This is a genomic window from Kribbella sp. WER1 (assembly GCF_054189145.1).
Map to the genome: position 1 here is coordinate 7,060,259 of NZ_CM135186.1, position 453,110 is coordinate 7,513,368.

Genomic DNA, 453,110 nt, shown 5'->3' on the forward strand with positions numbered 1-453,110 from the left:
CTGGCCATCGCCTTCGCCAAGGTGGTCGTCCCGAGGTTCGAGAAGGCGTATGCCGATCGGACCGCGGCGATCGAAGGCGGGATGAACGAGGCCAAGCAGGCCCAGGCCGAGGCGAAGGCGGCTTTGGAGAAGTACAACGCGCAGCTGGCCGAGGCTCGGCAGGAAGCTGCGAAGATCCGTGAGGACGCCCGTGAGCAGGGTGCGGTGATCATCGCGGAGATGCGTGAGCAGGCGAACGCCGAGGCCGAGCGGATCGTCACGCACGCGCGGGCCCAGATCGACGCCGAGCGGGCGCAGGCGGTCACGTCGCTGCGCTCCGAGGTCGGCACGATGGCGACCACGCTGGCCGGCCGGATCGTCGGTGAGTCGCTCGAGGACGAGGCCCGGCAGCGCCGGACCGTCGAGCGCTTCCTGGCCGAGCTGGAAGAGTCGGAGTCCGCTCGTCAGGCTGTCGGAACGGACGGCTGATGCGCGGCGCGTCGAACGAGTCACTCGCCCGGGCCGAGCAGGCCCTGGCGGGTGTGACCCCGTTGGAGGGGCTGGGCGGCGAGCTGTTCTCGGTCGCCAAGCTGCTGGACGGCAGCGGCGCGCTCCGGCGTGCGTTGACCGACCCGGCGCGGCCGGCCGAGGCCAAGGTCGGGCTGGCCGGGCAGTTGTTCGGCGGCAAGATCTCCGGCCAGGCGCAGGAGATCCTGTCCGCCGCGGTGGCCGGTCGCTGGGTCAGCGGCCGGGACCTCGGTGACGCCCTGGACCAGCTCAGTGTCGAGGCCGAGGTGGGCTTCGCCGACACCCGGCGGAAGCTGGACGAGGTCGAGGACGAGCTGTTCCGGCTGGACCGGGTGGTCGCGGCCGAGCGCGTGCTGGCCGACAAGCTGGGCGACCGGGGGATCCCGGTCGAGCACCGCCAGGAACTGATCCGCGGGCTGCTGCAGGGCAAGGCCGACGCCACCACGGTGCGGCTGGCCGAGCGGGCCGTGGACGGCCGCGGCCGGAACTTCGCGGCCTCGATGCGCGCGTACCAGGTCGCCGCGGCGGCCCGGCGGAACGCCAGCATCGCGACCGTGCGGGTGGCGACCGACCTCTCCGAGGCGGAGCGCACCCGGCTCGCGGCAGCGCTCGGACGGCAGTACGGCCGGGACATCCAGCTGAACGTCATCGTCGACCCGAACGTGGTCGGCGGTGTCCGGGTGGACATCGGCGACGAAGTGATCGACGGAACCATCGCGGCCAGGCTCGACGACGCGCAACGGCGCATCGCGGGCTGAACGCCCCTTAACGACATACAGCGGCGCTAAGGGTCGGGAAAGCCTTTAGAGCCACAACAGGCCAGCAAGGGTCAAGGAAGCAGGAAACACAATGGCTGAGCTCACGATCAGGCCGGAGGAGATCCGGGACGCCCTGGATCGGTTCGTCACCGAGTACCAACCGGCCGAAACCGCCGCCGAGGAGGTCGGCACGGTTGTCGACGCGGGTGACGGTATCGCCCACGTCGAGGGCCTGCCCTCGGTGATGACCAACGAGCTGCTCGTTTTCGAGAACGGCACCGAGGGCATCGCGCTGAACCTCGACGTCCGCGACATCGGTGTCGTCATCCTCGGTGAGTACGACGGCATCGAAGAGGGCCAGCAGGTCCGCCGCACCGGCCGGATCCTGTCCGTCCCGGTCGGCGAGGGCTACCTCGGCCGCGTGGTCGACCCACTCGGCAAGCCGATCGACGGCCTCGGCGAGATCCAGGGCATCGAGGGCCAGCGGGCGCTCGAGATCCAGGCCGCCGGCGTGATGGACCGCCAGGAGGTCCGCGAGCCGCTGCAGACCGGTATCAAGGCCATCGACGGCATGATCCCGATCGGCCGTGGCCAGCGCGAGCTGATCATCGGCGACCGCAAGACCGGCAAGACCGCGATCGCGATCGACACGATCATCAACCAGAAGGCCAACTGGGAGTCCGGCGACCCGAAGAAGCAGGTTCGCTGCATCTACGTCGCGATCGGCCAGAAGGGCTCGACGATCGCCTCCGTCCGCGGTGCGCTCGAAGAGGCCGGCGCGATGGAGTACACGACCATCGTCGCGTCCCCGGCGTCCGACCCGGCCGGCTTCAAGTACGTCGCGCCCTACACCGGCTCGTCGATCGGTCAGCACTGGATGTACCAGGGCAAGCACGTGCTGATCGTGTTCGACGACCTGACCAAGCAGGCCGAGGCGTACCGCGCGATGTCGCTGCTGCTGCGCCGCCCGCCGGGCCGTGAGGCGTACCCGGGTGACGTCTTCTACCTGCACAGCCGGCTGCTCGAGCGTTGCGCGAAGCTGTCCGACGAGCTCGGCGCCGGTTCGATGACGGGTCTGCCGGTCATCGAGACCAAGGCGAACGACGTCTCGGCGTTCATCCCGACCAACGTCATCTCGATCACCGACGGGCAGATCTTCCTGCAGTCCGACCTGTTCAATGCGAACATCCGGCCGGCCATCGACGTCGGTATCTCGGTCTCCCGGGTCGGCACGGCCGCGCAGATCAAGGGCATGAAGAAGGTCGCCGGAACGCTGAAGCTGGACCTCGCGCAGTTCCGCGCGATGGAGGCGTTCGCGATGTTCGCGTCCGACCTGGACGCCACCTCGCGCCGGCAGCTGGACCGCGGTCAGCGGCTCGTGCAGCTGCTCCGTCAGCCGCAGTACTCGCCGTACCCGGTGGAGGACCAGATCGTCTCGATCTGGGCCGGTACCAACGGGCACTTCGACGACGTGCCGGTGGTCGACGTACTGCGCTTCGAGCGGGACTTCCTGGACTACCTGCGCCGGGAGAGCAAGGTGCTCTCCGCGATCCGCGAGTCCGGGCTGTTCGGCGACGACGAGGCACAGGCCGTGACCGACGGGCTGAAGTCCTTCAAGCCGACCTTCCAGACCTCCGAGGGCACGCTGCTCGGCACCGAGGCCCCGGCCGAGGCGATGGACGAGGCGGACGTCGACCAGGAGCAGATCGTCAAGCAGAAGCGGGGCTGATCCACAGTGCCAGCCAACCTGCGGGAGCTTCGCGATCGGAAGGCCTCGGTCACGACGATCAAGAAGCTCACCCGCGCGATGGAGCTCATCGCGGCGTCCCGGATCGTCAAGGCGCAGCAACGCGCCGCGGCGGCCGGTCCGTACGCGCGTGAGCTCACCCGTGCCGTGTCGGCGGTGGCGACGTTCTCGAACGTCGACCACCCGCTGACCACCGAGAAGGAGAACCCGCGGCGCGCTGCGGTGCTGCTGATCACCTCGGACCGCGGCCAGGCCGGTGCGTACTCGGCCAACGTGATCCGTGAGGGTGAGCGGCTGCAGCAGATGCTCCGCGAGGACGAGAAGGAGATCGTCCCGTTCGTGACCGGCCGGAAGGGCATCGCGTACTACGCCTTCCGCCAGCGTCAGGTCGCGCAGTCGTGGGGCGGCGAGTCCGACAACCCGAGCTTCGCCCGGGCCCGGGAGGTCGCCGACGCGCTGATCGAGGCGTTCCTGACCCCGACCGAGGAGGGCGGCGTGGACGAGATCCACATCGTCTTCACCCGGTTCGTGTCGATGCTCACCCAGCGAGCTGACGTCATCCGGCTGCTGCCGCTGGAGGTCGTCGAGGGCGAGCAGGCCCCGGCCGCGGACGACGTACTGCCGCTGTACGAGTTCGAGCCGTCCGCCGCGGACGTTCTCGACGGGCTGCTGCCGAAGTACGTCGCCAGCCGGATCCACTGGTGCATGCTGCAGGCCGCGGCCTCGGAGCTGGCCAACCGGCAGCGGGCGATGAAGTCCGCGACGGACAACGCGCAGGACCTGATCGAGAAGCTGACGCGGGACCTGAACCAGGCCCGCCAGGCGCAAATTACCCAGGAAATCAGCGAGATCGTCGGTGGCGCGAGTGCGCTCGCCGACGCGAACGCCGGGAGCGAGTGAGAGAGATGACTGCCACGGTTACCGAGAAGAACAACGAGGCGGGCGCCGCAGGCGTCGGTCGCGTCGCCCGGGTGATCGGCCCGGTCGTCGACGTCGAGTTCGCGGCCGACGCGATGCCCGACATCTACAACGCGCTCGAGGTGGACATCACCCTCGGCGACGCCACCCAGACGATCACCCTCGAGGTTGCGCTGCACGTCGGCGACAACATCGTCCGGGCGATCTCGATGAAGCCGACCGACGGCCTGGTCCGCGGTACCGAGGTGCGCGACACCGGTGCGGCGATCTCCGTCCCGGTCGGTGACGTCACCAAGGGCCGCGTGTGGTCCGTGACCGGCAAGTGCCTGAGCCAGGACGAGTCCGAGTTCGAGATCACCGAGCGCTGGCCGATCCACCGCAAGGCCCCGGCCTTCGACCAGCTCGAGTCCAAGACCGAGATGCTCGAGACCGGTATCAAGGTCCTCGACCTGCTCACGCCGTACGTGCAGGGTGGAAAGATCGGCCTGTTCGGCGGTGCGGGTGTCGGCAAGACCGTTCTGATCCAGGAGATGATCTACCGGATCGCCCACAACTTCGGTGGTACGTCGGTGTTCGCCGGCGTGGGTGAGCGGACCCGTGAGGGCAACGACCTCATCAACGAGATGGACGAGGCCGGCGTCTTCAAGGACACCGCACTGGTGTTCGGCCAGATGGACGAGCCGCCGGGCACCCGGCTGCGGGTGGCGCTGTCCGCGCTGACGATGGCGGAGTACTTCCGCGACGTCGCGCAGCAGGACGTGCTGCTGTTCATCGACAACATCTTCCGGTTCACGCAGGCCGGTTCCGAGGTCTCCACGCTGCTCGGCCGGATGCCGAGCGCGGTCGGTTACCAGCCGAACCTGGCCGACGAGATGGGCGTGCTGCAGGAGCGGATCACGTCGACCCGGGGCCACTCGATCACCTCGATGCAGGCGATCTACGTCCCGGCCGACGACTACACCGACCCGGCGCCGGCCACCACGTTCGCGCACCTGGACGCGACCACCGAGCTGTCGCGTGACATCGCGTCCCGCGGTCTGTACCCGGCCGTCGACCCGCTGACCTCGACGTCGCGGATCCTCGACCCGCAGTACATCGGCCAGGAGCACTACGACGTGGCCGTCCGGGTGAAGCAGATCCTGCAGAAGAACAAGGAGCTGCAGGACATCATCGCGATCCTCGGTGTGGACGAGCTCTCCGAAGAGGACAAGATCACCGTCGCGCGGGCGCGCCGGATCGAGCAGTTCCTCTCGCAGAACACGTACATGGCGGAGAAGTTCACCAACGTGCCGGGTTCCACGGTGCCGCTGAAGGACACCATCGAGTCCTTCAAGAAGATCACCGAGGGCGAGTGCGACCACATCGCCGAGCAGGCGTTCTTCAACGTCGGTTCGCTCGACGACGTCGAGCGCAAGTGGGCCGAGCTGCAGAAGGAAAACTGAGATGGCCGACGATTCTGCCAAGCACCTCGAGGTCGCGCTGGTCGCGGCCGAGCGGACCGTGTGGCAGGGCCAGGCCAAGATGGTGATCGCCCGGACCACGGACGGCGACGTCGGCATCCTGCCCGGCCATGCGCCGCTGCTGGGCCTGCTGCAGGGCGGCACCGTCCAGGTGCGGACCGTCGAGGACGAGTACTTCGTCGCGGCCGCGCCGGACGGGTTCATCTCGGTGGCGAACGACCGGGTCTCGATCCTGGCCGAGAACGCCGAGATGGGTCACGACATCGACCTCGAAGAGGCCCGCCGGGACCTCGAGCAGGCGCTCGCCGCCGGTCTCGACACCGACGCGGACACCGACGAGGTGCGACTCGCCGAGGCCAGGGTCCGGGCCGCCGAGCAGACGTCCTGACCCGACCTGCCATAATCAGCACAATCGAATACGGTCACTGACAGTACGGTTCTCCGGGGTGCCCGGGACAAGTACCCGAAACAGGCACCGGAAATGGGGTCGGCAAGGTATGAGGACAGTCCTCGATGTCGTCGGGGTCTGTCTGCTTGCCGCCGTACTGTTCATCGTGCTTGTCGCGTTCCGCCGTCGCTGGTTGTCCAGGGACGGCGGAACTTTTGATTGCAGCCTGCAGCTCGCCGAGAAGGACCACGGCCGCGGCTGGGCCCTCGGCCTGGCCCGCTACGTCGGCGACGACCTGCAGTGGTTCCGCGTCTTCAGCCTCGCCTGGTGGCCGAAGCTGGTCGTGAACCGCCGCCAGCTCGAGGGCGTGAGCACCCGCCGCCCGATGGGCAACGAGCCCCTGGTCACGTATGCCGGCCACGTCATCGTGGACGCGAAACTGAACGACAAGACCGTCCACTTCGCGATGACCGAGGAAGCCCTGACCGGCGTCCTCGCCTGGATGGAGTCCGCTCCGCCGAGCACCCAGACCTATCTGTGAAGGGCCTGGAGCAGCATCGGCAGTGAGGCGTGCAGTTCGCGCTGCCAGTAGGCCCAGGCGTGGGTGCCCGGGCCGTAGAAGTTCGTGGTCAGGTGCTTGGCGCCGACCTGTTCGAGCTGGGCGGCGAGGGCGTGGTTCTGGCGGTTGAAGTCGGCCTCGAGGGCGTCGGTCTTGCCGGGTGGGTCGAACGGGCCGGCGGTGCCGTCGCCGCAGGAGAGGTAGACCGGGAGCGGCTTGAGCCGGTGCGCCAGGTAGTATGGGTCGTGGGCCTGCCAGATGCCGCGTTGGGCGACCGGGTCGCCCCAGACGCGGAGCGGGTCGTTGCCCTGACCGGCGAAGAAGCCGAGGATCCGGTTGGTCGACTCGGCGTTGAGCAAGGGATGGGCGGAGCCGGAGTACGCCGCGACCGCGCGGAACATGCCGGGGTGCCGGGCGGCGTACAGGAGTGCTCCTTGGCCGCCCATCGACAGGCCGGCCACGACGCGGTCGGAGCTTGCGCCCCAGTTGTGCTCGAGCAGGTGGGTGAGTTCGACGGTGTGGAAGGTCTCCCAGGCGGGGTCGCCGCCGGCGCCGTAGTTCCACCAGTCGCTGTACCAGCCGTTCCAGCCGGCCTCGGGCATCACGACGAGGACGTTGCGGAGGCTGGGGATCTTCGCGATGTCGGTGCCGGACCAGGACGTGTAGTCGCCGCAGCAGCCGTGCAGCAGCCAGAACGTCGGCCAGTGCTGACTGCGGTCCGACGGGTTCCAGCCGTCGGGAGTGAGCAGGCGGACGTTCACTGTACGGCCGCCGAGTGCCTGGGAGCGGACGGTCAGGTCGGTGAGCCGGTCCGCGACCTGCTTGACCGCGACGACCTCAGCACCACGGGGCGCGGTCTGGATGGCGGCCGGCGGGGTCGCTTGGGCCGGGGCGAGCGGGACGAGTCCGATCAGCAGCGCTGCGGCGAGCCGGGCGAGTTTCGGCATGGGCGGACCTCCTGGGCGGGGAAGGTGGCTGATGGAGTTGTACCCCCGAAAATCGGTGGGTACTCCGCGGCACCTGTGTCAGGATCGCGGGCATGAAGAGTTTCTTCTTCCGACTGGGCTGAGGGCGCGCGTCCCGATCCCCCGCCTACTGCGGGGCGCTCGGGCGCGGGATCGGGACGCGCGCCCTCCCTCCGCTGGCCCTCTGTGTGGCGTTCTGCCCTTGGCCGGCGAGGCGGGAGTAGCCGGTTGGTTGCTCCCGGGTTCTTGCCGGGAGATTCTTCATGCGTTCTGCGCTCGTGCGCGTTGTTGCTGGTCTGGAATGGTTGGTGGCCGAGGAGGTCACCGCTGCGGGATGCCGGGTGGTCGAGGTGTCCAAACGGCAGGTGGTGGTCGACGGCCTGGTCGAGCCGCCGCGGGTGGCCGACGACGTGTTCGAGGTGTACGGCGTGGCGCCGGATCCCGGGCGCGCCAAGGCGGGCGTGGCGGCCGCGGTCCGTACGGCGGTCGGGTCGGTGCCGGGTGATCGTGGGGCGTTCGCGGTGTCGGCGTCGTTCGTCGGGGAGCGGAACTTCACCCGGTACGACGTGGAGGACCTCGTCGGCGAACGGCTGCGGCGGCTGACGGGCGGGCGGTACCACTCGCGCCGCGACGGCGCCGTACCGCCGGAAGAGCGCGCCGAGTGGCGGGTGGTGCTCGACGGGCAGACGCTGTGGGTGGCGCGCCGCCCGTACGCCGTACCCGTCCATCGGAGGCCGTGGCGCCGGCACACCGTCCCCGGAAGCCTGCACCCACCGGTCGCCGCCGCGATGGCCCAGCTGGCCGGCCTCGCACCCGGACACCGAGTACTGGACCCGTTCTGCGGCGCCGGCACGGTCCTGCTGGAAGCCCACCTGCTCGAACCCGCTGCCGACTACGTCGGCGTCGACCACCACCCAGCCGCAATCGCAGCCGCACAAGCGAATGCGAGGCAATTGGTTGGGACGTCCATCAGTTGGCGGGTGGGGGATGCGCGGCGGGTCGGAGGTGCCTTCGACCGGATCGTGAGTAATCCGCCGTGGGGTGTGCGGGTGGATGCGGTGAACGTGTCCGCGGGGATGCGGCGGTGGCGGAAGGTCTTACGGCCGGGCGGGGTGGTGGTGGCGTTGCTGCTGGGGGAGCAGATGCCGCGCGGTTGGCGGGTGCTGGGGCGGTACGAACTCGCGGTGGCGGGCAAGCATCCGGTGATTGTGGTGCTGGACTATTGACATGCGCACTGAACGTTCGTAGGTTCCTGCGCATACGTAAGAGCACCGCCCAAACCGCTCATATTCGAGTGCTCATACGTATGAACGTGCAGCCGCTCTAGTTCTGGGGTGAGGAATATGCGCAGTCGGTGGCGGGTGTTGCTGGTGGTCGGCGCGGTACTGGTCGCGGGGTGCTCAGGCCCCGCGACCGGGCCGGCGGCCACCGGGTCGGCAGGTGCCTCGAGCATCGTGTACGCGAAGACCGACGGTGGTACGACGTTCGTCCGCAACTACAACGTGATGGGTCCGGCGACCGACAAGGCGCCGAACGCGGAGCTGGTCTACGAGCCGCTGATGCGGGTCGACTACGGCGACGGCGGGGCGGTGAAGCCGTGGCTCGCGCAGAGCTGGGCGTTCTCCGACCAGGGCAAGACGCTGACGATCAAGCTGCGCACCGACGTGAAGTGGTCGGACGGCCAGAAGTTCACCGCCGACGACGCGGTCTACTCGCTCGGTCTGCCGATCGAGAAGAAGGACTTCAGTATCGCGGGTGTCACCTACAAGTCGGTGACGAAGCTCGACGACAGCTCGGTCAAGGTGACGTTCGCGGAGCCGTCGTTCCAGACGCTCAACCAGTTCGCGAACATCCTGCTGCCGATGGTCCCGAAGCACATCTGGTCGACCCAGAACCTCAACACCTGGACGAACCCGGACCCGGTCGGCACCGGCCCGTTCACGGTCAAGGAGTTCAAGCCGCAGCAGATCACGCTGGGCGCGCGCTCCGACTACTGGGGCGGCAAGTTGCCGATGGCGACGTTCAAGATCGTCCCGACCGCCGGTGAGGCGCTCAAGGCGCAGTTGCTCCGCGGCGAGATCGACTGGGCGTCGGCCGGCTGGGCGAACGGCGAGAAGGAGTACGTCGCCAAGGACCCGGACAAGAACCTGTACCAGCTGTACTCCAACGGCGGCGCGATGTCCGTGCTGTTCAACACCGGCAAGGCCCCCTTCGACGACGTGCACGTACGGCGGGCCCTGGCGCTGACCGTGGACCGTACCGCCGTCGTCACCACGCTGCAGCGTCCGGGCACCGAGGCCGGCCCGACGGGGCTGTCCGACCAGTTGTTCGCCGACTGGCTCGACCCGGCGTACAAAGGCCAGGTCCAGAAGGTCGACGCGGACGCGGCCAAGGCCGAGCTGGCCAAGGGCGGCTGGACGATCGACAACGGCGCGCTGGTCAAGGACGGCAAGCGGTACCAGCCGAGCATCCTGTTCAACGCCGACTGGGGCTGGGGGAGCTACGCCGACATCCTGATCAACACCTGGAAGCGGACCCTCGGCCTGACCGTGAAGAGCGCCGGCCAGCCGAGCGCCGGGTACTACGACAAGCAGAACCTCGGCCAGTTCGACATCGCGGCCTCGTCCACCGGCGGCGCCAGCGTGTACGGCGTCTACCGCTTCCTGAGCAGCCAGTACCTGACGCCGATCGGCAAGTCGGCCACCCTCGACCAGGGCCGCTGGAACGACCCGGAGACCGACAAGATCATCAAGTCGATGGAGCGCACCGACAACGTCGACGAGCTGAAGACGCTCGGCAAGCAGCTGCAGAAGATCGTCGTCGACGAGGTGCCGTTCAGCCCGATCTACAACAACTTCTACTTCATCGACATCAACGCGACCCGGTGGACCGGCTGGCCGACGCCGGAGAAGTTCGACGCGATCCCGTTCGCCGGGATGGGACCGGACACGATCACGACGCTGCTGAACCTGCGCCCGCGGGGGAACTGACGATGCGGTGGGCGTTTTTGGCCCGGCGGCTGGGTTTCTACCTGGCCGCCGCGGCCGCCGCCGTCGGCCTGAACTTCCTGCTGCCGCGGCTGATGCCGGGCGACCCGTCGTCGGCGATCGTCGAGGAGCTCGAGCGGGTCAGCGGCCAGCAGGTACCGGCCGAGACGCTGCTGTCGATCCGCGCGATCTTCGGCAACCCGGACCAGGGCCTCGGCCACCAGTTCGTCGAGTACCTCGGCCAGCTGGCGCACGGCGACCTCGGCGTCTCGGTGGTGAACTTCCCGGTCCCGGTCGCCGACCTGGTCTGGCAGGCGCTGCCGTGGACGCTGCTGCTGGTCGGCACCACGACGATCACGGCGTTCGCGATCGGCACCCTGCTCGGGGTGGTCGCGGGCTGGAAGGCCGGCAGCCGGTTCGACGCGATCCTGACGCCGTTCACCACGTTCCTGTCCAGCGTCCCGTACTTCTGGGTCGCGCTGCTCGCGCTCTGGGCGTTCGGTTTCGTGCTCGGCTGGACGCCGATGTCCGGCGGCTACGACCCCGATCTCCCGCAGGGGTTCAGCCTGGCGTACGTCGCCAGCGTGCTGCACCACGGGATCTTGCCGGCGGCAACGATCGTGTTCTCGGCGTTCGGCGGCTGGCTGCTCGGGATGCGGAACATGACCGTCACCACGGTCCGCGAGGACTACGTCCTGCTGGCCCAGGCGAAGGGCCTGTCGCCGCGCCGGGTGATGCTCCGGTACGCCGCCCGGAACGCGATGCTGCCGAGCTTCACCGGGTTCGCGATGGCGCTCGGGCACGTGGTCGGCGGTGCGCTGCTGACCGAGATCGTGTTCAGCTATCCCGGGATCGGCTACCTGTTGTACGAGGCGCTGCAGAAGCGCGACTACCCGATGATGCAGGGCGTGTTCCTGCTGATCACACTCGCGGTCCTGCTGGCGAACCTGGTCGCGGACCTGGCCTACGTACTGCTCGATCCGCGGATCCGGGCGAGGGGATGACCATGTTCAGGAGCTGGAAGGTCCGCTTCGGGCTCGCCGTCCTCGGCTTCTTCGTACTGCTCGCGATCCTCGGCCCGTTGCTGCCGCTGGATCCGCGGGCGAACGACTTCGGCGCGATCTCGCAGCCGCCGAGCGGGCGGCACCTGTTCGGTACGACGCAGTTCGGGCAGGACGTGCTCGCGCAGACCGTCGCGGGTGCCCGCGGGTCGATGCTGGTCGGCCTGCTGGCGGCGGTGATCGGCACGCTGATCGCGGTCCTGGTCGGCGTCCCGGCCGGGTACTTCGGCGGCGCGGTCGACAACGGCCTGAACTTCCTCACGAACCTGTTCATCGTGATGCCGGTGCTGCCGCTGATCCTGATCGTCGCCGGGTACGTGCAGGGCACCGGGCCGTGGGTGATCGCGCTGATCATCGGCCTGTTCGGCTGGTCGGGCGGCGCCCGGACGCTCCGCGCGCAGTCGCTGAGCCTGAGCAGCCGGGACTTCGTACTGGCGATGCGGATGGTCGGCGAGCCGCACCGGCGGCTGATCTTCTTCGAGGTCCTGCCGCACCTGACCGGCTGGATCTCGGCGATGTTCCTGCACGGGGTGATCGGCGGCGTGATGGCCGAGGCCGGGCTGGCGTTTCTCGGGATCACCGACTCCGGTTCGATCAGCTGGGGCACGATGATCCAGTCCGCCCAGCAGCAGAGCGCCGTACTGCGCGGGTTCTGGTGGTGGTTCGTACCGCCCGGGCTGTGCATCGCGCTGATCGGGACCGCGGCGACGATGGTGAACTTCGGCGTCGACGAGGTCTCCAACCCGAAGCTGCGGATGGCCCGCCGCTCGGTCGTGGTCCGGACCCGGAAGGTGGCCGAGGCATGAGTGTGCTCACGGTGGACGGGCTGACCGTCGACTACCTGACCGGGGACAAGCCGGTGCGGGCGTGCGACGACGTGTCGTTCGAGCTGCACCGCGGCGAGATCCTCGGCGTGGCGGGGGAGTCGGGGTCGGGCAAGTCGACGCTGATCACCGCGCTGACCCGGCTGCAGCGCCCGCCCGCGGTGACCACGGCCGGCCGGATCGAGTTCCACGGCACCGACCTGGTCGGGCTGCGCCCGGACGAGCTCCGCAAACTGCGCTGGACCTCGCTCGCGATCGTCCTGCAGAGCGCGATGGACGCCCTCAACCCGGTGATGCGGGTCGGCGCCCAGTTCGTCGACGTACTGCGGGCGCACGACAAGAGCCTGAGCCGTACGGACGCCTGGGCGCGGGCTGCCGAACTGCTCGGCATGGTCGGCATCTCCGCCGACCGGGTCCGCGCGTACCCGCACGAACTGTCCGGCGGCATGCGCCAACGGGCCAGCATCGCGCTCGCGCTGGCCTGCGGCCCCGAGCTGGTCGTGATGGACGAGCCGACGACGGCCGTCGACGTGGTGATGCAACGCCAGATCCTCGCCCAGGTACTGCGCCTCCGCCGCGAGCTGGGGTTCGCGGTCGTCTTCGTGACCCACGACCTGTCGCTGCTGCTGGAGCTCGCCGACCGGATCGCGATCATGTACGGCGGCCGGATCGTCGAGATCGGCACCGCCGAGTCGCTGTACGCCAAACCCCGGCACCCGTACACCCGCGGCCTGCGCGACTCGTTCCCGCCGCTGCGCTCCGAACTCCGCAAACTCACCGGCATCCCCGGCAGCCCCCCGGATCTCCGAACCCCACCACCGGGCTGCGCGTTCCACCCCCGCTGCCCGGACCGCTTCGACGGTTGCGACCGGCAACGACCAGAACTCCTCACGATCGAGAACCACGCCGTCGCCTGCCGGCTCTACCCCTCGGGAGATGATCAGGTATGAGCCAACCGGTACTCGAGGCCAGTGGGGTCTCCAAGCATTTTCAGGCCGGGCGTGCGACGGTGCGGGCGGTGGAGGACGCGACGTTGGCGTTGCTGCCCGGTCGGATCGTTGCGCTGGTGGGGGAGAGCGGGAGCGGGAAGACGACGCTCGCGCGGTTGCTGGCGCGGTTCTATCCGCCGACCGCGGGGGAGATCCGGCTGCACGGGGAGCCGGTGAAGGGCAGCCCGCGCGCGTACTACCGCGACGTACAGCTGATCTTCCAGGATCCGTTCGGGTCGCTGAATCCGTTGCACCGGGTGCGGTACAACCTGGAGCGGGCGGTGAAGCTGCATCACGACGTCCGGTCCAGGGACGAGGTGGAGCGGCGGGTGCTGGAACTGCTGGAGCGGGTGAGCCTGACCCCGGTGGAGCAGTTCGTCGACAAGTTCCCGCACGAACTGTCCGGCGGGCAGCGGCAGCGGGTGGTGATCGCGCGGGCGCTGGCGGTCGAGCCGAAGGTACTGCTCGGTGACGAGCCGATCTCGATGCTGGACGTGTCGATCCGGCTGGAGATGCTGAACCTGCTGGACCGGCTGCGCACCGAGGACGGCCTGGCGCTGCTGTACATCACCCACGACATCGCCAGCGCGCGGTACCTGTGCGACGACATCGTCGTGATGTACGCCGGCCGGATGGTCGAGGGCGGCCCGAAGGAAGCGGTGATCGCCGACCCGCTGCACCCGTACACGCAACTGCTGATCGACTCGTCGCCGGACCCGGAGCGCGATCGCACCGACAGAGCAGCGCTGTTCGACGCCGAGGACCTGGGTGAGCCGCCGAGCCTGATCGACCCGCCGGCGGGCTGCCGGTTCCACCCGCGCTGCCCGGTGGCGATGGACATCTGCCGGACCGACGTACCGCCGCGGACCGAACTGCCCGACGGCCGCTGGACCCATTGCTGGCTGCAGGAGAAGAAATGAAGGCACCACGACAGTCCGACGTCGCCCGGCTCGCGGGCGTCTCCCAGTCCGCTGTCTCCCGGGTGGTGAGCGGGGACGTGGACAGGATCCCGGTCGAGACCCGGGACCGGATCCTGGCCGCGGTCAAGGAGCTCGGATACGTCCCGAACGCCGCCGCCCGGAACCTGCGAAACAAGCGCAACCGGCTGCTCGGCGTCCATACCTTCGAGGCCGTGTTCCCGCACGCCCGGGAGGACTTCTACTTCGACTTCCTGCTCGGGATCGAGGAGCGCGCCGAGGAGATCGGGTACGACCTGGTGCTGTTCACGTCGACCGGGACCAGCGACGGCCGGCGGCGGATCTACCGGGACGGCACCAACCGGCTGAACCTTGCCGACGGCACCGTCCTGCTCGGTGCCGCGACCGACCGCGAGGAGCTCGCCCGGCTGTGGCACGACGGGTACCTGTTCGTGCACATCGGCCGCCGCGAGGTGCCCGGCGCGGACATCCCGTGCATCGTCCCGGACTACGTGTCGGCCGCCGACCGGCTGGTGACGTCGCTCGCCGACCGCGGCCATCGGAACTTCGCGTACCTGCGCGAGGGCATCGAGCAGGAGGCGTACGTCGACCGCCGCCAGGGGTACCGGACCGCGGTCGAGCGGCTCGGGCTGCACGACCGGTCGCCCGGCTTCCGCGGCGAACCCGGGCTGACCGAGGCGTGGCTGAACGAACTGGCGGCCGGCCCGGAGACCGCGGTGGTTGCCGAGGGCATCCGGTTGGCCGAGGAGCTCCGCGCCGGACTGGCCGCGCGCGGGCGGCGGATCCCGGACGACCTGTCGGTGGCGGTGCTGGAGGGATCGGGCGACGAGCCCGGGCACCGCTGGGACTGCCTGGTGATCCCGCGCAAGGAGATCGGCCGGATCGCGATCGACGCGCTGGTGGCGCGGGTCGAGGACCCGGACGCGGAACCGGTCAGCCAACTGGTGGCCTGTGACCTGGTGGCCGGCGAAACCGTCGCCGCGCCACGACCTATGGAGGGATGAACGGGTGGAACTCGAGACTGAAGTCCTGGTTGCCGGCGGCGGACTGGGCGGGGTCGCCGCGGCGTTGACCGCGGTACGCCTCGGCCGCCGCGTCGTCCTGACCGAGCCCACCGACTGGCTGGGCGGGCAGCTGACCAGCCAGCTCGTCCCGCCGGACGAGCACCCGTGGATCGAGCAGTACGCCGCCAGCGGGTACGCCGAGCTGCGCAACCGGATCCGCGAGTACTACCGGCGCAACTACCCGCTGACACCCGAGGCGGCCGCGAATCCGCTGCTCGACCCGGGCCTCGGCGTCGTGAGCCGGTTCTGCCACGAACCGCGCGTCGCCGCCGCGGTCCTGGAGGAGATGCTCGCGCCGTGGCGGGCGGCCGGCAAGCTGGTCGTGCTGATGGAGCACGAGCCGGTCGCGGCCGCGACGAACGGCGACGAGATCGAGGCGGTGACGTTCCGCGGCGCGGGGCGGGAGCTCACGGTCACGGCGACGTACGTCGTGGACGCCACCGAGCTCGGGGATCTGCTCGAGCTCGCGGGAGTCGAGCACGTGATCGGCGCCGAGGGCCGAGACGAGACCGGCGAGCTGCACGCGCCGGAGGTGGCGAATCCCCTGGACCAGCAGGCGTTCTCGTGGTGTTTCGCGCTGGAGCACCGGCCGGGGGAGGACCACACGATCGACCGCCCGGCCGGGTACGAGCACTGGCGGGACACGGTCGCGCCGTTCTGGCCCGGATCGCAGCTGTCCTGGACGGACGTCGTACCGGTGACGCTGGAGCAGCGGGAGTGGAAGCTGCTGGACGCGAACCCGGAGTACCGGGCCCCGTTCTCGCTGTTCCGGTACCGGCAGATCCTTGCCAGTAGCAACTTTGTCGACAAGGCGATCCCGGACGTCACGGTGGTGAACTGGCCGCAGCTCGACTACTGGGAGAAGCCGCTGCTGCCGGATCCCGCGGACGCGCTGGCGGCCAGCCGTGACCTCTCGCTCTCGTTCCTGTACTGGATGCAGACCGAGGGCGGGTACCCCGGGCTGCGCCTGCGTCCCGACGTCACCGGTACCGCGGACGGCCTCGCGAAGGCGCCGTACATCCGGGAGTCCCGCCGGATCCGGTCCGAGTTCACCGTGCTGGAGCAGCACGTCGGCGTCGAGGCACGGCCGGACGGCGCGGGCAGTGAGGTGTTCGCGGACACGGTCGGCCTCGGCCGGTACCGGATCGACCTGCACCCGAGCACGGCCGGGCGGACGTACGTCGACATCGAGGCGTACCCGTTCCAGATCCCGCTCGGCGCGCTGATCCCGGTCCGGGTCGACAACCTGCTGCCGGCCAACAAGAACATCGGGACGACGCACATCACCAACGGTTGCTACCGCCTGCACCCGGTCGAATGGAGTATCGGCGAGGCGGTTGGCGCACTGGCCGGGTTCTGCCTGGCCGAAGGCCTGTCACCACGCAAGGTCCGTAACGATCCCACCCACCTGGCCGACTACCAACGCCTGCTGGCGGACACCCTCGAGATCCCGCTGGCCTGGCCGGAAGAGATCCGCACCCACCGTGACTGAAGGGATGTAGCCCGTGTTCCGAAAGTCTTTGGCCGCCCTGTGTACCGCCCTCCTGCTCTCCGCCGGCTCCTTGGTGAGCGCGACGGCGAGCACCACCGCCCTCCCCGCTCTGCACACCGAAGGCAATCGCATCAAGAACAGTGCCGGCACCGCCGTCACGCTCCAAGGCGTCTCTGTCATCGCTCCCGAACAGAACGCGGTCTGCACCGACTGCAACAACAAGCCGATCAACGACCTGATCGACATGACCGTGTCGAACGGCTGGCACTCCAAGGTGCTGCGCCTGCTGGTCACCGAGGCGATCGGCAAGGACCTGAACGCGTACGACGCGACGTACATCAAGCCGTACGTCGACCACGCCGTCGCCAAGGGTCTGTACGTGATCATCGACCTGCACCTGGTCCGGAACTACGGCGACGCGGCCGGCGCCGTCCCGCAGTCGGACGTGAAGGGTTTCTGGGACTTCATCGCGCCGCGGTACGCGAACAACCCGAACGTACTGTTCGAGGTGTTCAACGAGCCGATCGCGCCGGACAGCTGGGCCACCTGGAAGTCGTACATCCAGCCGGTGGTGGACTCGATCCGCTCGGTCGCGTCGAACGTGATCCTGATGGGCAGCCCGTCCTGGAGCACCCGGCTGAACGGCGCGCTGACCGACCCGATTACCGGCGGCAACATCGCCTACGTCTACCACCTGTACCCGAACATGGGGCCCGCGACCGTAGCGAACCTGGATCCCAAGTTCGGTACGGCGTCCGCGACGCTGCCCGTCGTACTGACCGAGTTCGGGTGGGACCCGTCCCCGACGGCGAACGACGTCACCGCCGGGAGTACGTCCGGCTGGGGCCTGCCGCTGCGGCAGTACCTGGACGCCCGGCCGCAGATCGGCTGGATCGGCTGGATCTTCGACAACTTCTGGCAGCCTGTCATGTTCGACAAGAACTGGAACCTGCTGACCGGTGAGTACGAGGGTGGTTTCGTCCGGGACTGGTTGGCCGGTGCGCCCGCGACCTCGCCCTGCAGTGACCATCTCGCCCGCGGTGCGACGGCCACCGCGTCCTCGACGTACACCGCGGACTCGGGGCCGGAGAAGGCCGTCGACGGGTCCTGCCTGGACAGCAGCCGGTGGATGTCCGCGGTCGGCGACACCACGCCGACGCTCACGCTGAACCTCGGCGCGTACAAGACCGTCAAGCGGGTCGATGTCTACAGCGGGTACCAGTACCCGAGGGTCGCGACCGGGACCGTCCTGGTGGCGTTCAAGGTCGAGGGGCACACCGCGTCCGGGTGGGTGCAGCTCGGCAGCATCACCGGGAACACCAGGTCGCTGGTCTCGGTGGCCGGTCCGTCCGGGACAATTGACCAGCTACGCCTGACCGTGACCGACCCGTCGAACACCACCCCGGACATCGCCCGCGTGTACGAGGTGGCCGCCCACTGACCCACTGAGGAGGACCGCTGACATCCCGACCAGGCCGGATCGTCGCCGCGCTGCTCGCCGGTGCGCTGGTCTTCCCGCTGGTGCCGGCGGTCACCGCACGGCCGGTGAAACTGCAGGTCCTGTCCAGCCGTGCGGACATGGTGACCGGCGGTGACGCTCTCGTCCACGTGGACGTGTCCGAGGCGGATCGGGACGACCTCCGGGTGACTCTGAACGACAAGGACGTGTCGTCGGCGTTCAGCGCCGACGACACGGGCCTTACCGGTCTGGTCGACGGGATCCGGCTCGGCAAGAACGTCCTGCGGGCCGAGGCGGGCGGCCGCCGGGCGACGCTGGAAGTACGGGACTTCCCGCGCCAGGGGCCGGTGTTCTCCGGGGCGCAGGAGCAGCCGTACGTCTGCGAGACCGCGAACGCCACGGTCCCGGTGATCGGCGGCACCCTCGGCGTACCGCTGGACGACGACTGCACGGTCGCGCCGCGGGTCGACTACTTCTACCGGACGCGCGCCGGGAAGTACGCGAAATGGCCGGCCGGTGCCACCCGGTACCCGGCGGACCTGGCCGACACCGACGCCGGCGACCCGTTCATCGTCCGGATGGAGACCTCGAGCGCGGACCGGGCGATCGTCCGGACCACGATGCTGCACGACCCGCTGGACGAGGGCGCGCCGACGCCGACGCGGCGGTCGCGGAGCTGGAACGGGCGGGCGATCTTCACCCTCGGCGGCGGCTGCGCCGGCGGGTGGTACCGGTCCGGGCGGACCACCGGCGGGGTGACCGACCCGTACCTGCTCGGGCAGGGGTACGCGTTGATGTCGTCCTCGCTGAACGTGTTCGCGCAGAACTGCAACGACCTGACCGCGGCCGAGGCGGCGATGACGACGAAGGAGTCGTTCGTCGAGCACTACGGCCGGCCGGACTTCACGATCGGGTTCGGGTGTTCCGGCGGGTCGTACCAGGCGCATCAGATCACCGACAACTACCCGGGCATCTTCGACGGGATCATCGTCGGCTGTTCGTTCCCGGACGTCGGGTTCGCGACGATCCCGTTCATCACGGACGCGTGGCTGCTGACGGCGTACTTCGCGCGCTCCGGGCTGGCGTGGACGCAGGACCAGCAGCGGAAGGTCGCCGGCTTCCGGAACTACAAGACGCTCGCGAGTATGGCGCTCAGCGCCCGCCGGATCGACCCGCGGCGGAACTGCGGGAGCGTCCCGGTCGGGCTGCGGTACGAACCGCTGCGGAACCCGCGCGGCGTGCGCTGCGACGTGTACGACCACACGGTGAACGTGTACGGGAAGGACCCGCTGACCGGGTTCGCGCGGCGTCCGCTGGACAACGTCGGCGTGCAGTACGGGCTGAAGGTGCTGAAGTCCGGGACGATCACGCCCGCCCAGTTCCTCGACCTGAACCGGCGGATCGGCGGCTTCGACGCGGACGCCAACCTGGTCCCGGAGCGGACCGAGGCAGACCCGGAGGCGCTGCGGGCGGCGTACCGGACCGGGCGGCTGACGAACGGCGGCGGCGGGCTGCGGGACGTGCCGATCATCGACTACCGCGCGTACGCCGACAACCAGCCGTGGGGCGACATCCACCTGCGCTACCACACGTTCTCGATGCGCGCCCGGCTGGAGAAGGCGAACGGTACGTCGGCCAACCAGGTGAGCCTGCTCGAGGACGCGCGGTACGGGCTGTTCTCGACCGGCAGCCCGCTGCTGCGGCACGCGGTCCAGGAGATGGACCAGTGGCTGACCCAGCTGACCGCGGACGGTACGTCGCGGCCGCGGATCGACAAGATCGTCGCGGCCCGGCCGTCCCGGCTCGTCGAGGGGTGCCAAGGTCCGCGCGGGTTCATCGCGCAGCCGCTCGACCGGGACCCGGCGTCGCGGTGCGAGCAGCTGTACCCGTCGGCGTCGTTCCCGCGGGAGGTGGCCGGGTCCGGAGTGGCTGCTGACGTGATCAAGTGCCAGCTGGTGCCGCCGGTGCGGTCGGAGTACCCGAAGTTCACCGACGCGCAGTGGGCGGAGCTGCAGTCGATCTTCCCCGACGGCGTGTGCGACTGGTCGAAGCCGGGCGTCGACCAGACGCCGCCGGACGGCACCTGGCTCAGTTTCCCAAGCTGAACCGGAAGCTGTGCGGCCGCGCCTGCAGGTCGTGCGGCGGGAGGATCGGCGCGCCGCTGGTGGGGCTGCCGAGTCCGTGCTGCAGGGCGTCGAGGGTGATCCAGACGGTGTCGGACGGGTCGAGGTCGGCCGGGTGGTCGGCGGCGGCCAGGCCGGCGATCGTCCAGCGCCGTACGGTCAGCGCCAGCCCGCCGGTGATCCGCAGCCGTCCCGCGGAGCCGGACAGCTCCGCCCACCGGACGTTGCCTCGGGCACCGTTCTCCTGCGGGTACAGGTACGGCACCTGGAGCTCGTCGATCGTCGCCGTGTAGCGCCCGACGCGCGCGGCCGCCTGCGAGTCCGGATACGCCTGCCCCGGCCCTTTCCCGAACCAGGTCATCCCATGCAGCCCACCCGGTACGCCGAACGTCACCCCCAACCGCGCCCACGGCACCGTCCACTCACCCAACGGCTCCACGTCGACCTCCGCCGAGACGCTGCTCCCGTCGCTCGTCCACCGATAAGTCGTCAGCACCCGAGCATCTGTCGCGGCCGCACCCACCATCGTCACCACGGTCAGTACGTCGTCCTGTTGCTCGACGGACACGGTCCGATACCGCAACCGATCCAGCCCGGCTTTGGCCCACCGCGCCTTCCGATCCAGCGTCGACGCATCCCACGTCCGCGCATCATGCTGAGTAGGCGCCCGCCACAACTCCAACGGAACATGCGTCACCGCCCACCCACGCAGACGAATCAACCGCCCACTCTGCACATCAAACACCCCAGGCCCAAGCACCAACCCATCAGCCGGTCTCACCACCCGACTGCCACCGCCGGCTCCCGCCGGCTGGCCCGCGAGCCGGCGGGCCGGGCGGCTCACCCCGCCGCCGGCCGGCGGCTCCTCCTCGACCGGGCTGGGGAGCTGGGCCTGCGCGAAGGCGACTTCGTGACCAGCAGGAGCCCACGGCGCATCAGCTGCTAGCACAGCACGCACCGTCAACCACCGCTCGCCTCCACCCTCCACCTCGTGGAGGGTGGTAGACCCACCCGAGGCGAGCGTGGGGGTGGGGAGGGCGGTGGATCCACCGGAGGTGAGTGTGGGGGTGGGGAGGGTGGTGGATCCACCGGAGGTGAGTGTGGGGAGGGGGAGGGTGGTGGAGGAGCCTGGGGTGAGGGTGGGGAAGGTTAGCGTGCCGTGGGCAACTGCTTCGCCTTCGTCGGCGACTTCCCACAGGAGAGTCAGGTGGGAGGTGTCGCGGACGTCGTACCTGTTGGTGATGGTGAGGGTGTCGTCCGCGATCGACAACCGGACCGGTTCGTAGGCTTTGTGGACCTCCGCGAGGACCGGCTGGGGTGTGAGGTCGGGGAAGACGAGGCCGTCCAGGACGTACGTCCCGTCGTGCAGTTCTTCGCCGAAGTCTCCTCCGTAGCCGTACGAGCCGTCACCCCGCAGGATGCCGTGCTCCATCCACTCCCACAGGAACCCGCCCTGGCACCGCTCGTACCGATCGAACAGCTCCTCGTACTCCGGCAACCCACCCGGCCCGTTGCCTCCGGCATGCGAATACTCACACAGCACGAACGGCATCGCCCGCCGCCGCGCATCCAGCGTGGGATCGGCCAACGGCTTCTCGGCGCGCTTCCCGATAGCCTCCACCTCGGCGTGCGACGCATACATCCGGCTGTACACATCCACATCCGCACAAGTCACATCACCTTCGTAGTGCAACGGCCGCGACGGATCCCGCTCCCGCGTCCACGCGGCCATAGCGCTCAGGTTCGACCCGACTCCGGCCTCGTTGCCGAGCGACCACATGATCACCGACGGATGGTTCTTGTCCCGCTCCACCGTCCGCCGCATCCGATCCAGCGACGCATCCAGGAACCGCGGATCATCAGCCGGATTGCCGCGCCAGTCGATCAGCATGAACCCGTGCGTCTCGTAGTCGCACTCGTCCATCACCCAGAACCCGAGCTCGTCGCACAGCTCCAGCAGCCGCGTGTCCGGCGGGTAGTGACTGGTCCGGATCGCGTTGATGTTGTGCCGCTTCATCACCAGCAGCTCGGCCCGCACCCGTTCCTCGGGTACGGCGCGCCCGAACACCGGATCGTGTTCGTGCCGGTTCACCCCGCGGAACACGATCCGCCGCCCGTTGACCCGCAGTACGCCGTTCACGATCTCCACGGTGCGGAACCCGATCCGCAACGACACCTGCTGATCCGCCAGCTCGACGACCGCGTCGTACAACCGCGGCTCCTCCGCCGACCACGGCTCGACGCCCGGGATCGTCACGGTCTCGCCACCCGGCACGACCACGTCCAGCGACGGGATCCGCACCACCGCGCCCGGCTCCGTCTCGACCCGCAGTATGCCGTTCCCGTCCGCGTAGTCGGCGTGTACGAACACGTCCACCGGCCGCGCGACCAGCGTGACGTCCCGGAAGATCCCCGGCAGCCACCACATGTCCTGGTCCTCCAGGTACGACCCGGATGACCACTGGTGCACCCGGACCGCGAGCACGTTCGGCCCAGCCCGCAGTACGTCGTCCACCGCGAACTCGGCTGGCAGCCGCGACCCGCGGGTCACGCCGAGCTCGACCCCGTTCAGCCACACCCGCGCACACGAGTCGACCCCGTCGAACCGCAGCACGGTCGGCCCGCTCCAGTCCGGCGGCAGGTCGAAGACGAGGCGATGGTCCCCGGTCGGGTTCTCGTCCGGCACGTACGGCGGATCCACCGGGAACGGGTACTTCTGGTTCGTGTACTCCGGGATCCCGTGCCCGTGCATCGGCCACGACGACGGCACCGGCAGCCAGTCCCAGTCGGCGTCGTCGAAGTCCACCGCTTCGAAGCCGGTGTCCGGCACCGACGGCGACCACCGGAACCGCCACTGCCCGTTGAGGCTCAGCCGCGGCGCATCCGACCGAACGGCGACCCGCGCCGGCAGCACGCCGTACCCGGGGCCGGGGTCTTCCCAGTAGTTCACGCGTCCTCCCGGATCCACACGGTCATCGGGCCGACCTCGCGATTCGCCCACGCGTAGTACGGAATCGCGGTCAGCGTGCCGTCGCGGCCCGGTACGTCGACGGTCGTCACGCCGCCGAGCAGCCCGGGCTCCTCCCGTTCGACCAGCGGACCCGGCACCACGGCCGTCGAGTCGAGCACCACGGAGGCGTCCTGCTGTTCGAAGCAGTACACCAACGGCCCGCGTTCGATCGCGATGCACCCGCGGACCGAGTCGATCCGCTCGTCCGGCGTCGTCCGCCGGGCAACCACCGGCAGCTCCAGCACGACCTCGTCGCCCGCCGACCACCGGCGCCGGAGCGGTCCTTCGGCCGGCCGCCCGTTGACCGTGAGCCGATGGCTGTCGGCCCAGGCGGGGATCCGTAACCCCAGCGTCCAGGGCGCATCCGGCGTCGCGGTGATCCGCACGCGGACGGTCCCGTGCCACGGATACTGGGTTTCGATCTCGAACCCGATCGGCCCGACCCGCACGACCGCGGGCGCGTACAGCTGTATCTGTACGCCGTCGTCGTCGCACGTCGCGACCAGCTGATCCAGCGACGACAGCGTCCGCATCACGTTCGGCGGGCAGCACGCGGTCCCGAACCACGGCTGCCGACCACCCACCGCGGACCGCTGGTCGTCGGCGAACGCGCCGTCGCGGACCTTCAACGTGTTCACGTAGAAGAACTTGTCGCCGGTCAGTGCAACGCCCGAGATCACCGCGTTGTAGAGCGTCCGCTCGATCAGGTCGGCGTACTTGCTCTCACCGGTCGCGAGCAGCAGCCGCCAACTCCACTGCACGCCGGCGATCGCGGCACATGTCTCGCAATACGCCGCATCCGGCGGTAGCTCGAAGGGGTCGCCGAATGCCTCGCCGTACCAGCGCGATCCGGCGCCGCCGGTGAGGTACAGCTGGCTCTCGACCATCCGCGCCCAGGTCGCCTGCAACGCATCGAGCAGCTCGGTGTCACCGGTCTCGACCGCGACGTCGGTCGCGCCGCACGCGAGGTAGAGCGCACGCACCGCGTGTCCCGCGATCGTCCGCACCTCGCGCACCGGAAGGTGGTCCTGGAAGTACGCCGGCCCGTGGTGGCCCGGCACCGTGAGCGTCCCGTGCCCACGCGCCTCGACGAAGTACGTCGCGAGCTCGAGATACGCCGCGGTCCCGGTCTCGCGGTACAGCTCGACCAGCGCCATCTCGATCAACGGATGCCCGTCGACGCCTTCCAGCCGTCCCGGCCCGAACGTCTTGCACAGCTGATCGGCGAAGCGGCACGCGACGTCGAGCAGGGTGCGGTCCCCGGTCGCCCGCACCTGCGCGACAGCCGCCTGGAACAGGTGCCCGGCGCAGTACAGCTCGTGGCCTTTCTCCAGGTCGCCGTACCGCCGGCCGCCGAGGGCCAGCCGGGTGTGCGTGTTGAGGTAGCCGTCGGGTTCCTGCGCGGACGCGACCAGCGCACTGGTGCCGGACTGCCAGTCGGTGAGCTGCTCGGACGGCTTGCGGGCCTGTTCCCAGGCGACTGCTTCGAGCCATTTGTAGACGTCGGTGTCCGCGAACAGCTTGCCTTCGAAGGACCCGCTGGTCCGGCGGAAGTTCTCCAGCGTGCCGACGTCCTCGAGCCGCTCGGCGGCCGCCGGAATCGTCGCTTCGCGATTGGTGCGCTGACGCTCGAACCAGAACCCGCCGTTGATCCTGAGGCTGCCGAGGGGGAGTGGGCGCAAGGGCATGGAGGCAAGGTAACCACCGTCTCCGACGTCTCGGCAAGACTTCAGTGCAAACGATTGCGAGCGCGGATTTCGCCATCTGCAATCGTTTGCAATTAATCGGCGTTACGCCCTTGACACCGGCTCGTAACCTCGATGACCATGAGGGCCGTCGTTCCATTCGGACTTGACTAGATATTCAGACAGCGCCCCCTGAGATGAGGCATGGACGATGACCGAAACACCTTCTTCCGTCCCACCCGGCTGGTCCCGGCGGGGATTCGTCGGTACCACCGCGGCCGCCATCGGTGTCGCCTCGCTGGGGATCACCCCGACCGCGAACGCCGCCACCGCCGCGTCGGCTGCGTCGGCCGGTAACGACGACCAGCTGCCCGCCTTCCCCGGTGCCGAAGGCGCCGGCAAGTGGTCCAAGGGCGGCCGCGGCGGCTCCGTGTACGAGGTGACCACGCTGGCCGATTCCGGACCCGGGTCGCTGCGGGACGCGGTCTCCGGCTCCGACCGCACGATCGTGTTCCGGGTCTCCGGCACGATCCAGCTGGAGACCGGGCTGCTGATCGCCGGCAACAACCTGACGATCGCCGGACAGACCGCGCCTGGTGGCGGCATCTGCGTGGCGGGACACAGCACGAACATCAAGGGCAGCGCGCACGACATCGTGATCCGCTACCTGCGCTTCCGGCTCGGTGACGAGAACGAGATCGCCGACGACTCGTTCAACACCAATGTCCCGGGATCGGTCAGCCCGGAGATCCGGAACCTGATCATCGACCACTGCTCGTTCAGCTGGGCGGTCGACGAGTGCCTGTCGCCGTACGGCAACTTCGACGTCACGGTCCAGTGGTGCATCGTGTCCGAGGGCCTGGCGCTGTCCGCGCACCCGAAGAACCGGCACGGGTACGGCGGGATCTGGGGAGGCCAGCGGAACACTTACCACCACAACCTGATCGCCCACCAGGGCGGCCGGAACCCGCGCTTCGGCTACACCGAGGGCATCAACCTCGAGGTCGACCACTACAACAACGTGATCTACGACTACGGGTACACGTCGCTGTACGGCGGTGAGTGGGCCAACGGCATCAACATCATGAACAACTTCTACAAGCCGGGCCCGACCACCCAGGACGAGGTCGCGCCGGTGGTGCTGAGCGCGAACCGCGGCGGCCAGTGGTACGTCGCCGGCAACCAGGTCGAGGGCCACCCGGACGTCACCGCGCACAACCGCAAGGGCATCCGGTACCCGATCGGCGGCATCGTCGAGCTGACCCAGCCGCAGCCGATCCCGGGCCGCGGCGACATCCAGGCCCCGAACAAGGCGTACGACGCGGTGCTCGGAGGAGCCGGCGCGATCCTGCCGAAGCGGGACGCGGCCGACGCCCGGGTGATCGCCGAGGTCCGCAACGGCATCGGCCGGCTGATCAACTCGCAGAAGGACGTCGGCGGCTACCCGGCGCTGGAGGGCGGCGAGGCGCCGGCCGACTCCGACCACGACGGCATCCCGGACTGGTGGGAGAAGGCGAACGGCCTGGACCCCAACGACCCGTCCGACGCGCAGAAGATCGCCCCGAACGGCTACACGTACCTCGAGAACTACCTGAACTCGCTGGTCCCGGACCCGATCGGCAACCCGACGGTGCAGATCACCGCGCCGACGCAGAACCAGACCGTCCCGGGCCGCACCGCGCCGACCGTCACGATCAAGGCCGACGCCGCCGCGGGCAAGGGCGGGACGATCGCCAAGGTCGAGTTCTTCGTCGCCGACCAGCTGGTCGGCACCGCGACCAGCGCGCCGTACCAGGCCCAGTGGAAGAACGTTGCCGACGGCTCCTACTGGCTGACCGCCCGGGCCACCGACGCGAACGGAACGGCGACCCAGTCGACCGCCGTCCAGGTGCACGTGAACCGGCAGACCGGGACGACCGGCTGGACCTCGGCCGCGGTCGGCAAGCCGCCGGTGCCGGGCTCCGGAAACCTGGAGAACGGCGTCCTGACGATCAAGGGCTCCGGCCGGATCTACGCGCGGAACAGCAACTTCCACTACGTGTACCGCAAGCTCCAGGTCGGTGGCGAAGGGGCTGTCTCGCAGATCACCGCCCGGCTCGACTCGATCAGCAAGGTCGCCAACGGCCTGACCGCGGGGCTGATGATCCGCGACAGCCTCGACCCGGCGGCGCCCTACATGTACGGCGGCATCGGGTACGGCGTCGCCGGCGGGTTCGGCACCGTGAACGACAACGCGAGCGCCGCGCCGACCGCCACCGACGACGGCGGCATGAAGGCGCAGGCGATCCGGATCCAGACCGACGGGACGGTGCCGAGCGTCGGCCCGTGGCCGTGGGACGGGACGTACCTGGACCACACGAAGGTCTACTGGCTGCGGCTGCTCCGGCGCGAGCGCCCGCAGGCCAGGGAGGTCGAGTTCGAGGCCTTCATCTCAACTGATCAGGTCAAGTGGGACCGCTTCGGCTACGAAAAGATCATGATGCCGAGCCGGACCTTCTACATCGGTTTCGCCGTCGACGGCGGCCAGATCGACAACGGTCTCGTCGACTACGGGACCGCGCGGTTCAGCAACATCACGCTCGAGCAGCAGTGAGGTCAACGATGTCTGAAAGCATGATCAACCGTCGCCGGCTGCTGCAGGGCGGTCTCGGACTGCTCGCGGTCGCGACCGTCCCGGGCTGCGGCTTCTTCGACACCAAGCCGGCCGGCTCCGGCGCCCAGGCCGCCGCGGCCGGCGAGAAGGAGTCGCCGATGCTGAAGGCCCTGGTGGACAAGGGCTCGCTGCCCGCGCTCGCGGACCGGCTGCCGAAGAACCCTCCGGTGATCAAGCCGCTCGAGGGCAAGGCGCAGTACGGCGGCACCTGGCGGTCGGCGATGCTGACCCAGGAGGACACCCAGTGGCTGTGGTACGCGATGCGCTACGAGCCGCTGCTGCGCTGGAAGCCGGACAAGGTCGGCAAGCCCGGGTACGACGAGATCGAGGCGAACACCTGCGAGTTCACGGTCGATGCCGAGAGCAAGGTGTACACGTTCACGCTGCGCGAGGGCCTGAAGTGGTCGGACGGCAAGCCGTGTACCGCCGACGACCTGATGTTCACGATCCTCGAGGTTCAGTGCGACGAGGGCCTGCACCCGGACGGCCTGTACGACGCGTTCACCTCGCCGGACACCGGCAAGCTGGCGAAGGTCGAGAAGGTCGACGAGCGGACCGTCAAGATGACGTACTCGTCGCCGCAGCCGTCGCTGCTCGTGCAGATCGCCGACGCGATCTTCGAGCGTGAGGGTGCGTACGGGATGCTGCTGCCGAAGCACTACTTCCAGCAGTTCCACCTGAAATACAACAAGAACGCGAACGCGCTGGCGAAGAAGGCCGGCGTCGGCAGCTGGACGGACCTGTTCACGCAGAAGCAGAACCCGTGGACCAACCCGGATCAGCCGACACTGGCCCCTTGGAAGGTCGAGACCCCGCTCGGCAAGGGCTCCGCGGTCACGCTGACCCGGAACCCGTACTACTGGAAGGTCGACGACGCCGGCCGCCAGCTGCCGTACATCGACAACTGCCGCGTCGAGGTAATTCAGGACGCCCAGGTCGAGCTGCTGAAGGTGATGAACGGCGAGTTCGGCATGCAGTACCGGAACTTCGGGACGCCGCAGAACAAACCGGTCGTCGCGCAGAACCGGCAGAAGGGCGGCTACAAGATCTTCGAGGTGCCGACCCAGCTCACGAACACGATGGTCATCGGCCTGAACATGACGCACAAGGATCCGGTCAAGCGGGCCCTGTTCGCGAACAAGGAGTTCCGGGCCGGGCTGTCGCACGCGATCAACCGCAAGGAGGTCATCGACGCGGTGTACGCGGGCCAGGGGGAACCCTGGCAGGGTGCGCCGCCGAAGGACTCGCCGTACTACAACGAGCAGCTGGCCACGCAGTACCTCGAGTTCGACGCGGCCAAGGCGAACCAGCACCTGGACGCCGCGGGCCTGACGAAGAAGTCGGCGGACGGCAAGAGGCTCGGAGCGGACGGCAAGCCGGTGTCGGTCGCGGTCCTGGTCAGCGAGTCGTTCCCGGACCACGTCGAGGGCATCGAGTTCGTCAAGAAGCGCTGGGCCGCGGTCGGCATCGAGCTGCGTACCCAGGCGGTCAGCGAGGACCTCTACAAGGAACGGGTCAAGGGCAACGACCACGACGCCGGCACCTGGACCTGCGGTACGTTCGTGCTGCCGACCGGCACCGGTGGCGACCACTACTGGGTGCCGACCAACGACGGCAGCGCGCGGTACGCGATCGGCTGGGCGCAGTGGTACCAGTCGAAGGGCGAGAAGGGCAGCAAGCCGCCGGCCGAGGTCCAGAAGCAGATGGAGCTGTTCACCCAGGCGCGGCAGGAGCCGGACCCGGACAAGACGCTGCAGCTGGGCAAGCAGATCCTGCAGATCGCGGCCGACCAGTTCTACTACATCGGCGTCAGCTCGGTCCCGAACACCTACGGTGTGGTGAAGAACGACTTCCACAACGTGCCGTCGACGATGAACGAGTCGGTTGCCCCGGGCATCGTCCATCCCGAGCAGTTCTCGATGGAGCAGTAGCCGATGCTGCGCTTCGTGGGCCGGCGGGTCGTCTGGATGTTCATCACGCTGGCGGCGATCTCGTTCGTCACCTTCGTGGTCATCAAGCTCCCGCCGGGCGACTACACCACCACGGTGATCGCGAACGCGGAGGCACAGGGCCGGGACATCCCGGACTCGCAGATCGCCGAGCTGAAACGGCACTACGGGCTCGACAAGCCGTTCATGGTGCAGTACCTGACCTGGATCGGGGGCGTCGTACTGCACGGCGACCTCGGCCAGTCGTTCGCCTGGAACCAGTCGGTGGCCAGTCTGATCGGCAGCCGGGTACTGCTCTCGATGGTGCTGTCGATCGCCAGTCTGCTGTTCGTCTGGGCGATCGCGTTCCCGATCGGCATCTACAGCGCGCTCCGGCAGTACTCCGCCGGTGACTACGTGGCGTCGTTCCTCGGCTTCATCGGGATGGCCGTCCCGGAGTTCATGCTCGCGCTGGTGATGATGTACGTCGGGTTCCGGTACTTCGGGCAGAGCGTCGGCGGGCTGTTCTCACCGCAGTACGCCGACGCCGCCTGGAACCTGGGCAAGCTGCTCGACCTGATCTCGCACCTCTGGGTCCCGATCGTGGTCGTCGGCGTGGCCGGCACCGCGGGCCTGATCCGGATCACCCGCGCGAACCTGCTCGACGAACTGCACAAGCCGTACGTCGCGACCGCGCGGGCCAAGGGCCTGCCGGAGTGGAAGCTGCTGCTCAAGTACCCGGTCCGGATGTCGCTCAGCCCGTTCTTCAGTACGGTCGGCTGGCTGCTGCCCGGGCTGATCAGCGGCGAGACGATCGTGTCGGTCGTGATGAGCCTGCCGACCAGCGGCCCGCTGCTGCTCGGCGCGGTGAAGAGCCAGGACATGTACCTGGTCGGCAGCTTCGTGCTGATCCTCAGCACGCTGACGGTGATCGGCACGATGCTCAGCGACCTCGCACTGGCCTGGTGGGATCCGCGGATCCGCACCCGGTTCTCGAAGGGATAGGCGGGATAGCTATGGCCCAGCAGACCGAGGCGCTCCCTGTCACGCAAGAGGTGGTGAAGAGCCTCAAGGACCACGGCGCGCTGCCGCAGTGGCGGCTGATGTGGCGCCAGTTCCGCCGGCACAAACTCGCTGTGATCGGCCTGATCGTACTGATCCCGATCTACTTCATCGCGATCTTCGCCGGCTTCTTCGCGCCCTCGAACGCCGACACCGCGCACACCGACCTGCCGTACGCGCCACCGCAGCGGGTGCACGTGTCCGCCGAGCACGGCATGTTCGTGTACGGGTACTCGTCGACGCGGGACAAGGAGACGTTCGAGCAGACGTTCACGGTCGACCGGTCGAAGATCGTGAAGGTCGGGTTCTTCGTCCACGGCGACCAGTACTCGCTGCTCGGGCCGATCAAGTCCGACATCCACCTGATCGGCCCGACGACCGCCGGGCAGCCGTTCTTCCTGGTCGGTGCCGACCAGTCCGGGCGGGACCTGCTGTCCCGGCTGATCCACGGCGCCCGGGTGTCGCTGTCGATCGGTCTCGTCGGCGTGTTCGCGAGCTTCCTGCTCGGCATGCTGATCGGCGGTATCTCCGGGTACCTGGGCGGTACCGTCGACAATCTGATCCAGCGGGTCATCGAGTTCATCATGTCGATCCCGACATTGCCGCTGTGGATGGCGCTGTCGGCCGCGCTGCCCGGCGGCTGGGGTCCGCTGACCAGGTACTTCGCGATCACCGTGATCCTGTCGCTGATCGGCTGGACCGGTTTGGCCCGGGACGTCCGCGGGCGGTTCCTGAGCCTGCGCGAGGAGGACTTCGTGATGGCCGCCCGGCTGGACGGGGTCGGCCGGACCGGGATCATCTTCGGCCACATGGTGCCGTCGTTCGCCAGCCACATCATCGCGTCGGTGTCGATGGCGGTGCCGCGGATGATCCTCGGCGAGACCAGCCTGTCGTTCCTCGGCCTCGGCCTGCAGCCGCCCGCGGTCAGCTGGGGCGTACTGCTCGAGGGCGCCCAGAACGTCCGCGCGGTCGCCACCGCCCCGTGGCTGCTCACTCCGGGCCTCGCGGTCGTGGTTGTCGTCCTCGCGATGAACTTCGTCGGCGACGGCCTCCGCGACGCCGCCGATCCCTACAAGTAGGAGGCTTTCGTGCAGAAGCTGTTGGAAGTACGGGGGCTCCGGACGCACTTCGAGCTCGGCGACGGGGTCGTGAAGGCGGTCGACGGTGTCAGCCTGACGGTCCAGCGCGGCCGGACACTGGCCGTGGTCGGCGAGTCCGGCTGCGGCAAGAGCGTCACCGCCCGGTCGATCCTGCGGCTGGTCGAGAAGCCGGCCCGGATCGTCGGCGGCGAGATCCTGCTGTACGACGACGCCCAGGAGCCGTTGGACCTGCTCGCGGTGAAGGACAAGCGGCTGCGGCAGGTCCGCTGGGCCGACATCGCGATGGTGTTCCAGGAGCCGATGGCCTCACTCAGCCTGGTCCACACGATCGGTGACCAGATCATCGAGGCTGTCCGATTGCACGAGAACGTCGGCAAGCAGGCCGCCCGCGAACGCGCGATCGAGATGCTCGGCCGGGTCGGGATCCCGGACCCCCGACGACGGGTGGACTCCTACCCGTTCGAGCTCAGCGGCGGCATGCGGCAGCGCGCGATGATCGCGATGGCGCTGTCCTGCCGGCCGCGGCTGCTGATCGCGGACGAGCCGACCACCGCGCTGGACGTCACCACGCAGGCCCAGATCCTGGACCTGCTGCAGGACCTCCAGGAGGAGTTCGGGATGGCGATCATGCTGATCACGCACGACCTCGGGGTCGCGGCGCAGGTCGCGGACGAGGTCGCGGTGATGTACCTCGGCGAGGTCGTCGAGCAAGGGCCGGCGTCCGCCGTACTCGGCAGGCCGAAACATCCTTATACACAAGCACTTGTGCGCTCGGTGCCGCGGCTCGGGCAGCGTGGTCATGGCCGGCAGGACCGGCTGGTCGCCGTCCGGGGGACCGTGCCGCCGCCGTACGAACGCCCGTCGGGCTGCCGGTTCCATCCGCGGTGCGACGCGTTCATGGCCGGGAAGTGCGACACGACCGTTCCGGACCGGGTCCGCAGCGACGAGATCGACGTCGCGTGCCTGCTGTACGGCGAGGAGAAGTCATGAGTCTGCTGGAAACCCGGAACCTGACCATGCACTTCCCGCTGAGCGGCGGGTTTCTCGGCCGCAACCGCGGGTATGTGAAGGCCGTCGACGGTGTCGACCTGTCGATCAAGGCCGGGCGGACGCTCGGGCTGGTCGGCGAGTCCGGCTGCGGGAAGACGACGCTCGGCCGCTGCATCGTGCGGGCGTACGAGCCGACGTCCGGCAGCATCATGTTCGACGGGGTCGACCTGGCGCCGCTGAGCGAGAAGCAGCTGAAGCCGTACCGGGCGCAGGTCCGGCTGATCTTCCAGGACCCGCATTCCTCGCTGGATCCGCGCAAGACGCTGCGCGACATCATCGCCGAGCCGCTCAGGGTCCAGGACGCCGGATCCCGCGACGAGATCGACGACAAGGTCGCCGCGCTGCTGCGCCGGGTCGGGCTGCGGGCGGAGTACGCGCACCGCTACCCGCACGCGTTCAGCGGCGGCGAACGGCAGCGCGTGGTGATCGCCCGGGCGCTCGCCACCGAACCGCGGCTGGTGGTCGCGGACGAGGCGGTCAGTGCGCTCGACGTGTCGGTCCGCGCCCAGATCCTGAACCTGCTGCGTGACCTGCAGGAGGAGTCCGGGCTCACCTACCTGTTCGTCTCCCACGACCTCGGCATCGTCGAGCACGTCGCCGACGACGTCGCGGTGATGTACGTCGGCAAGCTCGTCGAGAGCGCGTCGACCGAAGAGCTCTACACCAAGCCCCTGCACCCGTACACCGAGGCGCTGCTGAGCGCCGTACCGGATCCCGATCCCGCGTCGCGCGGACAGCGTGAGCGGATCAAGCTGCGCGGCGAGATCGCGGATCCCTCGAAGGTGCCGGCCGGCTGCCCGTTCCATCCGCGCTGCGGGTATGCCGAAGACCGGTGCGCGACCGAAGTACCGCAGCTGCGCGAGATCAACGGCCGCAAGGTCGCCTGCCACCTCGCCGAACAGCTGGATCTGAAGGGTGTCCTCACGGCCACCACCGCCCCGTAGACCCACCACTACCGCCCCGTATGAGAGGTCTGTCATGTCTGAAAGTCACAACGTCTCCAACTCCTCCGAGCCGGTCACCCCGGCGCCGTCCGGCCTGTCACGGCGTGGGTTTGTGCGCAACGGCGCGCTGCTGGGCGGGGTTGCTGCCGCCTTCGGCGGCCTGCTGCCGGCCGGGACGGCTGCCGCGTCGACCACCGGCTCGGCCAGTTCCACCACCGCGACGCCGCGCAGCGGCGTGAACTCCGCGACCGGCACCGTCGACATTCCGAACAAGTACAACAAGCCGTTCTCCGTCGACGACGACGAGCTGTTCGTGTTCGCGGCGAACTTCAAGCCGTTCGAGCTCGGCGGCGACGACGCCCCCGACCGGCAGGCGCAGGGGTTCTTCAACACCGTGTTCGGCGACGCGATCCGGGCCAAGTTCCCGAACCTCAAGATCAAGTACGCCACCTGGGACTACCCGATCCGCTACGAGGACATCGCGAAGGCCGGCCGGATCCCGGACCTGATCCTGGAGGACCCGCGGCTGCGGATCGACCGGGACCTCGAGCCGCTCGGCTGGACCCAGGACATCACCTCGCTCGTCCAGGGCGCCGGCATCGACCTGACCAAGCTCAACCTCGGCGCGGTCGAGCAGATCAAGTCCCGTTCCGACGGTGGCCTGTACGGCGTCCCGCTGTGGATCGACGAGAGCCTGCTGTTCTACAACAAGCTGATCTTCGACAAGTTCCGGACGAAGTACCCGACCGTCGGCTCGACGTACGACGACGTCTACCGCACCGCGCAGAAGCTCACCCGGCAGGACGGGCTGGACTTCTACAAGGGCTACATGCAGCACCCGGACAACTACCTCGCGATGAACCAGCTCGGCCTGTACCCGTTCGTCCCGGGCGACAGCGAGCAGCCCGCGCCGGAGGACGTGAAGGTCAACCTGACCAGCGCGGACTGGAAGACCATCGCGAACAACATGTACCGGTTCCTGATGATCCCGCGGAACAACTTCACCACGGTGGACGACTTCTTCAAGGGCGACATGAGCTTCCCGGGCCACCTGGCGATGGCGGTGAACAGCCTGTCGAAGCTGAACGCCTACGCGCTCAGCCCGTACTACATCAAGCCCAGCGACGCGGCGAAGTACGCCGAGTGGGCCAAGAGCGTGAAGATCGGCGTCACCTCGATGCCGGTGCTGTCCCGCGGGTCGAAGGCGATCTACCAGCCGGACACCCGGGCCGCGTTCATCCCGCCGCAGTCCAAGCACCAGGACCAGGCGCTCGACGTGGTCAAGTACCTGGTGTCGGAGGAGATGCAGACCCGGATCTCGGCGTACGGCATGAAGGCGGTGCTGCCGACCGACGCGGTGGTGAACGCGTTCGGTACCTCGATCCCGGAGCTGGCGGCGATCGACACCTCGGCGGTCTACTGGGGCGAGAACGCGGTGATCAAGAACTACAAGAACACCGAGTACTGGGACATCCCGCTCTACAAGGTGTTCCGCCAGCACGTGCTGAAGGACGGCATGGACGTGAACTCGTCGCTGCAGGTTGCCGAGCAGCAGGACATCCCGGACTACATCAAGGCGCAGGCCGCCGCCGGGTTCACATGGTGATCGACCCCAGGTTCGACGGCCGCATCCGTGAGGGTGCGGCCCTCCTGCCCACGCTCCACCCCGGCGACAGCCACGCCGTCACCCTGGTCGAAACCGCCGCCGGCGACCTGCTGGCGGCCTGGTTCAACGGCCCGGGTGAAGGCGAACCGGACACCAACATCGTCCTGTCCCGCCTCCCCGCGGGAGAGGACACCTGGCTTCCACCGGAACAACTCTCCGCAGACCCCCACCGCTCCGAACAAAACCCTGTCCTGTTCGTCACCCCGGACGACGACGTCTGGTTGTTGCATACGTCGAACGAGCCTCATGACCAGTCGACCTCCCGGGTGATTCGGCGGGTGTCGAGCGACGGTGGGTTGACGTGGGGGCGGAGTGAGGTGTTGTTCGACCAGCTCGGGAGCTTCGTCCGGAACCCGGTGGTTGTGTTGAGCAACGGTGACTGGGTGCTGCCTGCGTACGACTGCGACAAGTCCGCCGAGCGGACCGTGCTGAAGTTGAGTACGGACCGCGGTGAGACCTGGTCGACGGTGGAGGTGCCGGAGGCCGTCGGGCAGGTGCAGATGAGCGTGGTGGAGCTGTCGCCGGGCGAGCTCGTCGGGTACTTCCGCAGCCGCGCCGCCGACCGCATCCACCGGTCGGTGTCGAAGGACAACGGCCGCACCTGGACCGCCCCGGAGAAGACGACGCTGCCGAACAACAACTCCGCGATCCAGGTGCTCCGGCTGGCCGACGGCCGGCTGGTGATGGTGTTCAACGACTCGTCCGCGGAACGCGACCAGTTCCGCTGGGTCGACGACGGCAACGGCGGCGTACGACGGAAGACCCTGCGCACCCCGCTCACGCTGGCGTTGTCCGAGGACGACGGCGCCACCTGGCCGTACTGGCGGAACCTGCAGGTGCAGGACGCGGAGTACCGCGACAACGAGTTCGGCTACTCGTACCCGACGTTGCTGCAGACCCGGGACGGGCAGCTGCATGTCGCGTACTCGTACCTGCGCAAGACCATCAAGCACGTGATCCTGGCGCCCGAGTGGATCCAGGCAGGAGACCGATTGCCATGACCATCGAGAAGTGGGGCCTGCACGAGCTCACCCTGACCGGACCGTCCGACGGTAACCCGTTCGCCGACGTGGACTTCCAGGTCACCTACCAGTTCCGGAACCGGATGGTGACCGTCGACGGCTTCTACGACGGCGACGGCACCTACCGCGCCCGGTTCTCCCCGGACCGCGAAGGCGAGTGGTCGTACATCACGTCCAGCTCCGCGGCCGAACTGGACGACCACCGCGGGACCTTCACCTGCACCGCACCCGGCCCGGACAACCACGGTCCGGTCGAGGTGCTCGGCAAGCACCACTTCTCCTACGCCGACGGCAGCCGCTACGACTGCATCGGCACCACCTGCTACCACTGGACGTACGAGACCAAGGAGCTCCAGGAGCTCACCCTGGAGTCGTTGCGCGAGGCACCTTTCGACAAGGTCCGGATGTGCCTGCTCCCGACGAACGGCATGCGCCCCGAGCGGGTGCCGTTCGTCGGCTCGACACCGGGCTCCGTCGACCTGGACCGCTACGACCCGGTGTTCTTCCGGCACTTCGAGAGCCGGGTCGCGGATCTGCTCGCACTCGGCGTCCAGGCCGACCTGATCCTGTTCCACCCGTACGACAAGGGCGTCTGGGGTTTCGACCGGATGACGCCCGCCCAGGACGCGGCCTACCTGCGGTACGTCGTCGCCCGGCTGGCGGCGTACCGGAACGTCTGGTGGTCGCTGTCGAACGAGTACGACTTCAACCACGAGAAGACCGTCGCGGACTGGGACCGTTCGCTGCAGCTGGTCCAGCGGTACGACCCGTACCAGCGGCTCCGGTCCATCCACAACGGCACCAAGATGTACGAGGTCTTCACGCCGTACGACTTCGCGAAGCCGTGGATCACCCACCAGAGCGTGCAGCACTGGGACGGCGCCGAGACCGCGACCTGGCGGGACTGCCCGAAGCCGGTGGTGATCGACGAGATCGGGTACGAGGGCAACGCCGGCCGCCGCTGGGGCAACCTGACCGCGGACGAGATGGTGCACCGGTTCTGGCAGGGGATGGCGCTCGGCGGGTACGTCGGGCACGGCGAGTCGTTCGTCGACCGCGAGACCCGGGCGTGGATCTCGGTCGGCGGCCGGCTGTACGGCGACAGCCCGGAGCGGATCGACTTCCTGCGCGGCGTGTTCGCGGGGCTGCCCCGGCAGTCCGACGGCGAGGTCGACGGCTCCCGCTGCGTACTGCACTACCTCGGCGATCGGCAGCCGTCGGCGGTGGATCTCGAACTGCCGGCCGGTTCGCCGTTCCACTTCGACCTCATCGACACCCGCGCGATGACGATCACGCCGCTGGCCGACTACTCGGGCCCGAGCCGCATCCCACTGCCCGCCACCCCGTACCTCGCCCTGAGAGGCACCCGATGACGTCAGTAGCCCGCTGGGACGTACTCGAGCTGGCAATCCCCGAACCGACCGTCTTCCGGCACGCGTCCGGAGCGACCGCCTACGCCGAACCGTTCGGCGAGCGGCTGCGGTTCAGCCCGGATCTGGAGGGGGAGTGGTCGTACCCGGGCGGCTCGTTCGTCTGTACGCCGGCGACGTCCCACGGCCCGGTGCGCCGGGTCGGCACGACGGTGCGCTGGGCGGACGGTACGCCGTACCACCCGCTGACCACCGAGTGGTTCGGTCAGCCGGAGCAGTGGGCGGCCGCCCGCCCCGCGCTGGCCGCGTCGCCGTTCAACCGGGTCCGCCTCCGCGAATCCTCCGCTCTTGAGGAACAGGTCCGCGATCTGCTGACCGCGGACCTCGTCGCGGACGTATTGCTGCCTGCCGACGAGCCTGTCGTCCGGGACACGGTCAACCGCCTGGCTGCCTTCCGGAACATCACCTGGTGCTTGGAGCCGTCCGGCCACTCGCGCCGCCTCGCCGAGCTGATCGCCGAGCTGGACCCGAGCCGGCACCTGATCTCGATGCATGAGGCAACGGATCCGGGTCCGCCCTGGCTGAGCCACCTCAGCGTCCGGTTGGAGAACCTGCGCGGCGTGTCCGTGCTCCGCCGCAACTACGCCAAGCCGGTCTTCGTCGACGCCTGTGGTCACGAAGGCGACGGAACCACGCCCGACACCAGCCTCCGCCCGGAGGAACTCCTCACCCGCATCTGGGAAGGCACGGTCCGCGGCGCCTACGTGACCCACGGCGAGTCGTACGTCGACGCTCCCTGGTCCGCGGGCGGCAGCCGACCGACCGGGGTCGTCGCGCAACGCCTGCGGCTGTTGCGGGAGGTGCTCGACGAACTGCCGGACGGTGTGGAACCGATCGACGACTACCGCGACGCCCCGACGCTGGCGGTGCCGGGGGAGTACTACCTGCAGTACCTGGGCGAGCACCAGTTCCCGGACCGGACGTTCACGCTCCCCGCCGGCGCATACGACGTCGACGTACTGGACGTGTGGAACCATTCGGTCCGCCGGACGCGCGAGGAAGTGACGGACACGCTGACGGTCCGGCTGCCGGGCAGGCAGTACCAGGCGATCCAGATCCGCCGGGCGTCCTGATGCCCGCGCTCACCTCCGGCTGGCGGCAGGCCGAGCTGCGCCGGACGCCCGACGGGGTGGTCCTGCAGCTCGGTCTCGCGGACGGCACGGCGTACCTGGAGCACCCGCTCGCGGGGCTCCTGACGTACTCGGCCGGTCGTCCGTGGCAGCTGGAGGCGCCGCAACCCGACGGCTGGTGGATCTCGCGCCGGGCCGGCGAGCACCGGGCCGGCTTCCGCACCGGACCGCTCGCGGTCGAGCTGCGGCTGTCTTTCGACACGACGGACCGGCTGAACCTTGAGGTGCGCTGGCGCAACACCAGCCAGCGGCGGATCGCGGACCTCGCCGTCGGGCTGCTGCTGGATCTCGGCCGGGTGCAGGACAGCCGGCTGACGATCCCGGGCCTGATCTACAACGACAACCCGTCCGCGGACCCGCTGCGCGCCGTACCCCGGATCGGGCACACACCCGGCGGCGGCTTCGTCGCTGAGGAGGACCGGCTGCCGATCCCCGGGATCAACCTGGAGTGGCGCGCGGGCCGTGACCGGCGGTGGTTGTCGGTGTTCTCCCGCCCGCAGGCCCGACGTTCGGCCGACGGGCAGGTCCGGTACGGCTCGCTCGGCGTGATCCGGCAGGAAGGGCCGGTGATCGCGGCGCTGAGCGGCGTATTGATGTTCGACGGGAAGCAGGACGTTCGGTATGTGAGCAAGGCGGAGACTTCGGCGGTCGAGGACGGGTATCTGACGTTGCGGCCGGGCGAGGTTTACCCGCAGCAGCTGGTCCTCGACTGGGGGCCGTTGGAGGTGCGGGGGCATGCGTTCCGGCAGTTGGTGCACACCGGGCGGGAGCTGTTCTCGTCGGCGGGTGCTGGTGGGCTGAGCGTGGCCGAGTCGATCGCGCTGAAGACAGTTGCTCTCGACAACCGGTGGTACCGGTCGGGCGCGGTCGCCGGGTACACGAAGTTCAGCGACATCCCCGGCAACGGGCCGGTCAAGCCGACACACTTCATGTACGGCTGGACCGGGCAGGCGTTGAAGCTGGCCTGGTGCGACGCGCACCTCGGGTTCGGCTCCCGGGACCGGCTGCGCGTCGACCGGTGCCGCGCGGCGGTCGAGTTCTACCTGGCCGGCAGCCGGACGCCGACGCCGGGGCTGCGGCACAACGCGTACCAGGTCGACACCCGGCGCTGGACGAGCTTCCGCACCGGCAGCCGCCCGATGATCTCGAGCCGCGCGTACGGCGAGACGATCAGCGACCTGGCGGACGTGATCACGCTGTTCCGCGCGCACGACGAGCCGGTGCCGCCCGCGTGGCTGGAGGCGCTCGAGCAGGCGATGCTGTTCCTGCGCGACGCCCAACTGCCCGACGGCACGTTCCCGGTCGGCTGGCGGCTCGACGGTACGCCGGCCGCGACGACCGTGTCCGCCGCCGGGATCCCGTGCGTCCTCGCGGCGCTGAAGGCGTCCGAGGTCCTCGGCCACGACGGACTGTTGTCCGATGCAACCACCTGGCTGTCTCGCTACCACGACCAGCACGCGCGGACCTTCGACCGTCCGTTCGCGCGCTCGACGCTGGACGCCGCCTGCGAGGACAAAGAAGCCGGCATGTACTACTTCATGGCCGCCTACGAACTCTTCCGCCGCACCGGCGACCCGCTCTACGCCGGCTGGTGCGAGGTTGCCGCCGACTGGCTGCTCACCTGGGTGTACGTCTGGTCGCCGGAGCAGGACGCGGACGCGCCGCTGCACACGTCCGGGTTCAACGCGATCGGCTGGCCATCGGTCAGCGTGCAGAATCATCATCTTGACGTCTTCTTCCCCACGTACGAGCTGCTGGCATTCGGACTGGCGACGGATCGGCCCGAGTACGTCGCCGCCGCGCGGACCACGATGCACGCGCTGACCCAGGGCATCGCGGCGAACCCGGGGGACTGGAACTTCCCGCTCCCCGGAGAGCAGGGCGAAGCCGTCTTCCAGACGCACTGGCAGCGTCGCGGCCACACGAACACCTGGAACCCGAGCTGGGTGATCGCCGTCCCGCTCGCCAACGCGCTCCGCGTCCAAGCCCATGACTGACCGGGTGATCACCGACTTCGGCGCGACGCCCGGAGCGGACTGCTCGGACGCCATCGCGCGTGCGGTCGAGGCCGGCGGGCGGGTCCTCGTGCCACCGGGGGAGTACCTGACCGGACCGATCCGGTTGCGCAGCAACGTCGAGCTGCACGTGTCGGCCGGTGCGACGTTGCGCTTCCACACCGACGCGACGACGTACCCGATCGTCCGCACCCGCTGGCAGGGGATCGAGTGCTACAGCCACTCGCCGCTGATCTACGCGTACGGCGAGACGGACGTCGCGATCACCGGCAGCGGGACGCTCGACGGCGGCGCTGGTACGGACAACTGGTGGAGTGATACCCGGCCGCGGACCGACTGGGGGCGGCTCGTGCAGCTTGTCGAGGACGGCGTACCGGTGGAGGAGCGGGTGTTCGCGCCGGGGCACGGGTTCCGGCCGAGCTTCGTGCAGCCGTACGAGTGCCGGCGGGTCCGGATCGAGGACGTGCGGATCGTGAACGCGCCGATGTGGGTGGTGCATCCGGTGTTCTGCACCGATGTCGTGGTGCGTGGTGTCACGGTCGAGTCGCTCGGGCCGAACAACGACGGGTGCAATCCGGACTCGTGCGAGGACGTGGTGATCACCGGGTGTTCGTTCACGACCGGCGACGACTGCATCGCGATCAAGTCCGGCCGCGACACCGACGGGCGCCGGGTGGGGCGACCGTCCCGGAACATCGTGATCGAGTCCTGCCGGTTCACCGCCGGCCACGGCGCGTTGACGATCGGCAGCGAGGTTTCGGGCGGAGTTCACGACGTCCGCGCTCAGGACCTGCACATCACCGGCACCGACCACGCCATCCGCATCAAGACCAACTCCGACCGCGGCGGCCTGATCGAAAACCTCACGGCGACGAACATCACCGCGACCGCCGTCACCACCTCCGCCGTCCTCATCACCACCCGCCACGCCGAACCGGATCCGCCAGGTGCGCACGCTCCCGTCGTACGCAACATCGCGATCACGAACCTGGCAACTCACTCCACACCTCGCACAGTCGAAATCATCGACAGCTCGTTGGCTCCCGTCGAAGGCTTCACGCTGACAGCCCGCTGAAGAGATCCACCGGCCCGAGCTGCCCTGGCTTCAACAACACCTCGTCGAAGTGCGGCGAGCTCGCCCGACACAAATGCACCCCCGGAGCGACCGACCGCACGAACTCCAGCGCAGCCACCTCCAACTCCCGCAACACCTGCCCCGACGTATCCCCACCAGCAACAACCAACCGCCGCACACCAGCATCCCCCGACACCATCCGCACCGCCTCCGCCAACACCCCCGGCAATCCCGCGAGCTGGTCCTCGCTCAATTCGTTGCTATGCACAACAACCCCCTCCACGCCCTGCTCGAACGCCGCAACCGCCTGCCGCCCCACACCATCCCCCACCGGCAACACCACCCACCCCCGTCCCCGAGCCGCCGCAATCTGCTCCTGCGTACGCCGCGACCGACTCCCCGAAACCACCAACACCCGCCCCTCCAAACCACCCCCGCCGACCTCACCACCATCCCCACCCGACCGCAACGCAAGCCCCACCGCCCGAGACAACCCACCCGACCCCACCGCAAACCCCGCCCCCAAAATCCGCTCCCCATACCCCCGAAGATCCCCATCCGACAACGCATCCAGCACCACCACATCCCCACCAACAACCTCAGGTGTGGGATTGAGTGGTTGGTGGAGGTGCTCGGCGGTGATGGTGAGGGTGGTTTGGGCTGCTAGGTGGAGGCGGAGGTCGGACTCGTGCATGGGGGTGGACGGGTGGGTGGACATCGTCGGTTGGCGGTCCAGGCGGTGGGTGGTGCCTGACTCGGTCGCGAAGTGGTGGCTGAAGACGGTGTAGCGACCCAGCTCGGGTTGGGCTATGAGGACGGGAGTGGGAGTGGTGACACCGCAGATCTCGCGGCCCAGTTCGAGGGCGCGGCCGATGCTGCCTCGGGTGGGGGAGGAGTCGGCGGTGGAACACACCTTGTACTGCAGGAGCCGTGGGCCGAGCTTCCACAGCGCCTCGAACACCGGACGGACCTCGGCCTGCTGCTCGTCCGGCGGCAACGCGCGGGCGACCCCGGCCACGCCGACCACGTCGTACCGCGCCGCCAGCTCCGCCAACTCCGGTGCCGACGGCAACTGCACGAGCAGCACGGTCCGCAACCCGACCCGCGCGAACTGCACCATCGCGTCCGTCGACCCGGTGAAGTCGTCCCCGTAGAACGCCACCTCAACCACGGGCGCTCCCAAAGGTGTCCAGCGCCACCTGCAACGCGGGAACCTGCCGCGCGGCAACCTGCAGGTCGGTCCCGGCGACCGCGGCCGACCAGGCGGCTCGCATCGCGGTGACGCCGGCTGACGAACCACCTGGATGACCGTGGATACCACCACCAGCGAGGACCAGCAGGTCGGTGGTGTCGGTACGGCGGTACGTCTGCGGCGCGAGCGCGGGAGTCTGCCCCGAGGACAGCACCGGCAGCGTCTCGTACCCGCCGAGCATCGGCGTCCGCACCGCGGTGATCGAGCGCAGCACCTCCTCGTCCGTCTCGTAGAACTTGTTCGACAAACCGTTCGTATGCAGGTGATCCGCGCCCGCCAGCCGCGCCAGCTTGGACCACGCCACGTAGTCGATGCCGAGCTGCGGCGCCCGCGTGTACACCCCGGTCATCGCGCGATGCCCGTGGATCGGCAACGCGCAGCGCTCCCGCAACCACGCCAGCCCGGCAAACCCGACCAGGTTCACACACACCATCACGCATGTCCCACCAGCCGCCTGGACGAGATCGTGGTTCGCGGCCATCCGATCGAGGTCGTCGGTGATGTTGAACGCATACATCGGTCGTCTCCCGGTCCTCGCCGCGACCTTGTCGAGCTCGTCGGTCACGACCGCGACCCGCTCGGCGAGCGGCGAATGCGGCGGGTTGCCCATCAGCTCGTCGTCCTTGACGAAGTCGATCCCGGCCTCCGCGAGCTCGCGGACCAGCAGCCGCAGCTCCTCCGGCGGCAATCCGATGCTCGGCTTGACGATCGTCCCGAGCAGTACGCCTTCCGGCCGGTCGAGCAGCTCCCGCGTCCCCCGCACGCCGTACTGCGGTCCGGGATACCGCTCGGCGAACGCCGACGGCAGGTCGAGGTCGAGCAGCCGGATCCCGGCCAGCTGTCTGAGCTCGAACAGATTGCCCGCGACAGCGGCGAGCAGATTCGGCAAGGACGGCCCGAAGTTGTCCAATCCAAAGGCGATCCGCACCTCCGCACTGCGTTTTCGCCCGCTCCCGGTTGCGCCCGGCAGATCCGCGTTCCCGGTCGGAGCGATCTCGTCGACGGACAGCACCCGCGCGGCGAACCGCTCGCGCAGCTCGGCCGTCTCGCGCGCGACCTTCACGAACGTGCCCGTCGACTGCTCGCCGGCGATCGCCTCGGCGGCCTGGCCGGGCGGGAGGTGGGTTTCGACGAGGTACGTCGCGACGACCTCTTGCGCTGTTGACATGGGCGCTCCTTCTGCGCGGTGGGAGCACCAAGTCTCCGCCACCGATCGTCAAGAAAACAAGGCGGATCGGCCAGCCTGTGGATAGCCGGTTGACATCGGTGATCTCGAAGGCAAAGGTTTTCCCATGGTGACGATTCCCGCGACCCTGCTGCTCGAGGACCGGGCTGCCCTGGCGATGAACGCGGTCACCGGCCTGGCCGACGACGACCGGGACGGCATCCCGTTCTTCAGTGCGAACCTGCTGGCCCGCCCGGCCCGGATGGACCACGGCGACTGGGACTACGGCTCCAGCCACGGGCGGCTCACCGACGCGATCCTGCTGACCCGCCAGATGACCGGCGGCAAGGACTGGGATCCGCGTTGGGACGCGATCGCCGACCGCTACCGGCGGCGTCTGTTCACGTTTCTCGCCGATGACGGCCTGACCTACCGGGAGACCCACCCCAAGGGCCACTGGCTGCCGAACGCGAACCTGATCGACCAACGCGCCACCCTGCTCGCGATGACGACCGCGGTGATCGCCACCGACGACCCCCAGGCCCGTCAGGCAGCCGACCGTCAGGTCGCCGCGCTGAAGCGGATCGCGATCAAGGAACGCGACGTCTGGTTCTATCCGGCGTCGGAGTACACCAAGGACGGCTGGCCGTCGTCCAATGCGATCGACCTGCACCTCGCGCCCGACCCCGCGTCGTTCTCCGGCCGGCTGATCATGCCGCTGCTGCGTTACCACCAGGCGACCGGCAACACCGACGCGCTGGAGCTGTGTGAGTGGTTCGCCCGGCTGATCGTCGAGAAGAGCGGTGTCTTCAACGCCGACGGCAGCTTCAACCCGGCCCGTGCCTACCGCAGCGGCCATTTCCACACCCGCGTCGGCACGCTCGAGGGCCTGGCGCGGCTGGCCAGGCACTCCGGCGACCACGGGCTGACCGAGTTCGTCCGCCGTAGCTACGACTGGGTTCTTGGCGAGGCGACCCGCTTCGGGTGGACGCCGGGCGATCTGGCCGATCAGCAGTACGAGCACGAGACCTGTTCGCTCGTCGACCTCATCGGCCTCGGTACGACGCTGGCCGGCAACGGACTCACGCAGTACTGGCCCGTCGTCGAGTGTTTCGTCCGCAACCACCTGGCCGCGTCGCAGCTGCAGGACGTCAGCTGGGTCGAGTCCGCGCCGGACCGCTCCCAGGACGAGCCTGGCTGGCGGACGTACGTGAACGTCGGCGAGCGCGTCCTCGGCGCGTTCTGCGGGTACGGCGCGCCGAACGACTACGTGTCCGACGTACCGCTCGGCCGTGGCCACACGAACGACGTACAGGCGTGCTGTGTCGGCTCTGGAGTCCGCGGGTTGTTCTGGGCGTGGAACAGCATCGTCACCGGTGACAGCCGGCTCACCCGGGTGAACCTGCTGCTGACCCGCGGGCATAAGTCCGTGGACGTGATCAGCCATCTGCCCGTGGAGGGCAAGGTCGAGCTGCGTGTCCACGAGCCGCTGGAGGAATTGCGGGTGCGCATCCCCGACTGGGCCGGGTATGCGCGACTCCGGCTGCAGCGCGGTGCCGAGGAACGCACCGGGGCCGAGCGGATCTGGGCGCCGGACGGGTACCTGTCGATCCCGAAGGCGCGGCCGGGGGAGCGGATCGTCGTGACGTTCCCGATGGTCCAGCAGATCACCACGGAGCTTGCGGCCGGCAACGAGTTCCGCACCACCTGGCGCGGCGACGACGTGATCGCGATCGACCCGCCGGGGCCCTCCCGGCCGATGTACGGCGACCGCCCGGAGCACGCCGGCGGCGTCCGGGAGTACGAGCTCCACCGACCCGAGACGGAGTGGTCCTGGTGACAACTGACTGGGTGCTGTCCGAGCCGCCCGCCGCGACGGCGCTGACGGCGTACGACCTGCGCTGCGAACACCGCGTCGAGCCGCTCGGCATCGGTACGGCGCGGCCGCGGCTGAGCTGGCGGCTGGCGTCCCCGACGCGCGGCGACCGGCAGGAGGCGTTCCGCGTGCAGGTCCTGCGCGACGACGTGCAGGTGTGGGACAGCGGCTGGCGGTCGGAGTGGGAGACGCACGTCGACCACGGTGGCGCGCCGTTGACGTCGCAGACCGACTACGTGTGGCGGCTGTCGGTGCGGGACGCGGCGGGCGACGAGACGACCGCCGAGGCGACGTTCGCGACCGGGCTCTTCCACGACGACGAGTGGGAGGCGCACTGGATCGAGCACGATTACGAGACCGACCCCTACTTCGAGCCCCCGGTCGACCGCCAGGAGCCGCGAACGGTGCGCCAGGCAACGATCGCCCCGCCGCGGCATTACCGCCGTTGCTTCGAGCTGACGCAGCCGGTGACCAGGGCGCGCATCTACGCTACGGCGCACGGTCTCTATCAGTTCAGCGCCAACGGGCAGCGAGTCGGTGAGGACGAACTGACGCCTGGGTGGACCGATTACCGGGAGCGCGTCGCCTACCAGACGTACGACGTGACCGACCTGCTGCACGAGGGCGAGAACGTGATCGGCGCCGTCCTCGGCGAGGGCTGGTGGTCCGGGTACGTCGGCTGGGACACCCGCAGCCACGCCCACCACTACGGGAAGAAGCCGCAACTCCTGGCGCAACTCGTCGTCGACCACCCGGACGGTTCACGGACCGTCGTGGCCACCGACGGCCGCTGGGTCGAGCACGTCGGGCCGATCCGGTTCGCGGACCTGCTGATGGGGGAGTCGTACGACGCACGCCTCGAGCTCGGCGACTGGTCGAGCCCGGGGTACGACTCGACCGGCTGGGCGCCGGCGGGTGACCTGGGCGGCGACGTGTCGACGGTGATCGCGGCGACGACCGATCCGGTGCGGGTCACCGAGGACGTGCCGGCGGTCGGGGTCGCGAAGCAGGACGGGCGGTACGTCGTCGACCTCGGGCAGAACCTGGCCGGCCGGGTGCGGCTGCGGGTCCGCGGTGCGCAGGCCGGTGACCGGATCCGGCTGCGGCACGGCGAAATGCTGCAGGCCGACGGCTCGGTCTACACCGCGAACCTGCGGACCGCCGACGCGACCGACTACTTCGTCAGCGCCGGCGCCGACGAGGAGTTCTTCGAGCCGATCTTCACCGTGCATGGCTTCCGCTACGTCGAGGTGGATGGGTATCCGGGTGAACTGACCACGGACGACGTGGTCGGCCGGGTGCTGCATTCGGACACCCCGGTCGCCGGTCGGTTCGAGTGTTCGGACCCGGGCGTCAACCAACTGCTCAGCAACATTCGCTGGGGCCAGCGCGGGAACTTCGTCAGCGTGCCGACCGACTGCCCACAGCGCGACGAGCGGCTCGGGTGGACCGCGGACGCACAGATCTTCCTGCCGACCGCGGCGTACCAGGCCGACGTCCTGACGTTCTTCGAGAACTGGTTCGCCGATCTCGCGGTCGCACAGACCGACGAGGGCGCGATCCCGGACGTCATCCCGCACGTCATCACCGGCCGGCACGGGACGCCGGCGTGGGCGGACGCGGCGACGATCGTGCCGTGGACGCTCTACCGGATCTACGGCGACGAGCGCGTACTGCGGACCGCGTGGCCGGTGATGCGGCGCTGGGTCGACTACATCCACCGGGCGAACCCGGACCTGATCTGGCGGCACCGGACGAGCGGGCACTACGGCGACTGGCTACAGGTCGGCGTCGTCACGGACCGGGACCTGCTCGCGACGGCGTATTTCGCGCGCAGCGTCGAGTTCACGGCGGCCGCGGCCCGGGTGCTCGGGCTGGCCGACGAGGCGGCGGCATACGGCGAGCTGTGGGAGAAGATCAAGGCGGCGTTCGTCGCGGAGTTCGTGGATGCCGGGGGCAAGGTTCGTGGCGACACGCAGACCGGATACCTGCTGCCGTTGGCGTTCGGGCTGCTGGACGAGCAGGCCGAGCAGGCGGCGGTGAAGCATCTGGTCGCGGACCTCGAACGGCGCGGACGGTCGCTGACCACCGGGTTCGCCGGGGTGGCGTTGCTGTGCCCGATCCTGACGAGATACGGGTACGCCGAGCTGGCGTACGACCTGCTGCACGACGACCGCTACCCGTCGTGGGGGTACTCGATCAAACATGGCGCCACCACCATCTGGGAACGCTGGGACGGCTGGACCGAGGAGAACGGGTTCGGCCCGGTCGCGATGAACTCGTTCAACCACTACTCCCTCGGCTCCGTCGGCGAATGGCTCTACGCCGACGTCGCCGGCATCAGCCAGTCCGCCGACTCCATCGGCTTCCGCGACCTCGTCATCCACCCGCACCCCGGCGGCCGCCTCACCTGGGCGAAGGCGTCGTACGACACCCCCACCGGCCGCGTCTCCACCCACTGGTCCGTGACCGGCAACACCCTCACCCTCGACGTCACCATCCCACCCGGCGTCACTGCCACGATCCACCTCCCCACCACCGATCCCGAATCGGTCCAGGAGACCGGCCACCCCTTGTCCGACGCCACCGGGCTCACGTCACTGGACCGGACCGCAACAACGGCCGTCTGCCGCGCCCTCCCCGGCACCTACCACTTCACCGCCCGCACCTAACCACCCCGGCAACCCCACCCATGGTGGGTCCACCCACGAGATGCAGGGTTCGCCCACCAGATCCCGGTCGCAGACCCAGCATCTGGTGAGCTAACCCACCAGTTCCCGGGGACTGGCCCCGCTGGGGTTGGGAAGCCCGGCAGCCGCACCTGTGGTGGGTCCACGCACGAGGCGCTGGGTTTGCCCATCAGATCCTGGTCGCAGACCCAGCATCTGGTGGGCTAACCCACCTGTTCTGGAGGACTGTGTCCGGCCGGGGTTGGGGAGCCCGGCAACCGCGCCTGTGGTGGGTCTACCCACAAGGTGCTGGGTTTACCCGCCAGATCCTGGTCGCAGAGGCAGCATCTGGTGGGCTAACCCACCTGTTCTGGGGGACTGGTCCGGCCGGGGAGCCCGGCAACCTGACCCTGTGGTGGGTTTACGCACGAGGTGCTGGGTTTGCCCACCAGATTCCGGTCGCAGACTCAGCAGCTGGTGGGCTAACCCACCAGTTCCCAGGACCAGCTCCGGCGGGGGCGGGGCGGCGAGCGGCGGGTGGAGCGGGCCGGTGGCGGGCGCGGCAGGTCAGCGGCGAGGGGTGGGCAGGCGGAGGGGAGTGGGCTGGCGGTGGGTTAGCGGCGGGGGAGTGGGGTGGCGGTGGGGTTAGTGGCGGGGGGAGGTGCGGGGTGGGGGTGCGGTGGAGGCGCGGACGATCAGTTCGCCGCGTATGTGGGTGGTGGCGGTGGAGGGTTTGGGGGCGAAGCGGGACCAGGCTTGGCGGCCTACTTCGACGGTGGAGACGGCGTACGTCGTGAGGCCGGGGTCGAGGTGGGCGCTCATGGGGGCGCCGTCGATGCCGGTGACGGAGAGGTCGTGGGGGACCGAGAGGCCTAGTTCGCGGAGGCGGCTGAGGACGCCTACGGCGACGTGGTCGTTGAAGCAGATGACCGCGGTGGGCTTGTAGGTGAGCGCCTCCTCGATCGCGTCGCGCCCATCGGTCGGTGTGGAGCCGCACGGGACCCGGATGACTGTCAGGCCGGCCGCCTCCGGTGAGCGGAATCCGCGCTGGCGTTGCTGGTCCGACCACGCGGCGGCCGGGCCTTGCAGGTACGCGATCCGTTTGTGCCCGAGGTCCGCGAGATGGTCGCACAGTGCGCGGACGCCGTGGTGGTAGTCGACGACCACCGAGCCGACCGCGTGATGCCGCAGTACCCGGTTGATCAGCACCAGCCGGCGCGCGGCCTCGGCGACCTCGCGGAGCCGGGGTGTGCTCATCCGCGGCGCGCACAGCAGCAGCCCGTCGACCCAGCGGGCGAGCTCGATCGCGGAGCGGTACTCCTGGTCCGGGTCCTCCTCGGTGCCGGCCACCAGCGTGTGGTGCTGCTCAGCGGACGCCTCGGCGGCGAGACCCTTGAGGATCTCCGCGAAGTACGGATTGCCGAGGTCCGGTACGACGACGCCGACTGTGCGGCTGCTGCCGCGGAGCAACGTCTGGGCGGCCGGGTTCGGCCGGTAGCCGACGTCGTGGGCGGCGGCGCGGACCCGTTCGGTGACCTCGGGCGACACCGGCTTGCCGCCGCTGAGTACCCGCGAGACGGTCGCCGTCGACACCTCGGCCAGCCGCGCCACGTCGTGGATCGTGGCCCGGGCTGCAGTCGGCTCTCTCACCCGCCCATTGGACCATGACGACGGCCCAGATCGCTGCCGCTCAACCGATGTAAAGCTTTTCCCGGTTTCCCGGCAGTGAGGTCTTGACGCCGCCGCGGAGCGCTGCGACGGTAAGCAGGAAAAGGATTACCCGCCCACCGCCCCGGGCTCTCTGCGAAGCGCCGTGCGGTGGTCTGCGCGAGGAGACGCCGTGCGAAATCGTCTGATCAGCCTGTGCCTGGTGGTGCTCGTCGGAGCCGGACTGCTGACGGTGTCGGCCGGTCCGGCCGCCGCCGCGAACCCGGCGACGTACGGACCGTTCGACCCGCGGATCGAGCTCGCCGGGCACTGGGGCCGCGACGACGACACCGCGATCACGGTGAACTCCGGTTCGTCGGTCCGGCTGCGGTTCACCGGCTCGCACCTCGGCGCGCTGTTCGACACCTCGTCGATCACGGTCCCGGCCGAGCTGTACGTCGCGATCGACGGCGGCGCACCGGTGCTGCAGAAGGCCGACGCGGACCACAAGGTGTTCGCCGACGACCTGGACCCGGCCGTCGCGCACACCGCGGAGATCGTGGTGAAGGACGTCGACGAGTACGAGAACCGCTGGAACGTCCCGCTGCAGACCGGGATCGTGCTGAAGAAGCTCGAGCTCGCCCCGGACGCCAAGCTGATCCCGCTGCCGACCACCGCCGAGCACCGGATCGAGTTCTACGGCGACTCGATCACCCAGGGCGTGATGGCGCTCTGCCCGGAGCTCGGCACCGACTGCGCGGACGGCACCAAGGCGTACCCGCACCTGGTCGGCGCGGCGTTCGGCGCGGAGACCAACCAGGTCGGCTTCGGCAAGCAGGGCATCCTGCAACCGGGGCACGGCAACGTCGGTACGGCGGCCGACTCGTTCGGCTGGAACCTCGCCGGGTTCCCGGCCACCGGGTTCGACCCGGGCGCGGTCGTGGTCAACTTCGGCACGAACGACGCGGCGTACGGGAGTGCCGAGTTCACCCCGGCGTACAGCGCGTATCTGCGGAAGATCCGGGCGGCCGACCCGCAGGCGTTGATCGTTGCCCTGCGCCCGTTCAACGGGACACATGCGGACGACATCAAGGCGGCGGTCGCGGCGACGAAGGACCGCCGGATCGTGTACGTCGACACCACCGGCTGGCTCGGCGCCGGCGACTTCAACGGGAGCACCCACCCGAACGTGCAGGGCCACGAGAAGGCCGCCGCCCGGTTGACCGCCGTACTGAAGGAGCTCACCGGATGGGCCACCGGGCCGGCGGGTACGCCGAAGCTCGCGCCGCAAGGCCCCGAGGACGCGACGTGCTCGGACACTGCGCTGACCATGCGCTTCCAGGGGCCGGTGCGGCTCGGGGTGAGCGGGAAGGTGCAGATCCACAAGGCGAACGGCGACGTGGTCGACACGATCAGCCTGACAGATCTCGCATCGTTCCAGCGCACCGTCGGCGGGGCGCGGACGGACTTCGACCAGGTGCATACGTGGACGTACCAGGCCGTCGTGGTCGATGGCCGGACGGTGACGGTGTACCCGCACCAGCGACTCGCGCCCGGGCAGGTGTACTCCGTGACCGTGGATCCGGGCTTCGTCGCCGGCAACCCCGGGATCACCAACTGGCGCTTCCGCACCCAGCAGGACCCGAAGGGCGACAGTCACCTGACGGTTGGCAACGGCAAGGACTTCTGCACGGTCCAGGCGGCGATCGACTTTGTCGGAGAGGGGCACAAGGCAACGATCGACGTCGCGCCGGGCCGGTACCGGGAGCTGGTGTGGGTGCCGCCGACCAAGCCGGGGCTGACGATCCGTGGCGCCGGCGCGGGCAAGACCGTGATCGGGTATCCGAACAACAACCTGCTGAACGGCGACTCCGCGATGGGCAGCGTCCCGCAGGAGCAGTCGTACTGTCAGCGGCGCGTGATCCCGCAGTCCGACCGGTACAACTGCTGGCGCGCCGCGATGGGCGTGTTCGCGGACGACTTCACGCTGTCCGACGTGACCGTGCAGAACCTGACGCCGTACCGCGGTTCGCAGGCCGAGGCGTTCTTCGGGAACGGCGACCGGATGGTGCTCGCCCGGGTCCGCGTCCTCGGGTACCAGGACAGCCTGCGGTTGCAGGGCAAGACGTTCGTGACGAACAGCTACGTCGAGGGTGACGTGGACTTCGTCTGGGGGACCGGCGGCGTGTTCATGGAGGACTCCGAGCTGAAGGCGCTGCACGAGGGGTACTACAACCAGGTCCGCAACATCGACGACGGACCCGGCAACATCTTCGTCCGGGTCCGGCTGACCCGGGCGCCGGGGCTGGCCGACGACAGCGTCTACCTGGCCCGCGCCGAGCTCGGCCGGTTCCCGACCAGTCAGGTGGTGTTCATCGACTCCGCGATGGACAGCCACGTGAAGCAGACCGGCTGGCAGATCACCAGCCCCAACGACTGTGCCGCCGCCGGGCAGATCCGGTTCTGGGAGTACCACAGCACCGACCTGTCCGGCCGCCCGCTCGACACCACCGCGCGACTGGCGTGCTCCCGGCAGCTCAGCGACGAGGAGGCCGCGCAACTGCGCGACCCGTCGTCCGTGTTCGCCGGCTGGCATCCCGTCGTTCCCCGCCTCGAAAGGTGATCCACAATGAAGAACGTCAACCGCCGGGCCCTTCTCGGAGGTGCGCTCGCCGTCACCGCCGGTACTGCGGCCGGCTGGCCCGTCACAGCCGGCGCCGCTGAAGCGCCGGCCGGGGGAGCGCCCGCCGGGGGAGTGCAGCCGCATCCGGCGCCGCGTCCCGTCGCGCCGGTGAACCAGGAGATCGCGGCCGCGCACGCCGCGATCTACAAGACGCTGCCGCAGGTCGTCGTCGGTGTCGACGTCGAGGACCTGATGAAGATCCACACCGCGGCGGACGCGGACGCGCTCCGTCCGCAACTGGTCGCACAGGTGTGGAAGGACACCGGAGTACTCCCGACCGCACTGCCGGCCGTGACGCGGGACGTCGGCACGCCGACGGTGCTGCCCGCGTTCACCGGGGTACGGCGGTACGACAAGCTCGACGTGCCGATGGAGTTTGGATACGTATCCACCGTGTATCTGCTCGAGCCGGCGCAGTCGACACATCGGCGGGTGGCGTTCTACCACAACGGGCACGGCGAGGGGCCGGAGACGATGCAGCCGGTCACGCAGGCGCTGCTCGACCACGGGTACACCGTTCTGCTGTTCGCGATGCCGTTCTACCACTGGAACCCGAAAACCCTGCAGGACCCGGCCGATCCGGCCAAGCTGCTCCAGCCGTCGCACAACGACCTGCCGCAGTGGGCGTCGAATACGTATTCACCGCTCGCGCTGTTCCTGACGCCGTTGTCGGTCGCGATGAACTACGTGCAGGCGACGTACCGTCCGTCGTCGGTGCAGATGATCGGGCTGTCCGGCGGCGGGTGGGCGACGACTGTGTACCCGGCGCTGGACCCGCGGATCACCCGCTCGTACCCGACGGCCGGGTCGCTGCCATTCTTCGTCCGGCCCGGGTCGCCAAAGCCGAGCCCGACCCGGGGCGACTGGGAGCAGCGGCTGGACATGCAGCCCGGGTTCTACGGGCTGGCCGACTTCCCGGACTTCTACGCGCTCGCGTCGATCGGCCCGCACCGCCGGCAGATGCAGATCCTGAACCGGTTCGACGACTGCTGCTTCAACGGCGTCGGCCACCGCTCGTACGAGGCCGCCGTCCGGCAGCGGATCGCCGTCATCGGCACCGATGCCATCAGCAACGAGTCGAACGGCCACTGGGAGCTGCTGGAGGACGCCACCCACCAGCAGCACGCGATCAGCCCGTACGCCCTGTCCGTCATCCTCTGGGACCTCGACGTCCACTGCGCGCATCTGCCCTAGTGTCCTGAGTCGGAAGTCCGACTCAGGACACTAGCGGATCTGGTGCACGTCCCGGATCGGGTGGCCGTTGACGGTGACGTTGTCGAAGCTCAGCGCCGTGTGTTGCACGGTGCTGGGCTGGGCGACGGTGAACGTGCAGTCGACCAGGCGGAAGTCCTCGATCCGGGCGTGCCGGTAGCCGCGGAGCAGCAGCGCGTTCCGGGCGTTCTCGACGGTGATGCCGCGGAGTTCGACGTTCCGGACCGACGGGGTCAGCGGGCCGGCCTCGCCCTCGCCGCGGAAGAAGTTGCACTGGACAACTTCCTTCGTGACGCGGGAGACCGTGACGTCGCGCAGGTACACGTTCTCCACGAACCCGCCGCGGACCGCGTTGGTCTTGATGTACAGCGCGAAGTACGGCCCGTCGATCCGGCAGTTCCGCACGTAGACGTTCCGGATCCCGCCGGTCAGGTCCGAGCCGAGCGTGATCGCGCCGTACTTGACCCGCAGCTTGCAGTCCTCGATCAGCACGTCCTCGGTCGGGACGCCGACCCGCAGCCCGTCGGCCTCGCGCCCGGACTTGAGCGCGACGCAGTCGTCGCCGGCATCCACCACGCACCCGCTGACGACCACCGAACGGCAGGACTCCAGGTCGATCCCGTCGTTGTTCGGCCCCTGCGAGTCGAGCACCAGGTCGCGGATCGTCACGTTCCGGCAGAGCACCGGATGGATCTGCCAGAACGGCGAGCGGACCACGGTCACGCCCTCGATCAGCACGTTGTCGCAGTCGAACGGCTGCACGAAGCTCGACCGCAGACGGTTGCCGACGGCCCGTTCCTCGAGCGGTACGCCGTACCAGCTCTGCTCCCGCAGTACCTTGAACTCCTCGTCGCACTCGTGGAACCACTGCCACCAGGTGTCCCACGAGCCCTGCCCGTCGAGCGTGCCGGTGCCGGTGATCGCGATGTCGGTGCAGCCGTTCGCGTAGATCATCGGGGCGTGGTTGCGGACCTCGAGGCCCTCGTACCGCGTCTCGACCAGCGGGAGGTAGTCGGCCGGGTCGCTGCTGAACAGGAGTGTGGCGCCCGCGCTGACGTGCAGTTCGACGTACGAGAGCAGCCGGATGCCGGTGGTGTGCCAGCGGCCGGGCGGTACGACGACGCGGCCGCCGCCGGACGCGTGGCAGGCGTCGATCGCGGCGGCGATCCCGGGGCCGGCGTTCGCGGGGGTTGCGCCGTACGACGTGATCGGGAAGTCGACGGCGGGGAAACTCGGAGGGCGGACGGTCGCCTTGATGCGGCTCGCGTCCGCCCAGTCGGCTGTCACAGCAGCTGCGCCGGATCCGTGATCGGCTGACCGTTGACGGTGAAGTTGCGGAACGTCAGCTCGGTGTCCTGGATCGAGCTCGCGGCGTCGATGCTCGTGTAGGTACAGTCGATCAGCCGGAAGTCCTGGATCGGCGAGCGCGGGTAGCCGAAGATCGAGAACGCGTTCCGGGCGTGGCCGACGTTCACGTTGCGCAGCTCGACGTTGCGGACCCGCGGGGTGAGAGGGCCGGTGTCGCCCTCGCTGCGGTAGAAGTTGCAGGAGACAACTTCCTTCGTCAGGTTCGAGATCTCCAGGTCGCGCAGGTAGATGTTCTCGGCGAAGCCCCCGCGGACCGAGTTCGTCTTGATGTACAGGCCGAAGTACAGGTTCGGGCTGCCGACCGTGCAGTTGCGGACGAACACGTTCCGGACGCCGCCGGTCATCTCGCTGCCGATCGTGATCGCGCCGTACCGGATGTTCAGCGTGCAGTCCTCGATCAGGATGTTCTCCGACGGGACCGCGATCCGCAGGCCGTCGGCGCCCTTGCCGGACTTGATCGCGATGCAGTCGTCGCCGCAGTCCAGCGTGCAGTCCTGGATGTGCACGTACTGCGAGCTCTCCGGGTCGATGCCGTCGTTGTTCGGGCCGCGGCTGTCGATGTGCACGCCGCGGATCGTGATGTTGCGGGACAGCACCGGGTGGATCTCCCAGAACGGTGAGCGGACGATCGTGACGCCTTCGATCAGGACGTTGCGGCAGGACTGGGTCTCGATGAACGCGGCGCGCAGGTGGTGCCCGGCGCCGAAGACGCGGTCCTTGACCGGTACGCCGTCCTCCGTCATCTGGGTCAGCGCTTGGGCGTCCGGGCCGGACGGGGTGACCCAGGACCACCAGTTGTCCCAGGTCGCGCCGCCGTCCAGCGTGCCCGAGCCGGTGACCGCGATGTTCTCGCAGTCGCGGCCGTAGATGAGCGGGGAGTAGTTCATGCACTCCTGGCCCTCGAAGCGGGTGAGGACGACCGGGAGGTAGTCGTTCGGGTCGGTGCTGAAGAGCAGGGTCGCGCCGGGGGAGACGTACAGGTTGACGTTGGACTTGAGGTGGATCGCCCCGGTGCGGAAAGTGCCGGCCGGTACGACGACACGCCCACCACCGGCGGCGTGACACGCGTCGATGGCTTTCGCGATCGCGTCCGTGGCCAGGGTGGTCCCATCGGGGACCGCTCCGAAGGCGGTGACGGAGAAGTCGCGCGCGCGGAAGTGCGGGGGGCGGGTATTGGCGAGAATGTCACCGGCCTGCCCCCACCCTGGCCCGGGATCGAGAGGCGTTGCTTGCGCGACGCTGGTTCCCAGAGCAGGTACCAGGGCGGCGCCGGCGCTCAGGCCCAGGAAGGTCTTTCGTGTGATCATGGAAGGCTCCTCTACTGGTCTGCGCGGGTGCCGTTGATCCAGACCTGGGACAGGCGCAGGTCTTCGACGTTGGTGATCACGTTGGGTTTGGTGATCGCGTCGAAGCGGCACTGGTGCAGGTGGATGTCGCGGAGCGGGTCGTCGGTGAGGCCGATCAGGTTCAGGGCGCGGGGGGCGGATGCGACGGTGAGTTGGCTGATCGTGATGCCGTGCACGTCCGGCGGGTACGCCCCGGTGACCACGTTCGCGTAGTTCAGCACGATCTCGATCACCGAGTCGGCGGCCTGGCCGACCTGCACCCGGCGTACGTCGATGTTCGTGATCGTGCCGCCGCGGTCCGGGTTGCTCTTGATCCGGATCGCCCGTTCGAGGTTCGGGCTGCTCATCGTGCAGTCCCGGACGAAGATGTCCATCACCCCGCCACTGGTCTCGCTGCCGGCCGTGACGCCGCCGTTGCCGTCGGCCATCACGCAGTTCCGGACGACGGCGTACCGCGACGGCACGTTCACCCGGCGCCCGTCCGCGTCCTTCCCGGACTTGAACGCGACGCAGTCGTCGCCGGTGGAGATCGTGCAGTTCTCGATCAGTACGTCGGTACAAGACTCCGGGTCGATGCCGTCGTTGTTCGGCCCGTTCGGGCTGTCGACGGTGACGCCGCGGATCGTGACGTTGCGGCACAGCACCGGGTGGATGTTCCACATCGGGGAGTCCTTGACGGTGATGCCGTCGAGGAGGACGTTCTCGCAGCGGTTCAGCTGCAGGAGATTCGGGCGCAGGTAGTGGCCCTCGCCGAACACCCGCTCCTCGACCGGCACGCCGGCCGCGGCCAGCTGGATCAGCAGCGTCTTGTCCGGGCCTTCGTTGGGCGGCGGGCCGCCGGTCCAGTCCCACCAGTGCGTCGCGTCGGCGCGGCCGTCGAGGACGCCCTGCCCGGTGATCGCGACGTCCCGCTGACCGTAGGCGTACACGAAGGCGGAGTAGTTGTAGCATTCCGTCCCCTCGTACCGCGTCGCGACGACCGGGAGGTACGCCGCTGGGTCCTGGCTGAACGCGAGCCGCGCGCCCTTCTCGAGGTGCAGGTCCACCCGGCTGAGCAGGTGGACCGCGCCGGTACGGTAGTCGCCGGCCGGTACGACGACGTGCCCGCCGCCGGCGCGGTGGCACGCCTCGATCGCGGCGCGGATCGCCGCCGTACAATCGGTGGCGTCGTCGCCGGCGGCGCCGTATGCGGTCACGTCGTACCAGCGGTCCGGGAAGCGCGGCGGCCTGATCCGCCGCAGGATCGCCGCGATCTGGGCGTCCGCGGCTGCGTCCGGGGCAGGGCCGGCGGCGGCCGGGGCGGTACCGCCGCCGAGCAGAGATCCGCCGGCGGCGAGGGCGCCACCGGCGAGCAGGACGGTACGTCGACGAAGTGGGGCGGACATCCGCGACCTCCTAGCATGCAAACGATTGCAACCGATCGTGCCCGGAGAGCGTTGGCGTGTCAACGGCTGGTGGACGAGAACTCTTGACCGGCCCGGAATCTCTTGGATACTTACGGGTAAAGCTTTACCTCAACCGCCCCCTGAGAGGTGTCGCGCAATGTCCGATAGTCAGGAGAGCACCCCCACCACCCGCCGCCAGCTCCTCCGCCTCGGCGTCGGCGGATTAGTTGCCGCAAGCATCAGCTTCGCGACGGGGACCGCCGCCTTCGGCGGCGGGGTGGGAGGGGGGCGGACGCGGCAGGAGTAGGTACCGGAGCCAGCGGCGGCGTGACGCGAGAGGGGGTGGGCGCGGCAGGTGCCGGCGCGAACGGCGCCGCTGCGGGCGGAACGGGGAGCGCGGAGGGCGCCGCGGGCGGAACGGGGAGCGCGGAGGGCGCCGCGGGCGGCGCGGGGAGCGTGGACGGGGCCGCGGGTGGGGTGGAGGGCGCCGGCGGTGGTGGGCGCGCAGGTGCATGGGTGGGCGGGGAGGCTGCGGTGCGGGGGCGGATTCGGGCGCCGCGGTTCCGGGATGACTGGTTTCCGATTACGCGGTACGGGGCGACGCCCGAGGATGCTACCGCGGGGATTGCAGCCGCGATCGAGGCGTGTCATCGGGCTGGGGGTGGGCATGTTGTGGTGCCGGCCGGGGTCTGGGAGACCGGGGCGGTTGAGTTGCTGAGCCGGGTGGATCTGCATCTGGAGGAGGGGGCGACGTTGCGGTTCAGTACGGATCCGGCGGCGTACCTTCCGGTGGTCCGGACGCGGTGGCAGAGCGTCGAGCTGTACAACTACTCGCCGCTGATCCGCGCCGAAGGGCAGACCGACATCGCGATCACCGGCAAGGGCGTCCTCGACGGCGCCGGTGACAACGAGCACTGGTGGTACCTGATCGGCAGCGGCAAGTACGGCTGGCACACCGGACTCCCGAACCAGCGCGCCGACTGGGCCGAGCTCGAACGGATGAACAACGAGCAGGTCCCCGTCGAGCAGCGCGTGTTCGGCGACGGGCACTACCTCCGCCCGAGCTTCGTCCAGCCGTTCCGTTGTACGAACGTCCTGATCGAGGGGGTGACCATCAAGAACTCCCCGATGTGGACCGTCCACCCGCTGGAGTGCCGCAACGTCACCGTCCAGGGCGTCACGGTCGACAACCTCGGCCCGAACGGCGACGGCTGCGACCCGGAGTCCTGCACCGACGTACTGATCCGCGACTGCACCTTCCGTACCCACGACGACTGCATCGCGATCAAGTCCGGCCGGGACGCCGATGGCCGCCGGCTCGGGCTGCCGTCGCGCGGCATCGTCATCGAGGACTGCACGTTCGTCAGCGGTGGTGCCGCGGTCGCTGTCGGTAGCGAGATGAGCGGCGGTGTCGAGGACGTGTACGTGCGCCGGCTGCGCGCGCCGGCCGACCCGGCGGCGGACGAGGCGTACCTGCAATGGCTGCTCTGCGTGAAATCCACGTCGACGCGCGGTGGCTCTGTGCACAATGTCGATGTCCGGGACGTGGATTCGCGGGCCTGGATGTATCGTCCTCTGGAGATCACGTTCAGCTACCAGGGAGGTGGCGACCAGTCGCTGTACCCCGACGTACGTGACATCCGTTTCGACCGGGTCCGGGTGGCGCGGGCCGAGCGGGCGTACCGGATCGTGGGTGCGGAGACACAGCACATCCGGTCGGTGGTGGTCAGCAACAGCCGGTTCGGCCAGGTCACGGCGGAAGCTGTCGTACAGTACGCCGACGACGTGACGGTTCGAAATGTCTTGATCAGCGGTTCTTAGGGGTACGAAGTGGCGGAACGGGTTCGTTTGATCGACGTCGCGCGCGAGGCCGGTACCTCGGTCTCCACGGTGTCGCGGGCGCTGAACGGGTCCGACCTGATCTCGCCGGAGGTGGTCGCGCACGTCCGCGCGGTGGCCGGCCAGCTCGGGTACCGCGCCGACAAGCGGGCGCAGGAGTTCAAGCTCGGCCGCCCGCTGACGGTCGGCGTGACGGTGCCCGACCTGACGAACCCGTTCTTCTCGGAGGTGCTGAAGGGCCTGACCGGCGCCGCACGGTCCGGCGGGTACCGGCTGCTGATCGGTGAGAGCGGCGAGGATCCGGCCGAAGAGCTGCGGCTGGTCGACGAGCTGGTCGACTACTCCGGCGCGCTCGTGTTGTTCAGCTCCCGCCTCACCCGGCAGGGTCTGGAGAAGGCGATCGCCCAGCCGGTCCCGGTGGTGTCGATCAACCGCAACGTGAAGAATGCGGGCGTTGTCGCGATCGACTACCGGGCCGCGTCCCGCCTGCTGCTCGAGCACCTCACCGCCCTCGGTCATCGCCGCGTGCTGTACGTCGGTGGCCCGGCGACGTCCTGGTCGGACGGCGAGCGCCGCCGGACGCTGCGGCGGACCGCGCGCTTGCTCGACGTGACGCTGGACGAGATCGACGGCGGCTGGTCCGGGAACCACGGGTACGACGCGGGCCCGACGGTGCTGCACAGCCGGGCGACGGCGGTGATCACGTTCAACGACCTGGTCGGGATCGGCCTGCTGAGCTGGCTGTACGACAACGGCGTCGAGGTGCCGGCCGAGCTGTCGGTGGCGTCGTACGACGACATCCCGATCGCGTCGTACTCGCGGCCGCCGCTGACGTCGCTGCGCAACGAGCGGGCGCGGCTGGGCGAGCTGGCCTGGGACCAGCTGAGCAAGCGGCTCGGTGGGGCCGACTGGCCGCCGCCGGATCTGCTGGCGCCGGAGCTGGTGGTCCGGGCGAGCACCGGCCCGGCCCGGCGGAGAGTTCGCATCCGGGTCTGAATCCCTGCATGCAAACGATTGCACGCGGCGTATGCCGTCAGCTACGGTTGGCGCATGCTGCCGCCACATGTCGTGCTGGGGACGGCCTACTACCCCGAATACCTGCCCCGTTCGGTCGGTGACCGGACCACCGTCGACCTCGACCTGATGGTTGCCGCCGGCATCACCGCGATCCGCGTCGGTGAGTCGGTCTGGTCGACCTGGGAGCCGCGGGACGGCGTCTTCGACCTGGAATGGATCCGCCCGGTGCTGGACGGCGCGGCCGCCCGCGGCCTCGGCGTCATCCTCGGGACGCCGACGTACGCCGTGCCACCCTGGCTGCAACGGGCGCACCCGGAGATCGCGGCCGAGCGGCGGACGGGCGTCCCGGTGCCGTGGGGGATCCGGCAGGAGATCGACCACGGTCAGCCGGCGTTCCGGTTCCACGCAGAGCGGGTGGTGCGGCGGATCGTCGAGCGGTACCGGGACCACCCGGCGGTGATCGGGTACCAGGTGGACAACGAGCCCGGCGTACTGCTGGCGCACAACACGTCCGTCTTCGAGGCGTTCGTGGCGGAGTTGCGCGGCGAGTACGGTGATGTCGAGACGCTGAACGAGGCGTGGGGGCTGACGTACTGGTCGCACCGGTTGAGCGACTGGTCGGAGCTGTGGCTGCCGGACGGGAACAGCACGCCGTCGTACGACCTGGCGTGGCGCCGGTTCCAGGCTGCCCGGACGACCGAGTTCATCGGCTGGCAGGCGGACCTCGTCCGGTCGTTGCGGCGGGACGGGCAGTTCGTGACGACCTGCCTGGCGTACGACCGGCCGGCGGTGGCCGACGTACCGCTGACCGCTGCGCTGGATGTTGCGGCGGGCAACATCTATGTGGATGTGCAGGACGGTCTCGCGCGACCTGTGGTGCCGTCACGATTGGCGCCGGGGTGGATCGGGCGGTCGGTCGCGGACCTGTTCCTGGCGGCGGATCGCGGATACGGGTCGCGCGGTGCGCCGTTCCTGGTGACCGAGACCAACGCGACGTCGATCGGCGGCTCGCACCAGAACAAGCCGCCGTACGCCGGTCAGCTCCGGCAGCTGGCATGGGCGATGGTGTCCCGCGGTGCCCGGATGGTCGAGTACTGGCACTGGCATTCGATCCACCACGGGGCGGAGACGTTCTGGGGTGGGATCCTCGGGCACGGGCTGGAGCCGGGGCGGATCTATCGCGAGGTCGCGGCGATCGGAGCCGAGCTCGCGGCGGCCGGGTCGTCTGTGACCGAGCTGACGCCGGACGTCGACGTCGCGGTGCTGTGGTCGCAGGAGAGCGACTGGGCGATGCAGTTCCAGCCGCCGTTGGCGTCGGCGGGCCAGCCGGACAAGGCGTCGTACCGGACGGTGGTGGAGGCGTTCTACGGCGGGGTTGTGGACGCCGGGTTGCGGCCCGGAGTGGTGCCTGTGGAGCGGCTCGCGTTGACGGCGCCCGTGGTTGTTGCCGCTGGCCTCTATATCGCGTCCGATGCGGTGCTGGAACGGCTGGTGTCGTATGCGCACGACGGCGGACATCTGATCGTGGGACCGCGGACCGGGTACGCGGACGAGCTTGCGCGACCGCGGGCCGAGGTTGCGCCGGGGCCGTTGCGGAAGGCCGCCGGACTGTCATACCAGGAGTTCGAGAACCTTGAGGTTGCGTGTGCGGTGGAAGGGCTGGCCGGACATGCCACACGGTGGGCCGAGACGCTGCACGTCGACGACGCCGACGTCCTGGCGACGTACCGGCATCCGAGCGGCGAGCGACGGCCGATCGTCACGACGAAACGCTGCGGGAGCGGCCGGATCACGTACGTCGGGACGGTGCCGGACGCTGACCTGGCGGCCGGGCTGTTCGGGGAGTCGCGGCTGTGGGCGCCGTCGGTGACCGCGATGTCCGCGGTGAACGCGGCCGGCGAACGGATCTGGTTCGTCCACAACTGGTCCGGTACGCCGGTGACGGTCGAGCCCGCGGTACTGGGGCGGATCGAGCTGGGGCCGTGGGACGTCCGGGTGCTCAAGGAGGCGCGATGAGGTACTTCGAGGATCTGACGCCGAGTACCGGGGCCCGGGAGCCGCGGGCGTGGTTGCGGTCGTCGCGGCCGCGGATCAGCCTGAACGGGCGGTGGGACTTCAAGCTCTGGGACAGTATTCCGGAGGGCGTCCCGGCGGTCGGTGGCGACTGGGGTTCGATCGAGGTCCCGGGGCATTGGGTGTTGCAGGGGCACGAGCGGCCGCGGTACACGAATACGGCGTTCCCGTTCCCGATCGACCCGCCGTACGCGCCGGACGCGAACCCGACGGGTGACCACGTCCGCTGGTTCGACCTTCCCGAGGACTGGCCGGTTGAGGGCGCCGTACTGCGGTTCGAGGGCGTCGACTCGGCGTTCAAGGTGTGGGTGAACGGGGTCGAGGCGGGTACGGCGAAGGGGAGCCGGCTGCCGAGCGAGTTCGACGTCGGTGCGCTGCTCCGGCCGGGGCGGAACGTGCTGGCCGTCCGGGTGCACCAGTGGTCGTCGGGGTCGTACCTCGAAGACCAGGACATGTGGTGGTTGCCCGGGATCTTCCGGGACGTCACGCTGCTCGCGCGGCCGTTGATCGACGACGTCTTCGTGCACGCGTCGTACGACCATGTCGCCGGGGGCGGGACGCTTGTCGTCGAGACGGTGCCTGGTGCCGTGGTGCGCGTTCCGGAGCTGGGGATCGTCTGTGCACCGGGGGAATCGGTGAAGCTCGTGGCCGTCGAGCCGTGGTCGGCCGAGGCGCCGCGGCTGTACGACGCGGTGGTCGAGGTACCGGGGGAGACCGTCGAGCTGCGGATCGGGTTCCGGACCGTGGCGATGGTGCACGGCGTGTTCACCGCGAACGGGCGTCCGCTGTTCTTCCGCGGCGTCAACCGGCACGAACACGACGAGCGCCGCGGGCGGGCGCTCTCGGTCGAGGCGATGCGGCAGGACCTCGTACTGATGAAGCAGCACAACATCAACGCCGTCCGGACCGCGCACTACCCGCCGCATCCGGCGTTCCTGGACCTGTGCGACGAGCTCGGGCTGTGGGTGATCGACGAGTGCGACATCGAGACCCACGGATTCATCTACACCGACTGGCGCGGCAACCCCGCCGACGACCCGGCCTGGGCGCCGATGATGCTCGACCGGATGCGGCGGATGGTCGAACGCGACAAGAACCACCCGAGCGTGGTCATCTGGTCGCTGGCCAACGAGAGCGACCGCGGCCGGAACTTCGGCGACCTGGCGGGGTGGACGCGGGAACGGGACCCGTCGCGGGCGATCTTTTATGAACGGGACCGGACGTACGAGTTCTCGGACTTCTACAGCCTGATGTATCCGCCGTTGGAGGACCTGGAGGCGATCGGTACGCGTACCGAGGACGTGACCACCGACGACCCGGCGCTGGAGGCGCGGCGGCGGGCGCTGCCGTTCGTGCTGGCGGAGTACGCGCATGCCATGGGCAACGGTCCGGGCGGGCTGGCCGACTATCAGCGGGTGCTGGAACATTACCCGCGGCTGCAGGGCGGGTTCGTCTGGGAGTGGATCGACCACGGGCTGCTGTTGCCTGGCGCAACGGATCACGTGTACGGCGGGGACTTCGGCGAGCGGCTGCACGGGACGAACTTCTGCATCGACGGGCTGCTCTTCCCGGACCGGACGCCGTCGCCCGGACTCGCGGAGTACAAGAAGGTGCTGGAGCCGATCCGGATCACGGCACCACTCACGATCGAGAACCACCGGACCTTCACCGGTACCGACGACCTCGAGTTCCTGTGGTCGGTCACCGTCGACGGGCTCGAGGTGCACTCCGGACGGCTGGAGGTCCCGGACGTCGCCCCTGGTACTTCACTCCAGCTGCCGGCTATCGAGCCCTTCCCGGGTGATGGTGAGCAAGTGCTGACCGTGCGGGCGGTCCTGGCGAAGGACACCGCGTGGGCTAACGCCGGACATGAGGTCGCCTGGTCGCAGTTCGTCCTGCAGGAGGCGACGGCTGCTCCTGTCGGCGCCAGCCTGCGTGTTGTGCAGACCGACGACGTACTGCGGCTGGGCGGCGGTGAGTTCGACCGTAATACCGGACGATTGACTCGCCTGTACGGCCAGGAGGTCGACGGGCCGCGGCTGGACCTCTGGCGGGCGCCGACGGACAACGACAACGGCCAGGGTGGGCGCAACGGCGTAACGCAGGAGTGGCGAGCCGCCGGCCTCGATCGGCTCCTGCACCGCGTCAACGGGGTCGAGGTGGTCGACGACGGCCTGGCAGTCCGCAGCCGGGTCGCCCCGGAGGGCCTTGGCGTCGGCGTCCGCGCGACGTACCACTGGACCGCGTCCGACGACGGCCTTCACCTCACGGTTGACGTACAGCCGGAAGGAGAATGGGCCGGCACCGCCGTCACGCCTCGGTGCAGCAGTTGGCCACGTGTCGGGGTACGGCTGCAGCTCCCGGCCGGGTGGGACAACGCGCAGTGGTACGGCGGCGGCCCAGGCGAGGCCTACGCGGACAGTCGATCAGCCGCCCGCGTCGGGCGCTACCAGCACACGGTGGACGAGCTACAGACCCCGTACGTCGTGCCCCAGGAGAACGGAGCCCGCACGGACGTCCGCTGGGCCGAGCTGACCGATGCTGAGGGCAACGGCCTACGCGTCACCGGCACTCCACACTTCCAACTGACCGCCCGCCGCTGGACCACCGAAGACCTGGAAACCGCCCGCCACCGCTCAGACCTCACCCCGCGCGACCACATCTACCTAAACCTCGACCTGGCTCAGTCCGGCCTGGGCTCAGCCTCCTGCGGCCCACCGACCCGGCACGCCTTGGACGTCGCGCCCTACACCTTTTCGTTCACCTTCGTACCTGTCGGAAGCAGATCTGTGGATAACTGAAACCCCTTGTTTTGCAGGGGAATCGGCTTTGGAAACTGTCGGAGGGTGTGGCTAGAGTCTGTTGCATGGACAAGGCGCCCGAGGTGATGAGCGAGCAGGAGCTCGTGCATGCCCTCGACGAGAACGCCGCCGCCCGCGCCCGCCTGGGGACCGAGCGGCTGCGACTGCTCGCGGCCCTGGACAAGATCGGGTACGCGGAGCGGGTGGGGGCTCGTGACACGGTCCAGTTCATCGAGTACCGGTACCGGCTCGACCATCATCGTGCGCGGCGGGATGTGCAACTCGCCCGCGCGCTGCCGAAGTACGAGGCCGTCACCTCGAAGCTCGACGAAGGCAGGCTGCATCCTGCGCAAGCCGAGGCCATCGTCCTCGAGCTCGAGAAGACACCGTCCACCGTGCCTGTGGCAGACCTCGAGGTCGCGGAGCAACAGTTGGCCCGCCTGACGCACCTGCCGCCCGCCCAACTGCGCAAGGCGGCGATCCAGGCCCGCGACATCCTCGACACCGACGGCCCCGAGCCCGAGGAACGCAAGGCCGCGGCCCGCGAGTCCCTCACCCTCTGCTCGGTCGACCGCGGAGTGAAGTTCAAGGGCTACCTCGCCAACGAGAACGCCGAACTGTTCCAGGCGCTGATCACCGTCGGCGCCCGTCCCCACAAAACCGCCGACGGCGACCTCGACCCCCGCTCCCGCGAAAAGCGCCAGGCCGACGCCCTGTCCACCACCCTGACCCTGGCCGCCACAGCCCTCGACGCGGGCGCCCCTTCTCCCACCATCCCCCGCCCCACAACCCCAACCCCAACAACCCCGACCACCCCACCGGCGACCACCGCGCCGGCGAGCGCCGCGCCGGCGAGTACCCCACCGGCGACCCCCGCTCCGACCAGCACCCCACCGGCCAGCACCCCACCGGCCAACATCCCACCGACGAGTACCCCATCGGCGACCACTCCGCCGGCGAGCGCTCCATTGGCCGGCGCATTGTTAGCATCTCCCGCCGCGGGGGTTTCCACCGTGTGCAGCGGGTTTGTCCCGTCCAGCTCGGCGGCCGCGGAGGTTGTGGTCGACGCAGCCGCACCACGCGCGCTGACCGGCGTGGGTGGTGGGTCGCGGGGGAGTTCGGTGGATGTGGTGCCTGGGTTCGGGGCCAAGGCGAACATCACCGTGACGATCGACCTGCGCGACCTGCAAGCCGCAACCGCCGACGCGATCGGGCAGACCGCCTACGGCCCCGGACTCTCCGCCGCGACCATCCGGCGGCTGGCCTGCGACGCGAACGTGATCCCCGTGGTCCTCGGCTCCAGATCCGAACCGCTAGACGTCGGCCGCCGAGAACGCCTCGTCACCAAGGGAATCCGCCGCGCCCTGAACACCCGCGACCGCGGTTGCGTGGTGTGCGCAGCCCCGCCGGTGATGTGCGACGCCCATCACCTGATGTCGTGGATCGACGGCGGCGCGACGAAACTCGACAACCTGGTGCTGCTCTGCCGCCGGCATCACACCGACCTCCACAACGGCCACTGGAACATCAGCATCGCCGACGGCATCGTCCACGTCGACCGCCCGAGCTGGGCCGACCCTCCACCCCCAACGGCACCCAACCGAACAACCACCACTCCACCCGCAGACCCACGCGCCGGGCAGCCGAACGATGCCGCCAGGCAGCCGAACGGTTCCGCCAAGCCGCTGAACGAGCGCGCGCAACCTGCCCCCTCGCCCACCCCGGCACGCGCCAGCCGGTGGAAGTCCGACGAACAGACCCTCACGGAGGCAGCCAGGTTCGCCGTATGGGGCAACCGCACAGCCACCGACCTGGACACCGGACCACCATCCTTCGCGACGATCTGACAACCGGACCACCTCACAGGCGCCGAAGCGAGATGCCGCCCAGTCGCGTGCCTCTGGCCGAGCGACGTCCGCATGCCAGCGGTGGCACGACGTCCGTGGTCAGCGGTGGTGCGGTTCCCCCGCGCTGGTCGCGCCGCTGCCTCTGCGCGCTGGCGGTGGTGCGGTGCCTCTGCGCTAGTGGTGCGGCGTCTGTGCCAGGAGGTTGGTGCGGTGTCCGTGTACCTGTGCCCGCGCCTGTGCCCGCGCCTGTGCCCGTGCCCGGGAGGTTGGTGCCGTGCCGTGCCGTGCTGGTGCCCGTGCCCGGCAAGTTGGTGCCGGTGCCGGTGCCGGTGCCCGCGCTCGTGCCCGTTTCGGTGGTGGGTGGTGGTGCGATGTCCGTGCGCGCGTGGGTGGTACGGCAGCCGGTGGTGCCCGTGCCCGTGCGCCGGTGGTGGGAGGGTGTCGGTGTGCTGGGTCGCGCGCTGGTGGTGGGGTGTCCCTGCTCGAGTCCGGTGGTCGGTCGTCGGTGGTGCGGCAGTCGCTGGTTGGTGCGGTGTCCGTGTCCGCGCCCGTGTCCGCGCCCGTGTCCGTGTCCAGGCCCGCGCGCGGGTGGTGGGAGTGGGTCGGTGTGCTGGGCTGCGCGCTGGTGGTGGTGCGGGGTCCCTGCTCGGGTTCGGTGGTCGGTTGTATGGCGGTGGTCGTGCGGTGGCTGCGCGCTCGTGTGGACGGGCGAGCAGGCGCTCCGTGAGTACACGGTCGACAACCTCGACACCTCCTGGCGCCGGGCTGCGGAGGGCCTCGCCAATGCGGACGTCGCGGATCTGCCGCGTGACGCGCGTGGTCGCGACGAGATTCTCACCCGCTGCATCCTCGCCTCCAGTCGCGGCTTCACCATCTCCTCGCCACGGGCGAGATGACAGCCAAGTCCCGAGCCGGCCGCTGAGCACTCACCACGTACGACGCCCGTTGGCACCGTGTCCCGCATGAGGGCCTGCGGCAGCGCGGAGGCGGCGGAGGTGTTTCACCTAGCGACAACCTGGAGGAGTCTCTGGCGGACGTCCGGGACTTCCTCGCGTACGTCGTGGGGACCACTACCAGGAAGCCTGTCGCTGAGCGAAGTAGCTGAGCAGGCGCTGGATGTACGGCTCGCGTTCGGCCGACGCCGCGGGCGTCGGGAGGTGGCGGGTGTTGTAGAGGTTGTCGTTGGGGTATCTCGGGAAGACGTGGACGTGGTAGTGCCACGCGTCCTGGTAGCCGGCTGGTTCGTTGTGTTGACGGGTGGAGATGCCTTGGCAGTTGTAGGTGGTGCGGATCGCGATGGCCACCTCGCGGACCACGTCGTGTACGGCGTGGCCGGCCTCGGGCGGGAGGTCGTACAGGTTCTCGTGGTGGGTGGTGGGGACGACCAGGACGTGGCCCTGGTTGTTCGGCCACCAGCGGGAGGCTACGAAGGCCAGGGCGTGCTCACGGCGCAGCACGATGTCGTGCTGCGCCGTGAGTTCGTCTTCGCCGCCTGCGGCTAGTCGGCAGAACGGGCAGTCGTAGCCGTCAGGCGCGTGGTTGAACATGCCTAGCGTGGTACCACAAACGTCACGTAGGTGGAATTCCCCTTGCCTGCAACGCCCGAGTTGGGGCCGAGAGACAGCTGGCCGGCGGGGACGTCGCGTTTGAAGAGGATGAGGTTTTGGTCGGTGGTGGACAGGGTTTCGGTGGTGCGGGTGTAGTCGGAGAGCCAGCTTGGCCACCAGGCGTTTTCGCCGCGGGGGTCGAAGGCTACGTAGACGGTGGCTGGGCGGGTGAGGGTGAGTTTGAGGTAGTCGGTTGGAGTTGTGGCCTTGGAGTCGTCGTTGGCGCCTTGGATGAGGGCCTGGCCGTTCAGCTCTGGTGGTAGGGCGGTGACGGTGTAGCTGCGGTCGACGTACGTTTGGGCGCCTACCTGTGCTTTCACCAGGTTGTTGAGCTTCTCGGGGGCATCCACCGACACCAGGTCGCTTTGCAGCGGCGGTTCGCTGCGGGTGATGCCCAAGACTCGGTTACCTACGGTTTTCACGGTTGCGGCTGGTTGGCCGGTCAGGGGTGCGTAGGTGAAGGAGGACAGCGGGACCGCCGTCCGTTCGACCGTGTACGACGTGTCGGGGGAGACCATGAAGGTCACCGTGTCGGCTGACGTCGTGACGAGCTGATGGCCGTGGGAGTCGGTCACACGGACTGATTGACCTGGCCACGGGTTCTGGAGCTTCAACGTGTCGCGGCTGCCGGCCTGGATGCCTACGACGTCCGGTACGCCGTTATGGACCTCGGTGCTGACCCGGTGGCCGCCTTCGATCTGTACCGAGCCGGACACGTCCCAGTCCTTCGGCCACGCCGGCGCGACCTTCACGACGCCGTCGTACGACTGCACGAGCGCCTCCTGCAGACCCATGCTGAGTACGCCGCCCCACTCGTTGTAGAAGCTGTGGTTGCGGACGGGCTCCTGGCCGGTGCGGTGGACCGTGAACCCGTTCGGGTAGATCTGGAAGTCCGCGATCCCCTTCAGCAGCAGGCTCTTCACCTGGTCGGACAGCCCGAGCCGTGCGGCCCACGTGCTGTCCATGCCCCAGTCCTTGTCCTGCGGGTAAACACGCTGCCGGAACGTCGCCTGCATGAGTGACGACGACGCGTCGAACACGCCCCAGGGCCAGAGCGCCTCCATCTCCGGGTTCTGGGTGTTGTGCGCGGCCTCGTCGGTACCGGACCACGCCAGCACCTCCTCACCACCGCGCTGGACGGTCCGGAACGGCGGGAGCTTCCCAACGGCAGTCTTTAGCTGTGCAGCCAGCGCAGTGTCGCCGTGTGACCTCGCCAGGTCGGCAACCATGGGAAAGATGACCCGCATGGCAGCCAGGTCCGGCACCGGGTCCGTGGTGTCCCACTGGACCTCCAGCGCGTTCACGTGCTGCAGGTGCAGGTAGCCGTCGGCGCCGGGCGTCATTGCGGACAGGTAGAACCGCGCCACGTCGCGCATCAACGGGTAGCTCTGGTTCAGCAGGGCCTTGTCGCCGGTGTACCGGTACTGCTCCCAGATGTTGTTCACCAGCTCCGGCCCGCTGGTCAGGATGCGCCGCGTCCAGCTGGGTTCCTGCTTGTTGTCGCAGCCGTCGCCCGTCCCGTCGTACCGCATGAACTCCGGCAGACAGAGCCCTTCGCCGCCGGTCCAGTGCGTCCGGGTCCACTCGCGCATCAGCTCGGCGCGGTCCAGGTAGAACTTGAAGTACGGCGCGTTGAACTCGGCAATGCCCGCGCCGCGGTTGGCGGCCACCATTTCGCGCAGGTTGAAGTGCCAGTACGAGTCCTGTGCCCAGTCCGCCTGGTCCTCCGCCGACGAGAACATCCGTACGACGGCGCCGTGCGTGCTCGGTACGTCGCCGCGCATCGACGCGGCCATCGTGTACAGCTGCAGCGTTCGCAGGTTCTCGACGTACTCGCCGGTGCCGTCGGACGACGTGATCCGCATCGGCGCGGCCTTCGCCCAGAACGCGTGCCACCAGTCGAGGTGCCGGCTCGGCGTCTCCACGACCGCCTTACGGGCCGCCGTACGCAGCTCTCCGCCGCGGTACGACGGCACGCCGACGACGAGCTTGTAGCTGCCGTCCGCGTTCGGCCGGAACGTCAGCCGTACCGTGAGCGGATCCACCACGGACGCCGTCACGCCCTGCGCATGCGCCGTCAACGCAGCAACCGCGCCGGTAATACTCCCGGATGCGGCGTCGTGGAACGTCTCCGCCAACGCAGCGACTCCGCCAGCCGCACTAACGGCCGGTGTACGACCAGCCCACAGCTTCAGGTCAGCCGTCTGCGGCTTGGACGGATCCGCGCCCGTAACCTCCAGCACGAACTGGTCGGCGTCAGCACGCACATACGACCGCGCTGTCATCCCACCACCGCGCTGGACGAGCTGACCGTCGTACAGCGCCAGCCGCCCGCTGTAGTCGTCAGCACGCATCAGGGAGTCCAGCCCGGGTACGACGAGTCGCCCTGCCGACTTGAGGTCCGGGAACGTGTCTACCCGGTTCAGCTGCGCGCTGTACCCCTTCTCGGCCCAGACAGCCGCACCCAGTACGCCGTTACCCAACGGCATCGCCTGGTACGGCTTCCACGCGGGGCCTTCCTGGACGAGGTCAGACCGGGACACCAGCCCGGCCGTGTCTGCCTGCAGCGCACCGTCGTGCCAGGCAGTCGTCTGCTTCTCAACGGGAGCACCTGCGGCCGGTAGACCGGCAGCCAGCAGTGCTACCACCAGCAACGGCAACGCGAGCCTCATGCGCGCACCTCGAGCCAGTAGTCGACGCCAGGACGCGTCCGGAACTCGACGACACCGTCCTCCGGCCGTGCGAACGCCACCGGACCGGCGGACGACTTCACGTCCACCATCACCCCGGTCCGCAGCCGCAGCCGGTTCCCGAGCAGCGAACGGATCGTGGCCTTCGACAACTTCCCGTCCGACCACGAGAACTCCAGCTCGAACCCGCCCCGCGCCCGAAGGCCGCGAACCTTGCCCGTCGGGAACGCCGACGGCAGACACGGCAGCAGCGCGACCTCTCCGGAGTGGCTCTGCATGATCATCTCGGTGATCCCGGAGACACCGCCGAAGTTGCCGTCGATCTGGAACGGCGGGTGCAGGTCGAACATGTTGGGCGCCGTACGGCCCGGACCGACCAGCTGGGTCAGGTGCTTGTACGCGTTGTCCGCCTCGAGCAGTCGCGCCCGGATGTTCAGCTTCCACGCCAGCGACCAGCCGGCCGTGACCGCCGGACCACGCAGTTCCAGGAACTTCCGGGCCGCGTCGGCGAGTTCCGGCGTACGGCGTGGAGTCACCTGATCGCTCGGGAACACCGCCCACAAGGGCGAGACGTGGCGGCTCGTTTCCAGCGCGGCGTCCTCCCAGTCGATCAGCCACTCCTGGAGCTGACCGAGGTACCCGATCTGCAGCGGTGCCAGCTTCGACCGCGCCGCTGCGGCCGCAGCCGCCATCGACTGGTCCTTGCCGAGCAGGGTGGCCGCCTGGCCGAACACCGAGAACAGGTCGCGCAGGATCTCCATGTCCATCGTCGGCCCGGCGCACAGGCTGACACCGTCACCGTCGTAGTCGTGGTGCTTCACCTCGGGCGACAGCGACGGGCTGGTCACCAGCCATCCCGTCTTCGCATCGGTCTGCAGCTGGTCGAGGAAGTACTCCACCGAACCCCGCAGCACCGGGTAGTACTTGCGCAGCATCTCCAGGTCGCCCGTGTACTCGAACCGCTCCCAGAACAGCAGCGACAACCACGCACCACCGGTCGGCCACAGCCCGTAGAACGCGAAGTCCACGACCGCACTGCCGCGCCAGCCGTCCGTGTTGTGGTGCGCAACCCAGCCCGGAGCGTCGTACATGGCCGCCGCGGTCCGGGCGCCGGACTCCGCGAGCTCGCTGATCATCTCGAACAGCGGGTCCCAGCACTCGGCCAGGTTCGTGGGACCGGCCGGCCAGTAGTTCATTTCGGTGTTGATGTTGATCGTGAACTTCGACTGCCACTCGGGCAGCATCTTGTAGCTCCAGATGCCCTGCAGGTTTGCCGGCTGACCCGGTGCGCGCGAGCTGGAGATCAGCAGGTAGCGCCCGAACTGGTAGTACAGCGCCGCCAGTTGCGGGTCGCCGCCGTTGCGGAACGCCGTGATCCGCTGGTCGGTCGGCAGCGCGATCGAGTCCGACGTACCGAGGTCGAGGTCCAGCCGGCCGAACAGCCGCTGGTAGTCGTCGACGTGCTCGTGCCGGAGCTTCCCGTACGCCGGGCGGCCGATCGCGGTCAGCGGCGCGATCGCGCGGGCGACCTGGTCCGCGCCGACGTCCTGCCAGTTGCGGTAGCTGGTTCCGACCGAGAACAGCAGCGTCACCTGGTCCGCGCCGGCGACCGACAGCTTGCCGTCGGCAACCGTCGTCCTGCCGCCGTCGGCGAACGCGCGGAGCAGCGCGGTGAACTTGACCGATCCGGTCAGCCCTTCGGCGTCGCCGCTGATCCCGTTCAGCGCCAGCGTCTGGTTGTCGTACGCCGCCGGCGTGGCAGCCTGCTCGGTGCTGTACGTCGCGTCGAACGTCAACGCGCCACGCTCGCTCGCGGTCAGCCGCATCACCAGCACCTGCGCCGGATGGCTGACGAAGACCTCACGGGTGTACCGCACCCCGGCGTGCTCGTAGCTCACCGAGGTGATCGCGGTGGTCAGGTCGAGCTCCCGCCGGTACGCCGTGACGGCGGCAGCGTCGACGCCCGGGAACGCGAGGTTGAGGTAGCCGACCGGCTGGTACTGCATCTCCTCGCTCGGTCGGCCCATGAAGTGCGCGTCGGCGAGGTTCTGCGCGTCGAGGTACTGCTCTTCCGCGATCAGCCGGCGGATCTCCGGGAGGACGTCTTTGCCTCCCTGGTAGGCGTAGTCGTGCGGGCCGCCGGCCCAGATCGAGTCCTCGTTCAGCTGCAGCTGCTCGGTGGCGGTCCCGCCGTACACCATCGCGCCCAGCCGGCCGTTGCCGATGGCAAGCGCCTGGAGCCATTCGGTGGCGGGGGAGGTGTACCAGAGTTTCAGCGGGTTGGTGGCGCTGCCCGGTGGCGGGGCGGCGGTGGCGGATTCTGCTTCGGTGAGCGAGCCGGCGACGATCGCGGCGCCGGCCGCGGCGCCAGTGGTACGGAGTACCTGGCGTCGGGTGTATTCGGTCATGGGGCGGTCTCCCTGGGGCGGTAGATGCGCTGGGCGGTACCACGGAGCACGTCGTTGTGCGTGGCGGACGGCAGCAGAGCGGTGGTCCGTCGCAGGACCTCGGCGCGCGGACGGGCCAGCGTGCACACGGGCCAGTCGGAGCCGAACATCAGCCGTTCACTGCCGAAGAGTTCGAGGGCGACGTCGACCAGTGCGCGCAGGTCGTCGGTCGCCAGGTGGGCGATGCCGGAGAGTTTGACGGTCACGGTGGGGTGCTCGGCGAGGGCCTGCATTCCGGCGCGCCACTCCGGGGTGGCGGTGGTCGGGTTGCCGAGGTGATCGACCACCAGCCGCGCCTCCGGCACCAGCGAGGCCAGCCGGGCCGCGCCGATCAGAGCAGGTGGTCGCAGCAGCAGATCAACCGCGAGACCGGCGTCGGTGGCGGCTCGCACACCCCGCACGTGCGCGGGGTCGGTCAGCAGGTCAGGATCGGTCTGATCCACCGGCGGACTCCGCACCCCCACCAGCCGCGGATCATCCGGCAACCGATCCGGAAACTCCAACAGATCGAACCACCCGACAACCCCAACCACAGCCGGGTGCCGCCGAGCCAGCGCCAGCAAATCCCCAACCTCAAGAGGATCGGCGTCAGCCTGCACCAGCACCACATCCGGCGTCAGGCCGCCTGCTGCGCCGGCGAGGTCGCCGAGTGTGAAGTCGCGCCGGAGCAGATGCCCAACCGGCAGCCATGGCAGCGCCCGCCGCCCGAGCTCCCACACATGCACATGTGCATCAATCATGGTGGCCGGCTGGTCTGGTGATGGAGCTTTCGCCGCGGGCGTGGGCGGCGAAGAGGCGGGCGGAGTCTTCGGGGTCGGTGCCGCCGAGGACTTCGATCAGGTCTACGTGGCGGCGGGCCATCAGGCCCCAGTCGCCGGCGTACATGGCGTTCGAGACGACCTGCAGGCTCCACAGGGCGGGCTCCAGCGTGCGCCAGACGCGGAGCAGCATCGAGTTGCCGCTGGTGGCGAGCACCTGGCGGTGGAAGCGCAGATCCGACTCGCGGAACGCGCCGATGTCGTGGTGGTCGGCGGCCTCGCTCATTCGCTGGACCTCGATCCGGAGCAGGTCGAGCTCCTCGGGCGGTACGTGCCCGGTCGCCCGCCGCGCGGCCGCGGACTCGAGCAGCACCCGGACCTCGCGCGCCTCCCGCGCCTCGACCTGCGAGATCTCCGTGACGAAGTTCCCGAGCCGCGGCCGGTACGTGACCAGCCCCTCGTGCGCGAGCCGCCGTACCGCCTCCCGCGCCGGTGTCTGGCTGGTGCCGAGCACCCGGGCGATCTCGGACTCGACCACCCGCATCCCGGGCGCCAGCTCGCCGGACAGTATCCAGCCGCGGATCGCCTCGTACACCCGGTCCGACAGCAGCTCCGGGTCGCTCGAGAACGGCGGCGCCGCGGGGCTCGACCCGACCACGATCCCGGACCGGAAGTGCAGCACCTCCTCCCGGCGGCGGCGCGCGACCGTCGACTGCGAGACGCCGTACGCCGCCGCGAGCTCGCGGGTCGACGCGCGGTGTCCGGAATCGGCCATCGATCCACCCTCCAGCGCACCGAGCTGGACCCGGTCGACCATCCGCGGCCGGCCGCTGCGCATCCCGTCGTCGAGCCCGGCCATCCCCATCCGCAGGAACCGCCGCCGCCACTTGCCGACCGTCCCGGGGGTGACCTCGAGCAGGTCCGCGACGGCCTTGTTCGAGCGGCCTTCCGCGCTGGCCAGCACGATCCGCGCCCGCAGGCGCATCGCGGCACTGGTCCGCGGGGCCGCGGCGAGCTGGCTGAGCGCGGTCCGCTCGGCCACCGACAGGGTCAGCGGCGACTTCGGTCTTCCGGCATCGGGCATGGCTGCATCGTGACCCCCGCCACAGGGTTCTGCCAACCCCTTATGGTGCGGACTTCTGACTCGGAACGTCCACTTTGCTGCGTAAACGTTGACACTTGACCGCCACGCTCTGCATCGTCACTCGATAACGACACCCGGCTGCCCCCGACGCCGGGATGCTCCGAGAGGATCTGGAAATGGCTCGTTCGGTACGCCTCAAGGCAGGACGCCAGCTCGGCCTGCTGACATCCGCCGCGCTGCTCCTGGTGAGCGCCGCCGGCTGTGGTGGTGGCTTCAGCGACAACAAGGGTGCTGCTGGTGGCAGCACCGGCGAAGTACGCATGCTGGTCAACATCACGCCGAACCTCACCAAGAGCTACTGGGAGGGCCTGGTCAAGCCGTTCGAGGACGCGAACCCGGGCGTCGACGTCAAGATCGAGGCGCCGACCGGCTCGGGGGTGAAGGACACCCTGCCGCAGCTGCTCGCGGCCGGCAACGCCCCGGACGTCGTCGAGACGCTGATGGCGGACAAGGTGCTGGCGCCGCAGATGCTGGACCTGACCGGCGAGGCGTGGACGAAGGACACCCCGTTGGTGGACCAGGCGAAGCTGGACGACAAGGTCTACACGGTCGGTGTCGGGCAGCAGGCGCAGTCGCTGGTGTTCTACAACAAGGAAGCGTTCACCAAGGCCGGCATCAGCGCCCCGCCGAAGGACCTGGACGAGCTGACCGCGGACATGGGCAAGCTCAAGGCGGCCGGGTACCTGCCGCTGCAGACCGCGGGCGACTACGTGACCGGCCTGCAGTTGCTGCAGCTGAGCGACCCGTCGATCGCCACGAAGTACCCGGACTGGTTCCAGCAGGTCAACTCCAAGCAGGTGAAGCTCGGCGACACCATGCTGCCGCTGCTGCAGCGTTACGAGTCCTGGATCAAGAACGGGTACGTCGACAAGAACGCGCTCGGCCTGAAGGACGTCGGGGCGCAGACCAACTTCCTGTCCGGCAAGGCCGGGATGTACGTGATGGGCAGCTGGTTCGTCCGGACCGCCGACGACGCGAAGCCGACGTTCGACCTCGGCGTGTTCGCGGCGCCGACCGAGACCGGCCAGCCGTCGCCGGGTCCGCAGGGTGTCACGATGGCCGCGCCGTACATGGTGCTGAAGTCGACCAAGCAGCGTGACCTGGCCGTGAAGCTGGTGCAGTTCCTGGTCACCGACAAGACCGCGGTCCAGAGCCAGCTGTCGCAGGACGGCAACTTCCGCAAGGGCTACACCGAGAAGCTGTCGCCGCTCGGCAAGCAGGTGCAGGACATCCTCGACCAGGCGCCGAAGGGCGTCGCGCAGGGCGAGGGGTACGGCGCCAACACGCTGCCGTCCGGCTTCAACGGCGAGTGGAACAAGGCGGTCCAGAGCCTCTACACGGGGAAGAGCGCGAAGGACGTAGCGACCCGCATCGACAGCTGGATGGGCTCGAAATCGTGAGAGCCCGTCTGACCACGCTCAGTATGGTCGGGCCGGCACTGGTGCTGTTCGTCGTGATGCTGGTGGTCCCGGTCGGTCTGTCGATCTACCTGAGCCTGACCGACTGGGACGGCTACAGCGCCAACCCGGCGTTCATCGGCCTCAAGAACTACGTGAACCTGACGCACAGCGCGGAAGCGATCAGGGCCGGCTGGGTGACGCTGCTGATCGCTGCGGTCGGCACGGTCCTGCTGAGCGTGCTAGGGCTCGGTTTTGCCTTGCTGGTGAACGGTGCGTCCCGATTGAACGCCTTCTTCCGGATCGTGCTGTTCTACCCGCACGTACTGAGCGCATTGGTCGTCGGCTTCCTCTGGAGCGCAGTCCTCGGTACGTCGGGAGTCGTCAACGGCTGGCTGACGTCCAAGGGTTCCGCCGTACTGCCGTTCCTGTCCGACCCCAAGTGGGCCCTGGCGAGCCTCATCGCGGTGCTGGTGTGGGCCGGGTTCGGCGTGAACGTCGTGCTGTACCTGGCCGGGCTGCAGACGGTGTCGAAGGACCTGCTCGAGGCTGCACGGATCGACGGCGCTTCGAAGCGGCAGACGTTCCTGAACGTCACGCTGCCTGCACTAGCGCCTGTCGTCACGGTGAACCTGGTGCTGTCGCTGGTGACGCTGCTGAAGACGTACGACCTGGTCGTGTCGCTGACCGGCGGCGGGCCGGCCGGCTCCACGCAGACGGCGGCGTACCTGATCCTGTGGGACTCGTTCCACAACAACGCGCTCGGCTTCGGTTCGGCGCAGAGCGTCGTACTGATGGTGATCACCGCAGGGCTTGCGCTCACGGTGGCGCGGTTGCGGGCGCGTGCTGACCAGGGGGTGAGCGGATGAGTGCCTTGAGGATGCCGAGAGTGGCCGCGTTGCAGCTGAAACCGTTGAAGACCAAGGGCTGGGGACGGGTCGCGTTCCTGGTGCTGACCAGCGTGCTCATGCTGGTGCCGATGTACCTGCTGGTGGTGAGCGCGTTCAAGTCGCAGCAGGACATCCTGGCGCACCCGTTCTCGCTGTCGCCGGATCAGCTGACCACGCAGTACCTGAAGAAGGCCGCGACGAACCCGGACTTCAACATCGTCAAGGGGTACGCCGTCACGATCCTGTTCGTGGTGTCGGTCAACGTGCTGTCCGTGGCGCTGGCCGGCCCGGTGTCGTACGTGATCGCGCGCCGCAGCGAACGCCGGTACCGGATGCTCCTGCTGCTGTTCGTGGCCGGGACGTTCATCCCGAGCCAGGTGCTGGTGATCCCGGTCGTCTACACGCTGAAGTTCCTCGGGCTGATGGGGACGATCCCCGGGTTCGTCCTGTTCGAGACCACGTTGACGCTGCCGTTCTCGATCTTCCTGTACGCCGGCTACATCATGACCGTGCCGGCGTCGCTGGACGAGGCGGCCGCGGTGGACGGGGCCGGCAAACACCGGGTGTTCTGGTCGATCGTGTTCCCGCTGATGAAGCCGGCCGTGGTGACGATGGTCATCCTGAACACGTTCTCGGTCTGGAACGACTTCGTGAACCCGCAGATCATCCTCGGCCCGGGCAGCGGCCTGTACACCGTGACGACCGGCGTGTACGCCGCGGTGAGCCAGTACTCCACCGACTACACGGTGGTGTTCCCGACGCTGCTGCTGGCAGTGGCTCCGTTGCTGGTGGTCTTCGTGCTGCTGCAGCGGCACGTGATCAGCGGCCTGACCGCGGGAGCGACCAAAGGATGACCCAAGAGAATTCAGCACAGCAGATTGTTGCGGAGCAACCCGTCGGCATACCGCCCGCTTGGGCGATCCTGCAGCGCCGCCTGTTCGACGTGATGGACGAGGGCTGGTGGCTGTTCCGGGAGCGGTACTGCCTCCCGGACGGTGGCCTGCGGTACGCCGGCCCGATGCAGAGCCGGGACGGCGCGGACGACTTCTACGAGGCGTTCGTGAACTGGCCGGTCCTGTACCAGCTGGGCGGCGCCGACGACCTGATCGACGTGTCCAAGTGGCACTGGGAAGGTGTCACCCGGCAGCTCACCGATCTGGGCTTCCTGGTCGACGAGTTCGAGCGCGGGTACGACTGGTTCCACATCGGCGAGTCGATGATCTTCTTCTACTCGCTGTGCGCGGCCGACCCGACCGACGACGTGTTCCGCGAACGCGCGTACCGGTTCGCGGAGCTGTACCTTCCGGGCTCGGCCAACTACGACTCGAAGAACCGGATCATCCGCGCGCCGCACAACGGTGCCGGGGGTCCGCGCTGGGGAATCAACGACGAGTGGCACGTGTTCGGCGCGGACCAGCCGAAGATGTCGCTGTTCGGGCTGCCGCTGTCCGGCGTACCGGGGATCGGCAGCTGGGACGACCTGAAGGATCCGGCGAGCGCGGAGCGGATGGGCGCGGAGATGATCCGCCGACTCGGTGCTGGTGACACCGCAGTCAACCTGGCCGCTACGACGCTGACCGCGAACGCCTGGCTCTACGACCACAGCGACCGGTTCGCCGACTGGACGCTGGAGTACCTGGACGCATGGGAGGAGCGCGCCAAGGCGAACGGCGGCCTGCTGCCCGACAACGTCGGCCCGAACGGCATCGTCGGCGAGCTGCATGACGGACGCTGGTACGGCGGTACGTACGGCTGGAACTGGCCGCACGGCGTCTACAGCGTCGGCTCGGCCGCCTGCGTCGCCGCACTGAACGGCGTCGTACTCACGGGCGACCAGAAGCGCCTGGACCTCGCCCGGCAGCTGCTGGACCACTTGTACGAGCGGGGCGTCAACGGTGCTGTTGACGACACCGACATGAGCATCCGCGACCGTTGGGAGGCAGAGCTCGGGGAGGACTGTGCCGAGCCGACCCTGCTGATCCCGAACCGGCACAACGACGACGGCTGGTTCGATTACCAGCCGCCGCAGCTCGGGCTACCGATGTGGCTGTGGCAGGCCGCGTTCGAGCCGGCTGACCGCGACCGGCTCAGCAAGCTGCGGGAGCGTAGCGGTTACGACTGGCGGACCGTCAGGGACTTCCGTAACAAGGAAGACGCCGGCCATGAGGCACCGTGGCTCGCCTACCTGGCCGGGGACAACCCTGGCTACCCGGAGCAGATGCTGGGCGTGGCCCTGTCGCAGGTGCAGCGCCGGATGGACCTGATGGCCGTCGACAGGGTCGACCCGGCCGAGATGAACATCCACCACTGGCAACGCCACAACCCGGTCGCCACCGAGGCCCTGCTCCAGCTGACCACCGGTACGCCGCAACTGCTCTACAACGGCGGCCTGCTCCCGATGCGGGTCCTGTACCTCGACGCGGACCGCGGACGCCCCGGACTACCGCCCGACGTGGCCGCACTGGTCGACACGGTCGAACCCGATCGGACAGGGCTGCAGCTGGTGAACCTGTCGGCAACGCAGACCCGGCGGGTCGTCGTACAGGCCGGGAGCTTCGGTACGGACCGGATCGACGAGGCGACCGTGTCCACGGCGACGGGGGAGTACCCGGGCCCGTCACCGGCGTACACCTCGACGCCGCCGACGCCCGGGACCCGCACGGTCGTTGTCGACGGCAACAGACTCGAAGTGACGATGCCGCCCGGCCGGACCATCCGGCTCGATTTGCGGCTGACCAGAAACACCTACCGCGCCGCACATCTGGCGCTTGCCTAATTGAGTACTGAGGAGATCTATGAGCAGCACGGAACAAGCCCCGGTGGCGCCGGTCTGGGACCTGCCGGTGCGCGGCGAGAACCCGCCGCCATCGGATCCCGACCTGGTGTCGCGGCTGTCCGAGATCGGGTCGGCCACCGCCTGCGCCCGGTTGCACAACCAGGGCATCCGCCGGACGTTCGTCGACGGCCCGACGAGCATGTTCGGTGGCAAGAAGGTGGTCGGCCGCGCGCTGACCCTGCAGTTCATGCCGCAGCGTGAGGACATCGCCGACGGGCAGACCCAGGAGTACATCGAGCGCAGTACGGCGCTGTGGGCCGTGCTCGACGAGGTCCAGCCCGGCGACGTCCTGGTGGTCCAGGCCTACGGCAGCCACACCACCGGCTGCTTCGGGGACATGCTGGTCCGCTACTTCAAGCTCCGCGGCGGCGCCGGCATCGTCGTCGACGGCCGGATCCGCGACGTCCCCCGGGTGTCGCAGCTCGACGTGCCGATCTGGTCGACCGGCGCCACCCCGCACTACGCGTCCCAGTCCGAGCTGTTCCCGTGGGCGTACAACGTCCCGGTCGCGGTCGGCGGCGTACTGGCGCTGCCCGGGGACCTGGTGCTCGCCGACGACGACGGTGCGGTCGTCGTACCCCGGCGCCGTGCGGAGGCGGTCGTCGAGGCGGCTGCCGAACACGACGAGTGGGAGAAGTTCAGCCGGCGCCGGATCGACGAAGGCGCCCCACTGCGTGACTACTACCCCCTGACCGAGAAGACCCGTCTCGAGTACGAGCGCTGGCGATCCGAGAACGGGAACCACTGACCCCTCTGAGAGGACCCCGCCCGACATGTCCAAGAGAACCAGGCGAACGGCGTTCAGCGCCGTCGCCGGGGTGGTCGCTGCTGCCCTGGTGACGGTAGCGGCCGTCCAACTCAACGCCCAGCCCGCAGGTGCCGCCGACTGCAAGACCTTCTGGGTCGCGCCGAACGGTGACGACGCCGCCAAGGGCACCGAGAAGAGCCCGTGGAAGACCGTCACCCGGGCTCGCGACGAGATCCGGAACAAGCGCCTCAACCAGCACCAGAACTGCGACATCACCGTCAACCTGAAGGCCGGCGACTACCCGGTCGCGAACACCATCGACCTGGACGGCCAGGACTCCGGGAACAACGGCCACCGGATCATCTACCGCAGCGTCGACGGCCCGGGCAAGGCGAACCTGCAAGGCGCCGAGGAGCTCACCGGGTGGACGCCGTACCAGGATGGCATCTACAAGACCAGCTTCGACAAGACCAAGCCGTTCTACACGCTGTTCGAGGACGGCAAGCGCGCCACCAACGCCCGCTACCCGAACCGGGGCAGCGACGACCAGTGGTCGCCGTACCTGACGTCGATCCTCTACCAAGAGGACAAGATGGACGTGCACAACTGGCTGTGGGGCAAGCCCGGTGACTGGGACCCCAACTGGGACATGAGCCAGGCGTCCGTGACCATCTGGTCCGGCGGCTCCTGGTCCTGGTTCACCGACACGATCCCGCTGCTCGACACGAACTTCAAGAAGACCCAGACCACGCTGAAGTACTGGACCCGCTACGCGATGGTGAACAGCCGCGGCGGCTCCCGCTACTACTTCCAGAACTCGCTGAGCTTCCTGGACCAGCCCGGTGAGTACTACGTCGACTTCAAGGCCGGCGAGGTCTACTACAAGCCGCGGGCCGGCACCATGGACGGCGTCAAGGTGCTGCGGCCGACCGTGAAGACCGTGCTGAACCTGGCCGGCAAGTCCGCGCAGGACCGGCTGCACGACGTCACGTTCGACGGCCTCGGCGTCCAGTACTCCGACTTCGTCAGCTGGTACCGCAACGGCTGGGTGGCCGGCGGCGACGCGGGCGACGAGCACAAGTACCCGGAGTACGACCGGCAGATCGAGATGCCGCGGAACCGGTTCGGCGCGATCACACTGACCAACACCAGCAACATCGACCTGAGCCGGCTGCACCTGTCCGACACCGGATTCACCGGCATCTACCTGCTGTTCGCGAACGACCACACCAGGATCACCGACAGCCTGCTGGAGAACATCGGTGCCGACGGCATCAAGGTCGAGGGCGGCTGGCCGGGTGAAGGTGACCTGAGCAACCACCACACGATCTCGAACGTGTTCATCGACCACATCGGCGAGCTGGTCCCGGGCGACGCGTCCGGCATCGAACTGATGGACACCGGCAACAACAACATCTCGAACGTCGAGGTGAAGCACAGCGCCCGGTACGGGATCAGCCTGGAGTCGCGGCCCGAGGTGGTCGACGGCGACCAGTACGCGAGCGGCAACACGTTCAAGTACATCAAGCTGGAGCAGATGGGCCTGGACAGCGGCGACATGGGCGCGTTCTACGCGTACGGCGTCGACAACCAGGAGCCGCACCCGGTGACCAACACCGTCGACCAGATGGTGATCGGCGACGTGATCCCGGACCCGTCGATGCCGGACGCGGGCGGTACCCGTGGCGTGCACATGGACTCGGGCGGTTGCGGTTTCTCGTTCAGCAACGTGCAGGTCGGCAAGGTGACCGACCAGAAGTACCAGTCGTACAAGTGCAACGAGGTCAGCAACGTCGACTGGGAAACCGGGTTCGACAGCTCGAAGCTCGAGTACGACAAGATCGGTGTGCTGCCGGGCTTCCCGTACGACGTGGCCGGGCGGTGAGCGCGCGATGAAGGTGCTCGCGGGCGTGGTGATCGGTGCCGCTGCGCTGGCCTTGGCCGTCGGCGGCTCCGCGATGGGAACCGCCTCGCCGGTCAAGGGATGCAGCTCGTTCTGGGTCTCGCCCAGTGGGGACGACGGCGGGCCCGGGACCGAGAAGAAGCCGTGGAAGACCGTCGAGCATGCGCGGGACACACTGCGGATGCGCGGGCACGCCGGCTGTACGCCGGTGGTCAACCTGAAGGCCGGTACGTACCAGGTCGACAAGACGATCTCGTTCGACGACCGCGACTCCGACGTGACGTACCGCAGCGTGGACGGGCCGGGCAAGGCCGTCTTCGAGGCGGGGCAGGAGGTGACCGGCTGGACGCCGTACGAGGACGGCATCTTCAAGGCGCCGGTGGACATCAGCCAGCCGTTCTACAGCCTGTACGCCGAGGGCAAGCGGGCCACGACCGCCCGGTACCCGAACCGGGAGTCCGACGACAAGTGGGCGCCGTACCTGAAGTCGATCCTGTTCGACCCGACCAAGGAGGCGGTGCACGACCAGCTCGGGTTCAATACCGGCGACATCGACCCGTCCTGGGACCTGCGGCTCGGGACCGACTGGCCGGCGCAGGTGACGGTGTGGTCGGGCGGCTCATGGTCGTGGTTCACCGACACGATCCCGATGCTCGACATCAACTTCACCAAGAAGCGGACCACGCTGGTGTACCCGGCGCGGTACGGCTTCATCAACTCCGGCGGCGGATCGCGGTACTACGTCCAGAACTCGCTCAGCCTGCTCGACCAGGCCGGTGAGTACTACCTGGACTACCCGGCGAAAACGCTGTACTACAAGCCGTCCGGCGGCACCATGGACGGCGTCAAGGTGTACCGGCCGACGCAGACCGAGGTGTTCTCGATCGCCGGCGCGTCCCCGAACCGACGGGTGGAGAACCTGACGCTCGACGGGCTGACGGTCCAGCACACCGACTTCATGGAGTGGTACCGGTACGGCTGGAACGGGACCGGGGACTCCGGCGTGAAGCACAAGTACCCGAAGTACGACACGCAGATCGAGATGCCGCGGAACCAGTGGGGCGCGATCACGCTCACCAACACGCGCGGCGTGACGCTGACCAGGATGCATCTGCAGCAGACCGGGTTCACCGGGATCGAGCTGCTGTACGCCAACGAGAAGGCGACGGTGTCGGACAGCCTGCTCGAACACATCGGCAACGACGGCATCAAGGTCGAGGGCGGGTATCCGGGCGAGGGCGACCTCGCGCACGACAACACGTTCACGAACAACTACATCCACCACATCGGCGAGCTGGTGCCGGGCGACTCGGCCGGGGTCGAGATCATGGACAGCGGTCACAACGTCGTCAGCCACACCGTCGTCGAACACGGCGCGCGGTACGGCATCAGCATCGAGTCGCGGCCGGAGATCCCGAACGCGGACAACTACACCGGTGGGAACACGGTCAAGTACGTGCGGCTGTCGCACCTCGCGCAGGACAGCGGCGACACCGGTCCGTTCTACGCGTACGGCGTCCGGAACGAGCCGCCGTACACGCCGGACGCGGAGGTGTCGCAGCTGATCATCGACGACGCCAACGCCGACCCGTCGATGCCGGACGCGAAGCCGTACGGCGTGCACATGGACTTCGGCGGGTGTGGGTTCGCGTTCTCGGACATCAAGGTGACGAACACCGAGAGCGACCCGTACCACGGCCCGTCGGCCGGGCCGTGCGACACGTTCTCGAACGTGAGCTGGGAGTCCGGGTTCGACGATTCCAAGCTGCAGTACGACCAGATCGGCGTACTGCCTTCGTTCCCCTACGAGAAGCCCTGAGGTCCATGGACACCGAAAGGTTCGCGGGCAAGGTCGCGCTGATCACCGGAGCAGCCTCCGGCATCGGCGCGGCCACGGCCCGCCGCATCACCGCCGAAGGCGGCCAGGCAATCCTCTGCGACCGCAACACCACGGCCGCCCAGCAGCTCGCCGACGAGCTGGGCGGCCGGGCGTTCGAGCTGGATGTGACCGACCTCGAGCGGACGTTGGAGGTGGTTGCTGCTGTGGGGGAGGTGGATGTGTTGGTGAGTGCTGCTGGGGTTGATGTTTGTGACACCGTGCCGAACACCTCGCCGGAGGAGTGGCGGGCGATTCTGGATGTTGATCTGACGGGGGTTTACAACTCCTGCCGTGCCGTCCTGCCGGGGTTCGTGGCGCGGGGTGGTGGGGCGATTGTGACGATCTCGTCGGCGATCGGGACGGTGGGGGAGCGGAACCGGTCGGCGTACTGCGCCGCGAAGGCCGGCGTCGAGAACCTCACCCGGGCGATGGCGCTCGACCACGGCCGCGACGGCGTACGCGCGAACTGCGTGGCGCCGGGGCTGATCGACACGCCGTTGATCCGCAACGGCAAGGTCGGCGGTGCGGACGATCCGGGCGCGATGCAAGCGATGGTCGACCGGCACCACGCGCTGGGCCGGATCGGTCAGCCGGACGAGGTCGCGGCCGCGATCGCCTTCCTCGCGAGTGACGACGCGTCGTTCATCACCGGTGCGGTGCTGCCGGTCGACGCGGGATGGACGGCGCAATGAACATCCTGGGTGGTTACCGCGTCCTCGACCTGTCGGTGGCGATGGCCGGGCCGTTGGCCGCGATGCGGCTCGGCGACCTGGGCGCGGACGTGGTCAAGGTCGAGCCGGTCACCGGCGAATGGCAACGGCACACGTCCGCGGGCGGTGCCGCCGGCAACGAGGTCAACGCGTCCTTCCTCTCGTTGAACCGCAACAAGCGCAGCCTGGCCGTAGACCTCAAGTCCGACGACGGCCGCGACCTCCTGTACGACCTGGTCCGCACAGCCGACGTATTCCTCCAGAACTACCGCCCCGGCGTGGCAGCACGCCTAGGCGTCGACTACGCCACCCTCCGCGCTCTCAAGCCGTCCCTGGTCTATGTCTCGATCTCCGGGTACGGCGAGAGCGGCCCGTACGCCGAATGGCCCGGCCAGGACCTCCTGGTCCAGGCGATGAGCGGTGCCCTGTTCAGTGCCGGCCGCCCGGACGAACCACCCGTCGCGGCGCCGTACTTCCTGGCCGACGCGGTCACGGCGTACAGCGCGTTCGAAGGAGTCCTCGCGGCCCTGCTGCACCGGGAGCGGACAGGCGAGGGCCAGCTCGTCGAGGTGAACATGCTGGACGCGGTGATTGCCCTGCAGATGCAGGAGCTGTCCGTGCACACCGTCGGCGGCGTACCGCAGTCACGGTCCGAGGAGGTGCACGCCCACAGCTACATCCGCGCGCCGTACGGGATCTTCACCACGGCGGACGGCTACATCTCGCTGGCGTTCGCGAACCTGCCGGTGCTGGCCGAGGTACTGGACGCGCCCCAGCTGGCCGGGCTGGACGCGGAGCGGGACGGGTTCGCACGCCGGGACGAGATCGCGGCGGCGGTGTCGACGGCGCTGCGCCGCGAGTCCACGGAGTACTGGATGCTCAAGCTGCGGGAACGCGGCGTGTGGTGCGGACCGGTCCTGTCGTACGACGACCTGCGCGTGGATCCGCAGGTACTCCACAACGAGTCGTTCGTGACGTACGAGCACCCGACCGAGGGCACCGTGACCACGCCCGGGTTCCCGTACCGCTTCAGCCGGACACCTCCCGACGTACACCGTCCGGCGCCGTTGGTGGGCGAGCACACCGACGAGCTGCTGACCGAGCTCGGCGTCTCACCGGCCAAGCGCCAGGCCCTGCTGGAGCAGGGCGCCGTAGTGGCCCGCTGACAGCAACACGCCGAACACACTCCGACACTCCGATCGAAGCTGCGCGACTCTCCAAGACAGGACACCCTCGAAGAGGGGCAGGGAAAGCGTTCTCCAACCGCCGGGGGGATACAACCCTGGGAGTGTCGCGTGGCTCAAACAGACCGAATCCCCAGCCGATCGACCACGTCCGGGCAGCTGACAGATTCCGGACCACCGGGCGTGGTCACGGACAGTGTGGCTCCGGCCGAGCCGTTGTCATGGTGGGCGAGAGCCAAGCGGGACAAGATCCTGCTGCTGATGGCGCTGCCCGGGCTCGCGCTGCTGCTCGCGTTCCACTACCTGCCGTTGCTCGGGAACCTGATCGCGTTCCAGGAGTACCTGCCGTTCGTCCCGCTCGGCCGCAGCGCCTGGGTCGGGCTCGACAACTTCGCGGTGATCTTCAACGGTGACGCGGAGTTCCTCAATGCCCTCAAGAACACGCTGTTGATCACGCTGGTCCAGGTGATCTTCGTGTTCCCCGCACCGATCGCGCTGGCGCTGCTGCTGAACAGCCTGCTGTCGGAGCGGATCAAGCGCGTCGTCCAGTCCGTGCTGTACCTGCCGCACTTCCTGTCCTGGGTGATCGTGATCGCGATCTTCCAGCAGATCCTCGGCGGCAGCGGGCTGATCAACAACTTCCTGCGCTCGCACGGGATGGGCACGATCGACTTCCTCGGCAACCCGGACGGCTTCGTCGCGTTGCTCACCAGTCAGGTGATCTGGAAGGACACCGGGTGGGGGACGATCCTGTTCCTGGCCGCGCTCACCCAGATCGACCCCGGGCTGTACGAGGCCGCGCGCGTCGACGGCGCGTCCCGCTGGCGGCAACTCTGGCACGTCACGGTGCCGGGCATCCGCGGGCTGATCATCCTGCTGCTGATCCTGCGGCTCGGCGATTCGCTGACCGTCGGGTTCGAGCAGATCATCCTGCAGCAGAACCTCGTCGGCAGACCCGCGAGCGAGGTACTCGACACGTACGTCTACAACAACGGCGTACTGGCCGGGCAATGGGGTGTATCGGCCGCCGTCGGGTTGGTGAAGGGGCTCGTTGCCGTCGTCCTGGTGATCGGCGCCAACAAGATCGCGCACATCTTCGGTGAGGCGGGGGTGTATCAGAAATGAGCGTTGTACAGAAAGGAATCGACGACGCTCCCGCGATGTCGTCGCGGGTGCTCAAAGGCGTCGTACTGCTGGTGTGCTGTGCGGTCGTCGTCATCCCGTTCCTCGGGGTGATCTCGACCAGCATCGCCAGCCAGCGGCACGTCACGAACTCCGGCGGCTTCGTGCTCTGGCCGGACGGCCTCAACTGGGACGCGTACAAGGCGATCTTCAACGGCGGCGTCGTCCAGCGCGCGCTCGGCGTCAGCGTACTGATCGCCGTCGGCGGCACGCTGGTCAGCCTCGCCGGGTCGACGATGCTGGCGTACGCGCTCAGCCGGCGCGGCTCGTTCGGGCAGCGGCCGATCCTGCTCGTCGTCCTGTTCAGCCTGCTGTTCAGCCCCGGGCTGATCCCGAACTACCTGGTGGTCAAGGAGTTCGGGCTGCTCGACTCGCTGCTCGCGCTGATCCTGCCGACCGCGATCAGCGGGTTCAACGTGATCGTGCTGCGCTCGTTCTTCATGAGCATTCCGGACTCCGTCCTCGACTCCGCGCGCGTCGACGGCGCCGGCGACTTCCGGATCTTCTGGTCGATCGTGCTGCCGTTGTCCAAGGCGGTGCTCGCGGTGATCGGGCTGTTCTATGCGGTCGGGTACTGGAACGCGTTCTTCAACGCGATGCTCTACATCAACGACACCGCGAAATGGCCGCTGCAGCTGGTACTGCGGACGTACGTCATCAACAACACCGAGCTGAGCAGCGGGGACCTCGGCGGCGCGTCCGCCGACCAGCTGCCGCCGCAGGAGTCGATCCAGATGGCGATCCTGGTGGTGTCGCTGGTGCCGATCCTGATCGTGTACCCGTTCCTGCAACGGCACTTCGCCAAGGGCATGCTGACCGGGGCGGTGAAGGGATGACTGTTCGGCGAAGGACGTTCCTGGCCGGATCGTTCGCTCTCGGGCTGACCGGATGCTCCACGGTGACCCGGTCGACCGACATCGCGGCGTTGAACAAGCCGGTCGAGCTGCCGACGTACAAACGGTTCAACGGGCCGAAACCGGATCTGCCGCGGAGCCATCCGCTGATGCCGGACTGCTTCTACCGGTTCCCGGAGCACCCCGCGAAGGTGACCGACGGGACGCCCGGCGACGGGCACACCGTCACCGGCTCGGCGCCGACGTCGAACCCGATCCCGCCGTCCGCGGACCGCAACCCGTACTGGCAGGAGCTCAACCGGCGGCTCGGCGGGCCGCTCGACCTCAACATCACCGCGGCGGGTGACTACTCGAACAAGTTCGCCACGGCGGTTGCCGGTGACACGTTGGGCGATCTGTTCAACGTGGACGGCGGGTTCGCGTACCTGCCGCAGTTCCTGGAGGCACGGGCGCAGGATCTGACCGACTACCTGTCGGGGGACGCGATCCTCGAGTACCCGTTCCTGGCGAACGCGCCGCAGGCGTCGTGGCGCGGATGCGTGTACTCCGGCGGTATCCGCGCCGTACCGATCCAGCGCGGGATCATGTCGTCGAACACGCTGCTCGCGCGGCAGGATCTGCTGGACAAGCTCGGGGTGGAGCTCGGCTCGCCGACGCCCGACGAGCTGCAGAAGGTGGCGAAGGCGGTCACGGACGGGAAGAAGAACCGGTGGGGGTTCGCGGTACCGCCGGCCGCGGCGCTCAGTGCGATGCTTGGTCTGCCCAACGGTTGGGAGGTGCGGGACGGGAAGCTCGTACACAGTCGCGAACTGCCCGAACACAAGGAGATGCTGGCGATCACCCGGCAGATGGTCAAGGACGGGGTGATCCACCCGGACGGCGTCGCGAAAGCCAACCAGAAGGTGTGGTTCACGCAAGGGTCGGCGGTGATGACGCAGGACACGTACTCGTCGATCCAAAGCTTCTACCGGCGTGCCACCGGTCAGAGCTTCAGCGTCTCGATCCCGGTACCGCGGACCGCGGACGGGAAGGTGGGACGGGTACTGCTCGGGTCGCCGAACAACTCGATCGCCGCGATCCGGCCGGGACCGCCCGCGCGGATCAAGGCGCTGCTGCGGATCCTGAACTGGTTCGCGGCGCCGTTCGGGACGGAGGAGTACCTGTTCCGGAAGTTCGGGTTGCCGGGGCGGCATTACACCTTGAACGGGACGGATCCGGTGCTGACGAAGGACGGTGGGAGTGAGGTCTGTTTGGGGGAGTTTCCCATTCAGTACCTTGCCGACGGGCCGTATCCGGCGTACTTCCCGGGGCATCCGGAGGCGGTCGACACGGCGTACGCGCATTTCAAGGCGGTGCTGCCGACGGCGATCATGTCGCCGACGTACGGGCTGTACTCCCCGACACAGTCCACCAAGGGCAAGATCCTCGACACCCGGATGGACTCCCTCACCAAAGACATCCAACTAGGCCGAGCCAACCTCAACTCCTGGGACGAGGCGGTGGCCGACTACCGCAAGTCCGGCGCCGACGCCATTCGCAACGAACTGGAACAAGCACTAGCCATCAAGGGCGAAAAATAAGAGCTGACAGGCGAGGTTGTACGTCGATCAAGAGCTGACAGGTGAGGTGCTACGTGTGAGAAGAGCTGACAGGTGAGGTGGCGCGTGAGGTGAGTGCTGTCAGGCGAGGTCCTACGCGAGTTAACAGCTGACAGGTGAGGTGCTGTGTGAGGTGAGTGCTGTCGCGCGAGGTCCTACGTGAGTTGCCAGCTGACAGGTGAGGTCTACGCGAGGAGCAGTTGGTGCGGGCGGCCTGTACGCCTACCCCGGTCCCGTGCCGGGGTAGGCGCCTGCGCCCAGCCGCACCATCCGCTCCCACACCATCTGCTCCCCACCACGTGCTCGTGCAGCACGTGCTCGCGCCACCCGTGCTCGCGCCACCTGCGCCGGGCTACTGGTGCTAGGCGTCCTCACCCGCAGCACGTGAGGTCGCACCAATCAACATCTCTACCTGGGCAGATACCGGGTGAGGGACCCCGGCAGGCGCTCGTCGTTCTTCGGTGTGACGGGCGGCTGGAACAACAACTACTTGCAGCGCAGTGAGTCCAGGTTGGGTGCATCTCCCATCGCCTGGTTGCCGGCGTCGTTGGGGTGGAGGCCGTCGCCGCCGTCGTAGGTGGGGGACAGGCGGGTGGGGTCGGCGGGGTCGCGGGTGGCGGCGTCGAAGTCGGCTACGGCGTCGAACTCGCCGCTGGTGCGGATGAAGGTGTTGACGGCCTGGCGGATCGCCTCCTTGTCGGGGGTGTAGACGAAGGAGCTGCCCATCGGCGTCAGGGTGCCGCCTACGATGCAGCGGCCGGTGGCGTGGACTCGGGTGATGAGCTGGCGGTAGCCGGCGATCAGTTGGTCGGTGGTCGCGCCGGCGTAGATGTCGTTGATGCCCTCCAGGACCAGCACCGTGCGTACGCCGGGTTTCGTGAGCACGTCCTTGTCGAGCCGTGCCAGCGCGCTCGCCCCCGCGCTGCCGGCTTTCGCGACGCCGCCCAGGACGCGGTTGCCGGAGATGCCTTCGTTGGAGACCGCCAGGCGTCGGGGTTCGGGGAGTTTCGCGTAGCGGCCGGCGAGGATGTCCGGCCAGCGGCGGTTGGTGTCGATCGTCGTACCGACCGAGGACGTGATCGAGTCGCCGAGTGTCGCGACCGTCTGGACCTGTTGCGGGGCGTCGACGATCGCGGCGTTCACGAAGTACCACGCCGCCGATTCGGTCTGGTACGCCGTACTCGACTCGTCGGCCGCGTGGTCGCCCGATGTCGACTTGTAGCTGTGCTGCATCGCCCGGTTGTGCGCGGTGATCACGCCCGTCGTGCCGACCACGTGCAGGCTGACGGACAGACTCGTCAGTGCGGGTACCGTCCCAGGCAGCGGGTCGCTGATCGCCATCGCGCCGGGCGGGATCGTCACCGTCGTACTGCCGCCGAACGTCAGCCGCCGGCTCGACCCGGCCACCACGTTCGCCCCGCTGGACTGCCGGCCGACGTACGCCGAGTCCGTGACCAGCGGCTGGTCGCCGTTCGCGTTGGAGATCCGGATCCGCAGGTCCTTCCCGCCGACGCTGGTCCGCAGGATGTTCCGTACGGTCATGTCGCTCAAGGTCCCGCCGGCGATGTCGTCGGCCGCACCCCACGTGGTCACCGCGGCGTCCGCCGCGCCGGCCTGATCGTTCGGGGTGGCGGCGCTCACCAGACCCGCCGCACCCATGGCTGTCACCAGCAAACTCGCGCCCATCCGGCGCCATGTCATCGTCATGCGCATCAAGTCACCTCCGAATAGCTACTCATGCAATCGTTTGCAAAGATTCTGTCGCCGAACGGTCGTGTCCGCGAGCCGAACGGCGCGTGGGACCCGGCGGCGCCGGTGGATTGGCTGGTCAGGGACAATGGGCAGTGATGACGCTGACTGAGAAACTTCCGGGGACCACCGAGCCTGACGACCTGTTCGACGCCTTCCAGAGCTGGGTGGGGGAGCAGGGGATCTCGCTGTACCCGGCGCAGGAAGAGGCGTTGATCGAGGTGATGACCGGGTCGAACGTGATCCTGTCCACGCCGACCGGGTCCGGGAAGAGCCTGGTGGCGACCGGCGCGCACTTCGCGGCGCTGGCGAACGGGCAGCGGACGTTCTACACCGCTCCGATCAAGGCCCTGGTCTCGGAGAAATTCTTCGCGCTCTGCGACATCTTCGGCGCGGACAAGGTCGGCATGCTGACCGGCGATGCGGCCGTCAACGCGTCCGCCCCGATCATCTGCTGTACGGCGGAAGTCCTGGCGAACATCGCGCTCCGCGAGGGCTCGGACGCGGATATCGGCCAGGTCGTGATGGACGAGTTCCACTTCTACTCCGAGCCCGACCGCGGCTGGGCCTGGCAGGTGCCGCTGCTCGAGCTGCCGAAGGCGCAGTTCGTACTGATGTCGGCGACCCTCGGCGACGTCGAGCGGTTCAAGATCGACCTGTCCCGGCGGACCGGCCGGTCGACCGCGATCGTCGCGTCCGGCGAACGCCCGGTCCCGCTGATCTACAAGTACGTCACCACCGCCCTGCACGAGACCCTCGAAGAGCTGCTGACCACGCACCAGGCCCCGGTGTACGTCGTGCACTTCACCCAGGCGGCCGCCCTGGAACGCGCGCAGGCCCTGATGAGCATCAACGTCTCCTCGAAGGAGGAGAAGGAGAAGCTCAACGAGCTGATCGGCAACTTCCGGTTCAGCAAGGGCTTCGGCCGGACCCTGCAGCGGCTCGTGAAGCACGGCATCGGCGTCCACCACGCCGGCATGCTGCCGAAGTACCGGCGGCTCGTCGAGCAGATCGCGCAGGCCGGTCTGCTCAAGGTGATCTGCGGTACCGACACCCTCGGCGTCGGCATCAACGTCCCGATCCGGACCGTCGTCCTCACCGCGCTCAGCAAGTACGACGGGCGCCGCCAGCGGATCCTGAAGGCGCGCGAGTTCCACCAGATCGCGGGCCGCGCCGGCCGGGCCGGGTACGACACGTCCGGCACCGTCGTCGTCCAGGCCCCGGACCACGTCGTCGAGAACGTGAAGGCGCTGGCGAAGGCCGGCGACGACCCGAAGAAGCAGCGCAAGGTCCAGCGGAAGAAACCGCCGGAAGGGTTCGTGACCTGGGGCGAGGACACGTTCGACCGGCTGGTCGCGGCCGAGCCGGAGGCGTTGCAGTCCCGGATGCGGGTCAGCCACGCGATGCTGCTGAACGTGATCGCCCGCGACGGCAACGCGTTCGAGAGCATGCGGCAGCTGCTCCGCGACAACCACGAGGACGCCCGCTCGCAGGTCCGGCTGATCCGCCGCGCGATCCAGATCTACCGCACGCTGGTCACCGCGGGCGTCGTCGAACGCCTCGACGAGCCCGACGAGAACGGCCGCATCCTCCGGCTGACCGTCGACCTGCAGAAGGACTTCAGCCTCAACCAGCCGCTGTCGACGTTCGCGCTGGCCGCGCTCGACCTGCTCGATCCCGCGGACCCGTCGTACGCGCTCGACGTGGTCTCGATCATCGAGGCGACGCTGGAGGACCCGCGGGCGGTGCTGTGGGCGCAGGAGCATCACGCCAAGGGCGAGGCCGTGAACGCGATGAAGGCCCAGGGCATCGAGTACGACGAGCGGATGGAGCTGCTCGAGGACGTCAGCTGGCCGAAGCCGCTCCAGGAGTTGCTCGAGGCAACGTTCGAGATGTACCGCCAGACGCACCCGTGGATCGCGGACACCGGGCTGTCACCGAAGGCCGTGGTCCGGGACATGTTCGAGCGGGCGATGACGTTCGGCGAGTTCATCGGGTACTACGGTCTCGCCCGCTCCGAGGGCATCGTGCTGCGGTACCTGAGCGACGCGTACAAGGCGCTCCGGCAGACCGTCCCGCCGGACAAGGCCGACGAGGACCTGGCCGACCTGATCGAGTGGCTCGGCGAAGTCGTCCGGCAGACCGACTCCAGCCTGCTCGACGAGTGGGAGGAGCTGACGAACCCGGCCGACGACACCGTCACCGAGGTCGTCCCGGCCGGCCCGCGCCGAATCACCTTGAACACCAGGGCTTTCCGGGTCCTGGTCCGGAACGCGATGTTCCGCCGCGTCGAGCTGCTCGCGTTGCACCGTTGGGCCGAGCTGGGGCAGCTCGACGGCGAAGCCGGCTGGGACGCGGGCCGCTGGGCCGAGGCCGGTACGGCGTACTACGCCGAGCACGAGGTCGTCGGGACCGGACCGGAAGCCCGCGGGCCCGCGCTGTTCCTGGTCGAGGAACACCCGGGCTACTGGGAGGTCCAGCAGATCATCGACGACCCGGAAGGCAACCACGACTGGCGGATCACCGCGTCGGTCGACCTGGCCGCCTCCGACGAGGCGGCCGAGCTCGTCCTCGAACTGGTGTCGTTCAAGCCCCTGTAGCTGTTGCGGTAGGCCACTCCACGTCGACCTCGGTCTCCGCGGCGTAGTCCACACCAGGTACTTCGAAGCCGTAGAGCCGGCGGACCTCGGCCAGGAACCACGCGGCGTCCGCGACCTCGGCGATGTTGTCCTGTGTCGCGGACTCCCACTGCGCCCGGACGGCGTCCTGCACCTCGTCGGACAGCTCCCACCGGTCGAGGCGGATGCGTCCGTCGTCGTCGAGGTCGAGCGGTGCCTCGCCGGTCAACTGGTCCCAGAGCGCGACGGACTGCTCGACAGGGGTCTGCAGCGGGGTCACGTGGTGCAGGAGGCTGACGTACAGCCCGATGCCCGGGATCGCGGACGACGACTGGGTGACGGCGGCGCCGTTCACCGAGGTCATCGCGGTGACGCCGTCCGCGGCCAGCTTCAACGCGGTCTGCTCGAGGTCCGCCTTCGCGGCGCCGATCGAGCCCTGCCGGTACAGCGGGCCGGTCAGCTCGGAGCCGATGTAGGTGAGCGCGACGGTGTTGAAGCCCGGCTTCAGCAGGTCGCGTTCCTGCAGCGCGGCGACCCAGCGGGTCCAGTCCTCGCCGCCCATCACCTTCACGGTCTGGGCGATCTCGTCGTCGTTCGCGACCTCGATCGCGACGGCTTCCTGCAGCACGGGCTCGCCGTCCTCGAACGCGAGGCTCTTCGTGCTGTGCGGCGCGCCGATCGCCTTCAGGACGGACTGGTACGTCTCGCCGGTGCGCGGGTCGGTACGGCGCGGGGCGGCGACGCTGTAGATCAGGTGGTCGATCCTGCCGAGCTTCGCCGCGACCAGGTCGAGCACCTCGTCCTTGGTGGTGTCCGCGAACGCGTCCGCGTTCACGAAGCTCCACGAGCGGCCGAGCTCGGCAGCCAGCGCGGCCGTCTCGGCGGTCCGGTACCACCCGGCAGTCGCCGTACGGCGGGCCGTCGCCGCCTTCTCGAAGCAGACGCCGACCCCGTCGATCCCGTACCGCGCGAGGCCCGCGATCGTGGTCGCGAGCCCGTAGCCGGAGCTTGACCCGATCACCAGCGCCGTACGCCGCTCCGCCGGCCGCTGCTCGACCTCCGCCGCCATGTCCCGCACCACCCGGGCACACCCGGCCGGATGCGAGTCCAGGAACAGGAATCCCCGCCCAACCGGCTTCACCACACGCTCAGTCATGCGGACGACCCTATTAGCTCCAGTACATCTCCGCATCGTCAGGTTCCACGACGACGTCGGCGCCCAGGCGGCGCAGGTTACCCGCGAAGTCCGTGTAGCCGCGGTGCACATGGTGCGCGGCGGACACGAGCGTCTCGCCCTCGGCGGCGAGGCCGGCCAGCACCAGCGCGGCACCGGCCCGGATGTCGGACGCGACCACCGGCGCCCCGGACAGCCGCGGTACGCCGCGGACGACCGCATGGTGCCCGTCGGTCTGGATCTGTGCGCCCAGCCGGGTGAGCTCCTGCGCGAACGTGAACCGGCCCTCGAACAGGTTCTCCGTCACCATCGCGGCACCGTCGCTCAACGCGTTCAGCGCGATCACGAACGCCTGCAGGTCGGTCGCGAACCCGGGATACGGCAGCGTCACGACGTCCACCGGCTTCGGCCGGTCGTGCATCCGGACCCGGAAGCCCGGGTTCAGCACGGTGATCTCGGCGCCTGCCTTGTGCAGCTTGTCGAGCGGCAGTTCGAGATGCTCGGCGTGACCGTTCGAGACGGTGACGTCGCCCTTGGTGATCGCGGCCGCGAACGCCCAGCTCCCGGACACGATCCGGTCCGGGACCACGACGTGGTCGACCGGGTTCAGCAGCCCGCTCACGCCGGTGATCTCGATCCGCGGCGAGCCGGCGCCGTCGATCTGCGCGCCCATCTCGACCAGCATCGCGGCGATGTCCTGGATCTCCGGTTCGCGGGCCGCGTTCTCGATGATCGTGGTGCCCTTCGCGAGCACCGCCGCCATCATGATCGTCTCGGTCGCGCCGACGCTCGGGAAGTCCAGCCAGACCTCGGCGCCGTGCAGCCCCTGCGGCGCCTCGGCGATCACGAACCCGTGCTCGATGTGCACCTTCGCGCCCATCGACTCCAACCCGGCGACGTGCATGTTCAGCCCGCGGGAGCCGATGTTGTCGCCGCCCGGCAGCGCCACCTCCGCCTGGCCGCAGCGGCCGAGCAGCGGGCCGAGCACCGAGATCGAGGCCCGCAGCTTGCGGACCAGCTCGTAGTCGCACTGGTGCCCGATCGCGCCCGGTACGGCGATCGTCGCGAGTCCCGCGTCCGCGTCCACCTTCACCGAGCAGCCGAGCGTGTCCAGCAGTTGGGCCATGAACGTGACGTCCAGGATGCCCGGCACCTGCCGCAGCGTCGTCGTACCTTCGGCGAGCAACGCCGCCGCCATCAGTTTGAGCACACTGTTCTTCGCTCCGGCCACCTCGACGGCGCCGTCCAGCCGTGCCTCACCCGCGATTCGAAACCGTTCCACCGGTCGACTGTAGCGTTTGACGGCCCGAGGGTTTGCGTAGAGTCCTGGCATGGCTGTGAACTTGACGCGGATCTACACCCGCACCGGTGACGCCGGCGAGACCCGCCTCGGCGACAACTCCACGACCTCGAAGACCGACCCGCGACTGGCGGCGTACGGCGAGGTCGACGAGGCGAACTCGGCGATCGGGGTGGCGATCGCCGCCGGGCACCTGAACAGCGCGATCGCGGTGCTGCTGACCCGGATCCAGAACGACCTCTTCGACGTCGGCGCGGACCTGTGCAACCCGATCGCGCCGGACCCGGAGTACCCGCCGCTGCGGATCACCCAGGATTACGTCGACCGGCTCGAGGGCTGGTGCGACGAGTACAACAACCGTTTGACCAAGCTCCGCTCGTTCATCCTGCCCGGCGGTACCGAGGGCGCCGCCTACCTGAACGTCGCCCGCGCGGTCGTCCGGCGCGCCGAGCGGGCCGGCTGGGCCGCGGTCGAGGCGCACGGCCCGTCGGTCAACCTGCTCGCGATCACGTACCTGAACCGCCTGTCCGACCTGCTCTTCATCCTCGGCCGCGTCGCCAACCTCTCCTCCGGCGGCGACGTCCTCTGGGTCCCGGGTGGCGAAAGGGACTGAGGGGGTGTCAGATGGTTCCACGCCTACTGCGGGGCACTCGGCACGGCACCTCCTCGCTACGGCGCGGAACCATCCGACACCCCCTAGCCGATCTCCCAGTTGAACGGCATCCGCAGTACACCCGCAGGTGGGAGGCCCAGCGCGCTGTAGAGACCGGTGGTCAGGCCGTCGAGCGTCAACGGCGCCGCGGTGACTGCCAGATCGTCGGTCGTCGTCGGCGCCTTGAGCTGGCTCAGCAGGTTGCGGTGCGGTACTGCGGTGACGCCGACCTCTTCGCGGTCCAGACCGGCCCGGTTGCAGGCCAGCGTCAGTGCGTGCTGGAAACCGCCCAGCTCGTCAACCAGCTTGTGGCCGTGCGCGTCGGCGCCTGTCCAGACCCGTCCACGCGCCAGCGACTCCAGCCGCTCCTCCGGGAGCCCACGGTCCTGTGCGGCCTTGGCGACGAAGTCCTTGTAGATCCGGTCGAGTATTTCCTCCAGCCGAGCCCACTGTTCGTCGGTGAACTCCTCCTGCGCCGAGAACATCTGCGCGTTCGCACCCTCGGACACGGCCTGCTGTGAGATCCCGATGCGGCCCAACGCGTCCCGTACGACGCCCTTGCCGGTCAGTACGCCGATAGAGCCGGTGATGGTGCCCGGCTGCGCCACGATGACGTCGGCCGGCATTGCCACGAAGTACCCGCCGGATGCGGCGACGCTGCCCATCGACGCGATCACCGGGCGCCCGGTGGAACGCAGCCGCAGTACCTCGTTGCGGATGGCGTCAGAGGCGACGTACGACCCGCCTGGGCTGTCGACGCGCAGCACTACCGCCTTGACGTGTTCGTTGGCTGCTACGGCACGCAGTGCGGCGCCAACGGTGTCCGAACCGGAGCCAGGGCCGCCCATGGGGCTGTTGGAGTTCCGGCCGACGGAGATGCCGCCCGTTACGCGTACTACGGCCACCAGCGGCTTCTGCGGCCAGGGGAGCGTCTTGCGTACTTCGTCCAGCGTCCGCGGGCCGCGGCGGATGTACCGCTCGGCCAGCAGCCTGTCGTCGTACTGCAGGTGCTTCTCGAGCTCGTCGTACACGTCCGACCGGTACCCGAGCCGGTCCACCAGGCCCGCGTCCAGCCCGTCCTGCGCGGCCAGCGGTGCGGTGTCGACGAGTTCGCGTACGCGCGTCGCGTCCAGGCGCCGCCGTACCGCGATGCCCTCGACGATCTGCTCGTACGCCGACTCCGCCAAGCGCGACGCCATCTCCCGCGCCGGGCCGGTCATCTCGCGCTCGGTGAACGTGTCGGCCGCCGTCTTGTACTCCCGGCGCTTCCCGAACTGGGGGATCACGCCGGCCTTGTCGAGTGCGCTCCGGATGAACACCGCGTGGACCGAGACGCCGGTGATCGACAGGTCGCCGGACGGCTGCAGCCAGATCTCGTCGAACGCCGTGGCCAGGTAGTACTGGACGGTGCCCTGGCCGGCCTCGCCGAACGACTCGGTCCACGCGACAGCCGGCTTCCCCGACGTCCGGAAGTCGGCCACCGCCTCCCGCAGATCCTGCACCTGCGCCAACGACAGCCGCTGCCCGCCGAGGTGCGCGACGACGCCCACCACGCCGTCGTCACGGGCTCCCTTCCGCAGCGCGGCCACGAGCTCGCGCAGCGTCGGCAGATGCCGCATCCGAAACGCGGCCACAGGCGAAGCGGGCGGCGTCTCGACGACACCCCGGGTCAGATCCAGCTCAAGCAGTGTCCCCATACCCCGACCCTAGACGCTCGGAAAAAGACCTGTCCCCGCCCAACTCTGCTGGACGGGGACAGATCAGTTACAGCTGCGTCACTCACCCAGCCGCTGCGGCCCGCCCCCACCGGTGAGCAGGAAGTGCACCTTCGCGCCGAGCGCCGCCTTGAACGTGCCGTAGCTCTTGATCACCGTGCTGGTCCCGGTGGCCTTGCTGACCGCGTACACGGTGGCCGTGTTCGTGTCGTGGTCGAACGCGGTCAGCAGCGTGCTGGTCGCACCACACCGCTGCGCGACCAGCGACTCGAACGCCGCGAACCCGGAAGCACGTACCTGCTTCACAACCGGCTTCATCGGCAGCTTGACCGGCACACGCACCGTGTAGAGCGCACCGCCCTTGGTCAGCACCAGAAGGGTGTCGTACGTCGCGGTCTCGGCGATCAGGGTCATCGCCTTGACCGAACCGAAGCCAGGCGCCGACCCGAACGCCCGCGGCTTGTCGTCGACCGTGTAGCGGTAGAGCGACCCGTTGGCGTGCAGACCGTAGAGGAACGCGTGGTCATTGATGCCGTACACGTAGTTGGAGTCGGTGATCTGGCTGAACCCGCGCCAGCCGGTCCCCAGCTTGACCGCCCGGACGCTCGGGGTGGTCGCCGAGCCCTTGTACAGGGTGATCGCGCCGTACAGGTTGTCACCCTGCAGGACGAGGCCGTGGAAGAAGTCCGTCGTACCGTCACTCTCCAGGTACCAGCCGGCGCTGGAACGGATGCCGAAGAGCTTGTACGGGTCCAGTGGGTTCACGGTGAGCGGCCTGGTGGCGGTCACGTCGTACCCACTGGCTGTCCCGCCGGTGTTCACCGCCCCAACGCTGACGCCGCACGCCGTGGCCGCGGCCTGCGCGTTGGTAGTGGGAAGCTTTCGGGCGTTCTTACCGGCTTCCCGGAACGAGTCCGGGCCGGGCTTGGCCGCGGTCGCGGCTGCCGGTACCGCCGCCGCGGTGACCAGGCTCAGCCCGGCCAGCGCGAGTGCAACACGTCGCAGTCTCATGGTCCGTACATCGGCGGGCGAGTACTCCCCGTTACCGAGAACACGTACCGTTACCGTTTCGGTATAGCCCGGTGGTCAGGATGGGTCGAGGAGGCCGCGGGCGGCGGCTTCGTCGGTGGGCCAGACGTAGATGCTCCAGCCGTCGGTGGTGCGGGCGGCGGTGGCCTTGATGCCGAAGGTCTTCAGGCGGGCGACCAGGACGCGGGCCTCGTTGTACGTGTGCACCGTCCGGATGTCGGTGAGCAGGCCGAAGGTGTCCGGGGCGGCCGGGGTCTGGTCGACGCGCCGGACAAGTGAGCCGCCCTTCGCCTTCGAGAACGCCCAGCGGCACAGCAGCACCACCACGCCGGCCAGGGCGATGGCCACCACCGGGAACAGGAAGTAATCCTCCGGGTAGTACACGCCGACCATTGTCTCGCGAATCAAAAGATCGTGAGGGGTTGGCAACCGTCCGTGTCTTCAGGGAGTCTTTAGAACACAAGCTGTCACGCGGCCGTGGAACTCGGGGGCCGCCGGAAGAGCGGAGGGCACGGACATGCTCGCACCGACGTACAGCCGGCCTGACAACAGCAGGCCCGACAACAGGCCCGACAACAGGCCCGACAATGTGGTCCACCTGACCGGAATCCTGGACGTCCGCTCGGTCGGCGACGTCCGGCAGACCCTCAACCACCTGATCGACACCTCCGTCGGCGACGTGATCGTCGACCTGGAAGAGGTCGACGCCGTCGACGCCACCGGCCTCGGCCTCCTGGTCGCCACCCACCGCCGCACCCAACTCCTCGGCCGCCAACTGGTCCTCTGGCACCCGATGCCCTCGGTCGTCAGAATCCTCGCCGTCACCCGCCTGCACCGCGTCCTCAACGTGGAACGCACCCCGCTACCGATCAGCGCCTGACTGTGATGTAGGCCCCTCGTGATGCCAGTCACGAGGGGCAGACTCACAAGGTCACGCAGTCCTACTCTCGGGTACATGGCCGATCGAGCGTGGGTGATGCGGACGTATGCGGGGCATTCGTCCGCGGCTGAGTCCAATGCGCTGTTCCGGCGGAATCTTGCCAAGGGGCAGACCGGGTTGTCGGTGGCGTTCGACCTGCCGACGCAGACGGGGTACGACGCGGACCACTCGCTCGCGAAGGGTGAGGTCGGCAAGGTCGGCGTGCCGGTCGCTCATCTGGGGGACGTACGGGCGTTGTTCGACGAGATCCCGCTCGCGCAGATGAACACGTCGATGACGATCAACGCGACCGCGATGTGGCTGCTCGCGCTTTACCAGGTCGCCGCGCAGGAGCAGGGCGCCTCGCCGGACGAGCTGACCGGTACGACGCAGAACGACATCGTCAAGGAGTACCTGTCCCGCGGGACGTACGCGTTCCCGCCGGATGCCTCGTTGCGGCTGACCACCGACGTGATCGCGTACACGGTCGCGAACATGCCGAAGTGGAACCCGATCAACATCTGCAGCTACCACCTGCAGGAGGCCGGGGCGACGCCGGTGCAGGAGCTGGCGTTCGCGTTGTCGACCGCGATCGCCGTGCTGGACCGGGTCCGCGACGGCGGGCAGGTGCCGCCGGAGCGGTTCGGGGACGTCGTCCAGCGGATCTCGTTCTTCGTGAACGCCGGGGTGCGGTTTATCGAGGAGACCTGCAAGATGCGCGCGTTCGTCCGGCTCTGGGACACCCTCACGCTGGAGCGGTACGGCGTGACCGACGCGAAGGCGCGGCGCCTGCGGTACGGCGTACAGGTGAACTCGCTCGGGCTGACCGAGGCGCAGCCGGAGAACAACGTGCAGCGGATCGTGCTGGAGATGCTCGGCGTGACGCTGTCGAAGAACGCGCGGGCCCGCGCCGTCCAGCTGCCGGCCTGGAACGAGGCGCTCGGGCTGCCGCGGCCGTGGGACCAGCAGTGGTCGTTGCGGATGCAGCAAGTTCTCGCGTACGAGTCCGACCTGCTCGAGTACGACGACATCTTCGACGGCTCGCACGTGATCGAGGCGAAGGTGGACGCGCTGGTCGCCGGTGCGCAGCAGGAGATCGACCGCGTTCAGGCGATGGGCGGGGCGGTCGCCGCGGTCGAGAGCGGGTACCTGAAGCAGGCGCTGGTCGCGTCGCACGCGGAACGCCGGCAGCGGATCGAGTCCGGTGAGCAGGTCGTCGTCGGCGTCAACAAGTTCGAGAACACCGAGCCGTCGCCGCTGACCGCGGACCTCGACACCGCGATCCAGACCGTCGACCCGGCCGCCGAGTCCGCCGCGCTGGAGTCGCTCCACCAGTGGCGCGCGACCCGTGACCAGCAGGCCGTCGACGCCGCGCTGGCCAAGCTCCGCGCCGCCGCGAAGACGACCGACAACCTGATGCCGGTCACGCTCGAGTGTGCCCGCGCCGGCGTGACGACCGGCGAGTGGGCCGGAGTACTGCGCGAGATGTACGGCGAGTACCGCGCCCCGACCGGCGTCTCCGGCTCCGTCGGTGTGTCCGCGGGCGGCGCCGAGATCGCCGCGGTCCGCGAGAAGGTCGCCGCGACGTCCGCCGAACTCGGAGGACGGCTGCGTTTCCTGGTCGGCAAGCCCGGTCTGGACGGGCATTCGAACGGCGCCGAACAGGTCGCGGTACGGGCCCGGGACGTCGGCTTCGAGGTGATCTACCAGGGCATCCGCCTGACGCCGGGGCAGATCGTCGCGGCCGCGGTCGCCGAGGACGTGCACTGCGTCGGCCTGTCGATCCTGTCCGGCTCGCACATGGAACTCGTGCCGCAGGTCGTCGAGGGTCTCCGCGAAGCCGGCCTCGACGACATACCGGTCGTCGTCGGCGGGATCGTCCCGGAGGCCGACGCCGCCGCGCTACGGGCTGCCGGAGTGGCCGCGATCTACACCCCGAAGGACTACGACCTGACCGGGATGATGGCCGATGTCGTCGACGTGATCAGGCAGGCCCACAAGCTCTAGCATTGACTCCTGTGACCGACCAGCCGTTGTACGGCGAAACGTGGCGACCGCAGCAGCACTTCACCGCCCGGCAGTTCGGGGCCGACCTGCTGGAGCCGGGGAAACGGCAGGAGGGCTGGCTCAACGACCTCAACGGGCTCGTGTACTACGAGGGCGAGTACCACCTGTTCGCCCAACGCTGGAACAAGTGCTGGATCCACGCCGTGAGCGACGACCTCGTGCGGTGGACCGAGCTGCCGCCCGCGTTCTGGGAGGAGGCGCTCGACACCGGCGTGCAGTCCGGGTCGGTGGTGATCGACTACGGCAACACCTCCGGGCTGTCTCCCGATCCGGAACGGCCCCCAATGGTCGCGTTCTGGTCGCGCAACGACAACCTGAGCCAGTGCCTGTCGTACAGCCTCGACAAAGGCCGGACCTGGCAGCACTACGACGGCAACCCGATCATGACGATGCCGGAACGCGACCCGAAGGTGTTCCGGTACGACGACCACTGGGTCATGCTGCTGTACGGCGACCAGCGGTACCACCTGCTCACGTCGCCGGACCTCCTGCACTGGACCGACACCGGCAACGTCGTACCGAACAGCTTCGAGTGCCCCGACTTCTTCGAGCTGCCCCTGGACGGCGGCGACCCGAAGTGGGTGCTGGTCCGCGGCGACGGAAAGTACTCCGTCGGCACCTTCGACGGTACGACGTTCACCGAGGAGACCGAGCAGTTGCTGTCGGACGCCGGGCCGAACTTCTACGCGACCCAGACCTGGAACAACACCGAGACTGGCGACGGCCGCCGGATCCAGGCTGCGTGGATGCGGGACGGCCGCTATCCCGGGATGCCGTTCAACCAGCAGGTGACGATCCCGTGCGAGCTGAGTCTGCGCACGGTCGACGGGACGCCGCGCCTGTTCCGGACCCCGGTCCGCGAGCTGACCACGCTGTACGACGGCAGCACGCACTGGTCCGGCACCGTGAAGCCGGGCGCCGGCAAGGTGCTGGCGGACGGCCCCGTGGAGGCCGATCTGCACCTCGAGGTCGACATCCCGACCGGAGCGACCCTGACCGTGGACGTCTCCGGTGCGACGACGGAGCTGACCGAGACCACCGTGGCGTCCCAGCAGGTCTCAGGCGGGTTGCGGACCGTCCGGGTGCTGATCGACCGGACCTCGGTGGAGGTGTTCGCGAACGACGGCGAGGTGTCGATCTCGCGCTGCTACCTGCCGGCCGGCAGCGGCCTGGTCCTGACCGCTACCGCACCGGTCCAGGTCGCGGCCACCCTGCACAGTCTCGCGTCGATGTGGCCGGACCGCTGATCGGGCTGGTAGAAGGGTGTACATGACCCTGAACAGCACACGCACGCTGTCCAACGGAACCGAGCTCCCGGTGTTCGGGCTCGGGGTCTGGCAGGTGAACGACGGGCTCGAGTGCGAGCGCGCCGTCCGCTGGGCGTTGGAGGCCGGGTACCGGCTGATCGACACCGCGCAGGCCTACCGCAACGAGGCCAGCGTCGGGAAGGCGATCCGCGACAGCGGCGTACCGCGCGAGGAGATCTTCCTGACCACCAAGTTCTACCCCGGTGGCAAGGACGCCCGGGTGGAGGCGGAGAAGAGCCTGGAACGGCTCGGCACCGACTACCTCGACCTGTACCTGATCCACTGGCCGCAGGGCGGGCCGACCTGGGCCTGGCCGGCGATGGAGGCCGCGGTCGACGCCGGTCTCACCAAGGGCATCGGCATCTCGAACTTCAGCGCCACCGAGCTGGCCGAGCTGGGCAAGATCGCCCGCATCCGGCCGGTCGCGAACCAGGTCCAGTTCAGCCCGTTCGAGTACCGCGCGGGGCTGGTCGACGCGTGCGAGGCGGCCGACGTCGTCGTGCAGGCGTACAGCCCGCTCGGCACCGGCCGGCACCTGGACGACCCGGTCGTCGCCCGGATCGCGGAGGCCACCGGCCGTACGCCCGCGCAGGTGCTGATCCGGTGGGCGATCCAGAAGGGCCTGTCGGTGATCCCGAAGACCGTCCACCAGGACCGGATCGCGGAGAACGCGGGCGTTTTCGACTTCGAGCTCGACGACGCCGCGATGGCCGCGCTGGACGGGCTCGACACCACCGGGAAGACCGCCGACGCACTCTCGCAGAGCGGCAAGTGGTGGTCTTGAGCCCTGTCTGGTGCTGAGCCGATGATCCAGGACGTACTGCGGGAACCCGCGAAGGCGGCGATCTTCCTGGTCGCCGACGTACGTCCTGGCTCCGAGGCGGCCGTGCGGGACCTGCTGGCCGACCTGGCCGGACTGGCCCGCGCGGTCGGCTTCCGCGCCCCCGACGACCAGCTGAGCTGCGTCGTCGGGATCGGCGCGTCGTTGTGGCCGCGGATCTACCGGGCCCCGGCGCCGCGGGACCTGCATCCGTTCCGCCGGCTGTCCGGCGGGCGGCACACGGCGCCGGCCACGCACGGCGACCTGCTCCTCCACTTCCGCGCCCGCCGTCTCGACCTTTGCTTCGAGCTGGAACGCCAGGTACTGCGGCGGCTCGCGGGCCACGTCCGGGTGCTCGACGAGGTCCAGGGCTTCAAGTACTTCGACGAGCGCGACCTGCTCGGGTTCGTCGACGGTACGGAGAACCCGGCGGGGGAGAAGGCCGTCGCGGCGCTGGCGATCGGCGCCGCGGATCCGGCGTACGCCGGGGGCAGCTACGTGATCGTCCAGAAGTACCTGCACGACCTGGACGCCTGGCAGGCGCTGCCGGTCGCGGAGCAGGAACGCGTGATCGGCCGGTCGAAGCTCAGCGACATCGAGCTGACAGAGCAGCCCGTGAACTCGCACGTCGCGGTGAACACGATCGTCGACCCGGACGGCACCGAACGCCAGATCGTCCGCGAGAACATGGCGTTCGGGTCGCCGGGCTCGGGCGAGTTCGGCACGTACTTCATCGGGTACGCCGGGACGCCGGCGGTGATCGAGCGGATGCTGCAGCGGATGTTCGTCGGCGAGCCGCCCGGGAACCACGACCGGATCCTGGACTTCTCGACCGCGGTCACCGGCAGCCTGTTCTTCGTGCCGACCGCTGACTTTCTCGCACAACCCACCTCCACCAGCACCTCCACCGACGGGTCGCTGGGGATCGGCAGCCTGAAAAGGAGTTCCAGATGACGAACAACCTGCATCGCGAGCTGGCCCCGGTCTCGGACGCCGCCTGGGGTGAGATCGAGGAGGAGGCCCGCCGGACCTTCACCCGGGACATCGCCGGGCGCCGCGTGGTCGACCTGGTCGGGCCTGCCGGACCCGAGCTGTCCGCGGTCGGCACCGGCCACACCGAGACGGTCGAGGCGCCCGGCGCCGGAGTCCAAGCACTCCGCCGGCTCGCGCAGCCGATCATCGAGCTGCGGGTCCCGTTCACCGTGACCCGGCAAGCCGTCGACGACGTGGAGCGCGGCGCGAAGGACTCTGACTGGCAGCCGGTGAAGGACGCCGCGAAGCAGATCGCGTACGCCGAGGACCACCTGGTCTTCCACGGCTCCGACGCGGCCGGGATCGTCGGACTCGCGCCGAGCACGTCGAACGACGTACTCACGCTGCCGGGCGAGGCCCGCGACCTCCCCGACACGGTCGCGAAGGCGCTACGGGCCCTGCGACTGGCTGGGGTCAGCGGGCCGTACAGCCTGCTGCTGTCCGCCGACGCCTACACGGCCGTGGCAGAGACCACGGACCACGGGTACCCGATCCGCGACCACCTGTCCCGGCTGATCGGCGACGGCGAGATCATCTGGGCTCCCGCCCTCGAAGGCGCCCTGCTGGTGTCGACCAGAGGCGGCGACTACGAGCTGCACCTCGGCCAGGACCTGTCCATCGGCTACCTGTCCCACGACGCCGACAGCGTCCAGCTGTACCTCCAGGAGTCCCTGACGTTCCTGGCCCTGACTGCAGAAACCAGCGTGGTACTCAGCTCTCACTGAGCAAACCGGCCAACACCGCGGCCTGGCTGATCTCCACGTCCTTGGTGGCGGTCAGCAACGTCAGCGTGCCGTCGGACAGCTCCTGCAGCCGCGCGTACGCCGCCGCACGCTCCGGGTCCTTCAGTTCTTGCTCGTACCGCTGCGCGAACTCGGCGTACCGCTCCGGGTCGTGGCCGTACCACTCGCGCAGCTCGTTGGACGGCGCAACGTCCTTGCACCACTCGTCCAGGCGCGCCCGGGCCTTGCTCACGCCGCGCGGCCACAGCCGGTCCACCAGGACCCGTACGCCGTCGTTTGGCTCGGGCTCGTCGTAGATACGCCGTACCAGCACCGTCATACCGTCACGGTAGTTGCTTACCGCTGTAGCGGAGCAGGGACGGCGTCCAGAGCGCCAGGCCGATCAGTGTCGTGACCAGGAGGACTGCGCTGACGAAGGTGGTGATGTTGACGCCGTAGTGCTCCGCGAAGGCGCCCAGGACGAGCGATGCTACCGGCATGATGCCGATGGCCAGTTCCTGGACGCCGAGCGCCCGGCCGTGCAGCGACTCGGGTGTGGTCATCAACAGCAGTGTCGTCTGCAGTACGCCGAACGCCGCGCTCATCACACCTATCCCGGTCATCAGCACGAACGACACCATCACGGTGTGGGACAGCGCGAACAGCGCCCACAACGTGCCCCAGAGCGCCGTACCGACGACGAACATGCCGCCCTTGAACCGGAAGTCGCCCAGCCAGGCGATCACCAGCGACCCGGTCAGGCCGCCGACGCCCGCGCAGGTGAGCAGCCAGCCGAGGCCGGCCGCGTCCAGCCCGAGGGACTCCTGCGCGAACACCGGCATGAAGGACTGCGCGACCGGCCAGAGCATCGTGTTCGCGGCGAGCGTGACCAGCAGGACCGTCGACGCCAGCCGGTTCCGGGCGATCTCGCGGAGCCCGCTGACGACCATCCGGACCGCCGACCCGGTGTGCTCGCCGACCACCCGGCCGTACCCGCGCAGCGGCAGCAACGCGACCAGCGAGACGGCGTACCAGAACGTCGACACCCAGAGCGCGGCCGGGGCGCCGAGGCCGGTGATCATCAGGCCGCCGAGGGCCGGGCCGATCACCTGGGTCATGTTCAGCGCCATCGAGTTCAGCGCGTTCGCGTTGCTGATGTTGTCCCGGCCGACCAGGTCCATCACCAGCGACGCCCGGGCCGGCTGCGACGGAGACTGTGCCAGCCCGATCGCCAGCCCGCCGACGACCAGCACCCAGTACGGCGCCTTGCCGAGCGACGCGAGCGTGGCCACCGTACTGACCGCGACCAGCGCCCACGACGCCGCGATGATCAGCAGCCGGACCCGGTTGTGCCGGTCCGCGAACGCCCCCGAGAACGGTCCGAGCAGCAGCGGCGCGAGCCGTACCGCGGTGTACACCGCGACCAGGAAGTCCGAGTGCGTGGTCTCGTACGCGAGCCACCCGAGCACGAGCGTCTGCGTCCACACCCCGCCGAAGAAGAACAGGTTCGAGAACCACAGCAACCGGAACGCCCGGTTGTCCCGCAACGAGCCGAGCGTCCGCCCGACAGCTGTTGCGGTACTCACACCTGGAGTTCGCCGTCGCGCACGACGACCTGCCCGCCGGCGATCACGACCTCACGACGCGGCGCCCGGACCAGCACGTCCGGCGCGTTCTCGGCGTCCAGCAGCACGACGTCCGCCCGCGCGCCGACGGTGAGACCGTAGTTCTCGCGGTGCACGAAGGGAGCGCCGTACGTCGTCGCCAGCTCCACCGCGTACGTCAGGTCCTCGTCCGTCCGCAGCCCGTGCAGCCGCGCGAATCCGCGGGCGATCTGCAGCAGATCGCCGTCGCCGTACGGCGACCACAGGTCGCGGATGCCGTCCGTGCCGAGGCCGATCCGGACGCCCGCCGCCTGCATCTCGCGGAACGGCAGCGGTGCCGAGGTCGGCGGCGCGACCGTGGTCCAGGAGATCCCGGCCTCGCCGAGCAGCTCGACCAGCTCCGAGCGTCGCGCCGGGGCCAGCTCGCCGAGCGCGAACCCGTGCGACACGTTCACCTTGCCCTGCAGGCCGGCCTGGACCGTGCGCTCGGCGATCAGCTCGTACTGGAACGCGCCGAGGTCACCGCGGTCGTGCAGGTGCAGGTCGATCCCGACACCGCGCCGGGTCGCGATCTCGAACAGCGCGTCCAGCTGGCCGACCGGGTCGCGGTCGATCGTCGCCGGGTCCAGCCCGCCGATGCTGGTCGCACCCTCGGCCGCGGCCTGGTCGAGCAGGTCGAGCACGCCCGGACGCCGCAGTACGCCGTCCTGCGGGAACGCGACCAGCTCGACGTCGACGGCACCGTTCAGCTCGGCGGCGGCCTCGCGGACTCCTGCGATCCCGCGCAGCCCGACGCCGAGGTCGACGTCCACGTGCGTCCGGGTGGCCGTCGTACCGTGCCGGAGGAACTCGCGCAGCACCGCGGTGGTGCCCTTGACGCTGGGGATGCCGTACTTGTCCCGCTCGGCGCGCTCGTGGGCGATCCGGCCCTGCGTGGTCGGCTGACCGCCGTACGACACCCAGGGGAGACCCCACCAGCTCTTGTCGACGTGCGCGTGCGCGTTCACGAACCCGGGCAGCGCGAGCAGCCCACGTCCCTCGATGCGCTGCTCGGCGGAGGTGCCGCTCCCCGCGGGGGAGAGGTCCGAGATGACACCGTCGACGATCGTCACGTCAACCGCGCCGCCGCCCCACGGGCGCACGTCAGCAAGCAGCAAAGAGGTCATGAACTGAATGGTATACCAAAACCAACCACTCCCGAACCGCCTTCCGCGGCTCCGGAAGGTGGAAGGGGGTGAGTAGGCAGCCAGTGGCGCCGAGAGGTGCGGGTGTCGGTCCGTGGTGCGGAGGGGTGGCGGGTGTCGGTCCGTGGTGCGGAGGGGCGGGCGTCAGCCCGGGGTGCGGAGGAGGGGGCGGGTGTCAGCCCGTCGTGCGGAGGGTGCGGAGGATGGATTGGGCTTGGCGGAGGTGTTCGCCGGCGAGGTGTTCGGCGAGGTTTACGTCGCGGTTGGCGATCGCGGTGCAGAGTTCGCGGTGTTGCTCGGCGACGCCGAGTAGGTCGTCGTGCTGGGTGAGGAGCCAGCGCATGCGGCTGCGCAACGGCCGCTCGATCTCGATCAGGAGTTCGTTGGAGGCGAGCTCGGTGACCTGCTCGTGGAAGTCGGCCGCCTTGCGGCGAGCCAGCACGGCGTTCCCGGCCTCGGCAGCCGCCAGGTGCTCGGCGAGCGTTGCCTGCAACCGCTCCAACCCCTCGCGCGTACGCCGTTCCGCCGCCAGCCGGAAGGTCAGCGGCTCGAACGCGGTCCGGACCTCGAGCAGATCCGCGATGTCGGAGTCGGTGAACGTCCGCACCACCGCCCACGACCGAGGCCGCAGCGTCACCAGCCCCTCGCTGACCAGCGCCTTCAGCGCCTCCCGCACCGGCACCCGGCTGACGTCCAGCGCGGTCGCCAGTTCACGCTCGACCAGCCGCTCGCCGGGCCCGCGGACGCCGTCGAGGATCTCCGCGCGCAGTTGCCGCGTCACCCGTTCGGTCTCGGACTCCCGATTCTCCACCCGCAACCTCCACTCCGGGTTTGGCATACCATTATCCATGCCATCCGGTCCATCCAGGCCACCCCGGGGTCACGGCTCCAGCAGTCCGGCCCGGATCGCGTACCGGGTCAGATCCAGCCGGTCCCGGAGCCCGAGTTTCTGCAGGATGTTCGAGCGGTGCCGCTCGACCGTCTTCACGCTGATCGTGAGCAGTTCGGCGATCTCCTTCGAGGAGTTGCCCTCGGCAACGAGCTTCAGGATCTCCTCCTCCCGCGCGGTGAGGATCTGCTGCGGCAGGTCGGCCCCCTGCCGGATCCGCTCCAGGTAGCTCCGCACCAGCCGCGTCATCGCCCCCGGGTAGAGGAACGGCTCCCCGCGCATCGTCGCCCGGCACGCCTCGACCAGATCCCGATCCAGCACCGACTTCAGCACGTACCCGGAGGCGCCCGCCTTCAACGCCTGGAAGAAGTACTGCTCGTTGTCGTACATGGTGAGCATCAGCACCCGCACGTCCGGCGCGACCGCGGACAGCTCGCGCGCCGCCTGCAGGCCGGTCATCCGCGGCATCGCGATGTCCAGGATCGCCAGGTCCACCGGTTCCCGCCGGCAGATCGCGACCGCCTCGCTCCCGTCCGACGCCTCGGCCACGACCTGCAGATCAGGCTCTCCGTCGAGGATCAGCCGCACCCCGCGCCGTACCAGCGCATGGTCGTCGGCCAGCAGGATCTTCGTGGTCATGAGGTGCTCCCAACGGTCAGGCTGACCTGCGTACCGCCGTCCGGCCCGTCGCCGACCTCCAGTGTCGCGCCGATCAGCAGCGCGCGTTCCCGCATCCCGCGGATCCCGGCGCCCTCGTGGGCCAGCCCGGTACCGCGCCCGTCGTCGAGGATCCGCAGGACGACCGCCGAGTCCTCCCGGAGCAGCGACAGCTCGATCCGCGTCGCGCCCGCGTGCCGGGCCACGTTCGTCAGGCTCTCCTGTGCGACCCGGTACAGCACCAGTTCGGTCTGCTCGTCCAGTTCCAGCCCACTGTCGAACCGCCGGTTGATCTCCAGCCCGGTGTGGTCCGACACCTCGGTCGCGAGCGCGGTCAGCGCGCTGGTCAGCCCGAGATCCTCGAGTACGCCGGGCCGCAGCCGGTGCGCGAGCCGCCGTACCTCGTCCAGACTCGCCCGTGTCGTCTCCTGCGCCTGCACGAGTTCGCTCCGCAGGCCGGGATCCGGCGAGTGGTCGGCCGCCCGCTTCAGATCCATCAGTACGGCGGTCAGCGTCTGCCCGACCTCGTCGTGCAACTCGCGCGCGATCCGACGCCGTTCGGACTCCTGCGCGGACAACGCCCGCGCCGCGCTGGTCGCCCGTTCCTGCTCCAGCCGGTCGAGCATCGCGTTGAACGCCCGCAGCACGTCCGGTACGCCGCCGTGACCCTGCACGGGCAGCCGCTGCCCGGGCCGCAGTACGTCGACCGTGGACATCCGCCGGTTCAGCCGCGCCAGCGGGGCGAGGCCGACCCGGAGGAGTACGGCGTTCGCGACCAGCATCACGGCGAGCCCGCCGATCAGTACGGACGCCTCGGTGAACAGGACCGGTACGGAGACCGTGACCGGCGCCCACAGCAGCAGGGCGGTCGCAGCGCCCAGTACGACCGCGTTGAGACCGAAGATCCGCCAGAACAGCGCCACCGCGGGCACGCTCCCTCCGTCAACGAGAATCCCGCCACTATGGCAGCACGGCGGCATTCGTACCGGCTCAAGATGGGTGTTGGTCCCGATAGGCAACCCACGCGGCAGCAGCCATGGTGTGTGGCATGAACACCCCGAAGACCGCACCCGCAGACCACCGGGTGCACGAGACCCTGCAGCGCCTGCAGCACGAGCGCAACACCCGACTCGCGCAGCTGAACGCGATGGAGGCCGACAAGCCGAACTCCAACGAGGACCTGGTGACGGCCCAGACGACAGCGATCCGGCTGGTCCTGAAGGAGATCGACGCCGCCGTGGAGCGGGTCTCGGACGGTACGTACGGCGTCTGCAGCGGCTGCGACGCCCGGATCCCGGTCGGCCGGTTGGAGATCCTGCCGTACGTCCGGTACTGCGTCCGCTGCCAGCAGCAGGCACTCTGAGGAGACTCGTGAACAGCCAGGCTCGAACCAATCGACGCAACGGGGGCCTGCCGCACGAGGAGCTCGCGATCCTGCGGGCGAAGCTGCTGAACCAACGCGCCTTCCGCCAGGAACAGCTGGCCGGCTTCGGTGCCGGTGCGGTACTGAACGAGGTGGACGGCCAGCTGGTCGGCGCGGCACGGACTGTCCTGGCGGACGTGGAGGCCGCCCTGGACCGGATGGACACCGGCCACTACGGCCACTGCCGAGGCTGCCGCGGCCCGATCGACCTGCCGCGACTCCGCATCTGCCCGGAGTCGCTGTACTGCGGTACCTGTCACCGCGAACGCGAATCCGGCCGGTGAACGCCATGCGTCGGCTGACACCGGTTGGCGGCGTACGGGGTCTGGCTTTGGATCTCGGGAGCGCCCGGGCGCGGGTTTGGACCTCCGAGCGCGGGCTGGTGCTGGATGCGCCGACGGCCGGCCGTGGCCGCCGGTTGGTGTCGCGCGGGACAGTCGCGGACGCCGACGGCGTGGCCGCGCTCGTCCGGACGGTGGTGACGGACGGGCGGGACCGGCTGAGCGCCGTGGTCACTACGCCGGTGCTGTGCGACGACGCGCACCGGGAGAGCGTTCGCACGGTGCTCGGCACGCTCGGGGTGGCGAGCGTGGTGTTGATCGACAGCGTGAAGGCGGCCGCGTTCGGGGCCCAGGCGGACGTCACGGAGCCGTTGCTGGTCGTCGACGTCGGTGCCCAGCTCACCGAGGTCGCGCTGGTGCTGGGAGGCGCCGTGGTGGCGGCCCGGCGGACCGCGCTGGGGTTGGACGACGTACGGACGATGTTCCCGATCGTCGAGGTGGTGGGCGAGGCGATGCTCGACCTGCTGCAGGGGGACTGCGGCGCGCAGGTGGTCGACGCGCTGGACCGGGGGGTGCTGCTCACCGGCGGCGGCGCGCTCCGCCCGGAGATCACCTACAAGCTCGGCCAGCGCCTCGGCGCCACGGTCTGCCCGGCCCCGGCGCCACACACGGTCTCCGTCCGCGGCGCGGCGGCCGCCCTCCAGGCCACGCACCGGCACCCGGCCGGCAGCTAGCCGGCCGTCTTCTCCCGGATGAGGTCCTCGACGGCCTGCGGGATCGTCGTCTCGAAGTCCAGCAGCTTGGCCCAGGTCAGCGTGATCCGGATGACCATCATCTCGTCGTACAGACCCTTCACGCCCTCGGCCCAGCCGGGGTACTGCTCGTCGGTCATCACCTTGTGACCGGCGACCAGGTACCCCTCCGGGACGCCCGGCACCAGTTCCAGCTCGGCGGTGCCGCGGAGCAGCAGGACCTTGGGCGGGAACGCGCCGGTGTCGATGGTGAGCGCGACCTTCGGGTTCTTTCGCAGCGCGGCGACCTTGGCGGACTTCGGCACGGTCGCGATCGCAATCCGGTCGCCCTCGACCCAGAACCCGATCGGGATCACCCGCGGGTCGCCGTCGAGGCCGTCGTACGCGAACCGGGCCGGCTCCGAGCCGTTCAGCAGCTGCTGGGCGTACGGCTTGGCGAGGATCTCGGCGATCTGCTGCTTGTTCATGACACTTTCCCATCTCTCGGAGGTTGCTTCTCATCAGGGGGACGGAGCCGCCGTCAGGTTCTCGACATCGATAGGTTGGCGAATCGTGGAAAGTTTTGACTTCGGTCCGGGGCAGGTCCAGCTGTTCGACGACGGTGCAGTGGCGCAGGTGCTGCATCCGGACGGCCGGCGGGTGCTGCTCGACGAGGGTGTCGTGCACGACAGCCTGCACGCCTGGGGCAAGGGGTTCGTGATCACCGACCGCGGCGGGTACCGGTTCGACAACCCGGCGCACACCCGGTGGCGGAGCAGCGGGATCGACCTGCTGTACCGGTTCGGTGACCTGGAGTTGCGGGTCGGCCGCCGGTTCGGCGAGCACTGGACCGAGACGTACGAGCTGCGCAACACCGGCGACGCCCCGCTCGACCTCGGCTCGGTCGCGATCAGTACGCCGTTCCGCGACGTCTACACGTCCAGCCGGGAGAGCCTGAGCGGCGCGGTGCACGCGCACGTGTGGACCGGCGGCGCGGACGCGTGGGTCTGGGCGACCCCGATGGACGGCAGCGGTCCGGGTCTCGGGCTGCAGCTGACCGAGGGCGCGCTCTGGGCGTACTCCGTGGAGTCCCGCGAGCCCGGGACCAGCAGCAACATCCGCGGGCACATCTACCTGCACGTCACCGACCACGCGCGGGCGCCGCACGCGATGGGCGGCCAGCCGGTGATCCCGCTCGCGCCCGGTGCGACGTACCGCTGGACCTGGCAGCTGGACTGGTACGACGACCTGCAGGCCTTCCACGCGGACCGTTCGCCGCTGATCGCGGCCGACCGGCTCGCGGCCGAGGTGGGCGAGACCCTCGAGTTCACCGGGGCCGACCCGCTGACCAGCGACGTCCCGGGCGTCCATCACGTCACGTCGACCGACGGCAGCTCGCGGATCGCCGTGCTCTTTCACGACCCGCTGCAGGTGATCGCCGAGCGGCGGGTGCGGTTCATCCTCGATCACCAGCGGCGCCCCGAGCTGGCGGGCAGCCGTCAGTACGCGTTCGTGCCGTACGACAACGACAGCGGTCTCACCGTGCCGGCCAGCGCGTGGCGGGACTGGTCCGACGCCCGGGAGCGGGTCGGCATGGCGTTGCTGCTCCAGGAGGTCCGCAACCGCGGCTGGGGCGATCGCGCCGAGCTGGACGAGGCGCTGAACGGGTACGAGCAGTTCGTCCGCGAGTACCTGATGGACGCCGAGGGCACGATCCAGGACGACAGCATCCACCAGAACGCGGTCCGGCTGTACAACTTCCCGTGGTTCGCGCGCTTCCTGCTCGGCCAGGGCGACCGCGCCGGCGCGACCCGGATCCTGAACCGGTACTACGAGCTCGGCGGCGACCACTTCCTCGCCTTCGACCTCGGCCCGCTGCTGACCGAGCTCGGCCTCGAGGAGCACCTCGTCCGGCACGCGCAGACCTTCATCGGGTACGGCGACGAGCTGCCGCCGCACGAGGTCAACTACGAGCAGTCGATGGTCGCCCCACTCCTCGAACTGCTGGCAGCCGCCTACCGGACCGGCAAGATCGATGGGGCCGAGCTGACCCAGCGGCTCCCGTGGCTGACCGCGTTCGCCGCCGACCAGCCCGACATCCGGCTGCGGCACGTCCCGATCCGGCACTGGGACGGGTACTGGTTCGGCCGGCTGCGGCTGTGGGGCGACGTCTTCCCGCACTACTGGTCCGCGCTGAGCGCCGTCGTGTACGCCGCCTGGCCGCGCGACCTCGTGACACCCGAGCAGGCCGCCTGGCTCGACCGCGCCGAGGAGGCGATCCTCCGGGCGAACCTGGTCAGCTTCGCCCCGGACGGGTCGGCCACGTGCGCCTTCGTGTACCCGAGCTGCGTGAACGGCCAGCCCGCCCACGTCGCCGACCCACTGGCGAACGACCAGGACTGGGCCCTCGTCTACGCACTCAGAAGCGCGGCGTTCTGACGTTCGCGGGTCGCGTCAGAGCCGGGGGAGTAGCTCGCGTAGCTGGTCCATCACGTAGTTGTGCAGGCTGGTCCCGTACGAGATCCGGGTGGCGCCGGCCGCGGCCAGTTCGGCCTGGGTGGGTCCGCCCGGGGCCGCGTGTCCGTTGATCGGTCCGCCGACGCCTTCGGCGACCTGGGCGAGTTGGTCGAGCGGCGCGAGGATCGGGTAGACGCAGTCGGCGCCCGCCCGGCGGTACTCGCGTCCTCGGCTGATCGCCTCGGGCACCGGATCGGCCAGCCGCCGTACGAACGTGTCGACGCGGGCGTTGATCACCAGCTCGGCACCCGCGGCGGCCCGTACCTCGGCCAGGTAGTCGGCCTGCTGCCCGGCGTCCACGAGCGCGCCGCCGGCCGAGTCCTCCAGGTTGCAGCCGACCGCTCCGGTCTCCAGCAGCCGTTCCGCGAACTCCTTCGGTGGCAGCCCGTACCCGGCCTCCATGTCGGCCGTCACCGGTACGTCGACCGCGCGGGCGATCTGTGCCACCGCGGCGAACATCGCGGCCGGCGGGGTCAGCTGCCCGTCGTCGTACCCGAGCACCCGGGCGACCGCCCCGCTGCTGGTCGCGACCGCGGGGAAGCCGGCGTCGGCGACGATGCGCGCGCTGACCGGATCCCAGGCGTTCGGCAGCACGAGCGGCGTACCGCCGTGGTGCAGGGCGCGGAAGTGTTCGGCGCTCATGGCTTGTAGTGGCCGGGCTCCATCTTCCCGGTGACGCCGACGCGGGTCCACATGTTGATCGTGATGATCAGCGCGATCAGCTGGGCCAGGTCCTGCTCGTCGAAGGCCTGCGCGGCCACCTCGTACACGTCGTCCGGGACGTGGTCGACGCTGATCAGCGTGATCGCCTCGGTCAGCTGCAGCGCCGCCTTCTCCTGCTCGGTGTAGAACTTCTTCGCCTCCCGCCACACCGGCAGCAGCGTGATCCGCTGCTGCTGCTCCTCGCCGAACTGCAGCAGGTCCAGCGAGTGCATGTCGGTGCAGTACGCGCACCCGTTGATCTGCGAGGCCCGGATCCGCACCAGGTGTGCCAGCTTCGGGTCGAGCCCGTTGTCGGACACCTTGTCCAGCTCGATCAGCGCCTTGTAGAAGTCCGGGACCAGATTGGCGAGTTTCACCCGCCGGGTTGTTGTGCTCATGGCTTTAATCTAGGCGCCGAGCGGCCCAGGTGTATGGTCCACTTCTATGGCAGAACGAGGGGCCAATTCGGCGGGGACCGACCTGCACCTGGAGCTCGGCGTGGCCCGCGGGCGCGGGGAGCTGGTGCGGGCGTTGCACGAGTCGATCCGGAGCGGCCGGCTGGTCGAGGGCACCCGGTTGCCGTCGTCGCGGTCGCTGGCCAAGGACCTCGGGATCGCGCGGAACACCGTGGCGGACGCGTACGGGCAGCTGGTCGCGGAAGGCTGGCTGACCGCGCGGCAGGGATCCGGGACGGTGGTCGCGAACCGGGCCGCCGCGCCGTCCACGCCGGCCGTGTCGTTGCCGGAGGCCCGTAGTTTCCGGTACGACCTGACGCCGGGCGCGCCGGACGTGGCGACGTTCCCGCGGGCCGAGTGGCTGGCCGCGACCCGGAAGGCGCTGACCGCGGCGCCGAACGAGGCGTTCGGGCTCGGCGACCCGCGCGGGCGGACCGAGCTGCGGCGGGTGCTCGCCGACTACCTCGCCCGGGCGCGCGGTGTCCGGGCCGACCCCGAGCGGATCCTGATCTGCTCCGGGTACGTGCAGGCGCTGAGCCTGCTGAGCGAGGTGGTCAAGACCCACGGCGGTACGACGATGGCCGTCGAGGAGTTCGGGTACGGCCTGCACCGGGACGTGATCCGGGCGCGCGGGCTGTCGGTGGCCGCCGTACCGGTGGATGCGTTCGGGGCGCAGACGTCGGCGTTGACCGGGCAGGGTGTGCTGCTGACGCCGGCGCACCAGATGCCGACCGGCGTACCGCTGGCGCCCGAACGCCGGACGGCGGCCGTCGAGTGGGCGCGGGCGTCCGGGGCAGTGCTGATCGAGGACGACTACGACGGCGAGTTCCGGTACGACCGGCAGGCGGTCGGCGCGTTGCAGGCCCTGGACCCGGAGCGGGTCGTCTACACCGGTACCGCCAGCAAGAGCCTCGCGCCCGGGCTGCGGCTCGCCTGGATGGTGTTGCCGCAGCGCCTGATCGAGCCGGTGGTCGCCGCCAAGCGGACGGCCGACTTCCAGACCGCGACGCTGGAGCAACTGGTCCTCGCCGAGTTCATTGCCTCCGGCCACTACGACCGGCATGTCCGCCGCTCCCGCCTGCACTACCGCCGCCGCCGCGACCGCCTCGTCGAACTACTCGGCGTCCGCGCGCCCGACGTCCAGGTGGCCGGCATCTCCGCCGGCATGCACGTTCTGCTGGACGTACACGGCGACGCCGACGAGATCGTCGACCGCGCCGCCCGGCAGGGCCTCGGCCTCGCCACCCTCAGCGCGTACCACTTCAACCCCACACCCGCCACCCGCCAGGCAGTCATCGTCGGCTACGGCACCCCACCCGACCACGCCTACCCAGGAGCACTAGACCTCCTCTGCCAGGTCCTCGGCGTCTAGCTCGTGGCTAACCTCGGACGGCGGGGGTCAGATGCTGCGGACAAGTTGCAGGACCTCGTCGGCGCAGCCCCACGAGAGCGTGACGCCGGATCCGCCGTGGCCGTAGCAGTGGATGACCGGCTCGCCGGTGTGGGTGCGGACCAGCTCGCAGCGGATCGCGGGACGGGCCGGGCGCAGGCCGACGCGTTGCCGGATGATCTTGGCGTTGCGGAGCTGCGGGACGAGCTCGGCGGCCCGGTCGAGGATGTCCTTCGTGGTCTGCGGGTCGACGGCGAGGTTCCAGTCGCCGGCCTGACTGGTGCCGCCGACGACCACGTCGTTGCGGCGCGGGACGACGTACGTCAGCTCGTCGGGGGAACGGTCCGCCAGCAGCCACTCGGTCAGGCCGCACGGCTCGACCGTCAGCACCTGCCCGCGGACCGGTGTCACGGTCGGGTCGCTCGCGGTCAGCCGGCCGCCGAGCCCGGTGCAGTTCACCACCAGGTCGGCCCCGGTCGGCAACGCGGACAGCGCCGCGCGGGTCAGCGTCCCGCCCGCGGCCTCGAGTCGCTTCACCAGCGCCGGCAGGTACGCCGGCATGTCGATCACCGGCACCGTGAACGACCACCCGTCCGCGAACCCCTCCGGCGGCGACGCGACCCGGGTCAGGTCCGGGAGTACGTCGGCCCACGGTGGGTCGGGCGTCGGTTCGACCAGGAACTCCCGCCCGTGCTTGAGTTCCACGGCCGGCTCGCTCTCCGCGAGCTTCGCGAACTCCTCGTACGTCGCCCGCGACCAGCCGGCCACCCGGTCCGCCGGCGCCGACAGGTACGGGTACCAGATCGCGGCCGCCACCGACGAGGTCGTCTCGAGCGGCAGGTCGCGCGCGAACACCGCCACGTCGTACCCACTCTCGGCGAGCCGAATGGCACAGCTCAACCCGATCACGCCGGCACCAACCACAATCACGCGCATTCACACAGTGTTACGTGTCGCCGGTCATCCCGCCACCGGGGACGTGCAGGCCATCACAATTGCGGACTCGGGGGAGCCCGCCGCGGGAGGACGTTGGACTCGGCGGATTGTGATGGCCTGGCGGTCCATCAGCGGAGGTTGACGGCGAGGGAGTAGAAGCGGGTGATCTGGGTGGCGCCGTTGTTGTCGTCCGAGAGCAGGTACAGCTGGCGGCGGCCGCCTGGCAGGTAGCCGCCGACGGCCAGGGCCTCGACGTTGTCGAGCAGCGGGTTCGGCTGCGGCTGCTTGGCGACCGCGCCGGACGGCGGGCAGTCGCCGAGGTCCAACAGCAGCTTCTTCTGCAGGAAGACCGAGGACGGCGCATCCGCCAGCGAAGCCCGCGTGGTCACGTCGACCGCGTGCCGCAGCGACACCTTGAAGACCCGGATCGTGTTGCCGACGCCCGGCGTGAACGTCCGCTCCATCGAGATCAGCTCGGTCGGGCTGACCCAGCCCATGTCGTCGAGCGCGAGCCCCGGGTCCGGCTTGTACGCGTACTGCGCGACCGGCCGGTACCCGTGCCCCGGCAGGCCGAAGTACCGGATGATCCGGTTCCGGGTGCTGCCGTTCGCGTCGGTCCCGTCGGAGGCGAGCGGTCCTTCCATCCCGGCGTACAGCGAGCGGCCGTCGCGGCTGACCGCGAGCGACTCGAACGTCGCGTTGTTCGTCGCCTCACCGGTCGGCGCGACCTGGAACCGCGACGGCACCGGCAGCTCCCCGAGCTGCTTGCCGTCCGACAGCCGGAAGCGCCGGATCGACGGCTCCCGCTCCGACGTCGCGAGGATCGTCCGGTTCCCGCGCTCGACGACCAGCCCCTCACCGTCGAAGTCGCCACCGTTGTACGGCGTACCGTCCGGCCGCCGCAGGATCGTCATCCCGTCGACGCGGACCGAGGCCGGCCTGCTGTTCACCCGCAGGTCGAACACCCGGGCCGGCGTGGTCCCGACGTTGTCGACCAGCGCGACCGCGCGGTGCGGCGACGTCAGGTTCAGCGCCGACAGCCCCGCGACCGGCTGCCCGTCGTACGTCGTCTTGTCGAGCGCGTCACTGAACCCGAGGAACGTGGCGTCCGGCGAGCAGGCCCCGCCACCGCCGGACACTGCCGAGGCGGTCAGGGTGGTGGTGAGTGCGGTCAGGACAACTACTGCGGCCAGCGGCTGCTGCCAACGCATCCCAGCTCCTTGCTGTCACGTCAGGACCAAGAACCTACTCGCTGACCCCGCGGCTCAGGAAGACCGTTGCGATGAACGCCCGGTAGAGCTCCAGCGGATCGTCGTTGCGGAGGGCAACAACTTTGTCCTCCCGGCGTTCGACCCCGCGCAGCGCGCAGGCCAGCTCGGCGAACGCGCGGCTGTGGAACCGGACGGTCAGCTCGGCCGGCAGCGTGATGCTCGGCGTCCGGATGTCGCTCAGCCGGGCGAGCGCGCGCCGCGCCCCGTCGCGGATCAGCTCCCGGGCCCGCTCCGGATGCACCGACAGCGCGGCGTTGTGGGAGACGGAGTCCTTCACCACCACCGACTCGACGTCCGGGCAGAACGGCTGCGCCTCGTCGATCGTGGTCCGGTCACCGGAGATCAGCACGACCGGCACCTGGTGGGCGAGCGCGACCAGTGCGTTGATCCCGGCCTCGCCGGTGATCGCGCCGTTCAGCCGGACCTCGGCGATCGCCCGCGGGTTGTACGTGTGGTGCAGGACCGAGCCGGTCGAGGAGGCGGAGCCGTGGTACGAGACGAAGAAGATCGCGTCGAACGAGTCGTCCAGGCCCTGCATCATGTACAGCGGCTTGTGCTTGCCGGACAGGTAGCTCGCGCGGCCGTGCAGCCCGTCCGGGCGGAGGTTCTGCATGGTCGAATGCGAGTCGTTGACCAGGAACTCGGTCCCGCCGGCCGCCAGCGCGCCGTCGACCGCGGCGTTCACCTCGGCCTGCAGCTGGCCGCGGTAGTACTCGTACTCGGTGGCGGGTCCGCGCGCCTGACCCCAGTCGACGACGCCCGCCGTACCCTCCATGTCCGTGGACAAGTAGACCTTCATCACCGCACCATACAAGGCCGCTTCGGGTCGAACTCCCAGTCCTCGATCAGGTACTGCATCGCGATCGCGTCGTTCCGCGCCCCGAGACCGTGCTCCAGGTACAGCTCGTGCGCGGTGTCGAGCGCGTCCCGGTCGAGCTCGACGCCGAGGCCGGGTGCCGTCGGTACGGCGATCTCGCCGCCGGCGATCCGCAACGGCTGCTTCGTCAGCGCCTGCCCGTCCTGCCAGATCCAGTGCGTGTCCAGCGCGGTGATCTCGCCGGGAGCGGCGGCGCCGACGTGCGTGAACATCGCGAGCGAGATGTCGAAGTGGTTGTTCGAGTGTGAGCCCCAGGTCAGCCCGAAGTCGTTGCACAGCTGGGCGACCCGCACCGAGCCGGCCATCGTCCAGAAGTGCGGATCCGCGAGCGGGATGTCGACGGCGTCGGTTCGGATCGCGTGCGCGAGCTCCCGCCAGTCGGTCGCGATCATGTTGGTCGCCGTGCGCAATCCGGTACGGCGCTTGAACTCCGCCATCGTCTCGCGCCCCGAGAACCGGCCCTCGGCGCCACACGGATCCTCGACGTACGCGAGCATGTCGCCGAGCCCCGCGCAGACCGCGACGGCTTCGCGCAACAGCCAGGCACCGTTGGGATCCACGGTGATCCGCGCCTCGGGAAACCGCTCGTGCAAAGAACGCACGGCGTCGATCTCCACGTGCGGGTCGAAGACGCCGCCCTTCAACTTGAAGTCGACAAATCCGTACTCTTCCTGCGCAGCTACTGCCAGCTCCAGAACATCGTCGGTCGTCAGCACCGGCTCCCGCCGACGCCGCTGCCACCCGTTCCCACCGGCCTGGTAGGGCAGATCCGTCCGCGTGGAATCACCCACGTAGAACAGATAACCCAGTACCGGGACCGCGGTGCGTTGCTGTCCTTCGCCGAGCAGCTCGGCGACTGGTACGCCGAGATGCTGCCCCAGGAGGTCGAGCAGCGCCGACTCCAACCCGGTGACCGCATGAACCGTCGTGCGGAGGTCGAAGGTCTGTAACCCGCGCCCACCGCTGTCGAGGCCTTCGAAGGCTTTGGAGATGCCCTGGAGCAGGCTGCGGTAGTTGGCGAGGGGCTGGCCCGTCAGGCGGTCCGCGGCGGCTCGGACGGTGGTGGCGATCTTCTCGCCGCCGGGGACCTCGCCGAGGCCGACGTTGCCCGCGCTGTCGGTCACGATCACGACGTTGCGGGTGAAGAACGGGGCGTGCGCGCCGCTCAGGTTCAGCAGCATGCTGTCGTGGCCGGCGACCGGGACGACCTCCACCGCCACGACCGTCGGCGTCATTTGACCTTCTCGATCAGCGCGGTCAGCCGGGCGACCTCGTCGGCGGTGAGGTCCTGCAGCGGCGGCCGGACCGGTCCGGCGTTCCGGCCGATCGCGTTCACCCCGGCCTTCACGATCGAGACGGCGTACCCCTTGGTCCGGTCGCGGATGTCGAGGTACGGCAGCACGAACTCGCGGAGCTTCCGGTAGACGGTGTCGCGGTCCTGCGCGAGGACGTCCGAGTAGAACCCGAGCGCGAACTCCGGGACGAAGTTGAAGATCGCCGACGAGTATGTGCTGTACCCGAGCTGCAGCAGCGGCAGCGCGAACGTCTCCGCGGTCGGCAGCCCGCCGACGTACGTCAGCCGGTCGCCGACCAGCGCGTACGTGCGGGTCATCTGCTCGACGTTCCCGACGCCGTCCTTGAGGCAGACCAGGTTCGGGTTCCGGTCGGCGAGTTCGGCGACCGTCACGTCTGTGAGGATCGCGTTCGCCCGGCTGTAGACCGTCACCCCGAGTCCGGTACTGCGGCACACCGCCGACACGTGCTCGATCAAACCCGGCTGCCCGGCCTCCGTCAGGTACGGCGGGAACAGCAGGATCCCGTCCGCGCCCGCCGCCTCGGCCGCCCGCGCGCCCTCGATCGCCGCGGCGGTCCCGCCGGTCGCGGGCGCGATCACCGGCACCCGCCCGCCGACCTCGGAGACAGCCGTCCGTACGACGGTGTCGATCTCGGCCGGCGTCAGCGAGAACCCCTCGCCGGTGCCGCCCGCCGCGAACAGTCCCGCGACGTCGTACTGGCTCAACCAGGCCAGGTGCTCGCGGTACGCCGCCTCGTGGAAGCTGAGGTCGTCGTGGAAGGCCGTGACGGGGAACGAGAGCAGCCCGGTCTTGAGCTGAGCCGCCAGTTCGGCGGGGGAGTAGTGGGTCACGGAGCTCAGCCTAGGAATGCGCGTGGATACCTGTCCAAGATCGTTTCTGGATCTAGCGATGCTCTGAGAGCATCGTGAGGACCCGCTGCAGCACCGGGCCGGTCGCGTCCCGGCGCCAGATCGCGTGCAGCTCGACGAGATCGCCGGGTCCGTCCAGGTCGCAGTACGTCACGCCCTCGACGCCGAGGTGCCGCGCCGACGCCGGGACCAGCGCGACGCCGCGCCCGGCCGCGACCAGCAGGATCACGGTCAGGATCTGCTGCACCCGCTGCTCGATCCGCGGCTGCGACGCGGCCAGGAACCGGACGGTCAGCTCGTGGAAGTACCGGGCCTGGGTCGGCGAGTAGCTGATCACCTGCTCGCCGGCGAAGTCCGCCGCGGTCAACGGCCGGCCGAGGGACCCCAGCCGATGGTTGCCGGGGACAACAGCAACCAGCGGCTCCCGGAACACCACCCGCGAGTCCAGTACGTCGAGGTCGAACGGCGGCCGCCCGAGCCCGAGATCCAGCTCGCCCCGCAACAGCCCGTCCACCTGCGCCGGCGTGACCCGCTCGTGCAGGATTACGTCGACGTCCGGCAACTCCTCGGACAACCGCCGCAGCAACGGCCCGAGCGTCCGGATCGCCGACGTCGCAGTGAACCCGAGCCGCAGCGTCCCCGCCGCGCCCTGATCCACCCGCCGCGCAAGATCCCCGGCGGTCTCCACCAGCGCCAGCAACCGCCGCGCCTCGCCCAGAAACGCCTGCCCGGCCTCGGTCAGCTCGACCTTCCGGTTGTCGCGTTCGAGCAGCCGGGCACCGACCGCCCGTTCGAGTTTCTGCACCTGCCGGCTCAACGGCGGCTGCGTCATGCTCAGCCGCTCGGCGGCCCGCCCGAAGTGCAACTCCTCGGCGACCGCGACGAACGCACTCAGCTGCTCGAGCGAAAACATGATTCCCGAAAGGTATCACTCGATGCCTTATCGGCCTTGGACACGCATGAACCGACCTCCCTACGCTCGCGCAATCCACGCTCCGTAGAGGAGGACGAACCGATGGTGTCCAGCATGCTCAGCCGCCGCGTCCTGGTGACGGCGGTCAGTGCTTCGGTTGTGTTGGCAGGCTGCGGCGGGGTCAAGACGACCTCCACCGGCGGCAAAGGCGATTTCCCGACCGGCAACATCCAGATGAGCGCCGGCTGGTGCCGGTGATCAACAAGCCCGGTGCGAACGGCGCGCTGAACGCGAAGGAGCTGCAGGCGGCCAAGCCCGACGGCTACAAGATCGCGGTCCAGAACGCGTCGCTGTTCACGATCACGCCGCTGGCGGTGTCCGCGAACGAGGTCGTGAAGCTCGACGACTTCGACCTGCTCGGCGGGATCTCGCAGGACGACTACGTGCTGATCGCGCCGGTCGGCTCCGGCTACACGTCGATCGCGGACCTGAAGAAGGCCGGGAAGAACATCAAGTACGGCACGACCGGTGTCGGGACCGGCGCGCAGCTCGCGTCCGCGCTGACGTTCAAGCAGGCCGCGATCCCGGCGACCGACGTACCGTTCGACGGCGGCGCGCCCGCGCTGACGGCGCTGCTCGGCAGTCAGCTCGACGTGGCAACGATCCAGGTCGGCAACGGCATCGAGCAGGTGAAGGCGCACAAGGTCGTACCGCTGGCGGTGTTCTCGGCCGGGCGGATCAAGTTCCTGCCCGACGTACCGACGGCCAAGGAGCAGGGGTACGACGTCGTGGTGTCGCAGTACCGCTTCCTCACCGCGCCGAAGGGTACGCCGGACGAGGTCAAGACGAAGCTGCTCGACGCGGCGAAGAAGACGTACGCGACCGACGCCTACAAGAAGTTCAACGACGCGCACTGCCTGACGCCGATCGAGGTGTCGCCGGACGAGGTGCGGAAGATCCTCGACCAGTACACGACGAAGTACAAGGCGCAGCTCGACCAGTACGGCATCTCTCTGGCGGAGAAGAAGTGAGCGAGGCGCTGCTGGAGGAACTCGCCGAGGACCGGCCGCCGCATGCCGGACAGTGGTCCCAGCTGGGCGCGGCGGTCGCGGCGGCAGTCGTCGGGATCGGCGGGCTGATCGGATCGCTGGCCCTCGGGCTGGGCCGGCTGACCCACCCGGGACCGGGGCTCTGGCCGTTCGTGATCAGCGTGGTGGTGACGGTGCTGGCGGTGGCGCTCGCGCTGGTCGGGCGGCACGGGACCGACACCGAGAAGTTCACCCGGTCGAGCGTGCTGACCGCGGTCGCCGTACTGTCGCTGGTCGTCTTCGCCGCGCTGTTGCCGATGATCGGCTTCGAGATCCCGTCGTTGCTGCTGACGTTCGTGTGGCTGCGCTTCCTCGGCAAGGAATCGTGGGTGTCGTCGATCGCGATCACGGTCGGCACGGTCGCGGCGTTCTACGTCCTGTTCGTCCTGCTGCTCCAGATCCCGTTGCCCAGGTTGATCTGATGAGTGGATTCATCGACGGTTTCGGCGTCGTCCTGGAGCCGGCCAACCTGCTCTACTGCCTGATCGGTGTCGTGATCGGCATGCTGATCGGCGTCCTACCCGGCCTCGGCCCCGCGGCGACGATCGCGATCCTGCTGCCGATCACGTACGGCGTCGAGCCGGTGTCCGCGATCATCATGCTGGCCGGCATCTTCTACGGCGCGCAGTACGGCGGCACGATCACGTCCGTCCTGCTCCGGCTGCCCGGCGAAGCGTCCTCGGTGGTGACGGTCTTCGACGGGTACGCCCTGGCCAGACAAGGACGAGCCGGTACGGCGCTGGGCGTCGCGGCGATCGGCTCGTTCATCGGCGGCACGGTGTCGATCGTCGGGCTGACGCTGCTCGCGCCGGTGGTCGCCCGGGTCGCGCTGGACTTCGGTCCGCCGGAGTACGCCGCGCTGTCGTTGTTCGGCGTACTGCTGGTCGCGACGGTCGGGAACGGCGGCCGGTTGAAGGCGGTGATCGCTGCCGGGCTCGGGTTGCTGCTGGCAACGGTCGGTCGGGACACGTTCACCGGGGCGAGCCGGTTCACGTTCGACAGCCTGAACCTTGCCGACGGCATCGACTTCGTGCCGATCGCGATGGGGCTGTTCGGGCTCGGCGAGATCCTCTACAACCTGGAGGAACGGCACCACAAGCACCAGGAGCCCGTTGCGGTCGCGAACGCCTGGCCGTCCCGGTCCGACCTGCGGGAGGCACGCGGCGCGATCGGGCGCGGCTCGCCGATCGGCTTCGTGCTCGGCGTGCTGCCCGGCGGCGGCGCGACGCTGTCGTCGCTGGTCGCGTACGCCGTCGAGAAGCGCCGGTCCAAGCACCCCGAGCGGTTCGGCCGCGGTGCGGTCGAGGGCGTCGCGGCACCCGAGACCGCGAACAACGCGGCCGCCACCTCGTCGTTCATCCCGCTGCTGACGCTCGGCATCCCGGCGAACGCGACGATGGCGCTGATGTTCGGCGCACTGCTGATCCAGGGCATCCCGCCCGGCCCGCAGCTGGTGTCCGAGCACCCGGACCTGTTCTGGGGCGTGATCAACTCGATGTACCTCGGCAACATCCCGCTGCTGATCATGAGCATCCCGCTGGTCGGGCTGTTCGTGAAGATCCTCAAGGTCCGGCCCACGGTGCTGGCGCCGATCACGGTGCTGATCACGCTGCTCGGCGTGTACACGGTGGCGAACCAGGTGTTCGACATCTTCCTGGTGATCGTGTTCGGCGTCCTCGGGTACCTGATGAAGAAGTTCGGGTTCGAACCCGGGCCGCTGGTGCTCGCGTTCGTACTCGGCAGCGTGATGGAGACCGCGGTCCGGCAGTCCCTGCTGATCTTCGGCGGCAACCCGGCGGGCTTCTTCACCCGCCCGATCTCCGGCACCGTACTCGCGGTCCTCGTCGTCGTGCTCGCGCTACCGGGCATCCGACGACTGACCCGTAGGAAGGAACTCGTATGACGCGGATCTCCCGGGTCGAACTCACCCCGGTCGCCTTTGCAGACCCGCCACTCCTCAACGTGGTGGGCGTTCATGAGCCGTATGCCCTCCGCATGATCGTGCGCGTCCGGACGGACGACGGACTCGAGGGCCTGGGCGAGACCTACGCGGCTTCCGACCACTTGGCACGGTTGAAGGCGGTCGCTGACGTCCTGCTCGGACTGGATGCGTTCGACCTCAACGAACTACGCCGGCGTGTACGCCACGTACTGGCGTGTGGTGGTGCCCAGGTGGGCGGCATGCTCAACCTGCAGGATCCGGCCGACGTCGTGATGTCGCCGTACGAGGTCGCGCTGCTCGACATCCAGGGCAAGGCGCTCGGCCGGCCCGTCGTGGAGCTGCTCGGCGGTGCGGTCCGCGAGAGCGTGCCGTTCAGTGCGTATCTGTTCTACAAGTGGGCTGCTCATCCGGGCGGCGATGCCGACGAGTGGGGCGAAGCGGTCGATCCGGACGGGATCGTGCGGCAGGCCCGGAAGATGATCGACGAGTACGGGTTCACGGCGATCAAGTTGAAGGGCGGTGTGTTCCCGCCCGCTGACGAAGTGGAGGCGGTGCGGGCGTTGGCGGCCGCGTTCCCCGAGCACAAGCTGCGGATCGATCCGAACTGCGCGTGGACCGTCGGCACCTCGGTCGAGGTCTCCCGTGAACTGGAAGGCCTGATCGAGTACCTCGAGGACCCGACGCCGACGATCGAGGGGATGGCGGCGGTCGCGCGGCAGACCGGGATCCCGCTGGCGACCAACATGTGCGTGATCGCCTTCGACCACCTCAAGCCCGCCGTCCTCGCCGACGCCGTCCAGGTCCTGCTGTCGGACCACCACTACTGGGGCGGGCTGCGGCGTTCGCAACTGCTCGCCGGCATCTGTGACACGTTCGGAATGGGCCTGTCGATGCACTCGAACTCGCACCTCGGGATCAGCCTCGCCGCGATGACCCACCTGGCCGCCGCTACCCCGAACCTCACGTACGCGTGCGACACCCACTACCCCTGGCTGCGTTCTCATCATTCGGCCGAGGACGTGATCGAACCCGGCGTACTCGCGTTCGAGAACGGCAGCGTCCGCGTGCCGACCGCGCCCGGTCTGGGGGTGGAGCTCGACGAGGACGCGCTCGGGGCGTTGCACGAGCAGTACGTCGCGTGCGGGATCCGGAAGCGCGACGACACGACGTACATGCGGACCGTCGACCCGGGGTTCAGCCCGAATACGGCCCGCTGGTGAGGCGTTCGCGGGTGTTCGCCAGGTGCACCCGCGCCGCCGCCCGGGCCGCCTCGGGGTCGGAGCGGGCGATCGCGGCGTGGATGTTCTCGTGCTCGTGCACGACCCGGGTCAAGTGCTCCGGGTCGGACATCTCGTACGCCGGGTCCAGCCGGGTCCGCGGCAGCATGATCATCATCGGGCCGAGCTCGCCGATCAGGTCGCCGTAGAAACGGTTGCCCGAAGCAACCGCGACCTTGAGGTGGAACGCGAAGTCCGCGTCCACCGACCGGCTGGGGTCGTCGCCGACCCGCCGGAAGTCGTCCAGCGCGCGCTCGATCCCCTTCAGCTGATGGGCGGTACGCCGGGCCGCGGCCAGGCCGGCCGCTTCGCTCTCGACGCCGATCCGGAAGTCCATCAGCTCGAGGACGTCGCGGTGTGAGCGGACCGCGCGCAGGCCCGGCGTACGGTCCGGGACCTCGAGGACGAACGAGCCGCGGCCCTGGAACGTCTCCACCAGGCCGGCCGCCTGCAACCGGGACACCGCCTCGCGGACGACCGTCCGGCTGACCCCGAACTCCTCGACCAGGCTGTTCTCACCGGGCAGCTTGTCGCCGGGCGCGATCTCGCCGTTCAGGATCCGCTGCTTCAGGTCCTCGACGATCCGGTACGCCAGCCCGCTCATGTGAACTCGCAGCTGTCGACCGTCCAGCGCGCGCACTGCTCGCTGGTGGTGAAGCCGAGGCCGGGACGGTCCGGGACCAGCATCCGCCCGCCGACCGTCTCCAGACGCTCGTTGAACAAGGGATTCAGCCACTCGAAGTGCTCCACCCACGGCTCCCGGGGGTACGCCGCCGCGAGGTGCAGGTGGATCTCCATCGCGAAGTGCGGGGCGAGCTGCAGACCGTTGTGGTCGGCAAGCGTCGCGAGCTTCAGGAACGGCGTGATGCCGCCGATCCGCGGCGCGTCCGGCTGGATGATGTCGGCGGCCCGCGCCTCGATCAGCCGGACGTGTTCGCCGACGCTGGACAACATCTCGCCGGTCGCGATCGGGGTGTCGAGCGCGCGGGCCAGCTCGGCGTGACCGTCGGCGTCGTACGCGTCCAGCGGCTCCTCGATCCAGACCAGGCCGAACTGCTCCAGCGTCCGGCCGATCCGCAGCGCCGTCGGCCGGTCCCACTGCTGGTTCGCGTCCACCATCAGCGGTACGTCGTCGCCGAGGTGCTCGCGGACCGCGCGGACCCGGTCGAGGTCGAGCCGGGCGTCGGGCTGGCCGACCTTGACCTTGATCCCGCCGATGCCGTCGGCCAGCGACTTCGACGCGCGCTCCTTGACCTCCTCGATCGGCGCGTGCAGGAAGCCGCCGGAGGTGTTGTACGCGCGGACCGAGTCGCGGTACGCGCCGAGCAGCTTGGCCAGTGGGAGACCCGCGCGCTTCGCCTTCAGGTCCCACAGCGCGATGTCGATCGCCGCGATCGCCTGCGTCGCGACACCGGAGCGGCCGACGGACGCGCCCGCCCAGAGCAGCTTGTCGTACACCTTGCCGATGTCCGACGGGTCCTCGCCGATCAGGTTCGCCGCGACCTCCTTGGCGTGCGCGTACTGCGCCGGCCCGCCGGCCCGCTTGGAGTAGCTGAACCCGATCCCGTGCTGTCCCTGGTCGGTCGCGACCTCCGCGAACAGGAACACCACCTCGGTCATCGGCCGCTGCCGCCCGGTCAGCACCTTCGCGTCGCTGATCGGCTGCTCCAGCGGCAGCACCACCGACGACAACCGCACCTGCCGAATCCGGTCCATGGCAGGTGATCGTACAAGTGCTGAACTTGTCCAACAAGAGGCTCGGTTGACGTCGGCGTAACGTGCGGTGACCGCGACGGAAACACACGGCAGCCAGGCTTCGGCCATGGACGTATCTCCGCCGCAGCTGTTCAGGTCGTTCGAGGCGCTCGACAAGGACGACGACGGCCGGATCTGGGCGTGGGAACTGCTCAGCGCCCTCGGCCGCGCCGGGATCCAGCCGGGCGATCCGCGGGTCCGCGCGGCGCTCGCCGACGTACGGGACCCGGACGGGCGGGCGATCGGGGTCGACAGTCAGCCGGTGCAGCTGGAGTTCCGGCAGTTCGCCGCGATCGCGCAGTACGGCGACGGGCTCGTGGACCGGGCGCTGAACGATGAGCTGGCAGTGCCGGCGGACGAGTTCCGGGAGTTCGCGCGCGGCGTCGAGGCGATCTACGCCGACGTACTGCCGAACCGGGACGGGGCGAACGCGGACTACATCCCGACGCTGCGGGACGCGGACCCGGAACGGTTCGGGATCGCGATCTGTAGTGCGGACGGGCAGACGTACTCGATCGGGGACGCCGACGCCGGGTTCAGCGTGCAGTCGACGTCGAAGCCGTTCAGCTATGCGATGGCGTTGGAGCAGTTGGGGCCGGCCGAAGTACACCAGTGGGTCGGGCAGGAGCAGAGCGGCGGGACGTTCAACGACTACCGGCTGTCGCTCGGCGACGGACGCCGGCCGCACAACCCGATGATCAACGCCGGAGCGATGGCGACGCTCGCGTTGGTTGACCACGGCAAGCAAACGAGCGACCGGTACCGGACCGTGCGCGGGACGTGGACGCGGATGATGGGGGAGGCGCCGGGGTTCGACCAGGAGACGTACCTGGCGGAGAAGGCGACCGGCGACGGGAACCGCGGGCTCGCGAGCCTGATGAAGGCCGCGGACATGCTGAAGGCCGACCCGGGTGAGGACGGCGCGGCGCGGACGGCCGACTTCTACTTTCAGGTGTGTTCGCTCGAGGTGGATGCGCGGCGGCTCGCGGCGGCGGGCGCGACGCTCGCGAACGGCGGGGTGGCGCCGTACTCCGGGGAGCGGGTGTTCTCGCAGGACACCGCCGGGCGGGTGCTGTCGGTGATGGGGCACAGCGGGATGTACAACGACTCCGGCAAGTTCTCCGACCGGGTCGGGCTGCCCGCCAAGAGTGGTGTGTCCGGCAACGTACTGCTGGTCGTCCCGTCGAAACGCCTCGCCGTCGTCACGTTCTCACCCCGGCTGGACGCCGCCGGCAACTCGGTCCGCGGCGTGGAGGTCAGCCAACGCCTGGTCGCCGACTTCAACCTGCACCCGTACCGCGCCCTCGGCCCTGACCGCACCCTCAACCAGGCCGACCGCCGAGCCGAAGCCGCCAGCGCAGCCGACCACGCCCTCAGCGGCCTACCCCGCCCCGGCACCACCACCCCCACCACCGCTACGCCGACCCAGCCCGCAGCCACCACCCGCCGCGCACCGTCCCCAAGCCAACAGCTGTAGGCGGGGACTCCCAGGCCATCACAATCCAGCGGCCCCCGCCGCGCTGAGCGTGGCGGGGGCCGTGGTGGTGCGATTGTGATGGCCTGGCGGTCCGGAACTACTCGACCGTGACCGACTTGGCGAGGTTGCGTGGCTTGTCTACGTCGTGGCCGAGGGCGACCGCCGCGTAGTACGCGATGATCTGCAGCGGGATGGTCAGCAGGATCGGGTCCAGTTCGGGCTCGTTCTTCGGGACGACGATCTTCGCCGCGACCCCGTCAGGGATGTCGACGCCGGGATGCGTGACGACGTACAGCGGCCCTGAGCGGGCGCCGATCTCGTGCAATGCGCCGATGTTGCGGTCCACCAGTTCGTCGTCGGGGACGATCGCGACGCTCGGCACGTCCGGCGAGATCAGCGCGAGCGGGCCGTGCTTCAGCTCCGACGTCTGATAAGCCTCCGCATGCCGGTACGAGATCTCCTTCAGCTTCTGCGCACCCTCGCGCGCCACCGGGTAGCCGCGGGTGCGACCAACGAAGAACAGCGACTCGTGCTGCGCCAGCCGGCCGGCGATCTCGGCCAGTTCCTGCTCCTGGGCGACGATCGCGGCGATGTCCTCGGGCAGCTTCTTCAGGCCCTCGATCAGCCGCCGCCCGTCGGCGGGCGACACGTCCCGGATCCGGCCGAGATGGATCCCCAGCATCGCGAATCCGACCGCCATGTTGGTCAGCGCCTTCGTCGACGCCACCGACACCTCGGGACCGGCGTGCAGGTACACCCCGCCGTCGACCTCCCGCGCGATGCTCGACCCGACCGCGTTCACCAGCCCGATGACGCGTCCGCCCTTGCGCTTCAGCTCCTGGACGGCGACCAGCGTGTCGAGCGTCTCGCCGGACTGCGACACCGCGACGTACAGCGTGTCCCGCTCCACCACCGGGTTCCGGTACCGGAACTCCGAGGCCGGCTCGGCGTCGGCGGGGATCCGCGCGACCTCCTCGATGAACTGTGCGCCCATCTGACCGGCGTAGTACGCCGAGCCGCAGCCGAGGATCTTGACCCGCTTGATCTCGCGCGCCTCGCGGGCGTCCATGTTCAGGCCGCCGAGGTGCACGGTGTGGAACCGCTCGTCCAGCCGGCCCCGGGTGACCCGGCCGACCGCGTCCGGCTGCTCGTGGATCTCCTTCATCATGAAGTGCTCGTGCAGCCCGCGCTCGAACTCCTCGGCCTCCCACTCCACGGTCTTCGCGGTCTTCGTGGTCGGCGACGCGTCCTGCGTGAACGTGCGGTACCCGTCGGCGCGCACGGTCGCGAGCTCGCCGTCGTCCAAGTACACGACCTGCCGGGTGTAGCGGATCAGCGCGGCCGCGTCGGAGGCGATGTGCATCTCGCCGTCGCCGATGCCGAGGATCAGCGGGCTGCCGTTGCGGGCCACCACGATCCGGTCCGGGAAGTCCAGGTCGACGACCGCGATGCCGTACGTACCCTCGATCCGGTGCAGCGCCGCGAGCACCTTCTCCTCGAGCGTGGAGCCGTCGGACTGCTCGATCAGGTGCGCGAGGACCTCGGTGTCGGTCTCCGAGCGGAGCTTGACGCCGGCGTCCTCGAGCTGGCTGCGGATCGCCGCGGCGTTGTCGAAGATGCCGTTGTGCACGACCGCGATCCGCTCGTTGCCGCTGGCGTGCGGGTGCGCGTTGTCCTTGCTCGGACCGCCGTGGGTGGCCCACCGGGTGTGGCCGATGCCGAGCTTGCCGCCGAACCGCTTCGGCAGCGAGGCCTCCAGCTCACGGACCCGTCCGGCGTCCTTGTGCACCTTGAGCTCGCTGGACCCGACGACGGCGACGCCTGCCGAGTCGTAGCCCCGGTACTCCAGCCGGGCCAGGCCGTCCACCAGGATGGGCGCGGCCGGCTTGGTGCCGACGTACCCGACGATTCCGCACATGTAGTGGTGCCCCTTCGTAGGTTTGAGCGTGCCCGTCAGCCGTAGACGATCCGTCGCAGTTGCCGGGCGGAGAGTTCGGGCGAGCGGACCGGCCAGTGCCGGAGCTCGGTGCCGAGCCGGGCGAAGATCTCGTCGTTGCGGGCGCCGTAGGTCTGCAGCTCACGGTGCCGGCGCCGGACGTACTCCTCGGTCGTCTCGGTGAAATAGGCCAGTACGTCGGCGACCACGCGCCGCGCGACCTCCGCCGGCAGTCCGGTCGTCCGGCTGACCTGATCGGCCAGCTCGTCGACCGGCTCCACGGCCGCCGCCTCACTGATCACCCGTCAACCATGCAGTGTTTCGGGGGCGATGGCAAAGCTCCTGCCCGAAATCGGGCAAAATTACTGCTTTGTCAGGAGGATCTAGAACAGCCGGAGTACGTCGGACTCCATGCCGCGGAGTGCGTCGTAGTCGACCGTCAGGCACTCGAGTCCGCGATCGGTCGCGAGGAACTGCGCCTGCGGCTTGATCAGCTGGGCCGCGAAGATGCCGCGCACCGGCGCGAGCAGCGGGTCCCGGTTCAGCAGCTCGACGTACCGGGTGAGCTGCTCGACGCCGTCGATCTCGCCGCGGCGCTTGATCTCGACCGCGACGTGCTTGCCGTCGGCGTCGCGGAGCAGCAGGTCGACCGGGCCGATCGCGGTCGGGTACTCGCGCCGTACCAGCGTCCAGCCCTCGCCGAAGGTCTGCACGTGCTCGGCGAGCAGCTCCTGCAGGTGCGCCTCGACACCGTCCTTGATCAGCCCGGGGTCCTGCCCGAGCTCGTAGGAGGTGTCACTGTGCACCTCCTCGAGCGTGATCCGGAGCTCCTCACCCGCCTTGTTGGTGACGCTCCAGACCCCCTCCTCCTCGGTCAGCTTGCACGGCGGCGACATCCAGTTCAGCGGTTTGTACGACCCGCCGTCGGCATGGATCAGCACCGAACCGTCCGCCTTGACCATCAGCAGCCGGGGCGCCATCGGCAGATGAGCCGTCAGCCGCCCCGAGTAGTCAACAGAACACGTAGCAATCACCAAGCGCACGAGAAAGCACCGTAGTGCACGAGCCGTCCGGAGTGGGAAGGTGGTGAGCATGATGCCGAAGGCGAGTTCCGCGGCGGTGGCGGCGTACGACGAGGTCGCGGCCGCGCCGGCGGGTCCCGGAGTAGAACAGGTCGATTCGGGTATGGGGAGGCCGATCAAGGAGTGGGTGAAGACCCCGCTCACCCGGTCCGACGTCTGGGCCGAGTTCGCCGCCGAGGCCCTGGAGTACGTCGCCCGATGAACCTGATGTGCCCTGCCCGGATCCTGCTGCTGCCCGCCGACGGCCAGGACCCGGAGGTCGGTGAGCGGGTCGTCCAGGTGTACGCCGGCCCGTTCGAGGCGGCCGCCGGCTCCCGGCTCGCGGAGCACCTCGGCGTCCGGCTGACCGTCGTACCGGAGCTGACCCAGCACCCGGAGGCCGAACTGCAGGCGATCGCCGACCTGCACCGTGGCGAGGCCGTCGTGGTGCTCGGGCTCGACCTCGGTCTCAGACTGCCTGCGGTCGTCGAGCACACGGGCGACGGCTGGACCCGGGTTGCCTCGGACAACGAGCTCACGCTGGCCGCCTACGAGCAGGCCCCGGAGAAGTACCGCGACACGATCCCGAAGGACCCCCACCACGCACTGATCGACCTGCTCGCCGGCCGCCTCGCCGCGGGCGGACGGGTGCTTGAGATCGGCAGCGGCACCGGCCGGGACGCGATCGAGCTCGAGCGCCGCGGGTACGACGTCCGCCGTACCGACGCGACCCGGGCGTTCGTCGAGATGATGCGCGCCGACGGGTACGAGGCCGACGAGCTGAACGCGCTCACCGACGAGTACGGCGGCCCGTACGCCGCGGTGTACTCGAGCGCGGTGTTCCTGCACTTCGACCGCGCCGAGCTGACCGCCGTACTGCGGAAGTCGGCCCGGTGCGCGCCCGTCCTGGCCTTCGCGACCCGGGAGGGCACGGGGGAGGAGTGGTCGAGCCGGCACCTGGACCTGCCGCGGCACTTCGTGCTCTGGCCGGAGGCTCCGCTGCGCGACCTGCTGACCGCGTGCGGGTGGACGGTGGAGCGGCTCGAACGGACCGAGTCGACGATCGGCACCTGGTTCCAGGTGCTGGCGGTGCGGGCGTGATGCGGGCCGGCGTCGTACTGATCACGGCCGACGGGCTCGCGGCGATCGAGCGGGTCCGGGACGGGGCGACGTACCACGTGCTTCCCGGTGGGCAGGTGGAGGACGGGGAGAGCCTGGCGGAGGCGGCGCGGCGGGAGGTGTACGAGGAGCTCGGGCTGCTGGTGAAGATCCGGGACGCGGTCGCCGTTGTGCACTTCGGCGACAGTACGCAGCACTACTTCACCGCGGAGGTGATCGGCGGCGAGTTCGGCACCGGCGACGGGCCGGAGTTCGCCAGTACGGCGGAATCCGAGCGCGGCAGCTACCGTCCCGTGTGGTTGCCGTTGGCCGAGCTGACGGCACGGGACCTACGCCCCCGGCCGATCGCGGCAGCGCTCCAGGGCGCGCCCGACCCGGGGTGGCTCCTCGACGGCTGGTCGGTGACCCCGGTCGTCCTCGACGAGCCCGTGTGAGGTTGACCTCCCCGGTGACGCAACTCATGGGCGGACCAGTATCCGGACTGGCATAGTGCACAGCATGGCTCGGGAATTGACGACGGTGGGTGTGGTGGGTCTCGGCACGATGGGCGCCGGGATCGCCGAGGTGTTCGCGCGGCACGGGCTGGCCGTGGTCGGCGTCGAGCGGGACGAGGACGCCGCCGCGCGCGGCCGCGGGCACATCCAGCACTCCACCGACCGGGCCGTGAAGCGCGGCAAGCTGTCGGTCGAGGACCAGCAGGCGCTGTTCGACCGGGTCACGTTCGCGACCACGATGGAGGCGCTCGCGGACTGCGACCTGGTGATCGAGGCGGTCGTCGAGCGGCTCGAGCTGAAGCGCGAGATCTTCGCGACGCTGGACAAGATCGTCCGCGAGGACGCGATCCTGGCCACCAACACCTCGTCGCTGTCGGTCACCGAGATCTCGGTCGCCACCCAGCGGCCACGGCGCGTCGTCGGCATGCACTTCTTCAACCCGGCGCCGGTGCAGGAGTTCGTCGAGGTGATCAAGACCGTCGTCACCGAGCCGGACGTGGTCGACGACGTTCAGGCGCTCGCCCGGCGGCTCGACAAAGTGCCGGTCGTGGCCGCGGACCGGGCCGGGTTCATCGCGAACGCGCTGCTGTTCGGCTACCTGAACCACGCGGTGTCGATGGTCGAGTCGAAGTACGCGACCCGTGAGGACGTGGACGCGGCGATGCGGCTCGGCTGCGGGTACCCGATGGGTCCGCTGGCGCTGCTCGACCTGATCGGGCTGGACACGGCGTACGAGATCCTCGACACCATGTACAAGCAGGGCCGGAACCGGCTGCACGCGCCGGCGCCGATCCTCAAGCAGATGGTCACCGCCGGGCTGCTCGGCCGGAAGACCGGGCGCGGCTTCTACACCTACGAGGCGGCCGACTCGCCGGTCGTGGTCGACGACGAGAACACCCCGGTGGTCTCCGCCGAGGGGCCGGCGATCCGCACGATCCGGCAGGTCGGCGTGGTCGGCTCCGGGACGATGGCGGTCGGCATCGTCGAGGTGCTCGCGAAGGCCGGGTACGACGTGCTGTACGTGGCCCGCGGTACCGAGAAGGTCGAGCGGGTCCGCGGCGTACTGGAACGCTCGCTGGAGAAGGGCGTCCAGCGCGGCAAGCTCTCCTCGGACGAGCGCGACGCCGCGCTGCGCCGGGTGACCGGTACGGCCAAGCTCGACGACCTCGCGTCGGTGGATCTCGTGATCGAGGCCGTGGTGGAGGAGCTGAGCGTCAAGCAGGCGCTGTTCGAGTCGTTCGACGAGATCTGCAAGCCTGGCGCGATCCTGGCCACCACGACCTCGTCGCTGCCGGTCATCGACCTCGCGATGGCCACCCACCGCCCCGCCGACGTCGTCGGCCTGCACTTCTTCAACCCCGCACCGGTGATGCAGCTGGTCGAGGTGGTCAGCACGGTCAGCACCGCCCCCGAGGTCGCCGACACCGTCGCCGCGGTAGCCGTTGCCGCCGGCAAACACCCGGTCCGCTGCGGCGACCGGGCCGGCTTCATCGTCAACGCCCTGCTGTTCCCGTACCTGAACGACGCCGTCCGGATGCTCGAGGCGCACTACGCCGGCGTCGACGACATCGACGCCGCCATGAAACTCGGCTGCCGCCTCCCGATGGGCCCCTTCGCCCTCCTCGACGTCGTCGGCCTGGACGTCTCGCTGGCCATCCAACGCACCCTCTACCTGGAATTCCGCGAACCAGGCTTCGCCCCCGCCCCCCTCCTAGAACACCTCGTCACCGCCGGCTACCTAGGCCGCAAAACCGACCGAGGCTTCCGCGACTACACCAACTGATCCAACCGCAGCGCTACGCTGCGTACATGCCCGATGAGCACAAGAAACACATCACCGAGGCACTCGGCGGCCAGTACGTTCCCCCGATGACCCACGAGGAACGCAAGGAACGCGAACGTGTCCGCAACCTGATCGAGGGTGTAGCGACCTGTTACAACTCGTTGGTTCATCTGGAGACCGACGACGCCCGCCGCGACGAGCTGCTCGCGAAGCGCGCGCAGTACGACGAGGAGTTCCGACGCCGGGGTTCGATGACGCCTGAGGAGCGGCAGGAAGTACTGCGCACCTATCCGGCCCTCCTCGCGCGATTGCGCGCCGAACTCGGCGAATGAACGACCTCGCGCTGACCCCGGCCGAGGGCGACGCCGTCACCGCCCGGCGGATCGAGCAGATCACACCGCCGTCGCGGCCGTCGCGGCTGCCCGGGATCCGCGCGCTGGCCGTCCTGGTCGCCGGCCAGCCCGGCGCCGGCAAGTCGACCACCCAAGAACTCGTCCAGCGCGCTCTCGGCGCCGAGACGACGGCGACGTACGACTTCGACGACAACGCCAAAGCGCATCCGCGGTACCGCGCGATCCTGAGCAAGGGCAAGCTCGACGCGCATCGGGACGTGCACGAGAGCCTGCCGCCGGACCTGCACAAGCGGTGCATGGACCACTTGACTCGGGGCGAGTCGCAGTACGACGTGGTGGCGAGTGCGCCGATGTCGTGGGAGCAGGGCGCGAAGCAGTGGGTCGACGGCTTCGCCGACGAGGGCTACCGGGTTGCCGTGGTCTACGTTGCGACGAACGACGCGAACAGCCTGCTCAGCGTGGCGGACCGGTACCAGCAAGCCGTCGACGACAACGGCATCGGGCGGTGGGTTGATCCGCGGTTGCACGATCAGGCGTATCGGGGTGCGCCGGATGCTGCGCATGCACTGGAGTCGCAGGCGTACGTCGACGACATCTACGTGGTCGACCGCGACGGCAACGTGTTGTTCGAGAACCACCGGCTGCCGGACGGCACGATGGAGCGCGAGCCCGGCGCCCGCCAGGCGATCCTCGACGAGCGAGAGCGCCCGCCGACCCCGGCCGAGATCGACCACTTCCGGCGTACCGCGGTCGGCCTGCTCCGGCACGAGCCCGACCTGGCCGAACCGGTCCGCGACGTGGTCAGCGAGGCGATGCAACGCCAGGTCGCACGCGCCGCCCCGGCGGACCACGGCCGCCCGGTCGTTCCGGAGAACCGCATCGACGCCCGCCTCGCCAACACCCACCGCGTCGCCTCCACCGGCATCGCACCCGCACAAGGCAGCGCCGCACCGTCCCGCGACGACAGCTCCCGCCCCACAACCCCACCCCGCTCCAGCCCGAACCAAACCCTCGACCGCTGACCCGGCTACCCTGCACCCATGCCCGAGGAGGCCTTACTCACCGTCGAGGTCGGCGGATCATCGACCCAGGTCCTCCTGAACAACCACGAGGTAAGCCTTCAGGACCACACGCACCTTCCGTGGCTGGTCGCGGCACCGGGTCTGGTGGAGGGTGCCTGAGCCGGGCGATCCGGGTGCAGGGCGTCGACCTTAGGGCTCCATCTCGGCGTAGTCGCCGCAGGGGCCGCCGCCGATGGCTTCGGGGAGGACTGTTTCGCGGTGGTCGGGGCGGATGAGCGGGTTGTAGAAGGAGGCGATCTCGACGCTGTCCTCGGGGATGTAATGGAAGATCAGGGCGCGGCGGAAGCGGTCGGGGGTGGAGTTGGGGCGGGAGCCGTGGACGACGCTGCCGTGGAAGAACAGGACGTCGCCGGCGGTCATCTTGGTCTGGACCTTGGAGAGGCCTTCGGGGATCTTCACCTGGGCGTTGCTGAAGGACTCGGTCATGTCGGCCGGTTCGGGGCAGAGGAGTTCGGTGCGGTGCGAGCCGGGGACGACCTGGAGGCCGCCGTTCGCGGAGTCGACGTCGTCGATCGCGATCCAGGCGGCGAGGCAGGTCTCGGGGTCGGCGCGGAGGAACGTGTTGTCCTGGTGCAGGGCCTGGCCGCGGGCGCCCGGGGGCTTGAAGTAGAACATCGACTGGGCGCCGAGCGGCGGGCCGATCAGAGCCTGGACGACATCGAGGATCCGGTCGTCGAGCATCAGTTGCAGCGCGAGCTCACCGGCCTCGGTGTCGGTGCGCCGGTGCGGGTGCACGAACCGCGGGTACTTCTTCAGCGGGTCGTCGTCGGGGACCCCGTCGTCGTGGGCGAGGGACAGGTCGGCCTCGACCTGCTCCATGTAGACCTTCCTGATCCGCTCGACCTCGGCGGGTTCGAGCAGCTGCGGGACCTGGACGATGCCGTCCCGCCGGTAAACCTCGGCGACTGTCATACCACCAAGGATCCGGCCGCGGACCGGGGCCGAGCGATACCCTATCGAGCTGTGAACCTTCGATATCCTGCTGAGTCGCCGCACCCGAAGGTACGTCGCCTGGTGGTCGGCGAGTTCGCCGAAGGGCCTGAGTACGCGACCTACCGGCGCCGCGGGACGACCGACTGGCTGCTGGTGCAGACGCTCGATGGCCAGGGACGATTCGGGCAGGTCGCCGCCGCGCCGGGCTCGGTGACCCTGGTCAGACCAGGCACCGAACACGACTACGCGACGGTCGGCGACCGCTGGCTGTTCCTGTACTCGCACATGCACCCGAAACCCGACTGGCTGCCGCTGCTCGACTGGCCCGAGATTGCCCCCGGCATCGTCCAGCTGCACCCGGCCCAGCCGACGTTCGACCGGATCGCCGACCACCTGAGAGACGCCGTACGGCATCAGCACAGCGTGCTCCCGCAGGCCGAGCAGCTGAGCGCGAACTCGCTTGAGGCCGCCCTGCTCTGGTGCGACACCCAGAACCCGAAGGCGGTCCAGATCGACGACCGCCTGCTGCGTGCGATCGAGCTGATCGACCAGGACCTGACCGCGAACCTCGACGTACCGCGGCTGGCCAAAGCGGTGAACCTGAGCGTCTCCCGGTTCGCGCACCTGTTCCGCGCGCAGCTCGGCGTCACCCCGCAGCAGTTCGTCGAGCACCGCCGCCTGGACGCCGCCGCCCGCCTCCTCGAGCTCACCAGCCGCCCGGTCGCCGCGGTCGCCGCCCAGGTCGGGTACGCCGACCCGCTCTACTTCTCCACCCGCTTCCGTCTGCACACCGGATCGAGTCCGACGGCGTACCGTCGGAGGTCTTAGAGTTCTGCGCATGAGAATTGTGGTGGGGCTCGCCGTGCTGGCGGTCGTGGGGCTGGCAGCGTGTGCGCCGGAGGACAACAACGCCTCCGGTACGTCGACGCCGTCGGGCGCGGATGCCTGCGCGAAGGACAAGCTGGCGGTCAAGACGGCCGGGACGTTGACGGTCGGCACCGACAAGCCGGCGTACGAGCCGTGGTTCAGCAACAACGACCCGGGCAACGGCAAGGGCTACGAGTCGGCGGTCACGTACGCGGTGGCGAAGAAGCTCGGGTTCGAGCAGGCCGAGGTGAAGTGGCAGACGGTGCAGTTCAACACCGCGTTCGCGCCCGGCCCGAAGGCGTTCGACCTGGACGTGAACCAGGTGTCGATCTCCGAGGAGCGCAGCAAGGCCGTCGACTTCTCCTCCGGGTACTATGACGTCCGCCAGACCGTGATCACCACCGCGGGCAGCAAGATCGCGAACGCGAAGTCGCTGGCCGACCTCGCCGACGCGAAGCTCGGTGCCCAGGTCGGTACGACGAGTTACACCGAGCTGCGCGACGTCGTGAAGCCCAAGCAGACCCCGGCCGTATTCGACACCAACGACCTGGCCGTGCAGGCGCTGAAGAACAAGCAGATCGACGGCATCGTGGTGGACCTGCCGACCGCGTTCTACATGACCTCGGCGCAGCTCGACAACGGCAAGATCGTCGGGCAACTGCCGGCCGGCGGTAAGGCCGAGCAGTTCGGGTTCGTGCTCGCGAAGGGCTCGAAGCTGACCGGCTGCGTCAGCCAGGCGGTCGACGCGCTGCGGACCGACGGCACGCTGGCGAACCTGCAGAAGCAGTACCTCACCGAGTCCGGCGCGCCCGAACTGTCGTGAGTACCTGGCAACCGTCGAAGCTCCAGCAAGAGCGGATCGCGTATCGGACCAGGCAGGCGCGGCGGTCGACGCTGATCGCCGTCGTCAGCTCGCTGGTGCTGCTCGCGTTGGTTGTCGTAGGCATCGGTTCCACGCCGGGCTGGCCGCGGGTCCGGGCGACGTTCTTCGACGTCCACCGCGGCTGGCAGGCGTTGCCGATCGTTGCCCAGGGCCTCTGGCTGAACGTCCGGGTGATGCTGGTCTGCGCGGTGCTGATCGTCGTCTTCGGGATGACGCTGGCGATCATGCGCACGTTGCGCGGGCCGATCTTCTTCCCGCTCCGCGTGTTCGCGGCGGCGTACACGGACGTGTTCCGCGGGTTGCCGTTGCTGCTGGTGATCTTCCTGCTCGGCTTCGGCGTACCGGCGTTGCAGTTGCGCGGGCTGCCGAACCAGGCGGTGATCTGGGGCGGCGCCGCGCTGGTGCTGACCTACTCGTCGTACGTCGCGGAGGTGTTCCGCGCCGGGATCGAGTCCGTGCATCCGTCCCAGCGGGCGGCGGCGCGGTCGCTCGGGCTGACGTACCGCCAGACGCTCCGCTTCGTCGTCCTGCCGCAGGCGGTACGACGGGTGCTGCCGCCGCTGCTGAACGACTTCGTCAGCCTGCAGAAGGACTCCGGCCTGATCGCGGTCCTCGGGGTGATCGACGCGATCCGGGCCGCCCAGCTGGAGACGGCCGAGGACTTCAACTTCACGCCGTACGTCGTGGCCGGCCTGCTGTTCGTCGCGCTGACGATCCCGTTGACGCGGCTGACCGACTACGTGGCCCGCAGACAGGGCTGGTACGGCGGCGGAGGGGGTCCGGTATGAGTCTGCTCAGGATGCGCGGAGTGCGGAAGGCGTACGGCGACAACGTCGTGCTGGACGGGTTCGACCTGGATGTCGCGGCGGGGGAGTGCGTCGTACTGATCGGGGCGTCCGGCTCCGGGAAGTCGACGCTGCTGCGTTGCGTGAACCTGCTGGAGACCGTCGACGACGGCGTAATCGAGCTGGCCGGCGAGGACATCACCGACCCGCGCGTGGACGCCGACAAGGTGCGGTCCGGCATCGGCATCGTGTTCCAGTCGTACAACCTGTTCCCGCACCTCACCGTGCTGGACAACATCACGCTGGCCCCGATCCGCGTGCACCGCCAACCACGCGCTGCCGCCCGCGCCCGGGCCTTGCAGATGCTGGACCGCGTCGGCCTGGCGGACAAGGCCTCGGCCAAACCCGACGAGCTGTCCGGCGGTCAGCAGCAGCGAGCCGCGATCGCCCGCGCGATGGTCAACTCACCGCAGCTGATGCTGCTCGACGAGGTCACGTCCGCCCTCGATCCGGAGCTCGTCGGCGAGGTCCTCGACCTGCTCCGCGAGCTCAAGTCCGAGGGCATGACGATGGTCGTGTCCACGCACGAGATGGCCTTCGCCCGCGACGTCGCCGACCAGGTCTGCTTCCTGCACCACGGGCGCCCGCTCGAGGTCGGACCGCCCGGGCAGCTGCTGGACGACCCGCGGGAGCCTCGCACCCGGGAGTTCCTCAGCCGGATCTCCAGGCCATCACAATTGGCCGTCCGGCCGCAGGCCCCGCCTGCAGGCCGCGATGACCGGCGATTGTGATGGCCTGGAGACCCGCCCCTACCGCGACGACAGGTAGGTGAGGACCGCCATCACCCGGCGGTTGTCGTCCTCGGACGGCGGCAGGTCGAGCTTGGCGAAGATGTTGTTGGTGTGCTTGCTGACCGCCTTCTCGGTGACGAACAGCGCGCTCGCGATCGCGGCGTTCGAGCGGCCCTCGGCCATCAGGCCGAGGACCTCGGACTCGCGCGGCGTGAGCCGGCTGACCGGGGAGTCCTTGGTACTGCGGGCCAGCAGCTGACCGATCACGTCCGGGTCCATCGCGGTCCCGCCGCCCGCGACCCGGCGGACCGCGTCCAGGAACTCGGCGACGTTCGACACCCGGTCCTTGAGCAGGTACCCGACGCCGCCTCCGCCGCCGGTGAGCAGCTCGCGCGCGTACAGCTGCTCGACGTACTGCGAGAGCACCAGGATCGGCAGGCCGGGGACCTGGAGGCGGGCGTCGATCGCGGCCCGCAGGCCCTCGTCGGTGAACGTCGGTGGCAGCCGGACGTCGACGACCGCGACGTCCGGCCGGTGCTCGACGAGCGCGGGCACCAGCCGGGGCCCGTTGTCGACCGCTTCCACGACCTCGAAGTCGTGCGCCTCCAGCAGGCGGATCAGGCCGTCCCGGAGGAGGGCGTGGTCTTCAGCGATGAGGACTCGCAAGGCAGCTCCATGATCACGGTGGTCGGCCCGGCGTTCGGGCTCACCACGGTCAACGTACCGTCGAAGGCGGCCAGCCGCCGCTCGATACCGTACAGACCTCCGCCGGGCGTGACGGTGGCGCCTCCCACGCCGTCGTCCCCGACGATCATGTGCAGCTTCTCGTCCTCGTGGGTGATCTGGATCCAGGCGTTCGTGGCGGCCGAGTACTTGACCGCGTTCGCGAGGCATTCGGCGACCGCGAAGTACGCCGCGGACTCGACCGGCGCGGCCGGCCGGCCGGGCACGTCGAACGTGACGTCGACCTTGAACGGGCAGGTCAGCGCGAGCGCCTTGACCGCACCCTCGAGCCCGCGGTCGGCGAGCACCGGCGGATGGATGCCGCGGACCAGGTCGCGCAGCTCGGACAGCGCCGTACTCGCGGACTCCCGGGCCTCGGTGAGCAGCGCCGCGGCCTGGGCCGGGTCCCGCGCCACCATCTCCTCGGCCATCCCGAGGTTCATGCTGAGCGCGGCCAGCCGGGCCTGGGCGCCGTCGTGCAGGTCGCGCTCGATCCGGCGCAGCTCGGCCGCCTGGGTGTCGACGGTCTCGGCGCGGGACTCCGACAGTTCGCGGACCCGCATCGCCAGCTTGGCGCTCTCGGTCGGGCCGAGCAGCGAGCGGGCCATGAATGCGTTCGCCTTCAGCAGCCGTTCGCCGGCCGCCTGCCAGATCAGGAACGCGACCAGCGCGACCGGCATCACCAGGAAGCTGGTCCAGAAGTTGACGTGCACCAGCCCGCCGAACGGCTCGGTGAAGACCCCTTCCGGCGTCACGCCGACGAGCAGCGGGTAGACGAGATAGAACAGCCCGGCCAGGAAGAGCACCGCGCTGAGCAGGCAGAGCGTGAAACCGAACACCGCGTTCACCAGCAGCCAGGCGATGTCCCGCCAGGTCTGCGGGTCCGTCAGCACGGTCCGTAGCCGCATCAGCATCCCGGGGATCGGCGGCTGCTTGTACGGCCGCGGGATCTTCTCGCCGAGGAAGCCGGCCAGGATCGTGCGGTGACAGTTCGCGAACCAGCGCGCGGTCGGGACGACCACGAGCAGTAGCGGGATGCCCACCCAGACCGCGATCAGTGGCACGGACACCACGCTCAGCACGAACAGGGCGATCCCCAGCTCGGCCAGGATCGCCAGGAACAGCGCGATCCACGGCTGGGCGAACTTCGGGTACCGCATCGGCGGTGCTTCGGTGGTGGCGACGGTGCTCATGTCTCCCATCATGACTCAGCGTGTGCTCAGGCGCGGTGGTGTTAAGTCCCCTGTGGCCGGAGGGCTGTCACCCCCAGCTATTTGGGTAGTAGCTCTCATGTTTTCAGCGGTTAGGGCACAGAGGGTTGATGCCGTACGCTGGCCGCGGCTGTACGCCTAGGCCTCCCCCGCACCCGAGACGAGGACCTGATGGCTCAGCCAACCGTGTTAGCTTCCCCTACCCGCGGCAGTGATTTCTCCCCGCTGCTCCGCGAGATCAAGTCCGCCGGCCTGCTCGAGCGGCGCACGGCGGCGTACGCGATGGCGATCGGGATCAACGTCGGACTGATGGCGCTGACCTGGGCCGCGATCGCCGCGGTCGGGGCGTCGTGGTGGGTGATCCTGCTCGCACTGCCGCTCGGGATCCTGACCACCCGGGCCGCGTTCTTCGGGCACGACGCCGGCCACCAGCAGATCGGGAGCTCGCGCAGGCTGCACGACTGGATCGGCATGCTGCACGGCAACCTCGTCCTCGGCATGAGCTACGCCTGGTGGAACGACAAGCACAACCGGCACCACGCGAACCCGAACCACACCGACAAGGACCCGGACGTCGGCGAGGGCGTGTTCGTCTGGACCCTGCAGCAGGCCGAGGGCCGCGCGGGCCTGGAGGGCTGGCTGACCCGCAACCAGGCGAAGGTGTTCTTCCCGCTGCTCACCCTGGAAGGCTTCAACCTCAAGGTCTCCAGCGTCCGCTTCCTGCTCGCCCGGCGCCGGACCGAGAAGCTGGAGCTCGGCCTGATGGCTCTGCACCTGGTGCTGTACTTCAGCGCGCTGTTCCTGCTGCTGTCGCCGGCGCAGGCGCTGGTGTTCGCGCTGGTCCACCACATGGTCTTCGGGCTGCACCTCGGCAGCGTGTTCGCGCCCAACCACAAGGGCATGGAGATGCCGGACGCCGACAGCAACTGGGGCCACCTGGAGAAGCAGGTGCTGACCTCGCGGAACGTCAACGGCGGTCTGGTCGTGGACTGGATGATGGGCGGGCTCAACTACCAGATCGAGCACCACCTGTTCCCGAGCATGCCGCGGGCCAACCTGCGGTTCGCCCAGCCGATCGTCCGGAAGTACTGCGAAAGCATCGGAATGCCCTACGTTTCCACGGGTCTGATCGATTCGTACCGAATGGGGTTGCGCCATATGCATGCGGTCGGCGAGGAACTTCGCAGCAATCCCCAGTAAGCCCTAGGCGTCTCAGTGGGCTCTCAGTTACGGTCTGGCTTCTCGGGGCCGCCCACCACTGAGGGAGACCTTCATGACCGACAGATCCGGTCTGAGTCGCCGTGGCCTGCTGGGCGCCGTAGCCGGCGTCACCGCAGCCTCCGCACTGACCGCCGCGCCCGCCTGGGGCGCCGACGACCTTCGGCCGGGTGCGGTGACCCGGCCGAAGCTCGACCGGTACGACCGCGAGGTCGTGACCAAGCTGTCCTCCGACCGCGCGCTGGAGCATCCACAGATGCTGTCGGAGCGGATCGGCCCACGCATCGGCGGTACGGCGAGCGAGAAGCGCGCCGCCGACTACATCGCGAGCCAGCTCGACAGGTACGGCTACCGGACCAGGCTGGAGCCGTTCCCGGTCGCGGACAAGTTCCTCGCCCAGATCACCGATGTCCGCGGCATGCTGCCCAACGACATCTGCTGGCAGGCCGGTGCGGCGCCGGGCGGGAAGCTCGACGTGACCGTCGAAGGACCGGTCCGTGACGTCGGGCCGGCGCCGGCGCCGGTCTGGCCGGCCGACGTGGGCGGCTCGATCGTGATCGCGGACGACGCCGCGGCGGCCCGGCCCGCCTTCGTCGCGGAGGCTGCGGCGCGGGGCGCGGTCGGCGTGATCCTGCTGCCGGCCGATCAGGCGTACCCGCGGCGTGCGTCGGCGTTCTCGCCGAGCGGGCTGCTCGACGCCCCGATCCCGGTGATCGGCGTCGCGCAGGTCCAGAAGCGCCTGATCCGTGAGGCGCTGGCCGTGGTCACCTCGCTGCCGTTGAAGATCGGTACGACGGCCCACCGCGGCCTGATCTCGAACAACGTGATCGCCGAACGCCGCGGCAAGGGCCCGATCGTGATGGTCAGCGGCCACTACGACACCGTCCCGGGAGCGCCGGGGGCGAACGACGACGGCTCGGGGACCGTGCTCACGATGGAACTCGCCCGCGTGTTCAGCCGGATCCCGACGAACGCGACGCTCCGGTTCGCGCTCTGGGGTTCGGAGGAGCAGGGCCTGATCGGGTCCCGGTACCACGTCGCGCAGCTCGCCCAGGACCAGCGCGACCGGTACCAAGCCGTCTTCCAGAACGACATGGTCGCGACCAGCTGGGACCCGGCCGTCACGTACTGGCTGCTGTCGTTCACCGGGCTCGCGAACACCGCGACGGACGCGGTCCGCGCGGCCGGCCAACGGCTCGGGTACGACGCGCAACTGGTCGGACCGGTACAACGCGGCGCCTCGGACCACCAGTCGTTCCAGGAGGTCGGGATCGACTCGGCGAACTTCTCCTGGCGCGGCGAGCTGGCGCCGTCGTTCCTCGAGCCGCCGTACCACTCGCCCGAGGACACGATCGCGAAGAACGTCAGCCTGGAGCGCCTGCAGGTGTCGATGGAGCTGATCGGCTGCGCGGCGTACGCGGTCGCAAGAGCCTGAGGACGACCGACTAGCCTTGAAGGGCTATGTCGCGCAGAAAGCCTTCGAAATGGCAGCGGCCGGTCGGTGACCGGCCGCTGCTCGGTGGTACCCAGTCCCGGGAGACGAAGGCCGACGGCGAGTGGAACGTCCGCCGGGTCTCCGGATCCGCGTCGGCGAAGTCGTACCGCTGCCCCGGCTGCGACCAGCAGATCCCGCCGGCCACCCCGCACGTCGTGGTGTGGCCGGACAACCCCAGTCTGCTCGGCGCGCTGGGCGGTGCGCAGTCGCTCGACGAGCGGCGGCACTGGCACACGGCGTGCTGGCAACGGAGCCGCTGAAAAGGTGGGTGCATGAAGCTTCCGGTCACGTCGTACGGCGAGTCGGGTACTCCGGTCGTGGTGATGCACGGCCTGTTCGGCTCCGGGCGGAACTGGATGACCGCGGCCCGCCGGCTCGCCGACCGGCACCGGGTGTTCGCGTTCGACCTGCGCAACCACGGCAGCTCGCCGCACCTCGCGACGATGAGCTACCCGGAGATGGCCGACGACGTCCGGGAGACGATCGAGTCGCTCGGCGTCGGACCGGTCGCGCTGGTCGGCCATTCGATGGGCGGCAAGACCGCGATGCTGACGGCGTTGCAGCACCCGGCGGTGGTCGAGCGGCTGGTCGTGGTGGACGCGGCGCCGGTCGCGTACCCGCCGGCCTTCGTCGAGTACGCCCGCGCGATGCGGAACGCCGACCTGTCGTCGGTGACCCGTCGCGCCGAGGTCGACGCGCAGCTGGTGGACGCCGTACCGACCCCCGGCACCCGCGCGTTCCTGCTGCAGAACCTGATCCTCGACGCGGACGGCGCCCGCTGGCGTCCGAACCTCCCGGTCATCGAGGCGGCCCTTCCCGAGATCTCCGGCTGGCCGTCCGTGGAGGGGCTGCGCTACGACGGCCCGACCCTGTTCATCTACGGCGGCAAGTCGGACTACGTCCAGCAGGACCACCGTGCGACGATCGCGTCGTACTTCCCGCAGGTGACCTACGCCGAGGTTCCCGAGGCCGGCCACTGGGTCCACGCCGAGCGCCTCGACGACTTCCTGGCGGCACTGCAACCCTTTCTCCGGTAAACGGTTGTCCGTAATCCATTGACCTCCGACGGAATTCGTCGGTAAGTTTTCAACCCAGTTCCTGCAGGATCCACGATCTGGGTTGGTGGTAGCGATGGTGGTCCGGACCGGCGCACAGCGGCTGGCCGAGGACCCGGGGTTGGTGCCCGACGGGCGCCTGGGACTGATCACGAACTTCACCGGTGTACTGCCGGACCTCACGCCGACCTCGGTCGCGTTGCGTGCGGCCGGGTTGCCGTTGACGGCGTTGTTCGGTCCCGAACACGGACTCCGGGGTACGGCGCAAGCGGGCGCCAGTGAAGGTGAAGGCGTCGACCCGGACACCGGGCTGCCCGTCTTCGACACGTACCGGCGGAAGGGCCGCGAGCTCGACGACCTGTTCTCGGGCGTCGACGTGCTGCTGTTCGACATCCAGGACATCGGGACGCGGTTCTACACCTACGTCTGGACGATGTACGACTGCCAGCAGGCGGCCGCGCGGCTCGGGAAGCCGTTCGTCGTGCTGGACCGGCCGAATCCGCTCGGCGGCGTCCGGGTCGAGGGGCCGATGCTGCAGCCCGGGTTCGAGAGCTTCGTCGGACGGGTGCCGATCCCGCTCCGGCACGGGCTGACCGTCGGCGAGCTGGCCCGGCAGTTGGGGACGGCAACGGTTGTCGAGCTGGACGGCTGGACGCGGGACCTCCGCGGTCTCGACCCGTGGGTCCCGCCGTCGCCGAACATGCCGACCCCGGACACCGCCCTGGTCTACCCCGGTACCGGTCTGTTCGAGGGCACGAACCTCAGCGAGGGCCGCGGTACGACGCGACCGTTCGAGACGATCGGCGCGCCGTACGTCGACGACCGGCTCGTCCCGGAGCTGCGCTCGTTGGGGCTACCGGGTGTGAACTTCCGGCGGACGTGGTTCGAGCCGGTGTTCAGCAAGTACGCCGGCCAGGCCGTGTCCGGCGTACAGCTGCACCTCGTGGACCGGGAGGCCTTCGAGCCGGTGCGGACCGCGCTGGAGATGCTCCGGGTGCTGAACGAGCTGTACCCGGACGACTTCGCGCTGCTGCCGTCGCTCGACAAGCTCTGGGGCTCCGACTCGCTGCGGAAGGCGCTGGAGGCGGGCGACGACCCGCTGGAGCTCTTGCCCGCGGCAACCACACCGATGGAGTGGGTGCGCTCCGGCGTCCTGCTCTACGAAGGAGATGTCCGATGATCCGTTCCTTCCAGGTCGGTGACGGGCCGGCGATTGCCGCCGCCTGGACGGCCGCGGCGCCGGCCGACCCGATCTCGTACCAGCGGCTCCGGGACCTGTTCCTGCTCGACCGGAACTTCGACGCGGCCGGTCTCCAGGTGGCCGTGATCAATGATCAGATCGTCGGCGCCGCGTACGCCGTCCGGCGGCTGATCGCGGCCGACGCCGACGACCTCGAACCGGCGTCCGGCTGGATCCCGTTCTTCTTCGTGCACCCGGACCACCGCGGCCAGGGCCTCGGCCGCGAGTTGTTGTCCGCGGCAATGGACTGGCTGCGCTCGCACGGGCGGACCGAGGTCTTCTTCTCGTCGTACACGCCCAACTACTTCCTCCCCGGCCTCGACGCGGCCCGCTACCCGGCCGCGGCCCACCTGCTCGACTCGCTGGGTTTCCGGCGCGGGTACGACGCGGTCGCGATGGACCGCGGCCTGGTCGGGTACGCCGTACCGGATGAGGTCCGCAAGCGGATCGACGCGCTGACCGCGGAGGGCTACAGCTTCGGTACCCCGTCCGACGACGAGCTGACCGCGCTGATCGCGATCGCCGGCGCGGACTTCAACCCGGACTGGGCGCGCGCGATCCGCGAAGGCGTGGTGTCCGGGCTGCCACTCGATCGGATCGTAGTGGCGCGGGCACCTGGCGGGGAGATCCTCGGCTGGGCGATGCACGGGACGTACGAAGGCGTCATCGACCGCTTCGGGCCGTTCGGCGTGCTGCCGGCGTCCCGCGGTACCGGGCTCGGCAAGGTGCTGCTGCACCTGACGCTCGAGCGGATGGTCGCCGCCGGCGCGCACAGCGCCTGGTTCCTGTGGACCGGCGAGAAATCCGCCGCCGGTCAGCTGTACCTGAAAACGGGGTTCGACATCACGCGCACGTTCACCATCCTCCGGGCGCCGTTGCACCCGGCCGGCGAGAAGGAATGATCATGAGGATTGCCAAGGGTTTGCGGCTGGCCGTCGCGCTGGGCCTGCTGGCCACCGGCGCCGCCGCGTGCGGCGGGGGCAGCGGCTCGGGTGGCAGCGGCGGCAAGGTCGAGCTGACGCTGCTGAGCCACTACAGCGACGGCCCCTCCAAGGAAGGCCTGGACAAGATGATCCAGGAGTGGAACAAGGAGAACCCGAAGATCCAGGTCAAGTCGCAGGTGGTCAAGTTCGACGACCTGCTGACCACGATGACGGTCCGGCAGACCGGCGGCCGCGGCGCCGACATCGTCAGCGCGTACGGCCTGTGGGGCGGCCAGCTGATGAAGGCGAACGTCGTCGCGAAGGTGCCGGACGACATCGCGACCAAGATCAAGGCCGAGTACAGCCCGGCGGCGCTCGGCGCGGTCACCACCGGCGGCACGCTGCTCGGGTACCCGACCGAGCTGAACACGTACGTGCTGTTCTACAACAAGAAGATCCTCGCCGCAGCAGGCATCACCAAGCCGCCGTCGACCTGGGCCGAGCTCGCCGACGCCGCCAAGAAGACCGTGAAGCGTGATGCCAAGGGCAACATCCAGGTCGAGGGCCTGAGCCTGATCCAGGACGGCGACAACAAGTCCGTACACCCGTTCCTGTCGCTGCTCGACTCCGCCGGCGGCAAGTTCCTGGCACCGGACGGCAGCGCGCAGTTCGACGACGCGGCCGGCAAGGCGGCGCTGAAGTTCGAGGCGGATCTGGCCGCGGCGAAGGCGACCAACCCGTCGATCATGCCGACCAAGCAGTTCCGCAGCGGCGGCGTCGCGATGGCGATCCAGGCCGGCTGGTGGATCGGCAGCCTGAAGAACCAGATGAAGGACAAGTACTCCGACGTCGGCGTGGCCGCGATCCCCGGCCCGACCGCGGGCAGCAAGGGCTCGCTGGCGTACGGGTTCTTCATGGGCGTGAACCAGCGCAGCAAGCACGCCGACGAGGCGTGGAAGTTCCTCACCTGGATGAACGAGCACAAGACCGCCGACGGCAAGGTCACCGAGACCGGCAAGTGGCTGGCCGACCAGGGCCTGATCCCGCCGCGGACCGCCGACCAGGAGGAGTACAAGAAGTCGCTCGCCGACCCGAACCTGGCGCCGATCTACGACGCGGCGACGTACGCGATGGCCGAGCCGAACCAGCCGGGCGCCTATGAGGCGAAGACGGCGCTGCACAACGCGATCATGGGAGTGCTTGCCGACGGCAAGAACCCTGACGACGCGCTGGCGCAGGCGGCGAAGGCGGTCAAGCCGCAGTGACGACCACGGTCTCCCGGGTCGGCGCTGTCGCGGCGCCGGCCCGGCGGCTCGGTACGCTGCACCGCGAGGGGCGGGCGGCGTACCTGTTCCTGTCGCCGGCGCTGCTGTTCTTCTGCGTGTTCCTGATCCTGCCGTTCATCTTCGCGATCATCCTGGCGTTCTCGGACTGGGGCGGCTTCGACCTCGGCACACTGAAGTTCGCGGGGTTCAAGAACTTCGGCGACGTGCTGAACTTCGACGGCACGTTCGTGAAGCCGATCCTGGTGAACACGCTGCTGTTCGCGTTCGGATCGGTGTTCCTGGCAACGTTCGGGTCGGTCCTCGTTGCCTACTGCATCGACCGGCTGTCGTTCCAGGGATTCTGGCGGGTGCTGTACTTCCTCCCGGTCGTCGCCACGGTGGTAGCCATCGGCAACGTGTGGAAGATGATGTACCAACCGGCCGGGCTGATCAACGGCGTACTGAACAAGCTCGGCGTGAACAGCATCGGGTTCCTGTCCGACGCGTCGTACGCGCTGCCGTCGGTGACCGTCGTGCAGGCCTGGGCGTCGATCGGCGGCGCCGTCCTGATCCTGACCGCCGGGCTGAAGGCGATCCCCGAGATGTACTACGAGGCGGCCGAGGTGGACGGCGCGAACTCGTGGCACATGTTCTGGTCGATCACGCTGCCGCTGCTCCGGCCGGCGTTGCTGTTCGTGCTGATCACCCAGTTCATCGGCGGGCTGCAGTCGTTCGCGCTGATTATCGTGATGACCGGTGACGGCGGTCCGGTGAACGCGACCAACGTGGCCGCGTTCGAGATGTACCAGCGGGCGTTCAAGTACGGCGCCTGGGGGACAGCGAGCGCGATGGCGATGGTGCTGTTCGTGATCATCCTGGCGATCACGCTGCTGCAGCTGTGGATCGCCCGGCGGCGCGGGGAGGAGACCTCGTGAGACGGCGTGGTGGCAAGTTTCCGTGGGTCGCGTACCTGGTGGTGATCGCCGGCGCGGTCGCGATGGTGATGCCGTTCCTGGACATGGTGATGAGCTCGTTCAAGGGCGCGGGCGAGTACGGCGTGATCCCGTACAAGCTGCTGCCCCAGTCGTTCAACCTGGACAACTACCGCGAGGCGTTCTCGCAGCTGCAGCTGCTGCACCTGTTCAAGAACAGCGTGATCGTGACGGTCTCGGTGACGGTGTCGGTGCTGATCACCTCGTCGATGGCGGGGTACGCGCTGGCCAAGCTGCGGTTCCGCGGCCGGGCGGTGATCTTCCGGTTCATCCTCGCGACGATGATGCTGCCGCCGTTCCTGCTGCTGATCCCGACGTTCCTGATCATGCTCAACTGGCCGCTTGCCGGTGGCAACGACATCCTCGGGCGCGGCGGCGACGGCGGCCTGACCACCAGCCTGGTGGCGCTGATCCTGCCGTTCACGGTCAGCGGGTTCGGGATCTTCCTGATGCGGCAGTTCATGGTGTCGCTGCCGGACGAGATGCTCGAGGCGGCCAAGATCGACGGCGCGAACCAGTGGCAGACCTGGCGGCTGATCGTGCTGCCGCAGACCAAGCCGGTGGCGATCACGCTCGGCCTGATCACGTTCATCGGCACCTGGAACGAATACATCTGGACGTTGCTGATCTCGTCGTCCGACCCCGATCTGCAGACGCTCCCGGTCGGCATCCAGCTGCTGCAGAGCTTCCTCGACCCGGACCGCACGATGCCGATCGTGATGGCCGGGTTGGTGATCAGCACGCTGCCGGTGCTGGTCGTCTTCCTGCTGTTCCAGAAGTACTACGTGCGTGGCGTCGTACTCAGTGGCCTGAAATGAGGAGCCTTCTATGACCAACAGCGTGCTCGCCATCGGCGGACACATCGGCGACATGGACCTGACTGCCGGGCCGACGCTCGCCAAGCTCGTCCTGGAGGGCGCGTCGGCGACCATCGTCGCACTCACCTCCGGCGAGCGCGGGCACCCGCGGATGACGCCGGGCGACTACAAGAAGCAGAAGATCGCCGAGGGTACGGCGTTCGCGGAGGCGATCGGCGCGGAGTTCCAGGTCCTCGAGTACAGCGACGGGTTCCTGCCGGCCACCGACGACGTGGCGCTCCAGGTGGCCCGGATCATCCGGGAGAAGCAGCCGGACACGATCATCACGCACTGGAAGCACTCGATCCACAGCGACCACGAGCACACCGCCCAGGTCGCCGAACGCGCCCGCTTCCTGGCCGGCCTCCCGATCGAGTCCGACGAGGACTTCAAGGCGCTCACGCCGTACGCCGAACTCGCCGCGCGGGTGGCCGAGCTCCCGCGGCACGGCGTACGGACCTTCATGCACGCCGAGAACTGGGAGGACATGGAGGGCTTCACGCCGACCCGGTACGTGCCGATCTCGGACGAGGCGTTCTACCGCTGGGTCTCCGCGATCCGGCACCAGGCCTTCGCCCGCGGCGAGACCTACGGCTTCCGGTACATCGACTACTACACTGCGCTGATGACCACCCGCGGCTGTCTGGCCGGCTACCCCCGCGCCTGCGCCTTCCACACGAGCCCGACCCCTGAGGTCAGCAAACTGGCCGGGCCGTGACCGGAGTCCAGTTGGTCGTCCGGGGCGACGACTTCGGGATGTGCCATGCGGTGAACGTCGGGACGGTCGAGGCTTTCCGGACCGGGATCGTCACGCAGGTGTCGGTGATGGCGGCGTGTCCTTGGTTCGAGGAGGCGGCCGCGCTGGCGCGGGAGTTCGCGATTCCGGTCGGGGTGCATCAGACGCTGACGTGCGAGTGGGACTTCCTGCGGTGGCGGCCGTTGACCGACGGTACGTCGTTGGTGGGTGCCGACGGCACCTTCCGCCGGACGGTGTCTGAGGCTGCCGCGGCGATCTCGCCCGCGGAGGCGGTGCGGGAGCTGTCGGCGCAGGCGGGGAAGCTGACGGCGGCGGGGCTCGACGTCGAGTATCTCGACGTACACATGGGGCTTGCGGCGCCGGCGGCGTACGGCGAGGTGGCGGCTGCGGCCGGGGCGCCGTTCATCGGAGCGGAGGAGATGTTCGCGTCGGTGGAGACGTTGAGCAATCGGGACGCCGCTGTGAAGAAGGCGTGGTTGCTCGAGTATCTGCGGGCGTTGACGCCGGGAGTGCATCTGCTGGTGACGCATTGCGCGGCGGATCATCCCGAGCTCGGGGCGTTGCATCGGCCGGGGTCGGACACGTATCGGTGGGCGGCGGAGTACCGCTTGTCGGATCAGGCTGCGGTGACCGATCCCGAGGTACGGCAGGCCGTCGCGGACCTGTCGATCGAGCTCACGACGGTCCGCAAGGCGTTCAGGTCCTGAGCGTCAGGGTCTGAGCGTCAGGATTTGGGCGAGGGTGCCGATCGGGCCGTCGGTGTCGTGCAGGACGCTGTTCGTCAGGCCGACGCCGATGGCACCGAACGTGACCGTGGTGTCGAAGCCGATCCACTCGCCGCGCGGCTCGGCGAACAGGTGCGCGGTCAGGTCGACGTTCGGGAACGCGACCTGCCGCGGGTCCGCGCGGACCGTCATCCCGTTCGCGATGTCGAAGAGCCCGGCAGCGCGGGCCAGCGGGCTGACGTCCTCGTCGTCGATCAGGCGGACCGGCGTACGGACCCAGAACGCGGCGCGGCCCGGCTCCCGCTGCTCCCGGCGTACCTCGGCCGACTCGATGAACCCGCCCGGCCAGATCGACGACGGGTCCCAGGGCGCCATCTCGTCCACCGGCGTGATCCGCGGGTACGACGTACCCTGCAAAGCTGCCGTGTCGCCGGGGCGCAGCAGCCAGGCCCGCAGCAGTACGGCGTCCCGCCCGCCGTGACTGAGCGCCGCCTCGACCAGCTCGACGGTCCGCCCCGGACGGAGCACCCGGACCCGAGCCTGCATCACGTCGATCGCGATCGTGCCGAGAATGTCGTACGACAACCGGCCGATCACGAGCCCGTCCGCACGCCGCGCGTCCCGATCGCGCTCGACCACATGCGCCAGCAGCCCGAGCGCGGGCGCGATGTGCTGCGTCGCCGTGTCCCACGCCCCGCCGACATGCTTGGTCGCGCGGTACGCGGCATCGTCGACCCGTTCGAAATAGGACACCCGCGCAACGGTACCGCCTGGCATTATCGGCGGATGGACAGAATCCCGGCGGGGTGGTTGGTGCTGCGGCCGTTCACGGTTGCGGACGTCGAGTGGGTGTACGACGTGTCGCAGGATCCGGCGCTGCAGCAGTACGTGCAGGTTCCGGTGCCGTACCTGATCGAGCATGCGCGGCACTTCGTCGAGCACCTGGCGATCGAGCTGGGGGAGCGGGGCGAGCGGACCGAGTTCGTGGTGGAGGATGCGGCGACGGGGGAGCGGCTGGCGCGGGTCGGGCTCGGGATGCGCGGAGACGGTACGGCGGAGGTCGGGTACTGGACCGTGCCGGCGGCGCGCGGACGGGGCGTCGCGCCGGCGGCGGTGCGGGCGATCTGCCGGTGGGGGTTCGCGGAGCGGGGGCTCCAGCTGATCGAGTGGCGGGCCGAGGTCGGCAACGTCGCGTCGCGGCGGGTGGCGGAGAAGGCCGGGTTCGTGGTGGAGGGGCAGCTGCGGAAGCGGCTCGTGCATCGGGGCGAGCGGGTGGATGCGTGGATCGGGTCGGTGCTCAGGGACGAGCTTCCGTAGTACGCAAGGCGCCGGGTGCTGAGCCGGTCGCGGACTTCACGTGGCGGGAGAGGTGGCTGACCGAGTTGTAGCCGGTCAGCTCCGCGACGGCCTGCAGGGGGAGCGTCGAGTTGCGGATGTGGGCCAGTGCGTGGCGAAGACGCACTGCCTGGAGCGCCGCTTGCGGGCTCGTGTTGCGCAGGCGGGCGAACGCGGCGCGCAGGCCTGACGTCGAGATGCCGAGGTCCGCGGCGGCGTCGGCGATCCGCAGGCCGGTGGCGAACCGTTCCTCGAACAGCTGCTCCGCCTGGGCGACGAGTTGCTCGGCGGGGGTCGGCGGTGGGGCGGCGGCGCGGCGGAGGCGGAGGTCGAGCTCGGCGAGCAGGATTGTGCGGAGTTCGGTGTCGGTCTCTCGGACGAGGGCGTCGAACACCCGGCGCAGGGTGTGGTCGGTGTCGTCGTAGCAGAGCCGCGGCCACGGGTGGGTCGTTGCCGCATCCACCTGGAGGAAGCGGTTCGCGTACCCGGTGCGGCTCTGCTCGGCGTGCCAGGTGTTCGGCGGGGTGAGCAGGACGGTGCCCGGAGTGGCGGCGTACGTCGCGTCGCCGACGGGGCAGGTGATGCGGCCGCGGACGTAGTACACGAGCTCCCACGACGTGTGCGCGTGCGACGGGTAGTCCTTGCCCGGTGCGGCGGTGTGGACACCGGCGCCGAGGAGTCGTGGCGATCTGTGCATAAGCCCTGTCGTCTTCTGCATTGCTTCCGCGGTACGTCGGATTGATGCTTGCATCGATTCGTGCATCTTGGGAAGGGATCGTGGGATGGACATGACGACGGCGTTGTGCGACCTCGGCGTGACCGACGACGTACTGACGACGGCCGAGAAGGAGCAGCTGGACCGCGACGGGTTCCTGCCGCTGGCGGGGATCCTGTCCGCGGACGAGGTGTCCGCGATCAACCAGCGGCTGGCCGAACTGACCGCGGCCGAAGGCGATCGGGCCGGCCTCGAAGTACACCAGGAGAAGGGCACGGACCGGCTCGCGGATCTGGTGAACAAGGACCCGCTGTTCGAGGTGTGCTTCAGCCATCCGCGGGTGCTGGCCGCGATGCAGCACGTGCTCGGCGAGTTCCGCCTGTCCTCACTGAACAGCCGCGCCGCCCTCCCCGGCCAAGGCCACCAGTCCCTGCACGCCGACTTCGGCCACCCCGTCGAACCCGGCGCCTACCAGGTCTGCAACTCCATCTGGCTCCTCGACGACTTCACCCCCGACAACGGCGCCACCCGAGTAGTCCCCGGCTCCCACCGCCGCGCCGCCCTCCCCGCCCACGAAATGCCCGACCCCGCCGCCCCCCACCCCGACGAAATCCAGCTGACAGCCCCCGCCGGCACCGTAGTCATCTTCAACAGCCACCTCTGGCACGGCGGCACCCAAAACCGAACCCAGTCCCCCCGCCGAGCCATGCACTCCTACTTCACCCACCGCAACCTCCCCCAACAACTCGACCAACAGACCTACCTCCGCGTAAACACCTACAACCGCCTAACCCCCGCCCAGCACTACATCCTCGATGTGACGGGCTGAACCGCCCAGTCAGGCGGTGCCGATTGTCGTACAACGAGCGGTCTGGGGAGGATTACCTGCCCGGACAGGGCGGGTAATCCTCCCCAGATCGCTGTGTGAGCTGGAGTGGCCGCGTAGCTGGAGCGGCGGGTCGAGGAGGTTGACCGCCTAGGAGGCGTCGGCTTTGCGGACCCAGACTTCGCGGATGATGAGGAGGATGGCGGCGGCGGAGGGGATGGCGAGGAGGGCGCCTACTACGCCGAGGAGGGCGCCGCCGAGGAGGGCGGCGATGACGGTGACGGCGCCGGGGATGTCCACGGCGCGGCGCATGATGCGGGGGGCTACGACGTAGTTCTCGACCTGCTGGTAGACGATGCCGTAGATCAGGCAGGCGATACCGGTCCAGAGGCCGCCGGTGAAGCCGATCAGGGCGACCACGACGACGCCGATGAAACCGCCGACCATCGGGATGAAGTCGCAGAACATCACCACGATCGCCAGCGCCACGGCGTAGTCACGCAGGCCGATGATCTCCAGGAAGATGAACATCGTGACGCCCGCGCACAGCGCCACCATGAACTGGCCGCTGACGTAGCCGCCGACCCGGCCGAGGACCTCGTCGCCGAGGATCGAGACGCGCTTGCGGCGGGTCCGGGGGACCAGGCTGTACGCCGCGCGCTTGACCGACGGGAGCGACGCCAGGAAGTACAGCGTCAGCACCAGGATCGTGAACGTGTTGAACAGCGCGCCCGCGACCACCTTGCCGACCCCGAGGATGCCGCCGAACGCCCGCTGCGCCAGCGCCGGATCCTGGATGTAGTCGGTCGCCTTCTGGATGAAGTGATACTTGTTGTCCAGATTCGTGACCGTCTTCGACTTCTGGAGCAGGTCGAGGTACCCCGGGGCGTTCTTGATCAGGCTGTCGATCTGGTCGCTGACGACCGGGACGATCGCGAACCCGACGCCGACGACCGCCAGGATCATCAGCAGGAACACCACGGCGACCGACAGGCCGCGCGTCAGGCCGCGGCGCATGAACCATTCGACGAGCGGGTTCAGCCCGACCGCGATGAAGATCGAGACCAGCAGCAGGATCAGTACCGAGCGCGCCTGGCCGAGGGAGTTCCACAGACCCCAGGCGACGAGTACGCCGAGCGCCGCGAAGAACCCGAACGTGAACGGGTTCCCGCGCCGCATCGGCGGGCCGGGCTGGCCCATCCCCTCGGAGGGGTTGCGTTCCTCGATCAGCAGCTCGTCCGCGAAGTCGAGGTCGTCGTCGGCCCGGTCCGCGGCGGCGCCCGCTGTCACCGCCGACGCTTCCGCGCTGTGCGCCGCGCCGTCCGCACGCCCGGCGGAAGTCTCCGCCTCGCCCGCGGCCCGATCGGCTTCGCCTGCGGCCGAGTCAGCCTCGTGCGCTGCGTGGTTGGCTTCGTCGGCGGAGGTGTCGGCGTTCGTTGCTGCTTGTTCACTTCTGCCGGCGGCGGCTTCGGCCTTGGCGGCCGCGGACTCTGCTTCGCGTGTTGCTTCCGCGAGGTCCGCGTCGGTGGTCGCTGTCGAGTTGTCGTCGCCGGGTGGCGTCACATCTTGTCCTTCGAGGATCGCGCGCTCGAGCTGGCCGCATCGGTCGTGGCGTCGGCGGACGCCTTGCCCCCGGACTTCGCCGAGGCGGACGGCCGCGTCTGCACCTGAGTGTCCTCGTTCGCCAGGTCACCCAAGCGGAACTCGTCCACCATCGTCGAGTCCTTCGGCTCCTCGTCCCCACCCGAAACCTTCGAACCGCTCGTACCAGCAGACGATCCGGCACCTGCCGGCGAACCGCTCGTACCCGCCGACGACCCGGCGGCGCCAGCTGAACCGCTCGTACCAGCTGACGATCCGGCGGTGCCTGCCGAGCCGCTCGTACCAGCTGACGATCCGGCGGTGCCTGCCGAGCCGCTCGTACCAACGGAGGATCCGGTGCCGGTCGGCGAACCGCTGGTGCCGGCCGAGGAGCTCGTGCCTGCGGTGGTACCGGACGGGCCGCCTGCGGTCTTGCTGGTCTTGTCGGCGAGGCCGGGGGTGTCCTTCGCGTCGACGCGAAGCCCGGTGTCGATCCGCGTCTCGTCGACCCGGGCACCGCCGGCGCCGGACCCGACGAACGGGCTCGCCCCGGTGAACGGCCCCTCGTCGTCGGACGCAGCAGGCGTCGCCCCCGGGAACGGGTTGTCCGCCTCGGTCGCCGCTGGGTACCCACTCGCACCCGCCCCAGCCGAACCACCCGAGGAGCCGGCCCCGGTGGACCCGCCCACGGAGCCTGCTCCGGCGGAGCCGGTGCCCGCGGAGCGGGTGCCCGTGGAGCCGCCCAGCCCGCTCGCGGAGCCGGTGCTGGTGGTGCTGCCCGGGCCGCTGGTCGCGGATCCGCTCGCCGACGGGCCGCTTGCGGCGGAGTCCGTCGGGGCGTTTGTCGTGCTGGCCGTGCCGAAGGTGTTCTTCGGGTCGGTGCCGAAGGTGGACTCCGCGCCGAACGGGGCCGACGGCTCGCTCGTCGGTTCCGGGGCGAACGGGCTGCCGACGCCGGTGCCGGGGGCGCCGGACGCAGGTGTGCGGCCCGGCTCAGTCGGCCTGGCGAAAGGGTTGGTGTACGGCGCGGCGGCGGTTTCGGAGTCGAGTTCTGCGGCCTGGCGGGCGATGTTGCTGGCGATCTCGTTCAGGCCGGCGATCTGGGTGAGGATGCCGTCGCGGCGCTTCGCGAGGCGTTCGGTCTCGCGGGCGACGACGGTCCGGGAACGCTCCGCCTCGTCGGCGGCGTTGGCCAGTTCGGCGTCGGAGCGGGTCCGGGCGGTGGTCAGCAGCTGCTCGGCCTCGCGGCGGGCGCGGGACAGCGTGCGCTCGGCGGACTCCTCGGCCTCGGAGCGGATCTTGCGGGCCTGCTCGGTCGCCTCGGCCACCCGGCGTTCGGACGCCTCGGCGGCTTCCTTCATCTGGGTGGTGAGGCTGTCGGTGTCGGCCGCGATCTGCTGGTGCTTGTCGGCGAGCTCCTTGGCCTGCTGCTCCCGCTCGTCGGCCAGCCGGGCGCGCAGCGCGGCCGACTCGCGCTGGATCGCGGTCCGGATCTTCTCGGCCTCGTGCAGCGCGCCGTTCTTCAGCGTGCTGGCCTGCGACTCGGCGGTCAGCGTCAGCTGCTCGGCCTTGCGCCGTGCGGCCTGCAGCACCTCGGCGGACTCGGTCTCGGCGGTACGGCGGATCTCGGCCGCGTCGCCCTCGGCGGTCCGCCGCATGCTGTCGGCCTCGTTCAGCGCGACGGTCCGGATGTCCTCGGCTTCGCGATCGCCGGTGGCACGCGCCGCCGCGGCCTCCTTGCGGGCGTTGGTCAGCAGGTCGTCGGCCTCGCGCTTGGCCTCCTCGAGCGCCTCGGCGGCCTGGTCCTGGGCGAGCCGGAGGATCTGCGCGGCCCGGTCGCCGAGCCCGGCGTACGACGGGTTCGCGCTGGCTTCGAGCTGCCGGCGGGTCTCGTCGAGCTGGTGCTGCAGCGGCGCGACGCTCTGCTGCAACTGGTCGGCTCGATGCCGGGCCTCGACGAGTTGCATCTCCAGCGCGCGGACGTAATCGTCCACGGCCTGCTTGTCGTACCCGCGACGGCTGACCGGGAAGCCCCCGGCCGCGGTCGCCGTACGGTCGAAGAACGGCAGGCTCGACTCGTCAGGCATTCCCGAGTTTCCCTTCTGGCGGCTCAGCGTGAATTCCCCACGATAAGCCTGTCAGAAAGGCGCTCAAACGCCTAAACCAACTACCTGTCGCGGAAGCGATTGATCCGGTCCACGTACTGGGAACGCAGTTCCGGGTTGCGGACACCCAGCCCTTCGGCCGGGGCGAGGGTGAGGACACCCACTTTGCCCTGGTGCAGGTTGCGGTGCACGTCGTACGCCGCCTGAGCGGTGTCCTCGAGTGGGTAGACCTTGCTGACGGTCGGGTGCACCATGCCGCGGGCGATCAGCCGGTTCGCCTCCCAGGCCTCGCGGTAGTTGGCGAAATGAGAGCCGATGATCCGTTTCAGGTTCATCCACAGGTACCGGTTGTCGTACTCGTGCATGAAGCCGGACGTCGACGCGCACGTCACGATCGTCCCGCCACGGCGCGCGACGTACACCGAGGCCCCGAACGTCTCCCGCCCCGGGTGCTCGAACACGATGTCCGGGTCGTCGCCGCCGGTCAGCTCGCGGATCCGGGCGCCGAACCGCTTCCACTCCTTCGGGTCCTGGGTCGACTCGTCCTTCCAGAACTTGTATCCCTCCGCGGACCGGTCGATGATCAGCGAGGCGCCCATCGCGCGGCAGATCTCGGCCTTCTCCGGCGACGACACCACGCACACCGGGATCGCCCCGCCGTTCAGCGCGAACTGCGTGGCGTACGACCCGAGCCCGCCGGACGCGCCCCAGATCAGCACGACGTCGCCCTGTTTCATGTTGGCGCCGTTCGCCGAGACGAGCTGCCGGTACGCCGTGCTGTTCACCAGCCCGGGCGACGCCGCCTCTTCCCAGGTGAGGTGATCCGGTTTCGGCATCAGCTGGTTCGACTTCACCAGCGCGAGCTCGGCGAGTCCGCCGAAGTTCGTCTCGAAACCCCAGATCCGCTGCTCGGAGTCGAGCATCGTGTCGTTGTGCCCGTCCGGCGACTCCAGCTCGACCGACAGGCAGTGCGCGACCACCTCGTCGCCGGGCTTCCAGGCGTTTACGCCCGGCCCGGTCCGCAGTACGACGCCGGCGAGATCGGAGCCGACCACGTGGTACGGCAGGTCGTGCCGGGCGGTCAGTGGCGAGAGCTTCCCGTACCGCTTCAGGAACGAGAACGTCGACACCGGTTCGAAGATCGACGTCCAGACCGTGTTGTAGTTGATCGCGCTCGCCATCACCGCGACCAGCGCTTCGCCCGGACCGAGCTCCGGCGTCGGTACGTCGTCGAGATGCAGACTCTTGCGTGGATCCTTGTCCACGGTGGCGACGCCGTCGAACATCGACGCCTCGTCGGCGTGCACGGTGATCCCGCGGTAGTGGTCCGGTACGTCGAGCTCACCGACGGCTGCGTTGTCGCCGGAGAGGATCGCCTCGAGAATCTGCTTCACGAAAGTACCTCCTGCACAGGGGGCCTGGTGAGCGGTGAACTTACCGCCGAGTATGCGCCCCTGGCTGTGCCGTGTAACACAGCGAACGCCGGGTGAGACGACCGTCACGCGATCAGTCCACCGTTGTCAGTGGTCCTATCACCGCAACCGGGTGTGCAGCCGTACTTGAGTGAAGTCGTCCCCCGACCGCAGCTGTGCCAGATCGCACAGCTGGTTGGCCAGCCAGACACCGCGCCCACCGAGCCCGTCGAGCGGCGGCAGCACCCGCCCGACCAGCAGGTCGTCGATCCGCCCGGCGTCGGTGATGTCGCAGATCAGCGCGCCGTCGGCGATCCAGACCGCGAGCGTCCCGCGCCCGCCGCCGAACCGGATGCTGTTCGTGCAGACCTCGTGCAGCGCCAGCGACAGGTCGTCGAGCCGGTCCCGGGACACCCCGTGCGAGGCCGCCTGCCCGCTCAGCCACTGCCGCACCTCGCCGAGCTCGTCCGGCCCGAACTCCCACCGCTCGGCCCGGTCCGGTACGTCGTCCAGCGCCGTCCGGAACGTCTTCTCCGCCAGCGCGTCGGCCCCGGCGTGCGTCGCGGTCGGGTCGATGCCCACGGACGCGTCGTACGCGCAGCACAACCGGAACGACCGGTCCGCCGCGAAGGCGATGCCGGACAGCGCCTCGTGCAGCACCACCTCGTCGTACGCCGCCGCGCTCCGGCCCGGGTACGCCGCCTCGCTGAGCCCGCGCACCGGCCCGGGGTGCTTGTCGAGCACGTCCCGCCAGAACGGGATCAGCCGCGCGGGATTGCCGCCGGCAACGGTCATGTCGACGTAACGGATCGCGTCCCGGCCAGCCCCGAGGGCGTCGCGCAGTACCGCGATCCGCTCCGGTGGAAGTACGGCCACGATGGTTTCCCCCGCCGCCTGCCCCTCGGTCAGGAACGCAGCCGAACGCCGCACGAAGTCCTCGTCCCCGGCATGGACGAAGGCATCGTGCTCGAACCCGGCCGGCGCACCGTGCAAGGAGTCGGTGGCGCTGTCCTTCAGCACCCGAACAGAGTAGTCCGCCGGACCAGGTCACAGAGAGTTGTTTAGCGTGCCGTTACCCGGCGTGCGACGCCGGTGGCTCCACGAGTTCGACCAGTACGCCGCCGGCCGACTTCGGGTGCACGAAGTTCACCCGGGACCCGGCGGTGCCGCGCTTGGGCTCGTCGTACAGCAGCCGCGCGCCGCGTTCCCGCAGTACGGCGGAGACCGCGTCGAGGTCGCGCACCCGGTACGCGAGCTGCTGGATCCCGGGGCCGCGCCGGTCGAGGAACTTCGCGATCGGCGAGGCGCCCGACAACGGCGCCAGCAGCTGGATCGAGGAGCCGGAGTTGCCGACCGCGAGCATCGCCTCCCGGACGCCCTGCTCCTCGTTGACCTCCTCGTGCGCCACGGTCATGCCGAACGTCTCGGCGTAGTACCGGACGGCCTCGTCGAAGTCGGGCACCGCGATGCCGACGTGGTCGATCGCGTCGAACAGTTGGTCCATCCGCCAAGCCTTGCGCAGACCCGGCCCGCGGACCATCGAAAGTGGCCGACTCGACACGATCCGTGTGACCGGTCTGACGTGCACGACCAGCGGCGTACCAGTGCCGTCGCAGGTATCGTGACAGCATGTCTGACACGCGGAACTCAAGCGTCATCGTCGCCGGTGCACGGACCCCGATCGGGCGGTTGCTGGGCGGTCTCAAGGGCTTCACCGGAGCGGACCTCGGCGGGTTCGCGATCCAGGGCGCGCTGCGCAAGGCGGGCGTCGCCGCGGACCAGGTCGAGTACGTGATCATGGGCCAGGTGCTGCAGGCCGGCGGCGGTCAGATCACCGCCCGGCAGGCCGCGGTCAAGGGCGGCATCGGTATGGACGTGCCGGCCATCACGATCAACAAGGTCTGCCTGTCCGGGCTGAACGCGATCGCGCTCGCCGACCAGCTGATCCGGGCCGGCGAGTACGAGATCGTCGTGGCCGGCGGCATGGAGTCGATGACGAACGCGCCGCACCTGCTGCCGAAGTCCCGCGAGGGCTTCAAGTACGGCGACACCACGCTGGTCGACTCGATGTCGTACGACGGGTTGTGGGACGCGTTCACCGATCAGGCGATGGGTGCGCTGACCGACCAGGCGAACGCCTCCGGGCTGAAGCTGACCCGCGAGGAGCAGGACGAGTTCAGCGCGCGGTCGCACCAGCGCGCGGCCGGGGCGTGGAAGAACGGCGTGTTCGCGGACGAGGTCGTCCCGGTCGAGGTGCCGCAGCGCAAGGGCGACCCGATCGTGGTCGAGACCGACGAGGGTGTGCGCGGTGACACGTCGGTCGAGGCGCTGGCGAAGTTGCGGCCGGCGTTCGGCAAGGACGGCACGATCACCGCGGGGTCCGCGTCGCAGATCTCCGACGGCGGGTGTGCCGTGGTCGTGATGAGCAAGGCGAAGGCCGAGGAGCTCGGGCTGAGCTGGATCGCCGAGATCGGCGCGCACGGGTCGGTCGCCGGGCCGGACTCGACCCTGCAGAGCCAGCCGGCGAACGCGATCGCCAAGGCCTGCTCGAAGGAAGGCATCCAGCCCGGTGACCTCGACCTGGTCGAGATCAACGAGGCGTTCGCCGCGGTCGGGATCGCGTCGGCGCGCGAGCTGAAGGTCGGCGACGACAAGGTCAACGTCAACGGGGGCGCAATCGCCCTCGGCCACCCGATCGGCATGTCCGGCGCCCGCCTCGTCCTGCACCTGGCACTCGAGCTCGGCCGCCGCGGCGGCGGAGTAGGCGCCGCCGCGCTCTGCGGCGGAGGCGGCCAAGGCGACGCCCTGATCATCCGAGTCCCGAAGAACTGATGCCGTACCTTCTCGGCCGGCAGGTGGATTGATGGTGCGACGGACTCCGCCGGTGGGGGAGTTGGTGGAGCGGGCCCGGGGCGGGGAGTCCCGGGCGGTGGCCCGGTTGATTTCGTTGGTGGAGGACGAGTCGCCGTTGCTGCGGGAGGTGATGGCCGCGCTTGCGCCGTACGCCGGGAACGCGCATATCGTCGGCGTCACCGGATCGCCCGGTGTCGGAAAGTCGACGTCGACGTCCGCGTTGGTGTCGGCGTACCGCGCGACCGGGAAGCGGGTCGGTGTGCTCGCGGTGGATCCGTCGTCGCCGTTCTCCGGTGGGGCGTTGCTCGGCGACCGGGTGCGGATGCAGGACCACGCGACCGACCGGGGCGTGTTCATCCGGTCGATGGCGTCCCGTGGGCACCTCGGCGGGCTGTCCTGGTCCACGCCGCAGGCGCTCCGCGTACTCGACGCGGCCGGGTTCGACGTCGTCCTGGTGGAGACCGTCGGTGTCGGCCAGTCCGAGGTCGAGATCGCGGGTCTTGCCGACACGACCCTCGTACTGCTGGCCCCAGGTATGGGCGACGGGATCCAGGCGGCCAAGGCCGGCATCCTCGAGGTCGGCGACATCTACGTCGTGAACAAGGCCGACCGCGACGGCGCCCAGGCGGTCACCCGGGACCTGCGCTCGATGCTCGCGCTGGCGGAGCGCGCCGAGGGCGCCTGGAAGCCGCCGATCCTGAAGACGGTCGCGTCCCGCGACGAGGGCGTCGCGGAGCTCGTCGAGGCGATCGAGGACCGGCTGCGCTGGATGACCGGGAACGGCGTACTGACCGAGCGCCGGCGCAGTCGCGCGCGGGACGAGATCGAGGCGATCGCGACCACCGCGCTGCGGGCCCGGTTCGCGCACCTGCACGGCGACGCGCGGCTCGACGTACTGGCCGCGAAGGTCGCGGACGGGGCGATCGATCCCTATTCGGCGGCCGACGAGTTGATTGCCGCTTTGTGACACTTGTCTCGCCGTGCAACAACCGGCCACGCAGTGTCACATTGTGTCTTTGCTTTCCGTTCACCGTGAGTTGTGCCGATTTCGGGCAAATGCCGCAGAATTTCCGGCGGTGCAGGCGGTGAGCGTCTCAGGGCGGCGCGCCGGTGGGTGCCGTGCCCCCGGATCCGTTACAGAATGGACCTTGTACCTGGTGAGCATTGTGCGGTGGGCTGTGTTCAGTCAGTGACAATTGGTGACCGTCCGTGATACAAACTCAAACACAGTCGACCGAGTGGGTTGGGAACAAGGGAGTGGCGACATGCCGAAGAAGTTGTTGATCTGGGCGCTCATCGCCTTTGCCGGCTTCTATCTGTTCACTCAGCCGGCGAACGCTGCCGGTGCAGTCGGTGGTGCGTTCTCGGCCGTGGGCTCTGCCTTCGGGAGTGTCATCACCTTCCTGACCGCGCTGTTCAAGTGAGCACCCGCTGAGTGTCCCGCTGCGAGCGATCGTGCGGGACACTTGTCCTACGGGGTCACACACAGTTGCGTGACAGGGGAGTGAGTGGATGGCCGGAATAGGCCTGTTCCGGATCTTCGACCCGAAGGTCCGGCGCCATCTGATCTCGGACGAGGGCGAGGTCGTCATCGACGAGGTTCGGCACCACTGGGTGGTGTTCGTGGTGCCGATGCTCGAGATCGTGCTGGCCGGCGCGCTGCTGGCCACGATGGTGCTGACGAAAGTCGGTGCGAGCGTGAACCTGGTGCTGCTGGTGCTGGTGTTCGTGCTCCTCGCGCACTCTTTCTGGACGTTCCTCACCGAGCATCGTGACCGGTTCGTGGTCACCAACATGCGGGTGATGCGGATCCGCGGCGTGTTCTCGCAGACCGTTGCGACGACGCCGATCGCGCGGGTCCTGGACATCACGCTGCAGAAGCCGATCATCGGGCGGATGCTGGGCTACGGCCACTTCGTGTTCGAGTCGGCCGCGCAGGACCAGGGTTTCCGCGAGATCAAGTGGGTCAGCCGCCCCGACGACCGGGACCTGACCATCCAGCGAGTCATCCAGCGGACCGGCCTGCGGGCGTCCGCGAGCGTCGACGTCCTCCAGGGCGACGAGGACTCCGACGACGACGGCACCGGCCCGATCGGGATGGACTCCGCCCAGGAGGTCACCACCACGAGTACTCCGGCCCCGGCCGCGGCGCAGACGTCGTCCCGCCCGTCGTCACCTCCGTCGGCGTCCGCGACGAAGTCGATCTTCAACAGCGAACGCGGCAACTGGATCGACAACGACTGACGCCGTTGGAGGGGTTAACCCCTCAAATGGCGGTCGGGTGCTGGTCGGCGAGGCTGCGGAAGTAGTCGCGGCGGCGCTCGCGGTGCGTGCGTTCCGGGTGCGTCGGAGGCGCTGACTCGAGGGCTGTCTGCAGCTCGGCGGCGGCCTCGGCGTACCGGCCCTGCCGGGCGAGGAGTTCGCCGCGGACGGTGTGCTGCCGGGAGCCGGGCGGGATCGCCTCGAGGAGCGCGAGCGCGGCGTCGACCGCACCGGTTTCGGCGATCGCGACCGCGCGGGCGAGTTCGGCCGCTGGGCTGGGGGAGACCTCGACGAGGAGGTCGTACAGCCGGACGATCTCGTGCCAGTCGGTGGCCTGGTAGCTGGGAACGCGGGCGTGCTCGGCGGCGATCGCGGCCTGCAGTTGGTATGCGTCGGCCTGCCGCTCCGAGCGCTCCAGTGACTCGTTCAGCAGCGTGATCCCGCGGGCGATCAACGCCTGGTCCCACCGCGAACGGTCCTGCAGATCGAGCGTCACCACCTGCCCGTCGTCGACCCGAGCCGGTCGCCGCGCCTCGGTCAGCAACAGCAACGCGAGTACGCCGGTCGCCGTCGGCTGATCGGGCAGCAACGAGTGCAGCAGCTCCGCCAGCCGGATCGCCTCCGCGCAGAGATCCACGTCGTACGCCGCCTCGCCCTCGGTCGGCGCATGCCCCGCCGTGTACAGGCTGTGGATCACCGCGCAGACCGCCGGCAGCCGCTCGGGCAGCTCCGCGTCGGACGGCACGCGGTACGGGATCCGTGCCGCCGCGATCTTCTGCCGCGCCCGGACGAGCCGCTTCGTCGCCGCGACCTCGGTGGTCAGCAGGACTCCCGCGATCTGCGCGGGGGACAACCCGCAGAGTGTCCGCAGCGCGAGCGCAACCCGGGTCGGCGGTGACAGCGCCGGATGGCAGCACGTGAAGATCAGCCGCAGCAGGTCGTCCTCCACCACCCCGGCCTCCACCACCCCGTCCTCCACTCCGTCGGCCTGGAGGTCGATCAGCGCCTGGCCGTCGCGTTCCTTCGGGCCGCGGGCCTGTTCGCGGCGGACGACGTCGATCGCCTTCCGGCGCGCGACGACCGTCAGCCAGGCGCGCGGCTCCGGCGGCACGCCGGTCACCGGCCACGCGCCGAGGGCCGCCAGCGCCGCCTCCTGGACGGCGTCCTCGGCGAGCTGGACGTCGCCGACCGTCCGGATCAGGGTCGCGAGAATCCGCGTCCCCTCGATCCGGATCGTCTCGGCAACGGCGTCGTACCGCCGGTCTTTCCCCACGTCGACTACTTCGCCACGATCACCGGCCGTACCTCGACCGCGCCACCCCAGGCGGCCGGGATCTCGGCCGCGATCCGGACGGCCGCCTCGAGGTCCTCGGCCTCGATCAGGTAGTACCCGGTCAGCGCCTCTTTGGTCTCGGCGTACGGCCCGTCCGTGGTGACCAACGGTCCGCCGCGCGCGCCCTGCACCCGGACGACGGTCGCCGTCGCGGTCGGATGCAGTACGGCGCTCGCCTTCACCTGCTCGGCGTACTCGACGCCGAACCGCCGGTACTCGGCCAGCTCCTCGGCCTGCTCGGGCGCCCACCAGTCGACGTCCGCGGTGTAGGTCAGTGCAAGGTACTGCGCCATCGGAGTTCTCCTTCCCGTCTGTTGTGAAGGGAACGAACGACGCCGCCCGGAGAGGACATCGTCACTGCGACGCTTCCGAAATCCGTCCACGGAACGCCCGCACGACGTCCGGGTCCCCGGCGACCTCGATCGCGTCCTCGCCGGCCCGCCCCCACAACCAGAGATAGACCCGCGCCGGATCCCCGCTCACCTCGGCCGCCGCGTCCCCCGCGGCCCCTTGCCGTACGTCGACACTCGTCGCGTCCACCTCCACCGTCCAGGACCGCCCCGCCGCGGTCAACCGGACCGTCGCGTCGACCGGGTACTCGGTGTCGCCCTCCTCCCACCACGGGCCGCCGACCGTCGGGTACAGCACCTCGTCGATGCCGTCGAGGGCCACGTCCGGGTCGATCGGCGAGACGACGTCGTGCGCCTGCTCGACGTCGATCCGGTGGATCACGGTCTCGTGCACCATCCGCCGATGCCAGAACCCGGACGTGCTGTCCCGCGGGTTGAACGTCCACGTCGGCCGCTCCGTCCCGGCTTCCTCCAGCGCATCGACGACCGCCCGCCGCGCCTCGTCGTACCACTTGAGGGAGTCGAGCCCGGAGAAGTCCGGCGGCCACGGATCGGGGAGCGCGCCGCGCCGCAGCACCTCGATCTTGTGGACGTACACCCGCGCGACATGCCGCACGACGTCGTCGACCGTCCACCCCGGACAACTCGGCACCGCGGCCCCCAGTCCGGTCCGCGCCACCTCACCCAGCCGCGCACTCTCGGCCCGCAGCCGCTCCAGATATCCCATACCGGCACAGTGCCAGACCCCACGGACATTTTGCCGAGGGTGAGGGCATGGCTGGTGATTCATCGCCTACTGCGGGGCACCCGGCACCTCCTCGCTGCGGCGCTGAATCACCAGCCATGCCCTAAGGTTCCGCACATGGCGAGGAAGCGGGCGTTGCCGTTCGATCCGATCGACGAGGCGTCGCGGCAGTGGGGACGGCGCTGGGGTGCCGTCGAGCAGATGCGCGCCGTCACGTCGTTGATGCGGGCCCAGCAGATCGTGATCAACGAGCTGGACGAGATCCTGCGCAAGCACGGGCTGACGTTCGCCCGGTTCGAGGCGCTCGTGCTGCTGACGTTCTCCCGGCGCGGGTCGCTGCCGCTCGGCAAGATGGGGGAGCGGCTGCAGGTGCACCCGACCTCGGTGACGTCGATCGTCCGCCGCCTGGAGGCCGCCGGCCTGGTGACCCGGACGCCGCACCCGGACGACGGCCGTGCGGTCCTCTGCGAGATCACCCCCGAGGGCCGCGACCTGGTCGAACGCGCCACCGCCGACCTGGTCAAGGCCGACTTCGCCCTGTCCGGCCTGGATGACGACCAGCTGAAGATGCTCTGGTCCGTCCTCGAACCCCTCCGCCGCAACGCCGGCGACTTTTCCTGAGACAGCTGTCAGCGATGTGACGGACTCGCGATTGGAAATAGTTGGATGTCCTAGTATTTTGGCTGCATGGATGCCGAGCAGATCGCCGCCGGCCGTGACCGGTGGCAGCAGCGGTACGACGCCGCGCGCAAGCGGGAGGCGGACTTCACCACGCTGTCCGGCACCGAGGTCGCCCCGGTCTACGGGCCGCCCGCGGGAACCGACGACCCGAGGATGGAGCGGATCGGCTGGCCGGGCGAGTTCCCGTTCACCCGCGGCCTGCACGCGACCGGGTACCGCGGGCGGACCTGGACGATCCGCCAGTTCGCCGGGTTCGGCAACGCCGAGCAGACCAACGAGCGGTACCAGATGATCCTGAACGGCGGAGGCGGCGGGCTGTCGGTGGCGTTCGACATGCCGACGCTGATGGGCCGCGACTCCGACGACCCGAAGTCGCTCGGCGAGGTCGGGCACTGCGGTGTCGCGATCGACTCGGCCACCGACATGGACCGGCTGTTCAAGGGCATCCCGCTCACCGAGGTCACCACCTCGATGACGATCTCCGGCCCGGCCGTCCCGGCGTTCTGCATGTACCTGGTCGCCGCCGAGCGCCAAGGCGCCGACATCACCCAGCTCAACGGCACGCTGCAGACCGACATCTTCAAGGAGTACATCGCCCAGAAGGAGTGGCTGTTCCCGCCGGAACCGCACCTGCGGCTGATCGGCGACCTGATGGAGTACTGCGCCGCCAAGATCCCGGCGTACAAGCCGTTGAGCGTCTCCGGGTACCACATCCGCGAGGCCGGCTCGACGGCCGCGCAGGAGCTCGCGTACACGCTTGCCGACGGTTTCGGGTACGTCGAACTCGGGCTCAGCCGGGGCCTCGACGTCGACGTGTTCGCGCCGGGCCTGTCGTTCTTCTTCGACAGCCACCTGGACTTCTTCGAGGAGATCGCGAAGTTCCGCGCGGCCCGCCGGATCTGGGCCCGCTGGCTGCGCGACGTGTACGGCGCGAAGACCGACAAGGCGCAGTGGCTCCGGTTCCACACCCAGACCGCGGGTGTCTCGCTGACCGCGCAGCAGCCGACCAACAACGTCGTACGGACGGCCGTCGAGGCGCTCGCGGCGGTCCTCGGCGGGACGAACTCGCTGCACACCAACGCGCTCGACGAGACGCTGGCCCTGCCGACCGCGGAGTCGGCCGAGATCGCGCTGCGCACGCAGTCGGTGCTGATGGAGGAGGTCGGCGTCACGAACGTCGCCGACCCGCTCGGCGGTTCCTGGTACGTCGAGGCGCTCACCGACGCGATCGAGGCCGAGGCCGAGGCGATCTTCGCGCGGATCAAGGAGATGAGTCCGGACGGGTCGATGACCGGCGGGATCCTGCGCGGGATCGAGGACGGCTGGTTCATGGCCGAGATCGCCGACGCGGCCTTCGAGTACCAGCAGAAGCTGGAGAAGGGCGAGAAGAAGATCGTCGGCGTGAACACCCTCACCGACACGGTCTCCGGCGAACTGGAGATCCTCCGGGTCTCGCACGAGGTCGAGGTCGAGCAGTGCCGGGTGCTCGCGGAACGCAAGGCGCACCGCGACGAGGACCGGGTACGTCGTACGCTATCGGCTCTGGTGGAGGCGGCCAGCGGCACTGGCAACCTGATCGAGCCCATGCTGGAGGCAGTGCGTGCGGAGGCCACGATGGGGGAAATCTGTCACGTTCTTCGGGAGCAGTGGGGCGAGTACCGAGAGCCCGCCCGCTTCTGAGGAACGGTTCGAACCCACTCCGTCGGAGCCTGCCGGCCGGGCCGCGACCGAGGCGATCGGTGAGCGGCCGGTGGTGGTCTGCGGGTCGAGCCGGACGATGGTCCGGGTGGTCACCGAACTGGTGAGCTCCGGCGAGCGGGTGATCGCGCTGGTGAACCCCGCGTCCCGGCACCGCGGCCGGATCGGCGAGCTGGGCGCGACCGTGATCGACGCCCCGGTGGTCGGCGAGTCGCTGCTCCGCGACGCCGGGATCGACGGCGACGACGACGAGGACACGCCGTCCACCGCCCGCGCGCTGGTGCTGCTGGACAACGACGACGTCCAGAACGTGCACATCGCGCTGACCGCGCGGGACATGGACAAGGACCTGCGGATCATCATGCAGATGGTGAACCCGCGGCTCGGCAGCCAGCTGAACAGCCTGCTCGGCGACTGCGTGGTGATCAACGGGCCGTCGCTGGCCGCGCCCGCGTTCGTCTCCGACGCGCTCGACGACGACGAGCTGACCTGGATGGAGCTCGGCGGCCGGATGGTGGTGGTCGGCGAGGCCGACCTGATCCGCGAGCCGCACCTGACCGTGCTCGCCGACGCGACCTCGTCGGCGACGCCGGTACTGCTCCCGCTGCCCGGCGCGGACCCGGAGCGCGCGCGTTCGCTGTCCTCGTCGACGGACGCGTCGGACGACGAGCCGAAGGTCGACATCGTGCTCGGCACCGGCGTCCGGCCGATCTGGTACGGACGGCGGGTCCGGCCGGCCGGCTGGGCGAAGGCGGTCCGCGACGTCCTGGACAGCCGGGTCCGGAAGATCGCCGCGCTGATGGCGTTCCTGATCGCGGTCGGTACCGGGATCGTGCACTTCTTCGGCGGGATCGAGTGGTGGCGGGCGCTGTACCTGGCGGCCGGGGTGGTGACGACGGCCGGGATCGACGACGACCGGTTCAACGAGGCGCCGCCGTGGGTGAAGGTCAGCGCGGTCGTCGTCCAGCTGACCGGGATCGTCCTGATGGCACTGCTGACCGCGGTCGTGGTCGACTCGCTGATCGGCGCCCGGCTGTCACGGATCATCGGCGGCGTCCGCGGACGGCCGCGCAACCACGTCGTGGTCTGCGGCCTCGGTACGGTCGGCGCCCGGGTGCTGGAGATCCTGGTCGAGCGGGGTGTCGCGGTGGTCGGTGTCGACCAGGACGACGACGCGCCCGGCATCCCGGTCGCGCACCGGCTGAAGATCCCGGTCGTGGTCGGGGACAGCAGCAACGAGGAGACGCTGCGGCTGGCCGGCGTCCAGCACTGTCAGGCGATGCTCGCGATCACCGACGGCGACATCACCAACCTGGAGTCGGCGATGGTTGCCCAGGGCCTCAACCCGGACGCCCGGATCACGCTGCGGATGTTCGACCACGACCTCGCGGACCGGGTCGAGCGGCAGCTCGGGCTCGGCAACAGCCGGTCGGTGTCGATGCTGGTGGCGCCGGCGGTCGCGGCCGCGGTCGGCGACAAGCGGCGTCAGGTGCTGGTACCCGCCGGGCGCCGGGTGCTGCTGCTGACCGAGGTGGTGCTCGAGGCCGGCTCGATCGCGGAGGACCGGCCGCTCGGCCAGCTGAACGAGGCCGGCGGCCTGCGCGTGCTCGCCCGGCAGGTCCCGCACGAGCCGTGGGACTGGCGGCCGGGAGACCGGGCGCTGCTGCAGGCGGGCGATCGGCTGGCCGTCGTCGGCACTCGGGCCGGGCTCGCCCGGTTCCTGATGGCGACCCGGGCGCAACGCAGGACCACGGCGTCGTAGAGGATAGGTTTGTGAACATGCGGAGTCTGCACGCAATGCACGGAATGCTCGGAATGCATGGAATGCGAGGACAGCGGTGAGCCAGTCCAACTTCTCCCGTCCCGGGGCGGTCGACCTGTCGTCCCTCCGCAAGCCGGCCGGAGCGGCGCCGGCTGCCGGCGGTGCACCAACGGCGGGCGGTGCCGGTGCGGCCGGTGGCGCTTACGCCATCGAGGTCACCGAGGCGAACTTCCAGGCCGACGTGATCGAGCGGTCGCTGCAGGCCCCGGTCGTGGTCGAGCTGTACTCGCCGCGGGCGCAGGGCGGTCTCGGCGACGTCATGGTCAGGCTGTCGACCGAGTACGCCGGCAAGTTCCTGCTGGCCCGGATCGACGTCGACGCGAACCCGCAGGTCGCGCAGGCGTTCGGCGTCCAGGCCGTGCCGGTCGTGATCGCGATCCTGCGCGGTCAGCCGGTGCCGTTGTTCCAGGGCGTGCTGGGTGAGCCGGAGGTCCGGCAGTACCTCGACCAGCTGCTCACGGTCGCGGTCGCGAACGGGATCACCGGCCGCGCGGAGCCGGTCGGCCCGGTGGCCGAGGCCCCCGAGGAGGACGCGCCGAACCCGCGGTACGAGAAGGCCGACAACGCGGTCGCGGCCGGTGACCTCGACGGCGCGGTCGCGGCGTACCAGGAGCTGTTGAAGGAGACGCCGAACGACGCCGAGGCGAAGGCCGGGCTGGCCCGGGTGCAGCTGGTCCAGCGCACGCAGGACGTGCCGGCCGACATCCGGACGCGGGCCGCGGACAACCCGGGCGACGTCGAGGCGCAGCTGCTGGTCGCGGACGTGGACCTGATGGGCGGGCACGTCGACGACGCGTTCGCGCGGCTGATCGCCACCGTTCAGGCGACCGCCGGCGACGAGCGCAATGCGGTCCGGTTGCACCTACTCGAGCTGTTCGACGTGGTCGGTGCGGACGACGAGCGCGTCGTCAAGGCGCGCCGGCGGTTGATGGCCGCGCTGTTCTGACACCTGCGGTGGCCGGAATCGGTCAGTGTGAATTCTTGTAGATCATGATGATCTGATCTGAGAATTCTTTACATGAGTGCTGCCGAGTCACCGCTGCCGAGCCTCGAGGCGCGGATCCACGGCCTGCTGCCGGTGCTCAGCCCGGCGCAGGCGCGGATCGCGGCCGAGGTACTGCGGGATCCGGCGGCGGTGGCGTCGTCGACGATCGGGCAGCTGGCGGAGCGCTGCGGTACGTCGCTGCCGAGTGTCACGCGGTTCTGCCTGGCGCTCGGGCTGTCCGGGTACGCCGAGCTGCGGTTGACGCTGGCGGCCGAGAGCGGTCGGACCAGTCCCAGCTGGGAGCGCGGCACCGGGTCCGAGGTCGGGCCGGACGACTCGCTGGACGACGTACTGCGGACGCTGCTGCGGACGGACACGCGGGCGCTGGAGGACACCGTCGCGGCGCTCGACGTCGCGGCGCTCGGGCGGGCCGCGGCGGCGATATCGGACGCGCGGCGGATCGACCTGTACGCGGTCGCCGGATCGGCCGCGGTGGCGGAGGATCTGCGGTTGCGGCTGCACCGGATCGGGCGCGGCGCCAGTACGTGGAGCGATGTGCATACCGCGCTGGCCAGTTCCGCGTTGCTCGGGGCGGGGGACGTCGCGGTTGGGATCTCGCACAGCGGGGAGACGCTGGAGGTCCTCGAGCCGCTGGCCAGGTCCGGGCGGCAGGGTGCGACGACTGTTGCCATCACCAACTATCCGCGGTCGCCGATCGCGGAGGCCGCGGACATCGTGCTGGTGACCGCTGCCCGCGACGTGACGCTGCGGACCGGGGGACTGGCCGGGCGGCACGCTCAGATGCTCGTCCTCGATGCCCTGTATCTCGGGGTGGCGCAGCGCGACTACGCGCTCGCCGAACAAGCCTTCGACGCGACCGCCGACGCGGTGGCCGCGCATCGGCACCGCCCCTGACGCACGACCTGCTCGACCCGTCCTTTCGTTCGACCGCCTTCCGGAGGAGAGTCATGGAGAGCCCGCACCAGATCCTCGGCCCCAGCCGCCGCAACCTGCTACTCGGCGCCGGCGCCACCGCCCTCACCGCAGCAGCCGCCATCACCTCAACCGCCACAGCCGCCGCAGCTACAGCCGGGACCGCCGCGTCCGCGGTCGGGCCTGCTGGTGGGGCTGGGGTGTCGGCTGCTGCCGTGCCCTCGCCGGACACGCTGCCGTTGACCGGCGGGGCGGACTTCCCGATCGGCCTGTTCTGGCCGCCGCACCCGTTCGCGAGTACGGCGCCTCGGTTCGCCGAGATCAAGAACGCCGGCTTCGACTTCCTGATCTCCGGCAACTACGCCGGTGACGGCAACATCTTCCAGTACCAGCTGGGCCTCGCCCGCGACGCCGGCCTGAAGATGCTGATCTCCGACGACATTCAGATCCGGAACATGTCCCGCTGGTTCTCGATCTCCGACACCCCCACGGACTTCCTCAGCATCACCCCGGCCGAGGCACGCGCCCTCTACACCCGCGCCCGCGACGCGTACGGCCCGTACTCCTCACTCGCCGGCTTCAACTTCTACGACGAACCCGGCGCCGGCTGGTTCGCCACGCTCGCGAAGGCGCTGGCGATCTCCCGCGACCTCGCCCCGCAGCTGCTGCCGTACGTCAACCTGCTCCCGTCCGACGACCCGGCGTACTATCGGAACTTCGTCGACGTCGTGCAGCCGTCGCTGATCTCCTTCGACCGGTACCCGCTGCTGTCCGAGGGACGCGAGGACGCGAACTACTTCCACAACTGGGCGATCGTCCGCGACGCCGCGCTGCACGGCGACATCCCGGCCTGGGTGTTCATCCAGACGCTTGCCTACAACAACCATCGCGAGCCGACCGCGGCCGAGCTGCTCTGGCAGGTGAACATCAGCCTCGCGTACGGCGCGAAGGGCATCCAGTACTTCACCTACTGGACGCCGGAGGCCGCCCGCGGCGAAGGGTTCGGCCCGGCGCTGATCACGGTCGACGGCCAGCGGACCTCGCGGTACTACGCCGCGCAGCAGATCAACACCGGCTGGCTGCATCCGGTCGGCCGCGAGCTGAAGCCGTTGGTGTCCGAGACCGTTGAGCACGCCAACGAAACGCCGTTGCCCAACGGGGCGGTCGGGTTCACGCCGACGAACCTGGTGCCGGGTGTCACCGGTAGTGCGGTCGTGGTCGGTACGTTCCGGTCGCGGGACACGAGCTCGACGGACCGCTGGCTGCTGGTCAGCAACCGTTCGCACAGCAGCCGGGCGAAGGCGGTCGTCGCGGTGAACCCGCAGACGGTCGGCTCGGTCGGGGTGTTCCAGGCGGCGCGGCAGAAGTACGTGTCGCAGCGCGTCGGTCCGGTGCAGGTCTCGCTCGCGCCGGGTGCCGCGACGCTGATCAAGCTGACGGCCAAGTAGTACCCGGTCGGTGGGCTGTCCCGCGGGGCAGCCCACCGCTGTCAGGTGGTTTGCCCGGTGTAGATGCCCATCGCGCGGAAGCGGAGCGCGGGGGCGGCGTACTCCTCGAGGGCATGGGCGGTCCAGCCGATCATCCGGGCGATCGCGAACAGGGCGTCCCCGGCGTCGGGGCGGAAGTGGTACGCGTGCATGAGCGCGGCGATCGCGAGGTCGGAGTTCGGGAACAGCGGGGAGCGGTCGGCGATCGCCTGGACCGTGCCGACGATCGGGTGGTCGCCGAGCAGGCCGAGCAGTACTTCGGCGCGTGGGTCGCGGTGCTGGTAGATCTTGTGGCCGAAGCCCGGGACGGGTTCGCCGGAGCGTAGCTGATCGGACAGCGCCTGCAGCGGGTCGTGTTTCGCGCGTTCGAGGAACTCGTAGGCGAGGGTCGGCGCGGCGCCGTGGTACTGCCCGTCGAGCGCGCCGAGGCCGGCGGAGATCACCGCGTACAGGTTTGCGCGGGCGCTGGCGGCGACCCGGGCGGCGATCGTGGAGACGGCGAGCCCGTGGTCGGCGAGCAGGATGATCGCGGCCTCGAGCAGCTCCGGTCGCGGCTCGTCGGCGGACAGCTTCGGCCAGAGCCGCGCGCCCAGCGTCTTCACGCCGTACGCCGTCGTGCCCGGGAGCGCCGTGGTGACCGTGCCTATCAACCGCCCGGCCGCGGCGGTCACCGCCGCCGGCGAGAGGTCGAACCGGAGCGGATCGGCCGCGCCCAGAACGGCGACGCCGACCCGGATCCGGTCCGTCAATCGCGCCCCCTCAGGCACCACCCGCATCCCGGCCCGAGCCAACTCCACCCCCTCCCGCTGAACCTCGAACACCCCACCGGCCCCCGCCCAGCCATCCCCTCCCACGTCCGCCGAACCGCCAACTGCACCCGCGGGTGGTGGGAGTTGGTTGGTCCAGAGGAGGGTGGCTACTTGGTCGGCAGTGGCGGTGGTGGCGAGGGTGCGGGCCGAGTGGCCGCGATAGAAGAGGTCGTCGTCCTCGAGGAGGGTCAGCTGGGACTCGATGCGCTCCACGACGCCGGAGTGCTCGATCGAGCGAGCGGCCAGGCGCTCCACCTCGTCGGCGGCGAACAGGCTGCCGCGGCGGCCGCGCGCCCGGGTGCTGGTGAGGAGGCCGCGGCTGACGTACGCGTAGATGGTCGCGGGCTTCACCTGGAGGCGGCGCGCGACCTCGGCGGTGGTCAGGTAATGCTCGTCACCTTCGGCCGGCATTTCGCGCTCCTGTCGCAGTCATGTTGAGTGGATCAATATTGACAATAGTTGATTGCCTGTCAACTCTGAAGATATGTCAACAACAATCACTGTTCCGCCTGGTCTGCGCAACGTCGTCGTCACCGAGACGACCCTCGGCGACGTCCGTGGTGACGAGGGTTTCTACCACTACCGGCAGTACTCGGCGATCGATCTCGCCAAGTCCAAGACACTCGAAGACGTCTGGTACCTGATGTTCGAGGGCCGGCTTCCGACCGACGCCGAGCGCGCCCGGTTCGTCGCCGAGCTCGCCCCGCTGCGCGTCCTCCCGGACGAGGTCAGCGCCGTACTCCCCGCGATCGCCGCCGCCGGCCCCACCTTCAACCCGCTCGCGGGCCTCCGGACGGCGCTGTCGCTGCTCGCCGCGGTCCGTGCCCTGCCGCCGCTCTGGGACGTGGACCCGGCCCGCCGGAAGGCCGACGCGATGCTCGTCTGCGCGGTCACCCCGACGATCCTCGCCGCGCTCTACCGCCTCCGCCAAGGCCGGCAGCCGCTGGAGCCGCGCGCCGACCTCACCGCCGCACAGAACTGGCTGTACCTGGTCACGGGCGAGGAGCCGACCGCCGTCCACGCGACCGCGATCGAGCACTACCTGGTCTCGACCGTCGACCACGGCTTCAACGCGTCCACGTTCACCGCCCGCGTCATCGCCTCCACCGGCGCGGACGTCGTCGCCGCGGTGGCCGGCGCGATCGGCGCGTTCTCCGGGCCGCTGCACGGCGGCGCCCCCGACCGCGCCCTCGCGAGCCTCGACGAGATCGGTACGCCGGACAACATCGACGCCTGGGTCCGCGCGAAGGTCTCGGCAGGCGACCGGATCATGGGCTTCGGGCACGCGGTCTACCGCACCGAGGACCCCCGCTCGCTGATGCTCCGTGACATCGCCCGCGGCATCGGCGGCGACCTGGTCGACTTCGCGACCACCGTCGAACAGCGCATCGTCGACGTCCTCGCCGAACTCAAACCGGGCCGCAACCTCTACGCGAACGTCGAGTTCTACGCCGGCGTCGTGATGGAACTCTGCGGCATCCCGCGCGCGATGTTCACCCCCACGTTCGCCGTCAGCCGCATCATCGGCTGGTCCGCCAACATCCTCGAACAGTCCCAGGACCCGAAGATCATCCGCCCAGCCGCCGCCTACGTCGGCCCGCAACCCCCAGTCCCCGTCCCCTGATCCCCGTCCCCAGATCCGGGTCCCTTGATCCGGGTCCCTTGATGCGGTCACCTGATCCCGCCCCCGCAGCCTGTCGCCCGCCCTTTCGGAGGTTCACCACGCGCCTGGTCCGTTCGCCCCTCGGATGCGGTGGGTGAAGGGACGTCGCCGGAGGTGAACCTCTGAAACGGCGGGAGTCGGCGCGGGGTGCACGGTGCGTGTGAGCGGCTGGGTCTGTCGCCGGCCGTTTCGGAGGTTCACCACGCGCCTGGTCTGTTCGCCTTTCGGATGCGGCGGGTGAAGGGGCGCTGGCGGAGGTGAACCTCTGAGATGGCGGGAGTCGGCGCGGGGTTGGGGTGAGCGGCTCGGCCTGGCGTGGGGTTGGGGTGACCGGGTCGGCGTGGGCGGGGTTGGGGTGAGCGGCTCGGTCTGGGGTGGGTTGGGGTGACCGGGTCGGCCTGGGCAGCTCGGTCTGGGGTGGGGTTGGGGTGAGTGGGTTGGTCTGGGATGGGGGTGAGTGGGTTGGTCTGGGGTGGGTTGGGTCAGGTGAAGCGCATTACGCCGTCTTCCAGTTGGCCGAGGCGGAGTGCGAGCAGGTCGCGGGGGTAGTTCTGGCGGAGGCGCCAGGGGCCCCAGGTGCCTTGGCGGGGGAGGAGGCCGGCGGCGCGGCGGATGTAGCCGGAGGTCAGGTCGACGACGGGGCGGGCCGGCTGGTCGTACCAGGACGGGGGGACGTCGGCGCGGCAGCTGCGGGTGCCGGTGCCGGCGAGGTGGTTGAGGAGACGGCAGACGTACTGCGAGGTGAGGTCGGAGCGGAGGGTCCACGAGTTGTTGGTGTAGCCGATGCACCAGGCGAGGTTCGGGACGCCGCTGAGCATCATGCCCTTGTAGACGAACGTGTCGTGCGGCGCCACCCGCCGGCCGTCGACGGTGAGATCGATGTTGCCGAGTGCAACCATGCGGAGGCCGGTCGCGGTGACCACCAGATCGGCCTCCAGTTCGGCGCCGGACCGCAGCCGGAGCCCGGTCGGCGTGAAGCGCTCGATCTCGTCGGTCACCACCGACGCCGACCCGTCCCGCAAGGCCTTGAAGAGATCGGCGTCCGGCACCAGACAGAGCCGTTGGTCCCACGGTTTGTACCGCGGCGTGAAGTGCGGGTCGACCGGGATCGACGGCGGCAGTTGCCGGGCCACGCCGGTGTTCAGCAGCCACGCCGCATGCGCCGGCCACTTCCGGAAGGCGTTGTAGAACAAGGTGCTCATCGCAACGTTCTTGCCGCGGATCACCCGATGGGCGAGGTTCTCCGGCAGTACGGCGCGGATCCGGTCGGACAGTCCGTCGACGGCGGGCCGGGACGCGACGTAGCTCGGCGAGCGCTGCAGCATCGTCACGTGCTTCGCCGAACCGGCCATTGCGGGCACCAGCGTGACCGCGGTCGCACCGCTGCCGACCACGACCACCCGCTGACCGGAGTAGTCCAGGTCCGCCGGCCAGTGCTGCGGATGCACGACCCGCCCCTGGAACGAGTCCTGCCCTTCGAAGTCGACCACGTAGCCGGCGTCGTAGTCGTAGTACCCGCTGCACACGTAGAGGAACGAGCAGGTGTACGCCGTGTCGCCGGTGTGCACGGTCCACACGGCGTCCGCCGACGACCACGTCGCGCGGACGACGCGGGCGCCGTACCGGATGTGCTTGTCGATCCCGTACGCCGCCGCGGTCTCCTGCAGGTACGACAGGATCGACGGCCCGTCGGCGATCGCCTTCGCCGCTGTCCACGGGCGGAACGGGAACCCGAGCGTGAACATGTCCGAGTCCGACCGCACCCCCGGGTACCGGAACAGGTCCCAGGTGCCGCCGAGCGCCGCGCGCGCCTCGAGGACGGCGTACGTGCGGTCCGGGCAGCGGGTCTGGATCCGGTACGCCGCTCCGATCCCGGACAGCCCCGCGCCGACGATCAGAACGTCGAAATGCTCCATGTACCCCACGGTAATAAATGTTCTTCCCGGGTGTTGTCGATTCCGTGTCGCGGCGTTCGTCAGCAAGATGTCCAGTAAGACGTTTCAGACGAGGGAGTCCGAGATGGCGCAATACATGTTCCTGCTGTTCGACAGCGAGGACTGGTACGACAACCTGAGCCGCACCGAGTGGGATCAGGCGATGAAGCTGCACGGCGAGTTCGCGGCGGCGGTCGAGAAGGCCGGGGCGCGGATCCTTGGTGGAGAGGCGCTGGAGCGGTCGAGCACCGCGAGTACGGTCAAGCAGCGCGAGGGAGCGGAGCCGTTGGTCACCGACGGGCCGTTCATCGAGACCAAGGAGGCGCTCGGCGGCTTCTACGTGATCGAGGCGCGGGATCTCGACCAGGCGCTTGAGCTGGCGAAGCTCTGCCCGTCCGGCAACGTCGAGGTACGCCCGGTGATGGCCACCTCCGCCGACGCCGCCCCGCCCGCCTGACCATGCCGACCCGACCCGCCACGCCGGGACCGGACAAGCCGGCCCCGGCCGTGCGCGGAGGGGGAGCGGGATGAGCGAAGCGGTGGAGGTGACGCGGGTTCTCGAGCGGGCGCATCGGGAGTGCTGGCCGACCGTGCTCGCGTCGGTGGTGCGGTTGACGCGGGACCTCGACCTGGCCGAGGACTGTACGCAGGACGCGTTCGTGCAGGCGTTGCGGACCTGGCCGGAGGGCATCCCGGCGAACCCGGGCGGCTGGCTGAGTACCGTCGCCCGGCGGCTCGCGCTGGATCGGCTGCGCCGTGAGACGACCCTGCGCCGGAAGCTCCCGCTGTTGGTGGAGGAGCCGGGTGAGCCAGGTGATACAGAGCAGCCGACGGATCCGTTGCGGCTGGTGTTCACCTGCTGCCACCCGGCGCTGGCGCGCGAGTCGCAGGTGGCTTTGACGTTGCGGCTGATCTGCGGGCTCACCACCCGCGAGGTCGCGGCCGTACTCCTGATCGGCGAGGCGACAGCGGCCGCGCGGATCACCCGCGCCAAGAAGAAGATCGCCGCAGCAGGCATCCCGTACCGGATTCCCTCGGACCGCGAGCTGCCGGCGCGGCTGGACGTCGTACTGACCGTCGTGCACCTGGTGTACACGGCCGGCCATGTGGCGGCCGGGTCGGAGCTGACGCGGACCGACCTGACCGGGCGGGCCGTCGAGTTGGCGCGTCTGCTGGTGCGGCTGATGCCGGACGAGCCGGAACCGCAGGCGTTGCTCGGCCTGCTGCTGATGACCGAGGCCCGCGGAGACGCGCGGGTCAGCGCGGACGGCGAACTGGTGCTGCTGGCGGACCAGGACCGTTCGCGGTGGGACCCGAAGCTGCTCGGCGAGGGCGTGTCGCGGGCGACGGGCGCGCTGCGCCGCGGCCAGGGCCGGTTCGCGCTCCAGGCGGCCGTCGCGGGGTTGCACATGACCGCGCCGAGCTGGGCGGAGACCGACTGGCGGCAGGTCGTGCGGATGTACGACGCGATGCTGGTCAGCTGGCCGACGCCGATCGTGGCGCTCAACCGGGCGGCGGCGCACAGCCTGGTCCCCGGCGCGGATCTGACCGCCGTACTGGCCGAGCTGGACGCGCTGTCCGACGAGCCGGCGCTGGCGACGTACGCCTATCTGCCGGCGACGCGAGCGGACGTCCTCACCCGGCTGGGTCGCACTGCCGAGGCCGCGGATGCGTACCAGCAGGCGATCCGGCTGACCGCCAACGAGAAGGAACGCAGGTTCCTCACCAAGCGGTTGAACGCCCTCTAGCCGCGCGGCGCCCAGAGCTGATCGGCGTCGCCGGCCTCCAGGCGGCCCTTGTAGACGTCGATCTTGTGGTCGATCAGCTCCAGGCTCTCCTGGAGTTCGGCGAGCTGGGTGAGGATCTCGCCGCGGTGCGTCTCGAGCAGCTCCAGCCGGTCCTTCTCGTTGCCGCGGCCGGCCAGCACGAGTTCGGCGTACTTGCGGATCGTCCGGATCGGCATCCCGGTGGCGCGGAACTTGGTGCAGATCTTGATCCAGTCCAGGTCGAGCTGCCGGTACCGCCGGCGCCCGCCGGCAGTCCGGTCGACCGTGGTGACCACCAGACCGGCGCGTTCGTAGTACCGCAGCGTGTGGACACTGACGCCGGTGCGTTCGGCGGCTTCGGCGATGCTGATCCCGCGTTCATTGACTTCGAGCACGCTCTAAATCCTAACGTCGTCGGTATGACGGTTCCAACGCTCGAGGCGGTCACCCATCGGTACGTCGTGCTCGCGGTCTGCTGTGCCAGCCTGCTCATCTCGGTGATGGACATCTCGATCGTCAACATGGCGCTGCCCACGATCCGGGACGACCTGCACGCCTCGACGGCCGGTCTGCAGTGGACCGTCGACGCCTACACGCTGGTGCTGGCGAGCTTCCTGATGCTCGCCGGCTCCACCGCGGACCGGTACGGCCGGAAGCGGATGTTCCGGCTCGGCCTGACCATCTTCGGCGTCGGCTCGCTGCTCTGCAGCGTCGCGCCGACCATCGGCCTGCTGATCGCCGCCCGCGCCGTGCAGGCCGTCGGCGGGACGATGCTGAACCCGGTCGCGATGGCGATCGTGGTCACGGTGTTCCCGGACCGCACCGAACGGGCCCGCGCGATCGGCATCTTCGGCGCCACCGCAGGGCTGTCGCTGGTGCTCGGCCCGATCCTCGGCGGCGCGCTCGTCGACGGGCTCGGCTGGCGTTCGATCTTCTGGGTGAACCTGCCGATCGTCGCGCTCGTCGTACTGCTCACCGGCCGGTACGTCCCCGAGTCGCGCGCCGCGCACGGCCGGCGCTTCGACCCGGTCGGCCAGCTGCTCGTCGTGCTGCTGCTCGGCGGTGTGGTGACCGCGATCATCGAGTCCGAGAAGCACGGCTGGACCGCGCCGCCGATCCTCGCGCTGCTGCTGGTCGCGGGCGTCGCGGCGGTCCTGCTGATTTGGTACGAACGCCGCCGGGAGGAGCCGATGCTCGAGCTCCGGCTGTTCCGCAGCGTCCCGTTCAGCTCGGCGGTGGTCGTCGCGCTGTTCGCGTACAGCGGGTTCGGCGTGTTCCTGTTCGTCACCACGCTCTACCTGCAGAGCGTCCGACACCTGTCCGCCCTGCACGCGGGCCTCAGTCTGCTCCCGGTCGGACTGCTGATCTGCGTCCTCTCACCGCTCACCGGCCGGGTGGTCGGCGCCCGCGGCCCGCGGCTGCCGCTCGTCGTCGCCGGTACGGCGCTCGCGCTCGGCGCCGCCGCATCGTTGACAATCGGATTGTCGACACCGCTGCCCGTCGTACTCGCGATCTTCCTGCTGTTCGGCGTGTTCCTCGGCACGGTGAACCCGCCGATCGCGAACTCCGCGGTGTCCGGGATGCCGGTGTCGATGGCCGGCCTCGCGGGGTCGCTCGCCTCGGTCGGCCGGCAGACCGGTACGTCGCTCGGCGTCGCGGTGGCGGGCTCGATCGTCGGCGCGACCGCGACCACCGACCCGCAACGGTTCGTCCGGGCGGCGCACACCGTCTGGTGGCCGATGGTCGCGGTCGGCCTCGTCGTCGTGGCCCTGGCCCTGATCAGCACCAGCCGCCGCGCCCGCCTCACCGTGCAGGAGCTCTAAGGGCGTGGGGTCGGGAGTCACGCCCTGGCCGGCAGTCCGAAGTGCGTCACCAGCGACGGCGTGCTGAAGACGTGGACGTGGGTGAGGCCGCCCGGCGTCGGTGTCAGTACGGCGATGCCGTACGGCTCGCCCTTGTAGTACGAACCGACCGCGGGCTGGCCGTTCGCGATCAGCGGGATCATCCGCCAGTCGCCCGGTTCGCCCGCCGCCGCGACCATCACCTTCATGCAGGTGACGAGTCCGCTGAACCAGCTCGTCGTACCGACCATCTCGAGGGCGGCGTCGGCGCGGAGGGCGCGTTCGAGTGCGGCGGTGTCGGCGTTCTCGAAGCCCGCGACGTAGTCGTCGAGCAGCGCCCGCGCGGCCGGGTCGGTCGGTTCGTACACCTCGCCCTGGGTCGGGGAGGTCTCGTCGATCCGGGCCCGGGCGCGTTGCAGCGTGCTCTTCACCGCCGCGACCGAGGTGTCGAGCATCGTCGCGACCTCGGCGGCCGGGAACGCGAGTACTTCGCGCAGGATCAGCACCGCGCGCTGCTTCGGCGGCAGGTACTGCAGCGCGGCGATCAGCGCCAGCCGCAGGCTCTCCCGGAGCGTGACGATCGCGGCCGGGTCGCCGTCCGTCGACGGCGCCACCAGCGACTCGGCGATCGGCTCGATCCAGCCGATCCCGTCCGGCGCCGGCGCCGCGACCGCGTCGAGATCGGTGCTCGGGGCAACGATCCCGGACGGCAGCGCCCGGCGGCCGCGCTGCTCGAGCGCGGTCAGGCAGACGTTGGTGGCGATCCGGTACAGCCAGACCCGCACCGACGAGCGGCCCTCGAAGTCCGCCCACGCCCGCCACGCCCGCAGGTACGTCTCCTGAACGGCGTCCTCGGCCTCGTGCACCGACGCGAGCATCCGGTAGCAGTGCGCCAGCAGCTCCTTGCGATACGGCTCGAGGTCGCCGAACTCCTCCATCACCACTCCCTGCAGAACGGTCCCTGAATCCATCACAGCCCCAGCACCTTCCGTCCCCACTGTCCCATTCGCCCGATCGCGTCGTCCGCCTCCGGCGCCCGACCCGCCGCCATCTGGAACGTGTGCTGCATCTCCGGAAACACCTCCAGCTGTACGTCGACCCCCGCCCGCTCCGCCGCCTCCGTGAGTTGCCGCGCGTCGTCCAGCAGTACCTCGTCCCCGCCGGCCTGGATGTAGATCGGCCCGAGACCGGTCAGGTCGCCGTACGTGGGGTTCACCGAAGGGTCCCGCGGCGAGCCGTCCGGGCCGAGGAAGACCCAGGCCAGCCCGCGGACCAGGTCCCGGTGGAAGAACGCGTCCCGCCCGCGGTTGCTCTCGTACGTCGCCCCGCTCGCCTCGAAGTCGATCCACGGCGAGAACGGCATCGCCCCGGCCGGCAGCGGCAGCCCCTCCGCGCGAGCCCGGAGCTGCGTGGTGATCGCCATCCCGCCACCGGCCGAGTCGCCGGTGAACACGATGTGCTCGGCGGCGATGCCCTGGTCGAGCAGCCAGCGGTACGTGTCGACCGCCTCGTCGAGCTGGACCGGGTGGATGCGCTCCGGGGCGAGCGAGTAGTCGAAGACGAGCGCCCGGGCGCCGACCGCCCGGGCGAGATGCGCGAAGAGTTTGCGGTGCGAGTACCGGGAGCCGCCGACGTACCCGCCGCCGTGGAAGCAGAGCAGGACCCGGTCGGTGGCGGCCCCGTGCGGGACGATCCACAGCGCGGGGCGGCCCGGTACCGCCAGATAGTCGACGTGCTCCGGCTCGGTGGTCAGCTCGGCCCAGCGGTGGTCGGCGAGTTCGCGTTCCACCTGCCCGCCCGCGGCGGCCCGCTCCCAGTGCCGGCGGACCGCCTCGGATTCCTTGCTTGCCATGATCTGTTCCTTTCGCTCTACCGGTATTGACCGGCAGGGATGCCGAAAGGAATCGGCAGGCCGAGGGCGTGTCTGGCAATTCCGCGCCTACTGCGGGGCACCCGGCACGGCATCTCGCCGCGCGGGTGCAAAGGCCACGATGCTCCGCATCGAGACCTTCGCCCCCGCGCGCCGAGCTACCGCACCGGGCACCTCCTCGCTACGGTGCGGAATTGCCAGACACGCCCTACAGTGAAATATGAGTACGCCGAGCGCGGGGCCGCCGCTGTCGGCCTCGGAGGAGCGCACGTGGGCGCTGGTCGCGCACGTGGGAGTGTTCGTCGCGGCCTGGATCGCGATGGGGTTCCTGTGCCCGCTGATCGTCTGGCTGGCCTTCCGGCACCGGTCGGAGTTCGTCCGGCGGCACGCGGTGGAGTCGCTGAACTTCCAGATCTCGCTGCTGATCTACACCGCGGTCGCGGCCGTACTGATCCTGGTCACGTTCGGGCTCGGCGTGCTGGTCGTCGTACCGCTGGTCGTGATCGGCGCGGTGGCGGCGGTGGTGCTGATCATCCTGGCCACGGTCGCGGCCTCGGGCGGGAAGGAGTACCGGTATCCGCTGACGATCCGGCTGGTCCATTAGGGTCGGGCCGGTGGAGCTGATCGGGCAGGGGATGGAAGGCGCGGTCTACGACCTGGGCGACGGGACCGTGCGGAAGGTGTGGTTCGGGCGGCGGCCGGCGGATGTGCTGCCGTTGAAGGCGTTCCTGGACGAGCTGCCGGAGCTGCCGTTCCGGACGCCGCGGATCCGCGAGGTCGGGGTGGGGGAGGACGGGTTCGCGGTCAGCGTCGAGGACAAGCTGACCGGGGTGCCGCTGTCCGAGGCGCGGCTGACGGAGTCTGTCGCGCTGGATGCGTTCGTGTCGGTGGTCGAGGCGTTGCGGTCGGTACGGCCGGGTCCGGCGGCCGAGGCGTTGCCGGTGGTGGGGGAGCCGTTCTGGGTCGGGTCGTTCGGGGCGAGTTTGGCGGCCTTGGTTGGGCGGCGGGCGAATGCACATCTGGAGCGGGATGTCCCCGATTTCCCTGACCTCTTGCAGGCAGTGGTGGACGGGCTAGGGCGCGTGCAGGGTGAGCTGTGTGTGGTGCATGGGGATGTCTGTCCGCCGAATGTGTTGATGGACAGCGAGCGGGTGGCGGCGGTCCTGGACTGGGGTTTCCTGTCGACGGCGGGGGACAGCACGTTCGAGGCGTCGCTCGCAGCGGGGTTCTTCGACATGTACTCGCCCGACGCGCGGCGGCTGGACGACCTGCTCACCGAGCGGTTCGCCGCGCTCGGGCACGACCGGGAGCGGATGCGGCTCTACCGGCAGGCGTACGCGATCGTCACCGCGACGATCTACGACGAGACCGCGAGCGACGGGCACTACCGGTGGTGCGTCGACCAGCTCACGAGGTGATCGGCGCGCCGTTGCTCAGGTTGTGCAGGCGGTCGGGGTCGGCCAGCAGCATCGGGAGGCGGCGCGCGTTCAGCGGCGACACCAGCCCGGCCAGCTCCTCCGGCGCGCGCCACGAGATGTCCTTGATCTCGAACCCGTCCGGCCGCAGGCTGTCGATCAGCGACGGGTCGTGGACGCCGCCGTCGTACAGGATCTCGACCGCGTCGCCCCAGCCCTCCCAGCGCGGCAGCCAGTCGATGGCCAGTACGCCGAGCAGCGGCAGCGCCGTACCGAGCTCCTCCTCCATCTCCCGGGACGCACCCGTCGCCGGGTCCTCGTCGGGCTCGACCACACCGCCCGGCAGCTCCAGGTCGTTCTTGTAGCTGACCTTGCAGAGCAGCACCCGGCCGGACGTGTCCCGTACGACGACGTGCGCGATCACGCGCTTCTTCGGCAGCGCCGAGTCCATCAACGCCGTCCAGCCGGTCACCGTGTCCGGGCGCGGATCGTCGACGCGCCGGCCGTAGATCGCGACGTCCCGGCGCTCACCCTCGACCAGCGCGGCGCCACGGAGTACGCCCTCGCGGCGGAAGCCGGAGCGGATCGCGACCCGCGCGGACGACCGCAGTTGTACGTCGACCTCGACCTGCAGGCGCTCGAACCCGAGCTCGCCGAACGCGTACTCCGCCACCAACGGCAGCGCCTGCTCCGCCACCCCGGGCCCGCCGTCGAGCGACCAGACAACCAGCGCGACCCCCGGCGTGGTCGGCCGCAACTCCACGGTCCCGAGCACGTCGGCCGCACCGTCGGGCGTCTCGCTCGGGGCTCGGCGCGTGACGGCGAAGCTCGTCACCCGGCCGTTCGGCTGCGAAGGCCGCAGCGTCAGTTCACCATCCGACAGGGGGTCCAGGGCGGTCACCCCTGCACGCTACCCGGTGAAGCGCAGGTACACCGTGGCCAGGGGTGGTACCGACAGCTCCGCGCTGGTGGACATCCCGTGCCACTCCGGGCCGTCCGCCTGGACCGCGCCGAGGTTGCCGACCCCGGAGCCGCCGTACGAGTTCGCGTCGGTGTTCACGATCTCGTCCCAGGTCCCGGCGTACGGCAGGCCGAGACGGTAACCGTGGTGCGGGATCGCCGAGAAGTTCGTGATGCAGGCGATCGTCGGCTCGCCCTGGTCGCCGTACCGGACGAACGAGAACACGTTGTTACCGGCGTCGTTCGCGTCGATCCAGCTGAACTTCTCCGCGTCGTGGTCCGTCTTCCAGAACGCCGGGTTGTCCTTGTACGCGCCGTTGAGGTCGCGGACGAGATCCTGGAGGCCCTTGTGGTCACTGTGGTCCAGCAGCCACCAGTCGAGCTCGCCTTTCTCCGACCACTCCGACTCCTGGCCGAACTCGCAACCCATGAACAGCAGCTGCTTGCCCGGGTGCGCCCACATCATCGCCAGGTATGCGCGCAGGTTCGCCAGCTGCTGCCAGCGGTCGCCCGGCATCTTGCGCAGCAGCGAGCCCTTGCCGTGCACGACCTCGTCGTGCGACAGCGGCAGCACGAAGTTCTCCGAGTACGCGTACATCATCGAGAACGTCAGCTCGTGGTGGTGGTACTGCCGGTGCACCGGCGCGTGCTCCAGGTACCGGAGCGAGTCGTTCATCCAGCCCATGTTCCACTTGAAGCCGAACCCGAGCCCGCCCAGGTGCGTCGCGCGGGTGACGCCCGGCCAGGACGTCGACTCCTCGGCGACCGTGATCACGCCCGGGACCCGCTTGTACAGCGTCGCGTTCATCTCCTGCAGGAACGAGACGGCCTCCAGGTTCTCCCGGCCGCCGTACTGGTTCGGGACCCACTGGCCTTCCTGGCGGGAGTAGTCCAGGTACAGCATCGAGGCGACCGCGTCGACGCGCAGGCCGTCGATGTGGAACTCCTCGGCCCAGTAGATCGCGTTCGCCACCAGGAAGTTCCGCACCTGCGGGCGGCCGAAGTCGAACACCAGCGTGCCCCAGTCGGGCTGCTCGCCGCGGCGCGGATCCGGGTGCTCGTACAGCGGCGTTCCGTCGAACCGGGCCAGCGCCCAGGCGTCCTTCGGGAAGTGCGCCGGCACCCAGTCCACGAGTACGCCGATCCCGGCCTGGTGCAGCCGGTCGACCAGGAACCGGAAGTCGTCCGGGTCGCCGAACCGCGAGGTCGGCGCGAAGTACGACGTCACCTGGTAGCCCCAGGAACCGCCGAACGGGTGCTCCATCACCGGCATGAACTCGACATGGGTGAAGCCCATCTCGTTGACATAGGCAACGAGCTCGTCGGCGAGGTCGCGGTAGGTCTTGCCCTTCCGCCAGGAGCCGAGGTGCACCTCGTACACGCTCATCGGCTCGGCGTACGCCTGGGCCTGCGCGCGCCGCGCGATCCAGGCGTCGTCGTCCCACTGGTACGTCGACTCGTGCACGACCGACGCGTTCGCCGGGGGAGTCTCGGCCAGGTTCGCCATCGGGTCGGCCTTCTGCCGCCAGACGCCGTCGCGGCCGCAGATGTCGAACTTGTACCGGGTGCCCGGGCCGACGCCCGGGACGAACAGCTCCCACACCCCGGAGCCGCCCAGCGACCGCATCGGATGCGCGCGGCCGTCCCAGAAGTTGAAGTCGGCGGTCAGCCGGATGCCCTGCGCGTTCGGCGCCCAGACCGCGAACGACGTACCGGTCACCTGGCCCGCGGGACCGTCGTACCGGCGGACGTGCGCGCCGAGCACCGTCCACAGCTGCTCGTGCCGGCCCTCGCCGATCAGGTGCAGATCCACCTCGCCGAGCGACGGCAGGTATCGGTAGGGGTCGTCGATCTCGGACGCCGGACCGTCGGTGTACGTGACCTCGAGGCGGTAGTCCGGCACCTTGTCGGTGTCCAGTACGCCGACCCAGACACCGTCGTACTCGTGCCGCAGGTCCAGGCGCTGCCCGTCGTGCAGCACGGTCACGCTCTTCGCGAACGGCCGCAGTACCCGCACCGTGACGCCGTGCTCGCCCAGATGCGGGCCGAGCACCTGATGCGGGTCGTGGAACGTCCCGGCCACCAGCCGCTCCAGTGCCGGCCGGTCGACCGGCACCGCCGTCACCACAGGGGGATCGACAGCCACCACGGGCTCCTCGAAAGCTTCACGCTCGCCCATCGAAAACCTCCTGCTGCTACTGCTCGGCCAGCTGGGCTGCTGCGGACAGTGGAATCTGGAGCCAGGTAGGACGGTTGCGGGCCTCGTAGAGGACCTCGTAGATGACCTTGTCGGCCAGGAACGCGTTCAGCAGTACGTCGTGGTTCCGGGCGTCGGTGCCCGCGACCTCGGCGTACCCGTCGCAGAAGGCGCGCTGGTTCCGGGTCGCCCACTCGGCCGCGCGGTACGCGATCTGCTGGTCGCCCTGGTGGTCGGCGAGCAGCGAACGGGCCGCGTAGTCGAACGAGCGCAGCATCCCGGCCACGTCCTTCACCGGGGTGTCCAGCGCGCGCCGCTCGATCAGCGACTTGGCCGGCTCGCCCTCGAAGTCGATCAGCTTCCAGCCGTCGATCGTGCGCAGCACCTGACCCAGGTGGAAATCACCGTGGATCCGCTGCACGGTCACCGGCTGGTCGTACGCCGCGAGCGCGTCGAACCAGCGGCCGAGACCGTCGCGGTACGGCTGCAGCTCGGGGATCGCGGACACCGCGTGATCGAGCCGCCGCTGCATCGCCGAAGCATGCTCGACCAGCTTGGCCGCCTCCCACACGTCGGTGCCGAGCGCCTTCGCCAGCTCCGAGTGCACCTGCGCCGTACTCGCGCCCAGCCGGTGCGACTCGGCCGCGAAGTCGCCGCCGACCTCCTCGGCGTGCAGGTCCGCCTCGGCGTACAGGTCCCGCACCGACGAGGTCGCGAACGACCAGCCGTCGGTCGCGTTCCGCTGGAACGCCGTCAGCATCGCCAGCTCACCGGAGTCGGTGCCGCCGCCCGCGCGCGGCCACCTGCCGCGCGCCGACCCCAGCACCTCCGGGACCAGTTCGGACCCGGCCTCGGTGAGCGCCGACTCGATCTCGACACCCGGGTTGCTCCCGGGCTCGAGCCGGCGGAACACCTTCAGCAGCGCGACGTCGCCGTACACCAGCGACGTGTTGCTCTGCTCCACCGTCAGCACCAGCGACTGCGCGTCCTCCGGTACCTCGATGGTGCCCTCCGGCGCCTGGACGGAATGGAACTCCAGCCCGTCCAGCCGCCGGTCGTGCGTGATCCCGTCCAGCCAGTACGGCGTCGCTTCCTTGTCGTGCAGCGCGTCGTACACCCAGACCTCGGTGTCGTCGAGGTCCTGCTCGATCCACTCACCGACCAGCGCGTGGCCGAGGTTCTCGGCCGGTGCGCGGTGGTAGCTGAGCGGCAGCTGGTACACCCGGATCGGGGACTCGGCCCCGGGAGGGCCCGAACAGTAGACGAACCCGATCCGGACCGCCGGCCAGGCGCCCGCGTCCGACAGCCAGGCCGACGTGGCCAGCGCTTCGACGTGAACGTCGTGGCCCTTCTCCCCGAACCACCGCTGGCTCGCGCAGAAGGACTGGACCTGGTCCAGATGGGAAGTCACTTAAATGCTCTCCTCATGCTTTTCCGGCTGGTCTTCCGGCTTGGCCACCGGCAGCCGGAACCAGTAGAAGCCGTGGGCGCCGAGGGTCAGAAGGTAGGGCAATTCGCCGATCGTGGGGAAGTGCACGCCGCCGAGAAGTTCGATCGGCTCCACGCCCTGCCACTGCCGCAGGTCCAGCTCGATCGGCTGCGGGAACCGGGACAGGTTGTTGACGCACAGCACCACGTCGTCGCCGAACTCGCGGATGTACGACAGGACGCTCGGGTTCGAGCCGCCCAGGTCGGTGAACGTGCCCATCCCGAAGCAGGGGTGCTGCTTGCGGGTCTGGATCATCCGCCGGGTCCAGTGCAGCAGCGACGAGGCGTTCTCCATCTCGGCCTCGACGTTCACCGCCTGGAAGCCGTACACCGGGTCCATGATCACCGGCAGGTGCAGCTTGCCCGGCGTCGCGGTGGAGAACGAGGCGTTGCGGTCCGGGGACCACTGCATCGGGGTCCGGACCCCGTCCCGGTCGCCCAGCCAGATGTTGTCACCCATGCCGATCTCGTCCCCGTAGTACAGGATCGGGGAGCCCGGCAGGCTGAGCAGCAGCGCGGTGAACAACTCCATCTTGTTGACGTCGTTGTCCAGCAGCGGCGCCAGCCGGCGGCGGATGCCGATGTTCGCCTTCATCCGCGGGTCCTGGGCGTACTCGCCCCACATATAGTCGCGGTCCTCGTCGCTGACCATCTCGAGGGTGAGCTCGTCGTGGTTGCGCAGGAAGATGCCCCACTGGCAGGTGTCCGGGATCTCCGGGGTCTGCGCCAGGATCTCCGAGATCGGGAACCGCGACTCGCGTCGTACCCCCATGAAGATGCGCGGCATCACCGGGAAGTGGAACGCCATCTGGCACTCGTCGCCGCCGGAGTCCCGGTCGCCGAAGTACTCGACCACGTCGGCCGGCCACTGGTTCGCCTCGCAGAGCAGGACCCGGTCCTCGTAGTTCGCGTCCACCTCCTTGCGGACCCGCTTCAGGAACTCGTGGGTCCGCGGCAGGTTCTCGCAGTTCGTCCCGTCGGTCTCGAACAGGTACGGCACCGCGTCCAGGCGGAAACCGTCCACGCCGAGATCCAGCCAGAACTTCAGCGCCTCGATCATCGCGTCGCCGACGGCCGGGTTCTCGAAGTTCAGGTCCGGCTGGTTCGAGTAGAACCGGTGCCAGAAGTACTGGCCGCGGACCGGGTCCCAGGTCCAGTTGGAGGTCTCGGTGTCGACGAAGATGATCCGCGCGTCGGCGTACTTGTCGTCGGTGTCCGACCACACGTAGAAGTCGCCGTACGGGCCCTCCGGGTCCTCCCGGGACGCCTGGAACCAAGGGTGCTGGTCCGAGGTGTGGTTCATCACGAAGTCGACGATCACCCGGATCCCGCGGGCGTGTGCCTGGTTCAGGAACGCGGCGAAGTCGGGAACCGTGCCGATCTCCGGCATCACCTCGGTGTAGTGCGAGATGTCGTAGCCGCCGTCGCGCAACGGCGACGGGTAGAACGGGGGTAACCAGAGACAGTCGACGCCGAGCCACTCGAGATAGTCGAGCTTCTCGGTCAGGCCCTGCAGGTCGCCGATGCCGTCGGCGTTCGAGTCCTTGAAGGACCGCACGAGGACCTCGTAGAAGACGGCCCGCTTGAACCACAGCGGGTCACTCTTCGTCAGTCCGTGGTGCTGCTCCGGCAGCATGTCGGTCACGCTCACCTCCATCGGGTGTCTCCAAACCTAGTTCCCGTACCCCGATCGGGCGCACCTAAAAGGGGGAAGGGCATTGCGCTGAACCCGGACCGCTCCGGGGCTACCGCGGTGAAGTGGTGACGCCGGCGGTCGGACGGTCCCGCAAGGCGTTCCGCACAGTCTGGCGGCCCTTTGCCAGTACAAGCAAATAGGGCTCGCGATCGGTCCACACTGCGATTCGATGACGGGTTCGGCGACGGACCGGTTCAGCGATTGCGGTCGCGCTCTCCACGCTCCTTCGAGGCCTGCTGACCCGCACCGCTACGGCGTCCGCGACCACGCCGCCGAGAAGCCCCCCGAACATTCACCGACTGCAACGCCGGATAAGCCTCATCAGCATTGACCCCGCGCCCTTCATGCCCTTCGCCAGGCATCAGAATCGCATCCGGCTCCAGCGGCTCTTCCGTGCCGCCGGCAGGAGAGGCTTCGTCGGCCATGACTCAGCGCTCCTGACTGCGTTTCTTCCCATGGCGCCTGGTCGTAGGTTGTTTGCGCTGACCGGTACCGGAGGCGCCGCCGGTACCAGGCGGTGTGTTGCCGTCCTGAAGCAGGTCCATGGCCTTCTTCTGATCGGCGGGCTGACGGTCGGGCTCGCCCTTGCCGTTCAGGCCGGCCTGTCGCTCGATGCTGGCCCAGGTACCGGTCTTGATCTCCTTGTGCTTCGGGACCGACACCGTTCGCTTGCCGCGCTGCCAGATGACGTGGTCACCTTTGCCGCGCTTGTTACCCGCGACCGGGGCGTAGCCAGCCGCCCGGAGTGCGGCCTCAGCATCCAGGCGTTTCTTCGCCATCAGTCGTCCTCGATGGTGACGACCAACTGCTCGGGGATACCAACCACGTCGGCCAGCGCGATGATGGCTTCCTTCAGGTCCTCGATAGCTTCCTCGCGGGTCTCGCCCTCACCGTTGGCGAACGCGTCCGGGGTCAAGGCAGCAGCGGCGGTCCAGCCGCCGTCCTCGTGGTCTTCCTCGACGGTGAAAGGGACGTGAATCTCGCGTGACAAGGCCGCCTCCTGGGGGCTCCGTGGATCTCTCGCGATCGTAGGACCGCTCCGGGGTCAGAGCCGCGGTTCGGTCGCTGCCTGTGACCGGCAGCCTAGGGCGCGGCTCAGTCGCGGGGGTTGGGGGATTTTCGCGGGCGGCGTACGTACTTGGTGAAGCCGGCCCGCTCGGCGTCGGCCTCGGTGCGGAACCAGACCTCGGGTTTGGTGCGCCCGTAGTACGGCGAGTCCGGGGTGTGGAAGAGCATCGACTGCGCATTCCCCTTGATCGTGAACCCGTCCGGCGGCCCCTGATGCGGCACCGCATCCGCCGACCCCTCGCCGTACTTCCCCGCCGGCTCCTCGCTGGAGGCCCGCAGGTGGTCGAACAAGGTCGGCTCCCCACCCATCAACTCCGAGAACCTATTCACCTCGCCCCCCGGCTTCGCCGGGGTGTTGTTGGCGGGCTGGCCGGCTGCGGGCGTGGTCATCTCAGCCGAGCTGTTCCGCGGGAGGTTGTCCGTGTGCTCGACCGCCGCCTGGCTCGTCCGCGCCGTTGGTGCGGTGTTTGTACGAGCCGCAGGCCGGGGGCGTTCCGCTGGGTTTGCCTGCGTGGTGGGCGCGGGGTGCTCCGCGGGAGCGGTTGCTGCTGCTTCGGCCGAGCTGTTGGTGGTCGCGGGCTCGGCCGGCGTGTGGTTCGGCCGCGACGCGGGTACGGGGGTTGTTGTGGGGGTGGGGCGGCGGTCTAGGAGGAGCCAGGTGATGGTGGCGCCCAGGAGGAAGGCGAGGAGGGAGCCTAGCCAGGTGTCGCGGAGTAGCCAGGTCATTGGGGGCCTTTCGTCGGGCGGAGGCGGTGGAGCAGCCAGGCGGCTGCGCTGCCGAGGACGAAGGCGGCGAGGAGTACGACCCAGACCTGTGCGATCAGCCAACTCATGGAATCCCCTACGAAGGCTACGGACCACGGCGACCCTACTCCGTCAGCCCTCTCGGCCGCACTTCACCTGGAGACGAATGCACGGTTCAGCCCTGTCGGCCGCACTTCACCTGGAGAAGGACGCACGGTTCAGCCGGCCGGGTTGACGCGGATTTCGGCGCGGCGGTTGGCGATCCGGCCGGTGCCGGTGGTGTTGGAGGCGATCGGGAACGCCTCGCCGTACCCGTTCGCGGTGATCCGTCCCGCGGCGACGCCGAGGCGTACCAGCTCCGCCTTCACCGCGGCAGCGCGGCGTTCGGACAGCGGCAGGCTGGTCGACGGGGAGCCGAGGTTGTCGGTGTGCCCGGCGACCTCGACGCGGGCCGTCGTACAGGACTTCAGCAGTACGGCGGCCTCGACCACGGACGGCTTCGACGCGTCGTTCACGATCGACGTGCCGGAGAGGAAGTTGATCGGGTGCTGTCGGGTGAACGCGGCCAGCCGGGTCGGGAAGGTTCGGCACGGTTCGCTCTGCGTGGTGGGCTTCGGCAGCACCAGCTGGTCCGCGACGACCGCGCCCGGGACCGCCTTCGCCGCGGCCCGTCCGACGGTCGCCTTGGTCGCCTGGTCCGGTACCTGTCCGGACAACGTGACGGTCTCCCCGTCGTACCGCACCGACGCGTCGCCGGTCCCGATCGCGAGCGCCCGCAGCAACGCGGTCAACGCGCTCGCGTCGGCCAGCCCGTTCGCCGGGTCGATCGTGGTCCGGTCGTCGTACTCGCGGTCCGCCCCGAGCACCTGCCGCACCTCGGCGCCGAGCGCGTCCTTCACCGCCTGGCTGCGGACCGGCGCCTGCACCCGGATCGCCTGATCCGTCCGCCCGACCTCGAACTCCGGTACGTCGTCCTGCACCGGAGCACCGCTCGTCGTCGGCGAAGGCGTCGCCGGCGTGGGCGTCGCCGGTACGGCGCCCCCGTGGTCGATCCGCACCGCCCGTACCCCGTCGACGGCGGCGACGACCTCCCGGACCTGCCCCTCGTCGACGCCCGCGGGCACGGTGACGTGCGCGTCCCGGCCGTCGAAGTCGACGGAGCCGGTCTCGATCCCGCGAGCCTTCAACGCCGCCTGGGTGCGTTCGCGCAGGTCGTCCTCGGTGGTGCCGGCGCGGGCCGGAACCAGGATGGCGGTGAGCAGTACGGGCACCGCGATGGCCGCGAGCAGCCAGATGACGAGCGGCCGTCGGACAAGACCGGGCACTGTTCCTCCGTGGATGCGGTCAGAGTGGCCGTGCGCGAGGAGAGTACTCCGCCGCGCCCGTCCACCGCACACCGCAAGGCCATGCGGCGCCGGGTTTCTTGTCCTTTCTCGGACAGGACGCATATGCGCCAGCCCGCTGCACCACGAATCCCTTGACTTAGTTAGTGCCGTGAACCGTACTTAGCTCGGGCCGGTTTCGACTGGGGAGGGCTTGTTGTGCTGCCGATCGCTGCTGGGACGGAAGACAGACAGACCGATTCGTCGCTGATCGTCGGGGTGGCCGCGTCCACCGCCGAACGGGTGCATCTGGCGCGCCTGCTGGGCGGGGCCGACGCGCTGCTGCTGGTGTCGAACGCCGACCAGGCGCGCGCGTTCTTCGAACTGACCGGCGCCGCGCCGCGGATCGTGTCCGCGGCCGAACCTCCACAGATCAAGGCGGTTCCGGAGCCGATCCCCGAGCTGCAGCTGGACGTCGACCGCCGGGTGGTCCGCTGGAAGGACCGCGAACTGCCGCTCACCCGGCTGGAGCACGACTTCCTGCACTGCCTGGCGGCCGAACCCGGCCGGGTGTGGACGTACCAGCGCCTGCACCACGCGGTCTGGGGCAACGAGCACCTCGGCCACGGCTCGCACATCCACTCGGTCGTCAAACGCCTGCGCCAGAAGCTCGCGAACCTCGGCGCCGCGGTCACCATCCACGCGGTCCGCGGCGTCGGCTTCCACCTGCTGCCCGCGGCCTGATCCGCAGAGCCGCGCATTCAGTAAACTGCGGACGGGCCGTGACTGGCGCGGGAGGTGGGGTTCACCACCGGGGAGCGGTCCCGTCTCGATGACGTACGCCGTGCGCCTGGGCTTCTGGTATCGACCTGGAGGCCGGCATGGGACGACCCCGCGTGGTGGGAATCGTCAACGTCACGCGGGACTCGTTCTCCGACGGGGGACGCTATCTACGGCCGGACGCCGCGATCGAGCACGCCCGGCGACTGCACGCCGACGGCGCGGACGTGGTGGAGCTGGGCCCCGCGTCGAGCCATCCGGACGCGGAGCAGGTGCCGCCGGCCGAGGAGATCGCCCGCCTGACCCCGGTCGTCGACGGTCTGCGGAAGATTCCGTGGGGCGTCGACTCGTACCACCCGGAGACGCAGCGGTGGGCCGTCGCGCGCGGGGCGTCGTACCTGAACGACATCCAGGGATTCCCGCCGCCGTACGACGGACTTGTCGACAGCTCGTGCGTCCTGGTCGTGATGCACTCGGTGCAGCGGACCGGCCCGGCGACCCGGGTGGCGACCGACGCGGCGGAGATCTGGACCCGCGTCGAGGACTTCTTCGACGAGCGGATCGCCGCACTCCAGTCCGCGGGAATCTCCCGCGAACGCCTGGTGCTGGACCCGGGCCTCGGCTACTTCCTCGGCAGTACGCCGGAACCGTCCATCGCGATCCTCCGCGACCTCAGCCGCCTCAAGGAGCGGTACGGCGTACCCGTCCTCGTCTCGCCGTCGCGGAAGTCGTTCCTGCGCGAGATCACCGGGACCCGCACGGCCGGGATCGGCCCGGCGACCCTCGCCGCCGAACTGGCCGCGGCCGACCAGGGCGCCGACTACATCCGCACCCACGAGCCGCACGCGCTACGGGACGCCTTGCTGGTCCGGGGCGTTTTGCGGAACTTTTCCGGCACCTGCTGACGGAAAAGTTCCGCAAAACGAGGCTCGGCCCCGGACCCGCAACGGGTCCGGGGCCGAGTACTACCTGACTACTTGATCGACTCCAGTGCGAAGTCCTCGACGACAGGAGTCCCGTTGACCAGCTTGGTGGTGCGGGTCTGGGGCTTGTAGCCGTCCTTCGCGGCGATCAGGGTGAGCGGGTTGTTGCGACGGTCCAGCCAGTACGCGTACTGGCCGTTGTTGTCGGTGATGAACGTGTAGGACTGCGCCCACGAGTCCACCTCGACGATCGCGCCCGGGAGCGGAGCGGACGCGCCGGCCGAGCTGACGCCCGTGACCGTACCCATCAGCTTGCTCCAGGTGGTGGGCGGAGTGACGTTCATCGTCACGCCGACCGGTGCGACCGAGTAGGGGGTGTTCTCACCGATCGTCACGGCACCCGTGTAGGCGCCGGGCTGGTCGACGCTCGCGGAGAGCGTCACCTTGACGGTCGTCGACTGTCCCGGGGCCAGCGTGGCCGCGGTCTGGTCGAGGGACATCCAGCTCACGTCCCCGGACGACTCGGCACAGTCCTCGAGACCCGGCAGGGCCTCACTGTCCGCGGTCGCCGTGAAGCCGCCGGACGAGCCGCCGACCTTGTAGAAGCCGCACGCCGCGCCACCGCGGTACCGCGGCAGGTTGGAGTTCGGCAGTGCCGACCAGGCCTCGGCGGCCGGGTCGTAGGCGAAGCCGGCGTTGGTGACCGCACCGGCCTGGACGCCGCCGACGATCAGCAGCTTGCCACCGGCGACGGCGTACGACGCCGCCCAGTGGTCGGCCGGGGCGTCCGCGATCGCGGTCCAGGAGTCGGCTCCCGGATCGTAGACGTAGGCCGACTTGAGCGAGTTCGTGCCGTCGTTACCGCCGGCGCAGTACAGCTTGCCGTCGATGGCGCCGCAGGACGCGAACGCGACCGACTTCGGGTAGTTCGCCAGCGTCTGCCAGCTGTTCGCGTCGGCGTCGTACCGCACCACGGTGTTGCTCATCGGGGTGCAGTTCGCGGTGGTGCAGCCGCCGACGGCGTACAGCTTGCCGTCGAGCACGGCCTGGCCGGCGGCGGCCCGGGGAGCCGGGTTGGCCGCGACCGCGGTCCAGGCGTTGGACGCCGGGTCGTACGACCAGGTGTCCGCGGCCGGGCCGGAGGCGCCCCAGCCGGAGCTGGCGACGATCTTGCCGCCGACGACGCCGACGGTGATCGCGTTGCGGGCGCCCGGCAGCGGGGCGATCGCGGTCCAGGCGAGCGACGCCGGGTCGTACACGTAGCTGTTCGCCGTCGACGCACTACCGTTGCCACCGGCAATCGAATAGATCTTGCCGTCGAGGTTGACCACCCGGTTGTCCATCACCGTCGCCGGGTAGTCGGCGATGTCGGCCCACGGAGCCGCCATCGGCTTCGCGGCCGCCGTCGGCGTGCCGGTCTTGCCGGACAGCATCCGGGCGAACGACGTGTCCACCGCGAGCCGCTGCAGCGGGGCGCCGACCCCGTTCTCGACCTCGGCCTTGGTGGTCTTGGTGCCGTTCGCGTTCTCCAGGACGAATCCGCTGTTCTTCTCGCCGAACTTCACGTCCACCGGCGCGCCACCGGTGTTGGTGACCTTGAACGACTTGGTCACCTTGCCGGTCGGCAGCTTCAGGCTGCCGGTGATGCTGCCCGGCGTGACGGCCAGCCGGCCGGCCTTCAGCGTGTAGTCGGCGGTGGTGGCCCAGTCGGCCTCGACCCCGACGGTCGCGGACGAGCTGACGTAGTTGCCGGCCTTGGCGGTGAAGTTCTGGTTGCCGTCGGCCGCCGTGTACAGCCAGTAGAAGCCGTCGTTCAGGCCGGTGTCCTCGGGCGTCGCCTCGGTGGTCGCGCTCTCGGTGGTGCCGTCGTGGCTGACGACCGCGCCGTTCACGTAACCGTTGGTGTTGGCGTCCTTGACGTTGCCGACGACGATGCCGCCGCCGGTCGGCACACAGGTGACCTGGCTGCCGATCAGGACGTTGTCGATCTCCCACCACCAGGCGTACTTCGCCTCGTAGTAGTGGAACCGGACCTGCACGTTGGCCTGTCCGGCGGCCTGCGGGATCGCGATCTCCTTCTGGCCGGTCGCGTTCGCGGTCTGCGCCAGCACGGTGGTCCAGGTGGCGCCGCCGTCGATCGAGACGTCCACGTCGGCCTTGTCACCGAGCCGCTTGAAGTCCTGGTTGAACCGGATCACCGGAGCGGCGACCGAGGTCAGGTCCACGACCGGGCTGACCAGCGAGGTGTCCTGCTGCCCGCCGCTGCCGTACTTGTCGGAGTCGGCGATCGCGAAGTTGCCGCTGCCGCCGGTGGTGTTGCCCCGGCTGCCCGGGTTGTCGAACTTCCAGACCTGGCCGTTGCCCTTGCCGTCGACGACCGTCCAGCCGTTCGGCGCGGTGGTGCCGTCGAACGTCTCGTAGACGCCGTCCGAGCCCCACTTGTAACCGGGCGCCGTGGTGCACGAGGTGGAGTCGGCCGGGACGGCGATGTTCTGCGTCAGGTTGCCGCTGCCGACCGTGATCGGCTGGCTGACCGTCGCGTACCCGGGGTACTTCGTCTCGATCTTCAGCGAGTACGCCGCGCCCGACGGGACCTTCAGGCTGTACCGGCCGTTGCTCGGGGTGGTGTAGTCGAACACGCCGCCCGGACCCTCGACCGAGACCTTCGCGTACAGCGGCCACCCGTGGCCCGAACCGTCGGTGACGGTACCGCCGACGCTCACCTGCGGGGTGCTGTCGAGCGCGAAGTCCTTGGTGGTGGTCTGACCGGTCGTGATCGTCGCGGTCGCGGTGGCGGTCTTGTACCCGAAGGACGAGACCGTCAGGTTGTAGTCGCCGGCAGGCAGTACGGACGAGAACGTGCCGTTGCTGCCGGTGGTCAGCGTCTTGTCGGGCTGGCCGTCGGCCTTGATGGTCACGCTCGCACCGGCCAGCGCGGCACCACCGGTGGCGGCGGTGACGGTACCGGACAGCGTGCCGGTGTCGCCGATCGGCGCGGCGCTCACCAGCGCCAGCGCGTCCAGGCGGCCCTGGCCGAAGACGTTGTTGTTCGCGTCGGTGCCGCCGCACTGGCTGTCCGGCGTGTCGATCGCGGTCGAGTTCAGCAGCGCGCGGGTCGCGGCCACGTCACCCTTGAGGGCCGGCGACGCGGACCACAGCAACGCCACGGTGGCCGTCAGGTGTGGTGTCGCCATCGACGTACCGTTGAAGGCGCCGTACGTGTTGCCCGGCAGGCTGGAGCGGACGTTGACACCGGGGGCCGAGATGTTCGGCTTGATGGTGCCGTTCTGACCCGCACCGCGGCCGGAGAACGACGCGATGTTGTTGTTGATGTCGTAGGCGCCCGCCGAGTAGTTGCTTGTCAGGCTTCCTGGCGAACCGCTGCTCTGACAGGCCGATCCGCTGTTGCCGTTGGCGAACGCACCGAAGATCCCGGACGCGGTCCAGGCCAGCGTGATGTCCTCCATGAACGGGTCGTTCGACGGCAGCGTGGAGCCCCAGGAGTTGTTGATGACGTTCGGGCGCTTGCTGGCGTCCGGGTTCTGGCCCTGCAGGTCGGTCGGCTCCAGCATCCACTGGCCGGACGAGATCAGCGCGGCGTCGCTCGGGCAGCAGCCGTTCGCGGCGATCCACTTCACGCCCGGGGCGACCCCGATCTGGTTGCCCGCGCCGTCGTCGCCGACCATCGTGCCCATCGTGTGGGTGCCGTGGCCGTTGCCGTCGGACGGTGCGTTCGGCGAGGTGCCGGCCGCGTCGAACCAGTTGTAGTTGTGGTTGAAGGTGCCGTCACCGTTGTTGCCGCGGTACTGCTTCACCAGCGCCGGGTGGTCGTACTGCACCCCGGTGTCGATGCTGGCGACGACGATGCCCTCACCCTTGTCGCCGTACTGCGACCAGACCTGGTTCGCCTTGATGTTCGCGACGCCCCACTCGACCGACTGGACCGCCTTCTCCTGCGTGCCCGGCGTGACCTTCGGTACCTCGATCTGGACCGGCGCGTACAGGCCCTCGACCTCGGAGTGGGTGGCCAGGTCCTGGGCGAGCGCGAGCGAACCGTTCTCGATCCGGATCGCGTTCGTGCCCCAGAACGCCTGGTACTTCACGTGTTGCGCGTCCAGGTCGGCGCGGACCTTCGCCTGGCTGTCCGCGGCGGCCTTCTTCAGCGCGGCGGCGACCGCCGTACCGCGCTCGTTCCAGTTGCTGATCTTGCTGGCGGCGGTCAGGTCGGCCTTGGCGGCGAACCGGACCCAGTAGTCGGACGCGGCCTTGGCGTCCTTGCCTTCCAGCTTCGCTTGGAGTTCCGGCTTGATCTTGGCGGCGGGCGATGGCGTGGCTTCCGGTTTGGTCGGCGGTGACGCTTGGGCCTGGCCGGCGGCGGCCATCCCGGTCGCGACGACGGCCAGCGCCGCCAGGGTGCTCACCAGTGATCTGGCAAGCCCCTTTCGTTGATGTGACATCTCTGCAGCCCCTCACTTGTACGACCCCGAGTCGACTCCCCCGAGTCATCTGCTGCAGGAGCGCGGCATGTGACACCGCGAGCCTGACGTGGACCTTATGTGTCAGAACAACGTGGTAACAAGCACACCTTGTGAGCAACTTGTGACTAGGTGTGGTGCCGATCTGGGCAACGTGGGCAATCGTTGGCAGTCCGTTGACGATCCCGGGCAGGAGTTGGCATCGTGACCAGATGGTCACCGCCCGTGAACCCGCCCCAACGGACGCCGATCTGCCAGAGACCTTCCCGCTGCTGATCGCGGTCGCCGCCTCGCCGGACCAACGCGTCCGGCTGGCCGAGCTCGTCGACGACGTCGCACCGCTGCTGCTGGTCTCCAGCCTCGACGAACTCCGCCGACTGCTGGTCCCCGCCCAGCCACCGCCACCTGCTGTGCCGTCGGCTGCCGCCGGTACGGCCGAACCGGGGGAGGACGACCAGCTCACCGTCGACCCGACGCGCTCGGTCGCCCGCTGGGGCGGCCGCGAGATCCAGCTGACCGACCTCGAACAGGAACTGCTCGGCCGGCTGATGTCGACACCGCTGCGCGTCTGGTCGTACGACGCCCTGCACCAAAGCGTCTGGCCCGGCCGGAACGTCCGCGGCACCGCCGACGTGCACTCGGTGGTGAAACGCCTGCGCCGCAAACTCGACGACCTCGGCACCACGGTGACCATCGACGCGGTCCGCGGGATCGGGTTCCGGCTCACCGATCACCAACGCCCGCTGATCAGCGATCTCCGCGCGGGGTAACGTCGCCTGACGTGACCTTCTCCGCGCTGAGCCACCTGGAATGCCCGCGCTGCGGGGCGACCCATGACGCCGACCAGATCATCGGGCTCTGCCCGTGCGGATCGCCGCTGCTCGCGCGGTACGGCGTACCGTCGCTGACCAAGGCGGACCTGGCCGGGCGGGCGCCGGACCTGTGGCGGTACCACGAGCTGCTGCCGGTGCGGTCGGCGGACAACGTCGTGACGCTGGGGGAGGGGATGACCCCGCTGCTGCCGTTACCGCGGTACGGCGCGGCGCTCGGCGTCGAGCGGCTGCTGATGAAGGACGAAGGACTGATCCCGACCGGTACGTTCAAGGCCCGGGGCGCCGCGGTCGGGGTGTCGCGGGCGTACGAGGTCGGCGTCCGGAGGATCGCGATGCCGACCAACGGGAACGCCGGGTCGGCGTGGGCCGCGTACGCCGCGCGCGCCGGGATGGAGGCGCTGATCGCGATGCCGATCGCGGCGCCGGAGATCTGCCGGCGTGAGGTGACGGTCGTGGGCGCGCGGCTGCAGCTGATCGACGGCCTGATCGGCGACGCGGCGGCGTACGTCCGCTCGTTGATCCGGGAACAGCCCGGGTACTTCGACGCGTCGACGCTGAAGGAGCCGTACCGGATCGAGGGCAAGAAGACGATGGGCCTGGAGATCGCCGAGCAGCTGAACTGGCAGCTGCCCGACGTGATCGTCTACCCGACCGGTGGCGGCGTCGGCATCATCGGCATCTGGAAGGCGCTGAACGAACTCCGCGACCTCGGCTGGATCGACGGCCCGCTGCCGCGCCTGGTCGCCGTCCAGTCCACCGGCTGCGCGCCGATCGTCCGCGCCTGGGAGAAAGGCCTCCCCGAGAGCGAACCGTGGCCCGACGCCCAAACCGTTGCCTTCGGCATCACCGTCCCCAAGGCGCTCGGCGATTTCCTCGTCCTGCAGGCGATCGCCGAGACCGGCGGCTGCGCCGTCGCGGTCGACGACGAGGACATCCTGGCCGAACAGCACCGGGCCGCCCGCCTCGAAGGCGCGTTCATCTGCCCGGAAGGCGCCGCCAACTTCGCCGCAATCCGAACCCTCCGCGAGTCCGGCTGGCTCCACGCCGACGACCAGGTGGTAGCCCTCAACACAGGCGCTGGCCTGAAGTATCCGGAGACCGTTCCGCTCTAGTGCTTCGGGGTGCCTTTCCGGAACTTTTTCTGCACCAGGCGACCTTTTTGTTCCGGAAAGGCCGGCAGAGGCTCCTGTGCTGGGCGGCTGTCGCGGCGTTCGTCCTGGTCAGGTGGTTGCCCGGCGTGGCCGCGCTCGTGACGGCGTCGAGACCGGACTCGGCGTACACGGACAACCCGACGGCGTACCTCGTGATCGCCGTCCGCGACGATCCTCAGTCCAACGGAGCCGCCGCGCTCGGGCTCAGCGTCGCTGCCGTTGTCTTCCTGGGCGGCTGTGACTAGGCCTGGCCGCGGCGGACCGCGAGGATGTGGGCCGGCTCGCCGTTCGGGTCGAGTTTGACGTAGTTCTGCTGGCCCCAGCGCCAGGTCGCGCCGCTGATCTCGTCGTACACCGTGAAGGTGTCCTCGGGGCGCATGCCGAGAGCGGCCATGTCGAGGTGGACCATCGACTCGCGGACCGCGTGCGGGTCGGTGTTCACCACGACGATCACCGTGTCGCTATGGCCGTCCGGCGCGGTCGAGCGCTTCGAGTAGCACATGATGCCCTCGTCGTCGACCGTGTGCAGCGTCAGGTTGCGCAGCTGCTGCAGCGCGGGATGCCGGCGCCGGATGTTGTTCAGCAACGTCAGGTACGGCGCCAGCGTGCGGCCTTCACGGTCAGCCGCCTCCCAGTCCCGCGGGCGGAGCTGGAACTTCTCGGTGTCCAGGTACTCCTCCGACCCGGGCCGCAGCGCGACGTGCTCGAACAGTTCGAACCCGGCGTACACACCCCAGGCCGGCGACGACGTGGACGCGATCGCGGCGCGGATCTTGAACGCGCCGGGTCCGCCGTACTGCAGGTACGCGGTGAGGATGTCCGGCGTGTTCACGAAGAAGTTCGGCCGCAGGAAATGGCCGGTCTCCTGGGTGAGCTCGGTCAGGTACTCCTCGAGCTCCCACTTCTCGTTGCGCCAGGTGAAGTACGTGTACGACTGGTGGAACCCGACCTTCGCGAGCTCCTGCATCATCGGCCGCCGGGTGAACGCCTCGGACAGGAACACCACGTCCGGGTCGGTCTTGCGGATCTCGCCGAGCAGGTACTCCCAGAAGTTCACCGGCTTGGTGTGTGGGTTGTCGACGCGGAACACCGTGACGCCCTTGGAGATCCACAGCTTCACGATCCGCAGGACCTCGGCGTAGATGCCTTCCGGGTCGTTGTCGAAGTTGATCGGGTAGATGTCCTGGTACTTCTTCGGCGGGTTCTCGGCGTACGCGATCGAGCCGTCGGCGCGGACCGAGAACCACTTCGGGTGCTCCTTGACCCACGGGTGGTCCGGTGAGGCCTGCAGCGCCAGGTCGATCGCGACCTCGAGGCCGACCTCGCGGGCCCGGCCGACGAAGTACTCGAAGTCCTCGAAGGTGCCGAGCTCGGGGTGGATCGCGTCGTGGCCGCCGTCCTCGGAGCCGATCGCCCACGGCGAGCCCGGGTCGCCCGGCTTCGGGTCGAGGGTGTTGTTCGGGCCCTTGCGGAAGGAGTGCCCGACCGGGTGGATCGGCGGCACGTAGAGGATGTCGAAGCCCATCTTCGCGACCGCCTCGAGCCGCCGCGCCGCGGTCCGGAAGGTCCCGGACTTCCACGTCTCGGTCTCTTCGTCGTACTCCGCACCCTCCGAGCGCGGGAAGAACTCGTACCAGCTGCCGTACAGCGCGCGGGTCCGGTCGACCCACACCGGGAACGTCTCCGACGACGTGATCAGCTCGCGCACCGGGTACCGCCCGAGGGCTGCCCGGACCTGCGGCGAGGTCCCCGCGGCCAGCCGCGCCTCCGGCGGCAGCGCGCCGTTGGCCAGTGCGTGCGCGGCGTCGCTCAGCGTGGACCGGTCCGCCCGGACCGCGGGCGGTACGCCGGCCGCGGCGCGGTCGAAGAACGCGGCGCCCTCGGCGAACATCAGGTCGACGTCCAGCCCGGCCGGCACCTTGATCTCGGCGTTGTGCCGCCACGTCCCGTACGGGTCGCTCCAGCCCTCGACCGCGAACGTCCACGCGCCCTGCTCCTGCAGCGTCACGTCGACGGTCCACCGGTCGGTGCCGGGCGCGCCCGGGGTCATCAGCATCCGTCTGGTCTGCCCCGACGGCGAGGTCAGGACGACGTTCGCGTTCACCGCGTCGTGTCCCTCGCGGAACACCGTGGCCGCGATCGTGAACGTCTCGCCGACCGCGGCCTTGGCCGGATATGCGCCGGCGTCGACGGTCGGAGTGACATCGGTGATCGGGATGCGCCCAGTCATGGCGTAGCGGACCTTCGCTTTCCGAAGTAGTAGCTGTAACACTGACCGTATCGGTATCCACCCTGTGCGCGTGACATGCACAGCTGCAAAATCTTGCTCGCGTTGCAAGATCGATGCATCCCGAGGGTGTTTTGCGCACCCGGGCCCGGTACGGTGTCCCGGTGCGAGCGATACGACGATTCTCCGTCCGCCCTGTCCTGCCCGAGCCGCTGACCGGCCTGGGCACCCTGGTGAACAACCTCCGCTGGGCCTGGCACCCGGAGACGCAGGACGTCTTCGAGGCTGTCGACCCGCAGCTGTGGCGGAGCACCGGCGGTGACCCGGTCAAGCTGCTCGGTGAGGTCCCGGCGGCCCGGCTCGACGAGCTGGCCAACGACCACGCATTCCTGCGCCGGCTCGAACTGGCGGTAGCCGACCTGGACAGCTACGTGACCGAGGACCGCTGGTTCCAGACCGCGGGCGGTTCGCCGCTCGACGCGGTCGCGTACTTCTCGCCGGAGTTCGGCATCACGCACGTGCTGCCGCAGTACTCCGGCGGCCTCGGCATCCTCGCCGGTGACCACCTGAAGGCGGCCAGCGACCTCGCCGTACCGCTGATCGGCGTCGGCCTGCTGTACCGGCACGGGTACTTCGCCCAGTCGCTGAACCGTGAGGGCTGGCAGCAGGAGCGGTACCCGCTGGTCGACCCGGACGGGCTGCCGATCAGCCTGCTCCGCGACGGCGACGCCCCGGCCACGATCACGCTGGCGCTGCCCGGCAACCGCGAGCTGCACGCGCAGATCTGGGTCGCCCAGGTCGGCCGGGTGCCGCTGCTGATGCTCGACTCCGACATCGAGGAGAACGAGCCGTCCGAGCGCGAGGTGACCGACCGGCTGTACGGCGGTTCCACCGAGCACCGGCTGCTCCAGGAGCTGCTGCTCGGCGTCGGCGGGGTCCGCGCGGTCCGCACGTACTGCCGGATCACCGGTCACGCCGCGCCCGAGGTGTTCCACACCAACGAGGGCCACGCCGGCTTCCTCGGCATCGAGCGGATCCGCGAACTGGCCGCCGAGAAGGACCTGGACTTCGACACCGCGCTCGAGGTCAACCGCGGCGGCACCGTGTTCACCACGCACACGCCGGTCCCGGCCGGTATCGACCGGTTCCCGGTCGAGCTGATCCAGCAGCACTTCTCCGCCGACGTGTTCGGCCCGGAGGTCCCGATCGAGCGGATCCTCGAGCTCGGCGCCGAGGACTTCGAGGGCGGCGACCCGGCGCTGTTCAACATGGCGATCATGGGCCTGCGGCTGGCGCAGCGCGCGAACGGCGTCTCCAAGCTGCACGGTGTCGTCAGCCGCGGGATGTTCGCCGGGCTGTGGCCGAGCTTCGACCCGGTCGACGTACCGATCACCTCGATCACCAACGGCGTGCACGCGCCGACGTGGGTGGCGCGCGAGGTGCACGACCTGACGTACGCGAACTACACCGCCGACGGCGACTCGGTGTTCGAGGGTCTGGACAAGACCACGGACGCGCAGATCTGGGAGACCAAGCGGCTGCTCCGCCAGCGGTTCATCGACGACACCCGGTCTCGGGTGCGGCAGTCCTGGCTGAACCGCGGCGCGAGCGAGGCCGAGCTCGGCTGGGTCGACTCGATCCTGGACCCGGACGTGCTGACGATGGGCTTCGCCCGGCGGGTTCCGTCGTACAAGCGGCTGACGCTGATGCTGCGCGACCCGGCCAGGCTGAAGGCGTTGCTGCTGCACCCGGAGCGCCCGGTGCAGATCGTGATCGCCGGCAAGGCGCACCCGCACGACGAGGGTGGCAAGAAGCTCATCCAGGAGATGGTGCGGTTCGCCGACGACCCGGAGGTGCGGCACCGGATCGTGTTCGTGCCGGACTACGACATCGCGCTCGCGCAGCCGATGTACCCGGGCTGCGACGTCTGGCTGAACAACCCGCTGCGCCCGTACGAGGCCTGCGGTACGTCGGGGATGAAGGCGGCGCTGAACGGTGCGCTGAACCTCTCGATCCGCGACGGCTGGTGGGACGAGTGGTACGACGACGAGTTCGGCTGGGCGATCCCGTCCGCCGAAGGGATCGAGGACACCGAGCGCCGCGACGACCTCGAGGCGCACGCGCTGTACGACATCATCGAGAAGCAGGTCGCGCCGCGGTTCTACGACGGTGAGGTCCCGGGCCGCTGGATCGAGATGCTCCGGCACACGATCAAGGAACTCGGCCCGAAGGTGCTCGCCACCCGGATGGTCAAGGACTACGTCGAGCAGCTGTACGTCCCGGCGGCGCGGTCGTCGCGGGCGCTGAACTCGACGTACGAGGGCGCTCGTGAGCTGGCCGCATGGAAGGCGAAGGTCCGCGCGGCGTGGCCGCAGATCCGCGTCGACCACGTGGAGCTCCAGGGCCTGGGCGACGTACCGCAGCTCGGGACGACGGTCGGGATCCGCGCCTTCGCGGCCCTCGGCGACCTGCAGCCGTCCGACATCTGCGTCGAGGTACTGCACGGCCGGGTGGACGCGAACGACGAGATCACCGACCCGGTCCGCGCAACCCTCGCCCAGGCCGAAACGTACGAGGGCAACCGCCACCGCTACGAGGGCGAACTCAAACTCGACCGCACCGGCCCCTTCGGCTACACGGTCCGAGTAGTCCCCAACCACCAGGGCCTGGCCTCGGTCGCCGAACTAGGCCTGGCCGCCGGCCCGTCCGACCCCGACGACCCGACCACCCCCGACCTCCCCGCCGGCTCAGAATTCTGAGCCACCCCGCAAAAGACACGCCCCCGCCTGCCTCACCAGGCGGGGGCGTTTTCGCGTCCCTCGGCCCTGCCGAGCCATAGATTGTCAGCATGCGTTGGTGCTGGGGGGCCCTGAGCCTTGTGCTGCTGGTGGCGGGCTGTGGGAACGAGGCGGCGCCCGGAGTCGAGGGCTCGGCGGGCTGGAGTTCGGCGGACGGTCAGGCGAGTGTCACGCCGTCCGGTTGGGCGTCGAGTCCGCTCGTCACCCCGCCGGCTCGTTCGCGGATCCCGTCCGGGGTGGATGCCGAGGCGCTCACGGGCATGCGCCGGTGGAAGGTGCCAGAACGCGCGCTGTTCCCGCCCAAGCAAGGCGAGGCGCAGGTGATCTTCTCCTGCACCTACGAGGAGGGCAGCGCGCAGTGGACAGCCAACGCGATGAACCATCTGAACCAGCCGGGCACCAAGGGTCGCGCCTGGTTGAACCCCTCGACCTATGACGAGACCATCAAGGTGCTCGGCCGGGGGACCGAGTATGTGACCGAGCCTTGGTTCTACTTGCAGGCCTACACGCGGGACTCGTGGCCGGAGCGGAAGCTGACCACGATCTACAGCGTCAGCCGGAAGCAGCTCACCAAGCTGAACCTGGTGATTGCCCGGAACGAATACGCGATGGGCTGTGCGTACGATCGCTGGCTGGACACCCGCAGTGTGCAGGTCAGTGTGTACTCACCGTGGACGCTCGGGTTCTGACGATGCGCGCAGGCTGGACTCCGGCTTCAGCGGTTGAGGTCCTGCCAGCCGAACCTTCCGCCCGAGGCCGGTGACGTGACGAAGGCCCGGCCGGCGAACGTCAGCTCCGGATCGGTCCGGTAGAGCTCGCCGGCCTCCTTCGCCGCCGCCTCGTCTCCGTTGTCGGCGGCAACCATCAGCCGCGCGATCCGGTCGGTGCTCTCGACATCCGCGCCGTCGAGCGTTGCCGACATGCTGCCCCAGTTGTCCCACAGCAGCAGCTCGTCGCCGTTCAGATGCGCCAGCTGGTAGTGCACGTACGTCCGGATGAACCAGCCGCCGTGCAACTTCAACGGCGCCTCCGGGTTCGCGTCCGCGCCGTACAGGTCCCCGTTGAGCGTCCCGTCCCGATAGCCCAGCCACACCTCGGCGGCCGACTGGAACGGCCCCTTCGGCAGATCCGCCACGTCGAACGCGCGCTCCGCCGGCTCCAGCTGGGCGTCGATCATCACCCACCGCTCGCCGTTCCAGTACTCCGCGACCACGTGGTCGTTGGCGAATCCGTCGGTGAAGTAGTCCGCGAACCCGATCCGGCTGCGCGCCGGAATCCCCTTGTGCCGCAGGATCGACACAAACAGCAGCGTGTAGTCCCGGCAGCACCCGACGACCCGGTCGACCGGCTCCCGCGGCACCGTGAGCGGCGTACCGTTGCGTTGCTGGTCGGTGTCCAGGATCGCCGACACCCAGCGGTTGTCGATCTCGGCGAGCCGGGCGCCGGTGAACTCGATGCCGCCGCCGCGGTAGTGGATCAGCAGATTGCGGACCACCGCGGCGATCTCCGCCACGTCGTCCGGCAGTACGTCGAACAGTCCCGCGTGCACGCCGGGGTCGCTGAACCGGCTCTGGATCGCGTAGTCCATCAGAAAGTCCTTTTGTGAACGGGGAGTGCGATGTCGACGGCCGGCTGGTCGCGGGGGAGCAGGGTGCAGTCCGGGACGTACACCTCGCGCGGCGGACCGGCCTCGGGCAGGCCGTGCGCGCGGACGTGGTCGTAGACGAGGTCGTACGCGAGCATGATCCGCGGGTACGCGCACTCGTCCATCGTGATCGTGCAGTACGCCTCGCGGTGCGCGGGCTCGACCCGGATCCCGATCCGCCCGGCCGGGTCGACCAGTCCGTCGAACGGGACGCACACCTCGACCGTCGCCTCGGCCTCGGGCGTGACCGCGCCGTGGTAGATCACCCACGACCCGACGGTCGCACTCGCCCCGGCGTCCCGCAGGTACGTCAGAAGCTCGTCGGTGCACGACACGATCACGCCGATCAGCTGCTGTTGGTCGGTGTCCGCGCGGATGCTGGCGATCTTCGTCGCCGGTACGTCGCGGACCTGTACCGGCCGGGGTGCGAGACCCGGAGCGCCGGAGCGGGCGAGCCGGTCGTGCAGGTACTCGAAGGTCGCCCGGCGTGCCGCGGTGGTCGCCTCCTCGGCGGCCCACCAGCGGTCGAGCCGGATCATCGCCTCCTCGTCGGAGCCGGCGAGTACTTCGGCGATCGTGGTCAGCGGCATGTCCAGCTGCCGCAGCACGCTGATCCGGCGGGCCCGCTCGAGCTGGTCCTCGTCGTACCGCCGGTAGCCGTTGGCCGGGTCCACCTCGGCCGGGGCGAGCAGCCCGGAGACGTCGTACAGCCGCAACGCCTTCAAGGACAGGCCGGCCCGGCGCCCGAACTCGCTGATCGTCAACACGGGGCTATCAAACCCTCTGCCCCTGGGGCAGAGTAAACCCCCGGCCGATGATCCGGCCGGGGGTTCGGGTGCTCAGCTTCAGCTCGCGGTCACGCAGGTCACGAACGGCTGGATCGTGATCGTGCCCTTCGGGTCGTTGTTGGTGAGCGCAACGGTCCACGACGTCGCGGTCGAGACGCCGTCCACCTCGGTGATGTCGCTCGGGTAGGACCCGTTCAGGAAGACGTCGGCCGCCGTGGTGCTGCCGGTGTCCCACTTGAGGCCGCCGCCGATCGCCTTCTTGCCCTCGGCGCAGGCCAGCGTGACGGTGCTGTAGCCCTTCGGCGCCGACTTCTTCGGGCCGTCCACCGACAGGCCCGACACGCCGTCCTTGCCGGCCGCACCAGCCGCGCCCGCGGGGCCCTCGGGTCCGGCCGGACCGGCCTCGCCGCTGCCGACCTTGTTCAGCTTGTCCTTGACCGCGGGGGCCAGGTCCACCTCGGCCACGGAGTTGTCCACGATCTGCAGCGACGCCACCGAGCGGGCGCAGAGCGGGTAGGTCAGCGTGGCGCATCCGGTGCCGCCCGCGGCGTTCGCGGCGATCGCGCCCGCCCCGATGACACCGACGGCCGCGATCGAGGCGGCGATCAGCTTCTTCTTCTTGGTGTTGAAGAGCCTCACAACTGCATTCCCTTCTGGAGCCCCCGGCACTCCCAGGTGGGCCGGGCGACGCGTGAAGGTATCAGGTCTGAACCGGTATCCACACCCCCTCGGTGCCGGAACTTCACGCGGCCTTGAACTTCGGGGAATGAACCGGTGGCGGCAGGGGTTGTGTCAGTGACGGTAACGATATATCGTTAGTGTCATGAAGAATATCGAGGAGGATATTATGAACACCCCCAACGAACTGCGTGGCCGTCGACACGGCCACCATCAGCCCCGCCGCGGTGGACCGCGGATGGGAGAAGACCTGCCGATGCACCGCGGCCGTGGCGGCCGCGGACCGGGACGTGGCGAAGGGTTCGGCGAAGGTCGTGGTCGTGGTCGCGGGCGTGGCGCGGGCCGCGGTCGGGCGCCTCGCGGTGATGTCCGGACGGCCGTCCTGATGCTGCTCGCCGAGGAGCCGATGCACGGCTACCAGTTGATGCAGGCCATCGCCGACCGCAGCGGCGGACGCTGGACCCCCAGCCCCGGCGCGATCTACCCGACCATCAACCAGCTCGAGGACGAGGGCCTGGTCACCGTGACCGCGGAAGCCGGCCGCAAGCTCGTCACGCTGACCGACGCCGGTCGCGAGTACGTCGAAGGACGTGCCGCGGCGACCGATCCGTTCGCGGCGTTCGCGGGCGCGGCTCCCGGAGCCGACCTGCGCGGGCTGCTCGAGGAGCTGCATTCGGCGACCCGGCAGGTCGCGCGCAGCGGCTCGGAGGAGCAGCGCGCGGCGGCCGCGAAGATCCTCGCCGACGCTCGCCGCTCGCTGTACCTGCTGCTCGCCGACGCCCCGGTGACCCCTGCGGATCCCGAGGCCTGAGATCTGGCTCACCCCGGGGAACGTCCCGGCCGAACCGCTCCTCTTCCAGGTTGTCATCGACAACTGAGGAGGGTTCGGGATGCAGTCTCGAAGGATCGTCGCGGGCGTGCATGCCCTGCTGGCGGCGATACACGTCTATTGGGCGACGGGCGCGACCTGGCCCGCGCCCGACGAGCGCTCGCTCTCCCGGGCGGTTCTCGGCGTACAGCTCTCGTTCGCCCCGCAGGTGGTGCTGCCGTTGGCGGCACTGCACCTGCTGCTGGCCTTCGCGGTGCTCAGGTCCGACCGGTCCGCTCTGGCCCGGCTGGTGGTTGCCGGCCTGGCCGCGGGCCTCGCGACCCGCGCAGCGCTCGGCATTGTCTGGGCGTTCAGTGGCTCTTGGCTGAACCTGCTGTTGTACGCGCCTGCCTGCATCGCGCTCTGCGTCGCTGACGTGAGAATGCTGCGCATCCGATGGCTGAAGGCAGCTGTCGTCGTAGGCCCAGTTGCTGTGGTGACGGCGCTGGCGTTGGTTGCTTACGTGTACCAGCCGGCTGAGCAACCTCGACCGTCCACCGCGGGGAGGTATGTGGAGACTCCGCTGGCGCGGGTCCACTATCTCCAGGAGGGGACGGGCTCGCCGGTTGTATTGCTGGCACCGGGGGCCTCGCCGGCGATGGCCTGGGACGACGAGCTGGCTGTGCTCGCACAAGATCACACCGTGTACGCCGTTGACCTGCCGGGCCAGGGCGAGACCCGGCTACACGACGGGCGCTTCGCGTTCGACCTGGACGGGATGACCGACGCGCTCGGGCAGTTCCTCGACGCGTTGCACCTTCAGAACGTCGTACTGGCGGGCAATTCGTGGAGTGGTGGCTGGGCGCTCGCCTACGCGCAACGGCACCCGCAGCGGGTCAGCAAGCTCGTCCTGCTCGCCCCGTCCGGGCTGGACGAGCCCGACGTCTGGAGCTGGGAGATCCTCAAGCTCCCGCTCGTCGGCGAAGCCCTCGCCAAGCTCGCGACCAGCCGCGGCATGGTCGACTCCGCGGTCCGCGGCCTGTTCTTCCACAAGGACCTGGTCACGCCGCAACTCGTCGACGCGATGTGGGTTCCCGGAACGTATCGTGACAACGTGCGATCCCTGTACGCGCTCGAGCGCGGCCTCGACTGGAGCGTCACCGAGAAGGCGCTGCCGTCCACGCGCCAACCGACGCTGGTGGTCTGGGGTAAGCACGACACCGTCCTGCCGGTCGCCCAGGCCGACCGGTTCGGCAAACTGTTGCCAAATGCAACCGTTCGGGTACTTGCGGACTGCGGGCACGCGCTCACCGTCGACTGCCCGGGCGAGGTCACTGCGTTGATGGCGGCCTTCCTCAGATGATCGAGCCGCAGCGGGTCCGCGCGGCGCAGCGCGGCGACACCGTCGCGATGAACGACGTCCTCGACGCGCTGGCGCCGTACGTCGGGAGGATCTGTGCGCCGATCGCGCTGAACGACGGACCGGACGCCGCGCAGGAGACGCTGATCGCGATCTTCCGCGGGCTGTCCGGCCTGCAGAACCCGGCGGCGCTGTCCGGCTGGGCGCGCGCGATCGCGGTCCGCGAGGCGGTCCGGGTCGCGCGCCGCGGGCAGCGGCAGCAGCCGGCCGAACTGGCGGACCTCCCCGCCCGCGACGACCCGCAACTCGCGGTCGACGTACAGGACGTGCTGCGGCGGCTCTCAGCCGAGCATCGCGCGGTCTTGGTCCTGCGGGACCTCGAAGGCATGGACGAACAGGCGGCGGCCGCGGTCCTGGACCTGCCGGCCGGTACGGCGAAGTCGCGGCTGCACCGAGCGCGCGCGAGCTTCCGGAAGGCGTGGAGATCATGAACTGGCCACAGATCGAGCTGACCGACGTCGAGCGGTTCCGCGCGCTCGCCGCGGGTGTACCGGGCGCTGCCGTCACCGAACGCGTTCTGCCGCAGGATCCCGACCAGGTGAAGGCGATGCTCGCGGACCTCGACGTGTTCGCGAGCATCCAGGCCGACCTCGTGTCGGTGACACTCGAGCAGCGCGAGGGCGACCGGGTCGTCGTACTGGCCAAGGGCGCCCGCGGGCAACGCGCCCGGTTGGAAGGTCAGTTCCGGCCCGGGTGGTGCTGGCTGCAGAGCCGGTTCCTGATCATCGGTACGGCGGCCGCACCGGAGCCTGGCGGCGGTACGCGCGTCGCACTGACCGGTGGGATCCGGGTGCCCGGACGGGCCGCGATCGTGTCGCTCGGCGTACGTAAGGAGAGCCGGAAGACGCTGGATCGGCTGGAGGAGGTGCTCAGGAGCTGAGGACGCCGGACGGGAGTGCGGCGAGCAGGGCGTCGGCGTGGCGGCGGTAGCCGAGGTTGTTCGGGTGGAACGCGTCCGGCGCGAGCATGCCGCGCCACGGCGGCCGTGCGTACCGGGAAACCTCGGCCACCGGCAGCCCGCGGGACGTGGCCTTCGTACTGATCAGCTGGTTGATACCGGAGACGTACGGGCTCACGGCGCCGCCGACCCGCCAGAGCCGGTCCGGGACGGTCAGGTCCATCACGACCGACGAGGACGGCAGCCGGTCGATCACCTGGCGCAAGTGGTCCCGAAAGCGCTTCGGCGGCGTGGCGAGGATGTCGTTGTTGCCGATCCCGCAGGTGACGAGTGCCGGCTTGAGCCCGTCCAGGAACGGCAGTTGGTCCTCCAGCACGTGCCTGGTCTGTGCACCGGACCGTGACAGGTTCAGCACCCGCCAGGGCGTGCCCTTGCGACGTAACGCGTTCAGCACCTGTCCGACGTACCCGTGGAGTGGTGAGGAAGCTCCCAGGCCCTGTGCGGTCGAGTCACCCAGTACAACCCACAACGGCCCGTCGCCGGACAGGGCGTTGGTGTTCTGCCGGGTCCAGTAGTCCGCGTACGTCCGCGCCTGCACGTCGACGTACGCCACGCCGTCCACCCAACGCTGGATCGCCAGCCGGGAACTGGTGCGCTCGGCCTCTCCCCAGCGCATGATCGCGCGGTGGAGCGCCCCGATCGGTGTGGTCAACTTCGGTCCCCCCAGAGGTGAACAGCAGGTGACCGAAGAATGTACAGGCGGAAGGTTAACGACCCCGCCGACGACTCAGAGCGCGCGCAGCAGCACCAGGCACCGCGGTGCGAGCGGCACCGTCGCCCCGGCCTCCACTTCGGTCACCATGCTGTTGCTGGTGTCCAGCACCACCTCGTACGCCGGCGCCCAGGACGCGTCCGGTACGACGACGTTCCGGATCTCCGGCGTCGCGTTCAGCGCGAGCAGGAACGAGCTGTCCGTGAGCGCGTTGCCCTCGGTGTCGGTCGCCCGCAGCGCGTCGCCGCGCAGGAACATCCCGATCGTCCGCAGGTTCCCGTCGAACCAGTCTGCGTCGGTCATCTCGCCGCCGTGCGGCGCGATCCACGACAGGTCCTTGCGGCCGCCCGGTACGTCGGGCTGCCCGGAGAAGTAGTGCCACTGCCGCAGCGCGGGATGCGCGGCCCGGAGCGCGAGCAGCTTCTTCGTCAGCGCGAGGTGGTCGGACCACGTCGCTGGCAGCGACCAGTCGAACCAAGAGATCTCGCTGTCCTGGCAGTACGCGTTGTTGTTGCCGTGCTGGGTCCGCCCGCACTCGTCCCCGGCGGTGATCATCGGTACGCCGGTCGACAGGATCAGCGTCGACATCAGGTTCGCCATCTGCTGCTTGCGCAGGGCAACCACTCCGGCGTCGTCGGTCGCGCCCTCGACGCCGCAGTTCCAGGACCGGTTGTCGTCGGTGCCGTCCCGGTTGTCCTCGTGGTTCGCCTCGTTGTGCTTGTGGTCGTAGCTGACCAGGTCGCGGAGCGTGAACCCGTCGTGGGCGGTGACGAAGTTGATCGACGCGTACGGGTACCGGCCGTCGTCGCCGTACAGGTCGCTGGACCCGGACAGCCGGTAGGCGAGGTCCTTGACGCCGTCGGAGGTGTTCCGCCAGACGTCGCGGACGCTGTCGCGGAACTTGCCGTTCCACTCCGACCACGGCGTACCAAAGTTGCCGACCTGATACCCGAACGGGCCGACGTCCCACGGCTCGGCGATCAGCTTCACCCGGCCGAGCACCGGGTCGGCCGCGACCTCGGCGAGGAACGGGTGGTCCGGGATGTCGACCTCGTGCCGCTCGTTGCGGACCAGCGTCACCGCCAGGTCGAACCGGAACCCGTCGACGCCCATCTCCTCGACCCAGTACCGCAGCGAGTCCATCACCAGCCGGCGGACCTGCGGGTGCGAGGTGTCGACCGAGTTCCCGGTGCCGGTCACGTCGTACATCGCGGCGCCATGCCCATCACCGTGCGACAGCCGGTAGTACGCGCGGTTGTCGATGCCGCGGAAGCTCAGCGTCGGGCCGTCGAAGCCGCCCTCGGCCGTGTGGTTGTAGACGACGTCCAGGATCACCTCGATGCCCGCGGCGTGGAACGCGGCCACCATCGCCTTGAACTCGGCCACCTGCTCACCGCGCGAACCCGACGACGAGTACGGCGCGTGCGGCGCGAAGAAGCCGAGCGTGTTGTACCCCCAGTAGTTCGGCAGGCCGCGCGCGGCGATCGCCGGTTCGGTGAGGAAGTGGTGGATCGGCAGCAGCTCCACCGAGGTAACGCCGAGGTCCGTCAGATACTTGATCACCGACGGGTGCGCGAGACCGGCGAACGTCCCGCGCTGCTGCTCGGGTACGTCGGGGTGCAGCTTGGTGAACCCCTTCGTGTGCAGCTCGTAGATGACGGTCTCGCCCCAGTGCACCGGCTTGCTGATCGGCGGCGGGGGAGCGGACTCCGCGACGACGACCCCGACCGGTACATGCCCGGCGGAGTCTCCGTCTGAGGAGTCGTAGATCAGCGGGCTGCCGTAGTCGAGCTCGCCGTCGACGGCCCGCGCGTACGGGTCGAGCACCAGCTTCGCCGGGTCGAACCGCAACCCGTGCGACGGATCGAACGGCCCGTGCACCCGGTACCCGTACCGTTGCCCGGCCCCGACTCCGGACACGAACCCGGTCCAGAACTCGCCGGTGTGGGTGAGGTCCAGGTTCCGCTGGCTGCCGTCGTCCGCGATCAGCGCCAGCTCGACCCGCTCCGCGGCCGGCGCCCACAGCGTGAACGTCGTCCCATCGGTCTGGACCACAGCGCCGGGCCGCGGACCGGTCTCGGTGGACAGGTCCGGAGCGCTCGGGGCGGCGGTCGCTTCTTTCACCGGGACATTCTGCACAGGTCGTTGCAAGTTCACGATAGTGCGGTGGTTTTGTTCGTGAGACGGTGGTTGCGAACGTCTCTGCGCAGTGATACGCAAGGACAATTACTAATTCACCCACCCATGGGGATCACATGTCGGAAGAGTTGGCCGGTCTGACCGTCGGTCTGATCGGCGCGGGCAACATCTCACACGTCCATGCCGCGTCCTGGAAGGCCGTCGGTGCGCGGGTGCTGGTGTATTCGCTCGAGGGCGCCGAGGCGCTCGCGGAGCAGTACGGGCTGGAGGTCGTGCCGTCGCTGGACGCGGTACTGGCCGAGGCCGAGTTCGTCGACATCGTCACACCGTCGGCGACCCACAAGGAGATCACGCTGGCCGCGATCAAGGCCGGCAAGAACGTGATCTGCGAGAAGCCGCTGACGCTCACGGCGGCCGACGCGCACGAGGTCATCGACGCCGCGCAGGCAGCCGGCGTCCGGCTGTACCCGGCACACGTCGTGCGGTACTTCCCGGCGTACAAGGCGGCGTACGACGCGATCCAGGCCGGGCGGATCGGTGACGTCGCGGTCGCGCGGTTCTACCGGCAGGCGTCCTCGCCGGCCGGCGCGGGCTGGTACCGCGAGGTGGCCCGCTCGGGCGGCGTGATCATGGACCTGATGGTGCACGACCTCGACCAGGCCCGCTGGCTGTGCGGCGAGGTCAAGAGCGTGTACGCCGTCCAGAACCCGCCGACCGTCGACGGCATCAGCCCCGTGAACGTGGCGGCGCACGTGACGTTGACCCACGAGAACGGCGCGATCAGCCACTGCCGCGCGACCTGGGGCGCGACCGGTACGACGTTCCAGACCGGGTTCCAGGTGGCCGGCGCGAAGGGCGTGCTGAAGTTCAAGTCCGACGCCGACACCGGGTACAAGGACGAGCTGACCGACGCGTCCGCCGGCGACCTGCTGATCCCGTCGGCGCTGGGGGAGAGCCCGTACCTGACCCAGCTGCGCGAGCTGGCGATCGGCCTGCGCGGTGGGCCGGAGCCGCGGGTGCTCGCGTCCGACGGCGCGACCGCGGTCTACCTGGCCGAGGCGGCGCGCGCGTCGATGGAGTCCGGGCAGCCGATCGACATGGTGACCTTCGTCTCGACGGGAGCAGTGGCATGAGCTTGAAGGTTGCGATCGCGTCGTTCGCGCATGTGCATGCGGGGTCGTACGCGCATCTGCTCGGGTCGATGCCCGACGTCGACGTACTGTCCGCCGACCCGGACGGTGCCGCGGCGCCGGACGCCGGGCCGCGGGGCGCCGAGTTCGCGGCACAGTTCGGGATCTCGTACGTCGACACGTACGACGAGCTGTTCGCGTGGGGACCGGACGCGGTGGTGGTGACGTCGGAGAACGCCGGCCACCGGGAGCTGGTCGAGCGGGCCGCGGCCGTCGGTGCGCACGTCCTGTGCGAGAAGCCGCTGGCCACGCAGGTCGCCGACGGCGAGGCGATGCTCGCCGCGTGCGAGGCGGCCGGGACGATCCTGATGATCGCGTACCCGGTCCGGTTCGCGCCGTCGTACCTGCAGCTGCGGGCGAACGTCGAGGCCGGGCGGCTCGGTGAGGTGTTCGCCGTGCTCGGCACCAACAACGGGAAGATCCCGTACGACGCCCGCCAGTGGTTCACCGACGCGGAACTGGCCGGCGGGGGAGCGCTCGTCGACCACACCGTGCACTGCGCGGACCTGATCGACGGGCTGACCGGTGGCGCGTCCGCGACCCGGGTGTACGCCGCCGCGAACCGGATCCTGCACCAGGACAAGAACGTCGAGGTGGAGACCGGCGGGCTGGTCACGATCAACTACGACAACGGGCTGCTGGCAACGATCGACTGCTCCTGGAGCGTGCCCGACAACGGCGCCACCTGGGGCGGCGTCTCCCTCCAGGTCACCGGCACCAACGGCTCCGTCGAGATCGAACCCTTCGTCCCGCACGTCGGCGGCACCGACCCCGCCGGCGAGGTCTTCCTCCCGATCGGCGGCAACCTCGACGAGTCCCTCCTGGACACCTTCCTGGACGCCGTCCGCACCACGGGCCCCGCCACCCCCGGCACCCCACCCGCGGTAATCCCCCAACCAGACGGCGCCGTAGGCCTCCGCACCCTCAAAATAGTCGACGCCGCCCGCCGCTCCGCAACGTCGGGCCAAGCAGTAGACGTCTAACCAACCCCGGGTGGGGCGGACCCGTCCGCCCCACCCAGGCTCGCCCCCTCCCACGCCGCCGGTCCCACGCCGCCGGTTCCACGTCCGCTCCCCATGCCTGCTCCCCATGCCCGCTCCCCATGCCACCGGGCCTCGCCCCGGGCTCCCAGCCCCGGGCCCGGCTCAGCCCGGCTCGGCTGCGCCGACCTGTGATCGGCTTGAGTACTAACCCGGCGCGGTGGCGCCTACCTGTTCGGCGCGGTGGCGCCTATCTGCTCGGGTCTGGGCTTGTGCGGCCGGGGTGGGGTTGGGGTGTGTGTGCCCGGCGCGGTAGCGCCTGGCTGTTCTCGCCTGTTGCTGCCGAGGGCAGCGGAGGCGGCGTGCGTCTGGTTGCTGTGGTCCGGTAGCGTTCCCGGAGATGTGACCGATGGGTAGGGCTGGAAGGAGCGCGTGATGGGCGAGTTCGTCAACCTCACCGTGGACGACGGTGTCGGGACCATCCGGCTGGACCGGCCGAAGATGAATGCGCTGAACGTGCAGGTGCAGGAGGAGATCCGCGCCGCCGCTCTCGAGGCGACCGCCGACGACGCGGTCCGCGCGGTCGTCGTGTACGGCGGTGAGCGGGTCTTCGCCGCGGGTGCGGACATCAAGGAGATGGCCGACATGTCGTACGCCGACATGGTGAAGCGCTCCGGCCCGCTCCAGTCCGCCCTCACCGCGGTCGCCGCGATCCCGAAGCCGACGGTCGCCGCGATCACCGGGTACGCCCTCGGCGGCGGCTGTGAGCTCGCGCTCTGCACCGACTACCGGATCGCGGCCGACGACGCCAAGCTCGGCCAGCCGGAGATCCTGCTCGGCATCATCCCGGGCGCCGGCGGCACCCAGCGGCTGTCCCGGCTGATCGGCCCGTCGAAGGCCAAGGACCTGATCTTCTCCGGCCGGTTCGTGGACGCCGAGGAGTCGCTCCGGATCGGCCTGGTCGACAAGGTCGTGCCGGCCGCCGAGGTGTACGCCGCCGCGGTCGCCTGGGCGTCCCGATTCAGCGCCGCGGCCGCGCTGGCCCTGCGCGCCGCGAAGGAGTCGATCGACTCCGGCCTGGGTGTCGACCTGACCACCGGTCTGGAGATCGAGCGCCAGCAGTTCGCCGCGCTGTTCGCCACCGAGGACCGCACGATCGGTATGAAGTCTTTCGTCGAGAACGGCCCGGGCAAGGCCGAGTTCAAGGGACAGTGATGTCAGCTACTGAGAAGCCGGCCGCGACCGCCGAAGAGGTCGAGGCGGCCTGGAACGACAACAAGCTCGCCCAGGTCCTGTACCACGACTGGGAAGCCTCGACGTACGACGAGAAGTGGTCGATCTCGTACGACGAGCGCTGCGTCGAGTACGCCCGGGACCGTTTCACCGCGGTCGCCGGCAGCACCGGCTGGCCGTACGGCAAGACCCTCGAGATCGGCGCCGGCACCGGCTTCTTCACGCTGAACCTCAAGCTGGCCGGCGTCCTCGACGAGGCACATGTCACCGACCTCTCGCCGGGCATGGTCGAGGCCGCGAAGAAGAACGCGAAGACCCTCGGCTTCGCGGTCGAGGGCAAGGTCGCGGACGCCGAGAAGCTGCCGTACGACGACGACACGTTCGACCTGGTGATCGGCCACGCGGTCATCCACCACATCCCGGACGTGGAGCTGGCGTTCCGCGAGATGCTCCGGGTGCTGAAGCCCGGCGGCCGGTTCGTGATCTGCGGAGAGCCCACGCGGTACGGCGACTTCGTGGCCCGGCGGCTGTCCCGCTTCACCTGGTGGGCGACCACGAACGTCACGAAGCTCCCGGCGCTGGCGCACTGGCGGCGTCCGCAGGAGGAGCTGGACGAGTCGTCCCGGGCGGCGGCCCTGGAGGCGGTCGTGGACCTGCACACGTTCGACCCGGACACCCTGGCGCGGATGGCGACCCGGGCCGGCGCGACCGGTGTGCACACGGTCACCGAGGAGCTGCTGGCCGCATGGGTCGGGTGGCCGATCCGCACGTTCGAGGCCGCCGTACCGGAGCAGAAGCTCGGGTTCGGCTGGCGGATGTTCGCGTACAAGTCGTGGTTGCAGCTGTCCAAGGTCGACAAGGTGCTGTCGTCGGTCGTCCCGGACGAGCTGTACTACAACGTCTCGATCACCGGGGTAGCCGGCCAGCAGTAGGACGAGCAGTAGGGTGTGCCGATGCGGTTGCTGTCCGTGGCGAATCTGCGCTGGGTGGTGCGCCATCGGGCGTGGACGCCGTACTACCTGAAGCGGTACTGGCGGTTCGCCTGGTTCAAGCTGCGCCATCCGCAGGTGATCACCGAGGGGTTCGTGTTCCTCGGCAAGCACCTGGAGATCGTGGCGCGGCCGGGGCACGGGCGGATCGTGCTCGGACGCTGGGTGCACCTCGGCGACGCGACCCGGCTGCGGGCGCACGAGGGCACGCTGCGGATCGGCGACAAGGTCGTGTTCGCCCGCGACGTCACGGTGAACTGCTACCTGGACGTGGAGATCGGTGCGTCGACGCTGATCGCGGACTGGACGTACATCTGCGACTTCGACCACAAGACCGAGGACCTGGACCTGCCGATCAAGGACCAGGGGCTGGTGAAGTCGCCGGTCCGGATCGGCCCGGACTGCTGGCTGGCCACGAAGGTCACGGTCACCCGCGGGACCGACATCGGCCGCGGTGCGGTGATCGGCGCGAACAGCGTTGCCCGCGGCAACATCCCGGCGTACGCGATCGCGGCCGGCGTACCGGCGAAGGTGCTCGCAGACCGGCGGACGCGGTACGACGCCGACGCGGAGCGCCGCAAGTACCTGGCCGGTCTGGCCGACGCGAACGACCGGACGGCGGCCCGGTTGCAGGCCGGGATGGCGCCGGTGGAGAAGCCTGCGAGCGTGGCGCCGGAGGATGCGGCCGGTGATGGGGTAGAAGCAGATGGTGAAAAAGAGAGCCCCGAGGGGTTCTCAAGTTACTCACCAGTCGGGCACTATGGCCCCCACGTCCGGTCGGACGCCCGTGACGACATCGACCGGATGCGCATCGGAGAGGAGAAGTAGCGTGGCTGACCAGGCCGAGGCTGCCGAACAGGCTGCCCGGTCGCCGCTGGACCAGGCTGCGGCCGACGGTTCGATCACGCAGGCGCGGACGCGTGCGGTCGACCCGGTGCCGATCGTGTCCGGTCCGGTAGCCGGCAGCGCTACGTTGGAACCAGTGCTTGAAACGAACGAGTCAGACATGGGCGTGAACACCAGCGTGAACCCGGAAGCACAGATAGTTGACGGCTTAGGCGACGGATCGGCGGACGGTGGTACGGCGCCGGTCGCCGGCGCCCGCCGCCGGTTGTCGCCGCGCCCGGTCCCGGTCAGCCGGCGGAGGAGAGCTCCGGCTGCCACGGACGAGGAACGGACCCCGGCTGAGGAGATGGACGACGTGGGTACGCAGGACGACAAGGCGGAAGCGGCCGCCGACGCCGCCAAGGCCGGCGCGACGCCGGGGACCGCCGCGAGCACGGACGCCGGCACCGCGGGCGCGGGCACCGGTGCAGGCGCGACCGCGACCAAGACCGCGCGGCCGAAGACGGCCGCGGAGATCGTGGCCGAGCAGCGGGCCCGGGAGAAGGCGGCGGCGGAGACGCCGGCGGCCGCGACGGGCTCGGAGGATGCCGCGGCCGGTTCGCCGGACAAGCCCGCGGACGCCGGTGACGCAGCCGAGCCGGCTCCCGAGCCCACCGGTACGACAGCGGCCGCACCGAAGCCGCCGGTCAAGCCGTCGGGCGCCTCGGGCAACAAACCGCCGGTGTCGAAGAGCTCGTCCGCCGGCTCGTCCGGCAAGGGCAAGCAGGCACTCACCTCGGTAGGCTCCGGCGTCCGCAAGCTGCGGAACCTGATCGCCTCGCTGATCTGGCTGATCGCGGTGCTCGCGGCCGCTGTCCTGGCGCTCGGCGCACTGTTCACCGCGCTCGATCAGACCAACCAGAGCAACGAGATCGTGCGCTGGATCCTCGAGCGCGGGCACGACCTGGTGGGCCCGTTCAAGGACCTGTTCCGCCTGCAGACCGCGAAGAACACCCTGCTGGTGAACTGGGGCATCGCGGCGCTGATGTACCTGATCGCCGGCAAGATCGTCGAGAAGATCATCCGGCCGTAGTAGCCACCAGCATCAGGTCGAGAGATTCGTCCAGGTCCCCTGGACGGATCTCGAAGTCCTCGTACGTCGTACTCCGCACGAGCGCGGCCAGGTCGTCGTCCCACTGGTCGTACCCGGCGGCGAGCTGCGCGTCCACACACGAGCCGTACTGCGTTTCCCACCGCGTCAGCCGGACGCCGTGGTGCAGCCCGAGCGCCTGCGTGATCTCGAAGTACGGCTCGAGCAGCTCGACGAACTCGGCCGCGGTCAGCTCGCGTGTGTGGTACCAGTTGCCGCTCGGGAAGGTCAGCCGGTTCGGCGTACTGAGGACCAGGGTGCCTTGTGGGGCGAGGATCCGGGCGCACTCGGCGACGAACCGCGGCTGCTCCCACAGGTGCTCGATCGTCTGCAGCGACGTGACGGTCGTGAAGGCCCGATCGGCGAACGGCGTCTGCACCAGATTGCCCCGGGCGACATTGACCTGTGGATAAACGCGGCGGACGTGCCGCAACGTCGTATCTTCATAGTCGAGTCCGGTCACGGGGCTCGCCCCGGCCCGCCGGAGCAGCTCCGCGCCGTAGCCCTCGCCGCAGCCGGCGTCGAGGACCCGGCCGTCCGGCTCGATCGGCAGGTTGGCCGTGATCCAGCGATACGCGGCATCATGACGCGCGAACCAGTAGTTCTCGTGCCAGATCCCGGGCGCGGTCCGCTCGCCGGTCAGCGGTAACGTCTCGGTCACCGACTCAGACTAGTCGTGCCCGAGACTGTGATGGGACTCGCATCAGCCGTATGTTTCTCGCGGGTAACATCCATGGCAGGCTTGGAGAGACCGTTAACCAGAAGGGGTCCCACACGCTATGAAGATCGTCGTCTGCGCGAAGTTCGTGCCGGATGCCACCGCGGACCGCCGCTTCCGCTCGGAGGACAACACGGTGGATCGCGCCGGTGTCGACGGGCTGTTGTCCGAGCTGGACGAATATGCCGTCGAGACCGCGCTCACCGTGAAAGAGGCCGGTGACGCCGAGGTGACTGTGCTCACGGTCGGGCCGGAGCAGGCCGCCGACGCGGTGAAGAAGGGCCTGCAGATGGGGGCGGACGCCGGCGTCCACGTGGTCGACGACGCGATCCACGGTTCGGACGCGGTGGCCACCTCGCTGATCCTGTCGAAGGCGCTGGCCAAGCTGGAGGCCGACCTGGTCGTGTTCGGCATGGCCTCGACCGACGGCGGCATGGGGGTCGTCCCGGCGATGGTGTCGGAGCGGCTCGGGCTGCCGGCCGTGACGCTCGGCTCGGAGGTGACCGTCGAGGGGCAGACCGTCCGGATCCGCCGCGACGGTGACACCGCGAGCGAGACGATCGAGGGCACGCTGCCGCTGGTGCTGTCGGTGTCCGACCAGGCCAACGAGCCGCGGTACCCGTCGTTCAAGGGCATCATGGCCGCGAAGAAGAAGCCGGTCGAGACCTGGTCGCTGGCCGACCTCGAGCTGACTCCGGATCAGGTGGGCGGGTCGGGCGCGTGGACCGAGGTGGTCGAGGTGACCGCCCGTCCGGCGCGTACCGCCGGCACGATCGTCACCGACGAGGACGGCTCCGGTGCGGGCCAGCTCGTCGAGTTCCTGTCCACGAACAAGTTCCTCTGAGGGGCGCGCAATGTCGAACGTTCTGGTTCTCGTTGACCACACGGACAATCCAGGGGGCGCGGTTCGCAAGACGACCGCCGAGCTCCTCACGATCGCCCGCCGGCTCGGCGAGCCGGTCGCCGTCTTCATCGGCGAGGGTGTCTCTGACGCTCTTCCGGCGCTCGGCCAGTACGGCGCCACCAAGGTGATCGCGCTGTCCGACCCGGAGCTCTCGCAGTACCTGGTCGCCCCGAAGGCGGAGGCGCTGCAGCAGGTCGCGGCCAAGGTCGAGCCGTCGGCGATCCTGATCTCGTCGAGCGCCGAGGGCAAGGAGATCGCGGCCCGGCTCGCGGTCAAGCTGGACTCCGGCCTGATCACCGACGCCGTGGACGTGCAGGCCGGCGATGGTGGTCCGGTCACCACGCAGTCGGTGTTCGCGGGCAACTTCACCGTCCAGGCCAAGGTCACCCACGGGACGCCGATCATCACGGTCAAGCCGAACGCTGCCACTCCCGAGGCAGCTGAGGCGTCGCCGGAGGTGGAGGAGTTCGACGTGACGATCTCCGACGCCGCGAAGACCGCTCGGATCACCGACTCCAAGCCCCGCGCGGCCACCGGTCGCCCGGAGCTGACCGAGGCGGCGATCATCGTGTCCGGCGGGCGCGGTACCGGCGGTGACTTCGGCCCGATCGAGGCCTTCGCCGATTCGCTCGGCGCGGCGGTCGGCGCTTCGCGCGCGGCCGTCGACTCGGGGTGGTATCCGCACGCCTACCAGGTCGGGCAGACCGGCAAGACCGTGTCGCCGCAGCTGTACGTCGCGGCCGGTATCTCGGGTGCGATCCAGCACCGCGCCGGCATGCAGACCTCGAAGACCATCGTGGCCGTCAACAAGGACCCCGAGGCGCCGATCTTCGAGCTGGTCGACTTCGGCGTGGTGGGCGACCTGCACAAGGTCCTCCCGACCGCCACCGAAGAGGTCACCAAGCGCAAGGCCTGATACCCAGCAGCAACCCAGACAGCCCGGCCGGTCGTGGATCGCGTCGGGCCGTCGTGTTCCCGCCGGATAGTCTGCGCGGATGCGTATCTGGGTCAGCGGGGCTCGAGGAAAGCTCGGCGCCGAAGTGTGCCGGCAGCTGGTCGCGGACGGCCACGAGGTGGTCGGAGCAGACCGCACCGGCCCACCAGGAAGCCCAGGAGCGGGCGCGCGGGCTGATCCGGTGGGGGTGGTCACGGAGGTTGTCGAGCTGGGGGACCGGGAGGCGGTGGCTCGGTCGTTGGCCGGGGCCGAGGCGGTCGTGCACTGTGCCGGGATCGCCAGCCCGGAGAACATCGATCCGGTCCGGCTGCTCGAGGCGAACGCGATCACCACGTTCAACGTCCTCGAGGAAGCCTGGAAGCTCGGGATCCGGACCGTCGTACTCGCCTCCAGCGGATCGATCTACGGCACCGCCTGGTCCCCGGAGGAGATCGGTACGCCGGTGGTCCCGCTCGACGAGGACACCGAGCTCCGGTACGTCGACCCGTACGCACTCACCAAGGACATCCTCGAGCGGACCGGCCAGCTGTATGCGCGCCGCGGTGTCCAGGTGACCGCGCTGCGGTTCCACTGGATCCTCACCCCGGCCGAGGTCCGTGAGTACATCACCGGTGCGCCGCCGGAGGAGAACCGCCGCAACCTCTGGGGGTACGTCGACCTCGCCGAAGCGGCCCGCGCCTGCGTCCTCTCGCTGCGCCCGCGTTCCCACGACCCGTATGCGGTGCTGGTGATCGCCGCCGAGGACACCGGCCGCCACGAGCCGACCCGCGACCTGCTGGCCCGCTACTCACCCGCCACGGAGATCCGCGGCGACCTGACCGGTACGGCGTCGCTGTTCGACTGCACACGCGCCGCGAAGACGATCGGCTGGACGCACCGCAGTACGTGGCGCGAGCTAGGGCGTGTCTCCTAACCCCGCGCCTACACCGGGCACCTCCTCGCTACGGCGCGGGATTAGGAGACACGCCCTAGGCGGATAGCTGCGTGCGGAGTTTCGCGAGGGCCGCGGTGATGGACGCCCGGCGGTTCTCGCTGTTGTCCGCGTAAGCCTTGAGGGACGTGGCTGCCGTGGTACAGCGGTCGTTGAGGTTGGTGACTTCGCCTTCGGCACGCAGGCGCTCGGCCGTGAGCCCTTCACGGACCTTCCGGTAGCTGGTCAGGCCGATTCCGATCAGCGCGAGGCCGACCACGATCCAGAACCAGTGCACGAGCAGCCCGAGACCGAGCGCCACCAGTACGCCTGCAGCGGCGAAGCCGATCGGCGCGGCCAACTGCTTCGGGCCTGGGTTGCCGACGCGGGACGTGATCGCGGAGGCCGCCGTCGCGAGCTGGAGCTGGTCCGGCCCGTCCTGGCGGATCGTGATGGTTTGGCGCCCGCTGTCGACGGTCACTTCTGACGGAGCCGGCTGGTCCGCGGTCCGGGCGAGGGATTCCACCGACGTCAGGACGGACGGGCTGATGACGCGCAGCGCGGTCGCAGCCAGGTGGGGTTCGGCGGCGAGGGCCAGGTCGTCGGTGAGCAGGGCGTCGACCTTGCCGGCGGCGTCGGAGAGGGTGTCCGCGGATTCGGAGCCGCCGGTGACGCGGGTGCGGAGTACCGCGATCCGGGCCAGGGTCTCGCGTTCGGGCTCGCTGCCTTCGGAGGTGATCAGGCGGAGCAGCGCCGCGGCGCTGTTCTTGTCCGGCGTCTTGTCCGGCGTGGCGCTGTCGGTCGTGAGGCCGGGGTCGGGCTCGCGGGCCTCGGTGTTGCCGACGATCGAGTCGACCGCGTTCTGGACCCGGCTGAGCCGCATCCACGCCTCGTCCTGCTTCTGGGTGTCCTTCAGGGTGCCTGGCCGGGAGCTCGCGCTGCCGCGGGACTCGAGCCGGGTCAGCCACGCGCCGTCGGTGGACATGGCTGCCCGCAGCCGCTGCACCACGAGGTCCAGCGACTCCGCGGTGAAGCCGCCGCGCGCGGCCGTCGTCCACAGCACCCGCTGGACCCGGGTCAGCGTCCCGTCCTCGGCCGGTACGCCGAAGGCCGTGTCGATCCACTCGGTCCGGACCTGATGCCGTTGCCCGAGCGCCGCCGACGCCAGCGCCAGGAACGTCGAGGTACGCCATCGGTCGAGCTTCATCGCCGTACTCAGCGCCTCCTCGTCGGGCGCGCCGGCCTGCAGCGAGACGAGCACGACGACGGCCGGCTCCAGCCAGTACTGCGGTACGGGCCGGCCGGCGGCGGGGAGTTCCGCGCCGGAGGCCATCGCGCTCAGGACGCTGGTGGCGTACCGGCGGAGCTCGGCGGCGTCGATGAACGCGACGGTCTCCTGGCGCAGGTCGGACAGCTCGACGAACGCGTCGAACGCCTCGGACAGGCTGTCCACCCGGCTCTGCAGGCTGCCCTGGATCCGGGACAGCTGCGACCGCAGGCTGGATGCCGCCTGGCGCGCGTACGACATCTCGCTCTGCAGGTCCGACAGCTGCTGGTTCTGCCGTCGCTCTGTCCACCAGTCGCTCATGCCGCGCTCCTCCGTACCCTGGTTCCGGTCTCGGGAAGAATGACGTGCCGACGGGTCACCCGGCTCCCGGGGAGCGGGAACATCCGCGCCGGACATACCCTTGAAACCGATATGACTTCCTCCGACCGCCGAACGGTGTACCTCGACCACGCGGCGACGACTCCGATGCTCCCGGCCGCGATCGAGGCGATGACCCGTCACCTCGGCCGCACCGGTAACGCGTCGTCCCTGCACGGCTCCGGACGGTGCGCGCGGCGGACCGTCGAAGAGGCGCGCGAGTCGATCGCGGCGGCGCTCGGCGCACAGCCGAGCGAGATCGTGTTCACCTCCGGCGGGACCGAGGCGGACAACCTGGCGCTCAAGGGCCTGTGGTGGTCCCGGCTGGCGCAGGACCCGCGGCGGCGCCGGATCCTGCTCAGCGGTGTCGAGCACCACGCGGTGCTGGACCCGGCCGTCTGGCTCGGGCAGCACGAGGGCGCGGAGATCGAGTGGCTGCCGGTCGACGGGCTCGGTCGGGTGCAGCCGGACGACGTCCGCAGGGCGATCGAGCGGGAGCCGGAGTCCGTGGCGTTCGTCACGTTGATGATGGCGAACAACGAGGTCGGCACGCTGCAGCCGGTGCCGGAGGTCGCGGCGATCGCGCAGGAGTACGGCGTCCCGGTGCACACCGACGCGGTGCAGGCGATCGGGCAGGTGCCGGTGGACTTCGCGGCGCTCGGCGTGGACGCGATGACGGTGTCGGCGCACAAGCTCGGCGGTCCGTACGGCATCGGCGCGCTGGTCGTCCACAAGGAGACGCAGCTGACGCCGATCCTGCACGGCGGGGGACAGGAGCGCGACGTCCGGTCCGGGACCCTCGACGTACCGGCGACGGCCGGGTTCGCGGTCGCCGCGGAGCACGCGGTCGAGCACCAGGCCGCGGAGGCGGCGCGGCTGTCGGAGCTGCGCGACACGCTGATCCACGGCATCACCGGGACCGTCGAGGGCGCCAAGCTCTCCGGGGACCCGATCGGCCGTTTGCCCGGTAACGCACACTTGTCCTTCAGCGACTGCGAGGGCGACTCGCTGTTGCTGCTGCTCGACGCGCGCGGGATCGAGGTGTCCACCGGTTCCGCGTGCAACGCCGGCGTCGCCGAGCCCAGCCACGTGCTGCTCGCGATGGGGTACGACGACCAGCGGGCCCGCGGCTCGCTCCGGTTCACCCTCGGGCACACGAGTACGCGCGCCGACGTCGACGCCGTACTGGACAGCATCGGGCCGGTCGTGGAGCGGGCGAAGTCCGCCGGACTGCAGAACGTGGGAAGGAACAGCTGATGCGGGTACTCGCCGCCATGTCCGGCGGAGTCGACTCCGCGGTCGCGGCCGCGCGGATGGCCGAGGCCGGGCACGACGTGACCGGTGTGCACCTGGCGCTCAGCCGGAACCCGCAGTCGTACCGCAGCGGTGCGCGCGGCTGCTGCACGATCGAGGACTCCCGCGACGCCCGCCGGGCAGCGGACGTGATCGGCATCCCGTTCTACGTCTGGGACCTGGCCGAGCGGTTCCACGCGGACGTGGTCGAGGACTTCGTCAACGAGTACGCCGCCGGCCGGACGCCGAACCCGTGCCTGCGCTGCAACGAGAAGGTCAAGTTCAGCGCGGTCCTGGAGCGGGCGCTGGCGCTCGGCTTCGACGCGGTCGCGACCGGGCACTACGCGCGCATCGTGGACACCGCCGACGGCGCGCGGGAGCTGCACCGGGCGGTGGATCCGGCCAAGGACCAGTCGTACGTGCTCGGCGTCCTCACCCAGGAGCAGTTGGCGCACGCGTTCTTCCCGCTCGGCGACACGGTCAAGACCGAGGTCCGCGAGGAGGCCGAGCGGCGCGGGCTGTCGGTGGCCGCCAAGCCGGACAGCCACGACATCTGCTTCATTGCCGACGGCAACACCGCGGGCTTCCTCGGCGACCGGCTCGGCGAGGCGCCCGGCGACATTGTCGATGCGCAGGGCAACAAGCTCGGTGAGCACCAGGGCACCCACGGCTTCACGATCGGCCAGCGCAAGGGCCTGAAGATCGGCACGCCGGCCGCCGACGGCAAGCCCCGCTTCGTCCTGGACATCAGCCCGGTGGACCGCACCGTCACGGTCGGATCCCGCGCCGAGCTGGCCGTCTCGCACCTCACGGCCTCCAAGCCCCGTTGGTGCGGCCCGGCCCCGGCGGCCCAGCTGCACGCCAAGGCCCAGCTCCGCGCCCACGGCGAGGAGGTGCCGGTCGTCGCAACGGTCGAAGGCGAGCACGTCCAGGTCTCCTTCGACCAGCCCACCTCCGCCGTCGCCCCGGGACAGGCCGTCGTGCTGTACGACGGCACCCGCGTGATCGGATCCGCGACGATCGACAGCGTTCAGCGCGTCAGCGCCGCCGTATGACCACCACCGGTCTGGGCTCCGTCCCGGGCGACGACATCCGCGAGTGGACCCGCGCAGTACTCGAGCTGGTCGACCTCCCGTTCCTCCCCGAGCTCCCTGCGCGCCCGTACGGCGAAATGATCAGCCGCACCGTCGCCGTACTGACCGAGCTTGCGGCTGATCTGCAACCCGTCGGCTGGCGGCTGACGGGTGGTGGCGACGCGCGGGCGAGCCTGGACCAGCGACGGGCGCGGGCTTTGCTGCAAGAGGACCTGGATGTCCTCGAGGAGTACGCCTACGGGTACGAGGGTCAGCTCAAGGTGCAGGTCACCGGCCCGTGGACGCTGGCGGCCGCCATGGAGCGCCCCCGCGGCGACAAGGTGCTGGCCGACCACGGTGCGCGGCGAGACCTCGCGCAGGCGCTGGCGTACGGCGTGGAGTTGCACGTGGCGGAAGTACGCAAGCGGGTGCCTGGGGCCGAGGTACTGCTGCAGGTGGACGAGCCCGGGCTGCCCGCCGTACTGGCTGGTGCTGTGCCGACTGCGTCCGGCTGGAGCAAACACCGGTCTGTGGACGGTCCTGGTGCTGTCGAGCTGCTGAGCCTGTTTCCGGCGAGTATCGTGCACTGCTGCGCGGAGAGGCCGCCGATCGAGGTCTTCACCAAGTCCGGCGCCAGCGGGATCGCCGTGGACGTTTCACTGCTCAACAACGCAGCCTGGGACCAGGTAGCTGCTGCAGCGGAAGCCGGCACCCGGATCTACGCCGGTGTCGTTCCCACCACAGGCCCGGTCCCGCGGCCGGAGCAGGCCGCGGCACCGTTGGTACGGCGCTGGCGCGAGCTGGGGCTCGACCCGGAACTCCTGAAGCAGGTGGTGATCACGCCGGCCTGCGGGCTGGCCGCCGCGCCGACGCCGGCCGACGCCCGGGCCCGGCTGAAGCTGCTCCGCGAGATCGTCGACGTGGTGGGCGAAGCGGCCGAGGAGTAACGCCGAAACGTCGGTGGGCGGTTGTAGGTTCTCCTCATGAGCGAGAACGTTGGGGCGCCCGCGGATGTCCGGACGCGGCATGCGGAGCTGAGCCAGGAGATCGAGGACCACCGGGCGCGCTACTACCTGTCCAGCCCGATCATCTCGGACGCGGACTTCGACGCGCTGATGCACGAGCTGCAGGGCGTCGAGGAGCAGTACCCGGAGCTCCGCACCCCGGACTCGCCCACCCAGAAGGTCGGCGCCCCGATCTCGACGCTGTTCACGCCGGTCGACCACCCGATGCGGATGGAGAGCCTCGGCAACGCGTTCTCCGCCGAGCAGATGGAGGCCTGGGCGAAGCGGCTGGAGCGCGAGGTCACGGTCCAGCAGATCGTCGACAGCGGGTTCCTCTGCGAGCTCAAGGTGGACGGCCTCGCGCTCGACCTGGTGTACGAGAACGGCACGCTGGTCAGCGGCGCCACCCGCGGCGACGGCCGTACCGGCGAGGACGTGACGCCGAACGTGCGGACCATCAAGAGCATCCCGGAGCACCTGCACGGCGACGACCTGCCGGCGTTCCTCGAGGTCCGCGGCGAGGTGTACTTCCGGGTCGAGGACTTCGAGGAGCTGAACGCCCAGCTGGTCGAGGCCGGCAAGGACGTCTTCTCGAACCCGCGGAACTCCGCGGCCGGATCGCTGCGGCAGAAGGATCCGCGGGTCTCGGCGGGCCGCCCGCTGCGCTTCGTCGTGCACGGCCTCGGGAAGGTCGAGGGGTACCGCGTCGGCCGGCTGTCGGAGGCGTACGACCAGCTGAAGGAGTGGGGCCTGCCGGTCAGCGACCGCGCCCGCCGGGTCGGCACGCTCGACGAGGTCAACGAGTTCATCGCGTACTACGGCGAGAACCGGCACTCGGTGGACCACGAGATCGACGGCGTCGTGGTGAAGGTCGACGAGCTCGACCTGCAGCGCGCGCTCGGGTCCACCTCGAGCGCCCCGCGCTGGGCGATCGCGTACAAGTACCCGCCCGAAGAGGTGAACACCAAGCTGATCGAGATCGAGGTGAACGTCGGCCGCACCGGCCGGGTCACCCCGTTCGCGCACATGGAGCCGGTCCGGGTGGCCGGTTCCACGGTGGAGTACGCGACGCTGCACAACGCCAAGGAGGTCGCCCGCAAGGACGTCCGCCCGGGCGACACCGTCGTACTGCGGAAGGCGGGCGACGTGATCCCCGAGGTGCTCGGGCCGGTGGTGGACCTGCGCCCGAAGGGGTTGCCGGCGTGGGAGATGCCGACGCGCTGCCCGTGGTGCGACACGGTGCTGGCTCCGGCGAAGGAGTCCGACGTCGACATCCGCTGCCCGAACTCGCAGTACTGCCAGGGCCAGCTCCGGGAGCGGCTGTTCTACCTGGCCGGGCGGTCCGCGTTCGACATCGAGGGGCTCGGGTTCAAGGCGGCGGACGCGTTGATCCGCGGAGGGCTGATCGCGGACGAGGGCGACCTGTTCGCGCTCACCGAGGAGAAGCTGGCCGAGAGCGAGTTCTTCACCACGAAGGCCGGCGCCCTGTCGGCGAACGCCCGCAAGCTGCTCGCGAACCTCGAGGAGGCGAAGGCCCGGCCGCTGTCCCGGGTGCTGGTCGCGCTGTCCATCCGGCACGTCGGGCCGACCGCGGCCGTCGCGCTCACCGAGGTGTACGACGGCATCGACGGCGTACGGTCCGCGAGCGAGGAGCAACTGGCCGAGATCGAGGGCGTCGGGCCGACCATCGCGCAGGCGATGATCGAGTGGTTCCAGGTGCCGTGGCACCAGCAGATCGTCGACAAGTGGCAGGCGTCCGGCGTGCTGATGCGCGAGGAGCGGACCGGTCCGACACTGCCGCAGACGCTGACCGGGTTGTCGGTCGTGGTGACCGGGACCGTCGAGGGGTTCAGCCGCGACGAGGCGACCGAGGCGATCGTCGGGCGCGGCGGCAAGGTCGCGAGTTCGGTGTCCAAGAAGACGTCGTTCGTCGTCGTCGGCGACTCGCCCGGGTCGAAGTACGACAAGGCCGTGCAGCTCGGCGTACCGATCCTGGACTCGGCCGGGTTCCGGGTGCTGCTCGACGACGGCGCCGAGGCCGCGGCCGCGGTGGCGAGTACGCCGGCGCCCGACGAGTCCTGAATCCGCCGAAAGAATTTCCGGCCGGGCGGATCCGCCGACGGGGCTGAGCCGTCCGACTGTTAACTTTGCACGTCGAGATCTGGGTCAGAAGGAGCAAGATATGACGACGCCGCCGCAGGGACCGTGGGGTCCTGGGCAGCCGGGGGGCCAGCCAGGCGGGCAGCACGGGGGACAGGGAGGACAGCAACCGCCGCAGCAGCCTCAGCAGGGTGGTGGCTGGGGACAGCAGCCTCCCGCTCAGGGTGGTGGCTGGGGGCAACAGCCTCAGCAGCCGCAGCAACCACAGCAGCCTCAGCACGGCCAGCCGCAGCAAGGTCAGCCGCAGCAGGGCCAGCCCCAGCAGGGGCGCCCGCCGCAGCAGGACCGGCCGCAGCAGGGCGGTGGCTGGGGACAGCAGCCCGGTCAACCCGGTCAGTCGGGCCAGCCCGGTCAGCAGGGTGGTGGCTGGGGTCAGCAGCCCGGCCAGTCCAGCCAGCAGCAGGGCGGCGGTGCGTACCAGCAGCAGTCCTGGGGCCAGCGTCAGCAGCAGTCGCAGCAGGGTGGTTGGCACCAGCAGCAGGGCGGCCAGCCCGGGCAGTGGCAGCCGGGCCAGGGCGGTCCCGGTGGCGGCAAGGGGCCGGGCGGCATCAGCAAGGACAAGATGCCGCTGGTGATCGGTGGTGGCGTGGTCGGCATCGTGCTGATCGGCCTGCTGGTCTTCCTCGGCATCCGCGCGTTCGGCGGCGGTGACGACACCCCGTCGAGCCAGCCGACCAGCAGCAAGAGCGAGGGCGGCGACCCGACCGCGTCCCCGACCAGCAGCGGCGGTACCGGTGGCGAGCTCGGGAACGCGACCGGCCAGGCCAAGGGCGTGACCGACAAGCTGCAGGGCATGGGCTTCGGGTGCAGCGACCTGTTCAACACCGGCCAGGGTGCGCACCGCGGCTGCTTCAAGGTCGACGGCAACAGCAAGTCGTCCGAGGTGATCTTCCAGTTCAAGTCCGACGGCACGATCATCGCGGCCCGGGTCGAGACCGAGGACGGGGACAACAACAACAACGCCCAGGTGGCGTTCGGCCAGGCGCTGCAGGCGATCGGCAACGACACCTTCGGCGGCGACTCGGTGTCCAAGATCCAGGATGCGGTCAAGACCGGTCAGCGGTCCTCCGAGGTCGGGACGAACTGGGGCACCTTCCAGCTCAGCAACGACGGCTCGAACCTGCGGGTGTCCGGTCACAAGAACGGTGAGGAGTCGCTGGACCTCCCGGACCAGACCTTCGACACCAACGTGGCTCAGCTGACGGCGGCGCTGAAGGCGAAGTCGTACGTGTGCACCAGCTCCTGCCGCAAGGACGTCGGGAAGTACGGCTCCCAGCGAGTGTTCTTCCTGGCCAGCGGGACCAAGGGCATCAAGCTGCTCGAGTTCAGCGCGTCCGCGGACAGCGGCAGCGCGGTCAAGGGCGCGATGACCTCGGCGATGAACGACGCGTTCGGCGTCCTCAAGGGCGGTAACGCGGCCGCGGTGAAGGCGTACATCGAGGCGCACAGTGACGGCAAGCAGTACGCTGCTTATGTCGGCGGCTGGAAGGTGCAGATCGACGGCGACAGCAGCGGAAGCTACGGGTCGCAGCGGGTCAACATCCAGTACGAGTCGTTCTACGCCTGATGCACGGAGGCCGGATGTGAAGTTCCCCCGGGAGAAGCGGGAGTCCCGGACGGTGGCCCAGCCGCCGCCCGAGGCGGTCCAGCGTGTCGACGGCGGCGGGGCCTGGGGCCCCACCCAGTTCGACCTCCCGGACCGGAACGGATCGAACAGCCAGGCGATCCTGATCGTCGCCCTCGTCGGCGTCGTCGTCCTGCTGGTGATCGCCGGCCTTTGGGCCCTCGCCTACTTCCAGTTCACCTGAGGAACGAGCGAGTCCTGCAGATCATTCAAGAGAGTTGAATGATCTGCGGGCCTGGGAACTGCAAGCGACGCCGCAGGATCGCCCGAATGGTGATCGGGTCAACGTGATCGACACGGCGACGGCGCGCACAACCTTCCGCGGATGCTGCAACGGTTCCGCGCCGGCCAGACAGAGCCGCTCATCTTCGGAGACGACGGTCAGGCACAGGGCGTAGTCGTTCCGTTCGACCGGTGGGAGCAGCTCGAGGAGCTGGCTGAGGACGCCGAACAGGCGGCCGAGATTCGCGAGGTCACTCGGCGGCGGTTGGCGACGAACCGCGCGGAGGACTATGTGTCCGCCGATGAGCTCGCCGCAGAGTTCGGGTGGAATCTCGACAGCGATGACCAACCGCCCCGAGACCGATGACTGCGAAGTATCACCTCATCCTGGACTCGGAGCTCCGAGACGACCTCCGTGAGCTCCAGCAACGCGCCAAGGCTGACCCCGGCGGCGCCGCGGCGAAGCAGTTCGAAGCTGCTCGCGTCGCGCTGAGCGCACTGCGCGAAGGCCGCGAAGCCGAGTTCGCCGGCGAGCGTCTCGGCCGTTCCGACAGCCACCCGGATCTTCGAGACTGCGCCGAGATCAAGATTCCGGTCGTCGAGGAGTTCAACCGCCGCGGGCGGCCGATGGGGCCATCGCATCGGGTCACCTATCGCGAGTTCGAAGGTGTGACGGAATCATCGCTTCCGGTACGCCAGGTCGTTGCCTTTGCGCCCCGCAAGGACGGCGAGATTTTCGACGTGACCGCGAACCGGCTCGGGCGTTCGAGGGGCGTGGCTCTCGACGAACTCGACCATCTCCCATCCGCGAGCCAGCCTCCCGCGGCCCAGCGCCGCCCTCCGTCTCGGGGCCCGTCCCGAGAGAAGTAGCTCCAGAGCCGGTCAGGCGGTGGCGCGGATTGTGACGGCCAGGGAGGCTAGGTAGGAGAGGCGGGCGACCTCGGAGCCGAGGAACTCGGGGCCTCCGCGTCGGCCGATCACCAGCACCCGGCGGTCGGACTCCAGCGGGGCCGCGACCAGGACGGACTCGGCGAGGCCCTTGTGGTCCGGGGCTTCGAGGGTGGTCGCCTTCGCCAGCGGCAGCCAGTGCGCGGCGACGTCGCCGAACTCCGGGGTCGCGCTGGTCTCCAGCGCCACCTTCACCTCGCTGCCGGTACCGTCCAGCAGCGCTGCCCAGTCCGCGTGCAGCACGGCCGGGGACTGCTCGACCAGGATGTCGATCGCCTCCGACGGCGCGGACGTCATCTGCTCGACCGCTTCGAGGTCCATGTGCAGGCCGCCGCCGGCGCCGTACCGCGAGAACCAGATGACCTCGACGTCCGGGACGCTGTTGCAGGCCGACACCAGCCGGTCCGGCAGCACACCGGGCGGCAGGTCGACCACGATGTCGTCGACCGCGGTGCCGTTCTCCCGGCGGTGCTCGACGATCTCGATCGCGTGGATGTCGGCGTTCACCTCACCGAGGGCGGTCGAAACCACACCGAGCGAACCGGGGCGGTCCGGGATGATCAAGCGCAGCAGGAACACCGAACGATCATCTCCCAGCCCATCACCTTGCGCGTAACGCCTTGTCGCCGCCCATGTTACAGAGCGGTAGGACAAGACACGCCCGCCCATCTCATCGGGCTGTTGTCCACAGGTGAAATGCGGCTGTCACAGACGGCCTACTAAGCTTCCGTTAGTCATGTGCCTACATGGCTAACGGCTACTGCACGCATTGGATCAGTTCATGCCATCGATTACCCGCGAAGAGGTCGCGCACCTGGCGCGACTGGCGCGGATCGAGCTCTCCGACGACGAGCTCGACCACCTCGCGCCGCAGCTCGACCAGATCATCACCTTGGTCGGGCAGGTCAGCCAGGTGGCGGCGGACGACATCCCGCCGACCTCGCACGCCCTGCCGCTGACCAACGTGATGCGCGCGGACGAGACCGTCCCGTGCCTCACCCCCGAGCAGGCGCTGTCCGGCGCGCCGGCCGCGGAGGAACAGCGCTTCCGGGTGCCGCGGATCCTGGAGGAGGACTGACCATGACGGACCTCACCAGGAAGACCGCGGCCGAGCTTGCGGAGCTGATGGCGGCCAAGCAGGCCAGTTCGGTGGAGATCACCCAGGCGCACCTGGACCGGATCGCCGCCGTCGACGGTGACGTGCGGGCGTTCCTGCACGTCGACACCGAAGGCGCGCTGGCGCAGGCGAAGGCGGTCGACGAGAAGCGGGCCGCGGGCGAGCAGCTCGCGCCGCTGTCCGGCGTACCGCTGGCGCTGAAGGACGTGCTCACCCAGGAGGGTGTGCCGACCACGGCCGGTTCGAAGATCCTCGAGGGCTGGAAGCCGCCGTACGACTCGACCGTCGTGCAGCGGCTGAAGGCGGCCGGGATCGTGATCCTCGGCAAGACCAACATGGACGAGTTCGCGATGGGCTCGTCGACGGAGAACTCGGCGTACGGCACCACCCACAACCCGTGGGACCTGACCCGGATCCCGGGCGGTTCGGGCGGCGGTTCGTCGGCGGCGATCGCGGCGTACGAGGCCCCGCTGGCGATCGGCACCGACACCGGCGGCTCGATCCGGCAGCCGGGGGCGTTCACCGGGACGGTCGGCGTCAAGCCGACGTACGGCGGCACCTCGCGGTACGGGCTGATCGCGCTGGCGTCGAGCCTGGACACCCCGGGCCCGTGTGCGCGGACGACCCTGGACGCGGCGTTGCTGCACGAGGCGATCGCGGGCTGGGACCCGATGGACTCCACGTCGATCAACCAGGACGTCCCGCCGGTGGTGGCCGCGGCCCGCAGCGGCGACGTCGCCGGGCTGCGGATCGGCGTCGTCAAGGAGCTCGGCGGCGAGGGCTATCAGCCGGGCGTCGAGGCGCGCTTCCACGAGGCGGTCGAGCTGCTCACCAAGCTCGGCGCCGAGGTGGTCGAGGTCTCCTGCCCGCACTTCCAGTACGCGCTGCCGGCGTACTACCTGATCCTGCCGAGCGAGGCCTCGTCCAACCTGGCCAAGTTCGACGCGATGCGGTACGGCCTGCGGGTCGGTGACGACGGCGAGAACAGCGCCGAGAAGGTGACCGCGCTGTCCCGCGAGGCCGGCTTCGGCGCCGAGGTGAAGCGCCGCATCATCCTCGGCACGCACGCGCTCTCCAGCGGGTATTACGACGCGTACTACGGCCAGGCGCAGAAGGTGCGGACGCTGATCGCCCGCGACTTCGCGAATGCGTACGAGCAGGTCGACGTGCTGGTCTCGCCGGCCACGCCGACGACCGCGTTCGCGATCGGTGACCGGATCGACGACCCGATCGCGATGTACAAGAACGACCTCTGCACGATCCCGTCCAACCTGGCGGGCAACGCGGCCGCGTCGTTCCCGTGCGGCCTCGCCGACGAGGACGGTCTGCCGGTCGGCTTCCACGTGATGGCGCCGGTGATGCGCGACGACCTGTGCTACCGGGTTGGCGGCGCGCTCGAGGCCGCACTGGCCGAGCAGTGGGGCGGCGTACTGATGAGCAAGGCTCCGGAGCTGGAGGTGACCCGATGACCGCCGAGGTACTCGAGATCGACGACGCGCTGGCCACCTACGACCCGGTGATGGGGCTCGAGGTGCATGTCGAGCTCAACACCGCGTCGAAGATGTTCTGCGGCTGCCCGACCGAGTTCGGCGCGCCGCCGAACACCCAGACCTGCCCGGTCTGCCTCGGGCTGCCGGGCGCGCTGCCGGTGGTGAACGCGACCGCGGTCGAGTCCGCGATCAAGATCGGCCTGGCGCTCAACTGCGAGATCGCCGAGTGGTGCCGGTTCGCCCGGAAGAACTACTTCTACCCGGACATGCCGAAGAACTTCCAGACCTCGCAGTACGACGAGCCGATCGCGTTCAACGGCTGGACCGAGGTCGCGGTCGACGGCGAGACGTACCGGATCGAGATCGAGCGCGCGCACATGGAGGAGGACACCGGCAAGGCCACCCACGTGGGCGGCGCGACCGGCCGGATCCACGGCGCGACGCACTCGCTGGTCGACTACAACCGGGCCGGCATCCCGCTGATCGAGATCGTCACCAAGACGATCGAGGTGCCCGGCGACAAGGCCGCCGCGGTGGCTCGTGCGTATGTCGCGATGCTCCGCGACCTGCTGTTCTCGCTGGGCGTCTCGGACGTCCGGATGGACCAGGGCTCGCTGCGCGCCGACGTGAACGTGTCGCTGAAGCCGTCCGGTTCGACGGCCCTCGGCACCCGCACCGAGACCAAGAACGTGAACTCGTTCCGTTCGGTCGAGCGCGCGGTGACCTACGAGATCACCCGGCAGGCGGCGGTGCTGTCGTCCGGCGGGAAGATCCTGCAGGAGACCCGGCACTGGCACGAGGACACCGGCATCACCACGGCCGGCCGGGAGAAGTCCGACGCCGACGACTACCGATACTTCCCGGAGCCCGACCTGGTGCCGGTGGCGCCGTCGCGCGAATGGGTCGAGGAGATCCGCGCGACGCTCCCCGAGGCCCCGTCGGTACGGCGGGCCCGGCTGCAGCAGGACTGGGGTTTCACCGACCTCGAGATGCGCGACGCCGTGAACGGCAACGCGGTCGAGCTGATCGTGTCCACGGTCGAGCTCGGGGTCTCGCCGGCGGCGGCGAAGAAGTGGTGGCTGGGCGAGCTGGCCCGGGCCGCGAACGAGGCCGGTGTCGAGCTCGACGGCCTGAGCGTCGGTCCGGCCGAGGTCGCCGAGGTGCAGAAGCTGGTGGACGACGGCACGCTGAACGACAAGCTCGCCCGGCAGGTGTTCGAAGGTCTGCTGGCCGGTGAGGGTACGCCGGCCGAGATCATCGAGAAGCGCGGGCTGGCGCTGGTGTCCGACGACTCGGCGCTGCTCGAGGCCATCGACCGGGCGATCGCCGCGAACCCGGACGTGGTCGAGAAGGTGAACTCCGGGAAGCCGGCCGCCGCGGGCGCGCTGATTGGCGCGGTGATGAAGGACATGCGCGGCCAGGCCGACGCCGCGAAGGTTCGCCAGCTGCTGAACGAGAAGCTGGGTATCTGAGGCTGTTCCCCGAGGTGCCGGGCCCTGGTAGGTCCGGCACCTCAGGTGCGTTCAGGCGGCGTTGCGCTGCGTTTCCGGAGCTTCGTCGTCGACGGTGAGCAGGGTCCGGGCGACCGACAGCTCGTCGGCGGGGCAGCGGAGCTCGTACCGGGTCGGGTGGATCTCGGTGGTGACCGTGTCGGGCCGGTTGCGGAACAGCGCGCGGAACAGCCCCCACAGCGTGCCGACGATCAGCCCGTACACGAAGCCCCACAGCACGACCGCGAAGCTGGTCAGCGTGGTCTGCGCGACCAGCGTGACGAAGACGGCCGCCAGGACGCCGAGCAGCGCGCCCTGCAGCGCACCCGTCGCGGTCAACCGGACGACCGGGATCCGCGGCCGTCTGGTGGCCTGCCGAAGTCCGGCGCCGACGATGTCCAGGCTCGTCGCGTCCATCCCGTAGCTCTTCAGGTACTCCGCTGTTCGTTGAGCGTCAGCGAAACTGCTCACCGATGCGATCACACTGCTGGGGACGCCAGACGCCTGGCCGGTCGGCATACCGATCTCCTCCTCGAGTCGTTTCTTCCACAAGTACCAGACGACCCAAGTCGCGAAACGGTTGACTGTCAGGACGTTCTGATCGTCACCCGGAGGATCCGGTCGTCGCCGGCGCGCGGCTGCCCGCGGCCGTCGGTGTTCGACGTCGTGACCCACAACGACCCGTCCGGTGCGAGCTCGACGGTGCGCAACCGCCCGTACTGCTGGGTGAAGAACGCCTTCGGTTCACCGGTTCGCTTGCCGTTAGCAACGGGTATCGCCCAGAGCCGCTGGCCGCGGAGGCCGGCCATGAAGATGTACCCCTTCGCGAACGCGATCCCGGACGGCGACGCGTCGGCGGTCGGCCACTGCGCGATCGGGTCGGTCATCCCGTCCAGGTGGCTGATTCCTTCGGCGGCCGGCCAGCCGTAGTTGGAGCCGGGGGTGATCACGTTCAGCTCGTCCCAGGTGCTCTGCCCGAACTCCGCGGCGTACAGCTGGTTGCCGTCGAAGGCGAGGCCTTGGACGTTGCGGTGGCCCTTGGTGATCCACGCCCGCCCGTCCGGATTCCCGGGCGCGGGCTTCCCGTCGGTGGTGATGCGGAGGATCTTGCCGCCGAGCGAGTTGTCGTCCTGGGAGTTCGGCTGCTCCGAGCCGTCGCCGGTCCCGGCGTACAGGAAGCCGCCCGGCCCGAACCGCAGCCGGCCGCCGTTGTGGATCGCCGCCTCCGGGATGCCGTCCAGGATCACCTGCTGGTCCGAGAGCTTGCCGTCCCGGTAGGTGATCCGCGCGATCCGGTTGTCGGTGCCGCTGGAGTAGTACACGTAGAGGTACGGCTTGCCCGGGTACCCCGGATCCACCGCGAGCCCGAGCAACCCGCCCTCCGACGAGGCCTTCACCCCGTCGACGGACCCCACCTCGGTCACCCGCCCGCCGACGACCCGCACGATCTTCGCGGCGTCCCGCTCGGTCACCAGCGCGCTCTTGTCCGGCAGGAACGCCACGCCCCACGGCACCTCGATCCCACTCACCACCGTCGAGGCCACGGTCAGCTCGATCGGCGACGCAGTCGGTGCACTCGACGACGCCGAACTACTGGGTGTCCCCTCCGAACACCCCGCGACGAAAGCCAACACGGCAACCATCGCTGCAGCCCGACTTCGCACGATTCAGCTGCCCCACGTCGGGCGGAGCGGGAAGTGCGCGTTGCCGCGGTGGTCGAGTTTCGCCGCCAGCACCTGGTGGAGCTGGATGGTGTTGTGTTCGAAGCCGGCCCGGCTGGCGGCCAGGTAGAGGCCCCAGATCTTGGCGGTGGCGGGGCCGACCTCGGTGACGGCCTCGTCCCAGTGGGCGACGAGGTTGTCGTTCCAGGCGGCCAGCGTGAGCGCGTAGTGCTCGCGGAGGTTCTCCTCGTGGCGGACCTCGAAGCCGGCGTCCTGAGCCTCGGCGATGATCCGGCCGGAGCCGATCAGTTCGCCGTCGGGGAAGATGTAGCGGTCGATGAACGCGCCGGTGTTGCGGAAGTGGTTGTCGGGCCGGGTGATGCAGTGGTTGAGCAGCCGGCCGCCCGGGCGGAGCCGGTCGTACAGGAAGGCGAAGTACGACGGGTAGTTGCGGACGCCGATGTGTTCGGTGAGCCCGATCGAGCTGATCGCGTCGAAGTCCCGCTCCGGTACGTCGCGGTAGTCCAGGAACCGTACTTCGGCCAGCCCATCGAGCCCCTCGCGCTTGATCGCCTGCTGCGCCCAGTCGGCCTGCGCCTCGGACAACGTCACGCCGAGCGCCTGGACGCCGTACTCGCGGGCCGCGTGCCGGACCATCCCACCCCAGCCGCAGCCGACGTCGAGCAGCCGCATGCCCGGCTTCAGGTCGAGCTTCCGCGCGACCAGGTCGTACTTCTCGAACTGCGCCTCCTCCAACGTGGCGTCGGCCGTCGGATAGACCGCGCACGTGTACGTCATCGACGGCCCGAGCACCCACTCGTAGAACGTGTTCGACACGTCGTAGTGGTGGTGGATCGCGGACTTGTCGCGCGCCTTCGAATGCCGCAGTCCCTCGAACGTCCGGCGCCACTTCGGCAGGTGCTCCTGCGGCGGCGGGGGCGGCGGCTTCAGGTGGCTCCAGCCGAGGCTGCGGATGATTCGCAGCGCCTCGGCGGCCTTCGGGCGGTGGAAGTGGAACTGGTCCAGGATCAGCCGCATCAGCTCGTACGGGTTGCCCGGGTGCACGCCGGTGATCTCCAGGTCGCCCATCACGTACGCGCGGACCAGCCCGAGGTCGCCCGGCGCGGTGAGGATGTAGGACAGCCCGCGCTCGGAGGCCAGATGCATGTGCATCGGGGAGTCCTCCGGCCCGGCCGCACTCCCGTCGTACGCCGTGAACCGGAACGGCAGCCCGTCCGGGATCACGGTCGTGAGGGCTTCGGCGATCGATACCTGGGTCGCGAGCGTCGTCATCGGCGCGTCACCGCCTTTTCGTAGAGCCCGGTGAGCCGGGCGTCGGGGTCGTAGCGTTGTTTCACCGTGGTCAGAGCCGGCACGTTGTACAGCCGGTCGAACGTCTCCCGGTCGTAGTACGCGTCGGAGTACAGGGACTTGTGGCCGCCGAAGTCGCTCACCGCCTGCTCGATCCGGCGGTTGACGTCGCCGTCCGCGGCGCCGGGCGCGATCGGGACCGTGCCCCAGAAGCCCACGTTCACGTACGTCTCCCCGGGCTGCAACGGGTACAGCGGCCAGGACTCGGAGTCGCGCAGCCGCAACGGGCACAGCCAGACCGGCCGCATCCCGACGTTCGCGTCGAACCAGCGCAGGAAGTCCGCCAGCCGTGCGACCGGGATCTCCACGTCCTGTACGACGCGCTCCCGGTCGGGATGGCCGCGGCGCTTGTTCAGCCGGGCCGCGTAGTGGTGCCGGTTCTCGAAGCCGACGATCTTGTGGAACACGTCGCTGCGCCGCCAGCGCCGGGGCCACAGCCGCCGTACGACGGGCTGCTGGGCGCCGAACGCCGCCGAACACCAGAACCAGTCGGTGTCCCAGCGCCACAGGTAGTCGTGCGCGGTGAGGAAGTCCTTCGGGCGCTGCCGGATCGAGCGGTAGTAGATCTGCTGACCGGTGTAGTCGCTGGTCTTCACCGCGGCGTCGCTGTTGCGCCCGAGCGTCAGGTACGCCTCCGACGGGCTGAACACGACGCCGTCGACGAAGTGCACCGGCTCGTCGTCGTACTTGCCGTCAGCAACGATCGCGGCGATCGCGGGCGCCAGCTCGTCGAGCGCCACCCGGACGTGCCGGAGCGCGACGTACGGCGAGATCCGGTCGAGCTCGATCCGCAGCCGGGTCGCGTACCCGAGCGTGCCGTAGGAGTTCGGGAACGTCCGGAACAGGTCCGCGTGCTCGCCGTCCGGGCGGGCCGTGACCAGCTCGCCGGCGCCGGTCAGGATGTCGAGCTCGAGGACCGACTCGTGGGGAAGCCCGGCCCGGTACGACGACGACTCGATGCCGAGCCCGGTGACCGCGCCGCCGAGCGTGATCGTCTTCAGCTGCGGCACGACCATCGGCGTCAGCCCGTGCGGCAGGGTCGCGGCGACCAGGTCCTCGTACGTGCACATGCCCTGCACGTCGGCGGTTCGGGCGGTCTGGTCGATGCTGATCACGCCGGTCAGCTTCGAGACGTCGAGCCCCGGGCGCTCGGTGTCGGTCCGCGGCCGGAACAGGTTCGAACTGCGCTTCGCGAGCCGGACGGGTTCGCCGGGAGGGATCCGCGCATACGACTCCCGCAGCCGTCCGACGGCCTGATCGTGCGCCACCACCGCCGCCACACCCGCCACATCCGATGTCGAAGGCACCGATCCAGGGTACGACGGTGCCCGATCCGTGGCACGGGAGTTCAAAGTGTCCGGACGGCCGAGTAGGTTCTGTGACATGGCTGACGTGGTGAAGGCATGGCTTCCGTGGGAAGATCCCGACGCGTTTCTCGGTGGGGTCCCCGCGGGGTTCGACGTGGAGCTGTTCTCCGGCGCCGAGCGGCCGAAGTCGCTCGACGAGGTGGAGTTCTACGTGCCCAGTTACATGGGCGGTGGTGACGTCTTCGACGTCGTCAAGGAGATGCCTTCGCTGAAGGTCGTGCAGTTGCAGACGGCCGGGTTCGAGCACGTCCAGTCCCGGCTCGCGGACGGCGTGACCTTGTGCAACGCGCGCGGCGTGCACGACGCGTCGACGGCGGAGCTGGCGGTCGGGCTGATCCTCGCGACCTTCCGGAACCTGCCGCGCGCGGTCCGCGACCAGGAGCGGCAGGTCTGGCCGGACTCCTACGACCAGGTCGACGACTCGCTCGCCGACCGGACCGTGCTGATCCTCGGGTACGGCGCGATCGGCGAGGCGCTCGAGCGCCGGCTGACCGGGTTCGAGTGCGACGTGATCCGGGTCGCGCGGCGCGCCCGGGACGGCGTACATCCGATCTCCGAGCTGCCGGAGCTGCTGCCGCGCGCGGACGTCGTCGTCCTGCTGACGCCCGCGACGCCGGAGACCAGGCAGATGGTGGACGCGACGTTCCTGAAGCGGATGAAGGACGGCGCGCTGCTGGTGAACGTCGCGCGCGGTGTCGTCGTGGACACGGACGCGTTGCTCACCGAGCTCGGCACCGGGCGGATCCGGGCCGCGCTGGACGTCACCGACCCCGAACCGTTGCCCTCCGGACATCCGCTGTGGTCTGCTCCGAACGTACTGGTCAATCCGCACCGCGGTGGCGCCTCGACGGCGTTCGCGCCGCGGGTCGCCAGGCTGGTGCGGGCCCAGCTGGAGCGCTACGCCTCCGGGGAACCGTTGATCAATGTGGTGGCGGGGCCACCGCGCTGAGGAGGGACGAAGATGTCCGAGGCCGTACTGCTGATCGGGACCAAGAAGGGGCTCTGGATCGGCCGCAGTGACGCCGCTCGTCAGGAGTGGCGCCTCGACGGGCCGGTGCCCGAGTTCGAGATGCAGGGTGTGTACGCCGTGGGCATCGACACCCGCGGCGAGCGCCCCCGGCTGTTCGTCGGCGGCACCAGCGAGCACTGGGGCCCGGCGGTGTTCCACTCCGACGACCTCGGCGCGACCTGGGCGGAGCCGCCGGAGGGCTCGATCGGCTTCCCGAAGGACGCCGACGCGACGCTGGAGCGGGTCTGGCAGATCCAGGCCGCCCCGGCCGGTCAGCCCGGTGTCGTGTACGCCGGGACGCAGCCGTCGGCGTTGTGGAAGTCGACCGACGGCGGCGTGACGTTCGAGCTGGTCCGGGGCCTGTGGGAGCACCCGCACCGCAAGGAGTGGGGAGCCGGGTTCGGCGGTCAGGCGGTGCACACGGTGCTGCCGCACGCCAGTGATCCCGACCGGATCAGCGTCGCGATGTCGACCGGCGGCGTCTACCGGACGACCGACGGCGGGACGACCTGGTCCCCGGCGAACCACGGCATCAAGGCGTACTTCATGCCCGACCCGGACCCGGAGTTCGGCCAGTGCGTGCACAAGCTGGCGGCGCACCCCGACGTACCGGAGCGGATGTTCGCGCAGAACCACCACGGCGTGTACCGGTCGGACGACGGCGGGGCGATCTGGAAGTCGATCGCGGACGGGCTGCCGTCGGACTTCGGGTTCCCGATCGTCGTGCACCCGCACGAGCCGGAGACCGTGTACGTGTTCCCGCTGATCGCGGACGGCAACCGGATCCCGACCGAGGCGAAGTGCCGGGTGTACCGGTCCCGCGACGCCGGATCCACCTGGGAGCCGCTGACCGCGGGCCTGCCCGACGTGTCGTACGTCCCGGTGTTGCGGGACGCGATGACCACCGACACCGCTGACCCGGCCGGCGTGTACGTCGGCACCCGGGACGGCTGCGTCTACGCGAGCGCGGACGCGGGCGACAGCTGGGTCGAGGTCGCGAGCCACCTGCCCGACGTACTGACCGTCCGTGCCGCGGTGCTCGAATGATCGGAGTCCGGCTGCCGACCGTCCTGCGTCCGTTCGCGGGCGGCGCCGAGCGCGTCGAGGTCGAGGCCCGCACGGTCGCGGAGGCGTTCGCGGCGCTGGACGCACCGCTGCGGCGGCGCCTCACCGACGAGCAGGGAGCGGTCCGCCGGCACGTGAACGTGTACCTCGGCGACGACAACATCCGCGACCTGTCCGGCCTGCAGACCCCGCTCGCGGAGGGCGACGAGCTGCTCGTCCTCCCGAGCGTCGCGGGCGGCTGACGAGGTCCGGCAACCGCTCGCCCGTCCGGCGAGGGGGTTGTGGGGCACAGACGGCCGACTTACCGTCGATGGGGAAGGGGGCCGACGGCTGGGCCGTCGCCTGGGGGGTGCCCGGGGGAGGGGGCACCCTATGCACGCGTTCCTGGACCGGCTCGGGCGAGGGGCGGCGCGGCGGCACTGGTTCCTGATCGGGGGCTGGCTGCTGGTCGTGGTCGGCCTGTTCGTGCTGCGATCCGCGTTCGGCGGGACGTTCGTGAACAACTACACGGTCCCGGGCAGCGAGTCGTCGGCCGGTCTGGACATCCTGAACCGGGACTTCGCGACCGCCGGCGGGTATTCGGGCTCGATCGTGTTCCATGCGAAGAGCGGGCCGGTGTCGGCGCAGGCCGACGCGGTGAAGTCGTCGATGGACGCGGTCGGCAAGCTGCCGGACGTGGTTACCGCGGTCGACCCGCTGACCACGTCGCAGGCGGCGTACATCTCCAAGGACGGCAGCATCGTGAATGCGCCGGTCTCGTTCTCGGTGGTGCCGGCGTCGCTCGACAAGTCGTACGTCGGCAAGCTGGACGCGGCCGTGCAACCGGCCCGGGCGGTCGGTCTGCAGGTCGAGTACGGCGGCGGTGCGGGGCAGATCGGGAAGCAGGCGAATGACGGGCCGTCGGAGGCGATCGGCCTGGCGCTCGCGTTGCTGCTGCTGTTCCTGATGTTCCGGTCGGTGGTCGCGGCCGGTCTGCCGCTGGTGGCGGCGGTGTTCAGCGTCGGCGGCGGGCTCGCGATCCTCGGGCTGCTGGCCGCGGTGAAGGACTTCCCGGTCTCGGCGCCGACGGTGGCGACACTGCTCGGGCTCGGCGTCGCGATCGACTACGGGCTCTTCCTGGTGTCGCGGCACCGCGAGCAGCTCGACGACGGGATGAGCGTGGAACAGTCGGCCGGCCGCGCGGCGTCGACGTCCGGCGCCGCGATCCTGGTCGCCGGCGGCACCGTGGTGATCGCGATCCTCGGCCTGTACGTGTCCGGCGTACCGTTCGTCGGCGCGCTCGGGTTGTCGTCGGCGCTCGTCGTCGCGGTGACCGTGCTCGCGGCGCTGACGCTGATCCCGGCGCTGCTCGGGCTCGCGAAGCTGACCGTCCTGAACCGCAAGGACCGGAACCACCTGGTCGCCGAACGGGCGGTCGAGGCCGAGCTCGCGAACGACGCCGCGATCGCGGCGCACCGCGCGGAGGAGCGGGAACGGCGGGACACCAAACACGAAGCGAGTGCGTTCGCGCGCTGGGGCCGGAAGGTCAGCAACCGGCCGTGGCCGTACGGCATCGCGGCCACGCTCGTGCTGCTCGTACTCGCGATCCCGTTGCTGTCGATGTCGCTCGGTCAGCTGGACGCCGGCACCGATCCGACGCAGGATTCCAGCCGGAAGGCGTACGACCTGATCGCGCAGGGGTTCGGTCCCGGGGCGAACGGGCCGCTGACAGTCGTCGTACAGCTCCAGTCGGTGGCCCAGGGCGACCGCGCGACGGTGCTGAGTGGGCTGCAGTCGACGCTGCAGAAGACGTCCGGCGTCGCCGCGGTACAGCCGCCGAACACGAACAGCGCGGGGACGACCGCGATCATCACCGTGATCCCGACGACGTCGCCGTCCGCGGCCGCCACCGAGGACCTGGTGAACCGGATCCGCACCGACGTGCTCGCCGGGCAGCACGAACCGACGTACGTGGTCGGCACGACGGCCGGGTACGTCGACTTCACCGAGAAGGTCGGCAGCCGGATGCCGTGGCTGATCGGCGCGGTCGTGGTACTCGCGTTCCTGCTGCTGACGGTGGCGTTCCGGTCGCTGCTGATCGGCGTGAAGGCGGCAGTGCTGAACCTGCTGTCGGTCGGGGCGGCGTACGGCGTGATCGTCGCGGTCTTCCAGTGGGGCTGGGGTTCGTCGCTGGTCGGGATCGACGAGAAGGTGCCGATCCCGTCGTTCGTGCCGATGCTGATGTTCGCGATCGTGTTCGGGCTGTCGATGGACTACGAGGTGTTCCTGCTGTCCCGCGTGCACGAGGCCTGGATCGCCACCCGGGACAGCCACCGCGCGGTCGCGATCGGGATCGGCGCCACCGCCCGGGTGATCACCACCGCCGCGGCGATCATGATCGTGGTCTTCCTGAGCTTCGTGCTCGACGACGACCCGACCGTGAAGATGCTCGCCGTCGGCATGGCCGTCGCGGTCCTGATCGACGCCAGCATCGTCCGGATGATCCTGGTCCCTTCGGTGATGACCCTGCTCGGCGAACACGCCTGGTGGCTGCCGCGCTGGCTGGACCGCATCGTCCCCGACATCCAGCTCGAAGGCGGCGAACCCGAAGGCGCCCCGGCGGACGAGGTGCTGATCCCCGATAAACAACTGTCCAGCACGCCGCGGGAGTGACTACCGTCGGGCCGCATGAGCAACGTCCTCCTGCTGACCGGTCCGTGTGGCTCGGGCAAGACCACGGTGGCGCGTCTGGTAGCGACCAACGCGCCCCGCCCGACGATGCACCTGACCACCGACGAGTTCTATCGGGGTATCCGGACCGGCTTCGTGGCGCCGTATCTGCCGGGATCCCAGGCGCAGAACGAGGTCGTGATCGATGCGGTCGTCGCAACCATCGGCGTCTATGTGCGCGGCGGATACGACGTCGTGGTGGACGGGATCATCGGACCGTGGTTCCTCTCGCCCTTCCGGGCCGCTGCCGCAACAGGCGAGTGGCGGATGTCGTACGCCGTCCTGCGCCCGGACCTCGGGACGACCCTGCGGCGTGGGCAGAATCGTCCCGAGCCCGAGCTGACGGACGCCGAGGCGCTGACCGGCATGCACGAGGCGTTCAACGACCTCGGAAAACTCGAGGGGCATGCGATCGATACCTCCGCGCTCGACGCCGGCGCGACGGCGGCCGTGGTGCGGGAAGCCGTTGCCAACGGCACCTACCTGCTCAGTGTCTGAAGAGCCGTAGGCCGGTCGCGGTCCAGGTGATGCCGCGGTCCGCGCAGGCGGCGGCGACCTCGTCGGAGCGGATCGAGCCGCCGGGCTCGACGATGTGGGTGACGCCGTACCGCTCGGCGACCTCGACGTTGTCCGCGAACGGGAGGTGGCCGTCGGACACCATCGTCACGCCGGTGAGCGGGCCGTCCGACCAGAGCGCGGCCTTCTCCCCGGCGAGCCGGGTGCAGTCGACGCGGGACTGCTGTCCGGCGCCGACGCCGATCGTCATCCCGTCCTTCACCATCACCACCGTGTTCGACTGCGTGTACCGCGCGACGATCATCCCGAGCACCGCGTCGTCCGGCAGGTCACCCGGCATCGGCGCGACATCCCGATCCTGGGTCAGCCGTACGCCGTAGATCTCGCGGACCTCCTCCGCGGGCGGCTCGTACGACGGGTCGATCTCCAGCACCAGGTACGTCCCGCGCTTCTTCGCCGCGAGGATCTCCAGCACGCCGTCGTCGTACCCGGGCGCGACGATCCCGTCCGACACCACCCCCTTCAGGACCGCGGCCAGCTCGAGGTCCACGCGGTGCGAGACCGCGACGAAATCGCCGTACGACGACTTCGGATCCGCGGACCGCGCCCGCGTGTACGCCGCCGCGACCGTCGGGCCGAGCGCCGCACCCGCGGGGGAGACGTGCTTGTACGACGCGGCTGCCGGTACGCCGAACCGCTCCGCCGCCTCCCGCACCAGCTGCCACCCGGTCAGCGCGTCGAGGATGTTGATGTACGACGGCGCACCCGCGCGCACCGTGAACGGCGCGTCGTCGTACCGCGCCGCCTGATGGGGATTCATGCCGTACCGCAGCTGCATCAGCTCTCCTTGGTCGCCCGTACCACGATCAGCCGGGACTTCTCCTCGAACGGCTCCCCGTGCCAGCCGCCGTCGACCGCCACGTCCGAGAAGCCGGCCGCGCGCAGATCCGCGGTGATCTCCTCCGCGGTCCGGAAGTACAGGACGTTCCGGTAGACCGCGTCATGCCCGTCCTCGAACACGTTGTGCGCGTCGAACGCCACCCGCCCGTCGGCGATCTCGATCAGCTCGAGCCACTCCTTGAGATGCCCGGCCACGGTGTCGCGTTCGCCGTACGTCGCCTCGCTGGTCCACTGCTCCCACGCCCGGACGGCCGGGTTCCGCGACTCGAACGCGAACATGCCGCCGGGACGCAGCGCGCCGGCGATCGCGACGACCGTGTCCGCGTGCTCGGCGACGTGCATCATCGTGTTGCCGCTGCTGACCACGAGATCCACGTCGCCGGCCGGCGGTACGGCGCGGTGGTCGCCCTGGATCCAGGTGACCGCCTCGGCGCCGGGCTGCTTGCGCGCGTACCCGAGCATCGTCGGGCTCGGGTCGATCCCGATCACCTCCCGCCCCGGCGCGACCAGCGACCGCGTCAGCAGCCCGGTACCGCAGCCGAAGTCCAGCACCTTCGCGGCGCCGGCGGCCAGGGCGCGGTAGTACTCGTGGTCCTCCCCGGCGGGGTTGTCCAGGTCGTAGAGCTGTACCAGTTGTTCGTCGCCGTACGGGTCGTCAGTCACTCTGAAGAGCCTAGGCGTTGCGCTTTACTGCGCGGCCACCCAGCCGTAGATGTCCGCGGGGCGGCCGGCGTCCTCGGCGTGCCGCGGGTCGAACGGACCGTGCTTGCTGACCTGGTCGCCGGAGTTGCCCTCGACCGTGGTGATCTTCCCGTCGGTGCCGACGGCAACGACCACGCCGGTGTGCACACTGGTGTCGGTGTCGTCCGGGCCGGTGCCGTAGAGCACGATGTCGCCGGGCTGCATGCCGGTGTCGCCGGCGTGCGCGCGGCCCTTGTCCTGGCCCCAGGTGTAGATGTCGCCGGTGAAGCCGTAGTTCGGGATGTCGATGCCGGCCTGCCGCCAGGTCCAGGTGGCGAAGTGCGCGCACCACGGCTCGCACGGTCCGTACGGGTTGCAGTTGCTGCCGGGCGGGGTCTCCTGCTGGCCGACTTCGCCGTTGGCGGCGTTCACGATCGCGGTCCGGGTGTCGGCGGCGGACGCGGTCAGCGAGACCGTTCCGGTCAGCGCGACGAGGACCGCGGCGAGGAGCAGACGTAACGAGAGGCGCATGGGTCACTCCGATCAGGAGAGGGGGCGGTAGAAAACTTTCAAACGATCTCTCCAGATCAGTATGTGACTTACCAGGAGGCCGAATCCATTACAGTGTCGTCTCGACTATTTGTAAGACGGCTGTCTCAGAAAATGAGACGGTACGCGGCTGAACTTGACCCGGTTGCCAGGTGTCGGCGAATAATGCCTACATGCGATCGATTCTCCTCGTACTTGTGCGGCGCGCCGACTGACGCGACCACCGAGTCGAGCGCGCCCCTTCAGCCAACCCGGCGGAAGGGGTTTTTTGTTGCCCATGCGACTATCCGAGACCCGGAGGCGCGGCGGTAACGGCCACAAGCGAGGATGGATCGGTCGCGAACAAGTCAAATCGTGACAGGACAGGAAGGCTCTCTCATGAGTGAGCAGCTGACCGGGGCACAGGCTCTGATCCGCGCACTGGAACATGCCGGAGTGGACACCGTCTTCGGCATCCCGGGTGGCGCGATCCTCCCGGCGTACGACCCGATGCTCGACTCGACCCAGATCCGCCACATCCTGGTACGTCACGAGCAGGGCGCCGGCCACGCCGCCCAGGGGTACGCCGCGGCGTCCGGCAAGGTCGGCGTCTGTATGGCGACCTCCGGCCCGGGCGCGACGAACCTGGTGACGCCGATCGCCGACGCGTACATGGACTCGGTGCCGATGGTGGCGATCACCGGCCAGGTGGCGGGCGCCGCGATCGGGACGGACGCCTTCCAGGAGGCGGACATCCGCGGCATCACGATGCCGATCACCAAGCACAACTTCCTGGTCACCGACCCGAACGACATCGCCACCACGATCGCCGAGGCGTTCCACATCGCCTCCACCGGCCGGCCCGGCCCGGTGCTGGTCGACGTCACCAAGGATGCGATGCAGACCACCGGCGTCGACTTCCAGTGGCCGACCGAGCTCGCGCTGCCCGGCTACCGGCCGGTGACCCGCCCGCACCCCAAGCAGGTGCGCGAGGCGGCCCGGCTGATCGTCGCGGCCGAGAAGCCGGTGCTGTACGTCGGCGGCGGCGTGATCCGCGCCCAGGCCAGCGCCGAGCTGAAGGAACTGGCCGAGTTGCTCGGTATCCCGGTCGTCACCACGCTGATGGCCCGCGGCGCGCTGCCCGACACCCACGAACTGCACTTCGGGATGCCCGGCATGCACGGCTCGGTGTCCGCGGTCGGCGCCCTGCAGCGCTCCGACCTGCTGATCACGCTCGGCGCCCGCTTCGACGACCGGGTGACCGGCAAGCTCGACTCGTTCGCGCCGGACGCGAAGGTGATCCACGCCGACATCGACCCGGCCGAGATCGGCAAGAACCGGGCCGCGGACGTGCCGATCGTCGGCGACTGCAAGGAGGTCATCACCGACCTGCTCGCGGCGCTGCGGACCGAGATCGCGACCGCCGGCCGGACCCCGTCGTACGACGCCTGGCGGCACCAGTTGGAGGACGTCCGGACCCGCTACCCGCTCGGGTACGACGAGCCCGAGGACGGCACGCTGTCGCCGCAGCACGTGATCCAGCGGATCGGCGAGATCGCCGGCCCGGACACGGTGTACACCGCGGGCGTCGGCCAGCACCAGATGTGGTCCGCGCACTTCCTCCCGTTCGAGAAGCCCGGTCACTGGCTGAACTCCGGCGGCCTCGGCACCATGGGGTACGCCGTACCGGCCGCGATGGGCGCCAAGGTCGCGCGCCCGGACAAGACCGTGTGGGCGATCGACGGCGACGGCTGCTTCCAGATGACCAACCAGGAGCTGGTCACCTGCGCGCTGGAGGGCATCCCGATCAAGGTTGCCGTGATCAACAACCAGTCGCTGGGCATGGTCCGGCAGTGGCAGACGCTGTTCTACGACAAGCGGTACTCCAACACCGACCTGCACTCGACCCGGATCCCGGACTTCGCCAAGCTGGCCGAGGCGATGGGTGGGGTCGGGCTGCGCTGCTCCGACAAGGACTCGCTGGACGCCACCATCGAGAAGGCGATGGCGGTCACCGACGCACCGGTCGTCGTCGACTTCGTCGTGCACCGCGACGCGATGGTGTGGCCGATGGTCGCGGCCGGCGTCAGCAACGACGAGATCCAGATCGCCCGCGACATGGCCCCGAGCTGGGACAGCGAGGAACTGTGATGAGCAAGCACACTTTGTCGATCCTGGTCGAGAACAAGCACAGCGTGCTGGCCCGGGTGGCCGCGCTGATCTCCCGTCGCGGGTTCAACATCGACTCGCTCGCGGTCGGTCCGACCGAGCACCCCGAGGTGTCCCGGATGACGATCGCGGTGACCGTCGACGAACAGCCGCTCGAGCAGATCACCAAGCAGCTCAACAAGCTGGTGAACGTGATCAAGATCGTCGAGCTGGAGCCCACTCAGACGGTGCAGCGCGAGCTGCTGCTGGTCAAGGTCAAGGCGGACACACTGACCCGCGGACAGGTGCTGGAGACCGTCCAGCTGTTCCGTGCGAAGGTGGTGGACGTGGCACCGGACGCGATCACGATCGAGGCGACCGGTAATCCCGAGAAGCTCGAGGCCATGCTCCGGGTGCTGGAACCGTTCGGCGTCCGCGAGCTGGTGCAGTCCGGCATGGTGGCCATCGGCCGCGGCAGCCGCTCGATCTCCGACCGCACGCTGCGGCCGGTCCCGGTGCCGCCGCCGCACGTCCAGACCGGACCGCCGAACCTGCAGGCGCGACCCGCCGAACGTTCGCACCCGGTACCGGCGCCGCCGCCGGGCCGTACCGCCGCCGTACCGAATCAACACTAAGGAGAAGTGCCCGAAGTGGCTGCTGAAATGTTCTACGACGACAACGCCGACCTGTCGGTGATCCAGGGTCGGCACGTGGCCGTCCTCGGCTACGGCTCCCAGGGCCACGCCCACGCGCTCTCGCTGCGCGACTCCGGCGTCGACGTCCGCGTCGGCCTGCCGGAAGGCTCCAAGAGCCGGGCGAAGGCCGAGGCGCAGGGCCTGCGGGTCGTCACGCCGGCCGAGGCCTGCGAGGAGGCCGACGTGATCGTCGTGCTGGCTCCGGACCCGGCGCAGCGCAAGCTCTACAAGGAGGCCATCGAGCCGAACCTGGTCGACGGCGACGCGCTGGTCTTCGGGCACGGCTTCAACATCCGGTTCGGCTACATCAAGCCCCCGGCCGGTGTCGACGTCTTCATGGTCGCCCCGAAGGGCCCGGGCCACCTGGTCCGTCGCGAGTACTCCGAGGGTCGTGGCGTACCGGTGCTGGTGGCCGTCGAGCAGGACGCCACCGGCAAGGCGTGGGACCTGGCGCTGTCGTACGCGAAGGGCATCGGCGGTCTGCGGGCCGGCGGTATCAAGACCACCTTCACCGAGGAGACCGAGACCGACCTGTTCGGTGAGCAGGCCGTCCTCTGCGGTGGCGTGTCGGCGCTGATCCAGGCCGGTTTCGAGACGCTGACCGAGGCCGGGTACCAGCCCGAGGTCGCGTACTTCGAGTGCCTGCACGAGCTGAAGCTGATCGTCGACCTGATCTACGAAGGCGGCATCGCCAAGCAGCGCTGGTCGGTCTCCGACACCGCCGAGTACGGCGACTACGTGTCCGGCCCGCGGATCATCGACGCGTCGGTGAAGGCCCGGATGAAGGAGGTCCTCGGCGACATCACCGACGGCACCTTCGCGGCCCGCTTCATCGCCGACCAGGACGCCGGCGCGCCGGAGTTCGCCGAGTTCCGCAAGCAGAGCGAGGCGCACCCGATCGAGGCCGTCGGCAAGGACCTGCGCGGCCTGATGGCGTGGGTCAAGTCCCACGACGAGGACTACGTCGAGGGCTCCGCCGCCCGCTGACCGGGCTGCTGAGATACATCCCGAAAGGGCCCGGACCGTTCGCGGTCCGGGCCCTTTCGTTTGCAACAATGTGTGACGGTTCCGGTTCGGTGGGGGAGGTGAGCGGTGGCGAACGACGCGTTGCCGCGTCCGCCGCGGCGGGTCCCGGCCGGGGCCGGGTCGCTCACCCAGCTCGAGGCGCCGAGCCGGCCGGGCGGTCCGCAGCCGCCGGTCCGCGGCCCATGGATCTTCGGGCGTTTCCTGGCCGGCCTGATCGTGCTGCTGGTGATCGTCGCGGCCGGCGCCGGCGGAGGCTGGTACCTGCGCCAGCGCAGCGTGCGGATCGACACCGACGCCGTACTGAAGTCCGCCGGACCGGCCGTGGTTCGCGTACTGGCCACCACCTGCGCGGGCACCGGTGAGGCGTCCGGCGTACTGGTCGACAACGGGCGCGTGCTGACCGCCGCGTCGGCGGTCGACCAGGCGATGTCGATCGTGGTCCTGGCGCCGGACGGGCGGATCCGGCGCGCCAACCTGCTCGGGACCAGCGCCGACGGGGTCGCCGTCCTGCAGTCGATCGGCTTCGACGACACGCCGTTGCGGCTGCCCGCGGCCGGCCCGGAGCGGAAGGCCGAGCGCGCGCTGATCGGCTACACCGCGGCCGGCAAGCAGGTGATCAACCCGATCGGTTCCGAGGCCGACCCGGCCGCGCTGAGCCAGTTCATGAACGCGGCCAAGCTGGGCGGCCCGGTGGTGGACAGGTCCGGCGAGCTGATCGGACTGGTGACCGGCGCGACGGTGCAGGCCGCCGCGGTCGTGCCGCTGGCCGAACTCCGTCAGTACGTCGCCCCCACGCCGTCCGGCGTCACCGTCGCCACGGCGGGGTCCTGCCCCGACGCGCACGGTCCGCAGAACGCGATCGCGCCGGAGCTGCAGGTCGCGAAGACACCGCTGGCCAAGGAGGTGCAGGCGATGCTCGGCGACTACCTGACCCTGCAGAACCGGCACGCCTTCGACCAGGTGCAGGGGCTCTACTCGCCGCAGCTCGCCAAGACGCTGACGCCGGCGAGGGACCGCCAGAGCCGCGGTACGGCGTACTTCTTCAACCCGAGGATCACCGCACTCGCCCCGGACGGCTCGTACGCGCGGATGGCGTACGACGTGCTGTTCTCGCCGACCGCGGACGGCGCCGCCGGCGGGACGTGCAACCGGCTCGACAACCGGTTCGAGCTGATCCGCGCGGGCGGCAAGCTGCTGATCAACCGGTCCGTGAAGGCCTCGGAGCCGGTGGCCTGCGAGACCGGCTGACCGGGATACGGGTCCCCGCACACAGCCCGCGACGGACGCGGTACCATCGACGCAGCGGGCACAGCGCGGTGCTCTGAAGATCATGAGCCCCTACCGCTTGCAGGAGATTCCTCCATGACTGACGTAACCCGGCCCGTCGTCCTGATCGCCGAAGAGCTCAGCCCGGCCACCGTCGAGGCGCTCGGCCCCGACTTCGAGATCCGGCACACCAACGGCGCCGACCGCGCCGAGCTGATCCCGGCGATCGCCGACGTCGACGCCATCCTGATCCGCAGCGCCACCAAGGTGGACGCCGAGGCGCTCGCCGCCGCGAAGAAGCTGAAGGTCGTCGCCCGCGCCGGCGTCGGCCTCGACAACGTCGACGTCAAGGCCGCCACCCAGGCCGGCGTGATGGTGGTCAACGCGCCGACCTCCAACATCGTCAGCGCCGCCGAGCTCGCCGTCGCGCTGCTGCTCGCCTCCGCCCGCCGGGTCCCGGCCGCGAACGAGTCGCTGAAGAAGGGCGAGTGGAAGCGCAGCAAGTACTCGGGTGTCGAGCTGTTCGAGAAGACCGTCGGCATCGTCGGCCTCGGCAAGATCGGCGTCCTGGTCGCGCAGCGGCTGGCCGCCTTCGGCATGAACGTGATCGCCTACGACCCGTACGTGCAGGCCGGCCGGGCCGCGCAGATGGGCGTCCGGCTCGCCTCCCTGGACGAGCTGCTGGCGGCCAGTGACTTCATCTCGGTGCACCTGCCGAAGACCCCAGAGACCATCGGCCTGATCGGCGACGAGCAGCTGCACAAGGTCAAGCCCGAGGTCATCATCGTGAACGCGGCCCGCGGCGGCATCGTCGACGAGCAGGCGCTCTACAGCGCGCTGAAGGAAGGCCGGGTCGCGGGCGCCGGGCTGGACGTGTTCGCGTCCGAGCCGTGCACCGACTCGCCGCTGTTCGAGTTCGAGAACGTCGTCGTCACGCCGCACCTCGGCGCCTCCACCGACGAGGCCCAGGAGAAGGCCGGGATCGCGGTCGCCAAGTCGGTCCGGCTCGCGCTGTCGGGCGAGCTGGTCCCGGACGCGGTGAACGTCCAGGGCGGCGTGATCGCCGAGGACGTCCGGCCGGGGATCGCGCTGACCGAGAAGCTCGGCCGGATCTTCACCGCGCTGGCCGGTGGCGTCGCGCAGCAGCTCGACGTCGAGGTCCGCGGCGAGATCACGCAGTACGACGTGAAGGTGCTCGAGCTGGCCGCGCTGAAGGGCGTGTTCGCGGACGTCGTCGAGGACAACGTGTCGTACGTGAACGCACCGCTGCTGGCGGCCGAGCGGGGCCTCGAGGTCCGGCTCGTCACCGACCACGACAGCCCGGAGCACCGGAACCTGATCACGCTCCGCGGCACGCTCGCCGACGGCGCGCAGGTGTCGGTGGCCGGCACGCTGGTCGGCGTCCGGCAGTCGGAGCGGCTGGTCGAGATCGACGGGTTCGACGTCGAGATCGAGCTCGCGGCGCACCTGGCGTTCCTCACCTACGAGGACCGTCCGGGCGCGGTCGGCCAGATCGGCCGGATCCTCGGCGACTCCGACGTGAACATCGCCGGCATGCAGGTCAGCCGGGACCGCAAGGGCGGCAAGGCGCTGGTCGCGCTGTCGGTCGACTCGAAGATCGCGCCCGCGGTGCTGGACGAGATCACGGCCGCCGTACAGGCCGCGACGGCCCGGTCCGTGGACGTCGAGGACTGATTCACCCGAACGACTGATTTACTGGAGGCGGTCAGCCGCCCGCAGGCGCATGGCGGCTGACAAGGGCCCGAGCTCCATAGCTCGGGCCCGCTTCATGTTCAGCGCCGGGTGGCGAGCAGGACTGCGGCGTCCGGGGCGACCATCACCTCGACGGTGGTGAAGCGCTGGTCCATCAGCCATTCCTGGCGGAGCGTGTCGACCCGGCCCTCGTACATCGGCGGCCAGACCGCGGACGGCGTGAAGTCGTCCAGTACGACGAAGCCGCCGGGCTCGACGACGTCCGCGATCACGTCGCGGGCGGACAGCTTCGCCTCGCGCGCGTCCACGAACAGCAGCGCGAACGGGCCGCGCTCGATCAGTGCGGTCCAGTCGGCCGAGACGACCTCGATCCGCTCGTCCGCGGCGAACAGTTCGTCGACCGCCTGCGCGAGCTGCGGGTCGCTCTCCGCGGTGACGATGGTGGTGCCCTCGCCGGCGCCGCTGCGCAGCCAGGCCGAGCCCACGCCGCAGCCGGTCCCGAGCTCACCGAGCAGGCCGGACTTGGAGGCCGCGAGGGCGGCGAGCAGCCGGCCCGTCTCGTTCCTGGTGGAGCTGACGAATCCGCGCCGGCCGGACAGGCTGAGGGCCGCCGACACCAGCGGCGGCAGTTCTGGAGGAGCACTCACGGGCTGAGGGTGGCACAGGTCCGGTCCAGTGCTCGCACCGAGATCTCACATCTCGGGACAACCTGCCCGCATTGTGGAGAAATAGTCGGACGTGCGAGTAAATTCGTGCGCATCCTGCCGCCCACGACATATTGGGGAGGAGCAGCATGTACGACATGTATCCAGCCAACTGGCCGGCCGTCGACGGCCGGGAGCGGAAGGTGGCCCGCCGGCGCCGTCCGGCCCGCCCGGCGCCCGCACGCGAGGTCAAGGCTGTCCAAGAGGCCATGAACCGCCGTGACAATGGGGGAGAACCCAACAAGTGAGCGAGACGAAGAACTTCACGCTGGCCGTCGTCCCGGGTGACGGGATCGGACCGGAGGTCACCACCGAGGCGCTCAAGGTCCTCGACGCGGTAGCCGCGCAGCACGGCGTGACGTTCGAGCGGACCGAGTACGACCTCGGTGCGAAGCGCTGGCACGCCACCGGTGAGACGCTGCCGGACGCCGAGCTGGAGGAGATCCGCACGCACGACGCGATCCTGCTCGGCGCGGTCGGCGACCCGAGCGTGCCGTCCGGCGTCCTCGAGCGCGGTCTGCTGCTCAAGCTCCGGTTCACCCTCGACCACTACGTGAACCTGCGGCCCTCGAAGATCTACCCGTCCGTCGGCTCCCCGCTGGCGAACCCGGGTACCGTCGACTTCGTCGTCGTCCGCGAGGGCACCGAGGGCCCGTACGTCGGCAACGGCGGCGCGCTCCGCGTGGGTACCCCGGCCGAGATCGCCACCGAGGTGTCGGTGAACACGGCGTACGGCGTCGAGCGGGTCGTCCGGGACGCGTTCACGCGGGCGCAGGCGCGGCCGCGGAAGAAGCTCACGCTCGTCCACAAGAACAACGTGCTCGTGCACGCCGGCCACCTGTGGAAGCGGACCGTCGACGCTGTCGCGGCCGAGTTCCCGGAGATCACCGTCGACTACCTGCACGTGGACGCGGCGACGATCTTCCTGGTCACCGACCCGGCGCGCTTCGACGTGATCGTCACCGACAACCTGTTCGGCGACATCATCACCGACCTGGCGGCCGCGATCAGCGGCGGCATCGGGCTGGCCGCGAGCGGCAACATCAACCCGGACCGGACCGCGCCGAGCATGTTCGAGCCGGTGCACGGCTCGGCGCCGGACATCGCCGGCCAGCAGAAGGCCGACCCGACCGCGGCGATCCTGTCCGCGGCGCTGCTCCTGGAGCACCTCGGGCTGCCGGAGGCGGCGCGCGCGATCGAGGCGGCCGTCGAGGCGGACATCGAGGAGCGGACGGGCGCTGCCCGCAGTACTGCCGAGATCGGCGACGCGATCGCCAAGCGCGCGGCGGGCTGACCGGTGGCCGTCTGCGCAGCCCCCGGTGCGGCCGGGGGCGATGCTCGCCTGACCAGTGCGACGAGAGGTACGGTGCGGCTATGAGCGCCTTAGAGTTCACCGTTGAGCCGAGCACCCATTTGGCCGGCGACGACCAGCGCGCCCAGATCCTGGCGAACCCGGGATTCGGGCAGTACTTCTCGGACCACATGGCGATCGCCACCTGGACGGCCGAGAAGGGCTGGCACGACGCACGGATCACCGCCTTCGGTCCGCTGGAGCTTTCTCCCGCGACCTCGGTGTTCCACTACGCCCAGACGATCTTCGAGGGGATGAAGGCCTACCGGCACCCCGACGACTCGATCCACCTGTTCCGCCCCGAGGCGAACGCGGCCCGGTTCCAGCGGTCCGCGCAGCGGCTCGCGCTGCCGGAGCTGCCGACCGAGGTCTTCCTCGACTCGCTGCACAAGCTGGTCGAGATCGACAAGGACTGGGTGCCGGGCGGCGGCGAGACGTCGCTGTACCTGCGGCCGTTCATGTTCGGCTCGGACCCGTTCCTCGGCGTCCGCCCGTCGGCGAAGGTCACGTACTGCGTGATCGCGTCGCCGGCCGGCTCGTACTTCGCGAACGGCGTGAAGCCGGTCCGGATCTGGCTGAGCGAGGAGTACACCCGCGCGGCCCCCGGCGGTACCGGCGCGGCGAAGACCGGCGGCAACTACGCGTCGTCGCTGCTCGCCCAGGCGGAGGCGATCGAGCAGGGCTGTGACCAGGTCGCGTTCCTGGACGCGGTCGAGAAGAAGTGGGTCGAAGAGCTCGGCGGGATGAACCTGTACTTCGTCCTCGACGACAACTCGGTGGTCACCCCGGAGCTGTCCGGGACGATCCTCGAGGGCGTCACCCGGGACTCGATCCTGAAGCTGGTCACGGATCTCGGCTACACGGTCACCGAGCGGAAGATCTCGGTCGACGAGTGGCGCGAGGGTGCTGCCTCCGGCAAGGTCAAGGAGGTGTTCGCCTGCGGTACGGCCGCGGTCGTCACCCCGGTCGCCTCGCTGAAGTGGCACAGCGGCGAGATCCGGATCGGCGACGGCAACGGCGGCCCGGTCACCGCGGCCGTCCGCTCGGCCCTCCTCGACGTCCAGTACGGCCGCGCCGCCGACCCACACGGCTGGATGACCCGCGCTTTCTGAGCCTTTCCGATCAACGCCCGGCAGCCACGGCTGCCGGGCGTTTTTCATAGCTTCTTCTCAGCTCGACGCGTGGGACGGCGCTCGTCGGCCGGGCGACGGACCCGATAGGGTCGGGCGGCATGAGCGGCTTTCCGGCTGAGGTCGAGGGGTACTACGCGGAGCTCGCCGAGCGGCGCGGCTGGTCCGACGAGACCGTCGCGGCGATCCGGTCGACGGTGGAGCTGATCCGGGACCTCGACCGCGGAACGGCGCCGCGGACGTACGGCGCGGCCGTCGACGACTACGGGACCGACTGGCTGTACGAGGCCGTCTGGCACGAGCGGGAGTGGGTCGTGATCCGCCAGCTCGGCGCCGGCGAGGACGGCGAGACCACCCGCTACTGGTGGCAGCGGCTCGAGGACGACGAGGGCATGCTCACCGACAAGTCCCTGGACCGCGACGACTGGGGCCTGCGCCCGCTGACCCGCGAGGACTTCTACACCGCGTGGGACGACCCGGGCTGGTCCCTTACTGCCTAACCCCCACCCCGCCGTACCCCCACCCCGCCGTACCCCCACCCCGCCGTACCCCCACCCCGCTGTACCTGCACCCCGCCGTACCTGCACCCGGGCGGTATCTGCACCCCCGCCGTACACGCACCTCGGCGTACCCGCCTCCCGGCCGTACCCGCGCTGCGTCCCACTCGCCCCACCCGCACGCGACCTACCAGCCACGTCGCCCGCGTCCCGCCCGGGTGCGGCGGCGTCACAATTCCGGGGATATCCGCTCCTCTTGGGGGTTATCTGCTCTTATACGAGCAGATAACCCCCAACACGAACGGATATCCCCTCGTGGCGCGGACGCGCGGACGCGCGGGGAGCGCGGTGGCGGGGAGTGTGGTGGTGCGGTGGCGGGGAGCGCGGTGGCGCGGAGGCGGGGAGTTGGGTGGGCGGGTAGGTAGGTGGGGATGGGACTGGCGTGGGCGCTGGAGTACTGGTTGGCGTACTGAATGGTCGAGATGCGAGACGCGGTCGTTACCGATCGGTGATTGTGTGGCAGACTTCGAAGCGTCATGAAGCACTATCGGGTGATTATTCGCTAGGCGCGCTCAGCAAGCTGTACCTGAGCGCGCAGACCTCTCGCACCTTGCGGGAGGTTTTTTGTTTGCCCGACAAGACCCCCGGAAGGCCGACCGCATGAGCATCTCGGACGATTTCCACGTGTACGACACCACCCTGCGCGACGGCGCGCAGCAGGAGGGGCTGGCGCTGTCGGTGGCCGACAAGATCGCCATCGCGCAGCACCTGGACGCGTTGGGGGTCGGCTTCATCGAGGGTGGCTGGCCGGGGGCGGTGCCGAAGGACACCGAGTTCTTCGAGCGGGCGCGGACCGAGCTGCACCTGCGGAACGCGACGTTCGCGGCGTTCGGCGCGACCTGCAAGCCGGGGACGCCGGCCGCCGACGACCAGCAGGTCGCCGCGCTCCGCGACTCCGGTGCGGGGGTCGTCACCCTCGTTGCCAAGAGCCACGACGCGCACGTCGAGCGGGCGCTCCGGACGACCCTCGACGAGAACCTCCGGATGGTCGCCGACACGGTCCGGCATCTACGGGAGAACGGGCAGCGGGTCTTCCTGGACACCGAGCACTTCTTCGACGGCTACCGGACGAACCGGGCGTACGCGCTCGAGGTCGTACGGGTGGCCGCCGAGGCCGGGGCCGACGTGGTGGCCCTGTGCGACACGAACGGCGGGACGCTGCCGCGGGAGTTGCAGGAGGTCGTCCGCGACGTACTGGAATCGACCGGGGCCCGGCTCGGCATCCACTGTCACAACGACGCCGGCTGCGCGGTGGCGAACTCGATCGCCGCCGTCGAGGCCGGCGTCACGCACGTCCAGGGCACGATCAACGGGTACGGCGAACGCACCGGCAACGCCGACCTGCTCGCGATCGTCGCGAACCTCGAACTCAAGCGCGGCCTGGAACTGCTGCCCGCGGGCAACCTGGCCGAGTCGTTCCGGATCGCGCACGCGATCGCCGAGGTGACGAACGTGCCGCCGTCGAACCGGGCGCCGTACGTCGGGCTGTCGGCCTTCGCGCACAAGGCCGGGCTGCACGCGAGCGCGATCAAGGTGGACCCGGATCTCTACCAGCACACGGATCCGGCGCTGGTCGGCAACGACATGCGGATGCTGGTGTCGGAGATGGCCGGCCGGGCGAGCGTGGAGCTGAAGGGCCGCGAGCTCGGGTTCGACCTGAGCAACGAGCGCGAGCTGGTCAGCCGGGTGACCGAGCGGGTGAAGGACCTGGAGTCCCGCGGGTACACGTTCGAGGCCGCCGACGCGTCGTTCTCGCTGCTGCTCACCGAGGAGGTCGACGGCAAGCGCGCGAGCTTCTTCGACGTCGAGTCCTGGCGCGTGATCACCGAGTCGCGCGCCGACGGCGAGGCGGTGTCCGAGTCCACGGTGAAGCTGGTCGCGGCGGGGGAGCGGGAGATCGTCACCGGCGAGGGCAACGGCCCGGTGAACGCCCTCGACCACGCACTGCGGACCGCGATCGAGCGCGCGTACCCGGCGGTGAACAAGTTCGAACTCGTCGACTACAAGGTCCGCATCCTCGACCAGGGACACGGGACGGACGCGGTGATCAGAGTCCTCATCGAGACCGCGGACGGCGAAGGCTCCTGGGTGACGGTCGGCGTAGGCCACAACATCGTCGAGGCCTCCTGGGAAGCCCTGGTCGACGGCTTCACCTTCGGCCTGCTGCGCCACAACGAGGTCGCCCGATGAGCCTCCTCGCGGTTGAACGCGTCCTCACGGTCTTCACCGCCCGCATCGTCGAGGTCGACGGCCTCCTCGCCCGCGTCGCCGTCCTCCTGAACCCGTACGACGTCCGCGAGCTCTCCCTCTCCCTCGACCAGGGCGAACTCCGCATCGTGGTCGAAGGCAACGGCTTCGACGCCGAGCGGGTAGCCGCCCGCCTGGACAAGGTGATCGGCGTGCTGGACGTCGCGATCAGCTGAGCCCTGCGTGGTGTGCGAGGATCGCGGCCTGCACCCGGTTCGTCAGCTGCAGCTTGGCGAGGATCCGGCTGACGTGACGTTTCACGGTCGCTTCGCTCAGGTACAGGCGTTCGGCGATGTCGCTGTTCGCGAGCCCTTCGCCGACCGCGGCCAGGACGGCACGTTCCTTGTCGGTCAGGATCTGCAAGCGCCGTACGGCGTCCGCGCGCCGGGGATCGGCCGCACCGGTGAGCTGGCCGAGCAGCCTCCGGGTGACCTGTGGTGACAGCATCGCGTCACCGGCCGCGGCGCTGCGGACCGCCTGCGAGATCTGCTCCGCGGTCGCGTCCTTGAGCAGGAACCCGACCGCGCCGTTGCGGAGCGCGGTCGCGACGTACTCGTCCAGGTCGAACGTGGTCAGTACGACGACCTTGGGCGGCTGCGGCAGCCGGTGCAGCTCCGCGGTCGCGGAAAGCCCGTCGACGTGCGGCATCCGGACGTCCATCAGCACCACGTCCGGCTCGTGCAGCCCCGCCTGCTCGACGGGCGCGGGGGAGGAGGGCTGGGGCCCGGATCCGGAGGCGTTCGAGCGGGCGATGAAGCGCTGGTACTTCGACACCGCGCTGCCGACGTCGCCGAACTCGATCCGGACCCTCGCCGCGGTCGTGGATCCGCGGCACATCCTGTTCGGCACCGACTGGCCGGCGCGGACGGACCCGCAGGTCCGGGGACTCACGACCGCGTTCGACCGTGACCCGGCGATGAGCAGCGCGCTGCGGCAGCGGATCAACCGGCAGAACGCCCTCGACCTGCTGCCGTCGCTCCGCCGCAGGTTGACGAAATAGACAGCCTGAACTGGACAGTTTGGACTGTCTAAATTAGGCTGCAGGTATGACTTCGGCATCGGCGAACCAGGCGGCGAGCGAGGTGCGGGTCGTCTTCGGCCGGGTGAAGCGGCGACTGAAGGCGTTGGCCGAGACGGATGATCTGACGCCGTCGCAGTCGTCGGTGTTGAGTCGGCTGGACAAGGACGGGCCGGCGAGCGCGAGCCAGTTGGCGGCGGCCGAGCGGATTCGGCCGCAGTCGGTGGCGGCGATCCTGACCGCGTTGCGGGACGCCGATCTGATTCAGCGGCATCCCGATCCGTCGGACGGGCGGCGGCAGGTGGTGTCGTTGACGTCGAAGGGGCGGCATCGGCTGCAGGGTGACCGCAAGGTGCGTCAGGAGTGGTTGGCGCAGACGTTGCAGGAACACTGCACGGAGGCCGAGCGGCAGACGATCATCAAGGCGCTCGCGCTGCTCGACCACGCGATCGAGGCGGCCGAGCGTTGACGGAGCGTTTCGATCGGCGGCTGATCGCGCCGATGCTGGTCGGGTCGGTGCTGAACCCGATCAACTCGTCGATGCTGGCGGTGGCGCTGATCCCGATCGGTGCCGCGTTCGGCATCCCGCCGTCACAGACCGCCTGGCTGGTCACCGGCCTGTACCTCGCGACCGCGGTCGGCCAGCCGGTGATGGGCCGGCTGGTCGACATCTTCGGCCCGCGCCCGCTGTACCTGATCGCGACCTCGCTGGTCGGTGTCGCCGGCCTGCTCGGCGCGTTCGCCCCGAACCTCGGCGTGCTGATCGCCTCCCGCGTCCTGCTCGGATTCGGTACGTCGGCGGCGTACCCGGCGGCGATGTCCTTGATCCGGACCGAGGCGGATCGCACCGGGATGGAGACGCCGGCCGTCATCCTCAGCAGCCTGTCGATCGCGAACCAGGTGATCGCGGTGATCGGCCCGACGCTCGGCGGCCTGCTGATCGGGCTCGGCGGCTGGCACCTGATCTTCACGATCAACGTGCCGCTGTCGCTGATCTGCGTCGTGCTCGGCACGCTGTGGTTGCCGCGGACCACCCGTTCGCGGAGCGCCGGTGGCCTCGACTATCCCGGCATTCTGTTGTTCGCGGCAACGTTGGTGTCGCTGATGCTGTTCCTGATGCGCCCGGCCGTTTCGCGCTGGTACCTGTTGGTGCTCGCGATCGCTCTCGGCGTCACGTTCGTGATCGCACAGCTGCGGGTGGTTGCGCCGTTCATCGATCTGCGGGTGCTGGGCGGCAACCGTCCGCTGATCATGACGTACCTGCGGCAAGTGCTCGCGTTCGTCGGCGCGTACTCGTTCCTGTACGGATTCACCCAGTGGCTGGAGGAGGCGCGCGGGCTGAACGCGTCCCGGGCCGGCCTTCTTCTGTTGCCGTTGTCGCTCGCGGCGGTGGTCGTCACGGCAGTCACCGGACGGCGAGCGGCGATCCGCGGCAAACTCGTTGCCGGTGGCGCCTTTCTGCTGGCGGCCGCGGCCGCGCAGCTGTTCGTCGGTTCGAGTACGCCGGTGTGGATCCTCGCCGTCGTCGGCGTGATCGCCGGCGTACCGCAGGGCCTGAACAACCTGGCCAACCAGACCGCCCTGTACCAGCAGGCCGATCCGGCCCGGATGGGCTCGTCCGCGGGCCTGCTGCGGACCTGCGTGTACGTCGGCGCGCTGATCTCGGCGGCCGCCAACGCGCACTTCTTCCAGCACGGCGCGACCACGGCCGGTCTGCACGAGATGGCGGTGTTCCTGCTCGTGATCGCCGGCCTGCTGATGCTCGTAACTCTCCTGCAACTCCCCGAATAGAGAGGCTCCGCTGTGCCTGTCACAACGCTTGACCCGAAGACCGCGCTGGTCGTGGTCGACCTGCAGAACGGCGTCACCAGGCTGCCGGGTGATCCGCATCCGACGCCCGGCGTGATCGCGAAGACGGTCGAGCTCGCCGACGCGTTCCGCAAGCACGACCTGCTCGTGGTCCTGGTCCGGGTGAGCATCGCCGCCGACGGTGCCGACTGGGTCCCGGGCCGTACCGAGCAGCCGCCGCGCTCCGCCCGACAGGCGCCGCCGCCCGGCGCGGACCAGATCGTCGACCAGCTCGCCGGACACGCCGAGGACATCATCGTCACCAAGCGGAACTGGGGCGCGTTCCACGGCACCGACCTCGACATCCACCTGCGCCGCCGCGGCATCACCCAGATCGTGCTGACCGGCATCGCCACCAGCATCGGCGTCGAGTCGACGGCGCGGGCCGCGTTCGAGCACGGGTACCACGTGACGCTGGCCACCGACGCGATGACCGACATGTCCGCGGACGCCCACGAGAACTCGCTGACCCGGATCTTCCCCCGCCTCGGCGAGACCGGCACCACCGCGGAGATCATCGCGCTGCTCGGGTGAATTCGGTTAGGAAGGTTTACTAACAGTCGCTCCGCCGGTTAGCTTGGCTGTCTCCGCCCCATCACCAGGAGGCAGCCATGCGACTGCGACGCCCACTCCTACTCACCCTCACGCTGACCCTGTGCGCGGGCTTGCTGACCGGCCGGCCCAGTACGGCCTCGCCGCCGGCGTTCAAGCATCCCGGCGTACTCGTCGACCAGGCGCAGCTCGACTACGCACGACAGCAGGTCCAGAAAGGCGCTCAGCCCCAGAAGGTGGCGTACGACGCGATGAAGGCCAGCCCGTACGCCGCCTTGACCTACACGCCGAAGCCGCGCGCGATCGTCGAGTGCGGCTCCAGCTCGAACCCGAACAACGGGTGCTCCGACGAGCGCAACGACGCGCTCGCGGCGTACACCCAGGCGCTGCTGTGGTACTTCACCCGCGACGACCGGTACGCGAAGAAGTCGATCCAGATCATGGACGCGTGGTCCGCCGTACTGAAGGACCACACCAACAGCAACGCCCCGCTGCAGACCGGCTGGGCCGGGGCCTCGTTCTCGCGGTCCGGCGAGCTGATCAAGCACACGTACGGCGGCCCGTGGGCCCAGCGCGGGCGTTTCGAGAAGATGCTCCGCGACGTGTACCTGCCCGAGATTCGCAACGGCGCCGGCTGCAAGAACGGGAACTGGGAACTGATCATGACCGACGCCGCCATCGGTATCGCGGTGTTCCTCGACGACCACGCGGCGTTCGACAAGGCCGTGAGCATCTGGCGCGGGCGACTGCCCGGGTACGTGTACGAGAAGTCCGACGGTTCCTACCCGAAGGCGCCGTCGACCTGCGCGAAGAACACCCGCCAGGAGATCGTCGACTACTGGCAGGGTCAATCGACCTTCACGAACGGCCTGTCCCAGGAGACCTGCCGCGACTTCGGCCACACCGGCTGGGGTCTGACCGCCGCGACCCAGATCGCCGAGACCGCCTACCACCAAGGCGTCGACCTGTACGCCGAAGCCGGCAAACGCCTGACCGACGCGTACACGTTCCACACCCGCCTGGAGAACGGTGCCGCGACACCTTCGAACCTCTGCGGCGGCACCGTGAAGAAAGGCCTCGGCCCAGTCACCGAAGTCATCTACAACCACTACCACAACCGCCTGGGCCAGTCGCTCCCCGAGGTCCTGCGCTACACCGAAGCCAAACGCCCCGCCGGCGCAAACTACTTCTTCGCCTGGGAAACCCTGACCCACGCGAACAACCCGCGCTGAGAGAGAAGGCCCGCGGGGGAGTCCCGCGGGCCTTCTTGGCTACTTGCCCGGGCGGGTGGTGACGGTCCAGTTGTCGAAGTCGTAGGTGACCGTCTGGTTGCCGACCTGGGCGGTGAACCGCGAGGCCAGCTGGTTCTGCTTCAGCCACGGGGTGTCGAACAGTTTGAACGAGTCGTAGTCGATCGGCTCGCCGTCCACCAGGTGGGTCGGGCCGGGCGCCTGGGTCGCGGAGTCGAACGTGAGGTCGAGGTCGTGTCCGCTCAGGCTGTGGTAGACCAGTCGCGGGTTGGCGTCGTCGACGTGACTCGTGTCCAGGCTGGTCTTCTTGAGCAGCGCGGCGGTGAACGCGTCCAGGTTCGGGTAGGCCGATGCGTCGGCGGTCTCGAGTACCCAGCCGTTGGTGTTCGCCTGGCTGCGCAGGATGTCGTAGCTGTAGGCAAGCGTCGCGGTCGGGTGGATCTGGGTGGTCGTCTTCACCTTGTTCGACGGGTCGTTCGGCGTCTGGTGGTACCAGGTCGCCGGCTTGGCCAGCTTGAAGGCGAAGTACGCCGAGCCCGCGTCGACGACCGTCCAGCCGTCAACCTCCTTGCGCTGCTTGATCGAGCCGTTGTCCGGGAACATCGCGTTGAGGTAGTTCGACGTCTGGTCGCCGGAGGTCTTGTAGACGCCGACCGCGGTCGGTCCTTCCTGCATCACCCGATGGTCGGCCGGCTGGTCGTACGACCCGATCGGCGCGTTGCCCTGGTCGACGGACAGCCGGAAGAGCGGGTTCGGCGCGTCCGACTTCCAGCGCAGGATCATCGGCTGGTCCTCGATCCAGTTGTCGACCCGCCGGTACTGGACCTCGGTGGCCAGCCCGTACGCCGGCCGCACGTAGCTCGTCCGGTAGATGTCCATCGCGTGCCCGCTCGAGTTCTGCAGGTTGGTCTTGTGCGCGGTGTACGACTTCCCGGTCGTCTGCCCGATCTGTACCGCGAGCGCCGGCGGCTGGTACGTCGTCCCCTTCCAGGCGAGGAATCCCGCGTACTCGAGGTCCGGCCGGTACGCCGAGGGCGCCGGGTTGTCGGACTCGCCCACGGCCTGCTGCGCGCGGTGGGCACCGAAGTACGTCCAGGCGACAGTCGCGTGGTCGGCGGGCCGCCAGCTCGGGTCGTTGACCGAGGCAAGGTCACCCTTGGCGCGGCTCTCCGACGAGATCAGGTAGCCGTCGTTCCAGTCGTTCGCCCACTCGAACCACATCACGTCCATCGCCATCTTGACCTGCTGGCGCAGCGCCTGGTCGTCGGCCCACTGGTAGATCGCGTTCAGGCAGACGTACGTCATCACCGTGTACTCGGGGCTCTCGTACTCGGCCCAGCCCCGCCGTACCGCGGCCTGCACCATCTCGAGGATGTTGGCCTTGTTGATCTCCATCAGCTTCGCCCCGGAGTTGCCGTTCAGGTCGACGACGTCCGGGAACGTCTGCCCGACCAGATAGCCGGTGACGTAGTTGCTCATCCGCAGGTTCTCGGTCTGGTTGAGCTTCTGGTAGCCGTACTTCGCGAAGTACGTCCGCACGTCCTGAACCATCGCGGGGCTGAACTGGTCGCCCGCCATCAGGTACGCGTACATCTTCGCGACGCTCTTGTACTGCTCGTAGTCGTAGCCCTGGTACAGCTTGTCCAGCTTCGCGAGGTTGGCGTCGACGTTCTGGTGGTCGACGAGCTGCGCGGTGTACTCCGCGACGTTGATCGGGCCCTCTTCCTCGAGCATGGCCTTGGTCTTGTCCCACAGCCACTGCGTGCGGGACTCGATCGTGCCGGGGTACGGCGCCGGCCTGGCCGGTACGCTCGCCGCGGTCGTCACGTGGACCGGAGCGCTCTGCGGGCTGACGTGGCCGAAGGCATCCTTCGCGCGGACGGTGAAGTCGTACGCCGTCGACGGCATCAGCCCGCCGACGGCCGCGATCGTGGTGGACCCGCTCACCGACGCGACCTGGTACCCATCCCGGAACACGTCGTACCCGGTGACCCGGGTGTCGTCGGTGGACGGTTGCCATTGCAGGGCGACGCCGCTCGCGGACGGCGTACCGGCGACCAGGCCGGTCGGGGTCGTCGGCGGTGATGTGTCGTTGACGGCGCCGGCGTCGTACACGCCGAAGTTGTCGACGGTGATCGCCTCGTCGGTGCCGCCGGTGTCGACGCGGACCTGGAACCCGAGCTCGACCGTCGTGACCAGCCGCTTGCCGCCGTTCGGCACGATCGTGAAGCGGTACTCCGGGATGTCGGTCTCGGTCACCGTCCCGCCGGAGGTGTTCTGGTACGCGGCCGTGGTGGTCAGGCTGACCGACGGGACCGGGAAGCGCGGCACCGCGACGTCGTCCCAGTTGCCGAACGAGATCTGCGCGTAGATGTCCTTGGCAACGGGTTTGCTGCTGGCCGCGCTGCGCTTGAGGTCGAACTGCAGGGTGAACTGCTCCGCCGGGCTACCGACCGGCTGGCTGTAGACCGCGTTGATGCGGTCCTTCAGGGCGCCGGTGGAGAGCCGGTGGTAGAAGTAGCTCGCCAGGTTGGCGTTCTGCGAGGAGTCGCGGAGCTCGACGGCCTTGTTACCACCGGAGTCGATCACCTGCTGGCTGCCGCCGCTGGTGGTGCTGGACAGTGTGAACGGGCTGACACCGGTGTCTACGCCGGTGTCCATGTCCGCAGCGAGCAGGTTGACCGGCGGATCAGCTGTGGTGGCTGCTGTTGCGCCGGAGGACTGTGCTGCGAGCAGCAGTGCGATGGACAACACCAAGGCTGAGGTTTTCACCCTCATGGATCATCCCTTTCGGTTGGGCACTACTTGACGGCCCCCGTGACCAAACCCTTGCTCCAGAACGACTGCAGTGACACGAACATCGCGACCACCGGCACGACCGACAGCAACGCGCCGGTGACGACGGTCGTGTAGCCGATCGGGTAGCCCTGCATCTCGCGCCAGCCGACCAGCCCCACGGTGACCGGCTGCAGCGAACTGTTGGCGAGCATCAGCGAGGGGAGCAGGAAGTTCGTCCAGATCGCGACGAACTGGAACAGGAAGACGGTGACCAGCGCCGGTGCCATGATCCGCATCCCCATCACGAAGATGCGGTACTCCCGGGCGCCGTCGATCCGGCCGGCCTCGATCAGCGCGTCCGGCACCGACGAGGCGGCGTAGATCCGGCTGAGGTAGACACCGAACGGGCTGACGATGCTCGGGATGAACACCGACCAGAACGTGTTCACCACTCCGGTATGGCTGAACAGCAGATACAGCGGTACGGCGAGCACCGGCGCGGGCAGTAATACCGCCGCCAGCACTGTCGCGAAGACGGCCTCGCGCCCGGGGAACGGGAACTTCGCCAACGCGTAGCCGCACATCGCTGACAGCAACGTGGAGACCGCGCCGCCGCCGACGGCGTACAGCAACGAGTTGAGCAGCCAATGGGAGTAGATGCCGCCCTGAGCCCGGAACAGCGTCTGTACGTTCTCCCACAACGCGAAGTGCTGCCCTAGCCAGAAGCCGTTGCCGGAGAACAGGTCTCCGCTGCTCTTGGTCGCCGACACCACCAGCCACCACACGGGCAGCAGGAAGTAGAGCGCGGCCAACGTCATGACCGCCAGCACGAACAGCCGCGAGGTCGGGCTCACCTTGGTCATGCATCAGTCCTTTTGGCCGACGCCCGGAAGACGACGACCGACAGCACGCAGATCAGTGCGCCGAGCACCACCGACTGCGTGGCCGCGTAGTTGAAGTTGTTGGCCGACAGCGAACGCAGAGCGGCCATGATCGGGGTGTACGTCGACGACAGGTTCGGCGCGACCGACTTCATCGTGACGGGCTCGTTGTAGAGCTGGAACGTGCCGATGATCGAGAACACCAGCGCCATCAGCAGCGCCGGGCGGACCTGCGGCACCTTGATGAACAGCGCCGCCTTCCAGCCCGAGCAGCCGTCCACCGCGGCGGCCTCCATCGTCTCCTCCGGGATGGCCTGCAACGCGGCGTACACGAGGATCGTGTTGTAGCCGGTCCAGGCCCAGGTCAGGATGTTCGCGATCGAGAACGGCAGCGCGCCGTCGCTGACGAAGCTGAGGTGCTCGAAGACGCGGGTGATCGGGCTCAGCGAGGGCGCGTACAGGAAGGACCAGACGAGTCCCGCGATCACTCCCGGCAGCCCGTACGGGATGAAGTAGGCGATCCGGAAGAACCGGGCGCCCTTCGTCGTCCGAGCGTCCAGGAGCAACGCGAGGAACAACGCGATGACGAGCATCGCGGGGACCTGGATGATGCCGATGAACGCGACCCGGCCGAGTGAGACCAGGAATTCCTTGTCCTGGAACACCTGCACGTAGTTGCCGAAGCCGGTGAAGACGGTCTCGGATCCGCCGAGCCCGAGACCGGAACGCTTCACCGCGAAGAAGCTCTGCTCGATCGAGTACGCGGTCGGCACCAGGTACACGAAGACGAACAGCACGAGGAACGGCAGCACGAACGGTGCGGCCCGGCGGAGTTGCTTGGTTCTCATTGGCTGACCGAGAAGCCCTGGGACTTGAGGGCGGACACCGTGTCCTGCTGGGCCTTCACGAGGGCGTCGCCGTAGGTCCCCTTCTTGGTCGGGATCTTGCCCAGGCCGTCACCGAGCGACTTGGCCGAGGTCGACATGATCGGTCCCCAGATCCAGCCGTCGTTCACCTTGTCGGCCTCGCTGCGGAACAGCTTGTAGATCGGCTGGCCGCCGTAGTAGCTCTGCGGCGCGTCGAGCGCGGCGTTGGCCAGGCCCGGCTTCGAGGCCGGCAGGATCGCGGCGGACGCGATCAGGTTCGACACCGACGCGTTGTCGGTCGACATCCAGAGCGCGAACTGGGTCGCCTCCTTCGGATGCGCGCAGCCCTTCATCACGGCCGTCGCCGAACCGCCCGAGTTCCCGACCTTGTCGCTGCCGCTCCAGCGCGGCATCGGCGCGACCGCCCACTTGCCCGCCGACGCCGCGGCGTTGTCGCGGATCAGCGACGCCGACCACACCGGCCCGACCTCGGCCCACACCTTGCCCTTGCTCCACGCGGAGTACAACGTCGCGTCGAACGCGGGGTACGCGGTGACCAGGTCCTTGTCGAACAGGCCCTGCCAGTAGTCGCCGACCTTCTTGCCGGCGTCGGTGTCGAACGAGACCGACCACGCGTTGTCCTTGACCCCGAACCACGGCGCGTCCGCCTGCCACGAGAATCCGGCGTACAGGTAGGGATCCGTGGGCAGGTTCATGATCCGCGCGGTCGGGTCCGCGGCCTTCACCTTCGCGGCCGCGGCGGCGAACTCGTCCCACGTTGTCGGGACCGCGATACCGGCCTTCTTGAACAGGTCGGCGCGGTAGAACGTCGCCATCGGCGCGGTGTCCACCGGTACGCCGTACGCCTTGCCGTCGACGCCGACATTGCCCCACACCCAGTCCGGGAACTGGCCCTTGTCCTTGGCCACGTCGTCGCTGACGTCCTGGAGCGCGCCTGCGGCGAGGAAGCTCGCGAACGTCTCGTACCCGATCTGCGCCAGGCAGGGCGCGTTGCCCGCCTTCGCGGCGGTCAGCATCTTGTCGTACCCGCCGGCCCCGCCGTTGGTGATCGCCTCGTACTTCACGTGGATGTCCGGGTGCGTCTGGTTCCAGAGATCGACGGACTTCTGGTAGCCGGCCGCCCAGCCCCAGAAGGTGACCTCGGCCGGGCCGCTCGCGGCGCCACTCCCGCTACCGCTCCCGCCGCTGTTTCCGCCGCCACACCCGGCCAGTACCAGACCGGCTGCTGCCGTTGCTGCCGCCAGCATCGCCGTTCGCTTGATCATGACGTTCTCTCTGTCTGCTCGCTACCGCGTGGATCGTGCCGGGATACTTGCATACAAGTAACCCACATGCAACGATTCAGGGGTGAATCCACGACCTGCCACCGTCCGGGAGCCGGATCCGACCGGGGTCCTGTCGCCGATCAGCCGGAGCCGGGCCCGCACCCGGACCTCCGACCTGGTGTACGGCGAACTGGTCTCCGCGATCCGGGATCTCCGGCTCGTGCCGGGCGCCTCGCTGTCCGAGACCGAGATCGCGGACCGCCTCGAGGTGTCCCGGACCCCGGTCCGGGAGGCGATCGCGCGCCTCGTCGACGCGGGGCTGGTGCACGTCGTACCCCAGGTCGGCACCCGCGTCGGGCTGATCCGGCTGCGCGAGGTGGAGGAGGCGCGCTTCGTCCGCGAAAGCCTGGAGACCTCGGCGTTCGAGGCTGCCTGCGGTACGGCGACGCTGGACGTCGGCGCGCTGCGGGAACTGCTCGAGATCCAGGAACGGAGCTGCCGGGCCGAGGACTACGACGCGTTCTTCGAGGCCGACGAGGCCCTGCACAGCGAGATCTTCGCGCTCAGCGGCTACCCGGGCGCCTGGCAGGCCGTGCAGCGGATGAAGCTGCAACTGGACCGGTTACGGCGGCTCGCCCAGCCGGACGCGGCCAGCATCCGCAACCTGATCGACGAACACCGGCTGATCGTCGACGCGCTGGAAACGCGCGACGTCGCCGGCGGCCGGGCGCTGATCAGCCGGCACGCCCGCCGGGCCCACGACCTCGCGCCGGCCCTGCAGGCGCAGTACCCGGACTATTTCGTCGAATGAGTATCCGGATCTCCCTCGGGCACGTCGACACCTACGACGCGCGGGTCGCGACGTTCGCGCACCAGCTCGGGCTGCGCAGCGTCCAGCTGCACACGCCGGACGTGCTGCCGGGCGTGGACGGCTTCTGGAGCCTGCCGGAGCTGCGGACGCTGCGGGAGCGCTGCGATGCGGACGGGCTCGCGATCGACGGTCTGGAAAACGTTCCGCTCGCGCACTTCTGGAAGATCCAGCGCGGGCTCCCGGGCCGCGACGAGCAGCTCGAGAACTATCAGAAGACGATCCGCAACCTCGCCGCGGTCGGCATCGACCTGCTCGGGTACAACTTCCTCGCGACCTATGTCTGGCGTACGTCGATGTCGGCCGCCGGGCGCGGTGGTGCCAAGGTCAGCTCGTTCGACCTCGCGGACGTGTCCCGCGGCAACGCGCTCGCCGGGTACCGGTTGACGCCGGACGAGCCGGTCGACGAGCCGATCACGGCGGACCAGATGTGGGCGAACCACCAGTACTTCCTGGACGCGGTGCTGCCGGTCGCGGAGGAGGCCGGCGTACGGCTGGCGCTGCATCCGGACGACCCGCCGGTCGACGAGCCGCTGGGCGGGATCGCGCGGATCTTCACCTCGCCGGCCGCCCTTGGCAGGGCCCGGTCGCAGGCGGCCGGCAGTCCGGCGTGGGGGTTGAACCTCTGCCTGGGCACGGTGTCGGAGATGGCCGGCGAGGACAGCATCAACGAGGTCATCGACCTGCTCGGGCCCGCGATCTGGTACGTCCACTTCCGCGACGTGCAGGGGACCGTGCCGCGGTTCAGCGAGTGCTTCCTCGGCGAGGGCAACTTCGACCCGGCCCGGGTGATCCGGCGGCTGCTGGCGGCCGGGTTCGACGGATTCCTGATCGACGACCACGTACCGGCGATGATCGGCGACCTCGACACCTGGGGCGACATTTCGTCGGAGGCCTACTGCAGCCGCGGGCGCGCGCACGCGATCGGCTATCTGCAGGGCGTTCTCAACGGCATTGGAGCGACTGATGGGTGAGTTCGACGGCAAGGTCGCGATCGTCACCGGCGGGCGGAGCGGCATCGGCCAGGCCGCCGCGGAACTGCTGTCTTCCCGCGGCGCAACCGTCGTCGCCGCCGGCCTGCCCGGCCCCTCGGGTGACGGTGTCGACCTCGACGTCACCGATCCAACGGCCTGCGCGCACCTCGTCGACGAGGTGGCTCGTACGCACGGAAAACTCGACATCGTGGTCGCCGCCGCCGGCATCCAGCGGTACGGCGACGTCGTGGAGACCTCGGCCGCCGAATGGAACCAGGTCCTCGACGTCAACGTGACCGGCGCCTTCAACATCGTCAAAGCCGCCTTGCCGCAGCTGCGGGCGCAGGGCGCCGGCGCGATCGTGCTCGTCTCCTCGGTGCAGGCGTTCGTCACCCAGGAGTCGGTCGCCGCCTACACCACCAGCAAAGGCGCGCTGAACGCGTTGGCCCGCTCGATCGCCGTCGACGAAGCCGCCCACGGCGTCCGCGCGAACACCGTCTGCCCCGGCTCCGTCGACACCCCCATGCTCCGCGCCTCCGCCCGCACCTTCAGCTCCGGCACCCCCACCGCCGAACAACAGCTGGTCGACACCTGGGGCAAGGCGCACCCCCTGGGCCGCGTCGCCCGCCCCGACGAGGTCGCCGAGGCGATCGCCTTCCTCGCCGGCGACCGCGCGTCCTTCATCACCGGCATCGCACTCCCGGTCGACGGCGGCCTCCTCGCAAAGGCCGCCGTACTGCTCCCGGAGTGAGTGGGGCGGAAGGCCCGCGGAGCGGCGAGTTGCACCGCGGGCCTTCCTGTCTGTGTCACTCCTGCGTCAGTCCCAGCTCAGGCCGCTGGAGGACTGGTACTCGATCACGCGGGTCTCGAAGAAGTTCTTCTCCTTCTTGAGATCCATCACCTCTGACATCCATCCGAAGGGGTTCCGCGTTTCACCGAAAATCGGTTTCAGCCCGATCTGTTCGGCGCGGCGGTCGGTGACGAAGTGCATGTACTGCTCGCAGAGGTCCGCGGTCAGGCCGAGCATGCCGTTCGGCATCGTGGCGCGGCCGTAGGCGACCTCGAGCTCGCACGCCTCGGTCAGCATCTGCCGGACCTCGGCCTGGAACTCGGTCGTCCACAGGTGCGGGTTCTCCTGCTTGATCTGGTTGATGCAGTCGATGCCGAAGTTCAGGTGGATCGACTCGTCGCGCAGGATGTACTGGTACTGCTCGGCGATCCCGACCATCTTGTTGCGCCGGCCGAGCGACAGGATCTGCGCGAACCCGGTGTAGAACCACATGCCCTCGAACACCACGTAGAACGCGATCAGGTCGCGCAGGAACGCGGTGTCGGTCTCCGGCGTACCGGTCCGGAAGTCCGGGTCCTCCAGGTGCTGGGTGTACTTCAGCGCCCAGGCGTCCTTGTCGGAGATCGACGGGACCTCGCGGTACATGTTGAACAGCTCGCCCTCGTCCAGCCCGAGCGAGGTGCAGATGTACTGGAACGTGTGCGTGTGCACCGCCTCCTCGAACGCCTGGCGCAGCAGGTACTGCCGGCATTCGGGGTTGCTGAGCTGGCGGTAGACCGCCAGGACGATGTTGTTCGCGACCAGGGACTCCGCGGTGGCGAAGAAGCCGAGGTTGCGCTTCAGCATCAGCCGCTCGTCCTCGGTCAGGCCGTCCTTCGACTTCCACAGCGAGATGTCGGCCTGCATGGAGACCTCGGTCGGCATCCAGTGGTTGTTGCAGGCGTTCAGGTACTTCTCCCAGGCCCACGTGTACTTCAGCGGCAGCAGTTGGTTCACGTCCGCGCGGGCGTTGATCATCGCCTTGTCGGCGACCTCGATCCGGGCTGCTCCAACAGAAATCGTGCTCACTGGCAGGCCTCGCAGTCGGGGTCGTCGAGGGAGCACACGGCTCCGGTGGGTTCGGGAAGGGCGACGGCGACCGCGTTGAGCCGGCCGTCGGTGCCCTGCAACGTGGACTTCTCCACATGGGTTGCTGACTGGGAGCGGAGGTAATACGTCGTCTTGAGCCCGTACCGCCAGGCGTTCCGGTACAGCTCGTCGAGCGCCCGCCCGGACGGCTTGGCCATGTACAGGTTCAGCGACTGCGCCTGGTCGATCCACTTCTGCCGCCGCGAGGCAGCCTTCACCAGCCACAGCGGGTCGATCTCGAACGCCGTCGCGTAAAGCTCGCGCAGGTCCGCGGGGATCCGCTCGATCCCGGCCAGCAGCCCGTCGTGGTACTTCAGGTCCGACACCATCACCTGGTCCCACAGCCCACGCGCCTTCAGGTCCGCGACCAGGTACGGGTTCGCGACCGTGAACTCGCCGGACATGTTCGACTTCACGAACAGGTTGCTGTACGTCGGCTCGATCGACTGGCTCACGCCGCAGATGTTCGAGATCGTCGCGGTCGGCGCGATCGCCATCACGTTCGAGTTCCGCATGCCGTCGCGGAGCACCTTCTGCCGCAGGGCGTCCCAGTCCAGCTGCGCGCTGTCGTCGACGATCACGTCACCGCCGCGGGCGTCCCGCAGCAGGCTCAGCGAGTCGATCGGCAGCACACCCTTGCTCCACAGCGAGCCGTCGTACGACGAGTACCGGCCGCGCTCGGCGGCGAGGTCGCTCGACGCCGCGATCGCGTGGTAGCTGAGCTGCTCCATCGAGCGGTCCGCGAACTCGACCGCGGCGTCCGACGAGTACGGGATCCGGAGCTTGAAGAGCGCGTCCGCGAACCCCATCAGGCCGAGGCCGACCGGGCGGTGCCGCTGGTTGGCCCGCTCGGACTCCGGGGTGGTGTAGAAGTTCACGTCGATCACGTTGTCGAGCATCCGGACCGCGGTCGTGACCGTGTCCCGGAGCAGTTCGGCGTCGAGCCCGTCGGCGGTCAGGTGCGCGACCAGGTTGACCGAGCCCAGGTTGCAGACCGCGGTCTCGTCGACGGTGGTGTTCAGCGTGATCTCGGTGCACAGGTTCGACGAGTGCACGACGCCGTCGTGCTGCTGCGGCGAGCGCAGGTTGCAGGCGTCCTTGAACGTGATCCACGGGTGCCCGGTCTCGAACAGCACGGTCAGCATCCGCCGCCACAGGTCGACGGCCTTGACCCGCTTGAAGACCCGGACCTCTCCGCGCTCCGCGGCCTCCTCGTACGCCGTGTATGCGGCCGCGAACGCCTCGCCGAACAGGTCGTGCAGGTCCGGCACCTCGTCCGGCGAGAACAGCGTCCAGTCGCCGCCGGCCTCGACCCGCTGCAGGAACAGGTCGGGCACCCAGTTCGCGGTGTTCATGTCATGCGTCCGCCGCCGCTCGTCCCCGGTGTTCTTCCGCAGATCGAGAAACTCCTCGACGTCGATGTGCCACGTCTCCAAGTACGCACACACTGCGCCCTTACGTTTTCCACCTTGATTCACGGCGACTGCGGTGTCGTTGGCGATCTTGAGGAACGGGACGACGCCCTGGGACTCGCCGTTCGTGCCGCGGATCTTGGCGCCGATGCCGCGGACCGGGGTCCAGTCGTTGCCGAGGCCGCCGGAGTACTTGGCGAGCAGGGCGTTGTTGCGGATGCCGGTGAAGATGCCGGACAGATCGTCCTGGACGGTGGTCAGGAAGCAGGACGAGAGCTGCGGGCGGGTGGTGCCGGAGTTGAAGAGCGTGGGGGTCGAGGACATGAAGCGGAACGAGCTGAGCAGCCGGTAGAACTCGATCGCGCGGCCCTCGCGGTCGTCCTCGCGCAGTGCCATCCCCATCGCGACCCGCAGGAAGAACGCCTGTGGCAGCTCGTAGCGCACCTTGTCGATGTGCAGCAGGTAGCGGTCGTACAGCGTCTGCAGGGCGAGGAACGTGAAGTTCAGGTCGGCCTCGGGGTCGATCGCGGCGGCCAGCCGGTCGAGGTCGAAGGTGGCCAGCTCGGGGTCGAGCTGCCCGGCCTCGACGCCGACCGCGATGTAGCGCGCGAAGTAGGTCTTGTACGCCTCCCGCATGTCGGCCTGGCTGGCCTGCCGGGGCTCGCCGTGCACCCGGCCGAGCGCCTCGCGGCGGATCTGGTCCAGCAGCAGCCGGGACGCGGCGAAGCTGTACTGCGGCTCGGTCTCGACGTACGACCGGGCGGCCATCACCAGCGCGAGCTCGACCTCGTGCTGCGCGATGCCGTCGTAGCAGGCGCCGAACGCCTCGTCCAGGATCAGCTCGGGGTCGACGGAGTCCAGACCGGCGGCGGCCTCGGCGACCACGATGCGGAGCCGGTCGACGTCCAGTGGGGACCGGCTGCCGTCGGCCGCGCGGACGGTCAGCGCGGGCCGGTCGGTGACGCCGGACGGGTCGGCGGGTGTGCGGGCCTTGGTCCGCTCCTCGCGGTACAGCACGTAGGCGCGGGCGACCTGGTGCTCACCGGCGCGCATCAGCGCCAGCTCGACCTGGTCCTGGATGTCCTCGACCTGCACGCTGCGGCCGGCGTCGCCGCGGCTGGTCAGGGCGCCCACGACCCGGCCGGTCAGGTCGGCCACCAGGTCACGGACCCGATGGGTGGTGCCGGCGTCGGCGCCCTCGACGGCGAGGAACGCCTTCGATACCGCGACGGAGATCTTGGTGACGTCGAACGGAGTACTGCTGCCGTCCCGGCGGATGACGGTCAGCTCGACAGCCGCGCCCGTCTCCACAGGTGAAGAAGAAGCAATGGTCACTGGTGTGCGCTCCAGAAGAGTTCGAAGACCCGGTGCCACGCGAGCAGGCGCACGACGGGACCGGCAACACCGGCCGGGAACTCTGCCGTCACGCCCTGCGACCCACCCGCGAGGTCTCGGACCGCGTGCACCGGCGGTACACGCACCGGTGGCAGGTATCCGGACTCGCCGGCACGCCTGGAGGACGTGTCCGCTCACCGTTGCGGGGCAGTTCCGGACTCGCACCGGATTCCCCTGTTGCCTCAGAGTCACCCACATGTTGTGGCGTTGGCCACCCTGAACCACCAGCAGTAGTGATGTTAGAGGGATTGAACTAGATCTTGTGGGAGCGCCGCGCCGCGTGTCGCACATCTTGTGTCCTCACGCCGCGACCGCGTACAGGTCCTGGAGCGTCATGATCTCCGAGCCGTGATGGATGAGCTCCCGGTTCAGCCGCAGGACGACGTGCCCGAACGGTTCGGCGGCGTCCAACTCGTTCGCCTGGCTGAGGCCGACGGTCATCGCCTCGCTCTCGTCCAGGTCGGCGATCGCCTCCTGCCAGGCCTCCACCCAGTACGTCAGCCAGGCGACGGCGTCCTGCGCGTTGCCGTGCAGCGTGATGTCCGCGCGGCCCTGCCGGCTCGCCCCGAACGTCCACTCCCAACGCTCGAAGAACGTCTCGGTCAGATGCGCGATCAGCCAGGCGATCGTCCGCGGGCCGCGATGGTCCGGCTCGTCCGGCCACTGGGCCACCCATTCGCCGGAGCCAAGTGGCCGGTACCGCCCGGCGTAGTGCCGGCGGACCACGGTGAGCGCCTCGCTGCTCGGTCTCCAGAAGTACTGCTCGTCGGTCAGTTGGGCGAGGCGTCCGGACAGCACCATCCAGCTGAACCCCAGCTGGCCGCGCACCATTGCCATCGCCGACGGCCGGTGCAGGATGTCCCAGTCGAACGCCGCCATCTCAACTCTCCCCGGTACGATCGAACATGTGTTCGAATTCTTGCTCGACCTCGGAGGGAAAGTCAAACCGCTAGTGTGTCGGTTCTGGCCTCGCCGGAACGGGTCTGCTAGGCGGTTCGATCCGGGTGTCCGCGGCCGGGCTCGCGAACCGGCGTTCCAGCAACGTGAACGCGTCGATCAGCTCCGGCGCCTCGTAGACCCGGTTGCGTCGGCCGTCCGTGAGCTCCCGCAGTACCCCTGCCTCGACCAGGCGGGTGAGCCCCTGGTTTGCGGCCTGCTGGGAGCGCTCGATGAGCCGCGCCGCGGCCGCGAGGGTCAGCACCGGCGCGGCCGGAAGCGCCTCGATCAGCAGCTCGGCCGCGGAGCCCGCCCGCAGCGGGGCGGCCCGGTCCCGCCAGGCGGTCTTGAGGTCGGAGGTGGTCCGCTCGAAGCGAGCGGCCTCGGCGGTCGCGTAGGTGCACGCCGTCGCGAACATCCGCAGCCACGGGTTCGCTGCCGTACGGGCCTTCGCGATGCTCGGGCGCCCGACGTACCGGAAGGCGGTCAGTGCGTCGACGTACTCGGTGGCGTGGGTGGCGAGGGCGAGCGAGACCGGCGGGACGGTCCGGGTGACCAGCCCGTCCGCGCGCAGGATCAGGTGGATCAGCGCGCGCCCGGTCCGGCCGTTGCCGTCGGCAAACGGGTGGATCGTCTCGAACTGCGCGTGCGCGATCGCGGTCTTCGCCAGCACTGGCAGCCGGGACTCGCGGACGAACGTCATCAGGTCCGCGAGCAGGTCCGGGATCAGCTGCGCGGGCGGCGGCACGTAGTACGCCTCCGCGGGGGAGCGGCCGCCGATCCAGTTCTGCAGGTAGCGGATCTCGCCGCCGTACTCCGGGGTCGGCGAATGGGCCATCAACCGGCGGTGCGCCTCCAGCACGTGGTCGACCTCGAGGCTCTCGCCGGCCTGCACGGACTCGGTCACCCAGGTCATCGCGTCGACCGCGCCGAGCACCTCCTCGGCGGTCACGTCCCGGATCCGGTCCCGCAGTACGTCGGCCTTCAGTAGCCGGCGCGCGCCGACGACGAGACCCTCGATGTGCGACGAGCCGACCGCCTCGGCGCGCAGCAGCAACCGGGCGAGCGCCTCGCTGTTGGTGAGTACTGCGGCGGTCGCGTCCAGCCGGGCGAGGTCGCCGGCCGCGTCCTCGAGCAGCGCGAGCACGTCGTCGGGCAGGTCGAACTCGCGCCCGGTCAGCGGATCCGGCAGATACAGCTCGTACGACCCGCCGAGGCGCTCCGCTCGGGTGAACCCGTCGGGGTGCCCGGGCCAGCGGTGCAACTCGACCCTCGCCATTCCCTTATTCAAGCTTATTCACAAACCTTGAACAAGAGCTGGGGATCAAGCAGACTGGTCGATCGTGGACGCGCAGACGCAGCAGATGGTGGCCGCCAACCAAGCCGACTGGGACGCCCGCGCGCCGCTGCATGCGGCGAGCGCGTTCTACGACCGGCCCAGCGAATACTGGTTCGCCGACTACGAGTGGGCGGACCTCGGCCCGCTGGAGGGCCGGGACGTACTGCACCTGCAGTGCCATCTCGGCACGGAGACGATCGAGTTCGCCCGCCGCGGCGCGCGGACCAGCGGCCTCGACCTGTCCGAGCAGTCGCTGGCGGCGGCCCGCCGGATCGCCGCCGACGCCGGCGCGGGCGTCGAGTACGTGCACGCCAACGTGTACGACGCGGTGCAGGCCGTCGACGGTCGGCAGTTCGACATCGTCTATACCGGCAAGGGCGCGCTCTGTTACCTTCCGGACCTCGAGCAATGGGCGGAAACCGTCCGCGACCTACTGAAGCCCGGCGGATTCCTGTACGTCGTCGAGTTCCACCCGCTGCTCAACGCACTCCGCGAGGTCAGCCTGCCCGGCGAATCCGACGACCTGACACTGCGCGCCGACTACCTCGAAGGCCGCGGCGCGATCGCGCACGACTCCACCGTCACCTACACCGGCGACGAGGTCCCCGGCCGCCAAACCAGCTACGAATGGCGCCACGGCCTCGGCGAGATCGTCACCACGCTGGCGTCCACCGGCTTCCAGATCACCACACTCCGCGAATCCGAAGTACTCCCATGGCCCCGCTGGCCCCAGATGCAGCAGACCCCCGAAGGCTGGTGGCGTCTCCCGGACGACGCCCCACGCATCCCACTCTTCTTCGCCCTGAAAGCGACCCGATGACCCGCGCGGACCGCGAGCGCGATCTCGTCGAGTACTACACCGGCGAACTACACGCGCGCGTCGACCGGGAACTCGCCGGACCACGGATCGCCAGGCGTACGGCGTACCTCGGCCAGCTGCGCGGCGAAGGCCGGCGGACGGTTGTGGAAGTCGGCTCGGGCCCGGGCCGCGACGGCGAGGCGATCGCCGCGGCGGGCTTCGACTACACCGGCGTGGACCTGTCACCGGCGAGCGTCGACGCGTGCCGCGCCGCGGGCCTCCGCGCGGAGGTCGCGTCCGTCCTTGATCTGCCCTTCGCCGACAACAGTTTCGACGCGGGCTGGACGATGAGCACCCTGCTGCACGTGGCCGACGAGGACCTCGCCCAAGCCCTGCAGGAGATCGTCCGCGTCCTGCGCCCGGGCGCACCGTTGGCGATCGGACTGTGGGGAGACGCCAACGGAAGCGAGCAGGTCTGGCAGGACGGCAAGGGCTACGGTCCCGGCCGCTTCTTCAGCATCCGCTCCGACGAGGGCCTCCGATCGGTCCTGGCCCGGTACGGCGACGTGGAGCAGTGGGCGACCTGGGACGACGACCAGGTGATGCACTACCAGTGGGCAGTGCTTCGGGTCAGCGCTTCTTAGGACCGCGGATCGCAACGAAGACGAGCGCCACCCCAAAAGCCGCAACGATCGGGCCGACGGTGGCCCAGAGGGTCTGGCCGGTCATCGAACTGCCCTTGAGGTAGCCGAGCCCCTGCAGGGTCCACACGCCACCAGTTGCGATCAGCAGTGCGGCGAACGCGATGGCGACGATCTTTCCCATACCTGCAGCCTAGCGCCGAACCAGCGCGAGCCTATGTCAGGAGCAACGTAGCCTGGTTCCTAGGCGGCGACTGCTGGAGATGGTCGGCAATGGAGAGATCGCACGACGTCCCGATCCCTGGCCTGACGGTTCAGCGCAGGGTGCCCACAATCGTGATGCAGGCCGCGTTGGAGGGAACCATCGAAGTCACCTCCACGAACTGCCTCGTCGTTCGGATGCTGCACAGCACCGCACCCGGTGTTGCCAGCTACACGGATGTGGACGTGGCCTGGCCGCTCGGCTGGAGTGCGGGGGTTCGCGAAGGTACGCCGGTTCTGATTGATGCCGATGGGCAGGTCGTGGCGCGCCTGGGTGACGAGGTGCGGGTCGGGGGAGGCTTCATCGAGGCCGCGAGGATCGGCGTGGTTCCGTGCACAGGACACGAGGGCACCTTCGAGGCGTACCAGCTCACTCGTATCTGAGGTGTGGAGGCGTCAGTTGAGCAGGGTGTCGCAGAGGGCTGCTAGTTGTTGGCGGAGGGGACGGGCGCGGTCGGCGAAGGTGCGTTGGGCGGCCGTGTACTCCGCCTTGCCCTCGGGGGTCTCGATGCGGACGGGGGAGTAGCCGAGCGCGGCCAGGTCGTACGGCGAGGCACGCATGTCGAGGGTGCGGATGTCGCGGGCGAGCTCGAAACACGTCAGCACCAGCGAGCTGGGGACGAACGGCACCAGCTTGCTCGCCCACTTGTAGAGGTCCATGTTCGCGTGCAGGCAGCCGCCTTGTTCGAGCGCCGGCTGGGACTCACGCGTGGGTTGGAGCGTGTTGAGCGGCCGGGCAGGCGTGGTGAAGAAGCGGAACGCGTCGAAGTGCGAGCAGCCGATCCTGTGCGACTCGACGACCTGATCGGTGCCATCGGCCCCCAATCGGAGCGGCCAGGCGGCGTGCCGTACCTCTGGCGTCCGGTACACCATCGCCCACTCGTGCAGGCCGAAGCAGCCGAACTGCGGTTGGCGGTCCAGCGTCGACGACAAGAGGGTACGGATCCACTGGATGCTGTCCGTACGACGCTCGACCTCGGCCGGGTCGAGCGATGCGGCGCCGTCGACGACCACATATCCGCGGCGAGCCTCGTACGACGCCCCTCCGAGAAGCCGCACCCCAGGCCCCGGATGCCACACCCGCAACTGGTTCGGTCGGGTCGGGTAATAGGTGAAGAGGAAGTCCTCGACGGGATGCGGTTCGCGGCGTTTCCGCCGTTCCAGATGATCGGCCAGCAGCACGTCGACCCGCTGCGCGTGGGCCTCGGCGGACGCCGTCCACTCGGCGAACGGCAGCGTTGTCATAGGTCGAGGGCGAACGCGTACAGGTCGACGCCCGGGATCGGGGCCCAGTCGCGTTCCGGGGTGCGGTGGAAGCCGAGGCGCTCGTACAGGCGGTGGGCGGTCGTCATGTACTGCGCGCTGCACAGCACCACCCGGCGCTTGCCGTCCTCGCGGGAGCGGTCGATGCAGTGCTTCGTCAGCGCAGTACCGACGCCGAGGCCACGGGCGCGGCCGGCGACGCCGAGCATGCGGAACTCGCCCTCGTCGTCCTGGCCGATCTCCCGGTAGACGGATCCGACCGGGCAATAGGTGACAGTCCCCAGCAGGCCGGAGGAATCGGCCGCCACCCACAGCTCCGCCTTCGCGGCCCGGTCCGCCGCCGCACGCAGCGTCAGCGCGTACTCACCGCGGACGAAACCGTCGTGCGAATACGCGTCCACGGTCAGGTCACCGACCGCGTCGAACTCCGTGGGAGCTGCCAGGCGGATGTCGAAAGTCACCGGAATACTGTCTCATTCCGCGCCAACGGTAGGCTCACTCCGTGCGTATCGCCAGATTCTCCGTGGACGACGAGCCCAAGTACGGCATCGTCGAGACCGACGATCCCGAGGGACTCGTCGGCACCGTCAACGTTCTCGACTCGGACCCGCTCTACCGGTCGGCCCAGTTCACCGGGGAGAAGCTGCAACTCGCGGACGTCCGGCTGCTGGCGCCGGTGATCCCGCGCAGCAAGGTGGTCTGCGTCGGCCGGAACTACGCGGCGCACGCCGCCGAGCTCGGCAACGACGTACCGGAACAGCCGATGATCTTCCTGAAGCCGAACACCAGTGTGATCGGCCCGCGGGACGGCATCGTCTACCCGGAGCAGACCAACGACCTGCACTTCGAGGGCGAGCTGGCGATCGTGATCGGCCGGATCTGCCGGGACCTGCCCAAGGAGCGGGTCAACGAGGTGATCTTCGGCTACACGATCGCGAACGACGTGACCGCACGCGACCTGCAGAAGTCCGACGGGCAGTGGGCCCGGGCCAAGGGGTACGACACGTTCTGCCCGCTCGGCCCGTGGATCAGCACCGAGCTCGACGTGGCCGACCTGCGGGTCAGCACCGAGCTGAACGGCGAGCCCAAGCAGGACGGGCGGACCAGCCAGTTCATCTTCGACATCCCGGAGGTGCTGGCCTACATCACCTCCTTCACCACGCTGCTGCCCGGCGACGTGGTCCTCACCGGCACCCCCGCGGGCGTCGGCCCGATGCTGCCCGGCGACGAGGTCTCGGTGAGCATCGAAGGAATCGGAACTCTGACGAACAAGGTGATCGTGCGTGACTGACGACGTGCTGGGCGACCTCGAACCGAACGAGGTGCGGCTGCGCTTCGCCCCTTCCCCGACCGGGCTCCTGCATGTCGGGAACATCCGCACGGCGCTGTTCGCCTGGGCATTCGCCCGGCATTTCGGCGGCAAGCTGGTGCTCCGGATCGAGGACACCGACACCGCCCGCAACACTGCCGAAGGTCTGCAGTACACGCTGGACTCGCTGCGTTGGCTGGGCATCGACTGGGACGAAGGCCCCGAGAAGGGCGGCGAGTTCGGGCCGTACCAGCAGAGCGCGCGGATGGATGTCTACACGGACGTCGTCGCGAAGCTGCTGTCTGCGGGCAAGGCCTACCACTGTTACTGCTCGCAGGAGGAACTCGACCAGCGTCGTGAGGCGGCCCGCACCGCCGGCCAGCACAGCGGCTACGACGGCCACTGCCGCACGCTGACGGAGGAGCAGGTCAAGGCGTACGTCGACGAGGGCCGCCGCCCGGTGATCCGGCTGCGAATGCCCGACCGGCCGATCGTGTTCGACGACCTCGTGCGCGGCGAGATCACGTTCCTGCCGGAGAACCTGGGCGACTACGTCCTCGTCCGGGCGAACGGCTACCCGCTGTACCCGCTGGTGAACCCGGTGGACGACGCGCTGATGGAGATCACCCACGTGCTGCGGGGCGAGGATCTGCTGCCGTCGACGCCGCGGCAGATCGCACTGTACGAGGCGCTGGCCGAGATCGGCGTCGGCACCGGGCGGACCCCGCGGTTCGGGCATCTGCCGTTCGTGATGGGTGAAGGCAACAAGAAGCTGTCGAAGCGGGACCCCAATTCGGGGCTCGGGGAGTACATGAAGCGCGGCTTCCTGCCTGAGGGGCTGCTGAACTACCTCGCGTTGCTCGGGTGGTCGATCGCCGACGACCGTGACGTGTTCACGATGCCGGAGATGATCGAGGCGTTCGATATCCGCAAGGTGAACGCGAACGCGGCGCGGTTCGATCCGAAGAAGTGTGAGGCGATCAACGCGGCGCACATGCGGATGCTGCCGGCGGACGAGTTCGCGCAGCGGATGGTGCCGTTCCTTGTGGAGGCTGGTGTGCTGCCGGCGGAGCCCTCGGATGCTCAGGTGGGGGTTTTGAAGGCGGCGGTGCCGTTGGTGCAGGAGCGGATGAATACGCTCTCGGAGTCCGGCGACATGCTTGGGTTCTTGTTTGTGGATGACGCGCATTTCGCGGTGGATCCGGATGCGGCGGCGAAGGTGCTGACCGGGGACGCGGACGCGGTGCTGGATGCTTCGGTGAAGGCGCTGGCGGACGTGGAGTGGACGACCGAGGCGATCGAGGCGGCGTTGCGGGCGTCGTTGATCGAGGGGCTCGGGCTGAAGCCGAAGAACGCGTTCGGGCCGGTTCGGGTGGCGATCTCCGGGCGCCGGATCTCGCCGCCGTTGTTCGAGTCGCTGGAGCTGCTCGGCCGGGAGAAGGCGCTGCACCGGCTCGAGCAGGCGCGTCGTACGACGTCGTCATGAGCGGTACGCCGTACCAGCGGTTGCTGAAGAACGATGTCACGCCGCGCGCGTACGTCGTTCTCGGCACGCTGACGATCCTGGTCGGCTGGATGGTCGGGGGCGTGGTCGTCCTCGGCATCCAGCAGGCGATCCGGAAGGACCCGCCGGGGACGCTGTCCTGGTTCGGGCTGCTGGCGACGAACCTGACGCTGATCATCCTGATCCCGCTGTCGATGCTGGTCGCGCGGCTGCTGAACCGGCAGACGCCCGGGTTGCTGTCGTCGGTGGTCGGGAAGCTCCGCTGGCGGCCGCTGGCGTGGTTCTCGCTGGTCGCGATCGTGCTCGAGCTGCTGGCCTTCGCGGTCGTCCAGTTCGGCAACGTGCCGCTCGCGACGGGTGAGCGGCACGGCGGGCCGGCGGCGCCGGACGTGGTCGCGGTGGTCGTGATCACGTTGCTGACTTCCCCGATCCAGGCCGCGGGGGAGGAGTACTACTTCCGCGGCTACATGCTGCAGGCCGTCGGGACGTACCTGCGCGGCTCGATCGTGGCCGTGGTCGTCACCGGCGTGCTGTTCACGCTCGCGCACGGGATCTGGCCGTGGCAGAGTCCGGCGCTGTTCGTGGACCGGCTCGCGTTCGGGCTGGTCGCCGGGTTCCTGGCGATCCGGACCGGCGGGCTGGAGTCGGGGATCGCGTCGCATGCGGCGAACAACGTCGTCACGTTCGTGTTCGCCGGGCTGACGAACAGTCTCGGGGCCAGCCTGGAGGTCAAGGACGCGCCCTGGTCGCTGGTCGTGATCGACGTCGCGAAGTTCGTGGTCTTCGGTGTGATCGCGGTCTGGATGGCCGGCCGGATGAAGCTTCGGACCGAGTGTGAACTGCCGCCGGCGACGCTGCCGGCGGGGGCTCCGCGACGGGTGTGACGGGAGTGACAACCCGCCGACGGGGACTCGTTTTGGTGTCCGGTCGCATGCTCGGGTAAGCTCTCCGAGCCGGGTTGGTGAGGGCGGAAACAAACTCTCCAACTTCAGTGAAAATGCCTTTGGGGTATGGGGTAATTGGCAGCCCGACTGATTCTGGTTCAGTTAGTCCAGGTTCGAGTCCTGGTACCCCAGCGGATTGGACCGCGCCGATGAAAATCGGTAAAGTTCAACCTCGTTGCCCGGGTCGCAAGATCCGGACGACACAACCTCTGGCCCCGTTGTGTAGCGGCCTAGCACGCCGCCCTCTCAAGGCGGTAGCGCGGGTTCGAATCCCGTCGGGGCTACCAGAGATGAGCGCCCTCCACCAACAGGTGGAGGGCGCTCTTGCGTTGCCGGTCGATCACTCCGGATCATCGGAAACTTTCCTGCGGTATGCGCCGATTAAGTTCCGCAAAGAGCGCGTCCCTGGACACCTTCAGGTCTAAGCGCTTAGAGTCTAAGCGCTTAGACCTTTCTCCCTGCATGATGGAAAGGGGATCGCCATGCGGCGGAACCTCTTCGCTCTCCCGGCCGCGGCGGTTGCCGCGGCCCTGCTCCTGGCCGGCTGCGGCGGCTCGTCCGGCTCCGGCTCCGGCAGCGGCCAGACGGCCGACCCCGGCCCCGAGACCGGCACGATCACCTTCACCGGGACCGACAACGCCGAGACCTACCAGCCCGTGATCAAGGCCTTCGAGGCGAAGAACCCGGGGATCAGGGTTACCTACACGCAGATCCCGTTCGACCAGTTCAACGCGACCATGCAGCAGCGGCTGAGCGCGAAGGACACCGGGATCGACGTCTACACGGTCGACGAGCCGCGCGTCTCGCAACTGGCCGCGAAGGGTTTCCTCACCGATCTGAGCGACCTGGACGCCAAGGTGAAGAGCAGCTTCACCAAGGCGGCGTACGAGACGAACCACTTCCGCGACAAGCTCTGGTCGCTGCCGATGTGGAACTCGACGCAGTACCTCTTCTACAACAAGACCGCGCTCGCGAAGGCGAAGGTGACGCCGCCGACCGCGGACCCGCAGCAGCGCTGGACGTGGGAGCAGGTCGAGGCGGCCGGCCGGAAGAGCATGCAGGCGGGCGGCACGAAGTACGGCCTGTTCATGGAGCAGCCAGAGGCGTACTACCAGCTGCAGCCGCTGGCCGAGTCGCTCGGCGGCGGCTCCGGGATCGAGGGCGCCGACGCGCTGACGCCGGCCGTCGAGACCGACGGCTGGAAGAAGGCGATGCAGTGGTACGGCGCCACGTTCGCGAGCGGGCTGTCGCCGCGCGGCATCGGCGGGTTCCAGACCGGACCGGTGTTCTCGAACGGTCAGGTGGCGTTCTTCGTCGGCGGACCGTGGGACCTGAAGATCTTCGGCAGCTCGAAGATCGACTGGGGCGTCGCGCCGCTGCCGTACTTCCAGGGCGGCAAGCCGGTCACCCCGACCGGGTCCTGGTCGCTCGGTATCAACCCGGCCTCGAAGCAGCAGGGGATGGCCCGCAAGTTCGTCGAGTTCGCCACGCTGGACCCGGCCGGCAACCTGGCCACCACGAGTACGACGACGATCATCCCGGCGAACGTCGACGCGCAGAAGCAGTACACCCCGAAGATGGACGCGTTCTCCGGCGCGAAGACGGCCGGAGCGGCGGCGATCACGGCGTACGAGAGCGAGCACACCGCGGTGTCGCGGCCGGTGAGCGTCGGGTACATCCAGTTCGAGGAAGTGATGGGGAAGGCGTTCGCCGACATCCGCAACGGGACGAACTCGGACCAGCGGTTGCAGCAGGCCACGCAGCAGCTGAACGAGGCGTGGAAGTCGATTAAATGAAACAGCGGCAGGGGCTGATCGCCCTGGCCTTCCTGACGCCGGCGTTGGTGTGTCTCGCCGTGCTGCGGATCGTCCCGGCGATCTCCGCGGTGGTGGAGAGCTTCTACACCGAGAGCCTGCTGCGCGGCGGCCGGGTGTTCACCGGGCTGAGCAACTACACGGATCTGCTGGGCAGCAAGGACTTCCGGCAGTCGGTCGGTGTCACGTTGCTGTTCACCGTGCTGGTGAACCCGATCCAGGTCGTGGTCTCGTTCCTGCTCGCGGTGCTGTTCACCCAGAAGGCGGCCGGCTCGAAGCTCTGGCGGACGCTGGTGATCCTCCCGATCGCCACGCCGCCGGCCGTATCGGCCGTCATCTGGAGCGTCATCTACCGCCCCGACGGTCTCGGGAACGGCGTACTGCAACGGCTCGGGCTGCCCGCGCAGCCGTTCCTGACGTCGCCGGGTCAGGTACTGCCGTCGCTGATCGTGCTGCTGTCCTGGATCGGCGTCGGGTACTGGATGCTGTTCCTGATCGCGGGCATCCAGGAGGTCCCGGTCGAGGTCCGCGAGGCCGCGCTGCTGGACGGCGCCGGTCCGTGGCGGCGGATGATCTCGGTCATCCTCCCGCTGGTACGGCGGCCGCTCGCGTTCGTGCTGGTCGCGGACACGGTGTCGAACCTGCTCGTGTTCGCACCGGTGCAGATCCTCACCAAGGGCGGCCCGAACGGCAACAGCAACCTGCTGATGTACGACGTCTACAACCGGGCGTACGCGATCGGCGACATCCACGTCGCGCAGGCCGAAGTGGTGATCCTGGTCGTGCTGACGCTGGCGATCGTGGCCGGGCAGTTCCGGCTGCTGCGAGGTGACCAGTGAAGCGGGTCAGCCTGTCGGTGCTCGGCGGGGTCGTCGGCATCCTGTTCTTCCTGCCGCTGCTGTGGGTGGTGACGAACTCGTTGCGCCCGGGCTCGGAGACGTTCGCGCATCTGAACCCGCTGTCCTGGCAGACGTTCTTCGAGCTGAAACCGACGCTCACGAACTACTCGGCCCTGCTCGGCAGCGAGATCGGCCGGGCGACGCTGAACTCGATCCTGGTCAGCGCGCTCACCGTCGCGATCGGGCTGGCGGTCTGCGCGACCGCGGCGTTCGGGCTGGCGGCGTTCGAGTTCCGCGGCCGCGGGCTCGTGTTCGGCATCGTCGTCCTGAGCTTCCTGGTGCCGTTCGACGCGATCGCGATCCCGTTGTCGACGATGTTCCGCGACTGGCACCTGACCAACACGTTCACCGGGCTGGTGCTGCCCGGGATCGGCAACGGGATGGCGATCTTCCTGCTCCGGCAGTTCTTCCTCGGCGTTCCGGCCGAACTGGTCGAGGCCGGGCGGCTGGACGGCCTGGGCTGGTTCGGCGTCTTCCGCTGGATCTACCTGCCGCTGTCCAAGCCCGCCCTGATCGGCGCCGGGCTGATGCTGTTCCTCTTCCAGTGGCAGGCGTACGTCTGGCCGCTGCTGATCGGCACCGACGCGAAACACATCCTCGGCCCGGTCGCGCTGTCCAACCTGCAGGGCCAGAACTTCGCCGACTACGGTCTCGTGTTCGCGGGCGCCGTGGTCCTCACCGTGATCCCGCTGGTCGTCATCGCCGGCTTCCAGCGGTACTTCGTCCAGTCCGTGTCGAGTACCGGGCTCAAGTAAGGAGATACGTGCGATCCCTCATTCTCGATACCGACATCGGCTCCGACGTGGACGACGCGATGGCGCTCGCCCAGCTGCTCGGCAGCCCGGAGATCGACCTCGCCGAGGTGCACACCGTGTACGGCGACACCCGGCTGCGGGCCCAGCTCGCCCGGCGGTACGGCGTACTCGCCGGCCGTGAGCTGACCGTCGTACCGGGGCTCGCTGATCCGCTGTCCGGGCGGGAGGTCTGGTGGGCCGGGCACGAAGGCACGCTGCACGACGGGCTGGCGGCCGAGACGATCAGCGCGGACAGCGCACCGGAGCGGCTGATCGAGTTGCTGCGGGCGCGTCCCGGTGAGCTCGACGTGGCGGCGATCGGGCCGCTGACCAACATCGCGAAGGTGCTGCGGCTGGAGCCGCAGGCGGCCTGGTGGATCCGGCACCTGTGGGTGATGGGCGGCTCGTTCGGCGACGACGTGTGCGAGCACAACTTCAAGTCCGACGACGTCGCGGCGCAGCTCGTCCTGAACGCCGGGATCCCGACGACGATCACCGGGCTGGAGATCACCCGGCAGGTGACGATCGAGAAGGCACGGCTGGAGCGGATCCGGGCGGCCGGTCCGTTGGGTGCGGCGCTCGGGGCGGACATCGAGCAGTGGTGGGCGTTCTGGAACGAGACGTGGAACGTGCCGCACGACCCGGTGGCCGTGCTCGCGCTCAGCCGCCCGGAACTGTTCACGTTCTCCAAGCTCGGGCGGGTGACGATCACCGTCGGCGGCGAGCAGTCGGGGCACAGTGCGTTCGCGGCCGATGCCGAGGGGACGGTGCGGATCGTGACCGCGGTGGAGGCCGAGGAGGTGGCCGAGGAGATCACGCGGCGGATCGTGGCCGGTGGCACGGCTTACGCTGGCGGGCGTGGGGAGATCGATGGCGACCGCGCGTGACGTCGCGGAGCGTGCCGGTACGTCGACCGCGGTGGTCAGCTACGTCTTCAACAACGGGCCGCGGCCGGTGTCCGCGGAGACCCGGCGGCGGGTACTGGAGGCGGCGGCCGAGCTCGAGTACCGGCCGAACATCCTGGCCCGGGCGCTCAGCGCCGGCCGGACGTACTCGCTCGGGCTGCTGATCCCGCAGATCCGCAACCCGTACTTCGCGACGCTCGCCGAGCACCTGGAGAACTTCGCCCGGCAGCACGACCACCTGCTGCTGATCGGCGACTCGGCGGGCGACCCGGCCCAGGAGTCGGCGCACATCGGGTCGTTCATCGAGCGCAAGGTCGACGGCGTCGTCCTGGTCTCGCTGCTCGTCGAGCCGGCGATCCAGCGGTTCGCGGCGGCCGGCGTACCGGTCGTCGCGCTGCACCCGGTGCCGGACGGAGTGACTGTTTCGACGTTGTCGATCGACTACGTCGCGGGCGCCGAGGCGTCGGCGGATCACCTGCTGTCGCACGGCTACCGCACCCTCGGCGTCGTCACCGGCCCGGAGGAATCACCCGGTACGGCGGAACACCGGCGCGGCATCGAGCGCGCCCTCGAAGGCCATCCGCGGTCGACGGCGCGGTACGTCGCGGCGCCGGTCTCCCGGTTCGCGGCGCGGGACGCCGTACGGCCATGGTTCCAGCAGAAGCGGCCGCCTCGGGCGATCTACTGCTCGACCGACGAGCAGGCGTTCGGCGTACTGTTCGCGGCCTGGGAGGCCGGGCTGCGGGTGCCGGAGGACGTGGCGGTGATGGGGTTCGACGGGACCAGCGAGTGCACGGTGACGGTGCCGCCGCTGGCGAGCGTCCGGCAGCCGATCGAGCAGACCGCACGGCAGGCCGTCGAACTGCTGCTCGACCGGAGCAAGCCCGCGGCCGCGCGGCACGTGCTCGACTACGAGCTGGTTCCGAGCACGTCCTGCGGGTGTTAGGCCGGTGACGGAGTCTCGGTGGTCGTCGGACCCGTGGCGGCACGGCGTACCGACCAGGCGACGCCGATCAGGACGGCGCCCCAGATGAGGGCGGTGACGCCCAGCAGTACGGCGATGCTCACTGCGCCGGCGCCCGGGTTGGCCGCGAACAGGATGCCGATCAGCAAGGAGAGCGCGCCGTTCAGGACGAGTAGCCAGCGTGGCATCGGCAGGTGACTGCTGAACGCGCCGGCCAGCTCGAAGATGCCGCGCACGATCAGCCAGATCCCGAGGATCCAGGTCAGCGTCGCCACGGTCATCCCCGGGTGCACGATCGCGAAGAACCCGGCGAGCAACGCGATCACGCCGAGCACGATCAGCCACAGCCGGCCGCCTTTGGACTCCGGCTGGAACGCCTGGGCGATCGAGCCGATGCCGTCGGCGAGCGCCCAGATGCCCCACAACAGAGCGAGCGCGATCGCGGTCGAGATCGGCCACGCGATCGCCAAGATTCCGAACACGATCCCCAACACACCGCGGACGAGCAACATCTTCCAGCCGAGAGTGAGCCAGTCCCGCTCCATGTCAGACCTCCTCGAAGGGGTTATGGCTCTCATAGTGATCTCAGTAACGCCCCGTGACAACAGCGCCCCGCGTAGGCTGAGTAAATGGCTGTCGAGTTCAATCACACGATCGTGAGCAGCACTGACAAGGAAGCGTCCGCACGCTTTCTGGCCGAACTCCTGGGGACGGGTGAGCCGAGCAGCTACGGGCCGTTCGCCGTCGTGCAGCTCGGGAACGGGGCCTCACTGGACTTCGCCGACGGCCGCGGGCGGCTGCATACGCAGCACTACGCGTTCCTGGTGTCGGAGGAGGAGTTCGACCAGATCCACGGGCGGATCGTCGAGCGGGGCCTGACCTACTGGGCAGACCCGTTTCACCAGCACGAGGGCCAGATCAACACCAACGACGGCGGCCGCGGGCTCTACTGGGACGACCTCGACGGCCACAACCTGGAAATCCTCACCGTCCCGTACGGCGGCTGGCCCGCCTGATTACTCGGAGGCCCGGCGGAGGGCTTCGGAGAGGCGTTCGGCGGCGGCCATCACGGCCGGGGCATGCATGCGGCCGGGCTGGCGGGACAGGCGCTCGATGGGGCCGGAGACCGAGACGGCCGCGATCACCTTGCCGCTGGGGGAGCGGACCGGGGCTGAGACCGAGGCGACGCCTTGCTCGCGTTCGCCGACCGAGTGCGCCCAGCCGCGGCGGCGGACGCCGGCCAGGGCGGCGGCGTTGAAGGATGCGTTGTGGAGGCCGCGGTGCATCCGCTCCGGGTCCTCCCAGGCCAGCAGTATTTGGGCCGCCGACCCGGCCGCCATGGTCAGCTGACTGCCGACCGGCACCGTGTCGCGCAGGCCGGACGGGCGTTCCGCGGCGGCGACGCAGACGCGGTACTCGCCCTGGCGGCGGAAGAGCTGGGCGGATTCGCCGGTGATGTCGCGGAGCCGCGCCAGCACCGGGCCGGCGGTGGCGAGCAGCCGGTCCTCGCCGGCGGCGGAGGCCAACTCGCTGAGTCGCGGCCCGAGCACGAAGCGTCCCTGCATGTCGCGCCCGACCAGCCGGTGGTGCTCGAGGGCGACCGCCAGCCGGTGAGCCGTCGGCCGGGCCAGCCCTGTCGCCGCCACCAGTCCGGCCAGGGTCGCCGGCCCGGACTCGAGTGCGGACAGAACGAGAGCTGCTTTGTCGAGAACACCGACTCCGCTAGAGTTGTCCATGAGACGATACTGCCGTCTCGAATCGTGGAACGCAAGTCGCTTCCGGGGCCCAATCGAGAGCACTGTGAGCCAAAGCACCACACTTCCAATCTCAAAGGAGAGTCTGATGGGTAGGACGTTGTCGGAAAAGGTCTGGGATGCGCACGTCGTGCGCCATGCCGACGGAGAACCCGACCTCCTCTACATCGACCTCCACCTGGTCCACGAGGTGACCAGTCCGCAGGCCTTCGACGGCCTGCGACTGGCCGGCCGGCCGGTCCGGCGGCCCGATCTGACGATCGCCACCGAGGACCACAACGTCCCGACCTTCGACGTCGACAAGCCGATCGCCGACCCGGTGTCGCGGACCCAGGTGGACACGCTGCGGAAGAACGCCGAGGAGTTCGGCATCCGGATCCACACCCTCGGCGACCCGGACCAGGGCGTCGTGCACGTGATCGGCCCGCAGCTCGGCCTGACCCAGCCCGGCATGACCGTGGTCTGCGGTGACAGTCATACCTCCACGCACGGCGCGTTCGGCGCGATTGCCTTCGGCATCGGTACCAGCGAGGTCGAGCACGTACTGGCCACCCAGACGCTGATGCAGGCGCGTCCGAAGACGATGGCCGTCACCGTCGACGGCGTACTGCCGGACGGCGTCTCCGCGAAGGACCTGGTGCTGTCGCTGATCGCCAAGGTCGGCACCGGCGGCGGCCAGGGCTACATCGTCGAGTACCGCGGCGAGGCGATCCGGGCGCTGTCGATGGAAGCCCGGATGACGATCTGCAACATGTCGATCGAGTGGGGCGCGAAGGCCGGCATGATCGCGCCGGACGAGACCACGTTCGAGTACCTGAAGGACAAGCCGCACGCGCCGCAGGGCGTGGACTGGGAAGCGGCCGTCGAGTACTGGAAGAGCCTGGCCACCGACGAGGACGCGACCTTCGACCGTGAGGTCGTGCTGCGGGCCGAGGAGATCACGCCGTTCGTCACCTGGGGCACGAACCCGGGCCAGGGCGTCCCGCTCGCCGACGTGGTCCCGTCGCCGGACGACTTCGACAACGAGAACGACAAGGTCGCCGCCGAGCGGGCGCTGGAGTACATGGGCCTGACCGCCGGTACGCCGCTGCGCGAGATCCACGTGGACACGGTATTCCTCGGGTCCTGCACCAATGGCCGGATCGAGGACCTGCGGGCCGCGGCCGGCGTACTGGCCGGACGGAAGGTTGCCGAGGGCACCCGGATGCTGGTGGTCCCGGGCTCCGGCCGGGTCCGGCTGCAGGCCGAGGCCGAGGGCCTGGACACGATCTTCAAGGACGCCGGCGCCGAATGGCGCGGGGCCGGATGCTCGATGTGCCTGGGCATGAACCCGGACCAGCTGGCCCCGGGCGAGCGCAGCGCCTCCACCTCGAACCGGAACTTCGAAGGCCGTCAGGGCAAGGGCGGTCGCACCCACCTGGTCTCGCCGCTGGTCGCGGCCGCGACCGCCGTCACCGGAACCCTCGCGGCTCCGGCTGACCTGCCGCCCGTCGCCGTCCCCGCGAACGCCTGAGGAGCAAGGGAATCATGGAAGCCTTCACCCAGCACATCGGTACGGCGGCCCCGCTGCGCCGCAGCAACGTCGACACCGACCAGATCATCCCGGCCGTGTACCTGAAGCGGGTCACCCGGACCGGCTTCGAGGACGGGCTGTTCGCGGCCTGGCGCAACGATCCGTCGTTCGTCCTCAACCAGCCTGAGTACGAAGGGGTCTCGGTGCTGGTCGCCGGACCGGACTTCGGGACCGGATCGTCGCGGGAGCACGCGGTCTGGGCGCTGCTCGACTACGGGTTCCGGGTCGTTGTCTCGTCGCGCTTCGGCGACATCTTCCGCGGTAACTCCGGCAAGGCCGGTCTGCTCGCCGCCCTGGTGACGCAGGAGGTCGTGGAGCAGCTGTGGACCGCGATCGAGGCCGACCCGGGCACCAAGGTCACGGTCGACCTGGAGAACAAGACGATCTCGGCCGGTGACGTCTCGGCACCCTTCGAGATCGACGACTACACCCGCTACCGGCTGCTCAACGGTCTGGACGACGTCGGCATCACGCTGTCGCACGCGGACGAGATCGCTGCATACGAAGCGACCCGGCCGTCCTTCAAGCCGGCAACCCTTCCTGCGAAGGCCTGAGAGCTCTATCAGAGTTGTCGCTCCCGTAACGTTCGAGGGGGCGGGGGCGATAACTCTGGTGTTACCCTTCTGGGGTTGTCAGAACAAGGCTTGCGAGACCGAGGAGGTGAGGACGCATGAACAACAGCGATCCCTCCAGACATACCGGTCTCGCTCGGCCTTCGGGGGACTGACTTTCCTCTAGTAGTTGTGGGTCGGGCAGACGTGCGTTCATCACTCGCCTGAATCACCCGCCTCTGGAGGACTCATGTCCGACCTGCGCCTGCGTACGTTCCGTGCGTTCAGCCGTACTCCGTCACTGCGCGCCGCCGCCCGCAAGCACGCCGCGTCCGCTGCTGCCCCGCTCGAGCCGCTCGAGAAGCCGGCTCGCGATCCGCAGAAGCCCAAGGGGCACAGCGTCGTCGACAGCGCGATCTACTGCGACGGCAACCGGGTCGCGTCCCCGCACTCGCTCGCGGACACGTACTCCGCGCTCCACAGTGTCGAGAACGACGCCCCGCAGAGCCTGGCCTGGATCGGCCTGTACCGGCCCGACCGCCGCGAGCTCGCTTCGCTGGCGCACGAGTTCGACCTGCACGAGCTGGCGATCGAGGACGCGAACGAGGCGCATCAGCGGCCGAAGCTGGAGCGGTACGGCGACACGTTGTTCGTCGTCCTGAAGGCCGCGCGGTACCGGGACGCGACCGAGGAGGTCGAGTTCGGCGAGGTGCACGTGTTCGTCGGCCGGGACTTCGTGGTGACGGTCCGGCATGCCGAGGCGCCGAACCTGGCCGCCGTCCGGCGCCGGGTCGAACGCGACCCGGAGCTGCTCAGCCGCGGCGCCGAGGCGGTGCTGTACGCGATCATGGACAAGGTCGTCGACGGGTACGCGCCGGTGGTGGCCGGCCTGGAGAACGACATCGACGAGATCGAGACCGAGGTGTTCCGCGGCGACCCGAAGGTGTCCCGCCGGATCTACGAGCTGTCCCGTGAGGTGATCGAGTTCCAGCGAGCCACCCGGCCGTTGATCGGGATCCTCGAGCAGCTCCGCGGCGGCTTCCAGAAGTACGGCGTGGACGAGGAACTGCAACGTTCACTGCGCGACGTCGCCGACCACGTCACCGAGGTGGTGGAGAAGGTCGACGGCTTCCGCGAGCTGCTCCGCGACATACTGACCGTGAACGCGACCCTGGTCGCGCAGCAGCAGAACGAGGAGATGAAGAGCCTCGCGATCGCCAGCAGCGAGCAGAACGAAGAGGTCAAGCGGATCTCTGCCTGGGCGGCGATCCTGTTCGCGCCGACCCTGATCGGCACCGTCTACGGGATGAACTTCGACAAGATGCCGGAGCTGCACTGGGAGTACGGATACCCGTTCGCGATCGGCCTGATGGCCTTGGTGTGTGGAGGTCTGCACCAGATCTTCAAGCGCCGCGGCTGGCTGTGACGTAGCCGGGAATCTGCTGCGAAAACCCCTCCAGGGACCCGGATCGGGCGAATTTGTGGCCCGAATCGCCTAAAACAAGGCCAAATTGCCGCGTGGGTGTTTGTGCATGGCCTGTTGAGTCCATAACGTTCCTGTGAGATCGAGCGCTGTGCTCGACGCCTAGTGTTCACGGAGGGAAGCAGTGAACAAGAGCCAGTTGGTCGAAGCGCTCGCAGTGCACTTCGACGGAAACCGCCGCCAGGCCCAGCACGCATTGGAGTCGGTGATCGACACCGTCCAGCGCGAGCTGACCAAGAAGGGCGGCAAGGTCGCCATCACCGGTTTCGGTGCTTTCGAGGCCATCGAGCGTGGCGCGCGCATCGTGCGCAACCCGCGGACCGGTGAGACCAAGCGTGCCAAGAAGACCACGGTTCCGAAGTTCCGCGCGGGTGCGGAGCTGAAGGCCGTCGTCTCCGGTGCCAAGAAGCTGCCGAAGCTGGTGACCCCGAAGCCGGCCGCGACCGCCACCAAGGCGGCTGCCCCGGCCAAGAAGGCCGCCCCGGCCAAGGCCGCTGCAACGAAGACCGCCGCTGCGAAGAAGACGGTCGCCAAGAAGGCCCCGGCCAAGACGGTTGCCAAGAAGGCGCCGGCGAAGACCGTTGCCAAGAAGGCCCCGGCGAAGAAGGCCCCGGCCAAGAAGGTCGTCGCGAAGAAGGCGCCGGCCAAGAAGGCCCCCGCCAAGAAGACCGCGGCGAAGCGTACCGCTCGCTGATCTTCACGCACTGCGGCACAACCGCACAACAGCGAAGGCCGGTCACCCCACTCCAGGGGATGACCGGCCTTCGCCGTTGTCGGTGGCAACCGTCTAGAGGCGGGTGCCGAACTCCACCTTTGTAATTGCCTGCTCGGCGCCGGAGCCGGTGGTCTCGATCCGGACCCGTTGGCCGACCCGCAGATGCCGGACCGGGGTGTCCGCGATCGCGTGCACGGTGAACGGGAGCTCCACACCGCTGTCGGTCAGCACCGCACCGGAGAACGTGACCTCGTCGTACCTGCTCACAGTCGCCTGCATGTCAGCAGGCTAGACCCTCGGTCCCGGTGGCGGCACCGAGCACGAGCGACATCACGTCCGCGGTCGCCGGACCGACCCCGAGCTGTACGGCGTGCGCGAGATCCGCCGCGGTGTCGACATCACGGCGTACCGACTCGATGCCGGGCACGTCGATCGGGATCGCCCCGGACGCCTGGTGGGCCAGGGCGGAGCCGACCCCGAAGCGCGGATCCAGCGGTACGCCGGGAGCGGCCGCGAGCAGCGTCGTACCGGTGCCGGGCTGGTCGACGACGAAGGACCGGGGCGCCGTACAGGCCGCGAGTACGGCGGTGAGCTCGGCCGGACGGAGCGCCGGAAGGTCCGCGGACAAGGCCACGATGCCGTGGCCCGCGAACTCCGCGGCGGCCACGGTGGCACCGTGCAGCAGCGCTTCGTTCAGCCCGGCGGCGGGCAGGTCCGGCACCACGCGGGCGCCCGCCGCGGTCACGTCCGCGCCGACCAGCGGGTCGTCGGTGACCACCAGGACCGTGTGCACCAGCGGCGACCTGAGCGCGGCCGAAGTAGTGTCGACAGCGAAGGCACGGGCCAGCTCGGGACGGTGCTGAGGGTAGGCCGGAGCAAGCCGGCTCTTCGCGATCGCCGTACGCTTCACCGGGATCACCAGGGTCCAGGGAGCGACCTGTAGGTCTGCCATCAGGCAGGATTCTCCCATGACCGACGGCGCGTTCGACCACCAGGAGGCAGCAGTGGACAGCAAGGGTGCCGATCCACGGCCGCCGCGCGGATTCTGGTTCGGCATCATCGTGGCGATCGTCAAACCGTTCATGATCGTGTTCACCAAGTGCCGGTTCACCGGCCGGGAGAACATGCCCCGCCAGGGCGGTGTGGTGTACGTGCCGAACCACATCTCGCATTTCGACCCGGTGCTGCTCGGGTATTTCATCTGGGAGTGCCGGCGCATCCCGCGCTTCCTCGGCAAGGCGTCGGTGTTCAAGGTTCCGGTGCTGGGCAGCATTATCAGCGGCGCCGGGCAGATCCCGGTGTACCGCGATTCCGCGCAGGCCGCGGACGCATTCCGGGACGCGGTCGCCGCGGTCGAACGCGGTGAGTGCGTGGGCGTTTACCCAGAGGGCACGATCACCCGGGATCCGCAGCTGTGGCCGATGACCGGCAAGACCGGCGCCGCGCGGATCGCGTTGATGACCGGCTGCCCGGTGATTCCGGTCGCGAACTGGGGCGCCCAGGAGATCATCAGGTCCTACACCGGCAAGATCCGGATCCGGCTGCTGCCGCGCAAGACCCTGCAGGTGCGGGCCGGGAAGCCGGTCGACCTGAGCGCGTTCGAGGGCAAGCCGATCACCAACGAGCTGTTGCGGGAGGCAACCGAGGTGATCATGGCCCGGGTCGCCGGGACCCTCGGCGAGCTGCGCGGCGAGGAACCGCCCAAGGAGCTGTACGACCTCCGCAAAGCCCGACGTGAGGAGAAGGAATGACGAAAGTCGCGGTGTTCGGCGCCGGCAGCTGGGGTACGGCGTTCGCGACGGTGCTGGCGAACGCGGGGAACCAGGTGTCGGTGTGGGCCCGGCGGGAGGCGCTCTGCGCGGCGATCAACAGCGCGCACGAGAACGCGGAGTACCTGCCCGGGATCCGGCTGTCCGAGGCGATCACCGCGACCCACGACCCCGCCGCGGCGGCCGACGGAGCGGAGGCCGTCGTGCTCGCGGTGCCGTCGCAGTCGTTGCGGGACAACCTCGCGGACTGGGCCGGCGTACTGCCGAACGCCGTACCGCTGGTCAGCCTGATGAAGGGCGTCGAGCTCGGGACCACGAAGCGGATGAGCGAGGTGATCGCCGAGCTCACCGGCGCCGGGCCGGAACGGATCGCGGTCGTCTCCGGGCCGAACCTGGCGCGTGAGATCGCCGAGGGTCAGCCGGCCGCGTCCGTGGTGGCGTGTGCCGACGAGGGCACCGCGGCACGGTTGCAGAAGCTGTGCCACTCGCCGACGTTCCGCCCGTACACGAACAACGACGTGATCGGCTGCGAACTCGGCGGCGCCTGCAAGAACGTGATCGCGCTCGCGGTCGGGATGGCGGTCGGGCTCGGCTTCGGCGACAACGCCCGCGCCTCGGTGATCACCCGCGGGCTCGCGGAGATCGCCAGGCTCGGTACGGCGCTCGGCGCGCAGGAGCACACGTTCTCCGGCCTGGCCGGACTCGGTGACCTGGTCGCGACCTGCTCGTCGCCGTTGTCGCGGAACCGGACGTTCGGCGAGAAGCTCGGGCAGGGGAAGAGCGTCGCGGAGATCCTGGAGGGGACCCGGCAGATCGCGGAGGGCGTGAAGTCCTGCGCCTCGATCAGCGAGCTCGCGCACCACCACGACGTCGAGATGCCGATCGCCGAACACGTGACGAAGGTCGTCGCCGGCGAGATGACCCCGAAGGACATGCTCTTCAGCCTGGTCTCCCGGTCCGCGAAGTCGGAGCGCTGGGGATGATCCCGGAGGCGTTCGCGCGGACGACGGTCGAACGGGAAGGTGCCGTGGGGGAGGCGTGGCTGGCGGAGTTGCCGGGCCTTGTCGAGGAGCTGCTGGGGCAGTGGGGTGTCGCGCGGGACGGCGACGTACTGCACGGTCAGGTCGGGGTGGTGGTACCGGTCGTGGGGGACGCCGTAATGAAGGTGTCGTTCCCGCATCCGGGAAACGTGCACGAGCGGGACGCCTTCGAGGCCTGGGGCGGCCGGGGCGCGGTCAACCTGTACGAGCGCGACGACGCCCGGTACGCGATGCTGCTCGAACGGGTACGACCGAACACGCTGGTCGAGCACCCCGACGGATGCGCGGCGGTGGCTGGGGATCTACTCCGTCAGCTGACGGTTCCCGCGCCGGACGGTCTGCCGCGGATGTCGGCGAAGGCCGACGAGTGGGCCGAAGAGCTACAGAAGGACGCGGCCGAACTGGATCACCCGCTGCCGGCTGCCGTCGTCGGTACGGCGCTCGCGGTCGTGGAGGAGCTGTGTCGCGTGCAGCCGGAGACGATGGTGCACGGCGACTTCCATGCGCGCAACATCCTCCGCGCGGACCGCGAGCCCTGGCTGGTCGTCGATCCGAAGGGGTACGTCGGCGATCCTGGCTTCGACGCCGCGATCTTCCTCCGCACCCGGGCGTACATGCTGTTCCTGGAGGACGGTCTGAGCGGCGACGCGCTGCTCCGCCGGCTGCTGGCCGAGCTGGCCGAGTTCTCCGAGGCGTCCGGTGTGGACGCGGACCGGATCCGTCGCTGGACCCAGCTGATCGCCGTGCAGGCGTCGTTCTGGGGCCGCCGGCACGGCTTCGGCCGCGCCCGCGGCGGCAGCGACCTCGACCGGATCGTCCGCTTGATCGACGAGGTCGCGCTCGGCCTGACCGCCTAGGCCATCACAATCGCCCGCGATCCGGTGGTTCGAGCCTGACGTGCGCCGCGGGCGGCGGATTGTGATGGCGTGGCGGTCCGCGGCTACGCCAGGGCTTGCGTGAGGACGAGCGCCGCCGCGCCCAGCAGCGCCGCGTCGCGGCCGGTGCGGGACGGGACCACGTGGAGGTGAGTGGTGGCCAGGGGCAACGATCGGGCGTAGACGGTTTCGCGGAGGCCGGCCAGGAGGCTGTCGCCGGCTTGGGCGAGGGAGCCGCCGACGACGATGACCGACGGGTTGAGCAGGCTGACCGCGGCGGCGAGTACGGTGCCGATCTCGCGGCCGGCCTGGCGTACGGCGGTGGTCGCCTCGGTGTTGCCGGCGCGGACCAGGTCGACGATGTCCTGGCTGGTGCCGACGCCGAGCCTGGTCGCCAGCGCGGCGGCGGACGCGACCGCCTCCAGGCAGCCGGTGTTGCCGCAGCGGCAGACCTCGGTGTGGCCGGGGGCCTGGATGTGCCCGATGTCGCCGGCCGCGCCGCGGGCGCCGCGATGTAGCCGGCCGCCGCTGATCACCCCGGCACCGATGCCGGTGGCAACCTTCACGAACAGCAGGTGCTCGACATCGGGGTACGCCGTCACGTGTTCGCCGAGCGCCATGATGTTGACGTCGTTGTCGACGAGGACCGGCCCGGGGAGTTCACGGCCGAGCCGGGCGACCACGTCGTACGAGTCCCAGCCGGGCATGATCGGCGGATGGTTCGGCCGTCCGGTGCTGTGCTCGACCGGGCCGGGCAACCCGACGCCGGTGCCGGCCAGATCCGCCACCGACCGGCCCGCCGTCCGGAGCAATGCCTGCCCCTGCGCGGCGACCGCGTCCAGGACCACTTCGGGGCCTTCGGCGATCGCCAACGCGGTCGTCGACCGGTCGAGGATCGTGCCCGTCAGATCCGTGAGCGCGACCGAGAGATGCGTCGCGCCGACGTCCGCGGCCAGCACCAGGCGCGCCGTCGGGTTGAACCGGAACCGGGCCGGCGGCCGTCCGCCCGTCGACGCGGCCTCGCCTGACGGCACCACGAGTCCGCTCGCCAGCAGCGCCTCGATCCGGCCGGTGACCGTCGACCGGGCGAGACCGCTGAGCTCGATGAGTTCGGCGCGCGTCCGCGGTTGCCCGTCGCGGAGCAGCCGCACCAGCGGGTCCGCCGTACCGAGATCGCTCATGCACCGACTTTCGTCGTACTGGTGGTGGACTTTTGCTTGACAGGGATCAAAAGGGTCCCATAGCGTCCTCGAACGTGTCCACCAGTGCGCGCAAGCTCAGGGTCGGGATCGTCGGCGGCGGGTTCATGGGACAGGTCCACGGACGGGCCGCGCTGGTGTCCGGCGCGAGCGTCGTGGGTGCTGTCGGGTCGTCGCCCGCGCGGGCCGAGGCCGCGGCCGAGGCGACCGGCGCCGAGCGCGGGTTCGCGTCCCTCGACGAACTGCTGGCCGCGGACGTCGACGTGGTCCACGTCTGTACGCCGAACAACACGCACCGCGAGGTGACACTCAAGGCACTCGAAGCGGGCAAGCACGTCGTCTGCGAGAAGCCGCTCGCCACGTCCGTAGAGGACGCCGGCGGACTGCAGGCGGCGGCCGCGGATGCGGGCCTGGTCGGCGCGGTGCCGTTCGTCTACCGCTACCACCCGATGGTCCGCGAGCTGCGGGCCAAGCTCGCCGCGGGCGAGGCCGGCGTGATCACCAGCCTGCACGGCTCGTACCTGCAGGACTGGCTGGCCGGCGCCGACGACCAGAACTGGCGGGTGGACGACGCCACCGGCGGCCCGTCGCGGACGTTCGCGGACATCGGCTCGCACTGGTGCGACCTCACCGAGTTCGTCACCGGCGACCGGATCGCCGCGATCAGCGCCCAGCTGCGGACCGTCCGGAAGCAGCGCGGCGGCGTCGAGGTGAAGACCGAGGACCTGGCCACCGCACAGTTCCGGACCGAGGCCGGCGTGGTCGGCACGATCGTCGTGAGCCAGGTTGCCGCCGGCCGGAAGAACCGGCTGTACCTCGAGGTGTCCGGGACCGAGTCGAGCTTCGGGTTCGACCAGGAGGACCCGGATCGGCTGTGGGTCGGCCACCGCGCCGGATCGCAGCTGCTGACCCGCGACCCGGAGACGCTGAGCCCGGACGCGGCGCGGGTGAACCGGCTGCCGGCCGGTCACGCGCAGGGGTACCAGGACGCGTTCGACTCGTTCGTCGCCGACAGCTATGCCGCCGTCCTGGGGGAGACCCCGGACGGCCTGCCCGATTTCGCCGCCGGAGCACGCTCGGCCCGCGTGGTCGACGCCGTACTGCGGTCCGCCGCCAACGACTCCGCTTGGACCACCGTCAACGCCTAGGAGCACAGATGCCTCGTCCGATCACTCTCTTCACCGGTCAGTGGGCCGACCTGCCGTTCGAGGAGGTCTGCCAGTTCGCGTCCGAGGCCGGTTACGACGGCGTCGAGATCGCCTGCTCCGGTGACCACTTCGACGTCCAGCAGGCCGTCGACGACGACTCGTACGTCCAGGGCCGCAAGGACATCCTGGAGAAGTACAACCTGCAGGTCTTCGCGATCTCCAACCACCTGGTGGGGCAGGCGGTCTGCGACAACCCGATCGACTTCCGGCACCAGGCGATCGTGCCGTCCCGGATCTGGGGCGACGGCGACGGCGAGGGCGTCCGGCAGCGCGCGGCGGAGGACCTGAAGAACACCGCCCGGGCGGCGAAGAAGCTCGGCGTGAACACCGTCATCGGCTTCACCGGCTCGTCGATCTGGCAGTACGTCGCGATGTTCCCGCCGGTGCCGGCGGAGCGGATCGAGGCCGGGTACCGGGACTTCGCCGACCGCTGGAACCCGATTCTCGACGTGTTCGACTCCGAGGGTGTCCGGTTCGCGCACGAGGTGCACCCGTCGGAGATCGCGTACGACTACTGGACCACCACGTTCACGCTGGAGGCGATCGGTCACCGGGAGGCGTTCGGCCTGAACTGGGACCCGTCGCACATGGTCTGGCAGGACATCGACCCGGTCGCGTTCCTCTGGGACTTCAAGGACCGGATCTACCACGTGGACTGCAAGGACACCAAGATGCGGGTCGGCGGCGGCCGCAACGGCCGGCTCGGCTCGCACCTGCCCTGGGCGGACCCGCGCCGCGGCTGGGACTTCTACTCCACCGGGCACGGCGACGTGAACTGGGAGGACTGCTTCCGGGTGCTGAACTCGATCGGATACGACGGCCCGATCTCGGTCGAGTGGGAGGACGCCGGCATGGACCGCAAGATCGGCGCGGCCGAGGCGGTCAACGTGATCCGCAACCTGGCCTTCGACAAGCCGGCCGCGGCCTTCGACGCGGCCTTCGCCACCGACAAGTAGCTGGGAAACTTTTTGCCGCCTGGCGGCACTTTCTTTCCCAATCGGCTCAGGCCGGCCGGGTGTCCCGGCCGGCCACGAAGCCCAGCGTGACCTGGGTGGCCGCGAGGACGGCGAACACGATCAGCGTCGTCCTCCAGCCGCCGGTCACCTGCGTCAGGTACCCGGCGACGACCGGCCCGGCCGCGGCGAGCGTGTAACCGACCGCCTGTGCCATCCCGGACAGCTGGGTGGTCTCGTGGTGCCCGCGGCCGCGCAGGCTGATCAGCGACAGCGCGGCGACCAGCCCGGCGCCCTGGCCGAGGCCGCCGACGACCGCCCAGACGATCGCCAGGTGTGGCGCCACCAGGAGCCCGATCAGCGCCAGCAGGATCGGCGTACTCGCCGTCATCAGTCCGGCCCGCTGGTTGGTCGGGTGCTTCAGCAGCAACGGGATCGTCAGCCCGCCGATCAGCCCGAACACCTGGAACACGAACAGGTGTACACCGGTCGCGCGCTCGGAGACGCCGCCGGTCGAGATCTCGATCGTCGGCAGCCAGTTCACGAACAGGTAGAAGCTCGTCGACTGCAGCCCCATGAAGCCGGTCACCAGCCACGCCATCGGCTGCCGCCAGACACTCACGCGCGGCGCTTCGTCGTCGGCGGTCGCGGCCGGCATCGGCTCCGGGGACAGCGTCCGCGGCAGCCAGACGATCGCGACCAGCAGCGCGAGTCCGCCCCAGACCGCGAGTGACAGCCGCCAGTCGACGGCGTCGGCGATCGGTACGGCGAGGATCGAGGCGATCGCGGCGCCACCGGTGATGAACGCGGTGTAGATCCCGGTCGCCCGGGACACGTGCGCGGAGTAGTCGCGCTTGAGGATCACCGGGACGAGGACGTTGCCGACCGCGATCGCGGCGCCGACCACGGCGGTCCCGATCCAGAGGCCGACGGGACCGGCATACGGCCGGATCGCGCTGCTGGCGGCCAGGACGAGCAGCGAGACGAACACGGCCCGCTCCATCCCGAAACGCCGGGACGCGAGGTGCACCAAGGGAGAGGCGACCGCGAACGCGAGCAGCGGAAGCGTGCCGAGCAGTCCCTGCGCGGCCTCACCGAGGTGCAGCGCGTCGCCGATCCGCGGCAGCACCGGGCCGACGGCGGTCAGCGCCGGGCGCAGGCTCAGCGCGACCACGAACGCGGTCGCGGTGATCAGTGACGACCGCCCTCGGGTCAGGGGCTCGGTCATGACTGCCACAAAACACCTCTCCTCATGCTTCTGTGTAGATGTCCGACATTTATATACTGTACGGCATGGAGCCCTTGGTGCGGCAGGTGCCGCTCGTGCTGCAGGTGTCCGAGCAGTTCCGGGCCCGGATCGAGTCCGGCGCCTGGCCGCGCGGTGCGCGGATCCCGGGGGAGCATCAGCTCGCGACGGAGCTGGGCGTCAGTCGCGGCACCGTGCGGGAGGCGCTGCGGTCGCTGAGTCTGACCGGTCTGCTGGAGCCGCGGGTCGGCGACGGGACGTACGTCCGCGCGACTAACGAGATCAGCGGGGTGCTGGTCCGCGACGAGCTGTCGGCGTCACTCACCGACGTGCTGGACGCCCGCGCCGGCATCGAGGCAGCCGCCGCCCGGCTGGCCGCGCGGAACGCGACACCGGACAGCCTGACGGCGCTGGGGGAGGTGCTGGAGGCGCGGGCCGATGCGCTCGAGTCGGGTGACCTGGACGTGTTCGTGGCGGTCGACACCGACTTCCATCGCGGCGTCGTGGTCGCGAGCGGGAACCCGTTGCTGCTCCGGTTGTACGACGCGCTCGCGGAGGTGATGACCGAGTCGATCCACCGGACCGCGACGATCCCCGAGGACCACCGGCTCGGCGACGCGCACGTCGACGTGCTGGAGGCGATCCGGGCGGGGGACGCGGAGGCGGCGAGTCAGGCGTCGTACGCGCTGATCGAGACGGTCAAGCTCACCGGGTCCGGCCAGTAGTAGCGGAAGCAGGCCGGGGTGCCGTTCAGTCGGCGGGGTTCGCCGCCGGGTGGCGGGACGGGCTTGCGGTCGCCGCGGATGCCGCCGCGGGCTTCGTAGAAGGCTTGCGCGGCGGTGTTCTGTTCGAGGACCCAGAGGTACAGGCCGGTGGGTACGTCGGTGGCCGCGTGGGCGAGCAGCTTCGTCCCGAGGCCCTGGCGCTTGAGGTGCGCGCGGACGTGCAGGTTGTCGACGAGCGCGCCGTACGTCGGGTCCGCGTCGAACACCACGTGCGCGAGGCCGATCAGCCGGCCGTCGTACTCCGCGACCGTGGTGCGGGTGCCGTCGCGGTTCGTGAGCCGCTTCGCCCACATCGCGCCGAGGTACTCCGGCGACTCGTCGTCGAGGAACGCGTCCGCGTAGGCGCCCCGGTAGTGCCGCCGCCAGCTGTCACCGTGCAGCTCCGCGACCGCCGCCGCATCCTCTGGTCCCGCTACCCGAAATGTCGTCATCGCCGAAGTTCTCCAGGTTCTTTCGTGGTTGCGAGGACGCGGGCGAACACGGCCAGCCCGGCTGCCAGCGCAGTGACGACGACGAACGAGATCGTCAGGCTGCTGGCCTGCGCGATGCCGCCGATGATGGACGGGGCGACCAGGCCGGACGCGTACGTGATGGTGGCGACGCCGGCGATGGCCTGACTCGGGTTCGGGCCGGTGTGGCCGGCGGCGGCGAAGGCGAGCGGTACGACGACCGCGATCCCGATGCCGATCAGGCCGAAACCGATCATCGCCACGACCGCGGTCGGCGAGACGACCACGAGCAGACCGCCGAGCGTCGCGATCACCCCGCTGGCCCGAACCGTGCGCACGGCCCCGAACCGGTCCACGACCGCGTCGCCGGTGATCCGGGCAATCGCCATCGTCAACGCGAACCCGGTCGTCGCGCCGGCCGCGACCCCGGCCGAGCTGTCCAGGACGTCGCGCAGGTACACCGCCGACCAGTCCAGGCTCGCGCCCTCCGCGAACACCGCGCAGAACCCGACCGCCCCGATCAGCAGCGCGGACTTCGGCGGCAACGCGAACCGCGCCGGCGGCTCCTCGTCCTCCTCCGGATGCAGGTTCAGTACGAAGTGACAGACCACCGCGCCGACGATCGTCAGGACGACGGCCGCGACGGTGTGGTGGATCTGCGCGCTCAGGTTCGCGTGCGCCGCGAGCGTGCCGACCGCGGACCCGAGCAGCGCGCCGCCGCTCCACAGCCCGTGCAGCCCGGACATGATCGACTTCTTCAGCCGCCGTTCCACCTCGACGCCGAGCGCGTTCATCGTCACGTCGGCCATCCCCGACGTACCGCCGTAGATGAACAGGGCGCCGCACAACGTCAGCAGGCCGGGCGCGAACGACGGCAGGATCAGCGACAGCGTCCACAGCGCGAGCAACCCGCGGAGCGCGGCGCGGGTGCCGAACCGGTGGCCGACCCGGGCGGCGAGCGGCATCATCAGCGCCGCCCCGAGCGCAGGGAACGCGAGCGCCAGGCCGAGCTGGCCGGCGGACAGCCCGGCGTGCTCCTGGATCCACGGCACCCGGGTCGCGAACGAGCCGGTCACTGACCCGTGGACGCAGAAGACCGCGGCGACGGCGTACCGGGAGCGTTTGACGAGCGTGGTGTCATCGGTCACAAGCGAACACGCTCTCTGTTTGAACGATCAGGCGGATGGTAGTTTTTTGCGCATGAGAAGTGCGGAACGGCACCAAGTGATCGTAGAACGCCTACGAGTCGTCGACCGAGTGTCGGTCCAGGAACTGGTCGAGGCGACCGAGGCGTCGGACATGACGGTCCGCCGCGATCTCGACTTCCTGGCCGCGCAGGGCGTGCTGAAGCGGGTGCACGGCGGCGCCGTGTCCGCGATGCCGTCCGGTCTGGAGCCGCCGCACTCGCTGCGTTCGCAGGCCGCCGTCGCCGCCAAGCAGGCGATCGCCCGCGCCGCGGTCGAGCACCTCCGCGACGGCGAGACGATCGTCCTGGACAGCGGTACGACGGCCCTCGAGACCGCCAAGCTGCTGCATGACCGCGCGCTCACCGTCATGCCGCTCTCGCTGCATGTCGCCCACGAACTCGCGGACGCCCCGCGGATCCGGCTGCTGATGCCGGGGGGCGAGGCGCGCAAGGGCGAGCTCTCGCTGGTCGGCCCGCTGACCGTCGCGTCGCTGCGCGCGCTGCGCTTCGACGCCGCCGTACTGAGCCCGTGCGCGTTCAGCCTGGATGCCGGGCTGACCGCGTTCGACCTGGGTGACGCCGAGGTCAAGCAGGAGGCGATGAACGTCGCCACCCGCACGATCGTGCTCGCCGACGGCGCCAAGTGGGACCGCGCCGCGCTCGCCTACGTCTGCCCGGCGGACCGCCCCGACCTGATCATCACCGACGACTCCGCACCCGAGGACCAACGAACCATGCTCATCCAACGCGGCGCCCTCGTCGAGGTCGCCTCTTGAACGCCGTCGACGTACAACTCCCGACCGCACCATCCACACAAGCCCGAGCTGCCCGCGTTGCCACCTGGCTGTACTTCGGCCTGAACGGGTTCGCGGTCGGTATGTGGGTGGTGCACATCCCGAGCATCGAGCAGGCGACGGGGATCACCCACAGCACGCTCGGCCTGCTCCTGCTGGTGCTCGGCGCCGCCGCGTTCACCGGGATGCAGGTCGCCGGGCCGCTGGTCGACAAGATCGGACAGCGCCGGCTGGTCCCGGCCGCCGGGATCCTGCTCGGCATCGCGCTCGCCGGGCCCGGCTTGGCGAAGAACTGGTGGACGCTCGGCCTCGCGCTGATCCTGGTCGGCTTCGGCAACGGCTCGATCGACGTCGGGATGAACGCCCAGGCCGTCGTGGTCGAGCGCGGGTACCCGCGGCCGATCATGGCCGCGTTCCACGCGATGTGGTCGATCGGCGGCGCGATCGCCGCGGTCGTCGGCGCGGCCACGCTGCGGGCCGGCGTACCGACCGAGGTCACGCTCGTGCTCGCCGGCGTGGTCTGCATCGTGCTGTCGCTGATCGCCAGCCGGTTCTTGCTGGAGGCAACCGAACCTCCCGAGGAGCAGAACGAAGCGCCCCGCGAGAAGCCCTCGGCCAAGCTGGTCTGGGCGCTCGGCGGCCTCGCCTTCGGGCTGATGCTGTCCGAGGGTGTGGCCAACGACTGGGCCGCCCTGCACTTCCGCGACATCCTCGGTACGTCGGTCAGCACCGCCGCCTACGCGTACGGTGCGTTCGCGGTCGCGATGACCGTCGGGCGCTTCCTCACCGACCGGGTGGCCGCGGTCGTCGGTCCGGCCGCGATCGTGCGCTGGGGCGCCGCGATGGCGGCCGTCGGCCTGACGCTGGTGATCGTGGTCCCGTGGGTGCCGGTCGCGCTCGTCGGCTGGGCGATCTTCGGCCTCGGCCTGGCGGGCGGCGTACCGCAGCTGTTCACCGCCGCCGGCAACCTCGACCCGCGGTCCTCGGGTGCGCTGATGGCCCGCGTGGTCGGCCTCGGGTACGTCGGCCTGCTCGCCGGCCCCGCACTGATCGGCGGACTCGCGCACTGGATGCCGCTGAACATCGCGTTCGTCCTGCCGGTCGTGCTGTGCGTCCTGACCTTCTTCGGAGGCCCTGTCCTCAAGAAGCGGTGAGGGCCTGTTCCAGGTCGTTCCAGAGGTCTTCGGGGTGCTCGATCCCGACCGAGAGCCGGATCAGGTCCTCGGGGATGGTCGGCACCTCGATCGGCCAGCGGCGGCGGCGTTCGAGCAGCGACTCGACGCCGCCGAGGCTGGTCGCGTGCACCCACAGGCTCGTGCTCTCGCAGACCTTCTGGGCGTACGCCGCGTCGCCGCCGAGCTCGATCGCGAGGATCGCGCCGAAGCCGGACATCTGCGCCGCGGCTCGGGCGTGACCGGGATCGTCGGGCAGCCCGGGGTACCGGACCCGGCTGACCCGCGGGTGCCGGAGCAGGCGCTCGGCCAGGTACGCCGCGTTCGACTGCGCGCGGTCGAGCCGGAGCGCCAGCGTCCGCAGGCCGCGGAGAGCGAGCCAGGCGTCCATCGATCCGGCGATCGCGCCGAGGCTGCGGCGCCGCAGCTCGATCGCGGACCAGAGGTCGTCGTCGGCGGTGACCACGGCGCCGAGGATCACATCCGAGTGACCGGCGATGAACTTGGTCGCCGAGTGCATCACCACATCCGCCCCGAGCCGCAGCGGCTGCTGGAGCAGGGGAGTGGCGAACGTGTTGTCGACGACCACGGTCGCGCCGGCGGCGTGCGCGGCCGCGGCGAGTGCGGGAATGTCCGCGACCTCCATGGCCGGGTTGGTCGGCGACTCGATCCACAGCAGGTCGGCGCCGTCGAGCATGACCGCGTCGGTATCCGCGATATCGGCTCGCTGCACGGTGAGGCGTCCCGTTTCCGCCTGCTGGTCGAGCAGCGCGAGTACGCCGGAGTAGGCGTGCTGCGGTGCGACGACGCGACCGCCGACCGGGACGAGGTCGATGACCGCCGCGGCGGCCGCCATCCCAGACGCGAAGCTCAGCGCACGGCCGCCCTCGAGCTGACCGAGCGTGTCCTCGAGCGCGGACCAGGCGTCGTTGCCGAACCGTCCGTACCCACGATCGCCGCCGGCCACGTACGTCGAACTGAACACCGGCGACGGTCCCACCGGAGCATTCGGCAGCCGCTCCGGGCGGCCGGCATGGACGACGACGGTGGACGGGTGGAGGTCAGCAGTCATACCCCGAATTGTCACTGATTACCGTGCCGCGGGCAGCGGGAGGGCACCGCTGTCGAGCAGCGCGATCGCCTGCCGGGCGAGGTCGCGGGCGTCGACGGGGTCCGGGTGGTCGACCCAGACGCGGACGACGTTCTCGATGATGTTCATCGTGATCCCGGCCGACAGCGCCGCGACGAACTCCGCCTGCTGCGGATCACCCGGCAACCGCTGCGCGAGGGTGTCGGCGAGGTCGTTGCGGAACCGCCAGATCAGCTCGTTGAGGTGGGCACTGACGGACCCGTTCCGCTCGGCCAGGTCGAACACCGCGCGGACCCGGTCCGGGTTCGTCTCCAGTTGTTCGAGCACGCGCTCGATCACGGTCCGCAGCCCGTCGCGGAGGTCCAGCGTGGGCTGGTCGCGGAACCACTCGACGGCGTCGGCCAGACAGTCGTCGACGAACTCGAGGACCAGCGTCTCCTTGGTCGGGAAGTACCGGTAGAGCGTGCTCGGCCCCACCTCGGCCGCGGCCGCGATCTGCTCGACCGTGGTCCGGCCGAACCCGTGGTCGCCGAACAGCTCGAACGCCTTGTCCGCGATCAGCCGGCGGGTCCGCTCCCGCTTCACCTCGCGCAGTCCCATCAGCACCTCCGCGGGCAGACTACCGCCACCCTTCCCAGCTGGGAGTATCCGCCATATGGTAGTCACTACCAAATTCTCAGGAGAGGCGCCCCATGACCCAGAGCTTCCCCGTCAACCGGCCGTCCGGATGCCCGTTCGACCCCGCCCCGGAGTACGCCGGGTACCGCCGGACCGACCAGCCCGCGAAGGTCTCCACCCCGGCCGGCGTCGACGCGTACGTGATCAGCCGGTACGACGACGTCCGCGCGCTGCTCCGGGACAGCCGGCTGAGTTCGCGGCTGGCGCCGTCCGATCACGTCGTACCGGACGCGGACCTGGACCGGGAGGTGGAGTCGGGCTCGATCCTGCAGGTCGACGGTGCGGCGCACAAACGGCTGCGGCGGATGCTCGCGACCGAGTTCGCGGTGAAGCGGATGGAGGCGCTGCGGCCGCGGGTGGCGGCGATGATCGACGAGCGGATCGACGCGATGCTGTCCGCCGGCGGACCGGTCGACCTGGTGCGGGAGCTCGCGCTGCCGATCCCGTCGCTGGTGATCTGCGAGCTGCTCGGCGTCCCGTACGCGGACCGCGACGAGTTCCAGGAGCGGAGCGCGCTGCTCGTCCGGGTGGACGGCTGGACCGAGGAGATCCAGCGCGCCAGCGACGACCTGAACCAGTACATCGTCGGGCTGGTGCTGGCGAAACAGGCGCGGCGTGAGGACGACATCCTGTCCCGGCTGATCACCCGCGGCGAGGAACTCGGTACGCCGTTGAGCCTGGAGGAGCTGGTGACGGTCGGCGTCACGCTGCTGATCGCCGGCCACGAGACGACCGCGAACATGATCGCGCTGAGCACGCTCGCCCTGCTCCGGAACCCCGCGCAGCTCGACCTGCTCCGATCCGATCCGTCCCGGGTCCCGGCCGCCGTCGAGGAACTGCTCCGGTACCTGTCCGTGGTGCATTTCGGCCTGTTCCGGCAGGCGACCGACGAGCTGACGGTCGGTACGTCGACGATCGGCGCGGGTGACTACCTGATCGCGGCGCTGTCGTCGGCGAACCGGGACGAGAGCGTGTTCCCGGACCCCGACCGCCTGGACCTGGAGCGGGACGCCGCGGCGCATGTCGCGTTCGGGTTCGGGCCGCACCAGTGCATCGGGCAGCAGCTCGCGCGGCTCGAGCTGCAGGAGGTGTTCACCCGGTTGTTCGCGCGGATCCCGACGCTGCGGCTCGCCGTACCGTTCGAGGAGGTCGACTACCGGGAGAACACGCTCGTGTACGGAGTGACAGCGTTGCCAGTGACCTGGGACGTGCCGATCTGAACACGTCTTAACCCAACCCCGGTCGGATCACGATCTCCGGACCGCTACAGTCGAGCCGGTGAGCGAGTACTCGGAAGACAAGCGCAAGCCCCGCGTCGCCGTCGTGTTCGGCGGCCGGTCGAGCGAGCACGCCATCTCCTGCGTGACCGCGGCGAACGTCCTGCAGGTCATCGACCGGGACAAGTACGACGTCGTCCCGGTCGGGATCAGTACCAGCGGTCACTGGGTGCTGGAGAGCGGCGATCCCGAGCGGCTGTCGATCACCGACGGCAAGCTCCCCGAGGTCGACGTCACCGCGATGCCGGTGCTGTTCGGCGCGAACCGCGAGCTCGTGGTCAGCGAGCCCGACCAGGTGCCGAGCACGCTCGGCGAGGTCGACGTGGTGTTCCCGCTGCTGCACGGCCCGTGGGGCGAGGACGGCACCATCCAGGGCCTGCTGGAGATGTCGGACATCCGGTACGTCGGCTCCGGCGTACTGGCCAGCGCCGTCGGCATGGACAAGCACTACATGAAGGTGGTCTTCCAGGCCGCGGGCCTCGAGGTCACGCCGTACGTCGTGATCCGGGACCGGGACTGGCGGCAGGACCCGGCCGGCTGCCGGGAGGCCGTCGACGCGCTCGGGTACCCGGTGTTCGTGAAGCCGTGCCGCGGCGGATCGAGCCTCGGGATCACCAAGGTGAACAGCCTGGACGAGCTCGACGACGCGATGGTCGAGGCCCGCGCGCACGACCCGAAGGTGATCGTCGAGGCGTCCGCGAAGGACCCGCGGGAGATCGAGATCGGCGTGCTCGGCGGCCTGGACGGCGGCAAGCCGGAGGTCAGCGTCTGCGGCGAGGTCGCGGTGTCCGGCGGCGGGCACGACTTCTACGACTTCGAGACCAAGTACCTGCCGGAGGGCGAGGAGTACCTGGCGCTCTCGGTGCCGGCCGACCTGCCCGCGGAGCTCGCGCACGAGATCCGCGCGAAGGCGCTGATCGCGTTCGACGCGATCGAGGCCGAGGGGCTGGCCCGGGTCGACTTCTTCGTCGACGCCGACGGCCGCGTGGTCATCAACGAGATCAACACGATGCCGGGGTTCACCCCGACCAGCATGTTCCCGCGGCTGTGGGCGGCCTCGGGCAAGGACTACGCGAGCCTGGTCGAGCACCTGCTCAAGCTCGCGATGACCCGGCCGACCGGCCTGCGCTGACCCGTCCGCATGGCGCTGGTCGACACGCAGTACGGGCCCGTCATCGGGACCGACGGGCTCGCGTTCAAGGGCATCCCGTACGCCGCCCCGCCGGTCGGAGCGGACCGGTTCCGGCCGCCGCGGCCGCCGGAGCCGTGGCGTGCGCCGCGGAAGGCTACGGCGTACGGGCCGACCGCGCCGCAGACCGGCACCGTCGGGCCGCTCGGCGAACTCGTCCCGCGGACGGTCATCCCGGGTGACGACTACCTGAACCTGAACGTGTGGTCGCCGGACCTGGACGGGAACGCGCCGGTGATGGTGTTCGTCCACGGCGGATCCTTCACCAGCGGGTCCGGCGCGCTTCCGGTGTACGACGGCAGCCGGTTCGCGCGCGACGGCGTCGTCCTCGTGACGATCAACTACCGGCTCGGCGCGGACGGGTTCCTGTGGTTCGGCGACGGTACGCCGAACCTCGGGCTGCTCGACCAGCTCGCCGCGCTGCGGTGGGTCCGCGACAACATCGAGGCGTTCGGCGGCGACCCGGACAACGTGACGCTGTTCGGCGAGTCGGCCGGGGCGATGAGCGTGTGCACGCTGCTCGCGATGCCGGCCGCGAAGGGCCTGTTCCACCGGGCGATCGCCGAGTCCGGCGCCGCCGGCAACACGATCGGCGCCGACACCGCGCGGCTGGTCGGCGAACGGCTGGCCGCGCTCCTCGGTACGGCGCCGACCCGCGAGGCGATCGCCCAGGTCCCGCTCGCGCGACTGCTCGCGGCGCAGGACCAGCTCGGCCGGCAGGTGATGGGGAAGGCCCGCGCCAAGGTCTGGGGCGACGTCGCACGGACGCTGCTGCCGTTCAGCCCGGTGGTCGACGGCTCGGTGCTCCCGGCCGCGCCGCTCGACCGGATCCGGGCCGGTGCCGGCGCGGACGTCGACCTGATGGTCGGTACGAACAGCGAGGAGGCGCGGCTCTTCCTGATCCCGACCGGCGTCGCGGCCAAGATCAACACCCCGCTGCTGTACGCCGGCGCCCGGATGCGTTTCGGGTTGTCGGCCCACGGCATCCGCCGGTACCGCGCGAACCGCCCGGACGCGACGCCCGGCGAAGTACTGGCCGCGATCATGACCGACTCGTACTACCGGATCCCCGCGATCCGGCTGGCCGAGGCGCATCCTGGGACGTACCTTTACGAGTTCGGCTGGCGGTCGCCGGCCTGCAACGGCACGCTCGGCGCCTGCCACGTGATCGAGCTGCCGTTCGTCTTCGACAACCTTGACGACCCGGCGCTCGCACCGATGCTCGGCGCCCGCCCACCCCAGCACCTGGCGGACCTGGTGCACACGGCCTGGATCGACTTCGCCAAGACGGGCAACCCCGGCTGGCCGGCGTACACCCGCCCCGACCGCCTGAGCCGCCACTTCGCCAGCGCCTCCGGCACCACCACCAACGACCGCCCGGACGAACGCCTCAGCTGGCGTTAGGGCTCACCCGCCCGGGCCCGGAGATAGCGCTGCTGGGGGAGGCTGGTGGTTCGGCTCGCGGCCTCCTCGTAGGCGGCTCGGGCGGCGGACAGGTCGCCGGACATCTCCAGGAGATGCGCCCGGACGGCGTACAGCCGGTGGTCCTCGGCGATCCGGTCGTCGTGCTCGATCGTCGCGAGCAGTCGCAGGCCCTCGGCCGGGCCGCGGGACATCGCGACCGCGACCACGTGGTTGAGGGCGACCATCGGGTTGTCGGTGAGTTGCAGCAGTACCTCGTAGAGCGCGACGATCTGCGGCCAGTCCGTCTCGTCCGCGGACGGGGACTCGTCGTGGACCGCGGCGATCGCGGCCTGCAGCTGGTACGGGCCGACCGGGCCGCGGGGGAGCGTCGCGGTGATCAGGTCGACACCCTCGCGGATCAGTTCGGGGATCCAGCGCGACCGGTCCTGCTCGGCCATCGGCACCAGCTCGCCGAGCGGGCCGGTCCGGGCCGGGCGGCGGGCGTCGGTCAGCAGGAGCAGCGCGAGCAGCCCGGCCACCTCGGGGTCGTCCGGGAGCAGCCGGTACAGCATCCGCGCCAGCCGGATCCCCTCGGCGGCCAGCTCGACCCGCTGCAGGTGCGGGCCCGTCGTACTCGCGTAGCCCTCGTTGAAGATCAGGTAGACGACCTGCAGCACCGCGCCCAGCCGCTCCTCGCGATCGGCCGGCACCGTGAACCGCGCGCCGCTCTCCTTCACGCTCGCCTTCGCCCGGCTGATCCGCCGCGTCATCGTTGCCTCGGGCACCAAGAACGCGCGCGCGATCTCCACCGTCGTCAGACCGCCGACCGCCCGGAGTATGAGCGCGATCTGGGACGCCGGCGACAGCGACGGGTGGCAGCACAGGAACAGCAGCACCAACGTGTCGTCGGTGTCGCCCACCGGATCACCCTGTGGCGCCCACCGCGCGACTCGTTCCTCCCGCAGCTGACGGGCCTGCTCACGCCGGAGCAGATCCGTCAGCCGACGGGACGCGACCGTGATCAACCACCCGCGCGGACTACTCGGTACGCCGTCCACCGGCCACTGCCGAGCCGCCGCGAGCAAGGCTTCCTGGACGGCGTCCTCCGCCGTGTCGAAGTGCCCGTACCGCCGTACCAGCGCGCCGAGCACCTGCGGCGCCAGCTCCCGCAGCAGATCGTCGATCACCATCGAGTGTCACTCCACCAGTTCGTTGCGGCCCTCGACGACCGGCCGGATATCGGCGTACGCCGTGGCCCGCAGGAACTCCGGCGCCGGGCTGTCGGCCAGCCGGGACGCGATCTCGGTCGCCCGGTCGAAGGACTCGCACTCGACGATCCAGTACCCGGCGAGCACCTCCTGGGTTTCGGCGTACGGCCCGTCGGTGACCACCGGCTGCCCGTCCTTCGACCCGAACCGCCGGGTCAGCACCGGCGCCGCCAGCCCGCGTGTCTCCACCAGCTCTCCGGACTCGGCCAGTTCCCGGTTGAACTTCTCCATGAACTCGCCCAGCGCCGCGAACTCCGCCGCCTCCCAGGCCGGCTTGTCGCTCGCCTTCCCCGCCATCCCGTCGTAGTCCTGCTGCGACGCATACGTCAGGATCATGTACTTCATCAGCTTCTCCGTCCGTCCGAGCACCCGCACCGGGTGCTTCCACCAGAGACGTCGCGCCTACCGGCCCGAACCGGACAAGGTTCGCAGCCGACTTTCAGGACTAGTGTCCGGCCAGTTCGGCCACGACCGGGGCAAGGGTGCCGGCGACGCCGGCGCCGACGACGAAGTACGAGAAGCCGATCTCCTCGCGTCGCCGCTGGATCTCCTCGGCCGCCGCCGACGGGTCACTCGGGAGAACCAGCAGCGAGTCCACCGCCCGCAGCGCAGCCGGGTCGATCCCTGGCCCCGCCATGAACGGGGCGACGGAGTCGCCGACCACCGACACGTGCGCGGCGAGTTCGAGGTCGCGCCGGGCGCGGAACTCGCGCGCCAGCCGCGCCACCTCGTCCCGGGACTCGTCCGGCCGCAGGACGAACGTGACGGTGTCGGCCACCTCGGCCGCCAGCGCCTGGCCCTTCGGCCCGCGAACGGCCATCACCACCGGCGTGTGCAGATCCGGGCCGTCGAGTCCGCGCAGGGCCGTGACCACCTCCCGCACCTGATCCAGCTTCGGGCCGGGCGGTACGGGCAGTCCGAGCTCGCGGAGCTGGTCCTCGATCCCAGGCCTCCCGGTCCCGATGCCCAGCTCGAAGCGGCCCTCGGTCAGCACCGACAGCGAATGCGCCTCCCACGCGGTGCTCCAGGCCGGGCGCACCGGCGAGGCATACACCCAGGTACCCACGCGCAGGTCGGTCAGCGCCGCCGCGACGGCCAGCGTCGGCGCAGGCGCCGGCTGCCAGTCCGGTACGTCGGGCATCAGGAGCGTCGAGTAGCCGCTGTCGGCGATCCGGCGCACGCTGTCCCGCCAGGTCGGCAGGTCGCTGAGGACCGGAGCCACCACCCCGAACCGGAACGGTCGGGGCCGGCCGGTTGCCGTTGTCTCGGTCATGGTCTCGGTCATCGTCGAGGTCCTTGCGCGGGATGCGAGCCTTTCGGCTCCTTGCATCCTCCACGAACGAGAGGCACCGGCTTCGACAGATCGCCGACGTCAGAGGCAGGGAGTGACCAGCTTGTCGTGCTTCTGGACGGCGTCGGAGACGTCGGTGAGGGCGTTGGCCTCGGGGGAGTACTTGCTGGGCACGGCGACCTCGAAGTACACCGCGCGGCCGATGGTGGTGAAGATGTAGCCGTTCTCGACCTGCTTGGCGAACCAGCCGACGCCGTTCACCTCGAAGCACTTGGACATGGCCTCGGTCGTGCGGGCGGGTGCGGCGACGCCACAGGTCACCTCGATCGGCGGGTCGCCGTACGCCGTGGTGAGCGGGCTCTCGGGCGTGGTCTTGCGGCGCTTGGCGTCGAGGACCTTGTCGGGCAGGGCCTTGACCAGGCTCGTGCAGGCGGCAGCGACCTCGGGCGCCGGAACCGGAACCGGGACCGGTGCGGCGCCGGGGCTGCACCCGGCGAGCACGGTCACGCAGAGTGCGGTCAGCAGGAACTTGGGCATGGCGAAAGTAGCAGGATTCCCCGTGCGGTCGATCAGATGTGGACGACGGGGCAGGTCAGCGTGCGGGTGATGCCGGGGACGTTCTGGACCCGGGCGACCACCAGCTTGCCGAGCTCGTCGACGTTGCGGGCCTCCGCACGGACGATCACGTCGTACGGGCCGGTGACGTCCTCGGCCAGGGTGACGCCCTGGACCTCGGCGATCTGCGCCGCCACGTCGGCCGCCCGGCCGACCTCGGTCTGGATCAGGATGTAGGCCTGGACCACCACGTCGTTCTCCACTCAGTCGTCCTCAGCTGGGGCTCCGGCCACAGTACTGCCAGGTGGACGGGCGTACTCGTTGCTCCGTCACGGTACCGCCTAGACTCCCGGTGGGTATATGGGAGGTCTGCTGACGTGACAGAGACGTTGGGGAGCACGGGTGAGTTCGGCCTGATCGCGGCCGTCACCAAGAGGCTGTCCCAGAGTGAGGACGTCCTGGTCGGTCCCGGCGACGACGCGGCCGTGCTGGCGGTGCCGGACGGCCGGATGGTGATCACCACCGACCTGCTGGTGGAGGGCCGGCACTTCCGCCAGGACTGGTCCTCGGCGTACGACGTGGGCCGCAAGGCCGCCGCGCAGAACCTGGCGGACGTGGTCGCGATGGGTGCCCGGCCGACCGCGCTGGTGGTCGGGTTCGGCGGCCCGGCGGACCTGCCGACCGCGTGGGCGCTGGAGCTGAACCAGGGCCTCGTCGACGAGTGCGACCTGGTCGGCGTGAGCATCGTCGGCGGCGACACGGTGCAGTCGGACAAGATCGTCGTGTCGGTCACGGCGTTCGGCTCGCTGGACGGCCGGGCGCCGGTGCTGCGGTCGGGCGCCCGCCCGGGTGACGAGGTCGCGTACGTCGGCCGGCTCGGCTGGGCGGAGGCGGGCTGGACGGTGCTGGCCCGCGGGTTCCGTTCGCCGCGGGCGGTCGTCGAGGCGCACCGGCGCCCGCAGCCGCCGTACGCCGACGGTCCGCGGGCCGCGCTCGGCGGGGCGTCCTCGATGTGCGACGTGAGCGACGGGTTGCTGTCCGATCTCGGCCACATCGCCGAGGCCAGCCAGGTGATCATCGACGTGCACACGAAGGCCCTGACCGTGCCGGAGCCGCTGCAGGCGGTGGCGGCCGCGACGGGTGCGGACGCGCTCACGTTCGTGCTGACCGGCGGTGAGGACCACGCGCTGGTGGCGACCTTCGAGCCGGCCGACGTACCGGAGGGCTGGACCGTCATCGGCTCGGTTGCCGAGGGCAACGAGGAACGCCCGCCCGGGACCGTGACCGTGGACGGCGCGCCGTATGCTGCGCAGACCGGTCACGCCCACTTCAGGAGTTGAGATGCGCCCGCCAAGAGTGCTGACGATCGCGGGTTCGGACTCCGGCGGCGGCGCCGGGATCCAGGCGGACCTGAAGGCGATGCTCGCCAACGGTGTGCACGGGATGAGCGTGCTGACCGCGATCACGGCGCAGAACAGCCTCGGCGTCCAGGGCGCCTGGGAGCTGCCCGAGGAGCAGGTGCGCGCGCAGTTCCGTAGTGTCGTCGACGACATCGGCGTCGACGCGGTGAAGACCGGCATGCTGGCGTCCGCGTCGATGGTCCGGGTGGTGGCCTCGCTGCTGCGGACCTTGCCGGACGGCGTACCGGTGGTGGTCGACCCGGTATCGGTGTCCAAGCACGGTGACGCGTTGCTCGCGGCCGACGCGATGCACGCCGTACGGTCCGAGATCGTCCCGCTGGCCACGGTGCTGACGCCCAACCTCACGGAGCTCGGCCCGGTCTCCGGTGTCGAGCTGGAGACCGTCGAGGACCGGGACCGCGCCGCGCGGGTGCTCTTGGACGCAGGCGCCACCTGGGTGCTGGTGAAGGGCGGCCACGACGTCGGTACGGCGGCCGTGGACATCCTGCACGGTCCTGGGGTACGTCGCGCGTACAGTGCTCCCCGCGCCGACAACCGGCACACCCACGGGACCGGCTGCACGCTGGCCAGCACCATCGCGTCGTACCTGGCCCGTGGACACGACGTACCGGATGCTGTCGGCGCCGCCAAGGAGTACGTGACCGGTGCGATCGCGGCCGGGTTCGCGCTGGGCGACGGGATCGGTCCGGTCGACCATGCATGGAGATTCAGAGGGAGTGGCAGTTGAGCAAGCAGCGGCCCCCGGTCGACGGGTACTGCGAGCAGTGCGGCTTCAACTACGACACGGGTGACCTGCAGGGCACCGTGACGCTGCTGATCCGGCAGTCCGCGGACTGTGCGATGGCGCTGACCAAGGCGGCCGCCGGTCCGGACGTGAACGTGGTGCGGCTGCGGCCGCAGCCGGAGGTGTGGTCGGCGATCGAGTACGCGTGCCACGTGCGGGACGTGCTCGAGGTGCAGCGGCTGCGGATCGCGCAGTGCCTCGCGGAGGACCGGCCGGTGTACGCGCCGATGGACCGGACCGGGCGGGTGAAGCAGGAGAAGTACGAGGACCAGGACCCGATGGAGGTCGCGGCCGCGCTGATGCGGTTCGCGCGCGAGTTCGGCGCGGCGGCGCGGGTGCTGCAGCCGCAGCAGCTGGGCAAGCTCGGGCTGTACAACTACCCGGTGCGGGCGCCGCGGACGCTGGGCTGGATCATCCGGCACACCGCGCACGAGATCCAGCACCACCGGCACGACATCACCGAGATCCTCGCGAAGCTCGAGCCGCCGATCGTCCCCAAGCCCAAGCCTGAGCTCGAAGAGGTCGAAGAGGTCGAAGAGGTCGAAGAGGTCGAAGAGGTCGAAGTCGCGGACTAACGCTGGGCCGCCCAGGCCGCGATCGCCGGTTCGCTCGTCAGTTGGTCGAGCGCCAGGGCCGCCGCCCCACGCAGCGGGCCGTCCGGCTGATGAGTGGCCGGCAGCACCGGCGGCGGCGCGGCGCGATGGAACGTCATCAGGCCGTTCTCGTAGGCCTCTTGGAACGTGTCCTCAGCAGCCGCCCGCAGCGGAATGGCCAGCCCACCGATGGTCACAACGTCCGGGTCGTGCGCGTTGACGAGCCCCGCGATCCCGTAGCCCAGCGCGGTGACCACCCTGGCGACGGCTGCGCGCGCGGGACGGTCGGTGCGTCCCAGCACCTCCTCTGCATACGCCACAGGGTCGTCAGGTGCCGGCTGCTTCAGGTGGCGGGCCAACGCGCGCCCGTCGATCTCCAGGTCCCAGCAGCCGCGGGCACCACACGGGCAGGTCCGGGCGCGGTCCCCGAAAGGCATGTGCCCGTACTCACCACCCGCACCCGACGCGCCCTGCGCCGGTACGCCGTCGATCAGCAACGTCCCGCCGATCCCCACCTCGATGATCAGGTGCACCGCCGTACCGGCTCCCGCGGCCGCACCGGTCCGGGCCTCGGCCACGCCGCTGAGTGTCGCGTCGTTACCGGCCAGCAGCGGTACGTCGACGTCGGCCGTGACCTGTGCGAGGTCCAGCTCGACCCACTCGAGCGTGGGCGCCTGCATGAGGTGGTTGTCGCGGACAGTGCCCGGTACTGCGAGGCTGACCAGCTGCAGGCGGTCGCCGTACTGCACCTGGGCCTGGTCTACCGCGCGCCGTAGGTTCTTGAGCACCACCTGTGCACGCCGGCTCCGGTGCCGGTGGTACTGCGGCTCCTGCAGCGAGCCATCCAGCGCTACGACCGCACTACGCCAGCTGCTCTGCCGCAGGTCGAGCGCCAGCACCACAGGGCCGTCCGGGTGCGCCTGCAGCACGGTCGTCGGACGCCCTCGCCCGTGAGTGGGAGCAGGAGCCTCGGTCAGCAGCTGTACGTCGCGTAGCCGGGCGGTGACCTCTGTCGCCGAGCCCGTGCTCAGCCGGAGCGTGCGCGCGACCGCGGCCCGGGTGATCCCGGGCTGCCGCGCGACCTGACTCAGCACGTCCGCGGCCGTCTGCCATTGTCCCCGGCGTACTGGAGTCATCGCGGCCTTTCCCTTTATGCTCGGAGGACGAGTTTAATGGGAGGGTTGATGGAGATCCGGGACATCCGCGCGGTGCTGTTCGACATGGACGGCACGCTGGTGGATTCGGACGCGGTCGTGGACCGGAGCTGGAGCCGCTGGGCGGTCGAGTGCGGGCTGGACCCGGACACCGTGCTCGCGGTCGCGCACGGGAACCCGGCGGCCGCGACGATCGCGCAGTTCCTGCCGGACGCGTCGGCGGCCGAGCTGGCCGCGGCGGGGGAGCGGGTGCTGGACCTGGAGGTCAACGACGTCGAGGGCGTCGAGGCCAAGCCCGGTGCGCTGCAGCTGGTCGCCACGCTGGACCGGCTCGGGGTGCCGTGGGCGGTCTACACCAGTGCGCCGGCGCAGCTGGCCAAGGTACGGCTGACCGTGTCCGGGATCGCACCGTCGGTGCTGGTCACGGTCGACGACGTCAGCCGTGGCAAGCCGGACCCGGAGGGGTACCTGCGCGCGGCGGAGCTGCTCGGCGTACCGGTGACGGAGTGTCTGGTCGTCGAGGACACCGTCGTCGGGCTGACCGCCGGGAAGGCGTCCGGGGCGTTGACGGCCGGGCTGAAGGGTGTACCGGCGGACATCGAGCTGCCGGACCTGTACCGGCTCGACGCGCTGTTCCAAGGTCTGGAATGACCACGCAGGCCCCGGTGGATGCCGGGAGCCGCAGCGACGAGATCCGGATCGCGACCGCGCTGTCGGCGATGGGTTTCGTGCTGGCCGGGCTCGGGGCGTGCGTGGCGATCCTCGCGCGGGACCTGCGCGAGCCGACGAGCCGGCTGGCGTTGCTGTCGTCGGGTTTTGCTGTCGGGCTGATGCTGGTCGCGGTGGTCGGCCCCCGCATGCTCCGGCGGTGGGCGATGCCGACCGTGCTGGCGTTGGGGTCGGTCGTTTGCGCTGTAGGCGCGGTGCTGATCGCTGTAGCCACGTCGTACGCCATAGCCATCACAGGCGGCCTGTTCGTCGGCCTGGGCGGCGCGTTGCTGGTCCTCGTAGCCCCGCTGATGCTCAACGGCCCCACTGCTGCTTCCCGCCTCAGCCGAGTCAACGCAGTAGCCAGCGGCACAGGGATCCTCGCTCCGTTGGCCGTAGGCACCTTGGACACGCTAGGCCCCACCGGGCGCCTCGCCATGCTCGCCGCAGCACCACCGCTACTGCTCCTCGCGTTACTCACCCACAAACGCCCCACCGCGCTACGCGCGGCGGACCGGGGAGATCAAGCAGCGCGGGGCGAGCAAGCAGCGCGGGGCGAGCAAGCGGAGCGGCGCGAGCGGGCTGCGGGGGCGTTCTACGCGGAGCGGGCTGTGGGCGCGTCCTACGCGGAGCGGGATGCGGCGGCGTCCGATGCGGGGTCGGCCGAGACGGTGGCTGTGTTGATTGACTCGGCGCCTGGGGTGGTGGGGAAGTGGCGGCGGGTGGGGCGGCGGGTTGTGATGGATGTGGGCGTTGGCTGGCTGCGGGTGGTGCTGGCGGTGGCGGTGGAGTTTTGTTTTGTGGTGTGGGCGGTGGCGCGGCTGGTGGCGAGTGGGTTGCCTACTGCGACTGCCGCGTTGCTGGGGAGCGCGTTTCCGATTGGGATGGCGGTGGGGCGCGCTGTTGGGCCGTTGAGGATCAAGGGATGGTCGCCTGTGGTTCCTTCGGGGCTGTTGGCGGCCGCAGGCACCCTGCTGGTGAGTCTGTTCGACGCACCAGCGCTTGTTGCGGCTGGGCTGGTCGTCGCGGGGCTGGGCGTCGCACCGCTCTATCCGGTCACGCTCGCCGCGCTCGTCGCGATCCCGGGGATCAGCTCCGCCCGGCTGGCCGCGGTCGGCGCGCTGGCCTCCGGTACGGCGATTCTCGTCGCGCCGGCGCTCCTGGCGGTCCTGGCGCGCGTCCTCGACCTGCGGACGGCGTACCTGATCACGCTCCCGCTGCTCGGCGTACTTTTCCTGCTCAGCCGTCGATCGGGCCGCACCTCGTTCGTGTAGTGGGTGACAGCACCCCCACGAGGAAGGCGGCACGATGAAGCTCCTGATCGACGGTCTGGCGATGCCCGAGTCCGCGCGCTGGTACGGCGGCCGGCTGTGGTTCTGCAACTGGATCGCGCAGCAGGTCGTCTCGATCGATGCCGACGGCACGACCGAGTACTTCGACGTACCGGTCGAGCAGCTGATGGGCTGGTCGATCGAGTGGACTCCCGACGGCCGGCTGCTCACCACCGGCGACAAGCTCCGCCGGTACGAGCCGGACGGGTCCGTCACGGTGCTCGCCGACCAGAAGGCGAACGAGCTCGTGGTCGATGCCCACGGCAACATCTACCTGGACGGCGCGGACTTCGACTTCGCCGGCGGAGAGGCGCCGAGGCCTGGCTGGATCAAGCTCGTCACCCCGGACGGCACGCTCCGCGAGGTGGCCGGCGACATCGAGTTCCCGAACGGCATGGTGCTCACCCCGGACGGCCGGACGCTGGTGATCGCGGAGTCGTTCGCCGGTCGGCTGACGGCGTTCGACGTGCAGCCGGACGGCGACCTGACGAACCGCCGGGTGTACGCCGAGAACCTCGGCCCGGACGGGATCTGCCTGGACGCCGAGGGCGCGATCTGGACCCAGACCGGCGGTGAGGGCGTGGTCCGGGTCGCCGACGGCGGCGAGATCCTGCAGCAGATCGACCTGCCCGCGAACCGCGCCCCGTTCTCGGTCACGCTGGCCGACTTCGACGGCCCGACGCTCTGCATCCTGACGTCCGAGTGGCGGATGACCGACTCGATCGCGGACAATCTCGCCCGCCTCCGCGGCGGCGCCCGGACCGGCCGGATCCACACCGTCCCGGTCGTCGTACCGCCGGCACGCTAACGTCGCCCCGGTGACCATCCGAACGTACGCCGACGCCGACCTGCAGCCGCTGATCGACCTGACGATCGCCACCTTCGGCCCGTTCTACGAGGGCTCGTTCCGGCCGCTGGTCGGCGAACTGATCTACACCCGTCAGCACGGCGACTGGCAGGACGACTACCGCCGGCAGCTCCCGGGCCTGCACGACCCGGCTGCGCACAAGCACGTCGCCGTCGCCGAGCAGGACGGCACGATCATCGGGTACGTCGCCTGGCACCTCGACCCGGCCCGCGCCCGGGGCACGGTCGAGCTGCTCGCCGTCGCGGCGGATCAGCGCCGTTCGAACACGGCCACCGACCTGTGCGAGCACGCCTTCGCGGCGATGCGCGCGGCGGGAGCGCTGTACGTCGAGATCGGCACCGGCGGCGACGACTTCCACGCCCCGGCGCGGGCCTTCTACGAGCGCCTCGGCTGCATCAAGCTCCCGGTCGCGGTGTACTTCCGCGAGCTATAACGGCAGGTCGTGCCGACGCAGCAGCTCGACGAGCGCCGGTACGCCGGCCGACAGGTCGTACAGCTCTGCCCGCAGCCCCACGCTCCGCGCGCCCTCGACGTTCGCCGGGTTGTCGTCGATGAACAGCACATCGGGTGCGGGTACGTCGATCGCGCTCAGGATCGCCCGGAAGTACGCCGGATCAGGCTTCGCGAGGCCGAGGTCGCAGGAGTAGAACGTGCGGTCGAACCAAGCGCCGTACCCGCGCTCGTCCTGCATGATCGCCCGCCGGTACGGCTGCTGGTTGGTGGCCAGGTGGCACGCGATTCCGGCCGCGCGTAGCGTCTGGATCAGCTCGATCACCTGGGGCTCGGACTCGAACCAGCTCCACGGCGCGATCGCCTCGTCGACGGACGCGGTCGAGTTCCAGCGCTGTAGTACCTCGGCGAGCGTGTCCCGGAAGTCGACCTTGCCGACCAGAGCGGGCTTCTCCGCCGCCATCAGGTCCGCGACGAAGGCGTGGCCGTCGGCCGGCACCAGCGACCCGAGGTGGGTCCACCAGTCGAACGTGGGCCGCTGCAGGACTCCGTCGGCATCGAAGAGGACGGCGCGTGAGGTCATGACGTCATCTTGTCATCGGAGCCCTTGACCGGTTCAGTCGGTATGCGCTTACCTATGGCTACGTAAACATGAGTGGACACCTTCCGGCGAAATCCAACAGAAAGCGCCAGGTGAGGCTATGACACTGAGTAGAAGGACGTTCCTGGCGGCCGGCACCGCCGCAGCCGCCGCCGGGCTCACCGGATGCGGCTCTGTCGGCTCGCTGGGTGGAAAGAACGAGCTCAGCATGTGGACCTGGGTCGGGTCCGTGAACGACGACCTGATCAGCCAGGCCGAGAAGGCGATCCCGGGGTACGACGGCATGAAGCTGGCGATGACCCGGATCGGCACCAACTACAAGACCAAGGTGCTGACCGCACTGGCCGGGAAGTCCCTGGTCCCGGACATCGTCGCGATCAACGACGACGTCGCCACCTACTTCCCGAACGCGGACCAGTTCCACGACCTGAACGAGCTCGGCGCCAAGGACCTCGCCAAGGACTTCCTGCCCTGGAAGTGGGACTGGGGCGTGACGCCGCAGGGCAAGATGATGGCCTACCCGATGGACACCGGCCCGACCGCGCTGTTCTACCGGACCGACATCTTCACCAAGGCCGGCGTCGACATCGACCCGGCGGCCGTCGCGAGCCTGGCCCCGGACTGGGACGCCTTCATCACGCTCGGCAAGAAGGTGAAGCAGGCCGTCCCGGGCTCGTCGATCACCGACAACATCAAGAGTGTGTACGACTACCGGATGGCCCAGCTGCCGAAGAAGTACATGACGCGGGACGGGCAGTACATCGGCGACCAGGACCACGTACGGCAGTCGTTCGACCTGGCCGTCCGGGTGGTGAAGGAAGGGCTGTCGGCGAACGCGCAGAACTCCAGCGACAAGAACGCTGTCGTCACCAACGGCAAGCTGGTCGCGTACAACGGCGCGGTCTGGTGGGCGCAGCTCGGCCCGAAGAACGCGGCCCCGAAGACCAAGGGACTCTGGCGGGTGACGGCGGCTCCTGGTGGCGCCGGCAACAAGGGCGGGTCGTTCCTCGGGATCACGAAGTACTGCAAGAACCCGCAGGCGGCGTTCGCGTTCATCAGCTGGCTGGAGTCGGCGAAGAACCAGGCCCAGGCGTTCCTGGACCCGGTGCTGTTCCCGTCCACGCCGGCGTCGTACACCGACCCGAAGCTGTCCGCGCCGGACCCGTTCTTCGGCGGCCAGAAAATCGTCGACGTGTTCGCGGACTCCGCGAAGAAGTACCCGGGCGCCTACTTCTCGCCGTACGACTCGATCGTCGACACTCCGATCGGCGCCGAACTGGTGAACATCGAGGCCTCCGGCAAGGACCCCGACCAGGCCTGGTCCGACGCCCAGCGCCAGGTCCAGCGCGAGCTCAGCCGAGTGGGGGCGATCTGAATGGCGGTCACGAGCAAGGCCGTACCGGCCGCGGTTGCCACGGACGTCGCGACGGAGAAGCCGCCGAACAAGTACCGGCAGGCGCTCCCGCAGTACACCGCGGTCGCGCCGTTCTTCATCCTATTCGCGGTCTTCGGCGCCTTCCCGGTGCTGTTCTCGATCTGGATCTCGTTCCACTCCTGGGACGGCATCGGCCAGATGAAGTGGGTCGGGCTGGAGCAGTACCACTACCTGCTCACCGACGCGACGTTCTGGAAGACGATCGGCAACACGCTGATCATCTGGGTGCTGTCCACGGTCCCGATGCTGCTGCTCGCGCTGGTGATCGCGAACGCACTGCACAACGCGACCCGGCTGCGCACCTTCTACCGGATCGCGTACTTCGTCCCGAACGTCACCTCGGTGGTCGCGATCACGCTGGTGTTCGGCTCGATCTTCAGCAACAACTTCGGCCTGCTGAACGCGTTCCTGCAGTCCATCGGGCTCGGCAAGGTCGAATGGCTGACGTCGCCGTGGGGGATCAAGATCGCGATCGCCACCATCGTCACCTGGCGCTGGGTCGGCTACAACGCGATCATCTACCTGGCCGGCCTGCAGGCGATCTCGCAGGACGTGTACGAGGCCGCCAAGGTCGACGGGGCGAGTCCGCGGCAGACGTTCTGGCGGATCACGGTGCCGATGCTGCGGCCGGTGATCCTGTTCACCGCGGTCACCTCGACGATCGGCGGCCTGCAGATCTTCACCGAGTCCCGGGTGCTGTTCGGCGACACCAGCAGCATCGGCGGCCCGGGCGACGCCGGCCTGACGATCGTCTCGTACCTCTACCAGAGCGCGTTCATCAAGAACCAGTTCGGGTACGGGGCGGCCATCGGCTGGGCGTTGTTCGTCCTGATCGTGCTGTTCAGCATCATCAACTGGCGGCTGATCGGCGGCAACGACGACGAACGCCTGACCCGACGCGCCGCTCGGCGGGTGGAACGGAAGATCGCAGCCCAGAATTCCAAGAAGGAGGCCGTCGATGTCCGTTGAGCGAATCCGCACCGCCGTCGGTCACGTCGTGCTGATGCTCGGCGTGATCGTCTCGCTCTTCCCGTTCTACTGGATGGTGGTGATGGCCTCCAACACCACCCCGGACATCTTCAGCTACCCGCCGAAGCTGCTGATCGGCTCGCACCTGTTCGAGAACATGGGCAAGGTGCTGGACAACATCGACTTCTTCGGCTCGATGCTGCTCACGCTGGTCGCGTCGCTCGCGGTCACGGTGCTGGTGCTGTTCTTCGACTCGCTGGCCGCGTTCGCGTTCGCGAAGTACCAGTTCCCGGGCCGGAACGTGCTGTTCGGCATCTTGCTCGCGACGTTCATGATCCCGACCCAGCTGTCGCTGGTGCCGCAGTTCGTGGTGCTCGCGCAGTTCGGCTGGATCGGGTCGCTGAAGGCGCTGATCATCCCCGGCGCGGCGAACGCGTTCGGCATCTTCTGGATGCGCCAGTACGCCAAGGGCGCGATCCCCGACGAACTGATCTCGGCCGCCAAGGTCGACGGCGCCGGGTTCTTCCGGCAGTACCTGACCGTCGGCCTGCCGGTGCTCCGGCCCGGTCTGGCCTTCCTCGGCATCTTCACCTTCATCAACGTCTGGAACGACTACCTCTGGCCGTTGATCGTGATGACCGACCCGAACCGCCTCACCCTGCAGGTCGCCCTCGACCAGCTGAACGGCATCTACGGCACCGACTACTCGATGGTGATGGCCGGTGCGTTGATGAGCGTCATCCCCCTGATCGGCGTCTTCCTGATCGGCGCGCGTTCCTTCATCGCCGACCTGGCCGCGGGCGCCATGAAGTTCTGACCTTCACCTACAACCACGGGATTCCCTTTGACTGACCACAAGCTCCGCTGGGGCATCATCGGCACCGGCAACATCGCGTCCCGGTTCGCCAGCCAGGTGCCGACGTCGCCGACCAACGAGGTCGTCGCCGTCGGCAGCCGGTCCCTCGACTCGGCGAACGCGTTCGCCGACAAGTGGGACATCGCGCACCGGCACGCGTCGTACGAGGACCTGCTCGCCGACGACAGCGTCGAGGCGGTGTACATCGCGACCCCGCACCCGATGCACGTCGAGTGGGCGATCAAGGCGGCCGAGGCCGGCAAGCACGTACTGTGCGAGAAGCCGCTGGCGATCAACCGCGCGTGGGCCGAGGCGATGATCGAGGCCGCGGTCCGCAACGACGTCTTCCTGATGGAGGCGTACATGTACCGCTGCCTCCCGCAGACCAAGCTGATCACCCAGCTGGTCCGCGACGGCGAACTCGGCACCGTGCACTCGATCCAGGCCACCTTCGCGTTCAACGCGTCGTTCAACCCGAGCAGCCGGATCTACGCCGACGAGCTGGCCGGCGGCGGCATCCTCGACGTCGGCGGCTACCCGGTGTCGATGGCCCGGCTGATCGCCGGCGCGGCGACCGGGCAGCCGTTCGCCGACCCGGCCGCGGTGAACGCGGTCGGCACCGTCGGCGAGACCGGCGTCGACGAGTGGACGGCGGCGACGCTGTTCTTCGACGGCGGCATCACCGCGCAGATCACCACCGGCGTACGGCTCGGGGACCAGAACCAGGTCCGGATCTACGGGAGCAAGGGCTATCTGCAGATCGACGACCCGTGGTTCGGCGGCGACGGCAAGCCGAACAAGGTCGTGCTGTCCAGGGTCGGGGAGGAGCCGCGGGAGCTGTCCGCGGAGCCGGCGCTGATCTACACGGCCGAGGCTGAGGCCGTCCAGGCGGCAATCGCCTCCGGTGCGAAGGAGGCACCGGAGATGAGCTGGGCGGACACGCTCGGCAACCTCACCGTCCAGGACCAGTGGCGGGCCGCGATCGGGCAGCAGTACGCGAGCGAGCGGGACGACGCGAGGATCCCGACCGCGACCGGACGCCCGCTGACCAAGCGCGCCGACGCCCCGATGACGTACGGCCACGTACCGGGCGTCGACAAGCAGGTGTCCCGGCTGGTGATGGGCGTCGACAACCAGCAGACGCTGCCGCACGCCGCGGTCGTGTTCGACGACTTCGTCGAGCGCGGCGGGACGACGTTCGACACGGCGTACATCTACGGCGGCGGGCGTGGTGAGAAGCTGCTCGGGCAGTGGATGGCGTCCCGTGGCAACCGGGACGACCTGGTCGTGATCGGCAAGGGCGCGCACACGCCGCACTGCGACCCGGAGTCGATCACCCGGCAGCTGGAGGAGAGCCTCGAGCGGTTGCAGACCGACCACGTCGACCTCTACTTCATGCACCGCGACAACGAGGAGATCCCGGTCTCGGAGTTCGTCGACGTACTCGACGAGCACTTCAAGGCCGGCCGGATCAGGGCGTTCGGCGGGTCGAACTGGACCACCGCGCGCTTCGACGAGGCCAACGTGTACGCCGAGGCGAACAGCAAGCAGCCGTTCACGCTGCTCAGCAACCACCTCAGCCTCGCGCGGGCGTACGACGTACCGTGGGCCGGCTGCCGGCACGTGGCCGACGACGAGTCGCAGGCGTGGCTGCGGGAGCGGCAGGTCGCGCTGTTCCCGTGGTCCAGCCAGGCGCGCGGGTTCTTCACCGGGCGGGCCAAGCCGGAGGACACCTCGGACGCCGAGCTGGTGCGCTGCTTCTACTCCGACGAGAACTTCCGCCGGCTGGACCGGGCGCGGGAACTCGCGGCGGCGAAGGGCGTCGAGCCGACGGCGATCGCTTTGGCCTGGCTGCTGCACCAGCCGTATCCTGTGTTCCCGTTGATCGGGCCGCGGCACGTGAGCGAGACCCGCACGTCGACACCGGGCTTGTCGGTCACGCTGACCGACGACGAAGTGGCGTACCTCACGGCCTGACAGCCGAATTGGTGGGTGGCTGACACCCATGTAACATGATCTGTCGGAGTCACGACCCTGAACACGGAGAATCATGTCTAAGAAGTGCGATGTCTGCGGCAAGCAGCCGACGTTCGGCAACAGCGTTGCCCGCCTGGGTAAGGGTGCGATGATCCGGCGGGTCAAGGCGCGTACGCCGCGTCGTTTCAACCCGAACATCCAGCCGGTCCGCGCGATCATCAAGGGCACGCCCACCAAGATGAAGGTGTGCACCTCCTGCATCAAGGCCGGTAAGGTCCAGCGCGTCGTCGGCTGATACACAGCAAAACTTCCGTGTAGGGCCTTCGACCAGGCGCCCGGGGTTCGCCCCGGGCGCCTAGTCGTGTTTGCGGGCCACCACGGTGATCTCGTTCCGGTTGTGGTGCAGCTGCCGGGCGTGCAGTACGTCGTACCGCTCGCGGAGCACCTCGATCCCGCGGCGGGCGCCGTCGAGCGGGTTCTTGCCGCCGCCCTTGAGCGTGACGACCGCGAGACCGTCGCGGCGCAGGTGGGCGGCCGCGTCGAGCATCATCCGGGCGCTGGTCACCTGGTCCATCCGCATGTCGTTCACCACCACGTCGAACCGGATCCGGTTGGCCGCGAAGAACCGGCCGGCCGTGGTCGCCTCGTGGTGGATCCGCCGGTCGCCGCGCAGCCGCGGGTCCAGCGAACCCGGGTCCACCGACCACACCTCCTGCCCGTGCAGCCGCAGGATCCGCGTCCAGCCGCCCGGCGACGCGCCGAGGTCGACGGCCTTACCGCCGCGCGGCAGCTCCAGCCCGAAGGTCGCGATCGCCTCCTCGAGCTTGAACTCCGACCGCGACACCCGCTCCCCGCCGCGCGCGAGCCGCATCCGCCCGCCGGGCCAGTCCGACAGGCTGTCCGCCCGCCGGTTCACCCCGAGCAGGATCGCCTTCCGGCCGCCGAAGCACGAGACGACATACTCCTGCCCGGAACGGGTGACGGCGACGCCGCGACCGGCGAGCGCCTCCTCGATCCGGTGGTAATACGAGCCGCCGCCCGGGCCGTCGGTCCACGCCTGCACGGCCAGCGCCTTCGGGTACTCCGGCAGCTCGGCCAGCACCAGCTCCGCCAGCTCGTACTCCGGCGGCAACTCCTCGAAGCTCCCGATCTCGACCGTCAGGTGCCGGACGAACATGATCCGCCCCGCGTCGCACGCCGCGGACAGCTCGCCGACGTCGACGCCGTCGACCCGCCCGAGCTCCGCGCCGACCCGCTCGATCTGCAGGTCCCGCCCGAACTCGCCGCGGAGCTCCCGCACCGCCCACCCGTAACTGTCGGCTGCGGCCGAGAACAACACACTCACCGGGAGACCGTACCGAACGCGCTTCGCGTTAGCCTTCCGGGCGTGGCGGAATTGACCGTTGAGGTGCTGCGGGCGTGGGCCCGGACCGCGTTGGCCGAGCTGGCCCGGGCGCGGGCGGGCATCGACGAGCTGAACGTGTACCCGGTGCCGGACGGCGACACCGGGACCAACCTCTACCTGACCTGGGAAGCCGCCTGCGACGCGCTGCCGAAGGGCGAGCTGACCTTCAGCGAGGCGATCCAGGCGTTCGGCCGCGGCGCCCTGCTCGGCGCCCGCGGGAACTCCGGCGTGATCACCTCCCAGCTGATCCGCGCCTGCGGCCTCCGCCTGACCGAGAACCTGCCCCGGCACCGCGACGCCGCTGCCGACGGTGCTGACCGGTCCGGCGATACGCCCGGGGTTCTCGCCGACCCGGCGATGAGCGAGGCCGCCGCCTTCGCCGACGCGCTCCGGTTCGCCGCGGACGCCGCGTACGGCGCGGTCGCCCAGCCGGTCGAGGGGACGATGCTGACGGTCGCCCGCGCGGCCGCCCTCGGCGCGACGACCGCCGCGAACGACGGCAAGTCCCTCGCCGACGTGTGCCTCGCCGCGGTCGCGTCCGCCCGGCAGGCCCTGACGAAGACCACGGAGCAACTGGACGTCCTCCGGCGTGCGGGGGTTGTCGACGCCGGGGGAGCCGGGCTGGTGGTGATCCTCGGCGCGATGGAGTCCGTTCTGACCGGTCAGCACGTCCGGGTGGTGGTGCCGGCGCGGGTGGAGCCTCAGGGGGAGAGCAGCGAGAGCGTGGACGGTCCGGCGTACGAGGTGATGTATCTGCTGGACGCGCCGGACGAGCAGGTCGACGGGTTCCGGCAGCGGCTGGCGGGGCTCGGGGACTCGGTCGTCGTGGTCGGCGGCGACGGGCTCTGGAACGTCCATGTCCACACCGACGACGTCGGCGCCGCGATCGAGTCCGGGATCGACATCGGCCGCCCGCACCGGATCCGGGTCACCCACTTCGCCGACCAGACACACCATCACGAGCCCCCGCCCGGCCGGGCCGTGATCGCGGTGGTGGCCGGCGACGGGCTGGGCGAGCTGTTCGCCGAGGCCGGCGCCCGGATCATCCGCGGCGGCCCCGGACGCCGCTGCTCGACCGGCGAACTGCTGCAGGCGATCGAGGAGTCGAAGGCACCCGAGATCGTGATCCTGCCGAACGACCAGGACTCGCTCGCGGTCGCCGAGGCCGCCGCCACCGCGGCCCGCCAGGACGGGATCCGGGTCGCGGTGATCCCGACCCGCGCCCAGGTCCAGGGCCTGGCCGCGATCGCGGTGCACGACCCGGCGCGCAGCTTCGACGACGACGTCGTACAGCTCTCGGCGGCCGCCGGGCAGACCCGGCACGGTGCCGTGACGGTCGCGGTCAAGGACGCGTGGACGATGGCCGGCAGGTGCCGGGTCGGTGATGCCCTCGGCGTGGTGGACGGCGACTTCGCGTTGATCACCGACGATCTGGAGCAGGCGGCGTACGGCGTCGTCGACCGGCTGCTCGGCGGTGGCGGCGAGCTGTTGACGATCGTGACCGGACGGGACGCGGACCCGGGGCTGGCGGCGGCGGTCGAGCGGCATGTCCGGCGGGCGCGCAAAGATGTCGATGTGATGGTGTACGACGGTGGGCAGGACAGGTACCCGTTGTTGATCGGGGTGGAATGAAGAACGACATGGACCGCAAACTCCGGGACTTCCTCGGGGACAGGACGGCCAAGACGTTCGCCGAGGTGCTCGGGATCGAGACCGTGGGCGAGTTGCTGCGGCACTACCCGCGGCGGTACCTGAAGAAGGGCGAGCTGACGCCGTTCGACGAGCTCGAGGTCGGCGACCAGGCGACCGTGAACGGGCGGGTCAAGAAGGTCACCGCCCGGGCGCTGGACACCAAGCTCGAGATCAAGCCCGAGGACGCGCACAAGTTCCGCAAGCGGCGGACGATCACCAAGGTCGTGGTCACCGACGGCCGCAACGACCTGGAGGCGGCGTTCTTCAACCAGCCCTGGCTGGTGACCAAGCTGACGCCCGGCACGTCGGCCCTGTTCTGGGGCGAGGTGACGATGTTCCGCGACATCATGCAGCTGAAGAACCCGGGCACCGAGGTGCTGGAGTCCGAGGACCTCACCGAGGCGGAGATCGAACGCCGTGCCCGCCCGTTCCGCCCGCTCTACCCGGCGACCTCGAAGTTGCCGACCGCAACGATCGAGCGGTCGGTGAAGATCGTGCTGGACAGCCTGGACGACCGGATCGACGACCCGGTGCCGGACCTGATCCTGCGCAACGAGAAGCTGCTCGGGCTCCGGGACGCCTTGCAGCTGGTGCATCTGCCCGACACCGAGAAGGACATCGACAGGGCTCAGCAGCGGTTCCGGTTCGAGGAAGCGCTGGTGATGCAGACGATCCTCGCCCAGCGGCGCGCCGTGACGGACGCGCTGAACGCCGTACCGCGGCCGCGGGTGCAGGGGCGGCTGCTCGACGACTTCGACAAGCGGCTGCCGTTCGAGCTGACCGAGGGACAGGCCGAGGTGGGGGAGGAGGTCTTCGCGGACCTCGCCCGCCCGCACCCGATGCACCGGCTGCTGCAGGGTGAGGTCGGTTCCGGCAAGACCGTGGTGGCCCTGCGGGCGATGCTGTCCGTGGTCGACAACGGCGGTCAGGCGGCGTTGCTCGCGCCGACCGAGGTGCTCGCGGTGCAGCACCACAAGACGCTGACGAAGATGCTCGGTGAGCTGGCCGAGCAGGGCATGCTCGGCGGCGCGGAACACGCGACGAAGATCGGGCTGCTGACCGGTTCGCTGAACGCCGCGGCCCGGCGGGCGGCGATGCTGGACGCGGCCAGTGGTGCGGCCGGGATCGTGGTCGGGACGCATGCGCTGCTGGAGGACAAGGTCCAGTTCGCGGATCTCGGGCTGGTGGTGGTCGACGAGCAGCACCGGTTCGGCGTCGAGCAGCGGGCGGCGCTGAGCGCGAAGTCCGGCGAGAACACCCCGCACGTGCTGGTGATGACCGCGACGCCGATCCCGCGGACGGTGGCGATGACGGTGTTCGGCGACCTCGCGGTGTCGACGCTCACCCAGCTGCCGGCCGGGCGGTCGCCGATCCAGTCGTCGGTCGTCCCGGCGAAGGAGCGGCCGGACTGGCTGCAGCGCGCCTGGGTCCGGGTCCGCGAGGAGGTCGGCAAGGGGCATCAGGTGTACGTCGTGTGCCCGCGGATCGGCGACGACGTGAAGAACGCGAAGGACGAGGAGGGCGAGCTCCTCGAGACCGACGAGGGCGGGAAGAAGCAGGCCCGGCCGCCGATCTCGGTGATCCAGGTGGCCGAGGCGCTCTCGGAGATCCTGCACGACCTGCGGGTGGAGGTCCTGCACGGGCGGTTGCCGGCCGACGAGAAGGACGCGGTGATGTCGCGGTTCGCGGCCGGGGACGTCGACGTCCTGATCGCGACCACGGTGATCGAGGTCGGGGTCGACGTACCGAACGCGTCGACGATGGTGATCATGGACGCCGACCGGTTCGGGATCTCGCAGCTGCACCAGCTCCGCGGCCGGGTCGGGCGGGGCCAGGTGCCGGGGCTGTGCCTGCTGGTCACGGACCTGTGGGCGGGGTCGAAGTCGTACGGGCGGCTGGAGGCGGTCGCGTCCACGACGGACGGGTTCGAGCTGTCCCGGATCGACCTCGAGACCCGGCGCGAGGGCGACGTCCTCGGCGTCGCGCAGTCCGGTCGCCGGTCCAGCCTGAAGCTGCTGAGCGTGCTCCGCGACGAGGACGTGATCCTGGCGGCCCGGCACGTGGCGAACTCGATCGTCTCGGTCGACGCGGAGCTGGCCGAGTACCCGGCGCTGCGGTCCGTCGTACGCGAGGCGCTCGAGTCGGAGACCACCGAATACTTGGAGAAGACGTGACGCGGATCGTCGGGGGAGCGGCCGGGGGGCGGCGGATCGGCGTGCCGGCGGGGAGTGGGACGCGGCCGACGGCGGATCGGGTGCGGGAGGCGTTGTTCTCGTCGCTGGAGGCCGAGTTCGGCAACTTCGACGGGCTCGCGGTGCTCGACCTGTACGCCGGATCCGGCGCGATCGGGCTGGAGGCGCTGTCCCGGGGCGCGGCGCGGGCCGTGCTGGTCGAGTCGGACCGGCGGGCGGCCGACGTGATCGCCGCGAACATCCAGGTGGTCGGGCTGCCCGGCGCGACGTTGCTGATCCGGCCGGTCGAGAAGGTCACAGCGGGTGACGCCCCGGCGGTGTTCGACCTGGTGTTCGCGGACCCGCCGTACAAGCTGGAAACGGCCGAGTTGCAGGACGTGCTGACCGGGCTGGCGGCGGGCGGCTGGCTGGCCGACGACGCGGTCGTGGTCGTCGAGCGTGGGAAGCGCGAGCCGTGGGAGTGGCCGGACGGGTTCGCCGCGCTGCGGGACCGCAAGTACGGCGAGGCGCGGCTTTGGTACGGTCACCGGCATGGCTAAGGCGGTGTTCCCAGGCACCTTCGACCCGCCCACTGTCGGGCACCTCGACATCGTCACCCGGGCGGCCGCCGCCTTCGGCGAGCTGATCGTCGCGACCGGGGTGAACCAGTCGAAGAACCGGCTGTTCGACCCGCAGGAGCGGATCGAGATGCTTACCGAACTGGTCGAGCCGTTCCCGAACGTCCGGGTCGGCACGTTCGACGGGCTGCTGGTCGACTACTGCCGGGCCGAGGGCGCCGGGGTGATCGTGAAGGGCCTGCGCTCGGCCGCGGACTACGACTACGAGCTGCAGATGGCGCAGCTGAACCGGCGGATGACCGGCGTCGACACGCTGTTCTTCCCGACCGCGCCGGAGAACGCGTTCATCTCCTCCAGCTGGGTCAAGGAGATCGCCCGGCTGGGCGGCGACGTCCGCACGTTCGTGACCCCCGCTGTTCACGCTCGGTTACGGAAGAAGCTCTAGGATGCCCCCGGATTGGGCGGTACGCCGGGAAGTTGGTAGTCTTGACAACCGGTCTCGACGAGACCGAGATCTTGTCTGCCCACGCCTGAGAGGTTTGTCCTGAGCGTCCTGGACCCGCGGTCCCCACTCGTGATCGACACGCACGAGCTGACACGCCGCGCCGGGTCCCAACGCGAAGTCACCTTCACGGCGCCGGCGCCGGTGGATCTCGGAATCGACGTGATCGGCGTCCCCGAAGGCGATCCGATCCAGTTCGATCTACGGCTGGAATCGGTGGTCGAAGGGGTGCTCGTCACCGGAACGGCCCGCGGCCGCCTGGTGGGGGAGTGCGCGCGGTGCCTGGTCGATATCGAGGACGAGTTCCTCGCTGACGTCCAGGAGCTGTACGTCTACCCGGAGAGCGAAGCCGAACCGGACGAGGCCAGCCGGATGGAGGGCGATCTGATCGACCTCGAGCCGGTGCTGAGGGACCAGGTGGTGCTCGCGCTGCCGTTCCAGCCGTTGTGTACGGACGACTGTCCGGGACTGTGCCCCGACTGCGGGGTGCGCCTGGCGGACGAGCCCGGCCACAAGCACGAGGAACGCACCGATCCCCGCTGGGCAGCCCTCGACGGCCTGCTCCAGAACGACCAGCAGAACAACTGAAGACCGAACAAACGTCAGCCAGCCGGCCGGGTCGTCAAGCCCCCGGCCGAACCGAGGAGTCATAACCGTGGCCGTTCCGAAGCGGAAGATGTCGCGCAGCAACACCCGTAGCCGCCGGGCCCAGTGGAAGACCACTGCCCCGTCGCTGGTCACCTGCGTGAACCCCGCCTGCCGCGCGAAGCACCTGCCGCACACCGTCTGCCCGAACTGCGGCCAGTACGGCGCCAAGGGTGAGCGTCGCCAGGTCGTCGAGAGCTAAACGGCACCAGTAACAGTGAATTCTTCGGTCAACGAAACGGGGCTCTACGCCGAGCTGAACCAGCGGCTCGGCGTATCGCTGGCTGACAATTTGCTGGAGCACGCCTTCACCCACCGTTCGTTCGCGTACGAGAACGGTGGGCTGCCGACGAACGAGCGGCTGGAGTTCCTCGGGGACTCCGTGCTCGGCGTCATCGTCACGGAGTCGTTGTTCCGGAACCACCCGGATCTGAGCGAGGGCCGACTGGCCAAGCTCCGCGCCGCGGTGGTCAACATGCGTGCGCTCGCGGGTGTCGCCCGCGAGCTCAAGCTCGGCAAGTACCTGCGGCTCGGCCGCGGGGAAGAGGCCACCGGAGGTCGGGACAAGTCCTCGATCCTCGCCGACTGTGTCGAGGCGCTGATCGGCGCCGTCTACCTGGACCGCGGCTTCGAGGTCGCGGGCGGGGTGGTGCACCGGCTGTTCGACGACCTGATGGAGTCGTCGGCCCGGCTCGGCGCCGGCCTGGACTGGAAGACGTCGCTGCAGGAGCTGGTCGCCCAGCTCGGCGTCGGCGTCCCGGAGTACGTGATCGCGGAGTCCGGGCCGGACCACGCGAAGACGTTCGAGGCCCGGGTCCGGATCGGTGCCGACACCTACGGGCACGGCATCGGCCGGAGCAAGAAGGAAGCCGAGCAGCAGGCCGCCGAGACCGCCTGGAAGGCTCTGCGCGCCGCGCATCCGGACAGCGTGGACCCCTCGCAGCAGCCCTGAGGTGCCCGAGCTTCCCGAGGTAGAAGTCGTTCGACGGGGGCTGGTGGAGTTCCTCGCCGGCCGGACCGTCGAGTCCGTCGAGGTCCTGCACCCGCGCCCGGTCCGGCGTCATGCCGCCGGGCCGGAGGACTTCGTGTCCCGGCTCAAGGGCCAGGTGTTCGCCGAGCCGGCCCGGCGCGGGAAGTACCTGTGGCTGCCGCTGACCTCCGGCGACGCGGTGCTGACGCACCTCGGGATGAGCGGCCAGTTCCGGGTCCAGCCGGTCGGCGCGCCGGACGAGCCGCACCTCCGGGTCCGGTTCCGGTTCGCCGACGGCGGCGGAGAGGTCCGGTTTGTGGACCAGCGGATGTTCGGTGGTCTGTCGTACTCCGAGGGCGGCGCGGAGCTGCCCGCCGAGATCGCGCACATCGCCCGGGACCCGTTCGACCCGCTGTTCGATCCGGAGGCCGCGATCGCGAAGATCCGGCGCCGGAGGACCGGCCTGAAACGGGCGCTGCTGGACCAGACCGCGGTCAGCGGGATCGGCAACATCTACGCCGACGAGACGCTCTGGCGGGCCAAGCTGCACTACGCTCGGGCGACAGAAACGCTGAAACCCTTACAAACAAGGGCCGTCCTGGACCACGCCCACGCCGTGATGGCCGAGGCGCTGAACGTTGGTGGCACCAGCTTCGACGCGCTGTACGTCAACGTGAACGGGGAATCCGGGTACTTCGAGCGCGGTCTGAACGTCTACGGGCAGGAAGGTTCGCCCTGCCCGCGGGACGGCCGGCCGATCCGTCGCGAGCCGTTCATGAACCGTTCGTCGTACCGGTGCCCGAAATGTCAGCCCGTTCCTCGGCAGGTCCGCTGGTGAACGAGGTATCGTTAACAAATGTGGCCCAGGTTGACCCGTCGGCCTCGCCGGTGTCACCCTGAAAGACGGCACACCTTTTCGGCGCTCCCGCATGACCTGGACAGAGGAGCGCGACCGGCCAGAACCCTTCCGGAGGACAGCACAATGGCCAAGGCTCTTCTAGGGCATCTTGGAGGCACTGACCCGCGCATGCTCGAGCAGGTTCGTCTGCTCAACCGGCGTGTCGCAGATCTGGAGGCGCACGTGATGCGGCTCCAGGCAGAGAACGATCATCTGGTGGCCCAGATCCACGAGGGTCGGCTGCTCACCGTCGACGAGGCTCTGCGCGCCCCCGCTTCGGTCTGACGCTTCAAGAGAAGTACTTCTCGACCGTCCGCACTACGCTACGAACGGCGGTGGCCCCCGTCCGGGCCTCCGCCGCGTTGGTTTGCAGCCCGGGTCGTCTGCCATCGGCCCGGCCTCCGCAAGATTGCGCGTTTCTCTTTGTAGACTGCGAAGCGGAACAACTTCCCCCGGTAGCGGCAGCGTGACCAACAGCTACGGCGGTTCCTTGGGTACCGTCTGTCCTTTCACGGGTTGGAGACCTTCGCCTTGTACCTGAAGAGCATGACGCTCCGGGGTTTCAAGTCGTTCGCGTCCGCGACGACGATGAACTTCGAACCAGGCATCACCTGCATCGTCGGGCCGAACGGCTCCGGCAAGTCCAACGTCGTCGACGCGCTGGCCTGGGTGATGGGTGAGCAAGGCGCCAAGTCGCTGCGTGGCGGCAAGATGGAGGACGTCATCTTCGCCGGCACCTCCGGGCGTTCGCCGCTCGGCCGCGCCGAGGTGGTGCTCACCATCGACAACACCGACGGCGCGCTGCCGATCGAGTACGCCGAGGTGACGATCAGCCGGACGATGTTCCGCAACGGCGGCTCCGACTACCAGATCAACGGCCAGAACTGCCGGCTGCTCGACGTCCAGGAACTGCTCAGCGACTCCGGTATCGGCCGCGAGATGCACGTCATCGTCGGCCAGGGCCAGCTGGACTCGATCTTGCGCGCCACGCCCGAGGGCCGCCGCGGTTTCGTCGAGGAGGCCGCCGGCGTCCTGAAGCACCGCAAGCGCAAGGAAAAGGCGATCCGGAAGCTGGAGGCCACCGAGGGCAACCTGCACCGGCTCGGCGACCTGATCACCGAGATCCGCCGGCAGCTGAAGCCGCTCGGGCGCCAGGCGGAGGTGGCCCGCCGGGCGGTCACGATCCAGGCGGAGGTCCTGGACGGCCGCGCCCGGCTGCTGGCCGACGACATTGTCCAGGCCCAGTCCGCGCTGGAGGCCGAGCTGGCCGACGAGGCCCGGCTGACCGAACGCCGGACCGAGGTCGAGGCGAAGCTCCGCGAGGCCCGGGAGCTGGAGGCCGAGCTCGAGGACGCGCTCCGCGAGGACGCGCCGGCGCTGCAGGCCGCGCAGGACACGTGGTACCAGCTGTCCGGCTTCGGCGAGAAGATCAAGGGGACGGCGCGGATCGCCGCGGACCGGATCCGGTCGCTGAACGACGAGGCCGAGGAGCCGCGGCCCGGCCGCGACCCCGAGGAGCTGGAACTCGAGGCCGCCCGGGTCCGGGAGACCGAGGCGCAGATCGAGGCCGAGGTCGAGGCGCACTCCGAACTGCTGGCCGAGTCCGTCGAGCGCCGGCAGCAGCTGGAGTCCCAGGAGGCCGAGGAGGAGCGCCGGATCTCGGCGTTGATCCGGGCTGCCGCGGACCGCCGCGAGGGTCTGGCCCGGCTGACCGGCCAGGTGAACGCGCTGAAGAGCCGCGCGGCCGCCGCCGAGTCCGAGATCGGCCGGCTGGCGAACAACCGCCGCGAGGCCGAGGAGCGGGCCGCGAAGGCGCAGCACGACTTCACCGCGCTGGAGACCCAGGTCGCCGGGCTGGACGCCGGCGAGCGGGGCCTCGACGAGCAGTACGAGGGCGCCCAGGCGGTTCTCGACGAGCTGGACGAGCGGCTGGCGAAGCTGCGGGCCGAGGAGCGCGATGCCGAGCGTGAGCGCACCGGTCTGGCGGCCCGCAAGGAGGCGCTCGAGCTCGGTCTGAACCGCAAGGACGGCGCCGGCGCGCTGCTGGCCGCGTCCGAGCAGATCAACGGCCTGATGGGGTCGGTCGCGGCGCTGCTGAGCGTCCGGTCCGGGTACGAGACCGCGATCGCCGCCGCGCTCGGTGAGGCCGCGGACGCGGTCGCCGTCACGCACACGGAGGCCGCCCTGCACGCGGTCGGCCACCTCAAGGAGCACGACCTCGGCCGCGCCGGGATGCTGCTCGGCGACGCCCCGGCCGAGGACTACACGATGTGGCCCGTCCTGCCGTACGGCGCGACGTACGCCGTCGATGTCGTGGAGTGCCCCGAGACGCTGCGGCCCGGGCTGCGGCGGTTGCTGCGCAAGGTCGCGGTCGTGGACGACGTCGACGCGGCGCGCGCACTCGTCCGGAACCTGCCCGACGTCACGTGTACGACGCGAGCCGGCGACGTACTCGGGGCGCATTTCGTGTACGGCGGGTCCGACGCGGCGCCGAGCCTGATCGAGGTGCAGTCCGCGGTCGACGAGGCCGCCGAGAAACTGACCGAGGCGACGGCGCGGAGCGAGCGGCTGCGGTTCGAACTGCAGGCGCTCGAGCAGGAGCGGTCCCGGCAGAAGGAGTCCGTCGAGATCACGCTGGCCCGGCTGCACGAGTCGGACGCGTCGATGGCGGCCGTGGCCGAGCAGCTCGGGCACTTCGGGTCGCTGGCCAAGGCGTCCCGCGGCGAGGCCGAGCGGATGGCCGAGGCGATCGCGGCGGCCGAGGAGGAGCGGGACCGGAACCTGTCCGGCCTGGCCGAGCTCGAAGAGCGGCTGATGGACGCCGAGGCGTTCGACGAGGAGGGCGACGAGCCCGACACGTCGCAGCGCGACCGGCTGGCCGAGGCGGCCAAGGCGGGGCGGGCCGCCGAGATGGAGGCGCGGCTGGCGCTGCGGACCACCGAGGAGCGGGCGCGGGCACTGTCCGGCCGGGCGGATTCGCTGGAGCGGGCGGCACGGCAGGAGCGCGAGGCGCGGGCCCGGTCGATCGCGCGGGCGGCCCGGCGGGCGCGGCAGGCCGAGGCGGCGAACGCCGTACATCTGGCGGCTGGTCACGTGCTGGCGCGGCTGGAGTCCTCGCTGCAGCTGGCGGCGTCGGAGCGGGCCGAGATCCAGGCGCAGCGGGCCGACCGGGAGCAGGCGCTGGCGCAGGCCCGGTCCCAGACCCGGAACCTGAGCTCCGAGCTGGAGCAGCTGACCAACACCGTCCACCGGGACGCGCTGGCGCGGGCCGAGCAGAAGATGCGGCTCGAGGCACTGTACGAGAAGGCGCTCGGGGAGCTCGGCATCGAGGTCGACGCGCTGGTCACGGAGTACGGGCCGGATCAGCTGGTGCCGCCGGTGCCTTCGCCGGACTCTTCCGCCGAGGAAGAGCAGCCCGAGGGCGAGCCGTTCAACCGAACCAAGGTCGAGAAGCGGCTGAAGCAGGCCGAGCGGGCGCTGAACCAGCTCGGCAAGATCAACCCGCTCGCGCTCGAGGAGTTCGAGGCGATGGAGGAGCGGCACCGCTTCCTGTCCGAGCAGCTCGACGACCTGAAGAAGTCCCGCCGCGACCTGATGGACATCGTCAAGGAGGTCGACGAGCGGGTCGAGCAGGTGTTCACCGAGGCGTACCGAGATGTCGAGGTCGCGTTCGAGCACGTCTTCAGCCGGCTGTTCCCGGGCGGTGAGGGACGGCTCGTGCTGACCGACCCGTCGGACATGCTGGCCACCGGCATCGACGTCGAGGCCCGCCCGCCGGGCAAGAAGGTCAAGCGTCTGTCGCTGCTCTCCGGTGGCGAGCGGTCGCTGGTCGCGGTCGCGTTCCTGGTCGCACTGTTCAAGGCCCGCCCGTCGCCGTTCTACATCCTCGACGAGGTCGAGGCCGCACTCGACGACACCAACCTCGGCCGCCTCCTGGAGATCTACGAAGAGCTCCGCGAGAACAGCCAGCTCCTGGTCATCACCCACCAGAAGCGCACCATGGAGGTCGCCGACGCGCTGTACGGCGTCACCATGCGCGGCGACGGCGTCTCCGCGGTCATCTCCCAGCGCATCCGGGAGCCCGAGCCGGTCTAGGCGGTGATCGTCATCGAGGCCAGCAGGTCACCCTCGACGGCGAAGGTGAAGTGGGACGGGCCGTTGAACCCGTTGCCGCCGACCTGGGTCAGGATCGTCACGGGGTTGCCCGGCGTGCTGACCTGGGTGTCGGTGAAGGTGGCCTGCTTGCCGATCAGTTCGTTGTCGCTCCAGCCGCGGATGCGTTCGTGGCCGCGGAATTCGCGGCCCCAGTCGTCCACGTAGCCGTCTGCTGCGAACGCGGCGACGAACGCGGCGGTGTCGAGGGCGTCGATCGCGTCGAGGGCGCGCTGGACCGGTGCGGGAATCTCCTGGGTCATGCTCCTGACCATAGTTGAACCGATCGGGCGATCCATCCGTGTGCGGGGTGATGTCGCTCGACCGAGGAGGCTGTCATGAAGCGTGTGGCCAGTGTGACGGGTGTGGTGGTGCTGGGTCTGGCCGGGCTGACGGCCTGCGGGAGCGGGAACGGTTACGGGTCCGGTTCGAGCTCCGCGCCGGCATCCACCCCGGCCGCGACCCCGGCGGCGGGTACGGCGAAGCTCTCGACCGCGACCGTCGGCTCCCTGGGCAAGGTCGTTGTCGACGGCAACGGGCGGACGGTGTACGTGTTCGACAAGGACACCAAGGGCAAGTCCAACTGCGAGGGCGGCTGCCTGGCCCAGTGGCCGGCGGTGGCGGCCGGGTCCGGCACGCCGCAGCTGACCGGCATCGACGCCTCGCTGATCAGCACGATCACCAGGCCGGACGGCAGCAAGCAGCTCGCCATCAACGGCATGCCGCTGTACTTGTTCGCGCAGGACTCGCAGGCCGGCCAGGACAAGGGCCAGGCCTTCGGCGGCCTGTGGTGGGCGGTCACCGCGAACGGCCAGAAAGTCACCACCCAGTCGGGTGGTTCGGGTAATGGCAACGGCTACTGAATCGACCGCAGCCGGTCTGGTGTGGACCGCCTCCGCTCCCGGTATCGTGCGGACGGTGGGTGACAACCCAGCGCCGCAGGACGCCGAAACGCTGATTCGCACGCTGTACGCCGAGCACGGGCGCAGCCTGCTCGCGTACGCCACCCGCTTGACCGGCGACCGGGCCGCGGCGGAGGACGTCGTACAGGAGACGTTGCTGCGGGCGTGGCGGCATGCGGACGACCTCGCGACCGGCAAGGGGTCGGTGCGCGGGTGGCTGCTGACCGTGGCGCGGAACCTGGTCACGGACCGCGCCCGGGCCCGCGCGGCCCGTCCGGCCGAGGTGGCTGACGTGGAGGACCGGCCGCCCGTCGAGGGGGACCACTCCGAGGCCGTGGTGAACACCATGGTGGTGATGGACGCTCTCGACCAGGTGTCCTCCGAGCACCGCGAAGTACTCGTGCAGCTGTACTACCGCGGCCGGTCCGTGGCCGAGGCTGCGAAGGAGCTCGGAGTCCCGCCCGGTACCGTCAAATCACGTACGTACTACGCCCTCCGAGCTCTGCGCGCGGTGCTGGCAGAGAAGACCCCGGAGGTGTCCCATGAGTGAGCACGACCGTACGCCGCTGGGCGCCTACGCGCTCGGTGCGCTGGAGCCGGCCGAGGCGGCCGAGGTCGAGGAGCACCTGGCCACCTGTGCGGAGTGCCGGGCCGAGCTGGCCGAGCTCGCCGAGCTGAAGGACTTCCTGGGGGAAGTGCCGCCGGAGGCGTTCCTGGACGGGCCGCCGGAGGGCGGGGACCTGCTGCTGCAGCGGACGCTGCGGGAGGCGCGCTCCGAGCCGCCTGCGCCGGTGAAACGTCGTTCAAGGTGGCTGCTGGTTGCCGCGGCCCTGGTCGTCGTGGCTGGGGTGCTGGGCGGTGGTGTGGCGATCGGGCGGTCGACCGCGCCTAGTGGCGACCAGCCGGTGGCAGGGTCTCGCCAGGTGACCACGGTGGACACCAACACGGGTGCGCACATGACTGCCACCGTCGAGCCGCGGCCAGGCTGGAGCTGGGTGCAGGTACAGCTGACCGGCCTCAAGGCAGGCGCCCAGTGCGAGATGGTCGTCACGAACGTCAACGGGTACTCGTGGGTCGCGGGCAGTTGGCTGGTGTCGGAGAAGGCTGCCCAGAACGGCAGCACGTTCGGCGGCGGCGTACTCGTGCCGCTCGACCAGGTGCGCTCGGTGGAGATCCGGACCGTGCAAGGTCAGCATGTGGTGACAGCCACGCTGTAGGAGAGGATGGAGCCGTGGCTACTACCTCCGAGGATCTGCGTGAGCGCCGGAAGAACGCGGCGGACACCTGTGAACGCTGGCTGTCGAACCGGCGGGTGCCGGCGGCCGAGCGGCTGCGGCAGCTCGCGGAGGTGGTCACCGACGACCAAGTCGATGTCTACGGCAACGGTGGCGAAGTGGCGGCGCTGGAGCAGGAGGTGGCCGAGCTCCTGGGCAAACCGGCCGCGGTGTTCCTGCCGACCGGCATCATGGCGCAGCAGGCCGTCCTGCGGGTGTACGCCGACCGCGCCGGGACCAGCCGGGTTGCCGTGCACGGTCTGTCCCACCTGTTGCTGCACGAACTGAACGCGCTCGAAGAGGTCCACCACCTGCGGATCGAGCGGATGACGTCCGACCTGCGGCAGCCGCGCCCGGACGAGCTGGCCGCGATTCCTGGCGCGTTGGCGGCTGTCACGCTGGAGCTGCCGTTGCGGGACGGCGGGTTCGTGCTGCCGACGTGGGACGAGCTGGTGATGTTCTCCGAGGCCTGTGCCGAGCGCGGCGTACCGCTGCATCTCGACGGCGCCCGTCTGTGGGAGAGCACGCCGTACCTCGGTCACAGCCTTGCTGAGGTCAGTGCGCTCGCGTCGACCGTGTACGTGTCGTTCTACAAGATCCTCGGGGGGATCAGCGGTGCGGCGCTGGCCGGGCCTGAGGACGTGATCGCCGAGGTACGCCGGTGGCAGCGCCGGCTCGGTGGCAACCTCTACTCCTTGTTCCCGTACGCTGTGTCCGCGCGCCAGGGTCTGCGGACCGTGCTCCCATTGATGGACGACCTGCACCAGCGGGCCACAGAGGTCGCAATGGCCTTGCAGAGCGAGGGTTTCCGGGTGTTTCCCGAGCCGCCGCACAGCAACTCGTTCCGGGTCTACGCGCCGCGGCCGGCCGAGTCGATGGAGCGCGCCGCGGTCGAGCGGATGGAGCGGACGCGCGAGTCGTTGTGCGGTCCGTGGACGACGGCCGACGTACCGGGATGGTCGTGGATCGAGCTGGTGATGACGCCGTTGACGCTGGACTGGCAGGTCGACGAAATCGCCAAGGCGTTCGGGGAACTTCTGACGCGTTAGGAACGTCAGGCACTGTGTTGGGTGTGGGGAACCGGGGAGAGAAGTGCTGACATTCGTCGTCACCATGGTTGTGTTGTTGGTTCTGTCGGGGCTCGTGCTGCTGGCCGTGGCGCGAGGTGAGGGGAAGCGTTTCGGCTAGGGCGTGTCCTATCTGAGCGCGTCCACGATCGCTTTGACGATCGGGGCGGCGATGGTGATCGTCGGGAGTACGAGGAGCGCGACTGCTCCGGTGTAGGTGATCGCGGACAGCCGGCGCTCGGTGGCCGCGGGGCCGGCCAGTCGTTCGACCCGCAGTACTGTCGCGGACTTGGCGGCGGCCAGTGCTGACTCGGGGGCGGGTGAGCCGGCCAGCGCGACCAGTGCGCGGGCCAGCGGGCGCGGGCCGTTGCGGCGGCGGGCTTCGTCGTCCGCAAGCAGTTCGACGAGCGTGCGTGCCTGCTCGAGCGCTACGTCGCTGCGTACCCAGCGGGGGAACGCGTGGTGCAGTGCGGTGAACTCCTCGAGGACGAGGTCGTGCCGCGCGCGCAGGTGCGCCTGCTCGTGGGCCAGTACTGCCTTGAGCTCGCTGTCGTCCAGCCGGTCCAGGGCGCCGACGGACACGACAACGCGCGCACCACGCAGAGCGGGCAAGCAGTACGCCAGCGGTGTCTCTTCGGCCAGCACGCGCAGCCCTGGGATCAGCCCGTCCGGTGTCGCCAGTACGTCGACCAGGTCGCGGTGCCGCTTGCGCCTGGCGCGCGTCCCGACGGCCACGCGTCCGACGGCCCACAGCAGCCGTACGACGACCGAGGCCACCATGACGAGAATCAGCGCGGCCACGAGGTCCCGTGGTGACGACGGGTCGAACCGCGGCTGCCCTGGTCGCCCAGCGATCCAATAGGACAAGGCGATCCCGGCACCGAGTGCGGCGAGTACGGCGGCCAGCGCGATCGACTGCCAGAGGATGACCGCGGCACGGGGGACCCGGTAAGGCCATTCGGAACGAGCCAGCAGTGCCGGAGCCGGGCCGGTGAGCACCAGCGCCAGAAGGGCCAGCAGGACCGGGGTGGTCACCCGGGGTTGTCCAACCTGGACAGGGCGTCGCGTAGCAGCGCGGCTTCTTCGTCGGAGACCTGGCCGACAAAACGGACCAGGGCCTCGCGGCGGTCGCCGGCACCGTTCAACGCGTCCCGCATGAGGTCCGCGGCCAGCTCCTCGCGTGGGGCGGCGGCCCGGTAGCGCCAGGCCTTGCCGTCGCGCTCGCGCTCGGTCAGCTTCTTTTTCGCCAGCCGGTCCAGAACGGTCATCACGGTGGTGTAGGCGAGCTCACGGGTCCCGGACAGCTGTTCGTGCACCTCGCGCACGGTCAATGCCGCCGGAGCCGCCCAGAGCTGCTCCATCACCAGGCGTTCCAGGTCGCCCAGAGGGCGTGGACCTTTCTCCTCACTCGCCACGTGGCAAGTATAACTACACGTCGTAGTAGATCTGCGCTAGCATCTACTACGCAACGTCGTAGATGGGCTGGGGAGGCCTTCCGATGGACACCCTGGATCTGGCACGGTGGCAGTTCGCGATCACCACCGTTTACCACTTCTTCTTCGTACCGGTGACGATCTCGCTGGTCGCGATCACCGCCGGCCTGCAGACCGCCTGGTACCGGACCGGGAAGGAGAAGTACCTCCGGCTGACCAAGTTCTACGGGAAGCTGTTCCTGATCAACATCGCGATGGGCGTCGTCACGGGGCTGGTGCAGGAGTTCCAGTTCGGGATGAACTGGAGCGACTACTCGCGGTTCGTCGGGGACGTGTTCGGTGCCCCGCTGGCGCTCGAGGGGCTGCTCGCGTTCTTCCTCGAGTCGACGTTCATCGGCCTGTGGATCTTCGGCTGGGAGCGGCTCCCGAAGCTCGTGCACCTGGGCTGCATCTGGATGGTGGTGCTCGGCACGCAGCTCTCGGCGTACTTCATCCTGGCCGCCAACTCGTGGATGCAGCACCCGGTCGGCTTCCGGTACAACGCCGCCCGCGGTCGCGCGGAGCTGACCGACCTGTGGGCGGTGCTGACCAACAAGGTCGTCCTGGTCACGTATCCCCACACGATCTTCGCCGCGTTCATGGTCGGCGGCGCGTTCGTCGCCGGCGTCGCGCTCTGGCACCTGCTGCGGCGGCCGGGTGTCGACAAGGACGTGTTCCGGTCGGCGTTGAAGATCGGCGCCTCGGTCGTCCTGGTCGCCAGTGTCGGCGTCGCGATCAGCGGTGACCTGCAGGGCAAGGTGATGACCGAGGTGCAGCCGATGAAGATGGCGGCGGCCGAGGCGCTGTACGAGACCGAGAAGCCGGCGTCCTTCTCGGTGTTCACGGTCGGCACGCTGGACGGCTCGAAGGAGATCTTCTCGATCAAGGTGCCGTACCTGTTGTCGTTCCTGGCCACCGGGCACTTCGGCGGCGAGGTGAAGGGCATCAACTCGCTGCAGGACGCGTACGAGCAGCTGTACGGCCCGGGGTCGTACAAGCCGAACATCCCGCTGACGTACTGGACGTTCCGGCTGATGATCGGGGTCGGGATGCTGTCGGCCGCGATCGCGCTCTGGCTGCTCTGGACCACCCGCCGCGGCCGGGCACCGGCGCACTGGCTGATCTGGGTGGCCGCACCGCTGCCCCTGCTGCCGCTGATCGCGAACACCTTCGGCTGGGTCTTCACCGAGACCGGGCGGCAACCGTGGCTGGTGTTCGGGTTGTTGCGGACGGCATCGGGTGTCTCACCCGGTACGACGAGCGGCGAGGTGATTACGTCGCTGGTCGGGTTCACGCTGCTGTACGGCGCGCTCGCGGTCGTGGAGACCAAGCTGATGCTGCGGACGATCCGCGGCGGCCTGGCCGGGACGGACGCGCCGGCGGCTGATCCCGACCAGCCCGACCAGCCCGACAAACCACTGTCGTTCGCGTACTGAGGGGCTCGACATGGAACTGACGACTGTGTGGTTCATCGCGATCGCGATGCTCTGGACCGGGTACTTCGTGCTCGAAGGGTTCGACTTCGGCGTCGGCATGCTCTACCGGGTGCTCGGCCGCAACGAGACCGAACGGCGGGCCGCGATCGAGACCATCGGTCCGGTCTGGGACGGCAACGAGGTCTGGCTGATCATGGCCGGCGCGGCGACGTTCGCGGCCTTCCCGGAGTGGTACGCGACGCTGTTCAGCGGGTTCTACCTGCCGCTGTTCTTCATCCTGGTCGGGCTGATCGTCCGCGGTGTCGCGCTGGAGTATCGCGGCAAGCGCGACGACCAGACCTGGCGGTCCCGGATGGACGTCATGATCGTGGTCGGCTCGGTGCTTCCGGCACTGCTCTGGGGCGTTGCCTTCGGCAACATCGTGCGCGGGGTGCCGCTGGACTCCGCCCACGAGTACGTCGGGAGCTTCGGGACGCTGCTGAACCCGTTTGCGCTGCTCGGCGGGCTCACGTTCGTAGCCGTGTTCGTCACGCACGGCGCGATCTTCCTCGCGCTGCGGACCACCGACGACCTGCGCGTCCGCGCCAACCGGCTCGCGACCCGCGCCGGTGCGGTCGCCGCGGTACTGACGATCGCGTTCCTGGTCTGGGCGCAGGTGCTGCGGGGCGGCGACACCGCGTCGCTGGTGCTCACCATCGCCGCGATCGCCGCCTTCGCGGGCGGTCTGGTCGCGAACGTACTGCGCCGTGAGGGCTGGGCCTTCGTCGGTACGACGCTGGCGATCGGGCTGGCGGTGGTGTCGCTGTTCGTCGCGCTGTTCCCGGACGTGATGCCGTCGACGCTCCCAGGCACCTCTCTCACCGCAGCCGAGGCCGCCTCCTCGTCCTACACGCTCAAGGCGATGACGATCATCACGGCGATCTTCCTGCCGCTGGTGCTGCTCTACCAGGGCTGGACGTACTGGGTGTTCCGCAAGCGGATCGTGGCCGCATGAAGCCGCTCGACCCGCGGTTGCTCAAGCGCGCACGCGGAGCACGGGTGTTCCTCGCGGCGTCCGTACTGATCGGTGTGCTCAGCGGCGTGCTGATCATCGTGCAGGCGGTGTTGCTGGCGCATGGCATCACAGGGGTCGTACTGCGGGGCAGCGGGATCGGTGTGGGGGCGTGGGGGCTGGCTGCTGTCGTGGCCGGGCGGGCGTTGCTGGTGTGGGCGCAGGAGGTGGTCGCGCAACGTGCGGCTGCTGCCGTGAAGTCAACGCTGCGCCGGCAGACGCTGGAGCACGCGTTGAGGCTCGGGCCGGTGTGGCTGAGCGGTGAGCGCAGTAGTGCGCTCACAACGCTGCTCACAAAGGGTTTGGACGATCTTGACCCGTACTTCGCCCGCTACCTGCCGCAGCTCGTGTTGGCGTCGACCGTACCGGCTGGCGTTATCGGGTGGATGGCCACTGGCGACCTGATTGCTGCCGGGACCGTACTGATCACGTTGCCGTTGATCCCGATCTTCATGGCGCTGATCGGCTGGGTGACGCAGGCCCGGAGCCGGCGGCGGCAGCATGCGTTGGCGGTGCTGGCGCATCACTTCGCCGATGTCGTCGGCGGGCTGACCACGTTGAAGCTGTTCGGTCGCGCCAAGGCCCAGGAGTCCGCCGTACGGCGGGTGACCGATCAGCACCGGGCCGCGTCGATGGGGAGTCTGCGGGTCGCGTTCCTGTCGTCGTTCGCGCTGGAGTTGTTGGCGAGCCTGTCGGTGGCGTTGGTCGCCGTGGGCGTCGGGCTTCGGCTGGTGGACGGGAAGCTCGGGTTGGAGACGGCGTTGATGGTGCTGATCCTGGCGCCGGAGGCGTACCTGCCGCTGCGGCAGGTCGGCATGCAGTTCCACGCGAGCGCGGACGGAGTGGCCGCGAGCGAGGAGGTGTTCCGGGTGCTGGAGACGCCGTTGCCGGAGCGGGGGGAACGGACCGACGTACCGGACCTGCGGGTGACGCCGCTGCAGCTGTACGACGTGGCGGTGACGTATCCGGGGCGGGAGGAGCCCTCGCTGGACGGGTTCGACCTGGAGGTGCGGTCGGGGGAGGTGGTTGCGCTGACCGGTCCTAGCGGCGCGGGGAAGTCGACCGTACTGGCTGTGCTGCTCGGCTTCGTCGTACCTGATCGGGGCGTGGTCGTGGCGGGTGGGAGCGCGGCGGACGAGTTCGTGCCGTCCGAGTGGCGGCGGCAGTTCGCCTGGGTGCCGCAGACGCCCGGGCTCCGGATGGGCACTGTCGCCGACAACGTACGCCTCTCGCGGCCAGACGCGTCCGACGCCGACGTCCGTGCCGCACTGACCCTGGCTGGTGCGGCTGACCTGCCCTTGGACAAGCCGGTGGGCGAACAAGGCCAACAGCTGTCCGGCGGCCAGCAGCGCCGCGTAGCCCTCGCCCGGGCGCTCCTCACAGACGCCCCTGTCCTCCTACTGGACGAACCCACGGCAGGGCTGGACGCCGACACCGAGGCCAAGGTCATCAGTGCGCTCCGCACCAGCGGCCGCACGATTCTCCTGGTAGCCCACCGCCCCGCGCTGATCGCCGCCGCCGACCGCACAGTCACTGTGGGAGCCCGAGAGCTGGTGAACGCATGAAGGGCTTGACCCGTCCCGTTGTGTGGCGGCTCGTACTCGCGCTCGTGCTGGGTGTTGCGGCGTCCGGCTCCGCGGTTGCTCTGCTCGCCACATCGGCCTGGTTGATCACGGCTGCGTCGGCCCAGCCGCCTGTGCTGCTGTTGATGGTGCCGATCGTCGCCGTCCGGGCCTTCGGCGTCGGCCGGGGTGTCTTCCGGTACGTCGAGCGCCTGGTCGGGCACGACGCGGCGTACCGGGTGCTGGGGGAGACCCGTGCACGCGTGACCCGGCGGCTGGCGAGGCTGGCGCCGCTCAAGAGCCAACGGCAGGGCGACCTGCTGGCGCGGCTCGTGCTGGACGTGGACGCCGTACTGGACCTCTGGCTGCGCGTTCTGCTGCCAGTAGCGGTAGCCGCGATCACAGCCGCCGCTACGGTCGCCCTGCTTGCCCTACTGCTGCCAGTAGCGGGCGCGGCGGTCGCCCTGGCGGTTCTTGTCGCCTGCACCGTCGTACCGTGGCTGACTGCCCGTACGGCCGCCCATGCCGAGCAAAGCATCGCCGGCGCGCGTGGCGACGTAGCAGCGACCGCGAGGGAGACCCTGCTCACCGCGGCCGACGTACTCGCCTACAACGCCGTGGACACCGTGCTGGACGACTTCGCTCGCCGCGACGCCCGGCTGGCCGCGGCCGAACGCCGTTCCGCCTGGAGTACCGGTCTCGGCAGCGCCCTACTCGTCCTGTGCGTCGGCGGTGCCAGCATCGCCGCCCTGGTCCTCGGCAGTACGGCGAACATCACCGGCGCCGTCTTCGCCGTACTGGTCCTCACCCCGCTGGCCCTGACCGACGTACTGGGAGGTATCCCGGCGGCGGCCCAGCTGGCCGTTCGCGTACGGGCGTCCCTCGCGAGAGTCCAGGAACTCGTCGACGCCCCGGAGCCGGTCACCGACCCGGCCGAGCCCCTGCCGCTCCCACCCGGCCGCGACCTGCACGTGAACCTCCTGCGCGTCGGGTACGACGACACCGACGTAATGGACGGCCTGAGCGTCGACATGCCCGCTGGGAGCCGCGTGGTGATCACGGGACCGAGTGGATCCGGCAAGAGCACTCTGGCCGCCGTCCTGCTGCGCTTCCTCGAGCCACGCGGCGGACAGGTCCTCCTGGACGGCGTAGACCTGTCCAGGCTCGAAGGCGACCAGGTACGGACAGTCGTCGGCCTGCTGACCCAGGAGAGCCACGTGTTCGACACGAGCATCCGGGAGAACCTGCTGCTCGCAAAGCCGGGCGTGAGCGACCTACAGCTGTGGAAGGCGCTCTACCGCGCCCGCCTCGGCGTCTTTGTCGAAAACCTGCCCGACGGCCTCGACACCATGGTCGGCGAGCACGGCGCCCGCCTGTCCGGCGGTGAACGTCAACGGCTCGCCTTCGCGCGGCTGTTGCTCGCCGACCGCGACGTACTCGTGCTGGACGAGCCCACCGAGCACCTGGACGAGGAGACTGGCCGGGCATTGCTGAACGACCTGTTCGCCGCCGCGGGCGAGCGGACCGTCGTGCTGCTCACCCATCGCCCCGAGCTGGTTCCTCCTCACACACCGCGACAACTGGTTTGCCTGACGTGACGAATGCGGGCGGCGGGCCGGGTGTCTGTCAAGATGGGGAACCGTGTTGACCCCACAGCTCGTCTCGCTGCTCACCGATCAGGCGCTGATCACGATCGTGGTCGTGATCGCGGTGGTCCTGGTCGTCGGTACCACCGGCCTGGTCGTCGCCCGGCGGCGCCGCGGAGAGTTGCCGTCGGCCACCAAACCGGCGGTCGAGGCCCCGGAGGCCACCCCGGAACCGCAGGTCGGCGACGACGCCGGGGAACCGCGCGACACGCCGACCCGGACGCTCGAGGACACCGACCTGCCGGAGGCCCCGGCCGCCCCGACGGTCGAGAAGCCCGAGTCCGCGCAGGGCCGGCTGGTCCGGCTGCGTGCCCGGCTGGCCCGCTCCCAGGGCTCGCTCGGCAAGGGCCTGCTCGCGCTGCTGTCCCGGGACAAGCTCGACGAGGAGGCGTGGGAGGACATCGAGACCACGCTGATCACCGCGGACGTCGGCGTCGCGCCGACCCAGGAGCTGGTCGAGAAGCTCCGGACCCGGATGCGCGTCGAGGGCGTCGGCGCCGCTCAGGCCCGCGAAGTCCTCCGCGAGGAGCTGGTGAGCCTGGTCGACCCGTCGATGGACCGCTCGATCAAGGCGACCCGCAAGGAGGGTCAGCCCGCCGTCATCCTGATGGTCGGCGTGAACGGCACCGGCAAGACCACGACCGTCGGCCGGCTGGCCCGGGTGCTGATCGCCGAGGACAAGCACGTCGTCCTCGGCGCCGCCGACACCTTCCGGGCGGCGGCCGCCGACCAGCTGCAGACCTGGGGCGAGCGGGTCGGCGCCCGCACCGTGCGCGGGCCCGAGGGCGGCGACCCGGCCAGCATCGCGTTCGACTCGGTCAAGGAGGGGATCGAGGAGGAGGCGGACGTCGTGCTGATCGACACCGCCGGCCGCCTGCACACCAAGACCGGGCTGATGGACGAGCTCGGCAAGGTGAAGCGGGTGATCGAGAAGTCCGCCGAGGTCGACGAGGTGCTGCTGGTGATCGACGCCACCACCGGCCAGAACGGGCTCACCCAGGCGCGGGTGTTCGCCGAGGTCATCAACGTCACCGGCCTCGTCCTCACCAAGCTGGACGGTACGGCGAAGGGCGGCATCGTGATCGCCGTCCAGCGCGAGCTCGGCGTACCGGTGAAGCTGGTGGGACTGGGTGAAGGAGCCGACGACCTGGCACCGTTCGACCCGGAGCAGTTCGTCGACGCACTGCTGGACTGAGCGAAGGGGACCGGGGATGACCAAGTTCATGCTGCTGATGACCATGGACGGCGGGAACTGCGACACTCCGATGCTGGAGTGGGACAAGGCCGACATGGACGCCCACATGAAGTACCTGGGCGACCATGTGGAGCGGTTGCGGCAGAGCGGCGAGCTGGTCGAGGTGAACGCGCTGACCTGGCCTCGGCACGCGAAGGTGGTCCGGGCGACCGGTGTGAGTGCGCCGGTACTGACCGACGGCCCGTACGCCGAGTCCAAGGAGGTCCTGGCCGGCTACACGATGGTCGACGTCGAGTCGGAGGCGCGGGCGCTGGAGATCGCCGCGGAGCAGTCCAGCGCACCGGGGCCCGGCGGCGTACCGCTGGAGCAGCCGATCGAGGTTCGCCGGGTGATGGACTCGGATGGCGACCTCCACGACATCTGACGGGCTTGAGGACCTGCTGCGGGAGCTGACGCCGCAGGTGCTCGGCGCGGTCGTTCGCTGGTCGGGTGACTTCGCCGCGGCCGAGGACGCCGTACAGGAGGCCCTGCTCGCGGCTGCGACCACCTGGCCGCGGGACGGTCGTCCGGACAACCCCAAGGGCTGGTTGATCCAGACAGCCTCCCGGCGGTTCATCGACGAGGTACGGCAGCAGCAGGCTCGTCGACGCCGGGAAGAACGCGCAGCGTTGCGGGAGGTTCCGCTCAGGGAGGTCGAGGAGTACGACGACACGCTCCGGCTGCTGTTCCTGTGCTGCCATCCGGCGCTGACACCGGCGTCCGCGATCGCGCTGACGCTCCGGGCGGTCGGCGGACTCACCACGGCCGAGATCGCCACGGCGTACCTCGTGCCGGAAGCGACGATGGCGCAGCGGATCAGTCGTGCCAAGCAGAAGCTCAAGGGCGCGAGCTTCGAGCTGGACGCAGACGAGGACCGGCTGCGCAACGTGTTGCACGTCCTGTACCTGATGTTCAACGAGGGCTACACGAGCACCAGCGGCCCGGAGCTGCACCGTACGGACCTCTCCAGCGAGGGGATCCGGCTGACCCGCGCTGTACGCGCTCAGCTGCCTGACAACGGACAGGTCACGGGGCTGCTCGCCCTGATGCTGCTGACGGACGCCAGGCGTGCGGCACGGACCGGCCAGGGCGGGGAGCTCATCCCGCTGGCCGAACAGGACCGTTCGCTGTGGGACCACGCGTCCATCACCGAAGGCGTGGCGCTTGCGGTGGAGGCGTTCAACAGCCCGCCGCTGGGGGAGTACCAGCTGCAGGCGGCCATCGCCGCGCTGCACGACGAGGTCGACCGTGCCGAGGACACCGACTGGCCGCAGATCCTGGCGCTGTACGGGCTGCTGGAGGACTTGTCGGGCAATCCGATGGTGAAGCTCAACCGAGCGATCGCCGCGGCCATGGTGGACGGCCCCGACGCGGGTCTGAAGCTCCTCGAACCGCTGGACGACGAACTGGCCGGCCACTACCGCCTGGACGCCACCCGCGGCCACCTCTACGAAATGCGCGGCGACCACGAGACCGCCGCCGGCCACTTCCGGGCGGCCGCCCGCGGTACGACGAGCATCCCGGAACGCGACTACCTGACCGGCAAGGCCGCTGCCCTCGGCTAGGGCATGTCTGGTAATTCCCCGCCTACTGCGGGGCACCCGGCACGGCACCTCGCCGCACGGGTGCAAAGGCCACGATGCTCCGCATCGAGACCTTCGCCCCCGCACGCCGAGCTACCGCACCGGGCACCTCCTCGCAACGGCGCGGAATCACCAGACATGCCCTAGGCGTACCGCGCGAACGTCCGGGCGATGTCGCCACCCGTTGCCAGCAGCAACCGAAGCAGGACGCGTGCCTTGTACGGATCGAGGAAGCCGCCGTCGACCAGGCCGCGCTGCAACAGGTCGGTCTCCGAGCCGGGGGAGTGGTACGTGTTGCGCACCACCGATCCGGCGCCGGTGCGGGACGTCAGTACGACGGGGATCCGGGCGGCGAGGTCGCCGAGAACCGGTGCGAGCACGGCCGGCGCGTGGCCGACGCCGTACCCGGCAACAACAAGGCCCTGGTGCGTGTCGGCGAGGCCCTGGAGCAGTAGGCCGTCGTCGTCCATCGTGAGCGTGTAGAGCGCTACCCGGGTGCTGTCGAGGTCAGCCTTGCCTGGAAGGCTGTCTAGACGCTCCGGGCGGGTCAGAACGCGGACCTGGTCCTCTACGACGTGCCCTAGCGGACCGGTGTTCGGTGACTGGAACGTCGCAGTGCTCGTGCTGTGCGTCTTGCGGACCCAGCGCGCTGCGTGGAGCTCGTCGTTGAAGACGACCAGTACGCCCAGGTCGCGGGCCATGGGAGAGCCGGCGACGCGTAGAGCGGCCAGCAGGTTCGCCGGGCCGTCTGGGCCGGCCAGCGTTGGGTTACGCATCGCGCCGGTGAACACGAGCGGCTGCGGGTGCGGCCAGACCAGGTCGGCCAGGAACGAGCTCTCTTCGAGCGTGTCGGTGCCTTGGGTGACCACGGCGCCCGCTGCACCCGCGGTGACGGCCTGGGAGGCGGATTCGACGACCTCCAGCAGCTTCGTAGCGGTCAGGTTGGCGCTGGGGATCTTCTCGACGTCCTGGATCTCCACCTCGTGCCCGAGGCCGGACAGGCCAGGTATCGCGGCGGTGAGGTCCTGGCCGGTCAGACGACGGCTGCCGGCCATCGAGATCGTCCCGCCCACCGTGAACAACGCGACGCTCACTTCTACTCTCCTGTCACTTGGCCTGTCACTTGGCCTGTCACTTGGCCTGTCACTTGGTACGCGCCCTGACGTGCAGGCGCTCGCCCTGCGGCCCGTACAGGCATAACACCTCCGCCGGTCCAGGCCCCGGGTTGGAGAACCAGTGCGGCACCCGGCAGTCGAACTCGGCCACCTCGCCCTCCTTCACCACGAAGTCCTGGTCGCCGAGCTTCAGCCGGATCCGCCCGGACAGCACGTAGAACCAGTCGTAGCCCTCATGCGTCTTCTGCTCGACGTCGTTGCCCGGATAGCCCTCCGGGAGGATCTGCTTGAACGCCTGCATGCCACCCGGCCGCCGGCTCAGCGGGATGTGGATCGTGCCGTGCCGTTTGATCGGTTTGGCGTAGATCCGCGGGTCGCCGGTCGGCGGTGCATCCACCAGTTCGTCTAGCTGCACCTGGTGGGCGCGGGCCAGCGGCAGGAGCAGCTCCAGCGTCGGCTTGCGCTGCCCGGACTCCAGCCGGGACAGGGTGCTGACCGAGATCCCGGTGGCGTCGGACAGCTGCGACAGCGTCGTACCGCGTTCGGTCCGGAGTGCTCGCAGCCGGGGGCCGACCGACTCCAGGACATCGTCGTCGTTTGCCATACCGGCAACAGTACTTGTCGAAAATGAAAATCACCACGCATCCTCGGGACATGACCTCGAGAACACAGCAGTACGACGTGATCGTGATCGGTGGCGGCGCCGCCGGGCTGAGCGGTGCGCTGGCCCTGGTCCGGTTCCGCCGGTCCGTCCTGGTGATCGACGACGGGACGCCGCGCAACGCGGTCGCCGACGGTGTCCACAACTTCCTCACGCGCGACGGCGTACCGCCCGCGGAGATCTACGCGCTCGGCCGGCAGGAGGTGCAGGGGTACGGCGGTGAGTTCGCGGACGGCACCGTGACGACGGCCCGGCGCGACGACGACGGGTTCACGGTCGAGCTGTCCGACGGTACGACGTACCGCGCCAGGCGGTTGCTGGTGACGACAGGGCTCACCGACGTGCTGCCCGACGTACCGGGGCTGGCTGACCGTTGGGGCAAGGACGTCGTGCACTGCCCGTACTGCCACGGCTGGGAGGTGCAGGACCAGGCGATCGGCGTACTGGCGACCAGCCCGATGGCCGTCCACCAGGTGCAGCTGTTCCGGCAGTTGAGCGACGACGTGACGCTGTTCCTGCACACGGCGCCGGAGCCGACCGAGGAGCAGTGGGAGGAGCTGGCAGCCCGCGGAATCGCCGTAGTACAAGGCAAAGTCGAGCAGGTGGAGGTGGCTGACGACAAGATCACCGGCGTACGGCTGGAAGGCGGCACGGTGGTCCCACGGCAGGCCCTGGCGATTCAAACAACCGTTCGCGCCCGGGCAGGCTTCTTGGCCGATCTAGGGCTGGAAACGACCATGATCGACTCGAACGGCGTCGAGGTCGGTACTGCGATCCAGGTCGACGCCATGGGCGCTACGCAGGTCCCAGGCGTCTTCGCCGCGGGCAACGTCAGCAACCCGATGGCCCAGGTCGTACCGTCCGCGGCCGCCGGGCTGATGGCGGCCGGTGGCATCAACTTCGACCTGATCACCGAAGAGACGCGTCTGGCTGTAGCCGCCCGCAGTAGTTGAGGAGTTGAATAGGTCCGGGAGGGCGGATGCGCGACACGGTCGACCCGGATTTCGCCTCGTTCGTCGATGCACGACAGGGCAGATGGCTGCGGACGACGTACCTCGTGTACGGCGACCTGCAACGAGCCGAGCAGGTACTGCTGCGCGCCTTCACGCAGCTCTCGATGCGCTGGACCAAGGTGGACGACCCGGACGTCTACGTCCAGCGTCTGCTCTACCAGCCCGCGCTACGGCCCTGGAACCGCGACAAGCCGTTCCAGGGCGACGACGACTCCGTCAAGCTCGCCCTGGCGCAGCTGACAGCGGCACAGCGCACGGTGCTGGTCCTGCTGCACCTGGAGGAGCTGACCGAGTTCGAGGTCGCCGATCTGCTCGGAATGTCGCAGACCGCCGTCCACACGCATGCCATGACCGCCTTCGGCCGTTTCCGTACGGCGCTCGGCGCGGGCGACTGGCGGGACGCCACATGAGGCGCGAGGACGTACCGCCGCTGCTGGTCCAGGCAGGCGACCTGTTGCCGGAGATCGACCTGGCCGACGCGGCCTGGGCCGCCGGGCTGGCGGCACGGCGCCGTCAGCGTCGTGCCGTCCTGCTCGGTCTCATGATCGTGCTGGCGGCCCTGATCGTCGCGTCGATCCTGATCCAGCTCGGCTAGTGTCCTGAGTCGGACACTAGGGCTCCAGGACCGCCCGGAGCGTCAGATCGGCCAGCCGGTCCGCCTCCTCCGGCGGTGGCATCGGCTGGCCGGTCAGCGCGCGGATCACGAACACGCCGGCCATCCACTCCACCATCAGCACCGGGTCGGCGGAGCTCTTGATCCGCTCGCCTCGGGCCCGGGCCCGCTCCAGTGCCTGCGCGGTCAGCTCGATCCGGCGCTCCAGCACCCCGCGGTACACCGCCGCGGACCGCTCGTCGCGGTTCGCCTCGGAGACCGCGAGCCGGATCATCGCCCGGCCGCGCTCGCTGTTCGCGAACGCCAGCGCGACCCGGTAGACCTGGCGCAGGTCACCGGCGATCGAGCCGGTGTCCGCGTCCGGGATCTCCAGGTCGAACAGATCGGACATCGCGTCGTTGGCGAGCAGCTCCTTGCTGGCCCACCGCCGGTAGATCGTCGCCTTGCCGACCCCCGCGGCCTCGGCGACGTCGTCCACCGTCATTCCGTCGAATCCGCGCTCCAGCAGCAGTTGCACGGCGTACCGGCGGATCCTCGGTTCCGCTTCCGGATCGCGTGGTCTGCCGCGGCGCGGCCTCACCCCGTGGCTCGGCTCCATGACGTCGTTCCCCAGGTCGGACGGGTGCAGTGGCGCGGCTGCGGCCCCGTGTGGTCCAGGCCAGAGTGCCACACTCCGCTCCGTAGTGGGCGACGTCACCTCGATGTCACCTGGGAGCCCGCTTTGTCACATGCCTGAAACAAACCGACCGATCGGCTGAAACCGCGCCTCGGCACCGTGTCCCGTGTGGCCGAGCGGCGGGCTCCCCGGCGTTGTGGAGACCTCCCGGACTGAGGCGCCGGCCACCCCCGTTCGATCGAAGGGATGACGTTGATGGAGATCAACGCCGGCGATACCGCCTGGGTGCTGGCCAGTGCCGCCCTGGTGATGCTGATGACCCCCGGACTGGCTTTTTTCTACGGCGGCATGGTGCGCGTGAAGAGCGTGCTGAACATGATGATGATGAGCTTCGCCACCATCGCCGTCGTCACCATCCTCTGGGTGGTGGTCGGCTACTCGCTGACCTTCGGCGGTGACTCCGGGCACGTGATCGGGAACTTCTCCGAGGTCGGCCTGAAGGGCCTGCTGGCTCCGGAGGCGGTGAGCGGGTCGACGCCCACGCTCGCGTTCGTCGCCTTCCAGATGATGTTCGCGATCATCACCCCGGCGCTGATCTCCGGTGCGATCGCCGACCGGGCCACGTTCCGCGGCTGGATCGTGTTCGTGGTCGGCTGGACGCTGCTGGTGTACTTCCCGGTCGCGCACTCGGTGTGGTTCCTGAACGACGGCAACGGCGGCTGGATCGGCGACAAGCTGAAGGCCGTCGACTTCGCCGGCGGTACGGCGGTGCACGTGAACGCCGGTGCCGCGGCGCTGGCGCTGGCGATCGTGCTCGGCAAGCGGATCGGCTGGAAGAAGGACCCGATGCGGCCGCACAGCCTGCCGCTGGTGCTGCTCGGTGCCGGGCTGCTGTGGTTCGGCTGGTTCGGGTTCAACGCCGGCTCGGCGCTGACCGCCGGTACCACTGCCGCGGTGACGTTCGTGAACACCCAGGTGGCCACGGCCGCCGCGGTGATCGGCTGGCTGATCGTGGAGCGCCTCACCCACGGCAAGGCCACCACCCTGGGCCTGGCGTCCGGTGCGGTCGCCGGTCTGGTCGCGATCACCCCGTCCTGTGGCGCGGTCACCCCGATCGGCGCGATCATCCTCGGCCTGCTCGCCGGTGCGATCTGCGCGTTCGCGGTGTCGCTGAAGTACAAGCTCGGGTTCGACGACTCGCTCGACGTGGTCGGCGTACACCTGGTCGGCGGCCTGTTCGGCTCGCTGGCGATCGGCCTGCTCGGCTCGGCGGCGGCGCCGTCCGCGGTCAACGGGCTGTTCTACGGCGGCGGTGTCTCCCAGCTCGGCCGGCAGGCGCTGGCCAACGTGGTGGTCGGGATCTACTCGTTCGGCGTTGCCTTCATCCTCGGCAAGGTGATCGACAAGACGATCGGCTTCCGGCTCAAGGAGGACGACGAGGTCACCGGTGTCGACCAGGTCGAGCACGCGGAGACGGCGTACGACTACCTCAGCGCGGCCGGGCTGCGCGGCGCGCTCTCGGCCCGCCCCGTGGCGGCACCGGCGGCGGCCGAGAAGGACAATGACTCCAGCGAGACGTCCACGAAAGAAGAGGCGAACGCATGAAGCTGGTCACCGCGGTGGTCAAGCCGCACAAACTGGAGGACGTCCGGGCCGCGCTGGAGACGTTCGGGGTCACCGGGATGACGGTCACCGAGGCGAGCGGGTACGGGCGGCAGAAGGGCCACACCGAGGTCTATCGTGGCGCCGAGTACGAGGTGGACCTGGTGCCGAAGGTCCGGCTCGAGGTGGTCGTCGAGGACGGTGACAGCGCCGACGTGGTGGACGTGATCGTGAAGGCCGCCCAGACCGGCAAGATCGGCGACGGCAAGGTGTGGGTCACCCCGGTCGAGACCATCGTCCGGGTCCGCACGGGTGAACTGGACGGAGACGCACTGTAAATGGTTGACCGGGCAGAGCAGCGGCGGGTTCGTGCCGAAGAGGCCGACGAGCTGCTGCGACTGCTGCTCGCGAAGGCCTGCGACGCCCTCGGTGTTCCTACCGAGGGCGTCGCCCTCGTCGCTGTGGGCGGCTACGGGCGCGAGGAGCTGTCGCCGTACAGCGACCTCGACGTGATGCTCGTGCACGCCGAGGGATATCCGCGGATCGACGAGCTGGCTGCCCAGATCTGGTACCCGCTGTGGGATTCCAGGACCAAGCTGGACCACAGCGTCCGCACGCTGGCCGAGGCGCAGCAGGCCGCCGCGGCCGACGACCGGGTCGCGCTCGGCCTGCTGGACGCCCGCCACGTCGCGGGCGACACCCACCTGACCCTGCAGCTCCGGTCCGTGCTGATGGCCGACTGGCGTCGTACGGCCAAGTCCCGGTTGCCCGGGCTGGCGCAGGCGTGCCGCGACCGGGCGACCACGGTCGGAGAGCTCGCGCACCTCGCGGAGCCGGACCTCAAGGAGGCGTACGGCGGCCTCCGCGACGCCGTCGTACTGCGTGCCCTCGTGGCGTCCTGGCTGGTCGACGTACCGCACCCAGTGGTCGAGCGGGCGCGGCGTGACCTGCTGGAGATCCGCGATGTACTGCATGAGGTGGCCGGGCGCGCTACGGACCGGCTGGTCGCGGACCTGGCCGGTGAAGTGGCTGCCGGGCTCGGGCTGTCCGGGCGGGACGAGCTGTTGCGGCACGTGTACGCGACCGGTCGGACGTTGGCGCACGTGTGCGATGTGTCGTGGCGACGGGTCGAGAGCTTGATGACCAAGCCGCCACGGTCCCGGCGTCGGCAGCGGACTGGTGGGCCGTTGCTGGTCGCGTTGGACGAAGGAGTGGCCCAGCACGAGGGTGAGGTCGTGCTGATGCCGGACGCGCGTCCGGAGCGCCACCCGGTGCTAGGTCTCCGGGCTGCCGCGGTTGCCGCCGACAGGGAGCTAGTGCTCTCGCCTGCGGTCTGTGCGCGGCTTGCGGCGTCGGCTGCTGACTTCCCGGAGCCCTGGCCGGGGGAGGCGCGGCGGTTGCTGTGTGCGTTCCTTGGCGCCGGTTCCGGGCTGCTGGAGGTGTGGGAGGCGCTGGACCAGGCCGGGTACATCTCGCGGCTGCTGCCGGAGTGGGACGCCGTACGGTTCCGGCCGCCGCAGTCCGCGATCCACCGGTTCACCGTCGACAGGCATCTGCTCGAGACCTGCGTCGAGGCGTCGGCGATGGTGCGCGACGTACGGCGCCCTGACCTGTTGCTGGTGGCCGCGCTGCTGCATGACCTCGGCAAGGCGCTCGACGGCGACCACAGTGTCACCGGCGCGGGCATCGCGGCCCGGGTGGCTCGTCGGATCGGCTTCAGCGACGCGGACGCCGACACGATCACGTTGCTGGTCCGTCAGCACCTGATGCTCGCGCAGGTCGCGACCCGGCGTGACCTGGACGACCCGATGACCGTGGACATGGTCGCCGGCATCGTCCGCAGTACCGAGAACCTGGATCTGCTGGAGGCGTTGACGTACGCCGACGCGCGCGCGGCCGGTCCGGCGGCGTCGTCGCCGTGGCGGATGCGGCTGGTCGGCGACCTGTGCCGGCGGGTCCGCAGCGAGCTCGCGGGCGGAGAGAGCATGTGGACCGAGAGCCCGCCGGTGCCTGTGCCCGTGTTGCACCAGGTGGTCGGCGTTGGGCGGCTCGGCGTCACGGTGAACGAACACCACGGCGACCTGCGCGTCAACGTCGCCGTACCCGACCAGGTGGGCACTTTGTCGACTGTTGCCGCAGTGCTGGCTGTCGACCGGCTGGCGGTGCGGTCTGCTGTCGTCACGTCCGTTGACGGGCTTGGGATCTCGCAGTGGACCGTTGCCGGATCACCACCCGATCCGGTGCGGCTGCGAGACAGGCTGGCGGTAGCGCTGCGGGACTCGTCCGACGTCGTACGGCGCCTGGCCGCGCGGGACTCGGCTCAGCCGCGGGTGGCCAGCCGTGTCGACTTGTTGGCAGAAGCGTCCGAGACGGCAACGGTGCTGCAAGTACGCGCCCATGACCGCCCTGGACTCCTGTACGACGTCACGGCGGCGATTGCCGCTACCGGCGCGGACATCCGCTCAGCACACGTCAGCACGCTCGGTGCCGAGTGTGTGGACGTCTTCTATCTAACGGATCGCCATGGTGCGCCTTTGGAGCCCGAAGACGCGCGGACGACCGCCAAGTCGGTTTTGGATCGGCTGAGCTTCTAACCTCACTACGTGGATCTTGTAGAGGCACTGCAGCGACAGGCGACCGCCTGCGAGGACCTGGGCTCCCCGATGTACGCCGAACTGCTCCGGCTGATCGTCGACGACTACGAGGTCGGCGGGGTGTCGACGCGCGCGCTGGACGGGTACGAGGGCCGTTCGTTCGGCGAAGCGATCGGCCTGCGGCTGCTGGCCGCCGTACACGGCCTGGTGCTGTCCGGTACGGCGCCTGAGCTCGCGGCGTTCTACCCGAGCACGGGCGGTACGTGGGATCCGGTGCTCGGGTGGGAGGCGTTCGAGCAGGTGCTGCAGTCGCGGCTGGGGGAGGTGCGGTCGTTGCTGACCCAGCCGCCGCAGACGAACGAGGTGGGCCGTGCAGCCGCTTTGTACGGCGGTCTGTCGCGGCTGGTCGCGGCTGTGCCGTTGCCGGTGCGGCTGTTCGAGATCGGCGCGAGCGGCGGGTTGAACCTGCGCGCGGACCAGTACCGCTATCTGGCCGACGGAACGTCATACGGCCGCGCTGACAGTCCTGTCGTGTTCGAACCGGCGTGGTCCGGGCCGGTGCCGTCCGTGGACCTACGGATCGCGGAACGGGTCGGCTGCGACATCGCACCCGTGGATCCGCTGACACCCAACGGTGCGCTGACACTCACGTCGTACATCTGGCCGGACATGACAGACCGCCTGAGGCGGCTACGTGGTGCCCTGGCGATCGCCCACGACGTACCAGCCGACGTACGCCCGGAAGACGCCGTCTCGTTCCTCCAGGCGCTGGAACTGTCGGAGGGCCACGTGACCGTCGTGTGGCACTCGATCATGTGGCAATACCTCCACCGCCCGGACCGCACCGCCATCGAAGCCCGCCTGGCCGACCTAGGCGCCCAGGCCACCGACACCGCCCCTCTCGCCCACCTGAGCCTCGAACCCCACCGCGGACCCAACGGCTACGAGTACCGCATCACCCTGCAAACCTGGCCCACCGGCAAGCCCCAAACCCTCGGCACCGCCTCACCCCACGGCCAGGACCTGGTCTGGGTCAGCTGATAGCCATCTCAGCGGCCGCCACGATCGGTAGGTGTGTTACCCCGCTCGGACGTCGCCCGCTGCGCCGCCTGCCCGGCCGACCCGGCGCCCCGAGCGCCGTCGCCGAGCACAGGTTTCTGATGGGTCGCGTGGGCTGCGGGCGCCTGGGCACCGAGGAAGCGCATCGTGTCACCGGCCGCCTGCTGTCCATGGCTGGAAGCGCCTGCCGCAGAGAGTTGTGCTGATCTCTGCTGCTGAGTGGCCGATGGCCTGTCGACCCGGGTGTCTGCGGCGGGCGGCGGGTAGTTGGTGAGGTCGGCTGCCGCCCCACGAGCCCGGTTCTGGGGACCTTGCAGACCTTCTGCCTGCTGACGGGCGATCTCGAAGTTGGGAGTCTTCGAGGGGTACGGCTCATTCGGAGACTGGGCGTAGTGATCGCGAATCCGGTCGGTCGCGCTGTCAAGCGACTGAGTGGTCTTTGCCGCGACATCGTGACCGACGATCGACGGCTGCTCGTGAAGCTGGTCCCACCCGGGGCTGACCATGGCGTTGATCAACTCCGCCCGGGCCGCCTGCTGATGCTGCGGATCCTGCGGTACGACGTCGCCGAGCTTGTTCTGGACGATCTCGTCCGCGACCGCGTCCCACCGCATCACGACCGGCTGGTCGATGGCCTTGTCCGCCAGCGCATCCTTGCCTTCCGGCCCAGCGGCGTACTCCAGCAGCGCTTCCGTTGAGTGGTACGCAGCCGGGTACTCCGCCTTCGGCTCCGGCAGGTTGCCGTACCCGGCGGATGCAGCGAAGGCGTCGACGTCCTTGACCGCGACGTACTCGGTCAGGCCTTCGTCCAACGCCTTCGAGTGGCGCGAGCGGACGGCGTTCGGCTCCTTCGGGGCGTCGACCGGGACGCGTGCGTGGTTCGTCTCGTGCAGGATCGTCGAGAGCGCCGCGACCTGGTCGCTGGGGTTCGCGTCCTGCCCGAGCTGGTCGAGAACCAGTTCCTTCGAGAGCTTGAACGATCCGGATCTCGGATCGAACGCGCCCCAGCCGCCCTCGCCAGTGGTCGCGTACAGATCGCCCTTCCAGAGATCGGTCTCGTTCGGCCGGAGTGCGCGGGCAGCCTTGTAGAGCTCGGCGAAGCGCTGGTACTCCGGTGATTCAGGGTCGACCTGGGTGACGGCCATCGCTCACCGGCGCCCGGAGTCCGCCGACGGGTCGAGCGGCCACTGCGGGTCACGAAGGTTGTTCTCGAGGTGTTCGAGGACCCGGGTCAGGCCGCGGATGCCGGCAGCCTCGTCGGCGGGAGCGCGGTCGGCGATCTCGAAGATCTTGCGGCGGGCTTCCGCCATGATCGCGATCCGCTCGGCGTCGGTGCCCGGCGCTTCGTACGCGGCACGCTCGATCGCCACGGCCTCTTGCATCAGTGCGCTCGGCGGTTCGGCGGGTACCGCGTACCCAGGCAGACGAGCGATCAGCAGCGTCGCGACCCGACGGTCCTCGTCAGACTGCAGTTGGGGCAGCAGCTCGCGTAATGCCTGCTCCGCCGGACCAATCGCCTCGGCACCCGCGCTCCGGACCCGGCGCTTGGCAGCGTTATACGCGTTGTTGAACTCACCTAGCTGCATCGTCCCTCCTCCCCACTACCCTATCTGCGGATGGTCTCACCAGGTGTTCGTGGCCGGGTGGCCGCCGTGGCGTGCTGCGCCGCTGCCCGCGAGCCGTCTCCGAGCGAGGGCGTTTGCACGGCTGCTCCGCCTGCCGGAGCGAGACCCGTCAGGAAGCGGGCCGTGGATTGCTCCTGTGGAGGCGCCTTTGTGGTCTGCCCGCGTTGCTGGCCGTCCGAAGATGAGCTCTGAGGGCTCTGCCCCGCAGCTCGGCGGATCTCGTCGACCTTGGCGTTCAACGCAGACCCGATCTGCTCGGCCACCCGCCGGCCGGCCTCGGGCGACCGCTGCGCCAGCGAGTCCCACTGCGGATGCAGCATCGTGCCGATCAGCTCCCGCCGCATCGCCTGTCGATCCGCCCCCTCGCTCGGTGCGACCTCCTGCAATCGATTCCGCACGACGGCTTCCGCGAGCTGGTCGAAATGCATCGCGCCCGGACTGCGGCTGAGGCGGTCGATCAACGCGTGGCGGTCGACGCTCGGACCGGAGGCTTGCTGGATGAGGTCGTTCGTCGCGGCGTACCCACCGTTCGGCTGGGCGCCGTCGTACGTGAGGCCCGGATAGCCGGCGGCGACGCTGAAGTTCTCGAAGTCGGTGGCGGCGCGGACCGACGCAACGCCGTCGGCGAGGCCGAGCGTGCTGTTCGTCCGCACTGCGTTGGGCTCCTGCGGGGCGTCCAACTCCATTCCTGCGTGCGTCGCTCGGTGGAGAACGGTCGCCAGCGCATGCGCCTGCTGCCGCGGGTCTGCCGTCGGCTGCCTCGTCAGGCCTTCCCGGAGCGTCCGCTCGTTGACCCCGATCGCGCCGGTGTGGTGGTCGAATCCGCCGCGGCCGCTGGTCGCGTACAGCGTGCCGTTCCACCGATCGGCTCCGGTCGGCCGGAGCTGCCGGGCCAGGTCGTACAGCCGGGCGAACTCGCGGTACGTCGCGGAGCTCTCGGGGACGCGCTGCGCCGACTCAGCCATTGTCCGACGGGAACGGCGTATCGGTCAGCGGGAACGGCGGATCGCGGAGCAGCATTTCCAGCTGCTCGAGGTCCTGCGTCATTGCCTGGATGTCGAGCTCCTCCTCCGCCGGTGCGCGCTCCGCGAGCTCCCAGATCGCGCGCCGGGCGTCCGCGAGGACGGCGATCTGCTCCTCGGTGGTGCCCTTCGGAGGGTAGGCGGCGGCGTGGATCCGGGCCGCCTCGTGGTACGTGGGACTCCAGGTGCGGGGTGGCGCCGGAGGCTTGGCGATGTCGTCGATGAGGCTGCTGGTCCAGCCGCGGTCGTGTTCGGAGGCGTCTGCGGGGATCATCGCGCGGAGCCGGGCCTGCTCGGCGGGGACGTCGACCCGGCCGGGCGCACTCCGGATGCGATCGCGGGCGCGGTTGACGGCGGTGTTGAACGCGGGGATGTCCAGGGGCATCGATGGTCTCCTCGGGGCTGGGGGCGGTGGTAGCACGGTATCCGGGGTGGGGGTGGGGGCGTGGGAGTTATCCACAGGTTGGGGGGCCGGTAGACTCGGGGAGTTCATCGCTTCGAGGAAACGGACTGTTTCTCGTGTTCGACACGCTTTCCGATCGGCTCTCCACCGCGTTCAAGAATCTGCGGGGCAAGGGCAAGCTGACCGACGCCGACATCGACGCGACCGCCCGGGAGATCCGGATCGCGTTGCTGGAGGCCGATGTCGCGTTGCCGGTGGTGCGGGAGTTCATCGCGGCGGTCAAGGAACGGGCCAGCGGGACCGAGGTGCGTGGCGGGCTGAACCCGGCGCAGCAGGTCATCAAGATCGTCAACGAGGAACTGATCAAGATCCTCGGTGGCGAGACCCGTGAGCTGCGGATGGCGAAGCGGCCGCCGACCGTGATCATGCTCGCCGGTCTGCAGGGTGCCGGTAAGACGACCCTGGCCGGCAAGCTCGCGAAGTGGCTGAAGGAGACCCGGCACCAGACACCGATGCTGGTCGCCGCGGACCTTCAGCGGCCGAACGCCGTCACCCAGCTGCAGGTGGTCGGCGAGCGCGCCGGCGTACCGGTGTATGCGCCGGAGCCGGGCAACGGTGTCGGTGACCCGGTGGACGTCGCCCGGAAGGCGATGGACGAGGCGCGGACCAAGCAGCACAGCGTGGTGATCGTCGACACGGCCGGCCGGCTGGGTGTCGACGAGGAGCTGATGAAGCAGGCCGCGGACATCCGCGACGCCGTCAGCCCGGACGAGATCCTGTTCGTCGTCGACGCGATGATCGGCCAGGACGCGGTCACCACCGCGCAGGCCTTCCTGGACGGCGTCGGCTTCGACGGCGTCGTGCTGTCGAAGCTCGACGGTGACGCCCGCGGTGGTGCGGCGCTGTCGATCGCGCAGGTCACCGGCCGCCAGGTGATGTTCGCGTCGAACGGCGAGAAGCTCGAGGACTTCGACGTCTTCCACCCGGACCGGATGGCGTCCCGGATCCTCGGTATGGGTGACGTGCTCAGCCTGATCGAGAAGGCCGAGCAGACCTTCGACGCCGAGGAGGCCGCGAAGACCGCGGCCAAGCTGGCGAAGAAGGGCGGCAAGGAGTTCACCCTCGACGACTTCCTGGCCCAGATGCAGTCGGTCCGCAAGATGGGGCCGCTGACCAAGATCTTCGGCATGCTGCCGGGCGCGAACCAGTTCAAGGACCAGCTGGAGAACTTCGACGAGCGCGAGATCGACCGGATCGAGGCGGTCATCCACTCGATGACGCCGGCCGAGCGCGCCGATCCGAACATCATCAACGGCTCCCGCCGGGCCCGGATCGCGAAGGGTTCCGGCACCGAGGTCGCGACCGTGAGCGGCCTGGTCGAGCGGTTCTTCGAGGCCCGCAAGATGATGGCCGCGATGGCGTCCGGCAAGGGGATTCCGGGGATGCCCGGAATGCCGGGGATGCCGGGCATGGGCGGCGGCGGTGGCAGCCGGAAGGCCAAGCAGCAGGCCAAGAAGGGCAAGAAGCGCGGCTCGGGCAACCCGGCCAAGCGGGCGAACCAGGTGAACCAGCAGCCGCAGGCACCGCAGCCCGGCCAGTTGCCGGCCGCGTTCGGTGGCGCCGGGCAAGACGGCGAGTTCGAGCTGCCCGACGACCTCAAGAAGATGCTGGGCGGCAACTGAGCGGCAACTGAGCCGCCATCGGCCCGTTCCCGAAAGTGCAGAGGGTGTGCTGAGGGGCGTACGGAAGCCGGTCACGCCGCACCGGGACCGGTTGTGGCCGGCCCTCCGGCGGCTAAGATCGTGCCTACGCCCGAGTGACACACCACCTGCGGAATGCGTCGAGGACGGTTCGGATGAGGCAGCAGTTCAAGAACCTGGACACGTGGCGGGGAAAGTTGACCGCTACCTGGGTCTGCTTGGCTCCGCCTACCGCAATGGTCGCCGTGTTCGTGGTCGGTGGAGTCACCTCGAACACGTTCATCGTCGACGCGCACGCGCTGTCCGCGCCGCGCCCGGACGCGGTTTTCGACGACCTGGCGAACGACGTACCGGCGCAGCCCGGGGTCGACGGAAGCCTGCCGACGCAGGCGAAGTCCACCGTCCAGGTTCCGGTCACCGGCACCACCGACGGCACGGTGAAGCCGATTCCCGGCGTCTTCGGTGACGCCTCGGGCATCCCGGGGACGGTGCTGGCGGCGTACCAGAAGGCTGCTCGCGATCTGGCGCTGTCGATGCCCGGCTGCCACATCACCTGGCCGTTGCTGGCCGGGATCGGCAAGGTCGAGTCCGACCACGCCAGCGGCGGCAAGGTGGATGCGAACGGCAACACCCGCGGCAAGATCCTCGGCCCGGTCCTCGACGGCGCCCCCGGGGTGGCGGCGATCGCCGACACCGACCACGGCGTGTACGACGGGAACACGACCTGGGACCGCGCCGTCGGCCCGATGCAGTTCGTGCCCGGCACCTGGAAGACGTTCGGTGCCGATGGCAACGGTGACGGCGTCAAGGACCCGCACAACGTGTTCGACGCGTCCCGGGCGGCCGCCGACTACCTCTGCTCCGGCGGCGCGAACCTGTCCGACCCGCAGGGCCTGGTGCAGGCGGTGCTGCGCTACAACCACTCGATGGAGTACGTGTCGACGGTCCTGCGCTGGATGCAGTCGTACAGCAAGGACACCGTGAGCGTCCCGGACAAGCCGGGCCAGATCGTCACCCCGGACGACGGCGGCAACGCCGGCGACGACAAGGGCACGACCAAGACGACGACGCCGCCGCCGACCACCCCGCCGACGACGGTCCCGACCACGGCGCCGACCGCCGGTACGACGACCAGCAGCCGGCCGACCGTCGTACCGACGACCCCGCGCCCGACGTCCGGCGTGACCGGTTCGACGAAGCCGACCACCTCGAAGCCGACGAACGGCCCGGGCTCCACGACGACCACGCCGACGAAGCCGCCGTACACCCCGCCGAAGACGCCGCCGACCACGCCGACGACGACCCCTCCGTCGACACCGCCGACGACCACCCCGACGCCGGGCGACCCGACCTGTACGCCGACGCCGACCCCGACGGACACGCCGACCACCACCCCGACCGGGACGCCGACCACGACGCCGAGCCCGTGCGCCACGAACTCGCCGGGATCCGACGAGACCACGACACCGAACAGCTCGCCGACCTCGGCGCCGCAGCCCGCCGGCTGACCGGTCCGGACCCATCTTCGAGGTAGCGCCCGTCGTTACCTCGGTGCCGGTTTTCCGAGCGGATTCTGTGGCCCGTAACTTTGCGTCGTCTTGATGTAACTTTGTGGCGCTTGGTTCGTTGAAGGGGCTATGCGCCTAACCCGTAGTGGTAACCGTCGGGTCAAAATCATCATCGCTTCACTGTGTACCGCCCCGCTCCTGGTCGGGGCCGTTGTGACCGTCGCTTCCGGGGGGACCGGTGCCGCCGATCAGCTGACCGCGGGCAGCCCGGTCGCGCCCTCGCCGGGGGCCGGGCTGAACAGCGGTGAGTTCGACGAACTGACGATGATCGTTCCGCAGCGTCCCGGAGTGGACGGGCAGCTCGGATCCGACAAACCCGCCCTCGCCGACGTCCCCGTGCAGGGGGCCACCGACGGGCGATCGGTCGTCCGTCCCGGGCGGCCGGGTGCCGTGAACGGCATCCCGCGCGGGGTCTTCCCCGCCTACCGCCGCGCCACCGCGAATCTCGCGGTCGTGCGGCCGAACTGTGGGCTGACCTGGCCGCTGCTGGCCGGGATCGGCAAGGTCGAGTCCGACCACGCGGCCGGCGGCCGGGTCGACGTGGCCGGCACCACCCGCGGCCGGATCCTCGGCCCGGAGCTGAACGGCCGGCACGGCAACGGCCGGATCACCGACACCGACAAGGGCAAGTACGACGGCGACCAGGTCTGGGACCGCGCCGTCGGGCCGATGCAGATCATCCCGCAGGTGTGGAGCGAGTTCGGGGCCGATGGCAACGGTGACGGCTTCCGCAACCCGAACAACGTGTACGACGCGGTCACCACCGTCGCGGTGGTGCTCTGCGCCGAGGGCGACGACCTGCGGAATCCGCGCGACCTGGTCGCGTCGCTGCTGCGGTACCACCACTCCAAGGACTTCGTCGCCACCGTCCTGAAGTGGATGCGGCTGTACAGCAAGGACGCCGTCCTGGTGCCGAACGCGAAGGGCAACATCGCGGCCGCGAAGCCGACCGGCAACGCCGACCGCCGGGTCGACCCGCGCAAGGTGCCGAACGTTCCGGACGACACCAAGACACCGACCCCGACGCCGCCGCCGACCAGCACCACCACGGTGCCGACCGTCGAGCCGACGACGCCGTGGGAGACACCGACGCTGCCGCGGCCGATCGACACCCCGACCGACACGCCGACCCACCACCCGACGGCGACGCCGACCCGGACGCCGACCAAGACCCCCACCAAAACGCCGACGAAGACGCCCACCAAGACGCCGACGTCGCCGACGCCGACCCCCACGCCGACGCCGACCGACACCCCGACGGAGACTCCGACGGAGACCCCGAGCGGCACACCGTGCGCCGGCAACGAGACGACCACCCCGACCTGCACGCCGGGCGGCGGCTCGCACGGTTAGGTGGTGTCTGGCGATTCCCCGCCTACTGCGGGGCACCCGGCACGGCACCTCCTCGCTACGGCGCGGAATCACCAGACACCACCTACCGATACGGTCGCTTCATGACCGGTGTACTGAAGCTGGCCGGCACGGTGTTGCCGGCCGGCGAGCAGCAGGAGATCCACCTCAGCGGCGGGCTGGTTGTCGACCGGCCTGCCGCTGCTGACGTCACGACCGTGCACACCGGCGGCTGGATCGTGCCCGGGCTGGTGGACGCGCACTGTCACATCGGCCTCGACCAGCACGGCGGGGTGGACGAGCAGATCCAGGAGCAGCAGGCGATCGCCGACCGGGACGCCGGCGCGCTGCTGGTCCGGGACGCCGGTTCGCCGGTGGACACCCGCTGGATCGACGACCGCGAGGACCTGCCGAAGATCATCCGGGCCGGCCGGCACCTCGCCCGTTCGAAGCGGTACCTGCGCAACTACGGCTGGGAGATCGAGCCGGACGAACTGGTCGCGTACGTCGAGCAGGAGGCCCGCCGCGGGGACGGCTGGGTGAAGCTGGTCGGCGACTGGATCGACCGCGAGGCCGGCGACCTGACCCCGTGCTGGCCGGCCGAGGCGCTGAACGCGGCGATCGCCCGCGCCCACGAGCTCGGCGCCCGGGTCACCGCGCACGTCTTCGGTGAGCACGCGCTGCCGGATCTGCTGGCCGCGGGCATCGACTGCCTCGAGCACGGGACGGGCATCGGCCCGGAGCTGCTCGGCGAGATGGCCGAGCGTCAGGTGGCCGTCGTACCGACGCTGATCCAGCTGGAGAACTTCCCGCAGTACGCCGCGCAGGCCGCGGGCAAGTTCCCGGTGTACGCCGCGCACATGACGGACCTGTACGAGCGCCGGCTGCAGCGGTTGCGGGACGCGTTCGAGGCCGGCGTACCGGTGTATGCGGGGACCGATGCGGGCGGGGTGCTCGGGCACGGGCTGGTCGCGCAGGAGATCCAGGCGCTGACCGAGATCGGGATGTCGGGGGAGCAGGCGCTGGCCGCCGGGTCGTGGGCGGCGCGCGCGTGGCTGGGGGCGCCGAGCGAGCTGCGGCCGGGTGATCCGGCGGATCTGGTGGTGTACGACGAGGATCCGCGGGCGAATCCGGCGGTGCTCGCGTACCCGCGGCTGATCGCGCTGCGTGGGAGCGTGATCTTCTCCCGGTGACGGAAAAATCTTCCTGAGAGGGTGGCCTCTGCGGAAGATCTTCCCTTAGCGTGGCACTCGGGACCGCCGACGCCCCTCGGCGGACCAGATACGGGAAGGAACCGCCCCATGTCCCGAGTTCCCAAGCTGGCCGCGCTCCTGGCCGTCGGCGCGCTCGCGCTGACCGCCCTCCCGAGCAACGCGGCAGAGCCCTCGGCAACGAGTCTCGCCGCCGCGTTCCAGGAGGCGTCGGCGAAGTACGACGTACCGCGCGAGGTGCTGGTGAGCGTCGGCTTCGCCGAGACGCACCTCGACGGCCACCACGGCGCGCCGAGCCAGGCGAACGGCTACGGCGTCATGCACCTGGCCGCGAACAACCAGAACAAGACGATGTCCGAGGCAAGCAAACTGACCGGCCTTCCGGTCGCGAAGCTGTCCAAGGACGACCCGTCGAACATCCTCGGCGCCGCCGCCGTCCTGGACGCGTACGCCGACCAGGCCGGCCTGAAGGACCGTTCGAAGCTCGGCGAGTGGTACTCCGTGATCGCGAAGTACTCGCACTCCGCCGACGCGGCGACCGCCCGGCTGTACACCGACGAGGTCTACAAGGTGATCGGCCTCGGCGTCCGGACCGCCGGGGTGTCCACCGACCCGCAACAGGTGACGCCGGACCGCGGCGCGTACGCGAAGGTCGCACCGCTGGGCGCCAAGGTGCAGGGCGCCGACTACCCGGGCGCGATCTGGGACCCGGCGAGCACCAGCAACTACCAGGTCGGCCGCACGCAGGCGATCACCACGATCGTCATCCACGTCACCCAGGGCTCGTATGCCGGCACGATCAGCTGGTTCAAGAACCGGTCGGCCCAGGTGAGCGCGCACTACGTGGTGCGGTCCAGCGACGGCCAGATCACCCAGATGGTGGCCGAGAAGGACACCGCCTGGCACGCCCGGAGCGCGAACCCGTTCTCGATCGGCGTCGAGCACGAGGGCTACATCGACCAGCCGTCCTGGTTCACCGACGCGATGTACCGGTCGTCGGCCGCCCTGGTCAGCAATATTGCCGACCGCCGCGGCATCCCGAAGGACCGTGACCACATCAAGGGCCACAGCGAGATGCCCGGCAACGACCACACCGACCCCGGCCCGAACTGGAACTGGGACTACTACATGCAGCTGGTGAACGGCGGCGACCCGAACCCGCCGCAGTACAACTTCACCACCTGGGGCAACGGCGTCAACGTCCGCTCGGCTCCGAAGCTGTCCGCGTCGGTCGTGACGTCGCTGGCCGGCCCGACCAGGGTGTTCGTCGAGTGCCAGGTCGAGGGTGACCAGGTCACCGCCGGTGGCTACACCAACACCTGGTGGTCGAAGCTCCGCGACCAGAAGGGCTACATCACCAACATCTACATCGACGACCCGAACGCGAAGCTCCCCGGCGTTCCGGACTGCTAGAGCAGGAAAGGTAGAGCCTGCTGTACCGACCTTCCGGAGGCCGGTACCGGAAGATAGAGGCATGCTCTCGAAGATCTTGTCCCGGGGTGGTCCGGCTGCGGCGTACCTGATCGTGCGTTTCTTCAAGTCGGTCACGCTGCTGAGCGCGCTGCCGATCAGCCTGTTGCTCGGCTGGATCATCCCGGGTGCGACCGCAGGGCTGGTGCGGCTGGCCAACAGTGAGCGGTACCGCGCCGCGAAGTACCTGGGAATCCCGCAGAGGGAGGAGCTGCCTCCCGCGCTGCCACGGCAGTCCGGCGACGTGGTGACGCTGTTCCGGGACAAGTCGTTCAAGCGCAGCCTCAGGTGCCTGCTGATGCCGGTGGTGATGATCCCGGAGCTGGTGGTTACGGTCTACGGGGTACTCGGTGCGCCGTCGGCTGTTGCCGGGATGCTCCTCTGGAAGCTCGATCCGGGAGGCTTCACGCTGATGGGTGTCGGCGTGAGCAACTGGACGGAAGCCCTGACGAACGGCTTTGGGCAGATCCTGAGCAGTCTGGCAGTCCTCTACTGGGGCGTGCCTGCGCTGGCCCGTGCACACGCAGGTACGACGCTCAACCTGCTCGAGCCGACGCCCGAGCAGTTGGAAACCGTCCGCCTCGAACAGCGCGTCGAGGAGCTGACCAAGAGCAGGGCCGGTGCTGTCGACTCGCACGGCGCCGAGCTGCGCCGGATCGAGCGAGACCTGCACGACGGCACCCAGGCGCAGTTGGTGTCGCTGGCGATGCGCATCGGCGTTGCCAAGCAGCTGATGGCCGACGACCCGGAGAAGGCCGCCAAACTGCTGGACGACGCCCGTGACGGTGCGGAACAGGCCATGACCGAGCTTCGCGGCGTACTGCGGACCATGTACCCGCCGATCCTCGCCGACCGCGGTCTTGCCGGAGCGGTGTCCGCCCTGGCCGCCCGGTGTCCGTTGCCGGTAGACCTTCGCCTGGGCGAGCTGGGCGAGGTCCCGGCCGCGGTAGAGGCTGCTGCGTACTTCGTGGTCGCGGAGTCGCTCACCAACATCACCAAGCACAGTGCGGCCGGCCACGTCGACGTACAGCTGGAACGGCGCGGACACGAGCTCTACCTGGCCGTTACCGATGACGGGATCGGCGGAGCCCGGGTGAGCGAGCAGAGCGACCTGCTCGGCCGGGGGAGCGGCCTGCATGGCATGCTGCATCGCGTGCAGGCGATCGACGGTCAGATGGAGCTGCAGAGCCCGATCGGCGGGCCGACGACGGTCGAGGTGATCCTGCCGTGCGGGTGATCATCCTCGAGGACAACCCGATCCTCGCCGAGGGCCTGAGCCTGTTGCTCGACAACTCTGGCTTCCAGGTTGCCGCGATCACCACGGACGCGGACGAGTTCGCCAAGGCGATCGCCGAGCACGAGGTGGACATCGCGGTCGTCGACGTCAGGCTGCCACCGACGTTCACCGACGAGGGCCTCCGCGCCGCGATCGAGGCCCGCCGTACCCGGCCGGGGCTCCCGGTGCTGGTGTTCTCGCAGTACGTCGAGGAGGTCTACGCCGCCGAGCTGCTCGCGGCCGGCAGCGAGGGCGTCGGGTACCTCCTCAAGGACCGCGTGTCGCGCGTGGACGAGTTCCTGGAAGCGGTACGCCGGGTTGCGGGCGGGGGCACCGTGCTGGACCCGGAAGTGGTCAGCCAGCTCATGGTGAAGCGCAGCAGCCCGCTGGACCGCCTGACGCCGCGCGAACGCGAAGTACTCGCGCTGATGGCCGAAGGCCTCGGAAACACCGCCATCGGGGAGAAGCTGTTCATTTCCGACGGTGCTGTGCACAAGCACGTCGGCAACGTGTTCTTGAAGCTGGATCTGCCGCCGACGGACTCTGGGCACCGCCGTGTCCTGGCGGTTCTCGCGTACCTCGGTCTGTGAACTCTTGACGGTTCCGCCTCGCTAGTCCACTCTCGTGACCTGAGAGCGCTCTCATCCACCGAACCGCCCCTAGGTGAGGAGAGTTCAGATGAAGGTCCTACTAGCCGCCGTACTCACGGCGGCTGCCCTAACTGTGCCCACAGCACAAGCGCTCGCCATGCCGGGCCAGTCTGCCGCGATGCAGCGTGACTTCGGGCTGAACGAGCAGCAGATGCAGCAACGCCTGGCCGCCGAGACCTCAGCCGCGAAGCTACTACCGGCCGCGCAGAAGGCAGCAGGCGCGGCGTACGGCGGAGCCTGGTACGACGCCAGCACGCAGAAGCTGGTCGTAGGAGTCGTCGGCCAGGACCACGTGGCCGCCGTACGCGCAACAGGCGCCGAGGCGACCGCCGTACCGGTAACTGCGAAGGCCCTGGACCAGCGGAAGGCTGCCGTCGACAAGCTGGCCGGTAAGGCCGTACCGGCAGCTGTCAGCGGCTGGGCCGCCGACCCGAAGACAGGCACGGTTGTCGTCAACGTCCAAGCAGGCAAGCGTTCCAAGGCCGTCGACGCATTCGTAGCCAAGCTGGGCCCCGTGACAGTGAAGGAGGTCGCGGCCCAGGCGCCACGGACGTACGCCGCCGGCACCGTCGGCGGCGACCCGTACTACGTGAGCAACATCCGCTGCTCGATCGGCTTCTCGGTGCACGGCGGGTACGTCACCGCGGGCCACTGCGGGCGGAGCGGTACGGTGCGCGGCTGGGACGGCTCGGACCAGGGCTCGTTCCAGGCCTGGTCGTTCCCCGACAACGACTACGCCTGGGTGGCGACCGGCAACGGCTGGTGGAACGTCGGCGTCGTGCTCGGCTGGGGACAGGTCAGCGACCAGCTCGTCCGCGGGTCGTCGGAAGCGCCGATCGGTTCGTCGGTGTGCCGCAGCGGCTCGACGTCACACTGGCACTGCGGAACGATCCTGGCCAAGAACGAGACGGTGAACTACGGCAACGGCCAGCTGTTCTACGGTGCGACCAAGACCAACGTCTGCGCCGAGGGCGGCGACTCCGGTGGGTCGTTCATCACCGGTGACCAGGCGCAGGGCGTCACGTCCGGTGGCTGGGGCAACTGCAGCAGCGGCGGCGAGACGTGGTTCCAGCCGGTCAACGAGATCCTGCAGACGTACCACCTGACCCTGCAGACCGCCTGACAGGCCTGTGGGATCCCCTTGCACGCAAGGGGATCCCACTGGGTTCAGCAGAGTGGAACGCCTGGCAGTTGCGCGTTCGGATCACTGATGTAGATGTTGCTGATGAAGCCGTTCTGATCGCGCAGCTTCGACCACCAGTTGTTGGTGTACCCCTCGGCGTTCACGGTGTCGCCCTGCTTCTGGCAGAGCACCCACACCGAGGTCGGCCCGGACAGCGTGGTGACGACCGGCGAGTTCAGGTGCGCGTCGGAGCGCACGTTCACCCCGGAACCCCAGGTCATGTAGTTCTTTCCGGGACCGGAGCAGCCGTTGTCGCTGGTCAGGTTGTACGAGCCGTACTGCGACGGGTACGCCAGCGCGGAGCCGTTGATGACGATGTTCTGCCCGACACCGTTGAGCAACTGCTCGTAGTGGATGTGCGGGCCGGTGGAGTTGCCGGTACTGCCGGTGACCCCGATCTGCTGGCCCTGCGAGACCTGCTGGCCGTCGGCGACCGAGTACGCGGACAGGTGGAAGTAGTAGGTCTTCCAGCCGCCGCCGTGTTCGACGGCGATGTAGTTGCCGGCTCCGCTCGGCTGCGAGAACCGGTACGCCGTACCGGCCGCGGAGGCGAGCACCGGCGTACCGTTCGTGGTCCCGCCGTCGGAGCGGACGAAGTCGAGTGCGCGGCGGACCTCACCGTCGTGGTGACTGTAGGTCCAGCGTTGGCCACACGGGAACGGGGCCTTGAAGTTCGGCGCGGCCTGCGCCTGCGTCGGCACCGCCACCAGGGCGACGGCGCCGAGCAGGAGCGAGGCGAGTACTGCGAGGATTCTTCTGGGCGGCATGTCGATCAGTGTCGGCGGTGAACGCCTGACCGATCAACGGTTTGCATGTGGACCTAAAGGTCAGGCGGTCTCGTCCGGCACCGGCTCCAGCTTCGGTGCCTCGTCCTTCTTGGTGGCCAGCGAGTCGATCAGCTGCTTGGCCAGCGCGAACCCGGAGCCACCCATCGTGATGGTCTTCACCAGGGTGTCCTCGATGCCCTGCGCGCCGTTCAGCACGACCATGTTGCCGACCTTCTCGAACGAGCTGGCCGCGGCCGTGACGATCTCCGGGTAGGCCTCGGCGAGCTGCTGCGCGACGACCGCCTCGGTGTTCGTGGCCAGCGCCTCGGCGCGGGCCTTGATACCGGCGGCCTCGGCCATCGCCTTCGCCTGCACGGCCGACGCCTCCGCCTTACCGTTGAGCTCGGTGGCCTTAGCCTGCGCCTCACCGCGGAGCTGGACCTCACGGGCGTTCGCCTCGGCGGCCGCGATCTGCGCGTCCCGGCTGGCCTGCGCCAGCGTGCGCTGCCGGTACGCCTCGGCGTCGGCCGGCTTCAGGACCGTCGACTCCAGCTGCTTCTCGGACAGCGACGCGTTCAGCTTCGCGGTCTCGGTCTCGGCCACAACTACCTGCTGGCGGGCCAGCGCCTCGGCCAGCGGGCCGGACTGCGACGCCTTGGACTTCGCCTGGTCGACCTCGGCCTGGTAACCGGCCTGGGCGATCGAGCTCTCCCGGACTGCGGCGGCCTTCTGCGCCGCGGCCGCCTGCTCGCGCTCGGTCGCCTCCCGGTCGCGCTCGGCCTGTGCGATCCGGGCCTGCGCCTCGACCGCGGCGGCCTGCGGACGGCCGAGGTTCTTGATGTACCCGGACTCGTCGTCGATCTCCTGGATCTGCAGCGAGTCCACGACCAGGCCGAGCTTCTCCATGTCGCCGGCCAGCGAGCCGCGGATGTTCGTGGTCAGCGTCTCCCGGTCGTGCAGCATCTCCTCGACCGTGGTGGAACCGACGATCGCCCGCAGGTGACCCGCGAACAGCTCGTGGATCGTGCCCATCACCTGCTCGTCGCTCTGCTCCAGGAAGCGCCGCGCGGCGTTCGCGATCGAGCCGTAGTCGTCGCCGACCTTGTACGCCGTGACGCCCTTGATGTGCAGCGGGATGCCCTGGCTGGACACGCAGGTGACGGTCAGCGGGGTGGCGCGGATGTCCAGCGGCAGCCGCCGTACCGTCTGGAATCCCGGGAGCACCGCGGTGCCCCGGCCGACCACGATCTTGAAGCCGAGCGTGTCGTTGATCTGGTCGTTGCTGGAGTGTGCGCCGAGGCCGGAGATGATCAGCGCCTCGTTCGGCTCCGCCACCCGCCAGACCATCCGGAACACAATGAGCAGCACCACAACGGCCACGGCCGCGATGCCTACGTACGTCCAGAGCATTTCCCCTCCAAGGGAACGTAATTAAAGGGCGCGAGCGACGTAGACGGTGCGCGGTGGGTCGAAGTCGACGACGACCACCTGCGTCCCCACCTCCAGCACCTCGTCGGTCGCAGGGTAAGCGTAGAAGGCCTCGGTGGCACCCCGGACCGGCAGCATCACCTCGCCGACGATCCCGGGTGCTATGCGCCCGATGACCCGCCCCCGCTTGCCTACCATCTTGCCCCTCCGACGTACCGCTGCTGCTCTGGGTTCCGGGCAGCTTACATCGAAGTATCAGCCGCGGACGGCGCCCTCCGTGGCCCCCTTCACGAACTGCCGGGCGAAGACCGCGAACACGATCACCAACGGGATCATCGCGAGCAGCGCACCGGTCATCACCATGCTGTAGTCGACGCCGTGCGCCCGGTTCAGCGTGGACAGCGCGACCTGCAGCGTCAGGTGGTCCGGATTGGTCAGCACGATCAGCGGCCACATGTAGTCGTTCCAGGATCCCACGAACGTGAAGATGCCGAGGAACGCCAGCGCCGGCCGTGCGGACGGCAGCGCCACGTGCCAGTACGTACCGAAGAACCCGCAGCCGTCGAGCGTGGCCGCCTCGACCAATTCGTCGTGGATGGAGTTCTGGAAGTACTGCCGCATCCAGAAGATCCCGAATGCGTTCGCCGCGCCCGGCACGATCAGCGCCTTCAGCGAACCGACCCAGCCGAGCAGCGCCATCGTCTGGAACTGCGGTACGGCGGCCAGCTGCGCCGGCAGCAGCATCGTCGCGAGCAGGACCACGAACAGCGCGTTCCGCCCCGGGAACCGGAACTTCGCGAACGTGAACGCGGCCAGCGAGTCGAAGAACAGCACCAGCGCCGTCGTCGAGACCGCGACGATCGCGGTGTTCGCCATCGACTGGAAGAACGCCACGTTCGCCAGCACCTGGTGGACGTTCTCGCCGAAGTGCCCGCCGAACGTGAACTTCGGCGGGAACCGGTAGATGTCCGCCGTGGTGTTCGACGCCATCAGGATCGTCCACGCGAACGGGAACATGAACACCAGCAACGCCAGTACCAGGGCGGTGTGCAGCGCGATCCCGCGCAGCCGGCTCCGGATCATCGGTCCTCACCCCGTCCGCGGAAGATCCGCCAGTTGATTGCCGTGAACAACAACACGAGTACGAAGATGCTGAGCGCGATCGCGGCGGCGTACCCGTAGTCGTTGTCGAGGAACGCGGCCCGGTAGAAGAACAGCACCACGGTCATGCCGCTCTGCCCGGTGCCGCCGCTGTTGCCGACCATCACCTGCGGCTCGGTGAACGTCTGCAGGCCGCCGATCGTCGACATGATGACCGTGAACAGTACGACGGGACGCAGCTGCGGCAGTGTGATCGAGAAGAACGTCCGTACGGCGCCCGCCCCGTCCACCTTCGCCGCCTCGTACTGCTCGCGCGGGATCGCCTGCAGGCCGGCCAGGTAGATCAGCGTGTTGTACCCGACCCACTGCCAGACGATCATCGTCGAGATCGCGATCTTGATGCCCCACGGCTGCCCGAGCCAGTCCTGCTGTGGGATGCCGAGCGACCGCAGCGCGGCGTTCACCAGGCCGAAGTTCGTGCTGAAGATCGAGCTGAAGAAGATCGCCATCGCGACCAGCGAGGTGACGTTCGGGATGAAGTACGCGATCCGGTAGACGTTCGTGAACCGGACCGCCGACTGCAGCATCACCGCGAGCAGCAACGCCAGCACCAGCGTCGGCACCGTCGACATCAGGAACAGTACGACGGTGTTCTCGAGCGCCTGCCAGAACGTCGGGTCCTTGACCAGGAACGCGAAGTTGCCGAGGCCGGTGAACTTGCGGGCGCTCATCCCGTCCCAGCGCTGGAACGCGAGCACGATCGTGGACAGCACGGGGTACAGCCCGAACACCGCGAACAGCACGTAGAACGGCGACAGCGCCAGGTAGAACCGCCAGTACGACCAGATCCGCTTGCGCGGAGCCGCGGCCGCCACGGCGGGGCGGGACACCGTCGCCGTGGCGGTCACTGCACCCCCTGCCGTTTGGCGATCGCCTTGGCCTTCGACACCGCCGAGGACCAGGCCGCGTCCGACGTCTTCGACCCGGTCTGCACGGTCTTCAGTTCGTCGTGGAACGGCGCCGCGACCGAGTCGTCGAACGGGCTCTGGTACGCGACCGGGATGCCCTTGGCCGCCGGGCCGAAGACGTCGATCGGCACCTGCCCGCCGAAGAACGCGTCCTTGGCCTTCAGTTCGGGCTTGTCGTACGCCGCCGGCGTGGACGGGAAGATCTGCGCGTCGGTGAACGCCTTCGCCTCGTTGTCGGGGCTGAGCATGTACTTGATCACGTCGAACGCCTTCTGCGGATCGGCCGCGTTCTTGGTGATCGCGAGGAACGAGCCGCCGAAGTTCGCCGGGCCGCCCGGGGTCGGCGCCAGCCGCCACTTGCCGACCGACTTCTTCACCGCGGACTTGATGTCCAGCGCCACCCAGGCGGCGCCGATGTGCGCAGGGATCGTGCCCTGGTCGAGGCCGGCGTTCCAGTCCGGCCCGCCGCTCGGCGTCCGGCCGTCGATCTTCAGCGTCATCGCCTTCACCGAGGTGTCCCACGCCTTGCGGATGTGGTCCTGGTCGCCGATGAACTTGTTGTCCTTGGAGATGTACCGCTCGGTGCCCTGGCCGACGACCATGTCGTACAGGTCGGTGGCGTCCCAGACCAGCGGCGCCTTCGGGTTCTTCGCCTTCAGCTGGACGCCGGCGTTGAAGAAGTCGTCCCAGGTCTTCAGCTGCTCCGCGACCTGGGCCGGGTCGCTCGGCAGCCCGGCGGCGGCGAAGATGTCCTCGCGGTAGAACAGCGCGGTCGGGCCGACGTCGATCGGCAGCCCGATCACCTTGCCGTCCAGCGTGGTGGCCTGCTTGACCTTCCAGTCCAGGTAGTCGCCGAGCACCGAGTCCGCGCCGACGGTCTTCAGGTCCACGAACCGCTCCGCCTGCGGGAGCAGCGACGCGATGTCCTCACCCTTCAGCCCGGTGATGTCCGGGATCGACGTACCGCCGTTGAACGTGGTGATCAGCTTCTGCTTGAAGTCGCCGCCGATCTCGGAGTACTTGATCTTCGGGTCCGGGAAGTGTGCGATCGCGCCGTCCAGGACGGACTTGCCGAGGCCGCCGGGCCAGCACCAGAAGGACAGTTCGGTGGCGGCGTTCTTCTTGGCCGGGGCGCCGGCGTTGTTCATCCCGGACGAGCAGCCGACGAGCGCGCCGCCTGCAACGGCAGCGAAGCCCCCGAGCAGCATCCGACGTGAGAGCTCCATGGTTCTACCTTCCATAGTGGGCGCCGATCAGCGCTTCCAGTTGGTGGTCATCGGGGTTCGCGTCCTGCCAGGCCGCGAGGTCGCTCCAGCGCGGCGCGGCGTCCGCGCCGCCGAGCCGGGTCACCGAGATCGCGGCGGTGAGCGCGGCGAACCGCAGCCGTTGTTCGAGCGGGAGGCCCCAGAGCGTCCCCGCGATGAAGCCGGCGGCGAACACGTCACCCGCCCCGGTGGTGTCCGCCGCCGGGACCGGATACGCCGGTACGTCGACGTACCGGCCGGTGCCTGCGTCGAGCGCGATCGCACCGGCGGCGCCGTTCGACACGACGACGAGCGGCACCTGTTCGGCCAGCCGGCGGATCGCCTGCTCCGGGGAGTCCGTGCGCGTGTAGTGCATGGCCTCGTCGGCGTTCGGCAAGAACACGTCACAGTGCTCGAGCTGCTCGAGTACGGCGGGATCCCACTGCTCGCTCGGGTCCCAGCCGACATCCGCGAACACCGTGCTGCCGGCCGCCTTCGCCTTGGCCAGCCACTCGTTCGGCCAGGGGCCGATGTGGGCGGCGACCGCGCGGGCGGACGGTGCGGTGGCGATCAGGTCGTCGGCCGAGAGCGGGGGAGTGGTGCCGCGGGTGACCAGCGCCCGATCGTTGTCGTAGGCAAGGGCCACGGTGAGCGGGGTCGGCCAGCCGGACAGCTTGCGGGACAGGCTCAGGTCGATGCCCTCGGCGCTGAGACCCGCCCAGACCCGGTCGCCGAGGTCGTCGGCGCCGAACACCGCGGCCATCCCGGTCCGCAGTCCGAGCCGGGCGAGCGCGACCGCGAAGTTCGCGATCCCGCCGGGGCTCTCGTGCGACTCGGTGGCCCAGACCTCGGTGCCGGGCCGCGGCGCGGTGGGCAGCCCGAGCACCAGGTCCTGGAAGACCAGGCCTGACAGGACGACGTCCAGCTCCTGCATCCGCAGCCACACTCCTGCATGGTCGATCAAAGTCGTGCATGAATCTTGAAACTTGTGCTCATGATCCGCAATACCTGATCACGACTTTGACTGAAAATGACGGAGTTTGCGTGATACGGTCAGGGTGTGTTGCCGAAGCAGCGACAGGACCAGATCGTCCGCGCCCTCCGCGCCGACGGCGCCGGCGGCGTGAAGGTGCTCGCCGAGAAGCTCGGGGTCAGTGAGGCGACGATCCGCCGCGACCTCGAGCAGTTGCATGCCGAGGGCCGGCTGACCCGGGTGTACGGCGGGGCGCTCGCGGTCGACGGCGGCGACGAGCCGTTCGCGGAAGTGAACGCCGTACACGCCGAGGAGAAGGACCGGATCGCCCGCCGCGCCGCCGAACTGGTGGCCGACGGGGAGTCCGTGCTGCTCGACATCGGTACGACGGCACTCCGGGTCGCGCAGCACCTGCACGGACGTTCGCTGACGGTCGTCACCAGCAACCTCGCCGTACTGGACGAACTGGAGAACGACGAGCAGATCGAGCTGATCGTGCTGGGCGGGTTCGTACGGCGGAGCTACCGGTCGCTGGTCGGGTACCTGACCGAGGAGAGCCTGCGGCAGATCCACGTCGACTGGCTGTTCCTCGGGACCAGCGGGGTCCGGCCCGACGGCCGGGTGATGGACAGCACGATGATCGAGGTACCCGTGAAGCGGGCGATGATCAACGCCGCGGACCGGGTCGTGCTGCTCGCGGACCGGACCAAGTTCCCGGGCCACGGCGTCGCCCGGGTGTGCGAACCGGGTGAACTGAGCATGGTGGTGACCGAGTCCGGCGCCGACGAGGCGACCCGGGCCCAACTGGCGGAGGCGGGAGTACAGGTGGTGCTGGCGTGAGCAGGCGGATCCAGGGGGTGTTGCTGTGCGACTGACGATTCTCGGCGGGGGCGGTTTCCGGGTCCCGCTCGTGTACCACGCACTACTCGGCGACCAGGGCCCCGGCCGGGTCACCGACGTGATGCTCTACGACACCGACCGGACTCGCCTCGCGGCGATCGGGGCAGTGCTCCGCCAGCAGGCGGCCGCCGCCACCTCGCTGCTCCCACCGCCGGTGGTGACGGAGACGACGGACCTCGACGAGGCCCTCCGCGGCGCCGACTTCGTCTTCTCGGCGATCCGGGTCGGCGGCCTCGACGGCCGGACCGTCGACGAACGGGTCGCCCTCGACCTCGGCGTCCTCGGCCAGGAAACGGTCGGCGCGGGCGGCATCGCGTACGGCCTGCGCACCATCCCGGTCGCCCGGAAGATCGCCGAGCGCATCGCGGCCGTCGCCCCGGACGCCTGGACGATCAACTTCACCAACCCGGCCGGCATGGTGACCGAGGCGATGATCCCGTTCCTCGGCGACCGGGTGATCGGCATCTGCGACTCCCCGTCCGGCCTCGGCCGGCGCGCGGCGCTGGCGCTCGGCGTGGACCCGTCCACGGCCTTCTACGACTACGCCGGCCTCAACCACCTCGGCTGGCTCCGCGGTCTTCGCTCGGGCGGGGTCGACCGGCTGCCCGAGTTGCTGCAGTCGGCGGACGCGCTGTCTTCATTCGAGGAAGGCCGGCTGTTCAGCGCGGACTGGCTGCGCTCGATCGGCTCGATCCCGAACGAGTACTTGCACTATTACTACTTCGCGCGCGAGACCCTGGCCGCGGTTCAGGCCGTCCGGCAGACCCGCGGCGCGTTCCTGCTCGACCAGCAGTCCGCCTTCTACGCCCAGACCGGGCAGCACCCGGACCAGGCGCTCGACCTGTGGCAGAAGACCCGCGCCGAGCGTGAGTCGACGTACATGGTGGAGAGTCGTGAGGTCGCGGACGCGGGGGAGCGGGACGAACGCGACATGGCCGCGGGCGGCTACGAGCAGGTGGCGCTGTCGCTGATGCGGGCGATCGGGCACAACGAGCGCGCGTCGCTGATCCTCAATGTCCGCAACCGCGGCGTACTGCGGCACCTGGACGACGACGCCGTCGTGGAGATCCCGTGCACGGTCGACGCCAACGGCGCGCTGCCCGTGACGGTCTCGCAGCTCACCGACCACCAGGCGGGCCTCGTCTGCTCGGTGAAGGCGGTCGAACGCTCGACGATCGAGGCCGCCGCCTCAGGCTCACGCGACGCCGCCGTCCGGGCGTTCGCCTGGCACCCGCTGGTCGACTCGGTGACGGTCGCCCGCGAACTGCTGGACGGGTACGTCGACCGGCTGCCGGACCTGGGATACCTGCGCGGCTGAGGCCGATTGGTGTCCACTGTCCGGGATCTGGCACAATGTCAGGCTGAGTCCGTCCAGGTTTCGTGCAGCCCTCTAACTCCACGTTCCCGGTGCGGCCCGTTCGAGTTGTCAGGCGTTGTCCCCACGACGCGTTGCGCTGCTCACCCAGTCTGTAATTTCCAAGGGAGACCACCCAAAAGTGGCAGTCAAGATCCGTTTGAAGCGCATCGGCAAGAAGCGCACCCCGCACTACCGCATCGTCGTCATGGACGCCCGCACCAAGCGGGACGGCCGGGCGATCGAGGAGATCGGGATCTACAACCCGAAGACCGAGCCGTCGTTCATCCGCGTCGAGTCGGACCGGGCGCAGTACTGGCTGGGCGTCGGCGCGCAGCCGAGCGAGGCCGTCGAGGCGATCTTCAAGGCCTCCGGCGACTGGCAGAAGTTCAAGGGCCTGGAGGCCCCGGCGCCGCTGCGGGTCGCCGAGCCGAAGCGGGACAAGCAGGAAGTCTTCAACGAGGCGCTGGCCGAGGCCCACGGCTCGCTGAAGACCGAGGCCGTGACGGCGAAGAAGACCGCCAAGAAGGCCGAGAAGAAGGACGACGCCGCCGAGGCCCCCAAGGCCGACGAGGCGCCGAAGGCTGACGAGGCCAAGGCCGAGGAGCCGAAGGCCGACGAGGCTGCGGCCGAGACCACCGAGGCCTGACGATGATGGAGACCGAGGCGCTGGAGCACCTGGTCCGAGGCATCGTCGACAACCCCGACGACGTCAGCGTCCGGGCCCGGAACCTGCGGCGGGGCCGCACCCTCGAGGTGCACGTCCACCCCGACGACATCGGCAAGGTGATCGGCCGCAACGGCCGGACCGCCACCGCGATCCGGACCGTCGTCGGCGCCCTCAGCTCCGAGTCCTCGCTGCGCATCGACTTCGTCGACGAGTTCAACCGGCGCCCGCGCCGCTGAGCTCAGCAGTCCTCCACGAAGGGCCGCCCCCGGTCTCGGGTGCGGCCCTTCGTCTCGTACAAAGGAGTTATGCAGGTGCTGGTGACAGTCGGGCGGATCGGCCGGGCGCACGGGATCCGCGGTGAGGTCGGGATCGACGTACGGACCGACGAGCCGGATCGCCGGTTCGCGGACGGTGCGGTCGTGGTGACCGACGCCAAGGTGTCCCGGACCCTGACCGTGGCCGCGAGCCGCTGGCACAGCGGGCGGCTGCTGGTGAAGTTCGCCGAGGTGCCGGACCGGACCGCCGCCGAGCAGCTGCGGAACCTGTTCGTCCAGTCCGAGGTCGACGACGACGAGCGCCCGGAGGACCCGGAGGAGTACTACGACCGCGACCTGGTCGGCCTCGCGGTGCGGACCACCGACGGCGCCGACGTCGGCAAGGTGATCGACGTCGTCCACCTGCCGGCGCAGGACCTGCTCGAGATCCGGCGTACCGCCGGGAACGTGGTGCTGGTGCCGATGGTCGAGGAGCTGGTCCCGGAGATCAACGTCGACAAGCAGTACGTCGTGGTGGCCGACCGGCCCGGCCTGCTGGACCCGGACGGCGCCGAGGTGGTCCCGACCGATGAGGCTTGACGTCGTCACGATCTTCCCGGAGTACCTGGCGGCGCTGGACGTCTCGCTGGTCGGCAAGGCGGCGAAGAGCGGGCTGCTCGACGTACACCTGCACGATCTGCGCGACTGGACCCACGACCGGCACCGGACCGTCGACGACACCCCGTACGGCGGGGGAGCCGGCATGGTGATGAAGCCGGAGCCGTGGGGGCAGGCCCTGGACACCATTGCCCCTCCGGACGGTCCTGCCCAGCCTCGGCTGATCGTTCCGACGCCGGCCGGGCGCCCGTTCACGCAGGAGCTCGCATATGAGCTCGCCGCGGAGCCCTGGCTCGCGTTTGCGTGCGGCCGGTACGAGGGCATCGACGCCCGGGTGGCGTCGTACGCGGCCGAGCGGATGCGCGTCGACGAGGTGTCGATCGGCGACTACGTGCTGAACGGCGGCGAGGTCGCCGTACTTGTGGTGGTCGAGGCCGTCGCCCGGCTCCTGCCCGGCGTGATCGGCAACCCGGAGTCCCTGGCGGAGGAGTCGCATTCCGGCGACGGCCTGCTCGAGTACCCGGTCTACACGAAGCCCCCGGCGTGGCGCGGGCACGACGTACCCGAGGTCCTGCTGTCCGGGAACCACGGCCTGATCGCGGACTGGCGCCATGACGAGTCGGTACGCCGTACCGCGGAGCGCCGGCCGGATCTCCTGGCGGCGTGGGGCGACGTACTGTCCGGCCAGGACGGCTTGGACGGTGTGCGCGTACTGCCCGCGACGGCGGACGATGCCGGCGAGATCCACGTGCTGCAGCTGGCCGCGTTCCTGTCCGAGGCGCGCCTGTACGACGACTACTCGATCCCGCCGCTGACGGACGACCCAGCCGCGACCGCCGCCCGTCTGGAGCGCGGCGGCGTACTGAAGGCCGTAGCAGGCACCCGGATCGTCGGATCCGTCCAGCTGGTCGTGGACGGCACCGTCGGGCAGGTCGAGCGGCTGATCGTCGCCCCGGACTGGCAGGGCCGCGGTCTCGGCGCCCGGCTGCTGCGTGCCGCCGAGCAGCTCGCGCCGGCCGAGGTCACGTCGTACGCGCTGGACACCGGTGCGCTCAGTGACCGGAACCTCGCCCTGTACCGGAAAGCGGGGTACCGGGAGACCGGTCGCGAGGCACAGACGCCGAAGGTCGACCTGGTCCACCTCGCGAAGCGTCGTCGCCGTAAGTAGGACTCCCGGACGGATTTCGTCACGGTGTGGGGCGTGTGGCAAGATTGCCTGTTGCTGCCCTTCGGTGCTCCTGCCACAGGGGGTGACCACCGACCGGCAGCCTTCTGATGACTTCATCACCATCGAGATTCGTGGGTGACCTGTGGCACGCGCGAGGAAGAGACACCTGAAGATGAGCAACATCCTGAACGAGCTCGACAACGCGAGCAAGCGCGACGACCTCCCGGCCTTCCGCGCCGGTGACACCGTGAACGTGCACGTGAAGGTCGTCGAAGGCAACCGGTCCCGCGTCCAGGTGTTCAAGGGTGTCGTGATCCGGCGCCAGGGTGGCGGCCTGCAGGAGACCTTCACGGTCCGCAAGGTCAGCTTCGGCGTCGGCGTCGAGCGGACCTTCCCGCTGCACACCCCGATCGTCGAGAAGATCGAGGTCGTCACCCGCGGCGACGTCCGCCGCGCCAAGCTGTACTACCTGCGCGAGCTGCGCGGTAAGGCGGCGAAGATCAAGGAGAAGCGCGAAGTACCGGCCTCCTGACGCCGCGCAACGACGACGGTCACCGATGGCGCCGAGCACTGCGACTCGCGCTCGCCCTCGCCCGGTATCCAAGAGGGCACGTCGCAGCAAAGGACGGCATCGCAGGCTGAAGCAGCGGAATCCGCTGCTCAGCCTGCTCGTCGAGATGAGCACCGTCACGGTGCTCGCGCTCGTCATCACGGTGGTCCTCCGGCTGTTCGTCGCCGAGGCGTTCTACGTCCCGTCCGAGTCGATGTACGACACGTTGACCAAGGACGACCGGATCCTCGCCGAGAAGATCAGCTACATGCACCGCGACGTCCAGCGCGGTGACATCGTCGTCTTCAAGGACCCGGCCAACTGGCTGAACGAGGCGCCGACCGAGCCGGGCACGCTGCGCCGGATCGGCGAATTCGTCGGCATCCTGCCGCGGAGTGGCGAAGGTCACTTGGTGAAGCGGGTCATCGGCATCGGCGGCGACCGGGTGGTCTGCTGCAACAAGCAGGGGCAGATCACCGTCAACGGCATCGCGCTCGACGAGCGGGAGTACCTGCTGAAGGACGCGAAGCCGTCGGAGATCCCGTTCAGCGTCCTGGTTCCGGCCGGGCACCTGTGGGTGATGGGCGACAACCGGGCCGAGTCGGCCGACTCCCGGGCCCATATGGGCGGCCCTGGCGGCGGGTTCGTACCGGTCGAGAACGTGGTTGGCCGGGCTTGTTGCGTAATCTGGCCGTCTGACCGGATGACGATGCTGCGTCCTCCGGATACCTTCAAGAAGCCGGGGCTGAAGAAGTGACCGATACACCGACCAAGACGGACGCCAAGGACAGCAAACCCGCCCACCGCTCGGGTTTCGGGGCGGCCGCTCGCGAGTTCGTGCTGATCGTGGTCGGCGCGCTGATCGTCTCGTCGATCCTGCGGGCGTTCGTCGGGCAGATGTTCATCATCCCGAGCGAGTCGATGGAGAACACCCTGCTGGTCGGTGACCGGGTCGTGGTGGAGAAGCTCACCGACGTGAAGCGCGGCGACGTGATCGTGTTCGAGGATCCGGGCGGCTGGCTGGGCCAGGAGGAGAGCGGCCAGAAGCGCGGCTCGATCGGCCGGTTCTTCGAGATCGTCGGCCTGCTGCCGGACTCCAGCCACGGTCACCTGATCAAGCGCCTGATCGGCATGCCGGGCGACAAGGTCGCCTGCTGCGACGCCAAGGGTCGGGTGCTGGTGAACGGCCAGCCACTGGACGAGACCAGTTACCTGTATCCCGGGGACGCCCCGTCCCAGATGGACTTCCAGGTCACGGTCCCGGCCGGCCGGGTCTTCGTGATGGGCGACCACCGGTCCGCCTCCGGCGACTCCCGCGTGCACCTGCAGGATCTGGACGCGAACGGCGGCAACCAGGGAGATGCGGCGTTCGTGCCGCTCGACAAGGTCACCGGGCGGGCGATCGCGATCGTCTGGCCGGCGAACAGATGGACAAAACTCGGCGTTCCGGACACGTTCAAATCGGTTCCGGCTCCCGGTCCTGCGCCGGACAAACCCTCGATCTCCCTGACGCCACCGCCCAAGTGACGTTCTGTCCCCCTTGGCGCCTAGGGTGAGTTGTGTGATGCGGAGGGTTGGATGAGCGCGCTGCCGCGCGGGAGCACGGTCCGGCGGGACGCCGGGCTGTACGGGTACGAGCGGGCGCTGCGACGCGTCGGCCTCGATCCGATCGCCGGCGTCGACGAGGCCGGTCGTGGGCCCTGTGCGGGACCGCTGGTGGCGGCCGCCGTGATCCTTCCGGACGGCAAGCGCGGCCAGGTCCCGGGCCTGGCGGACTCCAAGCTGCTCACCGCGAAGGCGCGCGAGCGCTGCTACGAGGAGGTCCGCAAGCGCGCGCTGGCGTGGTCCGTGGTGGCCATCGAGGCGCCCGAGTGCGACCGCCTCGGCATGCACGTCGCGAACGTCGAGGCGCTCCGCCGGGCGCTCTTCCGGCTGGACGTGCGCCCGTCGTACGTCCTCACCGACGGCTTCGGCGTCGACGGCCTCGGCGTACCGGGCCTGGCGATCTGGAAGGGTGACCGCGTGGCCGCTTGCATCGCGGCCGCGTCCGTGATTGCCAAGGTGACCCGGGACCGGGTGATGGAGCACTGGGACAAGGAGTACCCGCAGTACGGGTTCGGGATCCACAAGGGTTACTGCACCCCGGAACACCAGGCGGCACTGGACGAATACGGCCCGTGCCCACAACATCGACGGCGGTTCGAGAATGTCCGCCGCAGTCTGCGGCCCGATATGGGACAGAATGTGACCAGTCCCACCGGAGTGGAGAGCCTGCCTGTGAGCGAGCGTAGCGAGCGAACCAACAACACTGCTGCCCCCAGCGCTCATGCCGGAGCCGAGCGCAGCGAGGTGCAGGCATGAGTGCTGACGACCTTGAGAAATATGAAACCGATATGGAGCTTCAGCTCTATCGGGAGTACAAGGACGTCGTCGGGATCTTCAAGTACGTCGTCGAGACCGAGCGGCGCTTCTACCTGTGCAACGCGGTCGACCTGAAGGTCCGCACCGAGGGCGGCGACGTGTACTTCGAGGTCACGATGGCCGACGCGTGGGTCTGGGACGTCTACCGTTCCGCCCGCTTCGTGAAGAACGCGAAGGTGGTCACCTTCCGCGACGTCAACATCGAAGAGCTCGCCAAGTCCGACCTCGAGGTCCCCAAGGACTCCGACTTCGGCCGCTGAGTTTGTCCACAGGCGGAAAGTGAGGTCCGTTTCCCTGACCTGATCCCGGCATCTTCTCTGCCGGAGGTGGTCATCGATGCGGACCAAGAACACCGTCGGACGGTACGGCGAGGATCTCGCCGCGAGGTATCTGAGCGACGCCGGCTTCGCCGTGCTCGAGCGCAACTGGCGCTGCGCGCTCGGCGAGATCGACATCGTGGCGCGCGAGGGGGACACCCTCGTCGTCTGCGAGGTGAAGACCCGACGCGGGCTGAACTACGGAAGCCCCGCGGAGTCGATCACGTACCGGAAGCTCGCGACCCTGCGCAGGCTCGCCGGGCGCTGGTTGCAGACCCATGAGCTCAGACCGGCGGAGATCCGGATCGACGTCATTTCGATCCTGTTCGACCACAACACGCCGCCGCGGGTCGATCACGTGCGGGGTGCGATCTGATGGCGCTCGCACAGACCTGGTCGGTGGCGCTGGTCGGGCTGGAAGGGCACCTGGTCGAGGTCGAGACCGACATCGCCCAGGGCCTGCCGAAGACGACGCTCATCGGCCTCCCGGACGCGTCCCTGTCCGAGGCTCGCGACCGCGTCCGCGCTGCCGTGGTGAACAGCGGCGAGCGGTTCCCCGACCGGAAAGTCACCATCGGCCTCTCACCGGCCACCCTGCCCAAGACCGGCTCGCACTACGATGTCGCGATCGCGCTGTCACTGCTCACGGCCGCCGGTGCGGTCGACCCTGGCGCCCTCCGCCGTACCGCGATCATCGGCGAACTAGGCCTCGACGGCCGGATCCGTGAGGTCCGGGGCGCGCTGGCGATGACCCTCGCCGCGTCCCGCGCCGGCTTCGACCGCATCGTCGTCCCCGACCTGAATGTCGGCGAGGCCCGCCTCGTCCCCGGCATCCAGGTGTACGGCGCTCGCTCGCTCCGTCAGGTGCTGGCGCTGCTCCGCGGGGTCGAGGTGCCCGAGGAGGCCCCGCCGCGGGCCGAGCCGCGGCTGGTGTCGGAGTCCCTGATCCGGGTTCCGGCGGTCGACCTCGAGGACATCATCGGCCAGCACGAAGGCCGCCGGGCGATCGAGGCGGCGGCAGCCGGTGGTCATCACCTGTTCCTGCACGGCCCGCCGGGCTCGGGCAAGACCATGCTGGCCGAGCGACTGGCCGGCCTGATGCCCGAGCTCAGCACGGACGATTCGCTGGAAGTCTCGGCGGTCCATTCGCTCGCCGGCCTCCTGACCAACGACGCCGAGCTGGTCGTCCGGCCGCCGTTCATCGCGCCGCATCACACGGCCTCACTGGTCAGCCTGGTCGGCGGTGGCTCGGGCGTCCCGCGTCCGGGAGCGATCAGCTGCGCGCACCGTGGCATCCTGTTCATCGACGAGGCCCCGGAGATGCATCCGCTCACGCTGGACACGCTGCGCCAGCCACTCGAGTCCGGGTTCGTCGAGGTCCATCGGGCGGCGGCGGTCGCCAAGTTCCCGGCGCGTTTCATGCTGGTGCTGGCCGCCAACCCGTGTCCGTGCGGCCTGTCCGGCACCGAGCAGGGGATCTGCAACTGCACCCCGCAGATCCTGGCGAGGTACCGGCAGCGGATCAGCGGCCCGATCAAGGACCGCCTGGACATCCAGCGCCAGATCCTTCCCGCCGCCCGTGCTTCCGGCACCGGCGAGCAAGCCGAGTCGACGGCCGTCGTGGCGGCTCGCGTCCAGGCCGCCCGCGACCGCCAAGCACACCGCTACGGCGAGACGGCCTGGACCTTGAACAGCGAGATCCCCGGCCCGGTCCTCCGCCGCGAGTTTCCTCTCGACGACGACAGCCAGCGCCTCCTCGAATCGCACTACACCGCCGGCCGCCTGACCGCCCGCGGCTTCGACCGCGTGGTCCGCCTGGCCTGGACCCTCGCCGACCTGGCCGCCTGTGCCAGGCCGACGGTCGACCACACCCATGAAGCCTTCCAACTCCGCTCCGGCCACGCCCTGACGCCTCTCACCGACCTACGCCCCCTGAAAGGAGCGACCACATGACCCTCGCACCTCCAGAAGCAGGCGGGACCGGCGGCGGGGGACACGGCGCATCGGCGACCGTACTTGCCGACGGCAACGGTGACCGGGAACGACTGGCCCGCGTAGGTCTGTCGCGCGTCATCGAGCCCGGAGACCTCGCCGCGCTGAGGGCCTTCGACGGTCTCGCCGCCCAGGAGATCTGGGACCGCCTGCAGCACCGCAGCCCGGAGTACGAACGCTGGTCCACCCGTCTCGTCACCGCCGACCCACATCGCGACCTCGAACGCGCCACCGCCGCGGGCGCGCGCTTCGTGATCCCCGGCGACGACGAGTGGCCTGAGCAGGTCGACGTACTGTCCGAAGCAGGCCAGTTGTCCCGCCGCGCGGGCGTACCGTTCGGCCTCTGGGTCCGCGGCCGCGCGAACCTCCGCGCCGCGGTGTCCAGCGCCGTCGCAGTCGTCGGCTCCCGAGCCTGCTCGTCCTACGGCGAACACGTGGCCACCGATCTGTCCTCCGGCCTCGCGGACAACGGCGTCACGATCGTCTCCGGCGGGGCGTACGGCATCGATGCCGCCGCCCACCGCGGAGCCCTGGCCGCCGCGGGCCTCACGATCGCGGTCCTCGCCTGCGGAGTAGACGTCAGCTACCCGAAACGCAACGCCGCACTCCTCAGCCGCATCGCCGAGGACGGCCTCGTCGTCGCCGAACTCCCACCTGGATGCTCACCGACGAAACTCCGCTTCCTCGCCCGCAACCGCCTGATAGCAGCCGTTGCCCAAGGCACCGTAGTCATCGAGGCCGCCGTCCGCAGCGGCGCCCTCAACACCGCCGGCTGGGCCGAACAATGTGGCCGCGCAGTCCTGGCCGTCCCCGGCCCAGTCACCTCCCGGATGTCGGCGGGCAGCCACCTCCTGGTCCGCGAACGCAACGCAGTACTGGCCACCAACGTCTCCGACATCATCGAAGCAACCTCCCCCTTCGGCACCGGCCTGACCCAACCCCCACGAGCCCCCCGAACCCTCACCGACACCCTGACCCCAGACCTCCACCGAACCCTCGACGCCGTCCCAGTTCACAACCCAGCCCCAGCAACCCGAATAGCCACCACCGCCGGCCTGGACCTCCCCACCACCGAACACTCCCTCCAAACCCTCGCCACCCTGAACCTAGTAACCCAAACCCCCACCGGCTGGCACCTCCAATCCCCACCACCCACCCCCTAAACGCCCACACCGCCAACCCAGCAAGCCACCAAGAAACCACGAGCCCTGCACGCCTTGTCCGCCGTCCCGGCCTCCAGCCTCAGGTCGCCAGGTTCCGGCTTCTCGGGCCGACGCCCGCAAACGACAGGCACGTGCTGCACCGTCGAACCTCGAACAACACGGCGCCAACATCAGCACCTCCGCCCCGCCGCCGGCAGGCGCTTCCTACACCGTCGCTCCGGGCGGCCAAGCTGGGCCCGTCTGAAGTGGTTGCCGAACGCACCAGCCTCCGGCGTAACAGCAGCTGCACCGCCGGCTCGAGCCCGGCTCGAGCGCGGCGAGGCGCCCGCCGGTCGGGGGCAGGACCCGATCCACCCCAGCTACCTCCTGGGCAGCAACTGTCACCGGCCAGCTAGCGCGAGCGATGGTCGGCGGAGAACTGCCGCCGTGCGCTGCTACCGGGGAACTGCCGCGGTGAGCTGCTGCCGGGAACTGCCGCGGTGAGCTGCTGCCGGGAACTGTCGCGGTGAGCTGCTGCCGGGAACTGCCGCGGTGAGCTGCTGCCGGGAACTGCCGCGGTGAGCTGCTGCCGGGAACTGCCGCGGTGAGCTGCTGCCGGGGAGTTGCCGCGGTGAGCTGCTGCCGGGGAGTTGCCGCGGTGAGCTGCTGCCGGGAACTGCCGCGGTGAGCTGCTGCCGGGAACTGCCGCGGTGAGCTGCTCCCGGGGGAGTGCTGCCGGGGGACTGCTCTCGGGGACTGTGCCGGGCGGTGGGAGGTGATACCGAAGCTGCCACCGCGCGGCGGTCGGCTGGGAGTGCCGGCGGCGGACAGCCATCGGGCGAGGGGCGGCCGGTGAGTGCGGCTGGAAAGGCTCCTGCTGGCAGCGCCTGCCGCGCCTCGGGGGTCATCGACGAGCACCTCGCCCGGCTGCTGGTCGGTGTCGAGGTACGTCCGCACCTCGCGGATCCCGCTATTCGGTGACGGCGTGTATGGCGGCGGATGCTCGGCTCGGGTGGGGTGCTCGGCGATCCCCGGAGTTCTCGGACAGCTGGTTGGTGCTCTCGACGGTGCTCCTCGGCGGCTAGGGAGCTGCGCGCGGCCTGTCGGTTGAGGGTGAGCCGATGTGTTCTCGCGGAGGCTGAGCGCCTCGCGCCTTGTGCCTTGCGCCTTGCGCCCGGGCCGCGCCTCGCGCCTTGCCCCTGGGCCCCGGGCCTTGCGTCTTGCGCCTGGGCCGGGCCTTGCGTGGTGGCCAGGTGTATGCGGCTGATGGTGGTTGCGCGGTGGTGGCCAAATGCGTGTGGGCGCCTGGGTAGCGGGCGTCGGATCGGCGGGGTTGCGGAACGCGAGCTGTGGTCGGCATGGGCATCGACTAGCGCGGTGAGCGCGGCAGCTTGGTGAGCGCGGTGAGCGCGGCAGCTTGGTGAGCGCGGTGAGCGCGGCAGCTTGGTGAGCGCGGTCAGTGCGGTCAGCGTGGTCAGCGCGGCAGTTGGTGGGGGCGGCCTCGGCGGCTGTTTCTGGAAACTTGTTGGCTGTTCCTGGAAGTTGGACCGGGGTGGATCGGCGCGGGTCGGTGGGGGCGCAGGCAGTTGGGCTGCCTGGTTGGTGTTGGGTTCTGGCGAGCCGGGGGCCGGGGCTCGTGCAGGGCGGGGTGTGGTGCGGTTTGGCGGTGGGGGTGCGCGTTCGGGCGATCGCGGTCCAGGGGGACCGGGTGCACCGGGGTTGGCTTGCTCAGTTGCGCATGTGTTTGCCGCGGTTGGCTTTTTGGGGTTGTTGTTGGTCGGGTGGGGTGCGGATGGCGCGGAGTTCGGTGGAGTCGTCGTGGGCTGCTCGGATGGCTTGGAGGCCGCCGGTGCCGGGGTCGGTGTCGCCGAAGTCGAAGTCCCAGCTGTCTTCGTTGGCTAGGCGGCTGTGCCAGCGGCCGTAGAGGCCGTAAATCGCGATGCCGATGCCCATCCAGATCAGGAACTTGATCCAGGTGCCGGTCTTCATGTTCAGCATCAGCCACACGGTCGCGGCCAGCGAGAGCAGCGGGATGAGCGGGACCAGCGGGACCCGGAAGCCGCGCTCCAGGTTCGGCTCGGTGCGGCGCAGGCGGAGCACGCCGACCGCGCAGAACGCGAAGCAGAACAGGGCGCCGATCACCAGTAGCTCTTCGAGGTCGAGGACCTTCGGGTAGAGCGTGAGGAGCAGGGCGGCGACGCCGGCGGCGGCTGCGGCGCGGGCGGGGGAGGAGTACACCCGGCTGACCCGGCCGAGGCTCTTCGGCAGCAGGCCGTCGCGGCCCATGTTGAACAGCACGCGGCTCTGCGCGATCAGGACCACCATGATCACGGTCATCAGCGCGAGCAGTGCGCCGACGTTGACGACGTTCGCGGCCCAGCCGACGCCGACCGAGGCGAGGGCTTCGGAGACCGGGGCCTTGCCGCCGAGCTGACCGTACGGGCGCATGCCGACCAGGACGACTGCCATCGCGATGTACAGGATCGTCACTGCTCCGACGCCGAGCAGCATGCCCTGCGGAACGGTCTTGCGCGGGCTGCGCGCGTCCTCGGACGCGGTCGCGATCAGGTCGAAGCCGATGTATGCGAACACGATGGTGCTCGCCGCCGTGAAGATGCCCATCATCCCGAACGACCCGAACGAGGTGTCGAGGATCCAGCCCAGCACCGTCGGATCCGCCATCGCCGGCGCGGCCCGGGCCGGCGGGATGAACGGGTGGTAGTTCTCCATCTTGATGTGGGTGGCGCCGACGACCACGACCAGCAGGATCACCGCGACCTTCGCGATCACGACGATCGTCAGCACGCGGGACGACAGCTTGGTACCGGTCACGATCAGCGCGGTCAGGATCAGCAGCAGCAGCGGGGCGACCAGGTTGACCTTGGCCTCAGGCCCGAAGAACTGCGCGATGCCGCTCGGCAGCGTGACGCCGAACCCGTCGAGGGTGGCGAGGAAGTACGCGGACCAGACCCGGGCGACGATCGCCGCCGCGGTGACGAGCTCGAGGACGAGAGCCCAGCCGACCAGCCATGCCCACATCTCGCCGAACGTTACGTAGCTGAACGTGTACGCACTGCCGGAGACCGGGATCGTGGAGGACAGCTCGGCGTAGCAGGCCGCGGCCAGCAGGCAGACGATCGCGGCGATCACGAACGACAGGATCACTGCCGGTCCGGACACGTTCGCCGCTTGGACGCCGCTGATGCTGAAGATGCCGGAGCCGATCATCACGCCCAGGCCGAGTACAACCAGGTCGCGACGACCGAACAGCCGCGGCAGACGGTGCCGCGCGTCCTCGACTCGAGTGAACGCCGACTCGACCGGCAGGCGCCGGCCTACGGTCTGTCCGTTCGCTGAGGGGGCCATGGTCAGGGGTGCCTCCGTTGCTACTAGGGCAATCGGGCCGAACAGTAGTCGACCGTTGGGCTATCGACCAGACCTCCTCTTCTCGGCCCCCGCGCGGTGGCTTGCAGTGCCGGGGCGCCTCCCGCATCGTCGGGGGTATGACGCCGGACGAAGTCACTGGGAACCCTTCCATGCCGGAAGGTTTCGCTGTGTTACTTGCTGACTACGAAAGGCATCTGACGGCGGAAAGAGACCTCAGCACTCACTCGGTGAGAGCCTACATCGGAGATGTGGCCGATTTACTCGAACATTTGATTCGGCTTGGTCACGATGATCTCGAGGGTCTGGATATCAGGGGTCTGCGCTCCTGGCTCGCCAAGCAGCAAAGTCTGGGGAAATCCCGCAGCACGATGGCTCGCCGGGCGACCGCGGCAAGGGTGTTCACCGGCTGGGCGCAGCGGACCGGGCGGATCAGTACGGATCCCGGAGCGTTGCTCGCCAGCCCGAAGGCACACAAGACCCTGCCGGGGGTGCTCGGCCAGGCCGACACCCGTACGGTCCTCGACGCGGCCGCGGTCGCCGCGGACGACGGCAGCCCGGTCGGCCTCCGCGACCTCGCGATCATGGAAGTCCTGTACGCCACCGGGATCCGCGTCGGCGAGCTGTGTGCCCTCGACGTCGACGACATCGACCGGTCACGCCGGGTCGTCCGCGTCTTCGGCAAGGGGCGCAAGGAGCGGTCGGTGCCGTACGGCGTCCCGGCCGGGCAAGCGATCGAACGCTGGCTGGCCGAGGCGCGGCCCCAGCTGGTGCGCGAGGGGAGCGGGCCGGCGGCGTTCCTCGGGGCGCGCGGCGGCCGGATCGACCAGCGGACGGTACGCCGGATGGTGCACCAGCGGGTCGCCGTCGTCGACGCGGACCTGGCGCCGCACGGACTCCGGCATACGGCGGCCACACATCTGCTGGAAGGTGGCGCGGATCTGCGCAGTGTGCAGGAACTGCTCGGCCATGCGTCGCTGGCGACCACGCAGGTCTACACGCATGTTTCCACCGACCGGCTGCGGCAGGCCTATCAGCAGGCGCATCCCAGGGCGTGAATGCCGTGCCGGATGCGGCGGGTGGGCGCCGGAATACGGCAGACTGCGGGACATGCGGGTTTCGGCGAAGTCTGACTATGCGTTGCGAGCTCTGATCGAGATCACCCAGCGATGGGTGGCCAACGACCATTCGGTGGTATCGGCCGAGGAGTTGAGCCGCGCGCAGGGCATTCCGCACGGCTTCCTGCAGGGGATCCTCGCCGACCTGCGCCGGGCCGGGGTGCTGGCCAGCCAGCGCGGGCAGTCCGGCGGCTGGCGGCTGGCCGTCGACCCGAACGAGATCTCCGTGGCCGACGTGATGCGGGCCGTCGACGGACCGATCGTGAGCATCTCGGGTGTCCGGCCGGAGAGCGTCAGCTACAACGAGCACGCCGTCGTCCTGCAGCGCGTCTGGATCGCGGCCAGGGCGAGCCTGCGGGACGTGCTCGAGAACACCACGCTGACCGATCTGGCCAGGAACAAGCTCCCGGCCGGCGTCGAGCGCCGGTCGCGGGACGAGGACGCCTGGCAAGCCCGGGTCCCAGGGAGCTGAGCCGGTGCTACAGTCAGGACTTATATAAGCCACGACTGTAGGAGATGAGCGATGGCCGAGCAGCAGATCAAGACGTTCATGATGTTCGAGGGCGGCGCGGAGAAGGCGATGACCTTCTACCTGTCGCTGTTCGCGGACGCCGAGATCGTCTCGATGAACAAGTACGGCGCCGAGGGACCTGGCCCCGAGGGGTCGGTGATGGTTGCCGTGTTCCGCCTGGCCGGGCAGCAGTTCATGTGCAGTGACAGCTACCAGCATCATGGATTCACCTTCACGCCTTCGATGTCGTTGTTCGTGGACTGTGCGGACGAGGCCGAGCTCGAGCGGCTCTACAACGCGCTGGTCGAGGGTGGCGGCGCGTTGATGCCGCTGGGGGACTACGGGTTCAGCAAGAAGTTCGGCTGGGTGAACGACCGGTTCGGGGTGTCGTGGCAGCTGAACCTCCCGCACGCGTAGGGCTCACGGGCGTCTGATCAGCAGGCCGGCGGCCAGCGTGAGCGCGGCGGTCGCGGCGATGACGAGCTTCGCGGCGCGCCGATTCCGATAACCGGCGTCACCCACGGGGGTCACCGGTAGAGGCGCCACTGTGGGCGGTCCGGCTGCGAGTGGCAGTAGCCGGACCGGGCGGTCGGCGAGCAGGCTCAGGGGATCGAGGTACTGCTTGGCCTGGAGCAGGCCCCAGTGCAGGCAGGCTCTCGGCAGGCAGTGCGAGCCGGCGGCGGACAGCCGGCCGATGACGGTGCCGGTGCGGACGGACGCCCCGACCGGTACGGCGGCGACGACAGGCTCGTACGTCGTCCGGCGGGCGCCGTACGTGATCGTGACGACGCCGCGGCCGGCGAGCGGACCGGCGTACGTGATCGTGCCCGGGGTGGCGGCGAGGACCTCTTGGCCGGGGCGGCCCGCGAGATCCACGCCGCGGTGGCCGGGGAGCCACGGCTTCGGGGGTGGCTCGAAGCCGTGGACGATCTCGGGGCGGGGATTCAGCGGCCAGTCCGCGGTGGGTGGGGTCGGGGCGGGGGAGATGATGGTCATGCCGGAGAAAGTGCCGGTTTCGGGGGTGGGATTCGCCGCCGATCGGCCGATTGTGGACAACCGGGCCCGGTTCGCGTTGCGGGTCCGGGGTCACGTACACTTCCGGTGGCGCCCCGTGTGAGCGGGGCGACTACGCATGCCTGCACAAGAGCGTCGATCCAACGGTCCCGGAGCAATCCGGGTGGATCCATGCGACGGGCATCAGGAGCTACGGATCAAACCCGGTCCGCAGCGTGACAACCGAGTAGACCCGGACGAACACCCGGGTCGCAATAAGGAGACCTCATGGCCGTCGTGACCATGAAGCAGCTGCTGGAAAGCGGCGTGCACTTCGGGCACCAGACCCGGCGCTGGAACCCGAAGATGAAGCGCTACATCCTGACCGAGCGCAACGGCATCTACATCATCGACCTGCAGCAGTCGCTGTCCTACATCGACCGCGCGTACGAGTTCGTCCGCAGCACGGTCGCGTCGGGCGGGGCGATCCTGTTCGTCGGTACCAAGAAGCAGGCCCAGGAAGCGATCGCCGAGCAGGCGACCCGGGTCGGGATGCCGTACGTGAACCAGCGCTGGCTGGGCGGCATGCTGACCAACTTCCAGACCGTGAACAAGCGGCTCCAGCGTCTGAAGGAGCTCGAGCTCATCGACTTCGACGACGTCGCCGCCTCCGGTGTCACCAAGAAGGAGCTGCTGCAGAAGCGTCGCGAGCACGACAAGCTGCTCAAGACCCTCGGCGGTATCCGCGACATGGCCCGGGTTCCGGCCGCCGTGTGGATCGTGGACACCAAGAAGGAGCACCTCGCGGTCGACGAGGCGCGCAAACTGAAGCTGCCGATCATCGGCATCCTCGACACCAACTGCGACCCGGACGAGGTCGACTACCCGATTCCGGGGAACGACGACGCGATCCGTTCGGTCGGCCTGCTGACCCGGGTCGTCGCCGACGCCGTCGCGGACGGTCTGATGGGCCGCTCCGGCCAGGGCTCTGCCGCCGCCGGCGAGGAGCTGGGTGCGGAAGAGCCGCTGGCCGCCTGGGAGCGCGAGCTGCTGGAGAGCCAGAACGGCAAGGCCGGCGAGGAGAAGGCGACCGAGGCCAAGGCCGACGAGGCCGCCCCGAAGGCCGACGAGGCCAAGGCAGAGGCTCCGGCCGAGACCGCCGCCGAGGCCCCGGCCGCGGCCGAGGCCCTGACCGAGCCGGTCGCCACCGACGCCGAGGTCACCGAGGCGAAGGACGACGCGCCGAAGGCCGACGAGGCCTGACAGCCACGGGTGCCGTCCGGTTCACCGCCGGACGGCACCACCGCCCGCTCATCCAGCCGCATCGAGAAAACGAGAGAACGAGGAATGGCGAACTACACCGCCGCTGACGTGAAGAAGCTCCGCGACACCACCGGCGCGGGCATGATGGACGCGAAGAAGGCCCTCGAGGCCACCGACGGCGACTTCGAGAAGGCTATCGAGGAGCTGCGCATCAAGGGCGCGGCCAAGGCCCAGAAGCGTGGCGCAGAGCGCTCCGCGACCAACGGCCTGGTGGCCGCGGCGGAGAACGCGCTGGTCCAGCTGAACTGCGAGACCGACTTCGTCGCCAAGAACGAGCAGTTCCAGCAGCTCGCCGCCGACATCGTCGCGCACGCCTCGGCGAGCAAGGTCGGCGACGTCGAGGGCCTGCTCAACGAGAAGCTCACCGACGGCAAGTCGGTCGCCGAGAACATCGAGGCGCTGGCCGCGGTCATCGGCGAGAAGCTGGAGCTCGGCAAGGTGGCCGTGTTCGACGGCCAGGTCACGGCGTACATGCACAAGCGTGCCGCGGACCTGCCGGCCCAGGTCGGCGTGCTGGTCGAGTTCGAGGGCGACAACGTCGAGGCCGCCCGCGGCGCCGCCATGCAGGCCGCCGCGATGCGCCCGCTGTACACCACCCGCGACGAGGTCCCGGCCGAGACGGTCGAGAACGAGAAGCGGATCGCCGAGGCGACCGCTCGCGAGGAGGGCAAGCCGGAAGGCGCCCTGCCGAAGATCGTCGAGGGCCGGGTGAACGGCTTCTTCAAGGAGGTCGTGCTGCTCGAGCAGCCGTCGGTCACGGAGAACAAGAAGACCGTGAAGGCTGTGCTCGACGGCGCCGGTGTGACCGTGAAGCGGTTCGCCCGCTTCGAGGTCGGCGCCTGATCCCTCGAAGGATCTGAGCGCACACAGGCAACGAGGCACAGGCAACGAGGAGGCCGGAATCGTGACGGAAACCCTGGGTACCGAGACGAGTCCGGCCTCTTCGCCGTTCTCGCCCGCCTATCACCGGGTGCTGCTGAAGCTGTCGGGTGAGGTGTTCGGCGGCGGCAAGCTCGGCGTCGATCCCGACGTGGTGAACTCGATCGCCAAGCAGATCGCCGACGTGGCGCGGGCGGGCGTCCAGGTCGCCGTGGTGGTCGGCGGCGGCAACTTCTTCCGTGGTGCCGAGCTCCAGCAGCGCGGTATGGAGCGGAACCGGGCCGACTACATGGGCATGCTCGGCACCGTGATGAACTGCCTGGCGCTGCAGGACTTCCTGGAGAAGCTCGGCATCGAGACCCGGGTGCAGACCGCGATCACGATGGGACAGGTCGCCGAGCCGTACATCCCGCGCAAGGCCGAGCGGCACCTGGAGAAGGGCCGTGTGGTGATCTTCGGCGCCGGTTCCGGGATGCCGTACTTCTCCACCGACACCGTCGCCGCCCAGCGGGCGCTCGAGGTGGGCGCCGAGGCGCTGCTGATGGGCAAGCAGGGCGTGGACGGCGTGTACGACTCCGACCCGAAGAAGAACCCGGACGCGGTCAAGTTCGACCAGCTGTCGTACGACGACTTCCTGGCCCGCGGCCTCCGGGTCGCGGACGCCACGGCGATCAGCCTGGCTCGCGACAACGCGCTGCCGATCGTGATCTTCGGCCTCGAAGAGGGCAACATCGAGCGGGTCATCCACGGCGAGAAGATCGGTACGGTCGTCTCGCGGGGTCAGTAACCGCTTGTAGGCACCGTACGACTAGGATCGAGACAGACGTGGCCGCGCCGAGGCGGCCCAGAGGAAGCGAGGAATGTCGTGATCGACGAAGCTCTCCGCGATGCCGACCAGAAGATGGCGAAGGCCGTTGAGGTCGCGAAGGACGACTTCGCCGCGATCCGCACCGGCCGCGCGCACCCGCAGATGTTCGCGGGCATCCTGGCCGACTACTACGGCAGCCCGACGCCGCTGCAGCAGCTGGCCGGTTTCCAGGTCCCGGAGCCCCGGACCGTGCTCATCTCGCCGTACGACAAGGGTGCGATGGCCGCGATCGAGAAGGCGATCCGGGACTCCGACCTTGGGGTGAACCCGGGCAACGACGGCGCGGTGATCCGGGTGGTGCTGCCCGCTCTGACCGAGGAGCGGCGCAAGGAGTACATCAAGGTCGCGAAGACCAAGGCCGAGGACGCGAAGGTCTCGGTCCGCAACATCCGCCGGCACGCCATGGACCAGGTCCACAAGACGGTCAAGGACGGCGACGCCGGCGAGGACGAGGGCAAGAGTGCTGAGAAGCGGCTCGACGGGTTGACGAAGAAGTACGTCGACGCCATCGACGACCTGCTCAAGCACAAGGAAGCCGAACTGCTCGAGGTGTGATGGGCGTCGAAAGCACGCCCGCGCCGAGTCCCAGCCCGAGCCGCGCCGGGCGGAATCTGCCCGCCGCGATCGCGGTGGGTGTCGGGCTCGGCGCGCTGATCCTCGGATCGCTGTACTGGCAGAAGGTCCTGTTCGTCGTCCTGGTGCTGGCGACGGTGCTGGTCGCGGTCGACGAGATGATCAAGGCGCTCCGCACCGGTGGTGCGGTGATCCCGAAGATCCCGCTGTTCGTCGGGACCGCGGCGATGCTGCTGGCGGCGTACTTCGGCGGCCCGATGGCGCTGCTGGTGGCGCTCGGGCTGACCGTGCTCGGGACGATCTTCTGGCGGATGCCGGACGGATCGGTCGGGTTCGTCCGGGACGTCAGCGCCGGGGTGTTCCTGATCGGGTACGTGCCGCTGCTGGCCGGGTTCGCGATCCTGCTGGCGCAGCCGGACGCGGACGGACCGGCCCGGGTGGTGACGTTCTTCGTGGTCACGGTCGCGAGCGACGTCGGCGGGTATGCGGCCGGTGTCCTGTTCGGCAAGCATCCGATGGCGCCGACGATCAGCCCGAAGAAGTCCTGGGAGGGCTTCAGCGGCTCGGCCCTCGCCTGCATCGGCGCGGGGATCGCCGCGGTCGTCTTTCTGCTGCACGGCGACTGGTGGGTCGGCGCGATCGTCGGCGCGGTCGCGGTCCTGACCGCGACGGTCGGTGACCTGGGCGAGTCGATGATCAAGCGCGACCTGGGCATCAAGGACATGTCGAACCTGCTCCCCGGCCACGGCGGTGTGATGGACCGGCTGGACTCGCTGCTCGCCACCGCCCCGATCGTCTGGCTCCTCCTGCATCTCCTGGTGAAAGCATGACAATCGCCCCTGACGGACGTCCGTTGATCGGTGACGTCGTCCGGCTCGATCGCCTGCAGGCGTCCGACATCGACGAGCTGTACGCCGCGATCGGCAACGAGCAGGTCTACGCCGGCGGGTTCGGCGGGGGGCCGGCCGCGGTGCCGGCGAGCGCCGAGGCGATGCGGGCGTCATGGATCCCGGCCGCGGACAAGCGGTTCGCGTACGTCGTCCGGCTGGTTGCCGACGGCACGGTCGTCGGTACGTCGAGCCTCGGCGACGTCGACGTACCGAACGAGAGCATCCACCTCGGTTGGACCGGCTACGCGCCGTCCGTCTGGGGTACGGCGGTGAACCCGGCGGCGAAGCTTCTCCTGCTGGAGCACGCGTTCGAGGTGTGCGGGTTCGGCCGGGTGAAGATCCAGACCGGGACGGGGAACACGCGTTCGCAGGCGGCGATCGCGAAGCTCGGCGCGACCCGCGAGGGCGTGCTGCGGCGGCACAAGGTGCTCGCGGACGGCTCGTTCCGGGACACGGTGGTGTTCTCGATCCTGGCCGACGAATGGCCGGACGTCCGGAAGCGGCTGGAGCACCGGATCAGCCGGTGAGCTTCGCCAGCGCGGCGTAGTTCGCGAGCAGGGCGGCCCGGTCGAAGGTGTTCGTCGTGATCAGCAGTTCGTCGGCGGCCGTACGGCGTACCAGGTCGCTGAGCATCTCGTCGACCTCCGCGGGCGTGCCGTAGAGCTGGCCGCGGAGCGCGTTGTCGAAGTACTCCTGCTCGCGCGCCGTCAGTTCTGCCGGTACGTCGGCCTGCAGCGGCGGGAACACGCCCCGCGTCCGCGAGTACGCGCTGGCCCAGGCCTCGGGGAGCAGCAACTGCCGCGCGGCCTCGGTGGAGTCGGCGACCGCCGCAGTCACGGCGAGGATGACCTGCGGCTCCGGAGCCCAGTCAGATGGCTGGAAGGTCGTCCGATACTGCTCGACGAGCTGATCGGAGTCAGCGCGAGCGGCCAGCACGACAGGCAGCCCCAGAGCAGCGGCGATCGCGGCGCCTTCGCCGACGGCGAGGACGTACGGCGGGATCCGCAGCCCTTCGCCGGGCCGAGCGTGGACGGCCGCCGTACCGTCCAGATAGCCGAGCAGCTCCCGTACCTGGGCGCTGAAGTCGTCGGCCGCGTCCTTCTCGACGCCGAGCGCCCGCCGGACGCCGTTCGTGAAGCCGACCGAGCGGCCGAGGCCCATGTCGATCCGGCCCGGATACAGCGACTCCAGTACGCCGAACTGCTCCGCGACGACGAGCGGCTGGTGGTTCGGCAGCATCACGCCGCCGGTGCCGACCCGGATCCGATCGGTGCGCGCGGCAACAGCCGCGGCCAGCACCGTAGGCGCAGAGCCGACCACGCCCGGCACGCTGTGGTGCTCCGAGACCCAGAACCGCTTGTATCCAAGCTCTTCCACCTGCTGGGCGAGCTCCACCGTCGCTCGCAGCGTCTCCGCCTCCGACTCGCCGACGTGCGTTCGAGAGCGGTCGAGGACTGACAGCGGGACGGAGACCATGCAGAGTCCAACCGGCCCGCCGGAGACCTCATTCCCCCAGCAGCAGCCGCAGGTCTTCGCGGAACCGCGCGGCATCGCCCAGCGGAGCCAGGAACTCCCGCTCGACGTCCACCCGGACCTGCTCGGCCGCAGCAAATGTGGACTCGCCACGATCCGTGAGTACGACGACGTTCCGCCGGCGGTCCTCGGCGCTTCGCCGGCGCTCGACGAAGCCGCGCTCCTCGAGCCCGTCCAGGAGATCGCCGATCGACGTCCGATCCACCCGTAGCCGCGCCGCGACCTTGAGCTGGGAGAGCGGTTCGCCGGACGCGACCGCGTTCAGCACCGCAAGGTCGCGCCCGTTCAGCCCGTGGGGGGCGAGCGCGGCCGTCTGAGCCTCGGTGAGTTGCGCGAGCACGTGTTTGAGCAGATACCCGAGCCGTTCCGACCCGCGGCTCCGCGATGCCTGGCTGTGGGACCACTTCCTCCCGCTCCGCGAACCCAAGGACGGCGACGTACTCGAAGGCTGGACGCTGCTGACGGCGCTCGCCGCGCAGACGAGCCGGCTACGGCTGGGCCTGCTCGTCACCAACAATCGCGCCCGCCATCCCGCGGTCCTCGGCAAGGTCGCCAGCACGCCCGACGTGATCTCCGGCGGCCGTCTCGTCATGGGGCCTCGGCGCCGGCGGCACGCGCCAGCCCGCCGGTGCCGGCGGCGTACCCGGGCCGAATCCGGCGATCGAGGAGTACGCCGCCTATGGGCTGACGCTCGTACCGCCGGGGGAGGGCCTCGCCCGGCTCCGCGAGACGATCGAGATCCTCCGCCGGATGTGGACCGAGGAGGAGTTCGACTTCCACGGCCGGTACTACACCCTCGAGCGCAACCGGAACTCGCCGAAGCCGATCCAGAAGGGCGGTCCGCCGCTCGCTGCAGCTGATTGTGGCGTACGACGACCCGGCCGGGACGCGTGCGATCGTCCGGGAGGCCGTCGGGCTGGGGTTCGATCACATCGTGCTGTCGCTGCGGAGCCCGTACCCGGACGGTGTCGTGGAGTGGCTGGTGCGGGAAATCATCGACCCTTTCGACTGAGATCGAAACGAGTGGTGATTTTTTCACCATGACGTAGCGGTGTGTGTCAGCATCAAACGCAGACGATCCGCCCCGGTCGTCCAGTGAGGAGCTGACATGATTCCCACGACGAAGTTCAAGGCCGCGCTCTGCGGTCTGGCCCTGATCGCGGCCGCCGCCCTCCCCCTCAACGCCACCGCCGCACCCGACAGCGTGTCGGTCGCGGTCAGCAAACCGGTCCCGAAGCTCGGCTACTCGACGCAGAGCGTCAAGACGCTGACCATCGACTTCCAGTACCAGCAGACCGGCTACTGGTGCGGTCCGGCCGCCACCCGGATCGCGCTCTCCGCCCGGATCTCACCGCCCAGCCAGCAGCAGCTCGCCAACGAACTGCCGACCACGACCAACGGCACCGACTGGATCGGTCAGGTCACGCGGGTGCTGAACAACCACGTCGGCACCGGCTGGTACGAGACCAAGGAGATGCCGAACGACCCGCCCACCCAGGCGCAGCGCGACCTGCTCTGGCGGGACATCGTGCTCGACATCGACAACAACTACCCGATCGTCGCCAACATCGTTGCCCCCGCCAACAACCACCCGCCGGGCTACCCGAACTACACGATCTACCACTACTTCACGGTGATCGGGTACGACTCCGGCGACCAGACCGTGCTGATCGCGGACCCGGCCGGCTTCGCGCCGACCGCGACGTACTGGCTCACCTTCAACCAACTCGCCACGCTGATCCCGCCGAAGGGCTACGCGGCCTGACCCGTGCGCCGGACGCCGCCCCGGGGGCGGCGTCCGGCGTGCGACAATGGGGCGGTTATGTCTACCTCCCTGCCTCTTGTTTTCGATGAGCCGCGCCGTGCGAAAAAGCCACCGCGGCACCTTGCCGATCTGTCCGGGGAGGAACGGCGGAGCGCGGTCGAGGCGCTGGGCGAGCCCGCGTTCCGGGCCAAGCAGCTGTCCAACCACTACTTCTCCCGGCTGGTGTCCGACCCGGCCGAGATGACCGACCTGCCGGCCGCGACCCGCGACAAGCTGGTCGCCGAGCTGATGCCGCCGCTGCTGACCAAGGTCCGCGACCTGGAGTGCGACAACGGCGAGACCCGGAAGACGCTGTGGAAGCTGCTCGACGGCTCGCTCGTCGAGTCGGTCCTGATGCGGTATCCGGGCCGCGTGACGATGTGCGTGTCGTCGCAGGCCGGCTGCGGGATGGCCTGCCCGTTCTGCGCCACCGGTCAGGGCGGCCTGACCCGGAACATGACGACCGCGGAGATCGTCGAGCAGGTCGTCGACGGTGCGCGGGCGCTGGCCCGCGGCGAGATCGCCGGCGGGCCGGGCCGGGTCTCGAACATCGTGTTCATGGGCATGGGCGAGCCGATGGCCAACTACAAGGCCGTGATCGGCGCGGTCCGGCGGTTCACCGACCCGTCGCCGGAGGGCCTCGGGATCTCGGCGCGTGGCGTGACCGTGTCGACGGTCGGCCTGGTGCCGCGGATCAACCAGCTCGCCACCGAGGGGATCCCGGTGACGCTGGCGCTGTCGCTGCACGCGCCGGACGACGAGCTGCGCGACGAGCTGGTGCCGATCAACAACCGCTGGAAGGTCGACGAGGTCCTGGATGCTGCCTGGGCGTACGCCGAGCAGACCAAGCGCCGCGTCTCGATCGAGTACGCGATGATCCGCGACATCAACGACCACGCCTGGCGCGCCGACCTGCTGGCCGAGAAGCTCCGTGCCCGCGGCGACTGGGGCTGGGTGCACGTCAACCTGATCCCGCTGAACCCGACGCCCGGCTCGAAGTGGACCGCGTCCGACCCGGCCGACGAGCGCGAGTTCGTCCGGCGGCTGGAGGCGGGCGGCGTACCGGTCACGGTCCGGGACACCCGCGGCCAGGAGATCGACGGCGCCTGCGGGCAGCTCGCCGCGGCGAGCAAGTCCTGATGCTGACACCGCGGTTCCAGGTCCGGCGGACCGGTCAGCGGTACGACTGTGCCCAGGTCGACGCGTTCGTCGAGCGGCTGGTCGCGACGGCCGAGCGGCGCGCGGCCGGGCCGGGGGTGACCGCCGACGAGATCCGCGGGGTCGCGTTCGGTACGCCGTTCCTCGGCCCTGGGTATGCGGTCGAGGAGGTCGACAACTTCCTGTCCGACGCCGAGCGCTGGCTCCCCGGCACTCCTGCCGCACCGGCTCCGCCGAGCGGCGCACGAGTGGCCCCGAAATTCCCGGTGGTCCGGTTCCGGATGGCCTACTCCGTGGAAGAGGTGGACGACTTCGTCGACCGGGTGATGGCGACCGCGAACGGCCTCCCGACGGCTCGTCCGGTGACCGCGCAGGAGATTCAGGCCGTGCAGTTCACCCCGGTCCGGCTGAGCGCGGGGTACGACGCCTCCGAGGTCGACGCCTTCCTGGACGAAGCCGCAACCTGGCTCAGTGGGATGATCGGCCGGTGAAGATCCTCTCGATTCAGTCAGCAGTGGCGTTTGGGCATGTGGGCAACTCGGCGGCGGTGTTCCCGTTGCAGCGGATCGGCGTCGAGGTGCTGCCGGTCTACACGGTGAACTTCTCGAACCACACCGGGTACGGCGCGTGGCGCGGGCCGATGATCAGCCCGGACGACGTGCGCGAGGTACTGCGGGGGATCGAGGACCGCGGCGTACTGCCGCAGATCGACGTGGTGCTGTCGGGATACCAGGGCGGCGAGGGGATCGCGGACGTGATCCTTGAGGCGGTCGAGCGGGTGAAGGCGGCCAACCCGGCGGCGGTGTACTCGTGCGACCCGGTGATGGGGAACGCGAAGTCCGGCTGCTTTGTCGCGCCGGCGATCCCGGTGCTGCTGCGCGACCGGGTGGTTCCGGCGGCCGACATCATCACGCCGAACCAGTTCGAGCTGGGCTTCCTGACCAACACCGAGCCGGACACGCTCGAGTCGACGCTGGCGTCGGTGGAGTTGGCGCGCGCGACCGGCCCGCGGACGGTGCTGGTCACCAGCGTCGAGCGTCCGGACCGCGAGGACGGCACGATCGAGATGCTGGCCGTCGACGACAGCGGTGCGTGGCTGATCGAGACGCCGTACATCCCGATGAAGGCGAACGGCTCCGGCGACGTGACGGCCGCGCTCTTCACCGCGCACTACCGCCGGACGGGCGATCTCGCGGACGCACTCGCGCGGACCACCTCGAGCGTCTTCGACCTGCTCACCCGTACCCATGAGTCGGGGGAGCGGGAGCTGCAGCTGGTCGAGTCGCAGGAGGCGTACGCGAACCCGCAGCTCCAGTTCAAGCCGCGCCAGGTCGCCTGACCAGTTTGGCTGCTTCGTCGATGGTGGGGACGAGGTGGATCGACATGGGGCGGTCTGTGGCGAGGGACTGGAGGAGGGGCCAGACGGGGAGTTTGGTGCTCCAGTGGGGGACGTCTACGAGGATCAGGGGGATCTGGGTGGCCGCGTCGCCGTAGTAGTTGGGGGTGGCGGCCTGGAAGACCTCCTGGACGGTGCCGGCGGCTCCGGGGAGGTAGATGATGCCGCCGTGGGCGCGGCTGAGGAGGACGTCCTCGCGTTGCGCGTTCGAGAAGTACTTCGCGATCGAGGACGCGAACACGTTCGGCGGCTCGTGGCCGTAGAACCAGGTCGGGATCGACACGCCGCCGTCGCCGGGGAACTCACGCCGGACGTCCATGCCGGACCCGGCCCACGCGGCGATCGACGGGCGGAACGACGGTACGGCGGCCAGCCGGGCCAGCACCTGCTCCACGACCGCGTCGTCGTACGTCGCCAGTGAGGCGCCGAGGTTCGCCGCCTCCATCGCGCCGGGGCCGCCGCCGGTGACGACCACGTGGCCGCGGCGGGCCAGGGTACGCCCGAGCAGGACGGCGGACCGGTAGTCGGCGGAGTCGCGCAGTACGCCGTGGCCGCCCATGACGCCGACCCAGGGCCCGGACGAGGGCAGTTCGGCCAGTGCGTCGGCGATGGCGTGGTCGTGGAGCGCCGCCGCGAGCGTACGGCTGGTGTCGCCCTTCTCGTCGTGCTGCCGGGACCACGCGTAGATCTGGGCGTCCGGCGTGGCGTCGTACCCGTGGTCGAGGCCCGCGTACAGCTCGTCGGCGTCGTACAGCCGCCCGCGGTACGCGTCGAACGGGAGCTCCGGGATCGCCGGGAACACCAGCCCGCCGCCGTCCCGTACCCACTCGTCGGCCGGGTCCTCCAGCGCGCAGCCGAGGAACACCGACCCGCTCGGCTTCAGCCCGAGCAACTCCGCCGTACGGCCGGTCAGGTCGACCGACTGCACCCGCCAGCCGGCCATGGCCGCGGCTCCCGCCGCCAGCAGCCGGTCGAAGTGCTCCAGGGATTCGATGTCCACATGCGGGATGCTCGGCAACGTCACCCGGAGAACGGTAATAGACGTGCACTATGACATGAGGTAATGGTTGGACATGACACATGCGGAGCTCTGGGAGCGTCACAAGGCCGTCATGCCGGCTTGGCTCGCGTTGTACTACGAGGAGCCGATCGAGATCGTGCAGGGTGCCGGCCGCCGGGTCACCGACGGCGAGGGCAACACATACCTCGACTTCTTCGCCGGCATCCTGACCAACGCGATCGGGTACGACATCGCGGAGATCTCCGAGGCGGTCCGCGAGCAGCTCGGCACCGGGATCGCGCACACCTCGACGGTGTACCTGATCCGCAAGCAGATCGAGCTGGCCGAGCAGATCGCCGAGCTGTCCGGGATCCCGGACGCCAAGGTCTTCTTCGCGAACTCCGGTACCGAGGCGAACGAGACCGCGCTGCTGCTGGCCACCCAGGCGCGGCGCTCGAACCAGGTGCTCGCGATGCGGAACTCCTACCACGGCCGCGCGTTCGGCACCGTCGCGATCACTGGCAACCGCGGCTGGTCCGCCAGCAGCCTGTCGCCGGTGAACGTGCAGTACGTGCAGGGCGCGTACCGGTACCGCAGCCCGTTCCGGGAGCTGCCGGACGCGGACTACATCAAGGTCTGCGTCGAGGACCTGCGCAACGTCATCGAGACCACGACCGCGGGTGATGTCGCGTGCCTGATCGCGGAGCCGATCCAGGGCGTCGGCGGGTTCTCCTCGCCCCCGGACGGGCTGTACGCCGCGTTCAAGGAGGTGCTGGACGAGTACGGGATCCTGTTCATCTCCGACGAGGTACAGACCGGGTGGGGCCGCACCGGCGAGCACTTCTGGGGGATCCAGGCGCACAACGTGGTCCCGGACGCGATGACGTTCGCGAAGGGGCTCGGGAACGGGTTCGCGATCGGCGGCGTGGTCGCGAAGGGCGAGCTGATGGACAGCATCAAGGCGAACTCGCTGTCCACGTTCGGCGGCAACCCGATCTCGACGACCGCGGCGAAGGCGACCATCGACTACCTGCTCGACAAGGACCTGCAGGCGAACGCGGCCAAGCGCGGCGCGCAGCTGGTCGACGGGCTGCGCGGGATCTCCGACGAGTTCCCGGAGCTCGGCGACGTCCGCGGCAAGGGGCTGATGCTGGCCGCCGAGATCGTCAAGCCCGATGACCGGACTCCGGACCCGGCCGCCACCACCAAGCTCCAGCAGGAGACCAAGGACCGCGGCCTGCTGATCGGCAAGGGCGGCCTGTACGGCAACGTCCTGCGGATGGCGCCGCCGATGACACTCACCGAGGCGGAGGCCACCGAGGCGCTCGAGATCATCCGGGACTCGTTCGGCACCCTGCGCTGATCACGAGGTGAGGTGTAGCACCTCCGCACGACGGCTCAGCCAGAGCTCGTTGCCTTGCCGCTCGATCGTGGGCCGGGCGGCAAGGAACGCGGCCAGCCACCGGTCCTGAGCCTGGAGCGCCGGGTCGCAGGCCTTCCGGGTGGTCGCCGGTGCGCTCACGATCAGCTCGTGGTTGTCGATCGACGCCGCGCCGGTCAACGTGTTGCAGCCGGCCTCGGCCGTCACCGTGTCGCCGGTGAACGTGAGCTGGATGACCGATCCTGCGACGATGCCGCGGTTGACGATGCTGTGCGCCACCCAGGTGGCGTCGGTGAGGTCGGAGAGCTCCGGCGTGTGCCCGAGCGCGTACGTCGCACTGCGCCCCGCGGCGGCGCCGCAGGCCGACAGAACGACCATCGCCGTCACGAGACCGAGTATGCCGCGAACGGACATGGTGATCAGTATGCCATTGACACCATTGTCACGGCGGGGGAAATTGAAGGTACAGGCCGGAATTGGGCGAGCGCCGCCGGCCGTGGGGATTTTTGCGCAAATCCCGGATCGGGCCCGATTGCTCAGCGAGGGGCGCGGATGACCGAAACAGCGGAAAAGGTTCCGACTGCACAAAAGCTCACTTTCGCGACAATGACGACCATGGTCGTCGGCAGTATGGTCGGCGCCGGTGTGTTCTCGCTGCCCGCCCGGTTCGCGCAGCAGACCGGCGTGGCCGGGGCGCTGATCGCCTGGACCATCGCGGGCCTCGGCATGCTGATGCTGGCCTTCGTGTTCCAGACCCTGGCCGTCCGGAAACCCGATCTGGACGCCGGTGTGTACGCCTACGCGAAAGCCGGTTTCGGCGAATATCCCGGTTTCTTCTCGGCCTTTGGCTATTGGGCAAGCGCTTGTGTAGGTACGGTCACGTACTGGGTGCTGATCATGTCCACCGCGGGCGCCCTCATTCCGGCGCTCGGGGACGGTGACACCTGGCTGGCCGCGCTTTTGTCGACGATCGGTACCTGGACTTTCTACTGGTTCGTCCGCAAAGGCGTCCGGGAGGCGGCGGTCATCAACCGGATCGTGACGATCGCCAAGGTGATCCCGATTCTGGTGTTCGTCGTGCTGTGCGTGTTCGCGCTGCATCCGCGGGTCTTCGCGGACAACTGGAGCGGCGGCAGCGACGTCGGCGGCCTGTTCACCCAGGTCCGCGGGACGATGCTGGTGACGGTTTTCGTGTTCCTCGGCGTCGAGGGCGCGAGCGTGTACTCGCGGCACGCCAAGCGCCGCGAGGACGTCGGCCGGGCGACGATCCTCGGCTTCCTGTGCGTTTTCGCGGTGTTCGCCTCGGTCACGATCGTCTCCTACGGGATCATGCCGTACTCCGAGCTCGCGGACCTGCGGCAGCCGTCGATGGCGTCCGTCCTGGAGACGGCGTACGGGCAGTGGGGGAAGGTCTTCGTCAGCCTCGGGCTGATCATCTCGGTGCTCGGCGCGTACCTGGCCTGGACGCTGATGGCGGCCGAGGTGCTGTTCGTGGCAGCCAAGGACAACGACATGCCGCGGTTCCTCAAGGCGCACAACGCGGAGACCGACGTTCCCGGTGCGGCGCTGCTGATGTCGACGATCCTCGTCCAGGTGATGCTGGTCGTGGTGCTGTTCTCGGAGGACGCGTTCGGTTTCGCGCTCGACCTGACCAGTGCGCTGACGCTGATCCCGTTCCTGCTCGCGGCCGCGTACGGGCTGAAGATCGCGCTGCTGCGGGACGGGTACGGCGATACCGGCAGGACCCGGGACCTGGTGATCGGGACGCTGGCGACGATCTACACCGCTTTCCTGCTGGTGGCCGCCGGCATCAAGTTCATCCTGCTCGCGCTGATCATCTACGCGCCCGCGACGGTGCTGTTCGTGATGACGCGGCGGGAGCAGGGCAAACGACTGTTCAGTCCGGTCGAGCTGGTCATCCTCGCGGTCTCGGTCGCGGGCGCCGTGAGCGGCATCGTCGCGCTCGCTGTCGGCTGGATCACCATCTAGAGGGAGAGGACCCACGGCATGACCGAGGCACACGGCGTTCACTCGGAGGTCGGGACGCTGCGCAAGGTACTGGTCTGTTCACCCGGTCTCGCGCACCGCAGGCTCACCCCGACGAACGCCGACGACCTGCTGTTCGACGACGTGATGTGGGTGGAGAACGCGCAACGCGACCACGCCGACTTCGTGAACAAGCTCCGCGGCCGTGGCGTCGAGGTGGTCGAGCTGCACGACCTGCTCACCGAGACGCTGGCGATCCCGGAGGCGAAGACCTGGCTGCTGGACCGCAAGATCGTGCCGAACATCGTCGGGCTGGGCCTCGTCGACGACACCCGCGCGTATCTCGAGTCGATCCCGGACCGGCAGCTCGCGGAGTACCTGATCGGCGGCCTCGCGGTGTCGGATCTGTCCGGCGAGTTCGGCACCGGGTACGTCGCCCTGGCGCGCGAGCAGATCGGCGCCCGCGAGTACCTGATGCCGCCGCTGCCGAACACGCTCTACACCCGCGACACCACCTGCTGGCTGTACGGCGGCCTGACGATGAATCCGCTGTACTGGCCGGCCCGGCACGATGAAACCCTGATCTACAAGGCGATCTACACGTTCCACCCCGGGTACGTCGGGTCGACGGTCTGGTGGGGCGATCCGGAGAAGGACTGGGCACAGGCCACGTTCGAGGGCGGCGACATCATGCCGGCCGGGAACGGCGCCGTACTGATGGGAATGAGCGAACGGACGTCGCGGCAGGCGATCACGCAGGTCGCGGCCGCGCTGTTCGAGCAGGAGGCCGCCGAGCGCGTGGTGGTGGCCGGGATGCCGAAGCTGCGGGCGGCGATGCACCTGGACACGGTCTTCACGTTCGCCGACCGGGACGTCGTCACGCTGTACCCGACGATCGTGGACGCGATCCACACGTTCAGCCTGCGCCCGTCCGACAAGGCGCCCGGCCTGGAGGTCACCGACGAGGGCACCAAGCCGTTCGTCGAGGTGGTCGCCGAATCACTCGGGCTCAAGGAACTCCGGGTGATCGAGACCGGCGGCGACGTGTACGCCTCCGAACGCCAGCAATGGGACAGCGGCAACAACGCCGTCGCCGTCGAACCCGGCGTGGTCTTCACCTACGACCGCAACACCACCACCAACACCCTGCTCCGCAAGGCCGGCGTGGAGGTCATTTCGATCGTAGGAGCCGAACTGGGCCGCGGCCGGGGCGGAGGTCACTGCATGACCTGCCCACTGATCCGCGACCCAGTCGACTTCTGACTCAGACCGGCGCGCCTTGGCCGGGGTCGTTGGTCAACGGCAGCGGAGCCGGCCCGCCGGTGACCTTACGCCGGCGCCGCGAACGACCCTCGAGGTACCGGGCCAGCAGCGACAGCAGCGAGCACAGGCCGATGTAGATGATCGCGATCACGATGTACGTCGGGATGTACGGGAAGCCGTAGCTGAGCCGGCCGCCCATCTGCTTTCCGACGTACAGCAGCTCCGGGTAGGTGATGATGAAGCCGAGCGCGGTGTCCTTCAGCAGTACGACCAGCTGGCTGACGATCGCCGGCAGCATCGCGCTGATCGCCTGCGGCAGCAGCACCAGTCGGACGACCTGGTTCTTCCGCAGACCGAGCGCGTACGACGCCTCGCGCTGACCCTTCGGGACCGCGGCGATGCCGGCCCGGAAGATCTCCGCGAGCACCGAGCCGTTGTAGAGCATCAGGCCGAGCACGACCGCCCAGAACGGGGTCAGGCCGAGCTTGAACTGCAGACTGCCGTAGTAGAAGAAGAACATCAGGATCAGCAGCGGGACCGCGCGGAACAGTTCGACGACGAACGTCGCCGGCACCCGCACCCACTTGTGGTCGCTGATCCGCGCCGCGGCGAACACCGCGCCGAACAGCAGCGCGAGCACGGCGGCCAGCCCGGCCGCCTTCAGCGTGGCGAGCAGACCGTGGAGCAGCTGGTTCTGGATCGCGGTGTACTGGAACTGGATCCAGCGGCGGCTCTCGAACTGGCCGGTCGCGTTCAGCCGGTAGATCACCCACGCGATGGCGCCCAGCACCAGCAGCAGGACGATCACGTTCAGGGTCCGGTTGCGGACCTTCGCCCGCGGTCCGGGGACGTCGTACAACGCGCTCATCAGGCCACCGCCGTCCGTCGTTCGGCCCACCGCTGCAGGAACATCAACGGCACGATCAGGATCAGGAAGCCGATCGTGATCCAGACCAGCGTGGCCATCTGGTTCTCACCACGTTCGTTCATCGCCGCCGGAATCGCACCAGCCTCGGCGACCGAGAAGCCGGCTGCAATCGTGGTGTTCTTCAGCAGCGCGATCAGCACGCTCATCAGCGGCGGTACGACGCCCCGGAAGGCCTGCGGCAGCACGATCGCCGTCAGCACCTGGACGAACGACATACCGATCGCCCGGCCCGCCTCGGTCTGGCCGGGCGGGATCGTGTTGATGCCGGACCGGACCACCTCGCAGATGAACGCCGACGTGTAGATCGTCAGCGCGACGACCGCGGACCAGAAGAACGACGGGAACTCGATGCCCATCTTCGGCGCGCCGAAGACCAGGAACGCGAACACCAGGGTCAGCGGGGTGTTCCGGAGTACGTTCACGTACCCCGTGCCGGTGCCCCGCAGGGCCGGGACCGGGGAGACCCGGAACGTGCCCAGCAGGGTGCCGAGCACCAGGCTCAGCACACCGGAGATCAGGAACAACTTGATCGTGGTCCAGAACCCTTGTCCGAACAGATCCCAGTTGTCGGTGAGGACCGAGAACATCGCGACCTTCCTCTTGCCCTTCTTCGGTTCACGGTCACAACTCGGCCGCGGCGCCTGCGCTCAGGCACCGCGGCCGGCTGTGGATCAGTACTTCTCGAGCGGCGGCGGGGTCGAGTCCGAACCCGACTTGCCGAGCGTCTCGTCGTAGATCGCCTTCCAGGTGCCGTCCGAGGCCGAGGTCTCGAGGATCGAGTTCACCTTGTCCCGGAGCGCCTTGTCGGCCAGCGGCAGGCCGATGCCGTACTTCTCCACGCTGAACGGCTTGCCGACCACCCGCAGGTCCTCGGGTGCGTTCGCCGCGTAGCCCTTCAGGATCGCGTCGTCGGTGGTGACCGCGTCGGTCTTCTTGTCGAGCAGCTGGGAGACGCACTCCGAGTAGGTCTTGAACTCGGAGATGTTGCTCGCCTCGGTCAGGTTCTCGTCCTTGACCCGCTGGATCGGGGTCGAACCGGTCGCGGAGCAGACCTTCTTGCCCTTCAGGGCGGTCTTGCCGGCGTCCATCGAGGTGTCGGCCTTGCGGACCAGCAGGTCCTGACCGGCGATGAAGTACGGGCCCGCGAACGAGACCTGCTTCTTGCGCTTGTCGGTGATCGAGTAGGTGCCGACGTAGTAGTCGATCTCACCGCCGGCGATCGCGGTCTCGCGGTTCGCGGACGGGATCTCCTTGTACTCGATCTTGTCCGGGTCGAGGCCGAGACCGGCCGACACCATCCGGGCGACCTCGATGTCGAAGCCGCAGCGCTTGCCGCTGGCGTCCTTGTAGCCGAGGTTCGGCTGGTCGGCCTTGACGCCGACGACCAGGTTGCCGCGCGCCTTCGCCTTGGTGAAGGCCGGGCTGCCGGCGACGTCGACGCCGGACGCGGTGGTGAACTTGTGCAGGTCACCGCACGAGTCGGACGTGTTGCCGCCGCCACCGCCGGAGGCGCTCGGCTCGTCCTTGCCACAGGCGGCCGCGGTCAGCGCGAGCGCTGCGACGCCGACCGTGGCGACGAGGGTGCGCATTCTCATGATCTGGATTTCCCCTTCGTTTCGTTACTGGGCACAGCTGCGGGCGGTGCGACTGCCGGGTCAGTGCTTGAGGATCTTGCCCAGGAAGTCCTGGGCACGCTTCGAGGTCGGGCTGGTGAAGAACGTCTCCGGATCCGACTCCTCGACGATCTCGCCGTCGGCCATGAACACCACCCGGTTCGCCGCGGTCCGGGCGAAGCCCATCTCGTGCGTGACCACGACCATCGTCATGCCCTGCTTGGCGAGGTCGACCATCACCTCGAGTACTTCCTGGATCATCTCCGGGTCGAGCGCCGAGGTGGGCTCGTCGAAGAGGATCACCTTCGGGTCCATGGCCAGGGCGCGTGCGATCGCCACGCGCTGCTGCTGACCGCCGGACAGCTGGGCCGGGTACTTGTCGGCCTGGCTCGCCACGCCGACCCGCTCCAGCAGTTCCAACGCCCGCTTCTCGGCCTGCTTCTGGTCGGTCCTGCGGACCTTGGTCGGGCCGAGGGTGACGTTCTGCAGGATCGTCTTGTGGGCGAACAGGTTGAACGACTGGAACACCATGCCGACGTCGGCGCGCAGCTTGGCCAGTGCGCGGCCCTCGCTCGGGAGGGCCTCACCGTCCAGGGTGATGCTGCCGGAGTCGATCGGCTCCAGCCGGTTGATCGTGCGGCACAGCGTCGACTTGCCGGACCCGGACGGGCCGATCACGACGACTACTTCGCCCTCGTCGATGGACAGGTTGATGTCCTTCAGGACGTGCAGATCGCCGTAATGCTTGTTGACGCCGGTCAGCGCAACCAGACCAGTTTTCGTCAAGGTACCGGAATCGCTCATGGCCAGAACCTAGCGGAGCCGAGGGTGCGGTCGCAGGCCCGGGTGGTTCCACGGTGGTAACGATCTGCAATAAACCGGAGCGGACCGTGATCCGTTGATCACGGTCCGCTCCGATTTGTGCTTCAGTGTCCGGTTCTGCCGGTTCCGCAACACCCGCCTGCAGCGAGGGTTGCCGCGGTCGGCGGCTCCTTGACCGCCTTTTCGACGCCGGCGAGCAGTTCCCGGCGGGCCGTGGGGGAGATCACCCGGCCGCGGGTGACGACGGTGTCGATCCGGCGGCTGTTCCGGATGTCCCGCAATGGATCGGCGTCCAATACAACCAGGTCCGCAATCCGGCCGGCCCGGACCGCTCCGAGCTCGTTCCCGAGGCCGAGGAACTTCGCCGGCTCGACCGTCGCGGCGTACAGCGCCTGCCGTGGGGTCGCCCCGGCGCCGACCAGGTGCTCCAGTTCGTCGTGCAGCGCGAACCCGGGCACGGAGTACGGCGTCCCCGTGTCGGTGCCGGCCATCACCGGGACGTCGTGCGCGAACAGCTCCCGCGCGAACCGCTGCCGCCACGCCCACATCTGGCGCTGGTGGGAGATCTCCTCGGCGGTCCGGTTCGCGGCGTACAGGTTCTGGATCACGTAGTCGTACGTCCCGATCGACTCCTCGCTCATGTACTTCGCCAGCGCCGGGTCGAGGCGGGTGTAGTCGATCTGGTCGAGGACGTTGTGCATCGTCAGCGTCGGCGTCACCCGGGTGCCGTTGCGGCGGAGCGTGCCGAACACGTCGGCGGCGCGGGCCGGGCTGTACGTGTTCGCGGCGATCCACTCGATCGGGTGCAGCTGCCGGAACCAGCTGTTGTAGTCGCCGTTCGCGACCTTGATCGCGAGCAGCATCCGGCGTACCTCGTCCTCGCGGGTGGACACGGCCAGGCCGAGCGAGTGGATGTGCTCGATGCTGCGCTGACCGCGGTCGCTGACCTCTTTCGACGTGACCTGGTCGGGGCCGTGGCCGTGCACGGTCAGGCCGACCTTGCGGGCCTCGTCGACGATCGCCAGCCAGGACTCCCGGCTGAGCCGCGAGTACACCTTGACGAAGTCGGCACCCTCGGCCTTGACCCGGCGGACCGCGGCCCGGGCGTCGGCGGCGCCGTCGACCACGATCACCTTGATCAGGTTCGGGTCCCACAGCGTGGGGTCGCCGTCGATGATGTTGCTGGCCACCACCATCCGCGGACCGAGCAGCGTGCCGGCCTCGATCCGGTCCCGCCAGTCGTAGAGGGCCGGGTTGGTGCCGGACATCTCGCGGACCGTGGTCAGCCCGTTCGCGAGGTACAGCGGCGGCGAGACGCGCTCGTCGCCGAGGCTGTGGACGTGCATGTCGGCGAGCCCGGGGACGACGTACTTCCCGCGCAGGTCCACCTCGACCGCGCCGGGCGGCGCCGGGAACCGGCCGACGCCGACGATCCGCTCGCCGCTGATCAGGACGGTCTGGTACGGGTCCCGGCGCCCGGTCGTGACGTCGATGACCGTGACACCGGTGAGCGCGGTGAGCTTCGTGGACTTCGCCTGGGACGTGGACGCAGTAGTAAAGGTGCCACCGGCGATGATCGCGGCACCAGCCGCAGTACGGGCGAGAAACTGACGACGAGAACTGTTCATGACCCTCACTATTGTCCGCGCGCCCGGGGCGGTCAGGGGTGTCAGGCAGCTGGCCCAGGTAGGGAAATGTCTACCGCTGCACGTACTCTTGGTGGCTGTCATGCGTACTTACGAGGTCCGCACCTACGGGTGCCAGATGAACGTCCACGACTCCGAGCGGCTGCGCGGGCTGCTGGAGGATGCGGGCTATGTCCGCGCGCCCGAAGGGGACGACGCCGACGTGGTCGTCTTCAACACCTGCGCGGTTCGGGAGAACGCCGACAACAAGCTGTACGGCAACCTCGGGCACCTGGCGCCGGTGAAGGCCAAGAAGCCCGGGATGCAGATCGCCGTCGGCGGTTGCCTGGCGCAGAAGGACAAGGCGTCGATCGTCCGCAAGGCCCCGTGGGTCGACGTGGTGTTCGGGACGCACAACATCGGGTCGCTGCCGGCGCTGCTGGAGCGGTCCCGGGTCGAGCAGGAGTCGCAGGTCGAGATCCTCGAGGCGCTCGAGGTGTTCCCGTCGACGCTGCCGACCCGGCGCGAGTCGCCGTACAGCGCCTGGGTGTCGGTGAGCGTCGGCTGCAACAACACCTGCACGTTCTGCATCGTGCCGGCGTTGCGCGGCCGCGAGAAGGACCGGCGGCCGGGGGAGATCCTGGCCGAGGTCGAGGCGCTGGTCTCCGAGGGCGTGCTCGAGGTCACGCTGCTCGGGCAGAACGTGAACTCGTACGGCGTCGAGTTCGGCGACCGGTTTGCGTTCTCGAAGCTGCTCCGCGCGTGCGGCTCGATCGACGGCCTGGAGCGGGTCCGCTTCACCTCGCCGCATCCGCGGGACTTCACCGCGGACGTGATCGAGGCGATGGCCGAGACGCCGAACGTGATGCACTCGCTGCACATGCCGCTGCAGTCCGGATCCGATCAGATCCTGAAGGCGATGCGCCGCTCCTACCGCCGGGACCGGTATCTCAAGATCATCGAGGACGTCAGGGCGGCGATGCCGGACGCGGCGATCACCACCGACATCATCGTCGGGTTCCCGGGGGAGACCGAGGAGGACTTCCAGGGCACGCTCGACGTGGTCCGGCAGGCGCGGTTCGCGGGCGCGTTCACCTTCCAGTACTCGAAGCGTCCCGGGACGCCGGCCGAGTCGATGGAGAACCAGATCCCGCGCGACGTCGTCCAGGAGCGGTACGAGCGGCTCGTCGCGCTGCAGGACGACATGGCCTGGGCCGAGAACAAGACGCTCGTCGGGCGTTCGGTCGAGGTGCTGGTCGCCGAGGGGGAGGGCCGCAAGGACGCGTCCACCCACCGGCTGAGCGGCCGCGGCCCGGACAACCGGCTCGTCCACTTCGCCGTACCGGAGGGCGTCGAGGCGCCGCGACCGGGTGACATGGCATCGGTCGAGATCACGTACGCCGCGCCGCACCACCTGGTCGCGGACGTGTTCGGAGCGGTACGCCGGACCCGGGCCGGTGACGCGTGGCAGCGGACGCAGGAGACGCCGGACTCGGGTGCACCGGGCGTGATGCTGGGCATGCCGACGATCGGGGCCACGCCGCTCGAGCCGGCAGTCGGCGGCTGCCAGGCCGGATGAGCCTGCTCGACCCGGACGCCGAGCCGTTCGCGTTCGGGCGGGACGCGGACGTCTACGCGATCGACGAGGACTGGGTGCTGCGGCGGTACCGCGACGGCAGCCCGGTCCGCGACGAGGCCGACTTCATGCGGCACGTGGCGCAGTACGGCTATCCGGTGCCGACGATCCGCGAGGTGGACGGCGCCGACATGGTCGTGCAGCGGCTCGAGGGGCCGACGATCGGCGAGGCCGCGATGGCGGGCCAGCTGAACGCGACCGACCTCGGCCTGCTGCACGCGGACCTGCACCGGCGGCTGCAGTCGATCCCGGCGCCGAGCGGTACGCCTGGGCTGGTCGTGGTGCACGGCGACCTGCATCCGCTGAACGTGATCTCGACGCCGGACGGGCCGGTCGTGATCGACTGGCGGAACGCGGAGGAAGGGCTCGCGGAGTTCGACATCGCGATGTCCGCGATCATCTTCGCGCAGGTCGCGCTCGACCCGGAGTACGCGGAGCTGAGCACGCTGCTCCGGGATGCGCTGGAGACGTACCTGGCGAACTCGATCGACCCGACGCCGGGCCTGGACGCCGCCCTCGCCCGCCGGTCCGCGAACCGTACGTTGACCCCGGCAGAGCGGGAGCTTCTCCCTGCGCAGGAGAAGCTCATCCGCTCCCACCTCAGGCGTTCAGGAACTCCGACGGCTTGAGGGCGCGCGCGACGACCCGCAGTTCGCCGATGTTGCCGGCGAAGGCCTGGTCGACGTTGTTCGCGTAGTGCCCGGCCGCGACCAGCCACGGCTTACCCGCGGTCGCGATGCCGTTGGACGGGGTCGCCGGGTTGCGCAGCAGCTCCGAGGAGTCGACGTACACGACGCTGTGCCGCCCGTCGTTCACGATCGCCAGGTGGAACCACTCACCGGCGCGCTGCTCGTGGCCCCAGTTGGTGAACGTGTCGTTCTTGTCCGCCGGGTACACCGCCCACTGCACCTGCAGCCCGCCGGAGAACCCGAGCTTGGCGGCCGGCTCGTCGGGGTCGCTGCCCGTCTTGCCCGCGTCGCCGCCGGTGCCGAGCCGGGTGAGCAGCCCCTCCCACGAGTGGTCCTGCCCGTCGTCGGCGAGCTTCACGAACGCCTCGATCGTGTACCCGTTGCGGAACGTCAACGCATTCAGCGGCGCCCCGTCGGCCGTCTTCAGGTACCCGCCGCGCGCCGGGTTCTTCCCGCCCGGGAACGTCCAGCTCCCGTGGCCCGGCTGATCCGGGTGGTGCTCCGACGACGCGGTCGGCACGTCGTTGCTGAGCTGCACCCGGGTCAGGTCGTTGCCCTGCCCGGACTGGTCGACGACCTTGTCCGCGACCGGCCCGTCGAAGCGCCAGTACGCCGCCGTCCCCGGGATCACGAGCTGTTTCGCGGGGCGCGCCGGGCGGACCGGCTCCGGCGCGAACTTCGTGAACCGCTGGGCGAAGTCGATCGGGATGCTGAAACGGTTCGTGCCGTCGCTCAGCTCGATCTCGGCGGCAGCCAACTCGTTGCGGCGGGCCGGGTCCTGGGCCATGATCCACGGCGAGATCGTCTCGACGTCGACGGTGTTCCGCGCCAGGTCGAAGTGGTACAGCCGGACCATGCCGGAGCCGCCGTAGTACCGGTCCTGGTAGTTGGTGATGTGCAGGTGTACGTCGTTGCCTGCGGCATTCTTCCGGGTGACCCGGCCGGGCGGCCAGTAGTGCCCGTTCAGGGTCAGGAAGACCTGGTCGTTGCCGTTGACAAGCTGATCCCAGACACGGTTGCCCTGGTCACTGAAGTACGCCTTCGGGTCGCCGTGGTCGGCGTACACGAGTTCGTGGATCGTCAGGATCACCGGCAGTTTCGGGTGCTGGGCGATGACGGCGCGGGCCCAGGCGAAGCTCGCGTCCGACGGCCGCCAGTCCATTGCCAGCAGCAACCACTGGCGCCCGCCCGCGCGGAACACGTGGTACTGGTTGTACCCGTTCGCCGTCGACCCGCCGTACGTCGGCATCCACCGGAACCGGCTCGGCCCGAACGTGTCCAGGTACGGCGACGGCCCGCGGGTGTCGTCCTTCGACCCGTCGATGTCGTGGTTGCCGGCGAGCACGGAGTACGGGAAACGGGCGCGGTCGAGGACCTTGAAGACCGGGTCCGCCTTCGCGAACTCGCTCGCCTGCGCGTTCTCCACGACGTCGCCGAGGTGGGCCATGAAGACGATGTTCTGCTCGGCGCGCTGGTCGATCAGGTACTTGAACGTCGCCGTCAACGGTGCCGCGTCACCGCGGTCCTGGTCGAACTGGTACTGCGTGTCCGGCACCACCGCGAGCGTGAACTGCGGATGCTCGGTGTCGACCCGGTTCCCCCGCGGAGTCGCTGCCGCGTCCTGGGTCCCGATCCCGGTCGACGCGATCACCGCACCGGCTCCGATCGCACCCAGCAACCCGCGCCGGCTGGTACCGCCGTACTGCTCGTCCATCGCCCCACACTCCCTGTCCGTTGACAACGTCGGCACAGTAGAGCGCGGCAACCGGCCCGCCGGTGAACTCAGGCGAAACCTTGGACGATCACCGCGGGAAGCGCGGTGCCCTGCAACGACGCCAACACCCGCGCCTCGTGCGGCACCAGCGGTTCGGGCAGGTCGTCCAACGAGTACCACCCGAGCCCCGCCGCCTTGTCCGGCTCCATGATGCGCGGCTCACCCGACCACGTCTCCGCCAGAAAGAAGAAGTCGACCCGCTCGTCGATCGGATCCCCGTTCCCGCCGGTCCGATGCATCGCCGTCACCGCCACCAGCTCCGCCGGATCCACCTCGATCCCGACCTCCTCCTTCAACTCCCGCACCGCCGCAGCCACCGCCGACTCACCCCGCTCGACATGCCCCGCCGGGACCGCCCAATACCCGTCCATATAGCCGGTATTGGCCCGCAGTAACAACAACACCTCATCGCCGCGCCGAACCACCACATAAGCCGCAGGCACCACCCGAAACCGATCCATCCCCAAACCCTAATCACCCCCCGACCGCACCCTCCCACCACCGCCAAGTACGTGCCGGCACCGGCGTAAACGACACCGCTCCGCGGCCGCCGTCTATTGCCGCCTCCGGCGGGTGCGGGAAGGTGTCGCCGGTCATGCGTGGTGGCGCCGAGCGCTGGCGCAACGGGCACCGCTCCGCGGCGGCTGTCTATTGCCGCCTCCGGCGGGTGCGCAGGAAGTGATACCGGGCGGCTGCGGTGGCGCCCGAGGCGTGTTGATGGGTGGTGCTGATGCAACGCTCACGTGCCTCGCGTCGACAGCCTGCTCTCGGCTCCGGCGGTTGCGGGGAGAGGCTTGCCGGTCGTGCGTGGTGGCGCCGAGCGCTGGTGGTGGCGCAACGGATACCGCTCCCGCGGAGTTGCGTCCAGCAGAGTGGTGTACGGCGAGATCCCGGTGGGTCGCGAGAACGTGAACGCGGTCATCGGGTGATCCTTCGAGTGATCTCTCACAACCGACTCGAAGAAGGAAACCGATGACCGCTGGGCCAAGTATCGACCCTGCCGAGTTCCTGCACGAGCATCTCGAGCAGGCCAGCCCGGATCTGTTGCGTGAGTTGATGGAAGGGTTCGTCAACAAACTGCTGTCCGCCGACGCCGACAGCGTGTGTGGCGCGGCGTTCGGGACCCGTGACCCGGGCCGGGTGAACTCGCGCAACGGATACCGCCACCGCGAGCTCGACACCCGGGTCGGCACGCTGGACGTCGCGGTCCCCAAGCTCCGGGAGGGCTCGTACTTCCCCGACTGGTTGCTGGAACGGCGTCGCCGTGCGGAGGCGGCGCTCACGTCGGTGGTGGCGACGTGTTACCTGCTCGGGGTGTCGACACGGCGGATGGACCGACTGGTGCAGTCCCTGGGCATCACCGGGCTCTCACGGTCGCAGGTGTCGGTGATGGCGCGGGACCTCGACGAGCTGGTGCGCGACTTCCGGGAACGGCCGCTGGACGAGGGCCCGTACACGTTCCTGGCCGCGGACGCGTTGACGATGAAGGTCCGCGAAGGCGGCCGGGTGATCAAGATCGCGGTCATGGTCGCCACCGGCGTGAACGTCGACGGGTTCCGCGAGATCCTCGGCGTCGCCACCTCCACCGCGGAGTCCGGGGCCGGCTGGAACAGCTTCTTCAAGGACCTGGTCGCCCGCGGCCTCAACGGTGTCGCACTCGTCACCAGCGACGCCCACGCCGGGCTGGTCGACGCGATCGGCGCGAACCTGCCCGGCGCGTCGTGGCAGCGCTGCCGCACTCACTACACCGCGAACCTGATGAGCGTGTGTCCCAAGCATGCCTGGGGCGGGGTGAAGGCGATGCTGCACCCTCAATGACTCGGTGTTCGACCAGATCGACGCCGCGGCGGTGCACACGCAGTACGACAAACTGCTGGACCAGACCGAGCACACCCTGCCGCAGGTGCACGCGCACCTGGACGCCGGACGGGACGAGATCCTCGCGTTCACCGCGTTTCCCAAGGACGTGTGGCGACAGATCTGGTCCAACAACCCCAACGAGAGACTGAACCGCGAGATCCGCCGCCGCACCGACGTGGTCGGCATCTTCCCCGACCGCGGCTCGATCGTCCGCCTGGTCGGCGCGGTCCTGGCCGAACAACACGACGAATGGGCCGACGGCCGCCGCTATCTCGGCCTCGAGGTACTCCACCGCAGCCGACTCGTCCTCATCACCAACAACAACTCCAAGGAGGAGACCACCCAGACCACCGGCGCCATCAGCACCTAACCACACAACGACGAAGGACCAAACGTCGTACACCACTCCGCAGGACTTGACCCTCCGCGGTGGCTGTCTATTGCCGCGTTCGGCGGGTGCGCAGGAAGTGGCATCGGGCGGGTGCGGTGGCGCCAGGTGCATGTTGTCCTGGGGGGAGCTGTGCAGGCACCGCTGCCCCCGAACAGTCTGAGCGCGACCTCGCGCCTGGTGTGCCCCCGGACCGGACCAAGACCTGTCGCCGTGGGGTGCGGACCAACGCATGTCTCGTGGTGCCGCGGGCGCCTCGGGCGCGGTGCATGTGAGGCGCCAACCGAAGGTGATGGGCCCGCGTTCTGCACCGATGGTGGAGACGGCCTCACACCCACAGTGGAGACGGCCATGCGCCGACGGTGGAGGTGGAGATTCACCCGCTCGTGAGAACCGATCCCACATGGCACACCCCGCGAACTCCCTGTCCTATAAGGGATCTGAGGCCATCCCCGATTTGGCCGTGATCATTCCGTGACCTACAATAGAACACATGTTCGACGTCGACTTGGATGATCTCTCCACCGCGGACCTGCTCGCCGCGGCAGCCGAGTACGCCCAGGACCAAGAACACGCCGCCGTCGGCATCCTCCGCACCACCCTCGCCTTCGCCGACCGCAACGCCGTGGTCGAATGGCCCGGCCGCGAACCGCTGCCCGGCTACGAACGCCTCCGCGTCTACGGCGGCGAAGGCTGCCCCGGCGTCGCCGAGTTCGCCCCCGTCGAGCTGGGCGCCGTCCTCGGCCTCTCCTCCGGTGCCGCCTCGTCCCTCCTCGGCGAAGCCCTCGCCCTGCGCCACCGCCTCCCCAGAGTCTGGGCCGCCGTCCTGTCCGGCAACGCCATCGCCTGGCGCGCCCGCAAAATCGCCCACGCCTGCCTCAGCCTCTCCCTCGAAGCCGCCGCCATCGTCGACCGCCGCGTCGCCGGCATCGTCAACACCGTCACCCCCGGCCGCCTGAAAAGAATCGTCACCGCCGCCATCTGGCAAGCCGACCCCGCCCAGGCCCAGGCCGACGCCGAAGCCGCCGCCAAAACCCGCGGCGTCTTCATCACCCAATCCGACCCCGCCGACGACCACGGCACCAAACGCATCTTCATCCGCGCCGCCTCCGGCGACGTCATCCGCTTCGACGCCACCATCGACGACCTGGCCCACGCCCTGAAAGCCCTCGGCGACCCCGACCCCCTCGACCAACGCCGCGCCAAAGCCATCGGCTGGATAGCCGACCCGGCTGCCGCCCACAACCTCCTCCAAGCCGCCCGCCACCTAGCCCGCACCCACGACCACGCAGGTACCACCCCAACTACCGCTGACCGTACGAGCGCTGACCGTACGAGCGCTGACCGTACGAGCGCTGACCGTACGAGCGCTGACCGTACGAGCGCTGACCGTACGAGCGCTGACCGTACGAGCGCTGACCGTACGAGCGCTGACCGTACGAGCGCTGACCGTACGAGCGCTGACCGTACGAGCGCTGACCGTACGAGCGCTGACCGTACGAGCGCTGACCGTACGAGCGCTGACCGGGCAGGTGTCTACCGGGTAAGCGTCGAGCAGGCAGCCACCGAGCTGGCGGACATTACCCAGGAGGACGCCACCCGGGCGGGCGCAGACCGGGCGAGCGTTGGCCGGGTGAGCGACGACGGGGCGGGTGCTGGCGGCGGGGAGGCGTTTACCTGGCTGGGGTTGGCGGAGACGTTGGAGGCGCGGCTTGCTGGTATCAAGCAGGGTGCCTACAGCGGCAGGTTCGGGGTGGGTGGCGCGACGCTTGCGAGTGGGGGTTCGCTTGGTGGTGGGCGTGGTCGGGGGAGTCGGCATACGTTGTACGTGCATCTCACCGACAGGACCCTCGCTACCGGTACCGGCGTGCTGCGGGTTGAGGAGCTTGGGCCGTTGCTTGCGGGGCAGTTGGGGGAGTTGCTGGGGCATGATCAGGTGATCGTCAAACCGGTGATCGACTTGCATGATCAGGTCAGTGTTGACAGTTACGAGATACCTGATCGGATCCGTGAGCGGGTGCGGTTGAGGCATCCGGTCGACATGTTTCCGTACGGCGCGGCGGAGGCGACGCGGCGGATGGATCTGGATCACATCGCTCCGTACAGCCATGCCGTCGGGCAGGAACGCATGGGGCGGGCGGAATGGGTTTTGCGAGGTGACTCCGTCAAGGGGACAGGTCTGTCTGGAGTTGGCGGACGGGGTGGTTCAGCCGGGTCGGACGGGCAGACCAGTCTTGAGAATCTTGTGCCGCAGGGGCGGCTTCATCATCGTGCCAAGACGTTCGGGGGCTGGCGTAGTCGGCGCTTGGCTGGGGGAGGGGTCGAGTGGGTTAGTCCGCATGGGTTTGTGTTTGTGGTCGACCATGCGGGGACTCGGCGGCTCGCCGGGGTGAGCTGCCGGGTGGCGCTGTGAGTTGTGCCGAACGTGCGGCGGCCTCGGTGGGTTGAACACGGCGGCGCCGGGGCTGGCCGGTCGCGATCGTGGTGTTCGTTCTGGGGCTGTTTTCATGGCTTCGGGGGCTAGAGGGTTTTGGTCATGACGCAGTGGTTCTTGCCTTTGGGGCGTTGGTAGGTGAAGCCTGCCTGTTCGAAGAGGGTGCGGGTGCCGTTGTAGAGGAAGGAGGCGGTGATCTTCTTGCCGGCGGTGTCTTGGGGGTAGGCCTCGACGAGGCCGCCGCCGGCGGTGGTGATGAGGGTGAGGGCGCCGGCGAGGGCGGTGGCGGAGACGCCTTGGCGGCGGTAGTTGCGGTCGGTGAAGAAGCAGGTGAGGCGGTAGTCGGGTAGGCGTTCGAGCCCGGCCTCGTACTCCTTGCGGTGGTAGATGTTCGGCAGTTCCTCAGGCGTGCCGTACTGCAGCCACCCGACCGCCACGTCCCCGTCGAAGACCAGCGCGGCATGCGCACGTTCCTCCAGGACGAGGCGGTGCTTGACCTTCCGGTTGCCGGAAGCGTCGAAGGTCTTCTCGTGGTGCGTCGTCTGGAACCACGTGCACCAGCAGCCGCCCCACACCCCGTTGTGCCGTTCCGCGAGTGCCGCGAACGCGTCCCACGTGTCGGGCGTCAGCGCCCGGACCGTCAGCCCGTCGACCATAGAGCGAGCGTACTCAGATCGAGTACGTCGATCCCGGGGCCGCGTACGAGATCGGCCCGCCGTACCGCGTCCCCGCCCGAGCAACGGCGCCGGCAGGCGTGATCCCCGGACCGACGTGCGTGACGATCAACCGCCCGGCTCGCGCCGCGCTCTCACCGGCCGCCTCGGGGGTGTGATGCGCGGGATCGTCCCCGTCGGCCTCACACAGCAGTACGTCGCACCCGTCCGCCAACTCACGCAGCGCCGTACATGGCGCCGTATCACCCGAGTACACGAGAGAACTGCCGCTCTCCAGCCGTACGGCGAACGCCGGCAGCCCATGCTCCACCGCACGCGACGTCAGCCGCACCGACCCGACCGTCACCGCATGCCCGTCGTACAGCTCGGTGATCGCGAACGCCGATTCGACGGGGCTCCGCGTCGGCCCGTTCGTGAGGAATCCGGCGAGCCGGTCCGCGATCCCCGGCGGGCCGTAGAGCGGGATCGGCGCGGGCAGGGTCACGTCGGCGTACAGCGCGCCGTAGTACGCGGTGAGCAGATCGGCGCTGTGGTCGGCGTGCAGGTGGGAGATCCAGATCGCGTCGAGTTCGTCCAGCCGGGTGTGGCGTTGGAGCGGGCCGAGGGTGCCGGTGCCGGCGTCCATCCAGATGCGGGTGCCGCCGGAGGCCACCAGGTAGCCGGAGCACGGGTTGTCGGCGGACGGGTACGGCGTCGCGGACCCGAGGACGGTCAGCCGGAGGTCGCTCATGGTGGTGATCGTAGGAGGTCAGCGGCGGTAGTTCTCCGGAGGGACCGTCGGGTCGACGAAGCGCAGCGTCTGGCTGGACTCGAGCCAGTGCTGGAGGAGTTCGTCGGTGCCGGCCAGGGTGATCTCGTCGGCGTGGTCGAGCAGGCCGCGGCGGCGCAGGTCGCTGAGGACGCCGGCGCCGTGGTCGATGCCGAGCTGCCGGGGGAGCGGCTTGCGTGCGGTCAGTGCAAGCGACAGGGCCTGCATCGCAACGTTGCCCGAGACAACGGAGTACGCCTCGTGGAAGAGGGCCGCGTCCCACTTCACGCGGGCCTGCAGGTACAGGCCGGAGTAGTCGTCGAAGAGCAGCAGGAACTTGTGTTTGCTTGCCGCCTGCAACGGCATCCGGTCCGGATCGACGGGCGACCGCCGCAGTTGCCCGAGCAGCGAGTACGCGCCCTCGACCTGCCGCAGGCCGCGCAACCGGCCGAACGGGTACGAGGCGACCCGGTCCGAGCGTTTCCAGAACGAGAGCGACCCGGACGTCACGACCGCGACCGGTCCCGGCCGGCCGGCCAACGTACGGCGTACTTCCTCGGCGCGGCAGCCGGAGCAGTCGGACACCCGCGGCGGGTGCTCGACATCGCCGACGATCACCGGCAGGCACGCCATCACGATCCCGTCGAACTCGTCCGACGTCTGCAACACCTTGCGGAACCGCCGCAGCAGCCGTCGATCCGGACCGCTCCACACCCGGTCGACCACGAACACGATCACGGGCAGCCCCGCCAGCACCGCGGCCCACCAGGGCAGCACCCGTACCAGGACGGCACCGGCCACCAGTACGAGCAGCAGTACGACGATCGGCATACGCTCGACCCTAGACCGCCGGGCGTGGCGAAGGGCCGCGAGCGGCGTGCTCGCGGCCCTTCGTCGGGTGCGTCATTCTGAGTAGTTGGTCAACTACTCGATGTCGCCGCCGCTGTCGGTGGTCTCGCCGCCGGACTCGATGTCCCCACCGGACTCGATGTCGCCCCCGGATTCGGTGCCGTCGCCGGGCTCCGCGTCGGCCGCGAACTCGATGTCGCCGCCGCTCTTGCGGGACTCGATGTCACCACCGCTCTTCTTGGCGGCGGTCAGGTTCTCGGCGTCCTCGGGCTGGTCCTTCGCCGACTCTTCGTCGAACGGATTCGTCACGTGCTGTCCTCCCGTAGAAATGTCACGAACTCCATGGTTATTACCGAACATTCCGGGTCATCCACAAGACCGGTCTGCACCTCTTGGCGAACTCTGAATCCGGCACTGCCAGACTGGAGCGATGCCTGCACCACTCGTCGTCGCGGTTGTCGGCCCCACCGCGGCCGGCAAGTCCGACCTCGCCGTTGCCCTGTCCCAGCGCCTCGGCGGCGAGGTGGTGAACGCCGACGCCATGCAGGTGTACCGCGGGATGGACGTCGGTACGGCGAAGATCACCGACGCCGAGCGGCACGGCGTACCGCATCATCTGCTGGACATCCTGGACGTCACCGAGACCGCGACCGTCGCCGAGTTCCAGGAGCTCGCCCGCGCCGCGATCGACGGCTGCCTGAACAGGCAGCTGGTGCCGGTGCTGGCCGGCGGCTCGGCGCTGTACGTCCGGGCGATCCTCGACGACTTCGTGTTCCCCGGGACCGACGCGGCCGTCCGCGCGCGGTTGGAGGCCGAGCTCGAGGCGCATGGCTCCGGCGCCCTTCACCAGCGGCTCGCCGCGGTGGATCCGAAGGCGGCCGAGCAGATCTTGCCCAGCAACGGCCGCCGGATCGTCCGGGCGCTGGAGGTCGTCGAGATCACCGGCGGCCCGTACGTCGCGACGCTGCCCGAGCACCGCTACGTGTACGACGGCGCGGTCCAGCTCGGGCTCGACGTACCGCGGCCGGTGCTCGACGAACGGATCGACCGCCGGGTGGACCGGATGTTCGACGCCGGGTTCGTCGCCGAGGTGCGAGGTCTGCTGAACAAGGGTTTGATTGAGGGAAAGACCGCCAACCGCGCACTCGGATACTCGCAGGTGATCGCGTTGCTGAACGGTGAGATCGACGAAGCCCAGGCCCGGGAGCGGACCGCCCAGGCCACCCGGCGGTTCGCCCGCCGGCAGGATTCCTGGTTCCGTAAGGACCAACGGATCACGTGGCTGCCGTACGACGCGCCGAATCTGGCCGAATTGGCCCTTGAAGTGATCGCGCAAGGCAACCTTGAGGGCGCCCCCGGCGTAGTCGAGGTGAAGAAAGGCCCCAGCGATCACAGAGGGGCCGTAGATGCGAGGGGGTGACCGTGAGGCCGAGTTCCGCGAGTACCTGATCGCGGACCGCACCCGACTGATGCGTACGGCGTTGCTGCTCACCGCGGGGGATGTGCACACCGCCGAGGATCTGGTTCAGACCGCCTGCACGCGCGTCTACGTGCACTGGCACCGGATCAAGCACGAAGGCGCCGGCCCGTACGCCCACCGGATCCTGGTCAACGCCTTCCTCGACGAACGCCGCCGGGCCGGCCGCCACCCGGAGGTGGTGACCGCGGAGACGCTCGAGCCCCGATTGAGCGACGTACCGGACCAGGCGGACATGCTGGCGGTCCGGGGCGCGCTGCTGGACCTCGCGCCGCGGCAACGCGCGGTCCTGGTACTGCGGTACTTCCAGGATCTCGACGTCGCGACCTGCGCGCGGATCCTGGAGTGCACCGAAGGCACCGTGAAGAGCCAGACAGCGAAGGCGTTGCGACGCCTCAAGGAACTGATGACGGAAGAGACGGGGAGTAGCTGAGACCGCCGATGGACGAGGTCAAGAAACTGCTGGAGGGGTTCGCGGACCGCGCGGCCGACGGGCTGCCGGACGCGGACATCGACGCGGACGTCACCCGCGGCCGCCGCGCGCTGCGCCGGATCAAGCGCCGCCGGCGAGCCACCGGGGTGCTCTGTGTCGCGGCCGCGTCGGCTCTGGTGCTCGCGATCGGCAACCAG

Annotated in this window: 428 protein-coding genes, 2 tRNA genes, 3 pseudogenes and 2 riboswitches (2 of these 435 running past the window's edge); of the genes and pseudogenes, 283 read left to right on the forward strand and 150 right to left on the reverse strand. The window is 69.5% G+C overall.

The window, feature by feature from the left end; translation table 11 throughout:
• From ACXJJ3_RS34635 to ACXJJ3_RS34665, 7 genes are all read left to right on the forward strand, one after another.
• Window positions 1-468: the 3' portion of a F0F1 ATP synthase subunit B gene (locus ACXJJ3_RS34635; protein ID WP_458166095.1), read on the forward strand. Its footprint begins 93 nt before the window's first position; 468 of the gene's 561 nt are visible here — the last part of the coding sequence; its start codon lies beyond the left edge, outside the window; its stop codon occupies window positions 466-468.
• Window positions 468-1,265: a F0F1 ATP synthase subunit delta gene (locus tag ACXJJ3_RS34640; protein ID WP_458166096.1), complete on the forward strand. Its 798-nt coding sequence runs from the start codon at window positions 468-470 to the stop codon at window positions 1,263-1,265. The genes ACXJJ3_RS34635 and ACXJJ3_RS34640 overlap by 1 nt, the downstream gene beginning before the upstream one ends.
• 91 nt (window positions 1,266-1,356) lie before the next feature.
• The gene (gene atpA, locus ACXJJ3_RS34645) at window positions 1,357-2,994 is read left to right on the forward strand and encodes a F0F1 ATP synthase subunit alpha (RefSeq protein WP_458166097.1); all 1,638 of its coding nucleotides are present in this window, start codon (window positions 1,357-1,359) and stop codon (window positions 2,992-2,994) included.
• A 6-nt stretch (window positions 2,995-3,000) separates the two neighbouring features.
• Window positions 3,001-3,912: a F0F1 ATP synthase subunit gamma gene (locus ACXJJ3_RS34650; protein WP_458166098.1), complete on the forward strand. Its 912-nt coding sequence runs from the start codon at window positions 3,001-3,003 to the stop codon at window positions 3,910-3,912.
• A gap of 5 nt (window positions 3,913-3,917) precedes the next feature.
• A complete protein-coding gene (gene atpD, locus ACXJJ3_RS34655) occupies window positions 3,918-5,372 on the forward strand; it encodes a F0F1 ATP synthase subunit beta (protein ID WP_458166099.1) in 1,455 nt (484 codons plus the stop codon).
• Window position 5,373: 1 nt separating this feature from the next.
• A complete protein-coding gene (locus ACXJJ3_RS34660) occupies window positions 5,374-5,778 on the forward strand; it encodes a F0F1 ATP synthase subunit epsilon (RefSeq protein ID WP_458166100.1) in 405 nt (134 codons plus the stop codon).
• Window positions 5,779-5,887: 109 nt separating this feature from the next.
• Complete coding sequence (locus ACXJJ3_RS34665; protein WP_458166101.1) at window positions 5,888-6,319, forward strand: DUF2550 domain-containing protein; 432 nt, start codon at window positions 5,888-5,890, stop codon at window positions 6,317-6,319.
• Here ACXJJ3_RS34665 and ACXJJ3_RS34670 read toward each other — a convergent pair.
• Entirely contained in the window at window positions 6,310-7,284 is a 975-nt protein-coding gene (locus ACXJJ3_RS34670; protein WP_458166102.1) for an alpha/beta hydrolase, read from the reverse strand. The genes ACXJJ3_RS34665 and ACXJJ3_RS34670 overlap by 10 nt on opposite strands.
• 281 nt (window positions 7,285-7,565) lie before the next feature.
• Between ACXJJ3_RS34670 and ACXJJ3_RS34675 the strand changes: the two genes are divergently transcribed.
• The 10 genes from ACXJJ3_RS34675 to ACXJJ3_RS34720 all read left to right on the forward strand — a co-directional run bounded on the left by ACXJJ3_RS34675 (window position 7,566) and on the right by ACXJJ3_RS34720 (window position 20,221).
• A complete protein-coding gene (locus tag ACXJJ3_RS34675) occupies window positions 7,566-8,528 on the forward strand; it encodes a methyltransferase domain-containing protein (protein ID WP_458166103.1) in 963 nt (320 codons plus the stop codon).
• Between the two features lie 117 nt (window positions 8,529-8,645).
• Window positions 8,646-10,292, forward strand: coding sequence for an ABC transporter substrate-binding protein (locus tag ACXJJ3_RS34680; protein ID WP_458166104.1), 1,647 nt, complete (start codon window positions 8,646-8,648; stop codon window positions 10,290-10,292).
• A gap of 2 nt (window positions 10,293-10,294) precedes the next feature.
• On the forward strand, window positions 10,295-11,293 hold the full coding sequence (locus ACXJJ3_RS34685) for an ABC transporter permease (RefSeq protein ID WP_458166105.1): 999 nt from the start codon (window positions 10,295-10,297) through the stop codon (window positions 11,291-11,293).
• Window positions 11,294-11,295: 2 nt separating this feature from the next.
• Window positions 11,296-12,156, forward strand: coding sequence for an ABC transporter permease (locus ACXJJ3_RS34690; protein WP_458166106.1), 861 nt, complete (start codon window positions 11,296-11,298; stop codon window positions 12,154-12,156).
• Complete coding sequence (locus ACXJJ3_RS34695) at window positions 12,153-13,124, forward strand: ABC transporter ATP-binding protein (RefSeq protein ID WP_458166107.1); 972 nt, start codon at window positions 12,153-12,155, stop codon at window positions 13,122-13,124. The genes ACXJJ3_RS34690 and ACXJJ3_RS34695 overlap by 4 nt, the downstream gene beginning before the upstream one ends.
• Complete coding sequence (locus ACXJJ3_RS34700) at window positions 13,121-14,083, forward strand: ABC transporter ATP-binding protein (RefSeq protein WP_458166108.1); 963 nt, start codon at window positions 13,121-13,123, stop codon at window positions 14,081-14,083. The genes ACXJJ3_RS34695 and ACXJJ3_RS34700 overlap by 4 nt, the downstream gene beginning before the upstream one ends.
• Complete coding sequence (locus ACXJJ3_RS34705; RefSeq protein ID WP_458166109.1) at window positions 14,080-15,105, forward strand: LacI family DNA-binding transcriptional regulator; 1,026 nt, start codon at window positions 14,080-14,082, stop codon at window positions 15,103-15,105. Before ACXJJ3_RS34700 ends, ACXJJ3_RS34705 begins: the two co-directional genes overlap by 4 nt.
• A gap of 4 nt (window positions 15,106-15,109) precedes the next feature.
• On the forward strand, window positions 15,110-16,657 hold the full coding sequence (locus tag ACXJJ3_RS34710) for an FAD-dependent oxidoreductase (RefSeq protein WP_458166110.1): 1,548 nt from the start codon (window positions 15,110-15,112) through the stop codon (window positions 16,655-16,657).
• A 13-nt stretch (window positions 16,658-16,670) separates the two neighbouring features.
• Entirely contained in the window at window positions 16,671-18,098 is a 1,428-nt protein-coding gene (locus tag ACXJJ3_RS34715) for a cellulase family glycosylhydrolase (RefSeq protein WP_458166111.1), read from the forward strand.
• 104 nt (window positions 18,099-18,202) lie between these two features.
• Window positions 18,203-20,221 carry a DUF6351 family protein gene (locus tag ACXJJ3_RS34720; protein WP_458166112.1) on the forward strand — a complete coding sequence of 673 codons (2,019 nt, stop codon included), beginning with the start codon at window positions 18,203-18,205 and terminating at the stop codon, window positions 20,219-20,221.
• On the opposite strand, the gene ACXJJ3_RS34725 is transcribed toward ACXJJ3_RS34720, so the two are convergent.
• Both ACXJJ3_RS34725 and ACXJJ3_RS34730 read right to left on the reverse strand, forming a co-directional pair.
• Window positions 20,205-23,189, reverse strand: a complete 2,985-nt coding sequence (locus ACXJJ3_RS34725; protein ID WP_458166113.1) for a glycoside hydrolase family 2 TIM barrel-domain containing protein — start codon at window positions 23,187-23,189, stop codon at window positions 20,205-20,207. The genes ACXJJ3_RS34720 and ACXJJ3_RS34725 overlap by 17 nt on opposite strands.
• Window positions 23,186-24,937 (reverse strand): glycoside hydrolase family 127 protein, encoded by a 1,752-nt coding sequence (locus ACXJJ3_RS34730; protein ID WP_458166114.1) that lies wholly within the window; start codon window positions 24,935-24,937, stop codon window positions 23,186-23,188. The genes ACXJJ3_RS34725 and ACXJJ3_RS34730 overlap by 4 nt, the downstream gene beginning before the upstream one ends.
• A 208-nt stretch (window positions 24,938-25,145) precedes the next feature.
• Here ACXJJ3_RS34730 and ACXJJ3_RS34735 point away from each other — a divergent pair, with 208 nt between their 5' ends.
• Genes ACXJJ3_RS34735 through ACXJJ3_RS34790 form a run of 12 tightly spaced genes read left to right on the forward strand, consistent with a single transcriptional unit; the run spans window position 25,146 to window position 42,009 of the window.
• Window positions 25,146-27,527 carry an Ig-like domain-containing protein gene (locus tag ACXJJ3_RS34735; RefSeq protein WP_458166115.1) on the forward strand — a complete coding sequence of 794 codons (2,382 nt, stop codon included), beginning with the start codon at window positions 25,146-25,148 and terminating at the stop codon, window positions 27,525-27,527.
• A gap of 8 nt (window positions 27,528-27,535) precedes the next feature.
• Window positions 27,536-29,518 (forward strand): ABC transporter substrate-binding protein, encoded by a 1,983-nt coding sequence (locus ACXJJ3_RS34740; RefSeq protein WP_458166116.1) that lies wholly within the window; start codon window positions 27,536-27,538, stop codon window positions 29,516-29,518.
• A 3-nt stretch (window positions 29,519-29,521) separates the two neighbouring features.
• Window positions 29,522-30,520 (forward strand): ABC transporter permease, encoded by a 999-nt coding sequence (locus ACXJJ3_RS34745; protein WP_458166117.1) that lies wholly within the window; start codon window positions 29,522-29,524, stop codon window positions 30,518-30,520.
• Window positions 30,521-30,531: 11 nt separating this feature from the next.
• On the forward strand, window positions 30,532-31,656 hold the full coding sequence (locus ACXJJ3_RS34750; RefSeq protein ID WP_458166118.1) for an ABC transporter permease: 1,125 nt from the start codon (window positions 30,532-30,534) through the stop codon (window positions 31,654-31,656).
• A gap of 9 nt (window positions 31,657-31,665) precedes the next feature.
• Window positions 31,666-32,667 carry an ABC transporter ATP-binding protein gene (locus ACXJJ3_RS34755; protein ID WP_458166119.1) on the forward strand — a complete coding sequence of 334 codons (1,002 nt, stop codon included), beginning with the start codon at window positions 31,666-31,668 and terminating at the stop codon, window positions 32,665-32,667.
• Window positions 32,664-33,671 carry an ABC transporter ATP-binding protein gene (locus tag ACXJJ3_RS34760; RefSeq protein WP_458166120.1) on the forward strand — a complete coding sequence of 336 codons (1,008 nt, stop codon included), beginning with the start codon at window positions 32,664-32,666 and terminating at the stop codon, window positions 33,669-33,671. The genes ACXJJ3_RS34755 and ACXJJ3_RS34760 overlap by 4 nt, the downstream gene beginning before the upstream one ends.
• Window positions 33,672-33,705: 34 nt before the next feature.
• Complete coding sequence (locus ACXJJ3_RS34765; RefSeq protein WP_458166121.1) at window positions 33,706-35,277, forward strand: ABC transporter substrate-binding protein; 1,572 nt, start codon at window positions 33,706-33,708, stop codon at window positions 35,275-35,277.
• Complete coding sequence (locus ACXJJ3_RS34770; protein ID WP_458166122.1) at window positions 35,274-36,338, forward strand: sialidase family protein; 1,065 nt, start codon at window positions 35,274-35,276, stop codon at window positions 36,336-36,338. Before ACXJJ3_RS34765 ends, ACXJJ3_RS34770 begins: the two co-directional genes overlap by 4 nt.
• Window positions 36,335-37,732, forward strand: a complete 1,398-nt coding sequence (locus tag ACXJJ3_RS34775) for a DUF5060 domain-containing protein (RefSeq protein WP_458166123.1) — start codon at window positions 36,335-36,337, stop codon at window positions 37,730-37,732. Before ACXJJ3_RS34770 ends, ACXJJ3_RS34775 begins: the two co-directional genes overlap by 4 nt.
• A complete protein-coding gene (locus ACXJJ3_RS34780) occupies window positions 37,729-38,862 on the forward strand; it encodes a DUF5605 domain-containing protein (RefSeq protein ID WP_458166124.1) in 1,134 nt (377 codons plus the stop codon). Before ACXJJ3_RS34775 ends, ACXJJ3_RS34780 begins: the two co-directional genes overlap by 4 nt.
• Window positions 38,862-40,916: a hypothetical protein gene (locus ACXJJ3_RS34785; RefSeq protein WP_458166125.1), complete on the forward strand. Its 2,055-nt coding sequence runs from the start codon at window positions 38,862-38,864 to the stop codon at window positions 40,914-40,916. Before ACXJJ3_RS34780 ends, ACXJJ3_RS34785 begins: the two co-directional genes overlap by 1 nt.
• Window positions 40,909-42,009, forward strand: coding sequence for a glycoside hydrolase family 28 protein (locus tag ACXJJ3_RS34790; RefSeq protein ID WP_458166126.1), 1,101 nt, complete (start codon window positions 40,909-40,911; stop codon window positions 42,007-42,009). Before ACXJJ3_RS34785 ends, ACXJJ3_RS34790 begins: the two co-directional genes overlap by 8 nt.
• Here the strand turns inward: ACXJJ3_RS34790 and ACXJJ3_RS34795 are convergent.
• Together ACXJJ3_RS34795 and ACXJJ3_RS34800 are read right to left on the reverse strand one after the other, a co-directional pair.
• Window positions 41,990-43,180: a four-carbon acid sugar kinase family protein gene (locus tag ACXJJ3_RS34795; RefSeq protein WP_458166127.1), complete on the reverse strand. Its 1,191-nt coding sequence runs from the start codon at window positions 43,178-43,180 to the stop codon at window positions 41,990-41,992. The two genes, ACXJJ3_RS34790 and ACXJJ3_RS34795, sit on opposite strands and share 20 nt — an antisense overlap.
• Complete coding sequence (locus ACXJJ3_RS34800) at window positions 43,173-44,429, reverse strand: RuBisCO large subunit C-terminal-like domain-containing protein (RefSeq protein ID WP_458166128.1); 1,257 nt, start codon at window positions 44,427-44,429, stop codon at window positions 43,173-43,175. Before ACXJJ3_RS34800 ends, ACXJJ3_RS34795 begins: the two co-directional genes overlap by 8 nt.
• A gap of 124 nt (window positions 44,430-44,553) precedes the next feature.
• Between ACXJJ3_RS34800 and ACXJJ3_RS34805 the strand changes: the two genes are divergently transcribed.
• Both ACXJJ3_RS34805 and ACXJJ3_RS34810 read left to right on the forward strand, forming a co-directional pair.
• Complete coding sequence (locus ACXJJ3_RS34805; protein WP_458166129.1) at window positions 44,554-46,266, forward strand: hypothetical protein; 1,713 nt, start codon at window positions 44,554-44,556, stop codon at window positions 46,264-46,266.
• Window positions 46,263-48,974: a family 78 glycoside hydrolase catalytic domain gene (locus ACXJJ3_RS34810; protein ID WP_458166130.1), complete on the forward strand. Its 2,712-nt coding sequence runs from the start codon at window positions 46,263-46,265 to the stop codon at window positions 48,972-48,974. The genes ACXJJ3_RS34805 and ACXJJ3_RS34810 overlap by 4 nt, the downstream gene beginning before the upstream one ends.
• A 642-nt stretch (window positions 48,975-49,616) precedes the next feature.
• On the opposite strand, the gene ACXJJ3_RS34815 is transcribed toward ACXJJ3_RS34810, so the two are convergent.
• Complete coding sequence (locus tag ACXJJ3_RS34815) at window positions 49,617-50,621, reverse strand: LacI family DNA-binding transcriptional regulator (protein WP_458166131.1); 1,005 nt, start codon at window positions 50,619-50,621, stop codon at window positions 49,617-49,619.
• Between the two features lie 190 nt (window positions 50,622-50,811).
• Between ACXJJ3_RS34815 and ACXJJ3_RS34820 the strand changes: the two genes are divergently transcribed.
• Together ACXJJ3_RS34820 and ACXJJ3_RS34825 are read left to right on the forward strand one after the other, a co-directional pair.
• Entirely contained in the window at window positions 50,812-53,241 is a 2,430-nt protein-coding gene (locus ACXJJ3_RS34820; RefSeq protein ID WP_458166132.1) for a pectinesterase family protein, read from the forward strand.
• Between the two features lie 6 nt (window positions 53,242-53,247).
• Entirely contained in the window at window positions 53,248-54,495 is a 1,248-nt protein-coding gene (locus ACXJJ3_RS34825; protein WP_458166133.1) for a hypothetical protein, read from the forward strand.
• A gap of 30 nt (window positions 54,496-54,525) precedes the next feature.
• Here the strand turns inward: ACXJJ3_RS34825 and ACXJJ3_RS34830 are convergent, their stop codons facing one another.
• The 3 genes from ACXJJ3_RS34830 to ACXJJ3_RS34840 are packed head-to-tail and all read right to left on the reverse strand — an operon-like array spanning window position 54,526 to window position 58,612.
• Window positions 54,526-55,800 carry a glycoside hydrolase family 28 protein gene (locus ACXJJ3_RS34830; RefSeq protein WP_458166134.1) on the reverse strand — a complete coding sequence of 425 codons (1,275 nt, stop codon included), beginning with the start codon at window positions 55,798-55,800 and terminating at the stop codon, window positions 54,526-54,528.
• Window positions 55,797-57,188, reverse strand: coding sequence for a glycoside hydrolase family 28 protein (locus ACXJJ3_RS34835; protein WP_458166135.1), 1,392 nt, complete (start codon window positions 57,186-57,188; stop codon window positions 55,797-55,799). The genes ACXJJ3_RS34830 and ACXJJ3_RS34835 overlap by 4 nt, the downstream gene beginning before the upstream one ends.
• 11 nt (window positions 57,189-57,199) lie before the next feature.
• Entirely contained in the window at window positions 57,200-58,612 is a 1,413-nt protein-coding gene (locus ACXJJ3_RS34840) for a glycoside hydrolase family 28 protein (RefSeq protein WP_458166136.1), read from the reverse strand.
• 672 nt (window positions 58,613-59,284) lie between these two features.
• Here ACXJJ3_RS34840 and ACXJJ3_RS34845 point away from each other — a divergent pair.
• The 5 genes from ACXJJ3_RS34845 (at window position 59,285) to ACXJJ3_RS34865 (ending at window position 68,189) form a co-directional block, all read left to right on the forward strand.
• On the forward strand, window positions 59,285-60,433 hold the full coding sequence (locus tag ACXJJ3_RS34845) for a glycoside hydrolase family 28 protein (RefSeq protein WP_458166137.1): 1,149 nt from the start codon (window positions 59,285-59,287) through the stop codon (window positions 60,431-60,433).
• Between the two features lie 9 nt (window positions 60,434-60,442).
• Entirely contained in the window at window positions 60,443-61,447 is a 1,005-nt protein-coding gene (locus tag ACXJJ3_RS34850) for a LacI family DNA-binding transcriptional regulator (protein WP_458166138.1), read from the forward strand.
• 54 nt (window positions 61,448-61,501) lie between these two features.
• Window positions 61,502-63,484, forward strand: coding sequence for a beta-galactosidase (locus ACXJJ3_RS34855; protein ID WP_458166139.1), 1,983 nt, complete (start codon window positions 61,502-61,504; stop codon window positions 63,482-63,484).
• The gene (locus ACXJJ3_RS34860) at window positions 63,481-66,342 is read left to right on the forward strand and encodes a glycoside hydrolase family 2 TIM barrel-domain containing protein (RefSeq protein ID WP_458166140.1); all 2,862 of its coding nucleotides are present in this window, start codon (window positions 63,481-63,483) and stop codon (window positions 66,340-66,342) included. The genes ACXJJ3_RS34855 and ACXJJ3_RS34860 overlap by 4 nt, the downstream gene beginning before the upstream one ends.
• A 65-nt stretch (window positions 66,343-66,407) precedes the next feature.
• A complete protein-coding gene (locus tag ACXJJ3_RS34865; protein ID WP_458166141.1) occupies window positions 66,408-68,189 on the forward strand; it encodes a DUF222 domain-containing protein in 1,782 nt (593 codons plus the stop codon).
• Between the two features lie 1,070 nt (window positions 68,190-69,259).
• Here ACXJJ3_RS34865 and ACXJJ3_RS34870 read toward each other — a convergent pair.
• The 5 genes from ACXJJ3_RS34870 to ACXJJ3_RS34890 are packed head-to-tail and all read right to left on the reverse strand — an operon-like array spanning window position 69,260 to window position 76,775.
• Window positions 69,260-69,736: an HIT family protein gene (locus ACXJJ3_RS34870; protein WP_458166142.1), complete on the reverse strand. Its 477-nt coding sequence runs from the start codon at window positions 69,734-69,736 to the stop codon at window positions 69,260-69,262.
• Window positions 69,737-69,738: 2 nt separating this feature from the next.
• Window positions 69,739-72,468: a glycosyl hydrolase family 95 catalytic domain-containing protein gene (locus tag ACXJJ3_RS34875; RefSeq protein ID WP_458166143.1), complete on the reverse strand. Its 2,730-nt coding sequence runs from the start codon at window positions 72,466-72,468 to the stop codon at window positions 69,739-69,741.
• Window positions 72,465-74,894, reverse strand: coding sequence for a glycoside hydrolase family 95 protein (locus tag ACXJJ3_RS34880; RefSeq protein ID WP_458166144.1), 2,430 nt, complete (start codon window positions 74,892-74,894; stop codon window positions 72,465-72,467). Before ACXJJ3_RS34880 ends, ACXJJ3_RS34875 begins: the two co-directional genes overlap by 4 nt.
• Window positions 74,891-75,673, reverse strand: a complete 783-nt coding sequence (locus ACXJJ3_RS34885; RefSeq protein ID WP_458166145.1) for an amidohydrolase family protein — start codon at window positions 75,671-75,673, stop codon at window positions 74,891-74,893. The genes ACXJJ3_RS34880 and ACXJJ3_RS34885 overlap by 4 nt, the downstream gene beginning before the upstream one ends.
• Window positions 75,666-76,775, reverse strand: coding sequence for an FCD domain-containing protein (locus ACXJJ3_RS34890; protein WP_458166146.1), 1,110 nt, complete (start codon window positions 76,773-76,775; stop codon window positions 75,666-75,668). The genes ACXJJ3_RS34885 and ACXJJ3_RS34890 overlap by 8 nt, the downstream gene beginning before the upstream one ends.
• A gap of 176 nt (window positions 76,776-76,951) precedes the next feature.
• On the opposite strand from ACXJJ3_RS34890, the gene ACXJJ3_RS34895 reads away from it, so the two are divergent.
• The 12 genes from ACXJJ3_RS34895 (at window position 76,952) to ACXJJ3_RS34950 (ending at window position 91,998) form a co-directional block, all read left to right on the forward strand.
• Window positions 76,952-78,235: an ABC transporter substrate-binding protein gene (locus ACXJJ3_RS34895; protein WP_458166147.1), complete on the forward strand. Its 1,284-nt coding sequence runs from the start codon at window positions 76,952-76,954 to the stop codon at window positions 78,233-78,235.
• Entirely contained in the window at window positions 78,232-79,101 is an 870-nt protein-coding gene (locus ACXJJ3_RS34900) for a carbohydrate ABC transporter permease (RefSeq protein WP_458166148.1), read from the forward strand. The genes ACXJJ3_RS34895 and ACXJJ3_RS34900 overlap by 4 nt, the downstream gene beginning before the upstream one ends.
• Before the next feature lie 20 nt (window positions 79,102-79,121).
• A complete protein-coding gene (locus ACXJJ3_RS34905) occupies window positions 79,122-79,976 on the forward strand; it encodes a carbohydrate ABC transporter permease (protein ID WP_458166149.1) in 855 nt (284 codons plus the stop codon).
• Window positions 79,973-81,898: a hypothetical protein gene (locus ACXJJ3_RS34910; protein ID WP_458166150.1), complete on the forward strand. Its 1,926-nt coding sequence runs from the start codon at window positions 79,973-79,975 to the stop codon at window positions 81,896-81,898. Before ACXJJ3_RS34905 ends, ACXJJ3_RS34910 begins: the two co-directional genes overlap by 4 nt.
• 19 nt (window positions 81,899-81,917) lie before the next feature.
• Entirely contained in the window at window positions 81,918-82,706 is a 789-nt protein-coding gene (locus ACXJJ3_RS34915) for an RraA family protein (protein ID WP_458166151.1), read from the forward strand.
• A 25-nt stretch (window positions 82,707-82,731) separates the two neighbouring features.
• Window positions 82,732-84,591, forward strand: coding sequence for a right-handed parallel beta-helix repeat-containing protein (locus ACXJJ3_RS34920; RefSeq protein WP_458166152.1), 1,860 nt, complete (start codon window positions 82,732-82,734; stop codon window positions 84,589-84,591).
• A gap of 7 nt (window positions 84,592-84,598) precedes the next feature.
• Window positions 84,599-86,428 (forward strand): right-handed parallel beta-helix repeat-containing protein, encoded by a 1,830-nt coding sequence (locus ACXJJ3_RS34925; RefSeq protein ID WP_458166153.1) that lies wholly within the window; start codon window positions 84,599-84,601, stop codon window positions 86,426-86,428.
• A 5-nt stretch (window positions 86,429-86,433) separates the two neighbouring features.
• Window positions 86,434-87,180: an SDR family NAD(P)-dependent oxidoreductase gene (locus ACXJJ3_RS34930; protein WP_458166154.1), complete on the forward strand. Its 747-nt coding sequence runs from the start codon at window positions 86,434-86,436 to the stop codon at window positions 87,178-87,180.
• Window positions 87,177-88,364, forward strand: coding sequence for a CaiB/BaiF CoA transferase family protein (locus ACXJJ3_RS34935; protein ID WP_458166155.1), 1,188 nt, complete (start codon window positions 87,177-87,179; stop codon window positions 88,362-88,364). The genes ACXJJ3_RS34930 and ACXJJ3_RS34935 overlap by 4 nt, the downstream gene beginning before the upstream one ends.
• 201 nt (window positions 88,365-88,565) lie before the next feature.
• A complete protein-coding gene (locus ACXJJ3_RS34940; protein WP_458166156.1) occupies window positions 88,566-89,507 on the forward strand; it encodes an ABC transporter permease in 942 nt (313 codons plus the stop codon).
• Window positions 89,504-90,400, forward strand: a complete 897-nt coding sequence (locus ACXJJ3_RS34945) for a carbohydrate ABC transporter permease (protein WP_458166157.1) — start codon at window positions 89,504-89,506, stop codon at window positions 90,398-90,400. The genes ACXJJ3_RS34940 and ACXJJ3_RS34945 overlap by 4 nt, the downstream gene beginning before the upstream one ends.
• Window positions 90,397-91,998 carry a hypothetical protein gene (locus ACXJJ3_RS34950; protein ID WP_458166158.1) on the forward strand — a complete coding sequence of 534 codons (1,602 nt, stop codon included), beginning with the start codon at window positions 90,397-90,399 and terminating at the stop codon, window positions 91,996-91,998. The genes ACXJJ3_RS34945 and ACXJJ3_RS34950 overlap by 4 nt, the downstream gene beginning before the upstream one ends.
• Window positions 91,999-92,502: 504 nt before the next feature.
• On the opposite strand, the gene ACXJJ3_RS34955 is transcribed toward ACXJJ3_RS34950, so the two are convergent.
• The gene (locus ACXJJ3_RS34955) at window positions 92,503-93,723 is read right to left on the reverse strand and encodes an SGNH/GDSL hydrolase family protein (RefSeq protein WP_458166159.1); all 1,221 of its coding nucleotides are present in this window, start codon (window positions 93,721-93,723) and stop codon (window positions 92,503-92,505) included.
• A 140-nt stretch (window positions 93,724-93,863) separates the two neighbouring features.
• Here ACXJJ3_RS34955 and ACXJJ3_RS34960 point away from each other — a divergent pair, with 140 nt between their 5' ends.
• A complete protein-coding gene (locus ACXJJ3_RS34960; RefSeq protein WP_458166160.1) occupies window positions 93,864-96,365 on the forward strand; it encodes a DEAD/DEAH box helicase in 2,502 nt (833 codons plus the stop codon).
• Here ACXJJ3_RS34960 and fabV read toward each other — a convergent pair.
• On the reverse strand, window positions 96,352-97,539 hold the full coding sequence (fabV, locus tag ACXJJ3_RS34965) for an enoyl-[acyl-carrier-protein] reductase FabV (protein WP_458166161.1): 1,188 nt from the start codon (window positions 97,537-97,539) through the stop codon (window positions 96,352-96,354). The two genes, ACXJJ3_RS34960 and fabV, sit on opposite strands and share 14 nt — an antisense overlap.
• 13 nt (window positions 97,540-97,552) lie before the next feature.
• Window positions 97,553-98,839, reverse strand: a complete 1,287-nt coding sequence (murA, locus tag ACXJJ3_RS34970; protein ID WP_458166162.1) for a UDP-N-acetylglucosamine 1-carboxyvinyltransferase — start codon at window positions 98,837-98,839, stop codon at window positions 97,553-97,555.
• 49 nt (window positions 98,840-98,888) lie between these two features.
• Here murA and ACXJJ3_RS34975 point away from each other — a divergent pair, with 49 nt between their 5' ends.
• A complete protein-coding gene (locus ACXJJ3_RS34975; protein ID WP_458166163.1) occupies window positions 98,889-99,470 on the forward strand; it encodes a cob(I)yrinic acid a,c-diamide adenosyltransferase in 582 nt (193 codons plus the stop codon).
• 83 nt (window positions 99,471-99,553) lie between these two features.
• On the opposite strand, the gene sppA is transcribed toward ACXJJ3_RS34975, so the two are convergent.
• The 3 genes from sppA to ACXJJ3_RS34990 all read right to left on the reverse strand — a co-directional run bounded on the left by sppA (window position 99,554) and on the right by ACXJJ3_RS34990 (window position 102,637).
• Entirely contained in the window at window positions 99,554-101,206 is a 1,653-nt protein-coding gene (gene sppA / locus ACXJJ3_RS34980; protein ID WP_458166164.1) for a signal peptide peptidase SppA, read from the reverse strand.
• 78 nt (window positions 101,207-101,284) lie between these two features.
• Complete coding sequence (locus tag ACXJJ3_RS34985) at window positions 101,285-102,235, reverse strand: hypothetical protein (protein ID WP_458166165.1); 951 nt, start codon at window positions 102,233-102,235, stop codon at window positions 101,285-101,287.
• A 75-nt stretch (window positions 102,236-102,310) separates the two neighbouring features.
• Window positions 102,311-102,637 carry a hypothetical protein gene (locus ACXJJ3_RS34990; RefSeq protein WP_458166166.1) on the reverse strand — a complete coding sequence of 109 codons (327 nt, stop codon included), beginning with the start codon at window positions 102,635-102,637 and terminating at the stop codon, window positions 102,311-102,313.
• 133 nt (window positions 102,638-102,770) lie between these two features.
• On the opposite strand from ACXJJ3_RS34990, the gene ACXJJ3_RS34995 reads away from it, so the two are divergent.
• From ACXJJ3_RS34995 to ACXJJ3_RS35020, 6 genes are read left to right on the forward strand one after another with little or no spacing between them, the layout of a single operon-like run.
• Window positions 102,771-103,133, forward strand: coding sequence for an STAS domain-containing protein (locus ACXJJ3_RS34995; RefSeq protein WP_458166167.1), 363 nt, complete (start codon window positions 102,771-102,773; stop codon window positions 103,131-103,133).
• Window positions 103,134-103,154: 21 nt separating this feature from the next.
• Window positions 103,155-105,179 (forward strand): protein meaA, encoded by a 2,025-nt coding sequence (locus ACXJJ3_RS35000; protein ID WP_458166168.1) that lies wholly within the window; start codon window positions 103,155-103,157, stop codon window positions 105,177-105,179.
• Between the two features lie 11 nt (window positions 105,180-105,190).
• Complete coding sequence (locus tag ACXJJ3_RS35005) at window positions 105,191-106,486, forward strand: GH32 C-terminal domain-containing protein (protein WP_458166169.1); 1,296 nt, start codon at window positions 105,191-105,193, stop codon at window positions 106,484-106,486.
• Window positions 106,487-106,508: 22 nt separating this feature from the next.
• The gene (locus tag ACXJJ3_RS35010; protein ID WP_458166170.1) at window positions 106,509-107,330 is read left to right on the forward strand and encodes an aldo/keto reductase; all 822 of its coding nucleotides are present in this window, start codon (window positions 106,509-106,511) and stop codon (window positions 107,328-107,330) included.
• A gap of 21 nt (window positions 107,331-107,351) precedes the next feature.
• Window positions 107,352-108,320 carry a Dyp-type peroxidase gene (locus tag ACXJJ3_RS35015; protein ID WP_458166171.1) on the forward strand — a complete coding sequence of 323 codons (969 nt, stop codon included), beginning with the start codon at window positions 107,352-107,354 and terminating at the stop codon, window positions 108,318-108,320.
• Window positions 108,317-109,123: a family 1 encapsulin nanocompartment shell protein gene (locus tag ACXJJ3_RS35020; RefSeq protein WP_458166172.1), complete on the forward strand. Its 807-nt coding sequence runs from the start codon at window positions 108,317-108,319 to the stop codon at window positions 109,121-109,123. Before ACXJJ3_RS35015 ends, ACXJJ3_RS35020 begins: the two co-directional genes overlap by 4 nt.
• Here the strand turns inward: ACXJJ3_RS35020 and ACXJJ3_RS35025 are convergent.
• The 6 genes from ACXJJ3_RS35025 to ACXJJ3_RS35050 all read right to left on the reverse strand — a co-directional run bounded on the left by ACXJJ3_RS35025 (window position 109,110) and on the right by ACXJJ3_RS35050 (window position 114,386).
• A complete protein-coding gene (locus ACXJJ3_RS35025; protein ID WP_458166173.1) occupies window positions 109,110-109,460 on the reverse strand; it encodes a DUF488 domain-containing protein in 351 nt (116 codons plus the stop codon). The two genes, ACXJJ3_RS35020 and ACXJJ3_RS35025, sit on opposite strands and share 14 nt — an antisense overlap.
• 4 nt (window positions 109,461-109,464) lie before the next feature.
• On the reverse strand, window positions 109,465-110,706 hold the full coding sequence (locus ACXJJ3_RS35030) for an MFS transporter (RefSeq protein ID WP_458166174.1): 1,242 nt from the start codon (window positions 110,704-110,706) through the stop codon (window positions 109,465-109,467).
• Complete coding sequence (locus ACXJJ3_RS35035; RefSeq protein WP_458166175.1) at window positions 110,703-111,890, reverse strand: amidohydrolase; 1,188 nt, start codon at window positions 111,888-111,890, stop codon at window positions 110,703-110,705. Before ACXJJ3_RS35035 ends, ACXJJ3_RS35030 begins: the two co-directional genes overlap by 4 nt.
• A gap of 193 nt (window positions 111,891-112,083) precedes the next feature.
• Window positions 112,084-112,719 carry a GntR family transcriptional regulator gene (locus tag ACXJJ3_RS35040; protein ID WP_458166176.1) on the reverse strand — a complete coding sequence of 212 codons (636 nt, stop codon included), beginning with the start codon at window positions 112,717-112,719 and terminating at the stop codon, window positions 112,084-112,086.
• A gap of 69 nt (window positions 112,720-112,788) precedes the next feature.
• A complete protein-coding gene (locus ACXJJ3_RS35045; RefSeq protein WP_458166177.1) occupies window positions 112,789-113,436 on the reverse strand; it encodes a response regulator in 648 nt (215 codons plus the stop codon).
• Entirely contained in the window at window positions 113,433-114,386 is a 954-nt protein-coding gene (locus ACXJJ3_RS35050) for a HAMP domain-containing sensor histidine kinase (RefSeq protein WP_458166178.1), read from the reverse strand. Before ACXJJ3_RS35050 ends, ACXJJ3_RS35045 begins: the two co-directional genes overlap by 4 nt.
• Window positions 114,387-114,502: 116 nt before the next feature.
• Between ACXJJ3_RS35050 and ACXJJ3_RS35055 the strand changes: the two genes are divergently transcribed.
• From ACXJJ3_RS35055 to ACXJJ3_RS35065, 3 genes are read left to right on the forward strand one after another with little or no spacing between them, the layout of a single operon-like run.
• Window positions 114,503-114,817 (forward strand): TraR/DksA family transcriptional regulator, encoded by a 315-nt coding sequence (locus ACXJJ3_RS35055; protein ID WP_458166179.1) that lies wholly within the window; start codon window positions 114,503-114,505, stop codon window positions 114,815-114,817.
• Window positions 114,818-114,825: 8 nt separating this feature from the next.
• Window positions 114,826-115,161 carry a TraR/DksA family transcriptional regulator gene (locus tag ACXJJ3_RS35060; protein ID WP_458166180.1) on the forward strand — a complete coding sequence of 112 codons (336 nt, stop codon included), beginning with the start codon at window positions 114,826-114,828 and terminating at the stop codon, window positions 115,159-115,161.
• Between the two features lie 5 nt (window positions 115,162-115,166).
• Window positions 115,167-115,892, forward strand: coding sequence for a rod shape-determining protein (locus tag ACXJJ3_RS35065; RefSeq protein WP_458166181.1), 726 nt, complete (start codon window positions 115,167-115,169; stop codon window positions 115,890-115,892).
• On the opposite strand, the gene ACXJJ3_RS35070 is transcribed toward ACXJJ3_RS35065, so the two are convergent.
• Window positions 115,889-116,377, reverse strand: a complete 489-nt coding sequence (locus ACXJJ3_RS35070) for a pyridoxamine 5'-phosphate oxidase family protein (RefSeq protein WP_458166182.1) — start codon at window positions 116,375-116,377, stop codon at window positions 115,889-115,891. The genes ACXJJ3_RS35065 and ACXJJ3_RS35070 overlap by 4 nt on opposite strands.
• Window positions 116,378-116,462: 85 nt before the next feature.
• On the opposite strand from ACXJJ3_RS35070, the gene ACXJJ3_RS35075 reads away from it, so the two are divergent.
• Entirely contained in the window at window positions 116,463-118,328 is a 1,866-nt protein-coding gene (locus tag ACXJJ3_RS35075; protein ID WP_458166183.1) for a hypothetical protein, read from the forward strand.
• Window positions 118,329-118,343: 15 nt separating this feature from the next.
• Here the strand turns inward: ACXJJ3_RS35075 and ACXJJ3_RS35080 are convergent, their stop codons facing one another.
• Window positions 118,344-119,048: an isocitrate lyase/PEP mutase family protein gene (locus tag ACXJJ3_RS35080; RefSeq protein WP_458166184.1), complete on the reverse strand. Its 705-nt coding sequence runs from the start codon at window positions 119,046-119,048 to the stop codon at window positions 118,344-118,346.
• Window positions 119,045-119,506, reverse strand: coding sequence for a carboxymuconolactone decarboxylase family protein (locus ACXJJ3_RS35085; RefSeq protein WP_458166185.1), 462 nt, complete (start codon window positions 119,504-119,506; stop codon window positions 119,045-119,047). Before ACXJJ3_RS35085 ends, ACXJJ3_RS35080 begins: the two co-directional genes overlap by 4 nt.
• Window positions 119,507-119,552: 46 nt before the next feature.
• Here ACXJJ3_RS35085 and pdxR point away from each other — a divergent pair, with 46 nt between their 5' ends.
• On the forward strand, window positions 119,553-120,935 hold the full coding sequence (gene pdxR / locus ACXJJ3_RS35090; protein WP_458166186.1) for a MocR-like pyridoxine biosynthesis transcription factor PdxR: 1,383 nt from the start codon (window positions 119,553-119,555) through the stop codon (window positions 120,933-120,935).
• Between the two features lie 27 nt (window positions 120,936-120,962).
• Here the strand turns inward: pdxR and ACXJJ3_RS35095 are convergent, their stop codons facing one another.
• The 6 genes from ACXJJ3_RS35095 to ACXJJ3_RS35120 form a co-directional block, all read right to left on the reverse strand.
• On the reverse strand, window positions 120,963-121,889 hold the full coding sequence (locus ACXJJ3_RS35095; protein ID WP_458166187.1) for an FAD-dependent oxidoreductase: 927 nt from the start codon (window positions 121,887-121,889) through the stop codon (window positions 120,963-120,965).
• 128 nt (window positions 121,890-122,017) lie between these two features.
• Window positions 122,018-123,100, reverse strand: coding sequence for an esterase-like activity of phytase family protein (locus ACXJJ3_RS35100; protein ID WP_458166188.1), 1,083 nt, complete (start codon window positions 123,098-123,100; stop codon window positions 122,018-122,020).
• A 34-nt stretch (window positions 123,101-123,134) separates the two neighbouring features.
• The gene (locus tag ACXJJ3_RS35105) at window positions 123,135-123,959 is read right to left on the reverse strand and encodes a M55 family metallopeptidase (RefSeq protein WP_458166189.1); all 825 of its coding nucleotides are present in this window, start codon (window positions 123,957-123,959) and stop codon (window positions 123,135-123,137) included.
• Window positions 123,959-125,272: an enolase C-terminal domain-like protein gene (locus ACXJJ3_RS35110; RefSeq protein ID WP_458166190.1), complete on the reverse strand. Its 1,314-nt coding sequence runs from the start codon at window positions 125,270-125,272 to the stop codon at window positions 123,959-123,961. The genes ACXJJ3_RS35105 and ACXJJ3_RS35110 overlap by 1 nt, the downstream gene beginning before the upstream one ends.
• Complete coding sequence (kdgD, locus tag ACXJJ3_RS35115) at window positions 125,269-126,183, reverse strand: 5-dehydro-4-deoxyglucarate dehydratase (RefSeq protein ID WP_458166191.1); 915 nt, start codon at window positions 126,181-126,183, stop codon at window positions 125,269-125,271. The genes ACXJJ3_RS35110 and kdgD overlap by 4 nt, the downstream gene beginning before the upstream one ends.
• A gap of 52 nt (window positions 126,184-126,235) precedes the next feature.
• The gene (locus ACXJJ3_RS35120) at window positions 126,236-127,114 is read right to left on the reverse strand and encodes a LysR substrate-binding domain-containing protein (protein WP_458166192.1); all 879 of its coding nucleotides are present in this window, start codon (window positions 127,112-127,114) and stop codon (window positions 126,236-126,238) included.
• A gap of 102 nt (window positions 127,115-127,216) precedes the next feature.
• On the opposite strand from ACXJJ3_RS35120, the gene ACXJJ3_RS35125 reads away from it, so the two are divergent.
• Genes ACXJJ3_RS35125 through ACXJJ3_RS35145 form a run of 5 tightly spaced genes read left to right on the forward strand, consistent with a single transcriptional unit; the run spans window position 127,217 to window position 131,364 of the window.
• Window positions 127,217-127,372 carry a hypothetical protein gene (locus ACXJJ3_RS35125; protein WP_458166193.1) on the forward strand — a complete coding sequence of 52 codons (156 nt, stop codon included), beginning with the start codon at window positions 127,217-127,219 and terminating at the stop codon, window positions 127,370-127,372.
• The gene (locus ACXJJ3_RS35130) at window positions 127,363-128,145 is read left to right on the forward strand and encodes a tripartite tricarboxylate transporter substrate binding protein (RefSeq protein ID WP_458166194.1); all 783 of its coding nucleotides are present in this window, start codon (window positions 127,363-127,365) and stop codon (window positions 128,143-128,145) included. Before ACXJJ3_RS35125 ends, ACXJJ3_RS35130 begins: the two co-directional genes overlap by 10 nt.
• Window positions 128,142-128,624, forward strand: a complete 483-nt coding sequence (locus ACXJJ3_RS35135; protein WP_458166196.1) for a tripartite tricarboxylate transporter TctB family protein — start codon at window positions 128,142-128,144, stop codon at window positions 128,622-128,624. Before ACXJJ3_RS35130 ends, ACXJJ3_RS35135 begins: the two co-directional genes overlap by 4 nt.
• Entirely contained in the window at window positions 128,624-130,105 is a 1,482-nt protein-coding gene (locus ACXJJ3_RS35140) for a tripartite tricarboxylate transporter permease (protein ID WP_458166197.1), read from the forward strand. Before ACXJJ3_RS35135 ends, ACXJJ3_RS35140 begins: the two co-directional genes overlap by 1 nt.
• On the forward strand, window positions 130,102-131,364 hold the full coding sequence (locus ACXJJ3_RS35145) for a glucarate dehydratase family protein (protein WP_458166198.1): 1,263 nt from the start codon (window positions 130,102-130,104) through the stop codon (window positions 131,362-131,364). Before ACXJJ3_RS35140 ends, ACXJJ3_RS35145 begins: the two co-directional genes overlap by 4 nt.
• On the opposite strand, the gene ACXJJ3_RS35150 is transcribed toward ACXJJ3_RS35145, so the two are convergent.
• Together ACXJJ3_RS35150 and ACXJJ3_RS35155 are read right to left on the reverse strand one after the other, a co-directional pair.
• Entirely contained in the window at window positions 131,339-132,025 is a 687-nt protein-coding gene (locus ACXJJ3_RS35150; RefSeq protein WP_458166199.1) for a FadR/GntR family transcriptional regulator, read from the reverse strand. The genes ACXJJ3_RS35145 and ACXJJ3_RS35150 overlap by 26 nt on opposite strands.
• Window positions 132,022-133,137 (reverse strand): L-talarate/galactarate dehydratase, encoded by a 1,116-nt coding sequence (locus tag ACXJJ3_RS35155; protein ID WP_458166201.1) that lies wholly within the window; start codon window positions 133,135-133,137, stop codon window positions 132,022-132,024. The genes ACXJJ3_RS35150 and ACXJJ3_RS35155 overlap by 4 nt, the downstream gene beginning before the upstream one ends.
• Window positions 133,138-133,243: 106 nt before the next feature.
• Here ACXJJ3_RS35155 and glsA point away from each other — a divergent pair, with 106 nt between their 5' ends.
• On the forward strand, window positions 133,244-134,653 hold the full coding sequence (glsA, locus tag ACXJJ3_RS35160; RefSeq protein WP_458166202.1) for a glutaminase A: 1,410 nt from the start codon (window positions 133,244-133,246) through the stop codon (window positions 134,651-134,653).
• 97 nt (window positions 134,654-134,750) lie between these two features.
• Here the strand turns inward: glsA and glmS are convergent, their stop codons facing one another.
• The 3 genes from glmS to nucS all read right to left on the reverse strand — a co-directional run bounded on the left by glmS (window position 134,751) and on the right by nucS (window position 137,632).
• Entirely contained in the window at window positions 134,751-136,571 is a 1,821-nt protein-coding gene (gene glmS, locus ACXJJ3_RS35165; protein WP_458166203.1) for a glutamine--fructose-6-phosphate transaminase (isomerizing), read from the reverse strand.
• A gap of 35 nt (window positions 136,572-136,606) precedes the next feature.
• Window positions 136,607-136,891 carry a hypothetical protein gene (locus ACXJJ3_RS35170; protein ID WP_458166204.1) on the reverse strand — a complete coding sequence of 95 codons (285 nt, stop codon included), beginning with the start codon at window positions 136,889-136,891 and terminating at the stop codon, window positions 136,607-136,609.
• An 81-nt stretch (window positions 136,892-136,972) separates the two neighbouring features.
• Window positions 136,973-137,632 (reverse strand): endonuclease NucS, encoded by a 660-nt coding sequence (gene nucS / locus ACXJJ3_RS35175; protein WP_458166205.1) that lies wholly within the window; start codon window positions 137,630-137,632, stop codon window positions 136,973-136,975.
• 49 nt (window positions 137,633-137,681) lie between these two features.
• Here nucS and ACXJJ3_RS35180 point away from each other — a divergent pair, with 49 nt between their 5' ends.
• The 7 genes from ACXJJ3_RS35180 to ACXJJ3_RS35210 all read left to right on the forward strand — a co-directional run bounded on the left by ACXJJ3_RS35180 (window position 137,682) and on the right by ACXJJ3_RS35210 (window position 142,580).
• On the forward strand, window positions 137,682-137,873 hold the full coding sequence (locus ACXJJ3_RS35180) for a hypothetical protein (RefSeq protein ID WP_458166206.1): 192 nt from the start codon (window positions 137,682-137,684) through the stop codon (window positions 137,871-137,873).
• Window positions 137,870-138,751, forward strand: coding sequence for a class I SAM-dependent methyltransferase (locus ACXJJ3_RS35185; protein WP_458166207.1), 882 nt, complete (start codon window positions 137,870-137,872; stop codon window positions 138,749-138,751). The genes ACXJJ3_RS35180 and ACXJJ3_RS35185 overlap by 4 nt, the downstream gene beginning before the upstream one ends.
• Entirely contained in the window at window positions 138,751-139,203 is a 453-nt protein-coding gene (locus ACXJJ3_RS35190) for an NUDIX hydrolase (RefSeq protein ID WP_458171982.1), read from the forward strand. The genes ACXJJ3_RS35185 and ACXJJ3_RS35190 overlap by 1 nt, the downstream gene beginning before the upstream one ends.
• Window positions 139,204-139,267: 64 nt before the next feature.
• On the forward strand, window positions 139,268-141,046 hold the full coding sequence (locus ACXJJ3_RS35195; RefSeq protein ID WP_458166208.1) for a 3-hydroxyacyl-CoA dehydrogenase family protein: 1,779 nt from the start codon (window positions 139,268-139,270) through the stop codon (window positions 141,044-141,046).
• Between the two features lie 26 nt (window positions 141,047-141,072).
• A complete protein-coding gene (locus ACXJJ3_RS35200) occupies window positions 141,073-141,378 on the forward strand; it encodes a hypothetical protein (RefSeq protein WP_458166209.1) in 306 nt (101 codons plus the stop codon).
• On the forward strand, window positions 141,375-142,421 hold the full coding sequence (locus ACXJJ3_RS35205; protein WP_458166210.1) for a zeta toxin family protein: 1,047 nt from the start codon (window positions 141,375-141,377) through the stop codon (window positions 142,419-142,421). The genes ACXJJ3_RS35200 and ACXJJ3_RS35205 overlap by 4 nt, the downstream gene beginning before the upstream one ends.
• A gap of 18 nt (window positions 142,422-142,439) precedes the next feature.
• The gene (locus ACXJJ3_RS35210; RefSeq protein WP_458166211.1) at window positions 142,440-142,580 is read left to right on the forward strand and encodes a hypothetical protein; all 141 of its coding nucleotides are present in this window, start codon (window positions 142,440-142,442) and stop codon (window positions 142,578-142,580) included.
• A 30-nt stretch (window positions 142,581-142,610) separates the two neighbouring features.
• On the opposite strand, the gene ACXJJ3_RS35215 is transcribed toward ACXJJ3_RS35210, so the two are convergent.
• Window positions 142,611-143,393, reverse strand: a complete 783-nt coding sequence (locus ACXJJ3_RS35215; RefSeq protein WP_458166212.1) for a phytanoyl-CoA dioxygenase family protein — start codon at window positions 143,391-143,393, stop codon at window positions 142,611-142,613.
• A 51-nt stretch (window positions 143,394-143,444) separates the two neighbouring features.
• On the opposite strand from ACXJJ3_RS35215, the gene ACXJJ3_RS35220 reads away from it, so the two are divergent.
• From ACXJJ3_RS35220 to ACXJJ3_RS35235, 4 genes are read left to right on the forward strand one after another with little or no spacing between them, the layout of a single operon-like run.
• Window positions 143,445-144,242 (forward strand): helix-turn-helix domain-containing protein, encoded by a 798-nt coding sequence (locus ACXJJ3_RS35220; RefSeq protein ID WP_458166213.1) that lies wholly within the window; start codon window positions 143,445-143,447, stop codon window positions 144,240-144,242.
• Between the two features lie 10 nt (window positions 144,243-144,252).
• Window positions 144,253-145,104 carry an ABC transporter substrate-binding protein gene (locus ACXJJ3_RS35225; protein WP_458166214.1) on the forward strand — a complete coding sequence of 284 codons (852 nt, stop codon included), beginning with the start codon at window positions 144,253-144,255 and terminating at the stop codon, window positions 145,102-145,104.
• A complete protein-coding gene (locus tag ACXJJ3_RS35230; RefSeq protein ID WP_458166215.1) occupies window positions 145,101-145,952 on the forward strand; it encodes an amino acid ABC transporter permease in 852 nt (283 codons plus the stop codon). Before ACXJJ3_RS35225 ends, ACXJJ3_RS35230 begins: the two co-directional genes overlap by 4 nt.
• Window positions 145,949-146,740, forward strand: coding sequence for an amino acid ABC transporter ATP-binding protein (locus ACXJJ3_RS35235; RefSeq protein ID WP_458166216.1), 792 nt, complete (start codon window positions 145,949-145,951; stop codon window positions 146,738-146,740). The genes ACXJJ3_RS35230 and ACXJJ3_RS35235 overlap by 4 nt, the downstream gene beginning before the upstream one ends.
• Before the next feature lie 18 nt (window positions 146,741-146,758).
• Here the strand turns inward: ACXJJ3_RS35235 and ACXJJ3_RS35240 are convergent, their stop codons facing one another.
• Window positions 146,759-147,406, reverse strand: coding sequence for a LuxR C-terminal-related transcriptional regulator (locus ACXJJ3_RS35240; RefSeq protein WP_458166217.1), 648 nt, complete (start codon window positions 147,404-147,406; stop codon window positions 146,759-146,761).
• Window positions 147,358-148,656, reverse strand: coding sequence for a sensor histidine kinase (locus ACXJJ3_RS35245; protein ID WP_458166218.1), 1,299 nt, complete (start codon window positions 148,654-148,656; stop codon window positions 147,358-147,360). The genes ACXJJ3_RS35240 and ACXJJ3_RS35245 overlap by 49 nt, the downstream gene beginning before the upstream one ends.
• A 189-nt stretch (window positions 148,657-148,845) precedes the next feature.
• Here ACXJJ3_RS35245 and ACXJJ3_RS35250 point away from each other — a divergent pair, with 189 nt between their 5' ends.
• The 11 genes from ACXJJ3_RS35250 (at window position 148,846) to ACXJJ3_RS35300 (ending at window position 159,183) form a co-directional block, all read left to right on the forward strand.
• Window positions 148,846-149,874: a fatty acid desaturase family protein gene (locus ACXJJ3_RS35250; RefSeq protein WP_458166219.1), complete on the forward strand. Its 1,029-nt coding sequence runs from the start codon at window positions 148,846-148,848 to the stop codon at window positions 149,872-149,874.
• A gap of 73 nt (window positions 149,875-149,947) precedes the next feature.
• Window positions 149,948-151,327, forward strand: coding sequence for a M28 family peptidase (locus tag ACXJJ3_RS35255; protein ID WP_458166220.1), 1,380 nt, complete (start codon window positions 149,948-149,950; stop codon window positions 151,325-151,327).
• 26 nt (window positions 151,328-151,353) lie between these two features.
• Window positions 151,354-151,647, forward strand: coding sequence for a hypothetical protein (locus ACXJJ3_RS35260; protein WP_458166221.1), 294 nt, complete (start codon window positions 151,354-151,356; stop codon window positions 151,645-151,647).
• A 12-nt stretch (window positions 151,648-151,659) separates the two neighbouring features.
• Window positions 151,660-152,424, forward strand: coding sequence for an alpha/beta fold hydrolase (locus ACXJJ3_RS35265; protein ID WP_458166222.1), 765 nt, complete (start codon window positions 151,660-151,662; stop codon window positions 152,422-152,424).
• Between the two features lie 94 nt (window positions 152,425-152,518).
• Window positions 152,519-153,622 (forward strand): exo-beta-N-acetylmuramidase NamZ family protein, encoded by a 1,104-nt coding sequence (locus tag ACXJJ3_RS35270; RefSeq protein ID WP_458166223.1) that lies wholly within the window; start codon window positions 152,519-152,521, stop codon window positions 153,620-153,622.
• Window positions 153,619-154,584 carry a GNAT family N-acetyltransferase gene (locus ACXJJ3_RS35275; protein ID WP_458166224.1) on the forward strand — a complete coding sequence of 322 codons (966 nt, stop codon included), beginning with the start codon at window positions 153,619-153,621 and terminating at the stop codon, window positions 154,582-154,584. The genes ACXJJ3_RS35270 and ACXJJ3_RS35275 overlap by 4 nt, the downstream gene beginning before the upstream one ends.
• 2 nt (window positions 154,585-154,586) lie before the next feature.
• Complete coding sequence (locus ACXJJ3_RS35280; protein ID WP_458166225.1) at window positions 154,587-155,870, forward strand: extracellular solute-binding protein; 1,284 nt, start codon at window positions 154,587-154,589, stop codon at window positions 155,868-155,870.
• Window positions 155,867-156,805, forward strand: coding sequence for a carbohydrate ABC transporter permease (locus tag ACXJJ3_RS35285; protein WP_458166226.1), 939 nt, complete (start codon window positions 155,867-155,869; stop codon window positions 156,803-156,805). Before ACXJJ3_RS35280 ends, ACXJJ3_RS35285 begins: the two co-directional genes overlap by 4 nt.
• On the forward strand, window positions 156,802-157,680 hold the full coding sequence (locus ACXJJ3_RS35290) for a carbohydrate ABC transporter permease (protein ID WP_458166227.1): 879 nt from the start codon (window positions 156,802-156,804) through the stop codon (window positions 157,678-157,680). The genes ACXJJ3_RS35285 and ACXJJ3_RS35290 overlap by 4 nt, the downstream gene beginning before the upstream one ends.
• A gap of 10 nt (window positions 157,681-157,690) precedes the next feature.
• Window positions 157,691-158,437, forward strand: a complete 747-nt coding sequence (locus ACXJJ3_RS35295; protein WP_458166228.1) for a PIG-L deacetylase family protein — start codon at window positions 157,691-157,693, stop codon at window positions 158,435-158,437.
• Entirely contained in the window at window positions 158,434-159,183 is a 750-nt protein-coding gene (locus ACXJJ3_RS35300) for a ChbG/HpnK family deacetylase (protein WP_458166229.1), read from the forward strand. Before ACXJJ3_RS35295 ends, ACXJJ3_RS35300 begins: the two co-directional genes overlap by 4 nt.
• A 3-nt stretch (window positions 159,184-159,186) precedes the next feature.
• Here ACXJJ3_RS35300 and ACXJJ3_RS35305 read toward each other — a convergent pair whose 3' ends face one another.
• Window positions 159,187-159,954, reverse strand: coding sequence for a thioesterase family protein (locus ACXJJ3_RS35305; RefSeq protein WP_458166230.1), 768 nt, complete (start codon window positions 159,952-159,954; stop codon window positions 159,187-159,189).
• 33 nt (window positions 159,955-159,987) lie between these two features.
• Between ACXJJ3_RS35305 and ACXJJ3_RS35310 the strand changes: the two genes are divergently transcribed.
• Window positions 159,988-160,518, forward strand: a complete 531-nt coding sequence (locus ACXJJ3_RS35310; RefSeq protein WP_458166231.1) for a GNAT family N-acetyltransferase — start codon at window positions 159,988-159,990, stop codon at window positions 160,516-160,518.
• On the opposite strand, the gene ACXJJ3_RS35315 is transcribed toward ACXJJ3_RS35310, so the two are convergent.
• Window positions 160,499-161,233, reverse strand: coding sequence for an AraC family transcriptional regulator (locus ACXJJ3_RS35315; protein ID WP_458166232.1), 735 nt, complete (start codon window positions 161,231-161,233; stop codon window positions 160,499-160,501). The two genes, ACXJJ3_RS35310 and ACXJJ3_RS35315, sit on opposite strands and share 20 nt — an antisense overlap.
• 85 nt (window positions 161,234-161,318) lie before the next feature.
• Between ACXJJ3_RS35315 and ACXJJ3_RS35320 the strand changes: the two genes are divergently transcribed.
• Window positions 161,319-162,080: a phytanoyl-CoA dioxygenase family protein gene (locus ACXJJ3_RS35320; RefSeq protein ID WP_458166233.1), complete on the forward strand. Its 762-nt coding sequence runs from the start codon at window positions 161,319-161,321 to the stop codon at window positions 162,078-162,080.
• Window positions 162,081-162,227: 147 nt separating this feature from the next.
• Here ACXJJ3_RS35320 and ACXJJ3_RS35325 read toward each other — a convergent pair whose 3' ends face one another.
• From ACXJJ3_RS35325 to mce, 5 genes are all read right to left on the reverse strand, one after another.
• A complete protein-coding gene (locus ACXJJ3_RS35325; RefSeq protein ID WP_458166234.1) occupies window positions 162,228-163,640 on the reverse strand; it encodes an AI-2E family transporter in 1,413 nt (470 codons plus the stop codon).
• Window positions 163,637-165,745 carry a DivIVA domain-containing protein gene (locus tag ACXJJ3_RS35330; RefSeq protein WP_458166236.1) on the reverse strand — a complete coding sequence of 703 codons (2,109 nt, stop codon included), beginning with the start codon at window positions 165,743-165,745 and terminating at the stop codon, window positions 163,637-163,639. Before ACXJJ3_RS35330 ends, ACXJJ3_RS35325 begins: the two co-directional genes overlap by 4 nt.
• Before the next feature lie 80 nt (window positions 165,746-165,825).
• Window positions 165,826-167,157: a crotonyl-CoA carboxylase/reductase gene (ccrA, locus tag ACXJJ3_RS35335; RefSeq protein ID WP_458166237.1), complete on the reverse strand. Its 1,332-nt coding sequence runs from the start codon at window positions 167,155-167,157 to the stop codon at window positions 165,826-165,828.
• A gap of 138 nt (window positions 167,158-167,295) precedes the next feature.
• Window positions 167,296-168,195: an anti-sigma factor RsbA family regulatory protein gene (locus tag ACXJJ3_RS35340; protein ID WP_458166238.1), complete on the reverse strand. Its 900-nt coding sequence runs from the start codon at window positions 168,193-168,195 to the stop codon at window positions 167,296-167,298.
• Window positions 168,196-168,247: 52 nt separating this feature from the next.
• Complete coding sequence (gene mce, locus ACXJJ3_RS35345; protein WP_458166239.1) at window positions 168,248-168,679, reverse strand: methylmalonyl-CoA epimerase; 432 nt, start codon at window positions 168,677-168,679, stop codon at window positions 168,248-168,250.
• A 125-nt stretch (window positions 168,680-168,804) separates the two neighbouring features.
• Here mce and ACXJJ3_RS35350 point away from each other — a divergent pair, with 125 nt between their 5' ends.
• From ACXJJ3_RS35350 to ACXJJ3_RS35365, 4 genes are all read left to right on the forward strand, one after another.
• Window positions 168,805-170,007 carry an acetyl-CoA C-acetyltransferase gene (locus tag ACXJJ3_RS35350; RefSeq protein ID WP_458166240.1) on the forward strand — a complete coding sequence of 401 codons (1,203 nt, stop codon included), beginning with the start codon at window positions 168,805-168,807 and terminating at the stop codon, window positions 170,005-170,007.
• 31 nt (window positions 170,008-170,038) lie between these two features.
• Window positions 170,039-170,995 carry a methylmalonyl Co-A mutase-associated GTPase MeaB gene (gene meaB / locus ACXJJ3_RS35355; RefSeq protein WP_458166241.1) on the forward strand — a complete coding sequence of 319 codons (957 nt, stop codon included), beginning with the start codon at window positions 170,039-170,041 and terminating at the stop codon, window positions 170,993-170,995.
• Window positions 170,996-171,293: 298 nt separating this feature from the next.
• A complete protein-coding gene (locus ACXJJ3_RS35360) occupies window positions 171,294-171,452 on the forward strand; it encodes a hypothetical protein (protein ID WP_380196731.1) in 159 nt (52 codons plus the stop codon).
• Window positions 171,453-171,540: 88 nt separating this feature from the next.
• Window positions 171,541-172,272, forward strand: a complete 732-nt coding sequence (locus tag ACXJJ3_RS35365) for a PH domain-containing protein (protein ID WP_458166242.1) — start codon at window positions 171,541-171,543, stop codon at window positions 172,270-172,272.
• Between the two features lie 22 nt (window positions 172,273-172,294).
• Here ACXJJ3_RS35365 and ACXJJ3_RS35370 read toward each other — a convergent pair whose 3' ends face one another.
• The 3 genes from ACXJJ3_RS35370 to ACXJJ3_RS35380 form a co-directional block, all read right to left on the reverse strand.
• Window positions 172,295-173,563, reverse strand: coding sequence for an RNA polymerase sigma factor (locus tag ACXJJ3_RS35370; protein ID WP_458166243.1), 1,269 nt, complete (start codon window positions 173,561-173,563; stop codon window positions 172,295-172,297).
• 5 nt (window positions 173,564-173,568) lie between these two features.
• Window positions 173,569-173,916, reverse strand: coding sequence for a YciI family protein (locus ACXJJ3_RS35375; protein WP_458166244.1), 348 nt, complete (start codon window positions 173,914-173,916; stop codon window positions 173,569-173,571).
• A 61-nt stretch (window positions 173,917-173,977) separates the two neighbouring features.
• Window positions 173,978-174,700, reverse strand: coding sequence for a maleylpyruvate isomerase family mycothiol-dependent enzyme (locus ACXJJ3_RS35380; protein ID WP_458166245.1), 723 nt, complete (start codon window positions 174,698-174,700; stop codon window positions 173,978-173,980).
• A gap of 135 nt (window positions 174,701-174,835) precedes the next feature.
• Here ACXJJ3_RS35380 and ACXJJ3_RS35385 point away from each other — a divergent pair, with 135 nt between their 5' ends.
• The 6 genes from ACXJJ3_RS35385 to ACXJJ3_RS35410 all read left to right on the forward strand — a co-directional run bounded on the left by ACXJJ3_RS35385 (window position 174,836) and on the right by ACXJJ3_RS35410 (window position 182,285).
• Window positions 174,836-175,339 carry a MarR family winged helix-turn-helix transcriptional regulator gene (locus ACXJJ3_RS35385; protein ID WP_209694016.1) on the forward strand — a complete coding sequence of 168 codons (504 nt, stop codon included), beginning with the start codon at window positions 174,836-174,838 and terminating at the stop codon, window positions 175,337-175,339.
• A gap of 66 nt (window positions 175,340-175,405) precedes the next feature.
• Entirely contained in the window at window positions 175,406-177,079 is a 1,674-nt protein-coding gene (locus ACXJJ3_RS35390) for an acyl-CoA mutase large subunit family protein (RefSeq protein ID WP_458166246.1), read from the forward strand.
• Window positions 177,000-178,859, forward strand: a complete 1,860-nt coding sequence (locus tag ACXJJ3_RS35395) for an NAD-binding protein (RefSeq protein ID WP_458166247.1) — start codon at window positions 177,000-177,002, stop codon at window positions 178,857-178,859. The genes ACXJJ3_RS35390 and ACXJJ3_RS35395 overlap by 80 nt, the downstream gene beginning before the upstream one ends.
• 76 nt (window positions 178,860-178,935) lie before the next feature.
• The gene (locus ACXJJ3_RS35400; protein ID WP_458166248.1) at window positions 178,936-179,865 is read left to right on the forward strand and encodes a tetratricopeptide repeat protein; all 930 of its coding nucleotides are present in this window, start codon (window positions 178,936-178,938) and stop codon (window positions 179,863-179,865) included.
• Window positions 179,866-179,937: 72 nt separating this feature from the next.
• Window positions 179,938-180,819, forward strand: a complete 882-nt coding sequence (locus tag ACXJJ3_RS35405) for a MurR/RpiR family transcriptional regulator (protein ID WP_458166249.1) — start codon at window positions 179,938-179,940, stop codon at window positions 180,817-180,819.
• Between the two features lie 53 nt (window positions 180,820-180,872).
• Entirely contained in the window at window positions 180,873-182,285 is a 1,413-nt protein-coding gene (locus ACXJJ3_RS35410; RefSeq protein ID WP_458166250.1) for a hypothetical protein, read from the forward strand.
• Window positions 182,286-182,326: 41 nt separating this feature from the next.
• Here ACXJJ3_RS35410 and ACXJJ3_RS35415 read toward each other — a convergent pair whose 3' ends face one another.
• Window positions 182,327-183,544, reverse strand: a complete 1,218-nt coding sequence (locus ACXJJ3_RS35415; RefSeq protein WP_458166251.1) for a citrate synthase — start codon at window positions 183,542-183,544, stop codon at window positions 182,327-182,329.
• Between the two features lie 73 nt (window positions 183,545-183,617).
• On the opposite strand from ACXJJ3_RS35415, the gene ACXJJ3_RS35420 reads away from it, so the two are divergent.
• A complete protein-coding gene (locus ACXJJ3_RS35420; RefSeq protein WP_458166252.1) occupies window positions 183,618-184,757 on the forward strand; it encodes a citrate/2-methylcitrate synthase in 1,140 nt (379 codons plus the stop codon).
• A 521-nt stretch (window positions 184,758-185,278) separates the two neighbouring features.
• Here ACXJJ3_RS35420 and ACXJJ3_RS35425 read toward each other — a convergent pair.
• Window positions 185,279-186,712, reverse strand: a complete 1,434-nt coding sequence (locus tag ACXJJ3_RS35425; RefSeq protein ID WP_458166253.1) for a flavin-containing monooxygenase — start codon at window positions 186,710-186,712, stop codon at window positions 185,279-185,281.
• A 103-nt stretch (window positions 186,713-186,815) separates the two neighbouring features.
• Between ACXJJ3_RS35425 and ACXJJ3_RS35430 the strand changes: the two genes are divergently transcribed.
• A complete protein-coding gene (locus ACXJJ3_RS35430) occupies window positions 186,816-187,187 on the forward strand; it encodes a YciI family protein (RefSeq protein WP_458166255.1) in 372 nt (123 codons plus the stop codon).
• Window positions 187,188-187,257: 70 nt separating this feature from the next.
• A complete protein-coding gene (locus tag ACXJJ3_RS35435; protein WP_458166256.1) occupies window positions 187,258-188,478 on the forward strand; it encodes an RNA polymerase sigma factor in 1,221 nt (406 codons plus the stop codon).
• Here the strand turns inward: ACXJJ3_RS35435 and ACXJJ3_RS35440 are convergent.
• Window positions 188,475-188,891, reverse strand: a complete 417-nt coding sequence (locus tag ACXJJ3_RS35440) for a MerR family transcriptional regulator (RefSeq protein WP_458166257.1) — start codon at window positions 188,889-188,891, stop codon at window positions 188,475-188,477. The two genes, ACXJJ3_RS35435 and ACXJJ3_RS35440, sit on opposite strands and share 4 nt — an antisense overlap.
• A 24-nt stretch (window positions 188,892-188,915) precedes the next feature.
• Here ACXJJ3_RS35440 and ACXJJ3_RS35445 point away from each other — a divergent pair, with 24 nt between their 5' ends.
• The gene (locus tag ACXJJ3_RS35445; RefSeq protein ID WP_458166258.1) at window positions 188,916-190,319 is read left to right on the forward strand and encodes an MFS transporter; all 1,404 of its coding nucleotides are present in this window, start codon (window positions 188,916-188,918) and stop codon (window positions 190,317-190,319) included.
• 17 nt (window positions 190,320-190,336) lie between these two features.
• Here ACXJJ3_RS35445 and ACXJJ3_RS35450 read toward each other — a convergent pair whose 3' ends face one another.
• Complete coding sequence (locus ACXJJ3_RS35450) at window positions 190,337-191,308, reverse strand: RNA polymerase subunit sigma-70 (RefSeq protein WP_458166259.1); 972 nt, start codon at window positions 191,306-191,308, stop codon at window positions 190,337-190,339.
• On the reverse strand, window positions 191,308-192,189 hold the full coding sequence (locus tag ACXJJ3_RS35455; RefSeq protein ID WP_458166260.1) for an alpha/beta hydrolase: 882 nt from the start codon (window positions 192,187-192,189) through the stop codon (window positions 191,308-191,310). The genes ACXJJ3_RS35450 and ACXJJ3_RS35455 overlap by 1 nt, the downstream gene beginning before the upstream one ends.
• Window positions 192,190-192,427: 238 nt before the next feature.
• On the opposite strand from ACXJJ3_RS35455, the gene ACXJJ3_RS35460 reads away from it, so the two are divergent.
• Window positions 192,428-192,811: a DUF4870 domain-containing protein gene (locus ACXJJ3_RS35460; RefSeq protein ID WP_458166261.1), complete on the forward strand. Its 384-nt coding sequence runs from the start codon at window positions 192,428-192,430 to the stop codon at window positions 192,809-192,811.
• 10 nt (window positions 192,812-192,821) lie between these two features.
• Complete coding sequence (locus tag ACXJJ3_RS35465; RefSeq protein ID WP_458166262.1) at window positions 192,822-193,625, forward strand: phosphotransferase family protein; 804 nt, start codon at window positions 192,822-192,824, stop codon at window positions 193,623-193,625.
• Here the strand turns inward: ACXJJ3_RS35465 and ACXJJ3_RS35470 are convergent.
• The 9 genes from ACXJJ3_RS35470 to arfA all read right to left on the reverse strand — a co-directional run bounded on the left by ACXJJ3_RS35470 (window position 193,615) and on the right by arfA (window position 203,100).
• Complete coding sequence (locus tag ACXJJ3_RS35470) at window positions 193,615-194,523, reverse strand: NUDIX hydrolase (RefSeq protein WP_458166263.1); 909 nt, start codon at window positions 194,521-194,523, stop codon at window positions 193,615-193,617. The two genes, ACXJJ3_RS35465 and ACXJJ3_RS35470, sit on opposite strands and share 11 nt — an antisense overlap.
• Window positions 194,524-194,532: 9 nt before the next feature.
• On the reverse strand, window positions 194,533-196,761 hold the full coding sequence (gene glgB / locus ACXJJ3_RS35475; protein ID WP_458166264.1) for a 1,4-alpha-glucan branching protein GlgB: 2,229 nt from the start codon (window positions 196,759-196,761) through the stop codon (window positions 194,533-194,535).
• A 16-nt stretch (window positions 196,762-196,777) separates the two neighbouring features.
• Window positions 196,778-198,190, reverse strand: coding sequence for a maltokinase N-terminal cap-like domain-containing protein (locus ACXJJ3_RS35480; protein ID WP_458166265.1), 1,413 nt, complete (start codon window positions 198,188-198,190; stop codon window positions 196,778-196,780).
• Complete coding sequence (gene treS, locus ACXJJ3_RS35485; RefSeq protein WP_458166266.1) at window positions 198,191-199,924, reverse strand: maltose alpha-D-glucosyltransferase; 1,734 nt, start codon at window positions 199,922-199,924, stop codon at window positions 198,191-198,193.
• A 233-nt stretch (window positions 199,925-200,157) separates the two neighbouring features.
• Window positions 200,158-200,388 (reverse strand): hypothetical protein, encoded by a 231-nt coding sequence (locus ACXJJ3_RS35490; protein WP_458166267.1) that lies wholly within the window; start codon window positions 200,386-200,388, stop codon window positions 200,158-200,160.
• A 3-nt stretch (window positions 200,389-200,391) separates the two neighbouring features.
• The gene (locus tag ACXJJ3_RS35495; protein ID WP_458166268.1) at window positions 200,392-200,742 is read right to left on the reverse strand and encodes a type II toxin-antitoxin system HicA family toxin; all 351 of its coding nucleotides are present in this window, start codon (window positions 200,740-200,742) and stop codon (window positions 200,392-200,394) included.
• Entirely contained in the window at window positions 200,742-200,954 is a 213-nt protein-coding gene (locus ACXJJ3_RS35500) for a hypothetical protein (protein ID WP_458166269.1), read from the reverse strand. The genes ACXJJ3_RS35495 and ACXJJ3_RS35500 overlap by 1 nt, the downstream gene beginning before the upstream one ends.
• 104 nt (window positions 200,955-201,058) lie before the next feature.
• The gene (locus ACXJJ3_RS35505) at window positions 201,059-201,421 is read right to left on the reverse strand and encodes a sunset domain-containing protein (RefSeq protein ID WP_458166270.1); all 363 of its coding nucleotides are present in this window, start codon (window positions 201,419-201,421) and stop codon (window positions 201,059-201,061) included.
• A gap of 572 nt (window positions 201,422-201,993) precedes the next feature.
• Entirely contained in the window at window positions 201,994-203,100 is a 1,107-nt protein-coding gene (arfA, locus tag ACXJJ3_RS35510; protein ID WP_458166271.1) for a channel-forming protein ArfA/OmpATb, read from the reverse strand.
• Window positions 203,101-203,316: 216 nt separating this feature from the next.
• Here arfA and ACXJJ3_RS35515 point away from each other — a divergent pair, with 216 nt between their 5' ends.
• Window positions 203,317-203,841 carry a winged helix-turn-helix domain-containing protein gene (locus ACXJJ3_RS35515; protein WP_458166272.1) on the forward strand — a complete coding sequence of 175 codons (525 nt, stop codon included), beginning with the start codon at window positions 203,317-203,319 and terminating at the stop codon, window positions 203,839-203,841.
• Between the two features lie 28 nt (window positions 203,842-203,869).
• Window positions 203,870-203,960, forward strand: a riboswitch (ZMP/ZTP riboswitch).
• Window positions 203,961-203,978: 18 nt separating this feature from the next.
• Window positions 203,979-204,782 (forward strand): dihydropteroate synthase, encoded by an 804-nt coding sequence (gene folP / locus ACXJJ3_RS35520; protein WP_458166273.1) that lies wholly within the window; start codon window positions 203,979-203,981, stop codon window positions 204,780-204,782.
• A gap of 68 nt (window positions 204,783-204,850) precedes the next feature.
• Here folP and ACXJJ3_RS35525 read toward each other — a convergent pair whose 3' ends face one another.
• Window positions 204,851-209,221, reverse strand: a complete 4,371-nt coding sequence (locus ACXJJ3_RS35525; RefSeq protein ID WP_458166274.1) for a S8 family serine peptidase — start codon at window positions 209,219-209,221, stop codon at window positions 204,851-204,853.
• A 266-nt stretch (window positions 209,222-209,487) separates the two neighbouring features.
• Here ACXJJ3_RS35525 and ACXJJ3_RS35530 point away from each other — a divergent pair, with 266 nt between their 5' ends.
• The 3 genes from ACXJJ3_RS35530 to ACXJJ3_RS35540 all read left to right on the forward strand — a co-directional run bounded on the left by ACXJJ3_RS35530 (window position 209,488) and on the right by ACXJJ3_RS35540 (window position 211,504).
• Complete coding sequence (locus tag ACXJJ3_RS35530) at window positions 209,488-210,045, forward strand: winged helix-turn-helix domain-containing protein (protein WP_458166275.1); 558 nt, start codon at window positions 209,488-209,490, stop codon at window positions 210,043-210,045.
• A gap of 11 nt (window positions 210,046-210,056) precedes the next feature.
• A complete protein-coding gene (locus tag ACXJJ3_RS35535; protein WP_458166276.1) occupies window positions 210,057-211,220 on the forward strand; it encodes a threonine synthase in 1,164 nt (387 codons plus the stop codon).
• 125 nt (window positions 211,221-211,345) lie between these two features.
• On the forward strand, window positions 211,346-211,504 hold the full coding sequence (locus ACXJJ3_RS35540; RefSeq protein WP_458166277.1) for a hypothetical protein: 159 nt from the start codon (window positions 211,346-211,348) through the stop codon (window positions 211,502-211,504).
• On the opposite strand, the gene ACXJJ3_RS35545 is transcribed toward ACXJJ3_RS35540, so the two are convergent.
• On the reverse strand, window positions 211,501-213,489 hold the full coding sequence (locus ACXJJ3_RS35545; RefSeq protein ID WP_458166278.1) for an alpha-1,4-glucan--maltose-1-phosphate maltosyltransferase: 1,989 nt from the start codon (window positions 213,487-213,489) through the stop codon (window positions 211,501-211,503). The genes ACXJJ3_RS35540 and ACXJJ3_RS35545 overlap by 4 nt on opposite strands.
• Before the next feature lie 161 nt (window positions 213,490-213,650).
• On the opposite strand from ACXJJ3_RS35545, the gene glgP reads away from it, so the two are divergent.
• Complete coding sequence (gene glgP / locus ACXJJ3_RS35550) at window positions 213,651-216,245, forward strand: alpha-glucan family phosphorylase (RefSeq protein WP_458166279.1); 2,595 nt, start codon at window positions 213,651-213,653, stop codon at window positions 216,243-216,245.
• Window positions 216,246-216,334: 89 nt separating this feature from the next.
• Window positions 216,335-216,973, forward strand: coding sequence for a hypothetical protein (locus ACXJJ3_RS35555; RefSeq protein WP_458166280.1), 639 nt, complete (start codon window positions 216,335-216,337; stop codon window positions 216,971-216,973).
• Between the two features lie 26 nt (window positions 216,974-216,999).
• Here the strand turns inward: ACXJJ3_RS35555 and ACXJJ3_RS35560 are convergent, their stop codons facing one another.
• The 3 genes from ACXJJ3_RS35560 to ACXJJ3_RS35570 form a co-directional block, all read right to left on the reverse strand.
• Window positions 217,000-217,872: a transglutaminase domain-containing protein gene (locus ACXJJ3_RS35560; RefSeq protein ID WP_458166282.1), complete on the reverse strand. Its 873-nt coding sequence runs from the start codon at window positions 217,870-217,872 to the stop codon at window positions 217,000-217,002.
• Window positions 217,872-218,696 carry a MerR family transcriptional regulator gene (locus tag ACXJJ3_RS35565; RefSeq protein WP_458166283.1) on the reverse strand — a complete coding sequence of 275 codons (825 nt, stop codon included), beginning with the start codon at window positions 218,694-218,696 and terminating at the stop codon, window positions 217,872-217,874. The genes ACXJJ3_RS35560 and ACXJJ3_RS35565 overlap by 1 nt, the downstream gene beginning before the upstream one ends.
• A 78-nt stretch (window positions 218,697-218,774) precedes the next feature.
• On the reverse strand, window positions 218,775-219,356 hold the full coding sequence (locus ACXJJ3_RS35570) for a hypothetical protein (protein WP_458166284.1): 582 nt from the start codon (window positions 219,354-219,356) through the stop codon (window positions 218,775-218,777).
• Window positions 219,357-219,586: 230 nt separating this feature from the next.
• Here ACXJJ3_RS35570 and ACXJJ3_RS35575 point away from each other — a divergent pair, with 230 nt between their 5' ends.
• The 5 genes from ACXJJ3_RS35575 (at window position 219,587) to ACXJJ3_RS35595 (ending at window position 222,503) form a co-directional block, all read left to right on the forward strand.
• On the forward strand, window positions 219,587-219,781 hold the full coding sequence (locus ACXJJ3_RS35575) for a hypothetical protein (protein WP_458166285.1): 195 nt from the start codon (window positions 219,587-219,589) through the stop codon (window positions 219,779-219,781).
• Window positions 219,781-220,206: a PadR family transcriptional regulator gene (locus tag ACXJJ3_RS35580; RefSeq protein ID WP_458166286.1), complete on the forward strand. Its 426-nt coding sequence runs from the start codon at window positions 219,781-219,783 to the stop codon at window positions 220,204-220,206. Before ACXJJ3_RS35575 ends, ACXJJ3_RS35580 begins: the two co-directional genes overlap by 1 nt.
• Before the next feature lie 79 nt (window positions 220,207-220,285).
• On the forward strand, window positions 220,286-221,566 hold the full coding sequence (locus ACXJJ3_RS35585) for an alpha/beta fold hydrolase (RefSeq protein WP_458166287.1): 1,281 nt from the start codon (window positions 220,286-220,288) through the stop codon (window positions 221,564-221,566).
• A complete protein-coding gene (locus ACXJJ3_RS35590) occupies window positions 221,563-222,054 on the forward strand; it encodes an RNA polymerase sigma factor (protein WP_458166288.1) in 492 nt (163 codons plus the stop codon). The genes ACXJJ3_RS35585 and ACXJJ3_RS35590 overlap by 4 nt, the downstream gene beginning before the upstream one ends.
• A complete protein-coding gene (locus tag ACXJJ3_RS35595; protein ID WP_458166289.1) occupies window positions 222,051-222,503 on the forward strand; it encodes a hypothetical protein in 453 nt (150 codons plus the stop codon). Before ACXJJ3_RS35590 ends, ACXJJ3_RS35595 begins: the two co-directional genes overlap by 4 nt.
• On the opposite strand, the gene ACXJJ3_RS35600 is transcribed toward ACXJJ3_RS35595, so the two are convergent.
• Both ACXJJ3_RS35600 and glgX read right to left on the reverse strand, forming a co-directional pair.
• Window positions 222,493-223,233: an SGNH/GDSL hydrolase family protein gene (locus tag ACXJJ3_RS35600; protein ID WP_458166290.1), complete on the reverse strand. Its 741-nt coding sequence runs from the start codon at window positions 223,231-223,233 to the stop codon at window positions 222,493-222,495. The two genes, ACXJJ3_RS35595 and ACXJJ3_RS35600, sit on opposite strands and share 11 nt — an antisense overlap.
• A 75-nt stretch (window positions 223,234-223,308) precedes the next feature.
• The gene (glgX, locus tag ACXJJ3_RS35605; RefSeq protein ID WP_458171983.1) at window positions 223,309-225,381 is read right to left on the reverse strand and encodes a glycogen debranching protein GlgX; all 2,073 of its coding nucleotides are present in this window, start codon (window positions 225,379-225,381) and stop codon (window positions 223,309-223,311) included.
• A 167-nt stretch (window positions 225,382-225,548) separates the two neighbouring features.
• On the opposite strand from glgX, the gene ACXJJ3_RS35610 reads away from it, so the two are divergent.
• The 6 genes from ACXJJ3_RS35610 to ACXJJ3_RS35635 all read left to right on the forward strand — a co-directional run bounded on the left by ACXJJ3_RS35610 (window position 225,549) and on the right by ACXJJ3_RS35635 (window position 231,742).
• On the forward strand, window positions 225,549-226,565 hold the full coding sequence (locus ACXJJ3_RS35610; RefSeq protein WP_458166291.1) for a Gfo/Idh/MocA family protein: 1,017 nt from the start codon (window positions 225,549-225,551) through the stop codon (window positions 226,563-226,565).
• Window positions 226,562-227,605, forward strand: coding sequence for a Gfo/Idh/MocA family protein (locus ACXJJ3_RS35615; protein ID WP_458166292.1), 1,044 nt, complete (start codon window positions 226,562-226,564; stop codon window positions 227,603-227,605). The genes ACXJJ3_RS35610 and ACXJJ3_RS35615 overlap by 4 nt, the downstream gene beginning before the upstream one ends.
• 432 nt (window positions 227,606-228,037) lie before the next feature.
• A complete protein-coding gene (locus ACXJJ3_RS35620; protein ID WP_458166293.1) occupies window positions 228,038-228,817 on the forward strand; it encodes an enoyl-CoA hydratase/isomerase family protein in 780 nt (259 codons plus the stop codon).
• Window positions 228,817-229,767 (forward strand): class I SAM-dependent methyltransferase, encoded by a 951-nt coding sequence (locus tag ACXJJ3_RS35625; RefSeq protein WP_458166294.1) that lies wholly within the window; start codon window positions 228,817-228,819, stop codon window positions 229,765-229,767. The genes ACXJJ3_RS35620 and ACXJJ3_RS35625 overlap by 1 nt, the downstream gene beginning before the upstream one ends.
• 21 nt (window positions 229,768-229,788) lie before the next feature.
• A complete protein-coding gene (locus tag ACXJJ3_RS35630) occupies window positions 229,789-230,652 on the forward strand; it encodes an acyltransferase (RefSeq protein ID WP_458166295.1) in 864 nt (287 codons plus the stop codon).
• A gap of 1 nt (window position 230,653) precedes the next feature.
• A complete protein-coding gene (locus tag ACXJJ3_RS35635) occupies window positions 230,654-231,742 on the forward strand; it encodes a hypothetical protein (RefSeq protein ID WP_458166296.1) in 1,089 nt (362 codons plus the stop codon).
• Here ACXJJ3_RS35635 and ACXJJ3_RS35640 read toward each other — a convergent pair.
• The gene (locus ACXJJ3_RS35640; RefSeq protein ID WP_458166297.1) at window positions 231,729-232,460 is read right to left on the reverse strand and encodes a class I SAM-dependent methyltransferase; all 732 of its coding nucleotides are present in this window, start codon (window positions 232,458-232,460) and stop codon (window positions 231,729-231,731) included. The genes ACXJJ3_RS35635 and ACXJJ3_RS35640 overlap by 14 nt on opposite strands.
• 118 nt (window positions 232,461-232,578) lie before the next feature.
• Between ACXJJ3_RS35640 and ACXJJ3_RS35645 the strand changes: the two genes are divergently transcribed.
• The 3 genes from ACXJJ3_RS35645 to ACXJJ3_RS35655 all read left to right on the forward strand — a co-directional run bounded on the left by ACXJJ3_RS35645 (window position 232,579) and on the right by ACXJJ3_RS35655 (window position 235,289).
• Window positions 232,579-233,361 carry an electron transfer flavoprotein subunit beta/FixA family protein gene (locus ACXJJ3_RS35645; RefSeq protein ID WP_458166298.1) on the forward strand — a complete coding sequence of 261 codons (783 nt, stop codon included), beginning with the start codon at window positions 232,579-232,581 and terminating at the stop codon, window positions 233,359-233,361.
• Window positions 233,362-233,371: 10 nt separating this feature from the next.
• Window positions 233,372-234,337 carry an electron transfer flavoprotein subunit alpha/FixB family protein gene (locus ACXJJ3_RS35650; RefSeq protein WP_458166299.1) on the forward strand — a complete coding sequence of 322 codons (966 nt, stop codon included), beginning with the start codon at window positions 233,372-233,374 and terminating at the stop codon, window positions 234,335-234,337.
• A gap of 79 nt (window positions 234,338-234,416) precedes the next feature.
• Window positions 234,417-235,289, forward strand: coding sequence for an NAD-dependent epimerase/dehydratase family protein (locus ACXJJ3_RS35655; RefSeq protein WP_458166300.1), 873 nt, complete (start codon window positions 234,417-234,419; stop codon window positions 235,287-235,289).
• A 55-nt stretch (window positions 235,290-235,344) separates the two neighbouring features.
• Here the strand turns inward: ACXJJ3_RS35655 and ACXJJ3_RS35660 are convergent, their stop codons facing one another.
• Window positions 235,345-236,874 (reverse strand): hypothetical protein, encoded by a 1,530-nt coding sequence (locus tag ACXJJ3_RS35660; protein WP_458166302.1) that lies wholly within the window; start codon window positions 236,872-236,874, stop codon window positions 235,345-235,347.
• A 111-nt stretch (window positions 236,875-236,985) separates the two neighbouring features.
• On the opposite strand from ACXJJ3_RS35660, the gene ACXJJ3_RS35665 reads away from it, so the two are divergent.
• From ACXJJ3_RS35665 to ACXJJ3_RS35700, 8 genes are all read left to right on the forward strand, one after another.
• A complete protein-coding gene (locus tag ACXJJ3_RS35665; RefSeq protein ID WP_458166303.1) occupies window positions 236,986-238,188 on the forward strand; it encodes a cysteine desulfurase family protein in 1,203 nt (400 codons plus the stop codon).
• Window positions 238,188-239,279, forward strand: a complete 1,092-nt coding sequence (gene mnmA / locus ACXJJ3_RS35670; RefSeq protein ID WP_458166304.1) for a tRNA 2-thiouridine(34) synthase MnmA — start codon at window positions 238,188-238,190, stop codon at window positions 239,277-239,279. The genes ACXJJ3_RS35665 and mnmA overlap by 1 nt, the downstream gene beginning before the upstream one ends.
• The gene (locus ACXJJ3_RS35675) at window positions 239,276-240,244 is read left to right on the forward strand and encodes a methionine synthase vitamin-B12 independent (protein WP_458166306.1); all 969 of its coding nucleotides are present in this window, start codon (window positions 239,276-239,278) and stop codon (window positions 240,242-240,244) included. Before mnmA ends, ACXJJ3_RS35675 begins: the two co-directional genes overlap by 4 nt.
• Window positions 240,245-240,280: 36 nt before the next feature.
• Window positions 240,281-242,383, forward strand: coding sequence for an NAD-dependent DNA ligase LigA (ligA, locus tag ACXJJ3_RS35680; RefSeq protein ID WP_458166307.1), 2,103 nt, complete (start codon window positions 240,281-240,283; stop codon window positions 242,381-242,383).
• A 100-nt stretch (window positions 242,384-242,483) separates the two neighbouring features.
• The gene (locus ACXJJ3_RS35685) at window positions 242,484-244,028 is read left to right on the forward strand and encodes a hypothetical protein (RefSeq protein ID WP_458166308.1); all 1,545 of its coding nucleotides are present in this window, start codon (window positions 242,484-242,486) and stop codon (window positions 244,026-244,028) included.
• Window positions 244,029-244,044: 16 nt separating this feature from the next.
• On the forward strand, window positions 244,045-244,269 hold the full coding sequence (locus tag ACXJJ3_RS35690; RefSeq protein ID WP_458166309.1) for a hypothetical protein: 225 nt from the start codon (window positions 244,045-244,047) through the stop codon (window positions 244,267-244,269).
• A 141-nt stretch (window positions 244,270-244,410) separates the two neighbouring features.
• The gene (locus ACXJJ3_RS35695) at window positions 244,411-244,674 is read left to right on the forward strand and encodes a hypothetical protein (protein WP_458166310.1); all 264 of its coding nucleotides are present in this window, start codon (window positions 244,411-244,413) and stop codon (window positions 244,672-244,674) included.
• A complete protein-coding gene (locus tag ACXJJ3_RS35700) occupies window positions 244,671-245,177 on the forward strand; it encodes a hypothetical protein (protein ID WP_458166312.1) in 507 nt (168 codons plus the stop codon). The genes ACXJJ3_RS35695 and ACXJJ3_RS35700 overlap by 4 nt, the downstream gene beginning before the upstream one ends.
• A gap of 12 nt (window positions 245,178-245,189) precedes the next feature.
• Here the strand turns inward: ACXJJ3_RS35700 and ACXJJ3_RS35705 are convergent, their stop codons facing one another.
• Complete coding sequence (locus ACXJJ3_RS35705) at window positions 245,190-245,834, reverse strand: ACT domain-containing protein (RefSeq protein WP_458166313.1); 645 nt, start codon at window positions 245,832-245,834, stop codon at window positions 245,190-245,192.
• Window positions 245,835-246,036: 202 nt separating this feature from the next.
• On the opposite strand from ACXJJ3_RS35705, the gene gatC reads away from it, so the two are divergent.
• Genes gatC through gatB form a run of 3 tightly spaced genes read left to right on the forward strand, consistent with a single transcriptional unit; the run spans window position 246,037 to window position 249,334 of the window.
• Window positions 246,037-246,333, forward strand: coding sequence for an Asp-tRNA(Asn)/Glu-tRNA(Gln) amidotransferase subunit GatC (gene gatC / locus ACXJJ3_RS35710; RefSeq protein WP_458166314.1), 297 nt, complete (start codon window positions 246,037-246,039; stop codon window positions 246,331-246,333).
• Between the two features lie 2 nt (window positions 246,334-246,335).
• A complete protein-coding gene (gatA, locus tag ACXJJ3_RS35715; protein ID WP_458166315.1) occupies window positions 246,336-247,841 on the forward strand; it encodes an Asp-tRNA(Asn)/Glu-tRNA(Gln) amidotransferase subunit GatA in 1,506 nt (501 codons plus the stop codon).
• Window positions 247,838-249,334: an Asp-tRNA(Asn)/Glu-tRNA(Gln) amidotransferase subunit GatB gene (gene gatB, locus ACXJJ3_RS35720; protein WP_458166316.1), complete on the forward strand. Its 1,497-nt coding sequence runs from the start codon at window positions 247,838-247,840 to the stop codon at window positions 249,332-249,334. Before gatA ends, gatB begins: the two co-directional genes overlap by 4 nt.
• 51 nt (window positions 249,335-249,385) lie before the next feature.
• Here the strand turns inward: gatB and ACXJJ3_RS35725 are convergent, their stop codons facing one another.
• The 4 genes from ACXJJ3_RS35725 to ACXJJ3_RS35740 all read right to left on the reverse strand — a co-directional run bounded on the left by ACXJJ3_RS35725 (window position 249,386) and on the right by ACXJJ3_RS35740 (window position 253,691).
• Window positions 249,386-249,823 (reverse strand): hypothetical protein, encoded by a 438-nt coding sequence (locus tag ACXJJ3_RS35725; protein ID WP_458166317.1) that lies wholly within the window; start codon window positions 249,821-249,823, stop codon window positions 249,386-249,388.
• Window positions 249,824-249,939: 116 nt separating this feature from the next.
• Window positions 249,940-250,896 (reverse strand): PQQ-dependent sugar dehydrogenase, encoded by a 957-nt coding sequence (locus ACXJJ3_RS35730; protein ID WP_458166318.1) that lies wholly within the window; start codon window positions 250,894-250,896, stop codon window positions 249,940-249,942.
• A 123-nt stretch (window positions 250,897-251,019) separates the two neighbouring features.
• On the reverse strand, window positions 251,020-252,306 hold the full coding sequence (locus ACXJJ3_RS35735) for a class I SAM-dependent methyltransferase (RefSeq protein ID WP_458166319.1): 1,287 nt from the start codon (window positions 252,304-252,306) through the stop codon (window positions 251,020-251,022).
• A complete protein-coding gene (locus tag ACXJJ3_RS35740; protein ID WP_458166320.1) occupies window positions 252,303-253,691 on the reverse strand; it encodes an FAD-binding oxidoreductase in 1,389 nt (462 codons plus the stop codon). Before ACXJJ3_RS35740 ends, ACXJJ3_RS35735 begins: the two co-directional genes overlap by 4 nt.
• A gap of 76 nt (window positions 253,692-253,767) precedes the next feature.
• On the opposite strand from ACXJJ3_RS35740, the gene ACXJJ3_RS35745 reads away from it, so the two are divergent.
• From ACXJJ3_RS35745 to ACXJJ3_RS35765, 5 genes are all read left to right on the forward strand, one after another.
• Entirely contained in the window at window positions 253,768-254,700 is a 933-nt protein-coding gene (locus ACXJJ3_RS35745; protein WP_458166321.1) for a 2-hydroxyacid dehydrogenase, read from the forward strand.
• Window positions 254,701-254,712: 12 nt separating this feature from the next.
• Complete coding sequence (locus ACXJJ3_RS35750) at window positions 254,713-255,807, forward strand: WD40/YVTN/BNR-like repeat-containing protein (RefSeq protein ID WP_458166322.1); 1,095 nt, start codon at window positions 254,713-254,715, stop codon at window positions 255,805-255,807.
• A complete protein-coding gene (locus tag ACXJJ3_RS35755; protein WP_458166323.1) occupies window positions 255,804-256,067 on the forward strand; it encodes a MoaD/ThiS family protein in 264 nt (87 codons plus the stop codon). Before ACXJJ3_RS35750 ends, ACXJJ3_RS35755 begins: the two co-directional genes overlap by 4 nt.
• A 130-nt stretch (window positions 256,068-256,197) precedes the next feature.
• Window positions 256,198-258,477, forward strand: a complete 2,280-nt coding sequence (locus ACXJJ3_RS35760; protein WP_458166324.1) for an MMPL family transporter — start codon at window positions 256,198-256,200, stop codon at window positions 258,475-258,477.
• Between the two features lie 15 nt (window positions 258,478-258,492).
• On the forward strand, window positions 258,493-259,032 hold the full coding sequence (locus ACXJJ3_RS35765) for an AAA family ATPase (protein ID WP_458166325.1): 540 nt from the start codon (window positions 258,493-258,495) through the stop codon (window positions 259,030-259,032).
• Here the strand turns inward: ACXJJ3_RS35765 and ACXJJ3_RS35770 are convergent.
• Genes ACXJJ3_RS35770 through ACXJJ3_RS35780 form a run of 3 tightly spaced genes read right to left on the reverse strand, consistent with a single transcriptional unit; the run spans window position 259,022 to window position 261,162 of the window.
• On the reverse strand, window positions 259,022-259,888 hold the full coding sequence (locus ACXJJ3_RS35770; RefSeq protein ID WP_458166327.1) for a 5-aminoimidazole-4-carboxamide ribonucleotide transformylase: 867 nt from the start codon (window positions 259,886-259,888) through the stop codon (window positions 259,022-259,024). The two genes, ACXJJ3_RS35765 and ACXJJ3_RS35770, sit on opposite strands and share 11 nt — an antisense overlap.
• A complete protein-coding gene (locus ACXJJ3_RS35775; RefSeq protein WP_458166328.1) occupies window positions 259,888-260,613 on the reverse strand; it encodes a class I SAM-dependent methyltransferase in 726 nt (241 codons plus the stop codon). The genes ACXJJ3_RS35770 and ACXJJ3_RS35775 overlap by 1 nt, the downstream gene beginning before the upstream one ends.
• A gap of 24 nt (window positions 260,614-260,637) precedes the next feature.
• Complete coding sequence (locus ACXJJ3_RS35780; RefSeq protein WP_458166329.1) at window positions 260,638-261,162, reverse strand: CHAP domain-containing protein; 525 nt, start codon at window positions 261,160-261,162, stop codon at window positions 260,638-260,640.
• A gap of 396 nt (window positions 261,163-261,558) precedes the next feature.
• Here ACXJJ3_RS35780 and ACXJJ3_RS35785 point away from each other — a divergent pair, with 396 nt between their 5' ends.
• From ACXJJ3_RS35785 to serA, 5 genes are all read left to right on the forward strand, one after another.
• On the forward strand, window positions 261,559-263,310 hold the full coding sequence (locus ACXJJ3_RS35785) for an acetolactate synthase large subunit (RefSeq protein WP_458166330.1): 1,752 nt from the start codon (window positions 261,559-261,561) through the stop codon (window positions 263,308-263,310).
• Window positions 263,310-263,942, forward strand: coding sequence for an acetolactate synthase small subunit (gene ilvN / locus ACXJJ3_RS35790; RefSeq protein WP_458166331.1), 633 nt, complete (start codon window positions 263,310-263,312; stop codon window positions 263,940-263,942). The genes ACXJJ3_RS35785 and ilvN overlap by 1 nt, the downstream gene beginning before the upstream one ends.
• A gap of 27 nt (window positions 263,943-263,969) precedes the next feature.
• A complete protein-coding gene (ilvC, locus tag ACXJJ3_RS35795) occupies window positions 263,970-264,989 on the forward strand; it encodes a ketol-acid reductoisomerase (RefSeq protein ID WP_458171984.1) in 1,020 nt (339 codons plus the stop codon).
• Between the two features lie 105 nt (window positions 264,990-265,094).
• A complete protein-coding gene (locus ACXJJ3_RS35800) occupies window positions 265,095-266,276 on the forward strand; it encodes a trypsin-like peptidase domain-containing protein (RefSeq protein ID WP_458166332.1) in 1,182 nt (393 codons plus the stop codon).
• A gap of 114 nt (window positions 266,277-266,390) precedes the next feature.
• Window positions 266,391-267,989, forward strand: coding sequence for a phosphoglycerate dehydrogenase (gene serA, locus ACXJJ3_RS35805; protein WP_458166333.1), 1,599 nt, complete (start codon window positions 266,391-266,393; stop codon window positions 267,987-267,989).
• Window positions 267,990-268,087: 98 nt separating this feature from the next.
• Here the strand turns inward: serA and ACXJJ3_RS35810 are convergent, their stop codons facing one another.
• Window positions 268,088-268,654 (reverse strand): O-methyltransferase, encoded by a 567-nt coding sequence (locus ACXJJ3_RS35810; RefSeq protein WP_458166334.1) that lies wholly within the window; start codon window positions 268,652-268,654, stop codon window positions 268,088-268,090.
• Window positions 268,655-268,800: 146 nt separating this feature from the next.
• Here ACXJJ3_RS35810 and ACXJJ3_RS35815 point away from each other — a divergent pair, with 146 nt between their 5' ends.
• The 6 genes from ACXJJ3_RS35815 (at window position 268,801) to ACXJJ3_RS35840 (ending at window position 274,172) form a co-directional block, all read left to right on the forward strand.
• Window positions 268,801-268,959 (forward strand): hypothetical protein, encoded by a 159-nt coding sequence (locus ACXJJ3_RS35815; protein WP_458166335.1) that lies wholly within the window; start codon window positions 268,801-268,803, stop codon window positions 268,957-268,959.
• On the forward strand, window positions 268,956-270,005 hold the full coding sequence (locus ACXJJ3_RS35820; RefSeq protein WP_458166336.1) for a 3-isopropylmalate dehydrogenase: 1,050 nt from the start codon (window positions 268,956-268,958) through the stop codon (window positions 270,003-270,005). The genes ACXJJ3_RS35815 and ACXJJ3_RS35820 overlap by 4 nt, the downstream gene beginning before the upstream one ends.
• Before the next feature lie 80 nt (window positions 270,006-270,085).
• Window positions 270,086-271,174: a branched-chain amino acid aminotransferase gene (locus ACXJJ3_RS35825; protein WP_458166337.1), complete on the forward strand. Its 1,089-nt coding sequence runs from the start codon at window positions 270,086-270,088 to the stop codon at window positions 271,172-271,174.
• A gap of 119 nt (window positions 271,175-271,293) precedes the next feature.
• Window positions 271,294-271,692: a hypothetical protein gene (locus tag ACXJJ3_RS35830; RefSeq protein ID WP_458166339.1), complete on the forward strand. Its 399-nt coding sequence runs from the start codon at window positions 271,294-271,296 to the stop codon at window positions 271,690-271,692.
• Window positions 271,693-272,349: 657 nt separating this feature from the next.
• Window positions 272,350-273,939 carry a citramalate synthase gene (gene cimA / locus ACXJJ3_RS35835; protein ID WP_458166340.1) on the forward strand — a complete coding sequence of 530 codons (1,590 nt, stop codon included), beginning with the start codon at window positions 272,350-272,352 and terminating at the stop codon, window positions 273,937-273,939.
• Window positions 273,936-274,172, forward strand: coding sequence for a hypothetical protein (locus tag ACXJJ3_RS35840; protein WP_458166341.1), 237 nt, complete (start codon window positions 273,936-273,938; stop codon window positions 274,170-274,172). Before cimA ends, ACXJJ3_RS35840 begins: the two co-directional genes overlap by 4 nt.
• Here the strand turns inward: ACXJJ3_RS35840 and ACXJJ3_RS35845 are convergent.
• The gene (locus ACXJJ3_RS35845; RefSeq protein ID WP_458166342.1) at window positions 274,165-274,770 is read right to left on the reverse strand and encodes a LuxR C-terminal-related transcriptional regulator; all 606 of its coding nucleotides are present in this window, start codon (window positions 274,768-274,770) and stop codon (window positions 274,165-274,167) included. The genes ACXJJ3_RS35840 and ACXJJ3_RS35845 overlap by 8 nt on opposite strands.
• On the opposite strand from ACXJJ3_RS35845, the gene ACXJJ3_RS35850 reads away from it, so the two are divergent.
• From ACXJJ3_RS35850 to ACXJJ3_RS35870, 5 genes are all read left to right on the forward strand, one after another.
• Window positions 274,748-274,996 (forward strand): amidohydrolase family protein, encoded by a 249-nt coding sequence (locus ACXJJ3_RS35850; RefSeq protein WP_458166343.1) that lies wholly within the window; start codon window positions 274,748-274,750, stop codon window positions 274,994-274,996. The genes ACXJJ3_RS35845 and ACXJJ3_RS35850 overlap by 23 nt on opposite strands.
• A 46-nt stretch (window positions 274,997-275,042) precedes the next feature.
• Entirely contained in the window at window positions 275,043-275,483 is a 441-nt protein-coding gene (locus ACXJJ3_RS35855; protein WP_458166344.1) for a MarR family winged helix-turn-helix transcriptional regulator, read from the forward strand.
• Window positions 275,480-276,805 (forward strand): MFS transporter, encoded by a 1,326-nt coding sequence (locus tag ACXJJ3_RS35860; protein ID WP_458166345.1) that lies wholly within the window; start codon window positions 275,480-275,482, stop codon window positions 276,803-276,805. Before ACXJJ3_RS35855 ends, ACXJJ3_RS35860 begins: the two co-directional genes overlap by 4 nt.
• A gap of 12 nt (window positions 276,806-276,817) precedes the next feature.
• Window positions 276,818-277,396, forward strand: coding sequence for an isochorismatase family protein (locus ACXJJ3_RS35865; RefSeq protein WP_458166346.1), 579 nt, complete (start codon window positions 276,818-276,820; stop codon window positions 277,394-277,396).
• A gap of 77 nt (window positions 277,397-277,473) precedes the next feature.
• Window positions 277,474-278,646, forward strand: a complete 1,173-nt coding sequence (locus ACXJJ3_RS35870; protein WP_458166347.1) for an alginate lyase family protein — start codon at window positions 277,474-277,476, stop codon at window positions 278,644-278,646.
• Between the two features lie 39 nt (window positions 278,647-278,685).
• Here the strand turns inward: ACXJJ3_RS35870 and ACXJJ3_RS35875 are convergent, their stop codons facing one another.
• Genes ACXJJ3_RS35875 through ACXJJ3_RS35890 form a run of 4 tightly spaced genes read right to left on the reverse strand, consistent with a single transcriptional unit; the run spans window position 278,686 to window position 284,475 of the window.
• Window positions 278,686-281,442, reverse strand: a complete 2,757-nt coding sequence (locus ACXJJ3_RS35875) for a fibronectin type III domain-containing protein (protein ID WP_458166348.1) — start codon at window positions 281,440-281,442, stop codon at window positions 278,686-278,688.
• A gap of 23 nt (window positions 281,443-281,465) precedes the next feature.
• On the reverse strand, window positions 281,466-282,305 hold the full coding sequence (locus tag ACXJJ3_RS35880) for a carbohydrate ABC transporter permease (RefSeq protein WP_458166349.1): 840 nt from the start codon (window positions 282,303-282,305) through the stop codon (window positions 281,466-281,468).
• Complete coding sequence (locus ACXJJ3_RS35885) at window positions 282,302-283,171, reverse strand: carbohydrate ABC transporter permease (RefSeq protein ID WP_458166350.1); 870 nt, start codon at window positions 283,169-283,171, stop codon at window positions 282,302-282,304. Before ACXJJ3_RS35885 ends, ACXJJ3_RS35880 begins: the two co-directional genes overlap by 4 nt.
• Window positions 283,168-284,475, reverse strand: a complete 1,308-nt coding sequence (locus tag ACXJJ3_RS35890; protein WP_458166351.1) for an extracellular solute-binding protein — start codon at window positions 284,473-284,475, stop codon at window positions 283,168-283,170. The genes ACXJJ3_RS35885 and ACXJJ3_RS35890 overlap by 4 nt, the downstream gene beginning before the upstream one ends.
• An 82-nt stretch (window positions 284,476-284,557) precedes the next feature.
• On the opposite strand from ACXJJ3_RS35890, the gene ACXJJ3_RS35895 reads away from it, so the two are divergent.
• Genes ACXJJ3_RS35895 through ACXJJ3_RS35905 form a run of 3 tightly spaced genes read left to right on the forward strand, consistent with a single transcriptional unit; the run spans window position 284,558 to window position 287,068 of the window.
• Window positions 284,558-285,286: a GntR family transcriptional regulator gene (locus ACXJJ3_RS35895; RefSeq protein WP_458166352.1), complete on the forward strand. Its 729-nt coding sequence runs from the start codon at window positions 284,558-284,560 to the stop codon at window positions 285,284-285,286.
• On the forward strand, window positions 285,283-286,317 hold the full coding sequence (locus tag ACXJJ3_RS35900) for a mannonate dehydratase (protein WP_458166353.1): 1,035 nt from the start codon (window positions 285,283-285,285) through the stop codon (window positions 286,315-286,317). The genes ACXJJ3_RS35895 and ACXJJ3_RS35900 overlap by 4 nt, the downstream gene beginning before the upstream one ends.
• Window positions 286,310-287,068, forward strand: a complete 759-nt coding sequence (locus ACXJJ3_RS35905; RefSeq protein ID WP_458166354.1) for an SDR family NAD(P)-dependent oxidoreductase — start codon at window positions 286,310-286,312, stop codon at window positions 287,066-287,068. The genes ACXJJ3_RS35900 and ACXJJ3_RS35905 overlap by 8 nt, the downstream gene beginning before the upstream one ends.
• A gap of 66 nt (window positions 287,069-287,134) precedes the next feature.
• On the opposite strand, the gene ACXJJ3_RS35910 is transcribed toward ACXJJ3_RS35905, so the two are convergent.
• From ACXJJ3_RS35910 to ACXJJ3_RS35925, 4 genes are all read right to left on the reverse strand, one after another.
• On the reverse strand, window positions 287,135-288,175 hold the full coding sequence (locus ACXJJ3_RS35910; protein ID WP_458166355.1) for a ribonucleotide-diphosphate reductase subunit beta: 1,041 nt from the start codon (window positions 288,173-288,175) through the stop codon (window positions 287,135-287,137).
• Window positions 288,172-290,958, reverse strand: a complete 2,787-nt coding sequence (locus tag ACXJJ3_RS35915; protein WP_458166356.1) for a ribonucleoside-diphosphate reductase subunit alpha — start codon at window positions 290,956-290,958, stop codon at window positions 288,172-288,174. The genes ACXJJ3_RS35910 and ACXJJ3_RS35915 overlap by 4 nt, the downstream gene beginning before the upstream one ends.
• A gap of 157 nt (window positions 290,959-291,115) precedes the next feature.
• A riboswitch (cobalamin riboswitch) is annotated at window positions 291,116-291,283 on the reverse strand.
• A gap of 59 nt (window positions 291,284-291,342) precedes the next feature.
• Window positions 291,343-291,921: a DinB family protein gene (locus ACXJJ3_RS35920; RefSeq protein ID WP_458166357.1), complete on the reverse strand. Its 579-nt coding sequence runs from the start codon at window positions 291,919-291,921 to the stop codon at window positions 291,343-291,345.
• Between the two features lie 70 nt (window positions 291,922-291,991).
• Window positions 291,992-293,257 (reverse strand): Fic family protein, encoded by a 1,266-nt coding sequence (locus ACXJJ3_RS35925; RefSeq protein ID WP_458166358.1) that lies wholly within the window; start codon window positions 293,255-293,257, stop codon window positions 291,992-291,994.
• Window positions 293,258-293,321: 64 nt separating this feature from the next.
• On the opposite strand from ACXJJ3_RS35925, the gene ACXJJ3_RS35930 reads away from it, so the two are divergent.
• Together ACXJJ3_RS35930 and ACXJJ3_RS35935 are read left to right on the forward strand one after the other, a co-directional pair.
• Window positions 293,322-294,137, forward strand: coding sequence for a class I SAM-dependent methyltransferase (locus ACXJJ3_RS35930; RefSeq protein WP_458166359.1), 816 nt, complete (start codon window positions 293,322-293,324; stop codon window positions 294,135-294,137).
• The gene (locus ACXJJ3_RS35935) at window positions 294,134-294,760 is read left to right on the forward strand and encodes a class I SAM-dependent methyltransferase (RefSeq protein WP_458166360.1); all 627 of its coding nucleotides are present in this window, start codon (window positions 294,134-294,136) and stop codon (window positions 294,758-294,760) included. Before ACXJJ3_RS35930 ends, ACXJJ3_RS35935 begins: the two co-directional genes overlap by 4 nt.
• Here the strand turns inward: ACXJJ3_RS35935 and ACXJJ3_RS35940 are convergent.
• Window positions 294,747-294,941, reverse strand: a complete 195-nt coding sequence (locus ACXJJ3_RS35940; protein WP_458166361.1) for a hypothetical protein — start codon at window positions 294,939-294,941, stop codon at window positions 294,747-294,749. The genes ACXJJ3_RS35935 and ACXJJ3_RS35940 overlap by 14 nt on opposite strands.
• A gap of 152 nt (window positions 294,942-295,093) precedes the next feature.
• On the opposite strand from ACXJJ3_RS35940, the gene ACXJJ3_RS35945 reads away from it, so the two are divergent.
• A complete protein-coding gene (locus ACXJJ3_RS35945) occupies window positions 295,094-295,402 on the forward strand; it encodes a hypothetical protein (protein WP_458166362.1) in 309 nt (102 codons plus the stop codon).
• A 12-nt stretch (window positions 295,403-295,414) separates the two neighbouring features.
• On the opposite strand, the gene ACXJJ3_RS35950 is transcribed toward ACXJJ3_RS35945, so the two are convergent.
• On the reverse strand, window positions 295,415-296,263 hold the full coding sequence (locus ACXJJ3_RS35950; protein WP_458166363.1) for a 3-methyladenine DNA glycosylase: 849 nt from the start codon (window positions 296,261-296,263) through the stop codon (window positions 295,415-295,417).
• Window positions 296,260-296,742 carry a GNAT family N-acetyltransferase gene (locus ACXJJ3_RS35955; protein ID WP_458166364.1) on the reverse strand — a complete coding sequence of 161 codons (483 nt, stop codon included), beginning with the start codon at window positions 296,740-296,742 and terminating at the stop codon, window positions 296,260-296,262. The genes ACXJJ3_RS35950 and ACXJJ3_RS35955 overlap by 4 nt, the downstream gene beginning before the upstream one ends.
• Before the next feature lie 41 nt (window positions 296,743-296,783).
• On the opposite strand from ACXJJ3_RS35955, the gene ACXJJ3_RS35960 reads away from it, so the two are divergent.
• The 10 genes from ACXJJ3_RS35960 to ACXJJ3_RS36005 all read left to right on the forward strand — a co-directional run bounded on the left by ACXJJ3_RS35960 (window position 296,784) and on the right by ACXJJ3_RS36005 (window position 305,396).
• Window positions 296,784-297,572 (forward strand): fumarylacetoacetate hydrolase family protein, encoded by a 789-nt coding sequence (locus ACXJJ3_RS35960; RefSeq protein WP_458166365.1) that lies wholly within the window; start codon window positions 296,784-296,786, stop codon window positions 297,570-297,572.
• Complete coding sequence (gltX, locus tag ACXJJ3_RS35965; RefSeq protein ID WP_458166366.1) at window positions 297,565-299,076, forward strand: glutamate--tRNA ligase; 1,512 nt, start codon at window positions 297,565-297,567, stop codon at window positions 299,074-299,076. The genes ACXJJ3_RS35960 and gltX overlap by 8 nt, the downstream gene beginning before the upstream one ends.
• A complete protein-coding gene (locus tag ACXJJ3_RS35970) occupies window positions 299,073-299,978 on the forward strand; it encodes a CPBP family intramembrane glutamic endopeptidase (protein ID WP_458166367.1) in 906 nt (301 codons plus the stop codon). Before gltX ends, ACXJJ3_RS35970 begins: the two co-directional genes overlap by 4 nt.
• Window positions 299,979-300,098: 120 nt before the next feature.
• A tRNA-Gln gene (locus tag ACXJJ3_RS35975) sits at window positions 300,099-300,170 on the forward strand.
• A 79-nt stretch (window positions 300,171-300,249) separates the two neighbouring features.
• Window positions 300,250-300,325: transfer RNA gene (locus ACXJJ3_RS35980), tRNA-Glu, on the forward strand.
• A gap of 195 nt (window positions 300,326-300,520) precedes the next feature.
• Window positions 300,521-301,834 carry an ABC transporter substrate-binding protein gene (locus tag ACXJJ3_RS35985; protein ID WP_458166368.1) on the forward strand — a complete coding sequence of 438 codons (1,314 nt, stop codon included), beginning with the start codon at window positions 300,521-300,523 and terminating at the stop codon, window positions 301,832-301,834.
• Window positions 301,831-302,691, forward strand: a complete 861-nt coding sequence (locus tag ACXJJ3_RS35990) for a carbohydrate ABC transporter permease (RefSeq protein WP_458166369.1) — start codon at window positions 301,831-301,833, stop codon at window positions 302,689-302,691. Before ACXJJ3_RS35985 ends, ACXJJ3_RS35990 begins: the two co-directional genes overlap by 4 nt.
• Window positions 302,688-303,506 carry a carbohydrate ABC transporter permease gene (locus ACXJJ3_RS35995; protein WP_458166370.1) on the forward strand — a complete coding sequence of 273 codons (819 nt, stop codon included), beginning with the start codon at window positions 302,688-302,690 and terminating at the stop codon, window positions 303,504-303,506. Before ACXJJ3_RS35990 ends, ACXJJ3_RS35995 begins: the two co-directional genes overlap by 4 nt.
• A gap of 8 nt (window positions 303,507-303,514) precedes the next feature.
• The gene (locus ACXJJ3_RS36000) at window positions 303,515-304,432 is read left to right on the forward strand and encodes a nucleoside hydrolase (RefSeq protein ID WP_458166371.1); all 918 of its coding nucleotides are present in this window, start codon (window positions 303,515-303,517) and stop codon (window positions 304,430-304,432) included.
• Window positions 304,404-305,396: a LacI family DNA-binding transcriptional regulator gene (locus tag ACXJJ3_RS36005; RefSeq protein WP_458166372.1), complete on the forward strand. Its 993-nt coding sequence runs from the start codon at window positions 304,404-304,406 to the stop codon at window positions 305,394-305,396. The genes ACXJJ3_RS36000 and ACXJJ3_RS36005 overlap by 29 nt, the downstream gene beginning before the upstream one ends.
• On the opposite strand, the gene ACXJJ3_RS36010 is transcribed toward ACXJJ3_RS36005, so the two are convergent.
• Window positions 305,393-305,959, reverse strand: coding sequence for an HdeD family acid-resistance protein (locus ACXJJ3_RS36010; RefSeq protein WP_458166373.1), 567 nt, complete (start codon window positions 305,957-305,959; stop codon window positions 305,393-305,395). The two genes, ACXJJ3_RS36005 and ACXJJ3_RS36010, sit on opposite strands and share 4 nt — an antisense overlap.
• Before the next feature lie 84 nt (window positions 305,960-306,043).
• On the opposite strand from ACXJJ3_RS36010, the gene ACXJJ3_RS36015 reads away from it, so the two are divergent.
• Entirely contained in the window at window positions 306,044-306,430 is a 387-nt protein-coding gene (locus ACXJJ3_RS36015; RefSeq protein ID WP_458166374.1) for a VOC family protein, read from the forward strand.
• Here ACXJJ3_RS36015 and ACXJJ3_RS36020 read toward each other — a convergent pair whose 3' ends face one another.
• Window positions 306,431-307,150: an IclR family transcriptional regulator gene (locus ACXJJ3_RS36020; RefSeq protein ID WP_130387568.1), complete on the reverse strand. Its 720-nt coding sequence runs from the start codon at window positions 307,148-307,150 to the stop codon at window positions 306,431-306,433.
• Between the two features lie 106 nt (window positions 307,151-307,256).
• Here ACXJJ3_RS36020 and leuC point away from each other — a divergent pair, with 106 nt between their 5' ends.
• The 4 genes from leuC to ACXJJ3_RS36040 all read left to right on the forward strand — a co-directional run bounded on the left by leuC (window position 307,257) and on the right by ACXJJ3_RS36040 (window position 311,469).
• Window positions 307,257-308,681: a 3-isopropylmalate dehydratase large subunit gene (gene leuC, locus ACXJJ3_RS36025; RefSeq protein ID WP_458166375.1), complete on the forward strand. Its 1,425-nt coding sequence runs from the start codon at window positions 307,257-307,259 to the stop codon at window positions 308,679-308,681.
• A 14-nt stretch (window positions 308,682-308,695) separates the two neighbouring features.
• On the forward strand, window positions 308,696-309,295 hold the full coding sequence (gene leuD / locus ACXJJ3_RS36030) for a 3-isopropylmalate dehydratase small subunit (protein WP_458166376.1): 600 nt from the start codon (window positions 308,696-308,698) through the stop codon (window positions 309,293-309,295).
• 247 nt (window positions 309,296-309,542) lie between these two features.
• Complete coding sequence (gene corA / locus ACXJJ3_RS36035) at window positions 309,543-310,718, forward strand: magnesium/cobalt transporter CorA (RefSeq protein ID WP_458166377.1); 1,176 nt, start codon at window positions 309,543-309,545, stop codon at window positions 310,716-310,718.
• A gap of 181 nt (window positions 310,719-310,899) precedes the next feature.
• The gene (locus tag ACXJJ3_RS36040; protein WP_458166378.1) at window positions 310,900-311,469 is read left to right on the forward strand and encodes an HU family DNA-binding protein; all 570 of its coding nucleotides are present in this window, start codon (window positions 310,900-310,902) and stop codon (window positions 311,467-311,469) included.
• A 93-nt stretch (window positions 311,470-311,562) separates the two neighbouring features.
• Here the strand turns inward: ACXJJ3_RS36040 and ACXJJ3_RS36045 are convergent, their stop codons facing one another.
• Both ACXJJ3_RS36045 and cofC read right to left on the reverse strand, forming a co-directional pair.
• Window positions 311,563-311,769 (reverse strand): hypothetical protein, encoded by a 207-nt coding sequence (locus ACXJJ3_RS36045; RefSeq protein WP_458166379.1) that lies wholly within the window; start codon window positions 311,767-311,769, stop codon window positions 311,563-311,565.
• Between the two features lies 1 nt (window position 311,770).
• Window positions 311,771-312,442, reverse strand: a complete 672-nt coding sequence (cofC, locus tag ACXJJ3_RS36050) for a 2-phospho-L-lactate guanylyltransferase (RefSeq protein ID WP_458166380.1) — start codon at window positions 312,440-312,442, stop codon at window positions 311,771-311,773.
• A gap of 16 nt (window positions 312,443-312,458) precedes the next feature.
• Here cofC and ACXJJ3_RS36055 point away from each other — a divergent pair, with 16 nt between their 5' ends.
• From ACXJJ3_RS36055 to ACXJJ3_RS36065, 3 genes are read left to right on the forward strand one after another with little or no spacing between them, the layout of a single operon-like run.
• The gene (locus ACXJJ3_RS36055; protein WP_458166381.1) at window positions 312,459-313,241 is read left to right on the forward strand and encodes a lysophospholipid acyltransferase family protein; all 783 of its coding nucleotides are present in this window, start codon (window positions 312,459-312,461) and stop codon (window positions 313,239-313,241) included.
• Window positions 313,238-314,242, forward strand: a complete 1,005-nt coding sequence (locus tag ACXJJ3_RS36060) for an NAD(P)H-dependent glycerol-3-phosphate dehydrogenase (protein WP_458166382.1) — start codon at window positions 313,238-313,240, stop codon at window positions 314,240-314,242. Before ACXJJ3_RS36055 ends, ACXJJ3_RS36060 begins: the two co-directional genes overlap by 4 nt.
• A complete protein-coding gene (locus ACXJJ3_RS36065; protein ID WP_458166383.1) occupies window positions 314,239-315,156 on the forward strand; it encodes an aminoglycoside phosphotransferase family protein in 918 nt (305 codons plus the stop codon). The genes ACXJJ3_RS36060 and ACXJJ3_RS36065 overlap by 4 nt, the downstream gene beginning before the upstream one ends.
• A gap of 83 nt (window positions 315,157-315,239) precedes the next feature.
• On the opposite strand, the gene ACXJJ3_RS36070 is transcribed toward ACXJJ3_RS36065, so the two are convergent.
• Window positions 315,240-316,355: an ROK family protein gene (locus ACXJJ3_RS36070; protein ID WP_458166384.1), complete on the reverse strand. Its 1,116-nt coding sequence runs from the start codon at window positions 316,353-316,355 to the stop codon at window positions 315,240-315,242.
• 74 nt (window positions 316,356-316,429) lie between these two features.
• Here ACXJJ3_RS36070 and ACXJJ3_RS36075 point away from each other — a divergent pair, with 74 nt between their 5' ends.
• Both ACXJJ3_RS36075 and ACXJJ3_RS36080 read left to right on the forward strand, forming a co-directional pair.
• Window positions 316,430-317,521, forward strand: a complete 1,092-nt coding sequence (locus ACXJJ3_RS36075) for a Gfo/Idh/MocA family protein (protein WP_458166385.1) — start codon at window positions 316,430-316,432, stop codon at window positions 317,519-317,521.
• A gap of 8 nt (window positions 317,522-317,529) precedes the next feature.
• Entirely contained in the window at window positions 317,530-318,537 is a 1,008-nt protein-coding gene (locus ACXJJ3_RS36080; RefSeq protein ID WP_458166386.1) for a sugar phosphate isomerase/epimerase family protein, read from the forward strand.
• A 46-nt stretch (window positions 318,538-318,583) separates the two neighbouring features.
• Here the strand turns inward: ACXJJ3_RS36080 and ACXJJ3_RS36085 are convergent, their stop codons facing one another.
• A complete protein-coding gene (locus ACXJJ3_RS36085; RefSeq protein WP_458166387.1) occupies window positions 318,584-319,762 on the reverse strand; it encodes a CynX/NimT family MFS transporter in 1,179 nt (392 codons plus the stop codon).
• A gap of 65 nt (window positions 319,763-319,827) precedes the next feature.
• Here ACXJJ3_RS36085 and ACXJJ3_RS36090 point away from each other — a divergent pair, with 65 nt between their 5' ends.
• Window positions 319,828-320,505: a FadR/GntR family transcriptional regulator gene (locus tag ACXJJ3_RS36090; protein ID WP_458166388.1), complete on the forward strand. Its 678-nt coding sequence runs from the start codon at window positions 319,828-319,830 to the stop codon at window positions 320,503-320,505.
• Here ACXJJ3_RS36090 and ACXJJ3_RS36095 read toward each other — a convergent pair.
• On the reverse strand, window positions 320,451-320,996 hold the full coding sequence (locus tag ACXJJ3_RS36095) for an N-acetyltransferase family protein (protein ID WP_458166389.1): 546 nt from the start codon (window positions 320,994-320,996) through the stop codon (window positions 320,451-320,453). The genes ACXJJ3_RS36090 and ACXJJ3_RS36095 overlap by 55 nt on opposite strands.
• Complete coding sequence (locus ACXJJ3_RS36100; protein WP_458166390.1) at window positions 320,993-322,162, reverse strand: MFS transporter; 1,170 nt, start codon at window positions 322,160-322,162, stop codon at window positions 320,993-320,995. Before ACXJJ3_RS36100 ends, ACXJJ3_RS36095 begins: the two co-directional genes overlap by 4 nt.
• 52 nt (window positions 322,163-322,214) lie before the next feature.
• On the opposite strand from ACXJJ3_RS36100, the gene ACXJJ3_RS36105 reads away from it, so the two are divergent.
• Complete coding sequence (locus ACXJJ3_RS36105; RefSeq protein ID WP_458166391.1) at window positions 322,215-322,976, forward strand: DeoR/GlpR family DNA-binding transcription regulator; 762 nt, start codon at window positions 322,215-322,217, stop codon at window positions 322,974-322,976.
• Window positions 322,973-324,148: an MFS transporter gene (locus tag ACXJJ3_RS36110; RefSeq protein ID WP_458166392.1), complete on the forward strand. Its 1,176-nt coding sequence runs from the start codon at window positions 322,973-322,975 to the stop codon at window positions 324,146-324,148. Before ACXJJ3_RS36105 ends, ACXJJ3_RS36110 begins: the two co-directional genes overlap by 4 nt.
• Here ACXJJ3_RS36110 and ACXJJ3_RS36115 read toward each other — a convergent pair.
• Both ACXJJ3_RS36115 and ACXJJ3_RS36120 read right to left on the reverse strand, forming a co-directional pair.
• Window positions 324,135-325,238, reverse strand: a complete 1,104-nt coding sequence (locus ACXJJ3_RS36115) for a trans-sulfuration enzyme family protein (RefSeq protein WP_458166393.1) — start codon at window positions 325,236-325,238, stop codon at window positions 324,135-324,137. The two genes, ACXJJ3_RS36110 and ACXJJ3_RS36115, sit on opposite strands and share 14 nt — an antisense overlap.
• An 18-nt stretch (window positions 325,239-325,256) precedes the next feature.
• A complete protein-coding gene (locus ACXJJ3_RS36120; RefSeq protein ID WP_458166394.1) occupies window positions 325,257-325,856 on the reverse strand; it encodes a TetR/AcrR family transcriptional regulator in 600 nt (199 codons plus the stop codon).
• A 92-nt stretch (window positions 325,857-325,948) separates the two neighbouring features.
• On the opposite strand from ACXJJ3_RS36120, the gene ACXJJ3_RS36125 reads away from it, so the two are divergent.
• From ACXJJ3_RS36125 to ACXJJ3_RS36135, 3 genes are read left to right on the forward strand one after another with little or no spacing between them, the layout of a single operon-like run.
• Window positions 325,949-327,154 carry a cytochrome P450 gene (locus tag ACXJJ3_RS36125; protein WP_458166395.1) on the forward strand — a complete coding sequence of 402 codons (1,206 nt, stop codon included), beginning with the start codon at window positions 325,949-325,951 and terminating at the stop codon, window positions 327,152-327,154.
• 58 nt (window positions 327,155-327,212) lie between these two features.
• Window positions 327,213-328,343 (forward strand): D-alanine--D-alanine ligase family protein, encoded by a 1,131-nt coding sequence (locus tag ACXJJ3_RS36130; protein WP_458166396.1) that lies wholly within the window; start codon window positions 327,213-327,215, stop codon window positions 328,341-328,343.
• Between the two features lie 9 nt (window positions 328,344-328,352).
• On the forward strand, window positions 328,353-329,804 hold the full coding sequence (locus ACXJJ3_RS36135; protein ID WP_458166397.1) for a carboxylesterase/lipase family protein: 1,452 nt from the start codon (window positions 328,353-328,355) through the stop codon (window positions 329,802-329,804).
• Here ACXJJ3_RS36135 and ACXJJ3_RS36140 read toward each other — a convergent pair.
• From ACXJJ3_RS36140 to ACXJJ3_RS36160, 5 genes are all read right to left on the reverse strand, one after another.
• The gene (locus ACXJJ3_RS36140) at window positions 329,801-330,994 is read right to left on the reverse strand and encodes an RNA polymerase sigma factor (protein WP_458166398.1); all 1,194 of its coding nucleotides are present in this window, start codon (window positions 330,992-330,994) and stop codon (window positions 329,801-329,803) included. The two genes, ACXJJ3_RS36135 and ACXJJ3_RS36140, sit on opposite strands and share 4 nt — an antisense overlap.
• A 6-nt stretch (window positions 330,995-331,000) precedes the next feature.
• The gene (locus ACXJJ3_RS36145) at window positions 331,001-331,417 is read right to left on the reverse strand and encodes a YciI family protein (protein ID WP_458166399.1); all 417 of its coding nucleotides are present in this window, start codon (window positions 331,415-331,417) and stop codon (window positions 331,001-331,003) included.
• Window positions 331,418-331,517: 100 nt separating this feature from the next.
• The gene (locus ACXJJ3_RS36150) at window positions 331,518-332,357 is read right to left on the reverse strand and encodes an LLM class flavin-dependent oxidoreductase (protein ID WP_458166400.1); all 840 of its coding nucleotides are present in this window, start codon (window positions 332,355-332,357) and stop codon (window positions 331,518-331,520) included.
• Between the two features lie 87 nt (window positions 332,358-332,444).
• A complete protein-coding gene (locus tag ACXJJ3_RS36155) occupies window positions 332,445-332,900 on the reverse strand; it encodes a DUF3515 domain-containing protein (RefSeq protein WP_458166402.1) in 456 nt (151 codons plus the stop codon).
• Window positions 332,901-332,932: 32 nt separating this feature from the next.
• Window positions 332,933-333,169, reverse strand: a complete 237-nt coding sequence (locus tag ACXJJ3_RS36160) for an Lrp/AsnC family transcriptional regulator (protein ID WP_170990044.1) — start codon at window positions 333,167-333,169, stop codon at window positions 332,933-332,935.
• Window positions 333,170-333,295: 126 nt separating this feature from the next.
• Between ACXJJ3_RS36160 and ACXJJ3_RS36165 the strand changes: the two genes are divergently transcribed.
• The 3 genes from ACXJJ3_RS36165 to ACXJJ3_RS36175 are packed head-to-tail and all read left to right on the forward strand — an operon-like array spanning window position 333,296 to window position 335,698.
• A complete protein-coding gene (locus tag ACXJJ3_RS36165) occupies window positions 333,296-334,258 on the forward strand; it encodes a thiamine-phosphate kinase (protein WP_458166403.1) in 963 nt (320 codons plus the stop codon).
• A 1-nt stretch (window position 334,259) separates the two neighbouring features.
• Window positions 334,260-335,066, forward strand: coding sequence for a bifunctional hydroxymethylpyrimidine kinase/phosphomethylpyrimidine kinase (thiD, locus tag ACXJJ3_RS36170; protein ID WP_458166404.1), 807 nt, complete (start codon window positions 334,260-334,262; stop codon window positions 335,064-335,066).
• The gene (locus ACXJJ3_RS36175; protein WP_458166405.1) at window positions 335,063-335,698 is read left to right on the forward strand and encodes a DinB family protein; all 636 of its coding nucleotides are present in this window, start codon (window positions 335,063-335,065) and stop codon (window positions 335,696-335,698) included. Before thiD ends, ACXJJ3_RS36175 begins: the two co-directional genes overlap by 4 nt.
• Here the strand turns inward: ACXJJ3_RS36175 and ACXJJ3_RS36180 are convergent.
• A complete protein-coding gene (locus tag ACXJJ3_RS36180) occupies window positions 335,695-336,852 on the reverse strand; it encodes an ROK family transcriptional regulator (RefSeq protein ID WP_458166407.1) in 1,158 nt (385 codons plus the stop codon). The two genes, ACXJJ3_RS36175 and ACXJJ3_RS36180, sit on opposite strands and share 4 nt — an antisense overlap.
• Before the next feature lie 48 nt (window positions 336,853-336,900).
• Here ACXJJ3_RS36180 and ACXJJ3_RS36185 point away from each other — a divergent pair, with 48 nt between their 5' ends.
• From ACXJJ3_RS36185 to ACXJJ3_RS36200, 4 genes are read left to right on the forward strand one after another with little or no spacing between them, the layout of a single operon-like run.
• Window positions 336,901-337,521 carry an HAD-IA family hydrolase gene (locus tag ACXJJ3_RS36185; protein WP_458166408.1) on the forward strand — a complete coding sequence of 207 codons (621 nt, stop codon included), beginning with the start codon at window positions 336,901-336,903 and terminating at the stop codon, window positions 337,519-337,521.
• A complete protein-coding gene (locus ACXJJ3_RS36190; RefSeq protein WP_458166409.1) occupies window positions 337,518-338,852 on the forward strand; it encodes an MFS transporter in 1,335 nt (444 codons plus the stop codon). The genes ACXJJ3_RS36185 and ACXJJ3_RS36190 overlap by 4 nt, the downstream gene beginning before the upstream one ends.
• A gap of 34 nt (window positions 338,853-338,886) precedes the next feature.
• Window positions 338,887-339,717: an SMP-30/gluconolactonase/LRE family protein gene (locus tag ACXJJ3_RS36195; RefSeq protein ID WP_458166410.1), complete on the forward strand. Its 831-nt coding sequence runs from the start codon at window positions 338,887-338,889 to the stop codon at window positions 339,715-339,717.
• Between the two features lie 10 nt (window positions 339,718-339,727).
• Entirely contained in the window at window positions 339,728-340,210 is a 483-nt protein-coding gene (locus ACXJJ3_RS36200) for a GNAT family N-acetyltransferase (protein ID WP_458166411.1), read from the forward strand.
• On the opposite strand, the gene ACXJJ3_RS36205 is transcribed toward ACXJJ3_RS36200, so the two are convergent.
• Window positions 340,205-340,810, reverse strand: coding sequence for an HAD family hydrolase (locus ACXJJ3_RS36205; RefSeq protein ID WP_458166412.1), 606 nt, complete (start codon window positions 340,808-340,810; stop codon window positions 340,205-340,207). The two genes, ACXJJ3_RS36200 and ACXJJ3_RS36205, sit on opposite strands and share 6 nt — an antisense overlap.
• Window positions 340,811-340,928: 118 nt before the next feature.
• Between ACXJJ3_RS36205 and ACXJJ3_RS36210 the strand changes: the two genes are divergently transcribed.
• The 5 genes from ACXJJ3_RS36210 (at window position 340,929) to rpmB (ending at window position 346,360) form a co-directional block, all read left to right on the forward strand.
• The gene (locus ACXJJ3_RS36210; RefSeq protein ID WP_458166413.1) at window positions 340,929-342,203 is read left to right on the forward strand and encodes an ABC transporter substrate-binding protein; all 1,275 of its coding nucleotides are present in this window, start codon (window positions 340,929-340,931) and stop codon (window positions 342,201-342,203) included.
• Window positions 342,204-343,232, forward strand: a complete 1,029-nt coding sequence (locus ACXJJ3_RS36215; RefSeq protein WP_458166414.1) for a carbohydrate ABC transporter permease — start codon at window positions 342,204-342,206, stop codon at window positions 343,230-343,232.
• Entirely contained in the window at window positions 343,222-344,049 is an 828-nt protein-coding gene (locus tag ACXJJ3_RS36220; RefSeq protein WP_458166415.1) for a carbohydrate ABC transporter permease, read from the forward strand. The genes ACXJJ3_RS36215 and ACXJJ3_RS36220 overlap by 11 nt, the downstream gene beginning before the upstream one ends.
• Window positions 344,050-344,076: 27 nt before the next feature.
• Complete coding sequence (locus tag ACXJJ3_RS36225) at window positions 344,077-346,065, forward strand: aldo/keto reductase (RefSeq protein ID WP_458166416.1); 1,989 nt, start codon at window positions 344,077-344,079, stop codon at window positions 346,063-346,065.
• 73 nt (window positions 346,066-346,138) lie between these two features.
• Window positions 346,139-346,360 (forward strand): 50S ribosomal protein L28, encoded by a 222-nt coding sequence (gene rpmB, locus ACXJJ3_RS36230; protein WP_130387610.1) that lies wholly within the window; start codon window positions 346,139-346,141, stop codon window positions 346,358-346,360.
• Window positions 346,361-346,420: 60 nt separating this feature from the next.
• Here the strand turns inward: rpmB and ACXJJ3_RS36235 are convergent, their stop codons facing one another.
• Window positions 346,421-347,410 (reverse strand): SAM-dependent methyltransferase, encoded by a 990-nt coding sequence (locus ACXJJ3_RS36235; protein ID WP_458166417.1) that lies wholly within the window; start codon window positions 347,408-347,410, stop codon window positions 346,421-346,423.
• 42 nt (window positions 347,411-347,452) lie between these two features.
• Between ACXJJ3_RS36235 and ACXJJ3_RS36240 the strand changes: the two genes are divergently transcribed.
• The 10 genes from ACXJJ3_RS36240 (at window position 347,453) to smc (ending at window position 359,021) form a co-directional block, all read left to right on the forward strand.
• Window positions 347,453-349,102, forward strand: coding sequence for a DAK2 domain-containing protein (locus ACXJJ3_RS36240; protein WP_458166418.1), 1,650 nt, complete (start codon window positions 347,453-347,455; stop codon window positions 349,100-349,102).
• Window positions 349,099-351,336, forward strand: coding sequence for an ATP-dependent DNA helicase RecG (recG, locus tag ACXJJ3_RS36245; RefSeq protein WP_458166419.1), 2,238 nt, complete (start codon window positions 349,099-349,101; stop codon window positions 351,334-351,336). The genes ACXJJ3_RS36240 and recG overlap by 4 nt, the downstream gene beginning before the upstream one ends.
• Window positions 351,333-351,893, forward strand: coding sequence for a 16S rRNA (guanine(966)-N(2))-methyltransferase RsmD (gene rsmD, locus ACXJJ3_RS36250; protein WP_458166420.1), 561 nt, complete (start codon window positions 351,333-351,335; stop codon window positions 351,891-351,893). Before recG ends, rsmD begins: the two co-directional genes overlap by 4 nt.
• Window positions 351,886-352,356 (forward strand): pantetheine-phosphate adenylyltransferase, encoded by a 471-nt coding sequence (gene coaD, locus ACXJJ3_RS36255; RefSeq protein ID WP_458166421.1) that lies wholly within the window; start codon window positions 351,886-351,888, stop codon window positions 352,354-352,356. Before rsmD ends, coaD begins: the two co-directional genes overlap by 8 nt.
• A 129-nt stretch (window positions 352,357-352,485) precedes the next feature.
• Entirely contained in the window at window positions 352,486-353,001 is a 516-nt protein-coding gene (locus ACXJJ3_RS36260; protein ID WP_458166422.1) for a YceD family protein, read from the forward strand.
• 67 nt (window positions 353,002-353,068) lie between these two features.
• Window positions 353,069-353,260, forward strand: a complete 192-nt coding sequence (rpmF, locus tag ACXJJ3_RS36265; protein ID WP_458166423.1) for a 50S ribosomal protein L32 — start codon at window positions 353,069-353,071, stop codon at window positions 353,258-353,260.
• A gap of 15 nt (window positions 353,261-353,275) precedes the next feature.
• The gene (gene rnc, locus ACXJJ3_RS36270) at window positions 353,276-354,010 is read left to right on the forward strand and encodes a ribonuclease III (protein ID WP_325037793.1); all 735 of its coding nucleotides are present in this window, start codon (window positions 353,276-353,278) and stop codon (window positions 354,008-354,010) included.
• 1 nt (window position 354,011) lies between these two features.
• On the forward strand, window positions 354,012-354,866 hold the full coding sequence (gene mutM, locus ACXJJ3_RS36275; RefSeq protein ID WP_458166424.1) for a bifunctional DNA-formamidopyrimidine glycosylase/DNA-(apurinic or apyrimidinic site) lyase: 855 nt from the start codon (window positions 354,012-354,014) through the stop codon (window positions 354,864-354,866).
• Between the two features lie 189 nt (window positions 354,867-355,055).
• On the forward strand, window positions 355,056-355,211 hold the full coding sequence (locus ACXJJ3_RS36280) for a hypothetical protein (protein WP_233715190.1): 156 nt from the start codon (window positions 355,056-355,058) through the stop codon (window positions 355,209-355,211).
• Window positions 355,212-355,457: 246 nt separating this feature from the next.
• Window positions 355,458-359,021 (forward strand): chromosome segregation protein SMC, encoded by a 3,564-nt coding sequence (gene smc / locus ACXJJ3_RS36285; RefSeq protein ID WP_458171985.1) that lies wholly within the window; start codon window positions 355,458-355,460, stop codon window positions 359,019-359,021.
• Here the strand turns inward: smc and ACXJJ3_RS36290 are convergent.
• Entirely contained in the window at window positions 359,018-359,341 is a 324-nt protein-coding gene (locus ACXJJ3_RS36290) for a nuclear transport factor 2 family protein (protein WP_458166425.1), read from the reverse strand. The two genes, smc and ACXJJ3_RS36290, sit on opposite strands and share 4 nt — an antisense overlap.
• Before the next feature lie 75 nt (window positions 359,342-359,416).
• Here ACXJJ3_RS36290 and ACXJJ3_RS36295 point away from each other — a divergent pair, with 75 nt between their 5' ends.
• From ACXJJ3_RS36295 to ACXJJ3_RS36310, 4 genes are read left to right on the forward strand one after another with little or no spacing between them, the layout of a single operon-like run.
• Window positions 359,417-359,941: a COG4315 family predicted lipoprotein gene (locus ACXJJ3_RS36295; RefSeq protein ID WP_458166426.1), complete on the forward strand. Its 525-nt coding sequence runs from the start codon at window positions 359,417-359,419 to the stop codon at window positions 359,939-359,941.
• A gap of 55 nt (window positions 359,942-359,996) precedes the next feature.
• A complete protein-coding gene (locus tag ACXJJ3_RS36300; RefSeq protein ID WP_458166427.1) occupies window positions 359,997-360,530 on the forward strand; it encodes a sigma-70 family RNA polymerase sigma factor in 534 nt (177 codons plus the stop codon).
• Complete coding sequence (locus ACXJJ3_RS36305; protein WP_458166428.1) at window positions 360,523-361,197, forward strand: zf-HC2 domain-containing protein; 675 nt, start codon at window positions 360,523-360,525, stop codon at window positions 361,195-361,197. Before ACXJJ3_RS36300 ends, ACXJJ3_RS36305 begins: the two co-directional genes overlap by 8 nt.
• A 14-nt stretch (window positions 361,198-361,211) precedes the next feature.
• Window positions 361,212-362,303 (forward strand): threonine aldolase family protein, encoded by a 1,092-nt coding sequence (locus ACXJJ3_RS36310; protein ID WP_458166429.1) that lies wholly within the window; start codon window positions 361,212-361,214, stop codon window positions 362,301-362,303.
• A gap of 147 nt (window positions 362,304-362,450) precedes the next feature.
• Here ACXJJ3_RS36310 and ACXJJ3_RS36315 read toward each other — a convergent pair whose 3' ends face one another.
• Both ACXJJ3_RS36315 and ACXJJ3_RS36320 read right to left on the reverse strand, forming a co-directional pair.
• The gene (locus ACXJJ3_RS36315) at window positions 362,451-363,356 is read right to left on the reverse strand and encodes a M56 family metallopeptidase (protein ID WP_458166430.1); all 906 of its coding nucleotides are present in this window, start codon (window positions 363,354-363,356) and stop codon (window positions 362,451-362,453) included.
• On the reverse strand, window positions 363,353-363,736 hold the full coding sequence (locus ACXJJ3_RS36320) for a BlaI/MecI/CopY family transcriptional regulator (RefSeq protein ID WP_458166431.1): 384 nt from the start codon (window positions 363,734-363,736) through the stop codon (window positions 363,353-363,355). Before ACXJJ3_RS36320 ends, ACXJJ3_RS36315 begins: the two co-directional genes overlap by 4 nt.
• An 83-nt stretch (window positions 363,737-363,819) precedes the next feature.
• Here ACXJJ3_RS36320 and ACXJJ3_RS36325 point away from each other — a divergent pair, with 83 nt between their 5' ends.
• From ACXJJ3_RS36325 to ACXJJ3_RS36355, 7 genes are read left to right on the forward strand one after another with little or no spacing between them, the layout of a single operon-like run.
• Window positions 363,820-365,229 carry a cytochrome ubiquinol oxidase subunit I gene (locus ACXJJ3_RS36325; protein WP_458166432.1) on the forward strand — a complete coding sequence of 470 codons (1,410 nt, stop codon included), beginning with the start codon at window positions 363,820-363,822 and terminating at the stop codon, window positions 365,227-365,229.
• A 10-nt stretch (window positions 365,230-365,239) separates the two neighbouring features.
• Window positions 365,240-366,223, forward strand: a complete 984-nt coding sequence (gene cydB, locus ACXJJ3_RS36330; protein WP_458166433.1) for a cytochrome d ubiquinol oxidase subunit II — start codon at window positions 365,240-365,242, stop codon at window positions 366,221-366,223.
• Complete coding sequence (gene cydD, locus ACXJJ3_RS36335) at window positions 366,220-367,845, forward strand: thiol reductant ABC exporter subunit CydD (RefSeq protein ID WP_458166434.1); 1,626 nt, start codon at window positions 366,220-366,222, stop codon at window positions 367,843-367,845. The genes cydB and cydD overlap by 4 nt, the downstream gene beginning before the upstream one ends.
• Complete coding sequence (cydC, locus tag ACXJJ3_RS36340; protein WP_458166435.1) at window positions 367,842-369,440, forward strand: thiol reductant ABC exporter subunit CydC; 1,599 nt, start codon at window positions 367,842-367,844, stop codon at window positions 369,438-369,440. Before cydD ends, cydC begins: the two co-directional genes overlap by 4 nt.
• A 43-nt stretch (window positions 369,441-369,483) precedes the next feature.
• Complete coding sequence (ftsY, locus tag ACXJJ3_RS36345; RefSeq protein WP_458166436.1) at window positions 369,484-370,683, forward strand: signal recognition particle-docking protein FtsY; 1,200 nt, start codon at window positions 369,484-369,486, stop codon at window positions 370,681-370,683.
• Window positions 370,684-370,699: 16 nt separating this feature from the next.
• Window positions 370,700-371,107, forward strand: coding sequence for a YciI family protein (locus ACXJJ3_RS36350; protein ID WP_458166437.1), 408 nt, complete (start codon window positions 370,700-370,702; stop codon window positions 371,105-371,107).
• The gene (locus tag ACXJJ3_RS36355; RefSeq protein ID WP_458166438.1) at window positions 371,085-372,287 is read left to right on the forward strand and encodes an RNA polymerase sigma factor; all 1,203 of its coding nucleotides are present in this window, start codon (window positions 371,085-371,087) and stop codon (window positions 372,285-372,287) included. Before ACXJJ3_RS36350 ends, ACXJJ3_RS36355 begins: the two co-directional genes overlap by 23 nt.
• 161 nt (window positions 372,288-372,448) lie before the next feature.
• On the opposite strand, the gene ACXJJ3_RS36360 is transcribed toward ACXJJ3_RS36355, so the two are convergent.
• A complete protein-coding gene (locus ACXJJ3_RS36360; RefSeq protein ID WP_458166439.1) occupies window positions 372,449-373,399 on the reverse strand; it encodes an asparaginase in 951 nt (316 codons plus the stop codon).
• A 49-nt stretch (window positions 373,400-373,448) separates the two neighbouring features.
• Window positions 373,449-374,024 (reverse strand): helix-turn-helix domain-containing protein, encoded by a 576-nt coding sequence (locus ACXJJ3_RS36365; protein ID WP_458166440.1) that lies wholly within the window; start codon window positions 374,022-374,024, stop codon window positions 373,449-373,451.
• Between the two features lie 50 nt (window positions 374,025-374,074).
• On the opposite strand from ACXJJ3_RS36365, the gene ACXJJ3_RS36370 reads away from it, so the two are divergent.
• Genes ACXJJ3_RS36370 through ACXJJ3_RS36380 form a run of 3 tightly spaced genes read left to right on the forward strand, consistent with a single transcriptional unit; the run spans window position 374,075 to window position 375,689 of the window.
• Window positions 374,075-375,034 carry an NAD(P)/FAD-dependent oxidoreductase gene (locus tag ACXJJ3_RS36370; protein ID WP_458166441.1) on the forward strand — a complete coding sequence of 320 codons (960 nt, stop codon included), beginning with the start codon at window positions 374,075-374,077 and terminating at the stop codon, window positions 375,032-375,034.
• Window positions 375,035-375,060: 26 nt separating this feature from the next.
• Window positions 375,061-375,504, forward strand: a complete 444-nt coding sequence (locus tag ACXJJ3_RS36375; RefSeq protein ID WP_458166442.1) for a sigma factor-like helix-turn-helix DNA-binding protein — start codon at window positions 375,061-375,063, stop codon at window positions 375,502-375,504.
• Window positions 375,501-375,689 carry a hypothetical protein gene (locus ACXJJ3_RS36380; protein ID WP_458166443.1) on the forward strand — a complete coding sequence of 63 codons (189 nt, stop codon included), beginning with the start codon at window positions 375,501-375,503 and terminating at the stop codon, window positions 375,687-375,689. The genes ACXJJ3_RS36375 and ACXJJ3_RS36380 overlap by 4 nt, the downstream gene beginning before the upstream one ends.
• 16 nt (window positions 375,690-375,705) lie before the next feature.
• On the opposite strand, the gene ACXJJ3_RS36385 is transcribed toward ACXJJ3_RS36380, so the two are convergent.
• Window positions 375,706-376,224, reverse strand: a complete 519-nt coding sequence (locus ACXJJ3_RS36385) for a TetR/AcrR family transcriptional regulator (RefSeq protein ID WP_458166444.1) — start codon at window positions 376,222-376,224, stop codon at window positions 375,706-375,708.
• A 345-nt stretch (window positions 376,225-376,569) separates the two neighbouring features.
• On the opposite strand from ACXJJ3_RS36385, the gene ACXJJ3_RS36390 reads away from it, so the two are divergent.
• The 4 genes from ACXJJ3_RS36390 to ACXJJ3_RS36405 are packed head-to-tail and all read left to right on the forward strand — an operon-like array spanning window position 376,570 to window position 381,560.
• Window positions 376,570-377,928, forward strand: coding sequence for an ammonium transporter (locus ACXJJ3_RS36390; RefSeq protein ID WP_458166445.1), 1,359 nt, complete (start codon window positions 376,570-376,572; stop codon window positions 377,926-377,928).
• A complete protein-coding gene (locus ACXJJ3_RS36395; RefSeq protein WP_344188166.1) occupies window positions 377,925-378,263 on the forward strand; it encodes a P-II family nitrogen regulator in 339 nt (112 codons plus the stop codon). The genes ACXJJ3_RS36390 and ACXJJ3_RS36395 overlap by 4 nt, the downstream gene beginning before the upstream one ends.
• A complete protein-coding gene (locus ACXJJ3_RS36400; RefSeq protein WP_458166447.1) occupies window positions 378,264-380,519 on the forward strand; it encodes a [protein-PII] uridylyltransferase in 2,256 nt (751 codons plus the stop codon).
• A 9-nt stretch (window positions 380,520-380,528) separates the two neighbouring features.
• Window positions 380,529-381,560: a DUF2332 domain-containing protein gene (locus tag ACXJJ3_RS36405; protein ID WP_458166448.1), complete on the forward strand. Its 1,032-nt coding sequence runs from the start codon at window positions 380,529-380,531 to the stop codon at window positions 381,558-381,560.
• Between the two features lie 8 nt (window positions 381,561-381,568).
• Here ACXJJ3_RS36405 and ACXJJ3_RS36410 read toward each other — a convergent pair whose 3' ends face one another.
• From ACXJJ3_RS36410 to ACXJJ3_RS36425, 4 genes are read right to left on the reverse strand one after another with little or no spacing between them, the layout of a single operon-like run.
• Window positions 381,569-382,723, reverse strand: a complete 1,155-nt coding sequence (locus ACXJJ3_RS36410) for a hypothetical protein (protein ID WP_458166449.1) — start codon at window positions 382,721-382,723, stop codon at window positions 381,569-381,571.
• Between the two features lie 3 nt (window positions 382,724-382,726).
• A complete protein-coding gene (locus tag ACXJJ3_RS36415; protein WP_458166451.1) occupies window positions 382,727-383,164 on the reverse strand; it encodes a hypothetical protein in 438 nt (145 codons plus the stop codon).
• Between the two features lie 20 nt (window positions 383,165-383,184).
• Window positions 383,185-384,168, reverse strand: a complete 984-nt coding sequence (locus tag ACXJJ3_RS36420) for a hypothetical protein (RefSeq protein ID WP_458166452.1) — start codon at window positions 384,166-384,168, stop codon at window positions 383,185-383,187.
• Window positions 384,161-384,610, reverse strand: a complete 450-nt coding sequence (locus tag ACXJJ3_RS36425; RefSeq protein WP_458166453.1) for a hypothetical protein — start codon at window positions 384,608-384,610, stop codon at window positions 384,161-384,163. Before ACXJJ3_RS36425 ends, ACXJJ3_RS36420 begins: the two co-directional genes overlap by 8 nt.
• A gap of 134 nt (window positions 384,611-384,744) precedes the next feature.
• On the opposite strand from ACXJJ3_RS36425, the gene ffh reads away from it, so the two are divergent.
• The 8 genes from ffh to ACXJJ3_RS36465 all read left to right on the forward strand — a co-directional run bounded on the left by ffh (window position 384,745) and on the right by ACXJJ3_RS36465 (window position 394,976).
• Window positions 384,745-386,310, forward strand: a complete 1,566-nt coding sequence (ffh, locus tag ACXJJ3_RS36430; RefSeq protein WP_458166455.1) for a signal recognition particle protein — start codon at window positions 384,745-384,747, stop codon at window positions 386,308-386,310.
• Window positions 386,311-386,483: 173 nt separating this feature from the next.
• The gene (locus tag ACXJJ3_RS36435) at window positions 386,484-387,836 is read left to right on the forward strand and encodes a lytic transglycosylase domain-containing protein (protein WP_458166456.1); all 1,353 of its coding nucleotides are present in this window, start codon (window positions 386,484-386,486) and stop codon (window positions 387,834-387,836) included.
• Between the two features lie 213 nt (window positions 387,837-388,049).
• The gene (locus tag ACXJJ3_RS36440; RefSeq protein WP_458166458.1) at window positions 388,050-389,249 is read left to right on the forward strand and encodes a lytic transglycosylase domain-containing protein; all 1,200 of its coding nucleotides are present in this window, start codon (window positions 388,050-388,052) and stop codon (window positions 389,247-389,249) included.
• A gap of 101 nt (window positions 389,250-389,350) precedes the next feature.
• A complete protein-coding gene (locus ACXJJ3_RS36445) occupies window positions 389,351-390,439 on the forward strand; it encodes an amidohydrolase family protein (protein WP_458166459.1) in 1,089 nt (362 codons plus the stop codon).
• Window positions 390,440-390,547: 108 nt separating this feature from the next.
• Window positions 390,548-391,870, forward strand: a complete 1,323-nt coding sequence (locus ACXJJ3_RS36450; protein ID WP_458166460.1) for an N-acetylmuramoyl-L-alanine amidase — start codon at window positions 390,548-390,550, stop codon at window positions 391,868-391,870.
• Between the two features lie 61 nt (window positions 391,871-391,931).
• Window positions 391,932-393,164: a histidine kinase gene (locus ACXJJ3_RS36455; RefSeq protein ID WP_458166461.1), complete on the forward strand. Its 1,233-nt coding sequence runs from the start codon at window positions 391,932-391,934 to the stop codon at window positions 393,162-393,164.
• On the forward strand, window positions 393,155-393,793 hold the full coding sequence (locus tag ACXJJ3_RS36460; RefSeq protein WP_458166462.1) for a response regulator: 639 nt from the start codon (window positions 393,155-393,157) through the stop codon (window positions 393,791-393,793). Before ACXJJ3_RS36455 ends, ACXJJ3_RS36460 begins: the two co-directional genes overlap by 10 nt.
• Before the next feature lie 88 nt (window positions 393,794-393,881).
• Window positions 393,882-394,976 (forward strand): S1 family peptidase, encoded by a 1,095-nt coding sequence (locus ACXJJ3_RS36465; RefSeq protein WP_458166463.1) that lies wholly within the window; start codon window positions 393,882-393,884, stop codon window positions 394,974-394,976.
• 44 nt (window positions 394,977-395,020) lie between these two features.
• Here the strand turns inward: ACXJJ3_RS36465 and ACXJJ3_RS36470 are convergent, their stop codons facing one another.
• Genes ACXJJ3_RS36470 through ACXJJ3_RS36500 form a run of 7 tightly spaced genes read right to left on the reverse strand, consistent with a single transcriptional unit; the run spans window position 395,021 to window position 401,478 of the window.
• Window positions 395,021-395,803: a peptidoglycan DD-metalloendopeptidase family protein gene (locus ACXJJ3_RS36470; protein ID WP_458166464.1), complete on the reverse strand. Its 783-nt coding sequence runs from the start codon at window positions 395,801-395,803 to the stop codon at window positions 395,021-395,023.
• Between the two features lie 60 nt (window positions 395,804-395,863).
• Entirely contained in the window at window positions 395,864-397,213 is a 1,350-nt protein-coding gene (locus tag ACXJJ3_RS36475; protein WP_458166465.1) for a flotillin family protein, read from the reverse strand.
• Window positions 397,214-397,234: 21 nt separating this feature from the next.
• Complete coding sequence (locus ACXJJ3_RS36480; RefSeq protein WP_325037628.1) at window positions 397,235-397,429, reverse strand: hypothetical protein; 195 nt, start codon at window positions 397,427-397,429, stop codon at window positions 397,235-397,237.
• Between the two features lie 57 nt (window positions 397,430-397,486).
• On the reverse strand, window positions 397,487-398,314 hold the full coding sequence (locus ACXJJ3_RS36485) for a carbohydrate ABC transporter permease (protein ID WP_458166466.1): 828 nt from the start codon (window positions 398,312-398,314) through the stop codon (window positions 397,487-397,489).
• Complete coding sequence (locus tag ACXJJ3_RS36490) at window positions 398,311-399,240, reverse strand: carbohydrate ABC transporter permease (protein ID WP_458166467.1); 930 nt, start codon at window positions 399,238-399,240, stop codon at window positions 398,311-398,313. The genes ACXJJ3_RS36485 and ACXJJ3_RS36490 overlap by 4 nt, the downstream gene beginning before the upstream one ends.
• Window positions 399,237-400,526, reverse strand: a complete 1,290-nt coding sequence (locus tag ACXJJ3_RS36495; RefSeq protein ID WP_458166468.1) for an ABC transporter substrate-binding protein — start codon at window positions 400,524-400,526, stop codon at window positions 399,237-399,239. The genes ACXJJ3_RS36490 and ACXJJ3_RS36495 overlap by 4 nt, the downstream gene beginning before the upstream one ends.
• 4 nt (window positions 400,527-400,530) lie before the next feature.
• Window positions 400,531-401,478, reverse strand: a complete 948-nt coding sequence (locus tag ACXJJ3_RS36500; protein WP_458166469.1) for a carbohydrate kinase family protein — start codon at window positions 401,476-401,478, stop codon at window positions 400,531-400,533.
• Between the two features lie 126 nt (window positions 401,479-401,604).
• Between ACXJJ3_RS36500 and ACXJJ3_RS36505 the strand changes: the two genes are divergently transcribed.
• The 15 genes from ACXJJ3_RS36505 to ACXJJ3_RS36575 all read left to right on the forward strand — a co-directional run bounded on the left by ACXJJ3_RS36505 (window position 401,605) and on the right by ACXJJ3_RS36575 (window position 413,884).
• Window positions 401,605-402,357, forward strand: coding sequence for a DeoR/GlpR family DNA-binding transcription regulator (locus ACXJJ3_RS36505; RefSeq protein WP_458166470.1), 753 nt, complete (start codon window positions 401,605-401,607; stop codon window positions 402,355-402,357).
• Window positions 402,358-402,382: 25 nt separating this feature from the next.
• Window positions 402,383-403,735 carry a 6-phospho-beta-glucosidase gene (locus ACXJJ3_RS36510; RefSeq protein WP_458166471.1) on the forward strand — a complete coding sequence of 451 codons (1,353 nt, stop codon included), beginning with the start codon at window positions 402,383-402,385 and terminating at the stop codon, window positions 403,733-403,735.
• Window positions 403,736-403,913: 178 nt separating this feature from the next.
• On the forward strand, window positions 403,914-404,420 hold the full coding sequence (gene rpsP / locus ACXJJ3_RS36515) for a 30S ribosomal protein S16 (RefSeq protein ID WP_458166472.1): 507 nt from the start codon (window positions 403,914-403,916) through the stop codon (window positions 404,418-404,420).
• A gap of 5 nt (window positions 404,421-404,425) precedes the next feature.
• Complete coding sequence (locus ACXJJ3_RS36520; RefSeq protein WP_131292053.1) at window positions 404,426-404,677, forward strand: RNA-binding protein; 252 nt, start codon at window positions 404,426-404,428, stop codon at window positions 404,675-404,677.
• A gap of 75 nt (window positions 404,678-404,752) precedes the next feature.
• A complete protein-coding gene (rimM, locus tag ACXJJ3_RS36525) occupies window positions 404,753-405,295 on the forward strand; it encodes a ribosome maturation factor RimM (protein WP_458166473.1) in 543 nt (180 codons plus the stop codon).
• A complete protein-coding gene (gene trmD / locus ACXJJ3_RS36530; protein ID WP_458166474.1) occupies window positions 405,285-406,481 on the forward strand; it encodes a tRNA (guanosine(37)-N1)-methyltransferase TrmD in 1,197 nt (398 codons plus the stop codon). Before rimM ends, trmD begins: the two co-directional genes overlap by 11 nt.
• Window positions 406,482-406,653: 172 nt before the next feature.
• Window positions 406,654-407,013 carry a 50S ribosomal protein L19 gene (gene rplS / locus ACXJJ3_RS36535; RefSeq protein WP_458166475.1) on the forward strand — a complete coding sequence of 120 codons (360 nt, stop codon included), beginning with the start codon at window positions 406,654-406,656 and terminating at the stop codon, window positions 407,011-407,013.
• Between the two features lie 145 nt (window positions 407,014-407,158).
• Entirely contained in the window at window positions 407,159-407,788 is a 630-nt protein-coding gene (lepB, locus tag ACXJJ3_RS36540; RefSeq protein ID WP_458166476.1) for a signal peptidase I, read from the forward strand.
• Window positions 407,785-408,558, forward strand: a complete 774-nt coding sequence (gene lepB, locus ACXJJ3_RS36545) for a signal peptidase I (protein ID WP_458166477.1) — start codon at window positions 407,785-407,787, stop codon at window positions 408,556-408,558. The genes lepB (ACXJJ3_RS36540) and lepB (ACXJJ3_RS36545) overlap by 4 nt, the downstream gene beginning before the upstream one ends.
• Window positions 408,559-408,609: 51 nt before the next feature.
• Entirely contained in the window at window positions 408,610-409,392 is a 783-nt protein-coding gene (locus ACXJJ3_RS36550; RefSeq protein WP_458166478.1) for a ribonuclease HII, read from the forward strand.
• Entirely contained in the window at window positions 409,389-409,712 is a 324-nt protein-coding gene (locus ACXJJ3_RS36555; protein ID WP_012922325.1) for a DUF2469 domain-containing protein, read from the forward strand. Before ACXJJ3_RS36550 ends, ACXJJ3_RS36555 begins: the two co-directional genes overlap by 4 nt.
• Window positions 409,713-409,788: 76 nt before the next feature.
• On the forward strand, window positions 409,789-410,145 hold the full coding sequence (locus ACXJJ3_RS36560) for a YraN family protein (RefSeq protein WP_458166480.1): 357 nt from the start codon (window positions 409,789-409,791) through the stop codon (window positions 410,143-410,145).
• Window positions 410,145-411,722 (forward strand): YifB family Mg chelatase-like AAA ATPase, encoded by a 1,578-nt coding sequence (locus ACXJJ3_RS36565; protein ID WP_458166481.1) that lies wholly within the window; start codon window positions 410,145-410,147, stop codon window positions 411,720-411,722. Before ACXJJ3_RS36560 ends, ACXJJ3_RS36565 begins: the two co-directional genes overlap by 1 nt.
• Window positions 411,719-412,924 carry a DNA-processing protein DprA gene (gene dprA / locus ACXJJ3_RS36570; protein ID WP_458166482.1) on the forward strand — a complete coding sequence of 402 codons (1,206 nt, stop codon included), beginning with the start codon at window positions 411,719-411,721 and terminating at the stop codon, window positions 412,922-412,924. Before ACXJJ3_RS36565 ends, dprA begins: the two co-directional genes overlap by 4 nt.
• A gap of 831 nt (window positions 412,925-413,755) precedes the next feature.
• Window positions 413,756-413,884, forward strand: coding sequence for a hypothetical protein (locus ACXJJ3_RS36575; protein ID WP_458166484.1), 129 nt, complete (start codon window positions 413,756-413,758; stop codon window positions 413,882-413,884).
• Between the two features lie 747 nt (window positions 413,885-414,631).
• Here ACXJJ3_RS36575 and ACXJJ3_RS36580 read toward each other — a convergent pair.
• A complete protein-coding gene (locus ACXJJ3_RS36580) occupies window positions 414,632-416,269 on the reverse strand; it encodes an APC family permease (RefSeq protein ID WP_458166485.1) in 1,638 nt (545 codons plus the stop codon).
• A 137-nt stretch (window positions 416,270-416,406) separates the two neighbouring features.
• On the opposite strand from ACXJJ3_RS36580, the gene ACXJJ3_RS36585 reads away from it, so the two are divergent.
• From ACXJJ3_RS36585 to ACXJJ3_RS36595, 3 genes are read left to right on the forward strand one after another with little or no spacing between them, the layout of a single operon-like run.
• Window positions 416,407-417,345: a tyrosine recombinase XerC gene (locus tag ACXJJ3_RS36585; RefSeq protein WP_458166486.1), complete on the forward strand. Its 939-nt coding sequence runs from the start codon at window positions 416,407-416,409 to the stop codon at window positions 417,343-417,345.
• A 52-nt stretch (window positions 417,346-417,397) separates the two neighbouring features.
• A complete protein-coding gene (locus ACXJJ3_RS36590; RefSeq protein ID WP_458166487.1) occupies window positions 417,398-417,877 on the forward strand; it encodes an RrF2 family transcriptional regulator in 480 nt (159 codons plus the stop codon).
• 51 nt (window positions 417,878-417,928) lie between these two features.
• The gene (locus ACXJJ3_RS36595) at window positions 417,929-418,333 is read left to right on the forward strand and encodes a VOC family protein (protein ID WP_458166488.1); all 405 of its coding nucleotides are present in this window, start codon (window positions 417,929-417,931) and stop codon (window positions 418,331-418,333) included.
• A 3-nt stretch (window positions 418,334-418,336) separates the two neighbouring features.
• On the opposite strand, the gene ACXJJ3_RS36600 is transcribed toward ACXJJ3_RS36595, so the two are convergent.
• Window positions 418,337-418,912: a murein hydrolase activator EnvC family protein gene (locus ACXJJ3_RS36600; protein ID WP_458166489.1), complete on the reverse strand. Its 576-nt coding sequence runs from the start codon at window positions 418,910-418,912 to the stop codon at window positions 418,337-418,339.
• Window positions 418,913-419,197: 285 nt separating this feature from the next.
• Between ACXJJ3_RS36600 and rpsB the strand changes: the two genes are divergently transcribed.
• The 6 genes from rpsB (at window position 419,198) to ACXJJ3_RS36630 (ending at window position 423,969) form a co-directional block, all read left to right on the forward strand.
• Window positions 419,198-420,172, forward strand: a complete 975-nt coding sequence (gene rpsB, locus ACXJJ3_RS36605; protein WP_458166490.1) for a 30S ribosomal protein S2 — start codon at window positions 419,198-419,200, stop codon at window positions 420,170-420,172.
• An 84-nt stretch (window positions 420,173-420,256) separates the two neighbouring features.
• On the forward strand, window positions 420,257-421,075 hold the full coding sequence (tsf, locus tag ACXJJ3_RS36610) for a translation elongation factor Ts (protein ID WP_458166491.1): 819 nt from the start codon (window positions 420,257-420,259) through the stop codon (window positions 421,073-421,075).
• A gap of 61 nt (window positions 421,076-421,136) precedes the next feature.
• Window positions 421,137-421,898, forward strand: coding sequence for a UMP kinase (gene pyrH / locus ACXJJ3_RS36615; protein WP_344188123.1), 762 nt, complete (start codon window positions 421,137-421,139; stop codon window positions 421,896-421,898).
• Window positions 421,899-421,979: 81 nt separating this feature from the next.
• Window positions 421,980-422,534 (forward strand): ribosome recycling factor, encoded by a 555-nt coding sequence (gene frr / locus ACXJJ3_RS36620; protein WP_458171987.1) that lies wholly within the window; start codon window positions 421,980-421,982, stop codon window positions 422,532-422,534.
• Window positions 422,534-423,382, forward strand: coding sequence for a phosphatidate cytidylyltransferase (locus ACXJJ3_RS36625; RefSeq protein WP_458166493.1), 849 nt, complete (start codon window positions 422,534-422,536; stop codon window positions 423,380-423,382). The genes frr and ACXJJ3_RS36625 overlap by 1 nt, the downstream gene beginning before the upstream one ends.
• Window positions 423,379-423,969, forward strand: coding sequence for a GNAT family N-acetyltransferase (locus tag ACXJJ3_RS36630; protein ID WP_458166494.1), 591 nt, complete (start codon window positions 423,379-423,381; stop codon window positions 423,967-423,969). The genes ACXJJ3_RS36625 and ACXJJ3_RS36630 overlap by 4 nt, the downstream gene beginning before the upstream one ends.
• Here ACXJJ3_RS36630 and ACXJJ3_RS36635 read toward each other — a convergent pair.
• Entirely contained in the window at window positions 423,959-424,918 is a 960-nt protein-coding gene (locus tag ACXJJ3_RS36635) for an MsnO8 family LLM class oxidoreductase (protein ID WP_458166496.1), read from the reverse strand. The two genes, ACXJJ3_RS36630 and ACXJJ3_RS36635, sit on opposite strands and share 11 nt — an antisense overlap.
• Window positions 424,919-424,946: 28 nt before the next feature.
• Window positions 424,947-425,315, reverse strand: a complete 369-nt coding sequence (locus tag ACXJJ3_RS36640; RefSeq protein ID WP_458166498.1) for a MarR family winged helix-turn-helix transcriptional regulator — start codon at window positions 425,313-425,315, stop codon at window positions 424,947-424,949.
• Between ACXJJ3_RS36640 and ACXJJ3_RS36645 the strand changes: the two are divergent.
• The 7 genes and pseudogenes from ACXJJ3_RS36645 to pdxY form a co-directional block, all read left to right on the forward strand.
• Window positions 425,299-425,511, forward strand: a pseudogene (locus tag ACXJJ3_RS36645) (hypothetical protein); the annotation flags it as partial. The gene ACXJJ3_RS36640 and the pseudogene ACXJJ3_RS36645 overlap by 17 nt on opposite strands.
• 148 nt (window positions 425,512-425,659) lie before the next feature.
• Window positions 425,660-425,773, forward strand: a pseudogene (locus ACXJJ3_RS36650) (LLM class flavin-dependent oxidoreductase); the annotation flags it as partial.
• Window positions 425,774-425,837: 64 nt separating this feature from the next.
• Window positions 425,838-425,987, forward strand: a complete 150-nt coding sequence (locus ACXJJ3_RS36655) for a hypothetical protein (RefSeq protein ID WP_458166499.1) — start codon at window positions 425,838-425,840, stop codon at window positions 425,985-425,987.
• Between the two features lie 96 nt (window positions 425,988-426,083).
• Window positions 426,084-426,740: a C39 family peptidase gene (locus ACXJJ3_RS36660; RefSeq protein ID WP_458166500.1), complete on the forward strand. Its 657-nt coding sequence runs from the start codon at window positions 426,084-426,086 to the stop codon at window positions 426,738-426,740.
• Window positions 426,741-426,797: 57 nt separating this feature from the next.
• The gene (rlmN, locus tag ACXJJ3_RS36665; protein ID WP_458166501.1) at window positions 426,798-427,919 is read left to right on the forward strand and encodes a 23S rRNA (adenine(2503)-C(2))-methyltransferase RlmN; all 1,122 of its coding nucleotides are present in this window, start codon (window positions 426,798-426,800) and stop codon (window positions 427,917-427,919) included.
• The gene (locus tag ACXJJ3_RS36670) at window positions 427,919-428,428 is read left to right on the forward strand and encodes a DivIVA domain-containing protein (protein ID WP_458166502.1); all 510 of its coding nucleotides are present in this window, start codon (window positions 427,919-427,921) and stop codon (window positions 428,426-428,428) included. Before rlmN ends, ACXJJ3_RS36670 begins: the two co-directional genes overlap by 1 nt.
• Window positions 428,425-429,276 (forward strand): pyridoxal kinase PdxY, encoded by an 852-nt coding sequence (pdxY, locus tag ACXJJ3_RS36675; protein ID WP_458166503.1) that lies wholly within the window; start codon window positions 428,425-428,427, stop codon window positions 429,274-429,276. The genes ACXJJ3_RS36670 and pdxY overlap by 4 nt, the downstream gene beginning before the upstream one ends.
• Here pdxY and ACXJJ3_RS36680 read toward each other — a convergent pair.
• Window positions 429,254-430,357, reverse strand: a complete 1,104-nt coding sequence (locus ACXJJ3_RS36680) for an LOG family protein (protein ID WP_458166504.1) — start codon at window positions 430,355-430,357, stop codon at window positions 429,254-429,256. The two genes, pdxY and ACXJJ3_RS36680, sit on opposite strands and share 23 nt — an antisense overlap.
• An 88-nt stretch (window positions 430,358-430,445) precedes the next feature.
• Between ACXJJ3_RS36680 and ACXJJ3_RS36685 the strand changes: the two genes are divergently transcribed.
• Window positions 430,446-431,696 (forward strand): aspartate aminotransferase family protein, encoded by a 1,251-nt coding sequence (locus ACXJJ3_RS36685; protein WP_458166505.1) that lies wholly within the window; start codon window positions 430,446-430,448, stop codon window positions 431,694-431,696.
• Here ACXJJ3_RS36685 and ACXJJ3_RS36690 read toward each other — a convergent pair whose 3' ends face one another.
• Window positions 431,697-432,128 carry an META domain-containing protein gene (locus tag ACXJJ3_RS36690; RefSeq protein ID WP_458166507.1) on the reverse strand — a complete coding sequence of 144 codons (432 nt, stop codon included), beginning with the start codon at window positions 432,126-432,128 and terminating at the stop codon, window positions 431,697-431,699.
• A 138-nt stretch (window positions 432,129-432,266) separates the two neighbouring features.
• Here ACXJJ3_RS36690 and ACXJJ3_RS36695 point away from each other — a divergent pair, with 138 nt between their 5' ends.
• Window positions 432,267-433,703, forward strand: a complete 1,437-nt coding sequence (locus ACXJJ3_RS36695; RefSeq protein WP_458166509.1) for a basic amino acid/polyamine antiporter — start codon at window positions 432,267-432,269, stop codon at window positions 433,701-433,703.
• Window positions 433,704-433,721: 18 nt separating this feature from the next.
• Window positions 433,722-434,963, forward strand: a complete 1,242-nt coding sequence (locus ACXJJ3_RS36700; RefSeq protein WP_458166510.1) for an arginine deiminase — start codon at window positions 433,722-433,724, stop codon at window positions 434,961-434,963.
• Window position 434,964: 1 nt separating this feature from the next.
• Here the strand turns inward: ACXJJ3_RS36700 and ACXJJ3_RS36705 are convergent, their stop codons facing one another.
• The 5 genes from ACXJJ3_RS36705 to ACXJJ3_RS36725 form a co-directional block, all read right to left on the reverse strand.
• On the reverse strand, window positions 434,965-435,831 hold the full coding sequence (locus ACXJJ3_RS36705) for an amino acid ABC transporter permease (RefSeq protein WP_458166511.1): 867 nt from the start codon (window positions 435,829-435,831) through the stop codon (window positions 434,965-434,967).
• On the reverse strand, window positions 435,831-436,478 hold the full coding sequence (locus ACXJJ3_RS36710) for an amino acid ABC transporter permease (protein WP_458166512.1): 648 nt from the start codon (window positions 436,476-436,478) through the stop codon (window positions 435,831-435,833). The genes ACXJJ3_RS36705 and ACXJJ3_RS36710 overlap by 1 nt, the downstream gene beginning before the upstream one ends.
• Before the next feature lie 84 nt (window positions 436,479-436,562).
• On the reverse strand, window positions 436,563-437,486 hold the full coding sequence (locus ACXJJ3_RS36715; protein WP_458166513.1) for a glutamate ABC transporter substrate-binding protein: 924 nt from the start codon (window positions 437,484-437,486) through the stop codon (window positions 436,563-436,565).
• Between the two features lie 60 nt (window positions 437,487-437,546).
• The gene (locus ACXJJ3_RS36720) at window positions 437,547-438,308 is read right to left on the reverse strand and encodes an amino acid ABC transporter ATP-binding protein (RefSeq protein WP_458166514.1); all 762 of its coding nucleotides are present in this window, start codon (window positions 438,306-438,308) and stop codon (window positions 437,547-437,549) included.
• Between the two features lie 122 nt (window positions 438,309-438,430).
• Window positions 438,431-439,954: an amidohydrolase family protein gene (locus tag ACXJJ3_RS36725; RefSeq protein WP_458166515.1), complete on the reverse strand. Its 1,524-nt coding sequence runs from the start codon at window positions 439,952-439,954 to the stop codon at window positions 438,431-438,433.
• A gap of 100 nt (window positions 439,955-440,054) precedes the next feature.
• Between ACXJJ3_RS36725 and miaB the strand changes: the two genes are divergently transcribed.
• Window positions 440,055-441,530 (forward strand): tRNA (N6-isopentenyl adenosine(37)-C2)-methylthiotransferase MiaB, encoded by a 1,476-nt coding sequence (gene miaB, locus ACXJJ3_RS36730; RefSeq protein WP_458166516.1) that lies wholly within the window; start codon window positions 440,055-440,057, stop codon window positions 441,528-441,530.
• Window positions 441,527-442,216 (forward strand): phosphotransferase, encoded by a 690-nt coding sequence (locus ACXJJ3_RS36735; RefSeq protein ID WP_458166517.1) that lies wholly within the window; start codon window positions 441,527-441,529, stop codon window positions 442,214-442,216. The genes miaB and ACXJJ3_RS36735 overlap by 4 nt, the downstream gene beginning before the upstream one ends.
• Here the strand turns inward: ACXJJ3_RS36735 and ACXJJ3_RS36740 are convergent.
• From ACXJJ3_RS36740 to ACXJJ3_RS36750, 3 genes are all read right to left on the reverse strand, one after another.
• Window positions 442,188-443,990 (reverse strand): LamG-like jellyroll fold domain-containing protein, encoded by a 1,803-nt coding sequence (locus tag ACXJJ3_RS36740; protein WP_458166518.1) that lies wholly within the window; start codon window positions 443,988-443,990, stop codon window positions 442,188-442,190. The genes ACXJJ3_RS36735 and ACXJJ3_RS36740 overlap by 29 nt on opposite strands.
• Window positions 443,991-444,058: 68 nt before the next feature.
• Window positions 444,059-444,511 (reverse strand): NUDIX hydrolase, encoded by a 453-nt coding sequence (locus ACXJJ3_RS36745; RefSeq protein WP_458166519.1) that lies wholly within the window; start codon window positions 444,509-444,511, stop codon window positions 444,059-444,061.
• A 278-nt stretch (window positions 444,512-444,789) separates the two neighbouring features.
• The gene (locus ACXJJ3_RS36750; protein ID WP_458166521.1) at window positions 444,790-444,972 is read right to left on the reverse strand and encodes a hypothetical protein; all 183 of its coding nucleotides are present in this window, start codon (window positions 444,970-444,972) and stop codon (window positions 444,790-444,792) included.
• A 50-nt stretch (window positions 444,973-445,022) separates the two neighbouring features.
• Here ACXJJ3_RS36750 and ACXJJ3_RS36755 point away from each other — a divergent pair.
• Together ACXJJ3_RS36755 and ACXJJ3_RS36760 are read left to right on the forward strand one after the other, a co-directional pair.
• Window positions 445,023-446,280: pseudogene (locus ACXJJ3_RS36755) on the forward strand (IS256 family transposase).
• 511 nt (window positions 446,281-446,791) lie between these two features.
• Window positions 446,792-448,711: a hypothetical protein gene (locus ACXJJ3_RS36760; RefSeq protein WP_458166522.1), complete on the forward strand. Its 1,920-nt coding sequence runs from the start codon at window positions 446,792-446,794 to the stop codon at window positions 448,709-448,711.
• Between the two features lie 107 nt (window positions 448,712-448,818).
• Here the strand turns inward: ACXJJ3_RS36760 and ACXJJ3_RS36765 are convergent, their stop codons facing one another.
• The 4 genes from ACXJJ3_RS36765 to ACXJJ3_RS36780 all read right to left on the reverse strand — a co-directional run bounded on the left by ACXJJ3_RS36765 (window position 448,819) and on the right by ACXJJ3_RS36780 (window position 451,312).
• The gene (locus ACXJJ3_RS36765; protein WP_458166523.1) at window positions 448,819-449,388 is read right to left on the reverse strand and encodes a GNAT family N-acetyltransferase; all 570 of its coding nucleotides are present in this window, start codon (window positions 449,386-449,388) and stop codon (window positions 448,819-448,821) included.
• Window positions 449,389-449,401: 13 nt separating this feature from the next.
• Window positions 449,402-450,136: an MBL fold metallo-hydrolase gene (locus tag ACXJJ3_RS36770; RefSeq protein ID WP_458166524.1), complete on the reverse strand. Its 735-nt coding sequence runs from the start codon at window positions 450,134-450,136 to the stop codon at window positions 449,402-449,404.
• An 18-nt stretch (window positions 450,137-450,154) separates the two neighbouring features.
• A complete protein-coding gene (locus ACXJJ3_RS36775) occupies window positions 450,155-450,985 on the reverse strand; it encodes a hypothetical protein (protein WP_458166525.1) in 831 nt (276 codons plus the stop codon).
• Window positions 450,986-451,078: 93 nt separating this feature from the next.
• A complete protein-coding gene (locus tag ACXJJ3_RS36780; RefSeq protein ID WP_458166526.1) occupies window positions 451,079-451,312 on the reverse strand; it encodes a hypothetical protein in 234 nt (77 codons plus the stop codon).
• A 121-nt stretch (window positions 451,313-451,433) separates the two neighbouring features.
• Between ACXJJ3_RS36780 and miaA the strand changes: the two genes are divergently transcribed.
• The 3 genes in view from miaA to ACXJJ3_RS36795 are tightly spaced (at most 8 nt apart) and all read left to right on the forward strand, a layout consistent with a single transcriptional unit that may run on beyond the window.
• Window positions 451,434-452,423, forward strand: coding sequence for a tRNA (adenosine(37)-N6)-dimethylallyltransferase MiaA (miaA, locus tag ACXJJ3_RS36785; RefSeq protein ID WP_458166527.1), 990 nt, complete (start codon window positions 451,434-451,436; stop codon window positions 452,421-452,423).
• The gene (locus ACXJJ3_RS36790) at window positions 452,410-452,913 is read left to right on the forward strand and encodes a SigE family RNA polymerase sigma factor (RefSeq protein ID WP_458166528.1); all 504 of its coding nucleotides are present in this window, start codon (window positions 452,410-452,412) and stop codon (window positions 452,911-452,913) included. Before miaA ends, ACXJJ3_RS36790 begins: the two co-directional genes overlap by 14 nt.
• An 8-nt stretch (window positions 452,914-452,921) precedes the next feature.
• On the forward strand, window positions 452,922-453,110 hold the beginning of the coding sequence (locus tag ACXJJ3_RS36795; RefSeq protein WP_458166529.1) for a hypothetical protein. The gene runs 501 nt beyond the window's last position; the window shows 189 of its 690 coding nt (coding positions 1-189); the start codon lies at window positions 452,922-452,924; the stop codon falls past the right edge of the window.

Coding starts and splice junctions, on each gene's coding strand:
- ACXJJ3_RS34640 (WP_458166096.1), top strand. CDS start 468: ATGCGCGGCGCGTCGAACGAGTCACTCGCCCGGGCCGAGCAGGCCCTG.
- atpA (WP_458166097.1), top strand. CDS start 1,357: ATGGCTGAGCTCACGATCAGGCCGGAGGAGATCCGGGACGCCCTGGAT.
- atpD (WP_458166099.1), top strand. CDS start 3,918: ATGACTGCCACGGTTACCGAGAAGAACAACGAGGCGGGCGCCGCAGGC.
- ACXJJ3_RS34660 (WP_458166100.1), top strand. CDS start 5,374: ATGGCCGACGATTCTGCCAAGCACCTCGAGGTCGCGCTGGTCGCGGCC.
- ACXJJ3_RS34665 (WP_458166101.1), top strand. CDS start 5,888: ATGAGGACAGTCCTCGATGTCGTCGGGGTCTGTCTGCTTGCCGCCGTA.
- ACXJJ3_RS34670 (WP_458166102.1), bottom strand. CDS start 7,284: ATGCCGAAACTCGCCCGGCTCGCCGCAGCGCTGCTGATCGGACTCGTC.
- ACXJJ3_RS34675 (WP_458166103.1), top strand. CDS start 7,566: ATGCGTTCTGCGCTCGTGCGCGTTGTTGCTGGTCTGGAATGGTTGGTG.
- ACXJJ3_RS34680 (WP_458166104.1), top strand. CDS start 8,646: ATGCGCAGTCGGTGGCGGGTGTTGCTGGTGGTCGGCGCGGTACTGGTC.
- ACXJJ3_RS34685 (WP_458166105.1), top strand. CDS start 10,295: ATGCGGTGGGCGTTTTTGGCCCGGCGGCTGGGTTTCTACCTGGCCGCC.
- ACXJJ3_RS34690 (WP_458166106.1), top strand. CDS start 11,296: ATGTTCAGGAGCTGGAAGGTCCGCTTCGGGCTCGCCGTCCTCGGCTTC.
- ACXJJ3_RS34695 (WP_458166107.1), top strand. CDS start 12,153: ATGAGTGTGCTCACGGTGGACGGGCTGACCGTCGACTACCTGACCGGG.
- ACXJJ3_RS34700 (WP_458166108.1), top strand. CDS start 13,121: ATGAGCCAACCGGTACTCGAGGCCAGTGGGGTCTCCAAGCATTTTCAG.
- ACXJJ3_RS34705 (WP_458166109.1), top strand. CDS start 14,080: ATGAAGGCACCACGACAGTCCGACGTCGCCCGGCTCGCGGGCGTCTCC.
- ACXJJ3_RS34730 (WP_458166114.1), bottom strand. CDS start 24,937: ATGCCCTTGCGCCCACTCCCCCTCGGCAGCCTCAGGATCAACGGCGGG.
- ACXJJ3_RS34735 (WP_458166115.1), top strand. CDS start 25,146: ATGACCGAAACACCTTCTTCCGTCCCACCCGGCTGGTCCCGGCGGGGA.
- ACXJJ3_RS34740 (WP_458166116.1), top strand. CDS start 27,536: ATGTCTGAAAGCATGATCAACCGTCGCCGGCTGCTGCAGGGCGGTCTC.
- ACXJJ3_RS34745 (WP_458166117.1), top strand. CDS start 29,522: ATGCTGCGCTTCGTGGGCCGGCGGGTCGTCTGGATGTTCATCACGCTG.
- ACXJJ3_RS34750 (WP_458166118.1), top strand. CDS start 30,532: ATGGCCCAGCAGACCGAGGCGCTCCCTGTCACGCAAGAGGTGGTGAAG.
- ACXJJ3_RS34760 (WP_458166120.1), top strand. CDS start 32,664: ATGAGTCTGCTGGAAACCCGGAACCTGACCATGCACTTCCCGCTGAGC.
- ACXJJ3_RS34765 (WP_458166121.1), top strand. CDS start 33,706: ATGTCTGAAAGTCACAACGTCTCCAACTCCTCCGAGCCGGTCACCCCG.
- ACXJJ3_RS34775 (WP_458166123.1), top strand. CDS start 36,335: ATGACCATCGAGAAGTGGGGCCTGCACGAGCTCACCCTGACCGGACCG.
- ACXJJ3_RS34780 (WP_458166124.1), top strand. CDS start 37,729: ATGACGTCAGTAGCCCGCTGGGACGTACTCGAGCTGGCAATCCCCGAA.
- ACXJJ3_RS34785 (WP_458166125.1), top strand. CDS start 38,862: ATGCCCGCGCTCACCTCCGGCTGGCGGCAGGCCGAGCTGCGCCGGACG.
- ACXJJ3_RS34790 (WP_458166126.1), top strand. CDS start 40,909: ATGACTGACCGGGTGATCACCGACTTCGGCGCGACGCCCGGAGCGGAC.
- ACXJJ3_RS34800 (WP_458166128.1), bottom strand. CDS start 44,429: ATGTCAACAGCGCAAGAGGTCGTCGCGACGTACCTCGTCGAAACCCAC.
- ACXJJ3_RS34805 (WP_458166129.1), top strand. CDS start 44,554: ATGGTGACGATTCCCGCGACCCTGCTGCTCGAGGACCGGGCTGCCCTG.
- ACXJJ3_RS34825 (WP_458166133.1), top strand. CDS start 53,248: ATGAAGAACGTCAACCGCCGGGCCCTTCTCGGAGGTGCGCTCGCCGTC.
- ACXJJ3_RS34835 (WP_458166135.1), bottom strand. CDS start 57,188: ATGATCACACGAAAGACCTTCCTGGGCCTGAGCGCCGGCGCCGCCCTG.
- ACXJJ3_RS34840 (WP_458166136.1), bottom strand. CDS start 58,612: ATGTCCGCCCCACTTCGTCGACGTACCGTCCTGCTCGCCGGTGGCGCC.
- ACXJJ3_RS34855 (WP_458166139.1), top strand. CDS start 61,502: ATGCTGCCGCCACATGTCGTGCTGGGGACGGCCTACTACCCCGAATAC.
- ACXJJ3_RS34860 (WP_458166140.1), top strand. CDS start 63,481: ATGAGGTACTTCGAGGATCTGACGCCGAGTACCGGGGCCCGGGAGCCG.
- ACXJJ3_RS34865 (WP_458166141.1), top strand. CDS start 66,408: ATGGACAAGGCGCCCGAGGTGATGAGCGAGCAGGAGCTCGTGCATGCC.
- ACXJJ3_RS34870 (WP_458166142.1), bottom strand. CDS start 69,736: ATGTTCAACCACGCGCCTGACGGCTACGACTGCCCGTTCTGCCGACTA.
- ACXJJ3_RS34875 (WP_458166143.1), bottom strand. CDS start 72,468: ATGAGGCTCGCGTTGCCGTTGCTGGTGGTAGCACTGCTGGCTGCCGGT.
- ACXJJ3_RS34880 (WP_458166144.1), bottom strand. CDS start 74,894: ATGACCGAATACACCCGACGCCAGGTACTCCGTACCACTGGCGCCGCG.
- ACXJJ3_RS34885 (WP_458166145.1), bottom strand. CDS start 75,673: ATGATTGATGCACATGTGCATGTGTGGGAGCTCGGGCGGCGGGCGCTG.
- ACXJJ3_RS34890 (WP_458166146.1), bottom strand. CDS start 76,775: ATGCCCGATGCCGGAAGACCGAAGTCGCCGCTGACCCTGTCGGTGGCC.
- ACXJJ3_RS34895 (WP_458166147.1), top strand. CDS start 76,952: ATGGCTCGTTCGGTACGCCTCAAGGCAGGACGCCAGCTCGGCCTGCTG.
- ACXJJ3_RS34910 (WP_458166150.1), top strand. CDS start 79,973: ATGACCCAAGAGAATTCAGCACAGCAGATTGTTGCGGAGCAACCCGTC.
- ACXJJ3_RS34915 (WP_458166151.1), top strand. CDS start 81,918: ATGAGCAGCACGGAACAAGCCCCGGTGGCGCCGGTCTGGGACCTGCCG.
- ACXJJ3_RS34920 (WP_458166152.1), top strand. CDS start 82,732: ATGTCCAAGAGAACCAGGCGAACGGCGTTCAGCGCCGTCGCCGGGGTG.
- ACXJJ3_RS34925 (WP_458166153.1), top strand. CDS start 84,599: ATGAAGGTGCTCGCGGGCGTGGTGATCGGTGCCGCTGCGCTGGCCTTG.
- ACXJJ3_RS34930 (WP_458166154.1), top strand. CDS start 86,434: ATGGACACCGAAAGGTTCGCGGGCAAGGTCGCGCTGATCACCGGAGCA.
- ACXJJ3_RS34935 (WP_458166155.1), top strand. CDS start 87,177: ATGAACATCCTGGGTGGTTACCGCGTCCTCGACCTGTCGGTGGCGATG.
- ACXJJ3_RS34945 (WP_458166157.1), top strand. CDS start 89,504: ATGAGCGTTGTACAGAAAGGAATCGACGACGCTCCCGCGATGTCGTCG.
- ACXJJ3_RS34950 (WP_458166158.1), top strand. CDS start 90,397: ATGACTGTTCGGCGAAGGACGTTCCTGGCCGGATCGTTCGCTCTCGGG.
- ACXJJ3_RS34955 (WP_458166159.1), bottom strand. CDS start 93,723: ATGACGATGACATGGCGCCGGATGGGCGCGAGTTTGCTGGTGACAGCC.
- ACXJJ3_RS34960 (WP_458166160.1), top strand. CDS start 93,864: ATGACGCTGACTGAGAAACTTCCGGGGACCACCGAGCCTGACGACCTG.
- fabV (WP_458166161.1), bottom strand. CDS start 97,539: ATGACTGAGCGTGTGGTGAAGCCGGTTGGGCGGGGATTCCTGTTCCTG.
- ACXJJ3_RS34975 (WP_458166163.1), top strand. CDS start 98,889: ATGGCTGTGAACTTGACGCGGATCTACACCCGCACCGGTGACGCCGGC.
- sppA (WP_458166164.1), bottom strand. CDS start 101,206: ATGGGGACACTGCTTGAGCTGGATCTGACCCGGGGTGTCGTCGAGACG.
- ACXJJ3_RS34985 (WP_458166165.1), bottom strand. CDS start 102,235: ATGAGACTGCGACGTGTTGCACTCGCGCTGGCCGGGCTGAGCCTGGTC.
- ACXJJ3_RS34995 (WP_458166167.1), top strand. CDS start 102,771: ATGCTCGCACCGACGTACAGCCGGCCTGACAACAGCAGGCCCGACAAC.
- ACXJJ3_RS35000 (WP_458166168.1), top strand. CDS start 103,155: ATGCCAGTCACGAGGGGCAGACTCACAAGGTCACGCAGTCCTACTCTC.
- ACXJJ3_RS35010 (WP_458166170.1), top strand. CDS start 106,509: ATGACCCTGAACAGCACACGCACGCTGTCCAACGGAACCGAGCTCCCG.
- ACXJJ3_RS35015 (WP_458166171.1), top strand. CDS start 107,352: ATGATCCAGGACGTACTGCGGGAACCCGCGAAGGCGGCGATCTTCCTG.
- ACXJJ3_RS35020 (WP_458166172.1), top strand. CDS start 108,317: ATGACGAACAACCTGCATCGCGAGCTGGCCCCGGTCTCGGACGCCGCC.
- ACXJJ3_RS35025 (WP_458166173.1), bottom strand. CDS start 109,460: ATGACGGTGCTGGTACGGCGTATCTACGACGAGCCCGAGCCAAACGAC.
- ACXJJ3_RS35035 (WP_458166175.1), bottom strand. CDS start 111,890: ATGACCTCTTTGCTGCTTGCTGACGTGCGCCCGTGGGGCGGCGGCGCG.
- ACXJJ3_RS35045 (WP_458166177.1), bottom strand. CDS start 113,436: ATGACCACGAAGATCCTGCTGGCCGACGACCATGCGCTGGTACGGCGC.
- ACXJJ3_RS35055 (WP_458166179.1), top strand. CDS start 114,503: ATGAACACCCCGAAGACCGCACCCGCAGACCACCGGGTGCACGAGACC.
- ACXJJ3_RS35065 (WP_458166181.1), top strand. CDS start 115,167: ATGCGTCGGCTGACACCGGTTGGCGGCGTACGGGGTCTGGCTTTGGAT.
- ACXJJ3_RS35070 (WP_458166182.1), bottom strand. CDS start 116,377: ATGAACAAGCAGCAGATCGCCGAGATCCTCGCCAAGCCGTACGCCCAG.
- ACXJJ3_RS35080 (WP_458166184.1), bottom strand. CDS start 119,048: ATGAGCGCCGAACACTTCCGCGCCCTGCACCACGGCGGTACGCCGCTC.
- ACXJJ3_RS35085 (WP_458166185.1), bottom strand. CDS start 119,506: ATGAGCACAACAACCCGGCGGGTGAAACTCGCCAATCTGGTCCCGGAC.
- pdxR (WP_458166186.1), top strand. CDS start 119,553: ATGGCAGAACGAGGGGCCAATTCGGCGGGGACCGACCTGCACCTGGAG.
- ACXJJ3_RS35095 (WP_458166187.1), bottom strand. CDS start 121,889: ATGCGCGTGATTGTGGTTGGTGCCGGCGTGATCGGGTTGAGCTGTGCC.
- ACXJJ3_RS35100 (WP_458166188.1), bottom strand. CDS start 123,100: ATGCGTTGGCAGCAGCCGCTGGCCGCAGTAGTTGTCCTGACCGCACTC.
- ACXJJ3_RS35105 (WP_458166189.1), bottom strand. CDS start 123,959: ATGAAGGTCTACTTGTCCACGGACATGGAGGGTACGGCGGGCGTCGTC.
- ACXJJ3_RS35110 (WP_458166190.1), bottom strand. CDS start 125,272: ATGACGCCGACGGTCGTGGCGGTGGAGGTCGTCCCGGTCGCCGGCCAC.
- ACXJJ3_RS35120 (WP_458166192.1), bottom strand. CDS start 127,114: ATGTTTTCGCTCGAGCAGCTGAGTGCGTTCGTCGCGGTCGCCGAGGAG.
- ACXJJ3_RS35125 (WP_458166193.1), top strand. CDS start 127,217: ATGGTGTCCAGCATGCTCAGCCGCCGCGTCCTGGTGACGGCGGTCAGT.
- ACXJJ3_RS35140 (WP_458166197.1), top strand. CDS start 128,624: ATGAGTGGATTCATCGACGGTTTCGGCGTCGTCCTGGAGCCGGCCAAC.
- ACXJJ3_RS35145 (WP_458166198.1), top strand. CDS start 130,102: ATGACGCGGATCTCCCGGGTCGAACTCACCCCGGTCGCCTTTGCAGAC.
- ACXJJ3_RS35150 (WP_458166199.1), bottom strand. CDS start 132,025: ATGAGCGGGCTGGCGTACCGGATCGTCGAGGACCTGAAGCAGCGGATC.
- ACXJJ3_RS35155 (WP_458166201.1), bottom strand. CDS start 133,137: ATGGACCGGATTCGGCAGGTGCGGTTGTCGTCGGTGGTGCTGCCGCTG.
- glsA (WP_458166202.1), top strand. CDS start 133,244: ATGGACGTATCTCCGCCGCAGCTGTTCAGGTCGTTCGAGGCGCTCGAC.
- glmS (WP_458166203.1), bottom strand. CDS start 136,571: ATGTGCGGAATCGTCGGGTACGTCGGCACCAAGCCGGCCGCGCCCATC.
- ACXJJ3_RS35180 (WP_458166206.1), top strand. CDS start 137,682: ATGATGCCGAAGGCGAGTTCCGCGGCGGTGGCGGCGTACGACGAGGTC.
- ACXJJ3_RS35185 (WP_458166207.1), top strand. CDS start 137,870: ATGAACCTGATGTGCCCTGCCCGGATCCTGCTGCTGCCCGCCGACGGC.
- ACXJJ3_RS35190 (WP_458171982.1), top strand. CDS start 138,751: ATGCGGGCCGGCGTCGTACTGATCACGGCCGACGGGCTCGCGGCGATC.
- ACXJJ3_RS35195 (WP_458166208.1), top strand. CDS start 139,268: ATGGCTCGGGAATTGACGACGGTGGGTGTGGTGGGTCTCGGCACGATG.
- ACXJJ3_RS35200 (WP_458166209.1), top strand. CDS start 141,073: ATGCCCGATGAGCACAAGAAACACATCACCGAGGCACTCGGCGGCCAG.
- ACXJJ3_RS35205 (WP_458166210.1), top strand. CDS start 141,375: ATGAACGACCTCGCGCTGACCCCGGCCGAGGGCGACGCCGTCACCGCC.
- ACXJJ3_RS35210 (WP_458166211.1), top strand. CDS start 142,440: ATGCCCGAGGAGGCCTTACTCACCGTCGAGGTCGGCGGATCATCGACC.
- ACXJJ3_RS35215 (WP_458166212.1), bottom strand. CDS start 143,393: ATGACAGTCGCCGAGGTTTACCGGCGGGACGGCATCGTCCAGGTCCCG.
- ACXJJ3_RS35225 (WP_458166214.1), top strand. CDS start 144,253: ATGAGAATTGTGGTGGGGCTCGCCGTGCTGGCGGTCGTGGGGCTGGCA.
- ACXJJ3_RS35235 (WP_458166216.1), top strand. CDS start 145,949: ATGAGTCTGCTCAGGATGCGCGGAGTGCGGAAGGCGTACGGCGACAAC.
- ACXJJ3_RS35245 (WP_458166218.1), bottom strand. CDS start 148,656: ATGAGCACCGTCGCCACCACCGAAGCACCGCCGATGCGGTACCCGAAG.
- ACXJJ3_RS35250 (WP_458166219.1), top strand. CDS start 148,846: ATGGCTCAGCCAACCGTGTTAGCTTCCCCTACCCGCGGCAGTGATTTC.
- ACXJJ3_RS35255 (WP_458166220.1), top strand. CDS start 149,948: ATGACCGACAGATCCGGTCTGAGTCGCCGTGGCCTGCTGGGCGCCGTA.
- ACXJJ3_RS35260 (WP_458166221.1), top strand. CDS start 151,354: ATGTCGCGCAGAAAGCCTTCGAAATGGCAGCGGCCGGTCGGTGACCGG.
- ACXJJ3_RS35265 (WP_458166222.1), top strand. CDS start 151,660: ATGAAGCTTCCGGTCACGTCGTACGGCGAGTCGGGTACTCCGGTCGTG.
- ACXJJ3_RS35270 (WP_458166223.1), top strand. CDS start 152,519: ATGGTGGTCCGGACCGGCGCACAGCGGCTGGCCGAGGACCCGGGGTTG.
- ACXJJ3_RS35275 (WP_458166224.1), top strand. CDS start 153,619: ATGATCCGTTCCTTCCAGGTCGGTGACGGGCCGGCGATTGCCGCCGCC.
- ACXJJ3_RS35280 (WP_458166225.1), top strand. CDS start 154,587: ATGAGGATTGCCAAGGGTTTGCGGCTGGCCGTCGCGCTGGGCCTGCTG.
- ACXJJ3_RS35295 (WP_458166228.1), top strand. CDS start 157,691: ATGACCAACAGCGTGCTCGCCATCGGCGGACACATCGGCGACATGGAC.
- ACXJJ3_RS35310 (WP_458166231.1), top strand. CDS start 159,988: ATGGACAGAATCCCGGCGGGGTGGTTGGTGCTGCGGCCGTTCACGGTT.
- ACXJJ3_RS35315 (WP_458166232.1), bottom strand. CDS start 161,233: ATGCACAGATCGCCACGACTCCTCGGCGCCGGTGTCCACACCGCCGCA.
- ACXJJ3_RS35320 (WP_458166233.1), top strand. CDS start 161,319: ATGGACATGACGACGGCGTTGTGCGACCTCGGCGTGACCGACGACGTA.
- ACXJJ3_RS35330 (WP_458166236.1), bottom strand. CDS start 165,745: ATGCCTGACGAGTCGAGCCTGCCGTTCTTCGACCGTACGGCGACCGCG.
- mce (WP_458166239.1), bottom strand. CDS start 168,679: ATGGACCAACTGTTCGACGCGATCGACCACGTCGGCATCGCGGTGCCC.
- ACXJJ3_RS35350 (WP_458166240.1), top strand. CDS start 168,805: ATGTCTGACACGCGGAACTCAAGCGTCATCGTCGCCGGTGCACGGACC.
- meaB (WP_458166241.1), top strand. CDS start 170,039: ATGGTGCGACGGACTCCGCCGGTGGGGGAGTTGGTGGAGCGGGCCCGG.
- ACXJJ3_RS35360 (WP_380196731.1), top strand. CDS start 171,294: ATGCCGAAGAAGTTGTTGATCTGGGCGCTCATCGCCTTTGCCGGCTTC.
- ACXJJ3_RS35365 (WP_458166242.1), top strand. CDS start 171,541: ATGGCCGGAATAGGCCTGTTCCGGATCTTCGACCCGAAGGTCCGGCGC.
- ACXJJ3_RS35375 (WP_458166244.1), bottom strand. CDS start 173,916: ATGGCGCAGTACCTTGCACTGACCTACACCGCGGACGTCGACTGGTGG.
- ACXJJ3_RS35380 (WP_458166245.1), bottom strand. CDS start 174,700: ATGGGATATCTGGAGCGGCTGCGGGCCGAGAGTGCGCGGCTGGGTGAG.
- ACXJJ3_RS35385 (WP_209694016.1), top strand. CDS start 174,836: ATGGCGAGGAAGCGGGCGTTGCCGTTCGATCCGATCGACGAGGCGTCG.
- ACXJJ3_RS35390 (WP_458166246.1), top strand. CDS start 175,406: ATGGATGCCGAGCAGATCGCCGCCGGCCGTGACCGGTGGCAGCAGCGG.
- ACXJJ3_RS35405 (WP_458166249.1), top strand. CDS start 179,938: ATGAGTGCTGCCGAGTCACCGCTGCCGAGCCTCGAGGCGCGGATCCAC.
- ACXJJ3_RS35410 (WP_458166250.1), top strand. CDS start 180,873: ATGGAGAGCCCGCACCAGATCCTCGGCCCCAGCCGCCGCAACCTGCTA.
- ACXJJ3_RS35415 (WP_458166251.1), bottom strand. CDS start 183,544: ATGCCGGCCGAAGGTGACGAGCATTACCTGACCACCGCCGAGGTCGCG.
- ACXJJ3_RS35420 (WP_458166252.1), top strand. CDS start 183,618: ATGTCAACAACAATCACTGTTCCGCCTGGTCTGCGCAACGTCGTCGTC.
- ACXJJ3_RS35425 (WP_458166253.1), bottom strand. CDS start 186,712: ATGGAGCATTTCGACGTTCTGATCGTCGGCGCGGGGCTGTCCGGGATC.
- ACXJJ3_RS35430 (WP_458166255.1), top strand. CDS start 186,816: ATGGCGCAATACATGTTCCTGCTGTTCGACAGCGAGGACTGGTACGAC.
- ACXJJ3_RS35435 (WP_458166256.1), top strand. CDS start 187,258: ATGAGCGAAGCGGTGGAGGTGACGCGGGTTCTCGAGCGGGCGCATCGG.
- ACXJJ3_RS35445 (WP_458166258.1), top strand. CDS start 188,916: ATGACGGTTCCAACGCTCGAGGCGGTCACCCATCGGTACGTCGTGCTC.
- ACXJJ3_RS35450 (WP_458166259.1), bottom strand. CDS start 191,308: ATGGATTCAGGGACCGTTCTGCAGGGAGTGGTGATGGAGGAGTTCGGC.
- ACXJJ3_RS35455 (WP_458166260.1), bottom strand. CDS start 192,189: ATGGCAAGCAAGGAATCCGAGGCGGTCCGCCGGCACTGGGAGCGGGCC.
- ACXJJ3_RS35460 (WP_458166261.1), top strand. CDS start 192,428: ATGAGTACGCCGAGCGCGGGGCCGCCGCTGTCGGCCTCGGAGGAGCGC.
- glgB (WP_458166264.1), bottom strand. CDS start 196,761: ATGGGCGAGCGTGAAGCTTTCGAGGAGCCCGTGGTGGCTGTCGATCCC.
- treS (WP_458166266.1), bottom strand. CDS start 199,924: ATGGAGGTGAGCGTGACCGACATGCTGCCGGAGCAGCACCACGGACTG.
- ACXJJ3_RS35490 (WP_458166267.1), bottom strand. CDS start 200,388: ATGGCCGACGAAGCCTCTCCTGCCGGCGGCACGGAAGAGCCGCTGGAG.
- ACXJJ3_RS35495 (WP_458166268.1), bottom strand. CDS start 200,742: ATGGCGAAGAAACGCCTGGATGCTGAGGCCGCACTCCGGGCGGCTGGC.
- ACXJJ3_RS35505 (WP_458166270.1), bottom strand. CDS start 201,421: ATGACCACGCCCGCAGCCGGCCAGCCCGCCAACAACACCCCGGCGAAG.
- folP (WP_458166273.1), top strand. CDS start 203,979: ATGGGACGACCCCGCGTGGTGGGAATCGTCAACGTCACGCGGGACTCG.
- ACXJJ3_RS35530 (WP_458166275.1), top strand. CDS start 209,488: ATGGTCACCGCCCGTGAACCCGCCCCAACGGACGCCGATCTGCCAGAG.
- ACXJJ3_RS35545 (WP_458166278.1), bottom strand. CDS start 213,489: ATGACTGGGCGCATCCCGATCACCGATGTCACTCCGACCGTCGACGCC.
- ACXJJ3_RS35555 (WP_458166280.1), top strand. CDS start 216,335: ATGCGTTGGTGCTGGGGGGCCCTGAGCCTTGTGCTGCTGGTGGCGGGC.
- ACXJJ3_RS35560 (WP_458166282.1), bottom strand. CDS start 217,872: ATGGACTACGCGATCCAGAGCCGGTTCAGCGACCCCGGCGTGCACGCG.
- ACXJJ3_RS35580 (WP_458166286.1), top strand. CDS start 219,781: ATGCTGCTCGCCGAGGAGCCGATGCACGGCTACCAGTTGATGCAGGCC.
- ACXJJ3_RS35585 (WP_458166287.1), top strand. CDS start 220,286: ATGCAGTCTCGAAGGATCGTCGCGGGCGTGCATGCCCTGCTGGCGGCG.
- ACXJJ3_RS35590 (WP_458166288.1), top strand. CDS start 221,563: ATGATCGAGCCGCAGCGGGTCCGCGCGGCGCAGCGCGGCGACACCGTC.
- ACXJJ3_RS35595 (WP_458166289.1), top strand. CDS start 222,051: ATGAACTGGCCACAGATCGAGCTGACCGACGTCGAGCGGTTCCGCGCG.
- ACXJJ3_RS35610 (WP_458166291.1), top strand. CDS start 225,549: ATGTCGGAAGAGTTGGCCGGTCTGACCGTCGGTCTGATCGGCGCGGGC.
- ACXJJ3_RS35615 (WP_458166292.1), top strand. CDS start 226,562: ATGAGCTTGAAGGTTGCGATCGCGTCGTTCGCGCATGTGCATGCGGGG.
- ACXJJ3_RS35620 (WP_458166293.1), top strand. CDS start 228,038: ATGGGCGAGTTCGTCAACCTCACCGTGGACGACGGTGTCGGGACCATC.
- ACXJJ3_RS35625 (WP_458166294.1), top strand. CDS start 228,817: ATGTCAGCTACTGAGAAGCCGGCCGCGACCGCCGAAGAGGTCGAGGCG.
- ACXJJ3_RS35630 (WP_458166295.1), top strand. CDS start 229,789: ATGCGGTTGCTGTCCGTGGCGAATCTGCGCTGGGTGGTGCGCCATCGG.
- ACXJJ3_RS35645 (WP_458166298.1), top strand. CDS start 232,579: ATGAAGATCGTCGTCTGCGCGAAGTTCGTGCCGGATGCCACCGCGGAC.
- ACXJJ3_RS35650 (WP_458166299.1), top strand. CDS start 233,372: ATGTCGAACGTTCTGGTTCTCGTTGACCACACGGACAATCCAGGGGGC.
- ACXJJ3_RS35655 (WP_458166300.1), top strand. CDS start 234,417: ATGCGTATCTGGGTCAGCGGGGCTCGAGGAAAGCTCGGCGCCGAAGTG.
- ACXJJ3_RS35660 (WP_458166302.1), bottom strand. CDS start 236,874: ATGAGCGACTGGTGGACAGAGCGACGGCAGAACCAGCAGCTGTCGGAC.
- ACXJJ3_RS35665 (WP_458166303.1), top strand. CDS start 236,986: ATGACTTCCTCCGACCGCCGAACGGTGTACCTCGACCACGCGGCGACG.
- mnmA (WP_458166304.1), top strand. CDS start 238,188: ATGCGGGTACTCGCCGCCATGTCCGGCGGAGTCGACTCCGCGGTCGCG.
- ACXJJ3_RS35675 (WP_458166306.1), top strand. CDS start 239,276: ATGACCACCACCGGTCTGGGCTCCGTCCCGGGCGACGACATCCGCGAG.
- ligA (WP_458166307.1), top strand. CDS start 240,281: ATGAGCGAGAACGTTGGGGCGCCCGCGGATGTCCGGACGCGGCATGCG.
- ACXJJ3_RS35685 (WP_458166308.1), top strand. CDS start 242,484: ATGACGACGCCGCCGCAGGGACCGTGGGGTCCTGGGCAGCCGGGGGGC.
- ACXJJ3_RS35695 (WP_458166310.1), top strand. CDS start 244,411: ATGCTGCAACGGTTCCGCGCCGGCCAGACAGAGCCGCTCATCTTCGGA.
- ACXJJ3_RS35700 (WP_458166312.1), top strand. CDS start 244,671: ATGACTGCGAAGTATCACCTCATCCTGGACTCGGAGCTCCGAGACGAC.
- gatC (WP_458166314.1), top strand. CDS start 246,037: ATGCCATCGATTACCCGCGAAGAGGTCGCGCACCTGGCGCGACTGGCG.
- gatA (WP_458166315.1), top strand. CDS start 246,336: ATGACGGACCTCACCAGGAAGACCGCGGCCGAGCTTGCGGAGCTGATG.
- gatB (WP_458166316.1), top strand. CDS start 247,838: ATGACCGCCGAGGTACTCGAGATCGACGACGCGCTGGCCACCTACGAC.
- ACXJJ3_RS35735 (WP_458166319.1), bottom strand. CDS start 252,306: ATGACGACGCTCGCGACCCAGGTATCGATCGCCGAAGCCCTCACGACC.
- ACXJJ3_RS35745 (WP_458166321.1), top strand. CDS start 253,768: ATGGCTGACGTGGTGAAGGCATGGCTTCCGTGGGAAGATCCCGACGCG.
- ACXJJ3_RS35750 (WP_458166322.1), top strand. CDS start 254,713: ATGTCCGAGGCCGTACTGCTGATCGGGACCAAGAAGGGGCTCTGGATC.
- ACXJJ3_RS35755 (WP_458166323.1), top strand. CDS start 255,804: ATGATCGGAGTCCGGCTGCCGACCGTCCTGCGTCCGTTCGCGGGCGGC.
- ACXJJ3_RS35760 (WP_458166324.1), top strand. CDS start 256,198: ATGCACGCGTTCCTGGACCGGCTCGGGCGAGGGGCGGCGCGGCGGCAC.
- ACXJJ3_RS35765 (WP_458166325.1), top strand. CDS start 258,493: ATGAGCAACGTCCTCCTGCTGACCGGTCCGTGTGGCTCGGGCAAGACC.
- ACXJJ3_RS35770 (WP_458166327.1), bottom strand. CDS start 259,888: ATGCAGCTGCGGTACGGCATGAATCCCCATCAGGCGGCGCGGTACGAC.
- ACXJJ3_RS35780 (WP_458166329.1), bottom strand. CDS start 261,162: ATGCGCCTCTCGTTACGTCTGCTCCTCGCCGCGGTCCTCGTCGCGCTG.
- ACXJJ3_RS35785 (WP_458166330.1), top strand. CDS start 261,559: ATGAGTGAGCAGCTGACCGGGGCACAGGCTCTGATCCGCGCACTGGAA.
- ilvN (WP_458166331.1), top strand. CDS start 263,310: ATGAGCAAGCACACTTTGTCGATCCTGGTCGAGAACAAGCACAGCGTG.
- ilvC (WP_458171984.1), top strand. CDS start 263,970: ATGTTCTACGACGACAACGCCGACCTGTCGGTGATCCAGGGTCGGCAC.
- serA (WP_458166333.1), top strand. CDS start 266,391: ATGACTGACGTAACCCGGCCCGTCGTCCTGATCGCCGAAGAGCTCAGC.
- ACXJJ3_RS35815 (WP_458166335.1), top strand. CDS start 268,801: ATGTACGACATGTATCCAGCCAACTGGCCGGCCGTCGACGGCCGGGAG.
- ACXJJ3_RS35825 (WP_458166337.1), top strand. CDS start 270,086: ATGAGCGCCTTAGAGTTCACCGTTGAGCCGAGCACCCATTTGGCCGGC.
- ACXJJ3_RS35830 (WP_458166339.1), top strand. CDS start 271,294: ATGAGCGGCTTTCCGGCTGAGGTCGAGGGGTACTACGCGGAGCTCGCC.
- cimA (WP_458166340.1), top strand. CDS start 272,350: ATGAGCATCTCGGACGATTTCCACGTGTACGACACCACCCTGCGCGAC.
- ACXJJ3_RS35840 (WP_458166341.1), top strand. CDS start 273,936: ATGAGCCTCCTCGCGGTTGAACGCGTCCTCACGGTCTTCACCGCCCGC.
- ACXJJ3_RS35850 (WP_458166343.1), top strand. CDS start 274,748: ATGAAGCGCTGGTACTTCGACACCGCGCTGCCGACGTCGCCGAACTCG.
- ACXJJ3_RS35855 (WP_458166344.1), top strand. CDS start 275,043: ATGACTTCGGCATCGGCGAACCAGGCGGCGAGCGAGGTGCGGGTCGTC.
- ACXJJ3_RS35870 (WP_458166347.1), top strand. CDS start 277,474: ATGCGACTGCGACGCCCACTCCTACTCACCCTCACGCTGACCCTGTGC.
- ACXJJ3_RS35875 (WP_458166348.1), bottom strand. CDS start 281,442: ATGAGGGTGAAAACCTCAGCCTTGGTGTTGTCCATCGCACTGCTGCTC.
- ACXJJ3_RS35880 (WP_458166349.1), bottom strand. CDS start 282,305: ATGACCAAGGTGAGCCCGACCTCGCGGCTGTTCGTGCTGGCGGTCATG.
- ACXJJ3_RS35885 (WP_458166350.1), bottom strand. CDS start 283,171: ATGAGAACCAAGCAACTCCGCCGGGCCGCACCGTTCGTGCTGCCGTTC.
- ACXJJ3_RS35890 (WP_458166351.1), bottom strand. CDS start 284,475: ATGATCAAGCGAACGGCGATGCTGGCGGCAGCAACGGCAGCAGCCGGT.
- ACXJJ3_RS35900 (WP_458166353.1), top strand. CDS start 285,283: ATGAGTATCCGGATCTCCCTCGGGCACGTCGACACCTACGACGCGCGG.
- ACXJJ3_RS35905 (WP_458166354.1), top strand. CDS start 286,310: ATGGGTGAGTTCGACGGCAAGGTCGCGATCGTCACCGGCGGGCGGAGC.
- ACXJJ3_RS35920 (WP_458166357.1), bottom strand. CDS start 291,921: ATGGCGGCGTTCGACTGGGACATCCTGCACCGGCCGTCGGCGATGGCA.
- ACXJJ3_RS35925 (WP_458166358.1), bottom strand. CDS start 293,257: ATGGCGAGGGTCGAGTTGCACCGCTGGCCCGGGCACCCCGACGGGTTC.
- ACXJJ3_RS35935 (WP_458166360.1), top strand. CDS start 294,134: ATGACCCGCGCGGACCGCGAGCGCGATCTCGTCGAGTACTACACCGGC.
- ACXJJ3_RS35940 (WP_458166361.1), bottom strand. CDS start 294,941: ATGGGAAAGATCGTCGCCATCGCGTTCGCCGCACTGCTGATCGCAACT.
- ACXJJ3_RS35950 (WP_458166363.1), bottom strand. CDS start 296,263: ATGACAACGCTGCCGTTCGCCGAGTGGACGGCGTCCGCCGAGGCCCAC.
- ACXJJ3_RS35970 (WP_458166367.1), top strand. CDS start 299,073: ATGAGCGGTACGCCGTACCAGCGGTTGCTGAAGAACGATGTCACGCCG.
- ACXJJ3_RS35985 (WP_458166368.1), top strand. CDS start 300,521: ATGCGGCGGAACCTCTTCGCTCTCCCGGCCGCGGCGGTTGCCGCGGCC.
- ACXJJ3_RS35990 (WP_458166369.1), top strand. CDS start 301,831: ATGAAACAGCGGCAGGGGCTGATCGCCCTGGCCTTCCTGACGCCGGCG.
- ACXJJ3_RS36010 (WP_458166373.1), bottom strand. CDS start 305,959: ATGGAGCGGGACTGGCTCACTCTCGGCTGGAAGATGTTGCTCGTCCGC.
- ACXJJ3_RS36015 (WP_458166374.1), top strand. CDS start 306,044: ATGGCTGTCGAGTTCAATCACACGATCGTGAGCAGCACTGACAAGGAA.
- ACXJJ3_RS36020 (WP_130387568.1), bottom strand. CDS start 307,150: ATGGACAACTCTAGCGGAGTCGGTGTTCTCGACAAAGCAGCTCTCGTT.
- leuC (WP_458166375.1), top strand. CDS start 307,257: ATGGGTAGGACGTTGTCGGAAAAGGTCTGGGATGCGCACGTCGTGCGC.
- leuD (WP_458166376.1), top strand. CDS start 308,696: ATGGAAGCCTTCACCCAGCACATCGGTACGGCGGCCCCGCTGCGCCGC.
- corA (WP_458166377.1), top strand. CDS start 309,543: ATGTCCGACCTGCGCCTGCGTACGTTCCGTGCGTTCAGCCGTACTCCG.
- ACXJJ3_RS36045 (WP_458166379.1), bottom strand. CDS start 311,769: ATGCAGGCGACTGTGAGCAGGTACGACGAGGTCACGTTCTCCGGTGCG.
- cofC (WP_458166380.1), bottom strand. CDS start 312,442: ATGGCAGACCTACAGGTCGCTCCCTGGACCCTGGTGATCCCGGTGAAG.
- ACXJJ3_RS36055 (WP_458166381.1), top strand. CDS start 312,459: ATGACCGACGGCGCGTTCGACCACCAGGAGGCAGCAGTGGACAGCAAG.
- ACXJJ3_RS36060 (WP_458166382.1), top strand. CDS start 313,238: ATGACGAAAGTCGCGGTGTTCGGCGCCGGCAGCTGGGGTACGGCGTTC.
- ACXJJ3_RS36065 (WP_458166383.1), top strand. CDS start 314,239: ATGATCCCGGAGGCGTTCGCGCGGACGACGGTCGAACGGGAAGGTGCC.
- ACXJJ3_RS36070 (WP_458166384.1), bottom strand. CDS start 316,355: ATGAGCGATCTCGGTACGGCGGACCCGCTGGTGCGGCTGCTCCGCGAC.
- ACXJJ3_RS36080 (WP_458166386.1), top strand. CDS start 317,530: ATGCCTCGTCCGATCACTCTCTTCACCGGTCAGTGGGCCGACCTGCCG.
- ACXJJ3_RS36085 (WP_458166387.1), bottom strand. CDS start 319,762: ATGACCGAGCCCCTGACCCGAGGGCGGTCGTCACTGATCACCGCGACC.
- ACXJJ3_RS36090 (WP_458166388.1), top strand. CDS start 319,828: ATGGAGCCCTTGGTGCGGCAGGTGCCGCTCGTGCTGCAGGTGTCCGAG.
- ACXJJ3_RS36095 (WP_458166389.1), bottom strand. CDS start 320,996: ATGACGACATTTCGGGTAGCGGGACCAGAGGATGCGGCGGCGGTCGCG.
- ACXJJ3_RS36105 (WP_458166391.1), top strand. CDS start 322,215: ATGAGAAGTGCGGAACGGCACCAAGTGATCGTAGAACGCCTACGAGTC.
- ACXJJ3_RS36115 (WP_458166393.1), bottom strand. CDS start 325,238: ATGACTGCTGACCTCCACCCGTCCACCGTCGTCGTCCATGCCGGCCGC.
- ACXJJ3_RS36120 (WP_458166394.1), bottom strand. CDS start 325,856: ATGGGACTGCGCGAGGTGAAGCGGGAGCGGACCCGCCGGCTGATCGCG.
- ACXJJ3_RS36125 (WP_458166395.1), top strand. CDS start 325,949: ATGACCCAGAGCTTCCCCGTCAACCGGCCGTCCGGATGCCCGTTCGAC.
- ACXJJ3_RS36135 (WP_458166397.1), top strand. CDS start 328,353: ATGGCGCTGGTCGACACGCAGTACGGGCCCGTCATCGGGACCGACGGG.
- ACXJJ3_RS36140 (WP_458166398.1), bottom strand. CDS start 330,994: ATGGTGATCGACGATCTGCTGCGGGAGCTGGCGCCGCAGGTGCTCGGC.
- ACXJJ3_RS36145 (WP_458166399.1), bottom strand. CDS start 331,417: ATGAAGTACATGATCCTGACGTATGCGTCGCAGCAGGACTACGACGGG.
- ACXJJ3_RS36150 (WP_458166400.1), bottom strand. CDS start 332,357: ATGACCGAGACCATGACCGAGACAACGGCAACCGGCCGGCCCCGACCG.
- ACXJJ3_RS36155 (WP_458166402.1), bottom strand. CDS start 332,900: ATGCCCAAGTTCCTGCTGACCGCACTCTGCGTGACCGTGCTCGCCGGG.
- thiD (WP_458166404.1), top strand. CDS start 334,260: ATGCGCCCGCCAAGAGTGCTGACGATCGCGGGTTCGGACTCCGGCGGC.
- ACXJJ3_RS36180 (WP_458166407.1), bottom strand. CDS start 336,852: ATGACTCCAGTACGCCGGGGACAATGGCAGACGGCCGCGGACGTGCTG.
- ACXJJ3_RS36185 (WP_458166408.1), top strand. CDS start 336,901: ATGGAGATCCGGGACATCCGCGCGGTGCTGTTCGACATGGACGGCACG.
- ACXJJ3_RS36190 (WP_458166409.1), top strand. CDS start 337,518: ATGACCACGCAGGCCCCGGTGGATGCCGGGAGCCGCAGCGACGAGATC.
- ACXJJ3_RS36195 (WP_458166410.1), top strand. CDS start 338,887: ATGAAGCTCCTGATCGACGGTCTGGCGATGCCCGAGTCCGCGCGCTGG.
- ACXJJ3_RS36205 (WP_458166412.1), bottom strand. CDS start 340,810: ATGACCTCACGCGCCGTCCTCTTCGATGCCGACGGAGTCCTGCAGCGG.
- ACXJJ3_RS36210 (WP_458166413.1), top strand. CDS start 340,929: ATGACACTGAGTAGAAGGACGTTCCTGGCGGCCGGCACCGCCGCAGCC.
- ACXJJ3_RS36215 (WP_458166414.1), top strand. CDS start 342,204: ATGGCGGTCACGAGCAAGGCCGTACCGGCCGCGGTTGCCACGGACGTC.
- ACXJJ3_RS36220 (WP_458166415.1), top strand. CDS start 343,222: ATGTCCGTTGAGCGAATCCGCACCGCCGTCGGTCACGTCGTGCTGATG.
- rpmB (WP_130387610.1), top strand. CDS start 346,139: ATGTCTAAGAAGTGCGATGTCTGCGGCAAGCAGCCGACGTTCGGCAAC.
- recG (WP_458166419.1), top strand. CDS start 349,099: ATGAAGAACGACATGGACCGCAAACTCCGGGACTTCCTCGGGGACAGG.
- coaD (WP_458166421.1), top strand. CDS start 351,886: ATGGCTAAGGCGGTGTTCCCAGGCACCTTCGACCCGCCCACTGTCGGG.
- ACXJJ3_RS36280 (WP_233715190.1), top strand. CDS start 355,056: ATGCTCGAGCAGGTTCGTCTGCTCAACCGGCGTGTCGCAGATCTGGAG.
- ACXJJ3_RS36290 (WP_458166425.1), bottom strand. CDS start 359,341: ATGACCCAGGAGATTCCCGCACCGGTCCAGCGCGCCCTCGACGCGATC.
- ACXJJ3_RS36295 (WP_458166426.1), top strand. CDS start 359,417: ATGAAGCGTGTGGCCAGTGTGACGGGTGTGGTGGTGCTGGGTCTGGCC.
- ACXJJ3_RS36305 (WP_458166428.1), top strand. CDS start 360,523: ATGAGTGAGCACGACCGTACGCCGCTGGGCGCCTACGCGCTCGGTGCG.
- ACXJJ3_RS36325 (WP_458166432.1), top strand. CDS start 363,820: ATGGACACCCTGGATCTGGCACGGTGGCAGTTCGCGATCACCACCGTT.
- cydB (WP_458166433.1), top strand. CDS start 365,240: ATGGAACTGACGACTGTGTGGTTCATCGCGATCGCGATGCTCTGGACC.
- cydD (WP_458166434.1), top strand. CDS start 366,220: ATGAAGCCGCTCGACCCGCGGTTGCTCAAGCGCGCACGCGGAGCACGG.
- cydC (WP_458166435.1), top strand. CDS start 367,842: ATGAAGGGCTTGACCCGTCCCGTTGTGTGGCGGCTCGTACTCGCGCTC.
- ACXJJ3_RS36350 (WP_458166437.1), top strand. CDS start 370,700: ATGACCAAGTTCATGCTGCTGATGACCATGGACGGCGGGAACTGCGAC.
- ACXJJ3_RS36355 (WP_458166438.1), top strand. CDS start 371,085: ATGGCGACCTCCACGACATCTGACGGGCTTGAGGACCTGCTGCGGGAG.
- ACXJJ3_RS36365 (WP_458166440.1), bottom strand. CDS start 374,024: ATGGCAAACGACGACGATGTCCTGGAGTCGGTCGGCCCCCGGCTGCGA.
- ACXJJ3_RS36370 (WP_458166441.1), top strand. CDS start 374,075: ATGACCTCGAGAACACAGCAGTACGACGTGATCGTGATCGGTGGCGGC.
- ACXJJ3_RS36375 (WP_458166442.1), top strand. CDS start 375,061: ATGCGCGACACGGTCGACCCGGATTTCGCCTCGTTCGTCGATGCACGA.
- ACXJJ3_RS36380 (WP_458166443.1), top strand. CDS start 375,501: ATGAGGCGCGAGGACGTACCGCCGCTGCTGGTCCAGGCAGGCGACCTG.
- ACXJJ3_RS36390 (WP_458166445.1), top strand. CDS start 376,570: ATGACGTTGATGGAGATCAACGCCGGCGATACCGCCTGGGTGCTGGCC.
- ACXJJ3_RS36395 (WP_344188166.1), top strand. CDS start 377,925: ATGAAGCTGGTCACCGCGGTGGTCAAGCCGCACAAACTGGAGGACGTC.
- ACXJJ3_RS36400 (WP_458166447.1), top strand. CDS start 378,264: ATGGTTGACCGGGCAGAGCAGCGGCGGGTTCGTGCCGAAGAGGCCGAC.
- ACXJJ3_RS36410 (WP_458166449.1), bottom strand. CDS start 382,723: ATGGCCGTCACCCAGGTCGACCCTGAATCACCGGAGTACCAGCGCTTC.
- ACXJJ3_RS36415 (WP_458166451.1), bottom strand. CDS start 383,164: ATGCAGCTAGGTGAGTTCAACAACGCGTATAACGCTGCCAAGCGCCGG.
- ACXJJ3_RS36420 (WP_458166452.1), bottom strand. CDS start 384,168: ATGGCTGAGTCGGCGCAGCGCGTCCCCGAGAGCTCCGCGACGTACCGC.
- ACXJJ3_RS36425 (WP_458166453.1), bottom strand. CDS start 384,610: ATGCCCCTGGACATCCCCGCGTTCAACACCGCCGTCAACCGCGCCCGC.
- ACXJJ3_RS36435 (WP_458166456.1), top strand. CDS start 386,484: ATGAGGCAGCAGTTCAAGAACCTGGACACGTGGCGGGGAAAGTTGACC.
- ACXJJ3_RS36445 (WP_458166459.1), top strand. CDS start 389,351: ATGACCGGTGTACTGAAGCTGGCCGGCACGGTGTTGCCGGCCGGCGAG.
- ACXJJ3_RS36450 (WP_458166460.1), top strand. CDS start 390,548: ATGTCCCGAGTTCCCAAGCTGGCCGCGCTCCTGGCCGTCGGCGCGCTC.
- ACXJJ3_RS36455 (WP_458166461.1), top strand. CDS start 391,932: ATGCTCTCGAAGATCTTGTCCCGGGGTGGTCCGGCTGCGGCGTACCTG.
- ACXJJ3_RS36465 (WP_458166463.1), top strand. CDS start 393,882: ATGAAGGTCCTACTAGCCGCCGTACTCACGGCGGCTGCCCTAACTGTG.
- ACXJJ3_RS36470 (WP_458166464.1), bottom strand. CDS start 395,803: ATGCCGCCCAGAAGAATCCTCGCAGTACTCGCCTCGCTCCTGCTCGGC.
- ACXJJ3_RS36475 (WP_458166465.1), bottom strand. CDS start 397,213: ATGCTCTGGACGTACGTAGGCATCGCGGCCGTGGCCGTTGTGGTGCTG.
- ACXJJ3_RS36480 (WP_325037628.1), bottom strand. CDS start 397,429: ATGGTAGGCAAGCGGGGGCGGGTCATCGGGCGCATAGCACCCGGGATC.
- ACXJJ3_RS36485 (WP_458166466.1), bottom strand. CDS start 398,314: ATGATCCGGAGCCGGCTGCGCGGGATCGCGCTGCACACCGCCCTGGTA.
- ACXJJ3_RS36495 (WP_458166468.1), bottom strand. CDS start 400,526: ATGGAGCTCTCACGTCGGATGCTGCTCGGGGGCTTCGCTGCCGTTGCA.
- ACXJJ3_RS36500 (WP_458166469.1), bottom strand. CDS start 401,478: ATGCAGGAGCTGGACGTCGTCCTGTCAGGCCTGGTCTTCCAGGACCTG.
- ACXJJ3_RS36520 (WP_131292053.1), top strand. CDS start 404,426: ATGGAGACCGAGGCGCTGGAGCACCTGGTCCGAGGCATCGTCGACAAC.
- trmD (WP_458166474.1), top strand. CDS start 405,285: ATGAGGCTTGACGTCGTCACGATCTTCCCGGAGTACCTGGCGGCGCTG.
- rplS (WP_458166475.1), top strand. CDS start 406,654: ATGAGCAACATCCTGAACGAGCTCGACAACGCGAGCAAGCGCGACGAC.
- lepB (WP_458166476.1), top strand. CDS start 407,159: ATGAGCACCGTCACGGTGCTCGCGCTCGTCATCACGGTGGTCCTCCGG.
- ACXJJ3_RS36550 (WP_458166478.1), top strand. CDS start 408,610: ATGAGCGCGCTGCCGCGCGGGAGCACGGTCCGGCGGGACGCCGGGCTG.
- ACXJJ3_RS36555 (WP_012922325.1), top strand. CDS start 409,389: ATGAGTGCTGACGACCTTGAGAAATATGAAACCGATATGGAGCTTCAG.
- ACXJJ3_RS36560 (WP_458166480.1), top strand. CDS start 409,789: ATGCGGACCAAGAACACCGTCGGACGGTACGGCGAGGATCTCGCCGCG.
- ACXJJ3_RS36565 (WP_458166481.1), top strand. CDS start 410,145: ATGGCGCTCGCACAGACCTGGTCGGTGGCGCTGGTCGGGCTGGAAGGG.
- dprA (WP_458166482.1), top strand. CDS start 411,719: ATGACCCTCGCACCTCCAGAAGCAGGCGGGACCGGCGGCGGGGGACAC.
- ACXJJ3_RS36580 (WP_458166485.1), bottom strand. CDS start 416,269: ATGGCCCCCTCAGCGAACGGACAGACCGTAGGCCGGCGCCTGCCGGTC.
- ACXJJ3_RS36585 (WP_458166486.1), top strand. CDS start 416,407: ATGACGCCGGACGAAGTCACTGGGAACCCTTCCATGCCGGAAGGTTTC.
- ACXJJ3_RS36590 (WP_458166487.1), top strand. CDS start 417,398: ATGCGGGTTTCGGCGAAGTCTGACTATGCGTTGCGAGCTCTGATCGAG.
- ACXJJ3_RS36595 (WP_458166488.1), top strand. CDS start 417,929: ATGGCCGAGCAGCAGATCAAGACGTTCATGATGTTCGAGGGCGGCGCG.
- ACXJJ3_RS36600 (WP_458166489.1), bottom strand. CDS start 418,912: ATGACCATCATCTCCCCCGCCCCGACCCCACCCACCGCGGACTGGCCG.
- rpsB (WP_458166490.1), top strand. CDS start 419,198: ATGGCCGTCGTGACCATGAAGCAGCTGCTGGAAAGCGGCGTGCACTTC.
- tsf (WP_458166491.1), top strand. CDS start 420,257: ATGGCGAACTACACCGCCGCTGACGTGAAGAAGCTCCGCGACACCACC.
- ACXJJ3_RS36625 (WP_458166493.1), top strand. CDS start 422,534: ATGGGCGTCGAAAGCACGCCCGCGCCGAGTCCCAGCCCGAGCCGCGCC.
- ACXJJ3_RS36630 (WP_458166494.1), top strand. CDS start 423,379: ATGACAATCGCCCCTGACGGACGTCCGTTGATCGGTGACGTCGTCCGG.
- ACXJJ3_RS36635 (WP_458166496.1), bottom strand. CDS start 424,918: ATGGTCTCCGTCCCGCTGTCAGTCCTCGACCGCTCTCGAACGCACGTC.
- ACXJJ3_RS36660 (WP_458166500.1), top strand. CDS start 426,084: ATGATTCCCACGACGAAGTTCAAGGCCGCGCTCTGCGGTCTGGCCCTG.
- rlmN (WP_458166501.1), top strand. CDS start 426,798: ATGTCTACCTCCCTGCCTCTTGTTTTCGATGAGCCGCGCCGTGCGAAA.
- ACXJJ3_RS36670 (WP_458166502.1), top strand. CDS start 427,919: ATGCTGACACCGCGGTTCCAGGTCCGGCGGACCGGTCAGCGGTACGAC.
- ACXJJ3_RS36685 (WP_458166505.1), top strand. CDS start 430,446: ATGCCGGCTTGGCTCGCGTTGTACTACGAGGAGCCGATCGAGATCGTG.
- ACXJJ3_RS36690 (WP_458166507.1), bottom strand. CDS start 432,128: ATGTCCGTTCGCGGCATACTCGGTCTCGTGACGGCGATGGTCGTTCTG.
- ACXJJ3_RS36695 (WP_458166509.1), top strand. CDS start 432,267: ATGACCGAAACAGCGGAAAAGGTTCCGACTGCACAAAAGCTCACTTTC.
- ACXJJ3_RS36700 (WP_458166510.1), top strand. CDS start 433,722: ATGACCGAGGCACACGGCGTTCACTCGGAGGTCGGGACGCTGCGCAAG.
- ACXJJ3_RS36705 (WP_458166511.1), bottom strand. CDS start 435,831: ATGAGCGCGTTGTACGACGTCCCCGGACCGCGGGCGAAGGTCCGCAAC.
- ACXJJ3_RS36710 (WP_458166512.1), bottom strand. CDS start 436,478: ATGTTCTCGGTCCTCACCGACAACTGGGATCTGTTCGGACAAGGGTTC.
- ACXJJ3_RS36715 (WP_458166513.1), bottom strand. CDS start 437,486: ATGAGAATGCGCACCCTCGTCGCCACGGTCGGCGTCGCAGCGCTCGCG.
- ACXJJ3_RS36720 (WP_458166514.1), bottom strand. CDS start 438,308: ATGAGCGATTCCGGTACCTTGACGAAAACTGGTCTGGTTGCGCTGACC.
- ACXJJ3_RS36725 (WP_458166515.1), bottom strand. CDS start 439,954: ATGAACAGTTCTCGTCGTCAGTTTCTCGCCCGTACTGCGGCTGGTGCC.
- miaB (WP_458166516.1), top strand. CDS start 440,055: ATGCGTACTTACGAGGTCCGCACCTACGGGTGCCAGATGAACGTCCAC.
- ACXJJ3_RS36735 (WP_458166517.1), top strand. CDS start 441,527: ATGAGCCTGCTCGACCCGGACGCCGAGCCGTTCGCGTTCGGGCGGGAC.
- ACXJJ3_RS36740 (WP_458166518.1), bottom strand. CDS start 443,990: ATGGACGAGCAGTACGGCGGTACCAGCCGGCGCGGGTTGCTGGGTGCG.
- ACXJJ3_RS36745 (WP_458166519.1), bottom strand. CDS start 444,511: ATGGATCGGTTTCGGGTGGTGCCTGCGGCTTATGTGGTGGTTCGGCGC.
- ACXJJ3_RS36750 (WP_458166521.1), bottom strand. CDS start 444,972: ATGACCGCGTTCACGTTCTCGCGACCCACCGGGATCTCGCCGTACACC.
- ACXJJ3_RS36760 (WP_458166522.1), top strand. CDS start 446,792: ATGTTCGACGTCGACTTGGATGATCTCTCCACCGCGGACCTGCTCGCC.
- ACXJJ3_RS36765 (WP_458166523.1), bottom strand. CDS start 449,388: ATGGTCGACGGGCTGACGGTCCGGGCGCTGACGCCCGACACGTGGGAC.
- ACXJJ3_RS36770 (WP_458166524.1), bottom strand. CDS start 450,136: ATGAGCGACCTCCGGCTGACCGTCCTCGGGTCCGCGACGCCGTACCCG.
- ACXJJ3_RS36775 (WP_458166525.1), bottom strand. CDS start 450,985: ATGCCGATCGTCGTACTGCTGCTCGTACTGGTGGCCGGTGCCGTCCTG.
- miaA (WP_458166527.1), top strand. CDS start 451,434: ATGCCTGCACCACTCGTCGTCGCGGTTGTCGGCCCCACCGCGGCCGGC.
- ACXJJ3_RS36790 (WP_458166528.1), top strand. CDS start 452,410: ATGCGAGGGGGTGACCGTGAGGCCGAGTTCCGCGAGTACCTGATCGCG.